333 protein-coding genes, 6 tRNA genes and 2 pseudogenes (1 of these 341 only partly in view) are annotated in these 397,936 nt (G+C 68.2%); 163 read left to right on the top strand and 178 right to left on the bottom strand.

Annotation, left to right across the window (positions count from 1 at the left end; genetic code table 11):
* On the bottom strand, nt 1-117 hold the 5' end (the start) of the coding sequence (locus ASE43_RS04610; RefSeq protein WP_157499658.1) for an XVIPCD domain-containing protein. The gene continues 2,352 nt to the left of window position 1, outside the view; the window shows 117 of its 2,469 coding nt (coding positions 1-117); the start codon lies at nt 115-117; the stop codon falls past the left edge of the window.
* 117 nt (nt 118-234) lie between these two features.
* Here ASE43_RS04610 and ASE43_RS04615 point away from each other — a divergent pair, with 117 nt between their 5' ends.
* Entirely contained in the window at nt 235-1,218 is a 984-nt protein-coding gene (locus tag ASE43_RS04615; protein WP_057159601.1) for an ankyrin repeat domain-containing protein, read from the top strand.
* A gap of 40 nt (nt 1,219-1,258) precedes the next feature.
* On the opposite strand, the gene radA is transcribed toward ASE43_RS04615, so the two are convergent.
* The 3 genes from radA to ASE43_RS04630 all read right to left on the bottom strand — a co-directional run bounded on the left by radA (nt 1,259) and on the right by ASE43_RS04630 (nt 3,593).
* Nucleotides 1,259-2,668 (bottom strand): DNA repair protein RadA, encoded by a 1,410-nt coding sequence (gene radA, locus ASE43_RS04620; RefSeq protein WP_056175861.1) that lies wholly within the window; start codon nt 2,666-2,668, stop codon nt 1,259-1,261.
* A gap of 157 nt (nt 2,669-2,825) precedes the next feature.
* On the bottom strand, nt 2,826-3,113 hold the full coding sequence (locus ASE43_RS04625; RefSeq protein WP_056175864.1) for a hypothetical protein: 288 nt from the start codon (nt 3,111-3,113) through the stop codon (nt 2,826-2,828).
* A gap of 174 nt (nt 3,114-3,287) precedes the next feature.
* Nucleotides 3,288-3,593 carry a hypothetical protein gene (locus ASE43_RS04630; protein ID WP_056175867.1) on the bottom strand — a complete coding sequence of 102 codons (306 nt, stop codon included), beginning with the start codon at nt 3,591-3,593 and terminating at the stop codon, nt 3,288-3,290.
* Nucleotides 3,594-4,096: 503 nt separating this feature from the next.
* Here ASE43_RS04630 and ASE43_RS04635 point away from each other — a divergent pair.
* The 4 genes from ASE43_RS04635 to ASE43_RS04650 are packed head-to-tail and all read left to right on the top strand — an operon-like array spanning nt 4,097 to nt 10,149.
* Nucleotides 4,097-5,221, top strand: coding sequence for an AAA family ATPase (locus ASE43_RS04635; RefSeq protein ID WP_057159872.1), 1,125 nt, complete (start codon nt 4,097-4,099; stop codon nt 5,219-5,221).
* The gene (locus ASE43_RS04640; protein WP_056175872.1) at nt 5,218-5,640 is read left to right on the top strand and encodes a hypothetical protein; all 423 of its coding nucleotides are present in this window, start codon (nt 5,218-5,220) and stop codon (nt 5,638-5,640) included. The genes ASE43_RS04635 and ASE43_RS04640 overlap by 4 nt, the downstream gene beginning before the upstream one ends.
* Entirely contained in the window at nt 5,637-7,463 is a 1,827-nt protein-coding gene (locus tag ASE43_RS04645) for a hypothetical protein (RefSeq protein WP_057159602.1), read from the top strand. Before ASE43_RS04640 ends, ASE43_RS04645 begins: the two co-directional genes overlap by 4 nt.
* A complete protein-coding gene (locus ASE43_RS04650) occupies nt 7,456-10,149 on the top strand; it encodes a bpX6 domain-containing protein (RefSeq protein WP_057159603.1) in 2,694 nt (897 codons plus the stop codon). The genes ASE43_RS04645 and ASE43_RS04650 overlap by 8 nt, the downstream gene beginning before the upstream one ends.
* Nucleotides 10,150-10,174: 25 nt before the next feature.
* Here the strand turns inward: ASE43_RS04650 and ASE43_RS04655 are convergent, their stop codons facing one another.
* The 9 genes from ASE43_RS04655 to ASE43_RS04690 all read right to left on the bottom strand — a co-directional run bounded on the left by ASE43_RS04655 (nt 10,175) and on the right by ASE43_RS04690 (nt 28,425).
* Nucleotides 10,175-10,594 carry a hypothetical protein gene (locus ASE43_RS04655; RefSeq protein WP_200943948.1) on the bottom strand — a complete coding sequence of 140 codons (420 nt, stop codon included), beginning with the start codon at nt 10,592-10,594 and terminating at the stop codon, nt 10,175-10,177.
* A gap of 128 nt (nt 10,595-10,722) precedes the next feature.
* Nucleotides 10,723-10,938: a hypothetical protein gene (locus ASE43_RS21120; RefSeq protein WP_082576327.1), complete on the bottom strand. Its 216-nt coding sequence runs from the start codon at nt 10,936-10,938 to the stop codon at nt 10,723-10,725.
* Between the two features lie 17 nt (nt 10,939-10,955).
* A complete protein-coding gene (locus ASE43_RS04660; protein WP_157499659.1) occupies nt 10,956-11,759 on the bottom strand; it encodes a hypothetical protein in 804 nt (267 codons plus the stop codon).
* Complete coding sequence (locus tag ASE43_RS04665) at nt 11,743-23,004, bottom strand: putative Ig domain-containing protein (RefSeq protein ID WP_082607096.1); 11,262 nt, start codon at nt 23,002-23,004, stop codon at nt 11,743-11,745. Before ASE43_RS04665 ends, ASE43_RS04660 begins: the two co-directional genes overlap by 17 nt.
* Nucleotides 23,005-23,555: 551 nt before the next feature.
* Nucleotides 23,556-24,677, bottom strand: coding sequence for a hypothetical protein (locus ASE43_RS04670; RefSeq protein WP_057159606.1), 1,122 nt, complete (start codon nt 24,675-24,677; stop codon nt 23,556-23,558).
* A gap of 71 nt (nt 24,678-24,748) precedes the next feature.
* Nucleotides 24,749-25,138, bottom strand: a complete 390-nt coding sequence (locus tag ASE43_RS04675; RefSeq protein ID WP_157499660.1) for a hypothetical protein — start codon at nt 25,136-25,138, stop codon at nt 24,749-24,751.
* A 272-nt stretch (nt 25,139-25,410) separates the two neighbouring features.
* On the bottom strand, nt 25,411-25,728 hold the full coding sequence (locus tag ASE43_RS04680) for a hypothetical protein (RefSeq protein WP_057159607.1): 318 nt from the start codon (nt 25,726-25,728) through the stop codon (nt 25,411-25,413).
* 295 nt (nt 25,729-26,023) lie between these two features.
* Nucleotides 26,024-26,725 (bottom strand): LytTR family DNA-binding domain-containing protein, encoded by a 702-nt coding sequence (locus tag ASE43_RS04685; RefSeq protein ID WP_057159608.1) that lies wholly within the window; start codon nt 26,723-26,725, stop codon nt 26,024-26,026.
* Nucleotides 26,713-28,425 (bottom strand): sensor histidine kinase, encoded by a 1,713-nt coding sequence (locus ASE43_RS04690; protein ID WP_057159609.1) that lies wholly within the window; start codon nt 28,423-28,425, stop codon nt 26,713-26,715. Before ASE43_RS04690 ends, ASE43_RS04685 begins: the two co-directional genes overlap by 13 nt.
* A gap of 145 nt (nt 28,426-28,570) precedes the next feature.
* Here ASE43_RS04690 and ASE43_RS04695 point away from each other — a divergent pair, with 145 nt between their 5' ends.
* Nucleotides 28,571-30,067, top strand: a complete 1,497-nt coding sequence (locus tag ASE43_RS04695; protein ID WP_082607097.1) for an alpha/beta hydrolase — start codon at nt 28,571-28,573, stop codon at nt 30,065-30,067.
* Between the two features lie 225 nt (nt 30,068-30,292).
* Here the strand turns inward: ASE43_RS04695 and ASE43_RS04700 are convergent, their stop codons facing one another.
* Nucleotides 30,293-30,946: a glutathione S-transferase family protein gene (locus ASE43_RS04700; protein WP_056175902.1), complete on the bottom strand. Its 654-nt coding sequence runs from the start codon at nt 30,944-30,946 to the stop codon at nt 30,293-30,295.
* A 306-nt stretch (nt 30,947-31,252) separates the two neighbouring features.
* On the opposite strand from ASE43_RS04700, the gene ASE43_RS04705 reads away from it, so the two are divergent.
* On the top strand, nt 31,253-31,693 hold the full coding sequence (locus ASE43_RS04705) for a VOC family protein (protein WP_057159610.1): 441 nt from the start codon (nt 31,253-31,255) through the stop codon (nt 31,691-31,693).
* 292 nt (nt 31,694-31,985) lie between these two features.
* On the opposite strand, the gene ASE43_RS04710 is transcribed toward ASE43_RS04705, so the two are convergent.
* A complete protein-coding gene (locus ASE43_RS04710; RefSeq protein WP_056175908.1) occupies nt 31,986-32,264 on the bottom strand; it encodes a hypothetical protein in 279 nt (92 codons plus the stop codon).
* 344 nt (nt 32,265-32,608) lie between these two features.
* Here ASE43_RS04710 and ASE43_RS04715 point away from each other — a divergent pair, with 344 nt between their 5' ends.
* Both ASE43_RS04715 and ASE43_RS04720 read left to right on the top strand, forming a co-directional pair.
* Complete coding sequence (locus ASE43_RS04715; RefSeq protein ID WP_157489555.1) at nt 32,609-32,959, top strand: hypothetical protein; 351 nt, start codon at nt 32,609-32,611, stop codon at nt 32,957-32,959.
* Nucleotides 32,959-33,231, top strand: coding sequence for a hypothetical protein (locus ASE43_RS04720; RefSeq protein ID WP_057159611.1), 273 nt, complete (start codon nt 32,959-32,961; stop codon nt 33,229-33,231). Before ASE43_RS04715 ends, ASE43_RS04720 begins: the two co-directional genes overlap by 1 nt.
* 215 nt (nt 33,232-33,446) lie before the next feature.
* On the opposite strand, the gene ASE43_RS04725 is transcribed toward ASE43_RS04720, so the two are convergent.
* The 8 genes from ASE43_RS04725 to murJ all read right to left on the bottom strand — a co-directional run bounded on the left by ASE43_RS04725 (nt 33,447) and on the right by murJ (nt 42,462).
* Complete coding sequence (locus tag ASE43_RS04725) at nt 33,447-34,046, bottom strand: hypothetical protein (protein ID WP_162258751.1); 600 nt, start codon at nt 34,044-34,046, stop codon at nt 33,447-33,449.
* A 70-nt stretch (nt 34,047-34,116) separates the two neighbouring features.
* Nucleotides 34,117-34,599, bottom strand: coding sequence for a hypothetical protein (locus ASE43_RS04730; RefSeq protein WP_057159613.1), 483 nt, complete (start codon nt 34,597-34,599; stop codon nt 34,117-34,119).
* Nucleotides 34,600-34,940: 341 nt separating this feature from the next.
* Nucleotides 34,941-35,016, bottom strand: a tRNA-Thr gene (locus ASE43_RS04735).
* Nucleotides 35,017-35,143: 127 nt separating this feature from the next.
* Nucleotides 35,144-36,094, bottom strand: a complete 951-nt coding sequence (ispH, locus tag ASE43_RS04740) for a 4-hydroxy-3-methylbut-2-enyl diphosphate reductase (RefSeq protein ID WP_056175923.1) — start codon at nt 36,092-36,094, stop codon at nt 35,144-35,146.
* A 20-nt stretch (nt 36,095-36,114) separates the two neighbouring features.
* Entirely contained in the window at nt 36,115-36,618 is a 504-nt protein-coding gene (gene lspA, locus ASE43_RS04745) for a signal peptidase II (RefSeq protein ID WP_056175926.1), read from the bottom strand.
* A gap of 118 nt (nt 36,619-36,736) precedes the next feature.
* The gene (gene ileS / locus ASE43_RS04750; protein ID WP_057159874.1) at nt 36,737-39,607 is read right to left on the bottom strand and encodes an isoleucine--tRNA ligase; all 2,871 of its coding nucleotides are present in this window, start codon (nt 39,605-39,607) and stop codon (nt 36,737-36,739) included.
* 86 nt (nt 39,608-39,693) lie between these two features.
* On the bottom strand, nt 39,694-40,734 hold the full coding sequence (locus tag ASE43_RS04755; protein ID WP_057159614.1) for a bifunctional riboflavin kinase/FAD synthetase: 1,041 nt from the start codon (nt 40,732-40,734) through the stop codon (nt 39,694-39,696).
* Nucleotides 40,735-40,830: 96 nt separating this feature from the next.
* Nucleotides 40,831-42,462: a murein biosynthesis integral membrane protein MurJ gene (murJ, locus tag ASE43_RS04760; RefSeq protein ID WP_056175930.1), complete on the bottom strand. Its 1,632-nt coding sequence runs from the start codon at nt 42,460-42,462 to the stop codon at nt 40,831-40,833.
* Nucleotides 42,463-42,610: 148 nt separating this feature from the next.
* Here murJ and rpsT point away from each other — a divergent pair, with 148 nt between their 5' ends.
* Nucleotides 42,611-42,880, top strand: coding sequence for a 30S ribosomal protein S20 (gene rpsT, locus ASE43_RS04765; protein ID WP_056175933.1), 270 nt, complete (start codon nt 42,611-42,613; stop codon nt 42,878-42,880).
* Nucleotides 42,881-43,184: 304 nt separating this feature from the next.
* Here the strand turns inward: rpsT and cgtA are convergent, their stop codons facing one another.
* The 3 genes from cgtA to rplU all read right to left on the bottom strand — a co-directional run bounded on the left by cgtA (nt 43,185) and on the right by rplU (nt 45,025).
* Nucleotides 43,185-44,252 carry an Obg family GTPase CgtA gene (gene cgtA, locus ASE43_RS04770; RefSeq protein ID WP_056175936.1) on the bottom strand — a complete coding sequence of 356 codons (1,068 nt, stop codon included), beginning with the start codon at nt 44,250-44,252 and terminating at the stop codon, nt 43,185-43,187.
* Nucleotides 44,253-44,437: 185 nt separating this feature from the next.
* The gene (rpmA, locus tag ASE43_RS04775) at nt 44,438-44,692 is read right to left on the bottom strand and encodes a 50S ribosomal protein L27 (protein WP_056175940.1); all 255 of its coding nucleotides are present in this window, start codon (nt 44,690-44,692) and stop codon (nt 44,438-44,440) included.
* A gap of 12 nt (nt 44,693-44,704) precedes the next feature.
* On the bottom strand, nt 44,705-45,025 hold the full coding sequence (gene rplU / locus ASE43_RS04780; RefSeq protein WP_036113830.1) for a 50S ribosomal protein L21: 321 nt from the start codon (nt 45,023-45,025) through the stop codon (nt 44,705-44,707).
* Between the two features lie 222 nt (nt 45,026-45,247).
* Between rplU and ASE43_RS04785 the strand changes: the two genes are divergently transcribed.
* The 5 genes from ASE43_RS04785 (at nt 45,248) to ASE43_RS04805 (ending at nt 53,496) form a co-directional block, all read left to right on the top strand.
* Entirely contained in the window at nt 45,248-45,889 is a 642-nt protein-coding gene (locus ASE43_RS04785) for a YidB family protein (RefSeq protein ID WP_057159615.1), read from the top strand.
* A gap of 761 nt (nt 45,890-46,650) precedes the next feature.
* Complete coding sequence (locus ASE43_RS04790) at nt 46,651-48,717, top strand: S8 family peptidase (RefSeq protein WP_057159616.1); 2,067 nt, start codon at nt 46,651-46,653, stop codon at nt 48,715-48,717.
* A 118-nt stretch (nt 48,718-48,835) separates the two neighbouring features.
* Nucleotides 48,836-49,702, top strand: a complete 867-nt coding sequence (locus ASE43_RS04795) for an OmpA family protein (RefSeq protein WP_157499662.1) — start codon at nt 48,836-48,838, stop codon at nt 49,700-49,702.
* A 453-nt stretch (nt 49,703-50,155) separates the two neighbouring features.
* Nucleotides 50,156-53,080 (top strand): excinuclease ABC subunit UvrA, encoded by a 2,925-nt coding sequence (uvrA, locus tag ASE43_RS04800; RefSeq protein ID WP_056175950.1) that lies wholly within the window; start codon nt 50,156-50,158, stop codon nt 53,078-53,080.
* The gene (locus tag ASE43_RS04805; RefSeq protein ID WP_056175956.1) at nt 53,077-53,496 is read left to right on the top strand and encodes a thioesterase family protein; all 420 of its coding nucleotides are present in this window, start codon (nt 53,077-53,079) and stop codon (nt 53,494-53,496) included. Before uvrA ends, ASE43_RS04805 begins: the two co-directional genes overlap by 4 nt.
* A gap of 183 nt (nt 53,497-53,679) precedes the next feature.
* On the opposite strand, the gene ASE43_RS04810 is transcribed toward ASE43_RS04805, so the two are convergent.
* A complete protein-coding gene (locus ASE43_RS04810; protein ID WP_057159617.1) occupies nt 53,680-54,129 on the bottom strand; it encodes a copper chaperone PCu(A)C in 450 nt (149 codons plus the stop codon).
* Nucleotides 54,130-54,183: 54 nt separating this feature from the next.
* On the opposite strand from ASE43_RS04810, the gene ASE43_RS04815 reads away from it, so the two are divergent.
* Both ASE43_RS04815 and ASE43_RS21670 read left to right on the top strand, forming a co-directional pair.
* On the top strand, nt 54,184-54,942 hold the full coding sequence (locus tag ASE43_RS04815; protein ID WP_057159618.1) for an enoyl-CoA hydratase/isomerase family protein: 759 nt from the start codon (nt 54,184-54,186) through the stop codon (nt 54,940-54,942).
* Nucleotides 54,939-55,397 carry a hypothetical protein gene (locus tag ASE43_RS21670; protein ID WP_056175966.1) on the top strand — a complete coding sequence of 153 codons (459 nt, stop codon included), beginning with the start codon at nt 54,939-54,941 and terminating at the stop codon, nt 55,395-55,397. The genes ASE43_RS04815 and ASE43_RS21670 overlap by 4 nt, the downstream gene beginning before the upstream one ends.
* Nucleotides 55,398-55,695: 298 nt before the next feature.
* Here ASE43_RS21670 and ASE43_RS04820 read toward each other — a convergent pair whose 3' ends face one another.
* From ASE43_RS04820 to ASE43_RS04835, 3 genes and pseudogenes are all read right to left on the bottom strand, one after another.
* Nucleotides 55,696-56,547, bottom strand: coding sequence for a sulfurtransferase (locus ASE43_RS04820; RefSeq protein ID WP_057159619.1), 852 nt, complete (start codon nt 56,545-56,547; stop codon nt 55,696-55,698).
* Nucleotides 56,544-57,379 (bottom strand): annotated as a pseudogene (locus ASE43_RS04825) (DUF1289 domain-containing protein). The gene ASE43_RS04820 and the pseudogene ASE43_RS04825 overlap by 4 nt, the downstream one beginning before the upstream one ends.
* Before the next feature lie 175 nt (nt 57,380-57,554).
* Complete coding sequence (locus tag ASE43_RS04835; RefSeq protein WP_056175978.1) at nt 57,555-58,244, bottom strand: FKBP-type peptidyl-prolyl cis-trans isomerase N-terminal domain-containing protein; 690 nt, start codon at nt 58,242-58,244, stop codon at nt 57,555-57,557.
* A 199-nt stretch (nt 58,245-58,443) separates the two neighbouring features.
* On the opposite strand from ASE43_RS04835, the gene ASE43_RS04840 reads away from it, so the two are divergent.
* From ASE43_RS04840 to ASE43_RS04920, 17 genes are all read left to right on the top strand, one after another.
* Nucleotides 58,444-59,226 (top strand): enoyl-CoA hydratase-related protein, encoded by a 783-nt coding sequence (locus ASE43_RS04840; RefSeq protein WP_056175981.1) that lies wholly within the window; start codon nt 58,444-58,446, stop codon nt 59,224-59,226.
* A 59-nt stretch (nt 59,227-59,285) separates the two neighbouring features.
* Nucleotides 59,286-59,660: a hypothetical protein gene (locus ASE43_RS04845; RefSeq protein WP_157499685.1), complete on the top strand. Its 375-nt coding sequence runs from the start codon at nt 59,286-59,288 to the stop codon at nt 59,658-59,660.
* A gap of 143 nt (nt 59,661-59,803) precedes the next feature.
* Complete coding sequence (nth, locus tag ASE43_RS04850; protein WP_057159875.1) at nt 59,804-60,436, top strand: endonuclease III; 633 nt, start codon at nt 59,804-59,806, stop codon at nt 60,434-60,436.
* A gap of 146 nt (nt 60,437-60,582) precedes the next feature.
* Nucleotides 60,583-61,806 carry an OprO/OprP family phosphate-selective porin gene (locus ASE43_RS04855; RefSeq protein WP_056175987.1) on the top strand — a complete coding sequence of 408 codons (1,224 nt, stop codon included), beginning with the start codon at nt 60,583-60,585 and terminating at the stop codon, nt 61,804-61,806.
* A gap of 232 nt (nt 61,807-62,038) precedes the next feature.
* Entirely contained in the window at nt 62,039-63,058 is a 1,020-nt protein-coding gene (gene pstS, locus ASE43_RS04860; RefSeq protein WP_162258752.1) for a phosphate ABC transporter substrate-binding protein PstS, read from the top strand.
* 454 nt (nt 63,059-63,512) lie between these two features.
* Nucleotides 63,513-64,604, top strand: a complete 1,092-nt coding sequence (pstS, locus tag ASE43_RS04865; RefSeq protein ID WP_057159876.1) for a phosphate ABC transporter substrate-binding protein PstS — start codon at nt 63,513-63,515, stop codon at nt 64,602-64,604.
* 176 nt (nt 64,605-64,780) lie between these two features.
* On the top strand, nt 64,781-65,746 hold the full coding sequence (gene pstC, locus ASE43_RS04870; protein ID WP_056175992.1) for a phosphate ABC transporter permease subunit PstC: 966 nt from the start codon (nt 64,781-64,783) through the stop codon (nt 65,744-65,746).
* 20 nt (nt 65,747-65,766) lie between these two features.
* The gene (gene pstA / locus ASE43_RS04875) at nt 65,767-66,624 is read left to right on the top strand and encodes a phosphate ABC transporter permease PstA (protein ID WP_056176729.1); all 858 of its coding nucleotides are present in this window, start codon (nt 65,767-65,769) and stop codon (nt 66,622-66,624) included.
* Between the two features lie 34 nt (nt 66,625-66,658).
* Nucleotides 66,659-67,474 (top strand): phosphate ABC transporter ATP-binding protein PstB, encoded by an 816-nt coding sequence (pstB, locus tag ASE43_RS04880; protein WP_056175996.1) that lies wholly within the window; start codon nt 66,659-66,661, stop codon nt 67,472-67,474.
* Between the two features lie 157 nt (nt 67,475-67,631).
* The gene (gene phoU, locus ASE43_RS04885; protein WP_056175999.1) at nt 67,632-68,342 is read left to right on the top strand and encodes a phosphate signaling complex protein PhoU; all 711 of its coding nucleotides are present in this window, start codon (nt 67,632-67,634) and stop codon (nt 68,340-68,342) included.
* Between the two features lie 245 nt (nt 68,343-68,587).
* Nucleotides 68,588-69,103 (top strand): RNA polymerase sigma factor, encoded by a 516-nt coding sequence (locus ASE43_RS04890; RefSeq protein WP_057159622.1) that lies wholly within the window; start codon nt 68,588-68,590, stop codon nt 69,101-69,103.
* 106 nt (nt 69,104-69,209) lie between these two features.
* Nucleotides 69,210-69,659, top strand: a complete 450-nt coding sequence (locus ASE43_RS04895; RefSeq protein ID WP_057159877.1) for a hypothetical protein — start codon at nt 69,210-69,212, stop codon at nt 69,657-69,659.
* A gap of 10 nt (nt 69,660-69,669) precedes the next feature.
* Nucleotides 69,670-70,527 (top strand): DUF692 domain-containing protein, encoded by an 858-nt coding sequence (locus tag ASE43_RS04900; RefSeq protein ID WP_057159623.1) that lies wholly within the window; start codon nt 69,670-69,672, stop codon nt 70,525-70,527.
* Nucleotides 70,520-71,302, top strand: coding sequence for a putative DNA-binding domain-containing protein (locus tag ASE43_RS04905; protein WP_057159624.1), 783 nt, complete (start codon nt 70,520-70,522; stop codon nt 71,300-71,302). Before ASE43_RS04900 ends, ASE43_RS04905 begins: the two co-directional genes overlap by 8 nt.
* 59 nt (nt 71,303-71,361) lie before the next feature.
* Entirely contained in the window at nt 71,362-72,018 is a 657-nt protein-coding gene (locus ASE43_RS04910) for a DoxX family protein (protein WP_057159625.1), read from the top strand.
* A gap of 93 nt (nt 72,019-72,111) precedes the next feature.
* Nucleotides 72,112-72,747 (top strand): ribonuclease T, encoded by a 636-nt coding sequence (gene rnt, locus ASE43_RS04915; RefSeq protein WP_056176014.1) that lies wholly within the window; start codon nt 72,112-72,114, stop codon nt 72,745-72,747.
* Between the two features lie 155 nt (nt 72,748-72,902).
* Nucleotides 72,903-73,772 (top strand): hypothetical protein, encoded by an 870-nt coding sequence (locus ASE43_RS04920; protein ID WP_057159626.1) that lies wholly within the window; start codon nt 72,903-72,905, stop codon nt 73,770-73,772.
* 377 nt (nt 73,773-74,149) lie between these two features.
* Here the strand turns inward: ASE43_RS04920 and sugE are convergent, their stop codons facing one another.
* From sugE to ASE43_RS04950, 6 genes are all read right to left on the bottom strand, one after another.
* Nucleotides 74,150-74,467 (bottom strand): quaternary ammonium compound efflux SMR transporter SugE, encoded by a 318-nt coding sequence (gene sugE / locus ASE43_RS04925; protein WP_056176021.1) that lies wholly within the window; start codon nt 74,465-74,467, stop codon nt 74,150-74,152.
* A 79-nt stretch (nt 74,468-74,546) separates the two neighbouring features.
* Nucleotides 74,547-75,314 carry a 23S rRNA (guanosine(2251)-2'-O)-methyltransferase RlmB gene (gene rlmB, locus ASE43_RS04930; protein ID WP_056176024.1) on the bottom strand — a complete coding sequence of 256 codons (768 nt, stop codon included), beginning with the start codon at nt 75,312-75,314 and terminating at the stop codon, nt 74,547-74,549.
* Between the two features lie 276 nt (nt 75,315-75,590).
* The gene (gene rnr / locus ASE43_RS04935) at nt 75,591-78,101 is read right to left on the bottom strand and encodes a ribonuclease R (protein WP_343123525.1); all 2,511 of its coding nucleotides are present in this window, start codon (nt 78,099-78,101) and stop codon (nt 75,591-75,593) included.
* A gap of 50 nt (nt 78,102-78,151) precedes the next feature.
* Nucleotides 78,152-79,807 carry a hypothetical protein gene (locus ASE43_RS04940; RefSeq protein WP_057159627.1) on the bottom strand — a complete coding sequence of 552 codons (1,656 nt, stop codon included), beginning with the start codon at nt 79,805-79,807 and terminating at the stop codon, nt 78,152-78,154.
* A 17-nt stretch (nt 79,808-79,824) separates the two neighbouring features.
* Nucleotides 79,825-80,442 carry a hypothetical protein gene (locus tag ASE43_RS04945; protein ID WP_157499664.1) on the bottom strand — a complete coding sequence of 206 codons (618 nt, stop codon included), beginning with the start codon at nt 80,440-80,442 and terminating at the stop codon, nt 79,825-79,827.
* Between the two features lie 652 nt (nt 80,443-81,094).
* A tRNA-Leu gene (locus tag ASE43_RS04950) sits at nt 81,095-81,179 on the bottom strand.
* 257 nt (nt 81,180-81,436) lie between these two features.
* On the opposite strand from ASE43_RS04950, the gene parC reads away from it, so the two are divergent.
* From parC to ASE43_RS04965, 3 genes are all read left to right on the top strand, one after another.
* On the top strand, nt 81,437-83,680 hold the full coding sequence (parC, locus tag ASE43_RS04955; protein ID WP_057159629.1) for a DNA topoisomerase IV subunit A: 2,244 nt from the start codon (nt 81,437-81,439) through the stop codon (nt 83,678-83,680).
* 10 nt (nt 83,681-83,690) lie between these two features.
* The gene (locus ASE43_RS04960; protein ID WP_057159630.1) at nt 83,691-84,347 is read left to right on the top strand and encodes a thiopurine S-methyltransferase; all 657 of its coding nucleotides are present in this window, start codon (nt 83,691-83,693) and stop codon (nt 84,345-84,347) included.
* Nucleotides 84,348-84,657: 310 nt separating this feature from the next.
* Nucleotides 84,658-85,125, top strand: a complete 468-nt coding sequence (locus ASE43_RS04965) for a hypothetical protein (protein WP_057159631.1) — start codon at nt 84,658-84,660, stop codon at nt 85,123-85,125.
* 70 nt (nt 85,126-85,195) lie between these two features.
* Here ASE43_RS04965 and ASE43_RS04970 read toward each other — a convergent pair whose 3' ends face one another.
* Complete coding sequence (locus ASE43_RS04970; RefSeq protein ID WP_057159632.1) at nt 85,196-86,353, bottom strand: beta-eliminating lyase-related protein; 1,158 nt, start codon at nt 86,351-86,353, stop codon at nt 85,196-85,198.
* Between the two features lie 319 nt (nt 86,354-86,672).
* On the opposite strand from ASE43_RS04970, the gene ASE43_RS04975 reads away from it, so the two are divergent.
* The gene (locus tag ASE43_RS04975; RefSeq protein WP_057159633.1) at nt 86,673-87,152 is read left to right on the top strand and encodes a hypothetical protein; all 480 of its coding nucleotides are present in this window, start codon (nt 86,673-86,675) and stop codon (nt 87,150-87,152) included.
* Nucleotides 87,153-87,239: 87 nt separating this feature from the next.
* Here the strand turns inward: ASE43_RS04975 and asnB are convergent, their stop codons facing one another.
* Nucleotides 87,240-88,919 carry an asparagine synthase B gene (gene asnB / locus ASE43_RS04980; protein ID WP_057159634.1) on the bottom strand — a complete coding sequence of 560 codons (1,680 nt, stop codon included), beginning with the start codon at nt 88,917-88,919 and terminating at the stop codon, nt 87,240-87,242.
* Nucleotides 88,920-89,338: 419 nt separating this feature from the next.
* Between asnB and ASE43_RS04985 the strand changes: the two genes are divergently transcribed.
* Nucleotides 89,339-91,696 carry a penicillin acylase family protein gene (locus ASE43_RS04985; RefSeq protein ID WP_057159635.1) on the top strand — a complete coding sequence of 786 codons (2,358 nt, stop codon included), beginning with the start codon at nt 89,339-89,341 and terminating at the stop codon, nt 91,694-91,696.
* Nucleotides 91,697-91,868: 172 nt separating this feature from the next.
* Here the strand turns inward: ASE43_RS04985 and dapE are convergent, their stop codons facing one another.
* The 7 genes from dapE to map all read right to left on the bottom strand — a co-directional run bounded on the left by dapE (nt 91,869) and on the right by map (nt 98,829).
* Nucleotides 91,869-93,005, bottom strand: a complete 1,137-nt coding sequence (gene dapE, locus ASE43_RS04990; RefSeq protein ID WP_057159636.1) for a succinyl-diaminopimelate desuccinylase — start codon at nt 93,003-93,005, stop codon at nt 91,869-91,871.
* The gene (locus tag ASE43_RS04995) at nt 93,002-93,361 is read right to left on the bottom strand and encodes a Spx/MgsR family RNA polymerase-binding regulatory protein (RefSeq protein WP_057159637.1); all 360 of its coding nucleotides are present in this window, start codon (nt 93,359-93,361) and stop codon (nt 93,002-93,004) included. The genes dapE and ASE43_RS04995 overlap by 4 nt, the downstream gene beginning before the upstream one ends.
* Entirely contained in the window at nt 93,358-93,834 is a 477-nt protein-coding gene (locus tag ASE43_RS05000) for a hypothetical protein (protein ID WP_057159638.1), read from the bottom strand. Before ASE43_RS05000 ends, ASE43_RS04995 begins: the two co-directional genes overlap by 4 nt.
* Nucleotides 93,835-93,966: 132 nt before the next feature.
* Nucleotides 93,967-94,464 (bottom strand): hypothetical protein, encoded by a 498-nt coding sequence (locus tag ASE43_RS05005; RefSeq protein ID WP_056176070.1) that lies wholly within the window; start codon nt 94,462-94,464, stop codon nt 93,967-93,969.
* Between the two features lie 8 nt (nt 94,465-94,472).
* Nucleotides 94,473-95,366 (bottom strand): 2,3,4,5-tetrahydropyridine-2,6-dicarboxylate N-succinyltransferase, encoded by an 894-nt coding sequence (dapD, locus tag ASE43_RS05010; protein ID WP_056176072.1) that lies wholly within the window; start codon nt 95,364-95,366, stop codon nt 94,473-94,475.
* Nucleotides 95,363-98,056: a [protein-PII] uridylyltransferase gene (gene glnD, locus ASE43_RS22485; protein WP_057159639.1), complete on the bottom strand. Its 2,694-nt coding sequence runs from the start codon at nt 98,054-98,056 to the stop codon at nt 95,363-95,365. Before glnD ends, dapD begins: the two co-directional genes overlap by 4 nt.
* Nucleotides 98,053-98,829, bottom strand: a complete 777-nt coding sequence (map, locus tag ASE43_RS05020) for a type I methionyl aminopeptidase (RefSeq protein WP_056176078.1) — start codon at nt 98,827-98,829, stop codon at nt 98,053-98,055. Before map ends, glnD begins: the two co-directional genes overlap by 4 nt.
* A gap of 97 nt (nt 98,830-98,926) precedes the next feature.
* On the opposite strand from map, the gene ASE43_RS05025 reads away from it, so the two are divergent.
* The 4 genes from ASE43_RS05025 (at nt 98,927) to ASE43_RS05040 (ending at nt 102,848) form a co-directional block, all read left to right on the top strand.
* Nucleotides 98,927-99,808, top strand: a complete 882-nt coding sequence (locus ASE43_RS05025) for an MBL fold metallo-hydrolase (protein ID WP_162258753.1) — start codon at nt 98,927-98,929, stop codon at nt 99,806-99,808.
* 355 nt (nt 99,809-100,163) lie between these two features.
* Complete coding sequence (gene rpsB / locus ASE43_RS05030) at nt 100,164-101,006, top strand: 30S ribosomal protein S2 (RefSeq protein ID WP_056176081.1); 843 nt, start codon at nt 100,164-100,166, stop codon at nt 101,004-101,006.
* 131 nt (nt 101,007-101,137) lie between these two features.
* Complete coding sequence (tsf, locus tag ASE43_RS05035; RefSeq protein WP_056176086.1) at nt 101,138-102,019, top strand: translation elongation factor Ts; 882 nt, start codon at nt 101,138-101,140, stop codon at nt 102,017-102,019.
* An 85-nt stretch (nt 102,020-102,104) separates the two neighbouring features.
* Complete coding sequence (locus tag ASE43_RS05040) at nt 102,105-102,848, top strand: class I SAM-dependent methyltransferase (protein ID WP_157499082.1); 744 nt, start codon at nt 102,105-102,107, stop codon at nt 102,846-102,848.
* Nucleotides 102,849-102,983: 135 nt separating this feature from the next.
* Here the strand turns inward: ASE43_RS05040 and ASE43_RS05045 are convergent, their stop codons facing one another.
* From ASE43_RS05045 to ASE43_RS05065, 5 genes are all read right to left on the bottom strand, one after another.
* On the bottom strand, nt 102,984-103,676 hold the full coding sequence (locus tag ASE43_RS05045) for an AIM24 family protein (RefSeq protein ID WP_056176092.1): 693 nt from the start codon (nt 103,674-103,676) through the stop codon (nt 102,984-102,986).
* Between the two features lie 203 nt (nt 103,677-103,879).
* Entirely contained in the window at nt 103,880-107,071 is a 3,192-nt protein-coding gene (locus ASE43_RS05050; RefSeq protein ID WP_057159640.1) for an autotransporter serine protease, read from the bottom strand.
* 341 nt (nt 107,072-107,412) lie between these two features.
* A complete protein-coding gene (locus tag ASE43_RS05055; RefSeq protein WP_057159641.1) occupies nt 107,413-110,226 on the bottom strand; it encodes a TonB-dependent receptor in 2,814 nt (937 codons plus the stop codon).
* A 152-nt stretch (nt 110,227-110,378) separates the two neighbouring features.
* The gene (locus tag ASE43_RS05060; RefSeq protein WP_057159642.1) at nt 110,379-111,401 is read right to left on the bottom strand and encodes a FecR domain-containing protein; all 1,023 of its coding nucleotides are present in this window, start codon (nt 111,399-111,401) and stop codon (nt 110,379-110,381) included.
* Nucleotides 111,398-112,015: an RNA polymerase sigma factor gene (locus tag ASE43_RS05065; protein WP_235567162.1), complete on the bottom strand. Its 618-nt coding sequence runs from the start codon at nt 112,013-112,015 to the stop codon at nt 111,398-111,400. The genes ASE43_RS05060 and ASE43_RS05065 overlap by 4 nt, the downstream gene beginning before the upstream one ends.
* A 318-nt stretch (nt 112,016-112,333) precedes the next feature.
* Between ASE43_RS05065 and pyrH the strand changes: the two genes are divergently transcribed.
* From pyrH to ASE43_RS21125, 18 genes are all read left to right on the top strand, one after another.
* Entirely contained in the window at nt 112,334-113,056 is a 723-nt protein-coding gene (gene pyrH / locus ASE43_RS05070) for a UMP kinase (protein WP_057159643.1), read from the top strand.
* Between the two features lie 154 nt (nt 113,057-113,210).
* Nucleotides 113,211-114,131: a cation diffusion facilitator family transporter gene (locus tag ASE43_RS05075; RefSeq protein ID WP_057159644.1), complete on the top strand. Its 921-nt coding sequence runs from the start codon at nt 113,211-113,213 to the stop codon at nt 114,129-114,131.
* A gap of 100 nt (nt 114,132-114,231) precedes the next feature.
* Nucleotides 114,232-114,789 (top strand): ribosome recycling factor, encoded by a 558-nt coding sequence (gene frr / locus ASE43_RS05080; RefSeq protein WP_057159645.1) that lies wholly within the window; start codon nt 114,232-114,234, stop codon nt 114,787-114,789.
* Between the two features lie 189 nt (nt 114,790-114,978).
* Complete coding sequence (gene uppS, locus ASE43_RS05085) at nt 114,979-115,752, top strand: polyprenyl diphosphate synthase (protein WP_056176111.1); 774 nt, start codon at nt 114,979-114,981, stop codon at nt 115,750-115,752.
* Nucleotides 115,749-116,600 (top strand): phosphatidate cytidylyltransferase, encoded by an 852-nt coding sequence (locus ASE43_RS05090; RefSeq protein ID WP_056176114.1) that lies wholly within the window; start codon nt 115,749-115,751, stop codon nt 116,598-116,600. Before uppS ends, ASE43_RS05090 begins: the two co-directional genes overlap by 4 nt.
* A gap of 2 nt (nt 116,601-116,602) precedes the next feature.
* On the top strand, nt 116,603-117,769 hold the full coding sequence (locus ASE43_RS05095) for a 1-deoxy-D-xylulose-5-phosphate reductoisomerase (protein WP_057159646.1): 1,167 nt from the start codon (nt 116,603-116,605) through the stop codon (nt 117,767-117,769).
* A gap of 32 nt (nt 117,770-117,801) precedes the next feature.
* Nucleotides 117,802-119,163 (top strand): RIP metalloprotease RseP, encoded by a 1,362-nt coding sequence (gene rseP, locus ASE43_RS05100; protein ID WP_057159647.1) that lies wholly within the window; start codon nt 117,802-117,804, stop codon nt 119,161-119,163.
* A 95-nt stretch (nt 119,164-119,258) separates the two neighbouring features.
* Nucleotides 119,259-121,736 (top strand): outer membrane protein assembly factor BamA, encoded by a 2,478-nt coding sequence (gene bamA / locus ASE43_RS05105; RefSeq protein ID WP_056176744.1) that lies wholly within the window; start codon nt 119,259-119,261, stop codon nt 121,734-121,736.
* Nucleotides 121,737-121,761: 25 nt separating this feature from the next.
* Nucleotides 121,762-122,799 (top strand): UDP-3-O-(3-hydroxymyristoyl)glucosamine N-acyltransferase, encoded by a 1,038-nt coding sequence (lpxD, locus tag ASE43_RS05110; RefSeq protein WP_057159648.1) that lies wholly within the window; start codon nt 121,762-121,764, stop codon nt 122,797-122,799.
* Nucleotides 122,796-123,251, top strand: a complete 456-nt coding sequence (gene fabZ, locus ASE43_RS05115) for a 3-hydroxyacyl-ACP dehydratase FabZ (protein ID WP_056176128.1) — start codon at nt 122,796-122,798, stop codon at nt 123,249-123,251. The genes lpxD and fabZ overlap by 4 nt, the downstream gene beginning before the upstream one ends.
* Before the next feature lie 8 nt (nt 123,252-123,259).
* Nucleotides 123,260-124,042, top strand: a complete 783-nt coding sequence (gene lpxA / locus ASE43_RS05120; protein WP_056176131.1) for an acyl-ACP--UDP-N-acetylglucosamine O-acyltransferase — start codon at nt 123,260-123,262, stop codon at nt 124,040-124,042.
* A 287-nt stretch (nt 124,043-124,329) separates the two neighbouring features.
* Nucleotides 124,330-125,559, top strand: a complete 1,230-nt coding sequence (gene lpxB, locus ASE43_RS05125; protein ID WP_057159649.1) for a lipid-A-disaccharide synthase — start codon at nt 124,330-124,332, stop codon at nt 125,557-125,559.
* The gene (gene rnhB / locus ASE43_RS05130) at nt 125,552-126,205 is read left to right on the top strand and encodes a ribonuclease HII (protein ID WP_057159650.1); all 654 of its coding nucleotides are present in this window, start codon (nt 125,552-125,554) and stop codon (nt 126,203-126,205) included. Before lpxB ends, rnhB begins: the two co-directional genes overlap by 8 nt.
* 299 nt (nt 126,206-126,504) lie before the next feature.
* Entirely contained in the window at nt 126,505-127,134 is a 630-nt protein-coding gene (locus ASE43_RS05135) for a hypothetical protein (protein WP_057159651.1), read from the top strand.
* A 175-nt stretch (nt 127,135-127,309) separates the two neighbouring features.
* Nucleotides 127,310-130,834, top strand: a complete 3,525-nt coding sequence (gene dnaE / locus ASE43_RS05140) for a DNA polymerase III subunit alpha (RefSeq protein ID WP_057159652.1) — start codon at nt 127,310-127,312, stop codon at nt 130,832-130,834.
* A gap of 161 nt (nt 130,835-130,995) precedes the next feature.
* Nucleotides 130,996-131,955, top strand: coding sequence for an acetyl-CoA carboxylase carboxyltransferase subunit alpha (locus ASE43_RS05145; protein WP_057159653.1), 960 nt, complete (start codon nt 130,996-130,998; stop codon nt 131,953-131,955).
* 16 nt (nt 131,956-131,971) lie between these two features.
* Complete coding sequence (locus tag ASE43_RS05150; protein ID WP_057159654.1) at nt 131,972-132,661, top strand: transglycosylase domain-containing protein; 690 nt, start codon at nt 131,972-131,974, stop codon at nt 132,659-132,661.
* 13 nt (nt 132,662-132,674) lie between these two features.
* Nucleotides 132,675-133,214 carry a tyrosine-protein phosphatase gene (locus tag ASE43_RS21125; RefSeq protein ID WP_082607106.1) on the top strand — a complete coding sequence of 180 codons (540 nt, stop codon included), beginning with the start codon at nt 132,675-132,677 and terminating at the stop codon, nt 133,212-133,214.
* Between the two features lie 16 nt (nt 133,215-133,230).
* Here the strand turns inward: ASE43_RS21125 and ASE43_RS05155 are convergent, their stop codons facing one another.
* Nucleotides 133,231-134,292, bottom strand: a complete 1,062-nt coding sequence (locus ASE43_RS05155; RefSeq protein ID WP_056176156.1) for an NADH:flavin oxidoreductase/NADH oxidase — start codon at nt 134,290-134,292, stop codon at nt 133,231-133,233.
* A gap of 103 nt (nt 134,293-134,395) precedes the next feature.
* On the opposite strand from ASE43_RS05155, the gene tilS reads away from it, so the two are divergent.
* From tilS to ASE43_RS05170, 3 genes are read left to right on the top strand one after another with little or no spacing between them, the layout of a single operon-like run.
* Nucleotides 134,396-135,694, top strand: a complete 1,299-nt coding sequence (gene tilS / locus ASE43_RS05160) for a tRNA lysidine(34) synthetase TilS (RefSeq protein ID WP_057159655.1) — start codon at nt 134,396-134,398, stop codon at nt 135,692-135,694.
* A gap of 60 nt (nt 135,695-135,754) precedes the next feature.
* Nucleotides 135,755-136,021: an exodeoxyribonuclease VII small subunit gene (locus tag ASE43_RS05165; RefSeq protein ID WP_056176161.1), complete on the top strand. Its 267-nt coding sequence runs from the start codon at nt 135,755-135,757 to the stop codon at nt 136,019-136,021.
* A complete protein-coding gene (locus tag ASE43_RS05170) occupies nt 136,014-136,895 on the top strand; it encodes a farnesyl diphosphate synthase (protein WP_057159656.1) in 882 nt (293 codons plus the stop codon). The genes ASE43_RS05165 and ASE43_RS05170 overlap by 8 nt, the downstream gene beginning before the upstream one ends.
* Nucleotides 136,896-137,560: 665 nt before the next feature.
* Here ASE43_RS05170 and ASE43_RS05175 read toward each other — a convergent pair.
* Both ASE43_RS05175 and pmbA read right to left on the bottom strand, forming a co-directional pair.
* Complete coding sequence (locus ASE43_RS05175; RefSeq protein WP_056176167.1) at nt 137,561-137,944, bottom strand: DUF4870 domain-containing protein; 384 nt, start codon at nt 137,942-137,944, stop codon at nt 137,561-137,563.
* Nucleotides 137,945-138,170: 226 nt separating this feature from the next.
* Entirely contained in the window at nt 138,171-139,532 is a 1,362-nt protein-coding gene (gene pmbA / locus ASE43_RS05180; protein ID WP_157499686.1) for a metalloprotease PmbA, read from the bottom strand.
* A gap of 119 nt (nt 139,533-139,651) precedes the next feature.
* On the opposite strand from pmbA, the gene yjgA reads away from it, so the two are divergent.
* On the top strand, nt 139,652-140,209 hold the full coding sequence (yjgA, locus tag ASE43_RS05185) for a ribosome biogenesis factor YjgA (RefSeq protein ID WP_057159658.1): 558 nt from the start codon (nt 139,652-139,654) through the stop codon (nt 140,207-140,209).
* Between the two features lie 265 nt (nt 140,210-140,474).
* Here the strand turns inward: yjgA and tldD are convergent, their stop codons facing one another.
* The 4 genes from tldD to ASE43_RS05205 all read right to left on the bottom strand — a co-directional run bounded on the left by tldD (nt 140,475) and on the right by ASE43_RS05205 (nt 148,245).
* Nucleotides 140,475-141,917, bottom strand: coding sequence for a metalloprotease TldD (gene tldD / locus ASE43_RS05190; protein ID WP_056176176.1), 1,443 nt, complete (start codon nt 141,915-141,917; stop codon nt 140,475-140,477).
* Between the two features lie 211 nt (nt 141,918-142,128).
* Nucleotides 142,129-146,007: a YhdP family protein gene (locus ASE43_RS05195; protein ID WP_057159659.1), complete on the bottom strand. Its 3,879-nt coding sequence runs from the start codon at nt 146,005-146,007 to the stop codon at nt 142,129-142,131.
* Nucleotides 146,008-146,121: 114 nt separating this feature from the next.
* A complete protein-coding gene (gene rng / locus ASE43_RS05200) occupies nt 146,122-147,609 on the bottom strand; it encodes a ribonuclease G (RefSeq protein WP_056176183.1) in 1,488 nt (495 codons plus the stop codon).
* A 66-nt stretch (nt 147,610-147,675) separates the two neighbouring features.
* A complete protein-coding gene (locus ASE43_RS05205; protein WP_056176186.1) occupies nt 147,676-148,245 on the bottom strand; it encodes a Maf family protein in 570 nt (189 codons plus the stop codon).
* Between the two features lie 124 nt (nt 148,246-148,369).
* Here ASE43_RS05205 and ASE43_RS05210 point away from each other — a divergent pair, with 124 nt between their 5' ends.
* The 3 genes from ASE43_RS05210 to ASE43_RS05215 all read left to right on the top strand — a co-directional run bounded on the left by ASE43_RS05210 (nt 148,370) and on the right by ASE43_RS05215 (nt 150,236).
* Complete coding sequence (locus tag ASE43_RS05210) at nt 148,370-149,146, top strand: SIMPL domain-containing protein (protein WP_057159879.1); 777 nt, start codon at nt 148,370-148,372, stop codon at nt 149,144-149,146.
* A 5-nt stretch (nt 149,147-149,151) separates the two neighbouring features.
* Nucleotides 149,152-149,313: a hypothetical protein gene (locus tag ASE43_RS21675; RefSeq protein WP_157489549.1), complete on the top strand. Its 162-nt coding sequence runs from the start codon at nt 149,152-149,154 to the stop codon at nt 149,311-149,313.
* Between the two features lie 257 nt (nt 149,314-149,570).
* Nucleotides 149,571-150,236, top strand: coding sequence for an energy transducer TonB (locus tag ASE43_RS05215; RefSeq protein WP_056176192.1), 666 nt, complete (start codon nt 149,571-149,573; stop codon nt 150,234-150,236).
* 324 nt (nt 150,237-150,560) lie between these two features.
* Here the strand turns inward: ASE43_RS05215 and rlmH are convergent, their stop codons facing one another.
* On the bottom strand, nt 150,561-151,031 hold the full coding sequence (rlmH, locus tag ASE43_RS05220) for a 23S rRNA (pseudouridine(1915)-N(3))-methyltransferase RlmH (RefSeq protein ID WP_056176196.1): 471 nt from the start codon (nt 151,029-151,031) through the stop codon (nt 150,561-150,563).
* A gap of 142 nt (nt 151,032-151,173) precedes the next feature.
* Between rlmH and ASE43_RS05225 the strand changes: the two genes are divergently transcribed.
* Nucleotides 151,174-152,721 (top strand): alkaline phosphatase PhoX, encoded by a 1,548-nt coding sequence (locus tag ASE43_RS05225; RefSeq protein WP_057159660.1) that lies wholly within the window; start codon nt 151,174-151,176, stop codon nt 152,719-152,721.
* A gap of 648 nt (nt 152,722-153,369) precedes the next feature.
* Here the strand turns inward: ASE43_RS05225 and rsfS are convergent.
* From rsfS to ASE43_RS21680, 6 genes are all read right to left on the bottom strand, one after another.
* Complete coding sequence (gene rsfS, locus ASE43_RS05230) at nt 153,370-153,795, bottom strand: ribosome silencing factor (RefSeq protein ID WP_056176203.1); 426 nt, start codon at nt 153,793-153,795, stop codon at nt 153,370-153,372.
* Nucleotides 153,796-153,832: 37 nt separating this feature from the next.
* A complete protein-coding gene (nadD, locus tag ASE43_RS05235) occupies nt 153,833-154,498 on the bottom strand; it encodes a nicotinate-nucleotide adenylyltransferase (RefSeq protein ID WP_057159661.1) in 666 nt (221 codons plus the stop codon).
* A 43-nt stretch (nt 154,499-154,541) separates the two neighbouring features.
* Entirely contained in the window at nt 154,542-155,588 is a 1,047-nt protein-coding gene (gene holA / locus ASE43_RS05240) for a DNA polymerase III subunit delta (protein ID WP_057159662.1), read from the bottom strand.
* A gap of 2 nt (nt 155,589-155,590) precedes the next feature.
* Nucleotides 155,591-156,235, bottom strand: a complete 645-nt coding sequence (gene lptE / locus ASE43_RS05245) for an LPS assembly lipoprotein LptE (RefSeq protein ID WP_082607107.1) — start codon at nt 156,233-156,235, stop codon at nt 155,591-155,593.
* Nucleotides 156,236-156,501: 266 nt separating this feature from the next.
* Nucleotides 156,502-159,258 carry a leucine--tRNA ligase gene (gene leuS / locus ASE43_RS05250; RefSeq protein ID WP_057159663.1) on the bottom strand — a complete coding sequence of 919 codons (2,757 nt, stop codon included), beginning with the start codon at nt 159,256-159,258 and terminating at the stop codon, nt 156,502-156,504.
* Nucleotides 159,259-159,509: 251 nt separating this feature from the next.
* Nucleotides 159,510-159,671, bottom strand: a complete 162-nt coding sequence (locus tag ASE43_RS21680) for a hypothetical protein (RefSeq protein WP_157489547.1) — start codon at nt 159,669-159,671, stop codon at nt 159,510-159,512.
* Between the two features lie 178 nt (nt 159,672-159,849).
* On the opposite strand from ASE43_RS21680, the gene ASE43_RS05255 reads away from it, so the two are divergent.
* From ASE43_RS05255 to ASE43_RS05265, 3 genes are read left to right on the top strand one after another with little or no spacing between them, the layout of a single operon-like run.
* Nucleotides 159,850-161,157, top strand: coding sequence for an amidohydrolase family protein (locus ASE43_RS05255; RefSeq protein WP_056176217.1), 1,308 nt, complete (start codon nt 159,850-159,852; stop codon nt 161,155-161,157).
* Nucleotides 161,158-161,168: 11 nt separating this feature from the next.
* Nucleotides 161,169-161,852: a penicillin-insensitive murein endopeptidase gene (locus tag ASE43_RS05260; protein WP_057159664.1), complete on the top strand. Its 684-nt coding sequence runs from the start codon at nt 161,169-161,171 to the stop codon at nt 161,850-161,852.
* A 45-nt stretch (nt 161,853-161,897) separates the two neighbouring features.
* Nucleotides 161,898-162,149: a SemiSWEET transporter gene (locus ASE43_RS05265; RefSeq protein ID WP_056176222.1), complete on the top strand. Its 252-nt coding sequence runs from the start codon at nt 161,898-161,900 to the stop codon at nt 162,147-162,149.
* A gap of 3 nt (nt 162,150-162,152) precedes the next feature.
* Here ASE43_RS05265 and ASE43_RS05270 read toward each other — a convergent pair whose 3' ends face one another.
* From ASE43_RS05270 to ASE43_RS05280, 3 genes are read right to left on the bottom strand one after another with little or no spacing between them, the layout of a single operon-like run.
* Nucleotides 162,153-162,752 carry a DUF998 domain-containing protein gene (locus tag ASE43_RS05270; RefSeq protein WP_235568646.1) on the bottom strand — a complete coding sequence of 200 codons (600 nt, stop codon included), beginning with the start codon at nt 162,750-162,752 and terminating at the stop codon, nt 162,153-162,155.
* Nucleotides 162,749-162,949 (bottom strand): helix-turn-helix transcriptional regulator, encoded by a 201-nt coding sequence (locus tag ASE43_RS05275; protein ID WP_343123526.1) that lies wholly within the window; start codon nt 162,947-162,949, stop codon nt 162,749-162,751. Before ASE43_RS05275 ends, ASE43_RS05270 begins: the two co-directional genes overlap by 4 nt.
* Before the next feature lie 23 nt (nt 162,950-162,972).
* Entirely contained in the window at nt 162,973-163,602 is a 630-nt protein-coding gene (locus tag ASE43_RS05280) for a hypothetical protein (RefSeq protein ID WP_056176231.1), read from the bottom strand.
* Nucleotides 163,603-163,735: 133 nt separating this feature from the next.
* Between ASE43_RS05280 and trxA the strand changes: the two genes are divergently transcribed.
* From trxA to ASE43_RS05325, 9 genes are all read left to right on the top strand, one after another.
* The gene (gene trxA, locus ASE43_RS05285) at nt 163,736-164,608 is read left to right on the top strand and encodes a thioredoxin (protein ID WP_057159666.1); all 873 of its coding nucleotides are present in this window, start codon (nt 163,736-163,738) and stop codon (nt 164,606-164,608) included.
* A gap of 125 nt (nt 164,609-164,733) precedes the next feature.
* Nucleotides 164,734-165,186 (top strand): DUF4442 domain-containing protein, encoded by a 453-nt coding sequence (locus tag ASE43_RS05290; RefSeq protein WP_057159667.1) that lies wholly within the window; start codon nt 164,734-164,736, stop codon nt 165,184-165,186.
* 306 nt (nt 165,187-165,492) lie between these two features.
* The gene (locus ASE43_RS05295; protein WP_056176240.1) at nt 165,493-167,469 is read left to right on the top strand and encodes a bifunctional serine/threonine-protein kinase/formylglycine-generating enzyme family protein; all 1,977 of its coding nucleotides are present in this window, start codon (nt 165,493-165,495) and stop codon (nt 167,467-167,469) included.
* A 212-nt stretch (nt 167,470-167,681) separates the two neighbouring features.
* The gene (locus ASE43_RS05300) at nt 167,682-168,353 is read left to right on the top strand and encodes a DUF502 domain-containing protein (RefSeq protein ID WP_057159668.1); all 672 of its coding nucleotides are present in this window, start codon (nt 167,682-167,684) and stop codon (nt 168,351-168,353) included.
* Nucleotides 168,354-168,579: 226 nt separating this feature from the next.
* Nucleotides 168,580-169,740 carry a PQQ-dependent sugar dehydrogenase gene (locus tag ASE43_RS05305; protein WP_200956214.1) on the top strand — a complete coding sequence of 387 codons (1,161 nt, stop codon included), beginning with the start codon at nt 168,580-168,582 and terminating at the stop codon, nt 169,738-169,740.
* Nucleotides 169,737-170,528, top strand: a complete 792-nt coding sequence (locus tag ASE43_RS05310; protein ID WP_057159670.1) for a queuosine precursor transporter — start codon at nt 169,737-169,739, stop codon at nt 170,526-170,528. The genes ASE43_RS05305 and ASE43_RS05310 overlap by 4 nt, the downstream gene beginning before the upstream one ends.
* A gap of 124 nt (nt 170,529-170,652) precedes the next feature.
* The gene (locus ASE43_RS05315) at nt 170,653-172,458 is read left to right on the top strand and encodes a DUF885 family protein (RefSeq protein WP_057159671.1); all 1,806 of its coding nucleotides are present in this window, start codon (nt 170,653-170,655) and stop codon (nt 172,456-172,458) included.
* Nucleotides 172,459-172,847: 389 nt separating this feature from the next.
* Entirely contained in the window at nt 172,848-174,521 is a 1,674-nt protein-coding gene (locus ASE43_RS05320) for a FecR domain-containing protein (RefSeq protein WP_057159672.1), read from the top strand.
* Nucleotides 174,518-176,179, top strand: coding sequence for a CHASE2 domain-containing protein (locus ASE43_RS05325; RefSeq protein WP_235568647.1), 1,662 nt, complete (start codon nt 174,518-174,520; stop codon nt 176,177-176,179). The genes ASE43_RS05320 and ASE43_RS05325 overlap by 4 nt, the downstream gene beginning before the upstream one ends.
* Nucleotides 176,180-176,200: 21 nt before the next feature.
* On the opposite strand, the gene ASE43_RS05330 is transcribed toward ASE43_RS05325, so the two are convergent.
* From ASE43_RS05330 to ASE43_RS05345, 4 genes are all read right to left on the bottom strand, one after another.
* Nucleotides 176,201-176,641, bottom strand: a complete 441-nt coding sequence (locus ASE43_RS05330) for a hypothetical protein (protein ID WP_057159673.1) — start codon at nt 176,639-176,641, stop codon at nt 176,201-176,203.
* A gap of 53 nt (nt 176,642-176,694) precedes the next feature.
* A complete protein-coding gene (locus ASE43_RS05335) occupies nt 176,695-177,576 on the bottom strand; it encodes a hypothetical protein (protein ID WP_057159674.1) in 882 nt (293 codons plus the stop codon).
* A gap of 74 nt (nt 177,577-177,650) precedes the next feature.
* Nucleotides 177,651-178,880, bottom strand: a complete 1,230-nt coding sequence (locus ASE43_RS05340) for a WG repeat-containing protein (RefSeq protein WP_057159675.1) — start codon at nt 178,878-178,880, stop codon at nt 177,651-177,653.
* A gap of 95 nt (nt 178,881-178,975) precedes the next feature.
* Nucleotides 178,976-179,686 carry an rRNA pseudouridine synthase gene (locus tag ASE43_RS05345; protein ID WP_056176264.1) on the bottom strand — a complete coding sequence of 237 codons (711 nt, stop codon included), beginning with the start codon at nt 179,684-179,686 and terminating at the stop codon, nt 178,976-178,978.
* A 95-nt stretch (nt 179,687-179,781) separates the two neighbouring features.
* Between ASE43_RS05345 and ASE43_RS05350 the strand changes: the two genes are divergently transcribed.
* Together ASE43_RS05350 and ASE43_RS05355 are read left to right on the top strand one after the other, a co-directional pair.
* Nucleotides 179,782-180,639 carry a PA4780 family RIO1-like protein kinase gene (locus ASE43_RS05350; protein ID WP_056176267.1) on the top strand — a complete coding sequence of 286 codons (858 nt, stop codon included), beginning with the start codon at nt 179,782-179,784 and terminating at the stop codon, nt 180,637-180,639.
* A 510-nt stretch (nt 180,640-181,149) separates the two neighbouring features.
* Complete coding sequence (locus ASE43_RS05355) at nt 181,150-182,358, top strand: S1 family peptidase (protein ID WP_057159676.1); 1,209 nt, start codon at nt 181,150-181,152, stop codon at nt 182,356-182,358.
* 364 nt (nt 182,359-182,722) lie between these two features.
* On the opposite strand, the gene ASE43_RS05365 is transcribed toward ASE43_RS05355, so the two are convergent.
* From ASE43_RS05365 to ASE43_RS05380, 4 genes are all read right to left on the bottom strand, one after another.
* Entirely contained in the window at nt 182,723-183,178 is a 456-nt protein-coding gene (locus tag ASE43_RS05365) for a BLUF domain-containing protein (RefSeq protein WP_056176275.1), read from the bottom strand.
* Between the two features lie 119 nt (nt 183,179-183,297).
* Entirely contained in the window at nt 183,298-183,612 is a 315-nt protein-coding gene (locus tag ASE43_RS05370) for a hypothetical protein (RefSeq protein WP_056176278.1), read from the bottom strand.
* A gap of 79 nt (nt 183,613-183,691) precedes the next feature.
* Nucleotides 183,692-184,201, bottom strand: a complete 510-nt coding sequence (locus tag ASE43_RS05375) for a hypothetical protein (RefSeq protein WP_157499666.1) — start codon at nt 184,199-184,201, stop codon at nt 183,692-183,694.
* Between the two features lie 143 nt (nt 184,202-184,344).
* Nucleotides 184,345-185,676, bottom strand: a complete 1,332-nt coding sequence (locus ASE43_RS05380; protein ID WP_056176287.1) for a DEAD/DEAH box helicase — start codon at nt 185,674-185,676, stop codon at nt 184,345-184,347.
* A gap of 829 nt (nt 185,677-186,505) precedes the next feature.
* Here ASE43_RS05380 and ASE43_RS05385 point away from each other — a divergent pair.
* Both ASE43_RS05385 and ASE43_RS05390 read left to right on the top strand, forming a co-directional pair.
* Complete coding sequence (locus ASE43_RS05385) at nt 186,506-186,862, top strand: DoxX family protein (RefSeq protein WP_056176290.1); 357 nt, start codon at nt 186,506-186,508, stop codon at nt 186,860-186,862.
* Nucleotides 186,863-186,875: 13 nt separating this feature from the next.
* Nucleotides 186,876-188,066: a low temperature requirement protein A gene (locus ASE43_RS05390; RefSeq protein WP_057159679.1), complete on the top strand. Its 1,191-nt coding sequence runs from the start codon at nt 186,876-186,878 to the stop codon at nt 188,064-188,066.
* A 104-nt stretch (nt 188,067-188,170) separates the two neighbouring features.
* On the opposite strand, the gene ASE43_RS05395 is transcribed toward ASE43_RS05390, so the two are convergent.
* From ASE43_RS05395 to ASE43_RS05410, 4 genes are all read right to left on the bottom strand, one after another.
* A complete protein-coding gene (locus ASE43_RS05395) occupies nt 188,171-189,544 on the bottom strand; it encodes an MBL fold metallo-hydrolase (protein WP_056176296.1) in 1,374 nt (457 codons plus the stop codon).
* Nucleotides 189,545-189,667: 123 nt separating this feature from the next.
* Nucleotides 189,668-190,651: a hypothetical protein gene (locus ASE43_RS05400; RefSeq protein WP_057159680.1), complete on the bottom strand. Its 984-nt coding sequence runs from the start codon at nt 190,649-190,651 to the stop codon at nt 189,668-189,670.
* A gap of 319 nt (nt 190,652-190,970) precedes the next feature.
* Nucleotides 190,971-191,963 carry a hypothetical protein gene (locus ASE43_RS05405; RefSeq protein ID WP_157499667.1) on the bottom strand — a complete coding sequence of 331 codons (993 nt, stop codon included), beginning with the start codon at nt 191,961-191,963 and terminating at the stop codon, nt 190,971-190,973.
* Between the two features lie 308 nt (nt 191,964-192,271).
* Nucleotides 192,272-193,276 (bottom strand): hypothetical protein, encoded by a 1,005-nt coding sequence (locus ASE43_RS05410; RefSeq protein WP_057159682.1) that lies wholly within the window; start codon nt 193,274-193,276, stop codon nt 192,272-192,274.
* Nucleotides 193,277-193,614: 338 nt separating this feature from the next.
* Between ASE43_RS05410 and ASE43_RS05415 the strand changes: the two genes are divergently transcribed.
* The 5 genes from ASE43_RS05415 (at nt 193,615) to ASE43_RS05435 (ending at nt 200,804) form a co-directional block, all read left to right on the top strand.
* Nucleotides 193,615-195,699: a M13-type metalloendopeptidase gene (locus tag ASE43_RS05415; RefSeq protein WP_057159881.1), complete on the top strand. Its 2,085-nt coding sequence runs from the start codon at nt 193,615-193,617 to the stop codon at nt 195,697-195,699.
* A 205-nt stretch (nt 195,700-195,904) separates the two neighbouring features.
* Nucleotides 195,905-197,926, top strand: coding sequence for a M13 family metallopeptidase (locus tag ASE43_RS05420; protein ID WP_057159683.1), 2,022 nt, complete (start codon nt 195,905-195,907; stop codon nt 197,924-197,926).
* Between the two features lie 126 nt (nt 197,927-198,052).
* A complete protein-coding gene (locus ASE43_RS05425; RefSeq protein WP_056181905.1) occupies nt 198,053-199,399 on the top strand; it encodes an ATP-binding protein in 1,347 nt (448 codons plus the stop codon).
* Nucleotides 199,396-199,872 (top strand): hypothetical protein, encoded by a 477-nt coding sequence (locus tag ASE43_RS05430; RefSeq protein WP_056181902.1) that lies wholly within the window; start codon nt 199,396-199,398, stop codon nt 199,870-199,872. The genes ASE43_RS05425 and ASE43_RS05430 overlap by 4 nt, the downstream gene beginning before the upstream one ends.
* The gene (locus ASE43_RS05435) at nt 199,869-200,804 is read left to right on the top strand and encodes a tetratricopeptide repeat protein (RefSeq protein WP_057159684.1); all 936 of its coding nucleotides are present in this window, start codon (nt 199,869-199,871) and stop codon (nt 200,802-200,804) included. Before ASE43_RS05430 ends, ASE43_RS05435 begins: the two co-directional genes overlap by 4 nt.
* Nucleotides 200,805-200,819: 15 nt before the next feature.
* Here ASE43_RS05435 and ASE43_RS05440 read toward each other — a convergent pair whose 3' ends face one another.
* Nucleotides 200,820-201,500, bottom strand: a complete 681-nt coding sequence (locus ASE43_RS05440; RefSeq protein WP_056181897.1) for a rhomboid family intramembrane serine protease — start codon at nt 201,498-201,500, stop codon at nt 200,820-200,822.
* 88 nt (nt 201,501-201,588) lie between these two features.
* Nucleotides 201,589-201,936, bottom strand: a complete 348-nt coding sequence (locus tag ASE43_RS05445) for an MGMT family protein (RefSeq protein WP_057159685.1) — start codon at nt 201,934-201,936, stop codon at nt 201,589-201,591.
* A gap of 41 nt (nt 201,937-201,977) precedes the next feature.
* On the opposite strand from ASE43_RS05445, the gene ASE43_RS05450 reads away from it, so the two are divergent.
* Entirely contained in the window at nt 201,978-202,385 is a 408-nt protein-coding gene (locus tag ASE43_RS05450; RefSeq protein WP_056181890.1) for a hypothetical protein, read from the top strand.
* A gap of 204 nt (nt 202,386-202,589) precedes the next feature.
* Here ASE43_RS05450 and ASE43_RS05455 read toward each other — a convergent pair whose 3' ends face one another.
* Both ASE43_RS05455 and ASE43_RS05460 read right to left on the bottom strand, forming a co-directional pair.
* Nucleotides 202,590-203,711, bottom strand: a complete 1,122-nt coding sequence (locus tag ASE43_RS05455) for an inorganic phosphate transporter (protein WP_056181887.1) — start codon at nt 203,709-203,711, stop codon at nt 202,590-202,592.
* A gap of 13 nt (nt 203,712-203,724) precedes the next feature.
* The gene (locus ASE43_RS05460; RefSeq protein WP_056181884.1) at nt 203,725-204,351 is read right to left on the bottom strand and encodes a DUF47 family protein; all 627 of its coding nucleotides are present in this window, start codon (nt 204,349-204,351) and stop codon (nt 203,725-203,727) included.
* A gap of 333 nt (nt 204,352-204,684) precedes the next feature.
* On the opposite strand from ASE43_RS05460, the gene ASE43_RS05465 reads away from it, so the two are divergent.
* Nucleotides 204,685-206,022 (top strand): hemolysin family protein, encoded by a 1,338-nt coding sequence (locus ASE43_RS05465; RefSeq protein ID WP_056181882.1) that lies wholly within the window; start codon nt 204,685-204,687, stop codon nt 206,020-206,022.
* Nucleotides 206,006-206,644: an exopolysaccharide biosynthesis protein gene (locus ASE43_RS05470; RefSeq protein ID WP_056181879.1), complete on the top strand. Its 639-nt coding sequence runs from the start codon at nt 206,006-206,008 to the stop codon at nt 206,642-206,644. The genes ASE43_RS05465 and ASE43_RS05470 overlap by 17 nt, the downstream gene beginning before the upstream one ends.
* A 29-nt stretch (nt 206,645-206,673) precedes the next feature.
* Here ASE43_RS05470 and ASE43_RS05475 read toward each other — a convergent pair whose 3' ends face one another.
* The 3 genes from ASE43_RS05475 to ASE43_RS05485 form a co-directional block, all read right to left on the bottom strand.
* Entirely contained in the window at nt 206,674-208,806 is a 2,133-nt protein-coding gene (locus tag ASE43_RS05475) for an EAL domain-containing protein (protein WP_056181876.1), read from the bottom strand.
* Nucleotides 208,803-209,741 carry a phosphate/phosphite/phosphonate ABC transporter substrate-binding protein gene (locus ASE43_RS05480; protein WP_235568660.1) on the bottom strand — a complete coding sequence of 313 codons (939 nt, stop codon included), beginning with the start codon at nt 209,739-209,741 and terminating at the stop codon, nt 208,803-208,805. Before ASE43_RS05480 ends, ASE43_RS05475 begins: the two co-directional genes overlap by 4 nt.
* A gap of 91 nt (nt 209,742-209,832) precedes the next feature.
* On the bottom strand, nt 209,833-210,609 hold the full coding sequence (locus ASE43_RS05485; RefSeq protein WP_056181872.1) for an RNA methyltransferase: 777 nt from the start codon (nt 210,607-210,609) through the stop codon (nt 209,833-209,835).
* Nucleotides 210,610-210,703: 94 nt separating this feature from the next.
* Here ASE43_RS05485 and ASE43_RS05490 point away from each other — a divergent pair, with 94 nt between their 5' ends.
* Nucleotides 210,704-211,522, top strand: coding sequence for an inositol monophosphatase family protein (locus tag ASE43_RS05490; RefSeq protein WP_056181868.1), 819 nt, complete (start codon nt 210,704-210,706; stop codon nt 211,520-211,522).
* 713 nt (nt 211,523-212,235) lie between these two features.
* Here the strand turns inward: ASE43_RS05490 and secF are convergent.
* From secF to ASE43_RS05530, 8 genes are all read right to left on the bottom strand, one after another.
* Nucleotides 212,236-213,189 carry a protein translocase subunit SecF gene (secF, locus tag ASE43_RS05495; protein ID WP_056181866.1) on the bottom strand — a complete coding sequence of 318 codons (954 nt, stop codon included), beginning with the start codon at nt 213,187-213,189 and terminating at the stop codon, nt 212,236-212,238.
* 13 nt (nt 213,190-213,202) lie between these two features.
* A complete protein-coding gene (secD, locus tag ASE43_RS05500; protein WP_056181864.1) occupies nt 213,203-215,071 on the bottom strand; it encodes a protein translocase subunit SecD in 1,869 nt (622 codons plus the stop codon).
* Nucleotides 215,072-215,128: 57 nt separating this feature from the next.
* Nucleotides 215,129-215,485, bottom strand: a complete 357-nt coding sequence (gene yajC, locus ASE43_RS05505) for a preprotein translocase subunit YajC (RefSeq protein WP_056181860.1) — start codon at nt 215,483-215,485, stop codon at nt 215,129-215,131.
* A 349-nt stretch (nt 215,486-215,834) separates the two neighbouring features.
* Entirely contained in the window at nt 215,835-216,941 is a 1,107-nt protein-coding gene (gene tgt, locus ASE43_RS05510; RefSeq protein ID WP_057159686.1) for a tRNA guanosine(34) transglycosylase Tgt, read from the bottom strand.
* A 139-nt stretch (nt 216,942-217,080) separates the two neighbouring features.
* Nucleotides 217,081-218,145 carry a tRNA preQ1(34) S-adenosylmethionine ribosyltransferase-isomerase QueA gene (gene queA / locus ASE43_RS05515; RefSeq protein ID WP_057159687.1) on the bottom strand — a complete coding sequence of 355 codons (1,065 nt, stop codon included), beginning with the start codon at nt 218,143-218,145 and terminating at the stop codon, nt 217,081-217,083.
* 968 nt (nt 218,146-219,113) lie between these two features.
* On the bottom strand, nt 219,114-219,716 hold the full coding sequence (locus tag ASE43_RS05520) for a response regulator transcription factor (protein ID WP_057159688.1): 603 nt from the start codon (nt 219,714-219,716) through the stop codon (nt 219,114-219,116).
* Entirely contained in the window at nt 219,713-220,882 is a 1,170-nt protein-coding gene (locus ASE43_RS05525; protein WP_056181848.1) for a sensor histidine kinase, read from the bottom strand. Before ASE43_RS05525 ends, ASE43_RS05520 begins: the two co-directional genes overlap by 4 nt.
* A 135-nt stretch (nt 220,883-221,017) precedes the next feature.
* Nucleotides 221,018-222,799, bottom strand: coding sequence for a CIA30 family protein (locus ASE43_RS05530; RefSeq protein WP_057159689.1), 1,782 nt, complete (start codon nt 222,797-222,799; stop codon nt 221,018-221,020).
* Between the two features lie 392 nt (nt 222,800-223,191).
* Here ASE43_RS05530 and ASE43_RS05535 point away from each other — a divergent pair, with 392 nt between their 5' ends.
* The 4 genes from ASE43_RS05535 to upp all read left to right on the top strand — a co-directional run bounded on the left by ASE43_RS05535 (nt 223,192) and on the right by upp (nt 226,360).
* On the top strand, nt 223,192-224,688 hold the full coding sequence (locus ASE43_RS05535; protein ID WP_057159690.1) for an aminotransferase class III-fold pyridoxal phosphate-dependent enzyme: 1,497 nt from the start codon (nt 223,192-223,194) through the stop codon (nt 224,686-224,688).
* A 125-nt stretch (nt 224,689-224,813) separates the two neighbouring features.
* The gene (locus ASE43_RS05540) at nt 224,814-225,056 is read left to right on the top strand and encodes a hypothetical protein (RefSeq protein WP_057159691.1); all 243 of its coding nucleotides are present in this window, start codon (nt 224,814-224,816) and stop codon (nt 225,054-225,056) included.
* Between the two features lie 64 nt (nt 225,057-225,120).
* Complete coding sequence (locus ASE43_RS05545; protein ID WP_057159692.1) at nt 225,121-225,432, top strand: hypothetical protein; 312 nt, start codon at nt 225,121-225,123, stop codon at nt 225,430-225,432.
* A 292-nt stretch (nt 225,433-225,724) separates the two neighbouring features.
* Nucleotides 225,725-226,360, top strand: a complete 636-nt coding sequence (upp, locus tag ASE43_RS05550; protein WP_056181832.1) for a uracil phosphoribosyltransferase — start codon at nt 225,725-225,727, stop codon at nt 226,358-226,360.
* Nucleotides 226,361-226,480: 120 nt separating this feature from the next.
* On the opposite strand, the gene ASE43_RS05555 is transcribed toward upp, so the two are convergent.
* The 8 genes from ASE43_RS05555 to rsmD form a co-directional block, all read right to left on the bottom strand.
* On the bottom strand, nt 226,481-227,251 hold the full coding sequence (locus ASE43_RS05555; protein WP_057159693.1) for a TMEM43 family protein: 771 nt from the start codon (nt 227,249-227,251) through the stop codon (nt 226,481-226,483).
* The gene (locus ASE43_RS05560) at nt 227,248-228,138 is read right to left on the bottom strand and encodes an MBL fold metallo-hydrolase (protein WP_057159883.1); all 891 of its coding nucleotides are present in this window, start codon (nt 228,136-228,138) and stop codon (nt 227,248-227,250) included. The genes ASE43_RS05555 and ASE43_RS05560 overlap by 4 nt, the downstream gene beginning before the upstream one ends.
* A gap of 173 nt (nt 228,139-228,311) precedes the next feature.
* On the bottom strand, nt 228,312-228,896 hold the full coding sequence (locus ASE43_RS05565) for a hypothetical protein (RefSeq protein ID WP_057159694.1): 585 nt from the start codon (nt 228,894-228,896) through the stop codon (nt 228,312-228,314).
* Nucleotides 228,897-229,000: 104 nt separating this feature from the next.
* Complete coding sequence (gene ggt / locus ASE43_RS05570; RefSeq protein WP_056181825.1) at nt 229,001-230,725, bottom strand: gamma-glutamyltransferase; 1,725 nt, start codon at nt 230,723-230,725, stop codon at nt 229,001-229,003.
* Between the two features lie 4 nt (nt 230,726-230,729).
* A complete protein-coding gene (locus ASE43_RS05575; protein WP_056181822.1) occupies nt 230,730-230,978 on the bottom strand; it encodes a YfhL family 4Fe-4S dicluster ferredoxin in 249 nt (82 codons plus the stop codon).
* Nucleotides 230,979-231,142: 164 nt separating this feature from the next.
* Nucleotides 231,143-231,649, bottom strand: coding sequence for a hypothetical protein (locus ASE43_RS05580; RefSeq protein WP_056181819.1), 507 nt, complete (start codon nt 231,647-231,649; stop codon nt 231,143-231,145).
* A 22-nt stretch (nt 231,650-231,671) separates the two neighbouring features.
* Nucleotides 231,672-232,178 (bottom strand): pantetheine-phosphate adenylyltransferase, encoded by a 507-nt coding sequence (gene coaD, locus ASE43_RS05585; protein WP_056181816.1) that lies wholly within the window; start codon nt 232,176-232,178, stop codon nt 231,672-231,674.
* Between the two features lie 188 nt (nt 232,179-232,366).
* Nucleotides 232,367-232,963 (bottom strand): 16S rRNA (guanine(966)-N(2))-methyltransferase RsmD, encoded by a 597-nt coding sequence (rsmD, locus tag ASE43_RS05590; protein WP_057159695.1) that lies wholly within the window; start codon nt 232,961-232,963, stop codon nt 232,367-232,369.
* Between the two features lie 65 nt (nt 232,964-233,028).
* Between rsmD and ftsY the strand changes: the two genes are divergently transcribed.
* The 4 genes from ftsY to ASE43_RS05610 all read left to right on the top strand — a co-directional run bounded on the left by ftsY (nt 233,029) and on the right by ASE43_RS05610 (nt 236,996).
* Nucleotides 233,029-234,228, top strand: a complete 1,200-nt coding sequence (ftsY, locus tag ASE43_RS05595; protein ID WP_057159696.1) for a signal recognition particle-docking protein FtsY — start codon at nt 233,029-233,031, stop codon at nt 234,226-234,228.
* A 20-nt stretch (nt 234,229-234,248) separates the two neighbouring features.
* Nucleotides 234,249-235,535, top strand: coding sequence for a hypothetical protein (locus ASE43_RS05600; RefSeq protein ID WP_057159697.1), 1,287 nt, complete (start codon nt 234,249-234,251; stop codon nt 235,533-235,535).
* Nucleotides 235,532-236,644: an A/G-specific adenine glycosylase gene (mutY, locus tag ASE43_RS05605; protein ID WP_057159698.1), complete on the top strand. Its 1,113-nt coding sequence runs from the start codon at nt 235,532-235,534 to the stop codon at nt 236,642-236,644. The genes ASE43_RS05600 and mutY overlap by 4 nt, the downstream gene beginning before the upstream one ends.
* Before the next feature lie 79 nt (nt 236,645-236,723).
* Nucleotides 236,724-236,996, top strand: coding sequence for an oxidative damage protection protein (locus tag ASE43_RS05610; RefSeq protein ID WP_056181800.1), 273 nt, complete (start codon nt 236,724-236,726; stop codon nt 236,994-236,996).
* 18 nt (nt 236,997-237,014) lie between these two features.
* On the opposite strand, the gene ASE43_RS05615 is transcribed toward ASE43_RS05610, so the two are convergent.
* The gene (locus ASE43_RS05615) at nt 237,015-237,491 is read right to left on the bottom strand and encodes a DUF6491 family protein (RefSeq protein ID WP_056181797.1); all 477 of its coding nucleotides are present in this window, start codon (nt 237,489-237,491) and stop codon (nt 237,015-237,017) included.
* Between the two features lie 184 nt (nt 237,492-237,675).
* Between ASE43_RS05615 and ASE43_RS05620 the strand changes: the two genes are divergently transcribed.
* Nucleotides 237,676-237,751, top strand: a tRNA-Phe gene (locus ASE43_RS05620).
* A 215-nt stretch (nt 237,752-237,966) separates the two neighbouring features.
* Here ASE43_RS05620 and ASE43_RS05625 read toward each other — a convergent pair.
* Nucleotides 237,967-239,160, bottom strand: a complete 1,194-nt coding sequence (locus ASE43_RS05625; protein WP_162258754.1) for an MBL fold metallo-hydrolase — start codon at nt 239,158-239,160, stop codon at nt 237,967-237,969.
* 185 nt (nt 239,161-239,345) lie between these two features.
* Between ASE43_RS05625 and ASE43_RS05630 the strand changes: the two genes are divergently transcribed.
* The 11 genes from ASE43_RS05630 (at nt 239,346) to ASE43_RS05680 (ending at nt 249,080) form a co-directional block, all read left to right on the top strand.
* Nucleotides 239,346-240,158, top strand: coding sequence for a hypothetical protein (locus tag ASE43_RS05630; protein WP_235568648.1), 813 nt, complete (start codon nt 239,346-239,348; stop codon nt 240,156-240,158).
* A 167-nt stretch (nt 240,159-240,325) separates the two neighbouring features.
* Nucleotides 240,326-240,901: a sigma-70 family RNA polymerase sigma factor gene (locus ASE43_RS05635; RefSeq protein WP_057159701.1), complete on the top strand. Its 576-nt coding sequence runs from the start codon at nt 240,326-240,328 to the stop codon at nt 240,899-240,901.
* Nucleotides 240,898-241,668 carry an anti-sigma factor gene (locus tag ASE43_RS05640; protein WP_057159702.1) on the top strand — a complete coding sequence of 257 codons (771 nt, stop codon included), beginning with the start codon at nt 240,898-240,900 and terminating at the stop codon, nt 241,666-241,668. Before ASE43_RS05635 ends, ASE43_RS05640 begins: the two co-directional genes overlap by 4 nt.
* 68 nt (nt 241,669-241,736) lie before the next feature.
* On the top strand, nt 241,737-242,720 hold the full coding sequence (locus ASE43_RS05645; RefSeq protein WP_057159703.1) for an acyl-CoA desaturase: 984 nt from the start codon (nt 241,737-241,739) through the stop codon (nt 242,718-242,720).
* 3 nt (nt 242,721-242,723) lie between these two features.
* Nucleotides 242,724-244,031, top strand: coding sequence for an FAD-dependent oxidoreductase (locus ASE43_RS05650; RefSeq protein WP_057159704.1), 1,308 nt, complete (start codon nt 242,724-242,726; stop codon nt 244,029-244,031).
* Nucleotides 244,028-244,810 carry a DUF1365 domain-containing protein gene (locus ASE43_RS05655; RefSeq protein WP_235568649.1) on the top strand — a complete coding sequence of 261 codons (783 nt, stop codon included), beginning with the start codon at nt 244,028-244,030 and terminating at the stop codon, nt 244,808-244,810. Before ASE43_RS05650 ends, ASE43_RS05655 begins: the two co-directional genes overlap by 4 nt.
* Nucleotides 244,807-246,084: a cyclopropane-fatty-acyl-phospholipid synthase family protein gene (locus ASE43_RS05660; RefSeq protein WP_057159705.1), complete on the top strand. Its 1,278-nt coding sequence runs from the start codon at nt 244,807-244,809 to the stop codon at nt 246,082-246,084. The genes ASE43_RS05655 and ASE43_RS05660 overlap by 4 nt, the downstream gene beginning before the upstream one ends.
* Nucleotides 246,081-246,638: a DUF2878 domain-containing protein gene (locus tag ASE43_RS05665; RefSeq protein ID WP_057159706.1), complete on the top strand. Its 558-nt coding sequence runs from the start codon at nt 246,081-246,083 to the stop codon at nt 246,636-246,638. Before ASE43_RS05660 ends, ASE43_RS05665 begins: the two co-directional genes overlap by 4 nt.
* A complete protein-coding gene (locus ASE43_RS05670; protein ID WP_057159707.1) occupies nt 246,635-247,438 on the top strand; it encodes a DUF1295 domain-containing protein in 804 nt (267 codons plus the stop codon). The genes ASE43_RS05665 and ASE43_RS05670 overlap by 4 nt, the downstream gene beginning before the upstream one ends.
* Nucleotides 247,435-248,520: a cyclopropane-fatty-acyl-phospholipid synthase family protein gene (locus ASE43_RS05675; protein WP_057159708.1), complete on the top strand. Its 1,086-nt coding sequence runs from the start codon at nt 247,435-247,437 to the stop codon at nt 248,518-248,520. Before ASE43_RS05670 ends, ASE43_RS05675 begins: the two co-directional genes overlap by 4 nt.
* A 20-nt stretch (nt 248,521-248,540) precedes the next feature.
* Nucleotides 248,541-249,080, top strand: a complete 540-nt coding sequence (locus tag ASE43_RS05680; RefSeq protein ID WP_056181766.1) for a lipocalin family protein — start codon at nt 248,541-248,543, stop codon at nt 249,078-249,080.
* Between the two features lie 285 nt (nt 249,081-249,365).
* Here ASE43_RS05680 and ASE43_RS05685 read toward each other — a convergent pair whose 3' ends face one another.
* Nucleotides 249,366-250,757, bottom strand: a complete 1,392-nt coding sequence (locus ASE43_RS05685; protein WP_057159885.1) for a S8 family serine peptidase — start codon at nt 250,755-250,757, stop codon at nt 249,366-249,368.
* Between the two features lie 227 nt (nt 250,758-250,984).
* On the opposite strand from ASE43_RS05685, the gene ASE43_RS05690 reads away from it, so the two are divergent.
* From ASE43_RS05690 to ASE43_RS05740, 11 genes are all read left to right on the top strand, one after another.
* Nucleotides 250,985-251,818 carry a DUF6689 family protein gene (locus tag ASE43_RS05690; protein ID WP_056181762.1) on the top strand — a complete coding sequence of 278 codons (834 nt, stop codon included), beginning with the start codon at nt 250,985-250,987 and terminating at the stop codon, nt 251,816-251,818.
* Nucleotides 251,819-251,862: 44 nt separating this feature from the next.
* Nucleotides 251,863-252,741 (top strand): FHA domain-containing protein, encoded by an 879-nt coding sequence (locus ASE43_RS05695; protein ID WP_157489539.1) that lies wholly within the window; start codon nt 251,863-251,865, stop codon nt 252,739-252,741.
* Complete coding sequence (locus tag ASE43_RS05700; RefSeq protein ID WP_057159709.1) at nt 252,738-256,049, top strand: serine/threonine-protein kinase; 3,312 nt, start codon at nt 252,738-252,740, stop codon at nt 256,047-256,049. The genes ASE43_RS05695 and ASE43_RS05700 overlap by 4 nt, the downstream gene beginning before the upstream one ends.
* A 9-nt stretch (nt 256,050-256,058) precedes the next feature.
* Nucleotides 256,059-256,775 (top strand): sensor histidine kinase, encoded by a 717-nt coding sequence (locus ASE43_RS05705; RefSeq protein ID WP_056181757.1) that lies wholly within the window; start codon nt 256,059-256,061, stop codon nt 256,773-256,775.
* 46 nt (nt 256,776-256,821) lie between these two features.
* Nucleotides 256,822-257,472 (top strand): response regulator transcription factor, encoded by a 651-nt coding sequence (locus tag ASE43_RS05710; RefSeq protein WP_056181754.1) that lies wholly within the window; start codon nt 256,822-256,824, stop codon nt 257,470-257,472.
* Nucleotides 257,473-257,832: 360 nt separating this feature from the next.
* Nucleotides 257,833-258,306, top strand: a complete 474-nt coding sequence (locus tag ASE43_RS05715; protein WP_057159886.1) for an LEA type 2 family protein — start codon at nt 257,833-257,835, stop codon at nt 258,304-258,306.
* Between the two features lie 101 nt (nt 258,307-258,407).
* Nucleotides 258,408-260,198 carry an acyl-CoA dehydrogenase C-terminal domain-containing protein gene (locus tag ASE43_RS05720; protein ID WP_057159710.1) on the top strand — a complete coding sequence of 597 codons (1,791 nt, stop codon included), beginning with the start codon at nt 258,408-258,410 and terminating at the stop codon, nt 260,196-260,198.
* 137 nt (nt 260,199-260,335) lie between these two features.
* Entirely contained in the window at nt 260,336-261,016 is a 681-nt protein-coding gene (locus ASE43_RS05725) for an HNH endonuclease (RefSeq protein ID WP_235567265.1), read from the top strand.
* 247 nt (nt 261,017-261,263) lie between these two features.
* Nucleotides 261,264-262,454, top strand: coding sequence for a hypothetical protein (locus ASE43_RS22250; RefSeq protein WP_200956216.1), 1,191 nt, complete (start codon nt 261,264-261,266; stop codon nt 262,452-262,454).
* A gap of 118 nt (nt 262,455-262,572) precedes the next feature.
* The gene (gene dxs, locus ASE43_RS05735; protein WP_057159712.1) at nt 262,573-264,480 is read left to right on the top strand and encodes a 1-deoxy-D-xylulose-5-phosphate synthase; all 1,908 of its coding nucleotides are present in this window, start codon (nt 262,573-262,575) and stop codon (nt 264,478-264,480) included.
* Nucleotides 264,481-264,484: 4 nt separating this feature from the next.
* Nucleotides 264,485-264,868, top strand: coding sequence for a hypothetical protein (locus ASE43_RS05740; protein WP_057159713.1), 384 nt, complete (start codon nt 264,485-264,487; stop codon nt 264,866-264,868).
* Between the two features lie 259 nt (nt 264,869-265,127).
* On the opposite strand, the gene ASE43_RS05745 is transcribed toward ASE43_RS05740, so the two are convergent.
* Genes ASE43_RS05745 through ASE43_RS05755 form a run of 3 tightly spaced genes read right to left on the bottom strand, consistent with a single transcriptional unit; the run spans nt 265,128 to nt 267,372 of the window.
* Complete coding sequence (locus ASE43_RS05745) at nt 265,128-265,457, bottom strand: DUF3325 domain-containing protein (protein WP_057159714.1); 330 nt, start codon at nt 265,455-265,457, stop codon at nt 265,128-265,130.
* 9 nt (nt 265,458-265,466) lie between these two features.
* Complete coding sequence (locus ASE43_RS05750; protein ID WP_057159715.1) at nt 265,467-267,026, bottom strand: PepSY-associated TM helix domain-containing protein; 1,560 nt, start codon at nt 267,024-267,026, stop codon at nt 265,467-265,469.
* A gap of 10 nt (nt 267,027-267,036) precedes the next feature.
* Nucleotides 267,037-267,372: a hypothetical protein gene (locus ASE43_RS05755; protein ID WP_200956217.1), complete on the bottom strand. Its 336-nt coding sequence runs from the start codon at nt 267,370-267,372 to the stop codon at nt 267,037-267,039.
* Between the two features lie 222 nt (nt 267,373-267,594).
* Here ASE43_RS05755 and ASE43_RS05760 point away from each other — a divergent pair, with 222 nt between their 5' ends.
* On the top strand, nt 267,595-268,602 hold the full coding sequence (locus ASE43_RS05760) for a TraB/GumN family protein (RefSeq protein ID WP_057159716.1): 1,008 nt from the start codon (nt 267,595-267,597) through the stop codon (nt 268,600-268,602).
* Between the two features lie 59 nt (nt 268,603-268,661).
* Here ASE43_RS05760 and ASE43_RS05765 read toward each other — a convergent pair.
* From ASE43_RS05765 to uvrB, 13 genes are all read right to left on the bottom strand, one after another.
* Nucleotides 268,662-268,738: transfer RNA gene (locus ASE43_RS05765), tRNA-Pro, on the bottom strand.
* Between the two features lie 147 nt (nt 268,739-268,885).
* Entirely contained in the window at nt 268,886-269,242 is a 357-nt protein-coding gene (locus tag ASE43_RS05770; protein ID WP_055902735.1) for a MerR family transcriptional regulator, read from the bottom strand.
* Nucleotides 269,223-269,522 (bottom strand): integration host factor subunit alpha, encoded by a 300-nt coding sequence (ihfA, locus tag ASE43_RS05775; protein WP_055902738.1) that lies wholly within the window; start codon nt 269,520-269,522, stop codon nt 269,223-269,225. Before ihfA ends, ASE43_RS05770 begins: the two co-directional genes overlap by 20 nt.
* A 34-nt stretch (nt 269,523-269,556) precedes the next feature.
* Nucleotides 269,557-271,962 (bottom strand): phenylalanine--tRNA ligase subunit beta, encoded by a 2,406-nt coding sequence (gene pheT / locus ASE43_RS05780; protein ID WP_057159717.1) that lies wholly within the window; start codon nt 271,960-271,962, stop codon nt 269,557-269,559.
* Nucleotides 271,963-272,057: 95 nt separating this feature from the next.
* Nucleotides 272,058-273,068: a phenylalanine--tRNA ligase subunit alpha gene (pheS, locus tag ASE43_RS05785; protein ID WP_057159718.1), complete on the bottom strand. Its 1,011-nt coding sequence runs from the start codon at nt 273,066-273,068 to the stop codon at nt 272,058-272,060.
* A gap of 157 nt (nt 273,069-273,225) precedes the next feature.
* A complete protein-coding gene (gene rplT / locus ASE43_RS05790) occupies nt 273,226-273,585 on the bottom strand; it encodes a 50S ribosomal protein L20 (RefSeq protein ID WP_056181730.1) in 360 nt (119 codons plus the stop codon).
* Nucleotides 273,586-273,598: 13 nt separating this feature from the next.
* On the bottom strand, nt 273,599-273,796 hold the full coding sequence (gene rpmI / locus ASE43_RS05795; RefSeq protein WP_055902747.1) for a 50S ribosomal protein L35: 198 nt from the start codon (nt 273,794-273,796) through the stop codon (nt 273,599-273,601).
* 230 nt (nt 273,797-274,026) lie between these two features.
* Nucleotides 274,027-275,223, bottom strand: a complete 1,197-nt coding sequence (locus ASE43_RS05800) for an XVIPCD domain-containing protein (protein ID WP_057159719.1) — start codon at nt 275,221-275,223, stop codon at nt 274,027-274,029.
* Nucleotides 275,224-275,300: 77 nt separating this feature from the next.
* Nucleotides 275,301-275,975: an ankyrin repeat domain-containing protein gene (locus ASE43_RS05805; RefSeq protein WP_057159888.1), complete on the bottom strand. Its 675-nt coding sequence runs from the start codon at nt 275,973-275,975 to the stop codon at nt 275,301-275,303.
* 341 nt (nt 275,976-276,316) lie between these two features.
* Entirely contained in the window at nt 276,317-276,841 is a 525-nt protein-coding gene (gene infC, locus ASE43_RS05810; protein ID WP_082576627.1) for a translation initiation factor IF-3, read from the bottom strand.
* A gap of 102 nt (nt 276,842-276,943) precedes the next feature.
* Nucleotides 276,944-278,845, bottom strand: coding sequence for a threonine--tRNA ligase (thrS, locus tag ASE43_RS05815; RefSeq protein WP_056181721.1), 1,902 nt, complete (start codon nt 278,843-278,845; stop codon nt 276,944-276,946).
* Nucleotides 278,846-279,292: 447 nt separating this feature from the next.
* Nucleotides 279,293-279,367: transfer RNA gene (locus ASE43_RS05820), tRNA-Val, on the bottom strand.
* 121 nt (nt 279,368-279,488) lie between these two features.
* Complete coding sequence (gene uvrB, locus ASE43_RS05825) at nt 279,489-281,522, bottom strand: excinuclease ABC subunit UvrB (RefSeq protein ID WP_057159889.1); 2,034 nt, start codon at nt 281,520-281,522, stop codon at nt 279,489-279,491.
* A 235-nt stretch (nt 281,523-281,757) separates the two neighbouring features.
* Here uvrB and ASE43_RS05830 point away from each other — a divergent pair, with 235 nt between their 5' ends.
* Together ASE43_RS05830 and ASE43_RS05835 are read left to right on the top strand one after the other, a co-directional pair.
* On the top strand, nt 281,758-282,207 hold the full coding sequence (locus ASE43_RS05830) for a hypothetical protein (RefSeq protein WP_057159720.1): 450 nt from the start codon (nt 281,758-281,760) through the stop codon (nt 282,205-282,207).
* 69 nt (nt 282,208-282,276) lie between these two features.
* Nucleotides 282,277-282,353: transfer RNA gene (locus ASE43_RS05835), tRNA-Asn, on the top strand.
* Between the two features lie 160 nt (nt 282,354-282,513).
* On the opposite strand, the gene ASE43_RS05840 is transcribed toward ASE43_RS05835, so the two are convergent.
* From ASE43_RS05840 to ppnN, 9 genes are all read right to left on the bottom strand, one after another.
* On the bottom strand, nt 282,514-283,236 hold the full coding sequence (locus tag ASE43_RS05840; protein ID WP_057159721.1) for a hypothetical protein: 723 nt from the start codon (nt 283,234-283,236) through the stop codon (nt 282,514-282,516).
* 216 nt (nt 283,237-283,452) lie between these two features.
* On the bottom strand, nt 283,453-284,379 hold the full coding sequence (locus ASE43_RS05845) for a hypothetical protein (RefSeq protein WP_157499670.1): 927 nt from the start codon (nt 284,377-284,379) through the stop codon (nt 283,453-283,455).
* Nucleotides 284,380-284,517: 138 nt separating this feature from the next.
* Complete coding sequence (locus tag ASE43_RS05850; protein WP_057159723.1) at nt 284,518-284,928, bottom strand: type IV pilin protein; 411 nt, start codon at nt 284,926-284,928, stop codon at nt 284,518-284,520.
* 22 nt (nt 284,929-284,950) lie between these two features.
* The gene (locus tag ASE43_RS05855; protein ID WP_057159724.1) at nt 284,951-288,817 is read right to left on the bottom strand and encodes a PilC/PilY family type IV pilus protein; all 3,867 of its coding nucleotides are present in this window, start codon (nt 288,815-288,817) and stop codon (nt 284,951-284,953) included.
* A gap of 11 nt (nt 288,818-288,828) precedes the next feature.
* Entirely contained in the window at nt 288,829-289,308 is a 480-nt protein-coding gene (locus tag ASE43_RS05860) for a PilX N-terminal domain-containing pilus assembly protein (RefSeq protein WP_057159725.1), read from the bottom strand.
* A 12-nt stretch (nt 289,309-289,320) separates the two neighbouring features.
* Nucleotides 289,321-290,592, bottom strand: coding sequence for a PilW family protein (locus tag ASE43_RS05865; protein WP_057159726.1), 1,272 nt, complete (start codon nt 290,590-290,592; stop codon nt 289,321-289,323).
* The gene (gene pilV, locus ASE43_RS05870; RefSeq protein ID WP_082607111.1) at nt 290,589-291,074 is read right to left on the bottom strand and encodes a type IV pilus modification protein PilV; all 486 of its coding nucleotides are present in this window, start codon (nt 291,072-291,074) and stop codon (nt 290,589-290,591) included. Before pilV (ASE43_RS05870) ends, ASE43_RS05865 begins: the two co-directional genes overlap by 4 nt.
* On the bottom strand, nt 291,071-291,613 hold the full coding sequence (locus ASE43_RS05875; protein WP_082607112.1) for a GspH/FimT family pseudopilin: 543 nt from the start codon (nt 291,611-291,613) through the stop codon (nt 291,071-291,073). Before ASE43_RS05875 ends, pilV (ASE43_RS05870) begins: the two co-directional genes overlap by 4 nt.
* 471 nt (nt 291,614-292,084) lie before the next feature.
* Nucleotides 292,085-293,488, bottom strand: coding sequence for a nucleotide 5'-monophosphate nucleosidase PpnN (gene ppnN / locus ASE43_RS05880; RefSeq protein WP_200944029.1), 1,404 nt, complete (start codon nt 293,486-293,488; stop codon nt 292,085-292,087).
* A gap of 174 nt (nt 293,489-293,662) precedes the next feature.
* On the opposite strand from ppnN, the gene ASE43_RS21140 reads away from it, so the two are divergent.
* From ASE43_RS21140 to ASE43_RS21695, 4 genes are read left to right on the top strand one after another with little or no spacing between them, the layout of a single operon-like run.
* Nucleotides 293,663-294,757: a Fic family protein gene (locus ASE43_RS21140; RefSeq protein ID WP_082607113.1), complete on the top strand. Its 1,095-nt coding sequence runs from the start codon at nt 293,663-293,665 to the stop codon at nt 294,755-294,757.
* A 4-nt stretch (nt 294,758-294,761) separates the two neighbouring features.
* Entirely contained in the window at nt 294,762-296,843 is a 2,082-nt protein-coding gene (locus tag ASE43_RS21690) for a DUF6531 domain-containing protein (protein ID WP_157499671.1), read from the top strand.
* 50 nt (nt 296,844-296,893) lie between these two features.
* Nucleotides 296,894-299,155 carry an RHS repeat-associated core domain-containing protein gene (locus ASE43_RS21145; protein WP_082607114.1) on the top strand — a complete coding sequence of 754 codons (2,262 nt, stop codon included), beginning with the start codon at nt 296,894-296,896 and terminating at the stop codon, nt 299,153-299,155.
* Nucleotides 299,148-299,612, top strand: a complete 465-nt coding sequence (locus ASE43_RS21695) for a hypothetical protein (RefSeq protein ID WP_162258755.1) — start codon at nt 299,148-299,150, stop codon at nt 299,610-299,612. Before ASE43_RS21145 ends, ASE43_RS21695 begins: the two co-directional genes overlap by 8 nt.
* A 304-nt stretch (nt 299,613-299,916) precedes the next feature.
* Here ASE43_RS21695 and ASE43_RS05885 read toward each other — a convergent pair whose 3' ends face one another.
* From ASE43_RS05885 to grxD, 4 genes are all read right to left on the bottom strand, one after another.
* Complete coding sequence (locus ASE43_RS05885) at nt 299,917-303,204, bottom strand: TonB-dependent receptor (RefSeq protein WP_057159729.1); 3,288 nt, start codon at nt 303,202-303,204, stop codon at nt 299,917-299,919.
* A 402-nt stretch (nt 303,205-303,606) separates the two neighbouring features.
* Entirely contained in the window at nt 303,607-304,203 is a 597-nt protein-coding gene (locus tag ASE43_RS05890) for a YhgN family NAAT transporter (protein ID WP_055902790.1), read from the bottom strand.
* Nucleotides 304,200-304,958 carry an SDR family oxidoreductase gene (locus tag ASE43_RS05895; RefSeq protein ID WP_057159730.1) on the bottom strand — a complete coding sequence of 253 codons (759 nt, stop codon included), beginning with the start codon at nt 304,956-304,958 and terminating at the stop codon, nt 304,200-304,202. The genes ASE43_RS05890 and ASE43_RS05895 overlap by 4 nt, the downstream gene beginning before the upstream one ends.
* Nucleotides 304,955-305,275: a Grx4 family monothiol glutaredoxin gene (gene grxD / locus ASE43_RS05900; protein WP_056181547.1), complete on the bottom strand. Its 321-nt coding sequence runs from the start codon at nt 305,273-305,275 to the stop codon at nt 304,955-304,957. Before grxD ends, ASE43_RS05895 begins: the two co-directional genes overlap by 4 nt.
* A 170-nt stretch (nt 305,276-305,445) precedes the next feature.
* Here grxD and sodB point away from each other — a divergent pair, with 170 nt between their 5' ends.
* Nucleotides 305,446-306,024: a superoxide dismutase [Fe] gene (sodB, locus tag ASE43_RS05905; RefSeq protein WP_056181544.1), complete on the top strand. Its 579-nt coding sequence runs from the start codon at nt 305,446-305,448 to the stop codon at nt 306,022-306,024.
* Between the two features lie 83 nt (nt 306,025-306,107).
* On the opposite strand, the gene ASE43_RS05910 is transcribed toward sodB, so the two are convergent.
* The 3 genes from ASE43_RS05910 to purE all read right to left on the bottom strand — a co-directional run bounded on the left by ASE43_RS05910 (nt 306,108) and on the right by purE (nt 308,401).
* Nucleotides 306,108-306,611, bottom strand: a complete 504-nt coding sequence (locus tag ASE43_RS05910) for a DUF2314 domain-containing protein (RefSeq protein WP_162258756.1) — start codon at nt 306,609-306,611, stop codon at nt 306,108-306,110.
* Between the two features lie 135 nt (nt 306,612-306,746).
* Nucleotides 306,747-307,886 carry a 5-(carboxyamino)imidazole ribonucleotide synthase gene (locus tag ASE43_RS05915; RefSeq protein ID WP_057159732.1) on the bottom strand — a complete coding sequence of 380 codons (1,140 nt, stop codon included), beginning with the start codon at nt 307,884-307,886 and terminating at the stop codon, nt 306,747-306,749.
* Nucleotides 307,883-308,401 carry a 5-(carboxyamino)imidazole ribonucleotide mutase gene (gene purE / locus ASE43_RS05920; RefSeq protein WP_056181535.1) on the bottom strand — a complete coding sequence of 173 codons (519 nt, stop codon included), beginning with the start codon at nt 308,399-308,401 and terminating at the stop codon, nt 307,883-307,885. The genes ASE43_RS05915 and purE overlap by 4 nt, the downstream gene beginning before the upstream one ends.
* Nucleotides 308,402-308,465: 64 nt before the next feature.
* Between purE and ASE43_RS05925 the strand changes: the two genes are divergently transcribed.
* Both ASE43_RS05925 and nadC read left to right on the top strand, forming a co-directional pair.
* Nucleotides 308,466-308,735 carry a Trm112 family protein gene (locus ASE43_RS05925; protein WP_056181532.1) on the top strand — a complete coding sequence of 90 codons (270 nt, stop codon included), beginning with the start codon at nt 308,466-308,468 and terminating at the stop codon, nt 308,733-308,735.
* The gene (nadC, locus tag ASE43_RS05930) at nt 308,732-309,607 is read left to right on the top strand and encodes a carboxylating nicotinate-nucleotide diphosphorylase (RefSeq protein WP_057159733.1); all 876 of its coding nucleotides are present in this window, start codon (nt 308,732-308,734) and stop codon (nt 309,605-309,607) included. Before ASE43_RS05925 ends, nadC begins: the two co-directional genes overlap by 4 nt.
* 236 nt (nt 309,608-309,843) lie before the next feature.
* On the opposite strand, the gene ASE43_RS05935 is transcribed toward nadC, so the two are convergent.
* Nucleotides 309,844-310,647, bottom strand: a complete 804-nt coding sequence (locus tag ASE43_RS05935) for an FHA domain-containing protein (RefSeq protein WP_056181526.1) — start codon at nt 310,645-310,647, stop codon at nt 309,844-309,846.
* An 81-nt stretch (nt 310,648-310,728) separates the two neighbouring features.
* Here ASE43_RS05935 and ASE43_RS05940 point away from each other — a divergent pair, with 81 nt between their 5' ends.
* Entirely contained in the window at nt 310,729-311,052 is a 324-nt protein-coding gene (locus tag ASE43_RS05940) for a DUF3301 domain-containing protein (RefSeq protein WP_056181522.1), read from the top strand.
* A gap of 225 nt (nt 311,053-311,277) precedes the next feature.
* Here the strand turns inward: ASE43_RS05940 and ASE43_RS05945 are convergent, their stop codons facing one another.
* The 6 genes from ASE43_RS05945 to ASE43_RS05970 all read right to left on the bottom strand — a co-directional run bounded on the left by ASE43_RS05945 (nt 311,278) and on the right by ASE43_RS05970 (nt 316,608).
* Nucleotides 311,278-311,781 (bottom strand): ClpXP protease specificity-enhancing factor, encoded by a 504-nt coding sequence (locus tag ASE43_RS05945; protein ID WP_056181521.1) that lies wholly within the window; start codon nt 311,779-311,781, stop codon nt 311,278-311,280.
* Between the two features lie 103 nt (nt 311,782-311,884).
* The gene (locus tag ASE43_RS05950) at nt 311,885-312,520 is read right to left on the bottom strand and encodes a glutathione S-transferase N-terminal domain-containing protein (RefSeq protein ID WP_056181943.1); all 636 of its coding nucleotides are present in this window, start codon (nt 312,518-312,520) and stop codon (nt 311,885-311,887) included.
* Nucleotides 312,521-312,699: 179 nt separating this feature from the next.
* Complete coding sequence (locus tag ASE43_RS05955; protein ID WP_200956219.1) at nt 312,700-313,545, bottom strand: cytochrome c1; 846 nt, start codon at nt 313,543-313,545, stop codon at nt 312,700-312,702.
* Complete coding sequence (locus ASE43_RS05960) at nt 313,538-314,797, bottom strand: cytochrome bc complex cytochrome b subunit (protein ID WP_056181515.1); 1,260 nt, start codon at nt 314,795-314,797, stop codon at nt 313,538-313,540. The genes ASE43_RS05955 and ASE43_RS05960 overlap by 8 nt, the downstream gene beginning before the upstream one ends.
* 3 nt (nt 314,798-314,800) lie before the next feature.
* Nucleotides 314,801-315,412: a ubiquinol-cytochrome c reductase iron-sulfur subunit gene (gene petA, locus ASE43_RS05965; protein WP_056181512.1), complete on the bottom strand. Its 612-nt coding sequence runs from the start codon at nt 315,410-315,412 to the stop codon at nt 314,801-314,803.
* 236 nt (nt 315,413-315,648) lie between these two features.
* Nucleotides 315,649-316,608, bottom strand: coding sequence for a lytic transglycosylase domain-containing protein (locus tag ASE43_RS05970; RefSeq protein WP_057159735.1), 960 nt, complete (start codon nt 316,606-316,608; stop codon nt 315,649-315,651).
* A gap of 193 nt (nt 316,609-316,801) precedes the next feature.
* Here ASE43_RS05970 and miaB point away from each other — a divergent pair.
* Both miaB and ASE43_RS05980 read left to right on the top strand, forming a co-directional pair.
* Nucleotides 316,802-318,148: pseudogene (gene miaB / locus ASE43_RS05975) on the top strand (tRNA (N6-isopentenyl adenosine(37)-C2)-methylthiotransferase MiaB); the annotation flags it as partial.
* 16 nt (nt 318,149-318,164) lie between these two features.
* The gene (locus ASE43_RS05980) at nt 318,165-318,662 is read left to right on the top strand and encodes a GNAT family N-acetyltransferase (protein ID WP_056181503.1); all 498 of its coding nucleotides are present in this window, start codon (nt 318,165-318,167) and stop codon (nt 318,660-318,662) included.
* Nucleotides 318,663-318,690: 28 nt separating this feature from the next.
* Here ASE43_RS05980 and ASE43_RS05985 read toward each other — a convergent pair whose 3' ends face one another.
* A complete protein-coding gene (locus tag ASE43_RS05985) occupies nt 318,691-320,085 on the bottom strand; it encodes a DUF1501 domain-containing protein (RefSeq protein WP_057159737.1) in 1,395 nt (464 codons plus the stop codon).
* 19 nt (nt 320,086-320,104) lie between these two features.
* Nucleotides 320,105-321,904, bottom strand: a complete 1,800-nt coding sequence (locus ASE43_RS05990) for a DUF1800 domain-containing protein (RefSeq protein WP_162258757.1) — start codon at nt 321,902-321,904, stop codon at nt 320,105-320,107.
* 410 nt (nt 321,905-322,314) lie between these two features.
* On the opposite strand from ASE43_RS05990, the gene ASE43_RS05995 reads away from it, so the two are divergent.
* Nucleotides 322,315-322,788 carry a hypothetical protein gene (locus ASE43_RS05995; RefSeq protein WP_157499297.1) on the top strand — a complete coding sequence of 158 codons (474 nt, stop codon included), beginning with the start codon at nt 322,315-322,317 and terminating at the stop codon, nt 322,786-322,788.
* A 65-nt stretch (nt 322,789-322,853) separates the two neighbouring features.
* On the opposite strand, the gene ASE43_RS06000 is transcribed toward ASE43_RS05995, so the two are convergent.
* Genes ASE43_RS06000 through ASE43_RS06015 form a run of 4 tightly spaced genes read right to left on the bottom strand, consistent with a single transcriptional unit; the run spans nt 322,854 to nt 326,678 of the window.
* The gene (locus tag ASE43_RS06000; RefSeq protein WP_057159739.1) at nt 322,854-323,969 is read right to left on the bottom strand and encodes an ABC transporter permease; all 1,116 of its coding nucleotides are present in this window, start codon (nt 323,967-323,969) and stop codon (nt 322,854-322,856) included.
* Nucleotides 323,966-324,901, bottom strand: a complete 936-nt coding sequence (locus tag ASE43_RS06005; RefSeq protein ID WP_057159890.1) for an ABC transporter ATP-binding protein — start codon at nt 324,899-324,901, stop codon at nt 323,966-323,968. Before ASE43_RS06005 ends, ASE43_RS06000 begins: the two co-directional genes overlap by 4 nt.
* 53 nt (nt 324,902-324,954) lie before the next feature.
* Entirely contained in the window at nt 324,955-325,962 is a 1,008-nt protein-coding gene (locus ASE43_RS06010) for an HlyD family efflux transporter periplasmic adaptor subunit (protein WP_057159740.1), read from the bottom strand.
* Between the two features lie 35 nt (nt 325,963-325,997).
* Nucleotides 325,998-326,678: a TetR/AcrR family transcriptional regulator gene (locus ASE43_RS06015; RefSeq protein WP_057159741.1), complete on the bottom strand. Its 681-nt coding sequence runs from the start codon at nt 326,676-326,678 to the stop codon at nt 325,998-326,000.
* 324 nt (nt 326,679-327,002) lie between these two features.
* Between ASE43_RS06015 and ASE43_RS06020 the strand changes: the two genes are divergently transcribed.
* The 3 genes from ASE43_RS06020 (at nt 327,003) to ybeY (ending at nt 328,834) form a co-directional block, all read left to right on the top strand.
* Nucleotides 327,003-327,236: a hypothetical protein gene (locus tag ASE43_RS06020; protein ID WP_057159742.1), complete on the top strand. Its 234-nt coding sequence runs from the start codon at nt 327,003-327,005 to the stop codon at nt 327,234-327,236.
* A 100-nt stretch (nt 327,237-327,336) separates the two neighbouring features.
* Nucleotides 327,337-328,323 carry a PhoH family protein gene (locus ASE43_RS06025; protein ID WP_056181478.1) on the top strand — a complete coding sequence of 329 codons (987 nt, stop codon included), beginning with the start codon at nt 327,337-327,339 and terminating at the stop codon, nt 328,321-328,323.
* A gap of 28 nt (nt 328,324-328,351) precedes the next feature.
* Nucleotides 328,352-328,834, top strand: a complete 483-nt coding sequence (ybeY, locus tag ASE43_RS06030) for an rRNA maturation RNase YbeY (protein WP_056181476.1) — start codon at nt 328,352-328,354, stop codon at nt 328,832-328,834.
* 157 nt (nt 328,835-328,991) lie between these two features.
* Here the strand turns inward: ybeY and ASE43_RS06035 are convergent, their stop codons facing one another.
* Nucleotides 328,992-331,721 (bottom strand): pitrilysin family protein, encoded by a 2,730-nt coding sequence (locus ASE43_RS06035; protein ID WP_057159743.1) that lies wholly within the window; start codon nt 331,719-331,721, stop codon nt 328,992-328,994.
* A gap of 424 nt (nt 331,722-332,145) precedes the next feature.
* Between ASE43_RS06035 and ASE43_RS06040 the strand changes: the two genes are divergently transcribed.
* The 6 genes from ASE43_RS06040 to ASE43_RS06065 are packed head-to-tail and all read left to right on the top strand — an operon-like array spanning nt 332,146 to nt 339,380.
* A complete protein-coding gene (locus ASE43_RS06040) occupies nt 332,146-332,808 on the top strand; it encodes a GspH/FimT family pseudopilin (RefSeq protein WP_082607117.1) in 663 nt (220 codons plus the stop codon).
* Nucleotides 332,805-333,284 (top strand): type IV pilus modification protein PilV, encoded by a 480-nt coding sequence (pilV, locus tag ASE43_RS06045; RefSeq protein ID WP_057159745.1) that lies wholly within the window; start codon nt 332,805-332,807, stop codon nt 333,282-333,284. The genes ASE43_RS06040 and pilV (ASE43_RS06045) overlap by 4 nt, the downstream gene beginning before the upstream one ends.
* The gene (locus ASE43_RS06050; protein WP_057159746.1) at nt 333,281-334,552 is read left to right on the top strand and encodes a PilW family protein; all 1,272 of its coding nucleotides are present in this window, start codon (nt 333,281-333,283) and stop codon (nt 334,550-334,552) included. The genes pilV (ASE43_RS06045) and ASE43_RS06050 overlap by 4 nt, the downstream gene beginning before the upstream one ends.
* 10 nt (nt 334,553-334,562) lie before the next feature.
* Nucleotides 334,563-335,108, top strand: a complete 546-nt coding sequence (locus ASE43_RS06055) for a PilX N-terminal domain-containing pilus assembly protein (protein WP_082607118.1) — start codon at nt 334,563-334,565, stop codon at nt 335,106-335,108.
* Nucleotides 335,109-335,118: 10 nt separating this feature from the next.
* Entirely contained in the window at nt 335,119-338,943 is a 3,825-nt protein-coding gene (locus tag ASE43_RS06060) for a PilC/PilY family type IV pilus protein (RefSeq protein ID WP_157499673.1), read from the top strand.
* A gap of 11 nt (nt 338,944-338,954) precedes the next feature.
* Entirely contained in the window at nt 338,955-339,380 is a 426-nt protein-coding gene (locus ASE43_RS06065; RefSeq protein ID WP_056181457.1) for a type IV pilin protein, read from the top strand.
* 433 nt (nt 339,381-339,813) lie between these two features.
* Here ASE43_RS06065 and ASE43_RS06070 read toward each other — a convergent pair whose 3' ends face one another.
* On the bottom strand, nt 339,814-340,323 hold the full coding sequence (locus tag ASE43_RS06070) for a hypothetical protein (protein WP_082607120.1): 510 nt from the start codon (nt 340,321-340,323) through the stop codon (nt 339,814-339,816).
* A gap of 378 nt (nt 340,324-340,701) precedes the next feature.
* Here ASE43_RS06070 and ASE43_RS06075 point away from each other — a divergent pair, with 378 nt between their 5' ends.
* The 6 genes from ASE43_RS06075 (at nt 340,702) to ASE43_RS06100 (ending at nt 347,846) form a co-directional block, all read left to right on the top strand.
* On the top strand, nt 340,702-341,235 hold the full coding sequence (locus ASE43_RS06075; protein WP_082607142.1) for a GspH/FimT family pseudopilin: 534 nt from the start codon (nt 340,702-340,704) through the stop codon (nt 341,233-341,235).
* Nucleotides 341,236-341,542: 307 nt separating this feature from the next.
* On the top strand, nt 341,543-342,406 hold the full coding sequence (locus tag ASE43_RS06080) for a transporter associated domain-containing protein (protein ID WP_056181447.1): 864 nt from the start codon (nt 341,543-341,545) through the stop codon (nt 342,404-342,406).
* Nucleotides 342,407-342,952: 546 nt separating this feature from the next.
* Complete coding sequence (locus ASE43_RS06085; protein ID WP_082607121.1) at nt 342,953-344,236, top strand: DUF4105 domain-containing protein; 1,284 nt, start codon at nt 342,953-342,955, stop codon at nt 344,234-344,236.
* A 42-nt stretch (nt 344,237-344,278) separates the two neighbouring features.
* Nucleotides 344,279-345,280 carry a magnesium and cobalt transport protein CorA gene (locus tag ASE43_RS06090; protein ID WP_056181441.1) on the top strand — a complete coding sequence of 334 codons (1,002 nt, stop codon included), beginning with the start codon at nt 344,279-344,281 and terminating at the stop codon, nt 345,278-345,280.
* A gap of 297 nt (nt 345,281-345,577) precedes the next feature.
* Nucleotides 345,578-347,638, top strand: a complete 2,061-nt coding sequence (locus ASE43_RS06095; RefSeq protein ID WP_057159751.1) for a carbon starvation CstA family protein — start codon at nt 345,578-345,580, stop codon at nt 347,636-347,638.
* Nucleotides 347,610-347,846 (top strand): YbdD/YjiX family protein, encoded by a 237-nt coding sequence (locus ASE43_RS06100; protein WP_082607122.1) that lies wholly within the window; start codon nt 347,610-347,612, stop codon nt 347,844-347,846. Before ASE43_RS06095 ends, ASE43_RS06100 begins: the two co-directional genes overlap by 29 nt.
* A 197-nt stretch (nt 347,847-348,043) precedes the next feature.
* Here the strand turns inward: ASE43_RS06100 and ASE43_RS06105 are convergent, their stop codons facing one another.
* A complete protein-coding gene (locus ASE43_RS06105) occupies nt 348,044-350,122 on the bottom strand; it encodes a S9 family peptidase (protein WP_057159752.1) in 2,079 nt (692 codons plus the stop codon).
* Between the two features lie 163 nt (nt 350,123-350,285).
* Here ASE43_RS06105 and ASE43_RS06110 point away from each other — a divergent pair, with 163 nt between their 5' ends.
* Nucleotides 350,286-352,016, top strand: coding sequence for an oligopeptide:H+ symporter (locus tag ASE43_RS06110; protein ID WP_057159753.1), 1,731 nt, complete (start codon nt 350,286-350,288; stop codon nt 352,014-352,016).
* A 114-nt stretch (nt 352,017-352,130) separates the two neighbouring features.
* On the opposite strand, the gene ASE43_RS06115 is transcribed toward ASE43_RS06110, so the two are convergent.
* The 16 genes from ASE43_RS06115 to ASE43_RS06190 form a co-directional block, all read right to left on the bottom strand.
* On the bottom strand, nt 352,131-353,843 hold the full coding sequence (locus ASE43_RS06115; protein WP_235568650.1) for a S9 family peptidase: 1,713 nt from the start codon (nt 353,841-353,843) through the stop codon (nt 352,131-352,133).
* Between the two features lie 398 nt (nt 353,844-354,241).
* Entirely contained in the window at nt 354,242-356,221 is a 1,980-nt protein-coding gene (locus ASE43_RS06120; RefSeq protein ID WP_082607125.1) for a S9 family peptidase, read from the bottom strand.
* 110 nt (nt 356,222-356,331) lie between these two features.
* On the bottom strand, nt 356,332-358,338 hold the full coding sequence (locus ASE43_RS06125; RefSeq protein WP_056181431.1) for a S9 family peptidase: 2,007 nt from the start codon (nt 358,336-358,338) through the stop codon (nt 356,332-356,334).
* A gap of 96 nt (nt 358,339-358,434) precedes the next feature.
* Nucleotides 358,435-359,346, bottom strand: coding sequence for a dTDP-4-dehydrorhamnose reductase (gene rfbD / locus ASE43_RS06130; RefSeq protein ID WP_057159754.1), 912 nt, complete (start codon nt 359,344-359,346; stop codon nt 358,435-358,437).
* Nucleotides 359,343-359,900, bottom strand: a complete 558-nt coding sequence (gene rfbC, locus ASE43_RS06135; RefSeq protein WP_057159755.1) for a dTDP-4-dehydrorhamnose 3,5-epimerase — start codon at nt 359,898-359,900, stop codon at nt 359,343-359,345. Before rfbC ends, rfbD begins: the two co-directional genes overlap by 4 nt.
* Nucleotides 359,897-360,784, bottom strand: a complete 888-nt coding sequence (gene rfbA / locus ASE43_RS06140) for a glucose-1-phosphate thymidylyltransferase RfbA (protein WP_157499674.1) — start codon at nt 360,782-360,784, stop codon at nt 359,897-359,899. Before rfbA ends, rfbC begins: the two co-directional genes overlap by 4 nt.
* 121 nt (nt 360,785-360,905) lie before the next feature.
* Nucleotides 360,906-361,964 (bottom strand): dTDP-glucose 4,6-dehydratase, encoded by a 1,059-nt coding sequence (gene rfbB / locus ASE43_RS06145; RefSeq protein WP_057159757.1) that lies wholly within the window; start codon nt 361,962-361,964, stop codon nt 360,906-360,908.
* A 502-nt stretch (nt 361,965-362,466) separates the two neighbouring features.
* Nucleotides 362,467-363,666 carry a CoA transferase gene (locus tag ASE43_RS06150; RefSeq protein ID WP_235568651.1) on the bottom strand — a complete coding sequence of 400 codons (1,200 nt, stop codon included), beginning with the start codon at nt 363,664-363,666 and terminating at the stop codon, nt 362,467-362,469.
* Nucleotides 363,667-363,768: 102 nt separating this feature from the next.
* Entirely contained in the window at nt 363,769-365,613 is a 1,845-nt protein-coding gene (locus ASE43_RS06155; RefSeq protein ID WP_057159758.1) for a beta-L-arabinofuranosidase domain-containing protein, read from the bottom strand.
* A gap of 4 nt (nt 365,614-365,617) precedes the next feature.
* Nucleotides 365,618-367,804 carry an SUMF1/EgtB/PvdO family nonheme iron enzyme gene (locus ASE43_RS06160; protein ID WP_057159759.1) on the bottom strand — a complete coding sequence of 729 codons (2,187 nt, stop codon included), beginning with the start codon at nt 367,802-367,804 and terminating at the stop codon, nt 365,618-365,620.
* 51 nt (nt 367,805-367,855) lie between these two features.
* On the bottom strand, nt 367,856-368,788 hold the full coding sequence (locus ASE43_RS06165; RefSeq protein WP_057159760.1) for a ribokinase: 933 nt from the start codon (nt 368,786-368,788) through the stop codon (nt 367,856-367,858).
* Nucleotides 368,785-369,924, bottom strand: a complete 1,140-nt coding sequence (locus ASE43_RS06170) for a serine hydrolase domain-containing protein (RefSeq protein ID WP_057159761.1) — start codon at nt 369,922-369,924, stop codon at nt 368,785-368,787. Before ASE43_RS06170 ends, ASE43_RS06165 begins: the two co-directional genes overlap by 4 nt.
* 223 nt (nt 369,925-370,147) lie before the next feature.
* Entirely contained in the window at nt 370,148-372,424 is a 2,277-nt protein-coding gene (locus ASE43_RS06175; RefSeq protein WP_057159762.1) for a TonB-dependent receptor, read from the bottom strand.
* 269 nt (nt 372,425-372,693) lie between these two features.
* Complete coding sequence (locus tag ASE43_RS06180; protein ID WP_056181402.1) at nt 372,694-373,578, bottom strand: LysR family transcriptional regulator; 885 nt, start codon at nt 373,576-373,578, stop codon at nt 372,694-372,696.
* A 381-nt stretch (nt 373,579-373,959) separates the two neighbouring features.
* On the bottom strand, nt 373,960-376,350 hold the full coding sequence (locus ASE43_RS06185) for a sodium:solute symporter (protein ID WP_235568652.1): 2,391 nt from the start codon (nt 376,348-376,350) through the stop codon (nt 373,960-373,962).
* Nucleotides 376,351-376,412: 62 nt separating this feature from the next.
* Complete coding sequence (locus tag ASE43_RS06190; RefSeq protein ID WP_057159763.1) at nt 376,413-377,261, bottom strand: CoA ester lyase; 849 nt, start codon at nt 377,259-377,261, stop codon at nt 376,413-376,415.
* A gap of 175 nt (nt 377,262-377,436) precedes the next feature.
* Here ASE43_RS06190 and ASE43_RS06195 point away from each other — a divergent pair, with 175 nt between their 5' ends.
* Both ASE43_RS06195 and ASE43_RS06200 read left to right on the top strand, forming a co-directional pair.
* Nucleotides 377,437-377,772 (top strand): helix-turn-helix transcriptional regulator, encoded by a 336-nt coding sequence (locus ASE43_RS06195; protein ID WP_057159764.1) that lies wholly within the window; start codon nt 377,437-377,439, stop codon nt 377,770-377,772.
* Nucleotides 377,773-377,775: 3 nt separating this feature from the next.
* Nucleotides 377,776-378,735 (top strand): hypothetical protein, encoded by a 960-nt coding sequence (locus ASE43_RS06200; RefSeq protein WP_057159765.1) that lies wholly within the window; start codon nt 377,776-377,778, stop codon nt 378,733-378,735.
* Nucleotides 378,736-378,899: 164 nt separating this feature from the next.
* Here the strand turns inward: ASE43_RS06200 and ASE43_RS06205 are convergent, their stop codons facing one another.
* The 3 genes from ASE43_RS06205 to ASE43_RS06215 form a co-directional block, all read right to left on the bottom strand.
* On the bottom strand, nt 378,900-380,465 hold the full coding sequence (locus tag ASE43_RS06205) for a serine hydrolase (RefSeq protein WP_082607126.1): 1,566 nt from the start codon (nt 380,463-380,465) through the stop codon (nt 378,900-378,902).
* A 138-nt stretch (nt 380,466-380,603) separates the two neighbouring features.
* The gene (locus tag ASE43_RS06210; protein ID WP_057159766.1) at nt 380,604-383,555 is read right to left on the bottom strand and encodes a TonB-dependent receptor; all 2,952 of its coding nucleotides are present in this window, start codon (nt 383,553-383,555) and stop codon (nt 380,604-380,606) included.
* A 42-nt stretch (nt 383,556-383,597) separates the two neighbouring features.
* On the bottom strand, nt 383,598-385,055 hold the full coding sequence (locus ASE43_RS06215) for a transglutaminase-like domain-containing protein (protein WP_082607127.1): 1,458 nt from the start codon (nt 385,053-385,055) through the stop codon (nt 383,598-383,600).
* Nucleotides 385,056-385,258: 203 nt separating this feature from the next.
* Between ASE43_RS06215 and ASE43_RS06220 the strand changes: the two genes are divergently transcribed.
* From ASE43_RS06220 to ASE43_RS06245, 6 genes are read left to right on the top strand one after another with little or no spacing between them, the layout of a single operon-like run.
* Entirely contained in the window at nt 385,259-386,416 is a 1,158-nt protein-coding gene (locus ASE43_RS06220; RefSeq protein WP_057159768.1) for a DUF819 family protein, read from the top strand.
* 4 nt (nt 386,417-386,420) lie between these two features.
* Nucleotides 386,421-387,824, top strand: coding sequence for an SH3 domain-containing protein (locus ASE43_RS06225; protein ID WP_057159769.1), 1,404 nt, complete (start codon nt 386,421-386,423; stop codon nt 387,822-387,824).
* 32 nt (nt 387,825-387,856) lie between these two features.
* Complete coding sequence (locus ASE43_RS06230) at nt 387,857-388,954, top strand: dipeptide epimerase (protein ID WP_056181377.1); 1,098 nt, start codon at nt 387,857-387,859, stop codon at nt 388,952-388,954.
* A 19-nt stretch (nt 388,955-388,973) separates the two neighbouring features.
* Nucleotides 388,974-389,825, top strand: a complete 852-nt coding sequence (locus tag ASE43_RS06235; RefSeq protein WP_056181374.1) for a MurR/RpiR family transcriptional regulator — start codon at nt 388,974-388,976, stop codon at nt 389,823-389,825.
* Between the two features lie 17 nt (nt 389,826-389,842).
* Nucleotides 389,843-390,607, top strand: coding sequence for a hypothetical protein (locus ASE43_RS06240; protein WP_057159770.1), 765 nt, complete (start codon nt 389,843-389,845; stop codon nt 390,605-390,607).
* Between the two features lie 39 nt (nt 390,608-390,646).
* Nucleotides 390,647-391,891 carry a cation:dicarboxylase symporter family transporter gene (locus tag ASE43_RS06245; protein ID WP_057159771.1) on the top strand — a complete coding sequence of 415 codons (1,245 nt, stop codon included), beginning with the start codon at nt 390,647-390,649 and terminating at the stop codon, nt 391,889-391,891.
* Between the two features lie 68 nt (nt 391,892-391,959).
* On the opposite strand, the gene ASE43_RS06250 is transcribed toward ASE43_RS06245, so the two are convergent.
* The 6 genes from ASE43_RS06250 to ASE43_RS06280 form a co-directional block, all read right to left on the bottom strand.
* On the bottom strand, nt 391,960-392,172 hold the full coding sequence (locus ASE43_RS06250) for a hypothetical protein (protein WP_057159772.1): 213 nt from the start codon (nt 392,170-392,172) through the stop codon (nt 391,960-391,962).
* A 72-nt stretch (nt 392,173-392,244) separates the two neighbouring features.
* On the bottom strand, nt 392,245-392,562 hold the full coding sequence (locus ASE43_RS06255) for a hypothetical protein (protein WP_057159774.1): 318 nt from the start codon (nt 392,560-392,562) through the stop codon (nt 392,245-392,247).
* Entirely contained in the window at nt 392,559-393,134 is a 576-nt protein-coding gene (locus ASE43_RS06260) for an RNA polymerase sigma factor (RefSeq protein ID WP_057159776.1), read from the bottom strand. The genes ASE43_RS06255 and ASE43_RS06260 overlap by 4 nt, the downstream gene beginning before the upstream one ends.
* Nucleotides 393,127-393,498, bottom strand: coding sequence for a DUF6249 domain-containing protein (locus tag ASE43_RS06265; RefSeq protein WP_056181354.1), 372 nt, complete (start codon nt 393,496-393,498; stop codon nt 393,127-393,129). The genes ASE43_RS06260 and ASE43_RS06265 overlap by 8 nt, the downstream gene beginning before the upstream one ends.
* Before the next feature lie 2,581 nt (nt 393,499-396,079).
* Complete coding sequence (locus ASE43_RS06275) at nt 396,080-396,796, bottom strand: ABC transporter ATP-binding protein (protein ID WP_057159780.1); 717 nt, start codon at nt 396,794-396,796, stop codon at nt 396,080-396,082.
* Nucleotides 396,797-396,868: 72 nt separating this feature from the next.
* The coding region (locus ASE43_RS06280; protein WP_235568653.1) for an HlyD family efflux transporter periplasmic adaptor subunit at nt 396,869-397,936 on the bottom strand (1,068 nt) is incomplete at its 5' end.

Genomic DNA, 397,936 nt, shown 5'->3' on the forward strand with positions numbered 1-397,936 from the left:
GCTCGCCGAACGCTCGCGCATCGACGTCAGCAAGGCCTGTTGCTCGCGCAACTGAGCGATCTTTTCCTCAACCGTGCGCGGGGTTTGCGACGGGAGGTCCTGCTCGGGCGTGGACATGGCGGTTCTATCCCTGAACGGCGCTAAGCTCTGACCGAAACTGCCACTTCAACCCGCCCCTGTCAAACGTCGGCTTTGTTACATTCGGGCCGCCCCACGCCAAGGACGACCGCCGCCATGACGCTGCCGCTACCGCCCTCGCCGCTGCGCCGCTGGACCCTGGCCGGCCTGATGCTGTGCGCCCTGACTGCGTGCTGGGCGGCGCCGCCCGCAAGCGGCGAGCGGCTGCCCTGGGACCCGGGCGATTACTTCGAGGGTCCGGCCCTGCAGCTGGCGGTGGCCAGCGACCGCCGAAAGGCTGAGCAGATCCGCTGGATGATCCACGAAAAAGGCATCAATCCTGATCATTTATTCGATAAGGGCGACATGCCGCTGGTGGCCTGGCCGGTGTTCAATGAGAACCCCGAAGGCCTGCGCCTGCTGCTGGAGAACGGCGCCGACCCGAATGCGCGCAAGCACGAACCGGAGCGCAAGCGAGGGCAGTACCGTAACAATGCGATGGTGCTGGCCGCGCGCAGCAAGAACCCGATTTATCTCAAGCTGCTGCTAGACCACGCCGGCGATCCCAATACGCTCAGCTCGAACAACGAGTCATTGCTGCATGTGGCGTATCTGCGCGGGCAATGGCAGAACGTGCAGTTATTGGTCGAGCGCGGTGCGCGCATCAACGAGCCTTTGTTCGCGAAATCCGAAAGTTACGAAGGCCACGACACCGTACTCAATTGGTACGCGAGCCTGGGCAATTTCGACAAAGCCTATTGGCTCTTGCAGCACGGCGCCGATCCGGCGCGCAAGATGTGGTTGCCACCGGACTTCGATGACAAGAGCCAGGGCGAGCGCATGCCCATCCTCGAATCCATCTTCTGGCTGCCAGTGAAACCGCACATGGTCGAATGGCAACGCAAATGCCAGATGTTCGCCCTGGCGCGCGGCCTGAAACCGCCGCCGATGCCCGACGGCATCAAGTTCAGCCGCAAAGGCCTGGGCCTGCCCACCGAGGAAAAGGACATCCCGCTGCCGACGCTGGAGGAAGCCAAGCGCGCGCAGGCCTCGGAGCCGAAGCCGCCGGTCGCCGCGCAGCCCGCCACATCGGTGCGCTAAGGCGACCGAAGGCGCCACCCACGTCGGCCAACCGCGGACCTCAATCCGCCGACGCCTCCAGCGCATCGGCCAGACGCTCCACCGCCACCACCGTCATCTCGCCCACCTTCCCGCTCTTGGGCGCGTTGGCCTTGGGCACGATCGCGCGCTTGAAGCCATGGGTCGCGGCTTCCTTCAGACGCTCCTCGCCGTTGGGCACCGGCCGGATCTCGCCGGACAGGCCGACTTCGCCGAAGGCCACGGTCTGCTCGGCCAAGGGCCGGTCGCGCAGCGAGGACAGCACCGCCAGCAGCACCGGCAGGTCGGCCGCGGTCTCCTGCACGCGGATGCCGCCGACCACGTTGACGAACACGTCCTGATCGCCGACCCCGACCCCGCCGTGGCGGTGCAGCACCGCCAGCAGCATGGCCAGGCGGTTCTGCTCCATGCCGACCGCGACCCGGCGCGGGTTGGACAGCGGCGAGGAATCGACCAGCGCCTGCACCTCGACCAGCAGCGGCCGGGTGCCTTCGCGGGTGACCATCACGCAGCTGCCCGGCTGCGGGGTGCGGCTGCCGGACAGGAAGATCGCCGAGGGGTTGGGCACCTCGCGCAGGCCCTTGTCCCCCATCGCGAACACGCCCAGCTCGTTGACCGCGCCGAAGCGGTTCTTGAATGCGCGCAGCACGCGGAAGCGGCTGCCGCTCTCGCCCTCGAAGTACAGCACCGCGTCGACCATGTGTTCGAGCACGCGCGGACCCGCGATGCCGCCTTCCTTGGTCACGTGGCCGACCAGGAACACGGCGGTGCCGGTTTCCTTGGCGTAGCGCACCAGGCGCGCGGCGCTCTCGCGGACCTGGCTGACCGAGCCCGGCGCGGCGCTGAGCTGCTCGGTCCACAAGGTCTGCACCGAGTCGGCCACGATCAGCGCCGGCTTCATGCGTGCGGCGTGTTCGAGGATCCGTTCCACCCCGGTCTCGGCCAGCGCATGCACGCCGTCCAGGGGCAGGCCCAGGCGTGCGCCGCGCCCGGCGACCTGGGCCAGGGATTCCTCGCCGGTCACGTACAGGCCCGGCAGGGTCTGGGCCATGCGCACGATGGCCTGCAGCAGCAGGGTGGACTTGCCGATACCCGGGTCGCCGCCCACCAGCACCACCGCGCCGTGGACCAGGCCGCCGCCAAGCACGCGGTCGAACTCGCCGATCCCGGTGCTGACCCGCGATTCTTCGCCGTGCTGCACGTCCTTCAAGGCGGTGACGGCAGGCGCGTCGGCGCGCCCGGCCCAGCTGCTGCGTCGCGTCGCCGCGACACCGCCGCCCTTGGCCGCCGGCTCGACTACGAACTCGCTGAGGGTGTTCCAGGCCCCGCACTCGCCGCACTGGCCCTGCCACTTGGTGTGGTCGGCGCCGCATTCGGAACAGACGTAGGCGGTGCGCGCCTTGGAGGCGGGCTTGCTGGCGGGCTTGGACATGGGGATCGCTGGCGGAAACTGACCGGCACTGTACCGGGACCGCGTCGCAACGCGCGAGACCGCAACGGCTGAACGGCGTGTAGGCGGATGCCGCCAGACGGGGTAGGCCCTCGCCTACCGCCCTACCCGTCTATAGGGAGGAGGCGACCGCGACGGCTCAGGCCGCCAGCGGCCGGTGGTGTTCCGGATACAGCGCGGGCAGCCAGCGCTGCGGCGTCGCCAACAGGCCCGGCACATCGGCGCGCGGCACGATCCCGTACCCGCGCGCATCGATATCCGCGGCGATGCCGCGCCAGTCCAGACGCGGCGCGGCCATGGTGCTCTCGATGGTCCAGCCGAAGCGCAAGGCGCCCAGCGCGAACATCTCGTCCAGCGGCAGCGGCCGCCCGGCGGGCGCGACGACGTAACCCTCCTCGTCGCCGACCACGAACACATCCACGCGCATCGACCGTCTCCTCGCCTCGCCTGCACCGGAGCGGCCGCGCCGCTCGATGGCGCGCCATGGTGGCGACCGCGCAAGAAAAATTTCGTGAAGAGCCGATGGCCGAACGGTGAAACACTGGCCGGCGTTCACACTCCGGTTCAGTACCGATGCTTATGCGCGCATGCGCTACGCGCCTTAGGCGGCCTCGAAGCGATTGAGCATGCGCCGCACCACCAGCGCCAGGGTGCGCCGCGACATTTCCATCGCCGCCAGGTAGTCGCCTGGACGCTCCTGCCCCATCGCGTGCTTGGCCGCGTTGACGGTGTCCAGCACCAGCACCGCGCCATCGGCGCCGACCATGTCGCTGAGCGAGCGCCGATGCGCGTCGAGGCGGCGCTCGATCTCGTAATCCAGGCCGCGCCCAGCGCGCGCGGCCACGCGCGCGAGCGTGGCGTCCAGGCGCTGGAGTTCGTCTTCGATCTGCGCGGAGCTGTAATGCATGGACGGCGGTTCCTGGGAGGGCGCGCCGGCGACGGCGGACGAGGAGCCTAGGCAGCGCGCGTCTCACCGGATGACACTGCAACGGCGGCGCGCACTTAGGCGACCACGAGTGTGACCGGCGTAGCGCGGGCGGGTTCCGCGATGCGACGCCTGCTGGTTCAGATGCGCGTCACGATCCGGCGCGGACGCCTGCATCGTCGAGCACGGGAGCCTGCCACTTGGTGTGCGCCGAGCGATGCCGCGATCCCGCCGGAGCCGACCGCACTGGATGGGATCCCTAATGCATCGCTACGACGGGGCGCCAATCCCAATACCGATGCCGGACCAAGTCGTGCCGCATCCACCATCGACACCAGGCGCGCGCGCTGGTGAAGGCGGGCGCATCCGGTCGGGCGGGATCCGAGGCTTTCGGCAGCCCCGGAAATCCGGCAAAGTGTGATGGGGATTCTTCCGCACCGACCATGCCGGCCCAGGCTCGCACGGCGCACACCTACTGCCGAATCATGTCTCAAATCATAGAAAGCACCGCCGCACGCATACGCGAGACCGTCCATTCCGCGACCACCGGCCTGGTAGAGCGCGAGCAACTGGCGGAATTGATGGTTCTGGCGGCCGTGGCGAGAGAGCATCTCCTAATCGTCGGCCCTCCGGGCACGGCGAAAAGCGCGGTCGTGAGACGGGTCGCTGCAGCGCTGGGCGGACGCTATTTCGAGTACCTGCTGGGTCGCTTCACGGAGCCGGCCGAACTTTTCGGCCCGGTCGATCTGCGCAAGCTTCGCGAGGGCACGGTCGAGACGGACGTTGCGGGCATGCTGCCGGAGGCCGAGGTCGCTTTTCTCGACGAGGTGTTCCTGGGGTCGACCGCCATCCTGAACACCTTGCTGGGCGTACTGAACGAACGCCGCTTCCGACGCGGCCATACCGATCTTCCGTGCCCGCTCCGGGTCTGCATCGGCGCCGCTAACGCGCTTCCGGAAGATGAATCTCTCGCCGCCTTCGCGGATCGCTTCCTGCTGCACCTGTTCATCGATCCGGTGCCCGATCATCGGCTCGAAGCGATGCTGACCGGAGGTTGGCAGGCAGACCAGGCGAAAGTCACGCATTTTGCCGATCTGACGGATATCGACCTACTCGGCGGCGAAGTGGCACGGGTGAATATGGACGAGGCGCGAGGCGCGCTCGCCAACGCAATCCGCAAGCTGCGCGGCGCCGGCTTGAGCTTGTCGGACCGAAGGATCGTCAAGACCCAGCGCCTGATTGCGGCCGCAACGGTCCTCGCAGGACGCCAAACCGCAACCGAAGCCGACCTGTGGCCGATCTTTTACGTGCTGCCCACGCGTGAGGCCCAGACCAGTGCGCAGGAGGTCCTTCGCGACTCCTTGGTCTCCGCCGCCAATCCGACCTTGCGCGCCGCCGTCGAGCACGCCGCGCTGCAACCGGTCTCGCGGGCGACGAGGCTGGTGGAAGCCGCGCGCAGCTGCCTGCACGAGCAGGACACGCCCTCAATGCGCACGATCGCCGAAGCGCTGTTGCGCGAGATCGACGCCAACTTCACTCCTCGCTCGCTTCCAGAGGAATTGGCTGTCGAGCGCGCTCGTCTGATCGAGCGCACCCACACAGACTCATGACCTGGTCCTGGCGGGATGAACCCGACCCGCCTCAACCCCAGGGCGTAATCGGGATCGGCTCGGTTGCCCGGCATCTGCTCACGATCGTCGAGCGGCTCGCGCAAGGCGGCGATACCGGGCTGATGGCGACAGCCAACGACGACGTATTGATACTCACGGGACCGGCGCAGCTACTGCCCTGGGCGGATGGCGTTCAATACATCGCGCCGCACGATGAAGCGACGGCGCTGTGGTTACCCGTTGCGGAACGCCCCGCGATTCCCATCGATTTGTTGGAGCAGGCGATCCGGCGCAAGCACCCCCGAATGCCCATGCTATTGCTGCGGGAGCCAGGGCAATTGGTGCCTCTGACCCGCTTGCTGCCGGCCGACGCAGGTTTGCTGCGGCAGATTCGGAGCCGCTGGCAGGGCGACCAATGACGACGAAGCTGCCGCCGGCACTTCAGCCGTGGAGTGTCTGGCTGGATTGGTTCGACCCTGAAATAGCGACGATCGTCGGCGAGCTACTGCTGCGCCTGGATCCGCTGTTGAGCCGCGGCAACAGCCGCCTTCAGCGGGGCAAGATCGAACCCGACGGCGTCGACGACCTGCGCCAACGCGGCCCTTACGAACGCCTGCTGTTGAGCGAATGGGCGCTCGCCGACGCGTTGCCGGACGAGTTCCTGCGCCGCGCCGCCTACCACGAACACCTGTTCCTCGCCCCTCGGCTGGTCACGCCCCAATCCGACGGCTTGATCGCCGTCGTATTCGACGCCGGCCCCTCGCAGTGGGGCGCTGCGCGTCTGGTGCATGTAGCGATGTGGATACTGCTGGCCCGTCGCGCGCAGGCGACGCATATGCGTTTCGCGTGGGGCTTGGCTCACAGACCCGGCGTCCTGACGGAGAACGACTCTTCCGCGATGCTGAAGAACATGCTGAGCGCCCGCACGCACGAAGTCTCGGGGGCGGACCGGCATCGAGCCTGGCGCGACTACTTCGACTCCGCCGACCTTCCCCCCGGCGAACGCTGGCTGCTGGCGGCGACCGATGAAAACGTGGACGCGTTCAGCCATGTCGGTTCAGTGCGGCGCGGCTTCGACCACCGTCTGCATGTCCGTCTTGGCAGCGCTCAGAACCGGCGCAGCGTGGACCTGCCGGTGCCGCCCGCTCAACAGGCCGCGCAGTTGCTGCGTGGCGACTTCCTCGGAAATGCCAACGCGGCCGCGCATCGAAGGACCGCAGGAAAACTGTCCCTGCGACAACCTCCCCTGCTCAGCATTGGCGGAGATTACGTCGCCTTGCCGTTGTTGGGCGAAAGCCGTGCCATGGTCATCAAGATCCAGCGCAGCGAGAAGGAAAAGCCCGCCAAACCTCGTTACGGCAACTGGTCGTCCGGAGCGCAGTTGCTTTGCGGCGCGCTCTCGGGAGGAAGCTTCGGTGGCATCGTAGCCGATGCCCATCATCTGTACTTCTGGAAAATATGGGGCTTCCAGACCGTACAACGCCCTTCCAGCCGGGAATTCACCGTCACCCCCGGGCTCGCTCGGTGGCTCAGTTGCGTGTGGCTGAACAATGGCGGAAAAACCCACCGTATCGCCGTACTGGATAACGCCGGCCGCCTGTTGACCTGGACCAACGCCAGCGCGTCCCACGGCCGCAGCGATGCCGCGCATGTGATTCTGGACGAAGCGGTGATCGCGCTCGTGCAGGCCGACCCGCAGAGGCTGATGTATGCCGCGCACAAGGCCGGCCAGCTGAAGATCAAACTCGTGCATCGCGACGGAAACAAGACGCTGGTGACGAGTCTTCCGATTTCGGGGAAACCCGCCGCGGTGTTCTTTTGCGGGGCCATGCGCGACAAGGAATGGAATGGCGCCGTCTGCCTCGAACAACGCCCCGAAGACAAGAGAAGCAAATCCAGCATATACCGCTTGTTCGAGGGCCGGCCACAGGATGGCTTTCGCGAGTACGAGCTGACTATCGCGCCGGGCTCGAAGGCACTGGGACTGATCAAGGACGGGCAAACGCATACCAAGCACATATTGCTCGCTCTCAGCGCCGATCGCCGCGGGCTGATCGGGGTCGGACCGGATGGCATCGAAGACATCTATCGCTCGTCGAGAGACATCATGGCGGTATCGCTAGGAATCGACGGCGACCTGGTCGCATTGATCAACCTCGACGGCCAACTGATCCTGCTCGGCGACGGCGGTCGCCGCTTGCTGATGAGCGTGAGCGGCCAAGCGGAGGCTGCCGATGAGTGATTCGGCCAATGTCCGCCACCCTGTGTGGCGGGGACAGCAAGCGGTGTCCGGCCTTTGGTTCCCCAACTGGATCGCACCCGATCTGCGATCGGCCCGCTTGCTCGCGGCCTGGGTGCCAGGCTGCCGCGCCTACCGCTTCGCGACCGGGGACGCGCTGTGCTTCCCCCAGCCTCGGATTCTGGTTTGCGAGACCACGCAGGGGCTGGCGCTTTGTCGCATTCAAGGCGGCATGTATTCGGCGCCGCTGACGTCTGGCGAGCTAGCCCGGCTTCCGGCCACCGATATCGGAATCGTGCAAGGCGCCCAGGTCCTCAGCCTGACGCTTGAGCAAGCGATCGAACTCGACATGTCAGCATCGATAGATGTCGGCGGCTACGCCCTGCACGATACCTACGATTGCCGCATCGCCGATGTCGCCCTGAAAGTCCCCCGACTCGACGGCAAGAGTGTGCGCAGCCTGCTGGGCGACAAGATTCCGCCACAAAGTAAGGACAGCGCGGCTCTACTTCGCGATATCGCCGATAAGCAAGCCGGCAGGGAGGTCCACAGTGGGGAACCTCGTTCCCTGAAGCATGGCATCGGCGCAGCGCGGGACAGCATCATCGGCCTGATGCTCTCGGCGTTCTTCAGGGCCGTCCCAGGCCCGGCGACCGGTGGCGCCTCGGCCAGCGCGGTTTCGCCTCGTCGACGACCGAACGGACCCCAGCCATGGCGCGAAAGAATGGCGCGTCTGGCCATGCTCTCGAAGATCGCCAAGCTGATTGGCTACCGGCAAGGCGCCCACCTGCGTCGCATGATGAATATGTTCGAGAGAGGCGACCTGAACGAGGCCCTGCGCAATGCGATACCGCTTGGCGGCCTCGCGGGCTCGTTGGGACCCGCCTTCTCGGCCGGCCAAAGACGGCAAGATCTGCGCTTGTCCACTCACCTGGGCCCCTCTTCGAGCATCGGCATCGGCGAGGACTTGCAGTCTCATCTGCGCCGCCTGTACCGGACCGCATTCGAGCGATTCGACCGCCAGGGCAGCATCGACGAAGCTGTGTTCGTACTGGCGGAACTTCTGAACGCGCGTCAGGAGGCGCTCGACTACCTGGTCAAGCATGGCCGCCACTCCCAGGCAGCGGAGCTTGCGCTGGGGTGGGATATGCCACCCGGCATGATCATCCGATTGCTCATGCTTTCGGGCGATACGCAACGGGCGCTACAGGTGGCGCGAAGAGACGACGCCTTCTCGGAGGCGATTCAGCACCTCCAAGCCTCTCATCCGAAGCTTGCGGACGAGCTGCGATTGGAATGGGGGCACGCAAAGGTGCAGCGTGGCGACTGGCTCGGCGCCGTCGATGCCATCTGGCAGCTGCCGCACGCTCGCGATCACGCCCTGGCATGGCTCAAGGCAGCGGAAGAGGCCGGCACTGAACTCTCTGCGCGCGCACTGGTGCAGCGAGCCGCCCTGCTACCGGAAACGCTGCAGCATTACGCGGCGAGGATAGAGGTTCTGTCGGACCCGCTATCCGAGCCGGGCGCCAGATCGGCTCTGGCAGGGGCCCTGCTCGTATGTGGTGGCAAGAACGAAACCTTGCGAGCGCTGGCGACGTCGGTTTTGCCCGCCGTCGCGGCGGATCGCGCGGCCGGCCAGAACAACTTCAGCAACAAGGATCTGAGCCGGCTGCTGAAAATTTCGAACGATGCCTATCTCATCGCCGATGTGCCCCGCTGGGCCGGCCCAAAGACGGAGCCGGACAAATCGCTTTGGCTACGAACCGAACCCCTAGCGCTGCAGGCTCCAAGGGCCGGTCTTCATGAGATACACGATGCCGCCGCGCTTCCCGGTGGCCGTTACCTCGTGGCACTGGGTGAATCCGGCGCTGCGATACTGGATTCGCACGGTCGGATCAGGCAACGCTACACCGTGCCCGCGTTCAAGCTGGTCCTCGCCGACAGCGGCGAAGTGGCGCTGGCCATCGCACCTCGAGAACAGGCGTCGCGTATTTCCAGATTGGACCTGGTAAACCATGCAATCGCCGATCTTGGCGTGATTGCGTTGCAGTTCGCGGCACCCCGTTTCGATGGCATCGGCTGGACCGTGGTCATGGCCAATCGCATTGTCGTAATCGATACCGCCAAGGACACCCGCGAAGTGCTCTGGCATGTCGCCGACCTACCGGGCCCCATCGTCGCCGCCGGCTTCTTCTCCGATCGAGAGATTTACCTGGTGGGCCTGACGGACGGCCTGCAAGATTGGAGCTACGCCCTGCCGGGGCGCCGCCTTCAAGCGCGCAGCGAACTCCGCCTGCACGACGACCGCCCCTTGCTACCGCATCGCCTATCCACGGTGCAGCAACCGCAGGTGCGCTTGTCAAACGGGACGCAGATCGAGCTGTGCTATCAACGCGATGGCGTCGATCGGCACTGCGTATTGAGCGAGGAAGTTCCCGCACAGGAGTTTCACTGCACTTTCGTTCCCTTCAGCCTGGGGATGATCGTCGGCTTGCACGAACCATCAGGCAGCCACTACTTCGTGGTGCGGCTGGACAATGGAACCTTGGTGGCGAAGGTGGACTGGCCGGCCGGGGCATTGGCGTTCGCGCGTGAACAAGCGGAGCACTTGTTGTTTCATGACGCAACGGGACGTCTATTGGACGTGCTCATCGCACGTTCAAGCGCGCACGCCATTTCCGTGCTTTAAATCTTCGGCGCCGCGGCACCGGCCTTCACCCGCGACCCGCGCGGCTGCGTAGCAACTCGGAGTACTTGGCGATGCTCTGGTCGATCTTGTCGATGGCGAAGCCCGCCGACTCGGCTTCCATCGCGCCGGCCGCCGCGGCGACGGCGGCAGCCGCGCTCATGAACAGGTCTGTGGCCAGAATGCCCAGCGCATCTTCCGCGGCGTTGTTCGGCGCCTGATCGGTCAGTCCCTGGGTCATCTGCTTCAGCAATACCGCCTGGCTAGCCAGGGCGAGCTGGGAGATGCCGTCGAAGTAAGCGGCCGCCGAATGCGCGACCAGGTCGGCGGCGTCGGGCGACACGCGGCGCAGGGAGGCGATCGCCTCCATCGCGGTGGCGACGGAGTCCTGTGTCCGGGCTTGAATGTCCGCGTCGATAATCGGTGCGGGAGTGATCTTGTCGTCCATGATCGGTTCCTGGAGGTGGCTTGGAATGGAAAGCTGGGCGCGGAACGCGATCGTCCGACTGGCGACGCCGGCCGCGCGTAGTACGGTTCAAGCATAGCGAATCGGCTCGGCGCGCGACGCGCGCGTCGCTAACCGGAGGGCTTCCGTGCCGCCTTTGGACGGCGCGACTGCTTGCCCAATTCGGTCAGGCGCTCGGGCGAGCCCTGGCCGTTGAGTTCGTCCAACGCCGCCTGCGGATACTCGGCGAACACGTTACCCCACCAGCGTTTCAGGCTGTTGTCCCAAACGCGCCAGCCGTCGCCCGGGACCGCCCGGCCTACATAGCGTCGTTTGCGGGCTCCCATGATCGGCTACGCCCCGCCTACTTCCACCAGACCTCGCGCATCGGCATCGCATCGGCACAGGTGCCGCGAAGCCGGTCCTGCGCGTACGGCGGCAGTTGATCCGAACGGCCCAGGTCGAAGTAGTGAAGCTGGCGCATCAGCTCGGCGAAAGACGTCGCTCGAAACGTGCCGGACCACCCCAGCAAGGCGGCTTCCATTTCCCCGTCGCGGGTGCGGGCCTGCGGGAACAGCACAATCTGCTCGTACAGGCTATCGCCGTACTTACCTACCACGAGGGCGTCTTGCAGGTAGCGCGAACGCGTCGTGGCGCTGTCCTGATCGATGCCGTAGACGAAGTACCGGTCATCGTCGGCATGCAGCGGCTGGGCTTGCGCGAGCGCCAATCCCTCCGGGTCGAGACGCGCGACGGTGTCGACCGTGCCCAGCGATAGAAAGCCGGTGCCGTGCGCGATCGTTCGCCAGTCCGCCTGCGGACGTTGCGCACGAATGAAGTCCAGATAGGAACGCGGCAACGCGACGCCGAGCGCGCGTTGGCGTTCCTCGATTGTCCGCTCCAGCGCGCCCTCCTCCAGCGGCAACGCGACCGTCGCGACCAGCGGCTCCGGGCCCGCGCTGCGCGCCTGTCCGACTTCGCGCGACCAGCAATCCAGGAACCGGCGCCAGTCCGTCGGCGTGCCTGCGTATCCGGAAACCCGTTGATCCAAGGTCATGGCGTGCTCGCTCTGGCTCGGCGTATCCGGCGGCGTTCGGGCGCAGCCTGCCAGGATCAGCAGGACCGCCACCAGAAGCCGCCGGCGCATCAGCTTATCGCGAGCAGACATAGCCTGTAACGGGCAGGCCGCGCACTGCGACCACTTTGTACTTGCGGCTGGGCGTGTTGGCGGGGATGCCGCAGCGCGCATGGAACCAGCGCAGATGCGAGCCGACGCTGCGGTTCTGCGATTCGTTTACGCTGCGCAACGACACGTCGTTGGCCGCGCCGCCTTCGCGACTGGCCGCCCAGGGATACTCGTCGCAATCCGTGCCTGCGCCACCGGCGCAGGCACGGCCCGGCCCCTTGTTCAGTCGCAACCAGGCGCGGCTGTGCGGGGGTTCCTGCCGCGACAGCATCGATGGCTTGCCCTCGCTCAGCGCGTCGCCGACATGCGCGCGCACCTCGGCGCTGTCGTCGCCGACCAGGAACATGGCGAACTGCGGCTTGCACTTGTTCTCGCCGGACTTCGCCGAGTTGATGCACTCCTCCAGCTTGGTGCGGATCAGCACGTCGGTCAGGACGTAGGTGCCGGTCACGGCCGCGACCGAGTACAGCGTCACCTTGGCGATCAAGCCCGCGGTGACCAGCGATGGCACTGCGGTTACCGACAGCTGCGCCTGGATCTGCAGGCCCATGGTCATGCCGCCCAGGTCGCTGAAATAGCCGCTGGGGTCCACGTAATAGGCCGGACTCGCGTTGGCGTACAGATACTTGTGCAGGCTGACCGGATCGCTGTCGTCGCCGGAGTAGGCGTCCATCTGGGTGAAGCGCCCGTTGGCCGGGTTCATGTAGCGCGCACGCAGATAGTAGAAGCCCAGGTTGGGATCGAGCTGCTCGCCGGCGAACAGGAACGCGTTGTCGCTGGAGCCGGTGTGCGACTCGGTTTCGCCGAAGGCCTCGAACCAGTAGCGGTCCGCCGCAGCACCCGCCGAGGTGGTCAGCAAACGCGTGCTGCCCAATCCGTCGCCGTGCAGATAGACCGTCTGTCCGCCGTCGCTGCGCCCGATGCGATCGTCGCCCATCAGGTACAGCACCGCGCGCGCGCCGGTGTGCTCCTCGATGACCTGATCGTTGCGGGCCGTCGGGTCGACCACGTAACGCGTGGTCACGCCGTTGACCGTCTGCGCCTGGCGGATGCCGGCCGGATCGTAGCGGTAAGACATCGCGCCGGTCGGCGTGACCGCATCGACCAGGCGGTCGCCGCCGTCGTAGCTGTACATGCTCAGCCCCGCGACATCGCCGCGTTCGATCAGGCTGCCGTTGGCGTCGTAACGGTACTGCACCGCCCCGCCACCGCCGACGTCCTCGCGCTGCAAGCGGTCGTTGACGTCGTAGGTGTAGGCCGTGCTGGTGGTGACGCCGGCCTTGGTCCGCACCTGGGTGAGGCGATTGCCGACCGCGTCGTAGGTCCAGTCGGTGGTGCGGTTGCCGCGCGTGCTGTCGACCACTTGCTCGCGCTTGAGCCGCTTGAGCGCATCGTACTGGTAGGTCACGGTGCGCGTCGAACCCACGCTGCTCTCCACCGCCTGGGTACGCAGGCCGGTGTTGTCCACCGTGTAGGTGAAGCCCAACAGGACCGCGTTGGCCGCGGAACGGTGGGTGAGCGTCTTCAGGCGGTTGCGCACGTCATAGGTGTAGTCGGCGCGGTTTCCGTTGGGCAACTGCAGCAGGCTGCGACTGCCGACCTCGTTGTATCCATACGTGGTGGTGGCGCCGTCGCGAACGACGGTGGCCAGTCGATTCAGCGCGTCGTAGGTGTAGGCGACGTCCTGGCTGGCGGTGGTCATGCGCAGGCGGTTGCCCATCGGATCGTACTGATACGCGATGGCCACGCCGTCGGCCTGCACGACCGAGTTCAGGCGGTCGCCGGCATCGTAGCCGTAGCTCGCGGTGCCGGCGCCGTCGGTACGCGTGGCGATCTGCCCCGTAGCGGTGTACGTGGTGACCGCGCCGGAGCCGTCGGCATGCCGCACCTCCAGCTCTCGATTCATCGCGTCGTAACGGAACTGACGCTGCGCGCCGTTGAAGTCGACATGGCCGACGCGATTGCCGTTGCCGTCGTACGCCCAGGTTTCGACCTGCCCGCCCGGCAAGGTCCGCGCGACCGGGCGGCCGGCGTCGTCGTAAGCCCATTGCGTGACGCGCCCCAATGCGTCGGTCTGGGCGATCTTGTTGCCCATCTCGTCGTAGGCGAACGTGGTCCGGCTACCCGCAGCATCCACCACCGCCGACAGTTGCCCGGTCGGCGTGTACTCGAAGGCGGTGACACGACCCATTTCGTCGGTCGTGCTGGATTTCCGGCCCTGGGCGTCGTAGCCGAGAAGGCTACGCGGGTTGTCGGTGTCGGCGGTCGTCGTGTCGGGATGGAGGGTCTCGACCAGTCGGCCCAGCGGGTCGTAGACGAACTTGGTCGTACGCGCCAGCGCGTCCTTGATGCTGGCCTTGGTGCCGTTGACGTTGTAGGCGGTGGTGGTCGACCGCCCCAGCGCGTCGGTCACGACGGTCTGCCGTCCGGCATCGTCGTAGGCGATGGTGGTGGCGTTGCCGCGCGCATCCTCGCGCCGCACCTCGCGTCCGGCCTTGTCGTAACCGATGCGACTGACCGCGCCGTCGGGCAGATGGGTCTCGATCAAGCGGCCCGCCGCGTCGTACACCATGGTCGTGGTGCGCCCGGCGCGGTCGATCGTGGCGATCACGCGGCTCTCCGCGTCGTACACCGAGCGGTCGCGGGTGCCGTCCGGATGGCGCGTCTCGACCAATTGGCCGAACGCGTCGTAGTCCATCTCGGTGCGGTTGCCGTTGGCGTCGATGTCCGCCGACTGCTTACCGATCGCGTTGTACTCCCAACGCGATACCTGGCCGATCGGATCGGTGGTGGAGGTACGGTTGCCCTTGGCGTCGTAGATGTGGCGGGTGACCAGCGAGCGGGTGCTGCCGTCCGCCGCCGTGCGCGTACGCGTCTCGGTCAAGATGTGGCCGGCATCGTCGTAGGTGTACACGATGACCGCGCCTAGGGCGTTGGTCTCGCGCGTCTTGTTGCCACGACTGTCGTAGGCGTACGACGTGGTCGTCCCGTCCGGCAAGCGCACGCTCGCCAAGTCGCCGCTGGTCGCGTAGGTGTACTCGGTCTTCTGGCCCAGCGCGTTGGTGGACGACGTCAACTGGCCGTTGCGGCTGTTGTAGACGTTGTTGGCCACCGTCGCGCCGCTGGCGTCGGTCTGGGTCAGCACCTGGCCGCGGCTGTCGTAGGTCCAGCGCGTGGTCTGATTCAGCGGATTGGTTTCGCTGATCTTGTTGCCGGCGGCGTCGTACTCCCAGCGCCAGACCTCGCCCTCGCCGTTCTCGCGGCTGAGCTCGTTGCCGTACGCGTCGTAGCCGTGCTTGGTGACCTCGCCCAGCGGATTGATTTCCTGGGTCACGCGACCGTTTTCGTCGTAGGCGTAGGTCGTCGACTGGCCCAGGCGGTTCTTGACTACCTGGGTGCGGCCGACCAGATCGACGGTGTATTCGATCCGCCTGCCTTCCGCGTCGATATGCGCGATCAGGCGCCCGTTCTCGTCGTACTCGCTACGCGAGGCGCGGACGCCGCGCGGATCGATGATGTCCTGCAGGTAATGCGGGAAACGGCCTTCCAGGTAGCCGTAACGGGTGACCTCGCCGCGCTGGTCCACCGACGCGGTCAGGTTGCCCGCGAAGTCGTAGGTGTAGTCGATGAAGTTGCCGTCGGGCAGGCGGATGGTGGAGATTCGACCCGCGCTGTCGCGGATGAACTGCACGCCCACGCCGCTGGAATGCACGATGCCGTCGCGGGTGTAGGTCAGGGTGTTGCCGTCCAGGTCGGTGACCCGGCGGATGCCGACGCCCTGGCGCAGGTCGTAGCGCATGCCCTCCTTGGTGGTCAGGGCATAGTCGTTCGGGTCCGCCGGACCGATCTCGCCCAGATCGATCAGCTGGTTGCCCGCCAGCCTGACGCTGCCCAGGGTGGTCTGCTCCAGCTTGGAGGTCGTCCCCGGCAGGGCCTCGAACACGATCTGCACGTCGATGTTGGGCACGATGAACTGGCACTCCGGCATCGCCTTGGCGCGGAACTTCTCCAGCTTGCCGTCCGGCAACGCGACGGTGACGATCGGATCGCCCTGCGGCTGCACGCACCAGTTGCTGAAGAAGCCCGAGCGATACTCGTTCAAGCTCCAGCCCAGGCCGATCGTGCGCGATTCGTGCACGCGCACGTTCTGATAGTCGACGCTCCAGCCATAACCGAAGTCGAGCTTCTCGTGGCTGCGGCGGGTGTCGTAGGTGCGCGTGACGGTGATCGGAATACCCATCACCGGGATCGACACGTCGGGGAAGCTCAGGCTGAAATGCCCCAGCTTCATCTCGCCGTCGACCACGATGCTGCTGAACGCCTTGGACTGATGGCCGGCGCTGTCCCAGGCTTCCAGCACGACCACGTACTGGCCGTTGAGCAGGCGCGTGGGATCGAGCTGCCCCAGTGTGCCGGACACCGCGGCGGTGCCGCTGGCCAGCTGCTGCGCATTGCTGCCGTCGCGGTCGACCAGATACAGCTTCCAGCCCGCCAGATCGGTGTCCTGCACCGAGCCGGTGATCGTTGTCGGCGCGGTCACCACCGCGTCGTCCGCCGGTGCGGTCAGGGTCAGGGTCGGCCCCTCGCTGCTGTTGGCGTCCAGAACGGTGAACTCACCGCTGACCTCGACCGTGTCGGTGCCGTCGCTGACGATCGCCACCAGGGCATGACGCCCGATCAGGGTGGTCTGCACCAGCGCGCGCAGGTTCGCGTCCACCGGCACCAAAGCGCCGTCCATGCGCAGTTCCACGCTGACCTGCGAGCCGGCATTGACCGGCAACACCTGCACGGTCACCACTTCGTTCGGGCCGACCTGCGGCGGCTGCACATCCAGGGTCGCGCTGAAGGCCAGGCCCTCGACCACGCGCAGCAGCCAGGCCTGCTCGGTCCACAGCGCGCCGTCGCTGACGCGCAGACGAACCGGGTAGTCGCCGATCTGGGTGGGCTGCCAGTCGATGCGGCCGGTCTGGGCGTCGATCGTCATGCCGGCCGGCGCCTGGGTCAGGCTATAGGCCAGCAGATCGCCGTCCGGATCCAAGGTCAGCACGTCGTAGCGGTAGGCACGCCCCAGCTTGGCCGAGGTGGCCGGCGCGCTATGGATCACCGGCGCGCCGTTGCCGCCGCCGCTGCTCTGCTCCACCACTTCCACGCTGAAGGTTTGCCAGGCCACGCCGCCGCGGCCGTCTGCCACTTGCACCTTGAGCGCGTGCTGCCCGATCTGATTCAGCGCCGGCGTCCACTCGATGCGGCCCGTGTCGGCCGCCATCGCCATGCCGCGCGGGTACTCGAGCAAGCTGTAGCTCAGCGCGTCGCCATCGGCGTCCTCGGCCGCGACGTCGTAGACGTAGGCCTGGCCGACGATCGCGCGCGGATTGGGCGTACTGACGATCTGCGGCGCATGGTTGACCGGATCGTTGACGTACACCGTGAAGGTTTGCCGCGCCCAACCGCCGCGGTCGTCGCGCACTTCCAGTTCGAACTCGACCGCGCCGGTCTGCGCGGCGCTCGGCGTCCAGCGCACGGTCGAAGCCGGGCCGATCGCGGCACCCACGGGCAAGCGGTTCCAGACGTAGCTCAACGGATCGCCGTCCGGATCGACGGCGGCCGCGGCGTACTCGTAGGCCTGGCCCAGCGTCATCGACAAGCCGGGCGTACTGGTGATGGACGGGGCGCGGTTGGGCGTGGCGTAGACCTTGATCGCGTAGGCCTGTTCCGCGCGCGCGTTGCGCTCATCGGTCGCGACCACCTTGACTGCGACCGGCGTGGCCGGCGCGGTACTCGGTTGCCACAGCACGGTGCCGGTGCGCGCATCGATCTGCATGCCCGCGGGCGCGCCCTCCAACGAATAGCGGATGCGTTGGCCTTCCGGATCGGTGGCGCGCACGTCGTAACGGTAGACCTGATCCACCGTCGCGGCCGTTATCGCGGTCGAAACGATGGCCGGCGCCTGGTTGGGCTCGGTCGAGGCCGCTACGTCGACGGTCCACGATTGCTGGGTGGCGTTGCCGTTGAGGCTGCGCGCGGCCAATACGAAGGTAAAGCGACCGACCTGGCCCCAGCGCGGGACCCAGGTCAGCTCGCCGGTGCGCGGATTGACCACCGCGCCGTCCGGCGCGCTGCTCAACTCGTAGGTCACCGCGTCACCCAGGTGCGGCGAGGTCGCCGCGGCCTGGTAGCGGTAGGCCTGATGCTCGGTCGCGTTGCGCGGCGCGGTGCTGGTGATGCTGGGCGCGAGCATGCGCTCGCTGACCGCCACCACCCACAGCAGCCGGGCCTGCAGCCCGCCGTGATCGGCGACGGCGATCGACGCGACCCGGCCGGACGCCATGTTGTTGCCGACTTCGCACTCGTTCTCGTCGGCGGCGGCGAGGATCACCGCGGTGACCTCCTCGCTGCCGACCGCCTCGATCGTGGTCGCCAGCTGCGCCGCCACGCTCTGTCCGGGCGCGACGGCCGGCACGGTCGCCTTGCCGATCAGACTTCCGGCATCGACGCCGCCCCGATAGAACGCGACCTCCAGCGGGCGGCTCCCGGCCGTGCCGCGATTGACGACGTCCGCGGTCAGGGTCAGGCCGGCGGCGTTCTGCACGCCGTACGGCGCCGAGACGCGCAGGTCGGAGCGGAACGTGGTGGCCTGGGTCACCGCCTGACGCTGGCCCTGCACATACAGGGCCGCGGGCGGGCGCGAAACATCGGCGGGGGTCGGCCGCAGATCGCTGCGGACCTGATCCAGCGCGAAGGCGCTCTGATGCAGCACGCGCGAGCCCGCATGCCAAGGCAGTGTGGTCGAGCCGTAGGCACGCAGGGCGTTGCTTTCGCTGACCAGCAGCATGGCATTGCCGTCGCCGTCCAGGTCCACCAGGGTCGGCGTGTGCGAGTGATGGTCGCTCATGCCGGTGAAGCGCCACAGCACCGCACCGGTACGTCCGGCCACGACCTGCACATAGCCCGGGTTGGTGGTGAAGATTTCCAATTCGCCGTCGCGGTCGATATCGGCCGCCATCGCGGCGCGCGAATTGTTCGCGCTCCAGTTGGTCGCGCCGCTGATATCCCACAGGGTCTCGCCGCCGGCGCCGGAATGCAGGCGACCGGATGCGGCCACGAAGATGTCCTCGCTGCCGTCTCCGGTGAAATCGGCGACCAGCAGCGGGCCGGCCGTGGAGACCTGCGCGGTACGCAACCACACGTTGTTGCCGTCGGCGTCCACCAGGCTCAAGCGATAGCCGCGGCTGGTGTGTTCGCTGATCGCGATGTGCGCACGCGCGCTGCCGGCCACGCGCACCGGCGCGTAATACGCATAATTGACGGTGCCGTCCAAGGCGCTGGGCAGCTTCTTGCGCAGCGCGCCGTTGGCATCGCGGATCTCGCCGCGATACAGCACTTCGCGACGGCCGTCCTGATCCAGGTCGATCGCCAGGGCCTGACCGCGGCTGTCGGCGCTGGCCGGGAACTGCCACTTCAGGGTGCCGCCAGCCGTAAACACCGACGGACCGATCAGGATCTCCGCGGTTCCGTCGCCGTCCAGGTCGCTCACGCTGATCGCGTTGTAGTTCAGCGCATTGGCGGCCACCGGCACGTTACTGACCCAGCGCGGGCTGCCGTCCGGGCGCAAGGCGACCAGGTAGCGCTGGCTGTCCACGAACAGGATCGAGACATTGCCCTGCCCTTCCAGATCGGCCATCGCCGGCTGGATGTACCAATCCGGCGTGCGCTGGTTATAGCTCCACAGGGTTTCGCCGGTGTGGGCATCGAAGGCATGCAGGCGGCGATTGCCGACGGTGGTGTCGGTCCAGCTGATCGCCACCACCGCGGTGAGGTCGGCCGAGGTCAGCTGGCCGTCCATGTTGGTGTCGAGGATCGGGCCCACCAGCGGCTGGGTCGGAAACCGCACCTTGGTGTTGGCCCAGCGCGAACCGGGCGCGAACTCGCCCAGCGCCGGGTCGCGCGCCAGGCAGAACGGATTGGCCGCCGCCATTGCGGCCGGATAGCGCGAGCTCACCGAGGCGGCGGGCCAGTTCAAGCGCCCGCTCACGCCATCGACGTCGGAACCCGGCGGCAGGATCGTGCCCTGCCACGCGAACTGCTCCAGCACGTTGACGTCGCTGACGGTGGGCGAATACGAATACGCCGAACCCAGCGTGGCCTGCAGCGCCGGCGAATTGGTGATGCGCGGCGCCTGATTGGGCAGATCGCCAAGCAAGGTGTAGACCTGCAGATCATAGTTGCCGTGCTGGTCGCGCACGCGCAGCACCACGCGCTCGCTCTTGCCGGCGAACGCGGCGGGCACCTGCCACTGCACCGCGCCGGTGGCGGCGTCGATGCTCAGACCGGCCGGGCCCATGAAGACGTCGTAGCGCAGCTCGGACGACGGCGCCGCGGTAACTTGCGTCGCGTAGGCGTAGAGCGTGCCCTGCACCGCCCGGCGCTCGGGTTCGGAGACGAAGCGAGGCGGCAGGATCGCAGCATCCACGCTGAGCGTGTAGCGCTGGCGCGCCTCGGCGCCGGCCAGGTCGCGCACCACCAGTTCCACCGTGTGCGTCCCGGCTTGCGAGGCATCCGGCACGAAGGTGAGCTCGCCGGTCAGGCGGTTGACCGCCATGCCGATAGGCGCGGTAGCCAGCGCGTAGGACATCGCATCGCCGCGGTCCGGGTCCGCCACCGTCGGCGCGTAGACATAGCGTCGGCCGACGCCGGTGGTCGCCGCCGGCGTCGAGGTGATGGTCGGCGCCTGATTCTGGTCGATCACCTGCACCGAGAAACTCTGCTCGGCGTACAGGCCGGCGCGGTCGGTGACGCGCGCGCGCACCCAGGCCACGTCCAGCGCGTTGTTGTCGGTGGCGCACTCGGCGACCTGCGTGGGTACCAGGATGCGCGCGCTCAGGCGACCCGGCTCGGCGCCGGCCTGCACCCACCACGGAACGGTCAGATGCGAGAGCGCGCCGGCCGCCAGGTCCGGCACGGCTTCCACCGACACCAGTTGGTCGTCGGCGAAGATCTGCACGGCGATCGCGTCGCCCACCGGCGCCAAGCCGCGGTTGCCGATGTCCAGTTCGATGGTGGCGCCGTTGGACGTCAGGCCGTGCACGTAGACGTCGGGCAGATTGCGGGTTGGCAGCTGCTGCAGGATTTCCTGCACCTTGATCTTCAGCAGCGCGTTGGTGAACGACTGCGCCACTCGGCCGCCGTCGCGCAGGACTTCGATGTCCCAGGCCGCGCCGCCGGTTTCCAGGGCCATGTTGACGTAATCGGCGATCGTGGTGCCGTCGCCGCCGTAGGCGCTGGCGTTGGCGCAGGTCAGGAAGCCGCCGCGGCCATCGGCCTTGTAGCCGACCTTGTGCTGGCCCAAACCCAGGGCCGCGCTGCCGTCGCCGCACTTGAAGCGAGCATTGACGACCGCGTTGAGCACGGCCTTCTGCGTGCGCATCTCGCCCAGCAGGGATGCGTAGGTGATCGACGCATCGGTGTTGTCGCGGTCTTCGTCCGTGACCAGGATGATGTTGCGCGCGGTGGTTTCGCGCAGCGGGTATTGGAAGATGGCGTGACGCACCGCGCGCCAACCGTCCTCGGTGCCGCTGCCGCGCAGCGCCAATTGCGCGCTGGCGGTGATGAATTGGCGGTAGTCGCCGGTCAGGGTGGTGCCGACGTTGATCGGCAGCGGCACCGGGTCGTAGGCCAGCAGACCGTAGCGATTGGGGACGGCGCCGTCGCCGACGCCGTTGGTGGTCAGGTGCGCTTCCAGCGGCGCGGCGAAGTCGGCGATCCAATCGTGCTCGCCCGACATCGAGCCGGATTCGTCGACCACCACCACCACGTCGGCGGCCGCGGCCAGGCTGGAGGTACGCTCGCCGCCGGCCATGCACATCGCGTTCGGCAGGCGGTTGTTGCCGGCCCAGCCGGCGCCGTTCCAGGCGATATCGCCGGTATCGGACGCGATGGTCATGCCATCCGGGCGCTTGAGCAGTTCGTACCGCAGCAGATCGCCGAGGTCCGGATCCTGCGCGCGTAGCGGGTAGAGATACCCCTCCAGTTCCGGCGCGTCGTGCACCGGCGAGGTCACGATCAGCGGCGGACGGTTGCTGCGCTCCACCACCACCACGAAGGACTGCGCATCGCTGGCACCGGCGCGGTCGGTGACCGCCACGGTTACCGGGTGCTCGCCGGCCTGGTCGACGCCGGGCGACCATTCGATCAGGCCGCTGGCCGGATCGATGCGCATGCCTGCGGGCGCGTTCACCAGCGAATACGTCAGCACGTCGCCGACGTCGATGTCTTCGGCCGTAACCGGGTAGCGGTACGGCGTATTGTCCAGCGCCCGCAGCGGCGGCACGCTGGTGATATGCGGCGGGTCGTTGACCGGCGTCACTTCGATCGCGACGGTGGCCACGTTGGAGTCGAACTCGCCGTCGTTGCTGCGGAAGGTCAGGCGGTCCGGGCCGTTGTAGTTGGGCGCCGGGGTATAGACCAGGTCGGGCGCCGTGCCGCTGAGCGTGCCGTGCTGCGGCTGCTCCAGCACTTGATAGGTCAAGCTGTCCGACTGGGTATCGGTGGCGGTGAGGCTAAGCGCCAACGAGGTGTCTTCCGGCGTCGACAGGTTCTGATCCTGCGCGACCGGCGGCTGGTTGTAGCAACGCTGGTAACCGCGGAACTCGAAGCTCAGCCAGCCATGACCGGTCAGTTGGTAATCGCGCAGGCGAATCACCGCGAACTGCTGGACGCGGTAGTCGTAGCGGTTGCCCTGTCCGCGCGTCTGCGAGTACGCGGGCACGACGATGTCGCGCCCCACCAGGGCGGCCATGTTCTGCCGCACCTGTGCGGCGTTCATCGAGCCGGGCGCGCCTTGCGCCCAGTCCCCGATGTCCAGTCGCTGATCCTGGGCGTCATCGGGGTTGCGATAGGTATCGCTGTCGCCCGGCGGTACCAGGCTGGCGGCCAGGGTGGGCGCGCTGGGTTGGCCGGACCAGGTCAGCCAGCTGTAGTTGCCGGCTCCGGTGCCGCGCGGCATGCGCTCGAACACCGTGCCGGGCGCCGCGCCTTGCAGCAGCGAGGCCGGAACCGCGATCGGATAGATGGCGCAGAAGTTCGAGTCCGGCGCGGAGGCGCCGAAGGCCTCGATCAGCCGCTGCTGGGCGCCCGACGCGAGTACCGCGCCCGCCACCACCACCGCGCCCAGGAATCCCCAGGCGAACGTACGCAAACTACGGCCACCGCGACCGTTTTCCCTGTTCATACCGCTCTCCCCAGAGCATAGCCATCCAAGCAGTCATCGCCATCCATGGCCCGATCAGGGAGCCCGGCAGAACGCTGCCAATACCCGACCTCTCGCCGACAGTCGACGAGAGGCCGCTACGAATCATGAAAGGACGAGCGATCGGCTCGCCAGCCCCTCTTCCCTACGGCACAGAGGGGACGTTCGCGTACGCCCGTCACCGAAGCCACCGGCCGCCCGCGCCACAATGAACTGCGCTTACGGGCCCCGGCACGAAGCCGCGCCAGCCCGGTAAGACGCCTTGCGATCCCCCTCTATCAGGGTAGCGCATCGGATATTACGAACAGAAGTGCATCCGCGGTCGGCTGGCCTCGTGCCTCGCCCCCAATCCCTGGAATCGAAATGCCGCGCCGTCGAACGCGCTTCGTGGGGTGCCGGAAACAGGCACCGCACCTGGGGAGCCACGACGGCGGAGTCTGGACCCCGCCGATGGCCGCGTCGGCCCAAACTCAGCGCGTGCGGTTCGCCCGCAGCCCCGCGAGCAGACGCCCGCGCGGTCTGCGCTGCGTCCGCTAGCCCATCGCCTTGCGATGCTCCGGCTGCTCGGTGGTCTGCGCGGCAGCGAGCTGGGTCTGCGCCTGGGGGCTGACTTGGGCCTGCCCCGCGACGCTCGCTGCGTCCTGCTCGCGTACCCCGCGCGCCTGATTCTCGCTGACCATCGCGTAGTTCGGACCGGTCGGGCCCTTGCTGCCGTCGAACACGAACAGGTTGCGGTCCGGCTGGCCGTTGGCGTCGACCACGGCGTTGCCGGGCTGGATGCCGGTCACCGTGTCGAAGCCTTTGAGCTTCGCGCCCGCGTACAAGTTGGCCGCCACCTGATCGTCGGCCATGCCGTGCGTGCGCATCGCCGCGACCACCTGCCCGTACATCGGATCCTCGCGCATGCGTGCGACGTTCGGATCCAGCGCGGCCAGCGCAGTACGCTCGCCGGGCGCCGCATCGGGGGTGTTCAGGCTGACCCGGCTGTCGGTGGACACCGCGCCCGGCGTCGGCAGCTTGGGGCCGATTACATCGTCCGGCGACAGGCCGTGCTGGCCCACGCGCACGCGGTCGCTCCACTCCATGTTGCCGCCGCTGTTCATCACCACCAGCTTGCCCTGATCCAGTTGCTGCCCGATCAGGTTGGCCAGCTCCTGCGGCGTCGCATTGCGATTGGCCGCGCCGATCTGGTTGCCGATGGAGTTGTTGTACAGGTCCATCGCCTCGCGGTTGGCCCAATTGCCGGGCAAACCCTCGTGCGCGGTGGTGAAGGCCTTGCCCCATTCCGGGCCGTACTCCTGCGCCAGACGCGCGCTCCAGTACGCATGCCGGAACGCGTCGCGATGACCGTCGTTGCCCTGCCACTCGCGCGCACGGTCGGCGGGAACGCCGGCCGGCACCGGATTGTCAGGAAAGCGCCGCTCGCCCTCGGCGAAAGCTTCGCGGGCGATGTCGCGGAACCCGCTCAGCCCCACCAGGCCGCGGTCGCGGGTCAGGCGGTCGAGCAAGGCCCCTTCGGTCTTGGTCATCTCGCGGCCGTCGGTGAACGGGATATCGAACGCACCGAACGCACGCGGACGATAGGTGATGACCTCATCGTCGGCGACCTGATAGTTCGTCCGGATATCGCTGAGGTTTGGACGTGGATCCGGCATCGCGCTCTCCTTTTCGCTTGCGTTCGTTCGTCGCCGCGCGATCCGCTTCCCGCGATCGGCGGCGGCTGGCCTTATCTGCGCGCCCAGCGGCGCGATGCGACGCGCCCGTCCTGGTAGCGGACCTCGTAATACTCTTCGTCGATACCGGCGTCGGAGACGCCCAGTTCGTAGATGTCCATGCCGGTCGCGGTGTTGCTGGAGTCGGGCTCGCCCAACACCATGATCACCTCGTCGCGGGTCATGCCGTCGGTGATCGCCTTGGCCAGCGCGGGCACCATCGAGCCGCGTCGGTTATCCAGCGGCTTCGCGCCGCGTTGCGATTTCCAGGCAGCCGAATCGAAGTTCGCAGTCTCGTGCATGGCGCAGGCCGATAGTAGGAGGGGGATCAACAGGACGCTTACCCGCACGCGCCGCAGCGCGAGCCGGGCGGTAACCCCAAAGGTGATCGATTGCTTGCGCATGAACCGTCCTTGGAGATGGTTGGCGTCCGGATGGCAAGAGCCTAGCATGGTCGTTTGAGGCCGTCGTGAAAGCAGAAAACCTGCACCTTTACCGCGATTTCGACGCCAATCCTGAGTTGCGACCGCATCCGCGCCACCGGCACCAGATCATGACCCATCACCGAACCGCGACCGTCGCATGAAGCGTTGCCTGCTGCCCTACCCCTGATCGGATTTTTGCGCCGCCTCCGGCCGCCAGGCCGTCGGCTAGCCTCGGATGCCCGCGGTCGACGCTAGGTGCGTTCGCGCCCAAGGCAGTAGCGCAGATCGCGCACCAGGGTGAACACCATCGCCAGCGCAAACAACAGGTGCAAGGCTCCGATCACCACGGTGCCCCAAGGTGCGGCCCATACGTCCACCAGCGCCGCCGCACCCCAGAAGCCCAGCGGGAACAATGGCAGCACCGGCACCACGCTGACCCCACCCCGCAGCTCCTTGGCGACGCCCTCACGGAGTTCCTTCGCGCGCAACTCGGCGATGGCCGCGAACGCCCAAAGCGACCAGACCGCGAACAGCAGCAGCGGTAGCCACCAGTGAGGGATCGTGATCATAGGAACAGCGCCATCGCGAATGCCCCACTACGCGCTGGGGCGTTCGCGCATCGTAGCGCCCGCCACCCAGCGAAACCATCGATCGGCCTACGGTTCGGCGGCGCGCGGCGCCGGCAGGCCGTCCGCGCTTTGTCACTAGCTATATAGACGTCCGCAGTCGAGGTCGATCGACGCGCCCATCCCCGTCGAACACCGGTCGGGGCGTCGCATCATCGGGCGCGGCCTGAACTAGCCAAGCAAGCAGACTCGGCCTGTCGGTCGACACACGCCAACGCGAGCACTGCCCTGTTGCGCCTCACTCAAGCGCGAGCTCGCTCCGCAGCGCCCCGACATAGACGCGTCCCACCGGCAGCTCCGCACCGTCGCCCAGCACCAGCCAGTAACGACTGCCCGAGCCGGCATGCAGGGTGCGGACATGGCGCAGGTTGACCAGGTAGGAGCGGTGGCAGCGCACGAAATCGGGCGGCAGCACGCCGGTCAGGCCGGCCAGGGATTTGTCGTGCAATTCGCTGCGACCGTCGCGCATGCGCAACTCGCTGTAGTCGCCGTCCGCGCGGATCCACACCACGTCGGCCAGTTCGACCAATGCCGTGCCTTGGGCGCGCCAGATGCCGAGGTAGCGGGCACGGCCGGAGCGATAACGACCGACATCGAGCAGCCGCTCGAGTGCCTGGCCGAGGCGTTCGCGCGAGAACGGTTTGGGAACGAAATCCAGCACGCCGTGCTCGAAAGCCTGCAGCGCGCGTTCGCGATGGGCCGAGACCACAACGCAGTGGTAGCGTCCGGCTACCGCACGCCGCAGCAGTTCGAAACCATCCTCGCCCTCAAGGTTCAGATCCAGCAAGATGCCGTCGTAGACGCTGCGCTGAAGTCTGTCCCCGGCCGATTCCAGGTCCGCAACCGCATCGAAACGCGCACGCGCGCCGGCCAGTTCCGTGCTCAGGCGCAACAGACGCTGGCGCACCAGCGGTTCGTCCTCGACGATCAGGATGCGCATGTCAGCTCGATCCGACCGCACCAATCGGCGCCATCGACGCCCTGGACGAAGCGCCAGCCGTCGGGATAGGCGGTGGCCAGGCTGGCCTCGATATAGCGCGTGCCGGTGCCGCGACCGCGGTGCGGCGCCGATCCGCGAGCGCTGCGCAATTCCAGGGTCCAGCGATCGTTCTGGCGATCTACTCGCAGTCGGAACGGATGCTGCGCGCAGGCCCCGGTGCCGGCGTGGGTCAGCGCATTCTCGATCTGGGCATGGAGGATGCCCGGCGGCAACGACAAGCGAGTGTCGTCGGCATCGACCTCAAGCGACAGCGGGTGATCGGAGGCCAGACCGACGATATCCAAGTGGCTGCGACACAAGGCCAATTCGTCCTCCAGCGAAACGCTTTGGCGGGTGCTGCTGTCGCGCAGCCGGTCGAACTGCTCGGCCAGCGACTCGACCAGACGGCTGGCGCGCGGCGGCGCCTGCTCGATCAACTCCTGCAGGCAGGTCAAGGTGTTCATGAGCCAGTGCGGATGGATGCCCCTCTGCAACAGCTGCAGAGAAAGCTGGGCGCGCTCTTCGCTTAGCTTCGCGTTATGGCGATCCAAGGCACGCAGCTGCGCGGCGTGGCGCAAGAGCAGGAAGCCCATCAGTATCGCCAGCAACAGGAAATATGGGCCGTCGAGGAAAGAGCTGTGCGCGACCGCCATCGCCAAAGCCCCGGTAAGCACCAGCGCCAGGATCGGTCCACGTTCCTCCTGCGCGCCCTGGACGCGCAGCAGCACGCCCGCCGAGGCGAGCAGGCTCAACAGCAGTACCGCAGCGGAACGCGCATCGAAGCCGGGCATGAACGCCGCGACCGCCACCAGCGTCGCCAGATAGGCGATGCGCACGCCAATGGGCACGGACAGGCCGAAGTGGCGCGCCAGGTAGGCCGGCAGCAACATCGCCGCCGCCAGGTGCAAACCCAGCAGAACGAACAGGCGCGGGCCATGCCACGGATAGGCATAGCCCACCAGCGCGCGCCAGCCCTCGACCATAGGCAAGGCCAGTCCAACGGCGCAGAGCGCGAGCAGCAGCCGAGCGCCAGGCCTGCGCCGACGGCCGCGCTGGACCGCCAGGAAATACAGATACGCCGCCGCGAGCGCACCGGTGGCGAAGGCGGCAATCAGCCACGGCCGCATGGCCTGGCCGTAGAGCAGCTCAGCGGGAGCCACCACGGCAAAGGCATCGGCACTGAGCAGCCGCAGGCCTTGATGCTGACTGGAAGCGAGCACGACCAGCTCATCCGTCCCGGCCCCGGCCGATGGCGGCAGCACGCGCACAATGTCGAGGCGGCCCGGACGTTCCTCCGCGACGGTGCGGCCCACGATGCCGTTGCCCGCCAACGGCTGACCGTTCCAGTAGAGCCGGCTGGCGCCGCGCAGCGAAAAGCGCAACGCGCGGTCGGCACCGCCCTGCGTCGCGGGCGTGGTCGATCGCCAGCGCAGCCAATAGGGGTCGCGCCAACCCGCAAGCACGCGTTGATCGAGCGGACGCCAATCCGCGTTGGCCGGTGGGCGCTGCGGTAGTTCGCCGGCCGCCGACATCGTCGCGGGCGCCATTTCCCCGGTCAGGATCCGCACCGTCTTCATGTCGGGCTTCGCAACGACCAGCCACGCGGCGACGGCGGCTAGCCACACGACGAGTACGGCCAAGGTGGTGCGCGAGATCTGCATGCCTCCATCTTATCGGCGGCACGGAGACACTGGACAGCCGTTTGGAGCTGTTCGGCGGACCGGCGCAGCCTGGCCGCGGCGTCGAAGCGGATGCTGATCCCGTGGCGAAGGCCACGTCCAGATCCTCTCCCAATCGGAGCTCGCCATGTTCGGAAAATCGCTATTCGTTGTCGGCAAACGCGGTACGCCCCCGCATCGGGCCGGACGCCTGGCGGCGCTGTGTATCGCACTGGCCTGCGCATCGCCGGCACTGGCCCGCGATGCGCAGGCGCCGCTGGTGTTCAAGCCCTACGCGATGGAGACCAAGGGCAATGGCACGATCGCGACCGAGGAAGCGTTTCTGGAGGTGCCGCGCAGACACAGCCAGCCCGACGGACCGCGCATCCGTTTGCGCGTGGTGCGCCTGCCCGCGACCGGTGGCGACGGCCGCAGCGCACCCGTGGTCTACCTGGCCGGTGGCCCGGGCGGCTCCGGTTTCGGGACGGCGCTGGGCCCGCGCTGGCCGGTGTTCGACCGTATCCGCCGCGAGACCGATGTGCTGCTGCTCGACCAGCGCGGCACGGACTTTTCGGACATGCCCCCGGAATGCTCGCACGCGCATCGCTTCGACGACGCCCAACCGCTGCAGCGCGAGGCCGCTCTGGTAGCGCTGCGCGCAACCGCCGTCAGCTGCATCGCCGAATGGCGAAAGAGCGGCGTCGACCTGGCCGCCTACACCACGGCCGAAAGCGCCGACGACATCGAATCCCTGAAGCGTGCGATGGGCCTGAAGCGCATCAGCCTATGGGGAATGAGCTATGGCACGCATCTGGCGCTGGCCACCGTGCGCCGACACGGCCCGAGCCTTGAGCGTGTGGTGCTGATGGGCTCCGAGGGGCCTGACGATACGATCAAGTTGCCGTTGGCCGCGGATGCCTTGTTGGCGGATCTGGCCGTCATCGCCAAGAAGGACGGTTTCGACGATCTGCAAGGATCGGCCCGACGCGTGCTGGAAACGCTCCGTCGTCAACCGGCCCAAGGCAGCAGCCCCAAGCACGGCGGTAGAAAAGTCACCATCGGCGAGTACGACGCGAAGCTGGCGATCGCCATTGCGCTGGGCCGGCGCTCCACCCAGCGGATGCTGCCGCTGATGCTGCGCGAAGCTGAAGCGGGCGACTATGGCCTGCTGGCGAGCTTCGTCCTGATGGTGCGCGAGGAACTGGGCGGATTCCGGGCCATGCCGCTGGCGATGGATGTGGCATCCGGCCAGAGTCCCCAGCGCCGCGCCCTGGTCGAGGCACAGGCGCGCGAAAGCATGCTCGGCGACGCCTTGAACTTCCCGTTCCCGGAACTCGCCGACGGCCTCGGACTCGTCGATCTGGGGGAGGCATTCCGCGGGCCGCTGCGTAGCGATGTGCCCGTGCTTTTCGTCAGCGGCACGCTGGACGGCCGCACACCGCACGCCAACGCGCAGGCGCTGCGGCCTGGCTTCAGCCAGGGCAAGGAATTGCTGGTTCGCGGCGCCAGCCATGACAACGAGCTGTGGCTGGGCAACGCGGGCATTGCCGAGAGCATCGCCAACTTCCTCGCCGGCCGGCCGATCGCCGATGAAGTGCTGGACGTGCCGTTGCCGGTGTTCGTCACTAGCAAGTCCGAGCTGTAAGCGTTCGAAGCGCCGCCAGGGCAGCCTGGCGGCGTTAGACGCAACCGCTTCCAACGCGAAGACGACGCAAATGCTCCTCGAGCGCTGTTCAGTCGGAGCTCGCAGTGGCTACAGGAACTTCTGACCCGCCGATCACGACCAATGACTGCTCGCTTGCTCTCTGTGGGCGCGACCGCAGCAGTGAGAGCGGACTCTGCCTTGGGCCGCCGGGCCTGAACGGCGCCGTCAAGCGGCCGGCGGCGGGGCGGCATTCACCGCCCACTGCGCGGCGAACGCGCGCTGATAGGCGGGCCGCGCTTCGCCGCGGGCGACATAGGCGGCCAGGCTCGGGAACTCGTCGAGCAAGCCCGACGGCCTCAGCCGCAGCAGCACCGACACCATCATCAGGTCGCCTGCGCTGAACGCACCGTCGAGCCAGTCGGCATCGCCCAGCCGCGCCGCCAGCTGCACCAGCCGGGCGCGGATACGGTCCATCACCAGCGGCAGCCGTTCCTGCGCCCAGGGCTTGTCGCCTTCCTGGAACTTGACGACGACGATATCGAGGATCGGCGGTTCGACGGTATTGAGCGCGGCGAACATCCAGGCGATCGCGCGCGCCCGCGCATTGGCGTCGTCCGGCAGCAGGCCCGGCCGGCTTTGGGCGAGATGGAGGACGATCGCGCCGGTTTCGAACAGGACGAGGTCGTCCTCCTCCAAGGTGGGAATCTGGCCGAAGGGATGCAGGCGCAGGTGCGCGGGCTCCTTCATGTCGCGGAACGACACCAGGCGAACCTCGTAAGGCTGCCCCACTTCCTCCAGCGCCCAGCGCACGCGCGTGTCGCGCGCCAGGCCCTTGCCCCCGTCGGGCGATCGTTCGAAGGCGGTAATGGTGATGGTCATCGGCGTGCTCCTGGTGGCATGGGGGAGATTTGGCTGCTTACACCATGGCGACGAACAGGCGGACCCGAATTCGACATGAGCCCGGGAAGGATTTCGCACACATCGGCCCTCAGCTTCGACCTGGACCGCCCTCGCCCCGCGATAGTACGGTGAGGACGCCTGGGCGCCGGTGAGCGGCGACTCGGCCGTTGACCTTGAGTCTGAGCCGCTGGACTATCGATCCGTGCCCCGCCCCCATCAGCAATCGACGCCGGCGTCGCCCATCCGTCCTTCCCGGCGCGATTCAACCCAGCTCCAGGAGACCTCATGACCATCAAGCGCATGGACAACGTCGGCATCGTGGTGGACGACCTCGACGCCGCCATCGAGTTCTACACCGAACTGGGCCTGGAGCTCGAAGGGCGTGCTCCCATCGAAGGGCCTTGGGCGGACGGCGTCACCGGCCTGCGCGACATGCGCGTCGAGATGGCCATGATGCGCACGCCGGACGGCCACAGCCGGCTCGAACTCTCCCGATTCCTCGCGCCGCCCGTGATCGCCGATCACCGCAACGCTCCGGTGAACGCCCTCGGGTATCTGCGCGTCATGTTCACTGTGGTGGACATCGACGACACGCTCGCCCGGCTGCGCAAACGCGGCGCGACGCTGGTCGGCGAAGTGGTCCGGTACCAGGATGTGTATCGGCTTTGCTACATCCGGGGACCCGAGGGGATACTCATCGGGCTTGCGCAAGAGCTCGGGCGATAGAAGCCCGTCGAATACCCGAATCGAGCGATCTTGAAGCCGCGTCAATCGGCACGCCCCTGCTCGACGCGATACCTGGCATGAGCACTAGTTCCAGCCACAAGGCCCCGCCGGTCATGCACAGCTTCGGGCATGCCGCACGCAAGCCTCGCGCGACAAGCCTAATCGTCGGACCGTACAAGACCTGGCCGGATGCAGTCTCACGCGGCAGTTAGTCGCCAACCGCTGTGGCAGGCGTCGTCATGTACTCCACGCAAGACCGCGGTTCAAGCCATGCGCGCTTCGGAACCGATCGTCAGGCGCCGTTGTCGCGGTCGTTGCGGTACTGATCGCTGATGCGGGGTCCGGCCAGGGCCTGAGCATGCCGCTTTTTTTCGCGAGAGACGCTGAAACAAGTGCCGGCGATGGCGACGACGAGCACGATAGGCCAGACGAGGACCCCAACGATTTGGCCTGCCCGGTAGGACGAGTCGACGTCCGTCCCCATCATGCCTCCGATGACGCCACCGGCGATCACGCCGACTATGGCCGCGGCGAAGAACCACTTTACGAACGCAAGCAATGCGTGCCCCATCAGAGCCCCCCGTCGGCGTGGAATACGGGTGGAAGTCTGGTCTCGACGGAGGAAACGTGTCAATGCGATGGATTTGGCACAGGAGCTGTGCGAAAGCCAGTGGCTGCCGAACGGGGAATAGACGTTGAAGTCGGCCTTTAGAAAGTAGCCCCCACCCTGCCCCCTGTTTCGGCGATGCCTAACCAGCGCGTGGGCGGATTAGCAGTCCGCCGCCCCCTCGGACCGGCGGACTCATTTGCGAAGCCCCTAACCCACTGGTTAGCATCCTTGCGCGGTGCCGATGGGGACAGCCACAGCACACCCGGCACCGTAGGGCTTTCAAAACTACGCATACAGGGGGATGTATGAATCGGATTTTGATCGTAACGGCCTTGGGGTTGGCCGTGTTTTCCGGACAGGCTGCGGCGGGTGAGCCGGTGTACGGCGTCGACAAGGACCTCGGCGTCGCTCTGGAAAAGAGCGTCGCCGCCGTCGAGAAAGCCGCCATCGCGCACGGCACCTGCGTATCCGCCTATCCGTCGCTCGACACCTGTGAGGAGTCGGCGAAGTTCGCGGGCTATTTCCAGTGCAAGGCCATCCGCGCCAACCACAAGGGCAGCTGCGCCAACAAGCCTTCGGACCTGGACAATCTGATCAAGGCGGCGAACGGCCTGAGCGGCCCGGCCGCCAAAGCCTTCTTGGCGGGAGGCCAGTGATGAACGCCAGAAAGCCGAAGGCGATCGCACCGCTCCTCTTGGGGACACTGCTAGCGCTGTCATTGCCAGCCTATGCCGGCGTCGTCGTGACCGGCGATGGCGCTACGCTGGAAGAAGCGATGGCCGCCGCCACCCGCAATGTCGAGGCCGCCGCCAAAGCGGCGAAGCGCTGCGTGAGTACGTACCCGAAGCTCGATACCTGCGTGCAGTTGGAGAACGGGATGTTCCGCTGTCGCGGGGTTCGCGCCAAGCACAAGGGCAGTTGCAACTAGGCGCCACGCGCGTCAGCTCTGCTCCAGGCCCAGCGTTGGATTTGCAGCGGCTCGGTCACAGCCTTGACCGAGCCGCTTTTGTTTCGCCCCAATGCCAACCCGCCGCGGGCCAGGTACGCCGACGCGAAGCGTTCCATGAGGCAGTAGGCATCGCGCAAGGATACGAGGCGATCGAAGGCGTGATCTGTCAGTGCGGGTGGCGGCATAGGGTGAGCCTACGAAGCTTTTGAAGGCGACGGTTTCCCGAACGCATCATCCACATCCGATGAGACCGGCTCGCAGATATGTTTCGCCGCGTCGCCCACGGCGTTCATGGCGTATTGCATCGCGGCGGCGGCCTGATCGGCCGGCTTCGGTGCGACGAACGAGAGGCGGATCTTCACTATCCTGCTGGGCGACTCGCCTATCCACAGGACGGAGCCGACGTCCTCGTTCTCCTTGGTCCACCGGTAGAGCCCCAACTGCCCAGGGGCGGGGTGACCCGCCAAGACGATCTGCGCAAAGTTGCGCGTAACGATTTCCATGCCTGGATGCGCCGCCACGATTTCGGTTTCGGCCCCTCTGAATTCCGTTTCCACGCTCGCGGACCGCGATTTGTCCATGAGGTACACCGTCAGCGCGGTCCGGTAGGGGCGCGCGTTATAGCCGAAAATTTTCCCCAGGCGATCCCGGTGCAGCGCGTCGTGATCCTCTTTCGAGAAGCTGAAGGCCTCCAGATCGCCGATGCGCGCAGGAAAGCACGCGCTTTGAACCGGCTCCGATTTGGCTTCGCCCGCGAACGTCACACCGGCCGCGCCACACATGGCGATCGCCAATACCCAACGTCTCATCGCTTCCCCCGGACTTTTCATACGTTGACAGTCATGTTGCCCGCGCCAGCGACGATCAACCTCTGCTGCAGGACACCTGCACTTCGCCCTGCGCGTCCATCGAACCCAACGGGATCGTGACCATGCTCTGCCCGTCGAACCGGAGGATGCGCTTTGTATCCGAGTTCTTGCGGGCTCTCATGGCATCCAACGTGGCCTGCCCGTGGGCGACCGTGAACGCAGGATGGTCGGAGGAAAGGAACTTCGACGAGTTGAACCGGACTTCGATCAAGTCGCCCTGCAGCGACCAGGTACCGGTGTTGCGGGTTTCGGTGCGGATTTGCAGGCCTTCGCGGGTGTAGGTGACGAAGCTGTGTTCGGTGAAGTAGCCGTTGTCGGAGTAGACGCGACGGTCGATGGTCGAAGCCGAGAGGTCGGGGCCGGGTGTTTCGTAGGGGCCGCAGGTCCAGGCGCCGACGATGTCGGGGGCCTGGGGAGCGGCTAACACTGCGAGAGGGAGCGCCAGCCCTAGCGTGAACGACAGGAATCGAAAACGCATGGGAGCTCCTGGATGGATTGAATGGTGCGTTTTGGGAGTGTAGCGACAGGGTGATGCGATTGGCGGCGGCGCGGGGTTGTGAAAGTTCCGAGGCGGGCCTGAGGCGCGTCTTTGGTTTAGGCGGAAGGTGGGGCAAGAGCAAATCCTCCCCAGCCCTCCTTTTTCAAAGGAGGGGGCTAAAGCGCGAAGCGGGGGATCGGTGTTTTTGCGGCAGGTGGGGTTCGTGGTCGCGGCTTGCGCCGTTCCTACCCGGAGATTGGGAGCGTTCGTTGGCGCTTGGGGAGCTGGCGCCGGTCAGATGCCAGAAACGACAAAGCCCCGCGTCGCGGGGCTTTGAGGTGTGGTGCCGGAAATAGGAATCGAACCTACGACCTACGCATTACGAATGCGCCGCTCTACCAACTGAGCTATTCCGGCGGTGTTACGGGCCTCGGCCTTGCGGCGTGGGCGTCCGCGGGCAGGCCGCGGGGGTGTGAATTGTAGGGTTGGGCACCGGGGCGGGTCAATTCAGCCGGGTCGGAAGGCGCCCTGCCCGCTCCCGGCCTCAGCCGACCAGGCGCAGGCGCAGTTCCTTGGGCAGGGCGAAGACCATGTCCTCGGGCTCGCCGTCGAGCTCGTTGACGCGCTGCGCGCCGAGTTCGCGCAGGCGCTCGATGACGCCGCGCACCAGCACTTCCGGGGCGGAGGCGCCGGCGGTGATGCCGATACGCTTGCGGCCCTTGACCCATTCCGGGTCGATCTCGACGGCGCCGTCGATCAGGTAGGCTTCCACGCCCTCGCGCTCGGACAGCTCGCGCAGGCGGTTGGAGTTGGAGCTGTTGGGCGAACCGACCACCAGCACCAGGTCGCACTTTGCGGCCAGTTCGCGCACGGCGTCCTGGCGGTTCTGGGTGGCGTAGCAGATGTCGTCGTGGCGCGGGCCCTGGATAGCCGGGTACTTGGCGCGCATGGCTTCGATCACGCTGCGGGTGTCGTCCACCGACAGCGTGGTCTGGGTGGTGTAGGCCAGATTCTCGGGCTGGTCGACGTCGAGCGCGGCGACATCGTCGGCGTCCTCGACCAGATAGATGCGGCCGGAGCCGGCTTCGCGCCGCCACTGGCCCATGGTGCCTTCGACTTCCGGGTGGCCTTCATGACCGATCAGGATCACGTCTCGGCCGGCGCGGCAGTGGCGCGAGACTTCCAGGTGCACCTTGGTGACCAGCGGGCAGGTCGCGTCGAACACTTTCAGGCCGCGGCGCTCGGCTTCCTCGCGCACGGCCTTGGACACGCCGTGGGCGCTGAAGATCACGGTGGCGCCGTCGGGCACTTCGTCGAGCTCTTCGACGAAGATCGCGCCGCGGTGCTTGAGGTCGTCGACCACGAAGCGGTTGTGCACGACTTCGTGGCGCACGTAGATCGGCGCGCCCAGGGTCTCGATCGCGCGTTTGACGATCTCGATCGCGCGGTCGACGCCGGCGCAGAAACCGCGGGGATTGGCGAGCAGGACGTCCATGGGCCGATTGTACTCCTGCCCTAGCCCTTGGGCTTGGCCGGGGGCGTCGCGAACAGGCCGACCAGGGCGATCCCGACCGCGCCGGCCACGATCGCCGAGTCGGCCAGGTTGAAGGCCGGCCAGTAGTGCTCCTGCCAATGCCACTGGATGAAGTCGACCACGTGGCCGTGCAGCAGGCGATCGATGACGTTGCCCAGGGCGCCGCCGATCACCAGCGCGTAGGGCAGCGCGGTCTTCCAGTCGCCGCGCGCGGTGCGCCGCAGCCAGGCCGCGAGCAGGCCGCTGATGGCCACCGCCAGCACCACGAAGAAGTACTTCTGCCAGCCGCCGGCGTCGCTGAGGAAGCTGAAGGCGGCGCCGGTGTTGTAGGTGCGGTACCAGTTCCAGACGCCTTCGATGACCGGGATGGCGGTGTACTCGGGCAGCGAGGACAGCACCCAGGCCTTGCTGAGCTGGTCGAGCACGATCACCACGACCGAGACGATCAGCCAGGGCAGCGCGTTCTTGCTGGGGAGTTGCGACATCGTGTTGCGCTCCTGGTTCCGGCGGGGCCGGAAGCCCGGTGAAGAGGTCCGCGGGGGACCCGGTGATTCGGCTATCGCTCCGCATCGGGTCGACGCGGAGAGGATGAGGGACGAGGGTTCAGAACCAGCGACGGTCCTCGCCCGCGCCGGCGACGTTGTCTACACAGCGGCCGCACAGTTCCGGATGCGTGGGGTCGCTACCGACGTCGGCACGGTAATGCCAGCAGCGCACGCACTTGCTCTTGGCGGTCGGCGCGGCGGTCACCGCGATGTCCTTGATCGCATCGTCGGCGACGATTTCGACGTCGCCGCTGATGAACAGGAAGCGCAGCTCGTCGGCGAACGGCGCCAGCCAGTTCTGATCGGCGACGCCGCAACGCAGCGCGATCTCGGCCTCGAGCGCGGCGCCGATCTTGCCTTCGGCGCGCATCGGTTCCAGGGTCTTGCTGACGTCGTCGCGCAGGGCCAGCAGGCGGGCGAAGTCCTCGGCCGACAGCGGCGCCTCGTCGGACAGCAGGGCCAGGCCGTCGTACCAGGTAGTGAACAGCACGTTGCCTTCGCGCGCGCCCTGTTCGGTGTTGGCCGGCAGGTGGCGCCACATCTCGTCGGCGGTGTAGGCCAGGATCGGCGCGATCCAGCGCACGAAGGCCTCGGCGATGCGGTACATCGCGCTCTGCGCCGAACGGCGGCCGCGCGAGTTCTCCTGCATCGTGTACAGGCGGTCCTTGGTCACGTCCAGGTACAACGAGCCCAGGTCGACGCTGCAGAAGTTCGACAACGCCTGCACGATCTCGGCGAAGTCGTAACGCTCGTAGGCGGCGGCGATGCGGTCCTGCAGTTCGGCCGCGCGGTGCACGATCCATCGGTCCAGGGCGACCATGTCGCCCAGCGCGACCAGATCGCGCGCGGGGTCGAAACCGCTGAGGTTGCCGAGCAGGAAGCGCGCGGTGTTGCGGATGCGGCGGTAGACGTCGGCGTTCTGCTTGAGGATCTTGTCGGAGACCGTCATCTCGTTGCGGAACTCGGTCGAGGCCACCCACAGGCGCAGCACGTCGGCGCCCAGGGTGTCGGTGACCTTGTCCGGCGCGAGCGCGTTGAACATCGACTTCGACATCTTCTTGCCGTGTTCGTCGACGGTGAAGCCGTGGGTCAGCACCTGCCGGTACGGCGCCACGCCGTCCATCGCCACGCCGCTGAGCAGCGCGCTGTGGAACCAGCCGCGGTGCTGGTCGGAGCCTTCCAGGTACAGGTCGGCGGGCTTATGCAGGCCGTCCTGCGGACGCTGCGCGAGCACGCACTCGTGGCTGGTGCCGGAGTCGAACCAGACGTCGAGGATGTCGTTGACCTTCTCGTAGTCCGCGGCTTCGTCGCCCAGCAGTTGCTCGGCGGTCATCGCGTACCAGGCGTCGGTGCCCTCGCGTTCGACCGCGTCGGCGACCTGACGCATGATTTCGCCGGTGCGCGGATGCGGCAGCCCGGTCTCGCGATGGAAGAACAGCGCGATCGGCACGCCCCAATAGCGTTGGCGCGAGATCGTCCAGTCCGGACGGCCCTCGATCATGTTGTAGATGCGCGCCTCGCCCCAGCCCGGCACCCAGGACACGCCGCCGATCGCGGCCAGCGCGTCGCGACGCAGGCCGGCCTGCTCCATCGAGATGAACCACTGCGGGGTGGCGCGGAACACCACCGGCGTCTTGTGGCGCCAGCAATGCGGGTAGCTGTGCTTGATGCGGCCGGCGGCGAGCAGCGCGCCGCGCGCGCGCAGCACCTCGACGATGATCGGATCGATCTTGAAGATGTGCTGGCCGGCCAGCGCATGGCCGTCGGCCGGCGGCGTCGACGGCAGGTACAGGCCGCGCGCGTCGACCGGATTGATCTGGGCGGCGCTGTAGCGCTCGACCAGGCCGTACTTCAGGCCGACCGCGTAGTCCTCCTGGCCGTGGCCGGGCGCGGTGTGGACCGCGCCGGTGCCGGCGTCGACGGTGACGTGGTCGCCCAGCAGGACCGGGATCTCGCGCTCGTAGAACGGATGCTGCAGGCGCAGGCCCTCGAAGGCGACGCCCGGCTGCGGGCCCCACTCGCTCGCCTGCACGCTCGCGCCCTGCTTCAGCGCGTCGCGGTTGGCCAGCGTGGTCAGGAAACCCGCGGTGAGGTCGTGCGCGACCAGCAGGTATTCGGGGCGCTGAGCGTCCTCGCGGAACAAGCCTTCCGAGCCCGCCTCCAGCTTGACCAGCATGTAGTTCACTTCCGGGCCCAGCGTGACCGCCAGGCTGGCCGGCAGCGTCCACGGCGTGGTGGTCCAGATCGGCACCGACAGCGGCGCGCCGTCGTCGGCGAGGCCGAAGGCGTCGAACACGCGCTTGCGGTCCAGCACCGGATAACGCACGTAGATTTCGGTGGATTCCTTGTCCTGGTACTCGATCTCGGCCTCGGCCAGCGCCGAGCCGCAGTCGAAGCACCAGTGCACCGGCTTGGAGCCGCGCACCAGATGGCCGCGATCGACGATCTTGGCCAGCGAACGCATGATGTCCGCCTCGTAGCGGAAATCCATGGTGCGGTAGGGATGGTCCCAATCGCCGGTCACGCCCAGGCGCTTGAAGCCGCGGCGCTGGATGTCGATCTGGCTGGTCGCGTACTCGCGGCACTTGGCGCGGAATTCGGCGGCGTCGAGCACGCGTCCGTCGACGGTGCTGCCGACCTTGCCGAATTCCTTCTCGACCTTGTGCTCGATCGGCAGGCCGTGGCAGTCCCAGCCCGGCACGTAAGGCGCATCGAAGCCGGCCAGCAGCTTGGACTTGACCACGATGTCCTTGAGCACCTTGTTGACCGCGTGGCCGACATGGATCTCGCCGTTCGCGTACGGCGGGCCGTCGTGCAGCACGAAGCTGCGCTCGCGGCCGCCGGTCTTCTCGCGAATTCGCTGATACAGACCTTCGCTCTCCCAGCGCGCCAGGGTTTCCGGCTCGCGCTTGGGCAGATCGCCACGCATCGGGAAATCGGTCGCCGGCAGCAGCAGGCTGGCCTTGTAGGCGTTGCCGGGGGCGGGTTGGCTGGGGTCGTTGGTCACAGCGGGTCTCAGGCAGTTTTCTCGGCCGCGTCGGCGGCCCGAGCTGGCGACGTAGACGCACGTCGAGGGTCGTGGTGCGGAAGTTCGGTGTGCATCGGTTGCAGCGAGCGGCGCTGCGCATCCAGCACCAGCAGCTCGCGCGCCTGGGCGGCGTCGCGGTGCATCTGCTGGGTCAGCGAAGCCAGATCGGGGAACTTGAGCTCGGCGCGCAGGTGGGCGACGAACTCGACCTCGATGCGACGACCGTACAGGTCGCCGTCGAAGTCGAACAGATGCGCTTCCAGCAGCGGTTCGACGCCGTCCACGGTCGGACGCGTGCCCAGGCTGGACACCGACGCGCGCGGACGCTCGCCGACACCGTGCACCCAGGTCGCGTAGATCCCCGACAAGGCCGGGGTCTTGCCGCCGAAGCGCAGGTTGGCGGTCGGGAACCCCAGGGTGCGGCCGAGCTGCTGGCCGCGCACCACGCGCCCGCCGATCGCATAAGGGCGCCCGAGCAGGCCGGCGGCGGCGGCGAAGTCGCCGGCCAGCAGCGCGGCGCGGATGCGGGTGCTGGAGACGCGTTCGCCGTCGTGGTGCACGGGCTCGATCTCGTGCGCCTCGAAGCCGCACTCCTCGCCGAGCCGGCGCAGCACGCCGATATCGCCGCCACGGGCCTTGCCGAAACGGAACTCGGGGCCGACCCAGACCTCGCGGGCGCCCAGGCGCTCGACCAGCACGCGGCGCACGAAGGTCTCGGCGTCCAGGCCGCTGAGGCGGGCGTTGAAACGCAGCAGGCCGACCTGGTCGGCGTCCAGCGCGAGCAGGCCCTCGGCCTTGGCGCGCGGCAGCAGCAGGCGCGGCGGCGGCGCCGACGGGGCGAAGAATTCGCGCGGCAGCGGCTCGAAGCTCAAGGCCACCGCCGGCACGCCCAGCGCGTGCGCACGCGCGACCGTGTGGCGCACCAGCGCGCGATGCCCGAGGTGCAGGCCATCGAAGGCGCCGATGCAGACCACACTGCCGTGCGGGCAACGGGGCCCGCCCTCGACGTCACGAAACAGCCTGCTCATGGGATTGCGTGGGGGACCGGCTCGAAAGGAGCGTTCAAAAGGATGAATCAGGAAGTATAGCCGGCGCGGGCGACTCTCAAGCCGCCTGCGCCGGACTCAGTGCCCGCGCAGGTCGCGCGGGCGGATGCCCTGCAGCCACAGCATCGCGGCGTAGACCGCGCCGCCTGCGCCCACCGTCACCGCGAGCTTCCAGCCGCGCTCCCACCACGGCCACGCGGTCCAGCCCTGCCACAGCCACAACAGGGCCAGCACCACCGCGCTCATCGCCACGGCGGCCACGCCGATCTGACGCAGGAAGCGGCCCCAGCCGGGCTGGCGCGCGTAGACCCGCGCGCGCCGCAGGTACCAGGCCAGTTGCAGCGCGTTGACCCAGCCGGCGATCGCGATCGCCAGCGCCAGGCAGGCGTGCGCGCCGGGCACGTAGCCCAGGGCTTCGCGCAGATGCCCGCCGCTGCGCAGCAACGCGGCCTGGCCGGCCTCGGTGAAGTACAGCGCGCTCAGCAACAGGGCCACGGTCGCGACCAGGTTCACGATCACCGACACCACCGCCGATTTCACCGGGGTCTTGGTGTCCTGACGCGAATAGAAGGCCGGCGCCAGCACCTTCACCAGCAGGAACGCCGGCACCGCGGTGGACTGCGCCATCAGGCTCAGGCGGATCATCTCGGTGTCGGTGGCGCTGAGGCGGCCGTACTGGAACAGGGTCGCGATCAAGGCCTCGGCACACAACACCAGGCCCAGGCAGGCCGGAATGCCGATCAGCAGGCACAGCCGGAAACCCCAATCCAGCCCCTTGGAAAAGCCCTGCGGATCGGTCGCGGCATGGCGCTTGGACAAATGCGGCAGGATCACGGTGCCGATCGCGACGCCGAACATGCCCAGCGGGAATTCCAGCAGGCGGTCGGTCAGATACAGCCAGGTCACGCTGCCGGCGATCAGGAACGAAGCCAGCGCGGTGTTGAGCAGTAGATTGAGCTGAGCCACCGAGGAGCCGAACAGGGTCGGCACCATCAACCGCATGATCTTGCGCACGCCCGCGTGCGCCCCGCCCCAGCGCGGCCGCGGCAGCAGGCCCAGCTTGGACAGCGCCGGCAACTGGAACACCAGTTGCAGGATGCCCGCCACGAACACGCCCCAGGCCAGCGCCAGCACCGGCTCCAGGCCCAGCGGCCGCATCAGCGGCACCGCGCACACCGCGGCGGCGATCATCGACAGGTTCAGCAGCACCGGCGACAGCGCCGGAATCGCGAAGCGCTCATAGCTGTTCAGTACCCCGCCGACCAGCGAGGCCAGGGAGATGAACAAGGCGTATGGGAAGGTGATCTGCAGCATCTGGGTGGCCAGGCGGTACTGCTCGGTGCCCGGCTCAAAGCCCGGCGCGAACAGCTGCATCACCCAGGGTGCGGCCAGCACCACCGCCGCGGTCAGCACCAGCAAGGCGGCAGTCAGGGTGCCGGTGACCCGGTCGACCAGTTCCTTGACCGCGGCGTGGTCCTGCTTTTCCTTGTACTCGGCCAACACCGGCACGAAGGCCATCGAGAACGAGCCCTCGGCCGAGAGCCGACGCAGGAAATTCGGGATCCGGAACGCGATGAAGAACGCGTCCATGGCCGGGCTGGCGCCGAACTGCCAGGCGTAGACCTGGTCGCGGACCAGGCCGGAGACCCGCGAAATCAGGGTCATGGCGCTGAAAACCACCGAGGAACGCAGCAAACCGGCCTTGCTCATCGCCCGCCCCCGGCCATTCCCGCGGCGGCGCCTGCCCAGTTGACGCAAGTCACTGAATCGGCCATACTTTTGGGTCTGATTTTCCGCAATTGCATTTTTGCACCCAGTTCCATCACAGCTTTCAACCAAATTTTCCAGGAAACCACCCGTGGCAAACATCAAGTCCGCCAAGAAGCGCGCCAAGCAGACGGTCGTCCGCAATGCCCGTAACGCCAGCCAGCGTTCGATGCTGCGTACCGCCGTGAAGAAGGTGCTGAAGGCCCTCGGCGAGAACGACGCCGCCGGTGCCAAGTCCGCGTTCGACGTCGCTCAGCCGATCCTCGACCGCTTCAGCTCCCGTGGCCTGATCCACAAGAACAAGGCCGCGCGCCATAAGAGCCGCCTGTCGGCCCGCATCAAGGCGCTGTCCGCCGCCTGATTGCGACGCGACTGCGGTTAGCGCCGCAGCAGCATGCGAAAACCCGGCTTCGGCCGGGTTTTTGCTTTTTGCGGGCAGGCGATTCACGACGCACGCGGCCGCGCGTGCGGAAACATTCGCGACGGAAGCCGCGCCGTATGCGTGCCGGGACATGCGGCGCATCGTCGGCGCCGCGCGTGAAGCGAGTAAGAAGCGTTGCGCGCCCTCGCCTCGCGCGGCGACGGCGCGGCCGGCGATGCGCGCGGCCAAGTGCGGCGCGCGACGAGCGCCGCTTAGGGTCGAAATTGAACGCCGAGCCCGCGGCTCAGGGCGCATGTTCGCCGGCGGCGTTCGCGGCTTCCAGCGCCTCTTCGCGCTGACGGTCGAAGAAGGCCATCACGTCCAGCATGATCGGCCAGGTGCCGTCGCGGCCGATCGCCGAGACTAGGTACCAGCGATCCTTCCAACCCAGTTCGTCGACGATCGCCTGCGCCGCGGCCTGCTGCTCTTCTTCCAGCAGCAGGTCGGCCTTGTTGAGCACCAGCCAGCGCGGCTTGGCCAGCAGTTCGGGATCGTGCTTGGCCAGTTCGCGCTCGATCGCGCGCACCTGCTCGGCCGGGCTCACGCCCTCCACTCCGCCTTCCATCGGCGCGATGTCGACCAGGTGCAGCAGCAGACGCGTGCGCTGCAGATGGCGCAGGAACTGCGCGCCCAGGCCGGCGCCGTCGGCGGCGCCTTCGATCAGGCCCGGAATGTCGGCGATCACGAAGCTGCGGTGCGCTTCCACGCTGACCACGCCCAGATTCGGATACAGCGTGGTGAACGGATAGTCGGCGACCTTGGGCGTGGCCGCCGAGACCGCGCGGATCAGGGTGCTCTTGCCCGCGTTCGGGAAGCCCAGCAGGCCAACGTCGGCGAGCAGCTTGAGTTCGAGCTTGAGTTCGCGCTGCTCGCCCGGCAGACCCGGCAGGGCCTTGCGCGGGGTGCGGTTGGTCGAACTCTTGAAATGCATGTTGCCCAGGCCGCCCTTGCCGCCGCGCGCGACCAGCAGACGGTCGCCGCTGGTGGTCAGGTCGCCGATCACCTCGTCGGTCTCGACGTTGGTGACCACGGTACCGACCGGGACCACGATGACCAGATCGTCGCCGCCCTTGCCGTAGGCCTGCCGACCCATGCCGTTCTCGCCGCGCTGGGCGCGGAACTGCTTCTGGTGGCGGAAATCGACCAGGGTGTTGACGTTCTCGTCGGCGACCAGCCAGACGCTGCCGCCGGCACCGCCGTCGCCGCCGTCCGGCCCGCCCAGCGGAATGAACTTCTCGCGACGGAAGCCGATGCAGCCGTTGCCGCCGTTACCGGCGATGACTTGGATTTCTGCTTCGTCGACGAGTTTCATAAGAGCCGGGATTGGGGATTCGGGATTGGGGATTCGTAGAGCAAAAACGGGGCCACCGGAGATTGTAGCGGGAGCGGGAAGTCCGGGTTTTCGCTGTTGCGAATCCCGAATCCCGAATCCCCAATCCCGGCTTAGAAACGAAAAGCCCCGCCGAAGCGGGGCCCTTCGCGTACCGCGCGTCGCGCTTAGGCGACGACGCTGACGGTGCGACGCTTCTTCGGACCCTTGGTCGAGAACTCGACCTTGCCGTCGACCAGCGCGAACAGGGTGTGGTCGCGGCCGAGGCCGACGCCGGCGCCCGGATGGAACTGGGTGCCGCGCTGACGCACGATGATGTTGCCGGCCTCGATGGCCTGGCCGCCGTAGATCTTCACGCCCAGGTACTTCGGGTTGGAGTCGCGGCCGTTGCGGGTAGAACCTACGCCCTTTTTGTGTGCCATGGCTGCTGCTCCTTACTTGTTGTCGCCACCGGCGATGCCGGTGATCTCGATTTCGGTGTAGTGCTGACGGTGGCCCATCTGCTTGCGATGGTGCTTACGGCGGCGGAACTTGACGATGCGCACCTTGTCGGCGCGGCCGTGGCCGACGACCTTGGCGGTGACGCTGGCGCCCTTGAGCGCGTCGCCGAGCTTCACACCTTCGCCATCGCCCAGCATCAGGACGGTGTCAAACTTGATCTCGCTGCCGGCTTCGACATCGAGCAGCTCGACGCGGAGCGTCTCGCCTTGCATCACGCGGTATTGCTTACCGCCGGTGACCAGTACTGCGTACATGACCGGTATTCCTCTGTAGTTATTTTGGTCGCTGCCGCACCCAATAGCGGGCGGACAGAAGCGGAATTGTAGGTGCTTCAGCGGGTTAGGGCAACTATCCCGGTCCGCCGGACGGCACTGCCCCCGCCCCCGGGGCCGCCTGTCGCGGCCTTAACGCGTCTCATGCTGTAGTGAGCACGCTACGAAGGACCCCGTGGCCGCCCTTCCCCACGGGATCGCCGCATGTTCGAACATCTGCTGGACCAGGTCGGGAGCCGTCACGGCCTCAACCCGGACCAGGCCCGGCGCCTGCTGGCGGCCTGGCTGGACCGTATTTTCGACCCCGCCCGGGGCGGGACGGCGGGCTTCGTCCAGGCCTTCCGGGCCCAGGGGCTGGAGCCGCTGGCGACGTCCTGGATCGCCCCGGGCCCGAATCGGCCGCTGACCGCAGACCAACTGGAGCGGGTGTTCGGCGAGGCCGAGATCGCCGCCCTCGCCCGCGCCCTGGGCCTGCCCGCGGCGGCCGTGGCCAGCGCCTCGGCCGCGATCCTGCCCGAAGCCGTGGACGCCCTGAGCGAGGACGGCCGCTGGCGCGGCGGCCGCACGGGGAGCGGCGAATCGAAAGGGTCCGGCCCTCACGAGTCCGGGCCGCACGCGCCGCCCATCGACGACATGCCGCGCACCGAGTCGCCCGCGCTCGAATCGATCGGACCGCAGCCGATCCGCGACACCGCACCGGGAGCGCTGCCTTCCGAGCCCGCGCCGCTGTATCGCGCCAACGACGGACCGCCGCTGCCGTCGGCGAAATCGTTCGCTCGCCGCGCGCTGCCGTGGCTGCTGATCGCCTCGCTGCTGATCGCGTTGGCGCTGCTGTTGCGCGTTTAACGCGAAGCCAACGCGCTTGGACGCGCATTGCGCCGCAATTGCGGCGCGACGCAGTTCACACTATCGACATGGCGTTTACACAGTACCGTCATCGCAAGTTGCGCTGGGCGCGCGCCCGTTCGTGTTTGTGAAGAGCGGCATTTTTCGCAACGAATTCAGCATCGCATTGGATTTGCTGCATCGCAGACGCATCCACGTTACATGCGGCGTTACATATCCGCGCATCGCCGGTGCCTGCTTTAGTAGTAGTGCGCGCCACTTGCGCGCATCGCGACGCTTGAATTAGCTTGCCAGTGACGCGCCTGCAGGGGGTCGCGTCGGGATCGAACCGGCATGGATGCTGAGTCGCACGCCAGCGCGCGCGACGTCGGCGGAGATCGCCGGTTCCACACACAGGGGGCCTCTGCATGCGACTGGAGTCATCCAGCCTTCCCGCATCTCACCGCGACGGCGCGCGCAGCGCGTGCGTGGTTCATTGCCCCGATTTGCAAGGCGCCCAGGCCGCGCATCGCGATGCGTTCGCGCGCGTCGCAGCCACAGCGACGCCGCTACGCGAAGCTGCGTTCCTTCGTTCTTGTTCCCCCATTACCGCGACTGCGCGATGCCCCGGACGGGCGCCTGCGCGCAGCCTGCGCACCGAAGTCCCGCGGCGAGGAAAGATGCCATAGCCGCGGACCAGCGCCCGACGCTATCAGGGGATGCGTCGGGGATCATGAGCTACGAAATCAAGGATGTTTGTCATGACTCGCAAAGCACGTTCTATGAAATGGACCGCACTGGCCATCGCCACCGCGATCGTGGTCGCACCGGCGGCCTATTCCGGCGGCAAGCTGCCGACGGCCAACAAGACCAAGGTCTCGACCTTGTCCCCGCAGGCGGCGAAGGCGGCTAAGGAACAGCCGGCCCAATACGACCGCTACATCATCACCTTCAAGGGCACCAGCAACGCCAAGGGCGTCGCCGCGGCCAAGGTCGGCACCCAACTCGCCAGCGCGTCGAAGGCGCTGGGCCTGGGCATCGCGCCGATGCGCACGCTGGCCACCGGCGCCGCGCTGATCCGCACCGAGCGCAAGCTCGACAGCGTGGCCAGCAAGCAGCTGATGATCGAGCTGATGAAGGACCCCAACGTGCTCGCGGTCGAACCCGATCGCCTGCGCAAGCCGCTGCTGGTCCCGAACGATCCGGGCTACGCGCAGCAGTGGCATTACAAGAACGGCCCCGGCGGCATCAACGCAGAGCCGGCTTGGGACCTGAGCACCGGCGATGGCGTCGTGGTCGCGGTGCTCGACACCGGCATCACCCCGCACGCCGACCTGATCGGCAACCTGGTCGCCGGTTACGACTTCATCATCGATCCGGACGTCAGCGTCGACGGCGACGGCCGCGATGCCGACCCGAACGATCCGGGCGATTGGCACGACGGCGAATGCAACATCTTCGGCATTCCCGAGGACAGCAGCTGGCACGGCACCCACGTCAGCGGCACCATCGCCGCCTCGACCAACAACGGCGTCGGGGTGGCCGGCGTCGCGTTCGGCGCCAAGGTCCAGCCGGTGCGCGTGTTGGGCAAGTGCGGCGGTTACGAGTCCGACATCATCGACGCGGTGACCTGGGCGTCCGGCGGCACCGTCACCGGCGTGCCGGCCAACGCCACCCCGGCCGAAGTCATCAACCTCAGCCTCGGCGGCGGCGGTGCATGCTCGGTCGCCGAGCAGGCCGCCTACACCGCGGCGGCCGGTCGCGGCACCACGGTCGTGGTGGCGGCGGGCAATTCCTCGGCCGATGCGGCCGGCTACTCGCCGGCGAGCTGTAACGACGTGATCACCGTGTCCGCGGTCGGTCCGACCGGCACGCTGGCCGGCTACTCGAACTTCGGTGCGGTGGTCGACGTGGCCGCACCCGGAGGTTCGGGCGCCAACCCGGCGGCCGACAACATTCTGTCGACCTTGAACCTGGGCCTGCAGGGCCAGGAAGGCGACGGCTACGCCTGGATGGCGGGCACCTCGATGGCGGCTCCGCACGTCGCCGGCGTGGTCGCGCTGATGCAGGCCGCGGCGCCGACGCCGAAGACCCCGGCGCAGATCAAGAAGATCCTCGAGAACACCGCCTACGCGTCCGGCGGCTTCCCGAGCGGCTGCAACTACGACAAGCCCTGCGGCACCGGCATCGTCGACGCCCGCTACGCGGTGGCCGTGGCTTCCGGCGCCGAAGCGCTGCCGGCCGATCCGCCGCCGCCGCCGGCGCCGGAACCGGCGACCCCGCTGTCCAACGGCGTCACCGTCACCGGCATCGAAGTGCTGGCCGGCGGCAACGTGCGTTACCAGCTGCTGGTGCCCAACGGCGCGTCCAACCTGTTGTTCGCCATGTACGGCGGCACCGGCGACGCGGACATCTACGTCAAGCGCGGCACCCCGCCGACCAACACCTCCTACGACTGCCGTCCGTTCAGTTCCGGCAATAACGAGAACTGCTTCTTCCCGGCACCGCAGGGCGGCATCTGGTACGTGACGATCAAGGGCTTCAGCAACTCCGCCGGCGTGTCGCTGTACCCCAGCTTCACCGACGCCAACTGGCCGCGCGCGGTCGAGGCCGAGGCGACCCCGCTCACCAACCACCGCACCCGCGTGGATCTGACCTGGCAGGCGGGCAAGCGCAACATCGACGTCTACCGTAACGGCGCGATCCTCAAGACCGTGCGCAACAACGGCGCCACCACCGATACCTTCCGGATCATCGGCACCGGCACCATGAGCTACAAGCTGTGCAACAACGGTACGCAGGAATGCGCCGACCCGGTGGAGATCGAGTACGCCTCCTCCAAGCGCTGATCGCGGCATGCAACACGGAGGGCCCGGCACGCCGGGCCCTCCGCTACCGGGCCGCGACCCGCCGCGCATGCGCGGGGCCGCCGACCCGTCGTTCCCCTGCTACCGTTCTGGAGTCTGCATGCATCCCCACACCCCATTCCCGCGTCGGCATCGCGCCGGCGCCGTATTGCTGACGCTGGCCTGCGTGGCCGGCCTGGCCGCCTGCAACCGCGGCCCCGCCGGCAGCGAGGCGCAGACGGCCAAGACCGCCGAGGCCGCGCCGGTGCCGCGTTACGACGCCAAGCTCAGCCTGGTCAACAACAACGGCAACCTGCGCTACGACGGCAACGTCGACAGCGAGGCCGCCAAGCAGGCGGTGATCGCCGCGCTCGCCCACGCCTACGGCGCCGAACGGGTATCCGGCGACCTCGCCGTCGATCCCTACGCGCGCCCGGCCACCTGGGCCGCCAACCTGCCCAAGTTCGCCACCGCCTTCCAGCAGCCCGGCGCCGCGGTCAGTTTTCAGGGTCAGCGCATCGAGCTCAGCGGCCAGGTCGCCGAGGCCGATCGCGCCGCCCTTCTGGAACAGGCGCGCACGCTCTACCCCGGCTACGCCTACACCGGCCTGTTCGAGGGCGTGGGCGCGGGGCCGGCCAACGCCGCCCTCGCCGCGCTGGACAAGCAGGCCAGCGCCGCCGAGGTGGTCCGGGCCCTGAACCAGACCCCGATCGCGTTCGAAGGCGACAGCGCGCGCATCGCCGCCGCCAGCCTGGACGCCCTGGGCGATGCCGCCAAGGCCATCCAGGCCGCGCCCGCGCAGACCCGCGTGGAGATCTACGGCCCGCCCGGCGGCGGCGCCAGCGAGGAGGAGCAGGCGCTGTCCAAGGCGCGCGCGGAAGCGGTCAAGGTGCTGCTGGTCGTGAACGGCGTCAGCCCGGGCGCGATCGAGACCAAGGCCGCGGGGCCCGATAGCGGGCGCGGCATCAGTTTCAAGCTGGTCAAATGACACAGCGGCCGGCAGCGCGGCGGCCGCCCCCGATTACGTAACCGGCCTCTCTCCAGGCCCTCGCCGGCGAGCTGTTTGCGCCGGCGTTTTTTTGGGCGGGGGACGGGAAAAGCAAATCCCCCTCAATCCCCCTTTTTCAAAGGGGGAAGACAAGCTAGCCCTCAAGAATCGGAGCAGCTTCCCTCTACTGAAGTAATCCAGCCGTTCCCCCCTTTGAAAAAGGGGGGCTAGGGGGATTTGCCCTTCCCCAATGCTCGATCCAGTACACCCGATCCCGCAGCCGCCCTCCGCCGCTCTTCGCCGCAAACGAAACCACCGTCGCGATCAGGCCTGCGACAGGTCCTCTTCGCGGCCCTTCCGTTCCGCGGATTTGCCCCCATCTTCCGCACTCGATACGCTCTTCTGTTCGCCGTCGCCTCGGGCGCCGGCGCCCTCCCCCATTGCAGGCAAACGATGGCGCTGGATTTCATCCGCATCCGCGGCGCGCGGACGCACAACCTCAAGAACATCGACCTCGACCTTCCGCGCGACAAGCTGATCGTGATCACCGGCCTGTCCGGCTCCGGCAAGTCGTCGCTGGCGTTCGACACGATCTACGCCGAAGGCCAACGCCGTTACGTCGAGTCGCTGTCGGCGTATGCCAGGCAGTTCCTCAGCGTGATGGAGAAGCCCGATGTCGATCACATCGAAGGCCTGTCGCCGGCGATCTCGATCGAGCAGAAGTCGACGTCGCACAACCCGCGTTCGACGGTAGGCACGATCACCGAGATCTACGACTACCTGCGCCTGCTGTACGCGCGCGTGGGCTCGCCGCGCTGCCCGGACCACCACTATCCGCTGGAAGCGCAGACGGTCAGCCAGATGGTCGACCAGGTGATCGCGCTGGACCCGGAGCAGCGCTACATGCTGCTGGCGCCGGTGGTGCGCGAGCGCAAGGGCGAGCACGCGCAGATCTTCGAGCAGCTGCGCGCGCAGGGCTATGTGCGCGTGCGCGTGGACGGCGCGCTGTACGAGATCGACGCGGTGCCGCCGCTGGCGCTGCGCGTGAAGCACACCATCGAGGCGGTGATCGACCGCTTCAAGCCGCGCGAGGACATCAAGCAGCGCCTGGCCGAATCCTTCGAGACCGCGCTCAAGCTCGGCGACGGCATGGCCCAGGTGATGTCGCTGGACAAGGCCGACGCCGCGCCGCTGCTGTTCTCGTCCAAGTACAGCTGCCCGGTCTGCGACTACTCGCTGCCGGAGCTGGAACCGCGCCTGTTCTCGTTCAACTCGCCGGTCGGCGCCTGCCCGACCTGCGACGGCCTGGGCGTGGCCCAGTTCTTCGATCCCTCGCGCGTGGTCGTGCATCCGGAGCTGTCGCTGTCGGCCGGTGCGGTGCGTGGTTGGGACCGCCGCAACGCCTACTACTTCCAGCTGATCCAATCGCTGGCCAAGCACTACAAGTTCGACGTCGACGCGCCCTGGCAATCGCTGTCCGAGAAGGCCCGCAACGCCGTGCTCTACGGCAGCGGCGACGAGCAGATCAACTTCAGCTACATCACCGAGAACGGCGGCCGCAGCCAGCGCAAGCATCGCTTCGAGGGCATCGTGCCCAACCTGGAGCGCCGCTACCGCGAGACCGAATCGGCCGCGGTGCGCGAGGAGTTGGCCAAGTACATCAGCGAACGCGCCTGCACCGAATGCGGCGGCGCGCGTCTGAACCGCGCCGCGCGCAACGTGTTCGTGGCCGAGCGCCCGCTGCCGGAACTGGTGGTGCTGCCCGTGGACGAGGCGCTGAGCTTCTTCAAGTCGCTCAACCTGCCGGGCTGGCGCGGCGAGATCGCGGTCAAGATCGTCAAGGAAATCGCCGACCGCCTGCGCTTCCTGGTCGATGTCGGCCTCGATTACCTGACCCTGGAGCGCAAGGCCGACTCGCTGTCCGGCGGCGAAGCCCAGCGCATCCGCCTGGCCAGCCAGATCGGCGCCGGCCTGGTCGGCGTGATGTACGTGCTGGACGAGCCTTCGATCGGCCTGCACCAGCGCGATAACGAACGCCTGCTGGGCACCCTGACCCGCCTGCGCGACCTCGGCAACACGGTGATCGTGGTCGAGCACGACGAGGACGCGATCCGCCTGGCCGACTACATCGTCGACATCGGCCCCGGCGCCGGCGTGCACGGCGGCGAGATCGTCGCCCAGGGCCTGTTCCCCGACATCCTCAAGGCGCCGCGCTCGCTGACCGGCCAGTACCTCAGCGGCAAGCGCCGGATCGAGATCCCCAAGACCCGCCACAAGCCCAATCCCAAGACCAGCCTGCATTTGCGCGGCGCCAGCGGCAACAACCTCAAGGACGTCGATCTGACCATCCCGTCGGGCTTGTTCACCGCCGTCACCGGCGTGTCCGGCTCGGGCAAGTCGACCCTGATCAACGACACCCTGTTCGCGATCGCGGCCAACGAGCTCAACGGCGCCTCGCACACGCCGGCGCCGTACAAATCGGTCGAGAACATCGAGCTGTTCGACAAGGTCGTGGACATCGACCAGTCGCCGATCGGACGCACGCCGCGTTCCAACCCGGCCACCTACACCGGCCTGTTCACGCCGCTGCGCGAGTTGTTCGCGCAGGTGCCCGAAGCGCGTTCGCGCGGCTACTCGCCGGGCCGCTTCAGCTTCAACGTGCGCGGCGGCCGCTGCGAGGCCTGCCAGGGCGACGGCCTGATCAAGGTCGAGATGCACTTCCTGCCCGACGTGTACGTGCCCTGCGACGTGTGCGGCGGCAAGCGCTACAACCGCGAGACCCTGGAGATCCTCTACAAGGGCTACAACATCAACGACGTGCTGGAAATGACGGTCGAAGATGCGCTGGGTCTGTTCGAGGCGATCCCGGCGATCTCGCGCAAGCTGGAAACGCTGATGGACGTGGGCCTGAGCTACATCAAGCTGGGCCAAAGCGCGACCACCCTGTCCGGCGGCGAGGCGCAGCGCGTCAAGCTGTCCAAGGAACTCTCGCGCCGCGACACCGGGCGCACGCTGTACATCCTCGACGAGCCGACCACCGGCCTACACTTCCACGACATCGAGCACCTGCTGGCGGTGTTGCACCGCCTGCGCGACGACGGCAACACCGTGGTGGTGATCGAGCACAACCTGGACGTGATCAAGACCGCCGACTGGGTCATCGACCTGGGCCCGGAGGGCGGCCATCGCGGCGGCAGCATCCTCGCCACCGGCACCCCCGAGCAGATCGCCGCGCTGCCGCATTCGCACACCGGCCACTTCCTGGCGCCGCTGCTGGGCCTGGCGCCGGCCACACGCACCATGCCCAAGCCCGCACGCAAGACGGCGGCCGCCGCCAAGCCCGCCGCGGCCAAGGGCAAGAAGAAGTCCGCCGCATGACCGAAACCACCGACACCGCCGCGCCCGTGCTGTTCCGCATGCCGATCGAGCTGCGCTGGCGCGATCTGGACGCGTTCAATCACGTCAACAACTCCAACTTCCTGACCTACCTCGAGGAAACCCGCATCCGCTGGTTCGCGAGCTGGGACGGCGAATGGGTCAGCGAGACCAACGCGCCGCTGCTGGCGGCGGTGCAGTTGAACTACCGGCTGCCCATTCCCTATCCGTCGGCGGTCGCGGTGGAGCTGTACACGCAGCGCGTGGGCAGCACCAGCCTGACCATCGGCCACCGCATCGTGGCCGAGGATGGCAGCGCGCTGTACTGCGACGGCCATGTGGTGGTGGTCTGGATCGACCGCGCCAGCGGCCGTCCGGTGCCGCTGCCGGCGGCGGTGTTGGAAGCGATCGAGCGCTGAGGCGCTCGCAGGCAGCGCACGGCGAACCCCTGGTCATCCGTCCTGCCAGCGGGCATAGCCCGTTGGCGTTCGGTCGTGCACGAAGTGGCGGTTCGACAACGCGCGTCCGCATCCGTTGTCGACGGGAAGATAGACGAGCGCGTTGTCATCGTGGGCGGTGGCGATCAGCGCACCGGCGTTGCTTTAAGGCTTGCGCGCTTCCAGCTCGCCGCGCAGCACCCCGCCGCCCTTGAGCGCGAACTCCACCACCACCTTGCTGCCCGGCTTCAGCGGCGCATGCGGCTGCATCAACATCAGATGCATGCCGCCGGGTTTGAGGGTGGCGTTGCCGTCGGGCGCGATCCGCAGTTCCGGCAGCGCGCGCATGCGGCTGATGCCGTCGACGATGCGGGTTTCGTGCAGCGAGGAGTCGCCGAAGGCCGGGCTGCTGACACCGACGATGGTGATCGGGGTCGGACAGCGGTTCTCGATGCGGCCGAAGCCGGCCATCATCGGCATCTGCGCGGGCGGCAGGCGTACCCAGCCGTCGACGATGCGCGCGGTGCAGCCACGCGCCTGCGCCGACGGCGCGACGCACAGGGCGCACAGCAGCGCCAGAACGTGAAAGGCGGTGCGAGAACGGGGCGGCTTCATCGGCCTATGATAGCGCCTGAGCTTTCCGTCCCGAATCGCCGCGCAGGAGCGCCCATGAGCCTAGTCACCGCCACCACCCACGGCGAAATCGTCGAGTTGCAGCTGGCGCGCGCGCCGGTCAATGCGCTCAACCCCAGCCTCTGCCAGGACCTGCGCGCCGCGCTGGGCCAGGCGATCGCGGACGGCGCCCAGGGCATCGTGCTGTCCGGCGGCCCCAAGGTGTTCTCGGCCGGTCTGGACGTGCCGCATCTGTTGTCGCTAGGTGCGGACCGCGACGCGCTGATGGCCGCCTGGCAGGCCTTCTTCGACACCGCGCTGGCGCTGGCCGCCAGCCCGGTGCCAGTGGTGGCCGCGCTGGCCGGCCACGCCCCCGCCGGCGGCTGCGTGCTGGCGCTGTGCTGCGACTACCGCGTCATGGCCTCGGGCCCGTTCCGGATCGGCCTCAACGAAACCCAGGTCGGCCTGGTCGCGCCGGAAGGCATCCAGCGCCTGATGCGGCGCGTGGTCGGCAACTATCGCGCCGAACGCCTGCTGGTCGCCGGCGAAATGCTGGACGCCGAACAGGCGCTGCAAGCGGGTCTGGTCGATGAGCTGACCGACATCGACAACGTCGCTACCCGCGCCCGGGTCTGGCTGGAGCACCTGCTGGCGCTGCCGCGTGCGGCGATGCTGCAGACGCGCTTGATCGCGCGCGCCGATCTGATCGAGGCGCTGCAACCGGAGTACATCCGTCTGCAGCACTTCATCGAGGCTTGGCATCAGCCTTCGACGCAGGGGGCGTTGCAGGCTTTGGTGGCGAGGTTGGGCAAATGATGATCGGGCGCGCCGTTGTGGTTGTGGCTTTGGCCGCATCGCCTGTAGCGATCGGCGATGCGGTGGCTCAGGAAAAGGCCAAGACGATCCGCTCGACGAGCTCGATCCTGTCAGCCGAATCCTGGGGCTGGGACGGCACCGATCAATGCAGTACTTCGCCCCAACGTATCCGCTTCTCCGAAGACGGAAAGCGGATGCACCTGTCGCAGTACGCGGAGGGCGAGAACGGCAAGCCAGGCAAGCGCATAGAGACGAGCTATACAGTCGGGGGGCAATCCGGAGACAGCCTGGCGATGGTCATGGACAACGAGACCCGCACCGACGATGCCGGCCGCAAGATCAGCTGGAACCTGATCCTGCTGGATGAGGAAAGCTACTGCTGGCAACGCAGCGACTGGGAGTCCACGGAATGCACGAAGCTGGTGCGTCGTTGCGAGGTCGAGAGCAAGCCCTGACGCAGGCGCGACACCACGCAAACGTAGGGTGCGGTGATAACCGCACCGGCGCGTGGGTCCGGATGGTGCGATGGTGCGGTTCGCGTTCGCTCACCACACCCTACGGTCGTGGTGAGTTTGTCGGATCGTCTGCGTAGGCACCGCAAAGCAAATCCCCCTCAATCCGTCCGGCCAGCGGGCACAGCCCGCCGGCGTTCAGTCGCGCACGAACCTGCGGTTCGTAAACGCACGCCTTCACCCTTTTTCAAAGAGGGAAGACAAGCAGGGGCGAAGCAGGGGCTGGGGCTGAGGCTGGGTTTTAGGCTTCGCCGGTCGCGATCGGGCGCGAGGGATCGTCGATCCAGCCGCTCCACGAGCCGGTGAACAAGCCCGCGCCCGGCAGGCCGGCATGTTCCATCGCCAGCAGGTGATGGCAGGCGGTGACGCCGGAGCCGCACATCACCACGGTCTGTTGCGGCGCGTGCTCGCCCATCACCGCGGCGAAACCCTGCGCGAGTTCGCCGGCCGGCTTGAAACCGCCGTCCTGCAGGTTCTGCGCATACGGACGGTTGCGCGCGCCGGGCACGTGGCCGGCGACGCGGTCCAGCGGTTCGACGTCGCCGCGGAAGCGTTCGGCCGCGCGCGCGTCTATCAGCAAGCCGCCGGCGTCGAGATGCGCGCGCACGGCATCGGCGTCCAGCAGGCGGTGCTGGTCGAAATTGCCCGGATAGCGGCTCGGCTGCGGCGTCGGCACCACGGCGTCGGTCGGCAGACCGAGCGCGGTCCAGCGCTGCCAGCCGCCGTCGAGCACGGCCACGCGGCGATGGCCTAGCAGGCGCAGCAGCGCCCACAGGCGCGCCGCGGCCAGTGCGCCGTCGCCGTGGTCGTAGGCCACGACCTGGTCGTCGGGCGACACGCCCCACCGCTCCAGCGTGGCCGTGAAATCGGCAGCGTCGGGCCAGGGGTGGCGGCCGGCGTTGCGCTTGCGGTGATCGGACAGGTCGCGGTCCAGATGCGCGTAACGCGCGCCCGGGATATGCGCCTGCGCATACGCCGCGGGGCCGGCCTCGGGATCGCCCAGGCCGGAGCGGGCGTCGATCACGATCAGATCCTCGCGGCCCAGTTGCGCGGCCAGGTCCTGCGCGGACACCAAGGTGGTCCAGTCGGTCATGCGATCGCCTCCAGGCGTTGCCGCAGGTTCAACAGCATCGAGGCGGTCGCGCCCCAGATGCGCTGGTCCGGATAGCGGAACTCCAGCACCTGGCGCGCGCGGCCGCGGTAATCGAGCGTGTGCGTGGTCAGGTTGGCCGGATCCATCAGATAGGCCAGCGACACTTCGAACACATCCGCGACTTCGTTCGGGTCCGGCCGCGCCACGTAGTCGCGGTCTATCGTCGCCACCACCGGCAGCACGCGGAAGCCGGTGATGGTGGCGAGCGGATCGAGATAACCCAGCGGCGCGATCTGCGCCGGCGCCAGGCCGATCTCCTCGCCGGTTTCGCGGATCGCCGCGGCCACCGCGTCGGCGTCGGCGGTTTCGATGCGACCGCCGGGAAAGCTGACCTGGCCGCCATGCTGGCGCAGCGCATCGGTGCGGCGCGTGAGCAGCACGCGGGTGCCGTCCGCGCGCGGGACCAGGCCCACCAGCACCGCGGCGCGCGCGGGTTCGGCCTCGGGTAGCAGGCCGTGCAGTTCGTCCAGGTTCCAGGCGTCGCCGGCGGGCTCGCGGGCAAGGGGGTACAGCGCCTCGCGCAGCCGCGGATAGTCGATCGGATGATCGGGCGGCGACGCGCTCACCGGCGTCGCGACTCGCGGTCGGGCAGCACGTGTTCCATCAGTCGCAGACGCTCGTCGTCGTTCATCTGCGACCAACGCGCGATTTCGGCCGTGGTGCGGTGACAGCCTTCGCACAGGCCCTGCTCATCCAGCGTGCAAACGCCGATGCAAGGGCTCAGTACCGCACGAAATTGGAAGCTCATTCGCCACACCACCAAGCCGCGCATCCTCGCGCGACCGTCAGGGCGGCCGCAGGGGCCGCATCGCACCGGCCGTGGCCGGGTTCAACGCCCCGCCGGCGGAGCCGACGGGTGATTCGCAAACTACTCCGGCCAGGCCGGTGGACTGCTCAAAAAAGTTGCGCCGGCAGGGCCGGCGCAACCTGACAACTCAGCGATCGGCTTACTTGGTGCTGATCAGCTTGATTTCGAACTGCACCGCCACGTTCGGCGGGAACGGCGTGCGCGGATCGGCGCCGTAAGCGGACGCCGGCGGCAGGGTCACTTCCCACTTCGAACCGGTCGGCATCTGCAGCAGCACTTCGCGCATCGCGGCCATTTCGATCTCGCTGACCTTGATGGCGGGGATCGCCTGCGCCGGACGCGCCTGCGCCGGACGCTCGCCCCAAGCGTAGGGGCCCGCGACTTCCAGCTGCACGGTGTTGGTCTGGGTCGGCTTGGCGCCGGTGCCGACTTCGATCACGCGGTACTGCACGCCGCTGGGCAGGGTCTTCACGCCGGCCTTGGCCTTGTTCTGGGCCAGGTAGGTGTCGCTCTTGGTCTTGTTCTCGGCGGCGGCCTTTTCCCACTCGGCCTTGGCCTTGTCCTGCTGGCGCTTCTGCATGTTCTGCACGGCGGTGCGCAGCTGATCGACCGGCACCGACGGCTGCTTCTTGCCGTAACCGTCCTGCAGGCCCTTGATGATGGTGTTCACATCGACCTGCTCGCCGCTTTCGACGGCGTTGCGGCCGAGGTCGTAGCCCAGCGCGTAGCTGAGCTTGCCTTTCTCGGACGAAGTGTCCTGCGCGACGGCGTTGCCGGCGGTCAGAGCCAGGGCCGCGATGGCGGCGGCAGCAATCAAACGCAACTTCATTCGTTGGAATCTCCGTAATGACACGGGGCGGATAAGACCGCCCCGATAGAAAGGCCCATCGGGTCGTATGCCCCCAGATGGACGGGGTAGGATAGCGGCCGCAAGGCTTAACCGCCACTGACATCCCGGGCTCTGACCCCGCGGACGCCTCGGAGTTCCTGCCCGGCGGCCGTGCCCTTCCCTACAGATACCTATTCATATGTCCTCATCGCCCCTGCTGACCACCGACCGCGGCGCCGTTCGCGTGATCGCCGTCAACCGCCCCGACAAGCTGAACGCCCTGAACGCGCAGACCCTGGACGCGCTGTACCAGGCCTTCGAGGCCGCCGCCGCCGACCCGGCGGTGCGCTGCGTGGTCCTGACCGGCAGCGGCCCCAAGGCCTTCGTGGCCGGCGCCGATATCTCGGAGATGAACGGCCTGACCCCGGTTCAGGGCCGCGATTTCTCGCTGCGTGGGCAGAAGCTGATGCGCCGAATCGAGAAGATGCCCAAGCCGGTGATCGCGATGGTCAACGGCTTCGCCCTCGGCGGCGGCCTGGAACTGGCGATGGGCTGCCACCTGCGCATCGCCGCCGACAGCGCCAAGGTCGGCCAGCCCGAGATCAACCTCGGCCTGATCCCCGGCTTCGGCGGCACCCAGCGCCTGCTGCGCCTGGCCGGCCGCGCCGCGACCCTGGAGCTGTGCCTGGTCGGCACGCCCATCGACGCCGAACGTGCGCGCCAGTTGGGCATCGTCAATCGCGTCGTGCCGGCGGCCGAACTGGAGGCCGAGACCTTCAAGCTCGCCGAACAACTGGCCGCGTCCGCGCCGCTGGCGCTGCGCGGCGTGCTGGACTGCGTCGCGGTCGGCGGCGAGTGCGGCATCGAGGAAGGCCTGGAATACGAGACCGCGCAGTTCGGCCTGATGTTCGCGACCGACGACATGCGCGAAGGCACGACCGCCTTCCTGGAACGCCGCAAGCCGGTGTTCTCCGGCACGTGAGCGCGGCGGCGCCCTGCCGCTGCGGTTGCGCCGACGCCACCGCGGCGGGCACGCACGCGATCGCGCTCGCGCTGGCGAGCGACGATCTCGATCGCGCGCTCGCTTTGGGCCTGCTCGACTGCGCCCCTTGCCAACACTGCGCGACGCAATGCCGTGCCGACGTGATCGCCGCACGCGATGCGCGCCGCAATGCGCTCGCCGCGCGGGCGCGTTATCGCGCACGCAACGCACGCCTGGCGCAGCGCGCGCAGGAGCGCGCGGCGCAACGCGCCGGCGCACGCGCGCAGACCGAGGCGACGCCGCTAGAAGCCGCCGCGTCCGGAAGCACGGCGCCAGCGGCAGTCGCGCCGGCGACGCGCCCGGCCCTGCCTTCGGCGGCGGCGGCGGCGTTGGCGCGCGCGAAGGCCAAGGCCGCGGAGCGCCAGAAGCCGTGAGCCCCGCACGCAAGCCCATGCCCGCCGCCGGCAAACGCGGAGCGAGCAAGAACGCCGCCGGCGCGGGCACGAAGGCGCCTGCCAAGACCAAGCCCAAGGCGGCCAAGCGCGTCGCCCGTCTCGGCGCGGCCGAAGCCGAGGAGATGTTCGCCCGGCTCAAGGCGCTCAACCCCACGCCGACCACCGAGCTCGAATACAGCACGCCGTACGAGTTGCTGGTCGCGGTGGCGCTGTCGGCGCAGGCCACCGATGTCGGCGTCAACAAGGCCACCCGCAAACTGTTCCCGGTCGCGAACACGCCGCAGGCGATCGTCGCGCTGGGGGTCGAAGGGTTGAAGCCCTACATCGCCACGATCGGCTTGTACAACACCAAGGCCGCCAACGTGGTCGCGCTGTCGCAGCGCCTGCTGGACGAGCATGCCGGCGAGGTGCCGCGCGAGCGCGCCGCGCTGGAGGCCCTGCCCGGGGTCGGTCGCAAGACCGCCAACGTGGTGCTCAACACCGCCTTTGGCGAGCCGACGATGGCGGTGGACACCCACATCTTCCGGGTCGCCAACCGCACCGGCCTGGCGCCCGGCAAGACCGTGCGCGCGGTCGAGGACGGCCTGCTCAAAAGTGTGCCTCCGGCCTACCTTCAGGACGCGCACCACTGGCTGATCCTGCACGGACGTTACGTCTGCAAGGCACGAAAACCCGACTGCCCGCACTGCGCGATCCGCGACCTGTGCCGCTATCCGGACAAGACCCCGGGCGAGCCGGAGCCCGTCGCTACTTGATTTGCGTGGATCGGCGGGCCTGGGCGGGAGCGCCTGCGCGACCGTCATCCATCGGTCATGGCAGCGAAATAAGTCAGTCCTGTCATATTTACGCAACTTTCACACCCTAGCCTGCGCGGCATCCAACCACGCCCTAGGGCCCCGCCATGAAACTCTCCCGCAGCACCCTGTCCGTCGCGCTGCTCGCCGCGCTCGTCGCTCCGGCCGCGCACGCCGAGGTCGCCCTCGACGTGATCGGCAACTCCGAAGTCAGCTTCGAAGGCCTGCTCCAGGCCGACTACTACAGCTACGGCAACGACCTCAAGAACCTCAACGTCGACGCCCCGGACGGCACGGACTCGGACAACGAACTGCGTCGCGCCGAGCTGGTGCTGAAGGGCAAGGGTCCGGGCAACTTCGAGTGGGTGCTGGGCTACGACGCCAAGGACGACAAGTTCCTCGACGCCAACGTCAAGTACAAGTTCGGCAACAACGCCAACCACTTCATCCAGGTCGGCCAGTTCAAGCAGCCCAACAGCATGGAAGAGCTGTCCTCGACGAAGAACAACGACTTCGTCGCCAAGGGCTCGATCACCAACACCTTCGGCATCGCGCGCCGCGTCGGCGTCGGTTACTACTACGGCGACGTCAACTGGGGCGTCAACGCCACCTATTTCAGCCGCGAGCTGACCCGCAACCGCAAGCACGGCAACGGCTTCGGCCTGCGCGGCACCTGGGCGCCGATCCTGGACGCCGGCAACATCCTGCACTTCGGCCTGTCGCACGTCGATTACGACGCCGACCTGGGCGGCACCGCGGCGCTCAACACCGGCGATACGGTTTCGTTCAGCGCCCGTCCGCTGGCCGACATCTCGCAGACCCTGGTCAGCACCGGCAGCATCACCCGCTCCGACCGCGTCGCCACCACCGGCTTCGAAGGCCTGTGGGTGCACGGCCCGTTCAAGCTGCAGGGCGAGTACATGAAGACCAGCGTCAAGCGCTACGGCACGGCGCAGGACGTGGACTTCGACGGCGGCTACATCAGCGGCCTGTGGAACATCACCGGCGAAACCTGGACCTACAAGTCCGGCGCCCCGGTCACCGGCCTGCCGGATAACCCCGCCTCGGGCATGTGGCAGCTGGGCCTGCGCTACGACACGATCGACCTCAACGACGGCAGCGGCAACCTCACCACCGGCGCCACCACCGGCGTGCTCGGCGGCGAGCAGGACGCGTGGACCCTGGGCGTGAACTGGTACTGGCGTTCGAACTTCAAGTTCATGCTGAACTACGTCAAGGTCGACAGCAGCAAGTGGGTCGGCGGCACCACCCGTCGCTACGTCGACGACAACCCGAACATCACCGAAGTCCGCATGCAGTTCTACTGGTAAGTCGTAGCGCTCTCTCTCCCCCACTGGCTGTACCTTCGCGAATCGCCTCGGGGCGCGGCCACCGCCGCGCCCCTTTTTGCGTCCGCATTCCGGCCCCGCCAGCGGCCATGCGTGTCAGCCACATGTCGGATGTCACCGACCTGTCACATAGCCGACCCGCGACTGTCATCGAACCGTTATGAAATGCGCCCAGAGCGGGTCAATGCCCGCCGTCTCTCTCCAGGAGCCCTCCGTGTTCAAGTCCATCCGCTTCCGCCTGGCCGCACTCGCGCTCGCGACTGCGTTCGTCGCCAACGCTCAGGCCGCCGACGTCACCGGCGCCGGCGCGTCCTTCGTTTATCCCATCATGTCCAAGTGGTCGGCCGACTACGCCAAGGCGACCCAGAAAAAGGTCAACTACCAGTCGATCGGCTCCGGCGGCGGCATCGCCCAGATCAAGGCCGCGACCGTGGACTTCGGTTCCTCCGACGCGCCGATGAAGCCCGACGAGCTGGCCAAGTTCGGCCTGGCCCAGTTCCCGTCGGTGATCGGCGGCGTGGTGCCGGTGATCAACGTGCCGGGCGTGGCCTCGGGCGCGCTCAAGCTCGACGGCGACACCCTGGCCAAGATCTTCCTCGGCAAGATCACGATGTGGAACGACCCGGCCATCGTCGCCCTCAACGGCGGCGTGCAGCTGCCGGCTAAGAAGATCACCGTCGTGCACCGCTCGGACGGTTCGGGCACCACCTTCAACTTCGTCAACTACCTGTCCAAGGTCAGCGCCGACTGGAAGAGCTCGGTCGGCGAAGGCACCGCGGTCAAGTGGCCGGTCGGTATAGGCGGCAAGGGCAACGAAGGCGTGGCCGCTTACGTCAAGCAGATCCAGGGCGGCATCGGCTACGTCGAGCTGTCCTACGCGCTGCAGAACAAGATGGCCTACTCGCGCCTGAAGAACGCCGCCGGCAACTACGTGCTGCCCAGCGACGAGACCTTCCAGGCCGCCGCCGCCAGCGCCGATTGGGCCAGCGCCAAGGACTTCTACCTGGTGATGACCAACGCCCCGGGCGAGAAGTCCTGGCCGATCACCGCGACCAACTTCATCCTGATGTACAAGCAGCCCAAGAACGCCGCCGGCGCCAAGAACGCCAAGGAATTCTTCCGCTGGGCCTACGCCAACGGCGACGCCCAGGCCAAGGCCCTGGACTACGTGCCGCTGCCGGACGCGCTGGTCAAGCAGATCGAGACCTATTGGTCGGCGAACATGAACTACTGATCCTGACGAGGATCGGCTTGCGAGGAACGGGCCTTCGGGCCCGTTCTGCGTTTTGGGGGGAGAATTCTTCGTCTGGCGGCCGGCCCTCACCCCAACCCCTCTCCCGCAAGCGGGAGAGGGGCTTCATGCGTAGGGCCTTGGATTCCCTTCTCCCGCTCGCGGGAGAAGGTGCCCGAAGGGCGGATGAGGGCCCGGGACGAGGTTGGAGCCGCGCCCGCGCGCCGGGCCCTCACCCCTCTCCCCGCAGGCGGGTGATGCTCCCCACGCAGGGCTTTTTGACACCGCCCTCACCGCCCTCCGACGCCCTGCCCCACTCTGCCAGCCCCGCCGCTGCGATCTTTCAGGCTTTCACTACAAATTCGTTACCGAACGATGTCATAGCGCTGTAACAAAAAGATCATCAAATGGCGCAGCCCCGCCGGCCAGTCTCGTCGGCACCCTCATGGAGTTGCGCATGAAATCGTCGCCGGCCCGCATCGCCGCCCTTTCCCTCGCCCTGACGCTGGCCGTGGCCGCGTGCAAGCCCGGCGCCGACGCCCCCAAGGCGGCCGCCGACGGCGCCGCGCCCGCCGACACCGCTGCGGCCGGCGACAAGACCGCCGCCCTGATCACCGGTGCGGGCGCGACCTTCATCTACCCGCTGCTGTCGAAGTGGTCGGACGATTACAACAAGGCCACCGGCGCCAAGGTCAACTACCAGTCGATCGGTTCCGGCGGCGGCATCGCCCAGATCAAGGCCGGCACCGTCGACTTCGGTTCCTCCGACAAGCCGCTGTCGGCCGAGGAACTCGCGGCCGCGGGCCTGGGCCAGTTCCCGTCGGCGATCGGCGGTGTGGTGCCGGTGGTCAACGTCGAAGGCCTGGAACCCGGCAAGCTGCGCCTGACCGGCCCTGTGCTGGCCGACATCTTCCTCGGCACCGTCACGATGTGGAACGACCCGGCGATCGCCGCGATCAATCCGGGCACCGCGTTGCCGGCGACCAAGATCAACATCGTCCACCGCTCCGACGGCTCGGGCACCACCTTCAACTTCGTCAACTACCTGGCCAAGGTCAGCCCGGCCTGGAAGAGCAAGGTCGGCGAAGGCACCTCGGTGCAGTGGCCCGGCGGCGTCGGCGGCAAGGGCAACGAAGGCGTGGCCTCGTACGTGAAGCAGATCAAGGGTTCGATCGGCTACGTCGAGCTGTCCTATGCGCTGCAGAACAAGATGGGTTACGCGCAGTTGCAGAACGCCGCGGGCAACTTCGTCCAGCCCAGCGCCGAGTCCTTCCAGGCCGCCGCCGCCAGCGCCGACTGGGCCAACGCCAAGGACTTCAACCTGGTGATCACCAACGCCAGCGGCGCCGACGCCTGGCCGATCACCGCGACCAATTTCATCCTGATGTACAAGCAGCCCAAGGACGCCAAGCGCAGCGCCGACACCCGCGCCTTCTTCAAGTGGGCGTTCGAAAACGGCCAGGCCCAGGCCAGCGCGCTGGACTACGTGCCGCTGCCGCCGGAGCTGGTGAAGCAGGTAGAGGCCTATTGGGCGGCGGAGTTCAAGTGAGGTCGCGGCCCGCGCCCGCGGTTGCGGGCGCGGCCTTGCCGGAACGTCCTCCCCGCCAAAGCTGGCTCCGCTTCACTTCGGCGGAGCCGAACATCCAGTGACTTAAGCGCGTCGTACCGAACCGCACACCGCTCCAAGCCCCACCACCCCACGCGCCCCACGGACCCTCGATCGCAATGAACGCGACCACCCTCCCCGCAGTACCGTTAGCGCGCGACCACGCCGACGCGCGCAACGATCGTCTGTTCCGTTACGTCCTCACCGCGACCGTGGTCTTCGTCCTGATCGCGCTCGCCGGCGCGGCGCTGTCGATGCTCTGGGGCGGCCGCGCCGTGCTGGCCAAGGAAGGCATCGACTTCTTCATCACCGCCGAGTGGAACCCGGTGGAGGACCAATACGGCGCGCTGGTTCCGATCTACGGCACCATCGTCACCGCGCTGATCGCGATGCTGATCGCGGTGCCGGTCAGCTTCGGCATCGCCTTCTTCCTGACCGAGGTCGCGCCGCGCTGGGCGCGCGGCCCGATCGGCACGGCGATCGAACTGCTGGCCGGCATCCCCTCGATCATCTACGGCATGTGGGGCCTGTTCGTGCTGGTCCCGGTGATGACCGAATACGTGACCCCGTGGCTCAACGACAACCTCGGCACCTGGCCGGTGATCGGCCCGCTGTTCCAGGGCCCGCCGCTGGGCATCGGCATGCTCACCGCCGGCATCGTGCTGGCGATCATGGTGATCCCCTTCATCTCCTCGGTGATGCGCGAAGTGTTCCTGACCGTGCCGACCCGGCTCAAGGAATCGGCCTACGCGCTGGGCTCGACCAAGTGGGAAGTCAGCTGGGACATCGTCCTGCCCTACACCCGTTCGGCGGTGATCGGCGGCGTCTTCCTCGGCCTCGGCCGCGCCCTGGGCGAGACCATGGCGGTGGCCTACGTGATCGGCAACAGCGTCAACTTCTCGGTGTCGCTGCTCGAACCGGGCACCACCATCGCCGCGGTGATCGCCAACGACTTCGGCGAGGCCACCGAAACCTATCGCTCGGCGCTGCTGCTGCTGGGCTTCGTGCTGTTCATCGTCACCTTCGCGGTACTGGCCGTGGCCCGGCTGATGCTGATGCAACTCTCGCGCAAGGAGGGCAACTGATGGCCGCCGTCACCCCGCAGATGCGCGCCGCCGACGCGCTCTACCGCCGTCGTCGCATCGGCAACGCGGTCGCCATCGTAGCCGCCTGCGCCGCCGCCGCGTTCGGCCTGTTCTTCCTGGGCTGGATCCTGTGGACCCTGGTCGCCAAGGGCATAGGCGGCATCAACTGGGCGCTGTTCACCCAGATGACGCCGCCGCCGCAGCAGGAAGGCGGCCTGCTCAACGCCTTCTTCGGCAGCGCGGTGATGTGCACGATCGCGATCCTGATCGGCACCCCGCTCGGCATCGCCGCCGGCACCTGGCTGGCCGAGTACGGCAACGCGCGCAAGTTCGGCACCGTGGTGCGCTTCGTCAACGACATCCTGCTGTCGGCGCCGTCGATCGTGCTGGGCTTGTTCATCTACTCGCTGGTGGTGGCGCAGATGGGCCAGTTCTCGGCCGTGGCCGGCGCCCTGGCGCTGGCCTTCATCGTGCTGCCGGTGGTGGTGCGCACCACCGACGAGATGCTGCGGCTGGTGCCCAGCCAGATGCGCGAAGCCGCATTGTCGCTGGGCGTGCCGCAGTGGAAGGTGATCGTGCAGGTGCTGTATCGCAGCGCCTCGGCCGGCATCGTCACCGGCATCCTGCTGGCGCTGGCGCGCATCTCCGGCGAAACCGCGCCGCTGCTGTTCACCGCGCTGAGCAATCAGTACTGGAGCATGGACATCTTCCGCGAGATGGCCAGTGTGCCGGTCACGATGAACAACTTCGCCAACAACCCGGACGCGAACTGGAACACCATCGCCTGGGCCGGCGCCCTGGTCCTGACCTGCTTCGTCCTCTTCGTCAGCCTGTTCGCGCGGACCGTGATCCTGCGCAAGCGAATCTCCAATGACTGACCTCACCCTTCGCAACCTAGACCGGACTCCGGCCATGAACGACGCCCGCCTCAATCTCGCCACGCCCGAGCGGGAGAGCACTGCCGCCGCCCCGGCGCCGGTCAAGCTCGCCGCGCGCGGGCTGGATTTCTACTACGACAAGTTCCATGCGCTCAAAAGCATCAACCTGGAGATCCCCGAGAAGCAGGTCACCGCGCTGATCGGCCCCTCCGGTTGCGGCAAGTCGACGCTGTTGCGCATCTTCAACCGCATCTACGCGCTGTATCCGAAACTGGAAGCGCGCGGCGAAGTGTTGCTGGACGGCGACAACATCCTCGACCCCAAGTACCCGATGAACCGCCTGCGCAGCAAGGTCGGCATGGTGTTCCAGAAGCCGGTGCCGTTCCCGATGACCATCTTCGAGAACGTCGCCTACGGCATCCGCCACCACGAGAAGCTGTCGAAGTCGGAGATGAACGACCGCGTCGAGCACGCCCTGCGCCAGGGCGCGCTGTGGGACGAGGTCAAGGACAAGCTAGGCCAGAGCGCGCTGGGCCTGTCCGGCGGCCAGCAGCAGCGCCTGTGCATCGCGCGCGCGGTCGCGCTGCGCCCGGACGTGCTGCTGCTGGACGAACCGACCTCGGCGCTGGACCCGATCTCCACCAGCCGCATCGAGCAGTTGGTCGAGGAGCTCAAGAAGGAATACACGATCGCGATCGTGACCCACAACATGCAGCAGGCCGCGCGCGTATCGGACTTCACCGCCTTCATGTACCTGGGCGACCTGATCGAGCACGGCCCCACCGAAACCATCTTCTCCAAGCCGAGCAAGCAGCAGACCGAGGACTACATCACGGGACGTTTCGGCTGATACCGCTTTGAGCCCCTCTACCGCTCGCGGGAGAGGGGTTGGGGTGAGGGCACGCAGGACGCAGGTCGCATCGTTAACCGGGCCAGGAGGCCCTCATCCGCCCTTCGGGCACCTACTCCCGCCCGCGGGAGAAGGGAAGCGCACACAGGACACTTATATGAGCACCCACATGCACGATCACATCGTCAAGAGCTACGACGACGAGCAGCGCCGCCTGCTCGACGAAACCCTGCGCATGGGCGAGATGGCCGCGTCCCAGCTCGAAGCCGCGCTCGACGTGGTCGAACGCCGCGACGACAAGGCCGCCGAGCGCATCATCGCCAACGACGAGGCGATCGACGCGCTGGAGCAGGAAATCAGCCACGACGTGATGAAGCTGGCGCTGCGCGGGCCGATGGCGCGCGACCTGCGCGAGATCCTGGCCGCGATCCGCATCGCCTCCGACATCGAACGCGTCGGCGATTACGCCGCCAACGTCGCCAAGCGCTCCACCGCGCTGAACCTGTCGCCGCCGCTGCCGCACATCGCCGGCCTGCATGCGCTGGGCACGCTGGCGGTCAAGCAGCTGCGCGACGTGCTGTCCGCCTACCGCGAGAACGACGTCGAGCTGGCCCAGCGCGTGCGCGCGCGCGACGCCGAGATCGACACCGCCTACACCGGCCTGTTCCGCGAGCTGCTGACCTACATGATGGAGGACGCGCGCAGCATCACCCCCTGCACGCACCTGCTGTTCATGGCCAAGAACATCGAACGCATCGGCGACCACGCCACCAACATCGCCGAGAACGTCTGGTTCCTGGTCAAGGGCGAGGAGTTGCTGCCGCCGCGCGAGAAGCGCGACGACACCAACACCACGGGCGCGCTCTGAGCGCCCCTGCCCGGCCGCGCGACCGCGTGGGCCGGGTCGCGGCGCCCGCACCGGGCGCCGCAGCAGTACGCTGCAGCGCAGCAAATCTGCAAACGTTTTCAGCGTTCGCTAACTGAACGCAAACCCAACATATCCGGCAAGACCGCCTCCGCCGCGAACCGTTTGCCGTAACCCCTAACTCTTGGTACATGTCCGTAGCGCCCCGCTACGGTCTGGTAGCAAGGATTCGGAGGGATACGAAGGGCATGAGCGTTTCGATGGTCCATGGCGATTTGGCAGCGGCCCGTTCGGGCGACCGCGACGCGCTCGAGCGCGTGCTGGTGCGTTCGCGCCAGGACCTGCGTCGCTACGCCGAATTCCACTGCGTCATCAACGACGTCGAGGACGCCGTCCAGGAAACCCTGATCACGGTCTCGCGCAAGCTGCGCGACCTGCGCTCGCTGGAGTGCTTCGTCTCCTGGACCTTCCGCATCGTCAAGCGCGAATGCAACCGGCTCAAGCGCGGCATGCGCCTGCTGACCGGCGACGCGATCACCGAGAACATAATGCCGGTGGTGTTGCCCGACCCCTGCGAGTGGCGCCACGACGTCGCCGCCGCGCTGGAGTCGCTGCCCGCTCACTACCGCCAGGTCGTGCTGCTGCGCGATCTGGAAGGCCTGAGCATCGCCGAAATGGCCGAGCGCCTGTCGCTCACCCGCGAAGCGGTCAAGGCGCGCCTGCATCGCGCGCGTGCGCTGGCGCGAGAATATCTGGATCCATGAACAGTTTTCACACGCGGAACCGGGCACACTGCGCCGGCTTCCGCCCCGAGTTTTTAACCGGCGGGCCTGCCCCGTCATCATCGCCAACGTAATGGAGAGCAAGCGCATGTCCAAGCAGATCAAGAAACCCGTCGCCCTCGCGCTAGGTGCCGCCCTGGTCGGCGGCCTCAGCCTGTCCGCGTCCGCCTTCGCCATGAGCGACCTCTCGCAGGGTTACCTGCTCGGCGCCCAGCAGGCGCAGACGGCCGAGAAGGCCGCCGATGCCAAGGCCACCGACGCCAAGACCGCGGAAGGCAAGTGCGGCGCCGACAAGAAGCATGCCGAAGGCAGCTGTGGCGCCGACAAGGACAAGAAGCACGCCGAAGGCAGCTGCGGCGCCGACAAGGACAAGAAGGCCGCCGAGGGCAAGTGCGGTGAAGGCAAGTGCGGCGCCGACAAGGACAAGAAGAAGGCCGCCGAGGGCAAGTGCGGCGAAGGCAAGTGCGGCGCCGACAAGGACAAGAAGAAGGCCGCCGAGGGCAAGTGCGGCGAAGGCAAGTGCGGTGGCTCGGTCTGAGCCACGCAGCATGGACGGCGTGCGTCCGCTGAACGCGGACGCCGTCGGTCTCGGTTTGCGGCGGGCCCTGCTGGGCCCGCTGCGATCGGCCGCGGCCACCGATTTCGATTTCCTCGAGCTCGCGCCCGAGAACTGGATCGGCGTCGGCGGGCGCTACGGCGACGCCCTGGGCGAACTCGCCGCGCGCCACCCGCTGGTCTGCCACGGCCTGTCGCTGTCGCTGGGCGGCACCGAACCCTTGGACGAGACCTTCCTGACCCGGGTCCGGCGCTTTCTGGACCAGCACCAGGTCCGCCTGTACAGCGAACACTTGAGCTACTGCAGCGACGACGGCCATCTCTACGACCTGCTGCCGATCCCGTTCACCGAGGAAGCGGTGCATCACGTGGCCGCGCGCATCCGTCAGACCCAGGACATCGTCGGCCGCCGCATCGCGGTCGAGAACACTTCGACCTACGCCACTCCGCACCAGGAGATGAGCGAGATCGATTTCACCAACGCGGTGCTGGCCGAGGCCGACTGCGAGTTGCTGCTCGACGTCAACAACGTCTACGTCAACTCGATCAACCATCGCTACGACGCGAGCGCGTTCCTGGCCGCGCTGCCGGGCGAACGCATCGCCTATATCCATGTCGCCGGCCACTACGACGAGGCCGACGATCTCAAAATCGACACCCACGGCGCGCCGGTCAAGGACGCGGTGTGGTCGCTGCTGGGCGAGGCCTACCGCCGCTTCGGCGCGCGCCCGACCCTGCTGGAGCGCGATTTCAATTTCCCGCCCTATGCCGAACTCGTGAGCGAGCTCGACACCGTGCGCGCGGTCCTGCGCGAGCACGCGCCCGCCGCCGCGCGCCAGGCCCATGGCTGAGCCGCGCAGTCAGGCGCCCGCGCGGCTGCGCGCGCAGCAGTTCGAACTGACCCGCCACCTGCGCGATCCGCAGGCCAGCCCCGCGCCGGCCGGCATCGAGGAACGCCGCCTGGAGGTCTATCGCGGGCTGCTGTTCAACAACATCGAAGGCCTGCTGGCCGGCAACTTCCCGGTCATCCACGAACTGCTGGGCGAGCAACGCTGGACCGCGCTGGTGCGCGGTTTCTTCCGCGACCACCGCTGCCGTACGCCGCTGTTTCCCGAGCTTGCGCGCGAATTCCTGCGCTACCTCGAGGATCGCGAGGACCTCGCCCCCGCGTTCCTGACCGAGCTGGCGCATTACGAATGGGTCGAGCTGGCCCTGCAGCTGTCCGACGCCGGCCTGGATGCGTCCACGATCGACCCTCAGGCCGATCTGCTCGACGGCGTGCCGGTGCTGTCGCCGCTGGCCTGGCCGCTGGCCTACGCCTGGCCGGTGCACCGCATCGGCCCCGCATTCCAGCCCGAAGCGCCGCCACCGCAACCGACCCTGCTGCTGTTGCGGCGCGAGGCCGACGGCGAGGTGCGGTTCTCCGAACTCAGTCCGCTGGCCTATCGCCTGGTCGAGCGCTTGGGCGAAGCGCCCGAACTCAGCGGCCGCGAGCAGTTGCGCGCGCTCGCCGCCGAGGCCGGCAGCGACGACATCGACGCCTTCGTCGCCCAGGGCCGCGCCTTGCTCGAGCAGATGCGCGCCAGCGGCGTGGTCCCTGGCGTGCTCGCGAACCGTTCGGCCTGATCGGCGCCTCTGTAGGGAAAGCGCTGGCGGTACCAGCGCGTTGCCTGCCGGAGCACGCCATGCCATTCCTCTCCCGCTGCGCCCATGCGCTGCGCGATCGCCTAGAAGGCCTGGGCGCCTGGACCGCCCCGCTGGGCCTGCGCCTGGTCCTGGCCTGGGAGTTCTACGAATCCGGACGCGAGAAACTGCAGGGGCAGAACTGGTTCGCCGAGGTCATGGCCGCGTTCCCGTTTCCGTTCGACCGTATTCCCGCCGACTTGAGCTGGTCCCTGGCGACCTGGTTCGAACTGCTGGGCGGCATCGCCCTGCTGATCGGCCTGGGCACGCGCTTCTTCGCCGCCGCCCTGTTCGTGCTGACCGTAGTCGCGATCGCGGCTGTGCATTGGCCGCAGGACTGGATGGGCCTGAGCCAGCTCGCCCAGGGCTACGCGATCACCGACCAGGGCGCCGGCAACTACAAACTGCCGCTGCTGTTCCTGGCGATGCTGTGGCCCCTGATCCTGCGCGGCCCGGGTCGCCTCAGCGTCGATGCGCTGATCGAGCGCGCGCTGCCCGTCGCGCCGGCGCAGGCGCGCAACGACGCCCTGGGTTGGGGCGCCGGCCTGCTGCTGTTCGGCACGGTCGCGGCGATGCTGCTGCCCCTGCCGGGCCTGGTTCTGGCCGCGGTCGGCCTCGTCCTGCTGACGGCTAGCCGGCTGCGTCCGCGCACGCGTTAACGCCCCGCCCCGCCGGCCTCTTCCCGCTTGCGAGAGGCGGCGGGGCGCGGGCACCGCAGCAGCCCCGTCACCGCCGTCTGCTAGGCTTTCCGCATGATCGACGCCGGCCTCGCCCCCCAAACCGCCCCCACTCCGCCCCGCCTGTGCAACCGTTTCCGCGGCTTCCTACCGGTCGTGGTGGACGTGGAAACCGGCGGTTTCGACTGGAACCGCCACGCCCTGCTCGAGATCGCCGTGGTGCCCCTGGAACTGGACGACCAAGGCCTGCTGTACCCCGGCACCACCTTCAGCGCGCACGTGGTGCCGGCGCTGGGGACCGAGATCGACCCCAAGTCGCTGGAGGTCACCGGCATCGACATCGACCACCCGTTCCGCGACGCCAAGCCCGAGCGGGTCGCGCTCGAAAACGTGTTCGCGCCGGTGCGCGAGGCGATCAAGCGCCACGCCTGCCAGCGCGCGATCCTGGTCGGCCACAACGCCCATTTCGACCTCAATTTCCTCAACGCCGCGGTCGCGCGCAGCGGCCACAAGCGCAATCCCTTCCACCCTTTCAGCGTGTTCGACACCGTGACCCTGGGCGGTCTGGCCTACGGTCAGACCGTGCTCGCACGCGCGGTCCAGGCCGCAGGCTTCGAGTGGAACGCCGAGGAAGCGCATTCGGCGGTCTACGACGCCGAACGCACCGCGCAGCTGTTCTGCAAGGTGGTCAATGCGTGGCCGCGCAACTGAGTCGCGCGGCGGCGCGTCCTGAACCGCTCGCATAGACCCGCAAGCCGCGCCGCATGCCTGTCGCAGCCCGACCCTATCTTTGGACGCCCGGCCAGGGCCCCGACGCCGAAGCGCTAAAGCGCTTGCGCGAACGCAGGCCGCCGCCGAAAGAGCCGATGGGCGAGGCCTGGTTCATGGGTAGCGAGCGGGAGATGTACACCGGTCTGATGCAATCCGATCCGCAGGACTGGCCCAGTCGCGAATTGCGGGACGCACTGGAGGCGCTGACGACCGGGCCGAAGGCTTTCGGCCACATCGACGAATGGAGCGAGTGGTTCGAGTTCCTGCCGCCGCGCGTACTCGAGCGCACCGAAGATCGCGATGTCTACGAGCTGCTGGTCAGCGCGGTGTTCGTGCATTGCCTGGACCCGGCCCTGCCCGAGTTCCCGCCTCGCTTCCGCATGGACCTGCTCGACACCTTGGGTCGCAGGTTGATGGCGCCGTCGTGCTGGAGCGATGGTCACGCAGGCGGCAGCGACGGGCTGTTGCAGCCGCTGTCCAACACCTATTACGGGCTCGAAGCCCATGGTGCCTTCTCGGCGGCCTGTTGCTTGGTGCTGCGATACCTGGACGCCGAAGCCGTCGACGGCTGGCTCGCATCGGTGCTCGCCATCGACGACGCGGCTTGGCGTTGCGTCTTTGTGGTCTGGCTCGCGGGTGCCAGCACCTTGGTGCTAGATGCCGGGCAGCCCGATCGTCTGGAAAACCCGCAGCATCTGGATATCGACTGGAATTGGTCCTTCTTGCACGACGGCAGCGATCCCTCTCGCAAACTTGAGCCTGATGCGCCGCAGTTCGCCTTCTTTCCCGAACCGCAGGCCCAAGCCCTGCGGGCGGCGCTCAAGCGACACCTGGACCTCGCCACAATGGTGCGCTGGGGCGAGCAACTGACCGCCCTGCCCCTGGCCGACGTTGATCGCACCACCACCCTGTGGCAATACGACGCCGCCGTACTGCATGTGGTCGAGCGCTACGGTCTGAACTGAGCCTAGCGACCACAAGCGCTCGTCGGTCCGCGCGAGATCGGTGCCAGCGCGGCACCAATCTCGCGAACCGCAGACTAGGCCTGGGCCCCTGACGGCACCCCGCGCGTCGCCTTCGCCTTCATGGTGGTCGAGGACCGCATCGTCGCGATCCAAATCATCGCCGACCCTGCGCGGACGGCCGCAGCGAACGTCGCCCTGCTCGATTGATGCTTCGAACATGGACGCAGCGGCGGCTTGTTCGCAGCCGCCGCCGCAGGTGCCGCGGTCACTGTATGGGATCGCAGCGCCGGTTGTTCGGAATGCAGCCCTTGCCGGGACAGGGCCTTGTGCAACGTGCGCAGCTCGCGCAGGCGGACAAGGCGCCGCCGCTACGAATCTCAGGGAGTGGCGAGCTTCAAGCCGACCAGGCCGGCCACGATCAGCAGCACGCTGATCACGCGCAGCGCGTTCACGGGCTCGTGGAACAGCACGATGCCGAGGATGACGGTGCCGACAGCGCCCACGCCCACCCAGATCGCATAGGCGGTGCCGACCGGCAGCGTCTTCATGGCGATGCCGAGCAGGCCCAGACTGATCGCCATCGCGGCGACCGTGCCCACGGTGGGCCAGAGCTTGCTGAAACCGTCGGTGTATTTGAGGCCGATGGCCCAGCCGACCTCGAACAGGCCGGCGAGTACGAGAATGATCCAAGGCATGACAGGTCTCCTTCGCGATGGGGCCGTCCCCGGGCGACTGGAGAGGCGGGGTCGTCCCCGCTTCCTGCTTGCCCGTGGATTATTTCACGGGCGCCAGGCGCTGGCGCACCGCTTCGAACAGGGTCACGCCCGTGGCTACGGATACGTTCAGGCTCTCGACGGAGACGCCGTCGGCGCCGCCCGGCATCGGGATCTTGACCAGTTGGTCGCAGTTCTCGCGGGTCAGGCGGCGCAGGCCGTCGGATTCGCCGCCCAGCACCAGGCCGACGTTGCCGCGCAGATCGATGTCGTAGAACGAGGCCTCGGCCTCGCCGGCCAGGCCGTATAGCCACACGCCCAGCTCCTGCAGCTCGCGCAGCGAGCGCGCCAGGTTGGTGACCGGAATGATCGGCACGCTGTCGGCGGCGCCGGCCGAGGTCTTGCGCACGGTGGCGTTGATCTGCACCGCGCGGTCCTTGGGGATCACCACCACGGTCACGCCGGCCGCGGCCGCGCTGCGCAGGCAGGCGCCGAGGTTGTGCGGGTCCTGCACGCCGTCCAGCACCAGCACCAGGGCACGGCCCTGCGCGGCTTCGATCAGGCCCTGCAGCTCGTTCTCGCTCCAGGTCTTGGCGGCGGCGTAGCGCGCAACCACGCCCTGGTGGCGCAGGCCGCCGGCGACGCCGTCCACGGCCTGGCTGGCGACCTTGCGCACGTCGATGCCGACGCGGCGGGCATTGCTTTCGATCTCGGCCAGGCGCGGGTTCTTGGCGCCGGCTTCGATCAGCACCTCGCGCACGTTATCGGCGTCGTGCTCGATCGCCGCCGAGACTGCGTTGATGCCGGCGATCCATTGTTTCTGGCTCATGGGGGTTCCGTAGACGGGAGCAACGCCGGCCGGCACGGGCCGGGCGGCGGGAGGACGAGGGGGGAGATTCTAAGCCAGCGGGGCGCGGGAGGCCCGTTTGCGGCGCTTCCTCCCCCGCCGCGCGAGGTTCCCCCCTCGAAAAAGGGGGCTACGGGGGAATTGCTTTTGCTCTGGCCCCGCGAACAGCAAATCCCCGGCGCCCCGCCTTCAGCACCCGCATCGAGACTGAGCTGGGCGCTCGCCCCCCGTCGACAACGGGGGGGCGAAGGCTACCGCTCAGTACTTCTGCTTGCTGCGCTTGGCCGGCTGGCCGCGCGGCGGCAGCGGCTTGGCGCCGCGGTCCTCGACCAGCTTGAAGTCGATCTTGCGGTCCTCGACGCTGGCCTTCATCACCACGATCGAGACCCGGTCGCCGAGACGGAACTCGCGCGCGGTGCGCTCGCCCTGCAGCGTCTTGCGGATCGGATCGAAGTGGTAATAGTCGTGCGGCAACTGGGTGACGTGGATCAGGCCGTTGACCTTGGATTCGTCGAGCTCGACGAACAGGCCGAAGCTGGTCACGCCGCTGATGGTGCCCTCGAACTCACCGCCGACGTGCTGCTCCATCCAGGCCGCGCGGTAACGCTCGTCGACCTCGCGCTCGGCTTCGTCGGCGCGGCGCTCGCGCTCGGAGCACTGCAGCGCCAGCGCCGCCATCTCGCGCGGCGAGTACAGGAACTGGTCCGGGCGCGCGCCGGTCAGCGCGTACTTGATCGCGCGGTGCACCAGCAGATCGGGATAGCGGCGAATCGGCGAGGTGAAATGCGCGTACGCCTCCAGGGCCAGGCCGAAGTGACCCAGGTTGCCGGGCGCGTACACCGCCAGGCTCTGGCTGCGCAGCAGCACCGACTCGATCAGGGCCGCGTCGGGGCGCTCGCGCACCTTCTTCAGCAGCTCGGTGAAGTCGCGCGGCTGCACCTGCGGCCACGGCGGCATGCGCAGCTTGAACTCCTTGAGGAACTCCTGCAGATCGGCGTACTTCTGCTCCGGCGGGCGCTCGTGGTTACGGTACGGCGCCGGCACCTGCGCGCCGATCAGGTACTTCGCGGCCTCGACATTGGCCGCGATCATGCATTCCTCGATCAGCTTGTGCGCGTCGTTGCGCTGGAGCATGCCGGCCTGCACGACTTCGCCGCGCTGGTCCAGCACGAAACGCACTTCGCTGGATTCGAACTCGATCGCGCCGCGACGCTGGCGCGCCTTGGACAGGACCTGGTAGAGCTGGTGCAGGCGCTGGATGTTCGGCAGCAGCGACCCGATCTGGCCCAGCGCCTCCTCGCGCGCTTCCGGCTCGACGCCCTCGCCCACCGCGTTCCAGACCTGGGTGTAGGTCAGGCGCGCGTGCGAGTTCATCACCGCTTCGTAGAACTTCGAATGCGCGACCAGGCCTTCGCGGTCGATCTGCATGTCGCAGACGAAGCACAGGCGATCGACCTTGGGCTTGAGCGAGCAGATGCCGTTGGACAGCGTCTCCGGCAGCATCGGCACCACGAAACCCGGGAAGTAGACCGAGGTCGCGCGGCGGATCGCTTCTTCGTCCAGCGGCGTGCCCGGACTTACGTAATGCGAGACGTCGGCGATCGCGACCACCAGACGGAAGCCGTCGCGGTTGGGCTCGCAATAGACCGCGTCGTCGAAGTCCTTGGCGTCCTCGCCGTCGATGGTGACCAACGGCGTCGCGCGCAGATCGACGCGCTGCGCGGCCACCGCCGGCGGCACGGTCAAGGGCACCGCGGCGGCCTCGTCCAGCACCGGCTGCGGGAACTCGTGCGGCAGCTCGTGGCCGTGGATCGCCGCCTGCACCGCCAGCGACGCAGTCAGGCGTTCGCCCAGCACCGTCAGTACGCGGCCGATCGGCGGGCGCTTGGCGTCCGGCGCCTGCACCAGCTCGCAGACCACCAACTGGCCGTTCTGTGCCTCCAGGCGCGAGTCCGGCGGAATCTGCACGTTGCGCTGGATGCGGCGGTCGTCGGGCACCACATAGCTGATGCCGGATTCGACCGTGTAGCGACCGATCAGGCGGTTGAGGCGGCGCTCCAGCACTTCCACGATCGCGCCTTCGCGGCGGCCGCGGCGGTCGACGCCGGTGACGCTGGCGAGCACGCGGTCGCCGTGCATGGCCTTGCGCATCTCGAACGGCGGCAGGAACAGATCGTCGCCGCCGCCGGCTTCCGGACGCAGGAAACCGAAGCCGTCGGGATTGGCGATCACCACGCCCGGGATCAGGTCCATGCGCGCGGCGGGCGCGAATTCGCCTTTGCGGTTCTGCAGCAGTTGGCCTTCGCGCAGCATCGCAGCCAGGCGCTTGCCGAGCGCGTCGAAACGGTCCGGCGCGCTCAGGCCCAGGGTCTCGGCCAGCGCCTCGGCGCGCATCGGGCCGTCGGCGCCCGCCAACAGCTGCAGGATGGCTTCGCGGCTGGCGATGGGCTGCTCGTAACGGCTGGCTTCGCGTTCGGCGTAGGGATCGTTGTAGGCCGGCGCGGCGCCGCGCGCGCGCGGCGCGGAGGCCGGGGCCGCATCGCCCTTGCCGCGCTTGCCGCCCTTGCCGGGTGGGCCGTGTTGCAGGGTGTCGGGCAGCCAGGGCGGTCGCGGTGCGGCGCTCTTCTTGCCGCCCCCGGGCTTACCTGCGCCGGGCTTGCCTTTCGCCGGCTTGCTGCCGGCCTTCGCGCTGTTCGCGCGGGTGGGTGTGCCGGGCTTGCCCCCGGCCGGGGTCTTCTTACTCATCGCGGCATGGTCGCACATCGCCATGAAAGCGGCGTCGTCGGGCGCGTCCGACGACGTCGCGCCTCAGGGCGGGATCAACCCATGCGATGCCCGCCGCGCGAGGGCGCGTCCTGGCCGCCCTGGCCCTGGGTCTGTTGCTGGCTCTGCTGTTGGCTTTGCTGCGCGCCGATCTGCGCCAGCTGCTCATAGCTTTGGCTGGCGGGCACGCGCGCGGCCTGGCCGGCCTCGACGTGGCTGTAGAAGTGCGGACCGCGCTCGCCCGACGTCGAATGCATGGCGAACACATGCACCTCACCGGTCGCGGTGGGGTGGCCGATCGCGACCCGTTCCAGCGCCAGACCTGGAGAGTCGAGGCGATGCCGGCACAGCAGCTGCGCGGAGATGTTGTCGCACTGCTCCGGGGTCCAGCGCCCGTCGGCCGCAAGCACACCGTTTATCCGGCCGAGCGCGGCCTGTTCGACGTGCCCGACGCCCGGCGCGCCGTCGCCGTCCAGGGACAGGTCCGCGCGCCGCTGGCCGGGGCGCAGCGCGGGCATCCGCGGATCGACGGTCAACAGGCACTTGGGCCCGCCGCCCCGGTCCATGTTGAGATCGATCACGCCGTTACCGCGATTGACGCGCTGCAAATCGTCGCGATCGATCGCGCTCCAACCGCCGTTCAAGTAGGCGTGCCCGTTGCCGCGGGTATCCCAGGTCACGAAATTGTTGCCGGACGCGTACACGCCGTTGCTGACGAAACGCCCGGGCTGCTCGCGACTCAACTGGGCCTGCTGATAAGAGCCGCCGCGATCCAAGGCATCGATGAAAGGCAGCGCCTGCTGGTAGTTGGCGAACAGGCGCCGCACCGTACCGTACTCGCCGGGCAGATTCGGGTGCTGAGGATCCCGGTCCAGCCGGTTGGGGCGGACCAACGGATTGTCCAGCACGTTGTCCCAAGCCGCGTGCAGGGGATTGCCGGGGTGCGAATTGCGCAGCGCGTTGACCACGCGTGCGCCTTGCAAGGCCTTGTCGCGCCCCTCCTCCAGATAATCGGTGCGCGAGGAACTGATGGCGCCGATCGCGTTGCTGACCTGGTCGACACCGCGATAACCGCCGCGCGCGATCGTGTTGAGGATCGGGCCGGCCTCGTTTTCGTTCTGGTTGTAGACCTTGGCGACCATGGCGACCAGACGGACCTGATCGTCCTCCGAGGCGTTGCGGTAGAGCTGGCTGCGTCGCATCGGCTCGATCGCGTTGTCCATGAGCTTCTCGACCTGGGCCACGTCGCGGTTGTGGCCCCAGGTCACGCCGGCGTCGGAGGCCAGAAAGCCGTTCAGGCGCCTGCGCACGTCGGGGTCGAGATCGGTACCGCCCTGCCGATTGATCTCATGCCCTTGCCGGCCCAGATCGGAGATCGCCTCCGCGGCTTCTGCCGGGGTCAGGACCGCCGCCTGCCGACTCTGGCGCGCCCAGGCCTGGTAGGCGTTGACCAGGTCCGCAGGCACGTTCTCGCCGCCGCGAACGTTGGGTTGATAGTGCTGGCCCAGATCGATCTGCACGGTACCGAAGGTGTAGCCGCTGTTGGCGGCCACCTCGATCCGGGGAGTGCGCGGGTTATCGCCCGCCACCGCGAGCCGGAAGGGATTCTCGCCGCTTTCGGAGGTCACGCCGACCGCGAAATAGATGGTGGCGCGGATCTCGTTATCGGTCAGACCGCGGCGCGCGGCAGGCTGCTGGTTGTTGTCGGTCATGGGCGCCCCTCCTGGGCTCACTCATCGCAGACTTCTTCCGAATCGGTGACCGGCACCTGATCGGCCGGCTGACGATCTAGGGTGAGATATTCGTCGACCATTTCGCCTTCCCGGCGATACCACACCAATCGCTCGCCGCTGCGAACGAAATAAGCGGTGTTGGGCGTATAGGCCGGACAGCGCGCGTAGCCGCCGCGCTGCTCGGTCGTCGTGCAAGCATCTACTTCCAGCTTGCCGTCCTTTTGCGCGCCGCGAAAACTGCCGTCCGAGCCCCAGATGTCGGTGCCGTCGCTCCAGGTCCCGGTATAGCCATCGCCATCGCGCGTGAGCGTGATGCCGACATAGTGGCCCTTGTAGCAGCGGGTGCTGAAACCCCAGTCGCCGGCGAACGCATCGGCGCCGGCGTCCGTCGCGGCCGCTTTCGTCGTCGGTCGCTTGTGCTGCGCCGAGCAAGCCCCGCCCGACAAGGCCAAGCCGGCCAGGCACAGCATCGTCCAGGCCTTGCGCCGGACGCTTCGATCGAACATTCCGTTCTCCTTGTGGCTGTCGCGCGCCTCGAAGCCGCAGGCAGCCCCGTTCCACTGCCCACAGGATAGCGCCGGTCGCCGCCGGCGGGCAGGCACGGGCGCCAGCATGCTGCGGGCCGACGCGCTGCGCGCGCGGCGTTCCCCGCCTTGGAGCACTCAGCGGCAGTAACGGCCATGGCAATGATCCGCCGGCAGGTCGGGGAACGTTTCAAGGAAATCCGCAGGTCCGTCGGCGAGACCGTCGCAAGCATCCGCAGCTAATTCCCTGAGCAGATGCAGGGGCCACTGCCTGGCCGCCCGCCGGGTTCTGCAAGCGGGCTCGCGCGGCAGATATTCGAAGCCGCCCGCGTCGACGCCGTGGCGATACTGGAAGCGCTGTGGGTGGTGTCCCGTCGTCGGCGAGATCGTCGCCGCGGTGTTGGATGTCGTCGGCGCCGTCTGTCGACGCAGATCAAGCCGCCGTCGCCGGGACCGACAGTGGTGACCGGGCGGCTACCACGAGGCGGCCGCCACGCCAATTGCAGCGGCGAGTCGTTCCTGCGCCCGATCGGCCTGGGCGACCCGGTGGTCGCGTTCGTGGTGCGCTCGATCGAGGGCGGTCCGGCCGGCTGTTCGCCGGGGGCCACTGCGCGGCACCGCGCTGTCGCCGCTGCGGGGCGCCGCGCTGCGCAACTAAGACCAAGTGCGCTATCCATGCGCCGGTGCGCGCCGGGCCCTGAAAACGAAAAACCCCTGATTTCTCAGGGGTTTTTCTGAATAGTGGTGCCCAGGAGAGGACTCGAACCTCCACGGTTTTACCCGCTAGTACCTGAAACTAGTGCGTCTACCAATTCCGCCACCTGGGCCTATCGCAACGCCGTTGGCGCTGCGAGGAGGCGTATGTTGCGTTGCGGTGAGGCGGCTGTCAACGGTTTTGTCACAACGCCGGCTCAACGCCGAAATCGGCAAGGCCGGCGCTCGGCCGGGGCTGGGCACAGCCCCCCTACACCGCGCCGCGCAGGTTACGGCACCGCGCGTGCGGACCAGGCGAAATCGCAGCCACGGCTCAGTACGGCGACGAGTAGAATCGTGAGGTCACGCCTTAGCGAGTTGATTGCGTTCCATGACTGATTCCGTACGTCCGGTGTTCCACGGCTTCGAACAGATCCCGCTGCGCGAGTACGCCGAGCGCGCCTACCTCGATTATTCGATGTACGTGGTGCTCGACCGCGCCCTGCCCTTCCTCGGCGACGGCCTCAAGCCGGTCCAGCGCCGCATCATCTATTCGATGAGCGAGCTCGGCCTCAACGCCGGCGCCAAGCCCAAGAAGTCCGCACGCACCGTCGGCGACGTGATCGGTAAGTACCATCCGCACGGCGACAGCGCTTGCTACGAGGCCATGGTCCTCATGGCCCAGCCGTTCTCGTACCGTTACCCGCTGGTCGAGGGCCAGGGCAACTTCGGTTCCAGCGACGATCCCAAGTCGTTCGCGGCGATGCGCTACACCGAGTCCAAGCTGACCCCGATCGCCGAAGTGCTGCTGGGCGAGCTCGGCCACGGCACGGTCGATTGGGTGCCGAACTTCGACGGCACCCTGGAAGAGCCGACCTGGATGCCCGCGCGCCTGCCGCATCTGTTGCTCAACGGCACCACCGGCATCGCGGTCGGCATGGCCACCGACGTGCCGCCGCACAACCTCAACGAAGTCGTCAGCGCCTGCGTGCGCCTGCTCGACGACCCGGACGCGACCACCCGCGACCTGTGCGAGCACGTGCTGGGGCCGGACTATCCGACCACCGCCGAGATCATCACCCCGCGCGCCGACCTGATCGCGATGTACGAAACCGGCCTGGGCAGCGTGCGCGCGCGCGCCACCTGGGTGAAGGAAGCGCAGAACTTCGTGATCACCGCGCTGCCCTACCAGGCCTCGCCGGGCAAGATCATCGAACAGATCGCCCAGCAGATGCGCGCCAAGAAGCTGCCTTGGCTGGAAGACCTGCGCGACGAATCCGACCACGCCAATCCGACCCGGATCGTGCTGGTGCCGCGCTCCAACCGCGTCGATGCCGAACAGCTGATGGGCCACCTGTTCGCGACCACCGACCTGGAAAAGAGCTACCGCGTCAACATCAACGTGATCGGCCTGGACGGCCGTCCGCAGGTCAAGGGCCTGAAGACGCTGCTCAGCGAGTGGCTGGTGTTCCGCACCGACACGGTGACCCGCCGCCTCACCCATCGTCTGGAAAAGGTCGAGCGCCGCCTGCACCTGTTGGAAGGTTTGCTGATCGCGTTCCTCAACCTGGACGAAGTGATCCGCATCATCCGCAGCGAGGACGAACCGCGTCCGGTGCTGATGGAGCGCTTCGGGCTCAGTGAGGACCAGACCGACTACATCCTGGAAACCAAGCTGCGCCAGCTCGCGCGCCTGGAGGAAATGAAGATCCGCGGCGAGCAGACCGAGCTGGCCAAGGAACGCGAGCAGCTGATCGCCACCCTGGGCAGCAAGGCCAAGCTCAAGAAGCTGGTCAAGGACGAGCTGCTGGCCGACGCCAAGAAGTTCGGCGATGCGCGCCGCTCGCCGCTGGTCTCGCGCGACGCCGCCCAGGCCTTGTCGGAAACCGAGCTGGTGGCGAGCGAGCCGATGACCGTGGTGCTCAGCGAGAAGGGCTGGGTGCGCGCGGCCAAGGGCCACGACATCGACGCGGCCACCCTGAGCTATCGCGACGGCGACGGCCTGCTGGGTTCGGCCAAAAGCCGCAGCACGCAACAGGTCGCGTTCCTGGATTCGACCGGACGCGCCTACTCGACCGTGGTCCATGGCCTGCCCTCGGCGCGCGGCAACGGCGAGCCGCTGACCGGGCGCTTCTCGCCCGCGGCCGGCGCTTCGTTCCAGGCCCTGGCCAGCGGCGACAACGACAGCCGTTTCGTGCTCGCGTCCAGCCATGGCTACGGCTTCGTGACCCGTTTCGAAAACCTCACCGGCCGCAACAAGGCCGGCAAGGCCATGCTGTCGCTGACTCCGAACGCCAAGGTCCTGCAGCCGGCCGCGGTCGGCACGGTCGAGGCCGACCGGGTGGTCGCGGTGACCAACGTCGGCCACCTGCTCGCGTTCCCGGTCTCGGAGCTGCCTGAGCTGGACAAGGGCAAAGGCAACAAGATCATCGACATCCCCAAGGCCAAGCTCGGCACCGAGCGCGTGGTCGCGGTGGCGGTGGTCGCGCCGGGCACGACGCTCAGCGTGCGCTCGGGCACGCGCACCATGAGCCTGTCGTGGAAGGACCTGGACGCCTACGTCGGTGCGCGCGCGACCCGCGGCGGCCTGCTGCCGCGCGGATGGCAGAAGGTCGAAGGCCTGTCGGTCGAGTGAGCGCAGCGGCATGAACGCGGAATTCTGGCAACAGCGCTGGCGCGAGCGACAGATCGGTTTCCACCAGGACCGTCCGTCGCCGCTGCTGCTCAAGCATTGGCCGTCGCTGGGGCTGGCGCCGGACAGCCGGGTGTTCGTGCCGCTGGCCGGCAAAACCCTGGACATGGCCTGGTTCGCGTCGCAGGGCCATCGCGTGCTCGGCGTCGAGCTGTCTCGGATCGCGGTCGAAGAGTTCTTCGCCGAGCACGGCCTGACGCCCGAGGTGGAGATGTCGCGCTACGGCCGCCACTACCGCGCCGGCGCGATCGAACTGATCTGCGGCGACGCCTTCGCGCTGGACGCCGCACTGCTGTCCGATTGCGCGGCGGTGTTCGACCGCGCCGCCTTGATCGCCCTGCCGACGCCGCTGCGGGAGCGCTACGCGGGCGAGCTCTACCCTCGCCTGCCCTCGGGCTGCCGCGGCCTGTTGATCACGCTGGAGTATCCGCAGCACGAGAAGCAGGGCCCGCCGTTCTCGGTCGTAGAGCAGGAGGTCTACCGCCTGTATGCGCCGGACTGGCGGCTACGCACGCTGGAACGCCGCGACATCCTCGCCCAGCAACCGGCCTTCATCGCCGACGGCGTGACCGCGTTGGACACGGTGGTTTACGCGCTAGAGCGCAACTGAGGCCCGAGGCCGCCTCGCCGTGGGCGGCCGGCGGCGCCCGCGCCCCTCGCTTGGCCTGACGCAACTCTCGATTGGCCCGATGCCGCGCCGCGCGCGCGATGCGACGAAGCGCCGGAATCGTGGCATGAACGACGGCCACGACGACGCCTGAAGATCCGACACTAGGCACGACGGCCATGCGGCCGTCTTTGCCGCCGGCGACGGCCACCGACGCGCATGCGAAGGTCCCGCCGCAGCGCTCCTTCGGACGCTTCGGTCAGGAACGGCCGCTGCCGGCATTACCCACCTAAGAACGCAAGGATCTGCGTCCATGAAGCATTCCCACTCTCGCCTCGCCCTGATCGCCGCGGCCCTGTTGCTGCCCCTGACCGCCGCGGCGACGCCGCCGCCGGACGCCACCGCGCGAATCCCGATCTGCAACGGCGGCTACTTCGCCGAAATGTCGCTGGACTTCGGCAACACCGGCACCACCGCTACCGTGGCCGCCAAGGCCAAGGTGGTCAGCTCACCGGTCGGTCCCTTTCCGCCCGCGCCGCCGTATTACGCGGTCTACGCCGCGGCTTCGCACCGTCCGGACGCGGGCTCGGCCTGGTCCACCAACGACCAGAACCTGGAAGGCGTCTCGTCCTACCCGACCTCGCCGGCCAGCGCGACCAAGATGGCGTTCCGCTCCGCGACCTGCGAACTGGCCGGCAACGCCGTGGTCAGCGTGCATTGCCCTAGCGGTCAGTGGGAGTACAAGACCCTGGAACGCATCTGGGTCGGCTGCGGTCTTTAAACGCGCTTGAGCCGTCGCCACGAACGGGCGCCGCCGATGCGGCGCCCGTTTCGTATGCGAACGCGATGGCTCAGGCCTTCGCGGCTTCGATCAAGCCCTGTGCGATCGCCTCGGCGTTGGAGCGCAGCACGCTGGGATTGACCTGCATCGCGAACTCGCCGGTTTGCGGATGCGGCCGGGGCAACAACAGACCGCGCTGCTTGGCGCGCTCGCGGAAGGCCTGGGGGTCGCCGGACACCGCCAGGAAATAGCGGCTGGTGCCCGCGGGCAGCTTGCGCGATTTGAAGCGACGATCCTGCGCGAGCAAGGCCAACAAGCGATCGGTGAGCTGCCAGGCCTGCGCGTAGTCGGTCTCGTAACGGTCCACGTACTGCGCGGCCACCGCGACCGCCGGCCAGGCCTGCGGCAGGGAGCCGCCGAACATGCGCCGGGTGTGATACAGGCCGTCGATGAAGGCCGAGTCGCCCGCCAGGATGGCCCCCGACATGCCGTTGAAGTGCTTCCACAGCGACACGAACACGGTATCGAACAAGGCCGCGTGTTCCTGCAGGCTGCGCCCCGAGTGGTACGGCAGATTGAACAGCCGCGCGCCGTCCAGATGCAGACGAATGCCCTCGCCGCGCGCATAGGCGCTCAGACGCACCAACTCGTCGTAATCGGCCATCTCGTGATCGCGGCGCCGCACCGGCGACTCGATCGAGACGACGCCGATCTTCATCGGCACGCGCCCGCCGGCGGAACGCCCGACCCAGTCGCGCGCCTCGTCGACGGTGATGGTGCTGCGCCCCGGCGCCAGCGGCACCAGGTTGAGCCCGCTGAGGATCTCGCCGCAGTCGCCGCTGTCGTTGTAGAAATGGCTTTCGGCCTGCACCAGCACGCGCCGGTCGGCGCCGGCCAGCTTGCGCAGCGCGATGTGGTTGGCCAGCGTACCGGTGGGCACGAACATCGCCGCCTGCTTGCCCAGTTTCTTGGCGAAGCGGGCTTCCAGCTCGGCGACGATGCCGCCGTTGGAATAGTTATCGGCCTCGATACCGGCGCCGGCGCTCATGCGCTCCAGCAGCACCGCGTACTCGCGCGAACTCAGACCCAGGCCGTCGTCGTAGAAATTGATGTGTTTGAACAAGTCCGCGTCGGCGTCGCCGGCCGCGGCCGGCGCGGCCGCCGCTTGCGCGAGCACGGGCGAGACCGCCGTCAAACCGCTTACCGCGATGAATCGGCGTCTGTCCATGCGCGCATCCGGAATTGGGGTGTGCGCGATCATACTCCAGCGCATTCGTTGCGCAGTTCGCGTGCGAATGGGCACGCGGCGAAAACCTTGTGCCGCGCGCGCAACAACCCAACGTCGGCGCCGATGGCGTCGCCCGGTTGGAAACTGCTGGACGACCGCAAATCGCGCACGTCGCGTCGCTCTGGAACGCTAGACTCGATCGCGATGCGCGCCGCGATGCGCGCGTCGCCACGGCCGGCGACGGCGTCCGGCACAGGAGCGCCGGACAAGAAGATTCGCTGTCGCCGACGCTACCCATACCACGCTAAGGATCAGCCGCATGAATCAGCACCGCACCCGCGTTTCCGCCGCGATTGTCGCCGCATCCCTACTCGCCCTGCCCCTGGCCGCCGGCGCCACGCCGCCGCCGGATGCGAGCAGCGATATCCTCGTCTGCAACGGCAAGTATCTGGTGAGCCTGGACCTGGACTTCGCCGAAGGCGGCGTCGATGTCAGCGTCGCCGCCAGCGCCGACCTCAACCCGGCCGACGGCTTCAGCCCGCCGCCGGAACCGCCGCGCTGGTACTCCGCGTACGTAGTGAGCTCGCATCGCGACAGCGCGCACCCGACCTGGGACAGCCACAGCGAAACCGTTAGCGGCAACGGCTCCTATCCCTCGCAGGCGCCGATCGCGAGCTACTGGACCTGGATCGGCGCCGGCTGCGAACTCAAGGGCACCGCCACCATCAACGTCGGCTGCCCCGGCGGCAGCAGCGAGACCAAGACCCTGACCCGCACCTGGGTCGGCTGCGGCTTCTGACGACCGCATCGCGGCGGCGTTGGCGCCGCTGCGACCCGTCGCGCACGGGCGCGGCCAATGCCGCGCCCGTTCCGTCGTACGGCAGGCTCAGACCAAGGCCGCTTGATGCACGCCGGCGACCGCGCGCCCCGACGGGTCGGCGGCATTGGCGAAGGCCGCGTCCCAGGCGATCGCGGCCGGCGAGGAACAGGCGATCGATTTGCCGCCCGGCACCGTCTCGGCACAGGCCGTACCCGGGAAATGGCGCTCGAAGATCGAGCGGTAGTAATAGGCCTCCTTGGTCTGCGGCGGGTTGATCGGGAAGCGACTCGGCGCCGCGGCCAGGTCGCGGTCGCTGACCTGGGCTTCGGCATGCGCCTTGAGGCCGTCGATCCAGCCGTAGCCGACGCCGTCGCTGAACTGTTCCTTCTGCCGCCACAGGATGGAATCGGGCAGATAGCCTTCGAAGGCCTCGCGCAGCACCGCCTTCTCGATCCGGCCCTTGCCGGCCATCTTGGCCTGCGCGTCCATGCGCATCGCCACCTCCAGGAACTCGACGTCCAGGAACGGCACCCGCGGCTCCACACCCCAGGCCATCATCGATTTGTTCGCGCGCAGGCAGTCGAAGCTGTGCAGGGCGTCGAGCTTGCGCACCAGCTCTTCGTGGAACTCGCGTGCGTTCGGCGCCTTGTGGAAGTAGAGGTAGCCGCCGAAGATCTCGTCGCTGCCCTCGCCGGACAGCACCATCTTCACGCCCATGGCCTTGATCCGCCGCGCCAGCAGGAACATCGGCGTGGACGCGCGGATGGTGGTGACGTCGTAGGTTTCGATGTGCTGGATCACGTCCGGCAGCACGTCCAGGCCTTCCTCGAAGGTATAAGTGAAGCCGTGGTGCACGGTGCCCAGCGCCTGTGCCGCGATCTCGGCCGCGGCCAGATCGGGCGAACCGGCCAGGCCGATCGCGAACGAGTGCAAGCGTGGCCACCAAGCCTCGGCCTGGTCGTCCTCTTCGATGCGACGGCGCGCGAACCGCGCCGCGCAAGCCGCCACCAGCGATGAATCCAAGCCGCCCGACAGCAGCACGCCGTAAGGCACGTCGCTCATCATCTGCCGATGCACGGCGCGCTCGAAGGCGGTGCGCAATTCTTCCTTGCTGACCTCGACGCCGCGCGTGGCCTCGTAGTCGCGCCACGGCCGCTGGTAGTACTTCACCGGCACCCCGACCTCGCTGTCGTAGTAGTGGCCGGGCGGGAACGCGGCGACGTCGTCGCACAGGCGCGCCAGCACCTTCATTTCCGAGGCCACCCACAGGCGGCCGTCGGCGTCGTGCCCCCAGTACAGCGGGCACACGCCGAAGGGATCGCGCGCGATGACGTAACGCCCGCGCGCCGCGTCCCACAGGGCGAAGGCGAAGATGCCGTTGAGGCGGTTCAGCAGCTCGCCCAGGTCGCCGCCCTCGCGGTAGAGCGCGTTGATGACCTCGCAGTCGGACTTGGTCTGGAACGCGTAGGGCGCGCTCAGCTGTTGCTCGAGTTCGCGGTGGTTGTAGATCTCGCCGTTGACCGCCAGCGCGAGCTCGCCGTCGGCCGAACGCAGCGGCTGCGAACCGCCGGTGGGATCGACGATGGCCAGCCGCTCGTGGACCAGCAGCGCGCGCGGATCGACGCTGACGCCGGACCAGTCGGGCCCGCGGTGGCGCTGGCGTGCCGACAGGGACAGGGCCAGCGGCCTGAGCGGTCTCAGGTCGGCGCCGGGTCGGAGGTCGAACAGGCCGAGGATCGAGCACATCGGGGGAATCTCCAGTGAGGTTGAATTGCTTTTCTTTGAATCCCCGGCCATGGATGGCCGGGCTCTTGTTCAAGGACGAACGATCAGTAAACAACCCAGAAACGAAAAAGCCCGCGCTTTTCGGCGCGGGCTTCGTTGACGATTAAGAGCGTATGTTGCGCGCGCTAATCGCCGGCCCGCGGGAGGCTGGCGTTATTGCGATTGTTATTGTTCGCCGCGGCCACGGCCGCGCGGCCGCGGAGGGCGGCGCTGCGGATCAGGACGGTGGCGAAGGGACGGGCCATGGCTCGATCCTGCTTGAGGCCGGGACGGTTTGCAAGCGTCCGGGGCTCCCGCCGGCCCGGTCCGCTCGCCCAAGGCCAACGCAGCCCCCTGGACGGAGCGGCCAATCGGCTAAGCTGCGCCGCGGAGGGCACCTCATGGCACATTGGATCAAGCGCGGCCTGCTCGCGCTGCTGGTAATGGGTTTGATCGCGGGCGCGGGCGCCTGGTGGCTGCTGCGCGGCAGCCTGCCGCAACTGGACGGCGAACTGGCGCTGCAGGGTCTGTCGGCCCCGGTGAGCGTGCAGCGCGACGCGCAGGGCGTGGTCACCATCGACGCCGCCAACGAGACCGACGCGATCCGCGCGCTGGGCTACATCCATGCGCAGGAACGCTACTTCGAGATGGACCTGCTGCGCCGCACCGCGGCCGGCGAGCTGTCGGCGTTGTTCGGCCCGATCGCGGTCGAGGTGGATCAACGCCGGCGCGTGCATCGCCTGCGCGCGCGCACCGAACAACAGCTGTCCAGTTTCGCCGGCGAGCAGCGCCCGCTGCTGCAGGCCTACACCGACGGCGTCAACGACGGCCTGGGCGCGCTGCGCGCGCGGCCCTGGCCCTATCTGCTGCTGCGGACGCAACCGCAGCGCTGGCAGCTGGCCGACTCGGCCCTGGTCGGCTACGCGATGTACTTCGACCTGCAGGATGCCGACAACGTGCGCGAACGCGCGCTGTGGAAGCTGCGCCCGGCCCTGTCGCCGAACCTGTACGCATTGCTCACCCACGGCAGCAGCAGCTGGGACGCGCCCCTGTTCGGCAATCCGCACGGCGATGTGCAATTGCCCGATGCGGCCACCATCGACCTGCGCAGCATGCCGATACCGGCCGACGAAGCGCCGGTGGAGGTGCCGCGTCGCAACGAGGTCGGCAGCAACAACTTCGCCGTCGCCGGCAGCCGTACCCGCGACGGCCGCGCGATCGTCGCCGACGACATGCACCTGGGCCTGCGCGCGCCCAATCTGTGGTTCCGCGCGCGCCTGCGCTACGCCGACGCGCGCGTGCCCGGCGGCCGCATCGATGCCGGCGGCTTCACCCTGCCCGGCCTGCCGGCGCTGGTGGTCGGCAGCAACGGTCATGTCGCCTGGGGCTTCACCAACAGCTACGGCGACTGGCTGGACTGGGCGATCGCGCCCGGCTGCGCCGGCCCCGCACCCAAGGCCTGCGCCGGGCTGCGCACCTACGAAGAACGCATCGAGGTCAAAGGCGAAGCCGCGCGCGTGCTGCGCGTGCGCGAGACCGCCTGGGGCCCGCTGATGCACGACAACGCCGACGGCAGCGCGCTGGCGCTGCGCTGGTCGGCGCATCTGCCCGGCGGGCTCAATCTGGGCCTGGCCAAGCTGATTCGCGCGCAGTCGCTGGACGAGGCCATGCGCGATGCCCAGGACGTGGCGATGCCGGTGCAGAACCTGCTGGTCGGCGACCGCGAAGGCCGCATCGCCTGGCGCCTGCTCGGCCCGATTCCGCAGCGCGCGCCGGGCTGCACGCCGGCGGTGCCCCTGGCCGCCGACGCGGCCTGCCCGCCCTGGACCCTGCGCAGCGACGTCGCACCGCAACTGATCGATCCGCCCGGCGGGCGTCTGTGGACGGCGAACTCGCGCACGCTCGAAGGCGCCGAACTGGCGCGCATCGGCGACGGCGGCCTGGTCCTGGGCGCGCGCGCGCAGCAGATCCGCGACGACCTGATGAGCAAGTCGCGCCTGGACGAACGCGACCTGATGCGAATCCAGCTCGACGACCGCGCGGTGTTCCTGACGCGCTGGTGGACGCTGCTGCGCGAGCAGGCGGCGCGCTCCAAGGATGCGCCCGCGATGAAGGAGCTGGCCGCGGCGTCCACGCATTGGGAAGGCCGCGCCGTGCCCGAATCGGTGAGCTACCGGCTGGTGCGCGCCTGGCGCCTGGCCGTGCACGATCGCTTGATCGACGGCCTGACCGCGCCCGCACGCGTGCGCCAGGGCCGCGAATTCGAGATGCCCGAACTGCCGCAATTCGAAGGCGTGGCCTGGCCGCTGGTCACCCAGCAGCCGCAGCACCTGCTGCCGCGCCGCTATCCCTCCTGGGACGCGTTGTTCGAGGACGCCGCGCGCCAGGTCCGCGACGATCTCGCCAAACAGGGACCGCTGGCGCAGCGCCGCTGGGGCGAACGCAACACCGCCGCGATCTGTCACCCGCTCGCGCGCGCCCTGCCCGAATTCGCCAAGCCGGTGCTGTGCATGCCTGCGGACGAACTGCCCGGCGACGTCGCCATGCCGCGCGTGCAGCGCCAGGACTTCGGCGCCTCCGAGCGCATGGTGGTGGCACCGGGGCACGAAGCCGAGGGCATCATCCAGATGCCCGGCGGGCAAAGCGGGCATCCGCTGTCGCCGTACTGGGGCGCCGGTCACGACGACTGGGTCCAAGGCCGCCCCTCGCCGTTCCTGCCGGGGGCGACGCAGTACACCTTGACGCTAAAGCCGCGCTGAGGCGCGGCAGGTGGAGCGACGCGGCCGATCGGGATTGCGCGATCGCGGCTCACGCCGCTCCCACAGAAAGCAGGCCGCGTCGCTCTCTGTGGGAGCGGCGTGAGCCGCGATTAGAACCCACACGACGCAACGCGAATCCCAGCCCGCGCGCCCAACTCCCGGCGCCGAGCGTTTAAGCGTTCGGCACCAGCAAACGCTCGATCAAGGCCAGATACAAATCCGGCAGCGCTTCCAGATCGGCCACCGACACGTGCTCGTCGACCTTGTGGATGCTGGCGTTGACCGGCCCGATCTCGATGCACTGCGCGCCCAGCGGCGCGATGAAGCGCGCATCCGAAGTACCGCCGCCGGTGCTTTCTTCCGGCGAGGCGCCGGCGAAACGCGCCAGCACTTCGCGCGCGGCCGCGCGCAGCGGACCTTCCGGGGTGTAGAACGGCTCGCCGCCGCGGAACCAGCGGATCTGGTATTCCAACCCGTGCGCGCGCAGCACCTGCTCGCATTCGCGCTCCAGGCCCTCGGCGTTCCAGCTCGGGTTGTAGCGCAGGTTGAACAATACCTGCAGCTCGCCCGGAATCACGTTGTTGGCGCCGGTACCCGCGTGCACGTTGCTGATCTGGAAGCTGGTCGGCGGGAAGGTCTCGTAGCCTTCGTCCCAACGTCGCGCCGCCAGCGCCGACAGGGCCGGCATGGCCTGATGGATCGGGTTGCGCGCCTTGTCCGGATAAGCGACGTGGCCCTGCACCCCGATCACGTTCAAGGTCGCCGACAAGGTGCCGCGACGGCCCACGCGCAGCAGGTCGCCGAGCTTGGCGGTCGACGAGGGCTCGCCGGTCACGCACCAGTCCAGGCGTTCGCCGCGGGCGCGGAAGGTATCGGCGACGCGGCGCACGCCGTCGATGGCGTCGCCCTCCTCGTCCGAGGTCAGCAACAGCGCGACCCGGCCCGGATGACGCGGATACGCGGCGACGAAGCGCTCCAGCGCGACCACGAACGCGGCCACGCTGCCCTTCATGTCGGCCGCGCCGCGGCCGTACAGCACGCCTTCGCGGATCTCGGGCACGAAGGGATCGCTGGCCCAGGCCTCGCGCGGGCCCGAGGGCACCACGTCGGTATGCCCCAGCAGCACCAGGGTCGGGCCATCCTCGCCGTGCACGGCCCAGAGATTGTCGACCTCGCCGTAACGCAGATGCTCGCAGCGCAAGCCCGCGCGCTGCAGGCGTTCGGCGATCAGCGCCTGGCAACCCAGGTCTTCCGGCGTCACCGACGCGCGCGCGATCAGATCGCGGGTCAGCTGCAGGACATCGCTCACTTACCCACTCCGAAGCGCAGCTTGAAACCGTTGTCGCTGAAGCCCTGGGTGACGGTGCCGTCGTCGGTGACCACCACCGGGCGCCGGATGAGCTGCGGATACTCCTTCAGCAGCAGCTTCCATTCCGCATCCGAGGCCGGCTCCTTGCGGTTCGGCGGCAGCGTGCGCCAGGTGGTCGAGGACTTGTTGATCATCGCGTCCCAACCGCCAAGCTGGTCGCGCCACCCCAGCAGCGTCTCCGGCGTCTGCCGGTGGTCGCGATAGTCGACGAAGCTGTGCGCGACGCCGAACCGATCCAGCCACTTGCGGGCTTTCTTGCAGGTGTCGCAGTTGCTCAGGCCGTAAAGCGTGGTCATGGTTGCCCCGTCGAATTCTGTTTGGATGCCGCGATGCGGTCTTCCAGTTGCTTGACCTGCGCGGGCGCTCCGTACGGCATCCCGTCCAGGAAGGTGTCGCGCAGGATAAAGACGATCTTATCCCCGAACTTTCCCGGAACGGAGAGCGTCAGCGTCAGGCGGACCAGGGTGCGCCAGCGGGCCGAATCGACGGCGACCACGTCGCGCAGCTGCACCGTGTCCTCGACCCCACCGTTGCGGACCAGCAAGCGGTCGCCGTCGTCGTAGACCTCGTCCAGCACGTCGCGCAGGTAGCGATAGGTCACGACTCCGCCGACCACGATGGCGACCGCGAACACCCCCACCGTCTCGACCGGCACCGGGCGCTGCAACAGCGCGGCCACCAGCGCGGCGGAAAAGGCACCGAACGTCACGATGGGGAAGGTGCGTTTGAAGTGGTAGGACATCGACGATGAGATGCGGCGCATGGTCATGAATATTCCGCCCGATTCAAATCGGCGCCCCAGCTATCGGCCCGTATTGCACCGACATGCTCCCTGCACATGCGGATGTTCTTATCGGCGCGACGGTCCCTCGAAACGTAGATGCGCATCATTCGCTCTGACTCAGCCAGACGGCGATCGAGCGCCTGCCGACGCGATGGAACCTAAGGCGGCGGTCATGGCGACGCGTTCGCGCAGCGCGCGGCTGACGTCGCTGCCGCCGGGCGAGCCGAACGGCGAATTGGGTTTCGGGAAGAATTCGATCCGTCGCCCGAACTTGGTCGAACTTCGTAGGGACAACACCACTTTTCGGGTCCGCCACTCGATCTGCTCGGACACCTTGGCGATGTCCGAGATCGGTATTAGCTCTTCCAGCCCCCGACGCCGCACCCGCAATGCATCGCCCGCCTCTTCTACGCTATCGGCGAAACGCCGCGTATACAGCCACCAAGTCACGCTATTGAGCGTCAGGAGACCCAGCATAAACCAGATCTCTAGCGGTAATCGGTAGAGGCCGAGCACATGACCTATTGCGAGTGAGGCGAGTGCGACAACCAGAGCACCCGCCGTCCACGACGTGATTGCCCTTGCCACCACCGTGTTGGCGGACAGACGCGCCATCGGCTGACTCAGTCCGCCAACCCGCGCAGCAACTCATTGATGCTGGTCTTGGACAGCGTCTTGGCGTCGACCTGCTTCACGATCACGGCGCAGTACAGCGAGTGCGAGCCGTCCTTCGCCGGCAGCTGGCCGGACACGACCACGCTGTAGGGCGGCACGTAGCCGTAGCTGATCTCGCCGGTGGCGCGGTTGTAGACACGGGTGCTCTGGCCCAGGAACACGCCCATGCCGATCACGCTGTGGTGGCCGACCACGAAGCCTTCGACCACTTCCGAGCGCGCGCCGATGAAGCAATGGTCCTCGATGATCGTCGGCGAGGCCTGCAGCGGCTCCAGCACGCCGCCGATGCCGGCGCCGCCGGACAGGTGGCAATGCTTGCCGACCTGGGCGCAGGAGCCGACCGTGGCCCAGGTGTCGACCATGGTGCCTTCGCCGACGTGGGCGCCGATGTTGACGAAGCTGGGCATCAGCACCACGTCCTTGCCGATGTGGGCGCCGCGGCGCGCGATCGCGCCGGGCACGACGCGCGCGCCGAGCTTGCGGAAGTCGCTCTCGCCGTAGCCTTCGAAACGTGCCGGGACCTTGTCCCAGAACGGCGCCGGGTCGGCCTCGACCAACTGCATCTCGTTGACGCGGAAGTACAACAGCACCGCCTTCTTCAGCCATTCGTTGACGGTCCAGCCGCCCTTGCCGTCCGGCTCGGCGACGCGGAATTCGCCCTGCTCCAGGCCCGAGATCACCCGCTCCACGGTCGGCCGCGTCGATCCCTCGATCTCGTCCGGCGTCAGCATGCTGCGGCGCTCGAAGGCGCTGTCGATCATGAACTTGAGTTCGTCGATGCCCGGCGCCTTGGGCGCGGTCTTCTTGCGGACGGTCTTCTTGGCGGTCTTGGCGGGGCTCATCGGTGGTCTCCTTCCAGGCAGGCGAGCAGCGCGTCGCGCAGCGCCTGCTGTTGCGTTTCGTCGAGCGCGCGATCGCGCCCGTCGGTGTCGGGGCTGGTGATCTGGAACATGTCCTCGGCGCGTTCGCCGAAGGTGGCGATGCGCGCGTCGTGCACGCGCAGCGCCTGATTGCGCAGGGTCATGGCGACGTCGGCGAGCAAGCCCGGCCGATCGGTGCAGACCAGACTGAGCAGGGTGCGCTCGCCGGCGCCGCCGGCACTGTCGCTGCCGGATTTGTCGACCGTGTTGAAGCCGATCTGCGGCACGATGCGGAAATGCTTGAGATGGCGCGGCTGGGCGCGGCGCGCCGGCCGGACCCGGTCCAGCGGCGCGGCCAGGGTCGCGGCCAGACGGCGCTCGACGTCCTCGGCCGAGGGCGGATGGCGCGGGTCGGTGGGCACGACTTCGAAGGTGTCGAAGATGGTGCCCTGCGGGCCGTCGAGCACGCGCGCCTGCTGGATCGCCAGGCCAAGGCGGTCCAGGGTGGCCACGATCGCGGCGAACAGGCCGTCGCGGTCGGGCGAATGCACGAACACTTCCAGCGCACCGGCCAGCGCGCTGACCGGACGCGCACGCACGCGGGTGTCGCCGACCAGCACGCCGCGCAGCGAGGCGGCCTGCCAGGCGATCTGATCCGGGCGCCCGCGCTGGAAGCCGATGTCCGGCATGCGCGCGAACAGCGCCGCGATCTCGTCGTCGCCGCTGCCGAACGCGGCCAGCATGGCGTGCGCGGCGGCGCGGGTCTCGGCCGCGCGCTCGGCGCCCGCGACCGGGTGCTCCAGCCCGCGTCGCAGCGCCAGGCGGGTGGCGGTGTAGAGATCGGCCATCAGCCGGTCCTTCCACGCGTTCCACAGCTTGGGCGAGGTGCCGGCGATATCGGCGCAGGTCAGCAGATACAGATGATCCAGACGCTCGCGGTCGGCGACCTTGCCGGCGAAGCGGTGGATCACTTCCGGATCGGCGATGTCCTGCTTCTGCGCGGTCACCGACATCAGCAGGTGTTGGCGCACCAGCCATTCGATCAGGGCGGTGTCGGCCTCGCTCAGGCCCATCACGGTGCCGAACGCGCGCGCGTCGTCGCCGCCGAGCTCGGAATGGTCGCCGCCGCGGCCCTTGGCGATGTCGTGGAACAGGCCGGCCAGCAGCAGCAGTTCGGGCTTGCGCAGGCGCGGCCAGACTTCGTGGGCGATGCTGAAACGCTCGTCGGCCACGCCGGAGGCGAAGCGCGCCAGATTGCGCAGCACCGCCAAGGTGTGTTGATCGACCGTGTAGACGTGGAACAGGTCGAACTGCATGCGCCCGGAGACTTTCGAGAACGCCGGAATCCAACGCCCGAGCACGCCCAGGCGCGCCATGCGTTCCAGCGCGTGGACCGGATGCGGACCGCGCAGGATCGCCAGGAAGCGCTCGCGCAAGGCGGGGTCGGCGGCCTCGAAACTGGGGATGCGCGACAGCGACTCGGCCAGCGCGCGCGCGGTGCGCGAGTGCAGGCCGCGCACGCCGTCGTGCTCGGCCCAGGCCGCGAACAGGGCGAAGATGTCCTGCGCGTCGCGCGGCCACTGCGGCGAGCGCGCGGCGATGTAGTCGCGGCGCAGCTCGAAGGCCTCGAACGCGCCGCGCATCGGCACCGGCGCGGGCTCGCCCTCGATCTGCTCTTCGTAACGCTGCAGCAGGCGCTCGCCGATCCGCAGCACCAGCGCGGCGCTGCGGTAGAAGCCCTGCATCATCTGCTCGACGGCGAGGGTGTCGGCGTTGTCGACGTAGCCCAGGCGCTCGGCCAGCAGTTTCTGGTAGTCGAAGCGCAGGCGCTCCTCGCGCTTGCGCGCGACCAGGTGCAGGCCGAAGCGCAGGCGCGACAGGGCGCGGCGTTCGCGCTCCAGCGTGCCCAGTTCGTCGACGCCGAGCTGGCCGATCGCGACCAGCGATTCCAGGTCGGCGGTGCCGATGATGCGCAGCGCCATCCAGTGCAGGGTCTGAACGTCGCGCAGGCCGCCCGGGCCTTCCTTGAGATTGGGTTCGAGATTGTCGGCGGTGTCGCCGTAGCGCGCGTGGCGCTGCCGCAGCTCCTCGCGCTTGGCCAGGAAGAACTCGCGCGCCGGCCACACGTACAGCGGCGCGATCGCGGCCTGCAAGGTGGCGCCGGCGTGATGGTCGGCGGCCAGCGGGCGCGCTTCCAGCATCGCGGTAAGCACGGTGATGTCGGCCGCGGCCTCGGTGCATTGCGCGGCCGAGCGCACCGCATGGCCGACCGGCAGGCCGCCATCCCACAGCAGGGTGAAGAAGCGGCCCAGGGCCTCGGCGTGATCGGCCTGGGCCTGCGACTCGGCCAGCACCAGCAGGTCGATGTCGGATTGCGGGAACAGTTCGCCGCGGCCGTAGCCGCCGACCGCGAACAGCGCCAGCGGCGCGTCGGCCGGAACGCTGTCGCGCCAGGCCGCGCGCACTTCGGCGTCGACGGTGTCGGCGCGCACGCGCAGCAGGCGGTCGATGTCGATGCCGTCGGCGGGGGTGTCGGCGCCGGCGTCGAAACGTTGCGCCAGCGCCGCGTCGACCGCGTTCAATGCGGTGCGGATCGACGCCGCCCGCTCGGCGCTGTGCGCCGTCGCGCCCGGCTCCGCCAGGCCAGAGCCGGCGGCGGCGCTACCGGTCATAGGTCGTTGTCGTCGCCGGGCAGCCGGGTCAGGATCTCGACGCCGTCGTCGGTCACCGCGACCGTGTGTTCCCACTGCGCCGAGAGCTTGCGGTCCTTGGTGACCACGGTCCAGCCGTCGGGCAGCAGCTTGGTGTGGCGCGCGCCCTCGTTGATCATCGGCTCGATGGTGAAGGTCATGCCCGGCTTCAGCACCAGGCCTTCGCCGGCGCGGCCGTAATGCAGCACCTGCGGGTCTTCGTGGTAGATGCGGCCGATGCCGTGGCCGCAGTACTCGCGCACCACGCTGAAGCGTTCGGATTCGGCGTACTGCTGGATCGCCGCGCCGATGTCGCCCAGGGTCGAACCCGGCTTGACCGTGCGGATGCCGCGGAACATCGCTTCGCGGGTCACGTCGACCAGGCGCTTGGCCATGACCGAGGGCGCGCCGACGATGTACATGCGGCTGGTATCGCCGTGCCAGCCGTCCTTGATGACGGTGACATCGATATTGACGATGTCGCCTTCCTTCAGGATCTTGGACTCGCTCGGGATACCGTGGCAGATGACGTTGTTGACCGAGGTGCAGACCGTCTTGGGGAAACCCTTGTAGCCGACGTTGGCCGGAATCGCCTGCTGCACGTTCACGATGTGGTCGTGGCAGAGCTTGTCCAGGGCCTCGGTGCTGACGCCGGGCTTCACGTGCGGAGCGATCATCTGCAGCACCTCGGCGGCCAGGCGGCCGGCGACGCGCATCTTCTCGATCTCGTCCGGAGTTTTGATGGTGATGGGCATGTGGGCATTATCGCCTATTCACGCCCCGCGATCATGGCGGCGCGCGGTCCACAGCGTGCCGCCGTCGTCCTCGCCCGTCCCCATCGGAGCCATCCGCATGCCGCTGCGCCGCGTTTCCGTCGTCTCTCTCGTCCTGGCCCTGGTGCTGAACGGGCCGGCCCCGGCCGCCGAGCCCGCAGCAGCCTGGGTCGAACTCGCCCCCGGCCTGTCGGCCTGGAGCGGCCCGGCCACCACCGTGCTGCTGGCCGAAACCGAGCACGGCGCGCTGCTGGTCGACAGCGAAACCGCCAAGGCCGCGCCGGCGCTGGGCCAGGCCCTGGCCGGCCGCAAGCCGCTGCGCTATGTGGTCAACACCCATTGGCACGGCGACCACGCCGGCGGCAACGAGGCCCTGGCCGCGACCGGCGCGACCCTGATCGCGCACGAGAACGCGCGCCGGCGCATGGCCGAAGCGACCTTCCTCAAGCACCACAACCGGGTCATCCCGCCCCTGCCCGCCGCCGCCCTGCCCGGCGTGACCCTGGCCGGCGACGGCCGCATTCGCCTGGACGGGCTGGAGGCGCGGCTGATCCACGTCCCCGCCGCGCACACCGACGGCGATCTGCTGGTGCATTTCCCGGCCGCCAACGTGCTGCACATGGGCGACTGCTACTTCAACGGCTTCTATCCGATCATCGACACCGGGGTCGGCGGCACCGTCGACGGCCTGATCGCGGCCCTGGACCGCGGCCTGGCGCTGTCCGACCCGCGCACCCGGATCGTCGCCGGGCATGGCCCGATCGGTACCCGCGCCGATCTCAAGGCCGCGCGAGACATGCTCGCGGAGGTGCGCGAGCGCGTCGCCAAGCTCAAGCGCGCCGGCCGGACCCGCGAACAGGTGCTGGCGGCCGCGCCCACCGCCGATCTGGACCCAGTCTGGGGCCAGAACTGGGTCAAGCCGGCCCAGATCGTCGGCTCGGTCTACGACAGCCTGCCCTGAGCGGCCCCATCTAGGAGCGGAGCGAATCCTCCTCACCCCCTTTTCAATGGGGAAGACCAGCCGCTGCGAAGGGGTTGGGCACCTCCGGTTGCCGCAAAGCCCTGATCCGGCTACACTTCTGCGGCTATGCGGAGGTCCCAGGGCTTTCGCGCCGCCCACGCCGGGCGTCACCGGCGAATACACACCCGCTGCCACAGCCCGTGCCGGGGTGCCTCGTACAGCTGATTCGTACGCGGTTCGGACACGGAAGCAGCGGGGAGGCCCAACCCCGGAACCACGCACCGCCGGCCCCGCCTGCGGCGCACCGCCCTCATTCCTCGTGGCGGTCGGTTCCACTGCCTATCGGAGTCATGCAATGCCCCAGATCACCATGCGCCAGATGCTGGAAGCCGGCGTCCATTTCGGCCACCAGACGCGCTACTGGAACCCCAAGATGGGCCCGTACATCTTCGGCGCCCGCGGCAAGATCCACATCATCAACCTCGAGAAGACCGTTCCGCTGTTCAACGACGCGATGAACTTCATCTCGGGCATCGCCCAGAAGCGCGGCACCATCCTGTTCATCGGCACCAAGCGCTCGGCGCGCGAGTCGATCAAGGAAGAGGCCGAGCGTTGCGGCATGCCGTACATGACCCAGCGCTGGCTGGGCGGCACCCTGACCAACTTCCGCACCGTCAAGCAGTCGGTGTCGCGCCTGAAGGAACTGGAAGCCGGCGAAACCGACGGCACCTTCCAGAAGCTGGTCAAGCACGAAGTGCTGGGCCTGCGCCGCGAGCGCGAGAAGCTGTTCGCCTCGCTCGGCGGCATCAAGGAAATGAACCGTCTGCCCGACGCGCTGTTCGTGATCGACATCGGTCATGAGGACATCGCGATCAAGGAAGCCAAGAAGCTCGGCATCCCGGTCGTCGCGGTCGTCGACACCAACTACGATCCGGCCCTGGTCGACTACGCCATCCCGGGCAACGACGACGCCATCCGCGCCGTGCAGCTGTACGCCCGCGCCGCCGCCGACTCCGTGCTCGAAGGCAAGGCCGCCGCGCCGGCCGTCGGCGTGCGCGAGGAAGAGTTCGTCGAGCTCGACGCCGAAGGCAACCCGATCGCGAAGGAAGACCGCAAGGCCGCTCCGCGCGGTCGCGCCCCGGCCAAGAAGGGCCCGGCCCCGGCCGGCGCCAAGAAGGACGCTCCGGCGGCCGAGTAAGCGCTTTGTCACGCAGCCGCGCGAGACTGCGCGGCTGCGTCTCTCACGCATCCGACCCAGTAGGAGCGGCGTACGCGGCGGTCGCCGCCGCGCGTTCCTATTCGGCTACACGAATCACCTGAGGTAACCCCATGGCAGAAATCACCGCTTCCCTGGTCAAGGAACTCCGCGAGCGCACCGGCGCCGGCATGATGGAGTGCAAGAAGGCCCTGACCGAAAACAACGGCGACATCGACGCCGCCGCCGAGTGGCTGCGCAAGTCCGGTCTGGCCAAGGCCGACAAGAAGGCCGGCCGCATCGCCGCCGAAGGCCGCATCGCGGTCGCCCAGGACGGCGGCAAGGCCGTGCTGGTCGAGATCAACTCCGAGACCGACTTCGTCGCCAAGGACGCCAACTTCCTCGGCTTCACCGAGACCGTGGCCCAGGTCGCGCTGAGCTCCGGCGCCGCCGACGCCGAAGCGCTGAAGGCCGCCAAGGTCGCCTCGGGCGAGACCATCGAGGAAACCCGCGCCGCCGTCATCGCCAAGGTCGGCGAGAACGTGCAGGTGCGTCGCCTGGTCCGCATCGACAGCCCGAACAACGTCGCCGCCTACGTGCACGGCGGCCGTATCGGCGTGCTGATCGAGGTCAAGGGCGGCGACATGGACCTGGCCCGCGGCCTGGCGATGCATGTCGCGGCGATGAACCCGCCGCACATCAAGGCCAGCGACGTCCCGGCCGAGTTCGTGGCGAAGGAAAAGGAAATCGAACTGGCCAAGATGACCGACAAGGACAAGGCCAAGCCGGCCGACATCCTGGAGAAGATCATCGGCGGCAAGATCGCCAAGATCGTCAACGAAGTCACCCTGTACGGTCAGCCCTACGTGCTGGACACCAACCAGACCGTCGAGCAGGTCCTGAAGGCCGCCGGCGCCGAGGTCGTGACCTCGCAGCGTCTGGCCGTGGGCGAAGGCATCGAGAAGCAGACCGACGACTTCGCCGCCGAAGTGATGAAGCAGGCCGGTCTGGCGTAAGCCGCCGCTGTTTCGAGTCGAAGAAGGCCGCGGACCTCCGCGGCTTTCTTTTGGGCGTGGTGCGAGCAATCAGCGCGGAGTGAAGATGCAAGCGGACATCGAGCGGAAAATCCATCCCGACGACGGCATGTGGCAACCGGCGGAAAGCTGGTACTTCGCGGTCGGGCGCAGCGCCCTGCGCCTGGTCGATCTGGCCGCGCGGGCCTCGTGGCTGCCCAAGATCGGCAGCATTCTCGACCTGCCCTGCGGGCACGGCCGGGTCGCGCGCCACCTGCGCGCGGGTTTTCCCGACGCCGAGCTGTACTTCTGCGATATCGACCATTCCGGCGCCGACTTCTGCGCCGAGACCTTCGCCGGCACCGCCATCCACTCCAAGCCCGAGCTGACCGAGGTCGCCCTGCCCAAGGTGGACCTGATCTGGGTCGGCTCGCTGTTCACGCACGTCGACCTCGACCGCACGCGTCGCTGGCTGCGCTACCTGAGCGAACACCTCAATCCCGACGGCGTGCTGGTGGCGACGTTCCATGGCGATTGGAGCCTGCGCATGCAGGAGATCTACCAGATGATCGACCCGCCGTCTTGGGAACGCATCGTCGCCGACTACCAGGCGACCGGTTACGGCTATGCGCCTTATCGAGACGTGGACATGGGCGATTACGGCATTTCCCTGTCGCGTCCGGAGGCGATCATCGCCGCGGTGCGCGATATTCCGGGCGTGCGCCTGGCCGGCTACATGGAGCGCGGCTGGGCCGACAATCAGGACGTCGCGATGATCGCGCGCGAGGATCGCGAGATTCCGTGGACGCCCGAGTTCCGTTCGCGGAAGTAAATCGCGCGGAGCAACGCCGCCGTTCGTTCGAACCAAAAAAGGCCGCGGATTCCGCGGCCTTTTTGTCGCAGCGCCAGCGACGCCCTCACCCTTGCCGATCGCGCAAGCGCGAACGGGGAGACCGGGCCGCCGTGCTCAGCCCTGCTGCTGGAAGTACACCTCTTCATAAGGCTGCACCACCACCCAGCCGTTGCCGGAGAACTTGAGCTGGATGCTCTCGCCCGAACCGCGGCCGAGCAGCGTGCCCAGCGAGATGTCGGTGACGATATCGGGGCTGAGATTGCCGGACCAGGCCACGGTCGCGTTGGGGTCGGTGAAGACCGGCTGGTCCGGGGTCACCGCCAAGGTCAGCGGCTCGTAGTGCGAGGTGATCGCAACCACGCCGCTGCCGGACAGCTTCATGTTGAACAGGCCGCCGGACATCATGCCCGAGACCTTGCGCATCATCTTGATCTCCGAGGCGATGCCGTCCTCGTAGGCGAGGATGTCGTTGCCGTTGACGAAGATCGACTCGCCGGCCAGGCGCAGCAAGGTGATCTTCTTGCCGGCGTCGGCGATGTAGACCCGGCCCTGCCCTTCCATCTTCATCATCTGGGTGCCTTCGCCGCTGATCGCTTTCTTCAGCAGGTTGGTCAGGCCCTGTTCGAGCATGCCCTGGCGGATGAACTTCACGCCGCCGCGGTAGGCCACCATCGAGCCGGACTTGGCCCAGATGCGGCCGTTGAGTTTGACTTCGAGCAGATGCGAGCTCTCGAGTTCGAAGGTCTCCGGGCTGAGATCCTTCTGGCTGCTGGTTTCGACGAAATCCTTGAGGTTCTTGATGCTCATATGCGGTCCTGCGCCAATGGAAGCGGCAGCATAAGCGACCGCGCGCGCGTCGGCATGACAAAAAAAGGCCGCCTGCGAGGCGGCCAGAGGTGTTGGGAGAGATCCCGATCTTGCGGCCACCCGCCGGGCATCCGTGCCGCCCGGCGGTCCGTCGCCGCGGCACGGCGGCCGTGGCCGCCGTGCTCGCCACCGTCGTGCGACGGTCAGAACTGCAGGGAATAGCGCGCGTTCACCGCGTGATCGCGCGCTTCGTCGGCCCACTGGCCGCTGTAGGTGAACTCGAGCAGGCCGTTGGCGCCCAAGCGCGCGGCCAGCCCGGCTTCGAACACGGTCGCGTCCTCGGCCAAGGGCGCGCCGTGCACGTCGAAGGCCGCGCCGTTGCGCCAGGCCACCGTGGCCGACGGGGTTTCGGCGCCGCCGGCATGGCGCCGGCCGATGCCGCCGCGAAGGTTCAGCCAACTGCTGTCCTGCTGCGCGCCCTTGAGGCCGACGTTGAAGCGCAGGCCCAGGGTGGACAGGTCCAGACGCTGGTCGGCGCTGGCACCGCTGAGCGCGGCCACGCCGCCGCTTTCCTGGAAGCCGTCGCTGCCCACGCGCACGTGCGCGTACTGCGCGTAGGGTTCCCATTCCCAGGCGCCGGTGGCGATGCGGTACGCGCCCTCGACGAAGACCTGGCGGGTATCGCCGTCGTAATCGGCGCGGGTGCGGTCGGCGAAGCCCGGGAAGCTCACGTTGCGCTCGATCTCGATGTCGTGGCGCGCGTAGCTGGCGCCGGCGCGCAGGCCGAAACCGCCCCAGTTTTGGCCCAGGTACAGGCCCAGGTGGCGGGAGCGGACTTCGGCGCGCGAACTGCGCGCGTCGAGCTTGGCGTCGCTGCGACCGACGCCACCGAGCACGCCCAGGCGCCAGCCGTTGGCGAAGCGGTAGTCGTAGCCGAGCAGACTGGCGTCGCCGTTGTAGCCGACTTCGCCGGCGTTGCCGTCGGCGTGCAGGGTGCCGCCGTTCTTGAGCAGCTGGATCCAGGCCGCCGACTCGGACTCGCCTTCGGCGGCCGCGTCGAACGCGCCGCTGCCGGCCTGGGCACGCGCCAAGGCGGCCTCGCGCACATGCCGGCTGCCGTCCACCAGCACCGAGCGCGTGCTCGCGTGCAGTTCGCCGCTGAGATCGTCGAGCGCGTCCAAGGCCTGCGCCGGGAACAACTGGGTCAGCGGTTGCGGCAGGCCCTGGCCCATCGCCAGCGCATCGACCGCGCCCGCGGCCGAACGCTGGTTGTAGGTGTTGGCGGCGCTGGCCATGCTGGCGCCGCGCACCACGTCCACGGTCACCTTATTGGCGGCGTAGGCGAGGTCGAACTTGAGGAACGGCGAGAACGCGCTGTGGTCGATGGCGGCGAAACGGCCGTCCACGCCCAAGCTCGCCGAAAGGATGTCGTAGCGCTGGCCGAGCAGATAGGTGCCCGGCCCCTGGAACACGCGCACGGTGCCGCCCAGCAGGGTCGCGCGGCCGTTGACCAGCAGCAGGTCCGACGCCGACGGCGCCGCCAGTTCGACCTGGTAGGTCGATCCCACGGCCTGGGTGTAGTCGCCGTCGATGGTCAGGGTGCCGATCGAATTGCCTGGCGCGATCGTGCCTTCGACCCGGGTCGTGCCCAGGCGGCCGGTGCCGCCGAGCATGCCGCCGGCGCCGATCACGGTGCTGCCGCCTTGCTGCGTGCCGTTGAACGCGACCTTGCCGCCGTTGACGGTGAGGTCGACGTTGTCGAGCACGCCGCTGCTGGCCACCAGGCCCCAGCCGCCGTCGAGCTTGAAGGCCAGATCGTGGAGCCCGCCTTCGATGCGGGCCACGCCGGAGGCGACGTTCAAGTCGGTGCTATGCAGATCGCCGGTCAGCAGCAGATCGCCACCGGCGACGTCGACCGCGCCGGACAGCTTGTTGCCGCCGGCCAATTCCAGACGGCCCTGCGCCACGGTGGCGCCAGCGAAGCTGTTGTCGCCGCTCAGGCGCAGCCAGCCGGCGCCGGACTTGGTGAGGCGGCCGGGGCCGGAGATGTCGTTGCTCCAGTCGTCCCAGGCATCGCCCTCCCAGACCTTGGCGCCGCCCGCGCGCTGGTTCATGACCACGTCGGTGTCCACGCGCAGCTGGCCCGGTCCGTCGATCGCCTTCTTCAGATCGATCAGGCCCCAGCCGTAGAACTCGTCCACGCCGGCATCGCCCAGGTCGGTGGCGGTGGTCAGCAGCACGTCGCGGATCTGCGGATTGTCGAGGTAGGGATAGCGCTCCATCAGCAGCGCCAGCGCGCCGGTGACGTGCGGCGAGGCCATCGAGGTGCCGGTCTTGTAGCCGTACCCGTAGTCCGGATGGGCCGCGTCGATTTCCAAATTATAGGAACCGTCGGGATTCTGCTCGACGCGACCGTCGATCTGGCCCTCGATCACCGTCGACAGAATGTCGGTACCCGGCGCGGCCACGCACCAGTCCTTGCTCAGGCCGCAGATGCTGGAGCTGCCGTCGAGGTTGAGGTCCTCGCCGAGGTTGACCACGCTGAGCCAGTACTGCTCGATCTCCGGCGCGAAGCGCGGCAGGGTGGCGTAGGCGCCGGCGATGTTGCCGTAGTCGTTGCCCGCGGCCCAGACATTGATCATGCCGGTGCGCAACGCGGCGTCGGCGAACAGGCGGTAGTAGTCGTGGTAGGTGTCGTATTCGAGGTCCATGTCCTCGGGCGTGGTCGGCTCGATGCCGTTGCCCCAGCTGTGGTTGATCGCGCGCACGCCCTGCGCGGCCATCTGGTCGAACATGCTGTTGAGCGCGTCCTCGCCCGGGCCCTGGGTCAGCAACCGGCTCGGGTAACCGTCGCCGTCGGCATAGAACTCGTTGATGCGGTTGAAGAACAGCTTGGAGGTGGTCAGGCTGGCGCCGGTGGCCACGCCGTGGGAGCCGTTGCCGTCGCGGTTGGCGACCATGGTGCCGGCGACGTGGGTGCCGTGGCTGTTGTATTCCATGAACATACGCAAGCCTTCGCCGTCGAAGGAAAGATCCGGCGGGACCGTGTCGTTGATGTAGTAGGCATCGATCTGCGCGATCTCGCCGTCGGACAGGAAGCAGGCGTTGGGGCCGTTGATGGCGCTGCTGGCGACGCAGCCGGGATCGCTGATGCGGATGGCGCGGTGGTCGCGGCCGCCGAATTCGGAATGCGCAAGCGCGGCGCCGCTGTCGAACACGCCAAGACGGATGCCGCGTCCGGTGAGGCCGCGCGCGTACGCGTACTCGGCGCCGATCGCGCCCAGGCCCCAGTCGGCCTTGAACTCGTCGCTGCGCCAGCTGTCGGCGTCGCCGATGACGCCGCTTTCCTGATACGCGTCCTGCGCGAACGCGGGCGCGGCCGCGCCCAGCAGCAAGCCGCAAAGGATCGCCGCCGACAACGCCGAACGGGCGTGGCTGCGAGGGTGACGACGAGGTGTGCCTGTTGCGCTTGCACTGCTTTGCATGCTGCCGGTGCTCCTGTGGCGGCGCGATCGAATCGCGTGGGGGATGGGGAGGGGTGCGCTGCGACGCGAGCCGCTCCCCTGATCGACGGTGGATGCGGACCGTCGCCAACGCGACCCCTGATAGGAAATAACGCAAGCGCGCCGGGTCCCCCTACCCTGGCGCATCGCCGGCCCCGCGCCGTCTTCGCTGTATTCAACGCGAAATGCGCTAAAAAGATGCCAACACGCGTAGACGAAACACCTACCGTACGTCAGAAGCGGTAAGCCGCGCTCAGCAGGAAGTAGCGACCGCGCGGATCGTCGTAGGCGATGTCGTAACCGCCCTTGCTGACGTCGTAGTTGACCGGCGTGCGATCGCCGAGGTCGTGCACGTTGAGCGAGAAGCGCCAACGTTCGACGTTGTAGTCGAGGTTGAGATCGAGCGTGGTCGAGCCGGGATTGCGGCAGCGGCCGGCCAGCACGTAGAGCTTGTCGCAGTCCTGGCCGGGCTGCCCGATCCGCGACGAGCCCAGCGCGCGCGCGTTCACGGTAGTGCTCCAGTTGCCGTAGGCCCATTGCAGCCCGGCCAAGGCGGTGCGATCGGGCGCGCCGTAGCCGGCGTAGTCCAACACCGGATTCTCGGTATCCACGCGCCGCGACAGCTGATCGAGATAGTTGCCGGCCAAGCGCAGCGTAAAGCGTCCCCAGCGCTGGGTTTGCACGCGGTACTCGGCATCGAACTCCCATCCGCGCACGTGGGTTTCGCCGATGTTGTCGTAATAGTCCTGCACGCCGATCAGATCGCCTTCGTCGTCGCGCTTGGCCGCGCGCGTCGACATGAGGTCGCCGGCCAGGCCGTTCACCACCGTGATCTCGTTGCGGCGGCGGATGTCGAAATGATCCAGGGCCAGACTGAAGCGGGAATTCGGCGCCCACACCAGGCCCAAGGTGTAGCTGCGCGAGGTTTCCGGCTTGAGGTCGGTGTTCTCGAACGCGCTGCGCGAGACCACACATTGGGTTTCGCCGTTCGGGCCGACGATGGGGTTGTCGCAGGGTCCGAATCCCTGCGTGTTCTGCACCACCGCGGACTGATCCGCCACGTTGGGACGCCGCAGTTCGTACAACGAGGGCGCGCGATAACCGGTCGCCCAGGTGCCGCGGAAGGTCAGAGTATCCAGCGCGTTCCACTTCAGGCCCAGCTTGGGCGAAAGCTTGTGGCGGTAGCCCTCGCGGTAATCGGCGCGCAGTGCGAATTCGCCCTGCAGGTGCGAGGCCAGAGGCGCGCTGAGTTCGGCGTAGAGCGAGGCGGTGCCCTGGTTCTCGTCGACGCGCACCTTGGGCGGACTGAGCGCGACGTCGTGTTCGACCATGCGCGGGTCGGGCCGGTTGTCCAGCGAATCGCGGCCCAGCTCCAGGCCGGCGGCCACGCGCGTGGGACCGGCCGGCAGCGAGAACCAGGGGCCGTTGACGCCCACGGTGACCTGGTCGAGCTCTGCCTTGCCGCGCGCGATCAAGCGGGGCGAGAACGCGGCCATGGTCTCGGGACTGTTACGAGTGTTGAAGCGATAGCTGAGGTTGCCGACCAGCTCATAGAACGCGCTCAAGCTGACCAAGCCGTCGATGCGGTTGACCACCGAGTTCTCGTGGTGGGCGTAGGCCGCGCTCCACTCCCAATCGCCGCGGTAGCTCTTGATGCCCACGCTCAGGTCGACGGTTTGGGCCACGCTGCGGGTGCGGATCTGTCCGGCGTCGTAGAAGGCGTAGTACAGCGAGGTCATCTCGCCCGGATAGAACGCGTCCGGATGCTCCTCCGGCAAGCTCACGTTGGCGTAAAACGGCGCACCCAGCAGTTGCTGCGACACCTCGCCCACACGCAGATCGGCGTAGGCCTCGGTGTCGGCGCCGAAGGGCTGGCGCCAGTGGGCGTAGAACGAAGTGCGCTCGGACTCCGGCTGCAGGCTGATCTGCTTGGCGGTGTCGAGAATGCAGCGGCCCTGGCGGTCGCGGTACTGGCGCGGACAGGCCCACCAGAAATTATTGGTTTCGTAACCGATATAGCCCAGCGGTATTCGCCAATCGCCAAGGCCGTCGGCGCTGCGATCCATGGTCCGCCACGAGCGCTGCGCGCCGGACAGGCCGTCCTGCTGGAAGTAGTCGGCGCTGAGGAACAGGTTGCCGCCGCGCTTGAGGTCCACGCCGGAGCTGACCGAGATGCGCCGCTGCTTGGCGTCGTTGCGGTCGGACACGCCCAGGCGCGCGATCACTTCCGAGCCCTGCTGGTCCTTCTTCAGGATGATGTTGACCACGCCGGCCATGGCGTCGGCGCCGTAGATCGCCGAGGCGCCGCCGCGGATGATCTCGATGCGCTCGACGATGCTCAGCGGGATCCCGTCCAGATCGGTCAGGCCGCCCAGATCGGCCGAGATCAGGCCGTAGTTGGCGATGCGCTGGCCGTCGACCAGGAACAAGGTGGCGCGCGGGCCCAGGGCGTTGAGGCTGGTGGTGGCCGCGGCGGCGAACGGCTGCTGATAGGGCTGCCCGCCCTCGGCCGCCACCGCGACCGGGTGATGGCCGACCATGCCGGGCTGGAAGCGCAGCAGTTCGAACAGGGTCTGGTGGCCGCTGGCCTCGATTTCCTCGCGGCCGATCAGGGTCATCGGCGAGACCGGCACCGATTCCAGGTCGCTGCGCGGGATGTGACTGCCGGTGACGTGGACCGGGCCCAGGTTGGTGGGCTCTTCTATCCGCGGCGGCGGTGGCGGCAGCGGGCGCGGCGGCTTGGGTTTGGCCACGGCCGCCGGCGGCGGCGCCAACTGCAACAGGAAGGTGTCGTCGTTGACCCGGACCGCGCGCAGGCCGCTGCCCTGCAGCAGGCGTTCCAGCGCCTGTGCCGGCGCCAGTTCGCCGCGCAGGCCGGCGCTGCGCTTGCGCGCGACCAGGGCCGGGGCGTACAGGATCTGGACCCGGCTCTGAGTGGCCAGGGACTGCAGGGCGTCGTCCAGAGCGCCGGGCTGGATCGCGAAACGAGTCGGCGCCGAAGGCGCGGCCGCAGCGGTCTGCGTGCCCTGCGCAGCGAGGCACAACAAGAACGCACTCGAGATGGCTAACGTGTGCCTAACTTTGGCCATTCATCCGGTGCGTCTATCCCCCTAACCGGCCACCATACGGAAGCCTGCGTAGGCCTGCAACGCGACGCCACTATTGGTTGCGAAAGCTCGGGGCCGATCCGATCCGGGCGTCACTGGCGCGCGGTCTGGAGCACGATCTCGTGCTCGCCCACGCGCCGCGCCTGCAGCGCCCAGCCGCGTTCCAGGGCCGCCAGCAGCGCCTCCTGGTCGTCGATGTGGAACACGCCGCTGACCTTGAGCGCGCCCAGCGCCGGCTGCTCCAGCCGCAGTTGGGTCTTGGAATAGCGGTTCATCTCGTCCAGCAGCTGGTCGAGACGGCGGTTCTTGAACACCAGGTCGCCGCGCGGCCAGGCCTGGGCCACGGCCAGGTCCAGCGGCCGCTTGGGCGCCAGCGTGCCGCCGCTCTCGATGCGGACCTGCTCGCCCGGGGCCAGGGTACTGGTGACGCGGGTGGCGCCGGCGCCGCCGACCGCCACTTCGACCTCACCCTCGATCAGGCCGACGTCGACCGCGCCGCCGTCGCGACTGACCTGGAAGGTGGTGCCGATGTCGCGGATGGTGCCGCCGCCGGCCTTGACCAGGAACGGACGCGGGCCGCGCCGGTTGTCGCTGTCGCGGCCGACCGCGAACTGGACCCGGCCCTGGGCGACCTCGACGGTGCGGCTGTCGCGGTCGAAACGCGTGGTTACCGCGCTGTGGGTGTCCAGCAGCAGGGTGGTGCCGTCGCTGAGGGCGATGGTGCGCTGCTCGCCGATCGCGGTGACGTAGCGGTCGGTCTGCACCGGCGGCGCGCGCTGGATCCACGCCGCCACGCCGATCGCGACCGCCAGGGTCGCTGCGATCGCCGCGCCCGGGGCCAGCCAGGGATGGAAGCGGCGGCGGGTCGCCGCGCTGTCGCGCCGCGCCGCGCGGGCGGCCGCGCGCAACAGGTCGTCGTCGCCCAACTGGGCCGACAGCAGATGGATCTGCTCGACCTCGCGGTAGTCGCGGGCGTTGGCCGGCGACTGCGCCAGCCAGCGCTCGAACGCCTCGCGGTCGTGGGTGTCGCTGTCGGGCGCGTTCAGGCGCGCCACCCAGGCCTCGGCCTGGTCCTGATCGTCGTATCGGTTGGAATTCGCGCTAGCCGTATTCATGCGCCACCTGTCGTGTCTGACAGATTTTCCCGCAGACGCAAGCGCAACAGCACCAGCGCACGGCCGATATGTTTCTCCACAGCCTTGACGGAGATCCCACAATGGCGCGCGATCTCGGTATAGCTCATGCCTTCGATGCGGTTGAGCAGGTAGACCTGCCGGCACTTGGTCGGCAGCCGCAGGATCGCCTCACGCACGCGCGCCAGCTCCTGTTGGTTGGCCACGCGCTGGTCGTGGGCGAGATCCGCCGACGGCAGGCCGTGGAAATGCTGGTCGAAGCTCACGTGCGCGGACGCGTGCTGGCTCTGCTGGCGGCGGCCGCGGTCGTTGAGCTCGTTCATCGCGATCCGGTACATCAGCAGCTTGAGCTGCTCGGCCGGCTGGCCGCGGTAGCGCATCAGCCGGACCAGGCTTTCCTGGGCGATGTCCTTGGCGTCTTCCTCGCCGGTGCGCTTGCACAGGAAACGGATCAGCGCATCGCGGTGCTCGAGCACGAAACGCTCGAAGCCGTCGTCGGCGCGCGGGTAGGTCTCCGGACGGCCGGGCGCGGGGCGGTCCGGCGCGGGCGGATCCGGGAAGACGTCCATCTGGGCCTGGTGCACGGGGCGGGCCAAGGCCTAAACCACCGCCGTCGCGCGCCGTGGGCGCGGCCGACCGCGGCCTGTGGCGCCGGTCGCTGTGCTGGAAACCTGATCGTTCATCTGCACCTGGCCCCTGTTGCGGGTTGCTTGGTAGCGCCGGAGCGGCCGCGCGGGGCGGCGAACCGGCATGCGCTAGCTTTGTAACATGGAATCCGCTATGTCAAAGGCTGGCGCCAGGCTATGCGCAAGCCGGCGTAGCGCGACGCCGATCGCAATCCCGCAAGCTGGCCCGACTCGTGGAACCCGCCCCACTCGGCTAGAATCGCTGGGTTTGCTCACCCGGAGGTCCCTATGTCCCAGCTCGCCTGTCGCCGTGTCCTGCTCAAGTTGTCCGGCGAGGCGCTGATGGGGGACGAGGACTACGGCATCGACCCCAAGGTGATCGGCCGGCTCGCGCGCGAGGTGGTCGAGGCCCAGCACGCCGGTGCCGAGGTCGCCCTGGTGATCGGCGGCGGCAACATCTTCCGCGGCGCCGGCCTGGCCGCCGGCGGCATGGACCGGGTCACCGGCGACCAGATGGGCATGCTGGCCACCGTCATCAACGCCCTGGCCATGCAGGACGCGCTGGAGAAGTTGGGCGCCAAGGCGCGGGTGATGAGCGCGATCAAGATCAACGACGTCTGCGAGGACTACATCCGCCGGCGCGCGATCCGTCATCTGGAAAAGGGCCGTCTGGTGATCTTCGCCGCCGGCACCGGCAACCCCTTCTTCACCACCGACTCGGGCGCCGCGCTGCGCGCGATCGAGATCGGCGCCGACTTGCTGCTGAAGGCGACCAAGGTCGACGGCGTGTACGACAAGGACCCCAAGAAGCACAGCGACGCGATCCGCTACGACAAGCTCAGCTACGACCAGGTGATCGCGCGCGATCTGCAGGTGATGGACACCGCCGCGTTCGCCCTGTGCCGCGACAGCGACCTGCCGCTGCGCATCTTCGACATGAGCCAGCCGGGCGTGCTGCTGCGGATTTTGCGCGGCGAGAATATCGGTACGTTGGTGCAGGGGCGCGGGTAAAAGCAAATCCCCCCTAGCCCCCCTTTTGCAAAGGGGGGAGCCTGCGACGAAGGGGGATATGAAGCTCCCCTCATCGGATGAGGAAGCGGGCTCACATGGCGCCGTCGGCGCTGCTGTAATAGTGTCCCCGCGCGCCGCGTGACACGATCGCGGCATGCACTCGCACAGCCACGATCACGCCGCGAACGGCACCCGCGCGTTCGCCTTCATCACCCTGATCAACCTCGCCTACACGGCGATCGAGGCCGGCTACGGCTTCGCCACCAATTCGCTGGCGCTGCTGTCCGACGCCCTGCACAACCTCGGCGACGTGCTCGGCCTGGGCCTGGCCTGGGGCGCGGCGGTGCTGGCCAAGCGCGCGCCCACCGACCGCCACACCTACGGCTGGCGCCGCGCCACCCTGCTCTCGCCGCTGGCCAACGCGCTGCTGCTGGTCGCGTTCTCCGGCGCCCTGGCCTGGGAAGCGATCCGCCGCTTCAGCGCGCCGCCCGAGATTCCGGCCCTGCCGGTGATGGTGGTGGCCGCGCTGGGCATCGCGGTCAACCTGGGCGCGGCCTGGTTCGTGCGCGACGGCCACGCCCAGGACCTCAACCGCCGCGGCGCCTTCCTGCATCTGGTCGCCGACGCGGCGGTGTCGCTGGCCGCGGTGCTGGCCGGCGCCGGCATGTGGTGGCTGGGCTGGGCCTGGCTGGATCCGGTGATCGCGCTGCTGATCGGCGTGGTGGTCGCGGCCGGCGCGTTCGGGCTGCTGCGCGAAAGCTTCAACGCGGCCATGGACGCGGTGCCGCGCGGCATCGACCAGGCCCAGGTGGCGGCGTTCCTGGCGCAGCAGCCGGGGGTGACCGCGGTGCACCATCTGCATATCTGGTCGCTGGGCGCGGGCGAGATCGCGATGACCGCGCACCTGGTGCGCCCCGACGACGCCGACCACGACGCCTTCATCGACCGCCTCAACCACGAACTCGACCGGCGCTACGGCATCAACCACCCGACCCTGCAGGTCGAACACGGGCGCGCCTGCGAGCACGATCGCCACGACCGCGCGCCGCACGGCGAACACTCGCACGAGCATTGAGGCCGGGCCCGCGCCGGGGCCCCGCGACCGCTGCGGGCCGCAAAAGCGGCCCGGGCCTATATAATCCCGCGATTACCGTTCATAAGGACCGGAGCCGGCGATGCTCAACGACATCAAGAAAGACGCCCAGACCCGCATGGCCAAAAGCGTCGAAGCGTTTCGCCACGACCTGACCCGGGTCCGCACCGGCCGCGCCTCGACCGCGCTGGTGGACCATCTGAAGGTCAATTACTACGGCTCCGACATGCCGCTGTCGCAGGTCGCCAGCGTCGCCATCTCGGATGCGCGCACGCTGATGATCACGCCCTGGGAAAAGCAGATGGTCGGCCCGGTCGAGAAAGCGATCCTGGCCTCGGACCTGGGCCTGACCCCGAACACCGCCGGCACCGTGATCCGGATCAACCTGCCCGCCCTCACCGAGGAGCGCCGCAAGGAACTGAGCAAGCACGTGCACAGCGAAGGCGAGAACGCCAAGGTCGCGATCCGCAACATCCGCCGCGACGCCAACCACCAGGTCAAGGAGCTGCTGAAGGACAAGCAGATCACCGAGGACGAGGCCGGCCGCAGCGAAACCGATATCCAGAAGATCACCGACAGCGCGATCAAGGACGTCGACGAGGTGATCAAGGCCAAGGAACAGGAACTGATGGCGGTCTGAGCCCGTGCCGGCCGCGCAAGCCCGCCTGCGCGCGGCCGCGCCCCGGCCGGCATCGAACTTTCGCCGGCGCCGCCGGTCCGCTACTGACCTGCTCGGGCAGGCCCGGCACGCCGGGCCCGCGACGGCGCACCGCGCCACCGCCCCGAACCCGCTTACTTGAACCCGCTTCCAGGTCCCGCCGCCGGCTCCATGCCTTCCGATCCCGCCCACGCCGCGCCGCGCGTCCCGCGCCACCTCGCCGTCATCATGGACGGCAACGGCCGTTGGGCCGAGCGCCGCCGTCGTCCGCGCATCATCGGCCACCGCGCCGGCGCGCGCGCGGTCGACGTCTGCATCGATTTCTGCATCGCGCGCGGGATCCACGCCCTGACCCTGTTCGCCTTCTCCAGCGAGAACTGGGGCCGGCCCGAGGACGAGGTCGGGGCGCTGATGAAGCTGTTCCTCAACGCCCTGGAACGCGAGGTCGACGAGCTCGACCGGCGCGGCGTGCGGGTGCGCTTCATCGGCGAACGCGAGCGCTTCGCCGCGCCGATCCGCGAGCGCATGGCCGCGGCCGAGCGCCAGACGCTGAATAACGACGTCCTGCACCTGACCGTAGCCGCCAGCTACGGCGGGCGCTGGGACATCGCCCAGGCCGCGCGTTCGCTGGCCCAGGACGTGGCCGCCGGCCGGCTGGCGCCGGAGGCCATCGACGAGGCCGCCCTGGGCGCGCGCATGGCCCTGGCCGACCTGCCGGCGCCGGACCTGTTCATCCGCACCGGCGGCGACACCCGGATCAGCAATTTCCTGCTCTGGCAGCTGGCTTACACCGAGTTGTGGTTCACCGATGCGTTGTGGCCGGAACTGGATGCGGCCACACTCCAGCGCGCCCTGGACGACTTCGCCGGCCGGGAACGCCGTTACGGCCTGACCGGCGCGCAGATCGCCGCGCGCACCCACGACACCGACGAGACCGCTGAATGACCCGAACCCGCCTGCTCGCCGCGTTGGTGATGGCCCCGATCGCGATCGCGGCGATCCTGCTGCTGCACACCCCCTGGGTGATGGCGCTGGCCGCGGTGCTGTTCCTGATCGGGTTGTGGGAATGGTTCGACCTGGCCGAAATCGAGGACACCCTGTCGCGCACCGTGCTGCTGGCGGCCAACCTGGCGCTGATGGTGGCGATCGTCTGGGCCTCGCGCTCGGGCGCGCCCGAAATCGCCGGCGTGCCCTCGATGGTGCTGTTCAAGATCGCCTCGCTGGTCGGCGTGATCTGGTGGCTGCTGGCCCTGCTTTGGCTGCAGCGTTATCAATTCGCGAGCAATCACGAGTCCTACGCGCGCGCGTTCAAGCTCGCCGCCGGCACCCTCAGCGTGATTCCGGCCTGGTGCGCGCTGGCCTGGATCCACGCCGGCCAGCCCAACGGCCACCGCTGGCTGCTGACCGCGCTGGCGATCGTGTGGGCCGCCGACAGCGGCGCCTATTTCGCCGGGCGCAAGTTCGGCCGCCTCAAACTGGCGCCGCGGGTCAGCCCCAACAAGACCATCGAAGGCGTGGTCGGCGGCGTGCTCGCCGGCGTCGCGGTCGGCATCGCCTTCGCCAGCTTCGCCGGCGCCCAGCCCTATCAGCTGCCGGCGGTGGCCCTGGTCGCGTTCGTGGCGGTGCTGTTCTCGGTGGTCGGCGACCTGTTCGAGAGCCTGCTCAAGCGCCATGCCGGGGTCAAGGATTCCGGTCATCTCATTCCCGGCCACGGCGGCATCCTCGACCGCGTCGACGGCGTGCTCGCGGCGCTGCCGGTCTTCGCGCTCGGCAAGGCCGTGCTGGACTTCTGAACATGCAGCACATCGCCGTACTCGGCGCGACCGGCTCCATCGGCACTTCGGCCCTGGACGTGATCGCGCGCCATCCCGAGCGCCTGCGCACCAGCGTGCTCGCCGCCGGCGCGCGCGTCGACGACTTACTGGCGCTGTGCGAGCGCCACCGACCCGCGCATGCGGTGATCGCCGACGCCGCGTGCTACGCCGCGCTGCGCGACGGCCTGCGCACGCGCGGCCTGGACACCCAGGCGCACTGCGGCGACGAGGCCCTGGTCGCGCTGGTCTCCGGCGACGCCTGCGACACCGTGGTCGCGGCCATCGTCGGCGCGGCCGGCCTGGATTCCACCCTGGCCGCGGCGCGCGCCGGCAAGCGCCTGCTGCTGGCCAACAAGGAATCGCTGGTGCTGGCCGGCGAGCTGCTGATGCGCGCCGCGCACGAAGCCGGCGCCACCATCGTGCCGATCGACAGCGAGCACAACGCGATCTTCCAATGCCTGCCCGATGCGCACGCGCATGCGGGGTTGGCGCGGATCCTGCTTACCGCCTCGGGCGGGCCGTTCCGCGGCCGCGACCGCGCATCCCTGGCCCAGGTCACCCCGGAACAGGCGGTCGCGCATCCGAAGTGGTCGATGGGCCCGAAGATCTCGGTCGACTCGGCCACGCTGATGAACAAGGGCCTGGAAGTGATCGAGGCCCACCACCTGTTCGGGGTGGCGGGCGAGCGCATCCAGGTGCTGGTGCATCCGCAAAGCCTGGTCCATTCGCTGGTCGAATTCGTCGACGGCTCGACCCTGGCCCAGCTCGGCCTGCCCGACATGCGCACCGCGCTGGCGGTGGGCTTCGGCTGGCCGGAGCGGATCGCCTCGGGCGTGTCCGGACTGGACCTGCTGGCGCACGGGCGGCTGGACTTCGAACCGCCGGACCTGGACGCCTTTCCCTGCCTGGGCCTGGCTTTCGCGGCCCTGAGCGCGGGCGGCACCGCCCCGGCGGTGTTGAACGCCGCCAACGAAGTGGCGGTTTCAGCGTTTCTTCAGCGGCGTATCGGTTTCCTAGCGATACCGGCGCTGGTCGAGGACACCCTCGCCGCGCTCCCCTCCACCCCGGCGACCTCGCTGGCGGCCCTGCGCGATGCCGATGCGCAGGCGCGCCGGTACGCCGCGCAAGCCATCGATGACAAGGCGTAGCGCATGGGCCTGACCCCAAGAGTGGAACTCCCATGAGCGAATTCATCGGCTCGGTCTGGTGGCTGCTGGTCAGCCTGGGCGTGCTCGTGACCTTCCACGAGTTCGGCCATTACTGGGTCGCGCGCCGCAGCGGGGTCAAGGTGCTGCGCTTCTCGGTCGGCTTCGGCAGGCCGCTGTGGATGCGCCGCAACCGCCACGGCACCGAGTTCGCGATCGCCGCGATTCCGCTGGGCGGCTACGTCAAGATGCTCGACGAGCGCGAGGGCGACGTCGATCCGGCCGAGGTCGCGCAGGCCTTCAATCGGCAGAGCGTGTTCAAGCGCATCGCGATCGTGGCCGCCGGCCCGATCGCCAACCTGATCCTGTGCGTGGCGCTGTTCTGGCTGATGTTCGTGATCGGCCGCCCGGACTTCGCGCCCGCGGTCGGCAAGGTCGAGGGCCTGGCCGCGCAGTCGGGCCTGAGCCGCGGCGACATCATCGTCGCGGTCGGCGACCGCGCCACCCCCACCACCAGCGAAGCCGCGCTGGCCCTGCTATCGGCGGCGCTGGACCGCAGCGACGTGCCGGTGCAGGTGCGCGGCGAGGACGGCCGCGAGGCCACCCGCACCCTGCGCCTGTCCAAGCTGCCGGCCGATATCGACGAACGCCAGTTGCTCAACCACACGGGCCTGATCTGGCGCCATCAGCTGACGCCGGCGGTGATCGGACGCGTGTCGCCGAACCTTCCGGCCTGGGGCGTGCTCGCCGAAGGCGACCGCGTGACCGCGATCGACGGCGAGCCGGTCGCATCCTGGGGCGACATCGGCGGCCTGGTCGATGCGCTGGGCAAGCGCGGCGGCGAGGCCATGGTCGAAGTGCAGCGCGGCGGCGACCGCCTGGCGTTCCCGCTGACCCCGCTGCTGGCCAAGAATCCCCAAACCGGCAAGCAGCAATGGATGTTGGGCCTGGAGCCGACCAAAGGCGAGCCCCAGCCCGATGCGGTGCTGCGCTACGGCCCGATCGACGCGATCCCCGCCGCGTTCCGCGAAATGGGCCGTCAGACCCAGGACATGGTGGCGATGATCGGACGTGCGTTCAGCGGCCGTCTATCGGTGCAGAACACCGTCGCCGGCCCGATCACCATCGCCCGAGCCGCCAACGACCATGCCCAGCACGGTCCGGCGTGGTACCTGCAGATGCTGGCCCTGCTGTCGCTGAGCCTGGGAATCCTGAACCTGCTGCCGATCCCGATCTTGGACGGCGGTCACCTGCTGTATTACCTTATCGAGCTGGTCAAGGGCAGCCCGGTCAGCGAGCGCGTTATGGCCGCCGGCCAGTATGTCGGCCTGGCGCTGATCGTCAGCCTGATGGGTTTGGCGTTCTACAACGACATCGTGAACAACCTGGTGCGCTGATGCCGGCCCTGCCTATCGACCCGATGCCTCGATCGCTCGAAGCCTCGAACCGGCGCCCCGTTACGGGCGTCAACGAACCCCAACCGGACGTAATGATGACGCGAACCCCTCCTCGCCGCATGCTCGCCCTCGCCCTCGCCTCGGCGCTGACCTCGGCCGCGGCAGCTCCAGCGTTGGCGCAGTCGGCCGACCCGTTCGCGCTACCCGGCGCGCCGGCCCCGGCCCCGGCACCGGCAGCGGGTTCGTTCACCGTCAGCGACATCCGCGTCGACGGCCTGCAACGCATCTCCGCCGGCACGGTGTTCACCTACCTGCCGATCGAGCGCGGCGACACCATGGACGGCGCCAAGGCCGGCGACGCGATCCGCGCGCTGTACAAGACCGGCTTCTTCGAGGACGTGCAGGTCGGCCGTCAGGGCACCATCGTCGTGGTCACCGTGACCGAGCGTCCGGCGATCAACAAGCTGACCCTGACCGGCAACAAGGACATCAAGAGCGAAGACCTGCTGCGCGGCCTGAAGGAAGCCGGCCTGGCCGAAGGCGACACCTTCGACCGCCTGGCCCTGGACAAGGTCACCCAGGAGCTCACCAAGCAGTACAACAACCGCGGCAAGTACAACGTCGAGATCACCCCGACGGTGGCGCGCCTGGACCGCAACCGCGTCGACCTGACCATCACGGTCAAGGAAGGCAAGGCCGCCAAGATCCGCCACATCAACCTGGTCGGCAACGAGAAGTTCGCCCAGGAAGACATCGTCGGCGGCTGGGAATCGCGCGAGCACAACTGGCTCAGCTGGTACCGCCGCGACGACCAGTACTCGCGCGAGAAGCTCTCGGGCGACCTCGAGAAGCTCAACAACTACTACCTCGATCGCGGCTACGTCGACTTCAACATCGAGTCGACCCAGGTCGCGATCAGCCCCGACCGCCAGGACATGTTCATCACCGCCGGCGTCAACGAGGGCGAGCAGTACAAGGTCACCAAGGTCGAGGTCACCGGCGACACCGTGCTGCCGAAGGACCAGATCGAGCGCCTGGTGATCGTCAAGCCCGATCAGATCTTCTCGCGCCGCCTGCTCGAGATCAGCTCCGACGCGATCGTCGCCACCCTGGGCAACGTCGGCTACGCGTTCGCGCAGGTCAACCCGATCCCGGACGTGGACCGCGAAGGCAAGACCGTCGCCATCAACATGCAGGTCGTGCCGGGCCCGCGCGTCAACGTGCGCCGGGTCGTGTTCAAGGGCAACACCCGCACCGCCGACGAAGTGATGCGCCGCGAAATGCGCCAGTTCGAAGGCAGCTGGTACTCGCAGGCCGCGATCGACCGCTCCAAGATCCGTCTGCAGGGCCTGGGCTACTTCGAGACCGTCGACGTCGAAACCCAGCCGGTGCAAGGCAGCAACGATCAGGTCGACGTGGTCTACAACGTCAAGGAAACCACCTCGGGCAGCTTCGTGTTCGGCCTGGGCTTCTCCCAGCTGACCGGCCTGACCACGCAGATCCAGCTGTCGCAGGCCAACTTCCTGGGCAGCGGCAACCGCGTGTCCGTGCAGGCCAGCCGCAACGACTACCTGCAGCGTTACGACTTCTCGTACACCAACCCGTACTTCACCGACGACGGCATGTCGCTGGGCTACAACCTGTGGTGGCGCGAGTTCGACAACTCCGACTACAACACCGCCCAGTACTCCACCACCAGCGGCGCGGCGCAGGTCGTGCTGGGGCTGCCGATCACCGAGACCGACACCGTCTCGGCGATGTTCGGCATCGACAGCAACGAGATCCTGACCAGCCGCGGCGGCACCGCCTTCAGCCTGGTCGACTACATCGACGCCCTCGGCACGCGCACCTTCCACGCCTGGCGCGCGGAGTTCGGCTGGTCGCGCAACTCGCTGGACAACCTGCTGACCCCGACCCGCGGCCTGCAGCAGCGCGTCTGGCTGGAAATGACCCTGCCCGGCTCGACCGTCGAGTACTACAAGCTCAACTACAACATCTCCAAGTTCTGGCCGATCTCGCGCCACTTCGTGCTCAACACCCGCGCCGAACTCGGCTACGGCGACAGCTACGGCGACGCGGTCACGCGCGTGATTCCGGACCCGGACGGCGCCGGTCCGCTGACCGGCCGCACGGTCACCGCCGACGGCCTGCCGTTCTTCGAGAACTTCTACGCCGGCGGCGTGCGCTCGGTGCGCGGCTTCACCGACAACACCCTGGGTCCGCGCGAAGGCCCGTCGCCGGGCAGCACCTTCACCCAGCCGATCGGCGGTTCGTTCAAGACCGTCGGCTCGCTGGAAATGTACTTCCCGACCCTGCTGGACACCCCGCAGGCGCGCGTGTCGGCCTTCATCGACGTCGGCAACGTCTACAAGAATTACGACGAATTCGACGCCGGCGACCTGCGCGCGTCCACCGGCATCTCGCTGATGTGGCGTTCGCCGATGGGTCCGATCTCGATCAGCTACGCCTTCCCGCTGCGCAAGGAGGACGCCGTGTTCAACGCCTCCGGACAGAAGATCAAGGAAGGCGACGAGCTCGAGCGCCTGCAGTTCACCTTCGGCGGCACGTTCTGACGGCGGCGGTCGCGCCGGGCGCCCCGTGTTGACGCCTGATTACACCGCCCGCGAATTGGCCGAGCGTTTCGCGCTCGGCCTGCGCGGCGACGGCGAGGCGCGCGTGCGCGGCGTCGGCACGCTGGCGCGCGCGCGCGCCGATCAACTCGCGTTCCTGGCCAATCCCAAGTACCGCGGCCAACTGGCCGACAGCGGCGCCGGCGTGGTGGTGATGCGCGAGGACGACGCCGACGGCTATGCCGGCACCGCCCTGATCGCGCGCGATCCCTACGTCGCCTTCGCCCATCTGGCCGCGCTGTTCGAACCGCGTCCGCTGCGCGAGGCCGGCATCCACCCTTCCGCCGCGATCGACCCCAGCGCCCAGATCGCCGACGACGCCCACATCGGCGCCTTCGTCAGCATCGGCGCGCGCAGCCGGGTCGAATCCGGCGCCAGCGTCGGTCCCGGCTGCGTGATCGGCGACGACTGCGTGGTCGGCGCCTACAGCGAACTGATCGCGCGCGTCACCCTGGTCACCCGCGTGCGCCTGGGCCGACGCGTGCTGGTGCATCCCGGCGCGGTGCTCGGCGCCGACGGCTTCGGCCTGGCCTTCGAGCGCCTGCCCGACAGCGAGCCGCATTGGATCAAGGTGCCGCAGCTGGGCGGCGTGTCGGTCGGCGACGACTGCGAGATCGGCGCCAACACCACCATCGACCGCGGCGCGATCGAGGACACCGTGCTCGAGGACGACGTCCGCCTCGACAACCAGATCCAGATCGGCCACAACGTCCATATCGGCGCCCACAGCGCCATGGCCGGCTGTTCGGCCGTGGCCGGCAGCGCCCGCATCGGCCGCTACTGCATGATCGGCGGCGCCGCCGGCGTGCTCGGCCACCTGGAGATCTGCGACCGGGTCACGGTCACCGCCATGAGCCTGGTGACCAGCTCGATTCGCGAGCCCGGCGAGTATTCCTCGGGCACCCCGTTGATGGACAATCGCAGCTGGCGTAAGAACGCCGCCCGCTTCAAGCAGCTCGACGCGCTCGCACGGCGGGTGGCGGCTGCCGACAAGGAACCGAAATGAGCCAACCCGTGCAACTCCCGATCGACGTGCCCGCGATCCAGCATTTGCTGCCGCACCGCTATCCCTTCCTGCTGGTCGACCGCGTGGTCGAGTTCGAGCCGCACAAGCGCGTGCTCGCCTACAAGAACGTGACCGCGAACGAGCCTTTCTTCAACGGCCACTTCCCCGGCCACCCGGTGATGCCGGGCGTGCTGGTGGTCGAGGCCCTGGCCCAGGCCGGCGGCATCCTGACCCAGCTGTCGACCCAATCCAGCGCCGATGGACGCCTGTTCTACCTGGTCAAGATCGACGGCGCCAAGTTCGTCAAGATGGTCGTCCCCGGCGACCGCCTGGAACTGGACGTGACCGTCAAGCGCATGATCCGCAACGTCGCCATCTACACCGGCATCGCCCGCGTCGACGGCGAGCAGGTGGCCTGCGCCGAGATCGTCTGCGCCGAGTCCAAGGCCTGAGCGTACGCATGAGCGATCTGATCCACTCCAGCGCGGTGATCGAGCCGGGCGCCAAGCTCGGCGCCGGCGTGCGCGTGGGCGCCTTCAGCTACATCGGCGACGAGGTCGAGATCGGCGACGGCACCGAAATCGGCCCGCATTGCGTGATCCGCGGCCCGACCCGGATCGGCCGCGACAACCGTTTCATCGGCCAGTGCGCGATCGGCGGCGAGCCGCAGGACAAGAAGTTCGCCGGCGAACGCACCGAGCTGGTGATCGGCGACCGCAACACCTTCCGCGAGTTCGTCACCGTCAACCGCGGCACCGGCAACGGCGGCGGCGCGACCCGCATCGGCGACGACAACTGGCTGCTGGCCTACGTCCACGTCGCCCACGACTGCGCGGTCGGCAATCAGTGCGTGTTCTCCAACAACGCGACCCTGGCCGGCCACGTCGAGGTCGGCGATCATGTGATCCTCAGCGGCTTCGCCGGCATCCATCAGTTCTGCCGCATCGGCGCGCACGCCTTCATCGGCATGGGCGCGTTCGTCAACGGCGACGTGCCGCCGTTCGTGATGGTGGCGCAGGACGGCTACGGCCGCCCGCGCGGCATCAACAGCGAAGGCCTCAAGCGTCGCGGTTTCGACGCCGAGCGCATCGCCGCGATCAAGCGCGCCTACCGCGCCCTCTACATGTCCGGCACTTCCCTGGAGGAAGCGCGCGGCAAGCTGATCGCGCTGGCCGGCGACAGCGACGACGTGCGCGCGCTGCTGGCCTTCATCGACGCCGGCGAGCGCCCGCTGCTGCGCTGAGCCGAGCGCGGTCCGGCGCGGTTGCCGGGTGGCGCCGGCCCGTGCAGCCCACCCTTCTCCGGTCCGGCACCGCTGCCATCGCGGTCGCGACCATCGCGGCGTGACCGCCTGCCGCTCGGAAGCGGACCGCCATCACCTGCTTTGGCAGGATGTGACCCACTAGGACGACGATGGCCGCCCGGCAGGGCACAATGCCGCCGACAGCTCAGCCCCCGAGCTGACGCCCGTGGCGCGCTGTGTGTTCGAGCGCGCGCCCTACGAGCACGTACTGGAGCGCCACTCGCCCGATGAACGCCACCGCCCCCGCCCCCGCCGCCGCCATCGACGACATCTTCCCGGCCCCGCCGCCGCCCCCGCTGCGCATCGCCCTGGTCGCGGGCGAGGCTTCGGGCGACCTGCTCGGCGCCGGCCTGATCGCCGAGCTCAAGCGCCGCCACCCGGGCGCGCTGTTCGTCGGCATCGGCGGCGAGCAGATGCAGGAAGCCGGCCTGGACGCGTGGTACGACGCCTCCGAACTGGCGGTGATGGGCCTGGTCGAAGTGCTCAAGCATCTGCCGCGCCTGCTGCGCCTGCGCGGCGAGTTGCGCAAGCGCGTGCTCGACTGGAAGCCGGACGTGTTCATCGGCATCGACGCGCCCGACTTCAATCTCGGCGTGGAGCGTTGGCTCAAGCAGCGCGGGGTGAAGACGGTGCACTACGTGAGCCCCTCGGTCTGGGCCTGGCGCGAGAAGCGCGCCGAGAAAATCGGGCAATCGGCCGATCGCGTGCTGTGCCTGTTTCCGATGGAGCCGGCGATCTACGCGCGCCACGGCGTCGACGCGCGTTTCGTCGGCCACCCGCTGGCCGACGAAATGCCGCTGCATCCCGATCGCGATGAGGCGCGCATGTGCCTGGGCCTGGACGACGAGGCGCCGGTGCTGGCCCTGCTGCCCGGCTCGCGGGTCGGCGAAGTCGAACGCCTGAGCGGCGATTTCCTCGCCGCCGCCGCGCGCCTGCGCGCGGCCGAACCGCGACTGAGCATCGTCGCGCCGATGGCCAACGCGCAGGCGCGTGCCGCGTTCGAGCGCGTGCTGGCCGCGCATCCGGATGCGGCCGCGTTGCGCCCGGCGCTGCACGTCACCGACGGCGGCGCGCGCACGGTGATGACGGCCTGCGACGTGGTCCTGCTGGCGTCCGGCACCGCCACCTTGGAGGCGATGCTGGCCAAGCGCCCGATGGTGGTCGCCTACAAGATCGCGCCGCTGACCTACACCCTGGTCAAGACCTTCGGCCTGCTCAAGACCGACACCTATTCGCTGCCCAACGTGCTGGCCGGCGAACGCGTGGTGCCGGAGCTGATGCAGGCCGACTGCACGCCCGAGAAACTGGCCGCAGCCACGCTCGCGCTGCTGCGCGACGCCGGCCGCGCCAGCACGCTGCCGGCGCGCTTCGAACAGATCCACCTCAGCCTGCGCCGCGACGCCTCCGCGCGAGCCGCCGACGCGGTCGCCGACCTGCTGCCCAGCGGCCATGGCTAAGGCGAGCGGCCAACTCGCGCTGGACCTGAGCTTGGCCCGCGGCGCCCAACGCATCGCTGGCGTCGACGAGGCCGGGCGCGGCCCGCTCGCCGGCCCGGTGGTGGTGGCCGCGGTGGTGCTGGGCCCGGGCCGCACGCCGGTCAACGGACTGGACGATTCCAAGCAGCTCAGCGCCGAGCGCCGCGAAGCGCTGTACGCGCGCATCGTCGAACGCGCCGTGGCCTGGAGCGTGGTCTACGTCGAGGTCGAGGAAATCGACCGCATCAACATCTTCCAGGCCACCCTGGCCGGCATGCGGCGCGCGGTCGAGGCGGTCGCGCATGCGACCGAACTGGCGCGCATCGACGGCAACGCCCTACCGCGCGGCCTGCCCTGCCCGGCCGAGGCCCTGATCGGCGGCGACGCGCGCGACCGCGCGATCATGGCCGCCTCGATCCTGGCCAAGGTCGCGCGCGACCGCCACATGCGCGAGCTGCACGCGCAATGGCCGCAATACGGCTTCGACGAACACAAGGGCTACGGCACCCCCGCGCACCTGGCCGCATTGGCCGCGCACGGCCCCTGCCCGCAGCACCGCCGCAGCTTCGCGCCGGTGCGCGCGGCGCTGGCGTTACAGCCGTTGGCCGGAACGGTCACGGTTGCCTGACGGAACGGGCGAGTCCGTCGAACCGCTGGCGACTGCCCGCGCGGGCCGAAAACAAATCCCCCTCGACCCCCCTTTTTCAAAAGGGGGTAGACCGGCGCCGCGATTTCCAGCCTCTGCGGGTGGCGCGCCGACCGCCCGTCGGCTGAACAGCCCATACCTGCCCTAGGTCACGGCGACTTTCCGCAGGTGCGATCACCCTAGGCAACCACGCATGCTGCCGCGGCATCCCTAAGGATGAGGGTCGACGCACTCCGGCCGTGCCCGACGCCCGCCCCCATGGCCGGAACCGGAGGTGCTCCATGCGCATGCCCCATCCGACCCCGACTTCCCAGCCCCTGCCGTTCGAGTCCGACCGCGCCCCGGTGCCGTCGCTGGAACCGGCCATGGCGGTCGCGCCCGCGGCGATCGCCGCCTTCGACGCCCTGGTGCACGAACTTCACCCCGATGCCGCGCGCGTCGACGCCACCCGTCTGCAACGCCTGGCCGCCTGGTTGAGCGCGATGCCCAAGGAGGACGCGCGCGCCGTGGTCGATCAACGTCTGCAACGCCTGCAGGAATTGCGCGCGATGCTGGCCGACCCCGACTGGGACTGCGAGCCCGGCGTGCGCGCGCGCCTGGACAAATTGCTGGCCTATGTCGACGACGGCGACGACCTGATCCCGGACCGGATTCCACTGCTGGGCCTGCTCGACGACGTGCTGTTGATCGAACTGGCCTGGCCCGCCTTCGCCGAGGAGGCCGAGGACTACCGCGACTTCTGCGCCTACCGCGAGGTCCGCCACCCGGACGCCAATGGCGCTGAATTGCGCGCGTCCTGGGTGCGCGAGCGCCTGGACGAGATCGCCCTGCTGCAACAGCGCGTGCGCGTCCACGAACACCACTACGCACCGGCCTTCCATGCCGCGCAGTCGCCGTTCCGGGTGACCTGAAGCGGGCGCGTTCGAGCCGGCCTGGGGCGCTCGAACGCACACGAAAGCGCGGCGATCGGCGCGCAACGGCGCCGATTCGCGCGCTCCCGCGCGGGCCAGGCGCGGTCGCCGCGATGTCAAGCCTTGTACGCGGCGGCCGGGCTGCTAACCTGCTGGCTGTCACGCCGGTTGTCGCATGTCCGCACGCTTCGTTCATCTCCACCTGCACAGCGAGTATTCGCTGGCCGACTCGACGATCCGCATCGACGAGTTGGTCAAACGCTGCGCGAGCCTGGGTCAGCCCGCGGTCGCCCTGACCGACCTCGACAACCTGTTCGCGACGGTCAAGTTCTACAAGGCCGCCGAGAGCGCGGGCCTGAAGCCCATCATCGGCGCCGACGTCGGCTTGGCCGACGGCAACGAAACGCCCTCGCGCATGACCCTGCTGTGCCGCGACCGCGGCGGCTACCTGACCCTGTCGCGCCTGCTCAGCCGCGCCTGGCTGGAAGGCCACCGCGTGGACGGCGTGGTGCTGCGCCCGGAATGGCTGCGCGAGGACAACGGCGGCCTGTTCGCTTTGGCCGGCCGCCATAGCCTGGGCGGACGCCTGGCGATCGGCGGCCGCCACGAGTTGGCCGAAGCCTGGATCGCCGACTGGCAGAGCGTGCTCGACGACCGCCTGCACCTGGAGCTCACGCGCAGCCGCCGCGACGGCGAGGACGCGTTCAACGCCTTCGCCCTGCACGCCTCCAGCAAGCGCGGTCTGGCCGTGGTCGCCAGCAACGACGCGCGCTTCCTCGACCGCGACGGTTTCGAAGCCCACGAGGCGCGCGTGTGCATCGCCTCGGGCCGCGTGCTCGACGATCCAAAGCGCCCGCGCGACTACAGCGAAGAGCAGTACCTGAAATCGTCGGAGGAGATGGCCGAGCTGTTCGCCGACATCCCCGACGCGATCGACAACGCGGTGGCATTGGCGACGCGCTGCAACGTCGAACTCAAGCTGGGCGAATACGCCCTGCCGGCGTTCCCGGTGCCCAGCGAGCACACCATCGAGAGCTGGCTGCGCAACTCCGCGCGCGAGGGCCTGGAAAAGCGCCTGGAGAAAGCCCCGCTGGCGGACGGCAAGAGCCGCCAGGATTACGACGACCGGCTCGAGATCGAGCTCGACGTCATCATCAAGATGGGCTTCCCCGGCTACTTCCTGATCGTCGCGGACTTCATCAACTGGGCCAAGGACCACGGCATCCCGGTCGGTCCGGGCCGCGGTTCGGGCGCCGGCTCGCTGGTGGCCTGGGCGCTGGGCATCACCGATCTGGACCCGCTGCCCTACGACCTGCTGTTCGAGCGATTCCTCAATCCCGAACGCGTGTCGATGCCCGACTTCGACATCGACTTCTGCATGGATCGGCGCGACGAGGTGATCGACTACGTCGCCGCCAAGTACGGCCGCGACCGCGTCAGCCAGATCATCACCTACGGCACCATGGCCGCCAAGGCGGTGGTGCGCGACTCCGGACGCGTGCTCGGCCATCCCTACGGCTTCGTCGACGGCATCGCCAAGCTGATCCCGAACACCCTGGGCATCAGCCTGGACGACGCGCTGGGCAACACCGACGCGGCCAAGCAGAACCCGATGCTGGCCTCGGCCGACCTGATCGACCGCTACCGCACCGAGGATGACGTACGCGACTTGCTCGACCTGGCGTTGAGCCTGGAAGACCTGACCCGCAACGCCGGCAAGCATGCCGGTGGCGTGGTGATCGCGCCCTCGCCGCTGAGCGACTTCTGCCCGCTGTTCGCCGAACACGACGGCGAAGGCCGCGGCCGCAACCCGGTCACCCAGTTCGACAAGGACGACGTCGAAGCCGTCGGCCTGGTCAAGTTCGACTTCCTCGGCCTGCGCACGCTCACGATCATCGATTGGGCGGTGAAGGCGATCAACCTGCGCCGCGCCGCGGCCGGCGAAGCGCCGTTGGACATCACCGCGCTGGAGCTGGACGACAAGCTCAGCTACGAGCTGTTCGCGCGCGGCGACACGGTCGCGGTGTTCCAGTTCGAATCGCGCGGCATGCGCGAGCTGCTCAAGCGCGCCAAGCCCGACACCTTCGAAGACATCATCGCGCTCGCCGCGCTGTTCCGTCCCGGCCCGCTGGGCTCGGGGATGGATCGCGAATGGGTCGATCGTAAGCACGGCAACACCGAAGTCAGTTATCCGCACGCCTCGCTGGAACCCGTGCTATCGCCGACCTACGGCGTCATCGTGTACCAGGAACAGGTGATGCAGATCGCCCAGGTGCTGGCGGGCTACACGCTCGGCGGCGCCGACATGCTGCGCCGCGCGATGGGCAAGAAGAAGCCCGAGGAAATGGCGAAGGAGCGCGCCAAGTTCGAGGCCGGTTGCGCCGAACGCGGCATTCCGGCCAAGCAGGCCAGCCCGATCTTCGACTTGATGGAGAAGTTCGCCGAGTACGGCTTCAACAAGTCGCACTCGGCCGCCTACGCTCTGGTCGCGTATCAGACCGCCTGGCTGAAGGTGCACTACCCGGCCGAATTCATGGCCGCGGTGCTGTCCTCGGACATGGACAACACCGACAAGATCGTCGGCTTCCTCGACGAAGCGCGCACCATGGGCCTGGACGTGCTGCCGCCGGACGTGGACGCCTCGGCCTACATGTTCGAAGCCAAGGACGCGCGCACCATCCGCTACGGCCTGGGCGCGGTGAAGGGCGTCGGCCGCGGCGCCTGCGAGGCCATCGTCGATGCGCGCCGCGCCGGGCCCTTCGACGATCTGCTGGATTTCTGCAAACGCGTCGACAGCGGCAAGCTCAACCGGCGCGCGCTGGAAGCGATGACCCAGGCCGGCGCCCTGGATCGGCTGGGCAAGAACCGCGCGAGCCTGATGCTGCAGCTGCCGGAGGTGCTCAAGGCCACCGACCAGCTCGCGCGCGAGCGCGACGCCGGCCAGGTCTCGCTGTTCGGCGGCTTCGAGGCCGCCGCGCCGGCGCTGCACCTGGACCTGTCGGAAGCCGACGAGTGGCCGCTGGCGCAGCTGCTGGCCGGCGAACGCGAAACCCTGGGCCACTACCTCAGCGGCCATCCCTTCGACCCCTATCGCGACGAATTGCGCGGCCTGGTCGGCAACGATCTGGGCGAGCTCGACCGGATCTGGGAGAACCGTCCCGAGAGCGCGCGCAGCGGCTGGCGCCCGGAACTGGAAGTGGTGGTGGCCGGCCAGGTCGTCGGCCTGCGCAAGAAGGGCGACAGCCAGATGTTCGTGCAGATCGAGGACGGCCGCGGCCGGCTCGAATGCGCCTTCTTCGCCGAGACCTACGGCGAGTTCGCCTCCCTGCTCGCGCGCGACCGCCTGCTGATCGTGCAGGGCGGCCTGCGCGAGGACGCCTTCAGCGGCGGCTTCGCCTTGCGCGCGCAGCGCTGCTGGGAGTACTCGCAGGTCTGCGCCAAGCACGCGCAGCGCCTGTCAATGCGCCTGGACCTGCGCGTGCCCGGCACCTGGCAGCGCGTGGACGCGCTGCTGGCCAAGAACCGCCCCGGGCAGACGCCGATCCGCCTGGACCTGCTGCGCGCCGGCGCGGCCGGCATGCTCGATCTCAACGGCGGCCAGTCGGTGCGCGTGGACGCCGACCTGGTCGGCACGCTGCGCGTCCAGCCCGGCGTGCGCGCGGTCAAGCTGACCCTGGCCAAGCCCTGGGCTGGGGGCTAGAAGCGAGAAGTGAGCGTAGAGGAGTGAGGAGTGAGCAAGGGCGGTACCAGCTTTCGCTCACTCCTCACTCCTCTGCGCTCACTCCTGCCCCTCCCCCCTACCCCTCGGTACGGTCCGCCCCCCTGGGCTAGACTGTGCCCCTTTCCGGCCCCGGCCCGAGCATGAATCCGAACTACCTCGACTTCGAGCAGCCCATCGCCGACCTGGAAGCCAAGATCCAGGAACTGCGCCATGCCAACAGCGGGCCGGCGGTCGACATCGATTCCGAGATCCACGCCCTGCAGGACAAGCTGCGCCTGCGTACCGCGCAGATCTTCCGCGACCTCAGCCCCTGGCAGATCTCGCAGCTGGCCCGCCATCCGGCGCGCCCCTACACCCTGGACTACATCCGGGTGATCTGCGACGAGTTCCAGGAACTGGCCGGCGACCGCGCCTTCGCCGACGACGCCGCGATCGTCGGCGGCCTGGGCCGCATCGACGGCCGCCCGGTGGTCATCATCGGCCACCAGAAGGGCCGCGACACCAAGAGCAAGATCCGCCGCAACTTCGGCATGCCGCGCCCCGAGGGCTACCGCAAGGCGCTGCGCCTGATGAAGATGGCCGAGCGCTTCAGGCTGCCGCTGCTGACCTTCATCGACACCGCCGGCGCCTGGCCGGGCATCGACGCCGAAGAGCGCGGCCAGTCCGAGGCGATCGCGCGCAACCTGCTGGAGATGGCCGAACTCAAGATCCCGGTGATCTGCACCGTGATCGGCGAAGGCGGCTCCGGCGGCGCGCTCGCGATCGGCGTCGGCGACCGCACCCTGATGCTGGAATACAGCACCTACTCGGTGATCACGCCCGAAGGCTGCGCCTCGATCCTGTGGAAGACCGCCGAGAAGGCCAAGGACGCCGCGGAGCAACTGGGCCTGACCGCCAAGCGCCTGTTCGAGCTGGGCCTGATCGACAAGATCGTGCGAGAGCCGATCGGCGGCGCCCACCGCAACCCCAAGCAGATGGCCACCCGCCTCAAGGCCGTGCTGCTGAACGAGCTCGACGCCCTGGAACAGATCCCGGCACCGGAACTGCTGCAGCGCCGCTACGAGCGCCTGCGCGGCTACGGGGCTTACGAGGCCGCGTAAGCGCGCGGCCTTCGCCATGGGCGGCTGGTTGAAAGGGATCGTAGGCGCGGCTTTGCTGCTGACCGGCTGCTTCGTTTGCTTTTTCTACGGCCTGTACTGGTACGGCGCCAGCGCGCTGCCGCAAGAACTGCCGCGCGCGCAGCGCAGCTATCCCGACGAAGTGCGCGCGATCTATTGGGCGTCGCTGGGCGGCGAAGGCCCAATGCGGGCTGAGCGCCTGGATCCGCTGAAGTTGATTTGGTTGGTATTCCGCGGTGTTCAGCACGACCGACGGCCCAACCTGGTATCTGAGTACGATCTATCGTCCTCGGTTTCACGTCAGATTGTCTTGGAACACACACCAGATCTGCGCGGCGCGCGTTGGCATCTTGCGGGCATCGCCGCCACCATTCGCGTGAGCAACGAACGGTCAGCCGAACAGATCGCGGACTTCGCCCTCGACCGAGCCTGGATGGGCCGCGACGCACGCGGACTGGGCGAGGCCTCACACGCGTATTTTGGCGTGCCTTTCGAGCAAACGACTCAGGCCGAACGCATCGCGTTGATCGCTTTGATGCGCGGACCGTCCTATTTCGATCCGAGCCGAAACCCAGAGCGTTTCCGCTCACGTTATGCGTATGTGGCACAGCAGTTCGGCGTGAGTGCGACGGATATCGATCTGCAGCGCGACCTCGTCCGGCTTAAACCAACAGCGACCGCGCGCTAGTCGCAGCACCGGAATGCGCCGCATTCCGTCCCAACTGGAAGCACTCTTTCGAATGACACCCGATCTCTACTGGGTAGGCGATATCTCGCCCCTACGCCTGGCCTTGGCGCCTCGACCGCGAGCGGGCGAATGGTTGGAGGACGAACTGACCGGCTGGAGACGCGCAGGCGTCGACACGGTCGTGTCCTTACTCGAATCCCATGAAGCACGCGAACTAGGTCTCGCCGATGAGGCGAGCGCGTGCGAAGCCTGTGGCATCGACTATTTGTCGTTTCCGATCCCGGATCGCCAGACACCTGACTGCGTGGACAAGACCGACCGCCTCGTCGCTGAACTCCTGACACAATTACGATCCGGACGCTCGATCGTGGTCCATTGTCGAGCGGGAATCGGACGGACCGGCCTGATCGCTGCCTGCGTGCTTTGCGATATCGGCATCGACAGCGCAAAAGTCTTCGCCGTGCTCAGCGCGACGCGGAGGGTCCAGGTGCCCGACACCCAGGAGCAGGAAGTCTGGGTAGCGCAATACGCGAATCGCCGACCTCGGCGATGACAAGCCGCTGCCCGCGCTACCAAGCCCGCAAATACTGATCCGGCCCATGCAGCTCCGCGCCCAGCTCCGCCGCCGCGCGGCGCGGGAAATACGGATCGCGCAGCAGTTCGCGCGCCAGCAGCACCACGTCCGCCTCGCCGCTTTCGACGATGCCTTCGGCTTGCGTCGCATCGGTGATCTGGCCGACCGCGCCGGTGGCGATGCCGCCCTCGCGGCGGATGCGCGCGGCGAACGGGACCTGGTAGCCGGGGCCGACGGGAATCCGCACGTTGGGCATGAGCCCGCCGCTGGAGACGTCGATCAGGTCTACTCCCAGCGATTTGACGATGCGCGCCAGCTCGATGCTCTGCTCGATGTCCCAGCCGCCCTCGACCCAGTCGGTGGCGGACACGCGCAGCCATAGCGGCAGACGCTCCGGCCAGACCTCGCGCACCGCCGCGAGCACTTCGCGCAGCAGGCGCGTGCGGCTGTCGAAGTCGCCGCCGTAGCCGTCGTCGCGGCGGTTGCTCAGCGGCGACAGGAATTCGTGCAGCAGATAGCCGTGCGCGGCATGCACTTCGATCAATTGGAACCCGGCCGCGAGCGCGCGATGCGCGGCCGCGGCGAAATCGTCGATCACGTTGGCCAGGCCGCAGCTGTCGAGCGCGCGCGGCGCGACATGGCCGTCGGCGAACGGCAGCGGCGACGGCGCCACCGGCGTCCAGCCGCCGTAGCCCGGCGCGATCGCGCGTCCGCCCAGCCACGGCGGCTCGACGCTGGCCTTGCGCCCGGCGTGCGCCAGCTGCATGCCGGGCACCGCGCCGTTGGCGCGTATGAAGCAGGCGATTTCCGACCAGGCCTCGCCTTGGCGGTCGTTCCAGATGCCGGTGTCGCTGGGCGAAATGCGGCCTTCGGGCGAGATCGCGGTGGCCTCGGTCAGCACCACGCCTGCCCCGCCTACCGCGCGGCTGCCCAGGTGCACCAGGTGCCAGTTCTCGGGCATGCCGTCGATCGCCGAGTACTGGCACATCGGCGACACCGCGATTCGGTTGCGCAGGGTCACGGAGCGTTGCGGGTACGGGTCGAACAGGCGGGCCAACGGAGCGTCTCGATACGGGGTGAGGAAACAGTAAGCGCGCTCCGGCGCGGTAACAGCGCCATCGATGGGTTGCTCCGTCCCACCACCGTGGCACCATCGGCGGATGCCGTCTTCGTCCCCCACCCCGCTGCACCAGGCCCTGCACGATCTGCCGGCCGGGCCGCTGTGCGTGGGCTACAGCGGCGGCCTGGATTCCAGCGTGCTGCTGCACGCGCTGGCGGCCACGCCCGCCGCGCGCGCGCAGGGCCTGCGCGCCTGGCACGTGCACCATGGCCTGCATGCGCAGGCCGACGCCTGGGCCGCCCAATGCGCCGAAATCTGCGCGGCACTCAGCGTTCCGCTGACGGTGTCGCGGGTGAACGTGGCCCACGATCGCGGCGACGGGCCCGAGGCCGCGGCGAGGCGCGCGCGCCATGCCGCGTTCGAGGCCGGATTGCACGCGGGCGAGACCCTGGCGCTGGCCCACCACCGCGACGACCAGGCCGAGACCTTCCTGCTGCGCGCGCTGCGCGCCTCCGGCCCGGACGGGCTGGCGGCGATGCGGCGCTGGCGCGATTGCGGTGCCGGCCGGCTGTGGCGGCCCTTGCTGGCGCTGCCGCGCAACGCGCTGGAGGCCTATGCGCGCGAGCACGGACTGCGCTGGATCGAAGACCCCAGCAACGCCGACGACGCCTACGACCGCAATTTCCTGCGCCGGCGCGTGCTACCGCTGCTGCGCGAACGCTGGCCCCAGGCCGATGCCGCGTTGGCGGCCTCGGCCGGCTTGAACGCGCAGGCGGCGACGCTGCTGGAGCGCGAGGATGCGCTGGCCCTGGCCCAGGTGCGCAGCGCCGACCCGCAGGCGCTGTCGCGCGCGGGGCTGCGCGCACTGGCGCCCGCGCGCCGCGCACGCGTGCTGCGGCGCTGGATCGCCGACCTGCGCCTGCCGCCGCTGCCGGCCCAGGGCGTGGCCCGGATCGAGGCCGAGCTGCTGGACGCGCGCGACGACGCCGAGGCCGAATTCGTCTGGAGCGGCGCGGTGATCCGCGCCTGGCGCGACCTGCTGCATGCGCAGGCGCAAACGCCGGCGCTGGCGCAGGACTGGCGCACGCATTGGGATGGCCGCGCACCGCTGGCCTTGCCCGGTGGCGGCGAACTGCGGCTGGAAGGTGCAGCGGCCCTGGAGGCGCCCTGCGAGGCGCATGCGCGGGTCGGCGGCGAGCGCATCGTCCTGCCCGGTCGCGCGCACGGCCACAGCCTCAAGCAGGCCCTGCAGAGCCTGGGCGTGCCACCCTGGGAGCGCCGACGCCTGCCGCTGTTGTCGCGCGACGGCGCGCTGCTGGCGGTCGGCGACCTGGCCTACTCCGCCGAGTTCGACGGCTGGCTGCGCGAACGCCGGGCGCGCCTGGTCTGGCGGCCCTGAGCGCGGCGCGCGACGCGCGCACGCGTTGACCCCGCGCAGCCCGCGCCGCACACTTGTCGCATGCCACGTAAAGCCGCCAACGAGCCCTCGCCCGTGACCGATTTCGAGCAGTCGCTGGACGCGCTCGAACAGTTGGTCGAGAAGATGGAACACGGCGAGATGAGCCTGGAAGATTCGCTCGCCGCCTACGAACGCGGCGTGGGCCTATACCGCCGCTGCCAGACCGCGCTGGAACAGGCCGAGCTGCGCGTACGCTTGCTCAGCGACCCGCAGGACCCGGCCAGCGCCGAACCCTATTCCGGCTCGCCCAACGCCTCCGATGCGTGATCCGCGCCTGGCCGTCTGGCGCGAACGCGCCGACGCCGCGCTCGCACGCGCGCTGCCCGCCCCGAACGCCTCGCCGCAGGCGCTGCACGCGGCCATGCGCCATGCGGTGCTGCTGGGCGGCAAGCGTCTGCGCCCGCTGTTGGTCTACGCGGCCGGCGCGCTGTTCGATGCCGACGAGGCCGCGCTGGACGCGCCCGCGGCCGCGGTCGAACTGATCCACGCCTATTCGCTGGTCCACGACGATCTGCCCGCCATGGACGACGACGCCCTGCGCCGTGGCCAACCGACCGTGCACGTGGCCTACGACGAAGCCACCGCGATCCTGGCCGGCGACGCGCTGCAGTCGCTGGCCTTCAGCGTGCTGGCCGAGACCGCGGCTGGCGACGGCGTACGCGTGGCCCTGCTGCGCAGCCTGGCCGAGGCCGCCGGCGCTTCGGGCATGTGCGGCGGCCAGGCCCTGGACATCGCCGCCACCGGCACCGGCGCGGCGCTGGACCTGTCCGCGCTGGAACGTCTGCACGCGCTCAAGACCGGCGCCCTGATCCGCGCCGCAGTGCGCATGGGCGCGCTCTGCGGTGGTGCCGATGCGGCGGCGCTGGACGCCCTGGACCGCTACGCGCAGGCCTTGGGCTTGGCTTTCCAGGTCCGCGACGACATTCTCGACGTCGAAGGCAGCAGCGCCACGCTGGGCAAGACCGCCGGCAAGGACGCCGCCCAGGACAAAGCGACCTTCCCCGCCCTGATCGGCCTGGACGGGTCGCGCGCGCGCCTGGACGCGCTGCTGGAAACCATGCACACCGCGCTGGCACCCTTCGGCGCCAAGGGCGTGGCGCTGACCGAACTGGGCGAGTTCGCGGCGCGACGCGATCATTGACTCGCGCGAGCGACGCTCGCGCGACCGCGTGCGCCACACGGCAATGTGGTCCGCCCCAAAAATCCGCGGCGCCCGCTCGGAGCGCGCCTCGTAGGATGCGGTGATAACCGCATCATCGCGACCATTCGGAGCCCCGCGACGATGCGGTTCGCCTAAGGCTCACCGCATCTTACGGGCGAGTAGCGTCGCAGTTTCGGCCACTGTCTAAAGTCACTSGATCCCCGCTTTCGCGGGGATGACGAGCAAGAGCTCATAGCGCAGCGACAACCCKAAGYCCCGCGACGATGCGGTTCGCCTAGGGCTCACCGCATCCTACGGGCGAGTAGCGTCGCGGTTTCGGCCACTGTCTAAAGTCACTGGATCCCCGCTTTCGCGGGGATGACGAGCWAGAGCTCATAGCGCAGCGACAACCCGGAGCCCCGCGACGATGCGGTTCGCCTAGGGGTCACCGCATCCTACGGGCGAGTAGCGTCGCGGTTTCGGCGACTATCTAAAGTCACTGGATCCCCGCTTTCGCGGGGATGACGAGCAAGAGCTCATAGCGCAGCCTTATGTTTGGCCTGCGGCGCCTTGCCGCCGACAACAAACGGGTGAACCGACCTGTACCCAAAACGCAACGGGCCCGGCAATGCCGGGCCCGTCGGGCACTACGTTTGCGCGATCGATTACTTGATCAGGCGCAGCGCGAACGGATAGCGATAACGCTCACCGTTGTTGGCCTTGATGCCGCCGATGATGAACAGCACGATCGAACCCAGCCAGACCAGCCAGATCAGGATCGACAGAACGCTACCCAGACCCAGCGTGACGATCGTGAGGATCGTGATGACCACGGTCAAGATCACATAGACGATCAGCAGCGTGATGTTGAAGTTCAACGCTTCCTTCGCCTGATCGATCAGGAACGACTTCTCCGGCTTGTCCTTGTTGATCAACCAGATGATCAGCGGGACCACGAAGCCAGCCACGATGGCCGACAGATGGGTGATCAGCGCCAGGGTGCGGTCTTCGGAGTTGCCGTCGGCCGATGATTCGTTGATATCGCTCATTCCTTGTTTCCCCTTTCCAGTTCCCGTTTGGATGGCATTGGCGACGACCGTACGGTCGCCCCAGCCGGCCCACTCTCAGCCGCGTAGCCACCGCTGTCAAGGACGGCGGCGCACGGTCCGCAGGGCGCGACCTTCGTAGCAACGCAAGCGCCGCCCGGCAACGGCCAGGCGGCTGCGCTGGCGCAGCATGACCGGTCGGGATGACAAGCCGGCGTCGGCGTCGGGCTCAGCCCTCGCCGGCGTCGCCGGCGACGGTCATGCGCCCGACCAGGATCGAACCGGTGTGCAGGTGCGAACGCGGATCGACGTCGCTGCCGACCGCCTCGATGGCCTCGAACATGCGCTTGAGATTGCCGGCGATGGTGATGCCGTCGACCGGATGCTGGATCTGGCCGTGCTCGACCCAGTAGCCGGCCGCGCCGCGCGAGTAATCGCCGGTCACCGTGTTCACGCCCTGCCCCATCAGTTCGGTCACCAGCAGGCCGCGCCCCATGCCGCGCAGCATCGCTTCGAAATCGCCGGCGTTGGCGGCGACCTCCAGGTTATGCACGCCGCCGGCGTTGGCGGTGCTCTGCAGACCGAGCTTGCGCGCCGAATAGCTGCCCAGGATGTAGCGCTGCAGTACGCCGTCGCTCACCAGCGCCGATTCGCGCGTGGCCACGCCCTCGGCGTCGAAGGCGCTGGAGCGGAAGCCGCGCTGCAGGAACGGCCGCTCGCGGATCGAGAACCACTCCGGAAACAGGCGGGTGCCGACGGAATCCAACAGGAAGCTCGCGCGCCGGTACAGCGCGCCGCCCGACACCGCGCCGAGCAGGTGGCCGATCAGGGAACGGGCCGATTCGGCCGCGTACAACACCGGGTACTCGCCGGTCGCGATCTGCCGTGGCGCCAGGCGCGACACCGCGCGTTGCGCGGCATGTCGGCCGATCGCGGAGGTCGTTTCCAGGTCGTTCTCGGCCAGGGCGATGCTGTACCAGCCGTCGCGCTGCATAGCCTCGCCGCGGCCGGCGATCAGGGCGCAGCTCAGGCTGTGCTGGGTGCTGCCCTCGCGGCCGATGAAGCCGTGCGAATTGGCGTACACGCCCAGGCTGGCGCCGGTGCCGATCGAGGCGCCGTCGGAGTTCTCCACCCGCGCATCGAACTCGCGGCCGGCGGCCTCGCAGGCCAGGGCCAGATCGACCGCGCGGTCGGCCTCCAGCATCCACGGATGCCAGCTGTCGAACGCGCGCCAGCCGCCCTGGTCCTGGGCGGGGGCCATCAATTCGGCGTCGGCGAGACCCGCGGCGGGGTCGTCCTCGGTGTAGCGCGCGATCGCGCAGGCCTGCTCGACGGTGGCCTCCAGGCTGTCGTCGCGCAGGTCGGCGGTGCTGGCGCTGCCCTTGCGGCGGCCGAAATAGACGGTGATCGCGATACCGCGGTCGCGGGTGGCCTCGACGGTCTCGACCTCGCCCATGCGCACGTTCACGTTCAGGCCCGCCTCTTCCGAGCACGAGACCTCGGCCTGGCTGGCGCCGCGCGCGCGCGCGGCCTCGAGCAGGCGCTGGGACAAGCCGGACAGAGCGTCCAGGCGCGCCTCCGGATCGGTGATGACGTGGGCCGGAGCGGTCTGACGGAGGGCGACTGCGTTCAATGTCTTATCCTTAGCTGCCGTGACGCCGTGGCGTCGCGGGATTTCGATTCGGTTTGACGGTAGGAGAGGTGGTAGCGATGCGCGGCAGAGACGACGAAACCGGCGAATTTTTCAGCCCCAGCCGCAGCCAGAACCGGCGCGAGGCGCTGGAAGTGCTGTCCCTGGGCGAACAGTTGTCCAAGCTGACCGACGCCCAGCTGGCGCGGCTGCCGATCCCGGAGGGCCTGCTGCCGCATATCCGCGAATGCCGGCGCATCACCGCGCACATCGCCCACAAGCGCCAGCTGGCCTACCTGGCCAAGCAGATGCGGCGCGAGGACGACGCCACGCTGGAAGCGATCCGCGACGCGCTCGACGTCAACGGCGAGGCCGGCCGACGCGAGGTCGCGGCCATGCACCGCGCCGAGTCCTGGCGCGACCGCCTGCTCGAAGGCGGCGACGCAGAGCTGGCCGAACTGATCGACGAACACCCGCAGGCGGATCGCCAGCGCCTGCGCCAGCTCGTGCGCAACACCCTGGAAGAGCGCAAGCGCAACAAACCGCCGCACTCGTTCCGCGAGCTCTACCGCGAACTGCGCGCGGTGATGATGGGCGGCAACGATGCCGGCGGCGACGACGACGACGAGGCCGAATAAACCCCGTCTCGAACCAGCCGACACAGGCGCCGCCATGGCGATTTTCGAACAATTGCGCCGCATCGAAGCCTGGCGCGCCCGCTTCCTGGACACCGGAATCGAGGTCATCGAGGCCTTCGGGTTGTAATACCCAGCGGCGGACAAGAAAGCGCTCAAGCGGCTGGTGCAACAAGCGCAGGCGACGCACCGCCATTACGGCACGCCGCGCCGATGGTTGCGTTACCTGCGCGCCCTGGACGATGCGCGCGGTATCCCATAGCGCTACTCACGACTGCGTGCCGCCCACCGTCAGCCCTTCGATCAGCAGCGACGGTTGCCCCACGCCCACCGGTACGCTCTGCCCGTCCTTGCCGCACACGCCCACGCCCTCGTCCAGGGCCAGGTCGTGGCCGATCATGCGCACCTTCTGCATGGTTTCCGGGCCGTTGCCGATCAGGGTCGCGCCCTTGACCGGCGCGGTGATCCTGCCGTCCTCGATCAGGTAGGCCTCGGTGGCCGAGAACACGTACTTGCCGCTGGTGATGTCGACCTGGCCGCCGCCGAAATTGACCGCGTACAGGCCCTTTTTGACCGAACGGATCATCTCTTCCGGGTCGTGCTGACCGGCGAGCATGTAGGTATTGGTCATGCGCGGCATCGGCAGATGGGCGAAGGATTCGCGGCGGCCGTTGCCGGTCGGCGCCATGCCCATCAGGCGCGCGTTGAGGGTGTCCTGCATGTAACCGACCAGCACGCCGTCCTCGATCAGGGTCGTGCAGTTGGTCGGCGTGCCTTCGTCGTCGATGTTGAGCGAGCCGCGCCGGCCCGGCAGGGTGCCGTCGTCGACGATGGTCACGCCGGGCGAGGCCACGCGCTGGCCCATGCGGCCGGCGTAGGTCGAGGTGCCCTTGCGGTTGAAGTCGCCTTCCAGGCCGTGGCCGACCGCTTCGTGCAGCAGCACGCCCGGCCAACCGCTGCCCAGCACCACCGGCATCACCCCGGCCGGCGCGTCGATCGCCTCCAGGTTCACCAACGCCTGGCGCAGCGCTTCGCGCGCCAGCGCCTCGGGCTTGCCGCCGGCGAACAGCTCGGCGTAGCCGTAGCGTCCGCCGCCGCCGGCGTAGCCGCTTTCGCGGCGGCCGTTATGTTCGACCAACACTTGCACGTTCAAGCGCACCAGCGGACGCACGTCGGCGGCGAGCACGCCGTCGCTGCGCGCGACCAGGATGGTGTCGACGCCACCGGACAGGCTGACGGTGACCTGCTGCACGCGCGGGTCGGCGGCGCGCACCAGCTGATCCAGACGGCGCAACTGCTCGACCTTGTCTTCGTTGCCGATGCCGTCGATCGGATCCTCAGCCGGATACAGCGAACGGCCGCCGCCACGCACCAGCGCGCGCGCGCTGTGCGCGGCGCCGTCGCGGGCGATCGCGCGCGCGGATTTGGACGCCGCCAGCAAGGCGTCGCCGTTGATTTCGTCGGAATAGGCGAAGCCGGTCTTCTCGCCGCTGATCGCGCGCACGCCCACGCCCTGCTCGATCGAATGCGAACCGTCCTTAACGATGCCGTCCTCGACCGTCCAGCTCTCGCGGCGGCCGTGCTGGAAATACAGATCGCCGAAATCCACGCCCGGCCCGAGCAGGGTGCCGAAGGTGCGTTCCAGGCCGCTGGCGTCCAGACCGGCGGGCAGCAGCAGACGGGTTTCGGCGAGTTGCAGGGGCAGCGTCATGGGGGATCCGGGGGCGGCGAAAGGGACATGCTAACCAACCGACGCCGGCGTGGCCTGGGCGGCGGCCGGGCGGTTGGGGCTAGTAAGAAGATGGAGCCTGGGCGGCATGGCTTCAACCGTGGGTTTCTACCGCGGCGGGGCGTGTCGCTCCGCGCTTGCGGGCGGCTTTGCCACGCAAAGCGGCAATGGGCCGCGATCGTGCGCGGGCCGCCTAACCCGCGGGAGGCGCCTCGCGCCCGGCATTGCGGGTCTGCTCGCGGGTCATCACCTCGACCTTGGGCTCCTTCCAGGGGCCGGTCACCCGGTAGGTCTTGGCGCCGATCTGGCTCAGCGGCTTCTGCAGCACGGTGCCGGCGGCCGCGCCGATCGCCGCGCCGACCGGGCCGGCCGCGATCGCGCCGACCGCGGTCAGCAGGTTGCCGGTCTTGGGCCGGACCTCGATGGTCTGGTCGTAGCTCTGCGCGCGCAGGTTGGTGGAGCCGCGGATGTTCACGGTCGCGGCCGGGCCGTCCATGACCAGGTCGTCGCTGCGCGCGCTGCCGGCGCCGATCGCGATATGCCCGCCGACGCGGTTGAAAGCGAAGCCCTTGGAGAACAGGTCGCGGAAATCCAGGCCCAACCGCCGCGGTAACTGGGCGATGCTGAGCAGGCCGATCACGCGCCCGGTGCCGGGTTCGACCTCGAGCAAACGCCCGTCGCGCACGTCCAAGCTCAGACCGCCGTCCAGCGAGCCCAGCGCGAACGCGGCCGGGCTGCCGGGCCAACCGGCATCGAAACGGATCTTGGCCTTGCCGCCGGCGACCAGGCCGCCGAAGCCGAAACCGGTGAGCAGCGCGCCGGTGTCGCCGCTGTCGATGTTCATGGTCAGGCGCGTGCGCGCGGCCGCGCCGCGGCCGTTCCAGTCGCCGCTGAGGTCGATGGCCTGCTTGTCGCCGCGGGTCTGGATCTGCTCCAGGCGCATGCCGGTCGCGGTCGGACGGGTGCGCACGCGCGCGCTGCCCATGCGCGCATCGCCCAGGCGCAGGTCGGCGATGTCGATGGTCAGCGGCGGCACCTTGGCCGGATCGAAGCCGTTGTCGACGGCGCCGGCGGCCGGCGCCGGATTCGCGGGCGCCGCGGTCAGCGCGTTGATCGCGCTGGCGTTGCCGGAGGCCGACGCGGCCGGCGCGCGCCAGTACACGCGCTCGAACTTGCCGGCCAGCGGCGCGGCCGGATCGGCCGGCGCCAGCACCGCCCCCTCCAGCGACGGGCCTTCGACGCGCACCGCGGTGGCGCCGCGCGGGGCCGGCGCCACCACCAGGCGCGTGTCGGCGAACACGCCGCCCAGCAGTTGCAGCTTCTGCGCGGTGACGTCGATGCGCTGCAAGGGCAGGCCCTCGCCTTCGCCCTGCTTGCCGCCTTCGGCGAACGCGAGCCATTCGATCGCGTCCAGGTTGACGGTGCGGCCGCTCGCGATCAGGCCCTGCGCGGGCGGCGCTTCGTCCACGCGGGTGGCGCCCAGGGCGACCCGCACGCCGGTGCGGCCATTGACGGTGCGCGCGCGCAGCGCCATCACGTTGCCGAACCCGACCCGGATGTCGCCGCTGCCCACCGGCAAGGGCGTTTCCACCGTGGTCGCCAGGCTGCCCGCGGCCGGCTTGCGCAACGGCGCCGGCAGCTCCAGCGCGGTGCCGACCAGGTTGGAGTGCAATTGCAGCAGGGTCGGCGGGGCGACGCCGGCCTGCGCCATCGGAATGGCGATACCGATGGTCCAGTTGGAGCGCCCGTCCAGATAGGGCTTGAGCCAGCCCAGTTCCGGCGCGCGCTCGATCAGCGACTGCGCGCCGACGCTGGCATCGAGCCCGGCTTCGAAGACGTTGCCGCGATCGCGCACGTAGTCGCCCGCGCGCAGCGAGAGCTTGCCGGGCTGGCCTTCGTGACGCACCGACAGATCGTTGGCGCCGAAGCCGCCGCGTGCGTACTCGGCGCGGCCGCGCACTTCGTCGAAGGCGAGTTTCCAGCGCGCATCGGCAAGCTTGGCCCCGCCCAGATCGACCGAGCCCGAAATCGCGGTGACGCTGCCCGGCTTGAGCGGCAGCTTCATGTCGAACGCGACCTGGGCCGGGCCGCTGGCGCTGAGATTGGCGAAGGTGTCGGCGTGCTGCTTCTGCAGCGGACTCTGGCGCAGCAGGGTCAGCAATTGCGCGGCGTCGGACGCGGCCTGCGCCTGCACGTTAAGCGTGCCGTCCTTGTAGTGATCGATGCCGGCGTGGATTTTCTGGATGCCGACGCCGGCGAGTTTGCCGACGCCATCGACGCTGAAGCCGTCGGCGATGAAGGCCACGTCCGCGTCCAGGCCTTCGGCCGCCGGCCATTCGGGCTGGAACTTGACCACCGCCTGGTGCAGTTTCGCGGTCGCCTCGAAACGGCCGTTGCGGTCGCGGAACGGCCAGTCGTCGAGATCGCCGGACACGATCGCGTGACCGTTGCGCACGCTGCCGCCGATCAGGGCCGAGTCCAGCCAGCGCACCAGGTTCGGCGACATGCTGTGGCGGACCCAGAAACCCTTGGCCACCGGCACCGCGGCTTCGTCCAGGTCGGCGGCGATGTCGATCCACGGCCGCGTGCCGTCGCCCTGCCACCACATGCCCCCGCGCGCGCGCGCGCCGAAACCCTCGCCCTTGATCGTCAGCGCGTGCGTGCCGATGCGCCAGCCCGCGCCTTCGCGCCAACCGGCGACCGTGCCGTCCAGGCTCACGGTGTGGGCCACGCCGAAACCCGACGGCCAGTCGAAGCGCATCGGCGAGGCCTGGTCCAGGCGCAGGCTGAAACCGTCGGCGTCGCCTTCGATATCGCCCGACAGACCGCTCAGGCCCGGCGCGGTGCCGACCGCGGCGAAGCCGAGGCCGTCGATGCGCGCGCTCGCGCGCAGCGGACCGTCGCGACGGCCGGACAGCGAGATGCGCTGCAGCGACAGCTGCGGCCGAGTCTGGTGCAACCAGCGGCGCAGGCCGGCAGGCACGCGGTCGCTGAGCGCGGCGGCCTGCAACAAGGGGCCGGCGTCGATGCGATCGGCGAGCAGGGCGTAACGCCGACCGCCGGCGATCGCCAGGCCGTCCAGCACCTGTTGTTTGGCGCCGCCGCCGATGCGCAGACGCGGCGCGTCGAAGCGCCAACCGCCCTCGTCCAGGCGCCAGCGCGCGCGCGTCTCGACGCTGTCGAAACGGATCCGCGGCACCGCGTCGTCGCCATCGCCCAGCGGCGCGCCGCGCAAGGCGAGCCGTTCCAGAGCGGCGTCGACGGTGACCATGGCGACGCGGTGACCGCGCAGCTCGGCCCAGGCCTCGGCGCGGCCCTGCCCGCTCTCGGCGCCGATGCCGGCGACCTGCAGCAGCGCCGCCCAGGCGCTGAGATCGGCGCGGCGCGCGCCGGCATAGGCGCGGCCGTCGCCGCGCTTGCGATCGAAATCCAGGGCCGCGTCCAAGGGCGACGCCGGCGCGCCGGCGACGCCGACGCTGGGCCAGGCGCGCAGGCCCGCGCGCACGCGGTCGCCGTCCACGCGCAGGCGCAGATTGATCTTGGGAATGCGCGCGTCCACGCCGAGCTTGGGCGCGATCACCGCCAGCTTGCCGTCGATCACCTGCAATTCTCCCAGGCCTTCCAGCGCGGCCAGCGGGTCCTTGCTCGGCTGCTCCTGTCCGGGCAGGCCGCGCACCTTCCAGCGTCCGTCGTCGGCGCGCTCCAGGGTCAGGTCCAGGCCGTGCAGGCGCAGCTCCGAGAACGAATGGCCCGGCAGCAGGCCGGCGTAGATCGACACCAGCATTTCGGTATCGCCGACCACGAAGGCCTGCGCGCCCTCGCCGACCCGCAATCCGTCCAGACGCAGCAGCGGACCGCGCCGCGTCCATTGGGTCTCGACCCGATCGAACGCGACCGGCCGTCCGGCGCGCTGACTCAACCACGCCGCGATCTGGTCCGGATTGCGCTCCGCCATCGGCAGAATCTGACTGGCCACGCCCAGCAACACCGCCAGCAACACCAACAGCACCGCGCCCGTATAGGCCACGCTACGGCGGGCGAAACGCAAACGGCGGCGCAGCGGGGTGGGCATTAGCGTCGCGCTCCGCGCGCCGCCGGGATTCGGGATACGAGATTCGGGATTCGGCAAGACCAAGGCCGGAATCCGCTCAAACGAATCCCGAATCCCGAATCCCAAATCCCGGCTTTAAAGCAACACAACATCGAACTGCTCCTGCGCGTACTGGTCGTCCGGCTGGAACCGGATCGACTTGCCCAGGAACTCCTCGAGTTCGGCCACCGCCGCCGACTCTTCGTCGGTGATGCGCGCGACCACTTTCGGCGAGGCGATCACCAGCAGCCGCGGGGCGTCGAACTGACGGACCTGGCGCACGATGTCGCGGAAGATTTCGTAGGTCACCGTCTCCGGCGTCTTCAGCGTGCCGCGGCCGCCGCACTCGTGGCAGGGCTCGCTGAGCTGGCGCTCCAGACTTTCGGTGGTGCGCTTGCGCGTCATCTCGACCAGACCCAGCGGCGAGAATTCGTAGACCGTGGTCTTGGCGTGATCGCGCGCCAGCGACTTCTCGAGCTGGCGCAGCACCTGGCGCTTGTGCTCGGCATCGGTCATGTCGATGAAGTCGATGATGATGATGCCGCCGAGGTTGCGCAGGCGCAGCTGTCGGGCCACCGACTGCGCCGCTTCCAGATTGGTCCGGTAAACGGTCTCCTCCAGATTGCGTTGCCCCAGGAAGGAACCGGTGTTGATGTCGACCGTGGTCATGGCCTCGGTCTGGTCGATCACCAGGTAGCCGCCGGATTTCAGCGGCACCTGCTTGTCCAGGGCGCGCTGGATCTCGTCCTCGACCCCGTACAGGTCGAAGATCGGACGCGCGCCGGTGTAATGCTCGATCTTCTCGTCCAGGCCCGGCATGTACTGGGCCGCGAACACGCGCAGGCGCTCGCAGGTCTCGCGCGAATCCACCTTGACCTTCTCGACGTCGCGCCGCATCAGGTCGCGCACCGCGCGTAGCGGCAGGCTCAGGTCCTCGTACACGCGCTCGCCCACGCGCGAGCTGCGCGATTTCTCGGAGATCAGCGCCCAGGCCCGGCCCAGGTAGGCCACGTCCTCGGCCAGGGCCTCGGCGGGCTGGCTTTCGGCATTGGTGCGCACGATATAGCCATGGTTCTCGCCGGCCGGCGCCAGCGCGGTCACGTGCGCCTTCAGGCGTTGGCGCTCGGCCTCGTCCTCGATGCGCGCCGACACCCCGACCACGCGCGTGCGCGGCAGCAGCACCAGGTAGCGCGAGGGAATGCTGAGCTGGGTGGTCAGGCGCGCGCCCTTGCTGCCGATCGGGTCCTTGACCACCTGCACGATGATTTCCTGACCCTCGCGCAGCAGCTCGGCGATCGGCCGGGTCGGAGTGGGCGGCAACGGGGCCTGGTCGCCCTCGCCTTCGCTGACCTGGGTGGGCTTGACGATGTCGGCCGCGTGCAGGAACGCGGCGCGCTCCAGGCCGATCTCGACGAAGGCCGCCTGCATGCCCGGCATCACCCGCTGGACCTTGCCCTTGTAGATATTGCCGACCACGCCGCGCCGCCAGCCGCGCTCGATGTGCAGCTCCTGCAACATGCCGTTTTCGACCACCGCGACTCGGGTTTCGCGCGGGGTGACGTTGACGAGTATTTCTTCGGTCATGGCGTGGAAGGCGCTCTGCGGGTCGTCAACGGTGGAGGGAAGGCAGCGCGGCGGCCGACGCGCGGGTCACGCATCGAGTCCGGCCTCGCGCAGCAGGCGCACGGTTTCGTGCAGGGGCAGGCCCATCACGCCGGAATAGCTGCCCGACAAACGGGTCACGAAGGCCTCGGCCCGGCCCTGGATGGCGTAGGCGCCGGCCTTGCCCCGCCATTCGTCGCTGGCGATGTAGGCGGCGATGCGCGCCTCGTCCAGGGCCTCGAATTCGACGTCCGACACCGATACGGTCTGCGACTCGCGCGCCGGCGAGACCAGCGACACCGCCGAGATCACCCGGTGGCTGCGCCCCGACAGCCGGCGCAGCATGGCCGCGGCATCGTCGCCGTCGCGCGGCTTACCGAACACTTCGTCGTCCAGCACCACCTCGGTGTCGGCGCCCAGCACCAGCGCGCTCGGGTTGGCGACCACGGTCAGCAGACCGGCGCCGGCCTTCTCGCGCGCGACCCGGCGCACGTAGTCCTCGGCGGGCTCGCCGGGCTGGCGATGCTCCGGGATATCGAGGTCCAGCACCCCGAACGGCAGGCCCAGGCGGCTTAGCAATTCGTGGCGTCGTGGCGATTTGGAGGCGAGATAGAGCATCCTGCGAAGCATAACCCGCGCTGACTGAGCGCCGCCCCACGCGGGTTACAGCAACCCCGCCGTGGATCACGATTCGTTCACTGGATCGGCAACACCCTAGTTCCCATCTCAACAGGAGTTGAATATGTCGTCCTCGCCAAGCCGGCACCACGCCTCGCCGTCCCGTTTCGCCCTGCGCCCCCTGGTGCTGGCCGCCACCCTCGCCTTCGGAGCCGTCACCGCCATGTCCGCCACCGCCCAGACCGCCCCGGCCTATGTGGCCAGCGACGGCACGCTGCTCTCGGTTTCGGCCCAGTCCGAGGTCAAGCGCGTCCCCGACATCGCCGTGATCTCGACCGGTGTGGTCACCCAGGCCGCCGACGCCAACAGCGCCATGCGCGCCAACGCCGAGCAGATGGCCAAGGTCGTGGCCGCGATCAAGGCCGCCGGCATCGCCGACCGCGATATCCAGACCAGCGGCGTGAACCTCAACCCGCAGTACCGCTACGCCGAGAACCAGCCGCCGGTGATCACCGGTTACCAGGCCAGCAACACGGTCAATCTGACCGTGCGCGACATCGCCAAGCTCGGCAAGATCCTCGACGCCCTGGTCGCCACCGGCGCCAACCAGATCAACGGACCGACCTTCGACATCGACGACAAGGTCAAGGCCGTGGCCTACGACGAGGCCCGCCGCGGCGCGGTCGAAAAGGCTCAGGCGCGCGCCGAGATGTACGCCAAGACCCTGGGGCTGAAGGTGCGCCGCATCGTCAGCATCAGCGAGGGCGGCGGTTTTCAGCCGCCGGTGCCGATGATGGCCATGCGCATGGAGAAGGCCGGCGCCGCCGCCGACACCTCGATCTCGCCAGGCGAAAGCGCGTTGTCGGTCAATCTGGATGTGGTGTTCGAGCTGGGCAAGTGAGCGCCATGACCGCCCCCGACCCGCGCAAGCCCGCGCCCGGTTACCCGGAGCCGCAGCCGCGCAACCCGGACGACGCGCGCCAGCCGCACCCCAAGCGGCCGCCGAATCCGGACGAGGGCGGTCTGGACCGAGAACCGGTGACCGAGCCCGATCCGTCCAAGGATTGAGCAAGCCGCTTTGTCGTACCGAAGGCCCGCGCAAGCGGGCCTTCGGCTGTGTGGGGCTTACAAAAAATGGGGCGCCGCGCCTGCGTCCCCTCCGCGTCGTCCGCGTCTGGCTAGGCGGGCACGACGGCGCCTCACGCGCGGGCCAGCGCCCCGCCCGGCCGGCCTCGTGGCCGCCCCGAAAAAAATTTCGTCGCGCTTAACCCCACCCGCAATTCCGGTCCGTTTCGATTCGTGCAGACCACTCCAGGAGAGCTTCCATGGCGCACGCGATCGAACACCCCGACCGTCAACTGGACCCCAGCCGCATCATCGGCACCGCGGGCGCGGTCGCCGTCAATGCAGTGCTGCTGATGCTGCTGCTTGTGCCGATGTCGGCGCCGCAGTTTTCCGAAGCTCCTGATGTGATCGTCCCCGACGTGATCTGGCGCGACAAGCCCAAGCCGATCGTTCCGCCACCGACGGTGGTCGAACGCGAGATCCGCAAGGAGACCAAGCCCAACCCGACGATCGTGCCCAAGCCGATGGTGGAAACGCCGCCGCAGCCTGTGGTCGACCCGATCGAAAGCGACAGCGTCTATGTGCCTGAAGCCCCGCCGCAGCCGGAGGTGTTTGCGCGCAACGATATCGGCCGCGGCGAGGTCCTCACCGGCGTGACTTTGCAGGTGGTCAACAACCCGCCGCCGACCTATCCCGGCGAGGCGGTGCGCAATCAACTCACCGGCACGGTGATGCTGGAGATCCTGGTCGGCATCGACGGCAAGCCGATCGAGGTGACCGTGGTCAAGAGCAGCGGCCACCGCGTGCTCGACCAGGCCGCCAAGCGCGTGGTGCTGTCGCGCTGGACCTTCCAGCCGGCGATGGAAGGTGGCCAGCCGGTGCAGGCGCGCGGCCGGGTGCCGATCGAATTTACCCTGGAACGTTAAGTCCTTTGGCGAGGGGCGGCCCGGGCCGGTATGGCCGGGCCGTTTTTTTGCGCAGGCTGGGAGAAGCAAATCTACCCCGGCCCCTCTTTGCAAAGAGGGCAGACCAGCAGAGGCAACACCCGCCACAGCGAAAACGCCGCTGTAATCCCCCCCTTTGAAAAAGGGGGGTTAGGGGGGATTTGCTTTTGCTCTGCCCTCCCAAAAAGCGAAAAGCAAATCTCCCCCGGCCCCTCTTTACTAAAGAGGGGAGACAAGCAAAGAGCGGCGACGAGCAGATATGGGGGACGAGAAATGAGCGCGCAGCGCCAACAGCCAAGCCCACGCTCAAGCGCGGTGATACGGGTGATTCGCCAGCAGCGCCGCTGCGCGATACAACTGCTCGGCTGCGACCAATCGCACCAGCATATGCGGCAGCGTGAGCGGGCCCAGCGACCATTGCTCGTCCGCGCGCGCCAACACGTCCGGCGCGTGGCCTTCGGGGCCGCCGATCAGGAACGCGAGATCGCGCCCCTGTCCGCGCCAATGCTCCAGGCGCTGCGCCATCTGCTCCGAGGTCCACAGCCGCCCGCGCCCTTCCAGCGCGACCACGCAGGCGTTCTTGGGCAAGGCCGCGATCACGCGCGCGCCTTCGTCGGCGGTCGCGCGCGCGGCGTCGCGCCCTTTGCCGCGCAGGCCGGGTTCGATTTCGACCAGTTCCAGCGGCAGCCAATGCGAGAGCCGCTTCTGGTACTCGCCGAAACCCTCGGCGACCCAGCGCGGCGCGCGTTCGCCGACGGCGATCAGTTTCGCTTTCATCGCCACATGGTAGCGGTCCGCGACGCAGGCACGGACTAAAGGCCGTCTGCGTCGCATTCAGACGCGATGTCGCCGAGGTGTCATCGAACGGTTACCGCGCCGACCTAGCGTGCAGGCTCCCCCAGCCAGCAGGAGCCGCACCATGGATGCTTTCGATCCCTCCCGCCGCCAGGTCCTCAAGGGCAGCGCCGCCGCGATGGCGATCGGCGCGATGGGCACGCTAGGCGCGCTGTACTCGCGCCAGGCGCTCGCCGCCCAAGACCCGACCCGGCTTGCCCCCGTCCCCAGCCGCTACGGCCCGCTCGCCCCGGTGGCCGACCGCAGTACCGGCCTGCCGCTGCTGCAGCTGCCGCGCGGCTTCAGCTATCGCTCCTTCGGTTGGAGCGGTGATCGCATGGACGACGGCCAGCCCTGCCCCGACCGCCACGACGGCATGGCCGTGGTCGGCGTGCGTCCCGGCCGACGTCGTCCGCACGGTCTGGGCGCCGAGCGCTTCCGTCCGCACGGCCCCGAGTACGTGCTGATCCGCAATCACGAGCGCGGCGCGGCCAGTCCGATCCAGGCCCCGGGCATGTACGACACCGGCGACCTCGGCGGCGGCCAGCATGCCGGCGGCGGCACCACCACCCTGAGCTACCGCAACGGCGAATGGGGCAGCCTGGAACCCAGCCTGGGCGGCACCCTGGTCAACTGCGCGGGCGGCCCGACCCCGTGGGGCACCTGGCTGAGCTGCGAGGAGATCAAGAGCGACGCGGTCTCCAGCACCGGCCGCAAGCACGGCTACGTGTTCGAGGTGGATCCGCGCAGCGAGCGCACCAGCGGCCGGCCCCTGATTGGCCTGGGCCGTTTCAGCCACGAGGCGGTCGCGATCGATCCGCGCACCGGCATCGTTTATCTCACCGAGGACGACCGCAACAAGGCCGGCCTGTATCGCTTCATTCCCAACGACCGCGCCGGCCGCTACGGCTCGCTGGAGCACGGCGGCCGCCTGCAGGCCGCGCGCGTGCGCGGGCGCCGCAACGCCGATCTCACCGTCGCCAGCATCGGCACCGAGTACGCGCTGGAGTGGGTCGATATCCCGGATCCGGATCTGGATTCGATCGCCGCGCCCGCCGGCTACCCCGACATCTCCACCGGCGAAACCTTGAGCGGCACCTTCGCCCAGGCCTGGAGCGAAGGCGCGCTGCGCATGAGCCGCGGCGAAGGCATCTGGTACAGCTACGGCAAGCTGTTCATCGTCGACACCAGCACCGGCGTCGACGGCCAGGGCCGCAAGGGCCGCGGCAACGGCGCGGTGTGGGTGCTGGACCTGGCCAGTCAACGCCTGCGCGCGCTGTTCGTGAGCGGCAACCAACTCGCCGCGCACAACCCCGACAACGTCAGCGTGAGCGCGCGCGGCGGCGTGATCCTGTGCGAGGACGGTGGCGAAAGCCCCGACGAATACGGCCCGGGCGCGCGCCTGATCGGCCTGACCCGCGCCGGCGAATCCTTCTACTTCGCCAAGAACAACGTCGCCCTGACCTCGCAACAGATCGCCGACGCCGGTAAGACGGTGCCTGAAGGCGACTACCGCGACACCGAGTTCTGCGGCGCCTGCTGGGATCCGTTCGCGCGCACCTTGTTCGTGAACATGCAGACGCCGGGGATCACGGTGGCGATCACGGGGCCTTGGGAGCGCGGGCCGTTGTAGGGCTGCGGAGCGAAAGCAAATCCCCCCTAGCCCCCCTTTTTCAAAGGGGGGAACAGGTACGGGCCTCCCCCTTTGAAAAAGGGGGATCGAGGGGGATTTGCTCTTAGGCCATCGCGCAAACGAAAACGGCGCCCATGGGCGCCGTCGTCCGTCGCGAACGGGGATCACGGTGGCGATCACGGGGCCTTGGGAACGCGGGCCGTTGTAGGGCTGCGGAGCGAAAGCAAATCCCCCCTAGCCCCCCTTTTTCAAAGGGGGGAACAGCTTTCCCCTCGCAAATGGGAACCGGCCTCCCCCTTTGAAAAAGGGGGATTGAGGGGGATTTGCTCTTAGGCCATCGCGCAAACGAAAACGGCGCCCATGGGCGCCGTCGTCCGTCGCGAACGGGAATCACGGTGGCGATCACGGGGCCTTGGGAACGCGGGCCGTTGTAGGGCTGCGGAGCGAAAGCAAATCCCCCCCCTAGCCCCCCTTTTTCAAAGGGGGGAACAGACGCCCCCGATTGTCTTCCCCTTTGCAAAGAAGCGCGCGCTCCTGCTTGTCTTCCCCCTTTGAAAAAGGGGGATTGAGGGGGATTTGCTTTTGACCCACGACCCAAACGAAAACGGCGCCCGAGGGCGCCGTTTTCCGCAGCGAACGAGGAACGGCTTACAGCCGGTCTTCCTCGTCCGTCTCCAATTCGTCGTCGTAGCTGGGCGGCTGGTCGCCGACCGTCCACAGGCGCTCCAGCGCATAGAACTCGCGCACGCGCGGCAGCATCACGTGCACGACCACGTCGCCCAGGTCGACCAGCACCCATTCGGCCTCGCGCTCGCCTTCCACGCCCAAGGGCATGACGTCGAGGTTCTTGGCGAACTTGACCACTTCGTCGGCGATCGACTTGACGTGGCGGGTCGACGTGCCCGAGGCGACGACCATGTAGTCGGTGACGCTGCTCTTGCCGCGCACATCGATCTCAACGACGTCCTTGGCTTTGAGTTCCTCGACCGCGGCGCGCACCGTGCTCAATAGCGCGTCGGTGGACGGGGGCGGGGTCGGCATGCGGGTCTTGATGACGTGGGCTTGGCTGGTCAAGGAAAGGACTCTGGGGGCTCGAGGGGGTGCCGGGAGATTATAGCGGAGCGCCGACCGCAGCCTGTCCCGCGTACAGGCCATGGCGCTCGATATAGACCGCCACGGGCGCCGGCACCAGGTCCTGCCAGGGCTGGCCGGCGGCGATGCGCTGGCGTACCTGACTGGCCGATTCGGCGTGCAGGGGCTGGTTCAGGCGCAGCACCCGCCCGGCCGGGGCGCCACGCAGGGCGGCCGCATCGGCGGCCTCGCGCCCGCCGATCTGGGCCGCCAGTTCCGGGGCCAGGCCCTGTTCCAGCGAGCTGCCAGGGCGCTGGGCGACCACGAAATGGGCCAGATCGAACAGGGCCCGCCACTCGTGCCACTGCGGCAGGCCCAGGAAGCTGTCGGCGCCCACCAGCAGCGCGACCGGCGCGTCCGCGCCGATCTGCGCGCGCAGTTCGCGCAGGGTTTCGACGGTATAGGAACGACCGGCGCGCGCGAGTTCGCGCGTATCCACGACCAGGCCCGGCTCGCCGGCGACCGCGAGGTCGAGCATGCGCGCGCGCTGGGCCGCGTTGGCGCCCGGCGGGGCGCGATGCGGCGGATCGGCGGCGGGCATCAGCCGTACGGTGGCGTCCAAGGCGTCGCGCGCGGCGCGCGCGATCGCCAGATGGCCGTCGTGGACCGGGTCGAACGTGCCGCCGTAGAAGACCAGCAGGCTCACGGCGCCGCCGTCGCGGCGCGGCGGTCGCGCGGGCCGTGCCCGTTCACGCGCCGCCCGCGGTCAGCAGTCGCGCCGCGCGCGGTTCGGCCACGGCCAGCAGCAAGCGCTCCAGCGCGACCCAGGCATCGCCGGCCTCGCGGCCCTTGGCCATGCGGTCGACGCGGCCGGCCTGGGCGACGAACACGTCCCAGCGCCGCGCGTCGTGGCGCTGCAATGCGCGCCGGTACATCGGTTGTTTGGAGTCCCACACGCGCTGGGCCTTGAACTCCGCCGACAGGTTGCCGCCGCGCGCGTTCACGCGCGCCAGCGCGGCGCCGCGCTGCAATTCGATCACCACCATGCCCAACAGCGCCGGCACCGCTTCGCCTTCGGCGCGCAGTCCGGCGAGCATGCGCGAGACCTGCGCGCCCTGCCCGTTCATGGCCGCATCGACCACCCGGAACACGTCGTAGCGCGCGGCGTCGGCGACCAGGGATTCCATACGCGCCAGGTCGATGCTCTCGCCGTCGGACAACAGGGCCAGCTTGTCGACTTCCTGGGCGGCCGCGAGCAGGTTGCCCTCGACGCGGTCGGCCAAGCTCTGCACCGCGTCGCGGTCGGCGCGCAGGCCGCGCGCGCGCAGGCGGCGCTCGATCCATTCGGGCAGCTCGTGCGGCTTGATCTGCCAGGCGATCGCGACCCGGCCGACCCGGCCGATCGCTTCGCTCCACTTGCCGCCGTGCTGCTTGCTCCACTCCCCGCACGTCACTAGCAGGCACACGTCCTGGGGCGGGTCGGCGCAGAAACCGGAAACGACTTCGGCGCCGTCCTTGCCGGGCTTGCCGGTGGGCAGGCGCAGCTCGACCAGGCGCCGGCTGGCGAACAGGCTGGGCGCGCGGAAACTGGCCTCGAGCGCATTCCAGTCGGGTTCGCGCTGGTTGCCCTCGGCTTCGAACACTTCGCGCTCGGCGATGCCCTGCTGGCGCGCGGCGGCGCGCACGGCGTCGGCGGCTTCCAGCACGCGCAGCGGCTCGGGGCCGGCGATCAGGTAGGCGGGACGCAGCGGCTCGGACGCGACTTGGGCCGCCAGCTGTTCCGGCTTGAGCTCCATCGTCAGCGCGGCTTGGGCGGTGCCGGTTCGGTCTGGGCGGGAGGCTGCGGCGCGACCGATTCGGCCGCTTCCATCGCCGCCTGCGCGGCATCGGTGGCGATCGGCCGTTCGCGCGCGCTGGGCGCGGCGCCGGCGCCGCCATCGACTTTCTTCACCACCGCGTCGATGCGGCGCAGCACCGAGGCGCTCATCTCGCGGCGCATTTCGCGCTGCAGGACTTCGCGCTCGCCTTCGGTGCCCAGCGAGTTGACCGGGTTGGAGACGTAATCGCGCGACAGTTCGACGGTCTGGCGCGGCACCAGGGCGGTGCCGTCGGCCTTGCGCAGTTCGAAGATCACCGCATAGCGCAGGCTGTATTCCTGGGTACGGCCGAGCTGGTCCAGCGCGACCGGGGTATCGCCCCAGCGCTCGGACAGCAGGTCCAGCACCGCCGCCGATTCGGTCTCCGGCGTGGCCGGGACCGCGCCGGCGCGGGTCAGCGCGGTGGCCAGCGATTCGGCCAACGGACTGTAGCGGTCCACCGACACCACGCGCACCGGACCCAGGTCCGGCGGCAATGTCAGCGCGCTGCGCAATTGGAAACCGCAAGCCGACAAGGCCAGCACGAGGGCAGCCGTAGCGGCGGCGATGAACGGACGACGGGTCATGCGCGAAGTCTGGACGAGCGGGCCGCGCGCATCAATAGCGGAGCGGACTTGGGCTGAACGAGGCTTCAGGGGTTGCGAGAAGCAAATCCCCCCTGGCCCCCCTTTTCCAAAGGGGGGAACAGCAAAGGCGGATCCGCTGATTGCTCGCTCGGCTTTGCTTCCCCCTTTGAATAGGGCGAAGGCGTGCGTTTACGAACCGCGGGTTGGTGCGCGACCGAACGCCAGCGGGCTATGCCCGCTGGCCGTAGGGGGATATGCGCGTGGGCTCAGCTCGCGACGATGTTGACGATCTTGCCCGGCACCACGATCACCTTGCGCACGCTCAGGCCTTCCAGGTACTTGAGCACGTTCGGCTCGGCCAGGGCCAAGCGTTCGGCCTCTTCCTTGGCGACGTTGACCGCGACCTCGATGGTGCCGCGCAGCTTGCCGTTGACCTGCACCGCCAGGGTGACCGCGTCGCGCTGCAGCGCCGAACGATCGGCCTGCGGGAAGCTCAGGTCCTCCAGCAGGGTCTCGGCGTGGCCCAGGACCTGCCACAGGGCGTGGCTGGCGTGCGGGGTGATCGGGTTGAGCAGCAGCACCGCCGCGGCCAGCGCTTCCTGGCGCAGGGCACGGCCGTTGGCGCTGGCATCGTCGAACTTGGATAGGTGGTTCAGCAGTTCCATCACCGCGGCGATCGCGGTGTTGAAGCTGTGGCGGCGGCCGTAGTCGTCGCCGACCTTCTGGATGGTCTCGTGCAGCTGGCGGCGCAGGGTCTTCTGCGCGGGGTCCAGCGTGGCCAGATCCAGCGCCGGCGCGGGGCCGTCGGCGACGTGCTTGTGCACCATCGTCCACAGCCGGCGCAGGAAGCGCGCCATGCCTTCGACGCCGGCCTCGTTCCACTCCAGCGACTGCTCCGGCGGCGCGGCGAACATCGAGAACAGGCGCACGGTGTCGGCGCCGTACTTGCCCACCATCAGCTGCGGATCGACGCCGTTGTTCTTCGACTTCGACATCTTCTCGGTGCCGCCGATCTCGACGGGCTGGCCATCGGCCTTGAGCGTCGCGCCGGTGATGCGGCCGCGCTCGTCGCGGATCACGTCCACGTCGGCCGGATTGAACCAGTCCTCCGAGCCCTTCGGGCCGCGGTAGAAGGTTTCCGCGATCACCATGCCCTGCGTCATCAGGTTGACCGCCGGCTCGTCGCTGTCGACCAGGCCCTGGTCGCGCATGAGCTTGTGATAGAAGCGGAAGTACATCAGGTGCAGGATCGCGTGCTCGATGCCGCCGATGTACTGATCCACCGGGGTCCAGTACTTGGCGCGCTCGTCGACCTGCGCGGCCGCGCCCGGCGAGGTGTAGCGCGCGTAGTACCAACTCGATTCCATGAAGGTATCGAAGGTGTCGGTTTCGCGCTCGGCATCGCCGCCGCAGCTCGGGCAGGTGGTCTTGCGCCACTGCGGGTCGGACTTGATCGGCGAGGCCACGCCGCTGAATTCCACGTCTTCGGGCAGCACCACCGGCAGCTGGTCCTCCGGCACCGGCACGTCGCCGCAGCGCGGGCACAGGATCACCGGAATCGGGCAGCCCCAATAGCGCTGGCGGCTCACGCCCCAGTCGCGCAGGCGGTAGTTGACCCGGCGCACGACCCGGCCGTCGTCGCCGTAGCGGGCGGCGATCGCGTCCAGGGCCTGCTGGAAATCCATGCCGTCGAAGTCGCCGGAGTTCACCAGCCAACCGCGCTCGGTGTAGGCGCTTTCCTCGGCGATGCGACGCTGGAAGTCCTCGACCACCTGCACCGCGGCGCCGGTGTCGTAGACGTCGACCGCGCCCGCCTCGCCCAGCGCGCTGCGCATCGGGTCGTCGTGGCGGGCGACGTGACGGCCGATCTCGTCCAGCGCGTCGCGCACTTCGTCGGGCACCACCACCATCTTGATCGGCAGCGCGTAGCGCAGGGCGAATTCGTGATCGCGCTGATCGTGGCCGGGCACGGCCATGACCGCGCCGGTGCCGTAGTTCATCAGCACGAAGTTGGCCACGTATACCGGCAGCTCCTCGCCGGTGACCGGATGCAGCGCGCGCAGGCCGGTGTCCATGCCGCGCTTTTCCTGGGTCTCCAACTCGGCCTCGGTGACGCCGCCGCGCTTGAGATCGGTCAGGAATGCGGCCAGGTCCGGATCGCTTTCGGCGGCCTGCAGCGCCAGCGGATGCTCGCCGGCGATCGACACGTAGGTCACGCCCATCAGGGTGTCGGGACGGGTGGTGAACACGGTCAGCGGCTCGACCGCGTGGCCGGCTTCGTCGCGCACGTCGAAGCGGATCTCCAGGCCCTCGCTGCGGCCGATCCAGTTGCGCTGCATGGTCTTGACCGCATCCGGCCAGCCCGGCAGCGCGTCCAGGCCGTCCAGCAGCTCCTGAGCGTAGTCGGTGATCTTGAGGAACCACTGCGGGATCTCGCGCTTCTCCACCAGCGCGCCGGTGCGCCAGCCGCGGCCGTCGATCACCTGTTCGTTGGCCAGCACGGTCTGGTCGACCGGGTCCCAGTTGACCACCGAGTTCTTGCGGTAGGCCAGGCCCTGCTTCATCAGGCGCACGAACATGCGCTGCTCGTGCACGTAGTAGTCCGGACGGCAGGTCGCGAACTCGCGCGACCAGTCGATCGCGTAGCCCATGGTCTTGAGCTGCGCCTTCATGTGCTCGATGTTGGCGTAGGTCCACTTGGCCGGCGCGGTCTTGTTCTTGATCGCGGCGTTCTCGGCCGGCAGGCCGAACGCGTCCCAGCCCATCGGCTGCAGCACGTTGTGGCCGGTCATGCGCTTGTAGCGGCTGATGACGTCGCCGATGGTGTAGTTGCGCACGTGGCCCATGTGCAGCGCGCCCGAGGGGTACGGCAGCATCGACAGGCAGTAGTACTTGGGCTTGTCGGAGCGCTCGTCGACCTCGAAGGCGCGGGTACCGTCCCAGTAACGCTGGGCGGCGGCCTCCACGGACTTGGGGTCGAAGGCGTGGCTGTCGGTGGGGGCTGGTGCGACGTCGCTGGACACGGAGGGGGTCTGGCAGGGCAAGGAAAGACCCGAAAGCCTACCGCAGCGCACAAAAGCCCGCCATGGCGGCCGGCTCGGCGCGGCGCCCGCAAGCCTCTCAGGAGCGGTTTACGCGCGTTTTCGCCGATGTTCCCGCGTGCCGCGCACCGGCCCAGCCGCCGCCGGCGAGGGTCGCCACCGCCTCGGGCCGGCCGCGCAATGCGCCGCGGCCGGCCGGTGCCGGCCGCGGCGCGCCTTACGGTGCGGCGGATTCAGCGCTTGGTGCACACCCAGGCAATCACCTTGCCGTTGCTGTCGTATACCGGCGTCGCCCTTTGCCCGATCGGGCACAGGAGCAGAGGCTGGGTGGTCGCCAGGGCCAGGGTCGGCAACACCGCTACGACGGCGAGGAGCAGACAGAGCGTCAGTTTCATGGACGAACTCCTGTTGATTTCCGCAAAGGTTCGCTTGCATGCTGCGGCGGCCCATTCCCGGGCCGCGCGGGCGATTGTCACCGCATTCGGACCGGCATGTGCGAAGTCGGTCGCATTCTCTTTCGGTGCGCTAGCGTATGGCGCGCCCCATTCTTCACGTGCACAGCCGGAATCCACGATGACTCGTCCGTCCGCCGCCGTATCGTTCGTCCTCGCCGCCCTCCTCGCCCCGCCCGCCTTCGCCGCCGAAGCCCCGACCGCGCTGCACTGCGGCAAGTTGTTCGATGCGCGCAGCGGCCAGCTGCTCGACGCCCGCACCGTGGTCGTGCGCGAGGGCAAGGTCGCCGAGGTGCTGGCGGGCCGCGCCGAGGTCGCCGGCGCGCGCGCGATCGACCTCAGCAGCCACACCTGCACGCCGGGCTGGACCGATCTGCACGTGCACCTGGGCTCGCAGTCCAGCCCGCAAAGCTATTCGGAAGGCTTCCGCCTCGACGACGTCGACTTCGCGTTCCGCTCCGTCGGCTTCGCCAAGAAGACCCTGATGGCCGGCTTCACCAGCGTGCGCGACCTCGGCGGCGAAGTCAGCCCGCATCTGCGCGACGCGATCAACCAGGGCCTGGTCGACGGGCCGCGGATCTGGGCGGCGGGCAAGTCGATCGCCACCACCGGCGGCCACGCCGACCCCACCAACGGTTACAACGACGCGCTCTCGCACCTGATCGGCCCGCCCGGCCCCACCGAGGGCGTGATCAATTCGATCGACGACGCGCGCCAGGCCGTGCGCCAGCGCTACAAGGACGGCAGCGACGTGATCAAGATCACCGCCACCGGCGGCGTGCTGTCCTACGCCAAGTCCGGCGACGCGCCGCAGTTCACCGTCGAGGAGGTCAAGGCCATCGTCGACACCGCCAAGGATTACGGCTACCGCGTCGCCGCGCATGCGCACGGCGAGGAAGGCATGAAGCGCGCGGTGCTCGGCGGCGTCACCAGCATCGAGCACGGCACCTACATGAGCCCGGACGTGATGTCGCTGATGAAGCAGAAGGGAACCTGGTACGTGCCGACCATCTACGCCGGCCGCTTCGTCGCCGAGAAGGCCAAGATCGACGGCTACTTCCCGGAAGTGGTGCGCCCCAAGGCCGCGCGCATCGGCGCCCAGATCCAGGACACCGCCGGCCGCGCCTACCGCGGCGGGGTCAAGATCGCGTTCGGCACCGACATGGGCGTGGGCCCGCACGGCGACAACGCCCGCGAGTTCGTCTACATGGTCGAAGCCGGCATCCCGGCCGCGACCGCGCTGCAGGCCGCGACCATCCGCGCCGCCGAGGTGTTGGGCGTGGACGACCAGGGCGTGATTGAAGCCGGCAAGCGCGCCGACATCGTCGCCGTGCCCGGCGACCCGATCGCCGATATCAACGCGGTGATGAAGGTCGACTTCGTGATGAAGGACGGCAAGGTCTACCGTCAGCCCGGCGCGACCGACTGAGGTCGCCCGCGATGCGGCGCCTGGCGGCGCTAATCCTCGCGCTGGCGCCGGCCTGGGCCAGCGCGGCCGACAGCGTCTGCTACGGCACGCCGGGCAAAGGCCGGCTCGAGCACGGCGTGCAGCTGCCGGGCTCGGGCCGCAATTTCGTGCCCTACAGCAGCGTCGGCGTGGGACTGGGTCGCACCTACGCGCATGCCAAGGTGCAACGCTCGATCGCGGATGCCTACGCGGAGCTCGCGCGTACGCGCCCCGCGACCACCTACATGTACGGCGAATCCGGCTGGGCCGTGGGCGGCCGCATCCAACCGCATCGCACCCACCAGAACGGTCTGGCCGTGGATTTCATGGTGCCGGTGCTGGACGCACGCGGACGCTCGGTCGCCTTGCCCACCAGCATCGCCAACCGGTTCGGCTACGACATCGAGTTCGACGCCCAGGCACGTTACGGCGAGCTGCGCATCGATTTCGAGGCGATCGCCGATCACCTGCACGCCGTGCAGGTCGCAGCCGCGAAACAGGGCGTCGGCATCTCCCGCGTTATCTTCGAACCGGCCTACCTGCCGCAGCTGTACCGGACCCGGCGCGGCGCCTACCTCAAGCGGCATATCCGCTTCATGCAGGGCCAGGCGTGGGTGCGCCACGACGAGCACTACCACATCGACTTTCTGCTGCCCTGCAAACCCTTGCGGGGCTAGCATCAGCTTCGGCATCCAGGCCGGGCAACCACGGGGAGCGCCGCGATGGATCTGGAATGGATGGGTTACGTCGCCGCGACCCTGACCACGCTGTCGTTCCTGCCGCAGGCGGTGAAGACCATCCGCAGCCGCGACACGCGCGGCATCTCGCTGGGCATGTACGTGGTGTTCACCCTCGGGGTCGGCTTCTGGTTCGGCTACGGCCTGGCCCTGCACTCCTGGCCGATGATCGTGTCCAACGCGATCACCTTCGCGCTGGCGGCGACCATCCTGGGCCTGAAACTCAAATACGGCTGAGGCTCAGCGAGGCGCCGCCCGTGCGCGCGCCGCGACCAGCCACCACAGCAGCCAGGTCGCGAACGCCGCGCGCTGGGCCAGACCCGCCGGCAGCAGCGAGGGCAGCACCAGCGCGAACAGCAGCACCGCCAGCGCGGCAACCAAGCTGGCCAGGCTCAGCGTGTGCAGCTCCGGACGCGCGCGGCTGCGGCTGCCCAGCGCGATCGCGGATGCGCCCGCGGCGAAGGCCAGCCACCACAGCAGCCACACCGTCGCATGCAGGCGGCTGGGCGCGGAGTCGAAGTCCTGCGTGTCCAGCGGCAGCAGGCCCTGCGCGGCGAACGCCAAGGCCGACAGCAGCACCAACTGGGTGCCCACGCGTACGCTCCAACGCGTGCCGGCCAGCGCTTCGCGCAGCCCCAGCGCCACCGCTGCGGCGAGCAGGCCCGGCAGCACGAACGCGAACAGGTTGAACCACAGCGCGTAAGGCACGCCCGAGCCGCCCAGCCACGCGACCGGATGCTGGGTATGCGCATAGCCGTCGAACGCCGCGCCGAAACCCGCCAGCGCCAGTACGAAGGACAGCAGCGCGGCCGCGGCCGCGATCGATTTCCAGGATTTCACGGCAACTCCCATACGAATACGTCCTCGACGCCGACTTCGAACGCGCGCGCGATCCGGAACGCCAGTTCCAGCGACGGCGCGTAGCGTCCGGCCTCCAGCGCGATGATGGTCTGGCGGGTCACGCCGCAGGCGTCGGCCAGCGCCTGCTGGGTCATTTCGCCACGCTCGAAGCGCAGGCGGCGGATGTGGTTGCGGATCGGGGTGGCGACCATGCGCGCGCTCAGTGCCGATCGCGCCAGTAGTAGACCGCGCTGGCCGCGTACTCGCACAGCCAGCCCCACATCAGCGCGAACACCAGCAGGCTGGACACCATCGCCGGCGTCGCCCAGGCCAGGCGCGAGGCCGGGCTCAGGCCCAGCGTCACCGCGATCCCGATCACGCCGAAGATCAGCGCGCCGTGGCCCCAATCGGCGGCGTGACGGGCGATCTCGCGGTCGCGCTCGTCCTCGCCGACCGCGCCGCGCCAGCGCGAGCCCAGCGCCTGCGACAGCACCGCCCAGGCGATCAGCAGCAGCACCAGATGCCGCCCGACCGCGCCGGCGTCCGGATTGCGCCACAGCTCGGCGCCCTGGAACACCTGCACCTTGGCCAGGTAATAGGCGACCGCGACGAGCATGAAGCCCAGGCCGATCCAGGCCCGCCATTCGCCCAAGGCGGCGCGCCCCTCGAACTCGGAACGCGGTACCCGATGCAGCAATAGCAACGAGCCCCAGGCCGCGGTGACCAGCAAGGCCACCCCGACCTTGCCACCGTCGAAGCCCAGCACCGCCGACGGGTTGGCGATCAGCAGCCACAGCGACAGCCCCGCCACCGCCAGCAGCCCGGCCAAGCCCCAGCTACGCGTCATCATGGTGTCTTCCCCGCCAGACAATATGTACGCTGTACGTTACATTCGCTCCAACGCATGTCAAGTATTTTTTACATGTCTTGGATTCGCCCCGGGCTGGCACCATGTCCGGCTGATCGTTTACGCAGGACCGCCCATGACCGTCTCCGCTCCGCAGCCGCACGTCTTCGACGCCACCACCGACCGCTTCGAGGCCGAGGTCCTGCAGCGTTCGCTGCAGACGCCGGTCCTGGTCGACTTCTGGGCCGCCTGGTGCGAGCCCTGCAAGACCCTCGGCCCGCTGCTGGAAAAGCTGGCCGGCGAGTACAACGGCGCCTTCGTCCTGGCCAAGGTCGACGTGGACGCCGAGCAGCAGCTGGCCGGCATGTTCCAGATCCGCTCGATCCCGACCGTGTACCTGGTCAAGGACGGTCAACTCGTCGACGGCTTCCCGGGCGCGCTGCCCGAGGGCCAGCTGCGCGAATTCCTCAGCCACCACGGCATCCAGCCGGCCGCCGCCGTCGAGGAACCCGTGGCCGAGGCGCCGGAGCCCACGCTGGACCCGCATGCCGAAGTGCTGCGCCTGCGCGCCGAAGTCGCGGCCGAGCCCGATCAGGACGAGCGCAAGCTCGAACTGGCGCTGGCCCTGCTGCGCACCGGCGCCGCTCACGAGGCCGAGCAACTGCTGGACGGGCTGCCCGCCAACCTGGCCACCGACGACCGCACCCTGCGCGCCCGCGCGCGCCTGGGCTTCGCCGCCCTGCTCAAGGACGCGCCCGCGCCGGAAGTGCTGGAGGCGGCGATCGCCAGCGACGAGACCGACTTGCGCGCACGCCACCTGCTCGGCGCGCACCGCCTGATCGGCGGCCAGTCCGAAGCCGCGCTGGAGCAGTTCATCGAGATGCTGCGCCGCGACCGCGCCTACCAGGACGGCCTGCCGCGCAAGGCCTTGATCGACGCCTTCCGCGTGGTCGAGGACGAAGACCTGGTCGGCCGCTACCGCCGCAAGATGTCCTCGCTGCTGTTCTGAGCCGCCCCGTCCCCAGGAGCGAGCGCCCGCCTTCGCTCGCTCCTCACCCCTCCAAGCTCACTCCCCGCCCTTGACTATACGCATGCGTATGGCAGGCTGAACGCCCCCGCCCGCCGCGACCGCGCATGAAAGCCAACACCCTGAAACTCGGCCTCAACCTGTGGCCGCCGTTCCTGTTCAGCGGCATCCGGGTGCGCGAGATCGCGCCCGACTACCGTCACGCGCGGGTCGAACTGCGGATGCGGCCGTGGAACCGCAACTACGTCGGCACCCACTTCGGCGGAAGCCTGTTTTCGATGACCGATCCGTTCTGGATGCTGCTCGCGCTCAATGCGCTAGGCCGCGACTACATCGTCTGGGACAAGGCCGGCGCGATCGAATTCGTGAAGCCCGGCCGCGGCACGGTGCACGCCGAATTCGCGCTCGACGAGCAGGTGTTGCAGGAGCTGCGCGAGGCCACCGCCGGCGGCGAGAAAACCCTGCGCTGGTTCGACACCGACGTGATCGACGGCGCCGGCGAGGTGGTCGCGCGCGTGCGCAAACAGCTCTACGTGCGCCGCAAACCCGGCCGCGACTGAGGCGCGGCGCTGTGCGCAACACGTCGGCAAGCAGGATGTGAAGACCGGCTACGGTCTATTTCTGACGTAATAGGGCCATTCCCGACACACTCCAGGTGCTTGCGCGCCTGTCGCACGCGATGGCCTGTCGCCTTGCGCTTGCAACGAGGCACAATGGGCGTGCGCGACAATGGATGGCGCGTCTTCACGTAATTTGCGTGATGTGAGTGTGGTCAGTCCCGGCACGCATCAGCGTATGCTGGGCACTCGCGACAGGGGGCCGCGATGTCCAGGTCTACACAAAATCCGCACGAAGATTCAGCGCCGTTGCCGGAGATCGCCGGCTATCGCCTGCGCCGCGTGATCAATCACGGCGGCATGTCGACGGTATACCTGGGCGAACAGATCGGCTTGGCGCGCGAAGTCGCGATCAAGGTCATGCTGCCGTTGGCGCTGTCGGACGAAGTCAGCCGCCGCCGCTTCGAAAACGAAGTGCGCACCATCGCAAGACTCGAACACCCCAACGTCGTGGTGATCCACGAAGTCGGACGCACCCGCGAAGGGCTGCCCTATTACGCCATGCCGTATCTGGCGCGCGGCCATCTGGGTCAGCGCGATCTGAGCAAGGACGAGCCGCGCGCGATCTCGATCATGGAGACGCTGCTGTCGGCGCTGGACTACGCGCATGCGCGCGGCGTCGTGCATCGCGACGTCAAGGCCGAGAATGTGTTGTTCGACGACGCCGAGCGCCCGCTGTTGGCCGACTTCGGCATCGCCCTGCGGCGCGGCTTCGGCCCGCGCGTGACCGCGGCCGGCCTGGCCGTGGGCAGCACCGCCTACATGGCGCCGGAACAGGCGCGCGGCGAAGACGTCGATGGCCGCGCCGACCTTTACAGCCTGGGCGTGCTGGGCTGGGAAATGCTGACCGGTCGCCTGCCCTTCGAGGCCGCCGACGCGCTGTCGATGGCGGTGATGCACGCGCAGGATCCGATTCCCAAGCTGCCGCAGCACCTGCGTCACTGGCAGCGCTTCATGAATCGCGCGTTGGCCAAGCAACCCGGCCAGCGTTTCCAGGACGCGGCCGAAATGACCGAAGCGCTGGCCGATGTGCAGCGCAGCGGTTTCGTGCACAGCCTCAAGCGCCTGATGCCGCGCCGCAACCGCCTGCGCCAGTGGGCGGTACCGCTGTGGGCCGGCGTGGCGGTGGCCGCGGTGGCGGTGGTCGCGATCGGCTTCGGCCTGAGCAGCGCCCAGGACGACGAATTCTTCCGGGTCGAACGCGCGGCCGCCGCGCCGGCCAGCGCGGTGACCAGCCCTGTCGCCGGCGACCCCACCGACGCCATGCTCGCGCCGCTGCCGGAAGCGCCGCTGCAGCGTTCGCTGGAGGAAGCGCGCCGCTACATCCGCCTGGGCAAGCTGACCGCGCCGGCCGACGGCAACGCCTACAACAGCCTGCTCACCGCCTGGCACGCCGACAGCACCAGCCCGGACGTGCGCGCGGGCGTGACCGAACTCACCCGCGCGCTGGGCGACCAGCTCGCCGCGGCCGTGCGCGAGCGCAACGATCAGCGCGCGCGCGAACACATGCTCAACGCCACCACCCTGGCCCAGCAGACCGGCAGCGCCGACTCGCCCGCGATGCGCGCGTTGCGCGAACAGGCGGTGGCCGCGCTGCAGGCGCGCATCGAACTGGACGGCAAGCGCAACGATCGCGAGGACGCGCAGCGCTCGGCCGCGCTGGCGGCCGAACTCGACCTGCCCAAGGCCACCTCGGCGCGCCTGATCGCGCAGGCCAAGGCGATCGGCGGCCTGCGCGCCGGCGAGACGGTCGCGGTCGGCAGCCTGACCCAGGACAACAGCCGCATCACCGTCGCGCTGAGCCCGCGCCCGGTCAGCCGCGCTGAGTACGCGCGCTTCGCCAGCGCCAGCAACCGCAGCCCGGCGCTGTGCCGCGAGCGCGCGTCGCTGCTGCGCGTGCTGGCGCCGCGCAACTGGGAATCGCCGGGCTTCAAGCAGGGCGACGGCGAGCCGGTGGTCTGCGTCTCGCAGGCCGACGCCGAAGCCTATGCGCAGTGGTACAGCCAGCAGACCGGCCGCCGCTACCGCCTGCCGACCGCGGCCGAGGCCGAGAACCTCAACGACACTCCCGGCCGCGCGCTGTCGATGTGGCTGCGCGACTGCGGCCGCGACTGCCAGCAGCGCCAGGCCAGCGGCGCTTCCTGGCGCAGTCGCCAGGCCCAGCGCCCCCTGGCCGCCGCGCGCGGCTACGACGACGTCGGCTTCCGACTGGTGCGCGAGCGCTAAGCGCGTCGGCGGAGCCCTTGTAGGATGCGGTGAGCCAAAGGCGAACCGCATCGTCGCGCGGCCGCCCCAACGACGACGGCCCGATTCTCGTTGCCTCTGGCCCCTGTGGCGGGTACCGGCTCGTCCGAAGCGCGCGGCCCGCGCCCACCGCAAACCCAGGCCCCCATCGCGGCACCGCCGCGCATGCCCGCGCTCGCCTACAATCTGGCGCCATGCGCATGTCCAACCTGCAACGCCTGTTCCTCACCGGTCTGCTCACCCTGCTGCCGATCTGGCTGACCTGGGTGGTGGTCAAGTTCGTGTTCGTGCTGTTGTCCGACACCAGCCGGCCGCTGATCGACCCGCTGCTGGCCAATCTGGCCGCGACCAATCCGCAGGCGCTGGGCTGGCTTACCGAGCGCTGGTTCGCCACCGCGCTGGCCCTGGCCGCGACCTTGGGCGTGATCCTGCTGTCGGGCGTGATGGCGCGGCGCGTGTTCGGCCAGACCTTGTTGCGCGGCTTCGAGGCGCTGATCAAGCGCATCCCGCTGGCCAGCACGATCTACTCCAGCGCGCGCCAGTTGCTCGACATCCTGCAGACCAAGCCCGACGGCACCCAGCGCGTGGTGCTGATCGACTTCCCGCATACCGAGATGAAGTCGATCGGCTTCGTCACCCGCGTGCTCAAGGAACAGGGCACCGGCCGCGAGCTGGCGGCGGTGTACGTGCCGACCACGCCCAACCCGACCTCGGGCTATCTCGAGATCGTGCCGGTGGAAAAGATCACCCCGACCGATTGGAGCGTCGACCAGGCGATGAGCTTCATCATCTCCGGCGGCGCGGTATCGCCGGAGACGATTCCGTTCTCCGTTCCCGTCGCCACCGACGCACCCACTTCCAATTGAGGCCTGCATGAGCCAGCAAGGACGCACCGCACTCGCCCGCCTTTTGCCGTTCTCCCCGCTGAAAAAGAGCGGATGGGTGGATTTGCTTTTCGCTTCGCGCGGAGCGGGAGCAAAAGCAAAAGCAAATCCCCCGCCGTCCGCTACGCGGACGTCTGCCCCCTTTTTCAAAGGGGGCGCATTCAAGGGGGGCGCATTCAAAGGGCGCGCACTGAAAGGGGGCTTTTTGTTGGCGCTGCTGTTGTCGGCGCTGGCCCTGCCGGCCGCCGCGACCGAATCGGTGGCCTTGCTGCCGCAGACGATCAAGCTGGACGACGGCCGCAGCTTCAAGCTCACCCTGCCGGCCAATCTCGAAGTCGTGCCGGTGGCGCAGGGCTACAAGCGCATCCGCTTCTTCGCGCGCAGCCCCGATGGCCGCATCTTCCTCACCGACATGCGCGACCTCAGCGACAACCGCAAGGGCCGCGTGCTGATCCTGGACGGCTGGGACGAGAAGAAGGCCAAGTTCGCCCGCATCACTCCTTACCTGACCGACCAGCGCAACCCCAACAACCTGGCCTTCCACACCGACAAGCAAGGCCAGCAGTGGCTGTACCTGGCGCTGACCGACAAGCTGGTGCGCTACCGCTATCGCGCCGGCGATCTCGCGCCCAGCTCGGCGCCCGAGACGCTGGCGACGTATCCCGACTACGGGCTGAGCTACAAGTACGGCGGCTGGCACCTCACCCGCACGGTCGCGTTCGCCAACAACGGCAAGATGTACGTCTCGGTCGGCAGCAGCTGCAACGCCTGCATCGAGAAGGAGCCGGTGCGCGCGACGGTGATGGAATACAACCCCGACGGCAGCGGCGCGCGCGTGTACGCGCGCGGCCTGCGCAACGCGGTCGGCCTGATCGCCCACGACGACCGCCTGATCGCGACCAACCAGGGTTCCGATCACCTGGGCCTGGACAAGCCCGACGAGACTTTCTTCAAGCTGACCGACGGCGCCGACTACGGCTGGCCGCATTGCTACCACAGCCGCGGCAAGGTCTACGCCGATCCCAAGTTCCCGCGCGCCGCCGGCTGCGCCAAGGTGCCGCGCGCGTTCGGCTGGTTCCCCGCGCATGCCTCCGCGCTGGGCGTGGACTGGTTCCCGTCCGGCGACGGCAGCCTCGCCAACCAGTACGTGGTCGCCCTGCACGGCTCCACCAACGCCAAGATCGGCCACGGTTACAAACTGGTGCGGGTCAACGCCGACGGCAGCAACGGCGGCGACCTGATCACCGGTTTCCTCGACGGCGCCAAGGTCAACGGCCGCCCCTGCGGCGTGCTGCGCATGGGCCGCGACGCGTTCCTGTTCACCGACGACAAGTACGGCGTGATCTATTACGTGAGACCGAAACGATGAGCGCAGCCGCGCCCGGGATCGTGACCAAGACGCTGGAAGACCGCGCGCTGCGCTTGTTCATCGTGCTGTCGGCGTTCTTCTGCGTGAACGCGGTGCTGGCCGAGTTCATCGGGGTCAAGATCTTCGCGCTCGAGGACACGCTCGGGATCGCGCCGCTGCAGTGGAACCTGTTCGGCCAGAGCGGTTCGCTGAGCTTCACCGCCGGCACCCTGTTGTGGCCGGTGGTGTTCCTGATGACCGACGTCATCAACGAGTTCTTCGGCCGCCGCGGCGTACGCACGATCTCCTGGCTGGCCGCGCTGCTGATCGTGTACGGCTTCGTGTTCGCGTTCGCCGCGATCTCGCTGGCGCCGGCCGGCTGGTGGGTGAAGGCGGCGCAGTCGCAGGGCGTGGCCGATTACCAGGCCGCGTTCGCGGCGGTGTTCGGCCAGGGCCTGTGGACCATCGCCGGCTCGCTGGTGGCCTTCATGCTCGGCCAGCTGATCGACGTGGCCGTGTTCCACCGCATCCGTAACGCCACCGGCGAGAAGCACATCTGGCTGCGCGCGACCGGCTCCACCGCGGTCTCGCAGCTGGTGGACAGCTTCGTGGTGCTGTACATCGCCTTCGTGCTGGGGCCGCAGAAGTGGCCGACCTCGCTGTTCCTGGCGGTCAGCACGGTCAACTACGCCTACAAGATGCTCGCGGCGATCGCGATGATTCCGCTGATCTACCTGGTGCGCGCGATCATCGTGCGCTACCTGGGCGCGGCGCGGGCGCAGCAATTGCGCGACGAAGCCGCCGCCTGAACGCGCCGCGCGCCGCGATTGCGCGCATCCGGGGCCGCGCCGGCCGCGATCCGTGACTTCCGACCGGGGCGGCTGCGCGGCCGCTCGGCCATGCTGGGGGACTCATCGCTCCTGGGAATCCGTAATGACCTTGCGCCCGCTCGCTCTCGCACTCGCTTTGACGGTCGCCGCCGCGGCCATCGCGCCCGGCTACGCAGCCGAAGCCCCCAAGGCCGCCGCCGCCGATCAGGCCAAGGCCGCCAAGCTCACCGCCCTGTACGGCCAGTACTGGGAAGAAATGCTGAAGCTCAACCCCGTCCAGGCCACCTTCCAGGGCGACAACCGCTACAACGATCAGCTGCCCGATTTCGGCACCGCCGAATACCGCAAGGAATCGCACGATTTCACCGTGCGCTGGCTCAAGACCGTGCAGGACATCGGCCCGGCCGGCCTGCAGGGCCAGGACCTGCTGAGCTACGAGACCTTCGTGCGCGATGCCAAGAGCTCGCTGGACTCCGAGCAGTTCCCCGACTGGATGATGCCGATCAACCAGATGGGCAGCATGGCCAGCTTCGCCGTGCAGCTGGGCTCGGGCACCGGCCCGCAGCCGTTCAAGACGGTCAAGGACTACGACAACTGGCTCGCGCGCGGCAACAAGCTGCCGGTGCTGTTCGACACCGCGATCGACAACATGCGCCAGGGCATGAAGGCCGGTGTGGTCCAGCCCAAGGCGCTGATGATCAAGGTGATCCCGCAGCTGGACGCGCTGATCAAGGACAAGCCGGAAGAGACGCTGTTCTGGGGCCCGATCACCAACCTGCCCAAGGACTTCTCCGACGCCGACAAGCAGCGCCTGACCGCGGCCTACCGCGAGATGATCACCAGCCGCCTGCTGCCGGCCTACAAGAAGCTGCGCACCTTCATCAACGACGAATATCTGCCGGCCACGCGCGACAGCGTCGGCATCGACAAACTGCCCAACGGCCAGGCCTGGTACGCGTTCAACGCGCGTCAGCGCACCACCACCAACCTCAGCCCGGCGCAGATCCATCAGATCGGCCTGGACGAGGTCGCGCGCATCCACGGCGAAATCCGCAAGGTGATGACCCAGGTCGGCTTCAAGGGCTCGCTGCAGGACTTCTTCAAGTTCATGCAGACCGATCCGCGCTTCAGCTTCAAGAGCGAGGACGCCCTGCTGGCGCACTACCGCGCGCTGGAAGCCAAGATCAACCAGAAGATCCCGCAGCAGTTCTCGCTGGTGCCGAAGGCGCCGTTCGAGATCCGCGCGGTCGAACCCTTCCGCGCCCAGTCCGCGGCCGGCGGCGAATACCGCAGCCCCAGTGAGGACGGCAGCCGTCCGGGCGTGTTCTACGTGAACACCTACGACCTGCCCACGCGCAAGACCTGGGACGCCGAGGATCTGTACCTGCACGAGGCGATCCCGGGCCACCACTTCCAGCTCGCGCTGCAGCAGGAGCTGACCGGCATTCCGGCCTTCCGTCGCTTCGGCGGCGAAACCGCCTTCATCGAGGGCTGGGGCCTGTACGCCGAATCGCTGGGCAAGGACCTGGGCGTCTACACCGATCCCTACGACTACTTCGGCTACCTGCAGAACGAGCTGTGGCGCGCGATCCGCCTGGTCACCGACACCGGCCTGCACAGCAAGGGCTGGACCCGCGAGCAGGTGATCAAGTACATGCTCGACAACTCCGCCGAAAGCGAAACCCAATCCACCGCCGAGGCCGAGCGCTACATCGCCTGGCCGGGCCAGGCGCTGGCCTACAAGATCGGCGAGCTCAAGATCCAGGAACTGCGCCGCAAGGCAGAAAAGGAACTGGGCCCGAAGTTCGACGTGCGCGAGTTCCACGCCGAAGTGCTGAAGGACGGCTCGGTGGCGCTGGACGTGCTGGAGCAGAAGATCGACCGTTGGATCGCCAGCAAGAAGGGCTGATCAGGCCCGCGATCGGACAGAAAAAGCCGGGCTTGCCCGGCTTTTTCTTTGTCTGGGTTTCCTGGCGGGCTTGGGCAACGCCCGTCCCGGTCCCCGTCCAGGCCCGGCCTGCCGACCGCAGCCGCGGCCCAAAGCCATGCCCGACGTGTCCATTCAGCTTCAGCGCTCGGGTGCAGCCCCCCTTGCAGACCCCGCGCCTGCCGCCCTGAGCGGCCTGCGCCAGGGCCGGCGCCGCGCCGTCGTCGCCCTGAGGGGCCGCCACCGCGTCCACACCCAAGGCGGCGAAAAAATCGCCACAAGGCACCGTCAAGCCGCATAATAGTGCGCGGCCCGTCACATTTTGGGCTCGATATCCTGCCCTAGCCCATAGCGCCAGCCACGGAAGACGGATGTTCGCCATTGCAGTGCCGACCCACCACGCCAGGCGATGGCGTCCGCTGGGCCGATTTCTTGTCGCCCTCCTGATCACCCTCGTACTGTCCGCCACGGCCTCGGCCCAGGAGTGGACCTATCGAGTGCGACCGGGCGACAACCTGTGGGAGCTCAGCGCACGCCATCTGCGCACCGACGTCGACTGGCGCCGTCTGCAGCAGCTCAATCGCGTCGCCGATCCGTATCGCCTGCCGCCCGGCACCCTGCTGCGTTTCCCGGTGTCCTGGTTGCGCATCGAACCGGCCAAGGCGCGTCTGGTCGCGCTGCGCGGCGCGGTGCGCGCGCAAGTGTCCTCGCACGCCAGCGTGACCTCGGCCAGCCAGGGCTTGCGCCTGAGCATCGGCGGTTGGTTGGAAACCGGGCCCGGCGCCAGCGCCACCCTGGAATTCGCCGACGGCTCGCGCCTGATGCTGATGGACAACAGCCGCATCGTGTTCGACCGCCTCAGCGCCTACGGCCAGACCGGCATGGTCGACACCCGCATGCGCCTGCAGCGCGGCCGTGCCGCTAACCGGGTGATCCCCGCGCGCGGTCCGGCTTCGCGCTACATCATCGAAACGCCGTCGGCGACATCGAGCGTGCGCGGCACGCGTTTCCGCGTGAACGCGGGCGGCGACGCGCAGCCGGGCAGCACCGAAGTGCTGGAAGGCAAGGTCCAGGTCGGCGGCGCCCAGGGCGCGGGCGTGCTGGTGCGTCCCGGCTACGGCAGCGTCGCCGCCAGCGGCGCGGCGACCTCGGCGCCGACCCGGCTGCTGCCCGCGCCGACGCTGGAGGACGCCGCCACCCAACTGGCCTCGCTGCCGATGACGCTGAGCTGGGCGGCGATGCCCGACGCGGTCGCGTACCGGATCGAAGTGGTGCGCGACGACGCGCCCGACGTGCTGCTGTTCGAAGCGCTCACCGCCGCCACCCGCCTGCGCATCGCCGACCTGCCGCCCGGCCGTCATCGCGTGCTGCTGCGCGCGGTCGCCGCCAACGGCCTGGGCGGCGAAGACGTCGAGCGCAGCTTCGAAGTCAGCGACCACCCCTTGCCGCCGCTGACCCTGCGCCCGCTCGACGGCGAGACCGCGCACACGCCGCGTCCGCGCTTCGAATGGGCGCGCGTCGAAGACGCCGCCGGCACCACGCTGGAACTGGCCGACGATCCGGCATTCGAGCGTATGCGCCTGCAGACCCGAGTGGACGGCCAACGCTATCGCCCGCCCGAACCGCTGCCGCCGGGTCGCTACTACTGGCGTCTGGCCTCGCGCGACGGCAACGGCCGCAGCGGTCCTTACGGCGACGCACTGACATTCGACGTCAGCGATGCGCCGGTGGATCCGGGCCTGCAGCCGCCCGAAGCCGCGCAAGGCCAACTGACCCTGCGCTGGAAGGACGCGGCGCCGGGCCAACGTTTCCATATCCAGATCGCGCGCAAACCCGACTTCGCAAAGCCGCTGCTGGATCGCGAAGTCGAGCAGCCGCAGGTCAGCCTCGACCGCCCCGGCGGCGGCCGCTGGTACGTGCGCGTGCAGACCATCGACGACGACGGCTACGTCGCGCCATACAGCCCGGCGCAACAGATCCGTCTGCCCTGCCGCGTGTGCTACGCCGGCGCGGGCGCCACCTTGCTGTTGCTGCTGGCCTTGTGAACATCCGCGCGTCGTCCTGGCCCCTGCGTATCGCCGCGGCCTTCGCCGCCGCGGGCCTGGCGGCGCTGATCAGCGCCAGCGGCGCGTTCTGGTGGCTGGACGACGCCTTCTACGACCAGCATCTGGCGGCGTGGACCTACCCGCCCGACGACGACGTCATCGTGGTCGCGGTCGACGACCAGAGCCTGGGCGAACTCGGCCAATGGCCCTGGCCGCGCGACCTGCATGCGCAACTGCTGGACCGCCTGCACCGCGCCGGCGTGCGCGGCGTCGCCCTGGACCTGGTGTTCGCCGAACCCGACCGCAGCGGCGAGGCGCACGACTTCGCGCTCGCCGACGCGCTGCGCCGCAACGGCCGCGTGGCCTTGCCGGTGATCGCCGCCGCGCCCAGCCAGAACGGGCCGCCGGTGGAAGTGTTGCCGACACCGGTGCTGGCCGCGGCAGCGGCCACGCTGGGCCACACCGACATCGAACTCGACGCCGAAGGCACCGCGCGCGGCCTGTACCTGCGCGCCGGGCTGGGCGAAGCGCGCTGGCCGGCGCTGGCGCTGGCGACCATCGGCCTCGACCCGGCGTATGCGCGCCGACCGCTGCCCGGCCTGCGCCGGCCCGCCAGCGAAGGCGGATCGCCCTATCAATGGACGCGCGACCACTATGTGCGCATCCGCTACGCCGGCCCGCCGGGCAGCTTCGCCCAGGTCTCCTACGCCGACGTGATCTCCGGCCGCGTGCCGGTCGAACTGCTGCGCGGGCGCTGGGTCGTGGTCGGCGTGACCGCGGCCGGGCTGGCGCCTCCGTTTCTGACCCCGATGTCCGACGAGTTGCGCATGCCGGGCGCCGAGTACCAGGCCAACGTGATGGAGATGCTGCTGCACGGTCGCGCGATCGTGCCGCTGGCGCCGCAATGGGGCGCCGCGCTCACCGCCGCGGTGGTGCTGGTGGTGGTGCTGTGCATCCTGGTGCCCGGTTTCCCGCGCCCCTTGCTGCTGACCTCCGCCTGCGTCTTGGCCACCCTCGCCGCCAGCATCGCGCTGCTGCGCATGGGCAATCTGTGGTTTCCGCCCGCCACCGCGATCGTCGCGATCGCGCTGGCCTACCTGGCCTGGATGATCGGGCACCTGCGCCATTGGCGTCGCCAGGCCCATCTGGACACCCTCACCCGCCTGGCCAACCGCCGCCGCTTCGATCATGTGCTCGAGCGCGAACTCGCCAGCGCGCGCCGCACCCGCGCGCCGTTGACCCTGGCCCTGATCGACGTCGACCACTTCAAGGCCTACAACGACGCCGAAGGCCACCGCGCCGGCGACAAGGTGCTGCGCCAGGTCGCCCACATCATCGCCGCGCACGCGCGCCGCCCACGCGACCTCGCCGCGCGCTTCGGCGGCGACGAGTTCGCCATCGTCCTGCCCGACACCGCCGCCGAGGGCGCGGCCCTGGTCGCCGCAGCCCTGCTCGCCGACATGCGCGCGCTCAACCTGCGCCATGGAGACGCCCTGGGCGGCGCCAAGGTCAGCATCAGCATCGGTTTGCATACCTGCGTGCCCGGCAACCACACGCGCGAACGCACCTTGTTCGATGCGGCCGACGCCGCCCTGTATCGCGCCAAGGAGAACGGGCGCGACGGCTATGCGGCGACGCGATCGGTCGAGGCCGAGTAGCCGCGGACCGCGCTCATCGCATCATTCCTCGGGCATGCGATCGGCGGGAATGTAGTCGCGCAAGCGCCGCATCAGCTCGCACTGCGCCGCAGCGCGATCCGGAAACGTCTCCCGCCAACGCGTCTGTATGTTCGAAACGCCGGATTCGGGCTCCATATCGAAGTCCAAGCCGATACCGAATCCGGACTTCACCGGCGCGATGTGCAACCTGTATTCGAACCCATCTTTCGCGGTGATCGTCCGCAACGGCGCCGACGCGAAGACCGGACAATTTTTCAGATAGGCTTCGTCGCGAAAGACGACGATCTTCATCGCCAGCGCAAGCACCGCGACGAAGGTGACGAGCAAAAGCGCTGCCCACCAACCGATGAGCCAGGCGCCCGCCAAGATCATGAGCGGACCCAGTACCAGCAGAACGAAGAAGGCTCGGTACCGGAAGCAGACGAAGGCCAGCGCGAGCACGAATCAGCCCGCCACGAAGATCGCGCCGCCAAAATCGCCAAGACCGGCTGTCATCATCGTTGCTCGACCATTCGCACCAACAGCTCGAATGCGCTGCTCTGTGCAGCCTCGACTGTACCGCCGATCGCGTCCCAACCCGTCCGCCAGGCTTCGTCGTACAGCGCTTCGTCGCCGTCCACCGCCTGCTCGGCGATACGTCGTACTTTGCGCCAGGTCTTCTCGAACTGGGCTTGGCTCCGGGCCTGCGAAAAATCGACGCCGGCGCGCTCCAGTGCAGGCACGACCACCGCGTCCACCCTGGGCGTAAGGCCCTCGTGCACCGCAAGCAGGATGCGTCCATGCATCGTGCTGGTGGCGATGGACAACACCCCAGACGTCACGGGGTTCCAATCTTCGGCCAGCGCCGGGTCGGTGGCGATCGCGGCAACGGCGGCCGAGCCGGCACTGTCTCCTGCTGCGGTCGATTTGATGGCCTGCGAGGCAGCCACGCCCAGCACCGAAGCCTGCTCGCTCGCCACCGCCAGCTGCGTGCTGTCGGTCACGCGCGACACCCTGTCGAAATAGGCATCGGGAAGGACACTGCAGGCGACCGAGATCGTCCTCATTTGCGAACGCGTGCTTGCGGCGAAGGGAGCTCCCTTCAACGATGGCGCTCGCAGGCCTCGCAATGCAGTCGCGTGCTCGGCCAGCTGCGGCCTTCCATCGGCCTCCAACCACAACGGCGCGTACTCGCGCACCAGCCAATCCAGCGCCTGGATACAGCGCGCGGTCTGCACGCCTGCGCCCGACCGCGTATCGCGCACCACGCCCTCCAGCGGCTGCAGCCAATGTCGGCCCTGGTCATCGGGCATGGATTCGCACCAAGTCTCCAGAAAGGCCGCGATCGCAGGACATGTCGCGTGCGCGGGATCGTTCCAGTAGCGATGCATGTCCATGCTCAATCCCATTCGCGTTGTTTATCGGCTCGGCCGCAGCTCGGGTCGCAACTCACTGCCGATGCTCCGCGGGCTCAACCTCCATAACGGGGATAGCTCGCGGGGAAGGCGACCGGGCCGCGCTGTCGCCGCTTGCCCGCGTCGCGCTTGGTGGTGGCCTTGGCGCAGTCGCGCGCGGCCCGTTCCGTGCCCGGCGGATCGGCGGCGTCGATGCAGACTGTGCGGCCAGCAACGACCATCAGGGCCTGCCCGCCGCCGTAGTCCTTGATCTGGTCGTACTTGAATTCCGTCAGCGGACGTCCGTCGGCATCGAGCAGGGCGATGCGCTGCGCACGCCAGACCGCGGTGAGTCCGCTCAGGTCCCAGGTGTCGTTGATATCGCTCTGGTCGTACACCCGCTTGCCATGCGTATCGAACAACTCCAGCCGATAACGTTCGTCGTTGGCCTTGCGCCACTGCATCCGTTCGTACTGATTGAGCGCTTCCGGCTCCGGATTGAGCAAGCTGCTGTAGCCCACCGTGCGCCCGTAGTAGCTTCCGCCTAGCCTGGTCATACGCAGGCCGGTGATGAAATTGACGGTGAAGCTCTTGTACTCCTGCTCGGACACTCGGGCCCAACCATGGTCGAGGCCATCGACCGCGTAGCCCGGCGAAACCTCGTAGTACTCGATCGGCAGCACGACCCGCCCCTGGGCATCGAGCATGCCGCGGCGAACCTTTCTCGGCTCTCCCGGCCGAGCGATATCGCGCTGCACCTGATACCAGGAGACGTCCGGGCGCAGCTTCGTCCTGACTCCGACGATGTTGAGGTACTCGAACGGGATGACGGTCTTTCCGTCCTGGCCGATGACGCCGTAGAGATCGTCCCTGAAATCCCCGCCCGAGGGCCGGATGGTCGCGATCGCCTGGCCGTTGACGAAGTGCAGCTCATCCTCGAACACGGTGGCCGATACTTCGTTGCCCTGCCGATCGAAGTGGCGCACGCTCTGCAAGCCGATAGCGCTCAGGCCCTGATCGCCCAGATCGGTGATGTGCTGATAGCCGATCGGGATCACGACGAGCTTGCGTCGGTCCACCACGCCGTAGGCCGCATCGCCCTTGTGGTCGATGCGTACCAGATACAGCCCGTCGCCGAGCGTCGCGACTTTGTGATGCGAGGGCGCGCGCTGTCCGCGCTCCACGATGGCGGTCGCCTTGGGCTCCGGCATCTCCTTGCCGGTCATGGCCTGGTAGTAGCGGACGGGCGCGCACGCCGTCAGCGAAAAAAGCGCAACGATTGCGGCGATCCTGGCCAGCTTGCTCATAGGCCCGATGTTTGCATGCTCAGGCGCCCGCGCGAAAGAACTTCACGCGATCGCGTTGCCGGCCATTGCAACAGCGGGCATCTCCCCGCGACGCCTCAGAAACGCTCGCCGACCGGCAGATAGCGCCACTCGCCCAGCGGCATCTTGCTCAAGGAAATGCGGCCGATGCGCAGACGCTTGCTGGACACCACCTGCAAACCGACTTGCGCGCACATGTGCCGCAGCTGCCCACCCATCACGTTCTTGATCGCGAAGCGCAGCCGGTTCTCGTTCGCCCAGCTGACCTTGCACGGCGCCAGCGGACGGCCGCGGTATTCCAGGCCCTGCGCCAACCGCTTCAAGCCGTAGGGGCCGAGCTCGCCGCTCACCTCGACCACGAACTCCTGCTCGATCTGGGGGTAGTCCTCGGTCAGGCGGCGCCAGGTGCGGCCGTCCTGGCTCAGCACCACCAGGCCGGAGGCCTCGGCGTCGATCGGCATCAGCGGGGTCAGGTTGTGGAAATGGCGCTTGAGCAGGCGCACCCCGGACAGATCGCCCTCGGCGTGCGTCGCCGCCAGGGCCAGGCCGGGCGTGTCCTTGAAGTCCATGCCGGCCGGCTTGTGCAGCAGCATCGTCGCCGGCTCGGCCGGCTCCAGCCGCGCCTGAGGATCCAACTCGACCCGTTGGCTCGAGATCGGCGCTTGCGGCTCTTCCACCACCTCGCCGTCGACCAGGACCCAACCGCCCTCGATGTACTGCTGGGCCTGCGCACGCGAACAGCCCGTCAATTCTGCGACACGTTTATCTAGACGTAGGGGCTCGGACATGGAAAAAGTCGGCGGGGAAGGCGTTAAGTGTAAAGATACGCCGGTGCCCGGTGGAAAACCCCTCTTCACCGGACCGATTGCGCTCATAGGACTAGATGAAGACTCCCTCCGGCTTGCAGGCGCTGATCGACGACGGCGTGATCGATGAAGTGATGCGCCCGCTGAAAAGCGGCAAGGAAGCCGCGGTCTACGTGGTCCGCTGCGGCAGCGAAGTGCGCTGCGCCAAGGTCTACAAGGACATGGCCCAGCGCAGCTTCCAGCAACGCGTGCAGTACCAGGAAGGCCGCAAGGTGCGCGGCAGCCGCGAGGCGCGCGCGATCGGCAAGGCCACCAAGTACGGGCGCAAGCAACAGGAAACCGCCTGGAAGAACACCGAGGTCGACGCGCTGTACCAGTTGCGCGACGCCGGCGTGCGCGTGCCCGAACCCTACGGCTACTTCCACGGCGTGCTGGTGATGGAGCTGGTCACCGACGCCGACGGCCACTCCGCACCGCGCCTGGGCGAGGTCGAACTGGCGCCGGACCAGGCCCGCGGCTTCCACCGCTTCCTGGTCCGCCAGGTAGTGAAGATGCTGTGCGTGGGTCTGATCCACGGCGACCTGTCCGAATACAACGTGCTGGTCGCGCCGGACGGCCCGGTCATCATCGACTTCCCCCAGGTCGTCAGCGCCGCCGGCAACAACGCCGCGCGCGCGATGCTGCTGCGCGACGTCAACAACCTCACCGCCAGCCTGGGCGCCTGGGCGCCGGAGCTGCTGGACACCTGGTACGCCGAGGAAATGTGGGCCCTGTTCGAGGCCGGCGAGCTGCACCCCGACAGCGAACTCACCGGCACCTTCGTGCACGACGAATCGACGGTCGACCTGGGCAGCGTGCGCGACGCGATCAACGACGCGCGCGAGGAAGCCTTGATCCGGCAGCAGGGGCGCGAAGCGGCGGCTGCGGAAGAGTAAGTGTCGGCGCGCCGTGCGCGCGCACCATCGCGATGCCGGCCGTTGGCGAGACGTGTCGCGGTTCGAGCGGGCTCCGACGGGGCGCCCCACGCGGCAAACCGGCACACACGAGCCTGGCTGCTCGCATACGCGGTTCCGACTCGCGCATGCAGCCCCAGACCGTCGCGAAGACCAGCCGAACCGAGCAACGCGATGCGGCATGCCGATGACGCCCCGGTCGGCGTGGCGATCCGAATCCGAAGCCGATCCGCATAATTTCAAGCGCTATTCGAGTGCCTTGCTGCATTCATCAGCAGCGCAATTGGCACAAATAGCGCGTTCATATTTCTGAACCAAGGAAGGCATCGCCCACCCGCCGCAATGAGTGGGGGGTGATCGCCTCGTGGGACGTTCTATCCCTTGCGGCACGACCAAGCGCTGCCCCCCCGCACGCCCACGACCCAGCGCCTGAGCCAGACCCGCCGCAACCGCTGTACGCATCCCTCTCTTTAGCTCAAGGAGTTTTCGGATATGCGCAAGTTCAGTATGTCGGTTATCGCTGCGACCGCAGCCATGTTGGTTTCCGGTGCGGCCCTCGCCGCCGACGACCTCGCCCCCGCGTTGAAGTCGGCCATGCAGCGCGACTTGGGACTCTCCGGCGCCCAGCTGGCCCAGTACCTCAAGGCCGAACGCTTGGCCGGGCAACAGGAAAAGTCCGCCGAGCGGCAACTCGGCCGCAACTTCGCCGGCGCCTGGCTGGAGCGCAAGGCCGATGGCTCGTTCGGCTTCGTGGCCGCCAGCACCTCGGCCAAGGGCAAGGTCGCCGGCGTCGAAACGCGGCAGGCCCGTTACAGCCTGGCCGCGCTGAATTCGGCCAAGGGCCAGCTCGACAGCCAGCTCGCCCGCAACGCCCGCGCGCCCAAGGGCGTGTACAGCTGGGCGGTGGATGTGCCCAGCAACAGCGTGGTGTTGGGCGTCGCGCCGGGCGCGGAAGAGGCGGCCGTCGATTTCGTCGCCCGCAGCGGCATCGACGCGAGCACCGTGCGCTTCGAAACCCTCAACGAAGCCCCGCAGCGCCGCATCGCGATACAAGGCGGTCGCGGCTACCTGCGCGATCCCGGCGACGGCTACGTGTACGCCTGCTCGGTCGGCTTCACCGTGACCCAGGGCAGCTCCCCGGGCTTCGCGACAGCCGGCCACTGCGGCACCACCGGCGAGGTCGTCTATCACGAAGTCTCGCAGTGGACGCCGGGCGTGAGGATCGGGTCCTTCGCCGCCTCCACCATGCCCAACGGCAATCAGACCGGTCCCGACCGCGGCTGGGTCAAGGTGGATAGCACGCACACGCTGTCGCCCAGCGTGTACGGCTACGGCAGCGGCGACGTCAACGTGCGTGGCAGCACCGAAGCCGCCGTCGGTGCGGCGCTGTGCCGTTCCGGCCGTACCAGCGGCTGGCGTTGCGGCGCGATCCGCAGCAAGAACATGACCGTGTCCTATGTGGACGACGCGGGCAATCCGGACGGAACGGTGACCGGCCTTACCCAAACCACCGCTTGCGCGGAAGGCGGCGACTCCGGCGGTTCCTTCATCACCGGCGTCGGCCAGGCCCAAGGCGTGCTGTCGGGCGGTAGCGGCAGCTGCAAGGGCCGTCAGGGCCGGACCGGCGGCGGCAACAGCTATTTCACGCCGATCAACTCCATCCTCAGCAGCTACTCGCTGACCCTGCGTACCAGCCCCTGATCCAAGGGCGCAGGTACCGACTCGAGCGCCCCGGTTCTCCGGGGCGCTTTTTTTCTGCGCGCGCGGGCCACCGAGCGGGCGCGCTCGACTCCGTCATCCGTCGCATGCTCTGTTATCTCCAGTGCCTGTGCCTGGCGACAAGGCGCCATGCCGATCGACAGCGGCGCCCCGAGCGCGACGGACAACGCTACGACATAGTCAGCGACGTCCTGCGCGGCGAATCGGCGGTCGCCCCGGGCGGTGTGCGCGACGCGAGCAACGGCGCGCACGAGGGCGCAGAGACGGGACGCGGCGGGAAGACCGACAGCGTGCGCCGACAGGGCCAGAACCGTGTCAAGGACGCCCCATCGCGTGGCCGCGCAGGCTAGGACGAAACCGACAGGCCGCCCGGCTGCTCCGCCAACCATTTGCTCCAGTGGTACAGCGCCAGCCCCACACCTTCGGAGGCCTTATCGCTGGCGCGGGTGATCGGCATCGCCTCGATCCAGGCCGCATTCGACAGTTCCTGCAAGGTGCTCTCCGGCGCCTGGCAGAAGCCCATGTGCCAACGCTCGAATTGCCGTTGCGCCACGGGGCCGTGCAAGAGTTCGATCAGCTCCCGGTGCCCACGCGCGTTACGGATGCGCTCGTAGACCTGATTCAGGCCTGCCGCCTCGCCTTCGATGTACTGGAAGAAGCGCCCATCGTGATGGAACAGCACGCCGGTCACGCCCACCGCGGCGTTGAACACGCGCGCATCCACCAGCAGCGCGTCGAGTTCCGCGGAAGACAGCCGCCGCGTGGCGGAGCTGCGATAAGCAATGGCGACGAGATCGGTCATGCGATTACCCTAGCATGCGCCAGTCGGGGCCTGCGCTCGACCGCGGCCTTCGCACCGTGGCGCCGGCCGTGCTCGCACCGACTGGCCGAACATGAACGTCTGCGCGATCCGGGCCGCCCTCACAGCGCCGCCTGCTGCAGCAACTTCGCCACCTCCAGGGCCTGCGCCTTGGTCAGCCGGAACGGCACCATGCTGATCGCCAGCGGCGCCTTGGACACCACCGACAGCGCCACGAAGCCCTGACCGTCGGAGTCCTCCATGCGGATCACGTTGAACGTCTGCGAGGTGAACGCGCCTCCGGTCAATTCGACCTTGCCTACTTCGCGCTTGATGGTGCCGCCCAGCAGCGCGCCGGTCAGGCTGCCGCTGCGCACGTAGCGAAAAATGAAATAGGCCACGACGCCGAGAAACAGGATGGGAAACAGGTAGTCCATTCGAGCCTCGTTCTTGGAGGGTCTTTCGCGATTGCGGCAACCAGCGATGCATCGCCGCCATCGCAACCGATCGATGCGTCTAGCGACTCCGCAACCCGGCACCGATACGCAAGGCGTCGATGGTGTTGGCTTGGAAACGCAGCGCTTTCACTTTCATATCCGGCTGAGTGGTACGTCCGACGAACAGCACCGCGGGCGTGCGCCTTTGCCCGGGCATCGGGTCGACATTGCCGTCTATGACGATGGTGTGGTCGAAGGTCGCCTGAAACGACTTGCCGTCGGGCGCCAGGACGATGTCATGGACGTCCCAGGCATAACCCCAGAACAGCTGACCCGGTCGCGTCGGGTCCTGCATGGCCGGGTGGAAATCGACGATACGCCGATAGCCGCCCTTGCGGTCGCGCCGGTAGAAGGAATAGTCGATCCCGTCCTCGAAACCGTAGGCGATCACGCGCAGGCTGGGATCGGCTTCGAGCTTCCACTCGTAGCACATGCCGTCGCCGGGATTGGCGCAAAAACCCGAGTTCGCGGGCACTGGCGTCATCGCCCGTGCCGCGGCGTTCGCCGGCGCCAAGCCGATGGCGGTCAATGCGAGCACCGCGGTGCCCGCCGCAAGATGAAACTTCATGAGCCCCCCAAGCCCTGTGTCGCAACCATCCTAGCGCCGGAACTTGGCGCCGCCAAAGAAAAAGGCCGGCGATGCCGGCCTTTTTCATCGACGCTGCGAAACGCTTACGCGCCTTCGCGACGCTGGCCGCTGCCCGAACCCGTGCGGCCGCCGCTGCGGTGCTGCGGACCGGCGTGGGCGTGGCGCGGGGCCGGCTTGCCGTGCGGACGGTGGGCCGGCTTGCGCGGGCCGTTGTTGCCGCCCGGACGCTGGCCGCCGGGGCGACGCGCGCCCGGAGCGTCCGAACCCATGCGGATCGGACGGCTCGGCTCGAAGCCTTCGACCGTGACCATCTGGATGTCGTCCTTGAGGATGCGCTGGATCTGGCGCAGCAGGCCGCCTTCGTCCGGCGACACCAGCGACAGGGCTTCGCCGGTCGCGCCGTTGCGGCCGGTGCGGCCGATGCGGTGCACGTAGTCCTCGGCCACCATCGGCAGGTCGAAGTTGATCACCAGCGGCAGGCTGGGGATGTCCAGACCGCGCGCGGCGACGTCGGTGGCGACCAGCACGCGGGCCTTGTTGGCCTTGAAGTCGCGCAGGGCTTTCTGGCGCTGGGCCTGGCTCTTGTTGCCGTGGATGGCGACGGCCTTGAAGCCGGCGTCTTCCAACTGTTCGGCCAGGCGGTTGCAGCCGTGCTTGGTGCGGCCGAACACCAGCACCTGGTCGGTGCTGCGCTCGGCGAGGATGCGCACCAGCAGATCGCGCTTGCGGCCGCCGTCGACCGGATGCGCCTTGTGGGCGATGGTGTCGGCGATGGTGTTGTTGGCCGCGACCTGGACCTGCTGCGGCTCGCGCATGAACTCCAGCGCGAGCTTCTTGATCTCGGCTTCGAACGTGGCCGAGAACAGCATGGTCTGGCGCTGCGGCGGCACGCGGCCGAGGATGCGCTTGATCGCGGGCAGGAAGCCCATGTCGAGCATGCGGTCGGCTTCGTCCAGGACCAGGATTTCGATCGCGTCGAGCTTGGCGGTGCCGCGCTCCATGTGATCGATCAGGCGGCCCGGGGTGGCGACCAGCACGTCGACGCCGCGACGCAGCATGTCGACCTGCGGACCCATGCCGGCGCCGCCGTAGATCGAGCAGATGCTCAGACGCAGGTGCTTGGCGTAGCTGCGCAGGCTGTCGTTGACCTGCACCGCGAGTTCGCGGGTCGGCACCAGCACCAGCGCGCGCGGCTTGCGCGGGCCGTTGCTGCCGGTGAGCTTGGACAGGCGGTTGAGCAGCGGCAGGCCGAACGCGGCGGTCTTGCCGGTACCGGTCTGGGCGCCGCCCAGCAGGTCGTGACCGGCCATGGCCAGCGGAATCGCTTCGGCCTGGATCGGGGTCGGGGTGTTGTAATTCTGCTCGACGAGCGCGCGCAGCAACGCGGGCGCAAGCCCGAGGGATTCAAACGTCATGTGGAACTCCAAGTACTGATGATCCGCGGACCGAAGTCGCGGAGTCACTCGGAGCGTTCCCTAAAACCGCGCTGCGAGTAATCGAAATGACGGTGCCGGATGCTCCGGACCGTGTCGGCGCTACGAAAGACGTGCGGGATAAAGCCGATCGCCTAAGAGCAGTGGACTCTTGCGATGCGGCGGGCAACCTGGGAAACGTACCCCTTGCGGGGAGGCAGCCGTGCGCTGAACAGGCGGCATGCTACGCGAAAGCCCGCCTGTGCGCTAGCGCTAAATTCTTGTCGGGACAGGAAAAACCCGCCCTGGGAGACGCGGGAACCCGTGCACGGCGGCACAACCGGTTCGTACCTGAACGAAAGGCTTGCCTCTCCCTGCCTCGCCGACGAAGCCTAGGCGCCGGCGCCGCCCCCCCTATCTGGTCGGCAACCGCAGGCCTGCAGCCGGCGCTACGGCACGATGCCTTGGGCGCCATCGTGACCGCGCGCTCCGGTCTGTCACGGCTGCGGCGCAAACCGGCGCCCTACCCCTAGCCCGCTCCGCGGAACGGGCTGAGCCGCGACGATCTGTTCCTAGCCGCGTGGGCAGCGACCGCAGTGGCGACGAGAGCGGCGCCGCTCTGGTCGATCGCAGGGTATGCATGATCCGGCCAGTCCTTCGTCGTCGACCCAGCCCGCGGATCAGGGCCGCCAGGAGCATCGCGCCGTGCGGGGTCGTGCCCGTGCAGGGTCATGCAGGATTGCGCGCGGGCTGGTAGAAAGGGGCGTAGCCGCGCGTCCGCCGGGCGCACGGCGCGGCAATGCCGGATCCACCGCAGCCTGGGGAGCGGGCCATGGACAATCGCAGTCTCGCCACCACCGCACGCACGCTGATCGCGAGCGTCTTCATCGTCATGGGCCTGTACCGCCTGCTCACGGCCTGGGGCGGCGCGGCGATGCCGGTCGCGAGCCTGGTCTTCAGCGCGGTCGAACTGGTGCTGGGCCTGCTGATCGCCAGCGGCTGGAAGCTGCGCTGGACGGCCGGCCTGGCCGCCTTGCTGATGGCGGTGGACGCGGCGATGTCGCACCCGTTCTGGAGCCTGTCCGGCGTTGAGCGCGGCGCCCAGCTGCTGCACTTCATGAAGAACGTGGGCCTGATCGGCGGCCTGTTGCTGCTGATCGCGCACGCCGGCCACCCGCCGCGACGTTGAGCCGGACCGCAGCATGAGCACCGTCGTCCGTTCCCTACTGCGCAACCGCAACACCGACGGGCACGGTCGCGTGACCATGGTCGAGCTGTTCTTCGACCTGGTGTTCGTGTTCGCGGTCACCCAGCTTTCGCACACGCTGCTCGCGCACTTGAGCCTGCTCGGCGCGCTGCAGACCTTGCTGCTGTTTCTGGCGGTGTGGTGGGTGTGGATCTACACCTCCTGGTGCACCAACTGGCTGGATCCGGATACCGCGCCGGTACGGCTGTTGCTGTTCGCCCTGATGCTGGGCGGGCTGCTGCTGTCCAGCGCGCTGCCGGAGGCCTTCGGCGAGCGCGGCCTGCTGTTCGCCGCGGCCTACGCCGCGATGCAGGTCGGACGCACGCTGTTCATGGTGGTCGCGCTGCGCGGCGTGCATCCGACCTTGTGCCGCAATTTCCTGCGCATCGCGGTGTGGCTGATGGTGTCGGGCGCGCTGTGGATCGCCGGCGGCCTGGCCGACGGCGAAGCGCGCTTCGCCTGGTGGGCGGGCGCGCTGCTGATCGAGTTCTTCGGGCCGGTCGCGTTCTTCTGGGTGCCGGGCCTGGGCCGTTCGAGCATCGGCGACTGGGACGTGGACGGCGGCCACCTGGCCGAGCGCTGCGGCTTGTTCGTGATCATCGCGCTGGGCGAATCGATCCTGGTCACCGGCGCGACATTCGCCGGGCTGCCGCTGGACGCCAGCCACACGGCCGCCTTCGTGATCGCCTTCGTCGGCAGCGTGGCGATGTGGTGGCTGTATTTCGACAGCGGCGCCGAACGCGCCAGCCATCGCATCGCCCATGCCGCCGACCCCGGACGGCAGGCGCGCATGGCCTACACCTACCTGCATCTGCTGATCGTGGCCGGCATCATCGTCTGCGCGGTCGCCGACGAAATCGTGCTGATGCATCCGGGCCATGCCGACAACGCCGGCATCGCCGCGATCCTCGGAGGCCCCGCGCTCTACCTGCTAGGCAACGCGTTGTTCAAGTGGACGACGAACGACCGCCGGACGCCGCCCTTGTCGCATCTGGCGGGTTTGGTTCTGCTGCTGGCGACAGCGCTGGCGGCGCGGCCGCTGCATCTGTCGGCGCTGGCGCTGGGCGGCGCCACCACCGCGATCCTGGTGCTGGTGGCCGCATGGGAGTGGCTGGCGCTGCGGCGCGTGGCGCGACCGGCGCACTGAGCGCGGGCGCCGGCGTTTGCGAAAGACCTGGCGCAGGCGCGGGACGCTCGAAAAAGCCCGGACGCGGCCCCGAGTGACCGGCAGGCGAACCTGCGCTTGCGCGATCAGACGTCCAGGCTCATGCCCGGCCGCACCAGCACCGGGGTGACGCCGTAACGTTCGCCGACTTCGCCCGCCAGCGCCTCGCGCGCCTTGTCCTCGCCGTGCACCAGCGCCAGCGGCGGATGACCGGCGATCGCGCCGTACCACTCCATCAAACCGTGCTGATCGGTATGCGCCGAGAGGCCGCCGACGGTATGACGCTGGGCGTTGACGCGCACGTCGCGACCGTGGATGCGCGCCCACCGGGCGCCGTCGACCAGACGCCGGCCGAGGGTGCCTTCGGCCTGATAACCGACGAACACCACCCGCGTCTCGCGCCGCTCCAGGCGTTGCCGGAAGTGATGCAGGATGCGGCCGGCGTTGGCCATGCCGGAGCCGGCGATCACGATCGCGCCGCGCTCGATGCGGTTGATCGCCATCGAATCCTCGGTCGACTCGGTCAGACGCAGATTCGGCAAGCTGAAGGGATTGGGCCGGTCGCGCCAGACCTGTTGCGCGTCCTGGTCGAACAGATCGGTGTGGCGGTCGTAAACGCCGACCACCTTGGCCGCCATCGGGCTGTCGAGGAAGATCCGCCAGCGCGCCATCTGCCACTCGTCCCAATGCTTGGCGAACCAGTACAGCAGCTCCTGGCTGCGCCCGACCGCGAACGCCGGAATCAGCACGTTGCCGCCGTCGCGCCAGGTCTCCTCGAGGATGCGCCCGAGTTCGCGGATGGTCTCGGCGCGGTCGCGGTGCAGGCGGTCGCCGTAGGTCGATTCCATCAGCACCAGGTCGGCGCTGTCGATGCGCGCCGGATCGCGCAGGATCGGCGTGCCCTTGGGCCCGAGATCGCCGGAGAACACCAGCTTGCGCCCCTCGGCATACACCTCGACCGCGGACGAACCCAGGATATGCCCGGCCTCGCGGAACGCGATCTCGACGCCGGGCAGGATCTGGCTGCGCTGGTCGTAGGGCAGCGGGCGTACCCGCGCCATCGCGGCCTCGACATCGGCCTGGGTGTACAGCGGCACCGCTTCGGGCTCGTCGTCGCGGCGGCGGCGGTTGCTGCGCTCGGCCTCGCTCTGCGCGATGTGGGCCGAATCCAGCAGCATGATCCGCATCAAGTCGGCGGTCGCGGCCTGGGCATGGATCTGGCCGCGGAAGCCGCGTTGGACCAGCAGCGGCACGCGGCCGATATGGTCGATGTGCGCATGGCTGATCACCAGCGCGTCGAGCGCGGCCACATCGAACGGAAACGGATCGGCATTGCGGCGCTCGGCCTCGGGACTGCCCTGGGTCATGCCGCAGTCCAGCAGCAGGCGCCGGCCGGCGGCCTCGACCTCGTGCAGCGAGCCGGTGACCTCGCCGGCGGCTCCGTGGAAATGCACTTTCATCGCGATGCTCCGAGGGCGGGGCCGTAGCGGCCGTAGTCCGCACCTTCGCGCATGCGCGCGGGCTCCACAAGACCGAAGGCCCGCGCGAGGCGGGCCTTCGGGGCAAAGCGGACCGGCGTGGACTCAGCGGCCCGGGACTCGGCAGCAGCGAGCGGTCGCGGTGACCGTTCCGGCCGAGGCACTGTCGTTGACCATGTTGCAATGCGAGGTCCAGCTACCCGCCACGCGCATGCCGAAGATCGAAGGACGGCACTGCGTTTCGACCGCCGTATAGCCTGCGGGGCAGCTGCCCGCGAAGGCGTTGCCGGCCGCGCCAGCGGCGAGATTGAGCACCGTGCCGTCGACTTCGACGCACTGCAGCGCGGTCGCCTGCGGATTGATGAAGTAGCCGATGATGTCGCCGACCAGGTGGGTCTGGGCGAACGAGTACACGCTCAGCTCGTTGGCCGAAGCGCCCTGATCCAGCGCGACCGTGGCGAGGTTGCCGCGGATGTCGCCGCCGCCGTAGTTCACCGTCGCCGCCAGCGGCTGGGTGGTGCCGAACGGGAAGGCGGTGATGTAGCCCGCGGCCGACGGCGTGACGGTGGTGAAGTTGATCACCGCCGCGGCGAACGAGCCGGCCGCGCCAACGCCGTTGCAGTTGCTGGCGGCGCCGCCCTGGAAGCTATAGTCGGAGACCGCGGTGACGTCGAAGCTGCGCACGGTGTTGGCCGCGATCGCGCCGCCGGCCAGGCGGGTGTCGAACAAGCGGCAGGGCGAGATCGGCACGAACACCAGATCGGTGGCGGCGTCGCCCAGCGCGTTCGGCACGACATCGGCGCCGGCCTTGGCGACCTGCGGGCCGAGCAGCGCCGTGTTCATGGCGTCGAAGCTGGAGGCATCGGCGGCGCCTTGCAGCGCGCTCATCGGCGCCTTGGCGAAGACCGGCCCCATTTCCTTAGCCCAGGCGCCGATGTCCTCGCGATAGGCTTCCTGCACGTACGGGCCCCACTTCTTCACGACCTGATAAACGAGCTCGCCACGCGCACCGCGACCGGCGGCATCGGCGGGCTGCGACAGCAAAGGCGCAAGCGCGAACAGACCGACGGTCAGAATCAACTTGTTCATATGTATCCCCTCATAGGTTCGACTCGCGGGTCGAGCCCCCCGTGGACTCGATCGCCGACATTCGAAAGGACGAGAACCGCAGGGAAAACAGGACAGACGTCACACTTTCAGCGCCAGGCATCGCGAGAAATGCGGCGAGTCGCGCGGCGTATGTCCATCCGTGGCGACTCGCCCATGCCTGCAAACGTTTGCGGACACGGCTCGCCACGCGCGACATCGGGGTTAACACCCAGACGTCGCCGACAGCCATAAAAGGAAAGGCCCGCACGGAGCGGGCCTTTCGCGTATTGCGCTTGCTACGACTTGGCGGCTTGGACCGTCAGCGACCCGGCACCCGGCAGCAGTCGGCGAAGGCGACGACGTTCATCGCCACCGCGCTCTCGTTCGCCCACGAGCAGTAGTGCACCAAGCCGTTCGGGTACGAGCTCACGACGCGGCCGCTGTAGCTGGCCGAATAGCAGTCGCCACCGGTCATGGTGTAACCGACCGGACACGCCGGCGAAGGCGCGTTCAAGGTGCCGCTGGCGGTGAGGTTGTACGAGGTCTGCACTCTGGTGCAATCCAACGCCGTCGCCTGCGGGTTGATGAAGTAGCCGATGATGTCGCCGACCAGATGGGTCTGGGCGAACGAGTACACGCTCAGCTCGTTGGCCGAAGAACCCTGATCGAGCGCGACCGTGGCGAGGTTGCCGCGGATGTCGCCGCCGCCGTAGTTCACCGTCGCCGCCAGCGGCTGGGTGGCACCGAACGGGAAGGCGGTGATGTAGCCCGCAGCCGACGGCGTGACGGTGGTGAAGTTGATCACCGCCGCGGCGAACGAGCCGGCCGCGCCAGCGCCGTTGCAGTTGCTGGCGGCGCCGCCCTGGAAGCTGTAGTCGGCGACCGCGGTGACGTCGAAGCTGCGCACGGTGTTGGCCGCGATCGCGCCGCCGGCCAGGCGGGTGTCGAACAAGCGGCACGGCGAGATCGGCACGAACACCAGATCGGTGGCGGCGTCGCCCAGCGCGTTCGGCGTGATCTCAGGACCGGCCTTGGCGACCTGCGGGCCGAGCAGCGCGGTGTTCATGGCGTCGAAGCTGGACGCGTTGGCGGCGCTTTGCAACGCGCTCATCGGCGCCTTGGCGAAGACCGGCCCCATCTCCTTGGCCCAGGTGCCGATATCCTCGCGATAGGCTTCCTGCACGTACGGGCCCCACTTCTTCACGACCTGATAAACGAGCTCGCCACGCGCACCGCGACCGGCCGCGTCGGCAGGCTGCGACAACAACGGCGCAAGCGCGAACAACCCTGCCGCCAGAATCAACTTCCTCATCCCTGTATCCCCTTTTAGGTTCGAATCGCGGGTCGGGCCCCAATGGACCCGATCGCCGACGCTCCAAGCACAGAGACGGAAACCAGGACAAAAACCGGACACCCATCACAAAGTATTTGCTGCGCCCCGCCCGGATCGAGGCCGTCGCCCGTCGCGACTAGCGGCGTTATGGCACTGGCATGCGGTTATGGCGGTCGTCGCACAAGGCGATGAGACTCCGTGATGGCGCCGGCCCTGACGCGGAAACGCAAAAGGCCCGCATCGCGCGGGCCTTTCGCCTGTATCGCGCGATAGCGCGCCCTAAGCGGTCAACGTCCTGGCAGACGGCAGCACTCGGCGTACACGGTCACCTGCATCGCGGTCGGGCTTTCGTTGGTGAAGACGCACTGATGCAGCAGGCCATTGGGGTAGGAAGCGACCACGCGGCCGGCGTTACCCGCCGCCTGGCAGTAGCCGCCGGTCTTGGTGTAACCCGCCGGACAGCTGGGCGAGGTGCCGGTGAACGAGGCGCTGCCGTTCATGGTGCTGATGGTCTGCACCGTCGTGCATTGCAGAGCGGTGGGGGTCGGGGCGATGAAATAACCGACGATGTCGCCCACCAGATGCGTCTGCGCAAACGAGTACACGCTCATGTCGCTGGACGCGGCGCTGGCGTCCAGCGCGACCATGGCCAGATTGTTGACGATATCGCCGCCGGCATAGTTCACGCTCGACGCCAGTGGTCGCGCGCCTTGATAGGGATAGGCGGTGATGTAGCCCGCCGTGCCGGGCGTGACCACGGTGAAATTGATCATCGCCGCGCCGATCGCGCCGACCGCGCCCACGCCGTTGCAGTTGCTGGCGCTACCGCCCTGGAAACTGTAATCGGTGACCGAAGAGACATCGAAATCGCGCGTGCCGTTGGCCGGGATCGCACCGCCGGCGATACGGGTGTCGAGGATGCGGCAGGGCGCGATCGGCACGAAGGTGAGGTCGGCGCCCAAGTTGCCGATCGCGCTCGGCACGATCTGGCCCTGGGCGGTGGCCTTGCCCAGCAACGCATCGTTCATGGCATCGAAATCGCGCGCGTCGGCGGCCCGCTGCAGCGCGTTCATCGGCGACTTGGCGAAGATCGGCCCCATCTGGCGCGCCCAGGCGTTCATGTCCGCCCGATAGGCCTCCTGCACGTGCGGGCCCCATTTGCGCACGATCTGATAGACCAGCTGGCCGCGCGGCGAATAACCGCTAGCGTCGGCGCTGCGAACGAGGCCGGAGGCGAGCAGCAAGGGCGCGGCTATGGCCAAGGCGGCCAGGGTAAGCAAGGATTTCTTCATATCGTTCCCTCTGGCGCGGCGCGCAGGAGGAAACCGCTGAGGCTCCCTGCCCGGTGCCGCGGGTTAGTCGGCGTCCGCCGCCAGAGTATGCCGAGAACCACGCAAATGTTATGCCAAAGCTGGCGAAGCGCCCGGCGGGCGGGCCTCTAAACCCGAGTTGCGCGCGCCCGGCACGCGCAACGCAGCCGGGCGCGCGGCCCCGCCATGACCTTCGACACCCCCTGGCGAGGCCGAAGGGGTCTATTGTCCTGCCACGCCCCGACCGGGGCGGTAGCCATGCCCTACTCCCAAACGCCGTCAGGCCGGAGCTCGTTGTGACCTTGAAGAAACCCCAAATTCTGCTGTTGACCCTCGCCATCACCACCGCGATGGTCGCCTGCACCAAGAAGGACGAGGCCGCGCCGCCGGCCGCCGACGCCGCCAAGCCGACCGCCGACGCCGGCGCGGTGAAGATCGATGACAGCACGCTGCCGAAGGTCAACCGCTTCCTGGCCAGCGACCTCGACACCAGCAAGGACGCGTGTACCGATTTCGGCGGCTACGTCAACGGCAAGTGGCTGGCCGCCAACGCCATCCCGGGCGACCGCACCTCCTGGGGCGCGTTCGAAATGCTCGACGAGCGCTCCACCGCGGTGCAGAAGCAGCTCGCCGAGAAGGCCGCCGAACTGCCCAACGCCACCGGCGTGGACAAGCTCGTCGGCGATTTCTACGCCAGCGGCATGGACGCGGCCAAGATCAACTCGCAGGGCATCAACCCGATCAAGGGCGACCTCGACGCGATCGCCAAGCTCGAGAACAAGGACCAGATCGCCGACTACCTGCGCGCCAGCGCCGCCAAGGGCCAGAACGTGCTGTTCGGCTTCGGCGCCGAGGCCGACTTCAAGGACTCCAAGAACAACATCGCCTACGCCTCGCAGGGCGGCCTGGGCCTGCCGGATCCGACCTACTACACGGCGGCCGACAAGAAGGAAAAGCTGGACGCCTACGAGAAGCACATCGGCAACGTGCTGCAGCTCAGCGGCGTGGCCGCGGCCGACGCCGCCAAGCAGGCCAAGGACGTGATCGCGTTCGAAACCCGCCTGGCCAAGGTCTCCAAGACCAGCGAGCAGCTCTCGCGCGACGCCAGCCTGTACTACAACCCGGTCAGCCTGGCCGATGCCGACAAGCTGACCCCGAACTTCCCCTGGACCAAGTTCTTCGAGTCGCAGGGCGTGCCCGCGCAGAAGATGTTCTCGCTGGCGATGCCGGCGTTCCATCAGGAAGTCAGCAAGATGCTGGCCGACGTGCCGGCCGCGCAGTGGCAGAGCTACCTGCGCTTCCACACCGTCGACAGCGCCTCGCCGTATCTGTCGGACGACTTCGTCAAGGAGAACTTCGAGTTCTACCGCAAGACCCTGCGCGGCCAGACCGAGCTGAAGGAGCGCAGCAAGCGCGTGCTCGACACCGTCGAGGAGCAGGTCGGCGAGGCGCTGGGCCAGATGTACGTCAAGGTGGCCTTCACGCCCGAATCCAAGGCGCGCATGGAGACCCTGGTCAAGAACCTCAGCGAGGCGCTCAAGGTCCGCATCGAGAAGCTGGACTGGATGAGCCCGGAAACCAAGAAGAAGGCGATGGACAAGTGGGCCGCCTTCACGCCCAAGATCGGCTACCCCGACAAGTGGCGCGAGTGGGCCGGCCTGCAGACCAACCGCGACAGCTACTACGGCAACGTGATGGCCGCGACCGAGTTCAACTACAAGTGGAACCTGGGCAAGGTCGGCAAGCCGGTCGATCGCACCGAATGGGGCATGCCGCCGCAGATGGTCAACGCCTACTACAACCCGCTGCAGAACGAGATCGTGTTCCCGGCCGCGATCCTGCAGCCGCCGTTCTTCGATCCGAACGCCGACGACGCCACCAATTACGGCGGCATCGGCGCGGTGATCGGCCACGAGATGACCCACGGTTACGACGACCAGGGCAGCCGCTTCGGCGCGACCGGCAACTTCGAGAACTGGTGGCAGCCGGCCGACGCCAAGGGCTTCAGCGGCCGCACCGACAAGCTGATCGCCCAGTTCGACGGCTACGAAGCCGCGCCGGGCGCCAAGGTCAACGGCAAGCTGACCCTGGGCGAGAACATCGCCGACCTGGGCGGCCTGGCCACGGCCTACGACGCGATGGTCAAGGCCACCGCCGGCCAGCCGGACCCGAAGACCGACGGTCTGACCCGCGACCAGCGCTTCTTCCTCAACTGGGCCACCGTGTGGCGCCGCAACTTCAAGCCCGAAGAGCTGAAGGTGCGCCTGGCCACCGATCCGCACGCGCCGGCCAACTTCCGCGCGATCGGCGCGCCGTCGAACCTGCCGGCCTTCGCCGCGGCGTTCTCGTGCAAGCCGGGCCAGCCGATGGTGCGCGAAGGCGACAAGCAGGTCGTGATCTGGTGAAAACCGGCGCCGCCGTTCGCGGCGGCGCCGTCTAGCGGTTACTTGCCCTCGTCGGCAGGCGCGAAGGCCCGGGTTTCCCGGGCCTTCGCTTTTTTTGGCCCCTGATCCGCATCGCCCGGCGCCATCTTGCGCAACCGCGAAACCCGTTCATAGGCAATCGACGGGCGCTTGTTAAACTGGCCCGATCACCAGGACGGAATCCGCGATGACGACCCTACGCCCGCTTAGCTGCGCCCTCGCCCTCAGCCTGATCGCCGGCCTGGCCCTACCGACCGCCGACGCCGCCAAGAAGAAGCGGGCCCCCGCCGCCAAGCCCAAGGCCGCCGCCGTCGCCACCGCCTGCACCGATTTCTACGCCAACGCCAACGCCGACTGGCTGCGCGGCAACCCCCTGCCCTCCGGCGCCGGCACGGTCTCGGCCCTGGAGCAGTTGGACGCGCGCACCCGCCAGCAGACCCTGGACCTGCTCAACGGCGCCATGACCGCGCCGCAGGGCAATGTGCAGAAGCTGCTCGGCGACTTCTGGGCCAGCGGCCTGGACGAAGCCGCGGTGGAGCGCGACGGCGCCCAGCCGATCGCGCCCCTGCTGTCGCGCATCGCCGCGATCAAGAAGGCCAAGGACATCCCGGCCTCGATCGCGGCCCTGCACCAGGTCGGCATCCCGGTCGCGTTCAACTTCGCCGCCGACGTCGATCTGCAGGACCTCAACCGCCATATCGGCTACTTCGGCCAGGGCGGCCTGGGCCTGCCCGATCCGGCCTACTACACCCGCAGCGACGCCGAGACCCGCCAGCTGCTGGGCCACTACAACAACTACGTGCAGAAGATCCTGGCCCTGACCGGTACTCCGCAGGCCCAGCTGTCGGCCGAGTCGCAGCTGGTGATCGATCTGGAAACGCGGATCGCGCGCGCTTCGCAGTCGCTGCCCGAGCTACGTCAGCTGCGCAGCCACTACGCCCCGGTGCAGGTGGCGGCGCTGGCCAAGCAGTACAAGCGCCTGCAGCTGGGCGACTTCCTCAAGGCCCAGGGCGTCAAGGACGACAGCGTCTCGATCGGCAACGCCAAGCTCTTCGCCGAACTCGACAACCTGGTCGGCACGCTCAAGCCGGAACAGTGGAAGGTCTACCTGCGCTGGCGCGTCGGCGATTCGATGGCGCCCTACCTGGCCAAGCCCTTCCGCGACGCCCAGTACGACTTCCACGGCCGCATCCTGCGCGGCAGCGCGCCGCCGTCGCGCCAGCAGGCCGTGCTGGACGCGATGAATCTCGCCGCCGGCCCGATGATCGGCCGCGAGTACGCCGCCAAGTACCTGCCCGCCGCCACCGACAAGCGCGCCGAGGAAATCGCCTCGCAGGTGCTGGCGACCCTGGGCAAGGCGATCGACGCCGAAACCCGCTACAACGAAGCGGCCAAGGCCGAGGCGCGCGCCAAGCTGGCCAAGCTCAAGATCGAAGTCGGCACCCCGCGCCGCGACCTCGACTACTCGGTGCAGCCGATGGGCCGCGGCAGCTTCGGCAGCAACATGCTGATCGCCTCGACCTGGCGCCACCGCGAGGAAATGAAGCGCATCGGTCGCGGCAACGCCGACCGCCGCTGGGACGTGCTGCCGCAGGATCCGGCCCTGGCCTACGACATCGCCCAGAACCGCCTGATCGTCACCGCCGCGGTGCTGCAGGCGCCGGTGCTGGACATGAGCAAGGACGCCGCCTCGCAGTACGGCTCCTTCGGCGCCCTGGTCGGCCACGAACTCAGCCACGGCTTCGACAGCCGCGGCCGCCTGGTCAACGCCAATCAGGAACTGCGCGACTGGTGGACCCCCACCGAAACCGCGGCCTGGGAAGCGCTGGGCAACCGCGTCGCCGCCCAGTACGGCGCCTACGAATACCCCGGCCTGAAGGGCGTCAAGGTCAACGGCCAGCAGACCCGCGACGAAAACATCGCCGACATCGCCGGCGTCGAACTGGCCTGGAAGACCTTCCGTAGCGAAGTGCCCACCCCGTCCAAGGACGCCGATCAGGCCTTCTACCGCGCCTGGGCCGGGCTGTGGGCGCAGCAGGCCAGCACCGAGGTCGCGACCCAGCGCGCGTCCACCAGCGTGCATGCGCCGGGCCAGTGGCGCACCAACGGCCCGTTGTTCAACCAGCCCAGCTTCGGCGAGGCCTACACCTGCAAGGCCGGCCAGCCGATGCAGGCCAAGCCGGAACAGCGCATCACGATTTTCCCGTGATCGCTGGCGGCGACGCGCGGCCCGAGCGGCCGCGTGTCGCCGACGATCGCAGCGCGCGCCTCCAACCAGCGCCGCAAGCGCGCCCGTTGATTTAGGCTAGAGGACGCCGAGCCCGTCCGATCGCCCATGCCCAACGCCCCCACGCACGACCTGCTCAACGCCCTGCGCGCCAGCCCCGACAACGCGGTCTTGCAGGGATTGGTCGTCGACGCCTGCATCGCCGCCAACGACCCCGCCGCTTTGCGCGAAGCCATCGACCTGTGCCAAGCCGCGCTGTCGATCGACGACAGCCGCCGCGGCGCGGCCGCGCGCCTGTTGCTCGACGCCGGCGACACCGACTACGTGCTGCGCCTGTCGCCGCCGGACTCCGCGCCGGCCCTGCTCGCGCAGTCGCGCGTGGCGATGGCCGAGGGACGCCGCGACGAGGCCCGCGCCTGTTACGAGCGCGCGATCGCCCTGAACCCGGCGCTGGAAGATCCGGCCCTGGCCGCCTCGCTGAGCGGCAAGGTGGTGTCGCTGGCCGACGTGCGCGGCCGCGCGCAAGCCAGCATCGCCAACGACGATACCGATCCCTACGATCTGGCGCGGCTGGTGCAGCCGTCGGCCGAGCGCGTGAGCTTCGCCGACGTGGGCGGGCTGGATCAGGTCAAGCATCAGATCCGGCGCCGCATCATCACCCCGTTCCTGAAACCCTCGCTGTTCGAACGTTTCAAGCGCCGCTCCGGCGGCGGCATCCTGCTGTACGGGCCGCCAGGCTGCGGCAAGACCCTGCTGGCGCGCGCCACCGCCGGCGAATGCGGCGCCAAGTTCTACAACGTCGCCATCACCGACGTGCTGGACATGTTCATCGGCGAATCCGAGCGCAAGCTCCACGCCATCTTCGAACAGGCGCGGCGCACCGCCCCGTCGGTGCTGTTCTTCGACGAGATCGAAGCCATCGGCGGCAAGCGCCAGCACACGCGCGAGGCCACCTCGGCCAAGCTGGTCAGCCAGTTCCTGACCGAGCTCGACGGCTTCGCGCAGAACAACCATGGCGTGCTGATCCTGGGCGCGACCAACGTGCCTTGGGCGGTCGACGCCGCGTTCCGCCGGCCCGGCCGCTTCGACCGCGTGCTGTTCGTGCCGCCGCCGGACGAAGGCGCGCGCCGCGCCATCCTCGACCTGCAATTGCAGGGCCGGCCGATCGCCGACGCCATCGACGGCAGCGCCATCGCCAAGCTCACCTCGGGCTACTCGGGCGCCGACCTGCGCAACCTGGTCGAGACCGCCGTCGACGAGGCCATCGAGCAATCGATCGACGCCGGCCGCGAAATGCCGCTGACGCTGGCGCACCTGCGCGAGGCGCACAAGCAAACCCGCGCCACCACGCTGGAATGGCTGACCACCGCGCGCAACCATGCGCGCTACGCCAACCAGGGCGGGCAGTACGACGAAGTCCTGGACTTCCTGAAACAGCACGGGGCCGGGGAATGACGGCCGCCGCCTATCGTTTGCCGGACGAGCCGCTGCCGTCGGGCCTGGCGCGCTACGCGGTCGACCCGATGTGGCCCCTGCTGGCGCTGATGCTGGGCGGCAACGCCTTCGGTCTGGCCTGGTTCGTGCTGAACGGTCTGGCCCTGGGCAGCCCGACCCGCGCGCGCGAATGGGCCTGCGTCGCGATCGGCCTGCTCGGCAGCGCGGGGCTGGTTCTCGGCCTGGATAGCCTGGCGCGCGCGGGCTGGCTGCAGGGCGCGGAGTTGCGCTACGCCGCCCTGTCCATCGTCACGCTGAAGCTGGCGATCGCCTACGCGATCTACATGATGCAGGCGCGCTGCTTCGAGATCTGGGAACACTACGGCGGCGTCGCCCGCAACGGCTTGCCGGTGTTGCTGCTGATCGCGGTGATCGGTCGCGGTTTTCTGGCGACCCAGACTTGGCCGGCCTGGCTGGGAGCGATGCTGCGATGAACGATATCGACGACGGCGCCCGCCTGTTCGAGCTGGCCTTGCGGCAGTTGCGCCAGGGCCAGATCGACGCGGCCATGAACACGCTGGTGCAGCGGCTGAGCGAGGACCCCAACGACGCCGACGCGCATGCCCTGCTCGCGCGCTGCCTGCTCAGGCGCAAGCGCCCGCACGCGGCCGCGATCGAGGCCCGACGCGCGATCGAGGACGAGCCCGAATCGCTGGCGGCGCAGTTGGTGGCCGCCGACGTGGCGATCGCCCAGCGCCGGCTCCCGCAGGCGCGGGCGCATCTGGAAACGGCGCGCTCGCTGTATCCGGATGTCGCGGCCGTGTACGACAGCTATGCGCGCCTGGACCTGGCCTGGGGCCGCGAGGCGCAAGCCCGGGAACACAATCGCCGCGCCTGCGAACTCGATCCCGACGACAGCGACTACCTGGCCCTGCGCGCCTGGCTGGAATTCCAAAGCGGCGATCGCATCCAGGCCGAACGCTGGGCGCGCGAAGTCCTGAGCTTCGAGCCCGACCATGTCGAGGCGCTGTGCGTGCTCGGCCATTGCGCGCTCGCCCAGGGCGATGTCGAGTCCGCGCGCGAGCACGCCGCCTGGGCTCTGCAGATCGATCCGATGGACGAGCAGGCGCTGACCCTGCTGGGCGCGATCAAGGCCCGCCAGAACTGGCTGCTGGGGCTGTGGTGGCGCTTCCAGAGCTATGTGTCGGCGGGGTCCAGGGGCCGCGCGGTGGTGTTGCTGCTGGGCATGTTCCTGGCCTACCAGATCACCCTGATCGCGCTGGACGAGCACGGCCACAAGCAGCTGATCGGGCCGCTGTCCTATCTTTGGCTGGGCTTCTGCCTCTACACCTGGATCGCGCCGACCTGGTTCTGGCGATCGGTGCGGCGCGAGCTGGAACAGGTGCGGCTGCGCCCGAACTTCTGATCCGGCGCCGCCGGATCAGTGGACCACGCGCAGGTGCGAACGCTTCTTCTTGGGCGGGCGGCGGCCGAACGGCGGCCGTCCCTGCCAGTAGCGGATCAGCAACCAGCCAAACAGCATGCCGCCCAGATGGGCGAAATGGGCGACGCCCTCGCGGGTGCCGAAGATGCCGTAGGCCAGCGCGATGCTCGCGTACACGATCGCCAAGGTCCGCGCCTTCAGGATGATGGGCAGCGGCAGCATCGTGACCTTCTGGTTCGGGAACAGCAGCGCGAACGCGACGATCAGGCCGTAGACCGCGCCCGACGCGCCGACCGTGGTGACCGCGTAGCCGTAGTAGTGCAGCAAGGCGCTGGTCAACGCCAGCTGGCACAGACCGGCGCCGACGATGCAGACCAGGTAATAGGTCAGATAACGGCGCTCGCCCCACTGGTGTTCGATCATCGCGCCGAACATCAGGATCGGGATCAGGTTGAACAGCAGGTGGCCGAAATTGCCGTGCAGGAAACCGTAGGTGAACAGCTGCCAGGGCATGAAGCCGGCGCCGCCGTAGACCTCGCCCGAGCCGATCGGCCAGAGCTGGAGATAGTCGAGGACGACGCGCCCGAGCTCGCTGTATTCCAGCAGCCATTGCAGGACGAACACCGCGATATTGACGAGCAGCAGCAGCTTGGTGACGCGCGGCAGATTGCGGAACATCTGAACTCCCGGGGGATACGCCTATGTTAGCCGCTGGACGCGGACCCGCGCGGATCTTGCGGTTCCACCGTTCACGGCCACGCCGGGGTCAGTCCGGCGGCCCCCAGATTTGGGCATCCAGCGTCGCGGCGGCGCGAACGCCGAGCACCCGCCCGCCTTCCACCCGCAGGCCCTCGCCGCGCAGGCGCTGGCACTGCTCGCGATAGCCCTTGGAGCCTTCCGGCAGGGCGATCCGGCCGTCCGAGCGCAGCACGCGGTGCCAGGGCAGTTTGGGGTCGTCGTTCTGGCTGAGCAGGCGCGCGACCAGGCGCGCGCGCCCGGGCAGGCCGGCGCGGCGGGCGACTTCGCCATAGCCAGCGACCTCGCCCTTGGGAATGGCGCGGATCGCGGCGAGGATGCGTTGGGCGGCGACCTCGGAGTCCATGAGGGTTAGCATAGCCACGTCGTACGAACAAAGAAGCCCGCAGGGAGCAGACCATGAAATTCGAACAAATCCGCAAGCACCTTACCCAGTCCGGCTTCCACCTCACCCTGCACGACGACGGGGTGCTGTGCATCGAGCTGTCCTTGGAACAGGGCACCCGCCACCAGGCGATCTTCCTGTCCGAGTTGGAGGACGACGACCAGCGCCCGTTCCTGCGCGTGAGCACCGCGATCGCGCCCACCACCGGCCTGGACGCCCGCCGCGCCCTGATCTTCAACTGGCAAAGCCACGTCGGCTACCTCGCCATCGGCGACCTCGACGGGGTGCCCTACCTGCAGTTGTGCGAGAACCGTCCGCTGGAAGGCCTGGCCGCGTCCGAGATCGACCGCCTGGTGCTGGAGATCGGCGGCCTGGGCGACCGCATGGAGCGCATGCTGTCGGCCGACGGCGACCTGCTGTAAGCGACGCGGCCACCGCGACGCCTGGTCGGGCTGCGCATCCGCCTTCTGTGGGAGCGGCGTGAGCCGCGATCGCCGGCCAGCGCGGTGACGCGATCGCGGCTCATGACCAAAGGAAGCCCCTGTTGGACGCCGCTCCCGCAGGAAACAAGGCCACGAAAAAGCCCGCATCGCTGCGGGCTTTTTCGTTTCATCGTCGCGCCGGCATCAGGCCCAGCCCAAGGCCTCGATCAGGCGCCACAGGCCGTAGGCGATGCCGCCGGCGGCCGGGATGGTGAGGATCCAGGCCCACACGATGCGTTCGATCACGCCCAGCTTGAGCTTGCGCGGGTTCTTGGCGAAACCCACGCCCATGATCGCGGTGGAAATGCTGTGGGTGGTGGACACCGGCATGCCGAAATGCGCGGCCGTGACCAGGATGGTCGCCGACGCGGTTTCCGCCGCGAAGCCGTCGATGGTCTGCAGCTTCACCATCTTGTGGCCCAGGGTTTTGATGATGCGCCAGCCGCCGGCGGCGGTGCCCGCGGCCATGACCAGGGCGCAGGTGGCGATCACCCAGGTGTCGATGTCGTCCTTGCCGCCGTCCGGATGCAGGAACGACAGCCAGGCCGGCAGGTCGTTGAGGATGCCCGACGACTGCGCGCCGAAAATCGACAGGGCGATGATGCCCATGGTCTTCTGCGCGTCCTGGCGGCCATGGGCCAGGCCCATGTAGGCGGCGGACACCAGCTGGGCCTTGCCGAAGAAGGCGTTGACCCAACGCGGCTTGGCCAGCTTCGCCAGCGGGCCGCCGGCCTTCATCATCGAGGAGATGATCAGGTACAGCAGGGCGATGATGCTCACGCCCAGCAGGAAGCCCGCCAGCGGCGAGGTGATCATGGGCACCACCACCTTCCACAGCAGGCCCTTGTTGCTGGCCCAGTCGCCGTCGCCGGCCTTGGACCAGATCAGCGCGGTCCAGTTGTTGTGCGAGGCCGCCAGCGCGGCGCCGCACAGGCCGCCGATCAGCGCGTGCGAGGACGACGACGGCAGGCCGCGCCACCAGGTGATCAGGTTCCAGATGATCGCGCCCAGCAAGGTGCAGATCAGCACCTGCGAGGTCACGTTGACGACCTCGGTATCGATCAGGCCCGAGGCGATGGTCTTGGCGACCGCGGTGCCCATGAACGCGCCGATCAGGTTGGTGCTGGCGGCCAGCATGATCGCCTGGCCGGGGGTCAGCACCTTGGTCGCCACCACGGTGGCGATCGAGTTGGCGGTGTCGTGGAAACCGTTGATGAACTCGAATACGAGCGCGGCCAGGATCACCACTAGGACCAGAGTCAGCATCACGAGGGAGGCCTCAGCTGTTCTTCAGCACGATCTGGTAGGCCACCACGCCGGCTTCGCGGCAGCGGTCGATGGCCTTCTCCAGAATCTCGAAGAACTCCTTGAGCAGGAACATCTGCAGGTTGTCCAGGCGGCCGGAATAGATGTCGCGGTACAGCTCCAGCATCAGGCGGTCGGCCTCGTTCTCCAGCGAGCGCAGCTTCTCGTTGAGCTCGGTCATGCGGTCGATGTTCATCTTCTGCAGGTCGTGGACCATCTCCACCACCACCGCGGCGGCCTGCTCCAGCATCGCCGCGCGCGGCGCGAAGTCGATGCCGTCCAGGTGCTGGATCGCCAGCGAATAGCGGTCGGCGAACTTCTCGACCTGCTTGGGGATCTTGTACAGGGCCGAGCCCAGCGACTCGATGTCCTCGCGCTCGATCGGGGTGATGAAGCTGTCGACCAGGGCGTGGCTGATCTTGTCCGAGGTCGCGCGCTCGCGCTGGCGGGCCAGCTTGAAGGCGTCCAGGGCCGGCTGACGGTCGGCGGCCTTCATCATGGCGTGCAGTGCCTTGGTGCTGTCGTAGGCGGCCTGGGCGGCCTCGTCTAGCAGGGTGTAGAACTGCTGGCCGGAGCCGAAGATGGTCTGCAGCGAGAACATGCGTGAAAGCCTCTGAATGCCGGCCGCGACCGGCCCGGGGTGGTTGTGCGGGCGCGATTATGACGGTTTGATGGCGAACGCGCCCGTCTTTCGCGCCGGCCTGTGCCCCGAAACGGGCGAAAACCGCCCGGCCGGGGCCCCTCACCCACCGCTCACGCGGCCGGCGCGGCGGCGCCTGTTAAGATCAGGGCCGCGCATCCCCCGCCCACCCTGCCCCATGGACGACGACCCAACATCGCCCGCCCGCGTTACCGCGGCCCCCCTGTCCGGCCCGCGGTCTACCGCTCACGCCCCCGGCATCCCCGCCCCTGACCCCTCGATGGAGCAGCCCGCATGCTCGAGCTGCTGATCGTCGCTGCGCTGATCGTGCTCAACGCCTTCTTCGCCTTGTCGGAGATGTCGCTGATGACCTCGCGCAAGCTGCGCCTGAAACAGATGGCGGAGACCAGCCGCGGCGCACGCACCGCGCTGGCGCTGGCCGAGCATCCGGACAACCTGCTGTCGACCGTGCAGATCGGCATCACCGGCATCGGCGTGCTGACCGGCTATTTCGGCGGCGAGTCGATCGGCCTGGTCATCACCGGCTGGCTCGGTCATCTGCTGTCCGGCGACTTCTCGCAGTACGCGCGTCCGATCGGCATCGGCACCGCGATGGCGCTGATCACCGCCGCCCAGGTCATCTTCGGCGAGCTGATCCCCAAGCGCCTGGCCCTGACCAATCCCGAGCGCATCGCCAGCGCGGTCGCGATCCCGCTGTACGGCCTGTCGCGCGGCGCGCGGCCGGCGGTGAAGGCGCTGGGCGCGATCAACCGCCTGGTGCTGCGCATCCTGGGCATCAAGGACGACGCCCGCAGCGAGATCAGCGAAGAAGAGATCCGCCTGCTGGTGACCGAAAGCCACGAGCAGGGCGTGATCGACGCCGACGAACGCAAGATGATGAACCGCGTGCTCAGCCTGGGCGACCGCACCGCCGAGAGCCTGATGACGCCGCGCACCCGCATCGCGTGGCTGGATGCCAACACCAGCTTCGCGCAGAACCTGGAGACCATGCGCGAGAACGCTTATTCGCGCTACCCGGTCTATCGCGGCGGCGACAGCGACGTGCTCGGCGTGCTCGAGGTCAAGTCGCTGCTGGACCGCCTGGACCAGACCGCGCCGGAGCTGTTCACCCACCTGCGCCCGCCGCTATTCGTGTCCGAATCCACCCATGCCCTGAAGTTGCTGGAGATCTTCCGCGAGGAGCAGCTGTCGCTGGCGCTGGTGGTGGACGAATACGGCGACGTCACCGGTCTGGTCACGGTCAACGATCTGATGGGCGCGGTGATCGGCCGCATCCAGAACAACGAGACCGACGACGACGCCGCACCGGTGGTCGAACGCTCCGACGGCTCCTACCTGCTCGACGGTTCGCTGGCGCTGGAAGACCTGCGCGAGCTGGTCGGCGGCGGCCGCCTGCCGGGCGAGGACGAGCACGACTTCCACACCGCCGCCGGCATGGTCATCGCGCGCTTCGGCCGCATCCCGCACGTCGGCGAGCATTTCGACTGGAGCGTGTGGCGGATCGAAGTGGTGGACCTCGACGGGCCGCGCATCGACAAGCTGCTGCTGCAACGCATCGCCGCGCCGCGCGAGGACGCTCAGGAACCGGTGGCCGATGACGCCTCCGGTTGATCGCAAGCCGCCGGCGCAGGAAGCCGGCACGCGCGCGCTGCTCGACGACTTCGCGACGGGCGACCCCGCCGAGGTCTTGCGCCTGGGCGATGTGCTGGCCGGCCTGGGCGATCGCTCCTTCGGCATGCTGCTGTTCGTCTCCACCATCCCGGCCTTCATTCCGATCCCGGGCGTGGGCGGCGCGGTCAGCGGGCCGCTGGTGATGCTGATCGGCGCGCAGCTGCTGATCGGTCTGCGCAAGCCCTGGTTGCCGGGCTTCCTGGCCCGGCGCGGCCCGCACCGGCAGGCGATGGCGCGCTTCCGCAACCTGCTCTCGCCCTGGCTGACCCGCCTGGAGCGCGTGGTCCGCCCGCGCGCGACCGGTCTGCTCGATCACCGCGTCGCGAGCGCGTTCACCGGCCTGCTGCTGGTGCTGCTGGGCCTGCTGTTATCGCTGCCGATCCCGTTCACCAACTTCCTGTTCGGCGGCTTGCTGCTGCTGTTCGCGTTCGCCTTGCTGGAACGCGACGGCCGCCTGATGGCCGTGGCCTGGGGCATGGGCGCGATCGCGGTGGCGGTGTTCGGCGTGCTCTCGGGCAGCCTGGCGACGCTGATCGGCGGCTGGATCGATCGCTTGCAGTGAGGCTTCGGCCAAGGCCGCAGCGATCGCGATCAACCCAACAGCGTCAGAAACTCTTCCGCGCCCACCGGGTGGCCCAGCCAATAGCCCTGGGCGAGGTCGCAGCCGCGTTCGCGCAGCACCGCGTACTGGCCTTCCTTCTCCACGCCCTCGGCGACCACGGTGATTCCCAGCGAATGCGCCATGGCGATGATCGCCGTGGTCAGGGCCAGGTCGTCCGGGTCGCGCAGCACGTCGGCGATGAAGCTGCGGTCGATCTTGACCCCGTCCACCGGTACCCGGCGCAGATGGCTGAGGCCGGAGAAGCCGGTACCGAAATCGTCCAGCCACACCTTCACCCCGGTCGAACGCAGGCGCGCGAGCAGGCTGCTGGCGTGGATCTCGTCGCCGATCACCGCGGTTTCGGTCAGCTCCAGGTGCAGACGCTGCGCGGGCAGGCCGGTTTCGTGCAGGCAGGCCGCGACCACATTGGGCAGATCGCCGGTGCGCAGTTGGCGCGGCGAGACGTTGACCGAGACGAACAGCGGTTCCGCGCCCGGGCGCGCGTGCTGCCAGCGGACCGCATCCTGGCAGGCCGCGCGCAACACCTGCGGGCCCAGGGTTTCGATCAGGCCGCTCTGCTCGGCCACGTCGATGAACACCGACGGCGCGACCAGGCCCTGCTCGGGATGGCGCCAACGCAACAGCGCTTCGGCGCCGACCATGGCGCCGTCGCCGAGGCGGTACACCGGCTGGTAGACCAGGCTGAGTTCGCCGCGGTCCCAGGCGCCGCGCAGCTCGTGCTCCAGGTGCACGCGTCGCTCCACCGCCTGGTCCATGGCACGGCTGTAGAAGCGATAGCAGTTCTTGCCCGCGACCTTGGCCTGGTACATGGCGATGTCGCCGTTCTTCATCAGCGAGGTCGCGCCGGAGGCGTCCTCGGGGAACAGGGTCACGCCGATCGAGGTGCCCAGGAAGACCTGGCGGTCGTGGACCACGATGGGCTGGCCGAGCTCGGCCACCAGCACGTCGGCCAGATGGCTGGCGCGCGCGCGTACCCCGCCCTCGTGGCCGTCGCCGTCCTGGACCAGGATCACGAACTCGTCGCCGCCAAAGCGCGCCAGCAGCGCGCCCTCGCCGCCCAGGCGGTTCACGGTTTCCTGGATGCGGTTGGCGAACTGCAACAGCACATCGTCGCCGGCGTCGTGGCCCAGGGTGTCGTTGACGCGCTTGAAGTCGTCGATGTCGGCGAACAGCAGGCCGAGTTGGCGCCCGGCGCCGCGCAGCTGCAGCAGGCGCTGGTCCAGGGTCTCGCGGAACGCCAGGCGGTTGGCCAGGCCGGTCAGCGCGTCGGTGTAGGCCATGCGGCGGATGTCGCGATCGTGGCGCGCCAGACTCTGGCTCATGCGCCCGAACGCGCGCATCAGGTCGCCGACTTCGTCGTGGCGATTGCTGGCCGGCGTGCTGGTGTCGAAGTGGCCGGCCTCGATTTCCATCGAGGCGTCGGCGAGCTGGCGGATCGGCTGGACCAGGAAGCGCTGGATCAGATAGACCATCAGCGCGCCCAGCGCGAGCAGGCCGGCCGCCAGCAAGCCGATCCAGATCATGTGCTGCTGGGCCAGCGCGTCCAGTCGGCCGCGCAGGTCGCCCAGGGCCTGATCCTGGAACTGGTGCACGGTCTTGAGGTCGTAGCCCACGCGCACGCCGCCCAGGCGCTCGTTGCCGATCATGATCGGCGCCGACACGTCCATCACGATGTCGCTGGACTGGGTGTGCAGCTTGCGCGCGGCGATCACCTCGTAGGCCATCGGATCGTCCATGCGCTTGCCGTAGCTCGGAATTTCCTCGCTGCCGTCGTGGACGATGTTGCCGTCGTTGTCGTACACCAGCACGTAGCTGATGCCGGGGTTGCGCAGGGTCGCGCGGCTGAGCACGCCGACCGCGTCCAGATCGAAGTAGTACAGCGGGTTGGCCAGCGATTCGGCCAGTTGCGCGACCATGCCCTCGCTGTGCCGCTTGAGGTTGTCGGCGATCATGCCGCTCATGGCTTCGCGGCTGACGCCGACCACTTCGCGCTGCATGCGCTCCTGGCGGTTGAGCAGCAGCGCGATCAGCGCCAGCACGACCAGCATGGCCAAGGCCATCATGACCAGGAACTTGGCCTGCAAGCCGAAGCGCAACTTCATTCGACCTCCGACCGGACTTGCGCGACACCGTTGCCTATGCGCTGCAGGGCCTTGGCCGATGCCGGGTCGATCGGCATGAAGCGGGTGGTCTTGAAGAAGCGCAGCAGGGCCTCGCCGGCATCCGGATCGCCGGCCGCATCCAGCAGCACCTCGCGCAGGCGCGCCTCGACGCGCGGGTCGATGTCGCCGCGCACCACTTCGACCGCGCGCGGGTAATCGCCGGTGCGGCCGATCTCGATCATGTCGCGGCGGAACGCGGGCGGCATCCGGCGCGGGTTGTCCCAGTCCAGATTGCTCATCACGCCCACATCGACCAGGCGCTTGTGCACCCAGGTCGAGATGTTGAGCTCAGAGCGCGCGAACAGGTAGCCGACCTCGCCGTGTTCGATGCGGTCGGTCGGCGACAGCAGGATCTCCAGGCTCAGGCCGCGGTCCAGCAGCTCGGCGACCGGCACGAAGTAGGCGCTGGTCGAGGACGGGCGCTGGAAGGCGACGCTGTGGCCGCGCAGATCGTCCAGCGAGCGCAGGCCGCTGTCGCGACGGGCGAAGAACACGCTGTGGTAGTGGCTGGTGCCGTCGCGCTCGGTCAGCAGCAGGGGACGGGCGTCGGCGCGCTGTTTGAGCAGCATCGCGGTGCCGGCGGTTTCGGTGACCCAATCGACCCGGCCGCGGCGCAGATAGCTGGCCATCTGCTGCGAGTCCTTGGCCATCAGGATCCGGCCCTCGCGGATGCCGACGTCGGCCATGCGCGGGACCACGTAGTCCAGCAGCGGCTTGAGCTGTTCGTAATGGGCCTTGGGGTCGTCGCTGATCCGGCCCAGCACCAGCACGCCGCGGGCGTCGCTGTCGGCCGATTGCGCGGGAACCGGCACCGACAGTCCCGCGACCGCCAACGCGAGCCCGAGCAGGACAGCGATGCAACGCGCGCTAGCGATCAAGAAAGTGACTCATCGGGACTGCCCGCCGCAGCGTAATCGAAACCGGCCCTGGCCGATACCACCGGGACCCGGCCAGGCCGCCCCGCTGTCAACGGCGCTGCCCGGCCAGCATGGCCATGCGCTCGGCGTCGGCGAGGATGCCGCGCAGCAGGCGCACTTCGCGCTCGTCCAGATCGGCGCGTAGGAACAGCCGGCGCAGCTTGCGCAGCGCCGATTCGGGCGCGCGGCCCTTGTGGAAGTCGATCGCGTCCAGGGTCTCGCCGAGCTGGCTGAAGAAGCCCTCCAGTTGCGCGTGCGAGGCCGGCGGATCGGAGCGGGCGGGCGCGGGCGCCGCCGGCGCGGCCGCGAGCGCGGCCATACGCAGCTCGTAGGCCAGCACCTGCACCGCCGCGGCCAGGTTCAGCGAGCTGTAGCCCGGATTGGCCGGGATATGCACGGCGGCGTGGCACAGCTGCAGCTCCTCGTTTTCCAGGCCGGTGCGCTCGCGCCCGAACACCAGCGCAACCTCGGCGCCGCCGCCGGCCTCGGCCAGCATGCGGCCGGCGGCCTCGCGCGGGTCGTACTGCTCCAGCTGGACCCGGCGATTGCGCGCGGTGCAGCCCAGCACCAGCCGGCAGTCGGTCAGGGCCTCGGCCAGGGTCGGGTACACGACTGCGGCCGCGAGCACGTCGTCGGCGCCCGCGGCCAGGGCCGCGGACTCGTGATTGGGGGCCTTTTCGGGCGCGACCAGGACCAGCCGGGACAGGCCCATGGTCTTCATCGCGCGGGCCGCGGAGCCTATGTTGCCGGGGTGCTGGGTGCCCACCAGCACGATGCGCAGCCGTGCCAACAAGGGCGTTTGGTCTGGATTGGGATCGTTCGCCATGCGCAATGGTAAACTCCCCGCCCCGGCCATAGCGCCGGTTCGTTCTTTCAGCCCGCCAGCCCGTCCCCCACCTCCGTTCCCGAGGCCGTTCGCCATGCAGAAACCCGCCGTCACCCTCATGGTCAAGGCCGCCCGCGCCGCCGGCAACGTGTTGCTCCGCCACATGTATCGGCTGGACGCGCTGAACGTGGTCGAGAAGGACCGGATGGACTACGCCAGCGAAGTCGACGGCCTGGCCGAGGCCGAGATCATCAAGGAATTCCGCCGTTCCACGCCCGACTACGCCATCCTCGGCGAAGAGAACGGCTCGATCGGCAGCGGCCGCTACACCTGGGTCATCGATCCCCTGGACGGCACCAGCAACTACCTGCGCGGCATCCCCCACTACTGCGTTTCGATCGCCCTGGTCGAGGGCGGCGAGCCGATCCACGGCGTGATCTTCGATCCGCTGCGCAACGAGCTGTTCACCGCCAGCCGCGGCAGCGGCGTCCAGCTCAACGAGAAGCGCGTGCGCGTGGCCGAGCGCAAGGATCTCAACGGCGCCATGATCGTCACCGGCTTCCCGCCGCGCGAACGCCCGCGCGCCAGCGCCCACCTCAAGTGCGTGGACTCGCTGCTGACCGAGGCCGAGGACATCCGCCGCACCGGTTCGGCCGCGCTGGACCTGGCCTATGTGGCCTGCGGCCGCGCCGACGCCTATTTCGAGGCCGGGGTGAAGCCCTGGGACATCGCTGCCGGCGCCCTGATGGTGCGCGAGGCCGGCGGCAAGGTCTGCGACTTCCGTGGTCGCGGCACCGGCCCCATGGACGCGCGCGGCACCATCGGCCGCCAGCTGGTCGCCGGCAACCTCAAGGTCTGCGACGCCCTGCAGAACCGCATCGTCAACACCGGATACGCGGCCGCGTTCGACTGAACCCGGCGCCGCAAAGCCGCGAACGCAAAGGCCGCGCGATTGCGCGGCCTTTTTCGTTGCCGCAAGGATCGCCGCGGCCGCCTGCTCCCTCTGTAGCCGACCCACGCTCCCTGTAGGAGCAGCGCAGCCTCCTGTGGGAGCGGCGCAGCCTCCTGTGGGAGCGGCGCAAGCCGCGACCGCGAATCCCGGCCAGCGCGCGGGTTTCGATCCTGTCGCAGCTCCGGGTCGCGGCTCACGCCGCTCCTACCCCAAAGCCGGCCCACGCCCCCTGTAGGAGCGGCGCATGCTTCCTGTGGGAGCGGCGTAAGCCGCGATCGCGAATTCCGGCCAGCGCGCCGGTTTCGATGCTGTCGCAGCTCCAGGTCGCGGCTCACGCCGCTCCTACCCCAAAGCCGGCTCACGCCTTCTGTGGGAGCGGCGCAGCCTCCTGTGGGAGCGGCGTAAGCCGCGATCGATTGCCGGCGTAGCCGCATAGAGCCGATGGCATCCGCAGGCCTGCCTCGCATAACGATGCCAGTCGCGCGGCCGCGCGCGTTCTCGCTATCGCGGCTTACGCCGCTCCCACAGAAAGCCCCGGAGGCGCGCGTCACTCGCTCACGCCTTCCCTCTGCGACGCCCGCCGCTATGCCTAGACGCTATGCCTCGACGCAAACGAAAAGGCCGCGCATCTGCGCGGCCTCTCGTTGCCTGGGGCCGAAGCCCCGACGCGGGACTCAGGGACGACGCGCCAGCGCCGCCTCGTCCTTGGCCTTGGGCATCAGGTCCTGCTTGGTGACCTTGAGCCAGCCCATGGTCAGCAGCGGGCAGGCCACGAAGATCGACGACAGGGTGCCGATCACGATACCCAGCATCTGCGAGATCGCCATGCCTTCCAGCGAACCGCCGCCGTACAGGTACAGCGCGAACACGGTCAGGAAGGCCACGAACGAGGTGATCACCGTACGCGACAGGGTCTGGTTGATCGACTTGTTGAGAATGGTTTCCGGATCGGCGCGCATGGTGCGGAAGTTCTCGCGCACGCGGTCGAACACCACGATGGTGTCGTTGATCGAATAACCCATCACCGACAGGATGCCGGCCAGCACGGTCAGGTCGAACTCGTTGCCGAACAGGGCGAACCAGCCCGCCACCACCACCACGTCGTGCAGGGTGGTCAGCACCGCGGCCACCGCGAACTTCTTCTCGAAGCGGAACGAGATGTAGATCAGGAAGCCGACCACCACGAACAGCAGCGCCCAGATGCCGTTGGCGGCCAGATCGCGACCGACCTGCGGGCCGACGTAGCCGCCGCCCTTGATCTTGCCCGGGTTGCCGGGCGTGGACGCGATCGACTGCACTTCGTTGATGGTGTTGTTGGAGTCCTTGGCGCTGCCGCTCTTGGGCTGCAGGCGGATCAGCAGCTCGTTGCCGGTGCCGAAGGTCTGGACTTGGGCGCCGGCGTAGCCGGCTTCGTCCAGGCGCGTGCGGATGCCGTCGACGTCGACCGGCTTGGCGAAGCTCAACTCGACGCTGGTGCCGCCGGTGAAGTCCAGGGCGAAGTTGAAGCCCTTGACCGCGATCGCGCCGATCGCGACCAGCATGATCAGGCCCGCAACCGCCATCGACACCCAGCGCAGGCGCAGGAAATCGATGTTGCTGCCATAAGGGAACACGTTGAAGGGTTTCATGTCGCGTGCTCCGTCAGATCGCGATCGTTTTCAGCTTGCGACGACCGCCGTAGATCAGCGTCGCGATACCGCGCGACACAGACACCGCCGTGTAGGCGGAGGTGGCGATGCCGAGCATCAGGGTGATACCGAAACCGCGCAGCGGACCGGTGCCGAACACCGCCATCGCCAGGCCGGCGAGGAAGGCGGTGACGTTGGCGTCGATGATGGTGCCCGAGGCGTGTTCGTAGCCGCTGGCGATCGCCGCCTGCGGCGGCAAGCCGGCGCGCAGCTCCTCTCTTATTCGTTCGTTGATCAGCACGTTGGCGTCGACCGACATACCCACCGTCAAGGCGATGCCGGCCAGGCCGGGCAAGGTCATGGTGGCGCCGAACAGCGACATCAGCGCGACCACCATCAGCAGGTTGATCAGCAGCGCCAGACAGGTGATGACGCCGAACATGCGGTAGTAGATCAGGAAGAAGATCAGGGCGAAGGCGAACGAGAAGCTCACCGCCTTCAGGCCGCGCGCGACGTTCTCGGCGCCCAGGCTGGGGCCGACGATGCGCTCTTCGATGAAGTCCATCGGCGCGGCCAGCGAGCCGGCGCGCAGCAGCAGGGCCAGGTCGGAGGCTTCCTGCTGGCTCTCCAGGCCGTTGGTATTGAATTCCTTGCTGAAGACGCCCTGGATGGTGGCGACGTTGATCACTTCCTCGCTGATCCGGGTCGAGCGCACTTCCTTGCCGTCGACCGTGCGCACCTCGGGGATGCGCTCGATGTAGACCACCGCCATCGGCTTGCCGACGTGCTCGGTGGTGTAGTCGAACATGCGCTGGCCGCCGACGCCGTTCAGGCGGATCTGCACCGCGGGAGTGCCGCTTTGCGAGTCGAACGCGGCGGTGGCGCCGATCAGCTGGTCGCCGGAGGCGATCACGCGCTTGTTGAGCAGGATCGGAATCGGCTTGCCGTCGGGGCCGGTCTCGCGGCGGAAGTAGATGCGCGCTTCCGGCGGCACGCTGCCGCTACGCAGCGCTTCCTGGGCGTCGCCCTCGACCACGCCGCGGTACTCCAGCGTGGCGGTGGCGCCGAGGATGCGCTTGGCCTGGGCGGTGTCCTGGATGCCGGGCAGCTGGACCACGATGCGGTCGGTGCCCTGGCGCTGGATGATCGGCTCGGCCACGCCCAGCGAGTTGATGCGGTTGCGCAGGGTACCGACGTTCTGCTCGACCGCCTCGGCCTGCATGCGCGCCAGCTCGGCCTCGGGCACCTGGATCTCGACGGTGTTGCCGACCACGTTCTGGACCAGCAGCGGCTGGCCCTTGGCGACGATCTGGCGCGCCTTGTCGGCGTCCGCGGCATTGCCGACGGTGGCGATGATGCTGTTGTTGGCGCGGCGCTCGACCGACTCGTAACGCACGTTGGCGTCGCGCAGGCTGACCCGCACGTCCTCGGCGGTCGCATCCAGGCGCTTGTCCAACGCGGCCTTCTGGTCGACCTGCATCAGGAAGTGCACGCCGCCCTGCAAGTCCAGGCCCAACTGCATCGGCTTGGCCTTGATCTTCTCCAGCCAGCCCGGAACGGTCGAAGCCAGGTTCAGCGCGACCACGTAGTCGCTGCCGAGCGGATCGCGCAACAGGCTGGCGACCTTGTTCTGGCTGTCGTTGTTGGTCAGCCGCACCAGCAGGGTGCCTTCCTTCTCGATCGCCACCGACTTGGCCGGCACGCTGGCCTTGCTCAGGACGTCGGCGACGCGCTTGCGCAGCGCTTCGTCCACCGCGGCGCCGCGGGCAGAGGAGATCTGCACCGAGGGGTCCTGCGGGAATACGTTAGGCAACGCATACAGCGCGCTGAGCAGCAACACTACGAGGATGGCCAGATATTTCCAGCGCGAGTAAGTCAGCATCGATTGCCCCTGCGGCGGCCACCCCGGCCGCCGTGCTTCATGTGTCGTGGCGTCGGCTTAGGCCGACTTCAAGGTGCCCTTGGGCAGTACGTTGCCGATCGCGCCCTTCTGCACGCGAATGCGCACGTTGTCGGCGATTTCGACGGTGATGAAGCTCTCGCCGATCTCGGACACGGTGCCGGCGATGCCGCCGTTGGTCAGCACTTCGTCGCCCTTGGAGAGCTTTTCCAGCATCGCGCGGTGTTCCTTGGCGCGCTTCATCTGCGGGCGGATCATCAGGAAGTACATGATCGCGATCAGGACGACGGGCATCAGCAGGCCGCCGAGGCCGCCGCCGAACAGTCCGCCGCCGGCGGGCGCACCGGCCGCGGCCTGGGCGTAAGCGGGGGCGATCAGAAGGTCGAGCAGGTTCATCTACGAAAGTCCTGAAACGAAAATAGCCGGGGATTATGCCATGGCCGGCTGGCGGCCATGGGCGGGCCCGAAATGGGCCCTGGCGCACGCTTTGGCGAGCCGCGAGGGGACCGGGACGGGCCCGAGCGTCCTGGCGACCGCTGCCGCCGGACGGTCCTGGTGGCCCGGTAGAGGGGCTTCAGGATCGCTGGCGGGTAGCCTTTCCCCCTGCCCATCCCGGCCCGATCGCACTGCGAGCGGGAGACGGGGAAGCGGAGTTCGCTYGCCTTGGGCGGCCCTCACCCCTGCCCTCTCCCGCGAGCGGGAGARGGGGAAAGAGGGTTCGCCCGCCTTGCGGGCGAACGGTGTTCTATAAGCGTGCGGCGTAGAAGGACTCGCGGAAGGCGGCAAAGGTTCCCTGCTCGATCGCCGCGCGCATCTGCGCCATCAGGTGCTGGTAGTAGCGCAGGTTGTGCAGAGTGCCCAGCATCGGGCCCAGCATCTCGTTGCAGCGGTCCAGGTGGCGCAGGTAGGCGCGGCTGAAGCCGTTGGCGCAGGCGTAGCAGTCGCAGCCCTCCTCGATCGGGCGCAGGTCGCGCTCGTACTTGGCGTTGCGCACGCGAACGGTGCCGGCGGCGGTGAAGTAGTGGCCGTTGCGGGCGTTGCGGGTCGGCATCACGCAATCGAACATGTCGACGCCGCGCGCCACCGACTCGACCAGATCCTCCGGCCGGCCCACGCCCATCAAATAGCGCGGGCGGTCCTCGGGCAGCTGCGGGCAGGTGTGCTCGAGCATGGCGTTGCGCTCGGCCTCGGGCTCGCCCACGGCCAGGCCGCCGACCGCGTAGCCGTCGAAGCCCAGGTCCTTGAGGCCGGCCGCCGAGCGCGTGCGCAGCGCGTGGTGGACACCGCCCTGGACGATGCCGAACAGCGCCGCGTCGTTGCCCTCGTGGGCCTTCTTGGAACGCTCGGCCCAGCGCAGGCTCAGCTCCATCGACTTGCGCGCGACCTCCTCGGTGGCCGGGTACGGCGTGCACTCGTCGAAGATCATCACGATGTCGGAATCGAGCACGCGCTGGATGTGCATGCTCTCCTCCGGCCCCAGGAACACCTTGCTGCCGTCCACCGGCGAGGCGAAAGTCACGCCCTGCTCGGTGATCTTGCGCCGGTGCGCGAGCGAGAACACCTGGAAGCCGCCGGAGTCGGTCAGGATCGGGCCGCTCCAGCGCGCGAACCCGTGCAGGCCGCCGTGGTCGCCGATCACGTCCAGGCCCGGGCGCAGATACAGATGGAAGGTGTTGCCGAGGATGATTTCGGCGCCGAGGGCGCGCACGTGCTCGGGCATGATGCCCTTGACCGAGCCGTAGGTACCCACCGGCATGAAGGCCGGCGTTTCCACCGTGCCGCGCGGGAAGGTCAGACGGCCGCGCCGCGCCGCACCGTCGTTGCCCAGCAATTCGAAGGACATCCGGCTCATTTCTGCTCCCTCCTTTGGGAAAGAAGGGTTGGGGAGGATTTGCTTTTGTTTGGGGTAGGAGCAAATCCCCCCTGCCCCCCTTTTTCAAAGGGGGGGAAGGCGAGTGCCGATTCAGACGGGCACGCCACTTGGAAAGCGCTCATGCGTCCGCCTCCGGCTGCAGCAGCATGGCGTCGCCGTAGGAAAAGAAGCGATAGCGCTCGCGGATCGCGTGCGCGTAGGCGGCGAACACGCGTTCGCGGCCGGCGAAGGCGGAAACCAGCATCAGCAGAGTGCTCTCCGGCAGGTGGAAGTTGGTGATCAGGGCGTCGACCGAACGGATCTTGTAGCCGGGCAGGATGAACAAGCGGGTCTCGCCGGCGTAGGGAAGCAGTTCGCCGTCGGCGCCGCCGCCGTGGCGCATCGCGGATTCCAGCGCGCGTACCACGGTGGTGCCCACCGCGACCACGCGGCCGCCGGCGGCGCGGGTGCGGCGGATCTGTTCGATCAGGCTGGCGCCGACGTTGAGCCATTCGCTGTGCATCACGTGCTGCTCGAGGCTGTCCACGCGCACCGGCTGGAAGGTGCCCGCGCCCACGTGCAGGGTGACGTGCCCGAACTCGACGCCGCGCGCGCGCAGGCGCGCCAGCAGCTCCTCATCGAAATGCAGACCGGCGGTGGGCGCCGCGACCGCGCCGACTTCGCGCGCGAACACGGTCTGGTAGCGCTCGTCGTCGTCGTTGCCGGGCTCGCGCTGGATGTAGGGCGGCAGCGGCAGGCGGCCGGCGTGCAGCAGCCAGTTCTCCAGCGAATCGCCGTGCGGCTGGCCGTCGAGGTGGAACTGCAGGCGGTAGAACTCGCCCTCGCGGTCCAGCACCTCGGCCTCGCCGCCGGCGTCCAAGGCGATGCGCGCGCCGGCCTTGGGCGACTTGCTCACGCCCAACTGGGCGCGCGCCTGGGCGCCGCCGAGCAGGCGCTCGATCAGGATCTCGACCCGCCCGCCGCTGCTCTTGTGGCCGTACAGACGCGCCGGGATCACGCGGGTGTCGTTGAACACCAGTAGGTCGCCGGGCGCCAACAGCTCGGGCAGGTCGCGGAAGCTGCGGTCGGCGATCTCGGCCGGCGCCGGCGGCACCAGCAGCAGGCGGCTGGCCGAGCGTTCGGGCAGCGGGGCCTGGGCGATCAGTTCCGGCGGCAGCTCGTAGTGGAAATCGGATTTTTTCAACGGACGGGTCTTGGTCGGCGGCGAAGAGCCGCTATGCGGTCGGGAGCGATAAGACCGGACATCGGTCGAGGGCGCTGGGCCCCGGCAGCCAACGGCGCCGGAAGCCCGGCATTATCGGCCGCCAGAGGCCCCGGGGGCAAAAGCGGGCGCAGAGGCCGGTTCAGAAGCCCGGCGCTGGTCCCCGGGCAGCCAGCGTTCGGGGCACCCATCGTAAGGCGTGGCGCGCCCCTGCCCCGCCCCAGCTCCCGTTGCCGCAACCGCCGTCGCCGTCGCCGTTGCCGTTGCCGTTGCCGTTGCCGCGGCATTCAAATCCAAAAGCCCCGCATTCACCCGACCACCCGTAGACCCGAAGGGCGGCGCGCAGGACGCGCGCCGTTTTTCGAATGGACAGGGACGTCCATTCGAAAAATCCCGGCGAAAGCACCGAACTCGCAAGGGAGGGTTGGTCAAGCTAGCCCTTCTCTTTGGTTACTTTCTCTTGGGCTAGCAAGAGAAAGTGACCCGCATGCGCAGCAGGCGGAAGCCTTTGACCTTCGGTCAGAAGAGGCGACAGCAAAAGCCAAAGCAAATCCTCCCCAACCCTCCTTTTACAAAGGAGGGAGCTAGCAGCAAGAGCCTGCTGGCGCTCACCCGTGCACGAACCTGCGGTTCGTAAGCCGCACGGCTTCACCCTTTTTCAAAGGAGGGAGCTAGGAGCAAGAGAAAGTGACCCGCATGCGCAGCAGGCGGAGGGCCTTGGTCCAAAGCCGAAGTCCGATACCAGCAGATCTCAGCAAAACCCCAGCCAGCGCCGTAGCCGGAGCTCGCCATCGCGGCTTACGCCGCTCCCACAGAAGGCCGGGCCAATCCGGAACGAGCGACGTGGCCGGGATTCGCGGTCGCAGCCCGCGCCGCTCCTACAAACAGCCTGCGCATCGATCGACGACGCGTCCCAGCCGCACCAGCGCCGAGAGAAGAAACCCGCCGCGCTACAGCCAACCGTTCTGGCGGGCCTGGCGATAGGCCTCGATGCGGTTGCCGGCGCCGAGCTTGCCGATCGCCTCGGACAGGTAGTTGCGCACCGTGCCCTGGCTCAGGTGCAGGCGCTGGCCGATCTCGGCGGTGGACACGCCCTCGCCCGCCAGGCGCAGGACCTGGCGCTCGCGTTCGGTCAGCGGGTCTTCCTCGCCCCAGGCCGCGACCGCGAGCTGGGGATCGATCGCGCGGCCGCCGCGGTGGACCTGGCGCAAGGCCTCGGCCAGTTGTTCGGAGGGCGCGTCCTTGAGCAGGTAGCCGCGCACGCCGGCATCCAGTGCGCGGCGCAGATAACCGCTGCGGCCGAAGGTGGTCACGATCACCACCCGCGTCTCCAGCCCGGATTGGCGCAGGCGCTGGGCCAGCTCGATGCCGGTCATGTGCGGCATCTCGATATCGGTGACCAGCAGATCGGGTTGCAGCCGCTGCACCGCCGTCCAGGCGGCCTCGCCGTCGCCGACCGCGGCCACCACTTCCAGGTCGGATTCCAGGTTCAGCAGCGCGGCCAGCGCGCCGCGCACCATCGCCTGATCCTCGGCCAGCACCAGTCGGATCATGCCGCGCCCCGCTCGCTGAAGGTCCGTGCCAAGGCCGGCGTGTCGTCGTCGCGGCGCGCGGCGGCCAGGGCCTCGCGCGGCAGGATCAGGCGCAGGCGCGTGCCGGCGCCGATCGGGCTGTCGATCTCGACGCTGCCGCCGACCTCGCGCAGGCGTTCGCGCATGCCGGTCAGGCCGTGGCCCTCGCGGCCGGCGCCGCCGCGGCCGTCGTCGGCGATCAGCAGGCTCAGGCCGCCGCGGCTCTCGCCGAACAACTCGACCTCGACCCGGGTCGCGCCGGCGTGGCGCAGCACATTGGTCACCGATTCGCGCAGCGCCAGCGTCAGCGCGGTTTCGACCTTCTCGGGGATCTCGACCGGCGCCAGCCGGTGATCCAGGCTGATCTCCGCGCTGAGCAGGGCCAGGCGCGCGGCCGCCAGTTCGGCCTGCAAGCCGTTGGCGCGGATGCCGGCCACCGCTTCGCGGACCTGGGTGAGCGCTTCGCGCGCGACCCGTTCGACCTCGCCGATCTGGGCGCGCGCGCCCTGCGGATCGCGCTCGAACAGGCGCGCGGCGAGTTGGGTCTTGAGCACCACCAGCGACAAGGTGTGGCCTAGCACGTCGTGCAGATCGCGGCCGATGCGCTCGCGCTCGGCCAGGCTGGCCAGGCGCCGCACTTCGTCCTGGGTCAGGCGCAGCTCGGCGTTGCGCAGTTCGCGGTTGCGGATGCTGACGACGCCGACGAACACCATCGCCGCCACGATCACGTTGATGAGGTAGGTCGACACCGGCATCGCCTCGGCCGGCAGGAAGCGGTAGAAGCACACCGCCTCGATCGCCATCAACACCACGCATAGCGGCAGCGCGCGCCACGGCGACAGCGTGGCGGCGGCCATGCCGACGGCGAAAATCACGTAGGCCGCGCCGGCGCCCATCGGCATGGTGGCGAAGCCCAGCGCGGCCACCGCCAGGGTCAGGGCCAGACGCCGGCGCCGCGAGGCCGCGTAGTGATGGGCGAAGTACAGCACCACGAAGGTCAGCGCGGCGGCGGCGAACAACAACACCGCGCGCAGCGGCACCGTCGGCCAGTAGAACATCGGCAGGAACGCGAAAATCAGATACAGCAGCGACACCCAGCGCCAGAGGGGCGGGTGTTCGTGGGCTTGGATGAAGGCCTTGATGCGCATGCGGATGTGTCCTTCGCTGCCGCGACTGTAAGTAATCCGAAGACGAAAAGTTCGGGCTTGCGCACCGAAACGAAAAAACCGGTCGCGCGCAGCGGGCCGAGGGAGGGGCCCGATGCGCGCGACCGGCGTCGCGGCTCAGCGCAGTTCGACCGCCTCGATAGCGAAGGCGAACGGGCCTGGCGCGATCGCCGCCAACGAAATACCGCGCAAACGGGTCAGATCGACGTTGGCCAGCGTCGCCAGCGACACTCGAACCTCGCGCCAGTCGCTGCCGGTCTCGACCCGCTGCATGCCCGGGCGGCCGTTGATGTCGGCGCCGGAGAACACCAGCAGGGTCAGCGCCTGGCCGTCGCCGCGCACCCGCAGCACCAGCTCGCGCACGCCGCTGGCGTCGGTGGCGGCCATCGGCTCGCCGCCCGGGAACAGGATCAGGCCGCCCCAGGTGGACGGCGCGCCGGCCACCACTTCGCCGGCGACCCGCAGGGCCGGACCGCCGCTCTGGCCCTGGGCGGCGGCGAGCTTGGACTGCGAACGCCCGCCGATGATCTGGTCGGTGCTGGCGGCCCAGTTCGGCGCCGGCTGAGCGCCGCGCAACAGTTCGACCGCGCCCGCGCCCAAGCGCGGTGCGGGCTGGTCGGCGACGCGGGCCACGGCGTAGCCGTTCTTCCACACCGTGCGGATCGCGCGGGTGGCGGTGATGTCGGTCCCGGGGTCGCCGTCGACCAGGATCAGATCGGCGCGCAGGCCCGGCGCGATGCGGCCGCGATCGTGCAGGCCGAAGCGCCGCGCGGGCGCCGAGGTCGCCGCGCGCAAGGCCTCCACCGGGCTCAGGCCCGCGCGCACCAGCAGCGCCAGCTCGGCGTGCTGGCTGGCGCCGTGAGCGGTGCCGGGGTTGCCGGCGTCGGTGCCGGCCAGCAGGGTTACCCCGGCCGCGTGCAGGCGGCGCACGTTCTCCAGCGCGTTGGGCAGGTGATGATCGATCTCCTTGGGCAGCGGGAAGGTCTGGCCCAGCGCGTCCTTCTGCGCCGGCTGCAGCATCGGTGCGATGCGCGGATCGGCGGCCAGCCTGGCGCCCTCGCCGGCGCGCGACAGGGTCGCCATCACGCTCAGGGTCGGGGTCACGAAGGCGTTGCGGCGCTTGATCGCGGCGACCAGGGCGTCGTCGGCGACGCGGTCGCTGTAGACGTGGATCAGGCCGTCGGCGCCGGCGTCGATCACCTTTTCGGCATCGGCGACCTGGGCCACGTGCACCATCGCCAGCTTGTTCTGGCGGTGCGCGGCGTCGATGGCGGCGCGCGTGGTTTCGTCGCTCAGGGTCGGAATGCGCGCACGGCCGGCGTAGGCGGCGCCGTTGTCGACCACCAGCTTGATGTAGTCCGAGCCCTCGCCGATGCGATCGCGTACGAAGGTCTCGGCCTGGGCGGGGTCGTCCAGGGTCGGGATCGCCAGGCCGTATTCGGTGCCGTGCCCGCCCTTGGCGGTGACCAGGGTGCCGGCCGACCACAGATCGGCGCGATCGGTGCGCGCGTGGCCTTCGCGCTCCTTGCGCGCATCGGCAAGCAGGCGGTGGTCGGTGAACATGTCCAGCTCGGTGGTCACGCCGAAGCGCAGGGCGTCGCGGCGCGCCTCGCCGAAGCTGTGGGTGTGGGCGTCGATCAGGCCGGGCAGCAGGGTGCCGCCGCGGCCCTCGACCACCGGCACGCCGGCCGGGATCGCGAGCTTGGCCCCGACCGCGGCGATCAGGCCGTCGCGCACCAGCACGGTGGTGGCCGGCAGCATGCGTTCGCCGTCGAACACGCGTACGTCGCGGATGGCGACATCGTCGCCGTCGGCGCCACCCGGTTCGGCCGCGACCGCCGCGCCGCTCAGGGCGACCAGCATCAGCGCGCTCAGCCAGGTGGGTTGGGGAATCTTCATCGTGGAGCTCCATGGGGGCCGGCGCGGCCGGCTTCGGGGTGGCGCCACTGTCGCGATCCGCGCCCCCGCCCGGCAGTGGGCGCCGTCACCGGCCCCGGATGACAGCTGTCACCCGCCCCGCCCGGCTGGGGGTTATCGCCGTGCTCCGGACGTGATAAACTCGCACAAGCTATTGAATTGAAACGAAAAACAACCGCTGGCAGCCATTTCACGGGCAGCCGCGGCGATCTTCGTTTCTGACATGCGTGTTTCGACTTGCATGAAGGGCGGCGCTTGGCGACCCGAACCACCCCGGGGCGCTGCAACTGCGAGCGCCCGGCCACGGAGGCCGGGCCTGTTCTTCATCCCACGATGCTTCGGCCGGACTGCCGACGACCATTGGAGATCTTGTGATGACCCTGCTCGCCCCTCTCGCGCCGCTGCGTGCCCATGCCGGCGCGCGCCGCACCCTCGGCCTGGACGACGCCACCGTGACACGCTTCGCCGCCAGCCATCCGGAGCTGGTCGAGGCCATCGAGGCCGCCGCCGCCGAATACGCGGCCGTGCGCGCCGATATCGCCGACCTGCTCGACCTGGACGAAGACGCGCAGATCCGCGCCGTCCAGCACGGCTACGTCAATTTCTACACCGACGACGGCGTCAATCCTTATGTCGCCCTGGTCGCGCGCGGCCCCTGGATCGTGACCCTCAAGGGCGCGGTGCTGCACGACTCCGGCGGCTACGGCATGCTCGGCTTCGGCCACACCCCGGACGCGGTGATCGCGGCCATGGCCAAGCCGCAGGCGATGGCCAACATCATGACCCCGTCGCTGTCGCAGCTGCGCTTCGACCGCGCCCTGCGCGGCGCGATCGGCGTGTCGCGCGGCGGCTGCCCCTACGCCCGCTTCCTGTGCCTGAACTCGGGTTCGGAATCGGTGTCGCTGGCCGCGCGCATCGCCGACGTCAACACCAAGCTGATGACCGACCCCGGCGCCAAGTACGCCGGCCGCGCGATCAAGCGCGTGGTGGTCAAGGGCAGCTTCCACGGCCGCACCGAGCGCCCGGCGCTGTACTCGGACTCCTCGCGCAAAGCCTATGTGCAGTACCTGGCCAGCTTCCGCAACGAGGACTCGGTGATCACCGTCGAGCCTTACGACATCGAAGCGCTCAACAAGGTCTTCGCCGACGCCGACGCCAACGGCTGGTTCATCGAGGCGATGTTCCTGGAGCCGGTGATGGGCGAAGGCGACCCGGGCCGCGGCGTGCCGCCGGCGTTCTACGCCGCCGCGCGCGAACTCACCCGCAGCCACGGCTCGCTGCTGCTGATCGATTCGATCCAGGCCGGCCTGCGCGCGCACGGCGTGCTGTCGATCGTCGACTACCCGGGCTTCGAAGGCCTGGACGCGCCGGACATGGAAACCTATTCCAAGGCGCTCAACGCCGGCCAGTACCCGCTGTCGGTGCTCGCGGTCGGCGAACGCGCCGCCTCGCTGTACCGCAAGGGTCTGTACGGCAACACCATGACCACCAACCCGCGCGCGCTGGACGTGGCGGTGTCGGTGCTGGCCCAGGTCACCCCGGAACTGCGCGAGAACATCCGCGCGCGCGGCGCCGAGGCCCTGCAGAAGCTGGAGCAGCTCAAGAACGAGCTCGGCGGCCTGATCACCAAGGTCCAGGGCACCGGCCTGCTGTTCTCCTGCGAGCTGGCGCCGCAGTTCAAGTGCTACGGCGCGGGCTCCACCGAGGAATGGCTGCGCGAGCGCGGCATCGGCGTGATCCACGGCGGCGTCAATTCGCTGCGCTTCACCCCCAACTTCACCATCACCAGCGCCGAGATCGATCTGCTGGTGTCGATGGTCGGCCGCGCGCTCAAGGAAGGCCCGCGCGCGCAGCAGCAGGCCGCCGCTTAAAGTCGGGAGTGAGCGTGGAGGAGTGAGGAGCGAGCGAAAGCCGCTTTCCGCCTCCGCCTTCGCTCACTCCTCGCTTCTCGCTTCTCACTCCTCTCTTTTCACTACTGATCCAAGGAAGTCGCGGAATGATTCGTTTGTCGAACAAGGACACCGGCGCCGATATCGGCGAGATCAGCGAGGAAGAGCTGCAGATCCTGGTCGCCGCGCTGGAGGAAGAGGACAGCAAGGACCAGAACTACTGGATCGACCACGCCACCGTCGACATGATCGAGATCGATCACCTCAACGCCGGCTCGCTGATCACCGTGCTGCGGGCGGCGATCGGCAGCAGCGACGGCATCGAAATCCAGTACCTGCGCACGGCCTGAGCCGGCGCCCTCGCAGCGGCCGCGGCGGCGACGCCGCGGTCCTGCGCGAACACTCGCCACGCCCATGGCGCTCGACCTGATCCAGGCCCGGCACGACCGCGACGCGCCCTACTCGCATCGCGGTTTCGCCCTCGACGAATCCCTGCATGCGCAGCTGCTGGCCGCCGCGCAGCCGCGCGCCGACTATCCCTTGCTGCACAAGATGCGCGACTACTACGCCGACACCACGTTCCTGCTAGGGGAGCTGCGCGGCCTGCATGCCGAGCTGGCGCGCGTGGCCGCGCGTTGCGCCGATCCGGCGCAGGTACGGGCGCTGCAAGCTTTCGTGGAAGTCGCGCTCGCCGACGGCGACAACCTTTACGCCTGCGCCGACTAAGCCGCGTGCCGCTACGCGGTTCCCCCCCTTTGGAAAAGGGTTAAGCCGTGCGGCTTACGAACCGCAGGTTCGTGCACGGGTGAACGCCGGCAGGCTATGCCTGCTGGCCGGGCGGGTTAGGGGGATTTGCTTTTGCTCGACGCCACAAAGCAAAAGCAAATCCCCCGCGCCGCTAGGCGCCGCCGCCCCCTTTTTCCAAGGGGGCTACAAGCGGCGCTTGCGTCGCGCACGCCAACCATCAATGCTTGCGCCAGGCATCGCGCGCCGGCGCGCAACACAGACAAGGTCGCCCATGAAGATCGTCGAAGTCCGCCATCCGCTGGTCCAGCACAAGCTCGGCCTGATGCGACGCGCCGGCAACAGCACCAAGGAATTCCGCGAACTCGCTTCCGAGGTCGCGACCCTGCTGACCTATGAGGCCACCGCCGATCTGGAGACCGAGGAAGCGGTGATCCAGGGCTGGGCCGGCCCGGTCACCATCCGCCGCATCAAGGGCGCCAAGGTCACCCTGGTGCCGATCCTGCGCGCCGGCCTGGGCATGCTCACCGGCGTGCTGGAGCTGATCCCCTCGGCCAAGGTCGGCGTGGTCGGCCTGCAGCGCGACGAGCGCACCCTGCAGCCGGTCGGCTACTACGAAAAACTCACCGGCCGCATGGACGAGCGCACCGCGCTCATCCTCGACCCGATGCTGGCCACCGGCGGCACCCTGATCGCGACCGTGGACATGCTCAAGGCCGCGGGCTGCCGCCGCATCAAGGGCCTGTTCCTGGTCGCCGCGCCGGAAGGCCTGCGCGCGCTGGAGGCCAAGCACCCCGACGTGGAGGTCTACACCGCCTCGGTCGACGAACGCCTCAACGAAGTCGGCTACATCCTGCCGGGCCTGGGCGACGCCGGCGACAAGATCTTCGGTACCAAGCACGACGGTTGATGCGCGCGGCGGTACGCGGCGCGAACGTCCAAGCTCCGGGCTGTCGCTACTGCCGTTGAAGCAGAAGCAAATCCCCTTAGTCCCCTTTTGCAAAGGGGGAGAAAGCGGGGGCGTTCCGCCCTACTCCGCCGCCGCGTTGGCTTTGGCTTTGGCGCGCCGGCGGCGACGCGCGACCAGCGCGATGACGATCACCAGTGCGCCGCCGCCGAACCACGGCCACATCCGGCGCGCGCCCTCGGCTTCGGGCGCGGCCACGGGCGCCGGCACCGGCGCCGCGTTCAAGGCCGCCGCCGCGGTCGCCGCCGACATGCGCCAACGGCCGTCTACCAGTTCCAGCTTGCCTTCCAGCGGCGGCAGATGCAGTTCGCGCCAGCTCACGCGCAGATCGCCTATCTGCGGATCCAGCGGATTCTCGGCGCTGCCCAGGCCGTCGCCTTCGGGCTGGAAGGTCGCGGCCAGGTTGGCCGGCAGGCGCGAGAAATTGGGCCGGAACACCCGCCATTCGCCCAGCGCATGCAGTACGCCGGATTCGATCGGGCGCCCGTCCAAGCTGGCCGAGTCCGACCACCAGCGCCGGTTCTCCAGCGGCAGCGTGGGCGGGTTCTGGTGTCCGGGCGCATAGCCCTGCGAATCGATGGGCGCGGCGTTCCAGACCCGCTCGTAGCCGCTGGCCGTGGCCCGCCATTGGTACATCTCGACCCTACGATCGAGCCCGAACTGACGGCTGGTCACGCCGAACTCGCGGTCGCGCAGCGCGCTGGCGGCGCGCGGCTCCTCGATCGGCACGGTCGCGCTGGGCGCCGCATCGCCGGCCGGCGCAGGCGTCCGCGCCGCGGCCGCGGCGACGAACAAGACGATCGGCAGCGCCAGCGCCGCCCGCGCCGATCTCATGCAGCCAGGGCCCGCGCGTGCAGGGCCGGCACTTCGTGCGCGGTGCCGAACTTGCCCTTGTCGTCGCGCACCACCTGGGCCAGCGCGCAGCCCGGGTCGTGGGTGAAGAACAGATGCACGTTGCGCTCGAGCTTGTCGGCCAGGAAGGACTTCTTCTCGTCGATCAACAACTCGGCATTGCGGTCGTAGCCCATGGTGATGGGCACGTGCACCCAGGGCCGGCCCGGAATCAGATCGGCGCAGAACACCACGCCGCCGTGCGGACGACCGGCCACGGTCTCGGGGCCGACGATCTCGGCCAGCATCAGCCCCGGCGTGTGGCCGTCGCTGTAGTGGAAACGCACGCTGTGGCCCAGCGTCTGCGAATACTCGCCGTCGACCAGCTCCAGACGGCCGGTGGCCTCCAGCAGGTCCGGCAATTCGGCAATGAAACTCGCGCGGTCGCGCGCATGCGGCTGGCGCGCGCGCTCGTAATGCGCGCGCCCGACCAGATAGCTCGCGTTCGGAAACGCCAGCCGCGGCGCCTCGCCCTCGGCCCAGGACGCGAGCAGGCCGCCGGCATGATCGAAGTGCAGATGCGACAGCACCACCACGTCGATGTCTTCCGGCGCGAAGCCCGCTTCGGCCAGCGACTCCAGCAGGACATGACGTTCTTCGACCACACCGTAACGCTCGCGCAGCTTGGGCTCGAAGAAGGCGCCGATGCCGGCCTCGAACAGCACGGTCTTGCCGGCCAGCGGACTGGCCAGCAGGGCGCGGCAGGCCAGGTCGATGCGGTTGTGTTCGTCCGGCGGCGACCACTTCGCCCACATCGCGCGCGGCGCGTTGCCGAACATGGCGCCACCGTCGAGTTTCTGGCTATTGCCCAATACGGACCAAAGTTTCATCGCGGCCATCCGACGGATCAGCGGGAACGAGTGAGAGATGCGGGCGCCGGTACGCGCTCGCAAGCGCGGCGCCGGCGTCGCCTCAGCGCCCGCATAGGGTAACTCCGCGAGCGTTAGCGCCGCGATAGCGCGGTGCGGCGGCAGCGCGGCGGTCGCGACAGCCGCCGCCGCGCTCAGTCCTGCGGCGTGGCCACGGTGGCGAAATGGAACACGAACTCGCCGGCCTTGCCGCCCTCGGCGAGCACCCGGATCGGCGCCAGACCGCCGTCGGCGCGCAGCTTGGCGCTGCCGCGCGCGACCGTGCTGCTGATCAGGCCCGAGGCGCGGCCGGTGATCTTGATCGTCATCTCCTGGCCGGGCACCAGCACCACGCGCGCGATCGAAGGGTCGCTGGTGCGCGGTAGCGCGATCGCGTCGGCGCCGGTGTCCACGTAATCGCGCGCCGCCAGCGCGAACAGCTCCTCGCCGCCGCCTTCGATCTCGAACGACCAGGCGGTGCTGCCGTTGGTGCCGTCGTCGATCACCTCGATCTGCTTGAGGGTCAACAGCACCGCGGTCTTGCGCGGCGCCTGCGGCACGGGCGCGGTCGCCGGCGGCGCGGCCGGCTTGGCCGTGGCGGCGGCCGGCGCGGGCGCGTCGTCGCTCAGCCAGTCGCGCACGTTGTTGACCAGGGTGGTCAGGCCGACCAGGAACGCGAGCAACGCGACCGAGATCGCCGGCACGCGTGCATACCAGGGCTTGTCCTGTTGATCCGTCACTGTCCGCCCGCCCCTGTCCGTCGCACCGTTGTGTCGAAGGCGCAATCTACTGCACTGCGCGCGACGGCTCTAGCGTCGCGCGCGTCCCGATCGCGCGGCGCCGCTCAGGGCTGCGCGAGTACCGCGGCCTTGCCGACCGGATTGCGCGGATCGGTGCCGCCGGACAGGGTGCCCGCGGCCTTGTCCCACATCACCGTCTGCAGATTGCCCCAGCTCGCCTCGCCGGCGTTGACCTTGTGCCCCATCGCCTGCAGCGCGCTGACGGTGGCGGCGTCCAGCGCGCCCGCCTCGGCCGAGATCGCATCGGGCATCCACTGGTGGTGGTAGCGCGGCAGCGCCGCGACCTGCTGCGGCGCCAGGCCGGCGTCGTAGGCCAGGATCGCCAGCAGGACCTGGGTGATGATGCGGCTGCCGCCGGGGGCGCCGACCGCGATCACCTTGTCCTTGGACTCCAGGAAGCTGGGCGTCATCGAGCTGAGCATGCGCTTGCCCGGCGCGGGTGCGTTGGCCGAGAACCCCATCACACCGAACGCGTTGGGCGTGCCCGGACGCAGGGCGAAGTCGTCCATCTCGTTGTTGAGCAGCACGCCGGTGCCCGGCGCGACCATGCCCGAGCCGTACAGCAGGTTCACGGTCTGGGTCGCGGCGACGCGGTTGCCTTCGGCGTCGATGATCGAGAAGTGGGTGGTTTCGTCGTCTTCCAGCGGCGCCGGCGTGCCCGACAGCAGATCGCTGGGCGTGGCCTTGTCGGGGTGGATGGTGGCGCGCAGGCCGGCGGCGTAGTCGGCGCTGGTCAGACGCGCCAGCGGCACCTTCACGAAATCCGGATCGCCCAGATAGAGGGTGCGGTCGCGATAGGCGCGGCGCATGGCCTCGGCGACGATGTGCACGCGGTGGGCGTCGTCGAGCTTGGACAGGTCCCAGCCCGACAGCATCTGCAGGATCTCGGCCAGGGCCACGCCGCCCGAGGACGGCGGCGGCGCGGTGACGATGTCCCAGCCGCGGTACTTCAGGCGCAGCGGCTCGCGCTCGCGCACTTGGTAACCGGACAGTTCGTCGGCGCGCCATTGCCCGCCTTCGTGCTTGACCGCGGCCAGCAGCTTCTTGGCGACTTCGCCGCGATAGAAGCCGTCGTAGCCCTTGCCGGCCAGCAGTTCCAGGGTGTGGGCGAGCTCGGGCTGCTTGAGGATCTCGCCGGCCTTGGGCGGGCTGCCGTCGGCCAGGAACACCGCGCGCGTGCCGGCATAACGCTCCATCACCTCGCGGCGACTGGCGTAGCCCTTCTCCAGACGCGGATAGATAGGGAAACCCTCGCGCGCGATCCGGATCGCCGGCGCCAGCGAAGTCTTCAGCGGCAGCTTGCCGTAGCGCTCGGCCAGGTGCACCAGCGCCGCCGGCAGGCCGGGGATGCCGGCCGACCAGGGGCCGTTGGTGGCGCGATCGCGGTCGAGCTCGCCGTTCTTGTCCAGATACGCGGCCGGCGTGGCCGCGGCCGGCGCGGTCTCGCGCGCGTCCACGAACACGTCGCGCCCGCTCTTGGCGTCGTGCAGCAGGAAGAACCCGCCGCCGCCGATGCCGGAGCTGATCGGCTCGACCACCGACAGCGTCGAGGACACCGCGATCGCGGCGTCGAAGGCGTTGCCGCCCTGGCCCAGGATCTCCAGGCCGGCATCGGTGGACAGCTGATGCGCGCTGGCGATGGCCGCGCCCGGCGGATGCGCGGTGCCGGCCTGCGGCGCCTGCGCGGCCTGCGCGGGCGCCACGAGCAGCCAGGCGCTCGCCAACACCAGGGACATCAGACCTGCGTGCATCGCGGGCGCCTTGCGCATCGTGTCACTCCTGTTGCAAACGCTGCAGCTTGGCCAGCAGCTGTTCGTGGGTTTCGGGATGGGCCGGATCGTTGTCGATGCATTCGACCGGGCAGACGACCACGCACTGCGGCTCGTCGTAGTGTCCGACGCATTCGGTGCAGCGCGCCGGATCGATCACGTAAATGGTCTCGCCCTGCGCGATCGCCTGATTGGGACAGGCCGGTTCGCAGACGTCGCAGTTGACGCAGAGCTCGTTGATGCGCAGGGACATGAGGACATCATGGGGGCGGAACGCGCGCTTGAGAACCGGCGCGGTCGCGAATCGCGAAACCGTCGCCGCGCTCAGGCGCTGCGACGGTGCCGGCACGGCCGCCTGGGCTGACCGTACCTGTGTCGCGGGGCACGGTCGCCGTACGGCGACCGTGCCAGCGGGCATTACTTGACTTCGATGAACGAGTACTCGACGCCGTACGGCGTGACGGCGGCCTTGACGCGCTCGCTGTCGGCGGCGGCGCCGATGAACAGCACCTTCACGCCCTTCATCGGCGGGGTTTCCTTGGTCGGCGCCGGGAACGAGGCGACGATCAGGTCGGCCATCTTGGCCGAGGCCGGCGAGCCATAGGCCAGCAGGTTGCCTTCGACGATGCCGCGCGCGATATCGAGCTTGGCCTTCTCGACCTGGCGGTCGTAGTAGCCCTGGAAGTCCGGGCTGGTCTCGGCCGGCAGGTAGTACAGGTAGGGGCTGACGGAGATGCCTTCGGCGTCGACCTTGCGCTTGACCACGTCGGTCAGGTACTTGCTCCACTCGGCGTCGCCGCTGGTGGTGGGCGCGGTCAGCGGGGCTTGCACGGCTGCGGCCGGCGCGGCTTCTTCCTTCTTGCACGCGGCCACGAAGGGCAGCGCGAGGCAGGCGATCAGCATCAGGCGGGAGGTGGTGTTCATCGGGATCCCCGTGTGTTGGAAGTCATCGTTTCTGATTGCGCTGCCATTCGGCCTGCAACGCTTCGGCTACCGCCGGTGGCACGAACCCGGAGACGTCGCCGCCGAGGCGGGCGATCTCGCGTACCAGCGACGAGGAAATGAATCCGTACTGCTCGGCCGGGGTGAGGAACAACGTCTCCACCTCCGGGATCAGGTGGCGATTCATGCTCGCCAGCTGGAATTCGTATTCGAAGTCCGACACCGCGCGCAGGCCGCGCAGCAGCACGCCGCCGCCGACTTCGGCGACGAAATGCGCGAGCAGGCAGTCGAAACCGCGGACTTCGATATGCGGGTGATGGGCCACCGCCTGGCGCGCCAGTTCCACGCGCAGTTCCAGAGACAGCGCCGGGCCTTTGCCGGGGCTGGCGGCCACGCCGATGATCATGCGTTCGAACAGCGGGGCGGCGCGGTCGACTAGGTCGATGTGGCCGTTGGTGATCGGATCGAAGGTGCCGGGATAGACGGCGATTCGAGTACGGGCCACGCTCATGGAGTGATCGTTCGCGTCTGCTGGCGGAAGGCGGCGGAGGCGCGCCGGCGCGGGCCCTGGGGCAACGCTACCGTCGCGACGCGTCCGTCGGGACGGAACGAAGTGTAGCAGTCGGGCGCATTCGCAGGGCCCGTTGCGACCGCGACCGGGCGCCGCGGCATTCCAGGCCGGCGGCTGCGGACCCGCGCCTAGGCCGAACGCTGCCGGTACAGGGCGTAGCTGACCTCGCGCGTGCCGCCCTCGCGATGGCGCAGCCAGTCTGGCGGCAGCGCAGGCGTCGTGCCCTGCGGGGCCTCGACGTACAGCCAGGCGCCGGCGGACAGCTTCGGCAACAGCGCCGGCCAGACCGCGTCCCACAAATCGGCCGCGAACGGCGGGTCGACGAAGGCCAGGTCGTAGCCGGCGTCGGCCTGCGCGCCCAGCCAGGCCAGGGCATCGGCCTGCACCACCTGCGCGGCTTCGCCGCCGGGCAGGCGCGCCGCGGTCGCGCGCAGGGCCGCGGCCAGGGCCGGGTCGCGTTCGACCAGGGTCGCGGCGGCGGCGCCGCGCGACAACGCCTCCAGGCCGAGCGCGCCGGTGCCGGCGAACAGGTCGAGCACGCGCGCGCCGGGCAAGACCGGGCCCAGCCAGTTGAACAAGGTCTCGCGCACGCGGTCGGAGGTCGGGCGCAAGCCCGGCGCATCGGCCACGTCCAGACGGGTGCCGCGCCAGCGGCCGCCGATGATGCGGATGCGCCCGGGGGCTGCGCCGGCGCGCGTGGGCCGGCCTGCGGTGGGTTTGTTCATCGGGAGCGTGCGGGGGCCGGTGCTAGCATGTGCGCATTCTCGCGCATTCGTGACGCTTCCCCCCGATGATCGGTTTTTTCCGCCGCAAGAAGCCCGAAACCTCCGCCAGCCAACCCCGCCTCAGCACCGAGGAACTGGCCGCCGCATTCCCGTCCGCGCAGCCCGACGCGCACGCTCCTGCCGAACCCGTCGCGGTCGAGCCCATCGCGGCCGAACCCGTCGCGGTCGAGCCCGTGGCCGCCGCCGTCGAACCGGTGCCGGCCGAAGTGATCGCCGCCGCGCTCGAGGTCGACGCCGACGTCGCCCAGGCGGTGGCGGCCGAACCGGCCACCCCGCCCGCCAGCGCCGGCAAGCCCGGTTGGCGCGAGCGCCTGCGCGGCAGCGCGTTCGCGCGCAGCCTGGGCGGATTGTTCTCGCGCAATCCCAAGCTCGACGACGACCTGCTGGACGAGATCGAAACCGCGCTGATCACCGCCGACGTCGGCGTGACCGCGACCACCCAGCTCATCGAAAGCCTGCGCCGGCGCATGAAGGCGCGCGAATTCGCCGACGCCCCGGCCTTGCTCGCCGCCCTGCGCGCCGACCTGATCGCCCTGCTGCGCCCGGTCGCGCAGCCGCTGCGCATCGACCCGGCCGCGCGCCCGTTCGTGCTGCTGACCGTGGGCGTCAACGGCGTCGGCAAAACCACCACCATCGGCAAGCTCGCCAAGCGCTTCCGCGACGAGAACCGCGCCCTGATGCTGGCCGCCGGCGACACCTTCCGCGCCGCCGCGGTCGCGCAGCTGCAGGCCTGGGGCGAGCGCAACGGCGTGCCGGTGATCGCGCAGGGCCAGAACGCCGATGCGGCCTCGGTCGCGTTCGACGCGCTGCAGGCGGCCAAGGCGCGCGGCACCGAAGTGTTGATCGCCGATACCGCCGGCCGCCTGCACACCCAGCAGGGCCTGATGGCCGAACTGGGCAAGATCAAGCGCGTGCTGCAGAAGGTCGATCCCGACGCGCCGCACGAAGTGCTGATGGTGATCGACGGCACCACCGGCCAGAACGCCTTGTCGCAGCTGCGCCAGTTCCACGCCGCAGTCGGCGTGACCGGCCTGGTGGTGACCAAGCTGGACGGCACCGCCAAGGGCGGCGTGGTGTTCGCGCTGGCGCGCGAGTTCGGCATACCGATCCGTTACGCCGGCATCGGCGAGCGCCCGGAAGACCTGCGCGTGTTCGACGCCGAGGCCTTCGTCGACGCCCTGCTGCCCGAAGCGCTAGGCGCCTGAGCCCGGCCGCCGGCGCGCGCATGGTCGCCGACAGCGCCAACCCCGCCGCCAAACCGGCGCCGCGCCGCGCGCGCCGCTGGTTGTTCGCGTTCGCCGCGCTGGGCTTGCTGAGCGTGCTCGCGCTGGTCTGGATCTCGCGCCCGCAGCGTGCGGCGGCATTGATCCTCGACCGCGCCGGCGCCGCGCTGGGGCTGGAGATCAGCGCCGCCGGCGTCAGCGAATACCGCTTGCGCGGCACGCCGATGCTGCTGGTGCGCGAGGTGATCGTGCGCGAGCCCGGCGCCGCCACGCCGCTGCTCAGCGCGAAACGAATCCAGTTGTCGCTGCCGTGGTCGACCCTGCGCAGCCGCGGCGATCAGCTCACGGTCGAACGCATCGAACTCGACGCGCCGCTGTTGGATCTGCCGGCGCTGCAGCACTGGCTGGCGAGCCGGCCGCCGTCGCCGCAAACCCGCATTCCCACCCTCACCGACGGCCTGCGCATCGTCGACGGCCGCATCGTCAACCACGACTGGCGCATCGAGGGCATCCAGGCCGAGCTGCCCGCGCTGTATCCGGATCGTCCCGTGCGCGCGCGTCTGCGCGGCCGCTATCTGGACGCGCCGATGGCGATCCCGTTCGATCTCGCCGTCGCTTTGTCGCGGCCCGCGCCGGCGGCCGGGCTGGGCGCCAACGGTCGCATCGCGATCGAGCAAAGCGGCTGGCGATTGCCGGCGACGGTAGCCCTGTCCGGGCCGCTGCGCATCGGCGACGACGAACTCACCATCGTGCCGGCGTTGCTGGGCGCGGCGGCCAGCTACGAATCCGGCGATACCCGCCTGCCGTTCGCGTTGGGCCTGCACGGCCCGCTCAAGTTCGACGAGGCGGTGTGGTCGCTGGAACCCGTGGCGCTGGCGCTGCGCGCGCGCGGCGACGCAAGCAATCCGATCCCGACGCTGGACGCGACCGGCGCGCTCGCGCTGGGTCGGCGGCTGGTGCTGCAACTGGACGGTCGGCTGGCGCAGTGGCCGCAGGCCTGGCCGGCGCTGCCGGCGCCGCTGGACGACACCTCCGCGCCCTTGCCGTTCGAACTGCGCTACGTCGGCCGCCCGGACCTGTCGGAAACCATCGGCCTGCGCCTGAGCCGCGGCCAGACCCAGGCCGACAGCGAGTTCCGCCTGCCCGCGGTGCTGGCCTGGATCGAGGCCGGCGAACGCGGCGCGCCGTTGCCGCCGCTGCGCGCCAAGCTGCGCACGCCCAAGCTGGAAATCTCCGGCGCCACCCTCGAAGCGGTCGAGATCGAACTCGGCGACGAGGACCTGCCGTGAGCCGCGCCGCGCGCGCCAAACCCGCCGCCGCGCCCGTTGCCGCGGGCGCGCACGCGGATGCATTCGCGAGCCGGCTGCTGCGCTGGTTCGACGTCTGCGGCCGCCACGACCTGCCCTGGCAGCATCCGCGCACGCCGTACCGGGTGTGGCTGTCGGAAATCATGCTGCAGCAGACCCAGGTCAAGACCGCCGCGCCCTACTTCGAACGTTTCGTCGCCGCCCTGCCGACCCTGCCGGAACTCGCGGCCGCCTCGCAGGACCAAGTCCTCGCGCTGTGGTCGGGGCTGGGCTACTACGCCCGCGCGCGCAATCTGCACGCGGCCGCCCAACGCTGCGTCGAGCGGCACGGCGGCGAACTGCCGCGCGATCTCGACGCGCTGACCGCCCTGCCCGGCATCGGCCGCAGCACCGCCGCGGCGATCCTGTCGCAGGCCTGGAACGACCGCCACGCCATCCTCGACGGCAACGTCAAACGCGTGCTCAGCCGTTACCACGGCATCGACGGTTATCCCGGCCTGCCGGCGGTGGAAAAACAGTTGTGGGCGCTGGCCGAACGCCACGTCGCCAGTCCCGATCTGCCGGATACGCGCCTGGCCGACTACACCCAGGCCCAGATGGACCTGGGCGCGACCCTGTGCACGCGCGCCGATCCGGCCTGCGTGCTGTGCCCGCTGCAGGACGACTGCGTCGCCCGCCGCGAAGGCCGGGTCGCGGAGTTGCCCACGCCCAAGCCCGGCAAGGCCGTGCCGCAACGCCATGCGCAGGTGCTGTGGCTGCAGGACGCGCAGGCGCGCGTGTTGCTGCAGCGGCGCCCGCCGGTCGGCATCTGGGCCTCGCTGTGGACGCTGCCGCAAGCCGAGGACGACGCGGCGGCGCAGGCCTGGTTCGGCGCGCACGCGCACGGCGATTTCGCCGCCGCCCAGCGCCTGGCGCCGATCGCGCACGCCTTCAGCCACTACAAGCTGGAACTGCAGCCGCTGCGCTGGCGCGGCATCGCCCTGCGCGACGCGGTGGGCGACAATGACGGCCTGCGCTGGGTCGCGCGCGCCGAGTTGTCCGAACTGGGCATCCCCGCGCCGATCCGCAAGCTGCTGGAAAGCGACGCCTGACGCGCGCGCGTTCGAATCCGGCCCGCTCCATCCTTTCACGCCCGCGGCTTGCGCCGCGAGCCGCCAATCAGGAACTCCGATGCCACGCACCGTCCATTGCGAATACGAACACCGCGACACCGACGGCCTGGACTTCGTGCCCTGGCCCGGCGCACTCGGCAAGCGCGTGTACGCGCACATCGGCAAGACCGCCTGGGCCGCCTGGCTCGCGCATCAGACCATGCTGATCAACGAAAACCGCCTGTCGCCGCTGGACCCCAAGCACCGCGCCTTCCTGGAAGCGGAGATGGAGAAGTTCCTGTTCGCCGGCGGCGCCGACAAGCCGGCCGGCTACGTGGCGCCGGAGAGCTGACCGGCGCCGTTGCCCGGCCTACTTGCCGTCCTGCGGCGTCACGCCGTCGTCGCGGCTTTCCGGCATCGAGCCGGCCGAACGCCGGTCGCGCTGCGCCTGCTTGATCGCCTTGACGTCGAGCGGGCGGATCTGGCCGATATGGCAGGGGAACGGCAGCGCGCCCTGGCCCAGCACCATCACCTTGTCGAAGCGCGAATAGACCCGCCCGGCCTGGCTGCTGACCGTGATCGCCGAGGCGAAGTCCAGGTCCGAGCAGCGGCCCTGCAGTTCCAGCAGATAGGCTTGGTTCGGCCGCGTCCACACCGCCAGCGCGCTGTCGCCCAACGGGGTCCAGCCGTCGAGGCGGCCGTAGTACTGGAACGCGGGCACCGGCTCGCCGGCATGGGCGCGATACAAGGCCAGACGATCGGCGTCGCGCATCTTGGGATCGGTCGCGCAAGCGCTCATCGCGAACAGCGTCAGCGCGGCGGATACTGCATAGAGAATGCGTTTCATGGCGGCTCCTGTTTGCGGCGTACAGTCCATGCCTACGAGTCCTTGCCTGAAGGCCTGGCACCATCATGCGCCGCCGCCGGCACGCTGCGCGGGACCCCGCGCAAACCGTTCAGCGCACATGCGGCTTGCCAGATCGTCCGGCGCTCCGTATCATGCCGCTCCTCATCACGGCCTGCCGTGAAATGGCCGGGTAGCTCAGTTGGTAGAGCAGGGGATTGAAAATCCCCGTGTCGGGGGTTCGATTCCCTCCCCGGCCACCATTTCGCAAGCCTTGAACCGTCAACCCCGCATGGCGCCCGCCCTGCGGGGTTTTCTGTTTGTGGGGCCGGATCGGCCGATGGCTCCGACCTCGCCCGTCACGCCCTATCCCCTGCCCGGCCGGCGGTCTCGCAACGACTCCCGACATCGCGCCGCGACAGGCGCTGCCACGCCCGACAGACCGGCCGCGCGCGCGGCGCGCCCATCGGCGGGGCGATCAGGTCTCCGAACGGGATCGCGATCCGCCACGCAGCCGCCGGAACAGCCGAGCCACCAGATACAGCGCGAGCGACAGCGCCGCTACGATCGCCAGCAAGCTCCATTTGGACCAGAACAGCGACGGGTCGACCAAGGGCGTCGTGTAGATGTAAAGGTCGCCGTTCTGCAGCACCCGCAGCGGCATCTTGCCGGGCACCAGGTAGTGACTGGCGTAGCGGTAGGTCGCGGTGCCGGCCACCATCTTGCCCAGCTCGCTGTCGATCAAGCTCACCCAGGCGCGATCGAAGTGCGGATCGCCGTGGGCGCCGAGGTAGCGCGTCTTGGCATCGGTCAGCGCCAACAGGCGGTCGACATTCGCCTTGTAGATCGGCAGATCAGACTGCGGCGTCATCGCCACGATCCCGCCCAGGTGCTGGTAGACGTGGTCGCCGGTGAAGGCGAGATTGCGCGCGCGATCGACCAACACCACGCTCTCGTTGGTATGGCCCGGCAGGTTGTACGCCGACAGCTGGCGGTCGCCGAGATCGATCGTGTCGCCATCCTTGACGAAGCCCGCGATTTTCAACGGCGGCGGAACCGCGCCGCCGCTCTCGAGCGCGCCGATGGTGTAGCGGCCGTCGTCGATGCGTGCGCGTATCTCCGGCCGGTCGACCAGGGTGACGCCGTCTTCGAAGGTGGCCGCGTCGCCGGTGTGGTCATAATGGTGGTGCGACAGGATCAGGGTGACGGGTTTGTCGGTCAGACTCCCCGCCACCTCGCGCATGGATTTCGATCCGGCGGGCCGTTCGCCGCAACCGGCGTCGAACATGATCGCGCGGGTGCTGCCGACGATCAGATAGGAGGTGTTGTACTGCTCGGACTTCGGCTCGTTGATGGCGAACGTCCGCTCGTCGATCGCTTCGACCGCGTACCAGCCGTCGATCATCCTGGAGGCGGGCGCATAGTTCTGCCCTGGCCGGATGTCGCCCCAGATATCCTCGGAATCGACCAACTGCGCGGCGCAGCCCAGCAGCAGGCTGCCGATCAAAGAAACGGCCAGGATTCGCCACGCACGCATTAGGTCACCGTTCTTGTGGAAGACTCGAACATCGTTTGCACAGCCTTCGAAAACAGGGCGCGTGCCGCATCCGCAATGAATCGCAGATCGCGGCGAAATGTCCAGTTTCGCTATAGCCCGTCCGATCCGATCCATCGGCCGAACCCGCTGCGCTGCGCCTGCGATGTACGACGAAATGCCCTCCGCGGGCATCGGATCGAAACGGCCCCCGGGGCACTTATCCACAGCTGGACACGCCGCCAACGCCCGGCCCGGCCGCCTGCATCAATTTCCGGCCCCGCCTCGTATAGACCCGCATGGCTACCAACGAGCGAGCGCCCATGGCCCGTCGACCCCACCCTTTGCGGCGTATCGCCGTCTTCGGCCTGCTGGGCTGCGCCTGCGGCGCGGCCGGCGCGGGCCCGATCGAGCGCTACGACGGTCTGGCCTACGCCCGCGACGGCGCCCGCCTGCTCTACCGGGAGACCCATTGGCGCTATGCCGACGACCAGACCGCGCAGCGGCTGGTGCTGTACCGCTGCCCCGACGGCCAAGCGTTCGCACGCAAGCGCGTGATCGATGGCGCCCAGGCCGCGGCGCCCGATTTCGACTTCAACGACGGCCGCGACGGCTACCGCGAAGGCGTGCGCAGCCGGGGCGGCGGCCGCGAGGTGTACGTGCAGGACGACGCGCGCGCGCCCTTGCGCACGCGGGCCCTGAAACTGCCGCGCGACGCGGTCATCGACGCCGGATTCGACGCCATGGTGCGGTCGCGCTGGGACGCGCTCTCGCAAGGCCGAGCGATCGCGATCCCGTTCCTGCTGCCCAGCCGCTTCGAGTTCCTCGACCTCCAGCTCGCCGCCGCCAAGCCGGTGCGCGTGGACGGCCGCGCGGCGCAGCGCCTGCGCATGACGCTGGACCGCTGGTACGGCTTCGCGATACCCGCCATCGAACTGACCTACGCCGACGCGGACCGGCGTCTGCTGGAATTCCGCGGCATCGGCACCATCCGCGATCGTCGCGGCCGCTATCTCGATGTGCGCATCGCCTTCCCCGCCGACACCGTCGCCCGCGACGCGACCCGCGCCGAAATCGAGCGCGCCGCCGCCATGCCCCTGGTGCGCAGCTGCGGCACGGGATCGCCCTCGGTATGAGGCGCGCCCTGCCCAGCCAAGCCTTGCCCTGCGCGCCGCCTTCACCGCGAGGCCGGCGTCGATGGCATATAGTCGCGCCGCTCCCCTCCGCGCGTCGCCGCCGCATGTCGCCTGGCGATGCGGTTGGCGCCGCGACTCCGATCAGCTTGGTATCCACAGGTGCAGGAATGCCCGAGTCTCCGCAACGCCAGCGCACACCGGAAAGCGAACGCCTCGACGGCCTGCTGAGCGAGGTCGCCGGCGGCGATACCGGTGCGTTCGAAGCGCTCTACCGCGCCACCTCCGGCAAGCTGCTGGGGGTCTGCCTGCGCGTGTTGGCCGACCGCGCGGAAGCCGAAGACGTGTTGCAGGAGGTCTACGCCAGCGTCTGGCGCAAGGCCGTGCAGTTCGATGCCGGACGCGCCAGCGCGATCACCTGGCTGGCGATGGTCGCGCGCAACAAGGCCATCGACCGCGCCCGTACGCTGCCGGCGCCGCAGCGCATGGCCCCGATCGAACTGGCCGACGAAATCGTCGATCACGCCGCCACGCCGCTGCAGCAGGCCGAGGCCGCGAACGATCAGAGCCGGCTGGAAATCTGCATGCAGCGGCTGGAATCGCGCCGTCGCGCGTTGATCCGCACCGCCTTCTTCGACGGCGCCACCTATGAGGAGCTGGCGGCCCGGATCGGCTCGCCGCTGGGTTCGGTCAAGAGCTGGATCCGACGCGGTCTGAGCCAACTGCGGGCGTGCCTGGAATCATGAGCGCCCAAGACCCCCGCTTCGACGACGACACCGGGCCGGAGCCGCCCGATTCGGATGTGCACGCCGGCGAGTACGTGCTGGGCGTGCTGGATGCGCAGCAACGCAGGCAAGCGCAAGCGCGCATCGCCGCCGACCCGGAGTTCGCGCGCGCGGTGGCGGATTGGGAGCGGCGCCTGGCCACCCTGTTGGACGAGATCGCGCCGGTCGACGTGCCGGCGCACCTGTGGCCGCGCCTGCGCACGCACCTGGGCTGGTCGCCGGTAGGCGAGCAACCCCGAGGGGTCTGGCAGAACCTCGGCTTCTGGCGCGCCGCGACCGCGGTCGCCGCCGCGGCGGCGCTGGCGGCGCTATTCGTGGGCCGCGTGCCGCAGACGCCAACGCCGACGCCGCCCGCGACGCCGCCGATCGCGGTGGAGCCGGCCGAGCAGGCCAAGCCGGTCACCACCCTGGCCCACGACGACGGCTCGCCGGGCTGGCTGGCCTCGCTGGACATCAAGCAGGGCAAGGTCCTGATGGTGCCGGTGCCCGCGCCCGCCGATGCCCAGGGCCGCGTGCCCGAGCTGTGGCTGATCCCCGCCGGCGAAGCGCCGCGCTCTCTGGGCCTGGTCTCGATCGACAAGGCGCATACGGTCGCGGTGCCCAGCGACCTGCTGCGCGCGCTCAAGCCCGGCTCGACCCTGGCCATCACCCTGGAACCGGCGGGCGGCGCGCCGCAGGGCATTCCCACCGGCCCCATCGTCGCCAAGGGCGGTCTGCAGACGATCTGATCGCGGCGGTGCATCCGCCGCGGGCGCGGCCCCGTACCTCCTGATGACACGCTCATCGGGAGAGTTCCATGCCGCAGCCGCCGTCCACGTCTTCCACCGCCAGCGCCGTAGCGTCGGACACGCCCGCGCCCCGGCGTCGCTGGTCGGTGTTGTGGCGCTGGATCGATACCAGCGCGGGCGACGACGGCGACCCGCACAATCGCGAGGAGCGCATCGACTGGCTGCGCGCCTCGCCGTTTCTGGCCATGCATTTGGCCTGTGTGGCGGTGTTCTGGGTCGGCGTCTCGCCGATCGCGCTGGTCGTGGCGGCGGCGTTGTACGCCCTGCGCATGTTCGCCTTGACCGCGTTCTATCACCGCTACTTCTCGCACCGCACGTTCCGCACTTCGCGCGCGGTGCAATTTTTGTTCGCCCTGATCGGCGCTTCCTGCGTGCAACGCGGGCCGCTGTGGTGGGCCGCGCACCATCGCAACCACCATCGCCACACCGAGACCGCGCTGGATCCGCATTCGCCCCGCGTGCACGGCTTCCTGTGGAGCCACGTCGGCTGGTTCCTGACCCCGCACGCGTTCCGCACCGATCTGACGCGCGTGCCCGACCTGGCGCGCTACCCGGAACTGCGCTGGCTGGACCGCTACGACACCGCGGTGCCGGTGGCACTGGCGGCCGCGCTGTACGGCGTGGGCGCGCTGCTGCAGCGCTACGCGCCGGGCCTGGGCACCAGCGGCGGCCAGATGCTGGTCTGGGGCTTCTTCGTCTCGACCACGGTGCTGTTCCACTGCACAGTGACGATCAACTCGCTCGCCCATCGCTACGGCACGCGCCGCTTCGACACCGCCGACGACAGCCGCAACAACTTCTGGCTCGCGTTGATCACCTTCGGCGAGGGTTGGCACAACAACCACCATTTCTTTCCCGGCACGGTGCGCCAGGGCTTTCGCTGGTGGGAAATCGATCTGACCTGGTACGCCCTGCGCACGATGGCCGCGCTGGGCCTGGTGCGCGACCTCAAGCCGATTCCGGCCTGGGTCGCGGCCAAGGCGCGGGGCTGAGCCGTGCGCATCGCGGTGATCGGATCGGGCATCGCCGGCCTGGCTTCGGCCTGGCTGCTGTCGCGCCGGCATGACGTGACCCTGTTCGAGAGCAACGATTATCTCGGCGGGCATACCCATACCCACGACATCGAGCTGCACGGTCGCCGCTACGCGATCGACAGCGGCTTCATCGTCCACAACCCGCGCCACTATCCGCTGCTCACCCGGCTGTTCGGCGAACTCGGGGTGGCGACACAGGCGACCACGATGAGCTTCTCGGTGCGCAACGAAGCCAGCGGGCTGGAATACAACGCCTCGACCCTGGACGCGCTGTTCTGCCAGCGCCGCAACCTGGCATCGCCGCGCTTCCTGGGCATGGTCGCCGACCTGCTGCGCTTCTACCGGCAGGCGCCGGCGCTGCTGGACGGCGAAGGCGACGGACCGACGCTGGGAGAGTATCTGTCCGAGCACCGCTACGGCGCCGCCTTCCGCGACGAACATCTGGTGCCGATGGCGTCGGCCTTGTGGTCGGCGCCGAGTTCGGCGGTGCTGGCGTTTCCCGCGCGCTATCTGGTTCGCTTCATGGCCAACCACCAGATGCTGCAAGTGGCGGGACGGCCGCAGTGGGCGGTGGTGCGCGGCGGCTCGGCGCGTTACGTCGATGCCATGCGCGCCGGCTGGCGCGTGCGCGAACGCCTGGGCTGCGCGGTACGCGCCCTGCGCCGCGACGCCGAAGCGGTCGAGATCGAGAGCATCCACGGCAGCGAGCGCTACGATCACGCCGTGCTGGCCTGCCACAGCGACCAGGCCCTGGCCCTGCTCGCCGACGCCGATCCGCGCGAGCGCGAGATCCTCGGCGCGATTCCCTACCAGGCCAACGAAGCCCTGCTGCACACCGATGCCGCGGTGCTGCCGCGCCATCGCAAAGCCTGGGCCGCATGGAACGCCTGCGTGCCGCGCGACCCCGGCGAGGCTTGCACGGTCAGCTACTGCATGAACCTGCTGCAGGGCATCGACTCGCCCGAGCCGTTCGTGGTCACCCTCAACCGCAGCGCCGCGATCGATCCCGCGCGCGTGCTGCGCCGGCTGCGGTACGCGCATCCGGTCTACAGCCACGCCTCGGTCGCCGCGCAGGCGCGCAAGTCCGAGATCCAGGGCCGCCGCCGCACCTGGTTCGCGGGCGCGTACTGGGGTTGGGGCTTTCATGAAGACGGCATGCGCAGCGCGGTCGAGGTTGCGCAGGCCTTGGATGCGCCCTGGGAGGCTGCGGCGACGGCGGCAGTCGACAGCGCCGTCGATGCGCCGGTCATGGCGGAGCTGGCCGCGTGAACGGCGCCGACGCGCCCCTGCACAGCGCGGTTTACGAGGGTGTGGTGCGCCATCGCCGCTTCCGTCCGCATGCGCATCGCTTCGAATACCGCATCGCCCAGCTCTACCTGGACCTGTCCGAACTCGACCGCGTGTTCGCCGGCCGGCGGCTGTGGTCGGTGGGGCGGCGCAACCTGGCCGAGTTCCGCCGCAGCGACTACCTCGGGCCCGCCGCCCTGCCGCTGGACGAAGCCGTGCGCCGGCGCGTCGAACAGGTCGGCGGCCGCCGCCCGCTGGGACCGATCCGCCTGCTCACCCACCTGCGCTACGCCGGTTACGTCTTCAACCCAGTCAGCTTCTACTACTGCCACGACGCCGACGGCGCGCTGGATTGCGTGCTGGCCGAGATCACCAACACGCCCTGGCGCGAGCGCCATGCCTATGTGCTGCCGGTGCGCGATGCGCAGCGGCGCGGACGCGCCCTGAGCTGGGCCTTCGACAAGCGCTTCCACGTCTCGCCCTTCATGCCGATGCAGCGCCGCTACGACTGGCGCTTCACCCCGCCCGCCAGCGATCTGCATGTACGCATGCAGGTGCGCGACGCGGCCGGCGTCGAGTTCGACGCCGGCCTGCATCTGCAGCGCCGCGCCCTGGACGCCGGCGCACTCGCGCGCGTGCTGTGGCGCTACCCGCTGATGACCGCCAGCGTGGTCGGCGCGATCCATTGGCAGGCGCTGCGGCTGTGGCTGAAGCGCAACCCCGTTTACGACCATCCCGATTTGCAGCGAGGACCGCCATGAACACCACCGCATCCGCACTCCAGCGCCCGGCCGCGGGCTACGGCGCCGGCACGCGCTTCCTGCGCAAGCGTTTGCTCGCCCAGATGCGCGGCCTGGAACACGGCCGACTGGTGCTGGAGGACGCGCTAGGCCGCGTCGAGTTCGGCCTGCCGGCGGCGCAGCGGCCGCAATTGCAGGTACACCTGAGCGTGCGCGATCCGCGCTTCTACCACGCGGTCGCCAGCAACGGCAGCGTCGGCGCGGGCGAAGCCTATATGGAAGGCTATTGGGACTGCGACGATCCGGTCGCGCTGATCCGCTTGCTGGTGCGCAATCGCGAACGCCTGGACGGCATGGAGCGCGGCGGCGCGCGCCTGGGCGGGATGGCGATGCGCGCCTGGCATGCCCTGCGCCGCAACACCCGCGCCGGCAGCCGCCGCAACATCGCCGCTCACTACGACCTCGGCAACGAGTTCTTCGCCCTGTTCCTGTCGTCGGACCTGATGTACTCCTCGGCGGTGTGGGACGGCGACGACGACACCCTCGAAGTCGCATCGGCGCGCAAGCTGGACCTGATCTGCAGCAAGCTCGAACTGGGTCCGGGCGACCGCGTGATCGAGATCGGCAGCGGCTGGGGCGGTTTCGCCGTGCATGCGGCGCGCCACTACGGTTGCCACGTCACCACCACCACGATCTCGGGCGAGCAATACGCATTGGCCCAGGCGCGCGTGGCCGAGGCCGGCCTGGGCGATCGGGTCGAAGTGCTGCGCCAGGACTATCGCGACCTGCGCGGGCAATACGACAAGCTGGTCTCGATCGAGATGGTCGAGGCGATCGGCGCGACCTACCTGGACAGCTACTTCGCCCAGATCGGCCGGCTGCTGCGTCCGGGCGGGCGCGCGCTGGTCCAGGCGATCACGATCGAGGACCACCGCTATGCGCAGGCCCTGGGCTCGGTCGACTTCATCAAGCGCCACGTCTTCCCCGGCAGCTTCATACCGTCGATCGCCGCCCTGCTCGCGGCCAAGGCGCGCAGCAGCGATCTGGCCCTGATTCGCCTGGACGATTACGGCCACTCCTACGCGCGCACCCTGCAGGCCTGGCGCCAGCGCTTCCTCGCCCAGCTCGCGCAAGTGCGCGCGCAAGGCTACGACGAGCGTTTCATCCGCATGTGGGAGTACTACCTGGTCTATTGCGAAGGCGGCTTCCGCGAAGCCTCGATCGGCGTCGCCCAGATGCTGTTCGCCCGCCCGGGGCCAGGCCAGGACGATCGCCGCGCGGAGACGCCGGCGTGAGTTTCTGGAGCAACCTGATCGGTTACCAACTGGTCTGGTTCGCCGCCGTGATCGGCGCCGGTCGCGGCACGCCGTGGCCGGGCACGATCGCCGCGGCGCTGTTCGTCGCCTGGCAGCTGTCGATGCCGGGGCGCGCGCGCGAGTGGCGGCTGGTCGTCGCGGCGGTGGTCGCGGGCGTGTTGGTCGATGGCGGACTGGCCGGCTCGGGTCTGGCGGTCTACGCGGCCGCGCGGCCGGCGCTACCGGCCGGCGGCGCCCCGCTGTGGATCCTGGCGCTGTGGTCGGCGTTCGCGCTGACCCTGACCCAGTCGCTGTCGGCCCTGCGTACGCGGGCGTGGCTGGCGCCGCTGCTGGGCGCGATCGGCGCGCCGCTGGCCTACCTGGGCGCGGCGCGCGGCTGGCAGGCGATGACCTTCGCCCCGCCGGTCTGGCCCGGCGTGCTCGCCCTGGCCATCGGCTGGGCCGTGGCGCTGACGCTGTTGGCGCGCTGGGCGCAACGAATCGAACGCAGCGACGGCGCGGTCACCACGCCGCTGCTAAGGAGGGATCGATGAATCCATGGTGGCCGCTGGCGATGGTATGGCTGGGCGCCGCGCTGGCGATGAGCGCGGGTTGGCGCTGGCAGCGCCGGCGCGAGAACGCCGGCATCGTCGATGCGATCTGGGCCGCCGGCGTGGGCGGCGGCGCCGTGCTGCTGGCCGCCCTGGGCGATGGCGCCGCGCTGCCGCGCGTATTGCTCGCCGTGCTGGGTGGAGTCTGGGGACTGCGTCTGGCCTGGCACCTGTGGCAGCGCGTGCGCAGCGAAGACGAGGACGGCCGCTACCGGCATTTGCGTGCGCATTGGCAGGGCCATCAGGGCAAGTTCTGGCTGTTCTTCCAATTCCAGGCCGCATTGGTGGTGCTGTTCGCGCTGCCGTTCGCGGCGGTGGCGCGCAACCCGGTGACCGAACCCACCCTGTGGTCGGCGCTGGGCGTGGCGATCTGGGTGCTGAGCGTGGCCGGCGAAACCCTCGCCGACCATCAACTCGCGCGCTTTCGCGCCGATCCCGGCAACCGCGGCCGCACCTGCCGTGCCGGCTTATGGCGCTACTCGCGTCATCCCAACTACTTCTTCGAATGGACCCACTGGTTCGCCTACGTGGCTCTGGCCGTGGGCTCGCCCTGGGCCTGGCTGGCCTGGAGCGGGCCGGTGGTGATGTACGTGTTCCTGCGCTGGATCAGCGGCGTGCCGTACACCGAAGCGCAGGCGCTGCGCACGCGCGGCGAGGACTACCGCGCCTATCAACGCAGCACGCCGATGCTGATTCCCTGGTTTCCGCGCAAAGACGACAACGACAAGAGGACCGCCCCATGAACCGCAGCGCCGTCGCCGACGAACTCGAACACGATCTGCCCGCCGCGGGCGCGCTGGGCTGGGCCGAACGCGGTTGGGTGCCCGACGCGCTGCTGCGCGCCGGCATCCGTCGCTTGTGCGCGCAGCGCCTGCGCGAGGAGCGCGGCGGCGGCCTGGAGCAGCGCGCGCAGCGCTACCAGCAGCGCATAGACCAGCTGCGACGCAGCCCGGTGGCCATCCATACCGACGCCGCCAACGCTCAGCATTACGAACTGCCGCCGGCGTTCTTCCAGCTCTGCCTGGGGCGCCGCCTGAAGTACTCGGGCTGCTACTACGAACGCGGCGACGAGAGCCTGGACCAGGCCGAAGACGCGATGCTGGCCCTGTACGGCGAACGCGCCGAGCTGCGCGACGGCCAGCGCATCCTCGAGCTGGGCTGCGGCTGGGGCTCGTTGACGCTGTGGATGGCCGAACGCTATCCGAACGCGCGCATCACCGCGGTGTCCAACTCGCAGGCGCAGCGCGCGCATATCGAAGCGCAGTGCCGCCAACGCGGCCTGTTCAATGTCGAAGTGCTGACCCAGGACGTCAATCGGTTGGAGCTGCCCGAAGGCCGCTACGACCGCTGCGTGTCGGTGGAGATGTTCGAGCACATGCGCAACTACGAGCTGCTGATGCGGCGCATCTCGCGCTGGCTGGCGCCGGGCGGCAAGCTGTTCGTGCACATCTTCGCCCACCACGAACTGCTATATCCGTTCGAGACCCAGGGCGAGGACAACTGGATGGGCAGGCATTTCTTCACCGGCGGCTTGATGCCGGCCGCGGATACTTTGCTGTGGTTCCAGAACGAACTGCGCATCGAGCAGCGCTGGCAGGTCGATGGCCGCCACTACCAGCGCACCGCCAACCATTGGCTGCGCAACCAGGACCTGCGCCGCGACGAGGTCATGGCGACGCTGCGCGAGGCCTACGGCGCCCAGGCCGGGCTGTGGTTCCAGCGTTGGCGCATGTTCTGGATGGCCTGCGCGGAAATGTTCGGTTACGCCGACGGCCAGGAATGGCTGGTGGCGCACTACCGATTCGTACGCGATCCCTCCACTTGAACGCCACGGGGCATGCATACATGGCCGCACATCGAATAGCGCTGATCCTCGCCAGTCTGATCGCGGGTTGCTCGGGCAATGTACGCCCGATCACGCCGGTGGCCGAGGTCGACCTGGATCGCTTCATGGGCGACTGGTACGTGATCGCCCACATCCCCTCGCGCCCCGAACGCGAGGCCTACAACGCGATCGAGAACTACCGGCGCGCGGACGACGGCAAGATCCTGACCCGTTTCCGCTACCGCGACGGCGGCTACGACCGCCCGGTCGAAACCATGCATCCGGTCGGCACGGTCAAGGCCGGCACCGGCAACGCGATCTGGGGCATGCAGTTCATCTGGCCGATCCAGGCCGAGTACGTGGTGGTTTACCTGAGCCCGGACTACTCCCAGACCATCATCGGCCGCAGCAAGCGCGACTACGCCTGGATCATGGCGCGCACCCCCAGCATTTCCGAGCCGGACTACCAGCGCCATCTGGCGCGTCTGCGCGAGCTGGGCTACCGCCTGGACGATCTGCGCAAGGTGCCGCAGACCTGGCCGGAACCCGCTACGCCCTGACCCCGGACCGGCGGACAAAAAAGGGCCCGGCGTAGGCCGGGCCCAGTCTCGCCGGATCGGCGAGGGGGATGCGATGAGGTTCACGTCTGCTCTAGAGGCGCCAACGCGGCGGGCGCCCGCGGGCGGCCATGCCGCGCGGCGCGGCGCGCGGCGTGGCGAACCCGGGCAAAAAAATGGGCATCCGCTACGACCCGGATGCCCCCGATTAAATCGGCGGAGAGTGCGAGTGGGAGAGAAACGCTCGCAGGCGTTCCCAGGCCGTCCCTGGCCGGGAAAGCCGGGGGATCAGTAGCCTTGCGCGACCTGCGCGGCCTCGTAGGCGTCGACATGGCCGCTGCCGACCTCGAACGGCAGCCGGCCGGGCATGGGATTGGCGGTGGCGGTGAGGATCTGCTTGACCTCGGCCGGGTTCAGCGACGGATTGGCCTCCAGCAGCAGGGCGACGATGCCGGCCACGTGCGGGGTCGCCATCGAGGTGCCGCTCATGTGGGTATACGACAGCGCCTTGGCGCCCAGCGAGAGATCCTGCTGCGCGGCCAGCAAGGGCAGCACCCCGGTCAGCGCGCGCGTCGAAACGATGTCCACGCCGGTGGCGACGATGCTGGGCTGGTTGGTGTAGGTCCAGCTGACGCCGTCGGGCATGGTGAAGCTGGCGCTTTCGCCCGGATTGCCGCGCGAGGAGAAGTCGGCCAGGGTGCCGTCCTTGTTGCCGGCGCCGACCGAGATCACCCACGGCGCCTGCGCGTAGGGGTTGTGGGTGTTGGCGCCCGGGCCGTCGTTGCCGGCCGCGAACACGCTGACGATGCCGCGCTTGTAGGCCTCGTAGCTGGCCACGTTGACCGGATCGGTGGGATCGAACGTACCCGAGCTGCCCCAGGAATTGGAGATCACCCGGATCGGCGAGGCGAAGCTGTTCTGCTTGCTGATCGCGTAGTCGTAGCCGCCGACCGCGTCCAGGATCGAGATCACCGCGCCGGAGCCGTAGCCGATCAGGTCGGCGCCGGTGGCGACGCCGCGATACAGGCCGGCCGACTGCGCGCCGCTGCCGCCGACGGTACCGGCGCAGTGGGTGCCGTGGCCTGAGCCCAGGTCGGTATTGAGCTGGTTCTCCAGCACCACCACCGGCAGGAAATCCAGCCGCGAATGCAGATTGGTCAAGGCCTGCACGTTCTGGACCACGCGCACGCCGTACTTGAGATCGGCGTGGGTGGCGTCGATGCCGGAGTCGTTGATCATCACCGTCACCCCGCGCCCGGTGTAGGGCGTGGTGCGGCCGAAATCGCCAGGATTGGCCTGGACCCGGTTGACCCCGGACAGTTCGCGCGCTTCCTGGTTGTAGTACTCCAGATTGCGGTTGAGGTGGATCGCGCGCACGTCGCTGCGCTGGGCCAGGGCGCGGACCTGCGCCGGCGTGGCCAGGGCGCCGGCGATCGGCAGGTTGCGCATGCTGATGCCCTGGCCGATGCCGAGCGCGCGCAGGGCCTGCAATTGGGTGCTGCGCACCGGGCCGGCCTGGTCGTAGGACACCACGACCTCGAGCTTGTCGAGCGCGGAGGCGGTGCCCAGCACGCGGTTCAGGGCCGCGTCGATATGGGCGCCGGCCAGGGCCATGCCGCTGGCCATCATGCCCACGGCCAGTGCGGACAGCTTGAGGAAGTTGCGGCGGTTGCGATGCATGCGGCGGATCTCCATGAATTCGGCGGGTCGGCGCCGGAGTTCGGGCCGGCATCGGCACCATGGCGGGCCGGCCCAGAAGCGGGCCATCCGGATGAACGCCCAAAGGTCATGGGGGAAAATCCCTAGAGACGCGAGGGGTCCACGCGGAGTACGCTCGGCGCATGCCGTTGCTCTGTCTGCGCCCACGGCGGACGCCGACCTGGGCCACGGTCCACGGGGGGTGTGACATGGCGAAGTGGGCGTGGAGCGCGCTGCTGGCGGCAGTGCTGTGGAGCGGATTAGGGCCGGCGAGCGCGCAATCGCTACCGGTCAACGTCACCATCTCGGGCAACGAGGCCAGCGCCTACGTCGGCCTGCCCGGTCTGACCATCCTGGACTTGAGCCTGGAGTTCGAGAACGCCCAGGGCCTGAGCGCGAACAGCCTCGGCATCGGCGCCAAGGTAGTCAGCCCGCTCAGCCCGCTGCTGCAGGGGCGGCTGCCCAATCTCAACCTGACCTCGCTGACCGCGGCCCTGCCGGTGCTGATCACCGTCGAGCCGCCGGCCAACGGCGGCCTGCGCTTCCAGGGCACCGGCCGCTTCGAGCTGCACACCCACGTCCTGCCCTACGCGCTGGGCAGTTCGCTGCGCCTGTTCAAGGCGCCGCTGGGCGGGCCGTTCCAGGACATCACCGACGAGATCGCCCAGGGCAGCGTGCGTGCGCGCGGCACTTACGGCGGCTTTTCGCAGTTCCTGATCCTGATCGACCTGCGCCCGACCGGCATGGTCATCGACGAGAAGATCCTGCGCCTGCGCAACCGCGTCGCGCTGCTACCGGTGGCGCTGCGGCCGGCCTACACCACGTTGCTGGACGACGCCGAAGACGCGCTGGACGACGACGACTACCCGGCCGCGATCGCCGCGGTCGACGGCATCCGCAGCCTGGCCCAGTCACAGGCCGGCACCACCCTGTCCAACGAATGGCGCGCAGACCACAGCACGACCAACCACGCCGGCGAGCTGATCGCGGGTGCGGCGACCCTGCGCTTCAGCGTGATCTACCAGCGCGACTACGGACAGTGATGCGCATTCGCAATAGGGCCGCCGGCCGCGCTTAAGATGCGCCCATGCCGGCGCGCCTGATCGCTTACCCGCCCGAAACCGCAGCGATCACGCGTTGGATCGCCGCGGGCGGGCGTCTGCGCATCGGCCGCGCCGCCGATTGCGATCTGGTGCTGGAACATCCCTCGGTCTCGCGCGCCCATGCCGAGCTCAGCCACGACGGCCAGCGCTGGCAGCTGCGCGACTTGGGCAGCAAGAACGGCAGCTACGTCGACGGCATCGCGGTCGAGGACTCGGCGGCGCTGGCGGTACCGTCCTGGCTGCGCTTCGGCGACGTGCATTGCGACTTCGCCGAGTTCAACGAAGCCCAAAGCAACGGCCTGCGCCTGCGCCAGCAGCAGCGCCGCGATTTCTCGCTCGCGCTCACGCGCCGGGTCGAAGCCGAATCCGATCATGCCCGCCTGCCCGAGGAAGTGCTGCGCGGCGTGGTCGAACTGGCCGACTGCAGCCGCGGCTTCCTGCTGCTGGCCAGCGGCGGCGACTACGCGGTACGCGCCAGCGTGGAACTGGACCCGGCCGCGCTGCGCGCGCGGGTGTTCTCCGGCAGCCTCGGCGCGGTCGAACGCGCGCTGGCCCAACGCCTGCCGGTGGTGGTCAACGAGGTCGCGCGCAGCGACTGGGCCGCCGAACGCGCCTCGATCGTCGACAGCGGCCTGAAAAGCCTGGTCTGCCTGCCCTTGCTGGACGGCCCGCGCACCCTGGGCGCGATCTACGCCGATCGCCGCACCCCCGGCGAGCCGATCACCCAGTTCGACCTGGAACTGCTCAGCGCCTTCGCCGAGAGCGCGGCCCTGTGGCTGCTCGCGCGCAGCGCCGTGGAGGCATTGGACGATGCCCCGCGTTGGAGCACGATAGTGGCGGGCCCGCACGGCAACACACCATGACCGATTCCTCCGCGCCAACCGCTACCGGGCTATACGCGCAGCAGCGGCTGACGCCCGGCACGGTGCTGGCCGGCCGCTTCCGAATCGAGGCGGTGCTCGGCGTCGGTGGCATGGGCGTGGTTTATCGCGCCACCGATCTCACCTTGGACGTGGCGGTCGCGATCAAGCTGCTGCGTCCGGAACTGGCCACGCGCGCCGATGCCTTCGAGCGGTTCCGCCAGGAACTGCTGATGGCGCGCCAGGTCTCCAGCCCGCGCGTGGTGCGCATCCACGACCTCGCCCAGCACGGCGGCCAATGGCTGATCGGCATGGACTACATCGACGGCGAGGCGCTGGACCGCAAGCTGGACCGCGAAGGCCCGCTGCCGATCGAAGACACGATCCGGATCGCGCGCCAAGTCGCCGAAGGCCTGAGCGCTGCGCATGCGCGCGGCGTGATCCATCGCGACCTCAAACCCGCCAACGTGCTGGTGGACCGCGCCGGCGACGCCTGCATCACCGACTTCGGCGTCGCCCGCTCGCTGGCCAGCACCGGCCTGACCCAGTCCGGCGCGGTGGTCGGCACGCCCGACTACCTGTCGCCGGAACAGGCGCGCGGCGAGACCGTGGACGCGCGCAGCGATCTCTACGCGCTGGGCCTGATCCTCTACGAAATGCTCGCCGGCGCCCAGCCGTTCGCCGGCGGCACCGTGCACGAGGTGCTCGCCCAGCGCATGCTGCGCGCGCCCGCGCCGGTGACCCGGCAACGGCCGCAGACGCCACCGTGGTTGGCGCGCCTGGTCGATCGCCTGCTGCGCCCGCAACCGGCGCACCGCCTGCGCAGCGCCGACGAGGTGGTGCGTGTGCTCGATCAGCGCAAGCTCGCACGCGACTACCGGCCCAGTCGCCGGCTGTGGCTGGCTGCCGCCGCGCTCGCACTGGCCGCGGTCGGCGGGATCGGATGGTGGCGCGCGCAAACTCCGCCGGTGCCCGAAGGGGTGGCCGCGGTCGCGCCGCTGCACCGCCTGCTGGTGCTGCCCTTGGATGCGCCCGACCAGGCCGCGCTCGCGCCCGCGCGTCGCGCCGCCCTGGCCGCGCAATTGCGCAGCGCCTTGTCCGGCGTGCCCGGCTTGGCCGTGGTCGACGAAGACCGCACCCAGCAAGCCCTGCGCCAACTCGATCCCACCGGCAGCGCCCGCCTCGATCCGGCCGCGCTGCGCCGCACCGTCGGCGCCGACCGCGTGCTGCGGGTGACCCTGCGCGCCGATGCGAAGGGCTGGCGGGCCGAAGCCGAACTGTCGGACGAACGCGGCGTCGCCCATCGCAGCGCCGGCCGCGGCGCCGATCCGCAGGCCGCGTTCGCGGCCCTGCCGGCGGACCCGGGCTTCCGCGCCGACCTGGGCCTGCGCGCCGCGCTCGCGCTGAACCTGCCGTCCGCGGCCGCGCTGGATGCCTACGGCGAAGGCCTGCGCGCGCGCCAGGACAGCGCGCCGGTGGAAGCGCTGGCGGCGTTCCGCAAATCCGCCGATAGCGCGCCCGGATTCGCGTCGGCCTGGTGGGGCGCGGCCGAATCGGCGCAGGCGATCGGCGACCTCGACGCCGCCTACGAGGCGATCGAGCGCGGCCAACGCGTCGCGGCCGACGCGCCGCCGGCGCTGCGCCGGCGCTTCGCCGCCGAACGCGCCCTGCTCGACGGCGATACCGAAAGCGCCATACGCGAGTGGCGCGCGCAGCTGCAGTCCACACCCGACGACACCCGCGCCGAGCTCGAACTCGGGCGCGCCCTGGGCGCCGGCGGCGACCTCGCCGGCGCGGTCGGGCAATTGCAGGCGCTGACCGCGCGCGACGCCAACGATCCGCGCGCCTGGTACGAGTTGGGCAAATTCTCGATCCTGCACGGTCAAGCGCGGCGCGCGGTCGACGATTACCTGGTGCGCGCGCTGGTGCTCTACAAGCGCAGCGGCAATCGCTACGGCGAAGCCGAAACCGTCAACGCGCTCGGCATCGGCTACAGCCGCCTGGGCCAGAACGACCACGCCCAGGAGCAATACCGCAAGGCGGTCGAACTGCGCGGCGCGGTCGGCAACCGGCGCGGCCTGGCCACCAGCCTGCGCAACCTCGGCAACGTGCTGTCGCTGTCGGGCCGTTACGACGAAGCCGCGGCCAGTCTGGAGCAGGCGCGCAAACTGCACCTGGCCCTGGACGACCGCCACGGCCTGGCCGCGGTCGACAACGAACTCGGCCTGCTCGCCGAGGAACGCGGCGACTACCCGGCCGCGTTGGCCGCGTTCCGGCTCGCCCTGCAAGGCTGGCAGCAGACCGGCGACGCCCAGGGCACCGCTCAGGCGCTCAACGATATCGGCTTCGCCCACTACCAACTCGGCGCCTACGACGACGCCCAGGCCTATCTCTCGCAATCGGCCGGCGCCTACGAAAAACTCGGCGACCAGACCGGGCGCATCCGCACCTTGCAGAACCTCGGCCTGCTCGCGATCGCGCGCGGCCAATGGAGCGCCGCGCGCGAACAACTCGAGCGCGCGCTGACCGATGCCGAGCGCGAGCAGATGATCGAGGAAGCCGCGGTGAGCCGCCGCAACCTGGCCGAACTGGCGCTGATGCAGGGCCACTACGACGAAGCGCTGAGCCAGGCCGGCAAGGCCGAAGCGCTGTTCCGTCAGCGCCAGGATCCGCGCGGCATCGCCGACGCCGGCTTGTTGCGCGCGCAAACCTTGATCGCCACCGGCGCCGATGCCGACGCGCTGCGGGCGCTGGACGCGATCGCCGCATCGGTCGCGCAGGCGCCGGCCGAGCAGCGCGGCATCGACGGCCTGCTGCGCGCCGAACTCGCGCGCCAGGGCGGCGACGCCAAGGCGGCCGCGCAGCACCTGGCCCAGGCGCGCCGCTACGCGGACGCATCCGGTGTGCGCCTGCTGCGTCTGCAGGTCGGCCTGGAAGCGGTGAAGGCCGGCGCCAACGCCTCCGCGCTCGGCACCGAAGTCGCGGCGCTGGGCCACGTCGCGCTGCGCCTGGATTGGTCGGAAGTCGCGATCGCCCAGGCCCTGGCCGCGCGCGATCCGGACGGCGCGACCAAGCGCTACCGCGAAGTGCTGCCGCTGCTACGGCGCGGCGACTACGCCGGCGCCTACCGCCTGCACGAACTGGGCGCGCAAGCCCTGAGCCAGGCCGGCGACGCCGGCGCCGCCGCGAACGCACGCGACGACGCCGTGGCCGCGCTGCGGCGCGTGCGCGAACGCATGCCCGCCAACCTGCTCGGCGGCTTCGAAGCCGCGCCGCAGATCGCCCGGCTGGATCCGGCGCGCAAACCCTGAGCCGCGGCCATGGACGAGCTCTCCAGCTTGCGTCAGCAATACCGGGAACTGCTGGAACGGCTGGAACGCAACGAGCGCGAATTCCGCCGCCTCGGGCGTGCGGTGTGGCGCGTGCAGGAGGACGAGCGTCGCCGTCTGGCGCGCGAACTGCACGACGGCATCGGCCAGAACCTGACCGTGCTCAAGCACCGCCTGGGTCAACTCGACGATGCCCTGCCCGCCGACCGCGTCGACGCGCGCGCCGCACTGGCCACCGCGCTGGCGCTGTGCGGCGACACCTTGCAGGACACGCGCGAACTCTCGCGCCTGTTGCGCCCGCCCATCCTCGACGATCTGGGCCTGGAAGCCGCGCTGCGCTGGCTGGTGCGCAGCCAGGCCGAAGCCAGTGGCGCGCGCATCGACCTCGATGTGGATTCGCTACCCACTCTGGATGGCGAATTGCAGACTCTGTTGTTTCGCGTCGCCCAGGAAGCGCTCAACAACGCCGCCAAACACTCCGGCGCGGCGCATATTCACGTGCAGCTGACCACGCGCGACGGAGGATTGCAGTTGCGCGTGCACGACGACGGCCGCGGCTGCGAACCCGAACAAGCGCTGCAAGCGGGCGGCAGCGGTCTAAGCGGCATGCGCGAGCGATTGCGTCTGTACGGCGGCGTGCTGCAATTGCGCGGCGCGCCCGGCGAGGGCTTGCGCCTGAGCGCGCGCGTGCCCCTGTCGCCTCCCTGAACACCGGTGCTTGACGAGCGCCGGACACACGAGCAGCGTAAGCGCCATGGGGACCAAGACCGTGCGGGTACTGATCGCAGACGACCACACCATGGTCCGGGAGAGTTTGGTCGGCCTGTTGCAGGCCGAAGGCGACGTCCAGGTCGTGGCCCAGGCCGCCGATGGCCTGGAAACGCTGGAGAAGGCGGTCGCGACCCGGCCCGACGTGGTCATCACCGATATTTCCATGCCGCGTTTGAACGGCATCGAAGTCGTGCGCCGCTTGTGCGAGGCCCTGCCCGACACCCGCGTGCTGGTGCTGACCATGCACCAGGAAAACGAGTACGTGCTGCAGGCGGTGCGGGTCGGCGCCTCCGGCTACATGGTCAAGGACAGCGCGGCTTCCGAGTTGTTGGCCGCGGTGCGCGGCGTGCACGCCGGCCACGGCTACTTCGGCCCGCAGGCGGCGCGCGCGCTGGCCGAGCAACTGCAGCACCCCGAACGCGACCTCGGCGACCCCTACGGCCGCCTGACCGCGCGCGAGCGCGAGGTCTTCCACCTGATCGCCGAGGGCCACACCACCAAGGAAATCGCGCGCGAACTGACGATCAGCGTCAAGACCGCCGAGAACCACCGCGCGCGCGTGCTGGCCAAGCTGGACGTGCGCAACACCGCCGAGCTGGTGCGGTATGCGCTGCGCAAGGGCTTGGTGGACTGAGAGCCAAGGCGAAAGCAAATCCCCCCTAGCCCCCCTTTTCCAAAGGGGGGAACAAAGCGGATCGCCTATACGCCATCCAGCCACGGCCATACGCAGCGCGTCAGCATTCCCCGTTCCAACTGCCCTTGCTTCCCCCTTTTCCAAAGGGAGGAACAAAGCGGATCGCCTATACGCCATCCAGGCACGGCCATACGCAGCGCGTCGGCATTCCCCGTTCCAACTGCCCTTGCTTCCCCCCTTTGGAAAAGGGGGGCCAGGGGGGATTTGCTCTTGCCTTCCCAGCCCCCGCAAAGCCCACCCTACGCCGTAGTATCCTCAGCTCCCCATTACGGCTTACGGCGGAGCGGCAGCATGAAGGCGATGCGTTGGACTCGTGGTTTGGCCCTGGCGGGCTGCGTATTGCTGCTGGCCGCCTGCGTCGGCGGGCCGGTGCGCCGCGTGTCCGAGCCCTCCGCGCGCATCCAGCAGCTGACCGTGCGCGCCGACGGCAGCTGGTCGGCCGAGCTGCGGATCGAAAACTTCAGCAGCATCCCCATGCGCTTCGACCGCTTCGATCTGGTCCTGAGCCTGGGCAGCGACGAGGCCGGCCGCCTGCAGGGCACCCCGGCGGTGTCGATCGGCCCCGAGTCGGCCGACGTGATCGCGGTGAACCTGCGCCCCAGCGGCGCGGCCAAGCTCGCCGTCGCCGATGCGCTGGTCAGCGGCCGGAGCCTGTCCTACACGCTCAAGGGCAGCATCGACGCCACGCCCGACGAAAAGAAGCAACGCAACTTCACGATCGATCGCAGCAGCGCGCTGAGTCCGGCGCCCGGCCTGCCCGGTGTGCTGCGCTAACGGCCGAGATTAGGGATTCGGGATTAGAGATTCGCAATCCTATCCCGCCCCTTCGCGTTCGCTTTTACCAATCCCGAATCCCCAATCACGAATCCCTGCCCATGAGCACCTACAAAGCCCCCCTAGCCGATATGCGTTTCGCCCTGTTCGACGTGCTCGGCGCCGAAGCCGCTTTCCAACGCCTGGGCTTCGCCGAGGCCACGCGCGATGTGCTCGACGCGGTGCTGGACGAAGGCGCGCGCTTCACCGAGACCGTGCTGGCGCCGCTCAACCGCGTCGGCGACGAGATCGGCTGCAGCTACGACAAGGCCAGCGGCGCGGTGACCACGCCGCCGGGCTTCAAGCAGGCCTATGCGCAGTACGTCGAAGGCGGCTGGGCCGGGCTGGTCTCGCCCAGCGAGTTCGGCGGCCAGGGCCTGCCGCACGCGGCCGGCGTGCCGCTGAAGGAAATGATCGACGCCGCCAACCTGGCCTGGGGCAACTTCCCCCTGCTCTCGCACGGCGCCACCGAAGCCCTGCTGCACCACGGCGAAGCCTGGCAACAGGAGGTCTTCCTCAAGCCGCTGATCGAGGGCCGCTGGACCGGCACCATGTGCCTCACCGAACCGCATTGCGGCACCGACCTGGGCCTGCTCAAGACCCGCGCCGAACCGCAGGACGACGGCAGCTATTCGATCACCGGCACCAAGATCTTCATCACTGCCGGCGAGCACGACTTCACCGACAACATCGTCCACCTGGTGCTGGCGCGCCTGCCGGACGCGCCGGCCGGCAGCAAGGGCATTTCGCTGTTCGTGGTGCCGAAGGTGAAGGTCGGCCGCGACGGCGCGATCGGCGCCGCCAACGCGGTGCGCTGCGGCGCGCTCGAACACAAGATGGGCATCCACGGCTCGGCCACCTGCGTGATGAATTTCGATGGCGCGCAGGGCTATCTGATCGGCCAGCCGCACAAGGGCCTGATGGCGATGTTCACCATGATGAACACCGCCCGCCTGGCGGTCGGCCTGCAGGGCCTGGGCCTGTCCGACCGCGCCCTGCAGAACGCGCTGACCTACTCGCGCGAGCGCCTGCAGATGCGCGCGCTGTCGGGCGCGAAGTTCCCCGACAAGCCGGCCGATCCCATCATCGTCCACCCCGACGTGCGGCGCATGCTGCTGACCTGCAAGGCGCTGGTCGAAGGCGGCCGCGTGATGGGCTATCACGGCGCCCTGCTGGTCGACGTCGCCCACCATGCGCCGGACGCGGCCGAACGCGAGCGCGCCGATGCCCTGGTCGGCTTCATGACCCCGATCGTCAAGGCCTGCCTCACCGAATGGGGCGTGGAATGCACCTACCACGCGCTGCAGTGCTACGGCGGCCACGGCTACATCGCCGAACACGGCATGGAGCAGCTCGCGCGCGACGCCCGCATCACCACCTTGTACGAAGGCACCACCGGCATCCAGGCCCTGGACCTGCTCGGCCGCAAGGTCATGCAGCTGCAGGGCGCCGGCCTGCGCGTGATGCTGGAGGAGATCGAGACCTTCTGCGCCGCCAACGCCGACAACGCCGCGGTCGCCGAGTTCATCGCCCCGCTGCGCGAGCAAGCCGCGCAATGGCAGCAGCTGACCCTGCGGATCGGCCAGCGCGCGGTCGCCGACGCCGACGAGGTGGGCGCGGCCGCCTACGACTACCTGATGTACTCGGGCTACGTCGCGCTGGCGTATTGGTGGGCGCGCAGCGTCGCCGCCAGCGAGGCCTCGTCGCAGTCGGAACGCTTCAAGGCCGGCAAGCGCGAGACCGCGCGCTTCTACTTCGCGCGTCTGTTGCCGCGCACGCGCGCGCATGCCGAAGCGATCGCCGCGCCGCTGTCGACCCTGACCGCGCTGGACGCCGACGCCTTCGACGTCTGATCCGACGCCAGCACCCGCGCGGCCACGGACGGCCGCGCCGCGGGCGCGGCCGTCCGCCGCCCGCATCGGCTACCCAAATCGTCATCAAACGGGTATAAGCTGATATCCCGATGGAGACCGATAGAGCGAGCCTACGCTTGGTCCGAACCGGAACCCACGCAGAGCGACTGCTGCGTGAGCCGGAAATCCTCGGCGTCTCCGGACTGGACCTCGCCCAGCGCTACGCGCACCCCCGCCCGCCCGTCGACCGCCTCAACGCGGTGCGCTTGCTGTCGCTCGATGCGCACGGCCGCGTGCTCGACTGGATGAACTGGCAGGAAGCGACCTGTTTGTACGTGCGCGGCGCAGTGGCCTGGACCCTCGGCGATCCCTGCCTGCGCGTGCACGGCGGCACCAGCCGCCTCAGCGGCGAACAAAGCCTGATCGAACTGCACCCGATCGTGGCGGCGCGCGGCCATGCGCGCGCGCATGCGCTGGCCCCGACCCCGGCCCTGACCAACGCCGCGCTGTTCGCGCGCGACGACTACCTGTGCCTGTACTGCGGTCGCGACTTCAACCGCCCGCACCTGACCCGCGATCATGTGATCCCGGTGTCCAAGGGCGGCCGCGATATCTGGGAGAACGTGGTCGCGGCCTGTTTCCACTGCAATTCGCGCAAGGGCAACCGCACCCCGCAGCAGGCCGGCATGCCGCTGCTGGCGGTGCCGTACCGGCCCAGCTGGGTCGAGCATCTGATCCTGTCCAACCGCAACATCCTCGCCGACCAGATGGCATTCCTGCGCAATCAGCTGCCCAAGAACGCTCGTCTTAGCGGTTGACGCCTGCTCACGCCGGTCGCGGCGGCTTGTGAATCGCACATCGCGCGCGCTTGCGCACGATCCGGCCATGGGCCCGAAACCGCCGTTTCGCCGGGACTTTGCGCATCAAGCCGTGACGCCGGTCGCGATCTGCCGGCCACCTGAGCGCGCGCCTGCCGAAGAACGCTGATTTGCGACGCGTTGCGCGCGTTGACGACGTGATTGCGGTCCGCAACACTCGTCCACCACCGCAACGATGGACGCAACGATGGCCCTGACCCTCGGTCTGACCGGAATGGACCCGGCGACGGAGACCGCACTGCAGGCGGCCTTCAAGGATGCCAACTCCCGCCTCGGCGGACGCTGGCAGCTGCTGCCCGAGAGCCAGGCCGACTACGTCGTCGTGGACATGGACAGCATGTACGGCCCGATGAGCTGGCTGCGCCTGCATGCCGCGGGCAAGAGCGTGATCGCGCTGACCAATGCCCAGCGCACCCAGGCCGATTACCGCCTCGGTCAGCCCTTCGACGCCAACGGTATCGGCGATTTGTTACGCGAGATCGCGACCCAGGCCGGCCAGCCGTTGGAGGCCGCGCCGGCCCCGCCGACGATGGCGAGCGCGCCCAGTCCGACGCCCGCGGCGCCGAGCCCGGCCCCAGCCGCGCCCAAACCCGCGCCCGCGCCGGCCGAACCTGTGCCGACCCTGGATCGCGCGGTCGAGATCCCGCTGGGCGTGGCGCCCACGCCGGCGCCTGCTCCGGCAGCCCCTGCTCCGGCAGCGCCGGCTCCCGCACCGGTCGCCGCCGCACCGGCGCCCGCTCCGGCCCCGCCTGCGCCCGCACCTGCGCCTGCACCCGCACCCGCTCCAGCCTCACCTGCGCCCGCCCCCGCTCCTGCCGTCGCCGCCGGCGAATCCCTGCTGGTCTGGCTGACCTCCGGCCGCCTGCGCGGCCACCTGCGCCTGCGCGGCGACGAACCGTTGCTGATCGACGCCGATCAACGCCAGTACCACGGCCCCTCGGCGCTCAAGCCGCTGTCGGCCTACTTCGAGAAGAGCCTGTCGGCGGCCGACTTCATCGCCGTCGACGACAAGACCTGGGCCATGACCGTCGCACCGCTGGGCGAGCCCATGCCGCTCGCGCGCCTGGTCTGGTTCGGCAGCCTGCTCGCCGGCCACGGCGCCCTGGCGCCCGGTTACGACCCGCAGCGCCGCTATCAGATGGTCAAGTGGCCGCAGACCGAACGCGAGTTCCCCAAGCACTTCCGCATCGCCACGGTGATGATGAAGGGCCCGGCGACCCTGGCCGAGATCACCGAGGCCAGCGGCGTACCGGCCGCGGACGTCGCCGACTTCGTCAACGCCAACCTCGCCACCGGCTTCGCCGAGCCCGAGGCCGAGCCCGATCCGGTCGAACCGGCCAAGGCCGGCGGCCTGTTCGGACGCCTGCGCGGGCGCTGACCGCGCGCGTTCCGGGCGCGGTTCCGGCCGCCGCGCCTGAACCCGCCACGCATCCGCTTCTTGCCCGCCTCACACAGGGGCGGGACAATGACCGACTGAACGCCAGAACCCGTCGGTAATGATCGATCCGCAGCGCTACCCGCGTCTTTCCCGCATCCAAGTTCCCGCCGACCTGCGCCAGTTCGGCGAAGACGAACTGCCGGCGATCGCCGAGGAATTGCGCGCCTACCTGATCGAGCAGGTCGCCCTGGTCGGCGGCCACTTCGGCGCGGGCTTGGGCGTGATCGAACTGACCGTGGCCCTGCACTGGCTGTTCGAGACGCCGGTGGACCGCCTGGTCTGGGACGTCGGCCATCAGTGCTATCCGCACAAGATCCTCACCGGCCGCCGCGACGAGATCCACACAGTCAAGCAGAAAGACGGCGTGGCGCCGTTCCCGAAGCGCGAGGAGTCGCAGTACGACACCTTCGGCGTCGGCCACAGCTCGACCTCGATCTCGGCCGCGCTGGGCATGGCCATCGCGCTGCAGCGCGCCGGCGACGAGCGCAAGGTCGTGGCGGTGATCGGCGACGGCGCGATGACCGCCGGCATGGCCTTCGAAGCCCTGGCCCACGCCGGCGGCATGACCGATCCCGAACCGAACCTGCTGGTGATCCTCAACGACAATCAGATGTCGATTTCGGAGAACGTCGGCGGCGTCACCAAGATGCTCGGCCGCCTCACCGGCAGCCGCACCCTCAACGCGCTGCGCGAAGGCGGCAAGAAGCTGCTGGGCGACAAGCGCAAGCCGGCGGCCAAGTTCGTGCGCCGCTGGGAAGAACACTGGAAGGGCATGTTCGTGCCCTCGACCTTCTTCGAAGAGGTCGGCTTCCACTACACCGGCCCGATCGACGGCCACGACCTGCCGGCCCTGCTGGGCGCGATGAAGACGCTCAAGACCCTCAAGGGTCCGCAGCTGCTGCACATCATCACCACCAAGGGCAAAGGCTACGAACTGGCCGAGGGCGACCAGATCGGCTACCACGCGGTCGGCCCCTTCGATCCCGAGAAGGGCCTGGTCAGCAAGCCCGGCGCCAAGAAGCCGACCTACACCGACGTGTTCGGCGAGTGGCTGTGCGACATGGCCGCGGCCGACGACAAGCTGCTCGGCATCACCCCCGCGATGCGCGAAGGCTCCGGCCTGGTGCGCTTCAGCAAGGAATACCCGGCGCGCTACTTCGACGTCGCCATCGCCGAGCAGCACGCGGTCACCCTGGCCGCCGGCATGGCCTGCGAAGGCGCCAAGCCGGTGGTCGCGATTTATTCGACCTTCCTGCAGCGCGGTTACGACCAACTGGTGCACGACGTCGCGATCCAGAACCTGGACGTGCTGTTCGCGATCGACCGCGGCGGCGTGGTCGGCCCGGACGGCGCCACCCACGCCGGCAACCTCGACCTGTCCTATCTGCGCTGCGTACCCAACATGCTGGTGATGGCGCCGGCCGACGAGGACGAGTGCCGCAAGATGCTCAGCACCGGTCACCGCTACGAAGGCCCGGCCGCGGTGCGCTACCCGCGCGGCACCGGCCCCGGCGTGCCCGTGCAGCCCAACCTGGACACCTTGCCGATCGGCAAGGCCGAACTGCGCCGCAGCGGCAGCCGCATCGCCCTGCTCGCGTTCGGCGCGATCGTGCCGGCCGCCGAACAAGTCGCCAACGAGCTCGGCCTGACCCTGGTCAACATGCGCTTCGTGAAACCGCTGGATCGCACCTTGATCCTGGAGTTGGCCAAGAGCCACCGCGGCTTCGTCACGCTCGAAGACAACGTGATCGCTGGCGGCGCCGGCAGCGGCGTGGCCGAACTGCTGGCCGCCGAAGGCATCGCCCTGCCGATCCTGCATCTGGGCCTGCCCGACGAATTCCAGCACCACGCCAGCCGCGAACAGCTGCTGGCCGAAGCCGGCCTCGACGCCGCCGGCATCCGCCGCGCCGTGTTCGCGCGCTGGCCCGAACTTCAGGAAGCGCCGCCGCGCAGCGCGGCGCTTTAAGGCGATGATGAAGCTCAGCCCTTTGGTCGCCACGGCGACCTCGGCGGAGCTGGCATACATCGCAGCGCTCGATCACGGCGAGGACAGCGAGCAGCACCTGCGTGCTCTGCGAGAGCTGATCTTCGTGCAGCACGGCGCGTTACGCCCGGACCAGCAATGGCATCCCTATGAAGTGATCGAGCTTGGCGCGAATGCGTTAAGACCCGATCACGGGCGCGAGTTCGCTATTTGCACGCTGCTGGTCCTGCAGGCCGTGGCAACCGGCCACGACACCGCGACCGATCTGGATTTCAAATACGAAACCCACGCTGCCGACTACGCAGCGTTGCCCGCAGTCTTGCGTGAGGAGATCCTGCACGCCTACGCGGATGCACAACGCAGGCCGTAGGATGCGGTGAGCGCAGCGAACCGCATCGCGCGCTTGGCCGGAGTTGCACATGGTGCGGTTCGCTGCGCTCACCACACCCTACGAAATGACCTAAGTCGCGACCTCGGTCGCCGAGCCGCGCGGATCTGATGGAGTTCAATCGCGGCTTACGCCGCTCCCACAGAGAGCCAAGCGCCGATACGGGGCCAGCGATACGCACCCTAGGATGCGGTGAGCGCAGCGAACCGCATCATCGACGCACGCTGACGCCGCACGCGCCTCAGCCCGACAGCAGCGCCGTCGCCACGCCGCTCAGCAACAACGCCACGGCCAGCTTCGCGCTCGCCTTCGGCCACAGGGTCAGGCTCAAGGACCAGGCCAGCGCCGACAGCATCAGCACCGCCGCCCAGAAGATCGGACCGAACTCCCAGCCCTTCCAGGCCGCGAAACCGGCGAAGGCCGCCGCGTGCAACGCCCAGCCCAGGCCGCGCCAGACGCGTGCGCGGCGCGCGTCGTAGCGCCCCGCGCACGCCTGCGCGTAATGCTTCTCCATGCCCAGGCTGAGCAGGCACCAGGCCAGCAACGACACCGCGAATCCCAACCACAGCATCGCAGTTCCTCAGCGCTCAGCGAGCGCGGCGCGGCGCTCGCCACCGCGCACGCGCGCGGGTTCGGAAACGGGACGGCGCGCAGCCGCACGCGCACGCAACGCCAGCAGCGCGAAACCCAGCGCCAGCGCCAACGCCGTCAGGTCGACCGCGGCCAGCGCCCAATCGCCGCGCGCCAGGGTCGCGAACAGATGGCTCTTGGGTGCGGTCGCCAGATTGACCAACGGCAACGCCGCCAACGCGATCGCGTTCAAGGCGAAGTAGCGGCCCCAGCCGCGCCGGCGCACCGACGGGATCAGCGCGTACAGCGCGGCCGCGATCCAGGCCGCGCAGAACGCGCCGATCTCCCAACTCGCGCGCTCGGCCAGGCCGGCCGGCAGCACGCGGTTCGCGATCAGCATCGCCACGCAGCCCAACGGCATGCCGCCGACCACGCCCAGGTTGAGGCTCTGCACCAGGCCATAGCCCGACACCGCGCCGGCCTCGGCGACCTTCCTGGCGCGCTTGTTGACCCAGACCTGCATACCGCTGGCCAGCATCACGCAACCGGCCAGGCCCATGCAGAAATACAGCCAGCGCAGCGCGCTGCCGCCCCATTGCGCCATGTGCAGGCCGCCGAGGAAGGTGTAGACCTTGTAGCCGGTCGCCGACGGCTTGGACACGTGCAGCAGCTTGCCGTCGTTGGCGTCGTAGACGACCTGGTCGAAATTCCAGGCCACATGGCGGCTGTGGTCGCCGCCGAAGGCGATGGTGGCGCTGCTGTCGTCGGGGTGGTGCACGTTGACCCAGGTCGGCTGTGTGCCCAGACGACGGGTCGCGTCGGCGAGCAGGCGGTCGACCGGATACAGCTGGGCCAGCGGCTTGCCGGTCTCCGGGCGCTCGTAGCTGTCGCCGGCCTCGGCGAAGAACTTGTCGGCGTCGCTGTTGTAGGCCACCTGCACGCCCGCGAACATGTACGAGGCGACGAAGATCGCCACGCCAGTGTAGGCGATCATCAGATGGAACGGCAGGCCGAGCACGCCGGTGAGGTTGTGCCCGTCCAACCAGGCGCGCTGGCCTCCGGTCTTGGGCCGGAAGGTGAAGAAGTCCTTGAAGACGCGCTTGTGGATCACGATGCCGGTAAGGATCGCGACCAGCATGAACATGCCGGCGACGCCGACCAGGTACATGCCGATCGTGCCCGCGTGCAGGTTGTAGTGCAGGGTGAAGAAGAAATCGCCGCCGGCGGTATCTGGCAGGCGCTCGCCGGTGGTGGGATTCAACGCGCGCTCGTCGTAGCTGCCGTCGTCGTAGTAAACGTAGGCGGAGGTCGCGCGCTCGCGCTGGGTCGGCGCGGTCACGTACAAGGCGTGCGCATGCGGCTTGGCGTCGCGCTGGGCCGAGGCGATCGCCGGCGCGAAGCTGAGCTGCGCGCGCGGCGCGTCGTGCAGGGCCGGACGCATCCAGTCGCCGATCTCCTTGTCGAAGCAGGCCAGGGTGCCGCCGACGAAGATCACGAACAGCAACCAGCCGATGATCAGCCCGGCCCAGGTATGCAACCAGGCCATCGCCTGCGAGAACGTGTTCTTCATGCCTGCGCGCTCACGGCCGGGCGGCGAATTCGGGGAAAGCCAGGGCCACGCCGTATAAGGCGAGCGCGAGCAACAGCGGCGCGAGTACCGCGCGCGCCGCGCTCTTGGCCGCGAACGCGTACATCGCGGCCGCGCACCAGACCGCGAAGCACAGCAAGCTGGCGGCGACCACGCGATCGCTGCGCGAGAACGGCAGCACCACGGTCAGGAACGCGGTCGAGCCGTAGGCCAGCAGATAACCCACCACGACGGCCGCGAACGCGCGCACGCCCACCTCGATTCGATGGCGCAGCGGCACGGTCTTGGCTTTGCGCGCGGGCGCGGCGGTGGTCGAGGTCGGGCTCATGCGGCAGCGGGCTGGAGTGGCGGCACGACGCGTGCGGGTCGCTCGCACATGCCTTGGACTGGAGCCGCAGTCTATTTGCTAATGGTTCTCATTAGCAACTGTGGCCGCATCCGCCTGAACGGATTCCGCACGGCAGGCCGCGCAGCCACCGATCCGCACTGCGCCGCGTGGCGCGAATCTGGCAGGCTCCGGGCTCGAACCCACACCACGGAAACGCAACGGATGCGCCCTGCCCTGCTTGCCTGTCTCGCGCTCTCCCTCGCGCTCGCATCGCCCGCGTACGCGCAAACGCCGCCGCTGGCGCCGGCGCAGGAAACCATTCGCGACATCGACACCGTCGTGGTCTCCGGCGTGCAGCCGGGCCCGGGCATGTGGAAGGTCAGCCGCGGCGAACACGTGCTGTGGATCCTCGGTACCCTGAGCCCGGTGCCCAAGAACATGCAATGGCTGTCGCGCGACGTCGAAGCGACGATCGCGCAATCGCAGGAAGTGCTGGAACCGCCATCGGTGTCGATCGGCACCGATCTGGGCATGTTCCGCAGCATGCTGCTGATCCCCTCGGCGCTGAAGGCGCGCCGCAACCCCGACGACAAGACCCTGCGCGAAGTGGTGCCCGCCGACCTGTACGCGCGTTGGCTGCCGCTGAAGGCGCGCTACATCGGCAGCGATCGCGGCGTCGAGAAATGGCGCCCGGTGTTCGCCGCACAGGAGCTCTACGAAGCGGCGATGCGTCGCTCCGACCTGTCGCTCAAGGGCATCGTCTGGCCGATGGTCGAGCGCAGCGCCAAGCAGCACGAGGTCAAGATCACCCCGTCCAAGATCGAAATGAAGATCAAGGACCCCAAGGCCGTGCTCAAGGACTTCGCCCACACCACCCTCAGCGACACCGACTGCTTCGCCAAGACCCTGAGCCGGATCGAGGGCGACATCGAGACCATGCGCGCGCGCGCCAACGCCTGGGCGATCGGCGACATCGAAGCGCTGCGCGCGCTGCCGCAGGGCGATCAATACGAAGTCTGCCTGCGCGCGGTCACCGCCTCCGGCGTGGCTCAGCGGCTGGGCTTCGGCGACCTGCGCGAGCGCGTGATCCAGGCCTGGCTGGCCAATGCCGACCGCGCCCTGCTCAACAACCGGGTCAGCTTCGCCAGCCTGCCGGTCGCCGAACTGTTCAAACCCGACGGCTACCTGGCACGGCTGCAGGCGCGCGGCTACACCGTCGAGGCGCCGTAAGCGGCGCCCCTGAAACGCAAAACGCCCGGCGCGGGCCGGGCGTTGCGGTGACATCGGAATGGTCGGGACGGCCGGATTTGAACCGACGACCCTCTGCCCCCCAGGCAGATGCGCTACCAGGCTGCGCTACGCCCCGAACGTGTTTCGATGTCCCCCGCCCTTGCGAGCGGGCGGCAAGTATAGCCTTAAGGCAGGGATTCGGGATACGGGATTGGGGATTCGTCGATCGGGAAGGCCGGCGCTTTCGACGAATCCCCCATCCCAAATCTCGAATCCCGGCTTTTCAGCGCCGCAGCAGCTGCAGCACTTCTTCCAGCTCCATCCGCACCTGGCGGATGATCTGCGAGCTCAGCGCCGACTCGTCCTTGGCGGCCTCGCCTTCCAGGCGCAGGCGCGCGCCGCCGATGGTGTAGCCCTGTTCGTACAGCAGGCCGCGGATCTGTCGCACCATCAGCACCTCGTGGCGCTGGTAGTAACGACGGTTGCCGCGGCGCTTGACCGGGTTGAGAGTCGGGAATTCGGTTTCCCAGTAACGCAGCACATGCGGTTTGACGTCGCACAGCTCGCTGACCTCACCGATGGTGAAGTAGCGCTTCGCCGGAATCGGCGGAAGTTCGCGATTACTGCCCGGATCCAGCATAGGCCTCCACCCGCTCCTTGAGCTTCTGTCCCGGACGGAAGGTCACCACCGTCCGCGCCGAGATCGGAATTTCCTCGCCGGTCTTCGGATTACGCCCCGGCCGCTGGTTCTTGCGGCGCAGATCGAAATTGCCGAAGCCCGACAGCTTGACCTGTCGGCCGTGCTCCAACGCCTCGCGCAACGCGTCGAAGAACGCGTCGACGAATTCCTTGGCTTCGCGTTTGTTAAGTCCGACTTCGTCGAACAGCCGCTCCGCCATTTCCGCCTTGGTCAATGCCACATCGTTTCCCCTGTTTGAACCCGCGATGCGCGCCTCAGGCGCGGATCTTGGCGCCGTGTTCGCGCTCGATCGCCGCCATCACCGCAGCCACCACTTCCTCTACATCGCGGTCAGTCAGGGTGCGTGATTCATCCTGCAGAATCAAGCCCATAGCGAGACTCTTGAATCCGTTTTCCACCCCCTTGCCCTGGTAGCGGTCGAACAGCACCAGATCGCGCAGGGACGGGCCCGCGGCCGCCTGAACGGAGGCCGAAATCGCCGCCCAGGCGACGTCCTCGGCGACGACGAACGCGAGATCGCGGCGGACGGACGGATACCGGGACAGGGTGCCGGCGCGCGGCACGGCGCGCTGCGACAGCGGTGCCAAATCCAGCTCGAACGCAACCACCTCGACGTCCAGGTCGAGGGCCCGCTGCAGGCGCGGGTGCAGCTGGCCGATCCAGCCCAGGCGCTGGGCCTGGCCGGTCTCATCGGCCCGGTAGACGTCGGCCGAGCGGCCCGGGTGGGCCCAGGCCGGCTGCGAGGGCCGGTATTCCAGACGGGCGCCGGCCAGAGCGGCCAGACTTTCGAGGTCGCCCTTGAGGTCGTGGAAGCCGACCGCGCGGCCCTTGCCGTTCCACTGCTCGGGGCCGGCGTCGCCGCAGGCGGCCGCGGCGATGCGCTGGATCTCCAGCGGCGCCTCGCCGGCGCGTGCGGCGAACACGTTGCCGAGTTCGAACAGGCGCAGGCGCGACTGCTGGCGCGCGGCGTTGCGACCCAGGGCGGCGACCAGGCCCGGCAGCAGGCCGGTGCGCATCACCCCGAGTTCGGCGCTGAGCGGATTGGCCAACGCCACCGCGCCCTCGACTAGCTGCCAGGTCGCGAGCAGGTCGGCGTCGACGAAGGCGTAGTTGACCGTTTCCAGGTAGTCGCGCGCGGCCAGCTGGCGGCGCAGCACACCGGCCTCGACGCGGGTTTCGCTGGGCGCGATCAGACGCGTGTTGCCGCCCGGCAGGGTGGTCGGGATGGCGTCGTAGCCGTGGATGCGCGCGATCTCTTCGATCAGGTCCTCTTCGATCGCGATGTCGAAGCGGCGGCTGGGCGCGGTCACGCTCCAGCCGTCGGCGGCGGCGGTCACCGCCAGGCCCAGTGCCGTGAGGATGCGTTCGACTTCGCTATCGGCGATACGCAAGCCGAGCACGCGCGCCAGACGATCGCGGCGCAGGTGCACCGACTGCGGCTGCGACAGGTGCTGCGGCAGCACGGCCTCGATGACCGGGCCGGGCGCGCCGCCGGCGATCTCGACGATCAGACGGGTCGCGACTTCCACGGCCTGGCGCGGCAGTTCCGGATCGACGCCGCGCTCGAAGCGGTGGCCGGCGTCGGTGTGCAGGCCCAGCTTGCGGCCGCGCCCGATGATCGCCGACGGAATCCAGTGCGCGGCCTCGAGGAAGACGTTGCGGGTGGCGTCGGTGACGCGGGTGTCGTAGCCGCCCATGATGCCGCCCAGGGCGACGGCGCGCGCGCCGCGACCGCCCTGGCTGTCGGACACCACCAGGAAATCCAGATCCAGCGCGACCGTGCGACCGTCGAGCAGCTTGGTTTCCTCGCCCGCGCGCGCGGGACGCACCACCACCGGCTCGGTCAGCGTGTCGCGGTCGAAGGCGTGCATGGGCTGGCCGAGTTCCAGCATCACGTACTGGGTTACGTCGACCAGGAAGCTGATCGGGCGCACGCCGCTGCGGCGCAGGCGCTCGACCATCCACACCGGTGTGACCGCGCCGGCGTTCACGCCTTCGATCACGCGGCCGACGAAGCGCGGCACCTTGGCGTCGGCGTCCAGTTCGACCGCCAGTTCGGTGCCGATCAGGGCCGGCATCGGCGTGGCGTCGAACGCCACCACTTGCGAACCGCAGGCGGCTGCGACGTCGTAGGCGATGCCGCGCACGCTGAAGCAGTCGGCGCGGTTCGGGGTCAGTTTGATTTCGATGCTGGCGTCGGGCAGGCCCAGGTACTGCGCCAGCGGCGCGCCCACCGGCGCGTCGGCCGGCAATTCGAGCAGGCCGGAGGCGTCGGGATCCACGCCCAGTTCCTTGGCCGAGCACAGCATGCCGAAGGATTCCACGCCGCGCAGCTTGGCGGCCTTGATCGCGATGCCGCCGGGCAGGTTCGCGCCGACGGTCGCCAACGGCGCCTTCAGTCCGGCGCGCGCATTCGGCGCGCCGCACACGATCTGGACCGTGGCGCCTTCGCCGATCTCGACCTGGCACACCTGCAGGCGGTCGGCCTCGGGATGCTTCTGCGCGCTGACGATGCGCGCCACGACCACACCGTCCAGGCCGTCGCCCAGGGCGGTCACTTCCTCGACTTCCAGGCCGATCGCGGTCAGCGTCGCCGCCAGCTGTTCGCGGCTGGCGTCGGTCGGCACGTGCTGGCGCAGCCAGTTTTCGCTGAATTTCATTGAAATTCCGGGATTAGGGATTCGGGATTAGGGATTCGTAGAGCGGGCCGGATCGCTTTTGCGAATCTCGAATCCCGAATCACGAATCCCGTTCCTCAAGCGAACTGCTTGAGGAACCGCACATCGTTGTCGAAGAAGCTGCGCAGGTCGTCGACGCCGTAGCGCAGCATCGCGAAGCGCTCCACGCCCAGGCCGAAGGCGTAGCCGGTGTACTTCTCCGGATCGATACCGACGTTGCGCAGCACGCTGGGATGGACCATGCCGCAGCCCAGCACTTCCAGCCAACGCGTCGAACCGTCCGGCTGCTGCCAGGCGATGTCGACTTCGGCCGAGGGCTCGGTGAAGGGGAAATAGCTGGGGCGGAAGCGCATCTCGAAATCGCGCTCGAAGAATGCGCGCACGAATTCGCTCAGCGTGCCCTTGAGGTCGGCGAAGCTGGCGTGCTCGTCCACCAGCAGACCTTCGCACTGGTGGAACATCGGGGTATGGGTCTGGTCGCTGTCGCTGCGGTAGACCTTGCCCAGCGCGATCATGCGCAGCGGCGGCTGGTGCTGCAGCATGTAGCGCACCTGCACGCCCGAGGTGTGGGTGCGCAGCAGACGCGCCACGCCGGCCTGGTCGGGCGGGAAATAGAAGGTGTCGTGCATCGCCCGCGCCGGATGGTGCGGCGGGAAATTCAGCGCCTCGAAGTTATGCCAGTCGTCCTCGATCTCGGGGCCGTCGCTGAGCGCGAAACCGAGCCGGCCGAAGATGTCGGCGATACGCTCCATGGTGCGGCTGACCGGGTGCAGGCCGCCGACGCTGGCGTCCAGGCCCGGCAGGGTCACGTCGATCGATTCGGAGACCAGGCGCGCGTCGAGCGCGGCGTTGTCCAGGGCCTGCTTGCGCTCGTTGAGCGCGGCGGTCAGTTCGTCGCGCGCGCGGTTGATCGCCTCGCCCGCGGTCTTGCGTTGCTCCGGCGGCAGCGCGCCCAGCTGCTTGAGCTGCGCGGTGACGCTGCCGGACTTGCCCAGCAGGGCGATGCGCAAGGCCTCGACCGCGTCGGAACTGGTGGCCGCCGCGATCTGCGCGAGCGAGTGCTGGCTGAGTTGCTCGATTTCACCCATGGGGGTCTGCTTCCTGGTTCGCTTACGCAGCAACGGATTACGGGAGCCCAAAAACGGCAATGGGGAAGGACTTGCGCCCTTCCCCATGCCTTAACCACGTTGTCCCTCGCACCGAACCAGTGCGGGGCACGTGGCTCGGGACGGGGATGGAAACAGGTTACGCCGCGAGCGCGCTCTTCGCCTTTTCAGCCAGCGCCGCAAAACCCGTCGCATCGTGCACGGCGATATCCGCCAGCACCTTGCGGTCCAGGGTGATGCCGGACTTGAGCAGGCCGTTCATGAAACGGCTGTAGCTCAGGCCGTTGATGCGGGCCGCCGCGTTGATGCGGGTGATCCACAGCGAACGGAAATTGCGCTTCTTCTGCTTACGACCGATGTAGGCGTACTGCAGCGCCTTCGTGACCGCCTGCTTGGCGACGCGGAAGACTTTGCGGCGGGCGTGATAGTAGCCCTTGGCCTGCTTCAGGATTTTCTTGTGACGGCGGCGCGCCGTAACACCACGCTTAACTCGTGCCATTGTTCAGTCCTCCTCAGAGATACGGCAGCATGCGAACCAGACGGCCCGCGTCCTCGGGACGAACATGGTTCGTCTGCCGCAGGTTGCGCTTCCGCTTGGTGGCCTTCTTGGTGAGGATGTGGCTCTTGTTGGCGTGGCCGCACTTGAACTTGCCGGAAGCGGTCTTCCGGAAGCGCTTGGCTGCCGCCCGATTGGTCTTGATCTTGGGCATTGCGATGTCCTTTCGGAGTTATGTCACTGGCCTGGGCGGTGGCATGGCCACTCTTTCCGTCCTGCCCTTGCCGGCTTGTAAGTCATTGATCTGAAACGAGATCAGCAACAGGTCCTGGGTGATGCGCACAACAAACCCGGCGAACCGGGCCGCACATTATGCAGACCCGCGGATTCCGATGCAAATCAGCGGTTTAGTCGGCGCCGGGCGGGGCCCGCCCAGGCGCGGGCTCAGCGGCCGCGGGCGGCGCTGAGCTGGGGTTCCAGGGCCGGCGCGGCCGCGGCCGTGCGCTGCGCCAGCTGCAGGGACTGCTCGCTGCTCTGGGCCAGCGGCTGTTCGCGCCCGCTGGCGACGTCGACATGGGCGACCCGCTGCGATTCGGGGCGCTGGCCCTCGACCGCGAATGCGCGCCGGCCGTCCTCGCCGAACACCACCTGGTCGATGCGGTTGAGGCCGCCGCGCTGGGCTTCCAGCGCCAACGCCCCGGCCAGCTGCTCGGTCTGCGCGCCGTTGAGGCCGCGCGCCGCGGCATGGCCCTGCACGCCGTCGTAGGACTGGCGATACAGCGGATTGGCCGGATGCGCGGGATCGTTCATGCGCGCGTTGCGGGTTTCGAAATCCTTGCCGAACACCTTCTCCTGGGCCTCGATCACCGAGTCGATGTAGTGCATCTCGACGCCGTGCTTGATCGACTTCACCGGGTTGAGCTTCTGCCAGAAACTCAGGGGATCCGGATCGGGCAACTCGATCTTGTGACCGAGCGCGTCCGGCATCAGGTGGCGGATGATCGGCTTGTTCTCCTGCAGCTCGGTCAGGATCTCGTTGTCCACCGCGTAACGGCGGATCAATCCTTGCCCGGCCTCGCGCTTGACCGCGTCCGGGTCCAGGCCCACGCGCTCCAAGGTCTTGTCGTGCACGCCCGAGGCGTTGAAGGTCACCGCCGGGGTGTCGGTGGCCACGGCCGCGGCGGCGGCGAGGCCTCCGCCCAGCGAGTGGCCGGTGATCACCATGTCCTGGCCGAACGCCACCTTGGCCTGGCGCGCCAGCGCCATCGCCTGGTTGTACTGCGAAGTCTCGAAGCCCAGGCCCTGGCCGAAGTTGGTCAACCAGTCCTTGGCCTCGTCGGTGCCGCTATAGGCCAACACATGGCGGCCCTGGCCGTCGCCGTAGACCACCGCCAGGAAGCCGCTGCTCTGGTTCTTCAGCAGGGTCGGATCGATGCCGACCTTGCGCAGCTCGTCCTCGCCCAGCGGCTTCCACGGGCCCACGCCTTCCTGACCGCCGCTGCGGTCGTAGTCGTAGACGTCGCGCATCAGCTTGGCCAGGGTCATGTCCACCGGCAGCGCGCCCTGCCCGCGCACCTCATCGGCGAACGAAGGCCGCTGGGCCTGTCCGCGCACGCGGTCCGGATCGATCTGTGCATTCATCCTTGACGCTCCCCTAACCCCTCACCCCGGATATGGCCGGCCGCGGTCGGCCGACGCCCTGTCCTGCTCTCACGCGCTTAGCGCGCGCCTTCCAATGCAATGCCATGCGCGCTGAGCCAGGCCTCGACCGCCTCGCGCTGCTTGCGCGTGGGCGCGTTCAACAGCGAGGCGCGGGTCATGAACAAATAGCGCTGGAACGTCTGCCCCTGAACGTTGCGCGCGTTCGCGTCGGCACCGGCCTGGAGCAGATCGAGCGCGCGCTCGGGATCGTTGATCTGGCCGGCGATATGCAACGGCGTGTTGCCGACGCGGTCGGCCAGGTTCGGATCCGCGCCCGCGGCCAGCAGCGCGCGGAACTGGACCTCGCGCTCGCCCATCAGCGCCGAGCGCAGCGGGCCGGCGCCGGATTCGGGATTGCGCACGTTCGCATCGACGCCGCGCGCGAGCAGCTCGGTCAGATAAGACGCATCGTTGGCGGCCGCGGCCATGTGCACCACGGTGTCGCCGTCCACGCCGGGCTGCTTGGGATCCGCGCCCGCGTCGAGCAACGCCTTCAGGCTGTCCAGGCGCTGATTGAGCAGCGCCCACTGCAGCAGGGTCACCTGCTTGTCGCCGCGCGCGGACAGATCGGCGCCAGGCGCCAGCGTGCGGATGCGCGCGGTATCGCCCTCGGCGACAGCTTCGGCTAGGACCGCGACCGCCGGGTCGGCGAAGATGTCTTGTGCGCGCGGGCGCGCTTGGGTTGCGAGCATTGCGTTCTTCTCCATGGCGCAAGTCGTACATGCCGCGCACGCGGCGATCGTCAGCAGGATGGTCGTCGCCATCCTTCGGGCCTTCGCGCGATCCAGTCGCATCAGCACCTCTGTGGCGCGCGCAGTGCGCACCTACCCCACCGCATGGTGCCGTGTAGGGATGACCGGGACAAGTCGTGGCCCGGGGCGGCGGGCGCCGACTGCGCCGCCGATCACAATTCCGGCGGCCTGCCCCTGCCGTCTCGCCGCGCGGCGCGACGGACGGCACGGAGGGGCCGGGGCCAAACAAAAACCCCCGCGCGAGGCGGGGGCTTTCGGACCGACCCGGCGACGGCCGGGGATCAGGTCTTCTTTTTCGGCGCGATCATCATGACCATCTGCCGCCCTTCCAGGCGCGGACGCGACTCGATCACGATGTCCTCGCCCAGGTCGGCCTCGATCCGGGCCGCCATCTCGCGACCCAGTTCCTGATGGCTCATCTCGCGGCCACGGAAGCGGATGTTGACCTTGACCTTGTCGCCTTCTTCCAGGAACCGGCGCATGTTGCGCAGCTTGATCTGGTAGTCGCCTTCGTCGGTCACCGGACGGAACTTGAGTTCCTTGATCTCGACCTGCTTCTGCTTCTTCTTGGCCTCGTTGGCCTTCTTCTGCTGCTCGAAGCGGAACTTGCCGAAGTCCATGATCTTGCAGACCGGCGGATCGGCGTTGGGCTGGATTTCGACCAGATCCAGGCCTTCCTCTTCGGCTTGGCGCAACGCTTCGTCGCGCGTGAGCACGCCGATCATTTCGCCATCGCTGCCGATCACGCGCACGCGCGGTACGCGGATTTCCTGGTTCTTACGGTTCGGCTTCTCGGGGGTACTGATTGTTGCAATCTCCAATGTAGACACGGCTTTCCGTGTCGGGCCGTCCCGGATCACACCGGGACGGAGTCTGAACAAGCTGGCCTGAAACTGGGTGCTGCGCGCTTAAGCGACGCTCTCGTCGTGCAAACGCGAGGCGAACTCGGCGACGGTCATCGTCCCCAGGTCCTCCCCTCCCCGAGTGCGTACCGCAATCATGCCATTTTCCTTCTCGCGATCGCCGGCCACGAGCAGGTACGGCACGCGCTGCAGCGTGTGCTCGCGAATCTTATAGCCGATCTTTTCGTTCCGCAAATCGGACTGAACCCGGAACCCTTGATTTGCAAGGAGTTTCCGGACCTCATCCACATAATCGGCCTGAGCGTCGGTAATGTTCATCACCGTGGCCTGGATCGGGGCCAGCCAGGCCGGGAATTGGCCGGCGTGGTGCTCGATCAGGATCCCGATGAAGCGCTCCATCGAGCCCACGATGGCCCGGTGCAGCATGACCGGGGTCCGGCGCTGGCTGTGCTCGTCCACGTATTCGGCGCCCAGACGGCCCGGCATCATGAAATCGACCTGCATCGTGCCCAGCTGCCAGGTCCGGCCGATCGCGTCCTTGAGGTGGTATTCGATCTTGGGGCCGTAGAAGGCGCCCTCGCCGGGCAGCTCCTGCCATTCCACCCCGCAGGCGCCCAGGGCGCTGCGCAGGGCGGCCTCGGCCTTGTCCCAGGTGGCGTCGTCGCCCAGGCGCGAGTCCGGGCGCAGGGCGATCTTGATCTGGATGTCCTCGAAGCCGAAATCGCCGTAGACCGCCAGCGCCTGCTGGTGGAAGGCGGTCACTTCGGCCTCGATCTGGTCCTCCAGGCAGAAGATGTGGCCGTCGTCCTGGGTGAAGCCGCGCACGCGCAGGATGCCGTGCAGCGCGCCGGAGGGCTCGTTGCGGTGGCAGGAACCGAACTCGCCGTAGCGGATCGGCAGGTCGCGGTAGCTGTGCAGGCCCTGGTTGAACACCTGGACGTGGCCCGGGCAGTTCATCGGCTTGACCGCGTAGGTGCGCTTCTCCGACTCGGTGAAGAACATGTTCTCCTTGTAGTTGTCCCAGTGGCCGGACTTCTGCCACAGCGACACGTCCAGGATCTGCGGACAACGCACCTCGCCGTAGCCGCTTTCGCGGTAGACGCGGCGCATGTACTGCTCCACCACCTGCCAGATCGACCAGCCCTTGGGGTGCCAGAACACCAGGCCGGGCGCCTCTTCCTGCAGGTGGAACAGGTCCTGCTGCTTGCCGATGCGGCGGTGGTCGCGCTTCTCGGCTTCCTCGATGCGCTGGATGTAGGCCGACAGCTGCTTCTTGTCGGCCCAGGCCGTGCCGTAGACGCGCTGCAGCTGCTCGTTCTTGGAATCGCCGCGCCAGTAGGCGCCGGAAATGCGGGTCAGCTTGAAGGCCTTGAGGAAGCGCGTGTTCGGCACGTGCGGGCCGCGGCACATGTCGACGTATTCCTCGTGGTAGTACAGGCCCATGGCCTGCTCGTCGGGCATGTCCTCGACCAGGCGCAGCTTGTAGTCCTCGCCGCGCGAGGCGAACACGTCGATCACCTGCGCGCGCGGCGTGACCTTCTTGATCACGTCGTAGTCCTTGTCGATCAGCTCGATCATGCGCGCTTCGATCGCGGCCAGGTCCTCGGGCGTGAACGGGCGCTCGTACCAGATGTCGTAGTAGAAGCCTTCCTCGATCACCGGGCCGATCACCATCTTCGCGCTCGGATACAGCTGCTTGACCGCGTGGCCGACCAGGTGGGCGCAGGAGTGGCGGATGATCTCGACGCCTTCGGGATCCTTGGGCGTGATGATGCGCAGCGTGGCGTCGTGGTCGATGCGGTCGCTGGCGTCGACCAGCTTGCCGTCGACTTCGCCGGCGACGGTGGCCTTGGCCAGGCCGGCGCCGATCGAGGCAGCGACCTCCATGACGGATACGGGCTGTTCGAATTCGCGGCGGCTGCCGTCGGGGAGGGTAATGGCGATCATGGCGTTCGGGATCTGGATTCTTGTAGGAAAGCGGCGCCGGTGGCGCCCGGGAGATGCGGGAGCCGTCGCCTGGACGGCGGGGGCGCGACCCGGGTCGCGGGCGCCCTGACGTTCAGGGAAGGCGGTTCAAAGCGGTTCGGGAGCGGCGGCAAGAAAAAAGCGCCGCGAGGGCGCCTGCGTACGCAGCTGCCTCGGGCGGTTCAACGATGGGCGCGGGTAGTGTCCATGTCGCACGCTAGGCCGGCGGTTAAGCGGGCCACCTGTTCGCGGGACGCAGCCGGATGCCGCGTCGATACCGCTAATAGTTGGGGACGGAAGGGGGCCAAGTCAACGAGCGCGACGCCGGCGGCGGCGCTGGCCGGCCCTGGAGCGCATCCGCGCGCCCGAAGCCTGCCGGAGCGCGGAAACAGAAAGGCCCGGCTCGCGCCAGGCCTTTCGTCACCGAATTGGTGGGCGATACAGGGTTCGAACCTGTGACCCCTACCATGTCAAGGTAGTGCTCTACCGCTGAGCTAATCGCCCGTCGCCGAACTTGCGTGAAACTCCCCGGCGAGGGGCGCGCAGTGTAGCCCAGCGGCGCGCGGCCGACAAGCGTCCGCGCCGCGCGCGCGACCGGCGCGTGAGGCAAGCCCGGCCGCCGACCTCAGGCCGCGAAACCGGCGTCCTTGAGCTTGCGCAGCTGGTCGCGCACGGCCGCGGCCTCCTCGAATTCCAGGTCGCGGGCGTGCTGGTACATCTGCTGTTCCAGCGCCTTGATCTTGGCCGAGAACTGGGCCGGGCTGAGCGCGGCGTAATCGGCCATGGACTCGGCGACCTTGCGGGTCTTGCCGCGTCCGCGCGCGGTCTCGGACGGATCGGCGCGCGCGCCCTCGAACAGGTCCACCACGGTCTTGGACACCGACTTCGGGGTGATGTTGTGCTCGAGGTTGTACTCGACCTGGCGCGCGCGGCGGCGGTCGGTCTCGTCGATCGCCGCCTGCATCGAGCGGGTGACCTTGTCGGCGTACAGGATCGCCTTGCCGCGCAGATTGCGCGCGGCGCGGCCGATGGTCTGGATCAGCGAACCGGTCGACCGCAGGAAGCCTTCCTTGTCGGCGTCCAGGATCGCCACCAGCGACACCTCGGGCATGTCCAGGCCCTCGCGCAACAGGTTGATGCCGACCAATACGTCGAACTTGCCCAGGCGCAGGTCGCGGATGATCTCGATGCGCTCGACCGTGTCCACGTCCGAATGCAGATAGCGCACGCGCACGCCGTGCTCGCCGAGGTATTCGGTGAGGTTTTCGGCCATGCGCTTGGTCAGGGTGGTGATCAGCACGCGATCGCCCATGGCCACGCGCTCGTTGATCTCGCCGAGCACGTCGTCGACCTGGGTGCCGACCGGACGGATCTCGACCACCGGATCGATCAGGCCGGTCGGGCGCACCACCAGCTCGGTGATCTGCCCTTCCGACTTCTGCAGCTCGTAGGGGCCGGGCGTGGCCGAGACGAAGATCGCGCGCGGCGAACGGCCCTCCCATTCCTCGAACTTCAGCGGCCGGTTGTCCAGCGCCGACGGCAGGCGGAAGCCGAACTCGACCAGGGTTTCCTTGCGCGAACGGTCGCCTTTGTACATCGCGCCGATCTGCGGCACGGTCACGTGCGATTCGTCCACCACCAGCAACGCGTCCGGCGCCAGATAGTCGAACAAGCACGGCGGCGGCTCGCCCGGCATGTGCCCGGTCAGATGGCGCGAGTAGTTCTCGATGCCGTTGCAGTAACCGACCTCGGCCAGCATCTCCAGATCGAACTGGGTGCGCTGGGCCAGGCGCTGCGCCTCGACCAGCTTGTTCTGCGCGTACAGCTGTTCCAGGCGCAGCCGCAGCTCGTCCTTGATCGCGTCGATCGCGTCCAGCACCGTGCGACGCGTGGTCACGTAATGCGACTTGGGATAGATGGTGTAGCGCGGCAGCTTGCGCAGGGTTTCGCCGGTGAGCGGATCGAACGCGGTCAGGTTCTCGATCTCGCCATCAAACAGCTCGATGCGCAGCGCCTCCATCTCCGATTCGGCCGGATGCACGTCGATGACCTCGCCGCGCACCCGGTAGGTGCCGCGGCGCAGCTCGGTATCGTTGCGCGCGTACTGCATCTCGGTCAGGCGGCGGATCAGCTCGCGCTGATCGATGCGCTCGCCGCGCACCATGTGCAGGACCATACGGAAGTATTCGTTGGGATCGCCCAGGCCGTAGATCGCCGACACCGTGCACACGATGATGGTGTCGCGACGCTCCAGCAGGGCCTTGGTCGCCGACAGCCGCATCTGCTCGATGTGCTCGTTCACCGAGCTGTCCTTCTCGATGAAGGTGTCGCTGGACGGAACGTAGGCCTCGGGCTGGTAGTAGTCGTAGTAGCTGACGAAGTACTCGACCGCGTTGTGCGGGAAGAAAGCCTTGAACTCGCCGTACAGCTGCGCGGCCAGGGTCTTGTTGGGCGCCATCACCAGGGTCGGTTTCTGCACCGACTGGATCACGTTGGCGATGGTGTAGGTCTTGCCCGAACCGGTCACGCCCAGCAGGGTCTGCTGGGCCAGGCCGTTCTCGAAACCGGCGATCAGGCTGTCGATCGCGAGCGGTTGATCGCCGGCCGGCGAATACGGCGCGACCAGTTGGAAACCTGCGGGATGAATGAGCTCGTTCATGGTCATCGGCTGCGGTCGATCCTCAAGTGTACCCAGACTGCGCGAAGCGCGATCGGGCGGTTTTGCTGCACGACCCGGAGGGCCGTTTCGATGGTTCTGCATCACGCCCGCATGGATGCTGGCGTCCAGCCCGAATGGCATCGGGCGAGATGAATGCAGGGCAACGAAGCCGCGCACGCGGCCTCGCGTCGACGGAATTTCCGCGGGTCCCGGGCCTGCTCAACAGCGGCCTGGATTGGCCGCTGCGGCCATCGACGACACGCCTGAGCGCAGGCTGGAGCGCCAGCAACCGGCCTGCACCCTGCAGGCGCTCGGCGCCGACGCCGCCTACGCAAGAAGTGCGGCCGCCGCCCGCCGGACTCAAGGCGTGCGGCGCCTGCGCGCCGCCGACCGACACTGTCAGTCGAATGAACCCTGGGATTCGTGCCGGCCGACCTTCGCCGACCGCGCCGGTGATCGGCGCCCAGACGTTGCCGACGCCAGATTGCGCGAGGCCTTCCACGAGCGGCGCACGCTGGGTATTCGCTCCATTCGCGGCCACCCCGCTGCGCTCGGCCACAGCGGCCTGAATCCAGCCAGCAGCCCTTGGCAGCCGGCCTGTCTCGGCGAGACCCTGCGGCCCGAAGTGCGCATCGACGCCGCTGGCCGCGCTCGGACCCAACAGCCCTATCGCTGCCCGCTGTGACCGCACTGCACGCGAACGCGCGCCCAGGGCTTGACCCTCCGGGGACCTCCCCCTAGGATATGCGTCCCCGCCCGAATAGCTCAGCCGGTTAGAGCACTTGACTGTTAATCAGGGGGTCGTTGGTTCGAGTCCAACTTCGGGCGCCAAGATTCGCGTTATGCACCAAGGCTCGCAGCGATGCGGGCCTTTTTGCTTTTGTACGCGGCGGTCCAAAACTATCGCGCTCGTCCAAAATCGCGCGACCTGAAGCGTTCGCAGCCGCCACCTTGCGCGGCCTGCCGCCCGTCCCCTACCCGCCCTGCCCGCTCAAGACGAGCACTGGCAGTCCCCGGCGTAGGTCTTGCAGTCCGAGGGCACCATCCATTGCTCGCGATAGCCCTCGCTGTCGCGGGTGAGCCGGATCACGCCGCGGCGCGCGCCGATGTACCAGCGCCCGCGATGCTCGACGATGCTGGACGGATTGACTCGCCACCACTGCATGTTGTTATGCAGGCGCGTGGCCTGCATCGTCTGCAGGTCCAGCCGGGTCACGCCCACCACGGTCAGCAGGTACCAACTGCCGCCGCGCGCGTAAGCCGCCAGCGGCGGCTCCTCCAGGCGCAGCACCTGCTCGACTTGCCAGCCCTTGCCGTCGATCGAACGCAGGCGATGGATGGAACCGTCGCGAAAGGTGCGATTCGACAGGCCCACGACATAGACGTCGCCGCGATGCTGGGCAAAGCCGATCGGATTGACGTCGAGCAGCGTGCGTCGCTGCCGCCCCCCGTCGCTCACCCACTCCACGGACCCGCCGAGCATGCCCTGATTGCGCCCCACCAGCCGACCGCGCTTACCGACCGACCACACCAGGTCGCCGTTCTTGGCGTCCTGCGCACGCGGCGCGAACATCAGCTTGTCCCCGGCCACGCGCGCGCCCCACTCCTGCTGGGCCATGCTGGTGCAATGCCAGTCCAGCTCGGTACGCGCCGGCGCGACGACCGTCCAGGACGAAGCTGCGGCGGCCACGACCAGTGCGATGCCGGTCAGCATGCGGCGCTTGCGCTGCGCGCATCAGGATCTCGCCTGCACGCACATGGACCTTGCGCGCGGCCGCATAGGGCCGGCGACCGGTCCGTCGACTGGCTAAAACCTCGACTCAATCCCCACCATTCGCAATCCATCGCTACTCCCACTCCGGCGCCGCCGCGTCCGCCGCATCTTGGCAGAAGACGGACGCGATCGCTTCGAAGCCGCCGCATTTCGGACTTAGGGAAGAACGGGCTTGGGCGCGGTTGCGGGACCCGCCTCCACGAAGCTGCCCGCATCCCCCGCCGCGACGGTCTGCAGGTATTCGTACCACTCCCGTTGGATGGTTGCGACCGGCCCGATCCGGCGTTCGAAATCCGCCAGCGTGCCGCCGTCGCGGATCAGGGCGCGGAAGCCGGCGGCGTACTTGCCGTCCTCGTAGTGGAACAGGAAGTGGGTCAGGCTCCAGTAGCCGATGTAGTACTGGTTGAAGCGGCGGTTGAGGTCGGCGCGGTCGATGCCGGCGATCAGGGTGCGCAGGGCGACGATGCGCCCCGCGCGGATATCGGCCTCGGGGTCGCCGCTCAGGCCCAGCTCGCCCAGCCACCAGATCGGATAGGTGTCGGGGTCGATGCTGCCGGGTCGCAGGCGTTGGCCCTCCAGGCGACTCGCGCCGAAGTAGCTGGCCAGGCCCTCGTTGACCCATTTCGCCGGCTTCAATCCCGCCAGTTCGTGGTTCAACTGGTGGGTGGCCTCGTGGACCATCCAGTGATACGGATTGGCGACGCCTTCGGCGTAGTAGGCATAGCAGGTTGGGGCCAGGTAGTAGGCCTCGGCCCAGGCGCTGCTGCGGTTATGCGCGCGGAACTGCGCGCGATCGCCGTAAAGCACGAGCTGGTGCTTGGCGCGTCCGGCTTCGTCCTTCAACTCGAAGGTTTGCAGGTAGGCCGCATGCAGGGCCTCGGCTGCCGCCAGCACCGCGCGCGTCTGCTCAGGCGTGGCCGTGCTGGTCGCGCGGTAGTGTGCGCTTTCATAGCGCGGGCCCGCGGGCAAGGGTGCGCCCGACGCCGACACTGGGCCCGCGAGCCGATCGCGCGACCACCAATACGCGCCGCCAGCGATCGCCAGCAGGGCGAGCCCACAGCAGATCCAGCGCGATCCCCGCATCGCCGTCCTCCCAGGCCGCAGGCGCGGCCCTGAGCGCACCTTCGCCGAACCGGTAACGCGATTCAACGCCCGCAGCGCATAAACGAACGGGGCCGCGATTTCCCGCGGCCCCGTTCATGTCCTGGCGAGTCTTGCGCCTTACCAGCAGCGCGAGATGTCCGACGTGGCCGCCGACTTTACGCCCGCGGCGTTCAGGCCAAGCGTGCCGCACAGCGTGTCCTGCGTCTGCGGCCCTTGCGGCGTGGCCGTGAGGTTGTAGGCATTGACGGTCTGGTTGGCGATCGCGATGTTGTAGTAGGTCGTGCCCTGGCGCGGCGACACGTTCATGCCGGCCGGGAGCGCGAAGCCCACGTAGGTGTTGTTGACCGAGCGGAAGCGCTCGGCCAACTGGGCGATCTCGACCAGGTCGGCCTTGGCCTGGCCGCGTCGCGCCTTGCGCACGCTGTCCTGGTACGCGGGCACCGCTACCGCGACCAGGATGCCGACGATCGCGATCGCGATCATCAGCTCGATCAGGGTAAAGCCTCGAATGGCGTTGGGACGGTTCATGTCTCTGGGCTTCCTGAATGCGTTAACGGACCTGGCGCCACGACTGACGACCGCACATGCCCCACTTGTACAGCGCCGGACCACCTGCGGCCTGGACGATACGCGTACAAGGCGACTGGTTCAGGCGTGCGGCGATCTCCGCCGCCGTCGCATTGGGCGGCAGTTCGGGCGGCGGCGGCGGGCTGAAGATATTCACATCGGTAATCGGACCGGTGTTCTTGCCCGTCAGCTCCACTGCGCCGGCGCCGGCGGCCATGGGATTCGCCGTGGGCGAATCGGGCCGCACGCTGCTCATGTAGGCACTGCCGCTGAGCGCGCTTAGCCCGTACAGCCAGTTCTTACCGCCCGACGCACAGCCGGAGGCGGCGTCATTAGCCGCGTTCGCCACGATCGGCTCGAAAGTCGGGAAGAAGAAGGTGCCGTCCTGGATGCGCGGGCGTCCGACCATGCGTTCGCCGTTCTGCACCGGCGCCGCGGCGCCGGTCTTCACCGCCAGATCCAGGTACCAGCCGGACTTGGTCAGGAAGTTCACTGAGTTCTGCGTGACCTCGCGGACAGCATCGGTGTTGTCGTTGCTCAGCACCTGCTGTTGCAACGCGGTCGCACGCGCCGCGGTGATGCGCACGCCGTTGTCGACCACGCCGTACACCGACTGCATGTCCTTGTTGTCGGAGTCTCCGCCGAAGGAGTAGCTGCCGGTGCCGAACAGGATCATCACGCCGCTGGACGGGCCAGCCACCGCATTCAGGCCACCGGTCACGGGCTGGCGTTTGCCGTTGGCGTCCTTGGCGGTGAAGAAGGGCTTGTCGGCGCCGAAGACAACGGTGTTGGTGCGCAGGTCGAACTTCCAGATGTTGCCGTGCAGGTCGCCGCCGTAGACGGTGTCGACGTAGCCATCGCTGCCGGCGGTGTAAGTACCGCCGCCCGCCGCGTCGTAGACGTAGCGGTCCAGCGCCATCACGTTGCCCATTCCGTTGGGATCGGTCGGCACGCCGGTGCCGGCGGCCTCGGCGACCTCGATCGTCGCGACCGAACCATCCGCGATGTCGACCACGAACAGCGACGCCTTACCGCTGATGCTGCCGTAACCATTGCCGAAGATCGCCTTCCAGCGCGTGCCGCCCGAGGTGCGCACCGGCACGATCAGCGGCTTGCCCAGTACGTGGCCGATGCGCTGGCCGGTGGTGCCGGTGACCTTGTCGTTGACTTCCCACATCACGTTGCCGGCGGTGAACAGGGTCGGGTCGGTCACGTTCAGACCGAACACGCTGCGCCCACCCGCACCCGCGGTACCCACCAGAACCGTCGCCCAGCCGGTGCCGGTGTAAGCATCGGATACCGTGATCGGGCCATCGACGAAGTAACGGTGCTGGAAGATCTGGTCGCCCTTGCGATCCGGGTCGTACGGGAACAGCAAGTTACCCATGTGTCCGACCGACGTCGCCGGGATGTAGCCGAACGACTCGCCACCATTGTCGCCACGGAAGCCATGCAACATGCCGTCGTTGGCCGCGGCATAGACCATCGTCAGACGGTTCTTCTTCGCCGTCAGGTAGGCCTCGTAGTTATACGGATCGAAATCGGTGGCGTTGGTGCCACGCAAGGTCATGTAGCCGTAGTTGTCGAACGCGGAAGACACCACCGGCGAAGAATTGATGATATCGCCCAGCCGGCTGGTGCGATCGCGCATCTTGCCGCCGTTCCTCTTTTCGCCCGTGTCTTGACCGGCCAGGTAGGCCACGGCCTCGGCCTCGGTCACGCCCAGCGTGGTGACGGCCGCCTTGGTGCAGGTCGAGAGCGTATCCGCGCACAGAGTGGTGAACACGTCGCCCAGGTTGCCAGACGAGAACGCCTTGACCACGGGCTTGACGGCTCCGCCGCTGGTGGTGCCGAACAACAGATTCCTGCCAGTACGCGCGAGCTGCGCCGAGGCTTCCCACTTATCGGTGAATGTGAGCTCGCCGGCGGTGCCGACGCTGACGGTCGACGCGACCAGACGGCTGTACCAATCGGTGTTGTTGTTTTTGGCCTCGTAGCTGGGCACCACCGACAGCGAATTGCTGGAAATACGCGAGCCGGTCAGACCCGCGCTACCGGAGGGCGTGGCACCGCCGGACACCGACGCCAACACACGGCGCATCGCAGCGGTGATGTCGGCCGGAGTCTTGGCGTTGATGTACTCGCCGCGGGTGTTGATCGAGGCGTGCCAGATATCGTCGACCGTGGTCGGATTGTCGTTCTGCCAGCCGGGCCATGCGGGGTTGGTGACGAACGGATCCTGAGCCACATTCGGATTGAAGATGGTGCCACGCGCACCGAGGGTGATGCCGTAGAAGTTGAGGTGCAGACGACGCTCGCAGTCGAGCCTATTGCTGGGCGTTGCGGACTTGCACTCGTCAGGCACCGGCACCTTGCCCTGTCCACCATTCAGATTGAAGGGGCCGTCGGTGCGCAGTGGCACCACGCCGCCGGCCTCGGTGCCCAGGTAGTACTGGCTGACGATGTCGGCCATGGTGTCGCTATTGTTGTCGGCGAACGGCGCGCCCATGTTGCCGTCGATGTTGCCGGTGGTGATGGTGCCGCCGTTGCTGTAGCCGTCGGTGAACAGCATCACCGCGTTCTTCTGGCACACGCGCTGAACCGGAGCGCCGCCCTTGCCGTCGGCGACCGCGTCGGTGCGCCGGAACTGACTGGCCGCCGCGCTGACCGCCTGGCGGTTCGGCGTGCCGCCGCTGGCGCCCAGCGCGAACACGCCGTTGGTGTACAGGTCGTCGCGTCGGGCCTGCACGCTCATGTCCTGCATGTAGACGCGTTCGGCCGCGGTGTTGATCGGATCGTTGAAGCTGCCGTTGGAGTTGATCGGGAAGAAGCCGACGCGCATGTCCTTGATGTCGGCCAGCGAACGGCTCATGCCCGCGACCATGGCGCGATTGCGGTTGCCGTAGTAGCTGAACCAGTTGACGAAGTTCTGCAGCTGGGCGTTGTAGTTGGCCGTGGTGTCGAAGTTGGCCGACGCGATGGTGTAGCGCCACAGGTTGCAGCCGGTGCCGCAGGCATCGGCGATCACCGGACGCGACACCGCGTCTGTCTTGTAGCCCACCGGCTGCTCGGCCGCCGGCGTGGTCGTCTTCATGTAGAAGGTCGCCGGGTAGTACTGCATGTAAACGGTGGTAGTGCCGCCGTTCCAGGTCTGGCCGCCCGCGGGGACGGTGAACGAGTTACCGCCCACGATCTGGTAGTTGGTGCCGGCCGGCATGAACATGCCGTTGCGCATGGTGAAGATTTCGGCCGTGGTGTAGCGGGTGGCGGCCAGGTTGACGGTGGTACCGGCATTGCGCGGGTCGACCTTGGTGGCCGTGGTCGATGCGTTGCCGTTGGGATTGCCCGCGCTGTAGTCGTACGGCACCTTGGTCGGCGGCATCGCCGAGGTCAGCCATGCTTCGTACTTGACGTTGGGATTGAAGAACGAGGGATTGAAATCCGACGAACGCGCCGCGCCCAGCGAATCCAGCGGTGGCAGGCCGAGGAAGCCGCCGCCCGCGCGCGGGCCCGGCAGCAAATAGAAATGATCGCAGCCGCCGTCGGTGCGCGGCTTACCCGCGTTGGCGCCCGTGGTGTAGAACAGGCCGTAAGGCTGTGTGCTGCTGTCGCGGCCGAAGCAGACCTCGCCGTCCTGACCCGGGAACATGGTCTGGAACGTCATCGAGCCGGAGTCGTCGACCGCCATCATGAAGGCCGGCGGCACGCCGTCGCCGCCCAGATTCAGCGGCGCCTGCGCGAGCGTGCCGGCACCCTGGGTGGTCGTGTTCGCGACCAGGCTGGGTATGCGGACGCCGAGCACCACCAGACCGGTCGCGGCGATAGTGAGGAGAATGCGATTCGCGTTCATGGCCAGGGCCCTCAACGGCCGATGAAAATAGTGTCGACGACAGCGTCGGACGTCGGGTCCGCCGCGCGGTCGCTGCGGTAGGCGGTGATGCGATAGCGCTGGAACACCTGCTCGCTGGGCGGGAACTCGCCTATATTCACCTGTCCGCCGCCGACGCATTGCTCGACTTTGCGCACGCGCGCGGGCGGCTCGGGATTACCGGCGGCGACGTCGATGGCCGCCTGGACGCCGAACGCGGCCGGGTCGAAGCCGCCGCAGTTCTCCTCCAGGCGCGTGGACGCGCCAACCTCCGCCTCGGCCTGGCGCGCGAGCTCTTCCGTGCGCTGGAACGCGGTATTGGTGGCCAGATAATTGGCCGACATACGCTCCTGCATCGTCGCCACCTGCATGCCCGTGATACCGAGCAGGGCCAGGATGATCAGGAAGATCAGTGCGACGTAGAGTGCGGCGCCCCGTTGCTTGCGCGGGCTGTTGAATCCGGAACGATTCATGTGCCTGTCTCCTCAGTTCTCGAACAGGCGGTTGCGCTGGGCAACGGTCGTTTCGTAAACGGTGCGGTAAAAGCCGTCGTCCTGCGGCGTCACCAGGGTGCCCAGCACAGACATGCGCTGCACGGCAGGATCCATCTGCGCCGATACGGCGCCTTCGGAACTGCGCATCACCAGGCCGACCTGCACCGCGCCGATGCGGCGCCAAAGGCTCGCATTGTTGCCGTTGGGATTGGTCACGCCGCCGCCGACCTGGTTGGCGGTCCAACTGGTGGTGACGTAGCCGCTGGGTGACTGATTTGCCGCAACGACCCGGTCCTGCCCGTACAACAGCTGCAGCGACTCGACGCCTTCGACCAACTCTTCGCGCCGGTCGGCGGTGGCCGCATCCAGGCCGCCCGCTGCGTTGCGCACGAAACGAGCGCGGTACAGCGACGGCCCCGTGGTGCCGGTACCGCCGGTGCCCGCGCCGATACCGACGAAATAGACGACCACTTCGGCGCGGTACAGCGTGGCCTTGGTGGCGTCGTAGAAATCGCGATCGCCCATGAAGTTGGAGCGGTTCAAAGGATCGGCCGCCGAAGACACCGTGATCACGCCGTTACCCGGATTGACGGCGCCGGCGAACACGCTGGCGCGCTTGCAGTCGCCGATACCGAACAGCCCCGAACCGCCGGTGCTGACAGCCGTGCTTTGCGGAGTCAGGGTGCTGGTGGGATCGCCGCCGGTGAAGTTGGTCATGCCGGTGCCGATCGGCCAGAAATAGCGCAGCACCAGGATGTCGCTGCCCGCCACAGGCTGAAGGCCGCCGATTTCGGCCGGCAGCGCCGGACTCCACTGGTTCACGTTACCCAGTACCGGCGTACCGCTGGCGACGTTGATGGTATCGCCCGGCGAAGTGTTGACCGCCTCGAAGCCCTGCATGCCCACGTCGAAACGCAGCAAATACGGCGCGTTCTGGAAGTTGCCGGCGATGCGGTCGGCCTGGTTGAGGAACAGCAGGTTCAGGCCTTCCTCGGCCGGCACCGCCGCCTGCAGCAGCGCGGTGTCGTTGACGCAGCCCAGATGCCCGGCCATGCGCAGGTCGCGTTCCAGCGAATCCATCGCGAAACGTGCGTTCTCTTGCGCGCGGCCGATGCCCTCGGCCAGACGGTAGGCCGAGCGGGAGGCCGACATCACCTGCACCAGGCCCAGCATCAGCACCATGCCGATCGCCAGCGCGACCATCAGTTCGACCAGCGACAGACCCTGCTGTGAACGCTCGGAGATATGGGGTTGACGAGTCATAGCCGTGTGGTCACCACGTAAGTCGATTGGGCCTGGCCCAGGGCGGCCTGGCTGAGGTCGTCGGCCCAACGCAGGGTCACGGTCACGGCGTCGCCGTTGAACACCACCTGGCCCTGCCCTCCGGGCAAGCTGGAGCTGACTTCGCAACGCCATACATTCATGTTGGCGTTGAAGTCGATCGCCGCGCCGCGGCCGCAGCCGCCGACGGCGGGCGCCGTGGGGAAGCTGTTGAAGGTCAAGGCGCTGTATTGGCGCGACACCACGCGATTGGTGCGCATCATGTCGATGACCTGATGCGAGAGATTCACCGCGGTGGTGCGATGGTTCGCACTCTGGGTATAGCGGATGTTGAGGGTCTGCAGAAAGGCCAAGCCGAGCAGGCCGAAGGCCAGCACCAGCAGCGCGATCAGCACTTCGATCAGCGAGAAACCGCCGACGGAGCGCCGTGAGGCTCCCCTGGCGCGCGAGGAGGACCGGCTCATGAGCAGCTTTCCTTCTGAATACGCACCTGGCCCGCGCGGGTGACAGTCAGGCGGCGCTGCTTGTTGGCGGCGCCAGCCGTGCAATCCACGGTGTGCGAGGTGAACACGGCGTTGGCCGCGGGCGTGGTCATGCGGCCGCGGCGGTCGAAAATGATCATCGGCACCGCCGCCCCGGCCGAAGCCAAGGCCACTTGCGCCGGATTACCCTGGAAGTAGCGGATGGCAGGCTCGTTGGCCGCCTTGGCACCGTCCGAGTTGGTGTCGGTCCAGACCAGCCAGCCCGCGCTCCAGTTGTTGGCGCAAGTCGCGCCGTCGGCGCTGGGGCAAACCCCGGCCCCGCCGCCCTGGCTGCTGCGCATGGCCTCGGTACGGGCCAGGTTGACGCCGGCGATCATGGAATTGGACGCCGCGGCCAGGCGGTTATTGCTCAAGGCCTCGGTGAACGACGGCCAGCCCAAGGCCAGCAGCACGCCCAGTACGGCGATCGCGATCATCAACTCCATCAGGGTAAAGCCCTGATTGGCACTCATTCTGGACATGCTCTCTCCCCAGCATTCACGAAAACGATGCTAAAGGAGTGTTCTCAAGTAGCAAGCAATGACCGGACAGGCGGTCCAGCGGTGTGGATAGGCGTGCCAGAAGGCGTCAATTTGTGACAGAAGGCGGCGCACAAATGCGACCCAAACCCAAAGCAGCGGAGCACGATGTCCGAATTGCGCGATTCGCGACCGTTCGTCCCGACGCGCACAAGCACTGCAATTGCTGGCACTGCAGGCCCGCGCATGCGGACGCGCGAGGCATCGCTTAGGCACCTTTCAAGTGCCAAAGAAGCGAAATTTTAACGTCGTAGTCCGATCAGTGGGCTTCGCGCACCAACGATGCTCAGCGGTCGGCCGGGGTACCGCGACCCGCTGCAACCGCCTCCCCCTGCCCGCGCGCGCTAAGCCGGACCGGGGTCGATCGCCCCGGCCGCGGTCGGCCCGGCGTGAGTCCGCCGGGCCTGGGTTCTATCAGGTCACGACCCGATAGCAGGGCCGGTACTCGCCGGCGATCTTCATGCGGCGCTGCTCGACGAAAGCGCGCAGCAGCGCGTCCAGCGACTGCATCATGTCGGCGTCGCCGTGGATCTCGAACGGGCCGAACTCCTCGATGCGGCGCATGCCGTCCTCCTTCACATTGCCGGCGACGATGCCGGAGAAGGCGCGGCGCAGATCCGCCGCCAGTTCGTGCGGCTTGCGGCCGTGGTGCAGGTCCAGACCCGCCATCGCCTCGTGGGTGGGCACGAAGGGGTGCTGGAACTCGACCGGGATATCGATCGACCAGTTGAAATAGAACGAGTCCTTCTGCGCGATGCGGTGCTCGCGCACCTTGCGGATGCCGATGGACATGCGCTTGGCCACCGCCTCCGGATCGCCGACGATGATTTCGTAGCGCGAGGTCGCCGCCTCGCCCAGGGTCAGACGGAGGAAGCGGTCGATCTGCTCGAAGTACGGCGCCGAGGCCACCGGGCCGGTCAGGATCAGCGGGAACGGCAGATGCGCGTTCTCCTCGCGCAGCAGGATGCCGAGCAGGTACAGAATCTCCTCGGCGGTGCCCACGCCGCCCGGGAACACGATAATGCCGTGGCCCAGACGCACGAAGGCCTCCAGGCGCTTCTCGATGTCCGGCATGATCACCAGGTGATTCACGATCGGGTTCGGCGACTCGGCCGCGATGATGCCCGGCTCGGTGATGCCGATGTAGCGCATGCGGCGCTTACGCTGCTTGGCATGGGCGATGGTCGCACCCTTCATCGGCCCCTTCATTGCGCCCGGGCCGCAGCCCGTGCAGATGTCCAGGCCGCGCAGGCCCAGCTCGTAGCCGACCTGCTTGGTGTAGATGTACTCGTCGCGCGAGATCGAATGGCCGCCCCAGCAGACCACCAGATTCGGGTCGGCCGGGTGCAGGATGCGCGCGTTGCGCAGCAGGCCGAACACCGCGTCGGTGATGCCGTCGCTGCTCTTGAGGTCGCGGCCGCCGTCGGCCGCCAGCTCGATCGCCGTGTAGGCCAGGTCGCGGACCACCGCGAACAGCAGCTCGGCCACGCCGCGGATGATCTCGCCGTCGACGAAGGCCATGGCCGGGGCGTGGGTCAGGTCGATACGGACGCCGCGGTCCTGCTGATGGACCTGAATATCGAAATCCGGGTACAGCTCGCGCGCCGCGCGCGGGTCGTCGGACGCCGAGCCGCTGGTCAGCACGGCCAGGGCGCAGCGGCGCAGCAAATCGTGCATGCCGGTGGAAGCGTCGCGCAGGCGCGCGACCTCGTCGCGGGACAGGACGTCCAGCCCGCCCTTGGGGTAGATACGTGCGTTCACCGTCGGCAGGGCGGTGGTGATGGTTGCGGTCATGCTTGCCTTCTCTTGGGTGTTCATCGTCGTCATTTGACCCGCGACTTTAACCCACTGATCGGGCGCAAGTAACCATTCCTGGCGGCATTCGCGGGGTGCCATATCGCCGTCTTGATAAGCACCAAGCCATATCCGAGACTGCTAATCATCGGCTCGGGGTGTAGGCACCCACGAGCTGCCTGCCAAAGGAAGGGAGCGATGCTGGCGGTCGAACACACAGATGGCTTGGAACCCGCCATATCCGCATCGCAATTCCAGTTATATGCCCAGTCGATTCGTGGCTGGCGCCTCCCCATGGGCCGAACAGACGCGCTGCCCTCCGGCGCTAGCGGGCTACCCCTTCGCTATTTCACACCGGATCCGATCACCGAGATCGTGGCGCGCTGCTCGGTAGCGCCCTTTCAAAGGCAGCACCAGGGCAACGACCCAGCGATTGCTCTGCTCTTCTGTCGCGCGGCGTCTCGCAACGCCGCTGGCGAAGTCGACCTGCTTCAAAGCAACCGTCTTTGCCGCGAAGTGCTGGCGACCAGCCAACTCCCGATGGATGTGCCCGCATTGATCTCCTTGGCAAGGGAAATATGGCCAGCCACAACTGGATTGCGCCGCGAGATTTCCTTTGCTGGCGGCTCTACAGCCAGCACCGCAACAAAGATATACGCGCCCCACCCCGAATTGCCGCAATTGATGGCTTCATTGGCAGAGCTATCCCACGAGCTCCCAGCGATTGACCCCTTGGTTCTTTCGTCACTAATTGGTTACTTCTGCGCGAATGCGCATCCATTTTCCGATGGCAACGGGCGCTGGTCCCGCCTCGTGGCGCTTCGAATCTCGAAATCCAAAGGACTCGTTGCAACCTCCATAAATATTACCTTTCAGAACCTTCTAAAGCTGGGCTTAGCCACGAAAGTATGGCCAATGACTCATCATGAAGGGCCTGAGAAGTACCTGCGGCACGCAGTTACGTTTGAACAACTCATCAGTAAAGAACTATCTGCAAGCGGCCTTTCTACAATATCAAAATCGATCACCAAAGTTATTTCAGAGCGCTGCAACAACGGAAAGGCGAGGCGCGACGTTCTACTCGACATATACGGCACGGGACGACTTTCCAAAGACCGTTTACGATCACTAATGCCTCTCTCAGAACGGTCCGCAGCCAACCTTCTACTTCAAATAGAAGAATCCGGAAACGGCCTGCTCACTTCTTCTGACGAAATACTATCCGCATCGCTACTGCACAGACGTACCGACGAAATACTCCGAGTCGCCGCAATACAAACAATAGAGCAATGATCAAATGAGCGAAAATAGACTTAACTATGGCAACGAGCTATCAGAGCGCTCTCAACATAGTCTCAGGCACGCCATTGTCTGCATTCTGATCGCGACGAGCGGCTGTATCGCATCAACTCAAGCATTTGCTGAAGACGACGTCACAACGACACTCGACCCCGTGCGAGTCACTACCACACTGCTGCGCTGGCTAACGCCGAGCAGCCGATACTTTAATCAGCTTAGGATTAATGACTCGCAAACATCGCGAGACAATTTTCAGTGGGCCAATGGGTTCGGCACGGCTCCGGGCTCTCCGACGGATGCCACCACCTCAGGTGAGTCCTGCCGATCAAACCCCATAATCATGTCAAACGGCAATAAGATCGAGTATGAGCAAGATTTCGAAGCACTAGCCGTCGAAATGCCACTATCACTCACCAGAACTTACAACAGAAACAATGAGATCGGAAGTTCTATATTATCAGGTTACTGGACAACCAATTACGACTATTACCTGGAAGCCACTCCTTCCATTGTTACAGCCTGGCGACCCGATGGCCGAAAGATCGACTTTACCTCCACCGATCAAATAAATTGGTATGAGCAAAAAACCACCCCTGTAGCACGAATAGTAAAAGCAAGTGATGGCTCCTTCACGCTTTACAGCGAAGAAGGAACCATTGAACGCTACGAACCTCTATACACGCAAGCCTACAGAGTCGTCAGCGTGAAGAACCGCGCCGGTGTCGGCTGGACCTACACCTATTATAACGGATCATCCATTTATGAATCACGGCGACCGGTGCGCATCACGCACACCTCTGGCGATTACATTAATATTAGCTATACAAACATAAATGGACCGAATGAGACGGTAACTATCACGAATGCGGACGGAAAACAGTACAAGTACAGCTATTCCTTTGAAAATTCTATCTTCAGCGTTCTTCTTCCGGATGGCACGACTACAAGCTACCACTACCAAGACTATATCGGCACAAGCGATCACCGAGGTGAACTGATTGGAAAATCTTATAACGGCATTAGGTACTCAACGTTTCAATGGGGGAACTACTGGGTACACGAATACGACCCTGACGGAAACTACTATCGCCGAGATGTGAGACTACCGATTAGCAGCGAGCATGCGGGCGGCGTTGAACGATCCACCTTCGACTACACAATTGACGAATACACTGCCAGTGTCAAAAGCGTTGTTGAGACCAACCCGCTTGGCAAGAAGTTCGTACATCAGTTCGATCAAGGAAGAATGGTCAGCACATCGGCTCAATCAAGCCCAAACTGTGCAGCCGCTTACCGGGAGACAACCTACGACGCTAGTGGTTTTCGCAACTTGGTAACGGACTTCAATGGCAACGTGACCGACTATGATTATGACGGCGCGGGGCGCCTGACAAAGAAGACAGAAGCCGCTGGAACCGCCTTAGCGCGGGTTACCACCTACGAATGGAACGGCCAGTTCGGCCAAATGAGCCGCGCCACGAAGGCAGGTCTTGTCGAGACCCTATACACCTACACCAGTCTCGGATTCCCAGAAACTATTAGCACGAAGAATCTGGCGTCTGCCGGTGTGCCAGGACAGATACGAACGACAACCTATACGTACACAAGGCACCCCAATGGGCTGCTTGCCAGCGTGAATCAAGATGGCCCCATCGCAGGTGCCTCCGACCAGACGACATCCACATTTGACCAGCGTGGGAATCTGGTAAGCGTGGCAAATTCTCTCGGGCATACGCGGCACTTTGGAAATCACAACGGCATGGGACAACCCGGGACAATCACTGGCCCTAACGGAGATGTCACGGACTACTTCTACGACCCGCGCGGCCGCATTTCTATTGTGCGTCAGTACCCCAGCGGCTCAGCGGTCGATACAACTTACACCTATCAATCGGGACTTCTCTCATCTGTCAATCAAGCTGGCGGAAGGGAAGAGAAGTATTTGTACGACGCCGCACGGCGCCTCGTAGAAAAATACTATCAAGACAGCGATGGCACTTATGCGCGGACTCGCTACACATACAACGCAATGTCTCTCCCGACCTCAATCGTAGTCAGCAAAACGACGGAGGCCCCGTGATCATTTGTACCGCAAATATAGAAGCGATCCGATCGCATCGAAGGGGCAGCATGAAGCGCGTTTACCTAACCGCTCTGGCGTGTGCCATTGCACCTATGGCGCAGGCCGCCATGATCGGGGCGACCTATCTCGAGTACGACGAGCTCGGCCGCCCAATAAAAGTGAGCGGCAACAATGGCCAGAGCATCCGGTACATTTATGATGCCAATGGAAACATCACCTCCGTAACGGATGCGCAGGGGCGACAGTCTTCGATTCAATATGACGCACTGGATCGCCCCAATGTCGTTACTAATGCCGAGAATAAATCAACAACGATCGTTCATGACGGCAATGACGCAGTCATACAAGTAACAGACCCTCGCGGTCTGAGCACACATTATGCAAGAGACGGGTTTGAGCAGCCCTGGAGTCAGTCTAGCCCCGACACGGGTTCCACGACTTTCGAGTACGACGAAGCCGGACTGCGCACGAAGTTGAAGCGCAATGACGGAAGCGAACTTAGCTTCTCTTACGACGGCCTCGGCCGGCTCATTTCACAAGCAGGCGGCGGAGAAACCAGGGTCTACGGCTACGATTGGTGTGGCCACGGCATCGGGCGCCTTTGCGGCGCTGAGGGACAAGGCTCCATCTACTTCGGTTATAAATCTGATGGACGGCTCGCAGTTACCCGCGAGCTATGGGGCGGTCATGACGATTGGATGTTGTACGACTACGACGGGTACGGGCGACTATCCGGAGTCAACTATGGCGGCGCGTACGCCAACTACAGTTACACCTCTGGTCAACTGTCCCACGTCTACTTATACGATGGCACGACTAACCATCCGATTGCCACCAACATCGTACACCGACCTTACGGAGGTATCGAAGGGTGGACTTATGGGAACGGGTTGACGCGTCGCTACAACTACGATCTCGATGGCCGCATTACCGGCATCAGCGTTGGCGACGCCCACTCTGTTCTTCAAAGCCTGACATATGCGTATAACACCAGCAACGAAATCACTGCCATCACCAATGGCATTGATGCGAGCATGAACCAGAATTTTGGTTACGACCTAGTATCACGCCTAACTAGCGTCACGTCCTCAAAGAACGAGAGCATCACATACGACAATAATGGCAACCGCACATTGACCAACTGGATCGCACCGATCTACAACGTCGTCGACAGCGCAAGCAATCGCATCAACAGTGACTACAACGGCGTGCCTGGTGCCGGAATTAGCTACACACATGACGCACGCGGGAATCGCAGCAGCCAGTCCTGGAGCGGCTCAACTGCAACATTCTCGTATGACCCGTTCAATCGCTTACGCAGTTTGGCACGAACCGCTGACACTACCTACCTCAGTCCGGGCTACGTGATGACCACCTATCCGGCTGGTACCACCACTTACTCAGTTAACGCACTGGACCAACGCGTAGCGAAGTCTGGCCCACTCGGCACGCACCGCTTCGTCTATGGTGGCACTGGGAACAAACTGTTGTCCGAGTACACTGGCGGTGCTTGGCACCGCTATATCTGGCTCGGCGATGAACCAATCGCACTTCAACGCAATAATCAGCTTTACTTCATTCATACGGATCATTTGTCTCGGCCTGAGATTGTAAGCGACAGCACCAAAGTCGTTCAGTGGCGCGCAAAGAACTATCACTCTGACCGCGGCATTGTTTTAGATAACATCGGCGGTTTAAATCTTGGCTTCTCTGGACAGTACTACGATGCCGAGTCGGGCCTGTGGCACAACGGTTTTCGCGACTATGACAGCCGCCTGGGACGATACCTTCAATCAGATCCAGTTGGAATATCAGGAGGAATCAACACCTATGCTTACGTTGCCGGAAACCCAATTAGTGCGGTTGACCCTACGGGGCTGCTGGATGTCCGCGCGAGAAAAATTCTCGGTGGGGAGCACCGTGGGCAAATTGTTTTCAAAGTAACCTTCTACAACATGGCCACCGGCGCACTACGCGACGGGAAATCAGCAGCAATATCGGCCCTACCGAAGGGCGCCAAACGCGTAGCCAAACCTTTTGACGGCGCATTAACTTATCTGGACGGGGAACCTGCAGGCGTAAGCTCGATACCACTATCACGCATAGACAAACGCCAAGAATGTGACGCATTCGATGACGAGGCAAAGGATATCTATGAAGATATGTTCGGCCTTTGGGATGCAGCCGACACTATCACTGCGGATCAGCTTGTCCGCTTCATACATGCCGTTAACAAAGCCAATCCCAATCTTCGCTACGACGCCGGTTTAATGATCACTGACGCAATCAATGGCGCAGCCTTTGAATAAGAAAATTCACTGGACGTTGACGTTCATCGTTTCCGCAACATCAGTGCTGCTGTCAATATACCCAATTGTCAGCAAAGTAGTTGTTCGATCAAATGCGCTCTTAATAGCCAGTCTGACTGGGTATCTTGTCGTATCGACTTACCTTGCTATCGCGCTCATGATATGGATAGACAGCAAAGCGTTTAAGCTTGGAAAGACTGTCGGCACCTTGACTTCGACGCTTCTTTTACTTGGATTTTCCTGGTTAGTATTTGGTACATACTTTTATCAGACAGCAGTACATGGCTTAGAATCCGTCGACCAGTTGCATGTCGAGCATTTGCTTAGGGAATCGCTCCAGAACCAACTAATTCTTTCAGTACTCGCCGCTCTTATGGTAATTCGCAAAAGTGGAAACATCGATCTTATTTGCGCATTTTCCGTCTCAGGCATTTTAGCCATCCTGATTCTCGGCTAGCCCCCTTCGAACAAAAAGCCTCGCAAACGCGAGGCTTTTTTTCACACTGTCAAAAAATCTATTGCGGCCAATCAAGCTCGTTCCGCCATTGCAAGAACCGTCCGCAAACTAGCAAATGAGTAGATCTGTGAATCCACGCGACTAAGCCCCACTTGCGAATATGCGCTCCCCATGCACGCTCGGTAAGATTGAGTAGCGACTTAAAGTAGAGCCCCTAAGAACTGGCAGACTCGCCTTGGAGCCACCAAAGAAGACGGCCGGGTTTCCCCGGCCGTTTCCTGGTGTCGCAAGACTGGCTTTCCGATCAGAACTTGTAGCGGAAGCTGACCTGGGCGGCCCAGCGCGAGATGCCCTTGTCGTCGTAGATGTTCAGGGCGTCCGGACCGTTGTAGCGGTACACGTACTTGCCGGTATTGCCGGCACAGGCGGCAGCCATCGCGCCGGTCTGCGCAGCATTGCCGCCAGCTCCGCAGATGCCGCCGTACTCGACGATGCCACGGTAGCCCGGGAAGCCCATCTCTTCGACGCTACCCCACTTCTTGTTCAGCAGGTTGCCGACGTTGAGGATGTCCAGGGCGATTTCGGCCTTGTGGCCTTCCATGAAGCCCGGGATCTCCTGCGAGATGCGCATGTCGAACTGGTTGACCCAGCGGCCGTGCGCGGCGTTGCGCTCGGCGACCTCGCCCAGGTGCTGCTTGAGGTAGTCGTTCGAGTTCACGAACGCCCAGAAGCCAGCGGCTTCCGCCGCGCTGCCGAACACCACGTCGGTGAGGTCCTTGGGGATGTACAGCAGGTCGTTGGCGCGGCCGTCGCCGTTGGCATCATTGTCGAAGGTGTAGCTATACGGGCGGCCCGAGCGGCCTTCGTAGAACATCGACACGCTGGTGTTGTAGTCGCCGAAGAAGGCGTGCTTCCAGCTGACTGCCGCGGTGAAGCGGTTCTTGATCTCGTAGCTGGAGGTGGCCGAGACTTCCTCGTTGGACTGGAACACCGCCACGTTGCCCAGTTGCGAGCCCGAGGTCGAGCTGGTCAGCGGGCTGACTTCGTTGGCGTTGGTGTAGGTGTAGGCGAGCAACCACGACCAGTCGCTGTCGTTGAACGGCTTGTTCAAGGACAGGGTCAGCTGCTGGCTTTCGCCCTTGCTGGTCGAACGAGCGATGATCGCGTCGTTGTAGCCACGATTGCGGCCAGCGCGTGCATCGGTTCCGCTACCGACACCCAACTGGGTCCAGCTGTTCGGATTCAAGCCAGTATTGGTAGCGAGGTTGGCGGACTTATTCCAGTAGATCGCACGACCGTCCTGACCGATAGCAGTCGGAGCGCCCAGGTTCAGCTGCTGGTAGTAGATACCTTCCTTAACCGAGGTCAGCACCACTTCGGCAGCGCCGACGACGCCCCACCACGGCAGCTCGGTATCGAACGCCAGGTTGGCCTTCCAAACCGACGGCTGACCCAGGTCGGGATCGATGAAATCGATCGACTGCACGCCCGGGGTACCGCCGCCCTGCGCGATCGCCAGCTGATCGGCCGGATCCGGATCGAAGCGGGTCACGCCGTTGGAGAAGAAGTAGTCGGTGTACGACACGCCGTTGTTGGCGTACGGATTGGCCAGCCACACGGTCGCGGCCGAGCCCTGGAACAGGCCGATACCGCCGCGCAGTTGGGTCGGACGCTCGCTGTCGAAGGTGTAGTTGAAGCCGAAACGCGGCGAGAGCAGGCCGTTGCCGTCGATGGTGGCATCGTTACGGTAGCGGAACGCAGTGGACGCGGCGGCGTTGTAGGCCGGCTTCTGATCGACCATCGGCTCGTCGTAACGCACGCCGAAGGTCAGGGTCAGATTGTTGTTGACAGCCCAGCTGTCCTGCACGAACAAGCCCAGATTCTTGAGCTTGAACTCGGCGGCCATGTTGTTGATGTCGCCGCCGCGCGGGCCGAACAGCTGATAACGGCTGGAGATGCCGCTCTCGAACGACTTGGCGCAACTGCCCGGAATAGCCGGATTGGTCGTGTTGATGCAGTCGAAGGTATAGACGCCGTTGGTACGGCGGCCGAACAAGTTGTAGATCTCGTTCTCTTCGTAGTCCAGACCGAACTTCAGGGTATGGTCGCCGAGGAACCAGTTACCGGCGAAGAACGCGTTCTTCGTGGTGGTTTCCAGCACGTTGGCGTGGGTGTTCTCTTCGGTGCCCAGGTTCAGCGTGGCCGAACCGATACGGATCGCGATCGCCGGCAGGTCGGCGAGCGGGTTGCGCACGGCCGAGTAGTCGCGGTACGAGACCTTGGCTTCGGTGGAGAAGTTGTCGGTCCAGTCGCTGAACAGCTGCGCGGTGTACGACTCGAGTTCGAAGTCGCGCACGTAGTGGTAGGTGTTCAGCGCCAGCGTGGTGTTGCCGAAGCCCTGCAAGTTGGCGGTGTTCTGCTCGGACTTGCTGTAGCGGAAGCTGGCGCGGTGATTATCGGTGATGTTCCAGTCGATCTTGATGCCGTACTCTTCGGCTTCCGAGTTCAGCGCCGGCTTGGCCAGCGTGCCCGGGTTGAAGCCCTTGAGACCGGCCAGACGGATGACTTCGTCGATCTGCGCCTGGGTGATGTTGACGATATTGCTCTCGCCCGAACCGATCGGACCGAAACCGGAGTTACCGGTGAACAGGCCCTTGCCCTTGTAGTTCTCGTAGTTGGCGAAGAAGAACAGCTTGTCCTTGATCAGCGGGCCGCCGAAGGTCGCGCCGTAGGTGGTCTCGTTGTCGAACAGCTTCGGACGCACGTTGTTGCGGTTCTTGCCCGACCAGTCGCCGTCGCGGTAGATGCCGTACAGCGAGCCGTGGAACTCGTTGGTACCCGACTTGGTCACGGCGTTGATCACGCCGCCGGTGCCGCCGGAGATGGTGACGTCGTAGTTGGCGACGTCGACCGCCACTTCGTCGATGGTGTCCATCGAGAACGGCTGGCGCGGGGTCGGCAGGCTGTTGGATTCCAGACCGAAGGAGTCGGCGGTGCTGATGCCGTCGACGCGGACCACGTTGTAGCGCGGGTTCTGGCCGCCGACCGAGATTTCGTTACGCGACTTGTCGGTCTGGGCGACGCGCGGGTCGAGGCGGACGTAGTCCTGCAGGTTGCGGTTGATCGACGGGAACGATTCCAGCTGCTGGCGGGTCACGTTCGAGCCGGCGCCCATCTTGGTGGCGCTGAACACTTCCGAGCCGCCGTAGGACACGGCCTGCACCGATTCCAGCGTGGTGACCGAGTTGTTCAAGGACACGTCGACGTTGTTGACCTTGTCGAGGTTCAGGAACACGCCGTCCTGCGAGCCCGTGCCGGCGCCTTCCTTGGTGGTGGTGATCACGTACGGACCGCCGACGCGCAGACCGCGCGCGTTGTAGCGGCCGTCGGCATCGGTCACGGCACGGCTGACGGTGCCCGACTCGGTGTGGGTGATCGTGACTTCGGCGCCCACGACGGGTTGACCATCTGCGCCGACCACGCGACCGGCGACGCCGGCGGACGTGCTCTGCGCGAATACGGGCGCTGTGGCGAGAACGGCGAGCAGACCAAGCGTGAGCTTGGACAACCGGACGCTATTCGGATGGGTCATTACGATGGCCTCGGTAGCTTGGAAGACGTGGAATTCGTGGCGTGAGTCGGCGGGCGCTATGCGCCATACGCCGAAGACTGGTGGTGTTCCGCCCCTACCCGGGTGCAGCGCGTGCAGCCCCGCCGGGTTAACAGCAGTTTAACAGGCTAAGGGCGCTGTGTGACAGAGACGTGACCAGCGTCAAGGCTTGTCACACGGTGACGGCGGTCCAAGCTGAACGGGCTAATCGGGCAAAGTTCGGTACCCGCGGATCGACGGCGGATACGCCACACGCCTGCCGTTGCGCCACTTGGAAGTCACGACCAGGGCGCTAGCCCGCGAGCCCCAGGGAGCCATCGCCACCCTCAGATTGGCACTCCAGGCACCGGAACTGTGGACGACCCTACCCCGCCCCGAAACGCCTCAGGGCGGCGAGATCTGCAGATACGTGCCCAGACCGTCCAGGAACATCTGCACCGAGATCGCCACCAGCAGCATGCCCATCAGGCGTTCGATCGCGATCAGGGCGCGCCGGCCCAGCAGCTTGTACAGCAAGGTCGCCGAGAACAGGATCGCCGCGGTGGCGCCCCAGGCGATCATCAGGGCCAGGCTCCAGTCGCCCAGGCGGGTGGGCTCGTTGCTGCCCATCAGCATCACCGCGGCCATGCCCGAGGGGCCGGCCACCAGCGGGATCGCCATCGGCACGATGAAGGGTTCGCCCTCGGGAAGCTCACCCATCAGGCCTTCCGGCGGCGGGAAGATCATGCGGATGCCGATCAGGAACAGGACGATGCCGCCGGCGATCGAGACCGACTCCTGGCGCAGGTGCATCAGCTCCAGGGCGTACTTGCCGCCCCACAGGAACAGCATCAGCACGCCCAGGGCGATCAACAGCTCGCGCGCCAGCACGATGCGCTGGCGCTTGGGCGGCAGCCCGCGCAGCAGACTCAGGAACACCGGGATATTGCCCAGCGGGTCCAGGATCAGGAACAGCAGCAGCGCGGCCGAGGCGATGGTCACGGCGTCGCGCGCTCCGGCAACGGATGCCAGACCTGGCCGCGATGGACCGCGCCGGCGGGCGCCAGCAGGGTCACGCAGGCGGCCGCGTAGTCGCCGGGATCGCGCGCCTCGCGGTCGTTCTCCTCGACATAGGCCTTGCCGCGCAGCGCGGTGCGCATCGGCCCCGGCTGCAGGCCGGCCACGCGCACCGGCGAGTTGCCGAGCTCGGCGTGGAGCATGCCGATCAGTGCCGTCAGCGAATGCTGGGCCAGGCCGTAGCCGCCCCAGTAGGCGCGGCCGACGCGGGCCGGATCGTCCAGGGCGAACACCAGGGCCGAGTCCGGCGCCTGCGCCAGCAGCGGCAGGCAGGCCTGCGACAGCCACCAGCGGGCGGTGAGGTTGACGTGGATGGCGCGCGCGAACGCGGCCGGATCGGTCTGCAGCAGCGGGGTCAGGCCGGGGAAGTCGGCCGCGCAATGCAGCACGCCGTCCAGGCGCCCGAACTCGTCGCCGATGCGCTGCGCCAACTCGGCGTAGTCGTCGGGCGCGGCGCCTTCCAGGTCCAGCGGATACAGCACCGGCTCCGGCCCCAGCTTGGCGGCCGCGTCGTAAACCCGGTTCAACTTGGCCGGCTTGCGGCCCAGCAGGACGACGGTGGCGCCGGCGCGCGCGCAGGCGTGGGCCGCGGCGGCGCCGAGGCCGCCCTGCGCGCCGCTGACCAGCACGACGCGATCGGCCAGGGCCTGGTCGGCGACGGGTGCTGCGACTGCGCTCACTGGCGCTGGGTCTCGCTGATCATGCGCGCCAGCTCGCCGGACTCGAACAGCTCCAGGGTGATGTCGCAGCCGCCGATCAGCTCGCCGTGGATGAACAACTGCGGGAAGGTCGGCCAGTTCGAGTAACGCGGCAGGTTGGCGCGGATCTCCGGATCCTCCAGCACGTTGACCGTGTGCAGCACGGTCGCGCCGGCGGCCTTGAGGGCCTGCACCGCGCGGCTGGAGAAGCCGCACATCGGGAACTGCGCGGTTCCCTTCATGAAAAGAACGATCGGATGGCCTTCGACTTCGGCCTGGATCCGCTCCATAACTGACATGTGGACAACTCCTGCAATGCTCTGTTGCGCCGTATACGTTCAGGCAACAGGGCGTGGGGATAGAATGAGCGATTGTAAGCCTTCACGGCAGCGGACACGCGACCCGGCACCGGTAAGCGGCCCGTCGCCACCCCCTAGCCAGCCCCCAGAATCCAGCAAGGAGCCCGCCAATGGCCATCGAACTGCCCGCCCTGCCCTACGACCGCACCGCGCTCGAGCCGCACATCTCCGGCGAGACCATCGACTTCCACTACGGCAAGCATCACCAGGCCTACGTGACCAACCTCAACAACATGATCCCCGGCACCGAGTTCGCCGACATGTCGCTCGAGGACATCATCCGCAAGTCGCAGGGCGGCGTGTTCAACAACGCGGCGCAGATCTGGAACCACACCTTCTACTGGAACTGCCTGTCGCCCAAGGGCGGCGGCGAGCCGACCGGCAAGCTGGCCGAGCTGATCGCCAAGTCCTTCGGCGACTTCGCCAAGTTCAAGGACGAGTTCACCAAGGTCACCGTCGGCACCTTCGGTTCGGGCTGGGGCTGGCTGGTACAGCGCCCGGACGGTTCGCTGGCCCTGGTCAGCACCTCCAACGCCGCCACCCCGCTGACCGGCGAAGACACCCCGCTGCTGACCTGCGACGTGTGGGAGCACGCCTACTACATCGACTACCGCAACGCTCGCCCGAAGTACGTCGAGTCGTTCTGGAACCTGGTCAATTGGGACTTCGTGGCTTCGAACCTGAAGTAAGCGACGGACCCATTCGGTAAGCGAAACGGCCGGGGAAACCCGGCCGTTTTCGTTGCGCATCGGCGATGTCGGCGCCGGTTCGCTCAGTCGCAGCTAAGGCCGAACTCGCGCTTGAACGCCTCGGCCTGTTCCGGCGGTTCGTGACTGAGCAAGGCGCAGCCGGTGAAGTTGCCCAGCGAGGCCTGGCGTTGGTCGTCGCGGTAGGTCCAGTCGACGATCTCGTCGCGTGCGAACGCGTAACGCTGCCCCATGCGCACCCTATCCACGCGCTCGGGCTGGTTGTCGATGATCGCGGAGTAACCGCTGGCGGTCTCTTCCAGATCGGACAGCCAGAAAAATTCGGTGTAGCCGTCCTGCTCGATGCCGACCTTCACCGAGAACGCCGACAGGTGCGGCGGCGGATCCTTTTCGAGTTTCAGGAAGCCGTCCAGCGAGGCGCGTGCCTTGGCGAATGCGGCTTCCATGGCGGGATCGCCGGTCGCCACCTCGGTGACGTTGTCGTCCTTCGCGCGTTCCAGCACGGTCTTCGCACCGGTCGCCTCGGCGCAACCGGCCAACAGTATGACGATCAACAAAACTCTGCGCATCCATGCCTCTCCAGTGGCTGAGCGCCCGCGTACATCAGCGCAATTCGTAGGATGCGATGAGCCGAAGGCGAACCGCATCGTCGCGCAAGCAGACACGCTGCGATTGCCACGACGGGCAATCGCCGCCGTTCGCAATCAACCTAAGCGCGTAATCACCGGCGCGACTTGTTCATCGCGCCCCAAGGCGCGACCGACGCGCTCCAACGCCGCCGCGAGCTCGCGCGCATCATCGGCGCGCAGCGTCGCGTGTCCGACCTTGCGCCCGTCGCGCGGCGACTTGCCGTAATCGTGCCAATGCCCGCCCGCCTCGTTGAGCACCGCGGTCGCATCGGGCATCTCGCCGATCCAGTTGAGCATGCAGGCCTGGCCGAGCATGCGCGTATCGCCCAGCGGCAGGCCGAGCACGGCGCGCAGGTGGTTCTGGAACTGCGAGGTCTCGCTGCCTTCGATGGTCCAATGGCCGGAGTTGTGCACGCGCGGCGCGAGTTCGTTGGCCAGCAACTGGCCGTCGCGGCAGAACAGTTCCAGCGCGAACACGCCGACGTAGTCCAGGGCCTCGGCGAGCTTGCGCGCATAGCCGTGCGCGGTGGCCGCGAGCGTCTCGTCGGCCTGCGCGGGCGCGAGGCTGGCCGAGAGCACGCCGTCTACGTGCCAGTTCTCGGTGAGCGGCCAGGCGCGGAATTCGCCGTCGCGGCCGCGCACGGCGACCACCGACAGCTCGCGCTCGAAGCGCACGAAGCCTTCCAGGATCAATCCGACCGTGGCCGCCTGCGCGCCCAGCGCGGCCCAGGCCGCGTCGGCGTCGGCCGGCGTCTTGATGCGGAACTGGCCCTTGCCGTCGTAGCCCAGGCGGCGGGTCTTGAGGATGCAGGGCGTGCCGATCGCGGCGATCGCCGCGTCCAGCGCCGCGCGCGTGGCGACGTCGGCGAACTCGGGCACCGGAATGCCGAGCTCGCGGAACAGGGTCTTCTCGGCCAGACGGTCCTGAGCCACGGCCAGCGCGCGCGGGCTCGGGAACACCGGCACGCGCTCGGCCAGCCACTGCCCCGACTCGGCCGGCACGTTCTCGAAATCGAAGGTGGCCACGTCGATCTTGGACGCGAACTCGGCCAGCGCGGCCTGGTCGGTGTAGTCGCCCACCACCATCGGCGCGAACTGGCTGGCGCAGGCGTCGCCGGCCGCGTCCATGACCAGGAAGCGCAGGCCCAGCGGCGCGCCGGACAGTGCGAGCATGCGGGCGAGCTGCCCGCCGCCGAGGATGCCGACCGTCGTCATTTACGCGGATCGTCGTTGGCGAGCACGTCGTCGGTCTGCTTGGCGCGGAACGCATTCAGCGCCTGACCGATCGCGGCGTGTTCCGGCGCCAGCAGGGCGGCCGCGAACAGGGCCGCGTTGGCGGCGCCGGCATTGCCGATCGCGAAGGTCGCCACCGGAATGCCGGCCGGCATCTGCACGATCGACAGCAGCGAATCCATGCCGTTGAGCGCCTTGGACTGCACCGGCACGCCCAGCACCGGCACCGCGGTCTTGGACGCCAGCATGCCCGGCAGGTGGGCGGCGCCGCCGGCGCCGGCGATGATCGCGCGCAGGCCGCGCGCGGCCGCGGTGTCGGCGTACTCGAACAGCACGTCCGGGGTGCGATGGGCCGAGACCACACGCACTTCATGCGGCACGCCCAGGGCCTCCAGCTTGGCGGCGGCGTGCTGCATGGTCTCCCAGTCTGAGCGCGAGCCCATGACGATGCCGACCAGCGGCGGCGCTGCGGAAGCGGACGAATCGGGTGCGGACATTGGTCGGGCCTTGGCGCAAAGACGTATTCTAACGCCCTGTCCCGTCGTATCGGCACCGCACCGTATGGATCGCAAACTGTTGGACCTGCTCGTCTGCCCCCTCACCCGCCAGCCCCTGCTGCCCCTGGACAACCGCGGCCTGCAGGCGCTGAACGCCGCGATCGCGGCCGGCGGCGTGGTCCGCGGCGACGGCAGCGCGCAAACCCAGGCGCTGCGCGAGGGCCTGATCACGCGCGACCGCAAGACCGTCTACCGCATCGACGACGGCATCCCGGTGCTGCTGACCGAGGAAGCCATCGCCACCGCCCAGCTCGACGGCTTCCCCTCGGCATGAGCGCGCCCGTCGCGCCGCCACCGGCCGAGCAGGTCGAGTCCGACGTCGCCCAGGCCCTGGCCGAGGACCTCGGCAGCGGCGACGTCACCGCCGCCCTGCTGCCCGACGTGGCCGACAGCGCCTATCTGCTGTGCAAGGAAGCGGCGGTGGTCTGCGGCCGGCCCTGGTTCGACGCCTGCCATCGGGCGCTGGACCCGGACGTGCGCATCGCCTGGCGCGTGGCCGAGGGCGACCACGTCGCCGCCGGCACCGTGCTGGCCACTCTGCAGGGCCGCGCGCGCGCGCTGGTCAGCGCCGAGCGCGCCTCGCTGAATTTCATGCAGACCCTGTCGGGCACGGCCACGGTCACCGCGGCCTATGTCGAGGCCGTGCGCGGCACCCGCGCCAAGATCCTCGACACCCGCAAGACCCTGCCCGGCCTGCGCCTGGCGCAGAAGTACGCGGTGCGCGTGGGCGGCGGCGTGAATCACCGCATCGGCCTGTACGACACGGTGATGCTGAAGGAAAACCACGTGCGCGCCGCCGGCTCGCTGACCGCCGCTATCCAGGCCGCGCGGGCGATGCATCCGGATCTGCCGCTGATCGTCGAGGTCGAGTCGATCGCGCAGTTGCACGAGGCGCTGGCGCAAGGCTGCGACCGCATCCTGATCGACGACTTCGACGCCGCCACCCGCCGCGAGGCGGTGCGGATCGCGTCCGGCGCGCCCTACCTGGGCAAGATTCCGTTGGAAGTTTCCGGCGGCGTCGACCTGGCCGGCTTGCGCGCGATCGCCGAGGACGGCGTGGACTGCATCTCGATCGGCGGCCTGACCAAGCACGTACGCGCGATCGACCTGTCGCTGAAGCTGGGTCCGCCGCCGGGCGAGGCCTGAGCGCTACCAAACCGCTCTGGGGCAGGAGCGGCGTGAGCCGCGACCGTCCTCCACCGTGGCCTGCGCCGTCGCAGCAACTGCGGTGACGCGGTCGCGGCTCACGCCGCTCCTACACGAAGCAGCCCGTAGGATGCGGTGAGCGCAGCGAACCGCATCGTCGCGAGCCGTCCGCACTCAACGCAGTCCGTAGGATGCGGTGAGCGCAGCGAACCGCATCGTCGCGAGCCGTCACACGCTCAACGCAACAACACGAACCCCACCAGCGCCAGCAGCGTCACGCCCGCGAGCGCGGCCCAATGCCAGGTCGGCCGGCTCAGCTTGAGCGGCGTGGTGGTCGGTGCCGACGCGGCGGCGCCTTCGCCGGCCGGTGCCTCCTGTAGCGAACCGGTCAGGCGGAAACGCAGCTGGTCGAAGCCGATCTCGTCGCCGGTCTGGGCGATCGCACGCAGCACGCGGCGGCCGTTGATGCTGGTGCCATTGGTCGAGCCCAGGTCTTCGATCTGCAGGCCGTCGTGGGTCGGAATCAGGCGCGCGTGCTGGCGCGACAAGCCGGGCTGGTCCAACTGCAAACCGCAATCGGCGGAGCGCCCGACCACGGTCGCGGCCAGCAAGGGGAAGCTTCGGCCGAACAGGTCGCCCGAAACCCCGCGCAGCACATAGCGCGGCAGCACCGGCCGCACCGCGGTCACGCCGGGATCGTCGTTGGCCGAAGGTGGCAACACGACCGCCACGCCGCCCTGATGGCGCACGGCCGAGGGCCCGATCGCGGCCAGGCGCGCGCGCACTTCGTCGAAGCTGACATCGTCGCCGGGCCGCAACGCGATCAGGCCGGCCGCGACCTGGCGGCCGTTGACGCGCACCTGCGCACCGGGCGGCACGTCCAGCATCACGCCCTGCGCGCTCACGTGCAGCTGGCAGTGCTGGGGCATGACCCCGGGGCGATCGAGCACGATGGTGGACTCCGGGTCGGAGCCGACCCGGTTGACGCCGTGGCCCAGCAGTACCTGCGGATGCTCGCCGTCCGGAAAGACCAGTTTCATAGAATTTGCGTTTTCCCCTGATGCGCGACAGCGTAGGGCATAACCCTTGCGAGTTGCGCATACCGAGGCCACATTAAAAGCATGCCTACTTTGATTCTGTTAATGATCCTGGGCGCCGCCGCGTTCTCGTTCTGGAGCGCCGGGCGCGCCGCCGCCGAACGCGCCGAGGCGCTGGGCCGCGACGCCTGCAAGGCCGCCGGCGTGCAGTGGCTGGACCAGAGCGTGCATGCGATCGGGATGCGCCTGTGCCGGCACGAGAGCGGCTGGCTGGGCCTGGAGCGCACCTTCCGCTTCGACTATTCGCTGGACGGCGAGGACCGCCACATCGGCCGCATGGTCCTGCGCGGCGAGCGCCTGATCGCCTTCAGCGGGCCGGTGTCGCGGGCGCCTACGCAGTTGCATTGAGGGCGGGCCCGTTCGCGGCCGCGCCCCGGATGATTTCTGTGGGAGTGGCGTAAGCCGCGATTGCGCCACCGCGAGCGGCGACGCAACTGAGGTTTCGCGATCGCGGCTTACGCTGCTCCCACAGAAAGCAGGGGCGGCGCAGGTGACTGGGCTGGCGATGCCGATCCAGGGGGCGCGATCACGGCCTACGCCGCTCCTACCCAAGAGCGAGAATCGCGCGAGGACTTACTTCACCACCCGCAGGTGTCCGCCGCGGCGCGGCGTGGGGGTGTGCGGGCCGTCGTCGTCGCCGTCGGGCAACGGTTCGCTGGGCACGGCCGCCAGCGGCGCATGGGTCGGCGACATCGGCTCGTCGAAATCCTCGGCCGGGTCGTCGTGGCCGCCTTCGTTGGTGGTGGCCTCGTCCGGCAGGGCCATGCCCTGCCCGGTTTCGCGCGCGTAGATCGCCAGCACCGCGCCCACCGGCACCGAGACCGGGTGGCTGACGCCGCCGAAGCGGGCGCTGAAGCGGATGGTGTCGTTGCCCATTTCCAGGCGCGAGACCGCGCGCTCGGCCACGTTGAGCACGATCTTGCCGTCCTTCACCGCATGGGTGGGGACCTGGACCATCGGGCGGGTGGCGTCGACCAACAGGTGCGGGGTCATGCCGTTGTCGGCGATCCACTCGTACAGCGCCCGCAGCAAATACGGGCGGTGGCTGGTCATGCTGGGGGCGTTCTCATCACTCATGCCCGCCAGTTTAGCGCCTGGCCGGCGGTCCCGACGTGCCTGTCGTCCGCGATCCGGCGACTGCCGGATCGCGCAAGGCGACGGAGGGCCTGCCGCACCGCGTTTAGGCGGGCATGTCGCGCAGCTTGCGTTCCTGGTCGGTCAGGCTGCGGGTGAAGCCCGGATTGCGGAAAATCCGGTTGCCGTAATCCTCGATCGCCTTGCCGTCCTTGGGCAGCGGCACGCCCAGCGAATCCAGGCGCCAGATGATCGGCGCCATGGCGCAGTCGGCCAGGCTCATTTCCGGATTCAGGAAGAATTTGCTGGCCTTGAACAGCGGCACCGACGCGGTCAGCAGCTCCTTCAGACGCTTGCGCGCGGCCTCGGCCTGGGCCTTGTTGCCGAGTTGGATCGCCTGCACCTGCGGCACCCAGTCGTGCTCCAGGCGCAGGGTCGCCAGGCGCAGACGCGCGCGCGACAGCGGATCGACCGGCATCAGCGGCGGATGCGGGTAACGCTCGTCCAGGTATTCGCTGACCACGCTGGCCGCATACAGGACCAGATCGCGCTCGACCAGGGTCGGCACCGAGTGGTACGGGTTGAGATCGACCAGATCTTCGGGGGGATTCTGCGGGTCCACCGGAATCAGGTCGTAGGTGACGCCCTTGGCGGCCAACACCAGGCGCACGCGATGACACAGCACGCAGTCGGTGGAGGAAAACAGGGTCAGGGCATTACGCATACGTGGACTCGCCGCCATCATCGACCTCTCCAGCAACCGGAATCCGCCGGTCGCAAGACGCCCCCCACCCCGTGTGGGCGGTCGTCACGGTCCCCGAGCGTATGCGGTTTCCCGCCTTCAGCGAAAGGCTTGGGCATCCCGGCCGGCCTGACGAAGAAGGCCCGCGCATTGCTGCGCGGGCCGTTCGGGGAAATCGCTTAGTGCTCGACGTCTCGCCAGTACTCGCTCTTGAGCAGGTAGGCGAGGAAGGTGAACACCGCCAGGAACAGGATCACCCAAACGCCCAGACTTTCGCGCTTGAGGGCGGCCGGTTCGCCGGCGTACTCGAGGAATGCGGTGATATCGCGCACCGACTGGTTGAACTGCTCCGGCTTGAGCGTGCCGGGGCTGCCGGCCTCGAACTTGGTGAAGCACTTGCCGTCGATTTCGCTGGTGCCGTGCGGGCACTCCATGATGGGCTTGCCCTTATCGTCCTTCTTTTCGCCGAACAAGCCGTGCGCCGGCTCCTTGTCGGTGAACTTCGGGGTCTGGGTGCCCTGCATCTGCCACAGCGGGTTGGGCATCGAGGCGTTCGGGAACAGGGCGTTGTTCCAGCCCAGCGGACGCGCCTCGTCCAGGTAGAAGGACTTGAGGTAGGTGTAGATCCAATCGCTGCCGCGCACGCGCGCGATCACGCTCAGGTCCGGCGGCATCTTGCCGAACCACTGGTTGGCGTGCTCCGGGGTCAGGCTGACCTGGATCTGCTCGCCGAACTTGGCGCCGGTGAAGTTGAGGTTGGTCATCACCTCGTCTTCGGTCAGGCCCAGGTCCTCGGCGATGCGCGAGTAACGCAGGTACTTGAGCGAATGGCAGCCCGAGCAGTAGTTCATGTACAGCTGGGCGCCGCGCTGCAGCGACGCGCGGTCGCCCAGGTCGGTACCGGCCTGCATCAGGTTGCCGCCGCCGGAAGCGAAGGCGGTGACCGACACGAGCATGCCGGCGGCGAAGGTGGCGAGCTTCTTCACGATGCGGTTCTTCATCAGAGGCTGGCTGGTCTTAGTCATGCATCGTCACCCGTTCCGGGACCGGCTTGGTCTTGTCGAACTTGGTCCACAGCGGCATGGTGATGAAGAAGGCGAAGTACAGGAACGTCAGCACGCGACCAACGATGGTCTCGACCGGGTCGGTACCCGGGCCGGCGCCGATCTTGCCCAGCCACACGAAGCTCAGCGCGAACACGCCCAGCAGCACCTTGGACAGCAGGCCGCGGTAGCGGTAGGACTTGACCTTGGCGCGGTCCAGCCACGGCACCAGGAACAGGATCGCGATCGCGCCGAACATCACCAGCACGCCCGACAGCTTGTGCGGGATCACGCGCAACATCGCGTAGTACGGCGTGTAGTACCACACCGGCTTGATGTGCTCCGGCGTCACCAGGCGGTTGGCCTCGGTGAAGTTGTCGTGCTCCAGGAACCAGCCACCGAACGCCGGCGCGAAGAAGATGATGAACGCGGCCAGGATCAGGAAGAAGCCGACGCCCACCAGGTCCTTGACCGTGTAGTACGGGTGGAACGGGATGCCGTCCTTGGGCTTGTTCGCATCCCAACGGTTGCCCTTCGGACCCTTCTTGATGTCGACGCCGTCGGGGTTGTTGGAACCGACCTCGTGCAGCGCGCCCAGGTGCAGCACGACCAGCAGCAGCAGCACCAGCGGCAGCGCGATCACGTGCAGAGCGAAGAAGCGGTTGAGGGTGGCGTCGCCGGGCAGGTAGTCGCCCATGATCCACTCGGTCAGGCCGTTGCCGATCACCGGGATCGCGCCGAACAGCGAGATGATCACCTTGGCGCCCCAGAACGACATCTGGCCCCACGGCAGCACGTAGCCCATGAAGGCTTCGGCCATCAGCACCAGGTAGATCAGCATGCCCAGGATCCACACCAGCTCGCGCGGCTTCTGGTACGAGCCGTACAGCAGGCCGCGGAACATGTGCAGGTAGACGACGATGAAGAACAGCGAGGCGCCGGTGCTGTGCATGTAGCGGATCAGCCAGCCCCACTCCACGTCGCGCATGATGTATTCGACCGACGAGAACGCCTCGGCCGCGGACGGCTTGAAGTGCATCGTCAGGAAGATGCCGGTCAGGATCTGGTTGACCAGCACCAACAGCGCCAGCGAACCGAAGTAGTACCAGACGTTGAAATTCTTCGGCGCGTAGTACTCGGTCATGTGCTTGCGGTAGACCGGCATCATGCCGGGCGCGCGCGCGTTGACCCAATCCCAGACGCCGGTGGCGGTGCGGGTAATGATGTTGGACATGACTTACGCCGCTCCCTTCGGATCCACGCCGATGATGATCGTGGTGTCGTTCTCGTAGTGGTGCGGCGGCACCAGCAGGTTGATCGGCGCCGGAACGCCCTGGAACACGCGGCCGGACATGTCGAAGCGCGACTTGTGGCAGGGGCAGAAGTAACCGCCCTTCCACTCCGGATCGAACGGTTCGGGACGAATCTCGGCCTTCATTTCCGGCGAGCAGCCCAGGTGGGTGCACAGGCCGACCAGGACCGAGATGTCCTTCTTGATCGAGCGGAACTCGCCCTTGATGTAGGACGGCTGCTGGTCGAGGTTGGTCGACAGCGGATCGCGCAGATGGCTGTCCAGGGTCGGCAGCGCTTCCAGGATCGCCTTGGAGCGCTTGACGATCCAGATCGGCTGACCGCGCCATTCGAAGACCAGGCGCTGGCCTTCCTCCAGGGCGCTGATGTCGGCCGTCACCGGAGCACCGGCGAGCTTGGCGCGCGCGCTGGGGTTCCAGGACTTGATGAAGGGCACCGCCGCAAAACCGGCCCCGACTGCGCCGACCACTGCCGTGGTCGCCGTCAGGAACCGACGGCGGCCCGTATTGATAGGATCGTTGACCCCTTGGTTGGCCATCCGGCACTCCGCAAAGCTGCAATTCGAAGTTACGCCGCACAGCGCGCCGCCACTGGCGACGGCTCGCGGCTCAAAAGACGGGGAAGTGTAACGGAACGGTTAACGGCCCGACAATCCGCCGCTGCGGCGAAACCCGGCCGCAGGCGCCGGTCCGAGGCCGTCGCCCCCCTGCGCCGCAAGCGCGCGGGGGCGCCGATCGCGCCGCGACCGTCGCGGAAACGTCCACGGGACGGGGATCAGCGCACCACGGGGCCGGCGCGGTAACGCTGCGCCAGCAAGGCCACGCGCTGCACGTAGCGCTGGGTTTCGCTGTAGGGCGGCACGCCCTTGTACTTGTCGACCGCGCCCTCGCCGGCGTTGTAACCCGCCGCGGCCAGGGTCAGATCGCCGTTGAAACGCTTGAGCAGCCAGGCCAGGTACTGCACGCCGCCCTGGATGTTCTGGCTGGCGTCGAAGGCGTTGGAGACCCCGAACCGGCGCGCGGTGGCCGGCATCAGCTGCATCAGGCCCTGGGCCCCGACCCGCGATAGCGCATTGGGGTTATAAGCCGACTCGGCATGGATGATCGCGCGCACGATCGCTTCTTCGACCCCGTGCTGGCGGGCCGCGGCCGCGATTTCGTCGCGGTAGGCCTCCATGTTCAGGCGGATCGAGCCGAAATTGACCCCCGGCCGCGCCGCGCAGGCGTAGCAGGTCTCCATGAAGCTGTATTTGATCGTGCGCACCGCCGAAGCGTTGGCCAGGCCCTTGGGGCGCTTGCTGGTGTAGTGGCGGACGCCGTCCTTGATATAGGAATAGACCTGGCCCTGGACCAGACGCGAGCTGGGCGCCGAGGGCGCGGTCGGCATCGCGGCGACGGGGGCCGGCGCCGCCTGCGGCGCGCTGGCGCCGGTCGCGACCGTGGCCGACGCGCCCATGAAGGTGGCCGGCGGGTTGGAATGGATCGAGGCGGGCGAGCCCGCGACCGGGTTGGCCGGCGTCGCGCTGCCGGCGCCGCTGGGCGCGCGCGCCGGCACGTAGGCCGCCGAGCGGCTGGGCCGGTACTGGCTGACCACGGTGCACTTGGCCCCGGGCACGCGCTTGCTCACGTAGCTGCGTTCGCCGCTCGCGCTGTCGCAGCGGTACACGGTGCCGGCCACGGCGGGCGCCACGGCCAGCAGGCAGACGATCCCCAGCAGTAGCGAGCCCCCCCTCATGGCGGCGAGTGTCTCCCTTCGGGCACGGGTTGCCAAGTCCTTGATTCGAAAACGTGACGGCCGCCTCCGACCGGCCCAAGGCGCTAAACTGGCGCCCCTTTCCGGCGCGGATTAACCGCCGCCCTCCCCGGACACCGCCATGACCGACACCGTTTTGCCCGTCGCGCCCGAAGCCGACGCGGCCCCCGCGCCCCGCGGCAAACTCTTCATCGAGACCCACGGCTGCCAGATGAACGAGTACGACTCGGCCAAGATGGCCGACGTGCTCGCCGCCAGCGAAGGCCTGGAACTCACCACCGACGCGGCGGAAGCCGACGTCATCCTGATCAACACCTGCTCGATCCGCGAAAAGGCCCAGGAGAAGGTGTTCAGCCAGCTCGGGCGCTGGAAGCAGCACAAACAGGGCGACCGCCCGGTCATCATCGGCGTCGGCGGCTGCGTCGCCTCGCAGGAAGGCGAGGCCATCGTCAAGCGCGCGCCCTACGTCGACCTGGTGTTCGGCCCGCAGACCCTGCACCGCCTGCCCGAGCTGATCGCCGCCAAGCGCGCCACCGGCAAGCCGCAGGTCGACATCAGCTTCCCCGAGATCGAGAAGTTCGACCGCATGCCCGAGCCGCGCGCCGAGGGCCCCAGCGCGTTCGTCTCGATCATGGAGGGCTGCAGCAAGTACTGCTCGTTCTGCGTGGTGCCCTACACCCGCGGCGAGGAAGTCAGCCGCCCGTTCGAGGACGTGCTGGTCGAGGTCGCCCAGCTCGCCGCCCAGGGCGTGCGCGAGGTCAACCTGCTCGGCCAGAACGTCAATGCCTATCGCGGCCCCTACGGCGAGGACGGCGAGATCGCCGACCTGGGCCTGCTGATCCGCACCATCGCCGAGATCGACGGCATCGACCGCATCCGCTTCACCACCTCGCACCCGCTGGAGTTCAGCGACTCGCTGGTGGAGGCCTATCGCGACGTGCCGCAGCTGGCCAACTACCTGCACCTGCCGGTCCAGGCCGGCAGCGACCGCGTGCTGGCGGCGATGAAGCGCGGCTACACCGCGCTGGAATTCAAGCAGAAGATCCGCAAACTGCGCGCCGTACGTCCCGACATCTCTATTTCGTCGGACTTCATCGTCGGCTTCCCCGGCGAAACCGAGGCCGATTTCGAGAAGACCATGAAGCTGATCGAGGACGTCGGCTTCGACCAGTCGTTCTCCTTCATCTACTCGCGCCGCCCCGGCACGCCCGCGGCCGACCTGGAAGACGCCGTCAGCGACGCCGAGAAGCACGCGCGCCTGTCGCGCCTGCAGGCCACCATCAACGCCAACGCGATGCGCATCTCGCAGGCCATGGTCGGCAGCGTCCAGACCGTGCTGGTGGAAGGCCCCTCGCGCAAGGACCCCAACGAGCTCACCGGCAAGACCGAGAACATGCGCTCGGTGAACTTCACCGCGCCGGCGCGCCTGATCGGCCAGTTCGTCGACGTGATCATCACCGATGCCCTGTCCAACTCGTTGCGCGGACGCGTGCTGACCGAACAGGACCGCGACGCCGCCTGAGCCCACGGAGCCCCGCATGGACCGCGACTTCAACATCCGCGAGATCGGCCCAGACGAGTTCGACCGCTTGTGGCCGATCTTCCACGAGGTGCTGGCGCGCGGCGAGAGCTATAACTATCCGGCCGAGCTGTCGCTGGAACGCGCGCGCGAAATGTGGACCGCCCCGCCCTACCGCTGCTACATCGCCCAGGGCGACGACGGCGAAACCCTGGGCGGCTACAAGCTCGGCCCCAACTACGCCGGCCGTGGAGACCACGTCGCCAACGCCAGCTACATGGTGGCCGAGCGCTGCTGGGGCCAGGGCGTGGGCTCGGCGCTGTGCGAGCACTCGTTGACGCAGGCGCGCCAGGCCGGCTACCTGGCGATGCAGTTCAACTACGTCGTCAGCAGCAACGCGGCCGCCGTGCACCTGTGGCTCAAGCACGGCTTCCAGATCGTCGGCCAGATTCCCGGCGCCTTCCGCCACGTCAGCCTGGGCCTGGTCGACGTATACGTGATGCACCGCCTGCTATGAGGCGGCGCGTCGTCGCGCCGCCTGTGCGCTAGACCATGAAGCCCAGATCGCGGCTCGGGTAGTTGCGCAGGTTCGGGAAGATCAGGTCCAGCTCCGAATCGCCCACGCCGAACCAGCGCGCCAGCGTCGCCGCGTACTGATCCACCGAGGTGGTCGGGATGATCTGGCCCCAGCCGGCATCGTCGGGCCCCTCGTTCTGCAGGGTCGGCATGCGCCCGTAGAAGCGCCCGCCGCGTACCGCGCCGCCGACCGCGAAGTGATGGCTGCCCCAGCCGTGGTCGGAGCCGTCGCCGTTGGACGACAGCGTGCGGCCGAAGTCCGAGGCGGTGAAGGCGGTGACGTTGTTGGCCACGCCCAGCTCGACCGTGGACTGGTAGAACGCGGTCATCGCCTGCGAGAGCTGCGACAGCAACTCCGGCTGCTCGGCCAGCAGGCGGTCGTGGTGATCGAAGCCGCCCATCGACACGAAGTAGACCTGCCGCTTCAACCCCAGCACGCTGCGCACCTTGATCAGCCGCGCGACCATCTTGAGCTGGCTGGCCAGGTCGTTGTCGGGGAACGCCGTGGTCAGCGGCGTCGAGCTCTCCAGCGCCGTGGACACGGCCTCGGCGTTCTCTCGCGCGCGCCGGAACGCGTCGGCGTAGCTGCGTTCGAACACGTGGCCCTGCGTACCCTGCTGCATCAGCCCCAGCATGGCCTCGCGGGTGTCGCCGTCCCATTCGAAATAACTGAACCTGCGCGGGCCGTCGCTGCCGATCACGTACTGGCTGCCGCTTTGCGCGCGGTGCAGGATGCTTTCGAAATTGAGGGCGATGTTCATCGGAATGAAAGCGCCGGGGTTGGCGTCGTGCAGCAGGTCGGCGATGCGACCGCCCCAGCCCAGGCCGCTGCCGTCGTTGGCGCGCGAGATCTGCCAGTACGACTGCTGGTCGTTGTGCGAGAACAACTGCGGCGGCACGTCGGCGCCGCCGGCCTGGTACTGGGCCTTGGTCACCGGCCGCACCAGGGTGCCGACGTTGCCCAGGATCGCTGCGCGGCCGTTGTTGAACAGGCCTTGCAGGCCGCTCATGCCGATCGCGTCGTTGCCGTTGGTGGAGGCCTGCAGGCCGTAGTCGGCGCCGTCGGAGGCGCCGCCGCCGGCTTGCGGCGTCAGCGCCAGCAGCTGCGCCTGCGGGACCGCCAGGGTCGCGCGCGCGGTGGCGTAGCGCTGGTAATGGGTGCTGCTGCGCGGCACCACCATGTTCAAGCCGTCGTTGCCGCCGAACAGGAACACGCACACCAGCGCCTTGTAGTCGGAGAATGCGTTCGGGCCGTAGGCGCGGGTCGCCGACTCCAGCAAGCGCAGATTGCCGCGCGCCGAGTACAGTCCGGCGCCGCCCAGGCCCGCGAGGATGGCCCGGCTCAGAAAGTCGCGACGGTTCATGCTTCGTCTCCTCGTGCGTTCATTTCTGCACCACGTATTCGGGCGAGTTGACGATGATGTACAGCGCTTCCTGGATCCGCACGCGGCGCTCTTCGTCGGTGCCGGCCGGCATGCCGTTCAAGCGGTGCAGCAGCACGCCGCGCATGCGCGTGGACATCTGCCCCGACAGGAACAGCGTGTTGTAGCGCTGGATCAGGTCGGCCGGACGGGTGGCGTAGGGCATGTCGTCGGTCAGGTCGATCGCGACCTCGTGCGGGCTCAGGTCCGGCGCGCCGACGAACACCTCGTAGATCTTGGCACCGAAATAGCCCTCGGTGCCGGGCATCTGATAGTCGGTGGCCAGCTGCATTTCCGGCACCGCCAGCCCCAGTTGCGCGGGCTCGCCGATCGGCGAATAGCTCGGGCTGAAGAAGTTGAACACCGACGGCGAGGACAACGGCGCCTGGCCCATGCCGTAGCCGATGGTCCAGAACTCGTCCATGAAGCCCGACTGCGAACGCGCCTTGGTCGCGCGCCACACATGGGTCAGGCGCAACAGGGGCTCGCGCACCTTGCCGAAGTGGGCCGGGCGTTGGTTCGGATCGCGCGCTTCCGGATCCAGCAGGATGGCTTTGACCACCGCCTTCATATCGCCGCGCACGCCCTGGCCGTTGTCGTTGAAGCGCGCCGCGACCCGACCGACGTAGGCCGGGCTGGGATTGCTGGTGACCAGACGCTGGATCAGCTGCCTGCCGATGTAGGGCCCGACGTTGGGGTGCTGAAAGATGTTGTCCAGCGCCGCACGCAGATCGGAGGGGCCGTCGCCACCGGCCGGCAACACGCCGCCGGCCAGAGCCACGCCCGGGTATACCAGCAACTGCTTGGCCTGCGCCGAGGCGTGGTAGGCGGCGTGGTTCTGCATCGGCTTGATCCAGGCCGGCGCGTCGGAATCGTAGTAGTAGCAATCGAACTCGCGGCAGCCGTTGAAGGTCCAGCCGGTGAACACGTGGGCGAAGCCCTTGACCGTGTCCTGGTTGTAGGTCGGCACGCTGCGGCCGTTTTCCAGCAACGGCGTGCCGTCGGGATTCAGCCGCAACAGGCCGACGCTGAACAGTTGCAGCACCTCGCGTGCGTAGTTCTCGTCGGGGCGGATGTTGCGCGCCGGGTCGGGCTTCTGGTTCTGCATCATCGACAGGTAGATGCCCATCGCCGGATGCAGGGTCACGTCCTCCAGCAGTTGCCGGAAGTTGCCGAAGGCGCCGCGCGCGAGGGTGTCGTAGTAATCGGTGACGCCATGCGGCGCGTTGCCGAGCAGGTCCGAATTGGCGTCGGACACCACCAGGATCTCGCTGAGCGCGAACGCCACGCGCTGGCGCAGTTGGTCGCGGTGCACCAGTTGCGGATCGAACGGATCGCGCCCGCCCAGCGCGTGCAGGAACCAGGCGTCCATGCGCCATTCGCGGCGCAGGTCGCCGCCGGTCGCGGCGCTGGCGGCGTTGAGGAAGCGCAGCTGCGACGACAGCGGCAAGGTCGCCTGCTCATCGATCCAGCCCGCGTAGCCCAGTTGCTGGACGCGGTCGATGTCGGCCCAGGTCGGGCCGAACGTGGCCTGGGCCAGGAAGTTGGCGGCCTGTGCATCGTCGATCACCAGTTGCGCCGGCAGTGGTCCGGACTTCGGCGGCGCCGGTTTGGCCGCGTTCGCGACGGCCTTGGGCGCGGGCGGCGGCGACAGCGCGCGCCACCAACGATCGGGAACCGACACCACACCCAGCACCAGCAGCAGCACCAACAGACGCGGCCAGACGGTCGCCCATCCTGCGCGCAATGCGATCCATCTCATGCAGCCGCCCCTTTCGCTGATGGGCGGTGATGCTAGCGCGCCGGCATGCTCGGATTCTTGATAGCACGCACAGTAATCGATGCGCGCGCGCGTCGGATCGACTTGATCGAAGACCGCGGTCGCGGTAGCCACGCCGCGTTCGCCTCGCGACGATATCGCCAGTCGCAGGCTCGCCAAGATCGGCATACAACAAGCGCGACGACGTCGCCTATTCGCGCACGCATCCACCGATGTCCGGCATCGCAGCGACATCGCGGCGCGCGGCGACAGGCCGGCTGCGGCGCGTGAACCTGAGCTGTCCGCGGCGTTAACTATAAATTAACAACATTCCCGGCCGGATCATGCTGCAGACCGCGAGGGTGCTAGAACACATCCACCCCACCCCTCCGCGGTTTTAAGGAAAAGACGCCATGAGCAGGAACGTACTGTCTAGGAACGAACTGTCCGGGAACGTAATTCTGTCGATCGGTTTGTCGCTGGCGCTCGCGACCGGTACGGCCTGGGCCCAGGAGCAAGACGCGGCGCGCGCCACCGAATACGCAGGCGCCTCCTTCGACGCCAAGAGCAGCGCCGACCCCGACACCGATGTCGATCCTGCATCCAAGAGCATCAGCACGAAGGGGGTGAGCTCCACCAAGCCGGAGCCCGGCATCGAGACCGGGGCCGAACCCGAGTCCAAGAGCATCCGCGAAAAAGGCGTCTCCTCCACCAAATCGCGGCGCAACGATGGCACGGCCGTGGAGCCAGCGTCCAAGAGCATCAGCGAACAAGGTGTCGCCGCCCCTGCCAAGCCGCGACACAACCAGGCCATCGAGGTCCTGCCCGCGTCCAGGAGCATCAGCGAGAAGGGCGTCAGCTCCACCAAGTCGCGGCGCAACGAATGATCCATCGGTCGCACTAGCGCAAGCGGACGCCCTGCCGGCGTCCGCTTGCTGGCGACACGGCCGGCTCAGTCCAGGCGTTTGCGGAAGCGCAGGATCGCCAGCGTCATCATCACCGCGATGAAGGCCAGCAACGCCAGCACGTCCGGCCACAGTTCCCACAGCGGTGCGCCGCGCAGCATCACCCCGCGAATCAGGCGCAGGAAATGGGTCAGCGGCAGCGCCTCGGCCAGCCATTGCACGACTTTGGGCATGCCCGCGAACGGGAACATGAAGCCCGACAGCAGGATCGAGGGCAGGAACACGAAGAAGGCCATCTGCATGGCCTGGAACTGCGACTGCGCCCGGGTCGAGATCAACAGGCCCAGGCTCAGGTTGGCGACGATCAGCAGGATCGCGGCCCAGTAGACATCCAGCACGCTGCCGCGGATCGGCACCTCGAACAGCCACTGGCCCAGCAGCAGCACCAGGGTGGTCTGGATCAGGCCGATGCCGGCGTAAGGCAGCACCTTGCCCACCATCAGCTCGCTGCGGCTGAGCGGGGTGGCGATCAGCAGTTCCATGTTGCCGCGCTCGCGCTCGCGCACCACCGCCACCGCGGTGAACATCACCATGGTCATGGTCAGGATGATGCCGATCAGACCGGGGACGATATTGATCGCCGAACGCCGCTCGGGGTTGTAGAACGCGACCACGCCGATCTGGCCGCCGCCCTGCCCCGGGCCCGCGCGCAGCGGGCGGTCGTTGCTGGTCGGGGTCGAGTTCAGGGGCAGTTGCGCCAGCTGCGAGGCCGCGGCCTGGACGGTGGTATCGCTGCCATCCACCAGCACCTGCACGGCCTCGCGGCCTTCGTAGCGGCGACGTTCGAAGTCGGGTGGAATCACCACGCCCACGCTGATCTCGCCGCGGCGCAGGCGCTGCATCAGCTCCTCGGGCGTGCGCGCGGCGACCGTCGGAGCGATCACGCCGGTGGCGACCATATCCATGACCAGCGCGCGCGAAGCGGCGGTGTTGGCCTGATCGGCCACGCCGGTTTCCAGGCCGCGCAGGTTGAGATTGATCGCGTAGCCGAACAGCACCAGCTGCATCACCGGGATGCCGACGATCATCGCCAGGGTGACCCGGTCGCGGCGCATCTGCCGCAGTTCCTTCAACACGATCGCGAACAAGCGGCGCAGGTTCATGCGGCGCGCTCCTTGGTCGCGTCCTGTTCGCGGCCGCGGGTGGCCGAGACGAACACGTCCTCGAGGTTGGGTTGCGAAGGCGCGACCTCCGCCTCGATGCCGGCCTTGGCCAGCACCTCGCGCAGGCGCGCGGCGGTATCGCCGTCGCGGTCGGCGAGCACGCGCAGGCTGTTGCCGATCTGGGCGACGCTGAGCACGCCGGGCACCTGGACCAGGGCCTGCTGCGCGCGCCGCGGCTGCGGCGCCAGCACTTGCACCGTGCGTCCGACGAGTTCGCCGGTCAGCTCCAACGGGGTGCCGTCGGCCACCAGCACGCCGCGGTCGAGGATGGCGATGCGATGGCAGCGCTCGGCCTCGTCCATGTAATGGGTGGACACCAGCAAGGTGGTGCCGGCGTCGGCCAGGTCGAACAACTTTTCCCAGAAGTCGCGCCTCGACTCCGGATCGACCGCGCTGGTGGGTTCGTCCAGGAACAGCAGTTCGGGTTTCTGGATCACCGCGCCGGCCAGGGCCAGGCGCTGCTTCTGGCCGCCGCTCATGGTGCCGGCCAGTTGCTTCTGGCGATCCTGGAAGTGGTACTGCTCGACCAGCTCGTCGATGCGCTGGCGCGCCTGCGCACGCGGGATGTCCTGCACCGCGGCCAGGAACTCCAGGTTCTCGCGCACGGTGAGGTCCTCGAACAGCGAGAACTTCTGGGTCATGTAGCCGATCCGCTTGCGCAGCGCCTCGGCCTGTTCGGGGATGCGCAGGCCCAGCACTTCGATGTCGCCGGCGCTGGGCGTGAGCAGGCCGCAGAGCATGCGGATGGTGGTCGACTTGCCCGAGCCGTTCGGGCCGAGGAAGCCGTACACATGCGCGCGCGGCACGGTCAGGTCGACGCGGTTCACCGCGGTCAGGGCGCCGAATTGCTTGCTCAGGCCGCGCGCGCGGATCGCCGGCTCGCCGGCCGGATCGGCCCCCTGGCGAACGGTCGCGCCGTCGGCATTCATGGCCGGGGCTCGCTGGCTTGGGCCGGTTCGGATTCGTCCGGATCGAACTCCACCCGCACCGGCAGCCCCGCCGGCAGGTCGGCGGCGGCGCGCGCGGTCAGCTCGACCTCGGCCAGGTAGCTCAGACGCGCGGCGTCCTCACCGGTCAGGGCGTAGTAGGGCGTGAAGTTGGGATCGCTGCGGATCGCGCGCACGCGTCCGGCGAACGCCTGTGCGCGGCCGTCGACGTAGACCCGCGCGCCCTGGCCGATGCGCACGTTGGCGCGGATCGGCTCGGGCACGTAGACACGCGCGTACGGCGCCGCGCCGACCAGCATCACCGCCAGCGGCGCGCCCACCGGGGCTTGATCGCCCAGCTTGTACGGCAGGCTGTCGACCACACCGGCACGCGGCGCGACCACGTCCAGCTTCTGCAGATTGACCTGTTGGGTGGCGGCCTGGGCCTGGGCCGCGGCCAGCGCGGATTCGCCCTGCGCGATCCGCTCGCTGCGGGTGCCGCGCTCGAGTTCCAGCAGCGCCGCCTGCGCCGCGCGCACCTGCGCCTCGGCATTGCCGGCGGCGGCACGCGCGCGGTCGACGTCGGAGGCGGCGACCAGCTTTTGCCGGCCCAACGGCTGCAGACGCGCGTAGTAGGCGCGCGCATCGGCGGCCTGCGCCTGCGTCGCGCTCAGCTGGGCGCGTGCCTGGGCGATCGCCTCGCTGCGCGGACCGGCCTGCAGCTCGGCCAGGGCATCGCCGGCCTGGCGCGCCTGCGCCTGCAGCGCATTGAGCTGCGACTGGGTGCGGCCGAGCTCGAGCTGCAGCAAGCGCGCGCCGGCGGCAACGCGTTGGCCCTCGCGCACGTCGATGCGCACCACCTTCTCCGCGGCCGGGGCCGGCAGGGTGATGCGGTCCCATTCCAGCGTACCCAGCGCCTGCGGACTTTCGTCGCCGCAGGCGGATACGGCCAGCGCCAGCAACAGCGGCGCGCCCCAGCGGAAATGGCGCTTGATCGGATGACTCATCGGAGGGCTCCGGAAAACCTCGGGTGTCGATGCGCTCAGCCGCAGCCCAGGCCGCGATCGAGCAAGGCGATGGTGTGTTCGTGCAGGGCCGCGCTGTCGAAGGTCTCGACCCCGAACACGCGCTGCCAGACCGGCGCGCCGGCGATCGGGAACAAGGTCAGGCCGACCAGCGACACCACCAGGAAGCGCGGGTCCAGATCGGGGTTGAGCTGGCCGTCGCGCTGCGCCTGGGCGAAGCGCTGCGCCATCATCTGCGGCAGCTGCGGGCCGATCTGGTGGACCAACAGGTCGCGCAAGGCCCCGCCCTCGCACAGCACTTCTCGTACCCACAACGAGGGAAACCAGGGGTGTTCGGCCACGGTCTCGCCGACGCCGCGCACGAAGGCCGCGATCAGACGCGCGGTGTCGTCGCCGGCGGTGCGCAGGTGACCGCTCAGCGTCGCGATCGCCGGCATCACCCGCTCCTGGATCACCGCCGCCTGCAACTGCTCCTTGTCGCCGAAGTAGTAGTGCAGCAGGGCCGGATTCACCCCCGCCTCGACCGCGATGCTGCGCAGCGCGGTGGCCGCGATGCCCTGGCGGGTGTAGCAGACGATGGCCGCGTCCAGCAGGCGCGAACGCAAGTCGGGGCCGTCGGCGACCGGTCGCCCGGGGGCGCGGCGGGTGGCGGGGGTCTTGCGTGGACGGCGCGGGTTCGGTGGCTGGTCGGTGCTCATGGGTGATATTTAATTCAATGATTAATTAGTTGACAAGCGCGAGCCGACGAGCGGTCGGAGCGAGCCCAGCCTCAGGGACCCGCGCGCGCAGGCGCGGCGGCGGCGGCCTGGCCGTCGCGGTCGGCCTCGGGCGCCCCCCTTAGGCATGGCGCGGCGCAGGTCCTTGCGTGCGCCGGACAGCGATGCGTATCGCCAACAGCGCCGCGACGCCATCGCACGGCGAATGCGAGCGAGCCGCGACGCAGCGGCTCGCCCGAACGCGCAAGCCGCGCGTGCGTCCCACTCGCTAAGCTCTGGCTACTCCGCTCCGGTTCGTCCGCCGCCATGCCCAGCACCTCCCCGCCCAGCCTGCTCTCGCGCGCCGCCGTCGGCTTCTGGTTCCTGGGTCTTGGCGCGCTCGGCCTGTTGCGCGGCGCGATGCGCGCATTCCGACACGGCGCCTTCGCCGCCGACAGCGTTACTTGGTTGTGGCTGATCGGCTCGGCGCTGCTGGTGCTGGCCGGCGCGATCGCGGTCGCGCGCGCGGCCCGCCGGCATCGCGACCGCGACAGCGACTGAATACCGTCGCGGTCGGGCTTTGCGAAACCGCGCCGACGGGCGCAAGCTGATACACCGGCGCGCGATGACGCGCGCGGTCCATGGAAGACATTCGCTCCCGATGCAAGCACGTACCGCCTCCGAATTCGTCCTCGAACCGGCCGAAACCGAACGCCTGGCCAACCTCAGCGGCCCCTTCGACGGCCACCTGCGCCAGATCGAACTGCGCCTGGGCGTGGAAATCGCCAACCGCGGCAATGTGTTCCGCGTGGTCGGCCCGCAGCTCGCGGTCGGCAAGGCCGAGCGCCTGCTGCGGCAGCTGTGGAAAGACGCCGCCGAGGAAACCCTCGACGACGGCGCGATCCACCTCGCCCTGACCGAGTTCGACGCCGAGCAACTGGTCAACGACGACATCGAACCGCAGGAAGTCGCGATCCGGGTCAAGCGCGGCACCATCCGCGGGCGCGGCGCCAATCAGGCCAAGTACCTGCACGCGATCGCCACCCACGACATCAACTTCGGCATCGGCCCGGCCGGTACCGGCAAGACCTTCCTGGCCGTGGCCAGCGCGGTCGAAGCGCTGAACGAAGCGCGCGTGCAGCGCCTGATCCTGGTCCGCCCCGCGGTCGAGGCCGGCGAAAAGCTCGGTTTCCTGCCCGGCGACCTGACCCAGAAAGTCGACCCCTACCTGCGCCCGCTCTACGACGCCCTGTACGAGATGCTGGGCGTGGAGAAGGTGGTCAAGCTGCTGGAAAAGAACGTGATCGAGATCGCGCCGCTGGCCTACATGCGCGGACGCACGCTTAACGATGCCTATGTGATCCTCGACGAAGCGCAGAACACCACGATCGAGCAGATGAAGATGTTCCTGACCCGCATCGGTTACGGCAGCACCGCCGTGGTCACTGGCGATCTCACCCAGATCGACCTGCCCAAGCACATGAAGTCCGGGCTCAAGGACGCGCTGGACGTGCTGCGCAACGTCGACGGCATCAGCTTCACCTTCTTCGAGGCGCGCGACGTCGTCCGCCATCCGCTGGTGTCGCGCATCGTCACTGCGTACGAAGCCCGCGACGCCCAGGACGCCCACACCGGCCCGTCCGCCTGACCCGCCCTATTCCCATTCCGACACGCCGATGACCCAAGGCCCCGTCCGTCTCGATGTCGCGATCAGCTACGCGGTCCCGCGCACCGGTATTCCGGCCGCGGTGAGTTTCCGTCGCTGGGTCGCGGCCGCGCTCGACAGCCGTATCCGCGAAGCCGACCTGGCGATCCGCATCGTCGGCAGCAAGGAAGGCCGCGCGCTCAACCGCCACTACCGCGGCCGCGACTACGCCACCAACGTGCTCAGCTTCCCGGCCGAAGTGCCCGAGGGCCTGCCCAAAGGCGTCAAGTTCCCGCTGCTGGGCGATCTGGTGATCTGCGCCCCGGTGGTCGCGCGCGAGGCGCGCGAGCAGAAGAAGGCGCTGGCCGCGCATTACGCCCACCTCACCGTCCACGGCGCCCTGCACCTGCTGGGCTGGGACCACGAGGACGAGCGCGAGGCCGAGTGCATGGAGCAACTGGAACGCGAGATCCTGGCGGGGCTGGGGATCGCCGATCCCTACCTGGAAGATTGAGCCGCAGCGGCGCGCCGCATCGCCATCGCGCTTGATCCGGCAACGACGAATTGCGCGTTACGCGCGTCCCCATGGCTGCCGCACGACAGGCCGGGACCGTGCCGGCCTGTCGCTGGAGCGAGGGTGACGCCGCAAGCCGGCGTCACGCCTCTCGCGCTTACTCCGCCTGCGCCTTCACCACCTCGCCGTAGTTCAATTCGCGCACGCCGGCCTCGATCTTCTTGAGGTCGCCGACCACGATCCACACCAGTTCGTCGGGCTTGACCGTCTTGCCCGCGCGCGCCAGCGCGTCGGCATCCAGCGCGCGCAGGCGCTGGGCGTAGTCGTAGTAGTACTCCGGCGCGCGACCGGTGTTGGCGACATCGGTGGCCGCGGCGACCAGCGAGTCCAGGGTCTCGAAGCGGCCCGGCAAACGCGCGACCTGGCTGCGCATGATGCTGTCGTACTCCTCGCCCACCAGCGGCCGCGCACCGGCGACGCCGCGGATCTCCTTGAGCACCTCGACCATGGATTCCTTGGTCTTGTCGGTCTGCACTGGCGCGATCACCGTGAAGGCGCGCGGGCCGCGCGCGCCGGACACGCCGCCCGAGGTGCCGTAGGACCAATGCTTCTCCAGGCGCAGGTTGCGGTTTAGGCGCGAGGTCGCCATGCCGCCGAAGTTGCGCATCACCGTTTCCAGCGCCAGATCGTCATCGCCGGCGCCGGTCGGCCCCAGATGCGCGGCCAGGATCACCGACTGCGGCGCGTCCGGCCGATCGATCAGCACCACCTTGCCGCGGCCGGGCGAGCTCGGCGCGCTCAGTCGCTTGCTCGGCGCGGCGCCGCCCTGCCAATTGCCGAAGGCGCGTTCCAGTTCGGGCTTGAGCGCATCCAGGGTGACGTCGCCGGCGACGATCAGGGTGGCATTGCCGGGCACGAACCAGCGCGCATGCCAGGCCTGCAGCGCCGAGCGCGGCAGCGCCGCGATCGTCGCGGTCTGGCCAAGGCTGCCGCCGGCGTTGCCGTAGGCATGACCGGGCCCGTACAGCAGCGGCGGCAAGGTACGGGTGGCGGCGCCGGTGGGGCTGGCGCGTTGCTGCTCGATCGCGGCCAGCTGTTGCTTGCGCTGGATCTCGACCATGTCCTCGGGGAAGGCCGGATTGCGCGCGACGTCGGCCAGCAGATCCAGCGATCCGCCCAGGTTCGGGCGCAGCGCGGTCATATAGACCAGCGACTGGTCCAGCGAATTGCCGACGTTCAAGGTCGCACCCAGCGCGTCGCGCTCGTCGGCCAGGCGGAAGGCGTCGCGCGTGGCCGTGCCCTTGAGCAACAGATCCAGGGCGAAGCGCGAGGTGCCCGGCGCATCGGCGGGATCGGCGCCGACGCCGGCGTCCACCGCCAGCGCCACGCTCACCAGCGGCGCGGAATGACGCTCCAGCAGCATCACCTTGAGGCCGTTGGACAGGGTCGTGCGCTGCAGCTTGGGAAAATCGACCTGCGGCGGCGCGCCCAGCGCGGGCAACTGCTTGCGATCGAAGCCGTCGCGCCCCGCGCTGAGCTCGGGCATCGGCGCCACGGTCAAGGTGGCATGGTGCCGGCCCAGCCATTCGCGCGCGGTCGCCTGCACTTCCTTCGCGCTCAGCGCGGACAGATCGCGCAGCCGGCGCAGATAGGCCTCGGGGTCGCCGAAGTAGGTCGCGCTTTCGGCCAGCACGTCCGAGCGCCCGCCGAAGCCGCCCAGGCGCTGGCTGTTGCGCGCGAACTCGGCCAGGTAGCGACTGCGCGCGCGCTGCAGGTCCGGCGCGGCCGGCCCCTGCGCGATCAGGCGCGCGAGCACGGCATCCAGCTCACGCTCGGCCTCGGCCAGATCCACGCCCGGCTTGACGTCGACGCTGACGATGAAGGTGCTGGTCAGCTGCTTGTCCCACACCGAGGCCGACACGTCCGTGGCGAGCTTGCGCTCGAACACCAGGTGCCGGTTCAAGGGCGCGCTTTCGCTGCCGGCCAGCACGCTGGCGAACAGCTCCATCGCATGGGTCTGGCGCTCGCCCATCGGCGGCAGGTGCCAGGCGCGGTAGATGCGGTGCTGCGGCACGCGGTCCTGCACGCTGTCGCGCAGGTCCTGCTCCAGCGTCGGCACCCAGGCTTGCACGCGCGACAGCGGCGGGCCCGGCGGAATCGCGCCGAAGTACTTGGTCGCCAGCGTGCGCGCCTGTTCGACGGTGATGTCGCCGGCCAGGGCGAGCACGGCGTTGTTGGGGCCGTAATAGGTCGCGTACCACTGTTTGATGTCGTCGAGCTTGGCCGCCTGCAGGTCCTCCATGCTGCCGATGGTCGGCCAGCTGTAGGGATGCGAGTACGGATAGATCAACTGCACCATGCGGTCGAACACCCGCCCATAGGGCTGGTTCTCGCCCTGGCGCTTCTCGTTCTGGACCACCCCGCGCTCGCGCTCGAGCATGTCCTGGTTGATGTTGCCGGCCAGGAAGCCCATGCGGTCGGCCTCCAGGTACAAGGTACGCTCCAGGCCCGAGACCGGCACATCCTCGAAGAAGTTGGTGCGGTCGGTGTTGGTGGTGCCGTTGCGATTGTTCGCGCCCAGATCGTCCATCGCCTCGCGGAAGCCGTGCGGATAGTTCTGGCTGCCGTTGAAGAAGAAGTGCTCGAACAGATGGGCGAAGCCGGTGCGGCCGCGGCGCTCGTCGCGCGAACCGACGTGGTACCAGACGTTGACCGCGACCAGCGGCACGCTGTGATCCTCGTGCACCAGCACGGTCAGGCCGTTGGGCAGCACGATGCGCTCGTGCTTGATGCGCAGGCTTTCGACGTCGGGCACGGTGGGTGCCGCCGCCTGGGCGGTGGCCGCGAACGCGGCGGTCAGCAACAGCAGGGCTAGGGCTCGGCGCATGGTCGGTACCGGTGTCTGGGAACGGAGGCGGAGAGCCCGCGCAGCCTCGCCCGCGCCGTCGCGCTGCGATCCGCCCACGTGGTCCCCGAGCGCACGCTAACACCGCCCACGCACCGCCGACCTGGGCCGAAGGGCAGGGGTGAGCGGCCCGCGCGGCTGCGGGCGGAGCCGTGCGGCGGGCGCAGATGCGCACCAAACAAATGCTAATCGCGTGACTTAATGTCGATAAATAAACAAACTTACCCGTAATTAATCATCACGAACAAAACCAATCGGCACACAACATACTCAAACATAAAAACAACACACCAAATACACACCCCGTCGAAGCGGATATTCCATACCGCCCATCGGCCTTCGCAAGTAAATAAACGCCCGCCATTGCTAGCATCCACGCGCCACCCACATCGCAGCGCGAATATTCATGGCGACGCCGAACGCAATATCCGCCTCGACGCAGCAACGGCCCGCAATAATCCAGACGGCCAGCGAAGAAGATAATCGCCGCGACGCTCACCGAAATGGTGCCTGGCACCGCAGCTTAATAAGCAAGCCCTCCGCCTCACGCCGCGCGCCCACGGCCTGCGCGGGCTTCAGCCTGATGGAGCTGCTGGTGGTCCTGACCATCATCGCGGTGCTGATGGGTCTGGCCTTTCCCAGCTTCATCGAGTCCTTGCGCGCCAACCGCCTGGCCTCGACCACCAACCTGACCCTGGCCACCCTGGCCTACGCCCGCAACGAGGCGCTGCGCGCCAAGTCCGGCTCCACGGTCTGCCCGCGCGGCGCCGACGGCACCAGCTGCGGCAAGGATTGGAACGCCGGCCTGCTGGTCTGGACCGACGACGATCGCGACCAGACTTTCGATGCGGCGGAAGTGCGCCGCACCCTGGAGCCCAGCGGCAACATCGCGATCAGCGCCAACAACGTCGACCTGATCGCCTTCGACCATCAAGGCCGCTCCACCTCCACCACTCCGCGCAGCCTGCGCCTGCAGCCCGATCCCTGCACGCCGGGCAAGTACCAGGTACGCAGCATCAGCGTGGGCGCGATCGGCCAGGCCAGCGTCAGCAAGGAGACCTGCCCATGAACACCCTACGCACGCTCGGCGCCCGCAAGCGCAGCGCCGGCTTCAGCCTGATCGAGGTGCTCATCAGCCTGCTCGTGCTCGGATTCGGCCTGCTCGGGCTGGCCATGCTGCAGGTGACCAACCTGCGCCTGACCCAGAGCGCCAACACCCGCACCGTGGCGACCAACCTGTCCTACGAACTGATGGACAGCATCCGTTCCAACCGTTTCAACGCGATCAACTACGCCGGCACGATCAAGGCCGCCGACGCCGACAAGCGCGGCTGCACCGCGGCCGGCGCCACCGGTTCCAAGGAGCAGAAGAAGGAATTCGCCTGTCGTCTGTTGTATGCGCTGGGCGAGGACGCGACAGCCCAGGTAACCATCAATGTGGTGAACCGCATCAGCCGGGTCACCGTGACCCTGGATTGGGGCGACGCCAAGCGCTGGCGCAGCGACGACAGCGGCACCCGCTTCAGCGTGAGCAGCGACCTATGACGCGCGCCCCACGCCACCTCCAGACCGGCCTGTCCCTGGTCGAACTGATGATCGCCGTCACCCTCAGCATCGTGCTGGTGTTCGGCCTGATGCAGGTGTTCGCCGCTTCGCGCGCCTCCTATGTGATGGCACAGGGCATGGCGCGTGCGCAGGAGGGCGGACGCTTCGCGGTCGAATACCTGCAGCGCGATGCCCGCATGGTCGGCCACATGGGCTGCGTCAACGACCAATCGCATCTCATGTCCAGCCTGCCCAGCTTCGGCCAGCTGTTCCTGACCGACCGCGCCAACTTCGAATCGCTGCCGGCACGCACCTACACCAACGCACTGCGCTTCGATTTCGCGCTGCGCGGCTACGAAGCCAAAGGGACCGGCCCCGGCGACACGCTGAGCCTGGGCGCAACGCCGGTGGCGGGCGCTCCCGACGGCGATTGGACCGAGGCCCTGCCGAGCTTGCTGCGCACCGGCGCCGGCGAGCCGGCACCGGTCAAGGGCAGCGACCTGCTGCTGATCCGCAGCCTGTCGGCGGAAAGCGCGCAGGTCAGCAGCCTGACTGTCTCGGCCGACGGCAGCGAAGCGACCATCCTCGTCGACGGCACCGGTTGGGCGTCGATGAAGCGCAACGGCGTTCAGCCCGGTCTGCTGGCGATCGCCGATTGCCGCGGCGCCACCACCTTCCACGTCGACAGCGTGAGGGAACCCGGCGGCGGCGCGAACGTGACCCTGAGCGTGATCGCCGGCGGCGGCAAGTCCGAACTCAACCGCAGCGCATTCAATCTGCGCGACAGCATCGACCCCACGCTGATGCAGATCCGCGTCTACCGCGCGGACAGCCTGGCCTACTACGTCGGCGTCAGCGGCACCGAGGCGACGCCGGCCCTGTACCGGATGCGCTTCACCGCCGCGCCGGGCGCCAACGCGATCCAGCGCGACATCGAGGAACTGGTCCCCGGCGTGGAAACGCTGCAGCTGCTGTACGGGCAGGACAACAGCGCCAAGCAGACCCCGGCCGGCGTGCCCAGCGGCTACATCGACGCCCAGGTCACCGCCAGCAACATTCTGCCCAACGCCACCGGCCGCGAAGGCTGGCAGCGCGTGGGCAGCCTGAAGCTGGGAATGATGATCCGCAGCAACGACCCCGCGATGGCGGCCCAACGCAGCGAGGCGCCGTCGGTGCTCGGCGTCAAGGTCGGCGCGCCGGACGACCAGCGCTACCGCGGCGTCTACGAAACCAACGTCGCCTTGCGCAACCGCCTGTTCGGCAACTGAGAACCTGCCGATGACCCCGATCGCCGCCCGCCCCCCACGCCCCGCACGCCCCGCACGCCGCAGCCTGCCGCGCAGCCGCACGCACCAACGCGGCTCGTCTTTGTACGTCGCCCTGATCCTGCTGATCCTGCTGTCGCTGATCGGGGTCACCGCGGTCCAGGTCACCGGGCTGCAGGAGCGCATGTCGTCCAACTATCGCGCCACCCAACAAGCGTTGGAGAACGCCGAAGCCAGCGTGCGCCAGCGCGAGAACGACCTGGACCGGCAACTCGACAGTCAGGGCGCGGAACTGATCGCGGTGGACGAGCCTTACTGCCAGAAGACGTATTCGCCCAGCGACTGGGCCGCCGACAAGAACTTCTCCGCCCCGCCCACCGGCGGCCGCGCCAGCATTACCCGTCGCATCGACCAATGCATCAGCGGCTACAGCTCGCTCAAGCAGGGCGAAGTGCTGAACAAGGAGCCCAACCTGGTGTTCCAGATCACCGCCTACGCCACCGACCGCGACGACAACGCCAGTTCAGATGCGGTGCTCGACACCGTCTTCATTCCCTGAGGCCCATACGATGGCATCCCGCACTCCACTGATTTCCATCGCGCTGGTCCTGGCACTCACCGGGTTGGCCCGCTGGGCCCCATCCGTCGCCGACCAGGGTGTGGGCGAACTCGCTCAGGCGCCGATGAACGCGCAAGCCACGATCAAGCCCGCGCTGATCATGGCGGTCGACGATTCGAACTCGATGATGTTCGAGGTCATGCTGGCCGGCATCCGCGATGGCGAATCGGCCTGGATACCGGCCAGTCGCGCGTTTGGCGGCACCACGGCTGCCGCTTGCGCGAGCAATAACAACTGCTATCTGTTCCTGTTTCCGCACAGCGGCTATAACGCCGCATTTCCTGCGGGCGCGCCGCCGCCGTTCGACAGCATGGGGCTGTTCCGCTGGCCCGCCTTCAACCGGGAGTACTTCAACCCGACCGTGCGCTACGACCCCTGGATCGGATCGGACGGCGTGCGTTGGGCGAACGCCACCATCACCGATACGCGCGCGGATCCACGCGCCGGCAACACGGGCAATGCGGTCAGCTACAACCTCGAGGTCAACCGCCAGGTCGCCGGCGAGGGCTTCCTCATGCTCAACAACATGACGGTGCCGGCCGGCGCCGTCGTTCGCACCGCGCCGAACACGCAATGCATCGCGGTCCGAGACGGCACCCCCAACTTCGCGGTCAATACCGGTGGCACCTGGCAGAACGTGACCAAGGACTTCCGCATCGTGGGCGAGTGCATGCTCGGCGTCTCCTACTATGTCCCGACCTTCTACCTGATGACGGCCACACCGGTAGCAGGCGTCGACCTACCCGTCGGCTACGGCTACCTTCCCGCCAAGGTCACCGCGGTCACCGCGCTGAATGTGCCGAACAACACGCTCTACCGTTACGAAATCCGGTCCGCCAATTTCTCCACGACCGCCCAATACACGGCGGCGATGCAGAATTTCGCCAACTGGTTCCAGTACCGCCGCAACCGCCTGCTGTCGACGATAGGCGCCATGCGCGACTCGATGGACGGCATACGCGACCTGCGCGTCGGCTACTTCACGATCAACGGCCGTAACGACGTCACCATGCACGACACCTCGACCACCGCGGGTCGGCTCGCCCTGTACACGGACAACTTCAACGCCCTGGTCCCCAATGGCGGCACCCCCAACCGCGACGCGGTCGCGTACCTGGGCGAACAGTTCCGCCGCGTCGGCGGCAGTGAAGTGCCGGTAATCAGCGCCTGCCAGAAGAATATCGGCGTGCTGTTCACCGACGGCTACACCAACGCCAACACCGGCCCGATCGGCTACGGCAACACCGACGGCGCCCTCGGTGCGCCGTTCGCCGACATCCATGCCGACACGATCGCCGACATCGCTACCGCGTACTACTCGGGCAACGGCACGCCGCTGCGCACAGACGGGGCCTTCGCCACGCTGCAAGGTCGCGTGCCGGTGGCCGACGAAGCCTGCGCCAATGCCGCCGCCAACCCGTCGGTCGATTGCCAGCGCAATCTGCACATGAACTTCTACGGCATCACGCTGGGTGCGGTCGGCAAGATCTATGGGCAGAACGCCGACTCCACCCGCGATCCTTACACCTTCCCTCCGCCCTGGAGCGCGGTGCACCCGCGTACCGTGGACACGGGCGAGGTGATCGATGAACTCTGGCACGCCACCATCAACGGCCGCGGCCGCATGTTCAACGTCAGCAGCCCAGACCAGATCACCCAGGCCATGCGGGAAGTGCTGTCCAGCGTGGGCAACGCGGCGTCGCCGTCGGCCAACATCGGCTCCACCGGTACCCGCCTCGGCAGCGGCAGCCTCAGCGTGCAACCCAACTACGCCGCGACCAACAACGGCACGGACTGGTACGGCCGCCTGATCGCCTCCACCGTGGGCTTCGACACCGCGACCAAGAGCGCCACGCTCACCGAGAAGTGGCGCGCGGAAACCCAGTTGGTCGGCAGATCGGGCTCGCGTGCGATCCGGTTCGCGCGCGCCAACGGCACCGTCAAACCGAAGGTCGAAGCCTTCCTGCCGGCGGCGTTCACCGGCACCGGGTTGGAGACCTACAACGAGCTGTGCGCGGACGCGTTGTCGCCCTGCAAGGGCCTGTATGACCAGTTGCGGGCGCCGGCCACGGCGTTGCCGCTACTCGCTACATATCCCAGTTCGGCCCAAATGATCCAGTACCTGCGCGGCGACAGTACGCTGGAAGGCGATGCCGACAGAACCAACCTGCGCTTGCGCAGGCGCACCACTCTGCTAGGCGACATCGTCAATTCCGACGTGGTGATTTCGGCGCGCGGCGACGACTACGGGCACGGCAACCTGTACACCAACGGCAAGTACGACGAACTCAACTACGCCGCTTACCTGAAGAGCAAATACGCCGCCCAGACCAGCATGGTCTACGCCGGCGCCAACGACGGCATGCTGCACGCGTTCAATGGCGACACCGGCAGCGAGACCTTCGCCTACATCCCCACCACTTCGTTGGGGCACATGGGCAACCTGCTGTTCCCGTTCGATCGCAGCCGTACCGCGCAGCTGCATCAGCACCGCTACTACGTCGACGGGCCGGTCGTGGTCTCCGACGTCTACGACGGCAGCTGGAAGACCGCGCTGGTCGCCTCGTCCGGCGCCGGCGGTAAGAACGTGTTCGCCCTGGATGTCACCGCGCAAAGCAGCTCGCCGGCCGTCATGTGGGAGCTCAGCGACAAGGTCACCGCCAACGACAGCACGGGCGTCCCGATCCAGAACCGGCTGGGCTACGTGCTCGGCCGCCCGGTCGTGGTGCCGGTGGCCGACGCCAGCGGCGTGAAATGGAAGGCGATCCTGGGCAACGGCTACAACAGCACGCGCGGCAAGGCTGCCCTGCTGGTGGTCGATATGTCCACCGGCGCCGTCACCAGCATCGAGGCCAGCGAAGCCGAAGTCACCGCCAGCAACGGCCTGGGCAACCTGGTCGCGATCGACCAATGGCAGGGCCGCAGCAAGAACCGCGGCCGCGACGGCCTGGTCGACACCGTCTACGCCGCCGACCAGCACGGCAGCGTGTGGAAATTCGATCTGCGCGACTACAGCCTGGCCCTGGGCGGCAAGCCGCTCTACACGGCGCGCGACCGCGCCAACAAGCGCCAGCCCATCATCGGCGGCCTGGAAGTCAGCGCAGCCGGCTCTGGCGCGATGGTGTTCTTCGGCACCGGCAGCTACTCCTTCACCGCCGACGCAACCGACACATCGATGCAGACCGTGTACGGCATCCTCGACAGCGGCGCCGCGGTCTCCGGCCGCGGCGCGCTGCAACAGCAGTTCATCCGCTCCGAAACGGGCGGCATGCGCAGCGCCAGCCGCACCATCGGCGGCCTGAATACGCGCGGCTGGTACCTGGACCTCGGACTGGACGCGAACGGCGACGGCACCACGGTCGCCAGGGGCGAACGCTTCCTCGGCTACCCGAGGCTGCAGAACGGCATCCTGTTCTTCCTCACCTACACGCCCAACACCGATATCGGCGGGGTCGGTTGCGCCTTGGGCGGCGACAACTATCTGTACGGGCTGGACGCCTTGAGCGGCGCCGCACGCCTGCAGGACACCCGCATGCAGTCCATCGATGGCACCGCACCGCCCGAGGGCACCGCGGCGATGAAGACCGATACCGGCGGTTCGGGCGCGGCCAAGGAACTGGCGACCTTCCTGACCAGCAACAGCGATCCCGCCGTGGCCCCCGGGGACGACAAGCCGCCGCCGACGCAATGCTCGGTCATTCTCCAAGCCCCGGGCGCTCCGTCGCTGTACATGCTGCGTCCCTGCGGACGTCTGTCCTGGCGCCAGATCCGATGAGGAGCGCGACGATGACCCTCCATGCCCCGCTACAACGCAACGCAGGCTTCACGCTTATCGAATTGATGATCGTGGTGGCGGTGATCGGCATCCTCGTCGCTATCGCTGTTCCGACGTATCAGGACAGCGTGCGCAAGAGCCGGCGCGGCCAGGCCCAGGCCGACTTGGCCGAGGCCGCACAGGCGATGGAGCGCTACTACACGGTCAACGGCAAGTACACGGGCAAGACGCTGAAGGAGATCGCCGGCTTCGACCAGTCGCCGCGCAGCACCGGAACCGCCTATTACAGCTTGAGCCTGCAGGCCGACACGCGCAGCTACACCGTCACCGCTACGCCTGCCAGCGGCTCCGACCAAAGCCAGGACAAGTGCGGCACGATGAGTGTGGACGCGACCGGCAAGAAGACTGCGAAGTCCTCGGACTATTGCTGGAAGTGAAGACGCGCGCGGCGGCGTCGACCCAAGGCCGGCGCTGCTGCTGCGGCCGCCAGTCGCAAACGCGGCATCGCCCGCACCATAATCGCGGATGCCGCTTGCGGCTCCGCGCACGTTTCGATATGGCCGGACCGAGCGTATCGGCCATCGGTCCCGCAGCGCTGGGGCCATTTCGCCTCGACCGAGGCCCTGTTCGCTTGCCCACACGGCGGCAAGCTTCGATGCTTCCTCGTTCATACGCTCGCGATCCGGCAATCCGGTAGCCCGACGCCATCGAACGGCGCCCAGCACCCAGCGTCCGGCACTCGCGATGATGCCCACGCCGGTGCCGGTGCTTATGCCGGTGCTTATGCCGGTGCCGGTGCCGGTGCCGGTGCCGGTGCCGGTGCTTGGATCGCAAAACCCGGACGCCGCAACTCGCATCCAGCCTCATGAGCTACAGGCAGGCCATCAGGCCGTCGTAGATCGAAGCTTGTGTGCCAGGTAACGGCGCGTGCAGCGCCGAGTCCGCGTCGGACAGCGACAACAGCGCCTCCATGGCTGTCCGAGGCGCCAAGGGGATTTGGCACTGCCAGGATCGCGCCTGCACATACACACGGCCACTCGCCGGATCGATCTCTTCCTGGCTGCCCGCGAACAGCCATACGCATTGGCCGACAAGGCCGCTTGCGCGGTCCGCCGAACAAAGGAAACCCAAGGACTGGATGTTGCTGTACTCGCCCTCGCAGAAGGTATCGCCGCAAATCTGGTCGAACTCCACGCGCAGGCGTTGGCGCAGGCCGTGCCAGACTTGGACCGCCGCCTCGTTGCGCAGGTAACTTCCTGCGTCCACGTAGTCGTAGACGCGGCCTTCCGCCTCGGCATGGCTTGCGAAGGCGAGCATTGCCGTCAATGTGAGCCAGCAGCTTGCCGAACGGCGCCGCTGGTAAGAATCTTGCTTTCGCATGGATGTCCTCCTCTATCGACTCAAATGCGCCGACGATCCTCGTCGACGACATCAGCGTGCATGAGGCCGATCGCATCCGGTATCGGAGTTTGCACGCGCCGTCGGGTAGGAATATCCCTAACCGCACGAGAACCGCGTTCGCATGCGTGAACGACACCCAAGGTTCGAATCCGGATTGCCGCCCGATTCGCCATTGGCGCAATCACTCGCGCATGACGCGCGCGCCGATCCAAGACGCTCCCGAATCGCGCTTGTGCCGCAGTTCTTTCGTCGCAGTTACCGAAAGCGCGGCGTTCCCTGACCCGATGTCGGGAAGATTTCCTACGGACAAGCTCGTTCGACGCATCGATACTGGCGCTTCGTCGCAAGGAGCGCCGCATGAACCGTGTGAAAGGAATCACCCTAATCGAAATGCTGTTCGCGTTGACGGTTGCGGCCGTGTTGATCGGCATCGCCGTACCCAGCGCCAGCCGGGCCATCGTCCGGGTTCGCATGGGCACGGTCGCCACGGCCATGACCGAGAGCTTTCTGGACTCGGCGCGCATGGCCGTCTCCACCGGCAGCGCCATGATCGTGTGCCCGGCCGCGCGCGACGGTCGCTGCGAGGAGAGCGTCGACTGGAGCCAGGGCTGGGTCGTCTACGCCGACGTCGACGGCGACCGCCGTTACGGCCAGGGCGACCCGGTGCTCCTTCGTCCGCAGGGACCCGTGAAGGGCCTGCGCATCTACAGCACGCAAGGTCGTCGCCGGGTGGTGTTCCAATCCGACGGCGGCAACGAGGGCAGCAACGTCAGCTTCAGCGTCTGCAGCCACGACGGCATCCCGGTCGGCGCCCTGGTGCTGTCCAACGCCGGCCGCTTCCGCGTCGCCGAGGCGGACAGCGAACCGCAACCCCATTGCCCTCAGACCTGAGCCCCCCGCGCCGTCTCGGCGGCGCGGTACGGACCCCGCGCCGGCGCATTCCCCGGTGTCGGCGCGGGGCACCGTTTGGCCACGCTCCTGAGCAAGCAGATCCTGGCGCTGGACCAGGCTGGCGCAGCGCCCGTAGCGCGGCCTGTGCAGGCCCTGGCGGCCCGCAGGGACGCGCGGTCGAGCACCCGGGCGAGGCCGATTCGGACCGCCTACCCGCCCTGCGCCGGGGCCCGGCAGCGATCCGGCCGGGCATCCGGGTTAAACTGACGGCCTCGCCCTGCCCCCAAGGGCTTAGTGCACGCATCGAATGTCCGAGGACGACAGTAGTCAACACAGCGAACATCCGGAGAAACGACGCTCCTGGCTGGAGCGGATCAGTTCGGCGCTGTCCGGCGAACCCACCACCCGCGAAGACCTGGTCGAGCTGTTGCGCGACGCTCAGGCCGATGGGCTGATCGCCGCCGATACCCTGCGCATGATGGAAGGCGCGATCGCCGTGTCCGACCTCACCGTGGGCGATGTGATGATCCCGCGCTCGCAGATGGTCGTGCTGCCCGCCGACGGCAAGTTTCTCGATCTGATGAAGCTGGTGGTCGAATCCGGCCATTCGCGCTTCCCCGTTCACGGCGAGGACAAGGACGAAATCCTGGGCGTGCTGCTGGCCAAGGACCTGCTGCGCGGCGTGGTCGCCGACAACGGCCCCGGCACCATCCACGAGCTGCTGCGCCCGGCGGTGCTGATCCCCGAGTCCAAGCGCCTGGATGTGCTGCTGCGCGAGTTCCGCCAGTCGCGCAACCACATGGCGATCGTGATCGACGAGCACGGCGGCGTCGCCGGATTGCTGACCATCGAGGACGTGCTGGAACAGATCGTCGGCGAGATCGACGACGAGCACGACGATGCCGAGGACCCGAACGCGCTGATCGCGGCCCAGGCCGACGGCCAGTACGTGGTCGACGCGCTGACCCCGATCGCCGATTTCAACGAGCGTTTCGGCGCCGACTTCGACGACGACGAATACGACACCATCGGCGGCCTGATCACGGCCGCGATCGGACACCTGCCCGAGGCCGGCGAGGAACTCACCCTGGGGCGCTTCGTGTTCCGTGTCGCCAGCGCCGACGCGCGCCGCGTGCACGCCTTCCACGTCGGCGTGCTCGGCAAGGACTGACCGCCCTGAAAAAGCCGGCAATGACTCGACTCACTGTCATCGCCGGCTTCGCAGTCCTACCGGTCCCGCTCGCGGGCTGCCCCAGCACCAGAACCTGTCAGCAGGCCGGTCGTCGCTCCGGACGAAAAGTACAGCGCGTCCTATCCCTGAGCGAAGAGCATGACCGGCCGGGCCACGGCGGCACCCAGGCCGAAAGCTGGTGCAAGGCCGGCTCCGAGCGCGTGGGCAGCAGGGTCGTCGACTTCGGTTCGCTCAAGCACGGCATCGGCCTGCGCTGGCTGGACGCGCACTTTGGAAATCGCGGTACCGGACGGCGTGGCGCTGGACTACCCGCACCGGATCAACTTCCATCCGGTGCAGGGCCTGACTTACCGTTACCCTGACTTACCGTTACCGCAGCCTGCGCACCGACGATCCGGACTATGCCGGTTGCGGCCACGATCCCTAGGCGCACCATCCCGACGACGACTCGGACGAGTCCGCCCGACGAGCGCGAACCGCATCCGTCGCGCCCCGATCATGCCCGCGTCAGCCGCGCCGCTTAGAATGGCCCGACCCGACGACCGGCTGTCCGCCTTGAACTCCATACGCCGCGCCCTGCCCTCGCTGTTCGCCGTCGCCGCACTGTGGCTGTGCGCCATGGTCGCCTCTGCCGCGCCGCCCGAGCAGGCCACGCCGCAGGACGCCTCGACGCAAAGCGAGCCGCCGACCGTCGCCATGGCATCCGCGGTCGTGCCGCGCATCGGCATGGCGACCATGCAGCCGGGCGAGATTTTTTGGGAACGCTTCGGCCACGACTCGATCGTGGTGCTGGATCCCGACACCGGCGCGGCCACCTCCTACAACTTCGGCTTCTTCGACCCGGAAGCGCCGGACTTCATCGCCCGCTTCATGCGCAACGACATGCGCTACCGCCTGGCCGCGCTGCCATTCGAGCAGGACCTGGCGCTGTACCGCGAGGAAGGCCGCGGCGTGTCGATCCAGTGGCTGGACCTGGACGACGATCAGGCCCGCACGCTTGCCGCCGCCCTGGCCGAGAACGCCAAGCCCGAGAACGCCTACTACCGCTACCAGTACTTCGACGACAACTGCGCCACCCGCGTGCGCGACGCCATCGACCGGGCGCTGGGCGGCGCGCTGCGCCGGCAGATCGAGGGCCGCTCGCACGGCAGCACCTTCCGCAGCGAGGCGGTGCGCCTGGCCTCGCCGGCGCCGTGGATGTGGCTGGGCTTCGACATCGGCCTGGGGCCGTCGGCCGATCGCCCGTTGCCGGTGTGGAGCGAGTCCTACGTGCCGATGCGCCTGGCCGCGGCGCTGCGCGAGACCAAGAACACCCAGGGCCGCCCGCTGGTCCTGTCCGAACAGGAAATCCTGCCGCATCGGATCGCGCCCGAGCCGGTCGACGCCCCGATCGACTGGGTGCCCTGGGCCCTGTCCGGCGTGGTCGTCGGGCTGGGCCTGGCCTGGCTGGGCCGGCGCCGCCCGCGCCTGCTGGCGGCGATCGCGCTGCCGCTATGGACCCTGTGCGGCATCCTGTCGGCGCTGATGCTGTTCATCTGGTTCGGCACCCAACACACCTACGGCTGGGCCAACCAAAACCTGCTGCTGTTCAATCCGCTGTGCTGGCTGTTGTGGCTGGGCGGTTGGCGCGTGCTGCGCGGACGCGATGCCGGGCCCTGGTTCGGGCGCATCCTGGCGGCGGTCGCAGCCTGCGCGGTGCTGGCGCTGTTCGCGCATTGGCTGCCGATGCAGCCGCAGCGCAACGTGCACTGGATCAGCCTGATCCTGCCCCTGCATTTGGGCCTGCTCGCGGGCTTTCGCAAGCGCTGAGGGAACGCGCGCGGCTTGCCCGCGCGGCCTCGCACGGGCACGATGCGCGGGATGAAGGATCCCAACCTGCCTCAGTGCGTGATCAACTGCGCGGCCTACAGCCGCGAAGGCGTTCGCAGCGACATCAGCCTGGACCAGATCAGCGACGTGCTCGCGGTCGACGACGGCAGCTTCGTCTGGGTCGGCCTGTACGAGCCCGACGAAGGCATCCTGGAGAAACTGCAGGAAGAATTCTGCCTGCACGATCTGGCGATCGAGGACGCGCACAACGCCCACCAGCGCCCCAAGATCGAAACCTACGGCAATTCGCTGTTCATCGTCGTGCACACCGCGCAGACCGTCGACAGCCATATCCGCTTCGGCGAAACCCACTTGTTCGTCGGTCCGCGCTACCTGGTCTCGGTGCGCCACGGCGCCTCCAGCAGTTACGCGGCCGCGCGCCTGCGCCTGGAGCGCGAATCCGAGGAACTGCGGCACGGCCCGGCCTCGGCGCTGTACGTGGTGCTGGACATGGTGGTCGACAATTTCACCCCGATCGTCGACGAGTTCAGCCAGGAGCTCAACGAGCTGGAAAAGGACGTGTTCGCCGAGGACTTCCGCAAGGGCACGGTCGAGAAGCTCTACGACCTCAAGCGCGAGCTCACCCGCCTGCGCATGGCGGTATCGCCGCTGCAGGACATCCTGGGCCAGCTCGCGCGCTCGCGCAGCGCCCTGATCGACGAGGAAAGCCAGCTGTATTTCCGCGACGTGCTCGACCACGCCGTGCGCATCAACGAAACCACCGACACCCTGCGCGAGATGCTGACCGCGGCGATGAGCGTGAACCTGTCGCTGGTGACCATCCGCCAGGGCGAGGTGGTCAAGCGCCTGGCCGGCTGGGCCGCGCTGCTGGCCGCGCCGACCCTGATCGCGAGCTGGTACGGCATGAACTTCGTCCACATGCCGGAACTCGCGGGCGAGCACAGCTACTGGATCGTGATCGGCATAACCGCCGTGGTCTGCGTGGTCCTGTTCGGCCTGCTGCGCCGCGCGAAGTGGTTGTAGCCCAAGCGGCACCCGACATCCGCCACGCATCCGCTTTGGGGTAGGAGCGGCGTATGCCGCGAACCGCGCTATATCCCATAGCCGCGCAACCGCGATCCGCGACCGCGTCGTCGCCGAAGCCTCACGGTCGCGGCTCACGCCGCTCCTACCCCTGAGCAGAGCCTGGGCCGTCGCGCGCCGATGAATAGCGGCCATCGCCCGGCCTTAGACCAAAGTACTAGCCCCGATGCCGCACTGCGCATTGACCCCGGGCGGACCCAGGGGCGACGCTGCCCAAGTCCATTTGGAGAGGCGTCGATGAAAGCTCTGTCCTGGCTCGGTTGGGGCCTGCTCGCGGTACTGGCAGCGTTCTGCCTGGGTACCGTGGCCCTGAACCGCGGCGAATCCATCAGCGCGATGTGGCTGGTGGTCGCGGCGGTCTCCACGTTCACCATCGCCTATCGCTTCTACGGCCGCTTCATCGCCCAGCGCGCCCTGCTGGTCGATCCCAGCCGCGCGACCCCGGCCTGGCGCCGCAACGACGGCCTGGACTACGTCCCCACCGAGAAGAGCGTGGTGTTCGGCCACCACTTCGCGGCCATCGCCGGCGCCGGCCCGCTGGTCGGCCCGGTGCTGGCGGCGCAGATGGGCTACCTGCCCGGCACCTTGTGGATCCTGTTCGGCGTGGTCCTGGCCGGCGCGGTCCAGGACATGCTGGTGCTGTTCTTCTCCACCCGCCGCGACGGGCGCTCGCTGGGCGAGATGATCCGCGCCGAGATGGGTCCCGCGGCCGGCGTGATCTCGATGATCGGCATCCTGATGATCATGGTGATCCTGCTGGCGGTGCTGGCGCTGGTGGTGGTCAAGGCCCTGGCGGAAAGCCCCTGGGGCACCTTCACGGTCGCCATGACCATCCCGATCGCGATCCTGATGGGCGTGTACCTGCGCTACTTCCGCCCGGGCCGCATCCTGGAAGTGTCGATCGTCGGCTTCGTCCTGTTGCTGCTGGCGATCTGGCTGGGCGGCAAGGTCGCCGCGGACCCGACCTGGGGCGAGATCTTCCACCTCAAGGGCACGACCCTGGCCTGGCTGATGATCGGCTACGGCTTCATCGCCTCGGTGCTGCCGGTGTGGTTCCTGCTGGCGCCGCGCGACTACCTGTCGACCTTCCTCAAGATCGGCACGGTGCTGGTGCTGGCCCTGGCGATCGTGATCGCCGCGCCGCATCTGCAGATGCCGGCGATGACCCAGTTCGTCGACGGCACCGGCCCGGTGTTCTCCGGCAAGCTGTTCCCGTTCCTGTTCATCACCATCGCCTGCGGCGCGGTGTCCGGCTTCCACTCGCTGATCTCCTCGGGCACCACGCCCAAGATGATTTCCAGCGAAGGCGACATCCGCCTGGTCGGCTACGGCGGCATGTTGATGGAAGCCTTCGTCGCGATCATGGCCCTGATCGCCGCCTGCGTGCTGCAGCCGGGCGTCTATTTCGCGATGAACTCGCCGGGCGCGCTGATCGGCACCACCGCCGAATCGGCCGCCCTGGCGATCTCCAACTGGGGCTTCGTGATCACCCCCGACGTGCTGACCGCCACCGCCAAGGAAATCGGCGAAGGAACGATCCTGTCGCGCACCGGCGGCGCCCCGACCCTGGCGGTGGGCATGGCCCAGATCCTGCACGGGCTGATCCCGGGCGACGGCATGATGGCCTTCTGGTACCACTACGCGATCCTGTTCGAAGCGCTGTTCATCCTGACCACCATCGACGCCGGCACACGCGTGGCGCGCTTCATGATCCAGGAGCTGGTCGGCCTGGCCTACGCGCCGTTCCAGCGCACCGACAGCTGGGCCGCCAACATCGCCAGCACCCTGCTCGCGGTGTCGATGTGGGGCTACTTCCTGTACCAGGGCGTGGTCGATCCGCTGGGCGGCATCAACACCCTGTGGCCGCTGTTCGGCATCGCCAACCAGATGCTCGCCGGCCTGGCGCTGGTGTTCTGCTGCGTGGTGATGGTGAAGATGAAGCGCGAGAAGTACCTGTGGATTCCGCTGATCCCGACCGTCTGGCTGCTGATCTGCACCCTCGCCGCGGGCTGGCAGAAGCTGTTCGACCCCAACCCCAAGATCGGTTTCATCGCCAACGCGCGCAAGTTCGCCGACGCCGCCGCGCGCGGCGAGGTGCTGGCGCCGGCCAAGTCGGTCGAGGAAATGCAGCGGGTGGTGTTCAACAACTACCTCGACGCCGGCCTGACCGCGCTGTTCGTCGCGGTGGTGGTGGCGACGGTGTTCTTCGGCCTGCGCGCGGCCTTCGCGGCGCGTCGCAACAACGTGGCCACGGCCAAGGAGAGCGATTATGTCGCGCTCGATACGCTGGCTCGCTGAGGCCGGTCTGCTGGTCTGGTCGCTGCTGTTGCGCTGGTGGCGCACGGCGGCGCAGACCGCGCGCCTGGCGATCGGCATACCCGACTACGACTACTACGTCGAACACATGCGGCGCGCGCATCCGGATGTAGCACCGATGTCGCGCGATGCCTTCTTCCATGAGCGGATGTTGGCGCGGTACGGGAAGGGCCGGTCGCGCTGTTGTTGAGGGCGCCGTATCGCCGCAAAGAAAAGGCCGCCCTTGGGCGGCCTTTTTTCGAGATTCGTAGGATGCGGTGACAACCGCATCATCGCCATGCCGAACGGCTGCGTGCGATGCGGCGCGTCTGCGACTTAGGCAGCCTACGCTGTCGCACACCCGCGCTCGCCCTAACCCTCTCCCGCGCGCGGGAGAGGGGCGCAAACTCACTGACCGATGTGCTGCTTCAGCCAGCCGTTGACCGTGTCGTGCCAGAGCACGCTGTTCTGCGGCTTGAGCACCCAGTGGTTCTCGTTGGGGAAGTACAGGAACTTGGACTCGATGCCCTGGCGCTGCAGCGCCGTGAACGCGGCCAGACCCTGTTCGACCGGGATGCGGAAATCGAGCTGACCGTGCACCACCAGCATCGGCACGCGCCACTTGTCGACGTGGTTGACCGGGTTGAAGCGCTCGTAGTTCTTCGGCACCGCGTAAGGCGTGCCGCCCTGCTCCCACTCCGTGAACCACAGCTCCTCGGTGGCGTAGCCCATCATGCGCTGGTCGAACACGCCGTCGTGATTGACCAGGCACTTCCAGGGCTGGTTCCAGTTGCCGGCGATCCAGTTGACCATGAAGCCGCCGTAGGACGCGCCCAGCGCGCAGGCTTTGTCGCCGTTGAGGAAGGAGTACTTCTTCTGCGCCGCCGCCCAGCCCTTCTGCAGGTCTTCCAGCGGACGATCGCCCCAATGCTGGCTGATCGCATCGGTGAAGGCCTGGCCGTAGCCGGTGGAACCATGGAAGTCAATCATGACCACGGCGTAGCCCTGGCCGGCGTAGGTCTGCGGGTTCCAGCGATAGCTCCAGCCATCGCCGAAGCTGCCCTGCGGGCCGCCGTGGATCAGGAACGCGACCGGATAGCGCTGGCCTTCCTGGTAGTTCCAGGGCTTGACCACGTAGCCGCGCACGGTGTCGCCGTTCCAGCCCTTGAACTCGAACTGTTCGTAGTCGCCGAAAGCCACGTCCTTGAGCATCTCGCTGGCGCTGGGCGTGATCGCGCGCACCGGCGCGCCCTCGACGCCGCCGACGAAGACCTGGTCGCCGCTCTTGAGGCTGTTGCGGGTGAAGGCCAGGGTCGGGCCGCCGCGCACCAGCGAGGACACGCTGCCCTCGCCGATCACGCGGGTCGCGCTGCCGTTGGCGATGTCGACGCCGAACACCGGCAACTGGCCCAGGTCCTGGGCGGTGGTGTAGATGGTCTTGCCGTCGGCGGACAGCACGATGTTCTCGGCCGAACGGTCCCACTTCGGCGCGATCTCGCGGCGCTGGCCGCTGCCCAGGTCCAGCGCCATCAGGCCGAAACGGTCGGCCTCGAAGCCCGGACGCTTCATCGCGCGGTAGTACAAGGTGCCGCCGTCGTCGCTGAACACCGGGCCGGTGTCCCAGGCAGGATTGTCGGGGGTGAGGTTCTGAGCGGCGCCGCTGCCGTCGGCGCGCACGCGATAGAGATCGAAGTTGGTCGACCAAGGCTCCTTGGCGTCGGCCTGGCGCGCGCTCAGCACCAGCGACTCGCCGTCGGGCGCCCAGGCGTACTCGCTGCTGTCGCCGAACGGGCGCGAAGGCACGTCGCCGATCACGTCGGCGCCGATCAGGGTGGCGGCGGCGACCGGCTTGACCACGCCCTGCTTGTTCGCCTGCGGCAGCGCGACCACGAACAGACGATTCAAACGGCCGTCGTTCCAGGCGTCCCAGTGGCGTACGAACATGCGGTCGAAGACCACGCCGCTGGCCTTGCTAGCCGCGCGCTCGTCGACGCGCTTTTTGCTGCAGGCCAGGTCGGCGGCGCAGTCCACGTAGGTCTCGGCGCTGAAGGCCATGCGCTTGCCGTCGGGCGAAAGCTGGAAGCTGCCGACGTCGGCCGCGAACGCGGTGAGCTGCTTGGGCGTGCCGCCGGTGGCCGGGATCGAGTACAGCTGCTGGCTGCCGGACTTGGCGCTGAGGAAGTAAACCGTGCGGCCGTCGGGCGAGAAGGCCGGCGAGTTCACGCTCCAGCCCGCGGGCGTGAGCGGCTGCGGCGGCGCCGCATCGCGCGCGAACAGGTCTTCGACGAACAGGCCGGTGCTGGACTTGTTGGCGGCGAAATCGACCTTGCGCTTGGCGAACACCAGCCGGCGCCCATCCGGCGACACGGTCGGCGAGGACACGCGGTCCATGGTGGCCATGTCGCGCACTTCGAAGCCGCGCGGGGCGGCGGTGGCGGGCAGCGCGGCCGCGATCAGCAACGGCAGGACAGCGTGACGCAGGTTCATGGGAACTCCGGGCGGGGCCAAAACGTCGATGGTAGGGGTCCGGGCGGGGACCCGCAAAGGCCGGGGGCGGGCCCGGGCCGGATCGGGCGACCGGGCCGGCGCCGCTATACTCCCCCGATTGTCCCGAATGCCGTCCCGCAAGCCCCTCCCTACGGAGCCCGTTGTGACCGTACCCGCAACCGCATCGACGCCGGCCCACGGCGAGTTCTTCGGCCATCCCAAAGGCCTCTACGTCTGCTTCTTCACCGAGATGTGGGAGCGCTTCTCCTTCTACGGCATGAAGGCGCTGCTGCTGCTGTATTTGCTGAAGTACCACCTGTTCACGGACGACGCCGGCTACGACCTGCTCGGCGCCTACGGCGGCTTGGTCTACGCCATGCCGGTGATCGGCGGCGTGCTGGCCGACCGCTACCTGGGCATGGGCAAGGCGGTGGTGCTGGGCGGCGTGCTGCTGGTGCTGGGCCATCTGGGCATGGCCTACGAGGGCCACCAGGCCGTTCGACTGGCCGACGGCACGATCCAACGCGACGCCGCCGCGCTGCAGGTGTTCTACCTGTCGCTGGCGCTGATCATCATGGGCGTGGGCTTCCTGAAGCCGAACATCTCGACCATCGTCGGCAAGCTCTACCCCGAAAACGATCCGCGTCGCGATTCCGGCTTCACCCTGTTCTACGCCGGCATCAACGTCGGCGCGATGTTCGCCAGTCTGATCTGCGCCTTCCTGGGCGAGACCTATGGCTGGAAGTACGGCTTCGGCGCCGCCGGCGTCGGCATGGTCGCCGGGCTGATCATGTTCATCTGGGGCCAGAAGTATCTGTACGGCCATGCCGCCCCAACGAATCCCGGCTTGCTGCGCGAACGCATCGCAGGCCTGTCGCGCGAGTGGTGGATCTACCTCGGCTCGTTCGCCGGCGTAGCCGTGGTCTGGCAGCTGATCCAGCGCACCGCGACCGTGCATGGCGCCATGCACCTGATCGCAGCCGGCTTCGGTCTGTGGTTCATCTACTTCCTGATCACGAAATGCAACAAGGTGCAGCGCGAGCAGATGATCTCGCTGCTCCTGATGATCGTCGGCGTACTGGTGTTCTTCACGCTGTACGAGCAGACCTACGGCAGCTGGATCACCTTCAGCGACCGCCTGCTGACCAAGGATATGTTCCCCAGCCTCAGCGGCATCAGCAGCGGTGCCTTGCCGTGGTCGCTGTTCCTGCTGGCGGCCAGCCCGTTCCTGATGATCGCCGCTCTGAAGGCCAGCGATCGCGGCAACGCCGGACTGGCCAAGACCATGGTCGGTCTGCTGGCCTTGGGATTGGCGGTGGCCTCCTTCCACGACGTGGTGCTGAAGCCGCAGACCGCCAGTTCGCTGACCTTCCTGGGCGCGTTCTTCATCATCGTGCTGTCGCCGATCTTCGCCTGGCTGTGGCCGTGGCTGGAGCGGCGCGGGCTCAACCCGAGCAAGCCGGCCAAGATCGCCATCGGCCTGATCGTCGCCGGCCTGGCCTTCGTCCCGCTGATGCTGGCCGCCCAGGCCACGGCCGGCGGCACGATGGCCAGCGTGTGGTGGCTGGTGCTGGCTTACTTCGTGCTCGAAGTCGGCGAAATGTGCCTGTCGCCGATCGGCCTGTCCGCGGTCACCCAACTGTCGGTGGCGCGCGTGGTCGGCCTGATGATGGGCGGCTTCTGGCTGGCCACCGCCTACTCGGAAGTGCTGGCCGCGCAGTTCGGCAAGCTCGCCTCGCTGGACCTGCCGGAAGGCGCCGCGGTCGACTTCGTCACCGCCAGCGCCAAGTACGGCGAGCTGTTCCAGCTAATGATGTGGATCGGCGTCGGCTCGGGCGTGCTGTACTTCCTGCTGTCGCCGCTGCTGCGCAAGTGGATGCATGGGGTGAAGTAAGCCCCCCCGTTCGTCTAAGCGATAACGCAAAGAAAACGGCGCCTTGCGGCGCCGTTTTCTTTTGCCTGATGGCTGCGGCCGGCCCCGAACGAATCCGAGCGCAAGACCGCTGGCTTACTTGGCCGCCGCAGGCTTCGTCGCCGGTGCCGTCGCCACTTGGCCGCCAAGACTACGCGCCAGGAACGCCAGCAGCTTGGTGTAGTACTCGCGTTGGTGCGCCTCGGTGTAGAAGCCGTGGCCTTCGGTGTCGTAGTACAGGGTTTCCACCGGAGTGCCCGCTTTACGCAGCGCCTGCTCCATCATCTTGCTGTGCGAGATCGGCGCGCGTTCGTCCTCACCGCCCGCCGCCAGGAATACCGGCACCTTAATACGGTCGGCCATGCGCGTGGGCGACACCGCGCCGAGCTCCTCTCGACTGCCGATCCACTCGCGCAGATAAGTCTCGCCGGAACCGCGCCGCTGGATGTCGCCGGTGTTGTGCATGCTCGGCAGGTCGTAGACACCCACATAGCCGGCCGCGCACTTGTACAGGGTCGGTTCCTTGGCCGCGCCCATCAGTGCGGCGTAAGCGCCGTAGCTGGCGCCGTAGATGCAAATGCGGCCGCTGTCGGCGATGCCCTGCTGGATAGCCCAGCGCGTGGCGTCGGTGACATCGTCCTGCATCTTACCGCCCCATTCGCGCGCGCCGGCCTGCACGAAGGCCTGACCGTAACCGCTGGAGCCGCGGAAATCGACCTGCAGCACCGCGTAGCCGGCCGCGGCCAACATTTGCGCTTCCTCGTCGAAGCCCCAGGGATCCTGGATGTCGTAGGGCCCTCCGTGCGGCATGACCACCATCGGCAGGTTCTTGCCGCTGCTGCCCTTGGGTAGGCTGAGGTAGCCCTGCAGCGCCAAGCCATCGCGCGCCTTCAGCGAAATGCCACGCTTCTCCGCCATCTCTGCCGGGTCGAACCAATCGCGGCGACTGAGCAGGTGCTCGGCCTTCTTCGCGGTCGTGTCGAACAGGAAGAAATCGCCTGGGTTGTTCCCGCTGGATACCTCGACCAGGGCCAGGCGACCGTCGCTGCTGCGCGAGGTGATGCGCACCGGGTCGCCGCCGAACGCGGATTCCAGGCTCTTGTACAGGCGAGCCTCGGGAGCCGCCGTATCGAAGAACTTGGTGACCCGCTTGCCATCGATGAAGAAGGCGCCGACGGGGGTATACGAGTTGCCGCGATAGATGAAGGTCGACGGGTCGACCTTGGCATCCTGCAACACATCGCTGCGCTTCTGGGTCGCGATATCGTAGGCCACGATCGCGTCCGGCCCCTTCTTGCGCTCGGCCCGGAAATAGGCGGTCTTGTCGTCCGCGGAGAAACCGACCGGGATCTCGATGCCCTCGCCGATGTTGTCGGCGCTGATCAACTCCCATTCCGCGCTCTCGGTCTTGCGGTAATAGAGCTTGCGGACGTTGTCGGTGCCGTAGCCGATCGCGAAGCGGACCAAGCCTTGATTGTCGGTGATGAAGTCGGCATTACGCACCGGCGCGCGCGCCAGCGGCGAGCGACGTCCCGTGTAAACGTCGATCTTTTCGACGCGGGTGTAAGGGTCGTCGCTGAAAGGCTGCACCGAGATTACGATGTTCTTATCGTCGTTGGCCAATTCGTCGACCATGAAGGCGGCGATCTGCTCGACCTTCTTCGGCTGGATCTTGGTCCCCAGGCCCGCGCCTTGCACGCTCTGTCCCACGAGCAGACCGGGCTGGGTTCCATCGGCGTTGATGGCATAGAGATTGCCGTCCCACTGAGGTTTGTCCAGCGCGCCGATCTTGCGCGCCATGCTGATCACGACGCGTTCCGGATTGACCCACCAGAACCCAGCTACGTGCGTATTCTTCTCTAGCCTGAAATTCGCCGTGACCTTGTTGTCCGACCGACGCAGGATCACCAGCGCCGTCTTGTCCTCGAAGGGCACCGTCGCCGCAAGGTAGTCGCCATTGGGCGAAATCTTGACCTCGTTGAACCGGTCCTTCTTGATGTAGGCATCGACGTTGACCGCCGATGCGACCGGCGCGGCCATCAGCCCGGCGCACAGCAGTGCTGCACTGAGGTATTGCTTCATTTCGTCTCATCCCCGTGATTGCGATACGCCTGACGGCGCATCCATAAAACAATTGTAGCCATCGACGCAAGCGATCTCGCAGCATGTGCGCGGATGCCTTTAAATCACGCGAAACGAGCGCCATTTCACTTGCGACCGGCAGGCTCCAGCGGCGCGGCGGTCAGACCGCCCAGGCTACGAGCCAGAAAATCCAGCAGCCGGGAATAGTACTCGCGACGATGCTCTTCGGTGTAGAAGCCGTGGCCTTCCATATCGAAGTACAGGGTCTCCACCGGCACCCCGGCTTTGCGCAGGGCCTTTTCCATTCCAATGCTGTGCTCTATCGGCGCGCGCATATCGCGCCCACCGGCTGCAAGGAACACCGGAACCTTGATACGGTCGACCATTCTCACTGGTGATACGGAAGCGAGTTCCTCGCGCACTCCTATCCATTCACGCAGGTAGGCCTCGCCGGAACCGCGATTCTGGATATCGCCGGACGTGTGCATCGCCGGCAGGTCGTACACACCGACATAGCCGACCGCGCAGCGATACAGACCGGCTTCTTTTGCAGTCCCCATCAATGCGGCGTAGGCGCCGTAGCTGGCGCCGTATATGCATATCTTGTTCGCATCCGCGATGCCCTCCCGTACGGCCCAGCGGGTGGCATCGGTCAGATCGTCCTGCATCTTCCCGCCCCATTCGCGGGCACCTGCGCGCACGAACTGTCGCCCATAGCCGCTGGAGCCCCGAAAATCGACCTGAAGCACGGCATAGCCCGCGGCAGCAAGCAGTTGGGCCTCGCCGTCGAAGCTCCAGACGGTCTGGACATCGAAGGGGCCGCCGTGCGGCAACAGCACCATAGGCAGATTCTTGCCCGGGCTGCCGCTCGGCAGGGTCAAGTATCCGCGCAGGCTCAAGCCATCGCGAGCCTGCAGCGAGACCTGCTTCTTCTCCGCCATCTTCTCGGGGTCGAACCAATCCCGCCGACTCAGCAGATGGTTGGCCTTTTTGGTGGTCGTATCGTAGAGATAGAAGTCGCCCGGATTTCGCCCACTGCTCACCTCGACCAGCGCCAGTTTCTGGTCGTCGGTGATCGAAGTGACACGTATCGAATCGGCGCCGAATGCGGGAGCCAGCGCGCGATAGATGCCGGCTTCCGGAGCGCTCGCATCGAAGAACCTGGCCTCGCGCTTGCCGTCCACAAAGAAGGCTCCCACCGGAATCGTGCCTTTGCGGTAGACGATCTCGTCCGGGTCTACCCGGGCATCGCGCATGACTTGAGTGCGCGAGCGCGCGACAGGGTCGTAAGCGACAATGGCGTCGGGGCCGTTGCTCTGCTCGGCCAGCAAGTAGGCGATCTTGTCGTCTTCGGAGAAGCCCAACGGCACTTCCGCCATGCCGGTGCCGGCCTCGTCGCCGATCTGCTCCCAGGGAGCATCCGCACCGCCTCGGTAATACAGCTTGCGCACGTTATCGGCACCGAAACCGAACGCGAAGCGAACATTACCGCGATTGTCGGTGACGAAACTGGCGTTTCTGACGGGCGCTCGCGCCACAGTCACACGGCGACCCGTGTAGACGTCCATTTCGTCCGCCCGCGAGTAGGTGTCGTAACCGAAGGGCGACACCGAAATGATGACGTTCTTCTCATCCTCCCGCAGTCCGTCGGCCAGGTATGCCGCCACCTGCTCCACTTTCTTCGGCTGAATACGAGTCTTTGCGCCCTCTCCGCGCACGGACTGCCCAACCAGCAGTTCTGGATCGGTTCCATCGGCGTTGATCGCGAGCAGATTCCCGTCCCGGAATGGCGTGTCTCTGTCGCCGAAAGTTCGCGTCATGCTGATCAACACGCGCTGCGGGTTCACCCACCAGAACTCGGCCACATGCGTGTTCTTCTCGAGACGGAAGTCAGCCGTCACCTTGTTGTCGGAGCGACGAATGATCGCCAGTGCGGTGCGGTCCTCCAGCGGCACCGTCGCGGCGAGGTACTCGCCATTCGGGGAGAGCTTGATTTCGTTGAAGCGGTCCCGGCGAACGAAGGCCTCCACATTGACGGCGGAGAACGCCGGCATGGCGATCAACAGTCCTGCACCCAGGACCACGGCATGCAACAGTTTCATCATTGAGCACCCCTGATTCTTCAAGCCATCTACTTCGGCGCTCCATGCCGGAAACGACCGCGGCCACCGATGAAGGTGGCCGCGGCTTACTGCCTGGATACTCGCACCTAGGCTCAGTTCGCCTTGGATGCGCCTCCGACGTTGACCTTGCCGCCGATATGGCGGTCGAAGAAGCCCAGCATCTCGGTGTACAGGCGCTGGTTGTTTTCTTCCTTGTAGAAACCGTGCATTTCGCCGGACTGGATGATCATGCCTTCCGGCGGATTGCCGGCCGCGATCAGGGCCTTGTTCATCGACTCGGTGTTCTCCGGCGGGCAGCGCGGATCGCGTGCGCCGGCGGCGAGGTAGACCGGGATCTTGAACTTGTCGGCGTGCTTGACCGGCGACATCGCGTCCTGCTCGGCCTTGGTCTTGCCGAAGGCGCGCGCCATGTAGCGACGGCCGCTTTCGCGATCCGAGGTATCGCTCTTGGTCAACTGCACGTCGATGTCGTAGGCGCCGACGTAGCCGAACGCGCACTTGAACAGCTTCTGGTCGATGGTCGGCGCCATCAGCGAGGCGTAGCCGCCGAAGCTGCCGCCGTAGATGCAGACTCGATCCTCGTCGGCATAGCCCTGGTTGATGGTCCACTTGGTGGCATCGATGATGTCGTTCATGATGCCGGTGGCCCAGGTGCCGTAGCCCATGTCCTGGAAGCCCTTACCGAAGCCGCCCGAGCCGCGGTAATTGATCTGCATCACCAGGTAGCCGCGGCTGGCCAGCAACTGGGTTTCCCAGTTGAACGCCCAGTTGTCGCGCGGGCCCATCGGGCCGCCGTGCACGTTGACGATCATCGGCAGGTTCTTGCCGTCGGAACCGTGCGGAATGGTCAGGTAGCCGTAGATCTTGAGACCGTCGCGGGTGGTCATCGAAAACGGCTTGACGCTGGCCATTTTCTTCGGGTCCAGCCACTTGCGGCCCTGCATCAGGAAGCGCGCCTTGCCGGTGTCGCGGTCGTACAGGTACAGCTCGCCCGGGTTCTTGTCGCTGACCACCGAAACCACGATCTTCTTGCCGTCCTTGGTGGCGCTGGAGAAGCGCACCAGCTGGCCCGGGAAAGCGCCCGCGAGCGAGGCGTAGATCTCAGCGTCGGCGTGCTTCTCGTCGACCATGGTCACGCGCGGCGCGCCGGCCTCGGTGATCACGCCCAGGATGGTGTCGCCGTCGGCCGAGGTGATGTAGCTGGCCGGGTCGGAGACCGGATCCTCGAACAAGGTATTGAACGCGCCAGTCACCGGGTCGATGGTACCCAGCGCCTCCGGCTTCTTGCCGTCGCTCTGGTTGGCATAGATCAGGCCGTCGGTGGAGGTGCCGATCACGCTCAGGTGCTTGCCCGAGCTCTTGGAGCTGTTGATCAGGGTCCACTTGCCGTCGTCGCCGCGGCGGTAGAGCTCGTTCTGGCTGTCGAAGTTGCCCTGCGCATCCTCGTCGTCGTAGCAGATGGCGAAACGCGGCGCCTTGGCGACATCGAGCGCGATTTCGCAGTTCTCGCGCGGCGCACGCGCCAGCGACTTGCGGCGGCCGGTCAGGGTGTCGAACAGCACCAGCTCGGTGCCCACACCCTCGTTCGAACGCGGTGAGGTCACCGCCATGATCACGTTGACGTCGTCGTCGGGCAGCGTGTCGAGCAGCTGGAAGCGCTCGTTACCGACCTGCTTGCCGCGCTGGGTGGCGTCGCGGGTGCCGTAGAACACCAGCGGGCGCGGCTGGGTACCGTCGGCGTTGACGCCGTACCACTCGCCGGTGCCGAAGGGCTGCGCGTAACGGCCAAGCTTCTTGACCGAGTTGAAGATCAGGCGCTCGGGGCTGACCCATTCGAACTGGCCGACGCTCTTCTCATCAGGCAGCTGATTGACCTTGACCAGGCTCAGGTCCTTGGTGCGCAGCACGGTCAACACGTCCTGGTCGCCGCGGTCCACGGTCAGCGCCAGGTACTCGCCGCTGGGCGAGATCTTGGCGCCGCTGTAGGTCGAATGGCGGACGAAGTCGGCGATCGAGGGCGCGCCGGACGGCGCATCGGCGGCTTGTGCCGAGGCCGCGCACAGCGCCAGGCCCAGCACCGCTAGGTGCAGCTTTTTCATTTCGGTTATCCCCTAAAACGACGCGAAAAAACGGCTCGCGCCTAGCCTAACCCATCCAACGGCTCAGGGCATACAGGCCCCTACCCGTCAGCGGGTTCAGGCTGGAGACTTTGCCGAATCTGTCGACAGCGTCCTATCCAGGGCGGTGCGCCAGTCCGGCAGAGCCAGCGCGTACTCGCCGCGCAGGCGGGCGGTGTCCAGCACCGAATAGGCTGGGCGGCGCGCGCGCGTGGGGTAATCGGCGGTCGCGATCGGGTGCACGACCGGCTTGCGCGCGATCAGCCCCTGCGCGAACGCACGCTCGAAAATGGCCTCGGCGAAGCCGTGCCAGGTGGTTTCGCCGCCGGCGACGAGGTGACGCACACCGGACTCGGCCAAGCCCTGCCGCAGGATGACCGCGCTGACGTCGGCGATCAGCCAGGCCGGCGTCGGCGAGCCGATCTGATCGGCGACCACCCGCAGTTCGTCGCGCTCGGCGCCGACGCGCAGCATGGTGCGCAGGAAGTTGGCGCCATGGGTGGCGTAGACCCAGGCCGTGCGCAGGATCAGATGAGACGCGCCGCTGGCCGCGATGGCCTGCTCGCCGGCGAGCTTGCTCGCGCCGTACACGCCCAGCGGCGCGGTGGCGTCGTCCTCGCGATACGGGCGTGTGCCGCTGCCGTCGAATACGTAGTCGGTCGAGTAATGCAGCAAGGTCGCGCCACGCGCGGCGCAAGCCTGCGCGATCCGGCCGGGCGCCTGCGCATTGGCCCGGAACGCGACCTCGGGTTCGTCCTCGGCGCGATCGACCGCGGTATGGGCGGTGGCGTTGACGACCACGTCGGGCCCCACCCGCTCGATCAAGGCCGCGATCGCGTCGAGCTCGGCCAGATCCAGCGCCTCGCAGCGGCCGCCGTCGGGCAGCTCGCCGCTGCGCGTGGTCGCCACGACCTCGCCCAGGGGCGCCAGACTGCGCCGCAGCTCCTGACCGACCTGGCCGTTGGCGCCCAGCAGCAGGATCTTGCTCATGCGCCGTAGATCGGCAGGCGGTCTTCGGCGACCTCGGCCAGCAGCGGCGCGCGCGCGTCCTTGTCCGACAGCGAGGGCTCGCTCACCGGCCAGTCGATCGCCAGCGCCGGATCGTCCCAGCGGATGCCGGCATCGGCCTTGGCGTCGTAGGTCGCGGTGCACAGGTAGGTGAACACCGCGCGCTCGCTGAGCACGCAGAAGCCGTGGGCGAAACCTTCCGGTATCCAGAAATGGCGCCGGTTCTCGGCGCTCAGCAGCACCGCCGTCCAGCGGCCAAAGTGCGGCGAGCCGCGACGGATGTCGACGGCGACGTCCCAGACCTCGCCCTCGATCACCGACACGTACTTGCCCTGCGGATTGGGCCATTGGTAGTGCAGGCCGCGCAGCACGCCGCGCGCCGACGAGGACACGTTGCCCTGGACGAAATTCGGCGACAGGCCGTGCGCGGCCAGCTTGTCGCGATTGAAGGACTCGAAGAAAAAGCCGCGCGCGTCGCCGAACACTTGCGGTTCGATCACCACGCAACCGGGCAGATCGGTTTCGATGACCTTCACGGTACGAAACCCCGCTTGGCCAGACCGAGCAGGTACTGCCCGTAGCCGTTCTTGGCCAAGGGCGCGGCCAGTTCGACCAAGCGGTCGGCGTCGATCCAGCCGTTGTTCCAGGCGATCTCCTCGGGGCAGCAGATGCGCAGGCCCTGGCGCGCCTCGATGGTCTCGATGAAATTGGAGGCTTCCAGCAGCGACTGATGGGTGCCGGTGTCGAGCCAGGCGTAGCCGCGACCGAGCTGCTCCAGATGCAAGGAACCTTCCTCAAGGTAACGCCGGTTGAGATCGGTGATCTCCAACTCGCCGCGCGGCGAGGGCTTGAGCTCGGCGGCGAAATCGCTGGCGCGGCCGTCGTAGAAATACAGACCGGTCACGGCGTAGTTCGAACGCGGCTCGACCGGCTTTTCCTCCAACCCGATCACCCGGCCCTCGCCATCGAACTCGGCCACGCCGTAGCGCTCCGGATCGTTGACCCAATAGCCGAACACCGTGGCGCCGTGCTCACGCTGATCGGCGCGCTTGAGCATCGCGGTCAGGCCGGGGCCGTGGAAGATGTTGTCGCCCAGCACCAGGCAGCTGGGACCGCCGGCGAGGAACTCGCGCCCGATCAGGAACGCCTGCGCCAGCCCGTCGGGGCTGGGCTGCGCGGCGTATTCGATGTTCATGCCCCAGCGCGAGCCGTCGCCCAGCAGATGGCGGAACAGAGCCTGCTCGTGCGGGGTGTTGATGATCAACACGTCGCGGATGCCCGCCAGCATCAGCACGCTCAGCGGGTAATAGATCATCGGCTTGTCGTACACCGGCAACAGCTGCTTGCTGATCGCCTGGGTGATCGGATACAGCCGGGTGCCGGAGCCGCCGGCCAGGATGATGCCCTTGCGATTCATCAATTGAACTCCGAATAGTCTTGCCGCCATCCCTGGCGCAACCCCATCACTTGCGGATGGTCCTGCCCGGCCAACCATGGCCGGGCGCTCGACGGCGCAGCAGATGCCTTGTCGGCATCTGTTATCACGCGCCGTCTCCCCCGATGCGTTCGAGTCGGTAGCTGCCGTCCAATACGCGCTGCACCCAGGGCTGGTTGTCCAGGTACCAGTCGACGGTGAGCGCCATGCCCTGCTCGAAGGTCACGGTCGGGGCCCAACCCAGCTCGTCCTGCAGCTTGGAGGCGTCGATCGCGTAACGGCGGTCGTGGCCCGGGCGGTCCTTGACGTAGGCGATCAGCGACTCGCGCTTGCGGCCGTCGGCGAGCGGGCGGCGCTGGTCGAGCAACTCGCAGATGGTCTTGACCACGACGATGTTCTGGCGCTCGGCGTCGCCGCCGACGTTATAGGTCTCGCCCAGACGTCCGCCCTCGAGCACGCGGCGGATCGCGGCGCAGTGGTCGCCGACGTATAGCCAGTCGCGCACATTCAGGCCGTCGCCGTACACCGGCAGCGGCTCGCCGGCCAGAGCCTTGGCGATGATCAGCGGGATCAGCTTCTCGGGGAACTGATAGGGGCCGTAGTTGTTCGAGCAATTGGTGGTCAGTACCGGCAGACCGTAGGTGTGGTGAAAGGCCCGCACCAGATGATCCGACGCGGCCTTGGACGCCGAGTACGGCGAGTTCGGCGCGTACGCGGTGGTCTCGGTGAATTTGCCGGTATCGCCGAGGCTGCCGTAAACCTCATCGGTGGACACATGCAGGAACCGGAACCCGTCGCGGCCCGGCGCGTCCAGCGACTTCCAGTAATCGCGGCTCTGCTCCAGCAGGCTCAGGGTGCCGACCACGTTGGTGTGCACGAACGCGGCCGGGCCGTCGATCGAACGGTCGACGTGGCTCTCGGCGGCGAAATTGATCACCGCGTCGGGGCGGTGTTCGGCGAGCAGGCGCGCGACCAAGGCCGCGTCGCCGATGTCGCCCTGTACGAACTGGTGACGTCCGTCGCCGTCGAGCGGGCTCAGGGTGTCGAGGTTGCCGGCATAGGTCAGTGCATCCAGGTTCACGACTTTGACGCCGCGCTGCACCGCTTCGAGTACGAAATTACCGCCAATGAAACCGGCGCCGCCGGTGACCAACCAAGTAGACACTCAGACACTCCCTGCTTAAGAAATTAGTCGCTGCACGCCGACCTGCGCCGGCAAGACGGAAGATCGGACCGAGCCGGCCGCACCGGACGCCAAAACCGCCCGAACGATACGGCAGGCCAGCTGAAAGGACCCATCACGCCAGCGCCCGGCCGTCGTCCGATGACGGCCGAGTCGTGCAAGCGAATGATTCTAATACTTTCTTTTTGCAGAAGGCGGCGTGGAACAGGCACGACGGGGCGGCCCGCGCCGGTCCGTTCAGTCGCATCCGGACGCGCAAAGCCTTACGCGCCAATGACCTGCGTGCGGGAAATCGGTGCGGCCTGGGGCCAGCCTGAACGCACGCGCGCCCAAGCCCGGCCGCGGTGGCGCCGGGCTTGAAGACGGGCGCGGCAAACTAGACGCCTAAAAAGTGACTAACTGGTGCCGATCGGTCCGCTCGGCGTCCGGCCGGCGGTTTGCGACGGAGCTCTCATTCCGGCCGCTCATTCCAGCCGTCGGCGCCCTACTCCGCGCCCTCGCCGGCCTCGACCGCCGCCCGCACCGCCTGCGTGTCCTGATCCAGCATCGGCGCGGCGAACGGCGCCGGGCCCGGGGTGCGGCCGAACTTGATCGACTGCGCGACCGCGCGGTAGCGACCCACGCGCGGGTGTTCGATGGTGCCGACGATGCCCTCGGCCAGCACTTGCGGATGTTCGAACATGTCCTCGATGCGGCGCGCGGCCGCGCACGGCACCTCGTCGCCGAACAAGGCCTCCCACTCCATCGCGCCGCGTTGCGCCAGCGCATCGTGCAGGCGCGGGACGATTTCAGCGGCGTGCTCGGCGCGCTTGCGCACGCTGTCGTAGCGCGCCTGCGCGGCCAGGTCTTGCAACCCGGTCTTCTCGCACAGCGCCTTCCAGAAGCGCGGCGTGTTCGCGGAAATATAGATATGACCGTCGCGGGTGGGATGGATGCCGGTGACGCCGCCGGAACGCATGTCGCGGCCGATGTCCAGCGATTCGCCCTCGGCCCAGATCATGCGCGCCGACTGCATGGTCAGGGCGCTACGCAACAGCGATACCCCGACGAACTGGCCCAGGCCGCTGCGCTCGCGCTCGTACAGCGCCGAGGACACGCCCGCGGCCAGCAGGGCCGCGGTGTAATAGTCGACGACCGAACCGTAGATGATCTCCGGCGGCCCGCCGCGCCGGCCCTGCAAGGCGCACATGCCGGTCATGGTCTGCAGCACCTGGTCGTAACCGGCCTTGTCTTTCATCGGCCCGGTCTCGCCGTAGCCGGTGACGGCGCAATAGATCAGGCGCGGATTGATCAGGCTCAGGCGCTCGAAATCGATGCCCAGCCGCTGCGGCACGCTGGGCCGGAAGTTGTGCACCAGCACGTCGGCATCGCGCACCAGGCGCAACAGCACGGCGTGATCGGCGGCCTGCTTGAGATCCAGCACGATGCCGCGCTTGCTGCGATTCACGCCCAGGAAGGCGCGGCTTTCGCTGGGCAGGGTCGACGGATACTGGCGCAGATTGTCGCCGTCGGGCGGCTCGATCTTGATCACGTCCGCGCCCTGGTCGGCCAACAGCGCGCAGCCGTAGGGGCCGGCGATATAGGCGCTCAGGTCGAGCACGCGCACGCCCGCGAGCGGCCCCGCCGGCGCGCTGCGTCCGGTGCTGGGGTCAGGTCGGAATGCGTCCATACGCTGCGCGTCCATGAAACTCCTGGCGTGATGCTGGCTGCACTGTGCCGCGTGCCCGCAAAAAGAAACAGGCAGGCCGCATATGTTCTGGCGCCACAAAATCTTGCTTGGCGGCGCTCATGACTTGGGCTCCGGCGCCAGACTCATCCAGGTCAGGCGCCAAGCGCCGTCGACGCGGCCGCCAGCGCGGTAATAGGGCGCCAACACCAGCGGCGAGCGGTAGCCCAAGCGCAATTCCACCAGCGGCCCGCCTTGCTCGTCCTGCGTCGCCAGCAGCCAAGTCGCCTCCGGCTGCGCGGGCAGACGCAGGGTCTCCTCGGTCTTGAAACCGTCGATCAGGCCCGAGGCGTAGACCAGCGGGCCGCGGGTGACGCCCAGGTATTCGTGGCGCAGCACTTCCTGGCGGACCGGGCTGCCGTCGGGCGCGCGCGATTCCTGCACGTTGCGATTGAGCGCGCGATGGCTGCGCGGCGCCATCGGGAATCGCGCCGTCACCGTATCGCCGTCGCGCCAGACGCGGTCGAGCACGGCATAGCCGCCGTGCTCGACCACGGCGCTGGCCGTATCGCCGTCGACGCGCACGGTCGCGTCTTCGGCCCAGGACGGCATGCGCAACCTCAAGGCGAACCGCGCTTCGCGCTCCAGGCCGATGCGCAGGCGCACCTCGCCGTCGAACGGATAGCCGGTCGCCTGTTCCAGACGCACCCGACCGGCTGCGCCCAATTCGATCTCGGCCCACCCCGGGCCGTACAGATTCACCGCGATCCCATCGTCGCCGCTGCGCGCGTAGGCGATCGCGGGCAGTTCCTCCAACGCCATCGCCCCGCTGGACTTGCAGCAGCGCCAATAGGTGGTGTGCACGCGGCGCCCGTTCGGGAACACGTAGTAGCACCAGTCTTCGCCGTTGGGCGCCTGCGCGCCCAGCAGATCGTTATAGGCCGAGCGCTCGACCTCCTCGGCATAGCGCGCGTCGCCGCTGATCGCGAGCAGCTCGCGGTTCAACTGGATCCAGGCCAGGGTCGAACAGGTCTCGACATAGCCGTGCGGACTGAACACGCCGGGCGGGTTGAACACTTCGCGCGAACGATGGGCGACGCCGCCCCAGGGGCCGCCGCCCAGGCTCAGATGATGATCGCGGATGCTGCGCCACAGGCGCTCGACCGCATCGCGATAGACGGCGATGCCGGTGGCGCGGTGCAGCTTGGCCAGGCCGACCAGGTTCCAGGCCAGCTGATAGGCCTTGCCGGTCGCGATCTCGGCCGCGTCGACGCCGGCCAGAGCGCGGCTGAGCAGGGCCAGTTCGGGATGGAGGTCGGCCTGCTCCAGCACCGTCGTCGCCAGATCCAGATAGCGGCGCTCGCCGGTGGCGAAGTACAGCTCCGTCGCCGGGTCCATCAGCACCGTCGCCGACATGCCGTGATGGTTGCCCAGCTCGGTGATGTCGATGCCGCCTTCGCCCAGCGTGCGCGCGCACAGATCGCCGATGCGGCGCGCGGCCTCGAGATATCGCGGCTCGGGGAAGTGTCGGTGGATTTCGAGAAAGCCGAGGATCAGATAAGCGTGGGTCCAGATATCCCAGGTCCGCACGCTGGGGGCGCCGTCCCAGCTCAGCGGCTTGGGCGGCTGCTTGCGCATGAAGCGGCGTTCCGGCGCGTAGGTGCCCAGGTAGCCGTCGGCTTCCTGGCTGTCGGCCAGGAAATCGGCCACGCGCCGCAGTCGCGCCAGCAACTGCGCATCGCCCGAGCGTGCGGTGGCCTTGGCCGCGGCCACCATCCACTTGCCGGCGTGCTCGCCGTACCAGTCGCCCTCGCGGTTCTGCGCGCGCCGCTCGGGGGCGAAGATCTCGATCGCCGGGCTGCGCTCGTCGACGATGAAATGCGACAGGCGCCCGGCGAGATTGGCGTCCAGGGCCTCGCCCAGCAGACCTTCCAGACGAACCGCGGCGGCGGGAATGCGCTCCATGGTCTCAGGCCGCATCCACGACGCAACGGAAGCCGACGCAGCCGGAACGGTCCTTGCTGGGCGCCATCAACAGATACTTGCCGTGCTGGTCCAGCCGGTGCGCCTGCGGAAAATACCAATGCGAGGTCTGCGGCTGGTACGAGCTTCCGCCGCGCAGGATCGCGGCGCGGGTGTGCTCGTCCTGGTACTCGTCGGTCCACTGCCAGACGTTGCCGACCAGGTCCAGCACGCCGAACGGGCTGGCGCCGCCCGGATGCGCATCGACATCGTCGGGCGCGCGCAGGCGGCGGCCGCGATTGGTCGCGGGCACCGCGTCCTCGCGCCAATCGTTGCCCCAAGGATAGCGGCGGCCGTCGCCGCCCTGCGCGGCGTACTGCCACTCCCATTCGCGCGGCAAGCGCTTGCCGGCCCATTGCGCATAGGCGCGCGCGTCTTCGAGCGCGACCCAGATCACCGGCTTGCGCTCCCAGCCCGGCGGCGGCGCACCGTCGATCCAGTGCCGCAGGTAGTTGTGGGTGTCGCGCGGACGATAGCCGCTGGCCTGGACGAAGCGCAGATAGTCCTCGTTGGTCACCGGCGTGCGGTCGATATGGAACGGGCGCATGCGCATGCGCTGGCGGTGGTTGCGACGCGCGCTGGGCTCCCAGGGGTACTGCACGTCCACGCCTTCCCAGGTCTGGCCTTCGATCTCGACGCCACCGACCACGAAATCGAAATCGCCGCCGGGGATGGCGATCATGCCCGCGGGCGCGGTCGGCGCTGGAGCGGTAGCCTCGATAGCGACCAGTCGCTGCGCGAGCGCGCGCCATTGATTGGAATAGTCGCGCAAGGGCGTGGCCGCGCGTTCGGCCATGTCGCTCAAGAAGGTCTGGAAACCCTCGCCCTCGGCGCCGGGCGCCAGTGCGGCAACTGCGCCGAAACCGCGGCCTTCGATCGCGAACTCGAACACCGCCCGCCCGTCCTGCAGGCGCGGGCTCAGGGCGACGCCGTTCCAGACATCGAAGTAGCGCTGGCCCTCGAAGTGCGGCACCGCGAACTGCTCGCCCGCGACTTCGTACTCGTTACGGTTGACCAAGGTCCACAAGGTTGCGCCCGCGTGCGGGAAGCGGCTGGCGAACACGCCGGCCTGCAGCGTGCGCTCGTAAGGCCGCCAGTCCGGGCTGACCATGCAGGCCGCGAAGCGGCGCTCGATCGCGGCGATACGGCGCAGGCTTTCGGCATCGCGCGGGGTGAGCTGGTTCCACAGGCCCCAGATGTTCTCCCAGGCGTTGTAGCCGACGCCGTTGAAGAAGATGTACTGCAGATCGTGGTTGCGGTCGCGGCCCCAGCGGTTCTCGTAGTTGATCATGTGACGCGGTTCGAGCCACTTGAACTTGGCCACCGGCGGCACGAGCTCGTTGGGTGCCTTCTTGCCCCAGCTCTGCACGTTCCAGATCAAGGCCTCCTCGGCGCTGATGGTGGACTCGGGTTGCAGCACCACCGGATGGCCCAGCGCATCGCAGGCGTCGAAGAACGCGCGCGGCACGCCGTTGTAGGTGTCGCCGTTAATGCCGTCGGCGCCCACCGCCTTGACCAGTTCGGCCATGGACTCCCAGTCGTTGCGGCCGTCGTCGCGGGTGCCGTTGTCCCAGGGCATGGTCGGCAGCAGCACGCGCACGCCGTGGCGATGGAAGTCGGCGATCGCCTCGCGCAGGCCGTCCAGGCCGCCGGGCAGGTCGCCGGCCAGATCGAACTGGTTGCGGTCGTCGATGCCGATATTGGGATAGACATGCCAGATCAGCACGCTGTCGATGCCGCCGTAGCGCTGCTTGAGATCGTCCAGATAGCGCCCGACGGTGTAGCGGCCTTCGACCGGGTCGTAGAAGTAGCGATCCTCGGCCATCATCTGCGCGTGCACGAAGTTGCGCTGCGCCCATTGCAACTCGGGCCGGCGGTAGTTGGCGTCGTCGTAACCGATCCGGGTCAGATGCTCGCGGCGCCAATCGACCAGCTCGGCGATCCAGTCGTCGACCGAGCCGTCCACATCCATCTTCCAGTGCCCGATCTCGGCGAACGGCCAACCCGGCGCCTTGCCCGGCAGGGGCAGATAGCGCTGGGTAGTGACGTGCGAGAACTTGTATTCGCTGCGCACCGGACGGCGTTCGTCGGCATCGGCGGGTTCGGGAGCGCTGGGGTCGGTGCTGGAGTTCATCGGATCGGGTCGTATCGGAAGGTGCGGAATGGGGACTGAGGCCAGGCTTGGCTAGGGTGACGCGGCCCGCGTCGTCGGCGCGTCGCCGATTCGCACGTGGGCGAGCAAGGCATCGACCTCGTCGCGGCTGGGCACGCTGGATTGGGCGCCCGCGCGGGTGCAGGCCAGGGCCGAGGCGGCGCTGGCGCGACGCAGGGCCGCGGCGCTGTCCTCGCCCGCGGCCAACGCCGCCGCCAGTGTGCCGCAGAATGTGTCGCCGGCGGCGGTGGTGTCCACCGCGGTCACCGGATAGGCGGGTTGATCCAGCAAGGCATCGCCGATCCGCGCGCAGCAGCCGCGCGCGCCCAGGGTCACGATCACCCAGGGCGTGCGCAAACGCGCCAGGGCCGCGGCGCGGTCGTCGTGCACGCCGGTGATCGCGGCCAGCTCGCCTTCGTTGACGATCAGCACATCGACGGCGGCCAGCAGTCGATCCGGCAACGCTTGTGCTGGAGCAGCGTTCAGGATCACGGCCACCCCTGCCGCGCGCGCCGCCAGCGCCCAAGCTTCGACCGTCGCCAGTGGCGTCTCCAGTTGCAGCAGCAGATGACTGACGCCACCCAGGTCCGGCAGATGTTCGGGCCGCAGCGCGGCGTTCGCGCCGGGGGCCACGGTGATCGCGTTCTCGCCGTCGTCGGACACGCAGATGAAGGCGGTGCCGGTCGCGGTGTCGGCCACGCGCAGCGCCAGCACGTCCACACCGGCCGCCTGCAGCGAGCGTTCGATCGGCGCCGCGTAGCCGTCGTCGCCGAACGCCGCCAGCAAGCGCGTCGGCGCACCCGCGCGCGCGCAGGCGACGGCCTGGTTGGCGCCCTTGCCGCCCGGATAGGTCGCAAAGCCCTGGCCAAGCACGGTCTCGCCGGGCGCCGGCACATGCGCTGCGCGCACCACGAAATCCAGGTTGGCCGAGCCCGCGACCAGCACACTGCCGCCACGCGTGTTCATGGCACCAGGCCCTGATAGACCAGACCGTAGAACCGGCGTGCCACCCGCGGCAGGTCGGCGCGATCCTCGCGCGGCAAATGCTGCAACAGCAGGATCGCCACTAACCGCTCCTGCGGATCGATGGTGTAACTGGTGGAGGCCGCGCCCGACCAGCCGAACTGCCCCACCGAGCCGGGCTGGCCGCGCAGCGCCGGGTCCAGCACCACGTAGCCGCCCAAGCCGAAACCTTCGGCATCGCTGAACTGCGTGACCGGCGGATTCAACATAGTCAGCTGGTTGCGCATCATCAGCTCGACCGTCTTGCGACCCAGCAGGGTCTGGCCGTCCAGCGTGCCGCCGGCCAGCAGCATCTGGCAGAAACGCAGATAGTCGCCGGCGGTGGAGTACAGGCCGCCCGCGCCGCTGGGATAGGCATTGAGCGGCGCGCCGGGTTCGCGCGCGCTGGGGCCGTCGTCCAGGCGCAGATGGCCGTCGTCGCCCATGCGGGTGATGTCGACCACACGCGCGCGCTGCGCGGCGGGCACGCTGAAGCCGGTGTCGCGCATGCGCAGCGGCGCGAATACGCGCTGCCGTAGGAAGTCGTCGAAACTCAGGCCGCTGCCGACCTCGACCAGGCGCGCCAGGGTCTCCAAGGCCGCGCCGTCGTAACCGAAGCGCGTACCCGGATCGGCGGCCAGCGGCACCCGGCTCAAGCGCTCGACGAAGCCACGCAGATCGCGCGCGGCGTGCGGATCGGCGCGTTGCAGCAGGGCCAGGGCGATGTCGTCGCCCGGACGGCCGGCGGCGAAACCGGCGGTGTGGGTGAGCAGATGCCGGATCGTGATCGGCCGCGCGGCCGGACGCAGCCGCGGCGCGTCGATGCTGCCGCCGGCCACGACCCGCGGCGCCTCGAAACCCGGCAGATAACGCGAGATCGGGTCGTCGAGGGCGAACTTGCCCTCCTCCATCAGCATCAGCACCGCCACCGAAGTAACGGTCTTGCTCATGGAATAGATGCGGAAGATATCGTCGCGTTGCAGCGGTCTGCTGCGCGCGAGATCGCGGTAGCCGTAGGCGCGCCAGTCGACGATGCGGCCGTTGCGCGCGATCAGGCTGATCCCGCCCAGGTAGCCGTCGGCGCCGGTGGTCTGGTCCATGAAGGCGTGCAGGCGTTGCAGGCGGGGCGCCGAATAGCCTTGCGCTTCGGGGGACGACTCCGGCAGAGGCGAAGGCTCGGCCGCTTGTACCGGCGCCAGCGTCGTAGCGCAGACCAGCAGGCCGCACAGGCCTGCGCACCGAACCAGCGCGGAGAAAAGAGAGCCGCCGCGGGCCACGGACCCGTCGGCGGCAGTTCGGGAGTGTCGCGCCACTTCTTATGAATCAGAACTTGATGGTGTGGGTGAGCGAAACCATGCGGCCACGGCCGGCCCAGTAGTTCTGGAAGCCGCCCGGCGGCTGCGACCAGCTCAGGATGTACTGTTTGTCCAGCAGATTCTCGATGCCCAGCGAGAACCGGCCCCAGCGTTCGGTCTCGTAGTTCATGCCCAGGTCGAACAGGGTGTAGCCGTGAGTCTCTTCGGTGAAGGTGAAGCGCTGGCCGTCGAAGGGACGCACCTCGCTGCCCGAGAGCTTGCGCGAGAACAGCGTAGTCGCGCCCAGGGTGATGTCGCCGCGCGGCACGAAGTTCCAGGTCACCGACCAGGCGAACTTGTCGGGGTTGATGTCGAGCACGCCCATGGGACGGTTCAGGCCGCCGGCCGGATAGCGGCCGGCCGCGTCGGCGGACCAGAACGAGGTCTCGCCGCGGGTATGCGAATAGACCGCGCTGACTTTCCACTTCTCCGAGAACCGGTAATCGCCGGACAGCTCGTAGCCCTTGATCCGCACCGGCGCGCGCAGCAGCACGAAGTCGTTGGTGACCGGATCGATCGACAGCGACTGGCCGAAGTCGGACTTGGAATCGTAGTGCGACGCGCTCAGCGAACCGCGGCTGCCGCGCCAGTTGAAGCCGAACTCGGTGTTGTCCACCACGATCGCGTTCAGATCCAGCAGGTCGGCGACGCTGATCTGCGGATCGTTCGGGCAACCGTCGGGCTGGGTGCCGTCGGGGCTGTCGTTGGAGCACTGGATGTTGCGCAGCGGGATGCCGACGTTGGCCAGGGTGAAGCCCTCGCCGTAGGAGCCGAACACCGAGAAGCCTTCGTTGATGCGCCAGACCACGCCGGCGTTGACCAGGTTTTCCTGGTAGTCCAGGGTGCCGCCGCGCACGAAGCGACGGTCGCGGAACCAGGTCGTGGTGTAGTCGTCTACGTGCAGCTCGCCGTCCTCGCGGCGGATGCCGCCGCTGAAGGTGAGCGGGCCCACGTCCCAGGACAGCTGCAGCCACGGCGCACGGCTCTTGTATTCCATCGGCGGTACCCAGACCCGGTTGGTCAGGGCCAGGCGCTGCTCGGCGGTGTCCTCGACCAGGTCCAGGCCCACGCGCAGTTCCAGGCCTTCGACCGAGAACAGCGAGGGCCGGGTCCAGGAGGTGCGCAGGCCCTTCTTGTTGGTCACGATCTCGGACTGGTCGTAGATGCTGCCGATCGGGGCGATCAACGGGTCCTGACGGTCGGAGGAGTTCTCGACCAGGTAACGCATGGCCTGATCGGCCTTGTAGCCGTTGAGCACCAGCGTGCCGCCGAAGAAGTCGAAATGGGTGTAGCTGAGCTGGTATTGCTTGAAGTCGTTGAAGGCGGCCTTGGAGCCGAAGATCTGACCGCGCTCGGAGGTGTTGGTGCGGGTCTGCCCGCAGATCGCGAACTCCTCCGGCCGGCAGCCCAGCACCTGGACGTAGTTGGCCTTGCCTTCGATCTTGAAATGGCTGACCGAGCCTTCGATGCGCTGGGTGCCGTCCTCGCCGAAGTTGTAGCCGGCCTTGAGGAACAGGTTGCGCGCCTCCGAATCGGCGACCGAACCGCTGGTGTTCATGCCGACGCGGCGGCCATCGGCGTCGTAGCTGATGCCGCGGTCGATGATCGAGGCGCTGGCCAGCATGTCGAAATCGCCGTCCTTGCGGGCGAAGTTCAGGCCGAGCTTCCAGCCGTCGCTGTCGTCGCCGAACTGGGTCGAGTAGCGCGAGATCAGGGTGACCTCGTTGCCTTCCTTGGTCGGCGCCGCCGACAGGTAGTTGATGATGCCGCCCGCCGCACCGATGCCTTCCGAGGCCGAGGGGCCGTTGATGACCTCGATGCGGCCGACGATGCCCATGTCGGTGAAGGTCGCGTTGCGCGTGCCCTCACGCAGCGGCGAGCCCTGCGGCACGCCGTCGAACAGGCGCAGCGCGACGCGGCCGCGCAGGTTCTCGCCGGTGTTGCTCATCGCCTGCGAGGACTCGGCGTAGCCGGGCACCGAGCGCGCCAGCACCGCGGTCGCGTCCTCGGTCAGGACCAGGCTGCGCTGCACTTCTTCCTTCGACACCAGGGTGATCGCGCCCGGAATCTTGTCGACCGCCTTCGGGCTGCGCGTGCCGGTGACGACCACGTTGTCCAGATCGACCGCCGAGGAGTCCTTGGTTTCGCTTTCGGCAACCGCTTCGGCGTCCTGCGCGCGGGCATTTCCGGAGATGACGGAGAGCAGCAGGATGCTGCTGATCGCGGCGCTGAGTGGCTTGACCATGTCGTGTCTCGTGCTGGATTCGGATGGCGACGGTTCGCGCCGTCGCGGCGTGGTCGTTGATCGATGATGCGTGGAACCGCGCGGATCGCGCTTCGCTCTGGCGACGCCCCCGACGTCCCCGCAGCCCTGTTGGTGCAAACGAGCGTATGCGCTCGGACGCAGGCATAGAACCGGCGCGGGCTATGTTCAGAGACTAGGTTTTGTTGCTTGAGTCCGCAGGAAAAATGTCGCGTTGCAGCATTTTTCCGCGACGAAGCGCGACCCGACGCTCAGCCCTTCTGCGCCGCCTGCATCGCCTTGCGGCTTTCCTGCAGGAACACCGTGACCAGGCGCACGCGCACGCTGGAACGCGACCAAACGATGCCGATCCGACGCGTGGCCGAGGCGTCGGGCAACGGGATGCGCGCGAGTTTCAGCCCTTCCGGCCACGGCTTGGCCCAATCCGGGACCAGCGACACGCCCAGGCCGCGGTCAACCATGACCGCGATCGCGTTGAGCGCGTTGAGCTCGAAACGCTCGCGCGGGACGATGTTGGCCGCGCGCAGGTACTCGTCGGCCTGGCGCCCGCCCCACTGGTGGCGGTCGTAGCGGATCAGCGGCTGGGTCGCCAGCAGCTCGTGCGGGTCGCGCTCGGCCATGCTCTGCGGCGCCAGCACGATCAGCGGCTCCTCGCGCAGCAGCTGCCATTCGCAGGTCTTGGGCAGGGGGAACGGCGCCTGCAGCACCACCGCCGCGTCCAGGTCGCCCTTTTCCACCGCGTGGTAGAGGTCGGCCGAATAGCCCGGCTTGATGAACACGTTGATCTGCGGAAAGGTCTCGACCATGCGCGCGAGCACGTCGGGCAGCATGCCGGCCAAGGCGGTCGGGCATGCGCCCAGGCGCAGCTCGCCCGAGACCCCGCTCTCGTTGGCCACGCTGCGCAGGTCGGCGACGCTGCGCAGCAACTCGCGCGTGCGCGACAGGATCCGCGAACCCTCCTCGGTCACGCTGACGGTACGGCCGACGCGCGCGATCAGCGGCGCGCCGATCTCGCGTTCCAGGGTGCGGATCTGCTGGGCGACCGCGGCCGGGGTGATCCCGAGCACGCGCGCCGCCGCGGCCATCGAGCCCTGGTCGACCACGGTTACGAAGGTGTGCAGGAACTGAGTTTCCACGTGACCCTATCCCTTGAAGGCTGGAGGTTACTCCAGCGCCGATGCCGGCACCATGCTCGCCGCGCCGCGCACCGCCGTGCGGAACGACCGCCAAAGCCAAGCTGCGCCAGCGTCTGAATATAGCGTTCGCGCCTTGGCGACCCATGCGGGCAGGCCAACAATCGACGCCGCACCCACCCCAAGGCGGACACAGCGCGCCCGGCGGCGGCGCGCACGATCCGGACACGATGGGCAGGCAGGACGGTTCGCGCGACGCGCGAATACGCTGCGGCGTCGCGATACCTGGCCGCGGGCCGCGACCGAGATGCCATCCTCCGCCACTGGATCATCTCGAACCCCTAACCGACACCCACGAACGCGCGCCGCCCGCGCGCGCCCGGCTCAGACATCGCTGGCGCGGTCGCGATAGATCGTCAGGCCCTTCAGCGACCGCGTCGGCGCCGGGAAGAACAGGCTGGCGACGTAGCCGATCACGATGCACAACAGAATCGAGATCGCCAGGTAGAAATACGGGTGCACCATGTCGAACGACCAGATCACCAGGGTCAGCACGATGCTGGCGCCGATGCCGATCGCCACACCCGGCGAATTGGCGCGGCGGGTGAACATGCCCAGGGTGTAGGCGCCGGCGAAGCCGCCGCCGAGCAGGCCGGCCAGCTCGATCGAGACGTCGAACAGCGAATGGATGTCGAAGCGCGACAGCACCAGCGCGGTGGCGATGCCGACCAGGCCCACCACCACGGTCATGATCTCGGCGAAGAACACGCTCTGCTTGGGCGTGCGGTTCTTGGCCAGCTTCTCGTAGAAGTCGACCGAGATCAGGGTCGCGACCGAGTTCATGATGCCCGACAGGGTCGCCATGGCCGCGGCGAAGATGCCGGCGATGATCAGCCCGGTCACCCCCACCGGCAGTTCGGCGGCGATGAACATCGGGAAGGTCGCGTCGATCGGCAGCAGCGGGTTCATCCGCTCCGGGTTGGCCTTGTAGTAGACGAACAGGGCCGTACCGATGGTGTAGAAGATGATGCCGCCGGGGATCATGATCGCGGCGAAGGCCCAGATCGAACGCCCGGCCTCGCGATCGGACTTGGTCGACAGGGTGCGCTGCATCAACACCTGGTCCTTGGGGAAGGTCAGCACCACCTCGAACAGCACCAGGAAAATGAAGCCCCAGACCGTGGCCTTGGTCAGGTCGAAGCTGAAGTCGAAGGTGTGCATCTTGTTCTCGGCCATCGCTGCCGACCAGAACTCGCCGAAGCCGCCGCGCAGGCTCCAGATCATGAAGCCGATGGCGAAGATCGCGCCGCCCATCTTCACGATCACCTGCACGAAATCGGTCCAGATCACCGCCTTCATGCCGCCCATGGCGGTGTAGACGATGGTGAAGCCGCCCATCAGGATCACGCTCCAGAACACGCTGATGCCGGTGATGGTGGCGATGGCCAGCGCGGGCAGGAACAGGATCACGCTCATGCGGCTGCCGATCTGCACGAACACGCACAAGGCGCTGGCGAGCATGCGGATCGAGGGATGGAAGCGGGTCTCCAGGTAGGAGAACACCGACATCAGGTCCAGGCGCCGCAGCAACGGCACGATCCACACCGCCACGAACATCAGGCCGAACACCGCGATGACGTTGTTGGCCATGTATTGCCAATTGGTCTCGAAGGCCTTGGCCGGGATCGCAATGAAGCTGATCGAGCTGGTGTTTGCCGCGTACAGGCTGATGCCGGCGGCCCAGAACGGAATGGTGCGGCCGCCGACGAAGAAGTTGGAAGTCGAGCTGCGCTTCTCGCGCAGGTAGAAGTACAGGCCGATGCCGATCATGCCGGCCAGATAGACCACGATCACCACCCAGTCCAGCCAGTGCAGGCGCAGCTTGCTGGACTGCACCTGGGCGCTGGCGAAGGCGATCTCGCGCCCGTCCGCGCCGGCCTGCGCCCAAATCAAACCGTCGGGCCAGGCCGCCGTGGCGATGCTGTGGGCGGCCTGCGCGCCGGGCAGGGTCGCCCAGCTGGCGGTGATGGTCTGATAGGTGGCGATCTTTGCGGCGGCGCCGGCCTCGGCGCCCTCCTCCACCAGATACAGAATGTGGGCCTGGCCGATGGCGCGGCCGGAGCCGGGCACGACGCGCCCCGGCGCGCGGCTGGCTTCGGTCCAACCCGGCTCCGCCGACCAACGCAGCACGCGGTCGCCGCCGCTGGCGGCCGGCACCACCGCGAACAGGGCCTTGGTCTGCGCGACCAGCGAACTGGCCGCACCGCCGCCCGGCCAGGGCGTCAGCGGCGCCCAATGCGGACGTTCGTCCTCGAAGTTCAGCTGCAACAGATGCGCCGTACCGTCGCCGGCGGTGCCCGCGACATAGAAGGCCTCCGCAGACAGGGCCCCGCGCGCATCGCGCAAGGCCAGCGGCAGCGGCGCCAGCGGCCGCAGGACAATCGCGCCGTCGCGCAGGCTCAGCTGCACCACCTGCGTGGCCATGCGCTGCGCGCCCTGCCCCAGCAGCAGATAGGCGCGCTCGCCGTCCTGCACCAGCGACACCACCTCGGACACTTTTGTCTGCGCAGGCCAAGGCAACGGCGCCCAGGCGCTGGCGCCCTCCTCCAGCGACCACGCACCGTCGCGCGTGAGCGCGATCGCGCGGCCCTGCACGCGCGCCAGGCCGATCAGCGGCGACTCGGTGTTCAGGCTGGGCAACGTCTGCGCGCGCATCGGCGTCAGCGCTTCGGCGTGCAGCGGGCCGACCACGGCCAGCAGCAACAACAGCAACACCGTGCGCCACGATCTCCGCAACGCCGACGCGCCGCTAATCCATCCACGCATCGTCCGCACGCTCATGCACGCCCCTTCGCAGCCAGCAGCGCCTGGGCGCGTTTCAAGAATGGCAGATCGATCATGCGCCCATCGACCACGAACACGCCGCGCTGCGGCGCCTGCGCCGCGGCATCGACGATGCGCTGCGCCGCCGCCAACTCGGCCTCGGTGGCCGCAAAGGCCGCATTGGCCAAGGCGATTTGGCGCGGATGCACGCAGGTCTTGCCGAGGAAGCCCAGACGCCGCGCCATCTCCGCTTCGGCGCGATAGCCTTCGTCGTCCTGCAGGTCCGCATAGGCCCCGTCCAAGGCGAACACGCCAGCCTGGGCCGCGGCCATGCGCAGCGCGAACATCGCCGCGTGCACATTGGCGCGATCGCGCCGGTCCACACCCTCGGGTTCGAACAGATCGCCCAGGCCCAGTTGCAGCCCGGCCACACGCGGATGCGCGGCGGCGATCTGCGCCGCCGCGGCGAGCGCACGCGGCGTCTCGATATTGATCAGCAGCCCGATCGCACGTTCGACGCCGTTGCCGGCCTCGGCCGCCTCGATGCGCGCGACTGCCGCATGCAGCGCCTCGGCCGATTCGATCTTGGGCAGGTTGAGCAAGCTCACGCCCGGCCGCGCCACCGCGGCCAGATCGGCCGCGAACCAGGGCGAGTCCGGCGCGTTGACGCGCACGATGCCGAGCTTGGCGCTGGCGGCCAGCGCCTCAGAAGCCACGAACTCGGCCACCGCCGCACGCGCCTCGTCCTTGCGTTCGGGCGCGACCGCGTCTTCCAGGTCGAACGACAGCGCATCGGCCTCTCCGGCCAGCGCCTTGGCGAACAGCTCCGGCCGCGTTCCGGGCACGAACAATTTGCTACGCATGGAACGGCCGAGCCTGAGTCGTCTGGGTCATGGCCGGAGTGTGCGCCAAGGCAAAGATAGCGAGCGCACAGGCCGGGCATGTTCAAACGATAGGTTTTGTTTCGAATTCGGGCGTTCCGCGCCTCCGCGACTTAGCCGGTTGACATACTGTGTAACACACAGTACTGTGCGCCGCATGGTCGACACAGATGCCTTCGGAAAACTGGAACTCGAGCTGCGGCGCGGCGTGGTGGTGCTGGCTACGCTGTCGCAGCTGCGGGCCCCGCGCTACGGCTATGAACTGCGCCAGGCCCTGGCCGACAAAGGCATGGCGATCGAGGAAGGCACGCTCTACCCGCTGCTGCGACGCCTGGAGACCCAGGGACTGCTGCACAGCGAATGGCGCACCGAGGACGGGCCGCCGCGCCGCTACTACTCGCTCAATGCAGACGGCCGCAAGCTGCTGCGCAAGCTCACCGATTCATGGCAGGGGATGAACGACGCCATGCATCGACTGCTAAGGGAGGAATGAGGAATGAATGCGAACGAAGTGATCGAGTCCTATGTGTCCGACGTGGCCCTGCAGTTGCCGCGCAAGCAACGCAACGACGTGGCCTACGAGCTGCGCGCCCTGATCGGCGAAGGGCTGCAGGACCGCGCCGAAGCCGCGGGGCGCGAGCCCGACTCCGCGATGGCGATCGCGTTCTTGCGCGAGTTCGGACGCCCCGACGAGGTCGCGGCGCGCTACCGCCCCAATCTGAGCATCATCGATCCCGCCGACGCGCATGCCTTCCTGCGCGCTTCGGTGATCGGCCTGCTCATCATCTGGGGCCTGGGGCTGTGGTCCAGCCTGAGCCAACCCATCGACCCCGGCGTCAGCCTGCTCAGCGCCTTCGGCCATCGCTGGGGTTACTGGTGGGGCAGCGTGTTCGTGCCCTCGCTATGGTGGCCCGGCATGCTGGTGACCGGCTACGCCCTCGCCGCCTGGATCCGTCGACGCTGGCCGCAAACCGCGCAGTGGGAACCGCGCTCGGGCGACCGCATCCAGGGCGGCCGCGCCGCCATGGTGCTGGCGCTGGTCGGCATGGCTTGCGGGCTGTACATACTCACCCAACCGACCGTGGTGCTGGATCTGGCCTTCGGCGGCCGCGCCGCGCCGGTGGCCTACCAGGCCCTCACCTACACCGATACCTTCCTGCAGCGCCAAGCGCCCTGGATGTTCGCATTGCTGCTGCTCAACCTGCCCTTCTACGCCACCGTCATGATCCGCGGCCGCTGGTCGCCGGCGCTGCGCCGCATCGAAACGGTGTTCGTCCTGCTGACCTGCGCGGCGATGCTGTGGGTGATCGTGGACGGCCCGGTGATGATGACGCAGACCAGCGATCGCACGGCCAAGGCCTTGATGGCGCTGATCGTCGCGTTCTCGCTGCTCACCACCGCCTTGCTGGCGCTGCGCAAGGTCAAGCCGGCGCCGGATCGGGTGGAGCGGGCATAAAGGTGCTGCGCAAGCGCTGCCTGAATGTTACTCGCGCCGGATAGTCCCACTACACCGAGCGCTGTCCCCACGGCCGATCGCGCCCTAGCGCGCTCGGCCATATTTTTCTTGGCGTTTCGTGCATCGGACCGCGGCGATGGCTGCGCAGAGAAACGAGCGGCCATTCAATCGCAACCGCCCGTGCGCACGAATGCCAGGTCCTCGTAGTCGTAGCTGAAGTCCGCTTCGGGATCGACCTTGGCCAGGGTCATCGCCCCACCCTGGGGCGCCGCGCCCGTGGCGAAGTCCAGCCAAGCCTCGGCGTCGACGCTATCGTCGTCCCAGTCCACCAGCCAACGCTGTCCCACGCGCTGCACCGTGCCGCTGAGCATCGGCGATTTCCGGGATACGAAGCGAACCCGCCCGTCCTGGGCGCATAGCGAAACGCTGCCGAACCAAGGGTCTTGATAGCGACCCAGCCAGCCTTGCATCGCGTCGATGCCGGCCGGCGCGCGCGCGGAAGTGTCGGGCGCCCGTTGCGCGGCCGGCGTGTTCGCGCGCTCGCGCTCCAATGCCCGCGCGTAGTAAGCAACGTCGCGGCCTTGCGAGGGTGCGGCGTAATGCTTGATCAGCACCTGATTCAGCACCGTACGCGCCTCCTCGGCCTCGCCGTTGATCAGGATCACGAAGCCGACGTCGCGCTCCGGCAGCATGGTCACCACCGAGTACATGCCCATCAGGGTGCCGGTGTGCGAGACCTTGAAGCTGCCGTCGACGTCGGACAGACGCCAGCCGTAGCCGTAGGCGCTGTAGCGGCTGCCATCCCAGTCGCGCTGACGCTGCGAGACCGGCATCGGCATTTGCGGCGCCCACAGCGCGCGCCGCTGCTCGGCCGACAGCCAGGGCGTGGCGGAGGCCTCGGGACGCAACCAGGTGCGGACCCAGCTCAGCATATCGTCGAGGCTGCAGCGCACGCCGCCAGCCGCGGCCATGGTGCTGTTGGCGATCACGGCCCCGTCCTCGCGCACCGGCAGGTTGCGCAGGCCCTCGCGCCGGTGCGGCTGGGCGATGTTGCCGACCTCGTCGCGGCGCCATTCGCCGATCCGACAGCGCTTCAATCCCAAGGGTGCGAACACTTCGCGACGCAACAACTCCTCGTAGGGTGCGCCGCCAGCCGCCGCCGCAACTTCGCCGGCGACGATGTACATAAGGTTGTCGTAGTCGTAGCGCGAGCGGAAGCTATGCATCGGCTTCAGGTAGCGCAGCCCATGGATCACGTCGGCGCGGCTGAAGCGGTCCGGCTCCGGCCACAGCATCAGGTCGCCAGCGCCCGCGCGCAGGCCGCTGTCGTGGATCAACAGGTCGCGCACCTGCATCTCGCGCGTGACCCAATCGTCGTACATGCGGAACTGCGGCAGGTACTTGGTGACCGGATCGTCCCAACGCAGTTTGCCGGCATCGACCAGACGCGCGAGCAGCGCGGTGGTCATGGACTTGCTGTTGGAGGCGATCTTGAACAGCGTTTCGGGCGTGACCGGCTCGCCGCCGCCGGCGACCAACTCGCCGACGCCGCGCCGGTATACGACCTCGCCGTGCTCGATCACCCCGATGGCCAGACCGGGCAGGCGGTAGCGCGCTACCACGTCGTCGACGAAGGCATCGATCTCGGGTCTGGGAGCGGGCGCCTCGTGCGCGAACACCGGTGCGGCCGCAACCAGCGCCAGGGTCAGGACGAGCCAGAGATGCTTCATGCGATCCGCCACTCCTGCACCGGACGCCACCGGCCGATCATCGCATCGAAGTCGGAACCCCGCACCCATCGCGGAAACGGACGACTCGGCGAATACCCAAGTAAAAAGGCGGACTGCCGCGGCAGTCCGCCAAGGGGGTTAAAACGCGACCGAGATGAGGAGCTGGGCGTAACGCGGAGACTGATAATCCGTGCCATCGCCGAAGAACTGATTCGGGCTACCAATACTGTTTTGGGCCTCGCGCACTTCGTTGACCTCGGTCACCCGCTGCTGATTGGTCAGGTTGTACACCGCCAGCTTGGCGTTGAGCTTCGCCCGACCGAACGTCACGTTGTAAGAGACGCTGGCGCCCAGGGAATAGGTCCAGGGCAGCCGGTCGTATGCGCCGCGGCGGGACAGCCGATAGACGCGCTCATGCGGCTCGAAGTCCGCCGAACAATTCCGCTCACAGATGTAGTGGCTGAGGAACTCGGTGGAGTCGTAAGGGTTGCCGGTACCGAACTCACTGACCGGACGCCCCGACTGGATGTCCAGCGTCGCGCCGACCGACCAGTGGTCGTCGAAGGCGTAGGCCCCGCGGAACTTCAATTGGTGGCGGTGATCGTTGGGCAGGTAGCCGTAGCTGCCGATCTCGACGAACGGATTGTCGAAAGCTTCGGTACGACCACTATCTGAGAAGTCGGTGTCTGAATTGACCGGCCCTTCGGCATTGCCCTTGCTGTAGGACAGCGTATACGAGGCATTGAACGCCCACTTGTCATCCCAGGCGCGGTCGATCATGAACTCCAGGGCGCGGTAGGTACGCTTGGCCTTTCCCCAACCGCGCTGCCCGACCAGATTCCCGTCGTCGTCATACAAGGCCCAGCCTTCCTTCGAGGTATCGATGGTGACGAAGGCATCGTTGACGCCATCGCAGGTCGGGTCGGTGTCCGTGAAGAAGGTCAGGTTCTTGCCGGGATTGCCCATCACGAAGGTGTCGATTTCGCAATGCCCGTTATGGGTGATCTGCATATCGTCGATGGCTTCGTGCAGCCGACGGTAGATGCCGCGCACGCCCCAGGACCAGTTGTCGCCGAACATCGACTGGAAGCCGAGGATAGCCTCGTCCTGGTAGACCGGATCCATGTTCCGATCGACTTCGCCGCTCAAGTCGCCGACCTGGCCATTGCCCTGCGAATCGTCCACCCCTCCGATCTGCGGGCCCAGGATCGGATCCGGATAAACCTGTCCGGTGGCCGGGTTGGTGAAGGTCCCAAAGCCGTTGAACTCGTAGAACGTGCGCGCATCCAGGAACGGACCGGCTTGCTTGATGTTGATGACGTTGGCCACGGGCAGGAAATAGCGCCCCAGGTTGCCGTACAGCTTGGTGCGGCCGTCGCCGTTCATATCCCACGAGAAGCCGAAGCGCGGCGCCACCATATCGTCCATCTTGATGTAGCTGCGACCGGCGGCGTCTTTGTTGTCGAACGCCTCCCAACGCACGCCCAGGTTCAGCACGAGATTCGGCGTGACCGACCAGTTGTCCTCGATGTAGTACGCCTCGTTCTCGGTTTCGAATGTACCTTGATTGGCGACCTGACGCGTGCGTACGTACGCATCCAAGCCGTCTCGCACCCGAACGCCGTTCACACGCCTACTGCTCGGCACCGCGCTGACCTCGTAGCGCAGACCATTGCCTGGGTAACGGCTGGAGTAGTCGGAGGTATTGTTCTCGTGGTCGGCGCCGAAGCGCAGATAATGATCGCCGAGCGACCACTCGAAATCCAAGCGCATGGCCTTGCGCTTGTCGTTTCGATCGATCACGGCGGTATTGCTGGAGCAGCCTATGAAACTCGATCCGACACGGCGGTCCTGGATGAGGTTGCACGCGGCATCGTTCAGGCTGTTGACCGAGGCGACGCGCTCATTCTCGCCATACATCGCCTTGACCGACAGATCGTTGGTCAAATAGCCGGTATAGGTCAGGGCCCAGTTATCGCCACCGTTCTTCTCGAAGGTACGGTTTTCGCGCCCGGACAGGCGCTTCCCGGTGACCGAATCGAACACGTAGTTGTCCTCGACCGTCTCGCTTTTGTCCGAAAACGCCAACAGTTCCAACAGATTCTTGTCGTTGATCTGCCAATCCAGCTTGGCGCCCCAGAAATCGTTGTCGCCGCTCTCGATGAAAAGGTTTCTGCCGCCGTCGTCCGTGCTCTGGTTGTCCAGGTCGCGCTTCTCGTAGATGCCGAAGAAGAACAAGCGATCCTGGATCAGAGCGCCCGAGCCCCATACCGCATAGTTGTTCTGCTCGTTATCGTCGTATTTGGCTACACGCCCCGGATGATTCTTGGCATCCGATTGCGCCAGATTGTCGAACAGCAAATCCACGCCGCCGTGGAACTCGTTGGAACCTTTGCGGGTCACGGCATTGATCACACCGCCCGTGGTACGCCCGAATTCCACCGAATAGCCGCCGGTCTTGACCTGGAATTCCTGCAGAAACGAGAACGGCATCGAGGAGAAGCCGACACGGTTGTAGAAATCGGTGACGTTGAGGCCGTTGATGTACACGGAGTTCTCGGCCACGGACGACCCACCGAAGGACACGCCGCCGAACTCGCCGCGGTTGACTCCCGGCGCTAGCGTGGCGACGTCCGTGATATCCCGCGGCACGGGCAGCCGCGCCATCTCTTCGCGCGTTACGTTGGTAGCCGACTCCGTAGAAGACACATCGACCGGACTGATCCCCCGCGTCCCCACCACCTGCACCGCCGCCAGATCCGTCGCCGCCTGCGAGCCGGCGTTGACGTTGGTCGTGGTGCCCAGGGACACCGTCACCGGCGTCGGCTCGCCGGCCGCGCCGTCGATGCTGGTCTGCAGGGTGTACTGGCCGACCGGCAGGAACGGAAAGCGGTAGTTGCCTTGTTCGTCGGCCTTGACCGTGCGGGTGAAGCCGGTGTCCGGGCTGCGGATGGTGACTTCGGCGCCGGGCGTGGTGCGGCCCGCCAGCGAGCCGTCGTTGTTGGCCGCCAGCGCGCCCATGGAGAGCGAGCCGAAGCAGAGCCCCATCGCGACGCAGAGCGCGGTCTTCCTCATCGTTGTTGCGCGCATGTTTCCGTTTCCCCTAGAGCATGGCCGTGTGGTGAGCTGCCGCTACGGCGCGTGGCCGGGCAGCGGCAGTACTTGTGCTTTGAAGCGGTAGTCCCACTGGTCGAAGTAGAGGTTGCCCCCCGCCCACTCCACTTCGCCGCGCTGCGAATCCACGGTTTCCGAACGGAAGTGCCGTTTCGCCGGGACCAGCTCGGTCCCGTAGTCGTCGTTGAACGCGATGCGGTAGGCATCGAGTCCGCCGAAATAGAACCACTCGACGCCGGGATCCTTGGCGTCCTGGAAGCGTCCCGTGGTGACGTCCATCGGGACCCAGCCGTAGGGCGCCAGATACAGCCAGCCCCAGTCGTGCAGGTTGTCGTAGTCGCCGTCGGAATAAACCATGCCCGACTGCCAGCGCGCGGGTATGCCGTTCAAGCGCAGCAGGGCCATCAGCAGCAAGGTCTGCTGCCCGCAATCGGCATGGCCGGCATGCAGGGCGTAATCGCTGATGTTGGACAGCGTCGAGTATTCGCGCGCGCCGGCCCAGGGGATGCGGTCGACCGCGGCGTAGAGCTTTTTCGCGATGCGCGCGGGATTGGTCTCGTCGCCGACGACCTCGCGCGAATAGCGGCGCAGCGCGTCGGTGTAGACGATGTGCGGCGCGCGCTCGCCCAGGTAGGGCGCGAGCTCGGGGCGCTCGCCCAGCGCCTGCACGCGCTCCGGGTCGATGCGGTGCACCTGGCCGTAGACGGTGAGCTCGTAGCTGATCGAGAACGTGGTCGGCTGGCCGGCCTGCGCGGCTTGTTCCAGATAGATCGTGCGCTGTTGCGCCGATTCGGGCGCGATGCGATGGGCGGCGGGCGCGCTGGACAGGTAGACCAGATCCTCCTGTTGGCCGGGGCGCAGACGCGGATACGGGATCCAGGCGCGCACGGTCTCGCCGGCCGGCACCGCGTCGGCGTTCACCACGATGGACTGGGTCACGCGCACGCGGCGGGGGGCGACGCTGCGCTTGCCGGTCGCGCGCGCTTCGCGCAGCGCCTCGTCGTGATAAGCGTTGGCCTGTTCCATCGGTCCGCCGCCAGGCTTGCGCGGCGGCCGACGGCGCGCATCGGCGGCGGGATCGAGCAGGAACAAGTTGGAGACGGCGCGGCTGAAGTAGTAGGACTGGCCGTCGATATCCAGATGCTCGAGCCGGTTGCTGCGCTTCCAGGCCTGGAACTCTTCCTCGCGCAGGTCCGGCACCAGCTCGCTCAACTTGCGTCGCGCTTCGGTCTCGCCGAGTGGAAAGTCCAGGCGGATGCGACGCATGCGCTCGCGTTGGAATTCCAGCGCCGCGCGCTCGTCGGCGCTCAGATTAGGACGCGCGAGCGCTGCGTCTATGCTCGCGCGGGCGTCGAGAAAGCGGCCGTCATCGATCAGGGCGACGATATCGGCGGGGCCACGCTCGTAACCGGCGTAGGCCGCAGGCAGCGCGAGCAGCAGGCCCGATAGGCACAGGCTGCGCACACCCAGGCACATGGTGCGTGCCGGCGACGTCGCCGAAGCTAGCGGAAGCACGGAAGTTTCCACGTCGCAGCCAGACCATCCGAGGACCCAGTCACGGCTGTGTAACATGGCCGGACGGGCTGGTCAATAATTTATTCTTGACAAATTCTCGTTGTGAAGTATGTATTCCCACTGAGCCGGTCGCGACGACCGCCCGGCGCTAGCGAGGGGACGCGATGATCGAAACGGTCTGGCCATATCTGGCGGTGGTGCTGCTGGCGGCCGGCCTGTTTCCGTCGCTGGAGCGGCGCTACGGCTGGCGCCTGTTCTCGGTGCTGCCGCCGATCGTGCTGACCTATCTGCTGGTGACCGCGTTGGCGGTGGCCGGCCTGTGGCAGGGTACGGCCGAAATCGCGGCGGCCCAACGCCATCTCACCACGCAACTGCTGCCGGCCCTGCTGTTCCTGCTGATGGTCGGCTGCGACCTACGCGCGATTCTGGCGTTGGGCCCACGCATGCTGGCGGTCTTCGCCTGCGCGATGGCCAGCATCCTGGTCGCGATCGTGCTGGCCTATCTGATCTTCCGCAACGCCCTGCCCGCAGACGGCTGGAAGATGCTGGCCGCGCTCAGCGCGACCTGGACCGGCGGCTCGGCCAATCTGGTCGCGGTCAAGCAATCGATCGGCTTGCCCGACAACCTGCTGCCGCCGGTGCTGCTGGCCGACGCGCTGTGCTATTCGGTGTGGGTGGTGCTGCTGTTCTCGGCCGTGCGTTTCGCGCCGCGATTCAATCGTTGGACGCGCGCCGACGAGCGTGCGCTGCCCATGGCCGCCGCGCCGCTCGCCCATGGACCGGCCAGCGCCGGCGGCGTGCTGCTGTGGCTGGGCATCGCCCTGCTGGTCGGCAACGGCGCGATGGCGCTGGCCGCGCAACTGCCCACGCAGGGCTTCCTCACCGGCACCGCCTGGACGGTCTTGATCGCGACCGTCGCCGGGCTGGCGCTCGCGCGCACGCCGCTGGCGCGCTCGCCGGTGCCCGCACCGCTGGCCGGCGCATTGCTGGCGTGCCTGGTCGCGGTGTTGGCCTCGCAGAGCAATTTTGCCGGCATGTCGGCCGCGCCGCTGTTCCTGCTGGTCGGCTTCACCGTGCTGGTGCTGCATGTCGCCCTGTTCGCGCTGGCCGCGCGCGCGTTCCGCTTCGATCTGTACTTGTGCGGGATCTCCTCGCTGGCGCAGATAGGCGGTATGGCGACCGCGCCGGTGCTGGCGGCGACGTACTCGCGCGCGCTGGTGCCGGCGGCGGTGCTGTTGGCGATGCTGGGCCTGGTGCTGGGCACCGGCATCGGACTGTTCATGGCCGGCGTGCTGTCCGGCCTTTCGCCCACGGGAGTCTGATCCGATGCGTGCGCTCCTCGTCCTGCTCGTCGCGGCCGGCTTCTATGGCGCCGCGCCGCCGTCGCTCGCGGCGGCGTCGCCCGCCGCGCTAACCATCCCCGCCCACGGCGTAATCGGCGTGGAGGAACGCCAATTGAATGCGGATTACTGGATCCAGCGGCAGGCGCGCGCGGACCGCGTGGTGCTCGACGCGAAGGCGATCGGCGAGCAGAACGCCAGGCTGCGCGAGCTCGACCCCTCGGTGCACGATCTGGAAGGCCTGCCAGCGACGGTCTCGCGTCAGCAGATCCGCGACTGGATCGCCTCCGTATCGGAGCGGCCGCCCCAGGCGCTGTACGACGACCGCGGTCAGTCCATCGCTGCCCAGGTGCTGGACGGCCTGCAGACTGCGCTGGATCTGGACGCGATTCCGCAACAGCAGGCCCTGCGTTACGGCCTGATCGTGCACCGCGCCGACCTGCGCGCATTCCCGACACCGCTGCGGGTCTTCAATTCGCCCGACGATCACGACATCGACCGCTTTCAGGAAAGCGGACTGTTCCCCGGCGACCCGGTCGCGATCGCCCACGAGAGCCGCGACCGCCAATGGTGGTTCGTGGTCAGCCCGCTCTACACGGCCTGGATCGAGAAGCGCTACGTCGCCGAGGGCGAGGCCGCGGCGGTGTTCGGCTACGGCCGGCGCACGCCGCAGTTGATCGTCACCGGCGCGACCGCGCGCACCGTGTACACGCCCGAGCAGCCCAAACTATCGCAGCTGCAGCTGGACATGGGCGTGCGCGTGCCGCTGCTGGCCGACTGGCCGGCCGATCGCCCGGTCAACGGCCAGCACCCCTACACCGCGCACGTGATCGAACTGCCGCTGCGCGGCGACGACGGCCGCCTGAGCTTCGCCCCGGCGCTGCTGCCCAAGACCCAGGACACCACCGCACAGTACCTGCCGCTGACCAAGGCCAACCTGTTGCGCCAGAGTTTCAAGTTCCTCGGCGAGCGCTACGGCTGGGGCCATTCCTACAACGCGCGCGACTGCAGCGGCTTCGTCTCGGACGTCTACCGCAGCTTCGGTGTGACCCTGCCGCGCAATACCCGCGACCAGGCGGTGAGCCCGGCGCTGAACCGCATCGCCTTCGGCGAGCAGGACGACCGCGCCGCGCGCATGAAGGTAGTGCGCGAGCTGCAGGTCGGCGACCTGATCTACATCCCCGGCCACGTGATGATGGTGATCGGCGACCGCGACGGCGAACCCTATGTGATCCACGACACCACCGGCATCAGTTACCGCGACGGCGAGGGCCGCATGGCCCGTGCCCACCTCAACGGGGTATCGGTATCGCCGCTGACGCCGCTGCTGTTCGACGAGGCCCACAGCTACGTCGACCGCATCACCAGCATCCAGCGCATCCGCCCCTGAGCGCCCCACTACCACGAAGCGATCGGAGCTCCATGAAAATCACCGACATCCGGTTCGGCATGCTGCGCGTCCCGCTGAAGACGCCGTTCAAGACCGCCCTGCGCACCGTCGACACGGTCGAGGACATCGTCGTCTCCGTGCACACCGACAGCGGCCAGATCGGCTACGGCGAGGCCGCGGCCACCGCGGTGATCACCGGCGACACCCACGGCTCCATCGTCGAGGCGATCCGCAAGTTCATCGCGCCGCGCCTGATCGGCGAGGACATCGCCGACCTCAATCGCCTGACCCAACTGGTCCAGGGCGCGCTGGAGAAGAACACCAGCGCCAAGGCCGCGGTCGAGATCGCGCTCTACGACCTGTGGGGCCAGCTCTACGGCGCCCCCCTGTACAAGATGCTGGGCGGCGGCGACCCGGTGATCGCCACCGACATCACCATCAGCGTCGACTACATCGACAAGATGGTGGCCGATTCGATGAGCGCGGTGGAGCGCGGCTTCGAGTCGCTCAAGATCAAGGTCGGCAAGGACATCGGCGTCGACATCGAGCGGGTCAAGGCGATCTACGCCGCGGTCGAGGGCCGCGCCCTGCTGCGCCTGGACGCCAACCAGGGCTGGACCGCCAAGCAGGCGGTGTACGCGATCCAGCAGCTCGAGGACGCCGGCGTGCGCCTAGAGCTGGTCGAGCAGCCGGTCAAGGCGCAGGATCTGGACGGCATGAAGTACGTGACCGAGCGCGTGCATACTCCGATCATGGCCGACGAGAGCGTGTTCGGCCCCACCGAGGTCATCGATCTGATCCGCATGCGCGCCGCCGACATCATCAATATCAAGCTGATGAAGACCGGCGGTATCTCCAACGCCATCCGCATCGCCGACATCGCCGCCCTGTACGGGGTGGAATGCATGATCGGCTGCATGATCGAAACCAGCATCAGCGTCGCCGCGGCCGTGCACGTGGCGGTGGCCAAGGCCAATGTGATCACCAAGGTGGACCTGGACGGGCCCTCCCTGTGCGCGTTCAATCCGGTCGATGGCGGGGTGATCTTCAACGAGTCGGAGATCTCGGTTACCGATGCGCCCGGCCTGGGGATCCGCGAGATCCGCGGCCTCGAACCCCTGCCCGGCTGAACACAGGACCGCCCCGCACATGTCGCCGCTGTTGAAAATCCGGGCCGAACGCGACCGCATGTCGGCGATCGAACGCCGCATCGGCGATTTCCTGCTCGACAACGCCCACCTGCTGCGCGACTACTCCTCGCAGCAACTGGCCAATGCGTTGGGCATCAGCCAGTCCAGCGTGGTCAAGTTCAGCCAGAAGCTCGGCTTCAAGGGCTACCCCGACCTCAAGTACTCCATCGGCGAAGCGGTCGCGCGCGGCAACGGCAACGGCGAGGAGCATGCGCCTACCGCCACCGCGGCCGACGACCCGCATACCGCGCTGGCTGAGGACCTGTGGCATCTCAAGGCCCTGGCCGAGGCCGAGACCCGCCTGATCAACCCGGCCGAGCGCATCGACGCGATCGCCGCGGCGATCGAGCGCGCCGGCAAGGTCTACATCATCGGCCTGGGCGAGGACGGCATCCCGGCGCGCGCCTTCGCCACCCGGCTGTCGATGCTGGGCATCGTCACCGTGCACTACGTCGATGCGATGCTGATGCAGGCCGGCATCTCCAGCGCGGCGGCCGGCGACGTGCTGCTGCTGTTCTCCGAACACGGCCGCCAGCCGGCGCTGTGCCAGATCGGCCGGCGCTTCCGCGAACGCGTGGGCCAGGTCATCACCGTGACCCGCCACACCCCCAACCCGTTGCGCGCGCACGCCGACACCGCCCTGGTGGTCTCGGCGCACGACGAGCGCCGGCATATCGAGCCGCTGCTGTACCAGTCGGCGCTGCAGCATCTGCTGGACCTGATCTTCGTGCTGCTGTGCGACGCCCACGAGGGCCGGCGCCGCCAGCTCGACCTCAACCTCGAGCGCATGCAGGATCTGCTCGACAGCTGACGCCAACCCGAGGCCGCATGCGCATCCCGTTCCGTACCGCTCTGCTGATGCCCACCCTGCTCTTGCTGGCCGCCTGCGCCAGCGCTCCGGGCACGAACGCATCCTCGCCCTGGGGCAACGCGCGCCAGCTGGTGCTGGTGACCACCGACGGCTGGGACGCCAGCGCCGGGCGCCTACGCCGCTACGAACGCGACGGCGGCGATTGGCGCGAAGTCGGCGCGGCCACACCGGTCACGGTCGGGCGCAACGGTAGCGCCTGGGGCCTGGGGCTGCACCCCGCCCAGTCCGACGGACCGCAGAAGCGCGAAGGCGACGGGCGCGCGCCGGCCGGCGTGTTCGCGCTGGGCACCGCGTTCGGTTACGGCGCGAGCGCAGCGACGCCGATGCCCTATCAGGCCATGGGCGCCGACGACTATTGCATCGACGTCAACGCCTCGCCGCTGTACAACCGCATCGTCGACGCCGGCACGGTCGGCCGCGACGCGGTCGCCGAGTCCACCGAGCCCATGCGCCGCGACCTGCATGCCGGCGGCGACCAGCGCTACCGGTTGGGTCTGGTGATCGAGCACAACCCGCAGCGCCTGAGCGGCGCCGGCAGCTGCATCTTCGCCCACCTGTGGAAGGCGCCCGGCGAGCCCACCGCGGGCTGCACGGCGATGGCCGATCCCGCCATGGAGGCCTTGCTGGCCTGGCTGCGCCCGCAGCAACGTCCGGTGTTCGTGCTGCTGCCGGAGGCGGAACTGCGCCGGCTGCGGCAGGATTGGCATCTGCCCGCGCCCTAGCCCAATCTGGGTCCACGTCCCTCCGGAGTCGCCGTCCGCATGTCGATGACCGCCCGCGTCCTGTTCGCCCTGATCGCCGGTGCCGCCGCCGGTCTGATCCTGGTCGCCTTGGCGCCCGAGGCCGCGCACGGCGCCGCGGCGGTGATGCAGCCGATCGGCAAGCTCTGGCTCAACGCCCTGCAGATGACGGTGGTGCCGCTGGTGGTGTCGCTGGTGGTGATTGGCGTGACCTCGGCCACCGACGCGGCCGCGTCCGGCCGCACGGCGCGGCGCGCGATGGTGGTGTTCATCGTGCTGCTCAGCCTGGGCGCAGCCTTCGCCGCGATCGCCGCGCCCGCGCTGCTATCGCTGCTGCCGCGCGACGAGGCGTTGGTGCAGGCCTTCCGCACCGCCACCTCGACCCCCACGGTCGCGCCACCGGCGCTGGGCGACTGGCTGACCGCGGTGATCCCCAGCAACGTGATCGCCGCCGCCGCGGCCAGCGCGATGCTGCCGCTGGTGGTGTTCGCGCTGTTCTTCGGCTTCGCCCTGACCCGGATCGAGCCGGCGCGGCGCGCGCGCCTGGTCGAACTGTTCCAGGCCATCGCCGACACCATGATCGTGATCGTGCGCTGGCTGCTGTGGATCGCGCCGCTGGGCGTGTTCGCACTGATGTTCGCGGTCTGCGCCCACGTCGGCGTGGGCATGCTGGGCGCGGTCGGCTACTACATCGTGCTGCAGTGCAGCCTGTATATCTCGGTGACCCTGATGTTGTACCTGGTCGCGGCCGCGGCCGGCACGCCGCTGCGGCGCTTCGCCGCCGGGGTGCTGCCGGCGCAGACCATCGCCGCGAGCACGCAGTCCTCGCTGGCCTCGTTGCCGGCGATGGTCGACAGCGCCCGCGTGCGCCTGGGCTATCCCTTGGAGATCGCTTCGCTGGTGTTGCCGATGGCAGTGTCGCTGTTCCGCATGACCAGTCCGATCCAGTACATCGGCGTGACCGCCTTCGTGGCCTGGATCTACGGCATCGACCTGAGCGCGGCGCAGCTGGCCGGCTGCGCCGCGCTGGCGGTGGTGATCAGCCTGGGGTCGGTGGGCCTGCCCGGGCAGGTCAGCTTCATGGCGACCAATATGCCGGTGGTACAGGCCGCCGGCCTGCCGGTGGAACCGATGGGCCTGCTGCTGGCGGTCGACACCATCCCCGACGTGTTCGCGACCTTGGGCAACGTCACCGGCGACCTCGCCGCGACCGGCGTGGTGGCCGGTCGCGAGCGGACGGCGAGCGCGGACGACGGCACCGCCTGAGCGCCAGGACACGGCCATGCGCGCCAGGCGCCATTAGTAGATGACGAGGCCCGTAGCGCTTTGAAGCCTTAGCCGATCCGCATCGAGAGCTCGACGTCGTCGGCGAAAGCGATGGACAGATAGCGCGATACCGGCGAACGCACATACGCCAGGTATTCGGGGCTGCAGTCGGGGCTGTAGTCGGCGTTGTCGGCCACGATCAGGGCGCCCGGCCGCAAGCGGGATTCCACCCGCGCCAGCAAGTCGATGGCATCGGGCAGATCCGAACCCAGGGTCCGCATGCGTTTCCGGCGCGCACTTCCACCAGATCCAGCAGCCCGCCCTCGGCGAGGTAAGGTCTGACGGACAGACTCCTATTCGTTCTCTGTCAACGCCCACCACGATGCCATTAGCGACATCCCCATGAGGGTCAGCAGCATGATCACGGCCGCCGAGGAAAGACTCCCGTGCATCCAATCCTGCCAGCCAGCACGGATCAAGGGCGTGGCCGAAAGGCTCCAGAGGCACGCGCCAAGTCCCGCCAATATGCCGACCGGCAACTGCCAACGGCGTGCGCGCCGACGTGCGGGCAATTGCTGCATGACGCGATCGCTAAAGCCGGCATCGGCGACGGGGCCATCGAAATGTTGGCGCAGCAGCGCATCGATGGATGAATCATGCGGGTCGTTCATGAGAGTTGCCTCTTGGTCTCGGATCCTTGCCAGATTGACAGCCACTTTTGCAGCTTTGCCTTGCCGCGCGTCGCGTGGGTTTTCACCGTGCCGAGCGGCATGTCCAGCACGTAGACGGCTTCTTCGTGACTCAACCCCAATTGCACGCAATGCAATAGCACGGCCTGCTCGGCAGGGGACAGGCGCTGCATCGCACGCTCCAGATCTACTTGCAGGTCGACGGTCTGGGCGGGGGCTGCCAGCGCTTCGTGCTCGCCGCCATCGGCATCTTCGAGTGTCCCCGCCTTCTTTCGACTGGCCTGCAGAAAGCAGGTGTACGCGATGCGGTAAAGCCAGGTGGAAAAACGCGCGTCGCCGCGAAATTGGTCGAGTTTTCGCCATGCCAACAGAAACGTCTCCTGCGCCAGGTCGTCGGCACCGGCTTCGTCGCCGTGCAGCAAGCGCCGCAATTGCGCGCGCACCATGCCCTGATGACGCCGCACCAGTTGCTCGAACGCGCGGCCCTCGTTGCCGAGCAGTACTCGTGCAACGAGGGCCTGATCTATGCGCGCTTCCGCGTCGTGATCAGGCATGCTTGTCGTCGCGGCGATTCAGCCACCAGCTGGCGAGGTAGCCGAACCCGGTGAGCAACGGCAACAGGCCAATCCCCCACAGTTCGCCGATCCCTCGCCCGTTTTCGTAGTGTCCCGGCAAGGCGGCGAACATGGCGATGATGCCCAAGCCGATACTGATCAGCACCAGGGCCCGTCGCCGTTCGCAGAACGCCGCGCGCGGCTCGATCAACAGCTCCACCGGCGGCGTCACGCCCTTGTCCGCCAGATGCATCACGACGTTGTAGCGCGCCTGCGCCTGCTGATAGCGATAGCGCAGGACGATCAGCACGATGGCGATCGGCGCAAGTCCCAGCACGAAGAGAATGATGAATTCGGGTTGCATAAGGGTTCTCTCAGTAGTTTGTCTAGGTTAATGACGAAAGCGACTCATTCATACCGCATGCCTTCGGCCGGTTCGCCGCGCAGGATCCTGCGGGTGGACAGGTAGGTGGCCATGCCCACCAGCAGSGTGATCGTGATCGCCACGCCCAGCCCGATCGCCACCGGCACCACGGTCCCCAGCCCGGCCAGACGCGAGAGCAGGAACAGCCCCGCCCCGCCGATCAGCNGTGATCGTGATCGCCACGCCCAGCCCGATCGCCACCGGCACCACGGTCCCCAGCCCGGCCAGACGCGAGAGCAGGAACAGCCCCGCCCCGCCGATCAGCGTCGCGAGCACCAGGCCCACCGCCAGACGCCGCGCGCCCTGGCGCAGGAACAAGCGCAGGATCGATCCGTCGCTTGCGCCGATCGCGCGGCGCAGCCCCACCTCCTGCCTGCGCAGGATCACTTCGTTGCTGCACAGGCCGTAGATGCCGGTCAGCGCCAGCAACAGCGCGAACAGACCGCTGTACACGAACAGCTTCGCCAGACTCCGGCTCAGSGCCACCGTGCGGTCGCGCAGCGCCGTGTAGCGATCCACCGCCACCCCGGGCGCCGCATTGGCCTGCCACGCCAGGTTCAGCAGCGTTGCGCGCGCCGACGGCTCGTCGCCGCGGTAACGCACCAGATAACGCGCACTGACCGGCGCCGCCTGGGCGAACGGCAGGTAGATCGCCGTCACCGCACGCGCATCCGCCTGCATCAGCTGGCTGTCGTCCAGCACATCGCTGACCACGCCCACCACGACCCGCTGCTCGCGCGCCTTGCCCTTCGCATCGAACAACTGGATCGACCGGCCGATCGGCGAGCTGCCCGGCCAGTAACGCTCGGCCAGCGTCTTGCTCACCAGCGCCGAGCGGCTGCCATCGCTGCCGTCGCGGGAGTCGAAGTAGCGTCCATCGAGCAGTCGCGCACCCAGCGATACCGGCGCATCCGAACTYAGCCGYACCGTCGCCTCCGGGTAATCGCCCGCCACCGGATAGTTCATGCCATCCACCCCGAAGCGCCGACTGGCCGCGCCACTCCACAGCATCGCCCCCTCRACGTCCGACTGCGCACGGATGCTCGMCAGCAGGCGYTCGTGGTACTGCGCCTTGCTGGCCGGCGTGCCGTCGCTGCCCTTGGGCGCGGCCACGTCCAGCGCCAGCAGCCGCTCGCCATCGATGCCCGTGTCCAGGTTCGACGTGCGCCAGGCCACGAAGGTCAATGCGCTGCCGACCGCCATCACCACCGATATCAGYACGATCTGCACCGTCAGCAGCAACCGCGACAGCCGCCCGCTCAAGCGTCCGCGTGCGCCGCGCGTTCCGTCGCGCAGCAAGGTCGTGCACGGCACGCGCAGCACCCGCCARGTCGGCAGGATCGACACCACGCAYACGGCGAACAGMACGAACGCGAACGTCATCAGCACCGACTGCGCGTCCACGCCCCAGCTCGCCCAGAACGGCAGACGGTCGCTCCACCCATGCAGGAACTGGTCGGTCGCCTTCAGCCAGTACGCGATCAGCAGCAGGGCCAGCCCGCCGCCCACCACGCAGATCAGCAGGCTCTCCAGCATCATCTGCCACAGCAGCCGGCCGCGCGGCGCACCGATCGCCATCCGCACCGCAATCTCCTTCAACCGCTCCTGCGTGCGCGCCAGCAGCATGTTGCCCACGTTCACGCACGACAGCAGCATGATGAAGCCGGCCAGCAGGTTCAGCACCGCGAACATCACGTTGCCCGCGCCGCCCCCGGCCAGACTCATCTGGAAGGTTTCCAGCGCCATCGCGTTGTACTCGTACGGCTTGCCGTCCACGCGACGATGCCGCTGGCGCAGGCCGGTCAACAGRTCCGTCAGCTCCGCCGACGCCGACGCCCGCGTCGCACCCGGGCGCAGCCGGGCATACGCGCCCACYTCGCTGGAGGCCGCCTCGTTCACCGGCTGCGACTCCTGCTGCGGCATCGGCAGCCACAACCGCGACCACACCGGGAAGGTCACACCCGCCGGCATCACACCGAYCACACGCACCGGCTTGCGGTTGACGTGGATGACCCGACCCACGATGTCCGGCGARCCGGCGAAGGCCGACTGCCACAGCGCATGGCTGACGATCGCCACCGGCTCGGCACCGCCGATCGTATCGGCCGGCAGGAAGCTGCGGCCCAACTGCGGCTGCACCCCGATAAAGCCGAACATGTCCCACTGACCGTACGTGGCTGGCACCATCTGGCTCAGCTCACGATCGCTCACTTCCACGTCGGTGTCGCTGTAGACCCCGATCGCTTCCAGTTCCTTCACCTGCGGCGCGATCTGCGCCAGCTCGTAGGCATCCAGCGTCTGCGTCGGCAGACCGCCCGAACGACCCTCCAGGCGCATCACCCGATCCCCGTCGGTAATCGGCARGTCCTTGTACAGCGCGGTGTTCAGCAAACCAAAGGTGTACAGACTCACCGCCAGACCGCCGGCCAACACCAGGATCGTGGTCAGGGTGAACACCGGAGTCTTGCGCAACAGGCGCAGCGCGTATTTCACATCCGTCCAGTACGACATCGTCCGCTCCTCAGCCGACCGTCCGCAACGCGGCGTGCTGCGACCGGTCGGCCACAATGCGTCCGTCGAACAGCTCGATCTGGCGCGGACAGCGCGCCGCCGTCTCCGGGTTGTGCGTCACCATGCAGATGGTCGCGCCGTCCTGGTGCAGGCCGTCCAGCAGCTCGATCACCGCCTCGGCGTTCTTCGAGTCCAGGTTGCCGGTCGGTTCGTCCGCCAGGATCAGCGACGGACGCCCCGCCACCGCACGCGCGACCGCCACGCGCTGCTGCTGGCCGCCCGACAGCTGCGCCGGGAAGTGCTGCGCGCGATGGGTCATGTCCACACGCGCCAGCGCCTGCGCCACCCACTGCGCGCGCTCGGCCTTGCCCAGGTCCGTCCGGTACGTCAGCGGCAGACCCACGTTCTCTTCCACCGTCAGGTCGCTGATCAGGTGGAAGGCCTGGAACACGAAGCCGATCTCGCGGTTRCGGATCGCCGCCCGCTGGTCGCGGCCCAGCGMCGACACGTCGTGGCCGTTGAGCGTRTAGCTACCCGCGTCCCASGTATCCAGCAGCCCCAGCAGCGACAGCAGCGTCGACTTGCCCGAGCCGGACGGGCCGGACAGGGCCACGTACTCGCCCTTCCCCACCCGCAGGGAGATGTCGTCGAGCGCCCGGGTCTCGACCTTCTCGGTGAGAAAGGATTTGCGGATCGCCGACAGTTCGATCAGGGTTTCGCCGTTCATAACGCGTTTCACTCCTTGGATACCCGCTCGCAGGCGGGTGCGTGATGGTTGAAAAATGAAGGGGAGAKAGGGCTACTTCAGCAAGACCCGGCTGTGCTCGCCCCACGCCGATACATCGGAAACCACGATCTGGTCGCCGGCCTTGAGCGCACCGAGCACCTCGATGTCGCGCGTGGACACCAGCCCGAAATCCACCAGCGTGCGCACCGCCGTGTCGCCTTCCACGCGGTAGACCGCCGCCTGTCCGTGCCCCTGCGCCAACGGCGGCCGGCTGACGAACAGCGCGTTGGGTTTGCGCGCGATCTCGATCACCCCTTCCACGCTCTGGTTGGCGCGCAGGCTCGCCGGCACGGAACCGTCCAGCTTCACCTCTACCTTCACCATCCCGTCGGTCACCGCCGGATCGATCCGCGTCACCCGGCCCGGCACCACGTTGCCGCGCGTGTCGATGCGCACCGCCTGATTGACCCGCACATCCCGCGCCTGGTAGTCCTGCACGTCCAGCAACGCCACCAGGTTGTCGTACGGCGCGATCCGACCGATCTCGTCTCCGCTCACCACCTGCTGGCCCAGCTTCAGGGCCATCTGCCCCACCACGCCGTCGATCGGCGCGCGCACCGACAGGTCGGCGATCTGCTGGCGAAGAATGTCCAGCGTGTTGCCCATCTTGTTCAGCCGCGCCGTGTCCGCTTCCCGCTGCGCGCTCAGGCGCTGCTGCATCATCCGCACGCGCTCCTGCGCCGCCACGATGCGCAGCTTCTGCTGCTCCACCCCACGCTGCGTCTGCTCGTAGGTCAGCTTCGASACGATGCCGTCSGCTTGCAGCTTGGCCTCGGAGGCCTCGCGCAGGGACAGCACCTTCAACTCCGACTGCGCGATCCGTGCGTCCGTCTGCAGGTCGACCAGCTCTGCCTGCATGCTGGCGATGTTGGCCTGCTGYTCCTTCTTCTGCGCCGCCAGCTCCCACTCGCTCTCCGACAGCTGCTCGTGCAGCTTCGGGTTGGCCAGGCTCGCCAGGATGTCGCCCTTCTTCACCGCCGCGCCGGCTTCCACGGCGATGCGTTCCACCTGGCCCTCGACCTTCGCGCCCAGGAACTGCATGTGCTTGGACGTAAGTTCGCCCACACCGCGCACCTGCAC

Origin of the sequence: Lysobacter sp. Root983, from assembly GCF_001429345.1 — a bacterium.
Lineage (GTDB): Bacteria > Pseudomonadota > Gammaproteobacteria > Xanthomonadales > Xanthomonadaceae > Lysobacter.

Bases quoted from the DNA above. Each gene is read 5' to 3' on its own strand.
- lspA (WP_056175926.1), bottom strand. From the start codon at position 36,618: ATGTCGCAACTCCCCAGCAAGAACGCGCTGCCCTGGCTGATCGTCTCG.
- ASE43_RS05075 (WP_057159644.1), top strand. From the start codon at position 113,211: ATGCACTCGCACAGCCACGATCACGCCGCGAACGGCACCCGCGCGTTC.
- ASE43_RS21145 (WP_082607114.1), top strand. From the start codon at position 296,894: ATGAAGCGCGTTTACCTAACCGCTCTGGCGTGTGCCATTGCACCTATG.
- ASE43_RS04815 (WP_057159618.1), top strand. From the start codon at position 54,184: ATGAGCCTAGTCACCGCCACCACCCACGGCGAAATCGTCGAGTTGCAG.
- frr (WP_057159645.1), top strand. From the start codon at position 114,232: ATGCTCAACGACATCAAGAAAGACGCCCAGACCCGCATGGCCAAAAGC.
- ASE43_RS05150 (WP_057159654.1), top strand. From the start codon at position 131,972: ATGGGCGGCTGGTTGAAAGGGATCGTAGGCGCGGCTTTGCTGCTGACC.
- ASE43_RS05770 (WP_055902735.1), bottom strand. From the start codon at position 269,242: ATGCTGGATCCGGGCAGTAATCGCGAACTTCCGCCGATTCCGGCGAAG.
- ybeY (WP_056181476.1), top strand. From the start codon at position 328,352: ATGACCCAAGGCCCCGTCCGTCTCGATGTCGCGATCAGCTACGCGGTC.
- secD (WP_056181864.1), bottom strand. From the start codon at position 215,071: ATGCTGACTTACTCGCGCTGGAAATATCTGGCCATCCTCGTAGTGTTG.
- ASE43_RS05560 (WP_057159883.1), bottom strand. From the start codon at position 228,138: ATGAAACTTTGGTCCGTATTGGGCAATAGCCAGAAACTCGACGGTGGC.
- ASE43_RS05910 (WP_162258756.1), bottom strand. From the start codon at position 306,611: ATGCGCAGAGTTTTGTTGATCGTCATACTGTTGGCCGGTTGCGCCGAG.
- ASE43_RS06025 (WP_056181478.1), top strand. From the start codon at position 327,337: ATGCAAGCACGTACCGCCTCCGAATTCGTCCTCGAACCGGCCGAAACC.
- sugE (WP_056176021.1), bottom strand. From the start codon at position 74,467: ATGCCTTGGATCATTCTCGTACTCGCCGGCCTGTTCGAGGTCGGCTGG.
- rng (WP_056176183.1), bottom strand. From the start codon at position 147,609: ATGACCGAAGAAATACTCGTCAACGTCACCCCGCGCGAAACCCGAGTC.
- dapD (WP_056176072.1), bottom strand. From the start codon at position 95,366: ATGAGCCCCGCCAAGACCGCCAAGAAGACCGTCCGCAAGAAGACCGCG.
- ASE43_RS06000 (WP_057159739.1), bottom strand. From the start codon at position 323,969: ATGAACCTGCGCCGCTTGTTCGCGATCGTGTTGAAGGAACTGCGGCAG.
- ASE43_RS05315 (WP_057159671.1), top strand. From the start codon at position 170,653: ATGACCTTGCGCCCGCTCGCTCTCGCACTCGCTTTGACGGTCGCCGCC.
- ASE43_RS05990 (WP_162258757.1), bottom strand. From the start codon at position 321,904: ATGAGATGGATCGCATTGCGCGCAGGATGGGCGACCGTCTGGCCGCGT.
- dxs (WP_057159712.1), top strand. From the start codon at position 262,573: ATGATCGATCCGCAGCGCTACCCGCGTCTTTCCCGCATCCAAGTTCCC.
- ASE43_RS05445 (WP_057159685.1), bottom strand. From the start codon at position 201,936: ATGCTAACCCTCATGGACTCCGAGGTCGCCGCCCAACGCATCCTCGCC.
- ispH (WP_056175923.1), bottom strand. From the start codon at position 36,094: ATGGACGTCCTGCTCGCCAATCCCCGCGGTTTCTGCGCCGGCGTCGAC.
- ASE43_RS05755 (WP_200956217.1), bottom strand. From the start codon at position 267,372: ATGAGCCCGACCTCGACCACCGCCGCGCCCGCGCGCAAAGCCAAGACC.
- ASE43_RS05860 (WP_057159725.1), bottom strand. From the start codon at position 289,308: ATGAATCGTTCCGGATTCAACAGCCCGCGCAAGCAACGGGGCGCCGCA.
- ASE43_RS06240 (WP_057159770.1), top strand. From the start codon at position 389,843: ATGCGCATCCCGTTCCGTACCGCTCTGCTGATGCCCACCCTGCTCTTG.
- ASE43_RS05675 (WP_057159708.1), top strand. From the start codon at position 247,435: ATGAACCGCAGCGCCGTCGCCGACGAACTCGAACACGATCTGCCCGCC.
- coaD (WP_056181816.1), bottom strand. From the start codon at position 232,178: ATGAGCGTGGCCCGTACTCGAATCGCCGTCTATCCCGGCACCTTCGAT.
- grxD (WP_056181547.1), bottom strand. From the start codon at position 305,275: ATGTCAGTTATGGAGCGGATCCAGGCCGAAGTCGAAGGCCATCCGATC.
- ASE43_RS05345 (WP_056176264.1), bottom strand. From the start codon at position 179,686: ATGTCCGAGCCCCTACGTCTAGATAAACGTGTCGCAGAATTGACGGGC.
- ASE43_RS05600 (WP_057159697.1), top strand. From the start codon at position 234,249: ATGGTCGCCGACAGCGCCAACCCCGCCGCCAAACCGGCGCCGCGCCGC.
- ASE43_RS04690 (WP_057159609.1), bottom strand. From the start codon at position 28,425: ATGCAGATCTCGCGCACCACCTTGGCCGTACTCGTCGTGTGGCTAGCC.
- rplT (WP_056181730.1), bottom strand. From the start codon at position 273,585: ATGGCACGAGTTAAGCGTGGTGTTACGGCGCGCCGCCGTCACAAGAAA.
- ASE43_RS05400 (WP_057159680.1), bottom strand. From the start codon at position 190,651: ATGAACAAGTTGATTCTGACCGTCGGTCTGTTCGCGCTTGCGCCTTTG.
- pstB (WP_056175996.1), top strand. From the start codon at position 66,659: ATGAACGACGCCCGCCTCAATCTCGCCACGCCCGAGCGGGAGAGCACT.
- pilV (WP_057159745.1), top strand. From the start codon at position 332,805: ATGAACACCCTACGCACGCTCGGCGCCCGCAAGCGCAGCGCCGGCTTC.
- ASE43_RS06155 (WP_057159758.1), bottom strand. From the start codon at position 365,613: ATGGAGCGCATTCCCGCCGCCGCGGTTCGTCTGGAAGGTCTGCTGGGC.
- ASE43_RS05640 (WP_057159702.1), top strand. From the start codon at position 240,898: ATGAGCGCCCAAGACCCCCGCTTCGACGACGACACCGGGCCGGAGCCG.
- ASE43_RS05700 (WP_057159709.1), top strand. From the start codon at position 252,738: ATGACCGATTCCTCCGCGCCAACCGCTACCGGGCTATACGCGCAGCAG.
- ASE43_RS22250 (WP_200956216.1), top strand. From the start codon at position 261,264: ATGGCCCTGACCCTCGGTCTGACCGGAATGGACCCGGCGACGGAGACC.
- ASE43_RS05705 (WP_056181757.1), top strand. From the start codon at position 256,059: ATGGACGAGCTCTCCAGCTTGCGTCAGCAATACCGGGAACTGCTGGAA.
- ASE43_RS05425 (WP_056181905.1), top strand. From the start codon at position 198,053: ATGCCCAACGCCCCCACGCACGACCTGCTCAACGCCCTGCGCGCCAGC.
- ASE43_RS05940 (WP_056181522.1), top strand. From the start codon at position 310,729: ATGCCTACTTTGATTCTGTTAATGATCCTGGGCGCCGCCGCGTTCTCG.
- ASE43_RS04645 (WP_057159602.1), top strand. From the start codon at position 5,637: ATGACGACGAAGCTGCCGCCGGCACTTCAGCCGTGGAGTGTCTGGCTG.
- rfbD (WP_057159754.1), bottom strand. From the start codon at position 359,346: ATGAGCAAGATCCTGCTGCTGGGCGCCAACGGCCAGGTCGGTCAGGAG.
- ASE43_RS21125 (WP_082607106.1), top strand. From the start codon at position 132,675: ATGCGCCGCATTCCGTCCCAACTGGAAGCACTCTTTCGAATGACACCC.
- ASE43_RS05660 (WP_057159705.1), top strand. From the start codon at position 244,807: ATGAACACCACCGCATCCGCACTCCAGCGCCCGGCCGCGGGCTACGGC.
- murJ (WP_056175930.1), bottom strand. From the start codon at position 42,462: ATGAGCAAGGCCGGTTTGCTGCGTTCCTCGGTGGTTTTCAGCGCCATG.
- ASE43_RS05490 (WP_056181868.1), top strand. From the start codon at position 210,704: ATGCAGAAACCCGCCGTCACCCTCATGGTCAAGGCCGCCCGCGCCGCC.
- ASE43_RS05405 (WP_157499667.1), bottom strand. From the start codon at position 191,963: ATGAGGAAGTTGATTCTGGCGGCAGGGTTGTTCGCGCTTGCGCCGTTG.
- ASE43_RS06040 (WP_082607117.1), top strand. From the start codon at position 332,146: ATGGCGACGCCGAACGCAATATCCGCCTCGACGCAGCAACGGCCCGCA.
- ASE43_RS06095 (WP_057159751.1), top strand. From the start codon at position 345,578: ATGAAAGCTCTGTCCTGGCTCGGTTGGGGCCTGCTCGCGGTACTGGCA.
- ASE43_RS06105 (WP_057159752.1), bottom strand. From the start codon at position 350,122: ATGAACCTGCGTCACGCTGTCCTGCCGTTGCTGATCGCGGCCGCGCTG.
- ASE43_RS04975 (WP_057159633.1), top strand. From the start codon at position 86,673: ATGAATCAGCACCGCACCCGCGTTTCCGCCGCGATTGTCGCCGCATCC.
- ASE43_RS05310 (WP_057159670.1), top strand. From the start codon at position 169,737: ATGAGCGCAGCCGCGCCCGGGATCGTGACCAAGACGCTGGAAGACCGC.
- ASE43_RS05615 (WP_056181797.1), bottom strand. From the start codon at position 237,491: ATGAAACGCATTCTCTATGCAGTATCCGCCGCGCTGACGCTGTTCGCG.
- ASE43_RS05350 (WP_056176267.1), top strand. From the start codon at position 179,782: ATGAAGACTCCCTCCGGCTTGCAGGCGCTGATCGACGACGGCGTGATC.
- ASE43_RS06075 (WP_082607142.1), top strand. From the start codon at position 340,702: ATGAACCGTGTGAAAGGAATCACCCTAATCGAAATGCTGTTCGCGTTG.
- ppnN (WP_200944029.1), bottom strand. From the start codon at position 293,488: ATGAACACCCAAGAGAAGGCAAGCATGACCGCAACCATCACCACCGCC.
- ASE43_RS06175 (WP_057159762.1), bottom strand. From the start codon at position 372,424: ATGGTCAAGCCACTCAGCGCCGCGATCAGCAGCATCCTGCTGCTCTCC.
- ASE43_RS05885 (WP_057159729.1), bottom strand. From the start codon at position 303,204: ATGACCCATCCGAATAGCGTCCGGTTGTCCAAGCTCACGCTTGGTCTG.
- ASE43_RS05645 (WP_057159703.1), top strand. From the start codon at position 241,737: ATGCCGCAGCCGCCGTCCACGTCTTCCACCGCCAGCGCCGTAGCGTCG.
- rlmH (WP_056176196.1), bottom strand. From the start codon at position 151,031: ATGAAAGCGAAACTGATCGCCGTCGGCGAACGCGCGCCGCGCTGGGTC.
- ASE43_RS06190 (WP_057159763.1), bottom strand. From the start codon at position 377,261: ATGCGTAGCAAATTGTTCGTGCCCGGAACGCGGCCGGAGCTGTTCGCC.
- ASE43_RS04910 (WP_057159625.1), top strand. From the start codon at position 71,362: ATGCCATTCCTCTCCCGCTGCGCCCATGCGCTGCGCGATCGCCTAGAA.
- ASE43_RS06020 (WP_057159742.1), top strand. From the start codon at position 327,003: ATGCCCAGCACCTCCCCGCCCAGCCTGCTCTCGCGCGCCGCCGTCGGC.
- ASE43_RS04790 (WP_057159616.1), top strand. From the start codon at position 46,651: ATGAAATGGACCGCACTGGCCATCGCCACCGCGATCGTGGTCGCACCG.
- rpsB (WP_056176081.1), top strand. From the start codon at position 100,164: ATGCCCCAGATCACCATGCGCCAGATGCTGGAAGCCGGCGTCCATTTC.
- ASE43_RS06085 (WP_082607121.1), top strand. From the start codon at position 342,953: ATGGCCCGACCCGACGACCGGCTGTCCGCCTTGAACTCCATACGCCGC.
- radA (WP_056175861.1), bottom strand. From the start codon at position 2,668: ATGTCCAAGCCCGCCAGCAAGCCCGCCTCCAAGGCGCGCACCGCCTAC.
- ASE43_RS05340 (WP_057159675.1), bottom strand. From the start codon at position 178,880: ATGAGCAAGCTGGCCAGGATCGCCGCAATCGTTGCGCTTTTTTCGCTG.
- ASE43_RS05485 (WP_056181872.1), bottom strand. From the start codon at position 210,609: ATGGCGAACGATCCCAATCCAGACCAAACGCCCTTGTTGGCACGGCTG.
- upp (WP_056181832.1), top strand. From the start codon at position 225,725: ATGAAGATCGTCGAAGTCCGCCATCCGCTGGTCCAGCACAAGCTCGGC.
- dnaE (WP_057159652.1), top strand. From the start codon at position 127,310: ATGTCCGCACGCTTCGTTCATCTCCACCTGCACAGCGAGTATTCGCTG.
- ASE43_RS06205 (WP_082607126.1), bottom strand. From the start codon at position 380,465: ATGAAGCATCTCTGGCTCGTCCTGACCCTGGCGCTGGTTGCGGCCGCA.
- ASE43_RS04840 (WP_056175981.1), top strand. From the start codon at position 58,444: ATGTCCTCATCGCCCCTGCTGACCACCGACCGCGGCGCCGTTCGCGTG.
- uvrA (WP_056175950.1), top strand. From the start codon at position 50,156: ATGGCGCTGGATTTCATCCGCATCCGCGGCGCGCGGACGCACAACCTC.
- ASE43_RS04720 (WP_057159611.1), top strand. From the start codon at position 32,959: ATGAACGCCAGAAAGCCGAAGGCGATCGCACCGCTCCTCTTGGGGACA.
- ASE43_RS06050 (WP_057159746.1), top strand. From the start codon at position 333,281: ATGACGCGCGCCCCACGCCACCTCCAGACCGGCCTGTCCCTGGTCGAA.
- pyrH (WP_057159643.1), top strand. From the start codon at position 112,334: ATGTCCCAGCTCGCCTGTCGCCGTGTCCTGCTCAAGTTGTCCGGCGAG.
- holA (WP_057159662.1), bottom strand. From the start codon at position 155,588: ATGGAGCTCAAGCCGGAACAGCTGGCGGCCCAAGTCGCGTCCGAGCCG.
- ASE43_RS06210 (WP_057159766.1), bottom strand. From the start codon at position 383,555: ATGCGCGCAACAACGATGAGGAAGACCGCGCTCTGCGTCGCGATGGGG.
- ileS (WP_057159874.1), bottom strand. From the start codon at position 39,607: ATGCGTGGCGATCTGCCCAAGCGCGAGCCGGAAACCCTGGCGCGCTGG.
- ASE43_RS06245 (WP_057159771.1), top strand. From the start codon at position 390,647: ATGTCGATGACCGCCCGCGTCCTGTTCGCCCTGATCGCCGGTGCCGCC.
- rlmB (WP_056176024.1), bottom strand. From the start codon at position 75,314: ATGAGCCAGAAACAATGGATCGCCGGCATCAACGCAGTCTCGGCGGCG.
- ASE43_RS04675 (WP_157499660.1), bottom strand. From the start codon at position 25,138: ATGCGCAAGCAATCGATCACCTTTGGGGTTACCGCCCGGCTCGCGCTG.
- ASE43_RS05610 (WP_056181800.1), top strand. From the start codon at position 236,724: ATGCCACGCACCGTCCATTGCGAATACGAACACCGCGACACCGACGGC.
- rpmI (WP_055902747.1), bottom strand. From the start codon at position 273,796: ATGCCCAAGATCAAGACCAATCGGGCGGCAGCCAAGCGCTTCCGGAAG.
- ASE43_RS05470 (WP_056181879.1), top strand. From the start codon at position 206,006: ATGACGCCTCCGGTTGATCGCAAGCCGCCGGCGCAGGAAGCCGGCACG.
- ASE43_RS04660 (WP_157499659.1), bottom strand. From the start codon at position 11,759: ATGTCTGCTCGCGATAAGCTGATGCGCCGGCGGCTTCTGGTGGCGGTC.
- tldD (WP_056176176.1), bottom strand. From the start codon at position 141,917: ATGACGCTGCCCCTGCAACTCGCCGAAACCCGTCTGCTGCTGCCCGCC.
- purE (WP_056181535.1), bottom strand. From the start codon at position 308,401: ATGTCCGCACCCGATTCGTCCGCTTCCGCAGCGCCGCCGCTGGTCGGC.
- ASE43_RS05580 (WP_056181819.1), bottom strand. From the start codon at position 231,649: ATGAACACCACCTCCCGCCTGATGCTGATCGCCTGCCTCGCGCTGCCC.
- ASE43_RS04960 (WP_057159630.1), top strand. From the start codon at position 83,691: ATGAACGCGGAATTCTGGCAACAGCGCTGGCGCGAGCGACAGATCGGT.
- ASE43_RS05680 (WP_056181766.1), top strand. From the start codon at position 248,541: ATGGCCGCACATCGAATAGCGCTGATCCTCGCCAGTCTGATCGCGGGT.
- rplU (WP_036113830.1), bottom strand. From the start codon at position 45,025: ATGTACGCAGTACTGGTCACCGGCGGTAAGCAATACCGCGTGATGCAA.
- ASE43_RS04700 (WP_056175902.1), bottom strand. From the start codon at position 30,946: ATGACCATCACCATTACCGCCTTCGAACGATCGCCCGACGGGGGCAAG.
- ASE43_RS05925 (WP_056181532.1), top strand. From the start codon at position 308,466: ATGGATCGCAAACTGTTGGACCTGCTCGTCTGCCCCCTCACCCGCCAG.
- petA (WP_056181512.1), bottom strand. From the start codon at position 315,412: ATGGCCAACCAAGGGGTCAACGATCCTATCAATACGGGCCGCCGTCGG.
- ASE43_RS06200 (WP_057159765.1), top strand. From the start codon at position 377,776: ATGAATGCGAACGAAGTGATCGAGTCCTATGTGTCCGACGTGGCCCTG.
- ASE43_RS05935 (WP_056181526.1), bottom strand. From the start codon at position 310,647: ATGAAACTGGTCTTTCCGGACGGCGAGCATCCGCAGGTACTGCTGGGC.
- ASE43_RS05555 (WP_057159693.1), bottom strand. From the start codon at position 227,251: ATGAGATCGGCGCGGGCGGCGCTGGCGCTGCCGATCGTCTTGTTCGTC.
- ASE43_RS05535 (WP_057159690.1), top strand. From the start codon at position 223,192: ATGACCCTGCTCGCCCCTCTCGCGCCGCTGCGTGCCCATGCCGGCGCG.
- ASE43_RS05455 (WP_056181887.1), bottom strand. From the start codon at position 203,711: ATGCTGACTCTGGTCCTAGTGGTGATCCTGGCCGCGCTCGTATTCGAG.
- ASE43_RS06125 (WP_056181431.1), bottom strand. From the start codon at position 358,338: ATGAAAAAGCTGCACCTAGCGGTGCTGGGCCTGGCGCTGTGCGCGGCC.
- ASE43_RS04680 (WP_057159607.1), bottom strand. From the start codon at position 25,728: ATGATCACGATCCCTCACTGGTGGCTACCGCTGCTGCTGTTCGCGGTC.
- sodB (WP_056181544.1), top strand. From the start codon at position 305,446: ATGGCCATCGAACTGCCCGCCCTGCCCTACGACCGCACCGCGCTCGAG.
- ASE43_RS06010 (WP_057159740.1), bottom strand. From the start codon at position 325,962: ATGAGTCATCCGATCAAGCGCCATTTCCGCTGGGGCGCGCCGCTGTTG.
- ASE43_RS04705 (WP_057159610.1), top strand. From the start codon at position 31,253: ATGACCATCAAGCGCATGGACAACGTCGGCATCGTGGTGGACGACCTC.
- pilV (WP_082607111.1), bottom strand. From the start codon at position 291,074: ATGAGCCGGTCCTCCTCGCGCGCCAGGGGAGCCTCACGGCGCTCCGTC.
- nadC (WP_057159733.1), top strand. From the start codon at position 308,732: ATGAGCGCGCCCGTCGCGCCGCCACCGGCCGAGCAGGTCGAGTCCGAC.
- ASE43_RS04730 (WP_057159613.1), bottom strand. From the start codon at position 34,599: ATGCGTTTTCGATTCCTGTCGTTCACGCTAGGGCTGGCGCTCCCTCTC.
- ASE43_RS21140 (WP_082607113.1), top strand. From the start codon at position 293,663: ATGCTGGCGGTCGAACACACAGATGGCTTGGAACCCGCCATATCCGCA.
- ASE43_RS05745 (WP_057159714.1), bottom strand. From the start codon at position 265,457: ATGCTGTGGTTGGGATTCGCGGTGTCGTTGCTGGCCTGGTGCCTGCTC.
- trxA (WP_057159666.1), top strand. From the start codon at position 163,736: ATGACCGTCTCCGCTCCGCAGCCGCACGTCTTCGACGCCACCACCGAC.
- ASE43_RS04895 (WP_057159877.1), top strand. From the start codon at position 69,210: ATGTCCAAGCAGATCAAGAAACCCGTCGCCCTCGCGCTAGGTGCCGCC.
- ASE43_RS05850 (WP_057159723.1), bottom strand. From the start codon at position 284,928: ATGAACCGTCCCAACGCCATTCGAGGCTTTACCCTGATCGAGCTGATG.
- ASE43_RS05385 (WP_056176290.1), top strand. From the start codon at position 186,506: ATGGACAATCGCAGTCTCGCCACCACCGCACGCACGCTGATCGCGAGC.
- ASE43_RS04795 (WP_157499662.1), top strand. From the start codon at position 48,836: ATGCATCCCCACACCCCATTCCCGCGTCGGCATCGCGCCGGCGCCGTA.
- ASE43_RS05845 (WP_157499670.1), bottom strand. From the start codon at position 284,379: ATGCGGGGATCGCGCTGGATCTGCTGTGGGCTCGCCCTGCTGGCGATC.
- ASE43_RS04715 (WP_157489555.1), top strand. From the start codon at position 32,609: ATGAATCGGATTTTGATCGTAACGGCCTTGGGGTTGGCCGTGTTTTCC.
- ASE43_RS05440 (WP_056181897.1), bottom strand. From the start codon at position 201,500: ATGTTCCGCAATCTGCCGCGCGTCACCAAGCTGCTGCTGCTCGTCAAT.
- ASE43_RS04995 (WP_057159637.1), bottom strand. From the start codon at position 93,361: ATGACCACGCTTTACGGCCTGAGCAACTGCGACACCTGCAAGAAAGCC.
- yajC (WP_056181860.1), bottom strand. From the start codon at position 215,485: ATGAACCTGCTCGACCTTCTGATCGCCCCCGCTTACGCCCAGGCCGCG.
- ASE43_RS05380 (WP_056176287.1), bottom strand. From the start codon at position 185,676: ATGACGTTTGAATCCCTCGGGCTTGCGCCCGCGTTGCTGCGCGCGCTC.
- pstA (WP_056176729.1), top strand. From the start codon at position 65,767: ATGCGCGCCGCCGACGCGCTCTACCGCCGTCGTCGCATCGGCAACGCG.
- ASE43_RS06015 (WP_057159741.1), bottom strand. From the start codon at position 326,678: ATGAGCACCGACCAGCCACCGAACCCGCGCCGTCCACGCAAGACCCCC.
- ASE43_RS04890 (WP_057159622.1), top strand. From the start codon at position 68,588: ATGAGCGTTTCGATGGTCCATGGCGATTTGGCAGCGGCCCGTTCGGGC.
- thrS (WP_056181721.1), bottom strand. From the start codon at position 278,845: ATGATCGCCATTACCCTCCCCGACGGCAGCCGCCGCGAATTCGAACAG.
- ASE43_RS04810 (WP_057159617.1), bottom strand. From the start codon at position 54,129: ATGAAGCCGCCCCGTTCTCGCACCGCCTTTCACGTTCTGGCGCTGCTG.
- ASE43_RS05720 (WP_057159710.1), top strand. From the start codon at position 258,408: ATGAGCACCTACAAAGCCCCCCTAGCCGATATGCGTTTCGCCCTGTTC.
- ASE43_RS21690 (WP_157499671.1), top strand. From the start codon at position 294,762: ATGAGCGAAAATAGACTTAACTATGGCAACGAGCTATCAGAGCGCTCT.
- ASE43_RS21675 (WP_157489549.1), top strand. From the start codon at position 149,152: ATGACCGCCCCCGACCCGCGCAAGCCCGCGCCCGGTTACCCGGAGCCG.
- lpxB (WP_057159649.1), top strand. From the start codon at position 124,330: ATGAACGCCACCGCCCCCGCCCCCGCCGCCGCCATCGACGACATCTTC.
- uvrB (WP_057159889.1), bottom strand. From the start codon at position 281,522: ATGAACGAGCTCATTCATCCCGCAGGTTTCCAACTGGTCGCGCCGTAT.
- pheT (WP_057159717.1), bottom strand. From the start codon at position 271,962: ATGAAATTCAGCGAAAACTGGCTGCGCCAGCACGTGCCGACCGACGCC.
- ASE43_RS05430 (WP_056181902.1), top strand. From the start codon at position 199,396: ATGACGGCCGCCGCCTATCGTTTGCCGGACGAGCCGCTGCCGTCGGGC.
- ASE43_RS05300 (WP_057159668.1), top strand. From the start codon at position 167,682: ATGCGCATGTCCAACCTGCAACGCCTGTTCCTCACCGGTCTGCTCACC.
- ASE43_RS04970 (WP_057159632.1), bottom strand. From the start codon at position 86,353: ATGGACAGACGCCGATTCATCGCGGTAAGCGGTTTGACGGCGGTCTCG.
- ASE43_RS06255 (WP_057159774.1), bottom strand. From the start codon at position 392,562: ATGAACGACCCGCATGATTCATCCATCGATGCGCTGCTGCGCCAACAT.
- map (WP_056176078.1), bottom strand. From the start codon at position 98,829: ATGCCCATCACCATCAAAACTCCGGACGAGATCGAGAAGATGCGCGTC.
- ASE43_RS05630 (WP_235568648.1), top strand. From the start codon at position 239,346: ATGGCCCGTCGACCCCACCCTTTGCGGCGTATCGCCGTCTTCGGCCTG.
- ASE43_RS04945 (WP_157499664.1), bottom strand. From the start codon at position 80,442: ATGCTGGCGCCCGTGCCTGCCCGCCGGCGGCGACCGGCGCTATCCTGT.
- ASE43_RS05740 (WP_057159713.1), top strand. From the start codon at position 264,485: ATGATGAAGCTCAGCCCTTTGGTCGCCACGGCGACCTCGGCGGAGCTG.
- ASE43_RS06250 (WP_057159772.1), bottom strand. From the start codon at position 392,172: ATGCGGACCCTGGGTTCGGATCTGCCCGATGCCATCGACTTGCTGGCG.
- ASE43_RS06055 (WP_082607118.1), top strand. From the start codon at position 334,563: ATGACCCCGATCGCCGCCCGCCCCCCACGCCCCGCACGCCCCGCACGC.
- ASE43_RS05465 (WP_056181882.1), top strand. From the start codon at position 204,685: ATGCTCGAGCTGCTGATCGTCGCTGCGCTGATCGTGCTCAACGCCTTC.
- ASE43_RS05540 (WP_057159691.1), top strand. From the start codon at position 224,814: ATGATTCGTTTGTCGAACAAGGACACCGGCGCCGATATCGGCGAGATC.
- rnhB (WP_057159650.1), top strand. From the start codon at position 125,552: ATGGCTAAGGCGAGCGGCCAACTCGCGCTGGACCTGAGCTTGGCCCGC.
- ASE43_RS05225 (WP_057159660.1), top strand. From the start codon at position 151,174: ATGGATGCTTTCGATCCCTCCCGCCGCCAGGTCCTCAAGGGCAGCGCC.
- ASE43_RS05410 (WP_057159682.1), bottom strand. From the start codon at position 193,276: ATGAAGAAATCCTTGCTTACCCTGGCCGCCTTGGCCATAGCCGCGCCC.
- tsf (WP_056176086.1), top strand. From the start codon at position 101,138: ATGGCAGAAATCACCGCTTCCCTGGTCAAGGAACTCCGCGAGCGCACC.
- ASE43_RS05690 (WP_056181762.1), top strand. From the start codon at position 250,985: ATGGCGAAGTGGGCGTGGAGCGCGCTGCTGGCGGCAGTGCTGTGGAGC.
- ASE43_RS06160 (WP_057159759.1), bottom strand. From the start codon at position 367,804: ATGAACTCCAGCACCGACCCCAGCGCTCCCGAACCCGCCGATGCCGAC.
- ASE43_RS06170 (WP_057159761.1), bottom strand. From the start codon at position 369,924: ATGGACCAGACCACCGGCGCCGACGGCTACCTGGGCGGGATCAGCCTG.
- ASE43_RS05395 (WP_056176296.1), bottom strand. From the start codon at position 189,544: ATGAAAGTGCATTTCCACGGAGCCGCCGGCGAGGTCACCGGCTCGCTG.
- ASE43_RS06165 (WP_057159760.1), bottom strand. From the start codon at position 368,788: ATGAACACGCGTGGCGGCAGTGTGCTGGTCGCGGGCTCGGCCAACCTG.
- ASE43_RS05260 (WP_057159664.1), top strand. From the start codon at position 161,169: ATGCGGCGCCTGGCGGCGCTAATCCTCGCGCTGGCGCCGGCCTGGGCC.
- tilS (WP_057159655.1), top strand. From the start codon at position 134,396: ATGCCGTCTTCGTCCCCCACCCCGCTGCACCAGGCCCTGCACGATCTG.
- lpxA (WP_056176131.1), top strand. From the start codon at position 123,260: ATGAGCGATCTGATCCACTCCAGCGCGGTGATCGAGCCGGGCGCCAAG.
- pstC (WP_056175992.1), top strand. From the start codon at position 64,781: ATGAACGCGACCACCCTCCCCGCAGTACCGTTAGCGCGCGACCACGCC.
- ASE43_RS06260 (WP_057159776.1), bottom strand. From the start codon at position 393,134: ATGCCTGATCACGACGCGGAAGCGCGCATAGATCAGGCCCTCGTTGCA.
- ASE43_RS06235 (WP_056181374.1), top strand. From the start codon at position 388,974: ATGTCGCCGCTGTTGAAAATCCGGGCCGAACGCGACCGCATGTCGGCG.
- ASE43_RS06070 (WP_082607120.1), bottom strand. From the start codon at position 340,323: ATGCGAAAGCAAGATTCTTACCAGCGGCGCCGTTCGGCAAGCTGCTGG.
- ASE43_RS04835 (WP_056175978.1), bottom strand. From the start codon at position 58,244: ATGAAGTTGCGTTTGATTGCTGCCGCCGCCATCGCGGCCCTGGCTCTG.
- ASE43_RS05710 (WP_056181754.1), top strand. From the start codon at position 256,822: ATGGGGACCAAGACCGTGCGGGTACTGATCGCAGACGACCACACCATG.
- ASE43_RS06215 (WP_082607127.1), bottom strand. From the start codon at position 385,055: ATGTGCCTGGGTGTGCGCAGCCTGTGCCTATCGGGCCTGCTGCTCGCG.
- ASE43_RS04655 (WP_200943948.1), bottom strand. From the start codon at position 10,594: ATGGACGACAAGATCACTCCCGCACCGATTATCGACGCGGACATTCAA.
- ASE43_RS05205 (WP_056176186.1), bottom strand. From the start codon at position 148,245: ATGCTCTATCTCGCCTCCAAATCGCCACGACGCCACGAATTGCTAAGC.
- ASE43_RS04920 (WP_057159626.1), top strand. From the start codon at position 72,903: ATGGGCGAGGCCTGGTTCATGGGTAGCGAGCGGGAGATGTACACCGGT.
- ASE43_RS05390 (WP_057159679.1), top strand. From the start codon at position 186,876: ATGAGCACCGTCGTCCGTTCCCTACTGCGCAACCGCAACACCGACGGG.
- ASE43_RS04615 (WP_057159601.1), top strand. From the start codon at position 235: ATGACGCTGCCGCTACCGCCCTCGCCGCTGCGCCGCTGGACCCTGGCC.
- ASE43_RS05000 (WP_057159638.1), bottom strand. From the start codon at position 93,834: ATGACCATGCGCCGCATCTCATCGTCGATGTCCTACCACTTCAAACGC.
- ggt (WP_056181825.1), bottom strand. From the start codon at position 230,725: ATGCGCAAGGCGCCCGCGATGCACGCAGGTCTGATGTCCCTGGTGTTG.
- ASE43_RS05170 (WP_057159656.1), top strand. From the start codon at position 136,014: ATGCGTGATCCGCGCCTGGCCGTCTGGCGCGAACGCGCCGACGCCGCG.
- ASE43_RS05875 (WP_082607112.1), bottom strand. From the start codon at position 291,613: ATGTCCAGAATGAGTGCCAATCAGGGCTTTACCCTGATGGAGTTGATG.
- bamA (WP_056176744.1), top strand. From the start codon at position 119,259: ATGACGCGAACCCCTCCTCGCCGCATGCTCGCCCTCGCCCTCGCCTCG.
- ASE43_RS04640 (WP_056175872.1), top strand. From the start codon at position 5,218: ATGACCTGGTCCTGGCGGGATGAACCCGACCCGCCTCAACCCCAGGGC.
- ASE43_RS05970 (WP_057159735.1), bottom strand. From the start codon at position 316,608: ATGAGGGGGGGCTCGCTACTGCTGGGGATCGTCTGCCTGCTGGCCGTG.
- ASE43_RS05800 (WP_057159719.1), bottom strand. From the start codon at position 275,223: ATGAATGCACAGATCGATCCGGACCGCGTGCGCGGACAGGCCCAGCGG.
- pheS (WP_057159718.1), bottom strand. From the start codon at position 273,068: ATGGGTGAAATCGAGCAACTCAGCCAGCACTCGCTCGCGCAGATCGCG.
- ASE43_RS05575 (WP_056181822.1), bottom strand. From the start codon at position 230,978: ATGTCCCTGCGCATCAACGAGCTCTGCGTCAACTGCGACGTCTGCGAA.
- cgtA (WP_056175936.1), bottom strand. From the start codon at position 44,252: ATGAAACTCGTCGACGAAGCAGAAATCCAAGTCATCGCCGGTAACGGC.
- ASE43_RS05840 (WP_057159721.1), bottom strand. From the start codon at position 283,236: ATGCTGACCGGCATCGCACTGGTCGTGGCCGCCGCAGCTTCGTCCTGG.
- ASE43_RS04805 (WP_056175956.1), top strand. From the start codon at position 53,077: ATGACCGAAACCACCGACACCGCCGCGCCCGTGCTGTTCCGCATGCCG.
- ASE43_RS06230 (WP_056181377.1), top strand. From the start codon at position 387,857: ATGAAAATCACCGACATCCGGTTCGGCATGCTGCGCGTCCCGCTGAAG.
- rnt (WP_056176014.1), top strand. From the start codon at position 72,112: ATGATCGACGCCGGCCTCGCCCCCCAAACCGCCCCCACTCCGCCCCGC.
- ASE43_RS06035 (WP_057159743.1), bottom strand. From the start codon at position 331,721: ATGCGCCGAGCCCTAGCCCTGCTGTTGCTGACCGCCGCGTTCGCGGCC.
- ASE43_RS05955 (WP_200956219.1), bottom strand. From the start codon at position 313,545: ATGACTAAGACCAGCCAGCCTCTGATGAAGAACCGCATCGTGAAGAAG.
- ASE43_RS05320 (WP_057159672.1), top strand. From the start codon at position 172,848: ATGTTCGCCATTGCAGTGCCGACCCACCACGCCAGGCGATGGCGTCCG.
- ASE43_RS04670 (WP_057159606.1), bottom strand. From the start codon at position 24,677: ATGCCGGATCCACGTCCAAACCTCAGCGATATCCGGACGAACTATCAG.
- nth (WP_057159875.1), top strand. From the start codon at position 59,804: ATGTTCGCCCGGCTCAAGGCGCTCAACCCCACGCCGACCACCGAGCTC.
- ASE43_RS05040 (WP_157499082.1), top strand. From the start codon at position 102,105: ATGCAAGCGGACATCGAGCGGAAAATCCATCCCGACGACGGCATGTGG.
- pstS (WP_057159876.1), top strand. From the start codon at position 63,513: ATGAAATCGTCGCCGGCCCGCATCGCCGCCCTTTCCCTCGCCCTGACG.
- ASE43_RS06065 (WP_056181457.1), top strand. From the start codon at position 338,955: ATGACCCTCCATGCCCCGCTACAACGCAACGCAGGCTTCACGCTTATC.
- ASE43_RS05520 (WP_057159688.1), bottom strand. From the start codon at position 219,716: ATGATCCGACTGGTGCTGGCCGAGGATCAGGCGATGGTGCGCGGCGCG.
- ASE43_RS04635 (WP_057159872.1), top strand. From the start codon at position 4,097: ATGTCTCAAATCATAGAAAGCACCGCCGCACGCATACGCGAGACCGTC.
- ASE43_RS05635 (WP_057159701.1), top strand. From the start codon at position 240,326: ATGCCCGAGTCTCCGCAACGCCAGCGCACACCGGAAAGCGAACGCCTC.
- phoU (WP_056175999.1), top strand. From the start codon at position 67,632: ATGAGCACCCACATGCACGATCACATCGTCAAGAGCTACGACGACGAG.
- ASE43_RS05060 (WP_057159642.1), bottom strand. From the start codon at position 111,401: ATGAATACGGCTAGCGCGAATTCCAACCGATACGACGATCAGGACCAG.
- ASE43_RS06100 (WP_082607122.1), top strand. From the start codon at position 347,610: ATGTCGCGCTCGATACGCTGGCTCGCTGAGGCCGGTCTGCTGGTCTGG.
- ASE43_RS05950 (WP_056181943.1), bottom strand. From the start codon at position 312,520: ATGGCGGCGAGTCCACGTATGCGTAATGCCCTGACCCTGTTTTCCTCC.
- ASE43_RS05005 (WP_056176070.1), bottom strand. From the start codon at position 94,464: ATGGCGCGTCTGTCCGCCAACACGGTGGTGGCAAGGGCAATCACGTCG.
- ASE43_RS05435 (WP_057159684.1), top strand. From the start codon at position 199,869: ATGAACGATATCGACGACGGCGCCCGCCTGTTCGAGCTGGCCTTGCGG.
- ASE43_RS05960 (WP_056181515.1), bottom strand. From the start codon at position 314,797: ATGTCCAACATCATTACCCGCACCGCCACCGGCGTCTGGGATTGGGTC.
- ASE43_RS04695 (WP_082607097.1), top strand. From the start codon at position 28,571: ATGTTCGGAAAATCGCTATTCGTTGTCGGCAAACGCGGTACGCCCCCG.
- ASE43_RS05985 (WP_057159737.1), bottom strand. From the start codon at position 320,085: ATGAACCGTCGCGACTTTCTGAGCCGGGCCATCCTCGCGGGCCTGGGC.
- ASE43_RS05145 (WP_057159653.1), top strand. From the start codon at position 130,996: ATGAATCCGAACTACCTCGACTTCGAGCAGCCCATCGCCGACCTGGAA.
- ASE43_RS04905 (WP_057159624.1), top strand. From the start codon at position 70,520: ATGGCTGAGCCGCGCAGTCAGGCGCCCGCGCGGCTGCGCGCGCAGCAG.
- ASE43_RS05210 (WP_057159879.1), top strand. From the start codon at position 148,370: ATGTCGTCCTCGCCAAGCCGGCACCACGCCTCGCCGTCCCGTTTCGCC.
- ASE43_RS05545 (WP_057159692.1), top strand. From the start codon at position 225,121: ATGGCGCTCGACCTGATCCAGGCCCGGCACGACCGCGACGCGCCCTAC.
- ASE43_RS05025 (WP_162258753.1), top strand. From the start codon at position 98,927: ATGCCGCTGCGCCGCGTTTCCGTCGTCTCTCTCGTCCTGGCCCTGGTG.
- ASE43_RS04625 (WP_056175864.1), bottom strand. From the start codon at position 3,113: ATGCGCGTGGATGTGTTCGTGGTCGGCGACGAGGAGGGTTACGTCGTC.
- asnB (WP_057159634.1), bottom strand. From the start codon at position 88,919: ATGTGCTCGATCCTCGGCCTGTTCGACCTCCGACCCGGCGCCGACCTG.
- ASE43_RS05195 (WP_057159659.1), bottom strand. From the start codon at position 146,007: ATGCCCACCCCGCTGCGCCGCCGTTTGCGTTTCGCCCGCCGTAGCGTG.
- ASE43_RS04630 (WP_056175867.1), bottom strand. From the start codon at position 3,593: ATGCATTACAGCTCCGCGCAGATCGAAGACGAACTCCAGCGCCTGGAC.
- ASE43_RS05475 (WP_056181876.1), bottom strand. From the start codon at position 208,806: ATGAAGTTGCGCTTCGGCTTGCAGGCCAAGTTCCTGGTCATGATGGCC.
- ASE43_RS06080 (WP_056181447.1), top strand. From the start codon at position 341,543: ATGTCCGAGGACGACAGTAGTCAACACAGCGAACATCCGGAGAAACGA.
- lptE (WP_082607107.1), bottom strand. From the start codon at position 156,235: ATGACCCGTCGTCCGTTCATCGCCGCCGCTACGGCTGCCCTCGTGCTG.
- ASE43_RS05265 (WP_056176222.1), top strand. From the start codon at position 161,898: ATGGATCTGGAATGGATGGGTTACGTCGCCGCGACCCTGACCACGCTG.
- ASE43_RS06225 (WP_057159769.1), top strand. From the start codon at position 386,421: ATGCGTGCGCTCCTCGTCCTGCTCGTCGCGGCCGGCTTCTATGGCGCC.
- ASE43_RS04650 (WP_057159603.1), top strand. From the start codon at position 7,456: ATGAGTGATTCGGCCAATGTCCGCCACCCTGTGTGGCGGGGACAGCAA.
- ASE43_RS05980 (WP_056181503.1), top strand. From the start codon at position 318,165: ATGGACCGCGACTTCAACATCCGCGAGATCGGCCCAGACGAGTTCGAC.
- ASE43_RS05175 (WP_056176167.1), bottom strand. From the start codon at position 137,944: ATGAGCGATATCAACGAATCATCGGCCGACGGCAACTCCGAAGACCGC.
- ASE43_RS04940 (WP_057159627.1), bottom strand. From the start codon at position 79,807: ATGACCGACAACAACCAGCAGCCTGCCGCGCGCCGCGGTCTGACCGAT.
- yjgA (WP_057159658.1), top strand. From the start codon at position 139,652: ATGCGCGGCAGAGACGACGAAACCGGCGAATTTTTCAGCCCCAGCCGC.
- parC (WP_057159629.1), top strand. From the start codon at position 81,437: ATGACTGATTCCGTACGTCCGGTGTTCCACGGCTTCGAACAGATCCCG.
- ASE43_RS06195 (WP_057159764.1), top strand. From the start codon at position 377,437: ATGGTCGACACAGATGCCTTCGGAAAACTGGAACTCGAGCTGCGGCGC.
- ASE43_RS05945 (WP_056181521.1), bottom strand. From the start codon at position 311,781: ATGAGTGATGAGAACGCCCCCAGCATGACCAGCCACCGCCCGTATTTG.
- ASE43_RS05915 (WP_057159732.1), bottom strand. From the start codon at position 307,886: ATGACGACGGTCGGCATCCTCGGCGGCGGGCAGCTCGCCCGCATGCTC.
- ASE43_RS05045 (WP_056176092.1), bottom strand. From the start codon at position 103,676: ATGAGCATCAAGAACCTCAAGGATTTCGTCGAAACCAGCAGCCAGAAG.
- ASE43_RS05280 (WP_056176231.1), bottom strand. From the start codon at position 163,602: ATGATGACGCGTAGCTGGGGCTTGGCCGGGCTGCTGGCGGTGGCGGGG.
- ASE43_RS05865 (WP_057159726.1), bottom strand. From the start codon at position 290,592: ATGACTCGTCAACCCCATATCTCCGAGCGTTCACAGCAGGGTCTGTCG.
- ASE43_RS05420 (WP_057159683.1), top strand. From the start codon at position 195,905: ATGACGACCCTACGCCCGCTTAGCTGCGCCCTCGCCCTCAGCCTGATC.
- ASE43_RS05685 (WP_057159885.1), bottom strand. From the start codon at position 250,757: ATGCATCGCAACCGCCGCAACTTCCTCAAGCTGTCCGCACTGGCCGTG.
- ASE43_RS04820 (WP_057159619.1), bottom strand. From the start codon at position 56,547: ATGACCGACTGGACCACCTTGGTGTCCGCGCAGGACCTGGCCGCGCAA.
- ASE43_RS06220 (WP_057159768.1), top strand. From the start codon at position 385,259: ATGATCGAAACGGTCTGGCCATATCTGGCGGTGGTGCTGCTGGCGGCC.
- ASE43_RS05355 (WP_057159676.1), top strand. From the start codon at position 181,150: ATGCGCAAGTTCAGTATGTCGGTTATCGCTGCGACCGCAGCCATGTTG.
- ASE43_RS04985 (WP_057159635.1), top strand. From the start codon at position 89,339: ATGGCACATTGGATCAAGCGCGGCCTGCTCGCGCTGCTGGTAATGGGT.
- ASE43_RS05370 (WP_056176278.1), bottom strand. From the start codon at position 183,612: ATGGACTACCTGTTTCCCATCCTGTTTCTCGGCGTCGTGGCCTATTTC.
- ASE43_RS05530 (WP_057159689.1), bottom strand. From the start codon at position 222,799: ATGAAGATTCCCCAACCCACCTGGCTGAGCGCGCTGATGCTGGTCGCC.
- ASE43_RS06120 (WP_082607125.1), bottom strand. From the start codon at position 356,221: ATGATGAAACTGTTGCATGCCGTGGTCCTGGGTGCAGGACTGTTGATC.
- ASE43_RS21680 (WP_157489547.1), bottom strand. From the start codon at position 159,671: ATGAAACTGACGCTCTGTCTGCTCCTCGCCGTCGTAGCGGTGTTGCCG.
- ASE43_RS04785 (WP_057159615.1), top strand. From the start codon at position 45,248: ATGTTCGAACATCTGCTGGACCAGGTCGGGAGCCGTCACGGCCTCAAC.
- ASE43_RS05095 (WP_057159646.1), top strand. From the start codon at position 116,603: ATGCAGCACATCGCCGTACTCGGCGCGACCGGCTCCATCGGCACTTCG.
- ASE43_RS05855 (WP_057159724.1), bottom strand. From the start codon at position 288,817: ATGAACGCGAATCGCATTCTCCTCACTATCGCCGCGACCGGTCTGGTG.
- ASE43_RS04755 (WP_057159614.1), bottom strand. From the start codon at position 40,734: ATGAGCAGGCTGTTTCGTGACGTCGAGGGCGGGCCCCGTTGCCCGCAC.
- ftsY (WP_057159696.1), top strand. From the start codon at position 233,029: ATGATCGGTTTTTTCCGCCGCAAGAAGCCCGAAACCTCCGCCAGCCAA.
- ASE43_RS05995 (WP_157499297.1), top strand. From the start codon at position 322,315: ATGAGCAGGAACGTACTGTCTAGGAACGAACTGTCCGGGAACGTAATT.
- ASE43_RS05750 (WP_057159715.1), bottom strand. From the start codon at position 267,026: ATGAAGAACACGTTCTCGCAGGCGATGGCCTGGTTGCATACCTGGGCC.
- rseP (WP_057159647.1), top strand. From the start codon at position 117,802: ATGAGCGAATTCATCGGCTCGGTCTGGTGGCTGCTGGTCAGCCTGGGC.
- ASE43_RS05365 (WP_056176275.1), bottom strand. From the start codon at position 183,178: ATGACCGATCTCGTCGCCATTGCTTATCGCAGCTCCGCCACGCGGCGG.
- ASE43_RS21120 (WP_082576327.1), bottom strand. From the start codon at position 10,938: ATGGGAGCCCGCAAACGACGCTATGTAGGCCGGGCGGTCCCGGGCGAC.
- ASE43_RS05215 (WP_056176192.1), top strand. From the start codon at position 149,571: ATGGCGCACGCGATCGAACACCCCGACCGTCAACTGGACCCCAGCCGC.
- ASE43_RS21670 (WP_056175966.1), top strand. From the start codon at position 54,939: ATGATGATCGGGCGCGCCGTTGTGGTTGTGGCTTTGGCCGCATCGCCT.
- rpmA (WP_056175940.1), bottom strand. From the start codon at position 44,692: ATGGCACACAAAAAGGGCGTAGGTTCTACCCGCAACGGCCGCGACTCC.
- ASE43_RS05450 (WP_056181890.1), top strand. From the start codon at position 201,978: ATGAAATTCGAACAAATCCGCAAGCACCTTACCCAGTCCGGCTTCCAC.
- fabZ (WP_056176128.1), top strand. From the start codon at position 122,796: ATGAGCCAACCCGTGCAACTCCCGATCGACGTGCCCGCGATCCAGCAT.
- ASE43_RS05625 (WP_162258754.1), bottom strand. From the start codon at position 239,160: ATGGATCGGATCGGACGGGCTATAGCGAAACTGGACATTTCGCCGCGA.
- glnD (WP_057159639.1), bottom strand. From the start codon at position 98,056: ATGACCGGTAGCGCCGCCGCCGGCTCTGGCCTGGCGGAGCCGGGCGCG.
- rsmD (WP_057159695.1), bottom strand. From the start codon at position 232,963: ATGAACAAACCCACCGCAGGCCGGCCCACGCGCGCCGGCGCAGCCCCC.
- ASE43_RS05695 (WP_157489539.1), top strand. From the start codon at position 251,863: ATGCCGGCGCGCCTGATCGCTTACCCGCCCGAAACCGCAGCGATCACG.
- secF (WP_056181866.1), bottom strand. From the start codon at position 213,189: ATGAAACCCTTCAACGTGTTCCCTTATGGCAGCAACATCGATTTCCTG.
- ASE43_RS05670 (WP_057159707.1), top strand. From the start codon at position 246,635: ATGAATCCATGGTGGCCGCTGGCGATGGTATGGCTGGGCGCCGCGCTG.
- ASE43_RS04900 (WP_057159623.1), top strand. From the start codon at position 69,670: ATGGACGGCGTGCGTCCGCTGAACGCGGACGCCGTCGGTCTCGGTTTG.
- ASE43_RS05290 (WP_057159667.1), top strand. From the start codon at position 164,734: ATGAAAGCCAACACCCTGAAACTCGGCCTCAACCTGTGGCCGCCGTTC.
- ASE43_RS06265 (WP_056181354.1), bottom strand. From the start codon at position 393,498: ATGCAACCCGAATTCATCATTCTCTTCGTGCTGGGACTTGCGCCGATC.
- ASE43_RS05805 (WP_057159888.1), bottom strand. From the start codon at position 275,975: ATGCTCGCAACCCAAGCGCGCCCGCGCGCACAAGACATCTTCGCCGAC.
- ASE43_RS04665 (WP_082607096.1), bottom strand. From the start codon at position 23,004: ATGAACAGGGAAAACGGTCGCGGTGGCCGTAGTTTGCGTACGTTCGCC.
- ASE43_RS06060 (WP_157499673.1), top strand. From the start codon at position 335,119: ATGGCATCCCGCACTCCACTGATTTCCATCGCGCTGGTCCTGGCACTC.
- ASE43_RS06150 (WP_235568651.1), bottom strand. From the start codon at position 363,666: ATGGACGCGCAGCGTATGGACGCATTCCGACCTGACCCCAGCACCGGA.
- ASE43_RS04855 (WP_056175987.1), top strand. From the start codon at position 60,583: ATGAAACTCTCCCGCAGCACCCTGTCCGTCGCGCTGCTCGCCGCGCTC.
- uppS (WP_056176111.1), top strand. From the start codon at position 114,979: ATGCCTTCCGATCCCGCCCACGCCGCGCCGCGCGTCCCGCGCCACCTC.
- ASE43_RS05760 (WP_057159716.1), top strand. From the start codon at position 267,595: ATGCGCCCTGCCCTGCTTGCCTGTCTCGCGCTCTCCCTCGCGCTCGCA.
- ASE43_RS05335 (WP_057159674.1), bottom strand. From the start codon at position 177,576: ATGGACATGCATCGCTACTGGAACGATCCCGCGCACGCGACATGTCCT.
- ASE43_RS05460 (WP_056181884.1), bottom strand. From the start codon at position 204,351: ATGTTCTCGCTGCAGACCATCTTCGGCTCCGGCCAGCAGTTCTACACC.
- ASE43_RS04685 (WP_057159608.1), bottom strand. From the start codon at position 26,725: ATGCGCATCCTGATCGTCGAGGACGAACCGCTGGTGCGCCAGCGTCTG.
- ASE43_RS05255 (WP_056176217.1), top strand. From the start codon at position 159,850: ATGACTCGTCCGTCCGCCGCCGTATCGTTCGTCCTCGCCGCCCTCCTC.
- tgt (WP_057159686.1), bottom strand. From the start codon at position 216,941: ATGAGCCGGATGTCCTTCGAATTGCTGGGCAACGACGGTGCGGCGCGG.
- ASE43_RS05715 (WP_057159886.1), top strand. From the start codon at position 257,833: ATGCGTTGGACTCGTGGTTTGGCCCTGGCGGGCTGCGTATTGCTGCTG.
- ASE43_RS05135 (WP_057159651.1), top strand. From the start codon at position 126,505: ATGCGCATGCCCCATCCGACCCCGACTTCCCAGCCCCTGCCGTTCGAG.
- ASE43_RS05165 (WP_056176161.1), top strand. From the start codon at position 135,755: ATGCCACGTAAAGCCGCCAACGAGCCCTCGCCCGTGACCGATTTCGAG.
- ASE43_RS04965 (WP_057159631.1), top strand. From the start codon at position 84,658: ATGAAGCATTCCCACTCTCGCCTCGCCCTGATCGCCGCGGCCCTGTTG.
- rnr (WP_343123525.1), bottom strand. From the start codon at position 78,101: ATGGCGATGTGCGACCATGCCGCGATGAGTAAGAAGACCCCGGCCGGG.
- ASE43_RS04710 (WP_056175908.1), bottom strand. From the start codon at position 32,264: ATGGGGCACGCATTGCTTGCGTTCGTAAAGTGGTTCTTCGCCGCGGCC.
- ASE43_RS05090 (WP_056176114.1), top strand. From the start codon at position 115,749: ATGACCCGAACCCGCCTGCTCGCCGCGTTGGTGATGGCCCCGATCGCG.
- ASE43_RS05525 (WP_056181848.1), bottom strand. From the start codon at position 220,882: ATGCGCATCAAGGCCTTCATCCAAGCCCACGAACACCCGCCCCTCTGG.
- ASE43_RS06090 (WP_056181441.1), top strand. From the start codon at position 344,279: ATGCGCGGGATGAAGGATCCCAACCTGCCTCAGTGCGTGATCAACTGC.